The sequence below is a fragment of the Klebsiella sp. K4 genome (assembly GCF_014596785.2).
GTDB classification, from domain to species: Bacteria; Pseudomonadota; Gammaproteobacteria; order Enterobacterales; family Enterobacteriaceae; genus Klebsiella; species Klebsiella pneumoniae.
Genome location: NZ_CP115021.1, coordinates 1,423,862 through 1,883,565 on the forward strand (window position 1 = coordinate 1,423,862; position 459,704 = coordinate 1,883,565).

Below are 459,704 nucleotides of genomic sequence, written 5' to 3' on the forward strand. Positions count from 1 at the left end.
AGGAAAACAGCGCGGGCGAGGGCGTTTACGCCTCGCTGTTTGAAAAAATTAATCTCACCCCGGCGTCTCGCCTCGGGGATATCAACGACTTTCTGGACGATGCCGCGCTCTCCGAGGCGCCGGCGGCGGAACGTCTCACCGCGGCGATGCAGGTGTTTATGGAACGCATCCGTCAGTCCGGCCAGCGGGTGGAAAAGCTCGACAAAACGCTGATCGACCACCATATCGCCGAGCTGGATTTCCAGATAAGCCGTCAGCTGGACGCGGTGATGCACCATCAGGAGTTTCAGCAGGTCGAATCCCTGTGGCGCGGCCTCAAACAGCTGGTGGACAACACCGACTATCGGCAGAACGTCAAAACGGAGATCCTCGACGTCGCCAAAGACGATCTGCGCCAGGACTTTGAGGACGCGCCGGAGCTTATCCAGAGCGGCCTCTACTGGCACACCTATACCGCGGAGTATGACACTCCCGGCGGCGAGCCGATCGGCTCGGTGATCTCGGCCTATGAGTTCGACGCCAGCCCGCAGGATGTGGCGCTGCTGCGCAATATCTCCCGCGTCTCTGCGGCCGCCCATATGCCGTTTATCGGCGCCGTCGGCCCGGCCTTTTTCCTGAAAGAGACCATGGAAGAGGTGGCTGCCATTAAGGATATCGGCAACTACTTCGATCGTGCGGAATATATCCGCTGGAAGGCGTTTCGCGAAACCGACGATGCCCGCTACATCGGTCTGGTGATGCCGCGCGTGCTGGGTCGTCTGCCGTACGGTCCGGACACCGTGCCGGTGCGCAGCTTCAACTATGTCGAGCAGGTGAAAGGTCCGGACCACGAAAAGTATCTCTGGACCAGCGCGGCGTTCTCCTTCGCATCCAATATGGTGAAGAGCTTTGTCAATAACGGCTGGTGCGTGCAAATTCGCGGTCCGCAGGCCGGCGGCGCGGTGAAAGATCTGCCCATCCATCTGTACGATCTGGGCACCGGCAACCAGGCGAAAATTCCTTCCGAGGTGATGATCCCGGAAACGCGGGAGTTTGAGTTCGCCAGCCTGGGCTTTATCCCGCTGTCGTACTACAAAAATCGCGATTACGCCTGCTTCTTCTCGGCCAACTCCGCGCAGAAACCGGCGCTGTACGATACCGCCGACGCCACCGCCAACAGCCGTATCAACGCGCGTCTGCCTTATATCTTCCTGCTGTCGCGCATCGCGCACTACCTGAAGATGATCCAGCGCGAGAATATCGGCACCACCAAGGACCGGCGTCTGCTGGAGCTGGAGCTGAACACCTGGGTGCGGAGCCTGGTGACCGAAATGACCGACCCCGGCGACGAGCTGCAGGCCTCCCATCCGCTGCGCGATGCCAGCGTGGTGGTGGAAGATATCGAGGATAACCCGGGCTTCTTCCGCGTGAAGCTGTACGCGGTGCCGCACTTCCAGGTCGAGGGGATGGACGTCAATCTGTCGCTGGTTAGCCAGATGCCCAAAGCAAAAGCATAAGGCAGGACGGGATGAAAATTTATCGTCCACTATGGAACGAGGGGGCTTTACTATCTCCTCAACAGTTCCAGCAGCAGACTGAATGGGAGTCTTTCCGCAGTGCCGGTGCATCAGCGCTGGCATCCCCATTCCCCTGGGGCGTGGAAAAAATTGAGTTTAATGACAGTCTTCTTTCGTCCGGCCTGATCCAGATTACGCAGTTACGCCTTTGGCTGGAAGATGGTTCATTAATTGATGCGCAAAGGAGCGATTTGCCTCCGGCGCCGCGTGAGTTAGATGCCAGCCAGCTGACAGGTCGTGATGCGGTAACTGTAGTCATTGCATTGCCGCATATGCAGCCTGGCATAAGCAACGTTGAACAGGAGGGCGTCAGTTCAGAACGGCCGCTTCGCTATAGAGAAGAGTGGGTAACATTGCAGGATGCCTTTGGCTCTGAAGAAGAATCTATAGCAGTTGCCCGGTTTAATTTCACCATCCGGTTTGCCCATGAAAGCAATGATTCCTGGAAAGTGTGTCCGGTCGCAAGACTGATTCGGGATGGACAAAATGCGTGGCGACAGGATCTATCTTTTATTCCTCCAGTAGCGTCATTTGGAGCAAGCCCGGTTCTTCACGAACGTCTGATGTTGCTTAACCGCCAGTTACGCTCCCGACGCCAGCGTTTGATGACGATGCGCCGAGAAAGCAACGAAAGGCTTGCCGATTTTGCCGTCGCTGATGTTTCCCTTTTCTGGTTGCTGAATGCACTGAATTCTCACGCCACAGTGCTAGCAGAATACGAACGTTTTCCTTCACGTCCACCTGAACAAGTATGGGCTGAGCTCGCTCGTCTGGCAGGCAGTATGCTGACCTTTTCCCTGGACCATGATCTGGACGCCATACCGGGTTATGACCACGAGGAGCCAGCTAAGGCGTTTCCTCCGCTGTTTGACCTGATAACGGGTTTGCTTGAGGCAAGTCTGCCATCCCGAGTCATTGCTCTGGAAATGACCCGTCCGGACGGACAGACCTGGAAGGCCAACCTCCACGATATCCGTCTGCGTGAAGAGGCCGATCTCTATCTCTCTGTACGCTCGGATATCCCGGCCTGGCAGGTCGCCGAGAAATTTCCTGCACTCTGTCAGGCAGGTTCACCTGATGATGTCCGCGAAATCTATGGTGCTGCGCTCAAGGGGATCCCGTTGATACCGGTGAGCAGAGTCCCGGCAGCGTTGCCTGTACGCATGGAAAACCAGTACTTCGCACTTGATATAGAAAGCCCTGCTGCGCATGAAATGCTGGAGCAGGGGGTATGTATGTTCTATGTGCCTGAGTTACTTGGTGCTTTGGAACTTGAACTGTTTGCGGTATTGCGCTCATGAGACAGGATATCGATATCGACCAGCTAATGACGGAGACCTGGCTCACCGTCACCATGCTTAAGAAAGGCGCCATCACGCTTAATGGCTCTGCGCTTTACAACGCATGCGTTAAACAAGTTGAAAGTGTGCGGGAAGCGCTGGAGCGTGCCGGTTATGACGATGCCAGTGTGGAACATATTTCCTACGCACAATGTGCCTTGCTGGACGAAACGGTGATGAGCCGTAAGCCCGAAAAAAGCGAAGGAGGAGAGGAGCCGAAAGTAGATGAAGGCCAGATGGTCTGGCGTAAAGCACCGCTTCAGGCCCGTTTTTTTGGCTCACTTCGGGCAGGTGAAGCACTATGGGATCGGATTGCAGAGGTTCTGCGTCAGCCCTCACCGAACCCGGCCGTTTTAACCTGCTATCACCGGGTGATAGCGTTGGGCTTTCAGGGATTATACAGCCTGAAAGCGGTCAGCCAGTCACAGCGGGATGAGGTAGTGAAAGCCCTTTCTGAGCGAGTTTCTCCACCTGATGCTGGCCTGTCGCTGGTTGTTTACCGGATAGGGAAACATCGCTGGAGTCTGATGCGCTCGGTCTGGTTCTGGATAGTGCTGGCCGTCATTCTGACCGGGATTATCTGGTGGGGTGGCCATCTGTGGCTTCAGGCGCTGTTGTCAGCACAAATACCGGAGCTGCATGGCTAATGCGCAGAAAAGTCATCATTTCGGTAGGCCTACACACTTTAGCAGCTGTAGCCGCGCTACTGTGGTTGCTGTGGTATTTCATTCCGACAGGCAACGTATTTAAAGGCCTGTCCACTTTGCTGATCCTCCTTCTGGCAGGCTGGTATGTGTTCAAAAACTGTCGACATGAGGAGCCCGTACCCGACGCTTACCTCCCGGCGGCTGAACTGCCATTACTCGACGCTGAGGGCCCCGTTGTACTGGTGTGTGGCGACATGCTGGATGCGTTGTTTCAGGGAAGCCCTCTGCGTAAAACAGCCCAGGGATGGTGGCTACGGGTCGGCGACGTCAGCCGGTTAGCTGACGTTGTCCGCAGCATACAGACGCAGTTTCCGCGCCAGGTCGGTCAGCTCTCGGTAATGTACCGTTGCCTGCCAGACCATCATCAGGATGAAGCCGTACTTCGTTCCGCACTGAAAACGCTCCGCCAGCAGTGTAAACAGATTAAATCCCTGACGGGTATCACACTGCCGGTTGTGTTGAACGCTGAATTATCCGGGCCTGAAACGCCATGGATAATCGTCCGGGGTGACAAGCCGATGGTATGTCCCCTTAATGATTCACCGCAGGCATTCATTGACTGGCAGCAGACGGACGCCAATATCCTGGCGCTGCCGGCAGTCAGCCAGGCATTTTCCTTTATCCGTAATACGTTGGCTGATGAGCTGGATAAACCTGACCGCTTAACGCCGCCGGTGCGTGCATTTTCCGTGATCATGCGGCTCGGAGTAGTCAGCCCAGAGACTCGGTCTGTCTGGGCCGGTTGGCTCTATTCCCGTACCTGCTTGCAGTTTTCCCGAGCTCCCGGGCAGTCATCGACAAGTCTGTTCCCGGATGCGGTTTTGCCACTTCTGGCACCGTTTGCCTCGCCGGTACAGGGAGGCAAACGTACCCGTCTTCTGGTTTTGCTGATATGGCTGTGCGTTCTGACGGCGTTGGGCATCTCCGCCCTCAATAATCGTGATCTTATCCGTCATGTCAGTACCCATTTACAGCGCTGGAATGCTATTCCAATGAATCACTACCCCCCTAAAGCAGAATCACTGGTTGCACTGAAACAGGATGCGCTCCTGCTTGAACGCTGGCAGCGTCAGGGAGAGCCTTTACGTTATAGCCTGGGTTATTACCCGGGACAACGTCTGTGGCTGGCCTTGCAGCAGGCTATCGATACCTGGACACCGCCACCCGCCCCTGAACCGAAACCGGTACCGAAAATTGTACGACTCGACAGCATGTCACTGTTTGACTCCGGCAAATCGGTACTCAAAGACGGCTCAACCAAAATACTCGTTAATGCACTGGTAGGGATTAAAGCCAGACCAGGCTGGCTAATCGTGGTCAGCGGTCATACAGACAATACCGGCAGCGTTCAGCTAAATCAGACCTTGTCTTTGCAAAGAGCTGAGGCCGTCCGTAACTGGATGCGTGATACCGGGGACGTACCGGAAAGTTGCTTTGCCGTGCAGGGTTACGGCGACAGTCGACCGATTGCATCAAACGACACGCCTGATGGCCGTGCGCATAACCGGCGTGTCGAGATCAGTCTGGTACCGCAGGCTGACGCCTGTCGTCTGCCAGGCGCAAAACATGCGTCACAGGATGTAGGTGACGTTTCAACTCGAGAAATGGAGAAGTAAACATGGCAATCCCAGTTTATCTGTGGCTGAAAGACGACGGTGGCGCGGACATTAAAGGTTCCGTGGACGTGAAGGACCGTGAGGGCAGCATTGAGGTGGTGGCGCAGGAGCATAATCTGTACATCCCGACCGATAACAACACCGGCAAGCTGACTGGAACCCGTATTCACACGCCGTTCCTGTTTACCAAAGAAATCGACTCTTCCAGCCCGTACCTGTACAAGGCGGTGACCACCGGCCAGACCCTGAAATCTGCTGAGTTCAAGTGGTACAAAATCAACGACGCGGGTCAGGAAGTGGAGTACTTCAACACGAAGCTGGAAAACGTGAAAGTGGTAAAAGTGAATCCAGTGATGCACGACGTCAAAGATCCTTCTTTCGAGAAGCACAACCATCTTGAGCGGATCGAACTGCGCTACGAAAAAATCACCTGGACCTACAAAGACGGCAACATCATTCATTCCGATTCCTGGAACGAACGCACTACGGCGTAAGAACCTGGCGGGCAGGTCCTCTCTGTCCGCTCTTTTTGCTGAGCGTCTGTTTCACGGGCGTTGAGCAAAGAAAAACACAATCTGCCTGCCTGACCTGATGCGCTTTGGACTCCTTATCAAAAGGAAACAGCGACGGGCGGTAGCGTGTCTGCGAACTGCTAAAGAGAGAATCTCATGGAAAATCCCGCCATCTTGTTACGCCGTCTTAACCCTTACAGCGCCCGCTGACAATGCATGCCATGTGCACCATTGTTGGCATGAATCTGGCACAGATGAGCACGCGTCTACAACGCCACTACGGCATTTCTACTCACATTGGCGAACGTCGCATCGATATGCTGACGATGGCGTCTTTGCTGCCGGATACCGGTGCCCGCAACATAATTGACGATTAGTGGTATCCTGAAAGGGAGAAGAACTATGATTGATAGCTTAAGCAGCCTGGCGCAGAAGGCGATGGATGAAGCCCTGAGCCTGTCCCGCTACCGGGTTGCTGTGCATGAATGCAGCGATTTCCTGGATGTTCTGCGTTACAGCGCGGTGGAATCCCTCAGCCAGCCCTGGCGGTATGACGTGGCGGTCACCTGCTCCTCTGCGGATATTGCCTGTGACACGTTACTGCTGAAACCAGCGTCATTTACCTTCCAGACCCCGGTGTTTGACGGGATACCGGCGCTGCCGGTCCGGACGGTATTTGGCGTGGTGGAGTCGTTTCGCCGGATATCCACGTCAAATGACGATACCCGTTATGCTATGACGATCGTTCCCCGCATCGCCCTTCTGGACTATACGAAAGGGAGTGAAATCTATCTCAATCAGTCAGTCACTGAAGTGGTTGAACAGGTGCTGCGTAAACACGGTCTGGAGGGGCCTGATTTTGAGTTCCGGCTCTCCCGCGAATACCCCTCCCGGGAGCTCATCACCCAGTGGCGGGAAACTGACCTTGAGTTTATCCAGCGCCTGCTGGCAGAGGTCGGCATTTACTGGCGCTATGAAATGGACAGCCGACTTGAACAGGACGTGGTGATTTTTCAGGACAGCCAGCAGCAGTATGAATTTGGCGTCACGCTGCCACTGCGCAACCAGGCCGGGATGAGTGACAGCGGACAGGAGAGTATCTGGGATATTCAGACGGCATACAATGTGGTAAGCGGGGGTGTGGCCACCCGGGACTACAACTACCGTGAAGCGCTACAACCTCAGGACAGTGCCGAAAGCATTTTCAGCAAGGAGGGGATCACCACCGGGGAAACCTACCATTACGCGGAACCCTTCCTGACAGCAGGTGACGCTGAAAGCGCAGAGTCCGGGGCATACTTCGCCCGTCTGCGTCACGAACGCATTCTGAACGCCCAGTATCACGTCACCGGGCATTCCTCCAGCCCTCATCTGGCTCCCGGTCAGGTACTGGAAACGGACGGCACGTTACCCGATGCCGTCAGGGAAGGTATCGTCATCACCACGGTGCGTTCCAGCGGTTCACGTAAAAGTAGTTTTTCTCTGACGTTTGAGGGAATCCCCTACAGCGAAACTGTCTGCTGGCGCCCGGCACTGCTCAGTCGCCCGGTGATATCCGGCTCGCTTCCGGCACGGGTGGAAAGCACACAGAAAGGCGACACCTGTTCCTGGCTCGATCCGGACGGGCGCTACCGGGTAAAACTGGACTTTGACCGCAACAGTGCCGAACAGGGTTATGCGTATCTGTGGCTGCGGCTGGCGAAACCCTATGCCGGTGATACGTACGGATTCCACTCACCGCTTATCGACGGAACGGAAGTGGCCGTCGTTTTTGACGGCGGAGACCCGGATCGTCCCTACATCGCTTATGCCCTGCATGATTCAGAACACCCGGACCACGTCACCAGTGACAACCATACGCGGAACGTGTGGCGCACTCCGGCGAACAATAAGCTACGGATGGAGGATAAGCGCCAGGAAGAGCATATCAAGCTCGCAACGGAATATGGCAAAACGCAGCTGAACATGGGGCACCTGGTCAATGGCCAGCGTGAAAAACGCGGGGCCGGTTTTGAACTGCGAACGGATGAGTATGGCGCAGTACGTGCGGCAAAAGGGCTGTTCCTGACGGCGGATGCCCAGGCCAAAGCCCAGGGGCCGGTACTGGAAATGGCCCCTGCCATTAATCAGATTAACCAGGCGAACAGCCAGATGCAGGCCCTGAACAGCGCCGCCGAAGCGGCCGGGGCCCTGATCTGCGACATCAATACCCAGATAAATTTTGTGACCGACAAAATCAAAGACCTCCAGTCTGCGGTCCTGCTGGGGAGTGCGCCGCAGGGGGTGGCACTGACCTCAGGCGAACACCTTCAGCTCAGCAGCACCCGTAACACCATGATCAATGCAGGCCAGCATCTTGATATCGGTGCGATGAAAAATCTGTCGGTAACGGTGGAAAAAGCCCTTGGTCTGTTTGTGCATAAAGAGGGGGCGAAGCTGGTCGCCAATCAGGGGGATATTGATATTCAGGCGCAGCACAACACGATGGCGCTTCTGGCAAAGCAGCAGGTGACGATAACCAGCTGCGAGGACGGGATTTCCATCAGCACGCCGGAGACACTGACGCTGAATGGCGGCGGATCGTATCTGAAGCTGAGTAAAAACGGGATTGAGCATGGTTCTGAGGGAATGATGGTGATGAAAGTGGCGAACTATCTGATCCCCGGTACCGGGGCATCATTGAAAGGTGTCGCGGAGACGTTCAGGAAAACCACACTGGAACTGGTATCACCACCGCGGCGCGGACGGTTTTCACGATAAGGAGCGGCTATGAAAATCAGTTACCCGCTCAGGGACACCAGCGGCAAAGAATTTCACTCACTGGATGATGTTATGCGGCTTATCGACGGGGAAGCGCACGGGACATGGTTGCTGGGTGCGAACGGCCTGTGGCATGGCGGGATCCATATCAGTGATATTTCTAATCCCTTTTCAGCCCTGAACCCTGATGCGATCAATACCGGGGAACCTGTGCCGCTCCAGTTTATGGCAGACGGTATTATTGTGGCGTACCGGTTAAACAATGAATATCTGACCGCTCCGTACTGTGGACAACAGCTGCGCTACAGCAGCAGCTTTGTGCTGGTGAAATCACAGTGCAAGCCTGACCCGCAAAAGGAAAAGAGCTGGCTGGAGTTTTACAGCCTGTATATGCATCTGGCTCCGGTCGCTGATTACCCGAAATCTCCCTGCTATAAAGTCAGGGATGGTCACAGTGGCATACTGTTACGCCAGTATAAAAACGGACAATACGGGTTACCGGAGGGGGAGCCAGACAACGGTGAGGCCGGGACATATCCTGCTCCGGCAAAAACGAAAAAGAGTCTGAGCGCAGGCGACCGTTTTGTCTCTTCCCGGACGGGGCGTTTTTATGTCACGAAGAACGGAAACGCGACCCTGACAACCTTTGGTCTGGTCCGTTTGCTGAAAGATAGCGTTCCGGGCAAAGAACAGTACTGGGTCACGCTGGATCCGGTACTGGTGGAGCCGGATGGTGAAATTCAGGGGCTGATGCCGGAATGGATGCAGAAGGCAAAACAAAAAGGTGCTTTTGACTCCGTGGAACTGACGGAAGGAACAGAGGAATGGAAGGTCAGCGCCGGAACGCCTGTCGGGTTTATGGGCTGTATGGAGTCGCCGGGTGAGGGGAATCAGCTTGTGGACAGGGAGTGGTTTGTCCATCTGGAAGTGTTGAGTACGGACAGCAGAATGCCCGGATTTTTAGCCAATCCGGCGTGTGTAAAGGGTGAAAAAAAGTCAGTGCTGGCACCCAAGGGAAAATCCCTGTTTACCCGACAGGATGCCGCTGGACAGCCGGTATTTACCCCGACATCGGCGAAGCTGGGCGCTCAGTGCCAGCTCTCCCGGGAATCGGCAACGCCCGTCGCGGATGAGTCACAAAAATGGTGGTATAAGGTCAGCGGCAGTGGCTGGTTACCACAAAATGATGTTGAGGAAGTTAACCAGTACGATTTAGAGAAACTTGGGTTTCAGGCGCTGGAGGAAAGCAGCGGGGGCGATGTGATGAACAGCCCGTATGAGAGCTGGATCCCCCAGGCGTTCGGGACGATAAGCCGGACCGCGGAACAAGGCGCGGGGTATCAGTACGGTCTGGTGCCGCAGTTTTATCGTGACCTGATGGCGGAGATGGACAGCAACCGTGACGGGAAAGTGACGGCAGAGGAAATCAGGCAGGCGCTGGCAGTGCGGGATCCGCTGGTGAAGAATGTGGTCAACCGGCTGGTAGTTAAACATCACAGCGAGTGGTGTGGTGGCCGCTCGACGGGGCGCTGGGAAGGGTTTTATAAGGATCTGGATTCGATTGAAGTGAAATACTGTGAGAAATGGCAGGCAGACCTGGAATGGATGAGTAAGGTGCCGCCGTTCGAAAAGGATGAGGCGGTATGGCATTATCATCCGGTGGTGTTTTTAGATGCTATTATTGATAAATTTACAGATGTGATTGAATTCCAAACAACTTTAGGTGTTTATAGAATTTCAAAGAAATCAGCAGAATTCATATTATCCTGGGAGGCATATATGCCTAAACCATATGTCCCAGAAGGAGACCAATCAAGTGGCGTCACTGTCGGATATGGATATGATTTGGGGCAGCAAACTACTTCATCGGCAAGGGCATTGCTATCTGAGTATTACTCTAATTCACAGGTTGAAAGATTACTTTCTGCAATTGGTAAGAAAGGTAACGAGGCTCGAGCAATTGTCCATGAGTTGTTTGACATTACAATCGAAAAAGATAAAGCATTAGACATGGCCATGGTATTAAAAGAGCGATATTGTCAGATCGTTGTTGATATTTATCCCCAGGCAATAATTCTTCCTCCAGACAGTGCCGGAGCCATACTATCATTAGTATATAATCGTGGGCCATCATTAGCACTTCCTAAGCCAGGAGATCTAATAGATAGACGTCGTGAAATGAGAGAGATTCGTGATGATTTTGAGCAGGGTAATATAAAAAAAATTCCTGAGCGTTTGAGAAGTATGAAGCGTTTATGGCCCCATCAGCGAGGGCTTGGGCTACGTAGAGATGGCGAAGCAAAGTTAATAGAAAATGAAATTTTCGATTGAGGATAAAATGAAAAATAGCATTACAAGAATGTTGGTTCTTGTGTTACTCTTCTTTTCAAGCATGATTTATGCGTGCGGTGATAACCCTAACGCCCTTGTTCAGGGACCATTTGAAGATAACTCTTTTACTAATGGATTTATTTGTTTTCAATCTGCGCCTGATAAAAGGGATATATATTTTTATCTAAGCCGTATTAATAATGGTAAGTTATATAACTCTAAAGTCGATACCTTCTATTACTCTGATGCCCCGGTGGAATTAATGACCATTTTCTTTATGCAAATAAATGGGTATAGAAATGTTGTTGTTCTTCTTCGATGGCATGTAAATTATGAAGGCAATGGTGTCGAATATCCGTATTATTATGAGGTTAAATCATATAAACATGACGAAGGGCGAGGGTATATAAAGAATTTGGATGGGGAAAAAGATCCTCAATTATCGGGTTATCAAATCAAAAGTAACGGAAACATTCAAAACTTCCCATTGGATAATGCGGAGAAAATAAAGAAATTTTTGCGCGTTAAGTATGGTGTATGATTTTTATCTACCACATGAAAGTTCAGGGTCGAACAACAAGCTGAATCAATGCAGGAGACTCTCATAGATTCTTTATCAATGGGTTACTTGGGTTCCGGGCGCTGGAGGAAGATAGCGGTGATGATGTGATGAACAGCCCTGGATCCCCCAGGCGTTTGGGGCGATAAGCCGAACTGCTGAACAGGGCGCGGGGTATCAGTACGGTCTGGTGCCGCCGTTTTATCGTGACCTGATGGCGGAGATGGACATCAACCGTGACGGGAAAGTGACGGCAGAGGAAATCAGGCAGGCGCTGGCAGTGCGCGATCCGCTGGTGAAGAATGTGGTCAACCGGCTGGTGGTAAAACATCACAGCGAGTGGTGTGATGGCCGTTCGACAGGCCGCTGGGAAGGGTTTTATAAGGATCTGGACTCGCTGGAAGTGAAGTACTGTGAGAAGTGGCAGGCGGATCTGGAGTGGATGAGTAAGGTACCGCCGTTTGATAAGGATGAGGCGGTGTGGCATTTTCATCCGGTGGTTTTTTTGAATGAATTATTATCTTCAAAACTTATTACACTGGAAATGGTTCTTGCTGCAAATCTAAATGAAAATAAAATTCAATGTGAAAGGGTTCTACCTTATCTCAATAAATATGCAAGAGCCTATAAGATGGAAGATAAAAAAGAAATTACACACTTCCTGTCTCAAATTGGGCATGAAAGTGGTTTTAGTATAACAGAGGAAAATCTAAATTATAGTGCTAAAGGGATGCGAAGGATTTTTGGGTGCATTAAAGGTCCAGCCCAATATAATAAAAATACTGATGATTGCAACTTGGGACGTTTAAGAGACAAACTCTGGACTCAGGAATCTTTGTATGCGCATAGCCCAAAAAATTTGGCTAATTATGTTTATGCCAGTCGAATGGGTAACGATGGAGAATCTTCTGGGGATGGTTATAAATACAGGGGGCGAGGGATGATTCAATTGACTGGTAAAGATGGCTACAGATTTTTTACCAATAAACATAATGAAATGAATCCGGATGATAAGAGAGACTTTGTCGAACAACCTGATCTAGTGATAAGTGATACTGAATATGGTGTAGAGTCAGCGTTTTCCTTTTGGGTAAGTAAAGGACTAAACAAAACTGCCAGAGCATTGAGTGTGCAAGAAGTCACGCAAATAGTTAATGGTGGGCAGAATGGTTACCCTGATCGCTTACAGAGGTTTAATGCAGTGGCCCCATTATTAAGAGTCGATAAGGAGTGATTTATGCGTGGCTTTAGTTTTGGGTTATCTTTGTTGATTTCTTCTTTTTATGCACTAGCTAAAACCGACATAGTACAAGGGCCATTTAAGTTAGATGCTAATGATAGTGTTTATATTAATAAGGAGGATGATGCTAATTATCCATTAGCTCTTTATTTCGAAACTAATGGTAATAGTATCAAAGTGGAGTCTTATGAGGTCGATGGTAGTGAACCTCATGTGGAAACAGTTTTTTTTACTAAAATAAATAATAAAAAAATGTAATTGTATTAATTTCATGGGAGCAACGGCACTTTGCGGAAAAGATAAATGGAACTGCGTATCAAGTTTATGGTTATAACTATTCCCTTAATAGCCTTTCTATAAATCCTTCTATAAAAAAAGACCAGAATCTTAATGGCCTTAATGGAGAGTTTAATGGTGAAGAGTTACATTTCAAATATAAAAATGCAGCAGAAATCAAGACGTATCTACAATCCCATTATAAATAATTCCGGAAAGCTTTGGTGCGACTCGTTAAGCTAAAGACACATCCAGCTCAAAGGATTTAAGGCGGATTTGAAGAGAAAGATGAAAAGTACAGCGATGGACAAAGAATACTTTACTTCAGTCCTTGCGGGCTACGGGATCTCGTAATCTTGCCCTACCAGGGATGAGGAAGAAGGCATCGTGCTGATATTTGACGAACAGGAAGAAGGAACGCGGCAATGAGTGGATCACTGATGAATAAAGGACTCAGTCTGACAGAAAAGCTGATCGGCCAGTCACGGTATCGTATTAACGTTCATGGCTGCACGGAATTTCTGGATGTGTTGCGTTACAGCGCGGTGGAATCCCTCAGTCAGCCCTGGCGGTATGACGTGGCGGTCACCTGCTCCTCTGCGGATATTGCCTGTGACACGTTACTGCTGAAACCCGCATCATTTACTTTCATGACCCCGGTGTTTGACGGCACCCCGGCGCTGCCGGTCCGGACGGTTTATGGCGTGGTGGAGTCGTTTCGCCGGATATCCACGTCAAATGACGATACCCGTTATGCTATGACGATCGTTCCCCGCATCGCCCTTCTGGACTATACGAAAGGGAGCGAAATCTATCTCAATCAGTCAGTCACTGAAGTTGTGGAAAAGGTACTGCGTAAACACGGTCTGGAAGGGCCTGATTTCGAGTTCCGGCTTTCCCGCGAATATCCGTCCCGGGAGCTCATCACCCAGTGGCGGGAGACTGACCTTGAGTTTATCCAGCGCCTGCTGGCGGAGGTGGGTATTTACTGGCGCTATGAAATGGACAGCCTACTTGAACAGGACGTGGTGATTTTTCAGGACAGTCAGCAGCAGTATGAGTTCGGTGTCACGCTGCCATTACGCAACCAGGCCGGGATGAGTGACAGCGGACAGGAGAGTATCTGGGATATTCAGACTGCATATAACGTGGTGAGCGGAAGGGTGGCCACCCGGGACTACAACTACCGGGAAGCGCTGACGCCGCAGGACAGCACGGAAAGTATCAGCAGTCAGGAAGGGATCACCGCCGGTGAAATTTACCACTACGCGGAGCCTTTCCTGACAGCGGGTGATACGGAAAGTACAGAGTCCGGGGCGTATTTCGCCCGTCTGCGTCACGAGCGCATTCTGAACACGCAATATCATGTCACCGGGCATTCCTCCAGCCCTCATCTGGCTCCCGGTCAGGTACTGGAAACGGACGGCACGTTACCCGATGCCGTCAGGGAAGGTATCGTCATCACCACGGTACGCACCAGCGGTTCACGCAAAAGTAGCTTTACGCTGACATTTGAGGGGATCCCCTACAGCGAAACCGTCTGTTACCGTCCGGCGCTGCTCAGTCGCCCGGTGATATCCGGCTCGCTGCCTGCCCGGGTGGAAAGCACACAGAAAGGTGATACGTACTCCTGGCTCGACCCGGAGGGCCGCTATCGTGTGAAACTGGACTTTGACCGCAACAGTACCGAACAGGGCTATGCGTATCTGTGGCTGCGGCTGGCGAAACCGTATGCCGGTGATACTTACGGCTTCCACTCACCGCTTCTCGACGGAACGGAAGTGGCCGTCGTATTTGACGGTGGAGACCCGGATCGTCCCTACATCGCTTATGCCCTGCATGATTCAGAGCATCCGGACCATGTTACCAGCGAGAATCATACGCGGAACGTGTGGCGCACGCCGGCGAACAATAAGCTGCGGATGGAGGATAAGCGCCAGGAAGAGCATATCAAGCTCGCCACCGAATACGGCAAAAGCCAGCTCAATATGGGCCATCTGGTTAACGCACAGCGTGAGCAGCGCGGCGCTGGTTTTGAGCTGCGAACGGATGAGTTTGGCGCGGTCCGCGCAGCCAAAGGCCTCTACCTGACGGCGGATGAACAGGCAAAAGCGCAGGGGCCTGTGCTTGAAATGGCCCCTGCCATCAACCAGATTAACCAGGCCAACAGCCAGATGCAGGCCCTGAACAGCGCCGCCGAAGCGGCCGGGGCCCTGATCTGCGACATCAATACCCAGATAAATTTTGTGGCCGACAAAATCAGGGACCTCCAGTCGGCGGTGCTGCTGGGTAGCGCGCCGCAGGGAGTGGCACTGACCTCAGGCGAACACCTTCAGCTCAGCAGTACCCGCAACACCATGATCAATGCCGGTCAGCATCTTGATATCGGTGCGATGAAAAATGTTTCTGTAACGGTTGAAAAAGCCCTGGGTATGTTTGTGCATAAAGGCGGGGCGAAGCTGGTCGCCAATCAGGGAGACATCGAGATTCAGGCTCAACACAACACGATGGCCCTGTTTTCTGAAAAACAGCTGACGGTGACCAGCAGTGAAGATGAAATTATTATCAGCACCCCGGAAACACTGACGCTTAATGGTGGCGGGTCTTACCTGAGGCTGAGTAAGAACGGCATTGAACATGGCTCATCAGTTGAGTTCATTATGAAGACGTCTGACTATCTGGTACCAGGATCGGGCGCAAATCTCCCCAACGAAACACCCAATTTCAGCCTGACGGATATCACTCAGGAAAGCAAAATCAGCAGCAAATCTTTCAATGACTAAGGGCTGATGATGGATCCATTAATTCCTCATATGCGTAATGTGTTTTTATTTGCATTTTTGCTTTGTTTATCAAATTTTACACAGGCATCTGAGCAAACAAGCCCAGAAAGCATCGTGTACAATTTTTATAAGTCATATTTGAAAGAAGAATCATCGGACAACAGTCGATTTGTCAGCCAATATGTTTCTGATGAGTTAATGAAAAGCATTAACGACTCAATGATGTGTAATTATGATTCTGATGATTCAGTGTCGGCAGAAGAACTCGAAGAAAATGTTCACAAAAGCGCGAATGCAAGCAGTTTAAAGGGCGTTATATTTGTAACTGTCATGGTGCTTGGGTTGATACTGATGTTGATTATTTTACAAAATCACAAGATGTTTATCCTTCATGGAAAGCAAGCATAACTACCGTTGATGTATATCAGAAAGAGAATGACTCTTCAATCAACATTATTTTAGGAGTAGGTTCCGAGCCTAAAGTTAAACTTAATGTTGTGCTAGAAAGAATTGATGGGAAGTGGAAAATCACCAGCGTAACGGAACAATAAGAACGTGGTCATTTTCTAAATTTCTCACCTCGATTACTTATACAAATACCAACATATCTACGGAGAGACGTTCATGTTGAAGAAGATTGTTTTTGCTTGCTGCTTATTCTGCGTGGCCAATATAGCCTCAGCTTCAGCAGACGATAGTTCAATGCCTCGGGAAATTGTTGCAAATTTTTATCACGATTACCTTGTTGCGTCTGAAATGCCTGATATGGAATCAGCTGATAAACTAACTCAAAAAGCTATTTTTGAATATACAACTGAGCATCTCAGAAGTCTGCGGGATAATGATGAATCGGGTGCTGATTATTTTGTCGATGCTCAGGATATTTGTGAAGAATGGAAAGACAGCATTAATGTGGAAACTGTTTCAGAGAATGACCAGGTCGCACAAGTGAAGCTAACATTAGGATATGGTAAGGGTGTATCCCTGTATGCCGTTAACCTGGTTAAAGAAAAAGGGAAATGGTTAATGGATTCTGTTAAGCCCATATCTCATACTAGTATTTATTGTCCTCGACAAGCAGAGGGGGGAGAATAAATGCTGGACAAGAATGTAGCAGTTAGTGTTTTAAATACTCAAGCCTTGGCCAGAGCGAAAATTAACGCTGAAAATTTTAAAAATGGCATAGATAAAAAGCTTAAATATGGCGAGTCAAAATGTGCCCGCTATGTTAAAAAAGCATTAATCGCTGGAGGGGCATCTGCAAAAAATTCAGGAATTGAATCAGCTAAAAATTATGGCCCATGGCTGCTTGAAAATAACTTTAAAGTTGTGGGTGGCGCTACAACAGTGTGTACTGGCGGTGTATTCACAATTTCTGGTCAGCAAGTGGGGGATGTTGTCGTAATCCAGGCAGCACCACACCATGTGCATGGTCATATGGCGATGTTTAATGGTACACACTGGGTATCTGATTTTGTCCAGGAAAGGGGGTTCTATCCTGCCCAGATATATCGTGATCAAAACATACCCTATACACTTTATCGTTATGGCGATAATACCACATCAGAGCAGTACGCCACGGCTACCCAAAAAGGAAAAATTAAAATTGTCTGGCCGATCCCTTCTAATAACCGGGGAAGTGAGTTCAATAATCAGGAAGAGATCCTCTCTCATGTCAGGGGGGAATCCACCGGGCAGTATATGATTGGCCGTAGCGGGATGTGGCATGGCGGGATCCATATCACCGAAGCCACGACGCCGTGGTGTGCGCTTAGTGGTAAGTCTCCACTTGAAGCGATAGATTTCCCGGTTCCCTTTAAAGGTGAGCAGGCAATCCGATGCATGGCTGACGGCGAAGTGGTTGCTTATCGTATCTGCAAGGATTATCAGACGGTTGCATGGGAATCTGGTCCGCTGAATTTTTCCGGCTCTTTTGTTCTGGTGAAACACTACATTCAACCGGGTGAAACGAAATCCAGCGGGCTGCATTTCTACACCCTGTATATGCACCTGGCTCCGTATTCTGCTTATGAGTCAGAATCGGAAAATCAGTGGATTACACAGGATACGCTTAAAGCGTTTTCCGAAATGGACTGGCTCACGGCAAAACTGACTTCTGAACAACTTCAGCCTCAGATTGCAGGGTATATGCCTGTGAGGGCACGCGTTGAATGGGACTCCTCTGATGCCAGTCTTAACGCGGTGGGGTATAACCAGCGCCGGTATGGTCTTGTGACGTTGAAAAGTTTACCTGATGCTGATGGTCATACAGATGCTAAGAAAAAGGTCAGTACCTCACTTATCCCCGGTAAACGTTACTGGGTGGTAGTGGATAATAATAATATTAAACCCGCCCCCGGCGCTGGTCCGTCATGGTGGCGCAGGCTTATGCCTCCGGCCAAAGAGGTTATGAAATTTGACCAGGTTGTGTGCCCGACGCCCTGGGCCATCACTGCCGGTGATCCTGTTGGTCATATGGGCTACTATCAGGCCCCAAAGGATGGGGGATATGAGGCGAGATATCAGGTGCATATTGAATGTACCAGCATGGATGATAACCTTGAAAAATTCCTGACCAACCCGGAAAAGGTGGGGGAGAAAAACCCGCTCTGGTTGAAGTATTCTCCTGGGCTGGCGCTGTACAAAAAGGATGTTGCAACCGGTACATTCACGAAGGATACGAGAGTGACGACCAGGATCGGGATCCTGCCACTGAAACAGGTGCAAACGGAAGTCGATAAGTCGACCAGACAGGAATACTGGCAGCTGCGACCAGAAAATGCTTACGTCCCTAAAGGCCAGGCGGAACCTCAACTTTTGTCGCAGTATGATCTGGCAAAGCTGGGCTTCAGAACTGAAACCGCAGAACCAGCCAGCTTTGATTACCTGGATGGAAAAAACCAGCCCACTGGATTCTTCCGTAACCTTATCGATTCGCTTTACCAGGCCGCGACCAATGATCCGCGAACCAGTCATGCTCTCGTGAAGCATAATTATCAGCGCCTGCTGGATAAAATTGACAGCGGAAGTGACCGTTATTCTCCAATGGAGTACTGGAGAGCACTTCATAATCCCGACTATCGTGACGTCGTTCAGAAAACAATCGTAAAACATCCCAGCGACTGGTACTTCAAAAAAGACGATGTTATCTGGCAACCATTCCTGAATGCGCTTAAGAAAGACGCTCCGGAATGGAAGAAATACAGCGAAGATTTCCTTGATAAGATGGCGTGGATGCCAGACTTAACAACGGAGAAGCTTGGCCCTTCATTATGGCATATGCATCCAATAATGTTTTTAGGGACAATGATTAGCGTGAAAAAGCGACAATCGGGACTTTTCACTGTACAGGATGGGAAAGAAGCTTTATGTAAAATATATAATAAATACGGTAAAAACATGTCTGTAATAGTTGAAAGAATGTTTCGTATCGAGACCAAACACTTTACTTCTGGTCAATATCAACATTGTGGTGCTCCTGGTATGGAGGTACATGGTGCTCCACCAGCATACGGATGGAGTTCTGACTTTTTCTCGCAACATCCAGAATATCAACCGACTGGGATTTGGAGTAAAAAAGAAGGAAGAGGGTTAAGTGGGCAGGGAGGGAATTCCCAAGTCACAGATAAGCCAAAGCAATTTGTAGTATTCGATTCTGTTGAGAGTTCGATGGAATATATTGTGTACTATATTAATAAGCACGGCGGAAACTATGCCCGATGGTACTCAACCCAAGACTCAGCACAAAAACTATATAGAGAAGAATGTGGGGCGATCAAACCCAGATTCACTAATGAATTTTCTGAGGTAAAATCATGATCATATTTAAAGCACTTCCTTTTGTTTTATTGACTTACTCTATCTCAGCATTTTCTAGTGTTACTGATGATGATTTTGATAGATGCTCACAATTCTTAAATAAAATAGTGGCCTCCAGTAATACAAATTTGATAAAAGAGTTGAAAGTGGATAGGGGGCTCATTAAAGCAGATGTTGACAGTATCAGTGGTAATGATATAACTGCTAAAGTTCAATTCAATAAGATGCAGTCAACTGACACTCCAGGTGAAGGCTTTCTTTTATGGATGAAATATGATTACGTTAAATTCAATTTGGAGGATGTTACTATTGATCCAGATAATCCAGAACAATTAAAGTTTGATAATAGATACGCGTCAGTATACTTCAGTTGCCTAAACAAAAAAGTGATTTACAAAGTCAATGGTGATTCCAGATTACAGTTTTATAAAGATGATAAATTATCAACTCCAGAAACCGGTGTGTTTATCTTACCAGGGGAATATGTGGAAGTTGAAAGAAAATCAGGGAGCGCCTCGTATGTTAAATATCAAGCAAAAAACGGAGTGGTATACTCTTCATGGGTGGATTCTAGCCGCATACAGAAATTTTCTCCAGAGGCCATTAAAAACTAAATAATTATTCTTCAAAGTTATTTTCTATATTAAACGGTAACCGGATGAAAAGCAGAGGATTGAAATGGTTAAAATCATGCTGTCCAGCTTATTATATTGTTTTTGTTACCATTCCTTTGCTAACGATTTTTGTTCCATTATGTCCAAAACAGCCGAGAATGAGCAAGCATATGTAGATCATTCTAAGAGTTTATTTAGGATTGCATCGAAAACCAGACTTTACTTCAATAGCGCACCAAGTAAACGATGCAAGATTAGCGATTTATTTATAGTTAATGGTGATGTTGTTTCAGGATACACCACACTTAATGGTTATTTGTTTGCGTCATACTTCAAGAGAAATGGCGATTCAGTTGATGGATGGCTTAAATTATCAGATTTAAAAAATACTGGATATACAAGTGGTCCGTCAAGTGACGAACAAACGGCTTTTAATATTATTCCGGATGCCATTAAGAAGAACGCACTGGCTACAGCACCTGAAAAATGTATCAATATCAGTAGAGATGACACTAACAATAAATACTACAAATTCGCTATAAATTGAAGAATGTAAAGACATGCAGCTCATTCCTTTTAGCATCTTGGTTAAAAAAGGGACTCAAGAAATTTACACAAACCAAGGGGATGATATTCATAAATTCCACCCCATCGAATGAAGCAGTTACATTCTGTATGATGAAAGGAGAAGCTATAATGACAATAAAGGCTTAGAACTGAATAAAGACAATGCAATAACCAAATATGAAGCAGGCTTTAAAGTAAGAGAGAAATTGAAATTAGGAGTGGAAGAAGGATATCGAGGTTAACATGCGAAAAATTCTGTGTTTGATAGTTACACTTTTACCTATGTATAGTATGGCAGACAGTTTCGACTTGCCCACAGTTCATTCAATAAAAAACGGAAACCAATGTGAAATATCTTTTAATGATAAAATTGTTTCGAAACATGACTGTGAGTATGAATCTCCTTCCTATTTGACATCTTACTCTCTCCTTGCTGATTCTTGGACTGGAGTATGGATATTCCAGGACTCTCCAATGGGAAATGCTTGTGAAGCAGGAGCAATCAGAATTATTTCCTTGGATTCTGAAAATAAAATCCAGGTGCATAAGCCGATAGATTATTGCATGGGGTCTGTTATGATTAATAATGACGGCGATAAAGTCATTGTTAATATTCAAGATATCAATGATTCTAAAAAATCTGAGGTGTGGGTATTTAAAGACAACAAACTAGCGAAGCTAAAATAGCTACATTTCCTATAATCACTGGTCGGTGTTTTGTGTTTTGTCAGCATTGTCCCAGTTGTAAAATTAATTACCTCCAAAAGTTGAGGCAGTGATTTTAAAAAATGCTCGGTGAATTTATGAAAAATATCATTTGCAAAATTACCACAAGTTTGCAATTCCTCGATGCAATCTCATCCGGATAAGATCGACTGCATACAAACCAGCACAAAAAAACAGAGGACTCCGTTAAAGAGATTATTACCAAATCTGGTAAGGAGTATTCAATTGATATGGCGTTTTATAATAGTCAACGGAATTCTATTTCTGAACGATGCAGCTTATATAACTCGATGGAAGGTCAACGCACAGATTTGATAGAAAACCAATGCGAATATGATGGTGTAGAGCAACTAAATGATTTTATTAAAACCTATATGAAGACGGTTGATAATTATTAAAATGAACATAAAACTCTCTTTGGCTATGTTAATTTTAATGGCATCGGCAACATATGCTCAATGTTCTCAAACCAAAGATATTGATATGCTGGTAACGGCAAGTAAGCTGAAAAACTCTGGCTTTGTCGATGGGCAAACAGGTCGCGTTACTACTGACTTAAATGGTGATGGTAAAAAAGATATCATCGAGTATACGTTTCTGAGTTCAACACCACCAGGCACTTGTGATCAATCGGAATGTATGTCTAATCTCGACAACTCTCCTACTTTAACATTCGAAATCACAATGCATGATGGAAAATCAATAGATGCAGCATATATGTGTACATCCATTGGAACATCAAAAAAAATCACACAAAGGGCTAAAGGATATTTTTTTTTGCGGACCTAAATATATCTTGCGATGGAATGGTGACGAGTATGATACAGAATAAATATTCAAAAGCATTTACATGCCATTGAGTCCAGAATGGGTCTTTTAAATTGTAGAACCAGACACTTATAGGTAAGTTAAATTACCAGTGCCTCCACTGGAGTGTTCAAATAAAATGAAGATTAAGAATAAAACACTGACTTTACTTCTAATACTCCCTTGTATTTCACATGCTGCACTAAACGACTATTCCAGGATTGAAACTGATTGCCGCAGAATGAATCAAGATATAAATAACTCTGTTGTAATGGGTTGTGCCGACCAGGCATCAGACGCCGCAAAGAAAGACATGAACATTGTTTACCAGAAAATATACAAAATCATTAAAGCGCGTGAAATGCCTGACATTACAAGTAAATTCGAGACGGCGCAAAAAAACTGGATTGCATCACGTGAAAATTGGTGTGATGTTCAAGGGTTTATAATCGGTTCGCCGATGTACAGCGTATGCCGTATGGACATGAATATTTCAAGAGTGAATGAGTTAAATGACTTACTGGAACAGATTCAGGATTAATATGTCTGGAGGCTAGTTACTTTAACCTAATGATAATTATTAACTAACAGAGACCCTTATTAATGCTCCAGATTATCCGCAAAGGCGATAAAACTACCCACGGTGGTTCAGTACTGACCGCCTCAGAAACGATGAAATTCGGCGGTATTGGCGTTGCCCGTAAAGGCGACAAAGTGTCCTGCCCGGTTCCAGGACATGGTCCTACAACTATCGTAGAAGGCAACCCTGATTACCTTGATCATGGTATCCCGGTTGCCTTTCACGGCCACAAATGTGCCTGTGGTTGCACATTGATCAGTTCATTTGCCGCAGCAAAGGTTGCCTGATTATGCCCGTCTGGCTGGATGCCATCCCTGAAAAGGCTCCGAAGGTAGCGCGTCCCGGCACCGGCCGTTGGCTGCTCTTCCTCGCGTTTGTCATGCTGGCAGGCATAGCGCTCACGCTATGGTGTTGGACGTCAGAGCGAACCGGATTTGTCTTCTGGTTCACCGCGCTGGGTCTTCCATTTTGCACCTGGGGGCTTATTTTCGGCTTACGCCGGTTTGCCTACAAAGCCGAACAGGTGGGGGCCGAGTCCCGAAATGTCCAGCGAGAAGCGCTTATTGACAGTGAAATTCTGCGCGGTCAACGCTGCGCCTGGATCCTCGGTACTTATATTCAGAGTCCGGCCGGAAACAAAGCCGATGACCTGCTGAAGGCAATGAAAGTCGCAGCTCCTGTTATCGAATTCTCTCACCCAAGAGGATGTGATAAACCGGTCAGATACGCGGCATTACCAGAATATCAGACAGATTTAACGAAGGCCCTGAAAGCAGCGGTTAATAAACTGACTACGCGTGTAGAGGGGATAGTTAAGCCGCTTCCGCCCGAGCTGCCATGCTGGCTGGTGCTGGATTGTGATAACGATCTGTATCCCCTGTTTGAAGAGCAGCTTAAAGCCGATCTCTCACTCAAGACGGGCAGGATTTTTCGCCTGATGGCCGGAAAAGGACTGGGGGCGTTTGATGCCTGGCTGGACAAGCGATGGGACAACCCTGGCATTCTGGTTGCCATCACGCTGTCGTTACCGGCGTCTCCCCGGGAAGAAGATGCTGATGCTGTCTCAATGGTGGTATTGAGCAACCGCAAAGCCCATGCCTGGCCGGATGCGCTTCGCCTTCATCGCCCCGAAAGGGGAACAGAAACAACGCTTACAAAGACACTTACTCGGGCGCTGCTCTGGTCGAAGACCCTGCCCAATGAACTCAAAGGAAGCTGGATCTCCGGTCCCACATTGACGTCGGGCAGCGGCTGGAATAATGCCTGCGAAGAGAGTGAAGTGGAATTTAGTCTTTCAGAAGACAATTCCAGTATCGATCCCGTGGTGGGATATACCGGCCATGCTGCTCCATGGCTGGCCATCACGCTTGCTAATGCTGACGTTGAACAACGAGGCCCCCAAGTTATCGCCGCACAACCCGACGCTGATAAGGACGACATCTGGATCGCTGTCATCACCAAAGAAGAAGTTCGCAAGGAAACGCCTAAGAATGACTAAGGTAAAAGTCAAAACACTCATCGGCTCCGTTGTCACTGTCGCTTTTTTTATGACGGTCATCGTGGCATTTTTGTTATATGCCTTTCCGGAAAACGTAGCTTCGGCCACGGGATTCGGTCCCTATGACGGCCAGCGCATACTCACATTTTGCGCCATACTGGTTGCCGCGTTGTTTTTACTCGGCTGGCTGACAGAGAAGGCTTTTGACATCGCCGGTAAATCCGGATTGTATTTCCACTGGGGACAGAAAAAGTCTCAGATTGCCGCTCCGGTGACGAACACCATCGCCAGTGAAGACGACGACGAACAACCTGTCTTCAGCGAAGAGGCGGTGTCCGAGCACCTGCGGTTTCGCTATGGGCGCCGCTGGCAGCGTAAGGTGCGTCTACTGCTGGTGATGGGTAATCCGGATGACGTCCAGAAAGCGGCCCCGGGCCTGTGTCATGACCTCTGGCAGGAAGGCGACGGCAATGTGCTGATTTATGGCGGTGATGCGCAGTCACTTCCGGATGAGATCTTCCTTTCAAAACTGAAGCGTCTGCGATCTGGCCAGCCGGTTGATGGCATCATTCAGGTGATGAGTACCTCAGCTCTCCCGACGGATAGCGAACGGGATGCCTTCTTGCGTTGCCGCCAGAAAGCCGACCACCTGTTAGGCTGGCAGGCGCCTGTCTGGCTGTGGCTGACTGATAAGGCAGCGGGTGCTCAGCAGGACGCGGAAACGGCTGCGACAGGGGTCATCTTCGGGCCGGAAGGCACCGTAAAAGAGGCTGGTAAGGCATTGACTACGCTGTCTCAGCACCTTCAAAAAGCCGGTATGGCGCAGATACTGAGTAATCCGGCGCATGATGGCCTGCTGCAGTTATCCTCCCGCCTGAGACATGAACTAAAAACCAGTCTGACCGTTTTGCTCAGCGGACTGATGCAGGGATCTGCGGCCTGGCGTTTACGCGGTGTCATGTTCAGTCCTGAACTGGCTGTTGCCGGAACGGTGCCGAACACGCGCCTCGACACGCCGACCTGGAAAGCCGTCATTGATGACAGCGATGCCGTCAGAGGCAGGAAACTGGGCTTCAACTGGCTGAAGATGCTGCGGTTAATCCTGCTTTCCCTGATAGTCCTGTGGGGGGCCGGTACACTGCTGTCCCTCGTCGTTAACCGTACCCAGATTTATCAGGCGCAGGAGACGGCCAGGCAGGCAGCGGATACTGCAAAACCACTGGCTGAACGCCTGCGCAGCCAGCTCGTACTCCAGCAAGCCATTGCCCGTCTACAACATCATGAGGCTACCGGCGCTCCGTGGTACACCCGATTTGGTCTTAATCAGGACAGTGACACGCTGGCCGCACTCTGGCCCCTGTATGCGAAAAACAACGCACAGCTGATGAGGGATGCCACAGCAGATCATCTGAAACAACAACTGAATGCCTTTGTGCAACTTCCTCCGGCCAGTGACGCCCGGATGCAGGGAACGCAACGGACCTACGATGTCCTGAAAGCTTACCTGATGATGACCAGACCGGACAAAGCCGATGAAGGATGGTTGGCGAAAAATGTACTAATAACCTGGCCGAAACGCCAGAATGTGGCGGATGGGACATGGCAGGAAATTGCCCCTAAATTACTGGGTTTTTATGCGCAGAACCTCCCGACACATCCGGAATGGAAAATTAAGCCTGACGCTGAATTAATCAGTACGGTCCGTCAGATCCTGCTCAAGCAGATTGGCCAGCGGAACGCTGAGGCCGGACTGTACCAGGACATGCTTAAGCGCGTGGCCAGTAACTGGCCTGATTTAACACTTGCTGATATGACCGGTGATACCGATGCTTCAACGGTATTCAGCACTGACGAAATCGTCCCAGGAATGTTTACGCGCCAGGCCTGGGAAGAGCAGGTACAGGATGCAATTAACGAGGTCGTTAAGACACGACGTGATGAAATCGACTGGGTCCTGACGGATAAAACGCACCAGGCAGGAAGTGATATCTCCCCGGAGGCGTTGAAGGCCCGCCTGACAGAACGGTATTTTACCGATTTTGGTAATGCCTGGCTGAACATGGTCAACAGCATTCAGTGGCAAGAAGCCACGTCTCTTTCTGAAGCAATTGCCCAGCTCAGTCTGATCGGCGATGTCCGTCAGTCTCCGCTTGTGGCCTTAATGAATACGCTGGCCTGGCAGGGAAAAACAGGAGAGAAGGGTGAGGCACTGGCTGATTCGATAGTGGATTCAGCGAAAAAACTGGTTGGTCGGAAAAAATATACCCGACAGTTCATTGAGCAGGCGCAGGGGCCGAAAGGTCCATTGGAGGACGTTTTTGGACCACTGACGGGATTTATGGAAGGTAAAGAGGGCACTGGTAGCAACGGTAACCTCAGTTTCCAGTCCTGGCTGGCCCGCGTTACCCAGGTGCGGCTGAAGCTTCAGCAGGTCACCAGCGCCCCGGATCCGCAAGCGATGTCGCAGATGCTGGCACAGACCGTATTCCAGGGTAAAGCCATCGACCTGACGGACACCCGCGATTACGGCAGTCTGGTTGCGGCAAGCCTGGGGCAGGAGTGGAACGGATTTGGTCAGTCGTTGTTTGTGCAACCGCTGGATCTGGCCTGGCGGCAGGTCCTTGCCCCGGCAGCGGGTAGTCTCAATAGCCGCTGGCAATCGACCATTGTCGAACAGTGGAATAAGGCCTTTGCGGGGCGGTATCCGTTTAAGGCCACCGGCAGCGATGCCTCCCTGCCGTTACTGGCTCAGTTCCTGCGTAGCGACTCGGGTCGAATTACTAACTTCCTGAAAACTAATCTTGGCGGGATCCTCCACCAGGAGGGAAATCGCTGGGTCGTTGATCCTTCCGCAAGTCAGGGGATGGTTGTCAGTCCGGATTTCCTCCGGGCGATTAATCAGCTGGCAGAGCTGTCTGATATCGTGTTCTCTCAGGGCGATGCAGGTATTCACTTCGAACTGATGGCGCGTCCTTCAAAGGATGTTGCCAGAGTGCAATTGACCCTCGATGAGCAGAACCTGGACTACTTCAATCAGATGGAAAGCTGGCAAAGCTTCACCTGGCCGGGGAATAGCTACTATCCAGGCGTATCGTTGAGCTGGCGTAGTGTAAACAGTGGTATGCAACTCTACGCCAGTCACCAGGGTAACTGGGGCTTCATTCGCCTGCTGGACAAAGCCCTGCTCACTCCTCTTGATGCCAGCCGGACGCAACTGGTATGGATCACCCCGGATGGCAATCCTCTGAAGTTTGTGATGCGTAGCGAACTCGGCAGTGGTCCTCTTGAATTACTGAAGTTGCAGGGGTTCACGCTGCCCAACGCTATTTTTAATGTTGCCGCTGGCGCAGAAGCGATCCAGTAACGATGGGCGCATTGTTCACCCTTGCCGCTTCTGTCTCCACGGCCATCAGTCAGCAGGAGGTGGGGATCCATGGATTCTGGAACGCGGTCCTGCCGGTGCTGTTCTGGCCCTGCTCTGAGAACAGTGAATGGGGCAAGCAGGGAAACCTGTGAGACCCGAACCCAGACGTGTCGGAAAGCATCAACGCCTCATCCACCCTGACAAGCCTGTGCAGATTTTTGTCGGCGCCCGGGCCGGTTCCGCGCTCAGGCAGGTACCGCGAGCGCCGGAAGCCAGTACATCAGGGGGCAGTCCCTCCACACCCCATCGGCGCCTGCGCCCCCATGTCAGAAAAGCCCACTGGCAAAGCGACTGGAAGGGCAAACCTACTCAGGGGGAGGAGAAAAGTATGCTGCTGAAATGGAAGCCACCGCAAATCGTCAATGGTAAGGACGACGATTCTCTGGAAGCGACCATGAGGTTTATGAAAGAGACTAACAAACGGGAAAAAGAATGAGTTCACCGGAAGATCTGTTAACCGCCTGCGCCACCAGCCAGGAAGAAAGGCAGCGCCTCACCTCCCGGGCAAATGATGCCCTGTCGCTCTGGGATAACTGGCTGCATCCGTTCACCTCCGGGCCTGAAACCGGGGACGATCCCGCATACGATGATAATTTTCAGCTGATGCGTGAAGAGATCAATAAGCTTTCAGGTACCGATTCAGCGTTGTTGTGCCAACTGGCCCAAAAGTGTCTTTGCGAATGCGCCAAAGACATTCGTGTCGTGACCTGGTACGTGCAGGCCCGACTCAGCCGCGACGGTGAAAAAGGGTTGTCCGAGGGCTTACTGCTTCTTGTCGCGATGCTGACCCGCTACGGGCAGGCCTGTCATCCCCGGCGCCCCGCCGCCCGGAAAGCTGCGCTGGAGTGGTTGAACAGTGCAAAAGTGATTGATGCACTGCTGTTATGGCCCGAGGTGGACAGTAATGATGCCGGTCTGACGGCTGGCGCTATAAGCCTGCTTGCATCCACAGTGGCAGACTGGCCGGAAGCCGAGAAACCGTCTTTTGCAGGCCTTTGTACCGCTCTTGAAAACCGCCTGGCACGTTCGGGTGGCATGGAAGTGCTGGTCCCCCAGAACAGCAGTGCTCAGGAGCAGGGGCATGAACCAGCCCATTCGGATTCACCGCAACTGTCAGCCGTGAAATCTGGCCGCGATTTACTCGACAAGGCAAAGTTACTTTCCCGCTGGCTGAGCGAACAATCTCAGGGTTGGCTGGCTTCTCACCGGCTGATTAAGACCGTGCGGTGGGATACAGTCGATCAGATCCCCCCTCTCGACAGTAGCGGCCGCACCCGCCTGGTACCGCCGAAACCCGAGTATCGCGCTCAACTTAAGCGGCTCTATATTCAGAAAAACTGGACCGAACTGGTTGAGCAGGCCAGCCAGATGTATTGCGAAGGGGTCAACCATTTCTGGCTCGATCTTCAGTGGTATCTCTGGCAGGGGCTCAGCCATGCCGGTCAGCCCTGGGATACCTGGACAGACTCCGTCCTGTTCGATCTGCGGCTGCTGCTTAAACGCCTCCCGGGCCTTGAAGGGCTGGCATGGAATGACGGTACCCCCTTTGCTGACGAAGTCACCACCGCCTGGATTGCGGAAAAAGTGAATGAAGAAGGCCTGATATACGACAATGAACTCGCTACCGTCGTTAATGGTCAGGCTGATGATGTGCTGCTCCTTGAGTCGGAAGCCATGGAAAAGGGCGACACGGATGGTCCCGAAGCGGCGCTTACCTGGCTCCAGTCCCGACCGGGGATAGACACACCACGCCATCGCTGGCTGATACGCCTGCTAATGGCCCGGGTGGCAGAGCAATATGGACGAAACGATATGGCGCTTCATCTGCTTGGCGAACTAACTACCTGTGCGCCACAGCTGACGCTGGGAGACTGGGAACCCGATCTGTTGTTTGAAGTCCAGGCCCGTCGACTGAACCTGTTACGTATGAAAGCTGGTCGCAGCGAATCTGATAAAGCCCGTTTGATGCCTGAGATGGAGTCCTTACTTGCCGGACTTATTGCCATTGACCCGGCCCGTGCCATGGTGCTCTGTGGCTAATGTTCTCTTTAATAATTTCCAGGAATGCCGTTCATGGATGATTTAACCCTGCGCTATTACGAAGCAGAGATGCGCTACCTGCGTGAAGCCGGTAAAGAGTTTGCCCGGGCTCATCCGGATCGTGCAGCGATGCTTAATCTGGATAAACCCGGCGCCCGCGATCCTTATGTGGAACGCCTGTTCGAAGGCTTTGCCTTCCTGATGGGCCGTTTGCGTGAAAAGCTGGATGATGATCTGCCGGAACTGACCGAAGGGCTGGTGAGTCTGCTGTGGCCGCACTATATGCGGACTATCCCGTCGCTGGCCATCGTCGAGTTCTCGCCTGACTGGCGTAGTCTGCGTCAGGCCGAAATGCTGGCTGAAGGCTTTTCCGTTCTGTCACGTCCTGTCGGGCCGCATAAAACCGCCTGTCAGTACCGGACGACCCGCGATGTGCCGCTACAACCGCTGCACCTTGCGGACGCCAGCCTGCACACGGAAACCGATGGCCGCTCTGCTATCCGCCTGCGCTTCGAATGCCCTGAAAAAGTGGACTGGCGTAAAGCCGGGATCGACAAGGTCGCCATATTCCTTAACGCAGAGAGTCCTGTCAGTTCAGCGCTGCATCTGGCAATGACCCGGCGTGTACATGCCATATATGCGCGTCATGCCGGGACGCATACTGAACGTCATCAGTTTGATGGCTGGTGCAAACCCATGGGCTTTGACGACAATGACGGCCTGTGGAAGAAAGCCGATACCGCCTTCAGTGGTTACCAGCTGCTGCTGGAGTATTTCAGCTTCCGTCCGAAGTTTATGTTTGTTGAGCTGCGCGGTCTCGACACCATCGGGCTCACTGCGGCCAGCACCTGGTTTGAAATCGACATTGTGCTCAGTGAAGCATGGTCATCCGATCTGCCTTTTGAGACAGAAAACTTCCGGCTGCACTGTGCGCCGGTCATCAATCTCTTTACCCTGGAAGCCGACCCGCTGACGCTTAACCCGCTGGAAAACGAATACCTGCTCAGGCCGCTGCGTCTTCAGGATGGACACACCGAGATTTATAGCGTCGATAACATCCATGGCGCGGTGAAGAATGGCAAACACCCCTATGTGCCATTCACCAGCTTCCGCCACCGGGGCGGTATGATGCGCCACGATGCCCCTGAGCGTTATTTCCATACCCGCGTGAAACGCGGTCCCTCTGGCCTGTATGACACCTGGTTAATTCTCGGGGGACGCTCGTTCGAACTGGAGCAGTTGTCCGATAAACCGGAGTCTCTCTCGATGCGAATAACCGGGACCAACGGTCAGCTTCCGCGTAAGGCACTGGAAAGTACCCTGCTGGACAGGGTGGTCAAAACCGGCAAGGTGCCCGTCAGAGTACTGAACGTCACAGCACCGACGATGCCACTATATCCCCCGGCAAACGATCGTTTTCACTGGCGGGTGATGAGCCACCTTGGTTCAAACTTTCTGAGCATGATGGACAATCCGGAGGTACTGCGGGGCACGCTGGCGCTGTATGACTGGACCGACGATGAAATGAACCGCCGTCGGCTTGAAGCAATCGTCGCTGTGAAGCACACCCTGATCCGCCGTTTTGAGAAGGGTTTTATGCTCCGGGGCGTGGACATTGAGGTCACGCTGAATATGGACAATTTTGCAGGCGAGGGTGATGTAAACCTCTTTGGGGAGATGCTGCATCGGTTCTTCGCGCTCTATGCCGATATTCACCTCTTTAACCAGCTCACGCTGGTACTGCAACCGACAGGGAAACGACTGAGATGGCGCGAGAATCACAGCCAGCACGTACCGGGCTGACGCTGGCCCTTAACAAAGATATCTGGCGGGCCAATTTTTATCGTTTCTGCCAGTTGCTGGAACAGGAAAATCCGGACGCGCCGAAACTGGGCACCACCAGCCATCCGGGCGATGATCCGGTACGATTCAGACCCTGGCCTGGTATGGGTTTCCCGGTCAGTACCCTGAAAGCAGTGGAGACTGACGAAGACCATCCGACATTACCCCCAACGGTTCGCACGACATTTCTAGGGGTGTATGGCGTGGACTCGCCTCTGCCGACGTCCTGGCTGGACGATATTGCGCAGCGCCGCGAAGGACACGAGGCGGTTACCTCATTCCTGGACATTTTCAGCCACCGGATCACCACTCAGTATTACCGGATCTGGCGAAAATACGCGTATCCGGCGACCTTCGAGGCCGGTGGCCGTGATGCCACATCACAGTGTCTGCTGGGACTGGTGGGACTCGGTATACCAGGCACAGCGGAACGGGTGGCAACGCCGGTTTCCCGTTTTCTGGCCCTGCTGGGCACCATGCGATTACCCACCCGTAATGCCGAAGGTATCCGGGCCCTGGTGAGCCTGTTGGCACCGAATACCCGGGCAATTATCACCGAACCCGATCCGGTTAAGGTCCATATTGATAACCGCAGTGGGCTGGGGGCCAAAAACCGCATCCGTCTTTCGCAGCGGGCCACGCTGGGTAAAACGGCCAGGGAAGCATGCAGTCGGGTACTGGTGACGCTGGAAACGGAAGATCCGGGCGAAGCGGAAGGCTGGTTACCCGGTGCTGTCCTCCATACCGATTTGCTGGTCCTGCTGCGCGTCTATCTTGGCTACCGCAGTGACGCCCGACTGCGCCTCACGGTACCCGTGCGGTTATTGCCTGAGCCTCGCGTTGGCAAAGGCAGGCGTATTCAGCTGGGCCGAACCGGTTTGCTGGGGCTGAAAGCAGGAAAACTCAGCAATAACAGGGAGAGTCTGACCGTCAGCCTGGGCTGCTATGAAGGGTTGCAATGCTCTGTTTTACCTCCTGCTGAAGACGGGCATTACCGCTTCGACTAATCACGTATTCCCTCTCAATAAAGGAACTTTTGAATGGCAACAGTAACCCGCCGGAGGGCGCTGACGCTTATTGCCTGCGGTCTACTCGCAGGCTGCGGCCTGACGCAGACCGTCACGGACGGTACGGTCAGCATCACGAAATCCATCTTCTACAAAAAAATTAAAACGCTGCATCTGGATTTTACCCCGCGCACGGCCATTAACGCCGATGGCGCACAGACGCCGCTGGCGACAATGGTGCGGGTTTATCAACTCCGGGATCGTAAAGCGGTTGATGCCGCCGATTACCAGACACTGCTGCGCAAGGCCGATACGGTACTTAAAGACGACGTACTGGCATCAAAAGAGCTGCTGGTGATGCCCAATGGCAGCGTGACGCTCAATATGCCCATGGATGAAGACGCTCAGTTCGTGGCGGTGGTGGGGCTGTTTAACCGGCCGGATCAGAAGGACAACCGCTGGCGTCTGGTACTGACCCGTGACGACCTCGACCCGGACAACCCCCGCACAATTGAACTGGGTGATGGCTGGCTTGGCCTTGTGCCGGTGAAGGAGTGATGTGATGGATAGCTGGCTGGCGCTTTTTGACGGACAGACCCGATATTTTCTGGATATCAATGACAGTTCAGTGAAGCCGGATATTCTGCGCTTTCGTGGCAGGGAAGCCCTGAGCGAGCCCTTCCGGTGGGACATTGAGTTTACCTCCCTGCAGGCGAACATTCTCCCGGAACAGGTGCTGATGAAATATGCCTCTTTCCGGATGCGGAGCGGCAAAAGTGTTCACGGCATGGTGACCCGCCTGGAATGGCTGTCCACCTCTCAGGACCAGTCTCACTACCGGCTCACGCTCAGTTCCCGCCTGGCGCTGCTGGGATACACCCGGCAGTGCGCGGTATATCAGAACCAGTCCGTGCCGGAGGTGGTGGAGCAGGTGCTGCGCAAACATGGCCTGCAAGGACCTGATTTTGACTTCCGGCTGGAGCGCACCTACCCGCCGCGTGAAATTATCACCCAGTGGCGGGAAACGGATTTGCAGTTTATCCGGCGCATTCTGTCTGAGGTGGGGATTTACTGGCGTACGGAGATGGATGACACCCGTGAGCTGGATACGTACATTTTTGCCGACAGCCAGCTGAACTACCGGTTTGATGTGCGTCTGCCCTACAGCGAACCATCGGGTCTGTTTGACGGCGCAGCAGAGTCGGTCTGGGATGTGCGGACCTGGCACAACATCGCCACCGGCACTGTCACCACGCGGGATTACAACTACCGGACAGCCTCCACGCCGATGGATGCGACGGTCAGCGTGCGTAACGATGCGGTCACCAGCGGGGAGCATTACCGTTACGCGGCACCGTATCGTGACGCAGGTGATGACGCCAGCCCGGAGCCGGAAACGGAATCCGGGGCGTTCTATGCGCACATCCATCACGAGCGGGAGCTGAATAAATCAGCCCGTATTCATCTGTTCAGCAACGCTGCTCATCTCACACCCGGACAGGTGCTGGAGCCGCAGGGCGATGTCATTGCAGCCCTGAAAGAAGGCGTCGTCCTCACCCTGGTGACCTACCGGGGGGCCCGTGATTCCCGTCTGCATGTGTCAGTCTGGGGCCAGCCTTATACCGAACGTTACTGCTTCCGTCCGGTAGAGATCCCTCGCCCGGTCATCCCGGGTACGCTTCCGGCCCGGATCGAAAGTCGCGAAAAAAATGATACCTACGCACACCTGGACGGGCAGGGGCGCTACCGGGTGAAGCTGGACTTCGACCGGGAGGGGACGGAGCCGGGTTACGGCTACCTGTGGCTGCGGATGGCGAAGCCGTATGCCGGTGAAACACTCGGCTGGCATACGCCGCTGATTGATGGAACCGAGGTGGCGATAGCGTACAGCAATGGCGATATTGACCTGCCGTATATCGCGTATGCGCTGCACGACTCGGAGCACCCTGACCCCGTAAACCGGGACAATCACACCCGGAACATTCTCAGAACTCCCGCGAACAACAAGCTGCGGATGGAAGACAGGCGTGGTGAGGAACACATCAAGCTCGCCACGGAATACGGCAGGACGCAGCTCAACAGCGGACATCTGGTGGACAGCCGGGGGCAACGTCGCGGTCAGGGGGCCGAACTGCGCACCGACGAGTGGGGAGCCCTGAGGGCCGGGAAGGGACTGTTTGTCAGTGCGGATGCGCAGGCAAAGGCGCAGGGTGAGGCGCTGGACAGGGACGCCGCGCTGAAGGAAATCGACAGGCTTAACCAGCAACTGCAGCAGCTGAAAATGGCGGCAGAGCAGGCGCAGGCGCTGAAGGTGGATGTGGACAGCCAGATAGAGATGTTTGAGCAGAGGCTGAAACCGCTCAATGAAGTCGTGCTGTTCTCGGCCCCGGAAGGCATGGCTCTCACCAGCGGGGAGCGTCTGCAAATGACGGCCACGAAGAATGTCGCCATTAATGCCGGGGGCGATATCAGTGCCGGTGTCATGGGTAACATGACCGCACTGGCCGGGGAGAAGCTTGGGCTCTTTGCCCGGACCGGCCAGCTGAGTCTGAAATCCGGAGAAGGGCCAGTGGAGGTGCAGGCGCAGAATGCCAGCCTGCGGCTGTTTGCAGAGAAGAAACTGACGCTGAGCTCAGCGAGTGATATTTCGTTTGCCGGGAAGAAGCGTATCACGCTGATTGGTGGCGGGAGCTATCTGCGACTTGAGGCCGGGAGGGTCGAGTATGGCACGACGGCGACGTATATACGGAAGGTGAAAAGGACGATGGCAGCTGCCGCTGCATCAATACCGGTTAAGGCTACAACGGGTGGCGGTATCTGCCTGAGCTGCCTGATGAAAGCGACGATGAATGGCGATACTTTTGTTGTAAGAGGTGAATCATGAGCAGTGACAGCTTTAGTCTTGCGGCTCAACACCTGATTTACTCAACAAAAGTGACATTGTATGCCCTGGTGGACGGTCTGCAATATGAGCGGTATTTCGGTGAGGGCCTGTCCGCTCCACAACCCGCCGCCATGCCTCTGTTCGATACCTGGCCGGATTCCCGCATCGCTTTTGCTGGCCCCTGGATAATTCAGATGAGCTGTGCGATGGATATCAGTGAAAAGCTGTGTCATCTGGAAACTGCGCTGCCCTCTGTTTCCTGGATATTGTCGTCTTCTGCACTCACGGAACAGGTGGTTCATCTGAAGAACAATATGAATGTTGGGCTGCCGGATGGTCGGGCTGCTTTGCTGCGTTTCCAGGATCCACGCGTTCAGGTTCGTCTGGCAACGATGCTGAACGACCTGCAACACCAGAAGCTGACAGGTTTAATGCAGGAATGGTTGACAATAGTGGACGGGAAAGTCTGGTCATTTAAACAAAGGGAATTCATATGCTGAAGCTGTCTGAAGAGCAGTGTGCCGGTGTGGACAAAATGGAAGGTGATGATTTTGTTCGCGATACCGCGCAAAGACTGAAGAGGAAATTTCCGGGGATTAACGAACCGGACGACACGTTCCATGTTCGCCTGAGAAAGGCACTGGATTATGCCAATACCCTTCCGCTGAAAGAAAAGAATGTGAAGCGAGATTTTTTGTTTCTGGAGGCATTTTGGCCCGGTTTTTATTTGAAGCCCGAAGTGGATAAATGGCTGAGAACACCGAATAGTTATTCAGTTGATCAGCGGGTTGAAGATTATATGCATGTGATGATAAACCGGGAAAGGAGGGGACTCTGATGGTTATGTTTCCACCAGTAGTTACCGGGGGAATGGGGGGCGCGGCTACCGGAAGCGTCGGTGTGGCAGGTGGCTCAACCGGAACAGCAACATTTCCCGGAGCAGGAAGCACCCATGGCGGCTGGGAAGAAGAGGATATGTCTTATCCTGGCTCAGGTAGTGGGTCGCGTCAGGGGACCGGAGGGTTTGACTATCAGGGAAAACCTTATGATCCGATGCTGAATGACCCCATGGCGGTCAGTGCGGAGACGCACGGTGATTTCTGGGAAGATGATATAGATTACTCCGAAACGGTCAGTTACGAAGGTGTAGACACGAAAGCGGGGGCACAGGCGAAGACGGATGAAAAGACCTGTGATAACTGCCCGCCTGAGGGCAAGGTGATGCCGATGGTGAGACGCTGTTCGCGCTGGAGTGCGGTAACGATTAGCTACCAGACGAGAATATGTGGGACGTACTATAATCCAGAAACTAAACAGATACAGGAATTTAAGTATTGTGGTGTATCGTTTGATGGCTGGAAAGATAAGCTTTGTCAGTTCTGGGAGGCGAAGGCGAGATATGATCAGTTTTTCAGGGCTGATGGTACAAAAAAAGAGTGGTGGCGAGGGGATAACAGTGCAATTAATCAAGCCGGGCGTCATCAAGCTGTTGCGACAGTTAATCAACCTTTAAAAGTAGTTTGGATTTTTATGCAGCCAATGAGTTGCTACTATTTTTCAAAAATCTTCATAAGATTTAAAGATATTGTTGTCAGATGGGAGCCTTGATTATGGATACACGTTTTATAGTAAACTTTGATTATCGTACCAAAAATGATGACATTCAGTTTTCACAAATAATTGAACACTTTGCATTTATCATAGCGCAACTTAATAAGTTATTTCAGGTGGAAAAGAATTGGTATGAAACGGGTTATTCCAGAAAGCAAGCTCTAAATCAGATAGCTTTTCAGAATGGAGGTATCACAGATAACACTCGTTTGAAATGGGAGCGCCGATATAAAAAAATATGCCGATGTTTGTAGATAGCGTTTGGGATGCCAATGATGATGAGCACAGCTGTGGCATCTCTTATAGAAAAATGTTTTACGAACAAAAAAATAGGGTTTCCGTGGAGTTAAGTTTAGTTGTAAATAATGATGAAAATTCATTGCTCCGATTTATAACGCTCTTATCACATTTGGCTTTATTTTTTGATTGTTCACATATAAGCATCGATTCAAATGGATACAATCTGTTCGGGCGAAACGTATTCCCTGACAGACTGGCTGTAGGTTGGATGTTATACATCCCCCACATAGTCTTAACTGAATTAATTCCAGAAGCAGCCAGAGTTGTGCCGGTAATGGATGGCGACAATCAAAAAGGCACCATTATTGTGTCTACTGAGGAAATATTCGATGGAAACAATAAAGAACACATAGGTAAAGCTAACGACATTGAAATTAAGCTTCTGGATCTTGGCTTATTGCCACTTATGACCGAGCTTTAATTTTGGCAGTCAAGAAGTCGGGATTTACTGGCGCACGATGATGGACGACGTGCGCGGTCTGGGGAGAAAAATGATATCTACGCTCACCTTGACGGGCAGGGGCGCTACCGGGTGAAGCCGGACTTCGACCGGGAGGGGACGGAACCCGGTTACGGCTACCTGTGGCTGCGGATGGCGAAGCCGTATGCCGGTGAAACACTCGGCTGGCATACGCCGCTGATTGATGGAACCGAGGTGGCGATAGCGTACAGCAATAGTAATATTGACCTGCCGTACATCGCGTATGCGCTGCACGACTCTCCGGCGTAATGGACATCCTGACCCTGTTAACTGGAATAACCATACTCGTAATGTCCTGCGTACGCCGGTCATCAATAAGCTGAAAACGTAAGGAGTGATAATTTATCTGCCAGTTAATCATTGCGTATTCTCTGGCGAAACAGTTAATACCTGACAGGTAACAGAACCCTAAATAACAACATACAACACGGATATGGAAATGAAAAAATTAATTCTTCTCTTGCTTTCAGGCATATTGTTGACCACTCAGGCTGACGCTGCTCGCGGAAGAAAGCCCTGCTCCGGTTCAAAAGGTGGGATAGCGCATTGTACATCCGATGGCCGGTTTGTCTGTAATGACGGAAGCCTAAGTCAATCAAAGCGATTTTGCTCTGGATATGGTGATTCCGTAACTCGCGAGCGGGTTAAACCTTCCATCCCTACCCGTAAAACGCAAACCAAAAAGACGACAACAGCGAAAAAGCAAGAGCCACAACGCGTTTATGAAAACGATGAGCTGGTTAAAACACCACCCCGACAGCCCACGTGTGCGCCTCTTTATATGGCCAGTAAGCCTGGCTTCACCCATTTACCAATTTGTTCCGGGAATCAGTATTAACAGGGAACGGAACATCATTTTTTCTGTTATTTCGGGTAAATCATCAAGATTAAAATAGAAAAGGAAGTAAATATGGCACGAAGAAATAAAGATGATAATGTTGCAATTCTCATTTTGATCATTATAGGAGCGATGGCCTGGGGGATTTATGTTGCGGTAAAGGCGTTAATCAATCTTAATGAGCGATTCATTGAATCCGTATCGAATCCGGCCGGAGTCATCGGTCTGTTCTTTGGTTTGCTGATAGCTGTTGCGCTGATAATCCGGGTTTTCATTTATCGCGGCTTTAGAAAAAAAGCCACTGACCTGGCAAAAAAGGAGCAAGCCTTTGACGAAACCGTCAGTAGCGAAGTGGCTTGCAAGCTGTATCAGGAAAAGCAACAGCTTGCCGTTCAGTGGACAGAATTTCACAATGCCAGAAATAAAGCCTCCCGTGCACTGCAGCGTATTGTGGATTCTGCGTATAAATTCAAAGTCAAAACACTACTTTCCGGCACCACGGTAAATAACTGGCAAAGCAAATACGACCAGCTCAGGAAGGAGAGAGACGCTTACGCGGCCATTAGCGAGAAAATCACCTTTCTGGAACTTGAAGATAACGCCGACTGGGAAGCTGTAAAGCAGCAGTTTCTGGATAAGGTCGCCCTGCTGGAAAAAGCGCAGGAAGAAAAAGAGTATCAGGCTGAGCTTAAGCGTCAGATTAGGGAAGAAAAACAGCGTCAGGATGAACTGGAACAGCAGCAGCGCGAAGCGGAAGAAGAGGAGCAACGCCTTGCTGAGCAGCAGCGTTTACTGGAGGAAGCTCTTCTCGCCGCTGAAGGCACACACCGGGAAGAGCTGGAAAGACAGCGTCTGGAGCTGGAGCAGAAAATCCAAGACGTACATCAGCAGTATGAACGCGCCAAATCCATGGCCCAGCTCACCAGGCAAGGATATGTGTATATCATTTCGAATATCGGCTCCTTCGGTGAAAATGTCTTCAAAATTGGTATGACCCGACGGCTGGAGCCTATGGAACGAGTAAAAGAACTAAGTGGGGCGGCGGTACCTTTTGATTTTGACGTCCATGCTATGATTTCCTGCGACGATGCCCCCGCACTGGAAAAAACGCTGCATGATCACCTGGAAAATTATCGCATTAATAAAATTAATCTGCGCAAGGAGTTTTTTCGGGTTGAGCTTCGTCGGATTATTGATGAGGTCGAGCGCCATCATGGTCAGGTTGAATATATTGCCGACCCGGTCGCGTTGCAATATCTGCAGAGTTTGGAATATGCAGAAAGCGAAGCTGCATAAAATGGTAGGCCGGGTAGCCACAACGGGTGTAGAAGCACCTTTGACTGAGCCGGTATTAGTGATGAAATCATTTCCCCTCGCTACCTGGCGGGGGAGCAAAATAAAAGTCATGGAAAAACTGCATGACCGGCCTGATAAAGTGGCTAAGAAGGCGATACAAAAGGGAGATTGGAGATTTATATTGTCTGCAATGGCTGCCGAGAGAAGATTATTGCGGCTGCGCATGGTGTCCCCTGCAGGAATCGAACCTGCAACTAGCCCTTAGGAGGGGCTCGTTATATCCATTTAACTAAGGGGACATAGAACTTACTGATTTTTAAGCGTTCAGCTTGTGTTGCATGTTATCCTATCATTCCACGTATCATCAAGCATTTCATTCCTTTTATTTCCTTTCCGTTCACATCAATTCGCTTAGAAAATCACTTCGTTCACTTGCCATTGCGTACACATTGAGTACAGAATGCAAAATTTCACTGTGTACAGGATACAGAGCCGTGGCCCTTAGTGATACCAAACTCCGTAGCATCAATGCTAAGCCATACAGCGGCGCAGCTGAGGTCACAGATGGTGACGGGCTGAGTGTACGCATAACGCCCACAGGCACGATCACATTCCAGTTTCGTTATCGCTGGAACGGTAAGCCCGTTCGCCTCTCCATTGGCCGCTATCCCGCTATGTCTCTCAAGGAGGCGCGCGTAGTCGTCGGTGAGATGCGCGAATTGTACCTCAAGGGGCTAAACCCGAAAAATTATTTTGCCAAAGAAGATGGCGAGCTGACTCTCAAAGAGTGCCTGGATCAGTGGTGGGGTAAGTATGTTGAAACGCTGAAGCCGAACACTCAGACGCTGTACAAGTCAGTTGTGTACAACACGATGTACACAGAATTCCCGGACGCTCCGGTAGTAAACATTCCTGTTTCGGCATGGGTGCGTTTCTTTGATAAGCAGGAAAAGAAGAACAGCAAAAAGGCCAGGGTACTTCTTCTGCAGCTACGTTCCGTCATGAACTGGTGTATCAGTCGCCAGTTGATCCCATCGTGCGAAGTCCTGAAGCTAAGTGTCAAGACCATTGGAAAAAAACCTGATGTGGGTAGTCGTGTTCTCACGTATACCGAGTTGGCTAAAATCTGGCTGGCGCTGGAGAACAACAAGATCGTTACCTCCAACAAGGTGCTTCATCAGCTGCTTTTGCTTTGGGGAGCCAGGCTATCAGAGCTGCGCCTTGCTACTGCCAGTGAGTTCAATATGGATGATCTTATCTGGACGACTCCAGCAGAACATTCAAAGATGGGTAACGTTATCCGTCGCCCGGTGTTTGACCAGGTGAAACCTTTTGTTGAAAGGCTCCTCAATGCTGGAAATGATGTTCTGTTTCCCGGCCAGGAACTGGACAAGGCAATAGATAGATCGTCAGCTAATCTCTACATGAAGAAGTTAAGGGATAAAATTGATATACCGGAATGGCGAACCCACGACTTCAGGCGCTCGCTGGTAACGAATTTGTCAGGCGAGGGGGTTATGCCCCATGTGACCGAAAAGATGCTGGGGCATGAGTTGGGAGGGGTGATGGCGGTGTATAACAAACACGATTGGCTGGATGAGCAAAAGGATGCCTATGAACTCTATGCTGATAAAATTTTCTGGTATGTTAAGAAAATACTAGATGGAAATAATGTGTGACTATTCCACAACTTTAAAATTAGTATTTGAGGAAATCTTAATAATTAAATATGGATAGGGTAAATATGAACGAAAGATATTTCTTATACTTAGATATCCTGGGCTTTACCGATTTAGTGAGGCAGGGTAGTAATAAAATTGATGATCTTTATGAAGTCATAGCCAGCTTGAATGCTCACAGTCATGATGCATTTAAAGTAATTGTCTTTTCAGATACAGTGGTTGTCTATAATGTTGATGGTGGGCATACTCCGGCCGACTCTCAATATCTTATTATGTTTCTTTGTGAGTTTGTAAAAGACTTGATGCATCGCTTAACGGGGAGAGGTGTTTATTTTCGAGCTGTTATAACACATGGTGATTTTACACATTACGAAATCAATGGAGTACCTTGTTTTTATGGAAACGCTTTAATCGATGCTTACAACTCGGAGAAGGAGTTAAAAGCTATTGGATTGTTCATTGATAAAAAAATAGCCAAGCACTGTAATATATTCAAATTTGAAGAGTATAATGATAATTACAATTTTGTTTATGTTACCCAATCTCTATATGACCTGGAGTCATGGCGGCTGCCTATTAAATCTGAATACATAGAGATGACTGATTCAAAATGGTTTATTTATCCAGAGTTAACGCATGTTAATAATATGTACCTTGGTTCTGTGAATAATAGCTATCCAGACTCAGTAAGAAAAAAGTATGCAGCATCATGGGATATGTATCGAAAACATTATCCGAAATTAACGACCTATTTATTACTGTCAGGTAATAATGTTACTGCTATATCACCTGACGTTGAGTGGGATGAGGTTGTAGATAGACACCCAGAGAGTTGTAAATATGCAATTGAAAAAATAGTAAAATATTAGCACTCTTAATTTAATATGCCTGACTGTGTTCTAGTAAGTGCCACAGTCAGGTAATTAAATATTTAAGCACTCATATGCCTCGATTAACCCCACCATCTTCTATCCATTTTATAACTGCTTTTCTGCTATACCGTGTTGGGTATGTTAAAACCGGGTGGGGAAATCCGTGATTTTTCCGCAAATTCCATACTGCTGTTTTTTTCTTTTTGAGCAGGTCGAAAACCTCCTGCTCTTCCATAAAATCATTAATTGTCATAAGTTACCCCAATAATTAAATCATTGTGCAGGAATTAATCGCTGCCAGATAACGGAAATGTATTTAGCCTGGTGTCTGGCATCGGCCAGCGCGTTATGTACATCACCTTCAAACGGTATGTCGCGGCGAGGGTTGATGCCAATCGCTCGACCTAATTCAACGATTGTGCGGACATCGCGATCATTCCAAAATTTCCATATGCAGGGCATAAACTCACGGTCATAGCTAGCCCGAATGATTACGTTATCGAACGTAGCGCCATTACCCCATACCTGTACTTTGTCAGGGTCTGCGTTATCCCTTATGAAGCAGTTCAGATCACTTAATGCGGTAACCAGACTGGTGACCGTATCTTTATCGCAGATAGCCGCTCTGGCTTCTTCGCTTTGCTGCATCCACCACATAATGGTGTCAGGGTCAGGAACGGCACCGCCATCCATTGAACTTTTCAGGCTGACGACACGATAAAATTCCTTGCCAAGTTCACCAGTCGAGGGCTCAAAGAACACAGCACCGATGGAGACGATAGGGGCGTTAGGTTTGTTGCCCATAGTTTCCAGGTCGATCATTAAATGGGTCACGTTAATTATTCTCCTGCGGGGCGGCTGCGAACATGGCGGCGTGGCAGGTTTTCTCTGCCCACTCCAGATACTTCTCTTTCACCCCTTCATCCAGTCCGCCGCAATCGACGAGATTATCAACCAGTTCGCGAGCCAGTTTTTTGAAATCCGGTACTACCGGCACTACCGGCGCTGGCTGCTCTTTGATGTGCAACCGCGGTTCACCGTCTTTCGGCTCCGGCCATTCGCGTTGCTTGTTTACCGCCAGCTTATCGATCATCGCCTGAGTAATCTGCTCATCAGTGATACCGGCACGGCGCTGCGCATCCCACAGCAGGAATTGCATATCAGCCCACTCGATCAGATCATGCGGCTTAGCGATAGTTTCCAGCACTTCTCTTCGTAGGTGCTTCAGTGGGCCAACCGGGCCGACATTGCCGAAAGTTGCCTGTGACCACTCGGCGTGCTCGTTGCGTACCTGGTCTCTGTCCATTGCGTCCAGTGCTATGCGGGCCAGCGCTTCAGCTTCTTCTGCTGGCAGCATTACGTTGCTTCCAGCTCCATAGGTTCCACGCCATGATTTAATTTTTTCCAGGCGCTCTCTCGCCAGTTTGGTGATATCAGTCATCGGAGTTATCCTCGCAGCAGTAGTGAGCGCCGTCCGGGTCAGTACTTTTGAAACCGCAGATATCACACGCAATTTCGTTAAGAGCTTCTTCATCGCATTCGTGACTTTCCGGATCGTCGGCTTTGAAATAACCGCCGCACAAGGCGCAGAGAACATCAGGAACATCGTCATAGTTCGCAGTCCCGGTAATCATTTGTCGGCCCCCTCGCGCAGCTGGTTTGCAAAATCGACCATCGCATCATGAAACTCGATTGCCCCTGAGGTTCGCTTCTCGGCTTCTTCGTAGCTAATATCAAGCCTGTCCATAACACAGTCAGTTTCAAGATATTCAGAGCAGGCATCCAAAGAAGCGGTAATCGCATCAGCCTTAATCCCGGCCAGGTAGGCATCGGTGGCGGGGGTTTCCATATCGTTGTGAATTTGATCTTCCTTGTCAGCCCAGGAATTCCAGAATTCTACAGCGTTGACACAATCTAATGCGTATTGCTTCAGCGCCGCATTCTCCGCAGCCAGTTGGACACGCTCGGCACGTAATTTCTCGACCTCAGTGACCAATGCGGCATTACGTTCTGCCAGTTGGTTGAGAGTTAATCCGTTGTTGTTCATGCTGTCACCCATTCATTGACCAGCCATATTCCCAGCGCAGAAAGCGATGCCGCTCCAACCAGAACTATTGCATCCAGGATGAATGTCTTTCGCAGAATGGGATCACGGTAAATTTTGAAAATCATTTACTAACACCTCCCATTGTTGAATCAGATTCAATCGCGCAGCACCAATGCTATCGGCGTGGTAGGTCACCTTTACAGAATGGTGTTTGTGCGGACATTGCAAAGCCCCATAACGCATATAGGGGCTATGACCATGCCAGGAGAATTGAGCTAACGCCCCACAGGTAGGGCATTTGAGGATAGTTTCTGTCATGCGGCATCACTTTCTTCAGATGATGAGGCCTGTTCATTGTTTTTCTCGTCTTCCCTAGGTGCCGATGTTTCGTAGCGGAATTCCTGAAGAATCGACAGCACTTCGGCCTGCATTGCTGGTGGTACTTCAATAATCAGTCCGCCGCTGGTGGTCTCTTTGCATGATGAGATGATCTCCAGAAACTTCCGCGCCTTTCCTGCGTTGAATTGTGGCTTGGCGATGCTCTTTGTGACTTTCGTTTTCCCGGCTGCTTCTGCTTTTTTCATCAGCCTGGCGGCTTCCCGGTCTGCATAAACGCCATGTTCGCGAGAAATGCCAATCGCAATTGCATAGTTCATAGAGCCATCGCGAACCAGCTTTTTGATATACGGGGTGCATTCATGAAGCTGGAGATGTTGAAGGATATCGGACTCTGAACGCTTAACTTTTACGGCAATCTCTGCCGGACTCCATCCCTGATTCTGTAGGCGGTGATACGCCGCACCACGTTCAAGGGGAGTAAGTGCCAGCCCTTGCGAGCTAGTCACCATAAACGCGATCTTATCGGCCTCAGTACCAACAAAATCTTTGCACTCAAGGCGCACGATATCGTGTCCCATAGCGATTGCGGCGAGCGCACCGTGATAGCGGTGGTGGCCGTCGATCACCTTCACACCACGCTCAGTAACTTCTACGGCCAGCGGCGGAATATATTCACCGGCAATAAACGCATCGCGGAACTCATCGACATGCGCCTGATTTAGTTCGCGAACGTTGTAACCTTCTTCCGCATAAATTGAGGCGATCGGGACGTTATAGGTTTTACGGGTAGTTAACCCGGATTCTTTATCGTTATAGAGCTGGCCTAAGCTGGGCATATGGTCACCTTTTTGAATTAGGGAGTGCTTCGCTATGCGCCCCACATGGAGGCGCATAAAACAACACACGGGATGGATGGGTTAGATGGAGCCTTCGTAGATAGGCAGTTCATCGCCGAGCTGGTTTTCCATATCGGCTACGATCTCCTGGAAGGCGTGCTCAATGATTTTTTTCGGCTCGATGAGTTCATACCAGAGGACCAACTGACCGTCGCGCAGGCGGTAGCGAATGCGCGCATCGATCTGGTACGGTGCGCCATTATGGAAAGGCGCTATTGCCAGGCTGATTTTTTCCGGGATTTGGGTATTACCGGAGCCGGACTTATCATCGCTGTACTGGAACTGACAGGTTCCATCCTGCAGGCGCTTAACCGACTTGAACTCAACCTTCCTGGTCTCCTGAAAGGCGAGTACCATTTCCAGTAGATCGGTACCTGACGGGCCTTTATAGTTATCGCTAATCGGCGCGACATTCTGGATGTTGTTTTCCAGAAACTCAGCAAAGTCGATCTGGTTCATCTTGCGGCCGTCAAACCCTATCCATGCTTTCCAGTCATCAGAGAATGGGCAGTCATACACTGCTTTGTGCATACCCCAGTGAGGGTTATCAGCGTCCTGGTGGAAGTCCAGCACCGCGACGATCTTCGTTTGGGTTTTATCAGCGAAAACAACAGAACGCGCATCACGGAATCGCTGGATATATGCGATTAGCGAACCGGGGGAAATCAGGTTTGTAGTCTGGCGAATACGAGACGGGGCAATCTGGAGGCTTTCAAGCGATTTGATATCGAAGCCATCCGGGACGACGACGGACGGGATATCGGTATCAGTTTTCAGCGTTGCAGCAACCAGATCGCGGATGTCGTGCACGGCAGAGCCTTCAATTTGAGACATTGAATAATTCCTTTATAGAGGTGTATTGAAAAAGAGGGGGGGATTACTGAGCCAGCTTAATAGGCGCAGCTTGCGGTGCTTGTTCGATAACTTTCAAATCCATCTGAACTTGCGCCGGGTCATCACGCAGCAGATCGCCATCAGCGGTAGAGAACATGATGGTATCGGCGCGGTCCAGTTCCGGGATAGTGCGGGTTACTTTTGGCGTGACCTTCATGGTGTTTTCGTCACGGGTATTCAGCATTGAACAGTTAAGGGTAAGGGTCACAGCTCCCTTTTTACCCGTTTCACGTACAGCCTTGATCACTTCGGCCAGCGCTTCGGTCAGCTCGGCATCGAGAGTGCCTTTGTTGATGTACGCCAGCTGCTGGCTAAACGGCGTGGTATTTTTGGTTTCGGACATAATTATCTCCAGTTATCAGCAGGGATCGCCTTTCTGGGTAAGAAGCCTGTACAACCAGCTCTGCCGCCAGAAGCGAACGAATGATTTAGGGTTGCGAACAGCCTGCACACCGCGAGGGACGCGCATCAGATCGCCGTAAGGGAAATTAACGTTACGGAAGGTCATATAAATCACCGATTAATTAGGTATCCGGCAGGAATTGAACCCGCGCGGGGTTGGGCAGCCCAGCCAACACCGGGAGCGGACACATTGAATAAAAAGGGCGGTTACCCATCAGAACATTATCCTCTTCCTCCTGTTTGATTGGTGGAAGACTGGATAACCGCCAAGTGAACAGCCTCACACAGCGATAGGCCTGTCTTTTCACCACATCAGGCTCGGTGGTATCTTGGGAGTTCTCACACAGCCAAGAAGGGAAATTGCAATGACAAAAGAAGAAAAGGTTATGGGTCTGCTAAAGATTGCGGTTCAAACGCATACTGCCTATCAGACGGCTGCAATGACATCATCTAAGGGGTATACAAGGTCACAGGACCCAATGGGTGATATAGAGCAACTATTTGATAAATTTGAAGAATTATTCAATAAAAAAATCGCTGAGTGAATCAGGAAGAGACTGATCAATAATATTCATCACAACGCGTAAATTACTGGAAGTGGGCTTTAATCCTCTGGAGGAAAGCTCGCTTTTTAAAACCGTGAGAATTTCAGAGCTAATGACCAGAAGACGCTCTCCGGTCATAATTTTTGAATCAATACATTTTTCGTCCATCTTCGACCTCTTTGCTTTAATTCAGCCCAGCCCCCTCATACTGAAGGGGCTGGAATAAATCATTAAATCAAACGTAAGCTGTGCCCATGGTGGAACTCGCCGTGTAACAGAGGATGGAAGCTATCTGCCTTTGTTCTAAGCCTTCCAGATAATCACGCATGGATTGTGATCGGTTCCCTCGGATTCCCTTGCCAACTATCCACTTTGTTAACCGTCCCGGTATTAGCCCGCATTCGCATTCAAGCCGCTGCGGAGGATTCTTACGTTTTCGCCACACTCTCGCAGTGGCTGCGCCCATGCCCTTGAGTCCATGCCGCATCATCGCCGCTTATAACCGGTGCGCGTCTGGCACTCGCGCTGCTTTACCGGAGCTTCTTTTGATATAAGAACCTTGACCCGTCGCTACACAGGCTCGCTCAATAGCGACTCAGGGGAGCATCACGACTGCTCCATTGCCTTTCGGCTGCGGTCTATCCGCTTTACTTGCACATAATGATTTCCTCCATTGGTTGATTTTTACTACACCGTATTGCCGACATCCTGTCCCGCCACGGTTCCGACGCATGGTTTTAAGTCGCGCCGTTCGACTACATTCAGCTAATGCACCGTCCGTAATGTTTACGTATGGTGTTTTTCCGCTGGTGTAATTTTAGAATACTAGGGGTATTCTTTATTGTAAATACTCTGGGTATTTATTTTGGGCGGATTTATGATATGGATATGAATTATAGAGGTATTTTTTTTTGTGAAGGGGGAGAGGAGATTGTATAGAGAAAACCCGGTGAAGTACCGGGTTTGAAGCTTAAACCAAGCGCATCATGGTTTGCACAGCCACACCAATGATTTTGCAGTTACCGTTGATTTCTTTCAGTGGCCACGCCGGATTGAGCCCTTTAAGGTACTTTTGGCCGCCATCTATTATGAGCTTTTTGAATGTTGCTTCGTTCGCATCTACCATTTTTGCGATAACGAGACTTCCATTTATAGCTTCCCGGCCTGTATCTATTAAGACTAGGGTCCCTTCAGGAATGCTAAGGCCAGTAGGCGCTGTCATCGAATCGCCCTCGACACGCAACCAAAAGGCTTTACCAAAAACCTTTGTATCGGACTCGAACCATTCATCGATCTCATCGACTGAGTAAGGTTCAATTGCCTCTGCCCAGGCTCCAGCTTGCACCCAGCTGATCAATGGATACTCCTTTCCTTGCTTATATGGACCGACCAGCTTCACATTGGATGTCTCATTTGCCAATATTTTCTGCGCTTCCTCATCAATGGAAGGGCTGAAATCAGCAATAGATACTTGCAGAATCTTTGCAAATGCAGCGGCAACGGTGAGGTTAAGAGCATTTCTCCCGTTTAGATAGTGCCCTACAGCTCCTTGCGTAATGCCCAGCTCATCAGCGATTGAGTATTGGGTGACGCCTAGCGCTTTCTTCTTTGACTCATACAGAGCTTTAAGACGTGCTGCATCTGCAAGCTGTTCTGTCGTCAGATTCTTTTTAGGTTCCATAACGTCATTCTAATACCATCACTATTAAAACTAAAAATACCTTTCATATTGACACCAATAAATACCTCAAGTATTCTTTGTTGCATGTATCAATACGGAGCGTGTCCATGAGTCGTATGACATTAGCTGATTACGCCAAGATTCACGGTCAGGAAAAAACTGCCAGCGACTTTGGCGTTATCCAATGCGCAATAAGTAAGGCTATTCGTAGCGGACGAAATATTTATGTGACCATTCAACAAGATGGAAGCGTTAAGGGAGAGGAAATTAGACCTTTCCCAAGCCATAAAAAATCGTCTTAACAAAGTCTGCCAGGTTGGTGAAGTCAATTATTCATCAAACCAGCAGTGAAAGTAACCACAGCTAATCGAGGTAAACCGTGGGTAATCAACCTGATTGGAAAGTCGAGAAACAGCCAGCCTGGCTGGTGGCCGCAATCAAAAAGACGATCGCGGAATTACCTGGCGGGTATGCAGAAGCAGCCGAATGGCTTGATGTGACTGAGAACTCCTTGTTCAACCGTCTGCGTACTGATGGCGATCAGGTATTCCCGTTTGGGTGGGCAATGGTTCTCCAGCGCGCTGGTGGTTCACACCATATAGCGAATGCTATTGCGAAAGCCTCTGGAGGAGTTTTCGTACCGCTTACCGATGTTGAAGATGTCGATAACGGGGATATCAACCAAAGACTGATGGAGTCGGTTGAATGGATAGGAAAACACTCTCAATACCTTCGGAAGGCAACCGCTGACGGCGTAATAGATCGCGATGAACGCGCTCAAATTGAAGCGAACAGTTACCAGGTCATGGCTAAGTGGCAGGAGCATTTAGCGCTGCTTTTCATGGTCTTTTGCTCCCCTGACGACACTCCAAATGGACCTTCAAATTCAGGGTAATTAACTCTGTGAGGCTCACCACGCAAGCAGGAGGGCCAATGTACCAAGACGAATATTTCCACGTGACTATGCCCACGGTTTTTGCTCGTGAGGACGCCCCGTGGATTAAAGAGCAGTTGGCAACACTCCCGGCAGGTATGCGGGAAAAAATCGCGATGGCGTATGCGCAGGCGTACCAGGAAGCGTTTGATGCAGAGCCGGTGTCATTCCGGCAGCAGAACGCCGCACGACGGATGGCAAACCGCCGATTGCGAGAGTTTTGCACGAGGTATACCCCAGCGGTTAGGGGATATACGTCGCTCCCACCCAGGGTTTGATTTTCTGAATCTGGGTTGGGGGAAAGGGGGCGGTGTTGGGTTTTAGCCCGAAGGGCTGGAACAGCTTTACCAGAAGAGAACGATCTAACAGATAGATCACTGTATGGGGTTGAAAACGTCGCTTGGAAGTTCGGACGTTTAGACATCCAAAAGGAGCAAAAATGATTTATTCAGACGCTAACGAAAAATGGGCCCCGGTTCCGGTTGAGCCGTATTCCAAAGCCTACGAAGTCAGCAACCTCGGACGGGTACGCAGTGTTCCGCGCTTGGCTAACTCTGAATATTTTATTCGACACATTCACGGAGGTTTTCTTAAAGGCCGCCAGCGCAAAGACGGGACCAAAACCGTTACGTTGTCGGTTCAGCGTCAGCGCACTAAGTTTGTCATCGCCGAGCTGGTGGCTATGGCCTTCGGGGAGGTTACTGCAAATGCTTAACATCCAGCCCCGCGAAAAGCAGGTCGTTGCGTTAAACATGCTGCGCAGCGCCTGGAAACAGAATAACTCCTTCATGCTCTACGCCCCTGTAGGATTCGGTAAAACAGCAATAGCAGCGCTTATCACAGATGGCTTTGTCAGCCGTGAAATGCGCGTAATGTTTGTGGCTCCGTACACGGTTCTGCTGGACCAGACCGCAGCCCGGTTCATGGAATACGGCCTTCCTGGCGAAGAAATCAGTTATGTCTGGCGTGATCACCCGTCATACAACCCCACAGCTCTGATCCAGATTGCCAGTGCGGATACGCTGATTCGCCGTGAGTTCCCGGACAATATCGACCTGTTGATCGTTGATGAAGCCCACCTGAAGCGCAAAAAACTGCTGGAGGTTATCGACAATCTCACTCGCAACACAGCAACGAAGGTAATCGGCCTTTCCGGTACGCCTTTCGCTAAGTTCTTGGGCAATTACTACCAGCGCCTGATTAAGCCAACGACCATGAAGGAACTGATCGCCATTGGTGCATTGAGCAAATATGAGTTCTATGCACCGTCGCATCCTGATCTGTCTAAAGTGGAAACGTCATACGTAGCAGGCTATGGCAGCGACTACAAAGAAAACCAGCTCAGCCAGGTAATGAGCGAAGCCAAGCTGGTAGGCGACATCGTGAAAAACTGGCTGGAGAACGGCGAAGACCGCCCGACGATTTGTTTTTGCGTCGATGTCGCTCACGCCAATTTTGTCACGGTTGAATTTGCCAGCGCTGGCGTGACGGTTGAAGTTATGACAGCCAGCACACCGCACGACGAACGACAGCTCACGATCCGCCGCTTCGAACAGGGCATAACCAAAATCATCATTAACGTTGGTGTTCTGGTAGCCGGTTTTGATAGTGATGTTCGCTGCATTATCTTCGCCCGGCCAACCAAAAGCGAAATGCGCTGGATTCAGATTCTTGGGCGTGGCCTGCGTGCCGCTCCTGGTAAAGATCACTGCCTCATCTTCGACCACACAGGCACGGTTAATAAGCTGGGCTATCCCGACGATATTGAATACGACTATCTCCCTTCATCGTCTGACGGCATGGAAGAAGCACCGCAGAGAGCCGTAAAGACCGATGAAGCAGAAAAGCTGCCGAAAGAATGCAGCCAGTGCCACTTCGTCAAACCAGCCGGGATATACATCTGCCCGAAATGTGGCTTTAAACCACTCGCCGGGGAAGACGTGGAAACAGATAAATCCCGTGGGCTGAAAAAGGTAAGCAAAGCGGAAGTCAAATATACCGCTGAGCAGAAGCAATCATGGTGGTCTCAGATTCTTTTTTACCAGCGCACCCGCGCAGCGCAGGGACGCCCGGTCAGTGATGGCTGGTGTGCGCATACCTACAAACAAAAATTCTCTGTATGGCCACGGGGGCTACATCACACCCCGCAGCAAATCACACCGGAAGTAACGAATTTCATCAAATCAAAACAGATCGCCTTTGCGAAGAGAAAAGAGAAAGAAGGAGATGCCGCATGAATACCAAACAAGCTGCGATTGGTCGCTGGGCGGAAATATTTAAACACTATGGTCTCCCTGGTATCACCGGGAAAAACCATCTCAAGGGGGAATGTCCTCTGTGTGGCCGTACCGGAAAATTCCGCTGCGACAATAAAAACGGCACCGGCTCATACATCTGCGTGTGTGGATCTGGTGATGGCTGGGCCTTGTTGACCGCTAAGACTGGCAAAGAGTTTAAGGTTTTGGCCTCAGAAATAGACCGCCTGATCGGCAACGAGTACACCTCAGACCGCACCAGAGTAAATCCGGTACGTACATCGCTGGCGCAACAGCGTGAAAAGGTCAGTCGTAAGTTTGCAAAGCTCACCCCGCTGCGCGGAACCGGGGCAGATAGTTACCTGAAAGGGAGGGGTATCAATTCCCTGCCTTCTGAGAGCATCAGATTCTGCGATAAGCAGCCAGTAGACGGGAAAAACCTGCAGGCTATTTATGCATTGGCAACTGATGACCGTGGCGAACTGTGTTACCTGCACCGCACCTTGCTTGATGGTGATAAAAAGGCGCAAACAGGTGGCGCAGCCAAGAAGATGATGAAGCTGCAGGAAGATAGTTATCTGGAATTTGCTAAGTCTGTTGCTATCCGCATGTTCCCTACGTCCTCCACGCTGGGTATTGCAGAAGGTATCGAAACGGCGCTGGCCTGCCATCAGATCACTAAGTGCAATACCTGGGCGACGATGAACACTGCATTCATGAAGAAGTTCCGTGTTCCTGCTGGCGTAAAGAACCTCATTATTTTTGCAGACTCAGATGCAAACGCTGCTGGGCATGCCGCCGCTTTTGAATGCGCTGCGGCGAATCTGCACGCGAAGAATGATCTGGAAAGTGTCTCCGTGCGCTGGCCTGCGCAGGGTGATTTTAATGATCTGCTGCTTAACGGTTCAGAAGTATTCGAGTGGGTATTTCACCGGGGGATGAAACAGTGAAGAAACCAGCGGCTGCAAAGGTGAAAACGTACAAACCGAAGAAGTGCGCCAGCTGTGGTGAAACCTTCACTCCGGCCCGCAACCTGCAAAAGGTTTGTGGCCCGCTCTGTGCTATAGCCCACAACAGGGCGCTGAAACAAAAAAAAGCGGAGGCGGAACAGAAGGACAAGCTGAAGATGCGCAAAAAGGCTCTGCTTACCCGTGGCGACTACATCAAAAAAGCCCAGTCAGCCTTTAATGCCTTTATCCGTGAACGCGACGAGGGGAAACCATGCCCATCATGTGGCACTTATCACCCACCTATGATCTTTGGCGGCCAGTGGGATTGCGGTCATTTCATGGGGGTAGGCGCTCGTCCTGAATTGCGCTTTGAAGAGAAGAATGCTTACCGGCAGTGCAAAGCCTGTAATGGTGGATCGGGTCGGTTCGCTGCAAAGAATGCCACTGTACATGCCCGCTACAGGGAGACGCTGATCGAGTGGTATGGATTGCCGCTGGTGGAATGGCTGGAAGGCCCACACGAAGCGAAGCATTACTCAAAAGAAGACCTGGAAAACATAGCGGCTAAATACCGCCGTAAAACTCGCGAACTGAAAAAGCAGAGGGCCGCATGAATTACGATCTCATCTACTGTGATCCGCCGTGGGAATACGGCAACCGAATTAGCAACGGCGCAGCCTGTAATCATTACAGCACAATGAGCATTGAAGACCTGAAACGGCTCCCTGTCTGGTCTCTGGCTGCTGATAACGCCGTACTGGCGATGTGGTATACGGGGACCCATAACCGCGAGGCTGCAGAACTTGCTGAATCCTGGGGATTCCGGGTCAGAACGATGAAAGGCTTTACCTGGGTGAAGTTGAATCAGAACGCGGCTGACCGATTCAATAAGGCGTTAAGTACCGGTGAGCTGGTGGACTTCAATGATCTGCTTGAGATGCTGGACCGTGAGACGCGCATGAACGGCGGCAATCATACCCGGAGCAATACAGAAGACGTCCTGATAGCGACCAGGGGAACCGGACTAACCCGCGCCAGCGCATCGGTAAAACAGGTTGTTCACACCTGCCTCGGTGAGCACAGCGCTAAACCGTGGGAAGTAAGGAACCGACTGGAGCAATTATACGGTGATGTGAAACGGATCGAACTATTCGCTCGGGAAGAGTGGAAAGGATGGGACCGCTGGGGAAACGAATGTAACAACAGCATTGAAATGATTACGTGCCAGATAAAAGGGGTGAATATCCAATGATTAATCCGTCTGAAGTTGGGAAAAAAGGTGAAATGGTTCGCCTCCGCACTCTGGAAAGCATCTGGATACAAGGGAAGCTGCGTATGTGGGGCCGCTGGTCCTACATCGGCGGCGGTAGTGGTGGAAATATGTTCAATCAGCTGTTGGCGTCAGGGAAGATAACGAAGACCGCTATAAACGATGCTTTGCGCCGTATGAAAAAATCAGGCATTACCAAGCCGGAGCTGGAAGCGTTCTTTAAGGAAATCCTCAGTGGTAAAAATAAAAGCGGACTGGCGTTTTGTACTGACGAGGAAGGGTTGATAATTGATTCTGTGCTTAGTGCTCAGCTTGTGCGTTCCGGTAATAAAGCTCTCTATAAGTTAATCAAGGATCGATATGTCTACCGCATGAGTAAGAAGGCGATGGCGAAAGAGCTAAATGAAAAGCATCCAGAATGGTGCTTGCGGACTTGTGAGAGCAGGATCGATGTTTGGCTAAATCTTGCAGAATCGATGCTTTACGCACCAATGTGTGACGCATTTGGCACAAATGGCGACAGATTTTACTTGAATAGTTGCGCGGAAAGTGCTTGAATTGTGATAGGCTCGGGGCGTTAAAGCGAACTGAGCAGCAGAACCAAAAAAACCCGCTTAAAGGCGGGTTTTGTGCGAAAAATAGCCACTCCAAAATGGCCCATTAAAGCATGGTAAAATACGTGTTAACCCCACAAAGAGGAGTTAGACATGGCTATTACCCTGCATCATAAAGAAATCATGATTCTCATGACGGACCCCAACTTAAAAGTGCCGGTCCAACATACCAGCTTCCCTTTTGAGCATCCCTACAAAATTGATTCGGCTATAGAACAGCTATACCAACTGGGATACATTACAGCAGTGCAATCAAAAGCTGACTCTCATTGGATCGCCACTTCTATTACTTCAAAAGGCTTCTCCTTTCTTAAAGAGGAAGGATTAATTTAAAAGAAATTAAGCAACTGTTTTTATCCAACCTCGCTTCGGCGGGGTTTTTTCATTTCAGGCTCACGGGAATCATCTTCGATACGGCTCGTTGTTAAATCAGCCCGATGGGCCTGACCCTTTTCAAACACACAGCACCCCGTTAACCCGGAGGTGAACCTATGGCAAAGCATATGCAAGACAAAGAGAGCATGGCCGGAATCACCTGGCTGGCTCTGCTGATCATTGCTGGTTGGGGCGGCCTTGTCCGATTCCTGATGGATGTGAAGCAGGGCAAAGCAAAATGGAGCTGGATAAATGCTTTTGCGCAGATTGTGGTTTCGGCTTTTACCGGGGTTATTGGTGGGCTCATCAGCATTGAAGGTGGCCTGAGTATTTACATGATACTGGCTACTGCCGGTATTAGTGGTGCCATGGGTTCCGTAGCACTCACGTATTTCTGGGAACGAATCACCGGAGTGAAAGCACAATGACAGCAGACCAGATTATCGAGGGGATCCTCGGAAAAGAAGGTGGTTATGTTGATCACCCATCTGATAAAGGCGGGCCAACCCGCTGGGGCATCACACAGACCACAGCTCGTGCACATGGCTACACTGGTGATATGCGAAACCTGCCCAGGGAAACAGCAAAGCAAATCCTGCTGAGCGATTACTGGACCGGCCCCCGGTTCGACCAGGTGGCGAGTTTGTCTACGTTACTGGCAGATGAGCTTTGCGACACTGGCGTGAACATGGGGCCATCTGTCGCCAGTAAGTTTTTCCAGCGCTGGCTGACCGCAATGAATATGCGCGGAAAGCTGTATCCCGACCTTATCCCGGATGGCGCCATTGGTCCCAGAACTATCACCGCGCTTAAAGGATATCTTTCAGCCCGCGGGAAAGAGGGTGAACAGGTTCTGTTGCGTGCGCTGAACTGCAGCCAGGGTGCCAGATACCTCGAACTGGCGGAGGGCCGCGAAGCCAACGAGGATTTTCTCTACGGCTGGGTTAAGGAGCGTGTCCTGTGAAGATGATCATTTTCGCTTTGCTTGTGCTGGTGGCTGTGCTCGTTCTGTTACTTCTGCGCAAATATACCCGGCTGGAGTTCGTAGGGCATGCCAGCTTGCTGCTGAAAACGTGGTCTGTAAAGCTGGGAGCTATCGGCGCGCTGGTTGGTGTATGGGCGCAGTCGTTCCCGGATGCTGCGCTGCACGCCTGGGCGGTGCTGCCGCCGGATATCAAAAACATCCTGCCGCCAAACATCGTTGCGTTGATTAGCCCTGCGCTGGTGGTGCTGGCCGTACTATCGCAATACGTACGCCAGCCAGCATTGAAAGAAAAGGCCGACGAACTGAAGGAGCAGCAATGAGCTTTGAAATTATCGCGGGACTGGTGGTCGTCATACTGGGTGCTATTGCTGGCGCGTTCGGCATTGGTCATGCTCGCGGGGCCAGTAAGGCGAAAGCCAAAGCTGATCAGCAACGTACCGAAGAGAACACCGCCGCCACCGTCGCCGCGGCAGAACGTAAGGCGGAAGTCATGAAAGGGGCCAGTGATGTACAGCAGAATGTTAGCCATATGCCTGATGACGATGTTGATCGGGAGCTGCGCGAAAAGTTTACCCGCACCGGTAGTCGTTGATACGGCCTGCAGCTGGGTGCGGATCATCTACCTGACCGACCACGATATCGACGTGCTGGATAAGCAGACCAAACGTGACATTCTGGCGCACAACAAATCAGTGCTGGCTAATTGCCCCAATATTATCCCCTTGAAGGGATAAAGCAGTAATTATCCTCACTATGGTATAAACCCATTTGGCTAGGGTAGGATAATGTTCTCCATTCAAAAGGGAAGGTGAACATGAAGAAGCTAATTATTGCACTGGGTCTAGTTTTGTTGGCGGGCTGCGCAACTGTAGGAAAGGATTTTTCTGAGAGCGATGTAGCGTCTATCCAGAAAGGTGTGACAACAGAGCAGACAGTGCTTGCGACCTTTGGTAAGCCATCAACAGTGACGGTCGACTCAGAAGGCAATAAGGTCTATACCTGGACTTATGCCCATGCCACGGCATTCAGTGTGGGCCAGGGTAAAACATTGGTAGTGAAGTTGAATAAAGACGCAATCGTTGATTCGTATGTGGTCAGCAAGACGCAGCCTTAGCATCAACACATATAGGAATAGCCTCGCATATGCGGGGCTTTTTTATGTCATAAATATTTAGAGGTAACACATGGCAGAGATCACACCTGCAGAACAGATTCGACTAAATCTACTCTCCACCCTGAACTACGACACCGCGGCCGCGGCTAAGGCGATTGAGTTCGTTCAGGATAGCCCGCTCAAGTATCAGCTATTCATCCAGCAGTACAACCGCGTGACAACTGAATCTGAAGTGGTGGCCCGGACTATTAAAGCCCTTCAAGAGTCGACGGAAGCGTTGGTGCTGTTTGGAAATAGTGCCGAACAATCCAGCTGATGGCATTACAGAAGCCCTTCACATCGAGAGGGGCTTTGATAATGCGGATGAATATCATTATAGATAGTCAGAATGGAACTATTGGACGTTTGGACGTCTAAATGGCTATTTGTTGTGATTTCTATCGAGTTTATGCAAATGATATTCATTATCATTTACGGGTCCTCCCGGAGGGGGAGGTTACCACGGGGCGGCGGACTCGCGGAAAACGGCTAGTTTTCATTTTTCATAGTCATCATCATCATGTGCACAGGTTATTGATTTTCCAGATGTCGGATTTTCAATGATGTCGAAGCGTATAAAAAGTGTTCACCATCATGGACCAGGAAATCGCTACTTTAAAACTCAATATCAACCAGCTTGCCGGGATTACTGGCGTACACCGTCAGACCGTCGCTACCAGGCTAAAAAATGTCAGTCCCGCCCTGGGAAGCAACAGCAAACTTAAGTTGTATCTTGTCACCGATATTCTGACAGAATTAATGATCCCGACGGTTTCCTCATCGAATCTTGAAGAGATGACACCCCCTGATCGCCTCGCTCACTGGAAAGCAGAAAACGAGCGGTTGAAATTTGAAGTAGATACCAAGCAACTTATCCCCGCCGAAGACGTCGCACGTGAATTTTCAATGATGGCGAAAGCCGTCGTCATGGTACTTGAAACACTTCCGGACATTCTTGAGCGCGACTGTGCACTTACGCCGGTTGCGGTATCACGCGTGCAAAGCGTGATTGATGACCTGCGCGATCAGGTTGCCCAAAAAGTAATGGACGCTGAACCAGAGGAGGATGAGCCAGAGGAGGACTGATGACAAAACGGGCATCTGCCAAGGGGATACGCCGCGATGTCTCCGGTATTCTTCGTGCCCCACGTCGTATGCAGGTGGCCGATGCGGTCAGCTCATATATGCGTGTGCCGATGGGGGCGGGTAACTCCGTACCATGGGACCCCAATCTGGCCCCTTATATTATTGAGCCGATGAATTGTCTGGCATCCCGTGAATATGATGCGGTGGTGTTTGTCGGACCGGCCCGAACCGGGAAAACGATTGGCCTGATTGATGGCTGGATTGTCTACAACATCGTTTGTGATCCCGCTGACATGCTGGTTATTCAGGTCTCCGAAGAGAAAGCGCGTGAACATTCCAAGAAACGCCTCGATCGCACATTCCGGTGTAGTCCGGAAGTAAAATCGCGACTCAGTCCGCGTCGTAACGACAATAACGTTCACGACCGCACCTTCCGGGCCGGTAACTATCTCAAACTGGGCTGGCCGTCAGTCAACATTATGTCGTCGTCAGACTATAAAAGCGTGGCGTTAACTGACTATGACCGCTTTCCTGAAGATATCGACGGGGAAGGTGATGCATTTTCCCTGGGTTCGAAACGTACCACTACGTTTATGTCCAGCGGCATGACTCTGGTTGAGAGTTCACCTGGCCGAGATATTCGTGACACGAAATGGCGACCAAACACTGCACATGAGGCACCGCCGACTACCGGCATATTATCGTTGTTTAATCGTGGTGACCGCCGCCGCCTTTACTGGCCTTGCCCGCATTGCGGAGAATATTTTCAGCCGGAGGTTGCAAATATGACGGGCTACCGGGATTCCCCCGATCCCGTTGTGGCAAGTGAGTCTGCATATCTCCAGTGCCCGGCCTGCAAAGGCAAGATCACCGCAGATATGAAACGTGAACTAAATATCCGCCATGTCTGGTTACGCGATGGAGAAAAAATAGACCGTGATGGCAACAGATTTGGGGAGCCGCGGCGATCACGCATCGCTTCATTCTGGATGGAGGGGCCTGCGGCTGCATATCAGACATGGTCGCAGATGATATACAAATTCCTGACTGCTGAGCAGGAATATGAGTCCACCCAGAGTGAAGAGACGCTGAAAACGGTAGTTAATACCGACTTTGGTCGGCCTTATCTACCCCGAGCCAGTCTCGAACAACGTAAGAGTGAGCTGCTCGAACGACGCGCTGAAGACGTGCCGAAGCGATCTGTACCAGATGGTGTGCTCTTTATGACTGCAACCGTTGATGTGCAGGGCGGTAAATCCCGTCGTTTCGTGGTTCAGGTGACTGGCTACGGTGAGCAGGGTGAGAGATGGCTGGTCGATCGCTACAACATCCGCCAGTCTCTGCGGGCAAACGAGCACGGTGAATGTTACTCCATCGATCCGGCAAGTTACCCGGAAGACTGGGATTTACTTTTGTCTGACGTGTTCGAAAAGTCATGGCCCTTAGCGAGTAACCCTTCAAAACGCATGCGGCTCATGGCGATGGCTGTCGATTCCGGCGGTGAGGATGGTGTCACCGATAACGCCTATAAGTTCTGGCGTAAGTGCCGCCGGGATGGGCTTGGTAAAAAGATTTTCCTCTTCAAGGGCGACAGTGTCCGACGCTCAAAACTAATTACCCGAACATTTCCTGATAACACTGACAGATCAACTCGCCGGGCAAAAGCCGCTGGCGATGTGCCGCTTTACCTTCTTCAGACTGATGCGCTGAAAGATCAGGTGAATAACGCCCTGTGGCGAGAATCACCCGGCCCGAACTATGTGCATTTCCCTAAATGGCTCGGCAGTTGGTTTTACGATGAGCTGACCTATGAGGAACGTTCACCCGATGGAAAATGGAGCAAACCGGGCCGAGGTCCGAATGAAGCTTTCGATCTACTCGTTTATGCCGATGCGCTGGCCATATTGCACGGATACGAAAAGATCAAATGGCCGGATGCGCCTGAATGGGCGAGGCGGACAACGTGGATCGAAGAAAGCACGCCGGAAACTGGCGAAGTGTCACCCACGTTATCAGCAAAAACGACCCATAGCAGAAAAAAACGGAAGGCAAATAAGCCGGATGTTGAAAACAATCCGTGGACTACATCATCAGGAGGCTGGGTGTGAAACAAACCGATATTGAATCCATTATCCAGCGTTATACCGATGCGGAAATAGCTGTGCTGGATGGAAAGTCTATTACATTCAACGGACAGCAGATGACGCTTGAGAACCTGTCCGAAATCCGCAAGGGGCGTCAGGAATGGGAGCGCCGTCTTGCATCCCTGTTGGCTCAACGTCACGGGCGACCTGGTTATAAACTCGCGAGGTTTCCATGAGCCTGTTAGATGATGCGATTGGCGTCTTTTCCCCTGGATGGAAAGCGGCGCGGTTACGTTCGAGAGCAATGATACAGGCATATGAAGCTGTTAAGCCTACTCGTACGCATAAGGCCCGCAGGGAAAATCGTTCCGCTAACCAGCTTAGTCAGATGGGAGCTGTTTCACTTCGAGAACAGGCTCGCTGGTTGGACAATAACCACGATCTGGTTATTGGTGTATTCGATAAGCTCGAGGAAAGGGTAGTTGGAGCTAAAGGAATTATTGTTGAGCCACACCCGGTTCTAAAAAACGGAAATATAGCAAAAAAACTGGCAGAACAAATCAGAACGAAGTGGGCCGAATGGTCAGTCAGCCCTGAGGTTACGGGACAGTTTACCCGCCCGATGCTTGAGCGGTTGATGCTCAGGAGTTGGCTCAGGGACGGGGAAATTTTCGCTCAGATGGTGAGTGGCTCAGCGCAGGGACTTGATCCAGTGGCTGGCGTACCTTTCTGGCTTGAAGCGCTAGAGGCTGATTTTGTGCCGATGACCAACAATGAGTCACAGCAACTTTGTCAGGGGGTTTATGTCGATAATTGGGGGCGCCCGAAAAAGTACCTGGTTTATAAAAGTCTGCCTGTTACCGGCCGTCAATTGGATACGAAAGATGTCGATGCCGGGAATATGCTTCATCTCAAATTTACCCGCCGTCTTCATCAGACCCGAGGGACCTCTCTCCTTTCTGGTGTGCTCATGCGCCTCAGTGCGCTGAAAGAATACGAGGATGCGGAGTTAACGGCAGCACGTATTGCAGCTGCGCTGGGGATGTACATAAAAAAAGGAGACGGGCAAAGTTTTACGGACGATACCACCAAAGACAATCGTGACGTAATGATTGAGCCAGGCATTATTTATGATGATCTGCTGCCCGGTGAAGACATCGGGATGATCAAGTCCGACAGACCAAACCCTAACCTTGAAACATTCCGAAATGGACAATTGCGCGCTGTCGCTGCCGGTGCTCGTCTCAGCTTCTCCAGTACAGCCAGAAACTACGATGGAACATACAGTGCCCAGCGCCAGGAGTTGGTTGAATCAACAGATGGTTATCTGATCCTTCAGGACTGGTTCATCGGCGCAATCACCCGGCCAATGTACCGAAACTGGTTAAAAATGGCGGTGGCTTCTGGCGAAATTCAGCTACCACGTGGGCTGGATATGGCGTCTCTTTACACCGCAGTTTATTCCGGTCCGGTCATGCCGTGGATCGACCCAGTTAAAGAGGCTAATGCCTGGAAAGCGCAAATCCGAGGTGGTGCTGCGACAGAATCTGACTGGGTGCGAGCTAGCGGACGCAATCCGGATGATGTGAAACGTCGTCGCAAGGCTGAAGTTGATGATAACCGCGAACTGGGACTGGTGTATGACACCGATCCTGCAAACGATAAAGGAGGCACCAGTGCCGAAGTCAAAGAACCGGACGCCCCGTCGTCCGAAAGCCAGCGCAAGAAGTAATTCGTGGTTTCGTATGCAGGCCAGCGCCGACAATCAGGTAGAAATTTATATCTACGACGAGATCGGCTACTGGGGCGTGACCGCCCGGCAGTTTGTTAACGACCTTAAAGCGCTTGGTGATGTGACCCATATTAATCTTCATATCAATTCGCCTGGTGGCGATGTCTTTGACGGCATCGCCATTTTTAATGCTCTTAAACATCATGGTGCGTCAATTACCGTTCATATCGACGGTCTGGCCGCGTCTATGGCCTCGGTCATTGCTATGGTAGGTAATCCGGTCATCATGCCTGAAAACACCATGATGATGATCCATAAGCCCTGGGGCTTTGCTGGTGGCGATGCCAACGATATGCGTGACTACGCAGAGCTTCTGGACAAGGTTGAGTCTGTTCTGATCCCTGCTTATGCAGAGAAAACGGGTAAGAGCCCCGATGAAATAGCGGCGATGCTGGAAGATGAAACATGGATGGACGGCAAAGAATGCGTCGCTATGGGTTTTGCCGACCAGGTCACCCCCTCTCTTCAGGCTATGGCCTGTATCCAGTCTAAACGTATTGAGGACTTCGAAAAGATGCCAAAAAATATTCGCAACATGTTAACGCCGCCGCGAGCTACCACGCAACGCGATTCCCAGCAACCACAAATGCAGCAGCCGGTGGTGAGCCAACCTTCCGTAATTGACGAAAACACCATTCGTGCTCAGGTAATCGCTGAGCAAAAGGATCGCGTTAATGGTATTAACAACCTCTTTGCGATGTTTGGTGGTAAACACGCCGAACTGCAGGCGCAGTGTGTAGCAGATATGGACTGCTCTGTCGATCAGGCTAAAGACAAACTGCTGGCGCTGCTGGGTAAAGATGCTTCACCATCGGCGAAAACCACACCAGCGCATATTCATGCAGGTAACGGTAATTTTGTCGCCGATGGTATTCGCCAGGCATTGATGGCGCGTGCCGGATTTGAAGATCAGGAACGTGACAATGTCTACAACGGCATGACCCTGCGTGAATATGCCCGCATGGCCCTGACTGAGCGGGGAATTGGCGTATCCAGCTATAACCCGATGCAGATGGTAGGGCTGGCGCTGACGCACAGCACCTCTGATTTTGGCAACATCCTTCTTGATGTCGCCAACAAATCGATTTTGCAGGGCTGGGACGAAGCTGCAGAAACCTTTGAGCAGTGGACAAAGAAAGGCCAGTTGTCGGACTTTAAGACAGCGCATCGTGTGGGGATGGGCGGATTCCCGTCTCTGCGGCAGGTTCGCGAAGGCGCTGAATATAAGTATGTGACTACCGGCGATAAAGGGGAAACCATCGCGCTAGCCACCTACGGAGAAATTTTTTCCATCACTCGCCAGGCAATCATTAATGATGATCTGAACCAGCTCACAGATGTTCCGATGAAAATGGGCCGTGCCGCTAAGGCGACTATCGGTGACCTTGTTTACGCCATTCTGACCAAAAATCCAAAACTCTCAGATGGTAAGGCGTTATTCCACGCAGACCACAAGAACCTGTCCACCGGTGCTATTTCCGTCAGCAGCCTGGACGATGCCCGTAAACTGATGCGCCTGCAGAAAGAGGGAGAACGATCTCTGAACATCCGCCCGGCATTTATGCTGGTGCCGGTCGCGCTGGAGACACTGGCTAACCAGACGATTAAATCAGCGAGCGTAAAAGGGGCGGATATTAACGCCGGGATTATTAACCCGATCCAGAATTTTGCAGATGTGATTGCAGAGGCCCGCCTTGACGAAGCTGACGCAAAAGCCTGGTATCTGATGGCGGCAAAAGGGACGGACACCATCGAAGTTGCGTATCTGAATGGTGTTGATACTCCTTACATTGATCAACAGGAAGGGTTTACCACTGACGGTATCGCTACAAAAGTTCGTATCGATGCTGGTGTGGCGCCGCTTGATTACCGCGGCCTGGTGAAATCCAGCGGCCAGTAATCATTACAGTTCTGAAAACGACGCCCGGAAGGGCTTTTTTTATACCTGAAATCAGCCCTGTGGGGCTGACAGGAGACGTTATGGCTAAAAATTATGTGCAAGACGGCAAAACCATCCCCGTGAAAAATTCTGGTACCGAGGAAATTCTCAGCGGTACACCCGTTTCTTTAGGCGGGATGATTGCGGTTGCAATTACCGATATTCAGCCGGGTGATGTAGGCGACGGATTCGCTGAAGGTGTCTTTCTTTTACCTAAGTTGCCAACGGATGCCGTGACCGCCGGGGAAAAGGTATATCTCAAAGCTGGAAATGTTCAGCTGGATGACACCGATGCGGTGTTAGCCGGGACTGCCTGGGAGGATGCTGCGGCAGGCGTTACCGTCCTGGAAGTCAAAATCAATGGCTAATGCCTTTGACAATATGGCTGGCAGAATGGATGAACTGACGGCGAAAAGGCTGGGAAGAACGGTGACTATTAATGGCGATGAGCATATTGCTGTTGAAAGTCACCTGCTGCCTGAGCTGGGGCCAGTCGCGGGGGATGGGATTAACCTGGTTATCTTCAGCGCTGGCTATCAGTCGGCGCGGGGAGATGAGGTTATTTATAAAAGTCAGGTTTACACCGTTACCCGATGGCTCCTCTTTAATGGTAAGCCGCAAATCTGGATTGAGGAGGTCACAGGTGACGATTAAAGGGCTAGAAGATCTCAGGCAGAACCTGAGCAATATCAGTAAAAATGCCATTCCTCGGGCGACATCCCAGTCCATTAACCGGGTGGCTGGAAGGGCAATCAGCCGCAGCTCTACGCGAGTGGCGAAAGAGACTAAGGTTAAGCGAAAACTGGTCATGCAGCGCGCCAAACTTAAACGGGCAAGCCCTAAAAAACCAATGGCTACCATCCGGGTAAATCGCGGCAACCTCCCGGCGATAAAGCTGGGGCCAGTACGAGTTCAACTTTCACGACGAAAGCGCGACAACGGTAGTTCTGGAAGCGTTCTGAAGATTGGGAATTTCAGCTTCCCTGGTGCTTTTGTGCAACAGCTTAATAATGGTCGCTGGCATGTTCTTCGACGAACCAGTAAATCTCGTTACCCGGTAGAAGTGGTGAAAGTACCTCTGGCCACCCCCCTGACTGCTGCATTCAAAGAAGAACTTCCCAAACTGATGGCATCTGATATGCCAAAAGAAATGATGGCTGCGATCAAAAATCAGATAAGGCTGGTAACAAAATGATTCACCCGCAAGTACGAAAAGCTGTTCTGGATAAACTGAAGTCAATCAACTCCGGAAAAATATTCTGGTATGACGGTCGGCCAGCTTTCCTGGCTCCAGAAGAGTTACCTGCGGTCGCTGTATATCTTACTGATGCAAAGGCGACGGGCGGCAGTATTGATGAGGAAGAGTGGGAGGCTGTCCTTCACATTGAAGTATTCCTTAAAGCAACTGCTACCGATAGCGAGCTGGATAAATGGATGGAAACCCGCATCTATCCGGCCATGGCTGACGTTTCTGAGCTTGCCAGTATCGTTGAAACCATCAGCGTTGCCGGGTACGACTACCAACGTGACGATGAAGCCACTACATGGGGCTCCGCCGATCTCCAATATTCCCTGACTTATATTATGTGAGGACTATATGCCAACTCCAACACCTACCACGCCGACGAAAGGTGCCGGGACAACTTTTTGGATTTATACCGGAACTGGTGATCCCTACGATGATCCGTTAAGTGATGTCGGCTGGACACGAACGGCAAAGGTTAAGGAATTAACACCTGGGGAACTGACTGCAGAATCATATGATGATTCCTATATTGATGATGATGCGCCTGACTGGGATGCAACAGCTCAGGGTGTTAAGTCAGCCGGTCAAACCAGCGTAACACTTGCCTGGAAACCTGGTGAATCTGGCCAGAAGGATCTGGTTGACTGGTTTATGAGTGGTGATGAAAAATCTTACAAAATTAAATATCCAAATGGGGCAGTTGATGTTTTCACCGGCTGGGTAAATAGTTTGGGTAAGACTATTTCACGAAACGAAGTTATTACCCGTAGTGCACAAATCACCAATAAAGGTAAACCTTCTCTGGCTGAAGATAACGCTTCGACTAACCCTTAATATATTCGTCAGCGGTGCTAAGGCACCGCGAAAGGTAATGAAATGACTTATCTTAAAAAAGACACGTTAAATCCCGATGGTGAGAGTATTTTACTGTTTGAGTTATCGGCTTACAGTAGAATGCAATATATTGAATTTATGGTTGAAGAGCGGAAGTCATTACCATCAGAGGAAAGCACACCTGAAGAAAACTTTAAATTGGCCACCTTGTTGACTATGCGTGATCAGGCCATGCTCGTTGCATTATCCTTGAGCGAGGCGGATGAAGAGCAACGTGAAGGGAAAGATATTTTCCCTGAAATTATACGAAAATATCCACCAGGGTTATTGGGCAGCGCTGCATTACTTGTGCGTATGCTTTCAGGGATGATCCCACCAGTTAATAATGACCCTGAGAAAACTGAAGAAGAGGAAGAGCCAGATTTGGAAAAGTCCTGACCCGCTCACGTCGCTTTGCTATGCGATTAGCCAGGGAGTTTGGACGGCCAGACTGGCGCGCAATGCTTTCGGAAATGTCTTCCTCTGAATGGTTCGAATGGATTGAGTATTACCAGGATAATTGTTTTAGCGACGACCTCCTGGACTCTCATTTTGCCAATCTTAGTTATCTTGCTGTCAGTCTCTTCACCGATCCGGATAAACACGGAATTACCTCCCTTGATTTTAGTTTGTTATCAAAACGTGAGGGAGAAAGTGAGTTGGATTCAGACGAGCAACTTATGTCGATAGCCGAAAGCATTCCTGGAGGAGTTCGCTATGTCCCAGCCAGTGGGTGATCTGGTCGTTAAAATTGACGGCGATAGCGCAAAATTTGATGAGGAAGTTGCTCATCTGAATAAGCAGCTGAGCGGGTTAGGTAGAGCCGCGAACGACAGTACAGCCCAGGTCACCGCAGCTTTCACGCGGCAGGAGCGTGCTGCAAAACGTGCCGGTATTTCAATCGGCCAATACAATAATGCAATGCGCATGTTGCCTGCGCAGCTTACTGATGTCGCAACTCAGTTAGCTGGTGGGCAGAGCCCATGGCTAATTTTGCTACAGCAAGGCGGTCAGGTTAAAGACTCATTTGGCGGCCTGATCCCAACATTTCGAGGATTACTTGGAGCTGTAAGTCCGTTGGCCGTTGGGGTTGCAGCTTTGACCGCCGCAGGTGCCGGAATTGGATATATCTTCTATCAGGGAACGTCAACCCTTTCCGATTTTAATAAGACGTTGACGCTATCAGGTAACACGGCTGGTCTGACTACCGACAGAATGCTGGTACTGGCAAAATCGGGACAGCAAGCAGGACTCACCTTTGATCAAACCACTGATTCTCTGACTGCATTAATTAATGCTGGCGTGGGGGCGGGTGCGCGTTTTGATGAACTAAGCCAGTCAGTTGCAAAATTTTCTACGGCATCTGGTATCCCCATTGAAAAGGTTGCGGAAGCGTTCGGGAAACTGACCAATGACCCGACGTCCGGCCTGATTGCGATGGCGCAACAATTTCATAATGTGACAGCTGAGCAGATTGATTACGTTGCTCAGTTACAACGTTCAGGAGATGAAGCCGCTGCACTTCAGGCGGCTAATGATGCGGCGACGAAGGGATTTAACACCCAGACTCAGAGCCTGATCGATAACATGGGAACGATTGAGCGCTCTGCTGATTCGTTGAAACGCGCGTTTAAATCCATGTGGGATGCTGCTCTGGATTTGGGGCGGCCTGACACCGCAGGGGAGATGGTAAGCAAGGCGCAATCAGCTTTTAAGCAGGCTGATGACATCTGGAATCTCAGGAAAAATGATCGCTATGTAAACGATGAAGCCAGAGCCCGTTTCTGGAATGACAGGGAGTCGGCCCGACTGGCTCTTGATATGGCGCAGCAGCAAGCAGGTATTGCCAAAGCCAGCGCAGCAGCGGCCGAAAAGGAAGCGGAGGCAGAATCTGAAAAACAGAAATATGCCGCTCAAGCACAAGCCAATTATGCTAAATCGCAGACTGCGCTTGAAAAGTATACTGCCAGGCAGAATGAATTAAATAAAGCTCTGAAAGAAGGACATATCCTACAGGCTGATTACGCCATCAATATGGCCGCAGCCAAGAAAGAATATGAGGCCACCTTAAAAAAAACGCCGAAACCAAAAGGCGTTAAAGTTTCTGCTGGTGATCGTTCTTCTGATCAGACTGATGCCGAAACCCTGCAGTTGATGACGCAGTTAAAGTTGCTGCAACAGCATACGGGGCTTAACGATACCATCAGTCAGCAACGCAAAAATTTGTGGTCTTTACAGTCAAAATTCGCGGTTATAGAAGAGGCGTCGAAAACACGCGCGCTGAGTAAAGAGGAACAATCTTTACTCGCCAGCAAGGATAAGGTTCTGGCGCAGGCTGAGGTTAATGCGAAGCTTGGCGATCAGATCGTTGCTCAGGAACGTCTTAATAAGCTTCAGGATAACTCGTTAAAATATGTTACTCAGATGCAGGAAAAGACTGCTGCACTGACAGATAGTGCTGGGTTAAGTGACAAGGACGTACAACGTAATAGCGAGAGGGCGCAATTAAGGCAGGGATGGAAAAATCAGGGGGGAAGCCTGGAAGATGAAGGGTATCAGAAAGAGCTTTCCGCACTTGAGGGTTATTACGCTGCACAGGATGAAATGCGTAATAACTGGTTGGCCGGCGTTCAGTCGTCATGGGAAAACTATGCTGACATGGCCACCAATTACAATCAGATCGCTGCGGATACAACCAATACTGCGCTCGGAGGAGTAACAAGCAATCTCCAGCAGGGGTTATATGATCTTGCCACTCAGTCTGAAGATGCTGGCGATGCCCTGAGTAACATGGTTGAAGGTTTTGGTAAAACAGTCATCCAGACCCTGGCACAGCTTGCTGCACAATGGCTGGTATATCAGGGGGTGCAGTTGCTTGTGGGGAAAACTACACAAGCCTCTGCCATTGCTCCTATGGTAGCGAATGCGCAGGCCACCTCCCTGCAGGCCCAACTGGCAGCATATGCTTCTACTGCCGCCATACCAATTGTTGGTCCTGCTCTGGCTCCTGCTGCTTTGGCTGCAGCGGCTGGCGTCACAGCCCCTCTTGTTGCTGCAATTTCTGCATCCGCCCTTGCTGGCATGGCGCACGACGGCATTGATAAAATTCCGGAAACGGGCACCTGGCTGCTGAAAAAAGGGGAGCGGGTTACGACGGCAGGAACATCAGCAAAACTGGATGCCACTCTGGAACAGGTGCGGAAACAGCGTTCCCTTGCCGGAAACCCGCTGCATGTTGAGTTCAATAACACCTACACCGGGAAACCGGACGATGCAATGGTCCAAATGTTGGATCAGCGGCAGCGTGCATCTGAAAAAAGGCTTAAGCAATATTTTACTTCCCAGGTTATTAATCCAACTGAGAATTATGGTCGATCACTTAAATCAGTTTATCCGGGGAGGCGTAAGAAATAATGACCGATATTTATTATCCTCATGATTGTATCCCCGGCCCCACGTACGATAATTATGGATTTGAACCGACTGATCCTATGATTCGAACCGATAGGGTGGGGGGGCTTGCCAGGCAGCGTAGAAAATATACATCAGTGCCGACTGATAATACGGTTGTCTGGCAGTTTAAAACTGACGCGCAAGCACAGGCATTTGAAGCATGGTACAGGGATGTATTAACTGATGGTGTTGCATGGTTTTACATGAAATGCAAAACACCTGTTGGCCTTAAATTTTTTAAATGCCGATTTGTAGGTATTTATAAGGGGCCTACCTTTATTAAACCCGGTCTTTGGCGTTATTCAGCAACTGTTGAGTTAAGAGAGCGTCCACTCGCTCCAGTTGGCTGGGGGAAATATCCGGAGTGGATTGTCGGGAGTTCTTTACTCGATATAGCTCTGAACAGGGAGTGGCCTAAACATGACAGCGATTAACCGCCTTTATGCGTCCTCCGGGTCGGAGGTCATCATTGGTACGTTGCAGATCGATATTGGCGGTCAGACGCATTATTTGTGTGAGGGGTATGAGGACATTACGGCGGTTACCGAGGGGGGCGAAACAGTAACGTTTATTGCCTGTGCCATTGTCCTTTCCCTTCCTGCCAGAAACGAAGACGGGACGCAGGACCTGAAGTTTATGCTGTGCAACATCGACGGCGTTGTATCCACGGCTATTCGCAAGGTCATTGATGCCATATCCACTGCCAGCATCACATTCAGAAAATACATTTCAACCGACCTTACCGCGCCAGCGGAGCCGCCTTACGTCATGCCGGTTAAAGGAGGCTCCTGGACTCCGCTTACTGTAAACGTCACCGCCGGATTTAAAAATATGCTCGATTATGCCTGGCCACGTGACAGATACACGTTGACGTACTTCCAGGGTCTCCGTTACTCCCGATAGGTTCCTTATGCTCAACATTGACAAATACCTGACTGTCCGCTGGCAGATGGGCGGCCGCACTTTTCCTGTTCTCGACTGCTACGGCATTGTACATGAGGTCCGCCGGGACCTGGGGCTGCCTGAATGGCCTGCGTTTGAGGCGGTGATTAAAGAGCGTGGAAGCTCTGAAATGGGGGAAGTCTGCGAGAGTTTTTCGCGTGACCTGACTCCCTGCAAGCCGTGCAACGGTGCGGTTGCCGCCTGCTATATGGGAAATATGATCGGCCACCTTGGTGTTGTCGTCGAAATGGAGGGAGCGCTTTATGTTATTGAATGCAATCCCCGGCGCAACGTAACCATTCTTCCCCTGGCGCGTTTTGAACGTCAGTTTCTGAAAGTGGAGTATTACCAGTGACAATCCGCCTTTACCCGTCGCGTTTGCCTGGCGAACCGCTGGAGACGCATGAACACCGGGATACGACCATACATGACTGGATGCTCCAGCATGTCGATAACTACCGTAACGATATGGTGCAGCGTGTTACGTTTGAGGTGAATGGTAAGCCGGTCCCACCGGCAGAATGGCCTTTATGCTTTATCAGTGCTGAGAGCGATGTAAAAGTATACCCGATCCCTGGTGAGGGAGTGACGGCAACTGCTATCGCTGCCTGGGCAGCGGCGGCCATCGCTGCAGCCTCAGCTGTGTATGTGCTGATCACCATGTCGAACATGGATAAAGGCGGCTATTCATCCTCCAGTGGTCTGGGGCTGGATTTAAACCCAGCCAAAGCGAACCAGGCGAAACTTGGCGACCCAATCCGCGAAGTGTTTGGGCGTTGCCGTATCTATCCAGATTATGTCGTACAGCCAGTGACGCGCTTTAATCCTGATGATCCAACTCTAATGACTGTCGAAATGATGGTATGCCTTGGAAAGGGGAATTTCGCGTTTACAAATGGTGATATCCGTGTGGGTTCAACACCTATTTCAGCATTAGGGGACTCGTTCAGTTACAACGTTTATTCACCAGGAGCAGATGTTTCAGGAGATCGGCGAAGTGAAAACTGGTTCAACTCGACAGAGGTAGGTGGTACTTCCAGCGGGAGTGGGCTTGATATGGCCCAGACCTCGCCAGATTCGACAGATATCAACGCCGACAGTATGACCGTTTCTGGCGCATCCGTGACGTTTAACGGGCTGGATGATGGCAACGATGATGACGATGAAGGCAATGCGTTGCCTGAGTCGTGGGTTGAGGGGGCCATTGTTACGATCGTCGCCCCGATGAATTTTCTGGTTTCAACCTCGTCGGGATATAGCGTTCTCGCCAGTAACTCTCTGGGTGAAATTAATCCCTATCCGGGTATGCCGGTTACCCTGGAAATTAACGGCACTGAATACGAACTGGTGATTGCAACTTATACGGCAAAGCAGGACGCGATACCCGGGGTGGGTGGAAATGCGGCCAGCCTGAAAGCAAATGCCTCCCCGTCAACATATGATTACTCCGGTACCGGCCAGACTTTTACGATCACCTGGCAGGGACATGAATACACTATTTCCCTCGTTGCAGACTATGTGAATATTTCCGGCCTGCTGGCGGTGATAAACGATGGCCTGACCGGGTCAGGATTACTGGCGCAGGATAGCGGCGGTGTTGTGCTGATTGCTGAGGTATCAAGCCCCTGGCTCGGAGGAAACATTACCTCATCATCGCTACCGGTAGCCGTTTTTGGCGACAGTCCTGTATTTACCTCCGGCACCGCGTCCAGCGGAGGCAGTCCGGCAATAACTGCTAACGTTACGCTGGCGTATGGGAGTGCAACCGGAGTGGCATTTTCCGGGATACCGGAGGGAACACAACGGCTGGCGCTGGCTCACCGTGGCAACGAGTACCGCATTGCGGATGCGGACGGTACGACCGCAACGGTTCAGCGGCTGATTGAGGGAGTGGTTGATCCTTCCTGGTCTGGCTTCTCACCCCGCACGATGATTGACTATCAGGCTACAGGGATCAGCGACAACAATACCTGGATGGGGCCGTTCCTTGCCTGCCCGGAATCTGAAGTGGTGGACGCTTTCGAGGTGAATTTCTCCTTTCCGTCTGGCATTTGCGGATTCGACAGCAAAGGCAAAAAACGCATCAGGCATTGTGAGTGGGAAATACAGTACCGTGTTTATGGATCTGGCTCTGGCTGGACGAGCAGGCAGGGGGTTTACGCGCTTAAAAATATCAACGGGTTGGGTTTTACAGAGCGTTTTGATCTCTCTTCTCCTGGGCTGGTTGAGGTGCGCTGCCGCCGCCGCAATGAGCAGGGTAGCAATAACGCGCGTGACTCGATGTACTGGCAAGCGTTGCGTGGTCGCTTGTTGGCTCGGCCAACATCCTATGCTGGCGTCACCCTGATGGGGGTTACGGTTGAGACGGGGGGCAAATTGGCGGCTCAGTCTGACCGGCGCGTAAACGTTGTGGCCACGCGCATTTATGACTCTGGCGTAGCCCGTAGTATCTCTGGTGCGCTTTATCACGTCGGCCGTTCTCTTGGTATGGAAATGGATACTGAGGCAATAGATGCCCTGGAGCAGACTTACTGGACCCCGAACGGCGAGTATTTCGATTTTGCCACGGGTGACAGTATTTCTGCGCTGGAAATGCTTCAGAAAATCGCTGCAGCCGGAAAGAGTTATTTTCTGCTAAATACCCAGTCTGTTGCATCAGTGGGTCGTGAAGGTGTTAAACCCTGGACCGGGGCTATCACCCCTCACGAGATGGTATCCGAGATGCAGACCGATTTCGTTACGGTGACTGACGATGATTACGATGGTGTTGACGTAACCTATATCAACGGATCGACCTGGGCAGAAGAGACGGTGCAATGCCGTCTGCCTGGCAACCCAACGCCGCTGAAAATAGAGGCATACCGGGCTGATGGGGTAGGCAATCCTGATCACGCATACCAGATTGGTATGCGCCGACTGAGAAAATACCAGCTGCAGCGCATGACGCATAAAACGACGACGGAACTGGACGCGCTCTGTTACAACGTCGGGGATCGTATTGTGTTGACCGATGATATCCCTGGCAGCAACACCATTTCGTGTTTGATTGAGTCGATGACTACTGCTGGTGGGGTGACCACATTCGATGTGTCGGAGCCGCTGGACTGGACTTTTGCAAATCCACGCGTCTATCTGCGTTATCAGGATGGAAAAGCATCACGGCTGTTTGAAGCATCACCCACAGGCGACAACTATCAGGTATCCGTCCCGTATCAATCTGAGTTCGCCGATATCCTGCTGGATGATCCGATAATTGAGCCTCCCCGGTTAATTTTCTGTAGTTCTGAGAGCGACCTGTATCACGCCATTGTGTCCGAGATAGTGCCGCAGGACGATGGAACCTGCGAGATAACGGCCCGGCAATACCGTGCTGAATTTTATGACTACGACGACGCCACATACCCCGGCGACGTCGCTTAATACCAAAAATCCCCCTAATTAACTCTTTTCGCTCAAACCCTCGTTTGGACGAAACCTCTTTTTGGAGCAAAAAACATGGCCGAACTTAACCCGCCATTGGGCACGACGACGCCGGAAATATTCATGGACAACGTTAAGCGCGCTGACGAGCTGGTTAACGGTCCGGCCGGAACGGTTAACGACCGCGCAGGTGAACCGCTCGATACCTGGCGCCAGATGATGGTTAAGAATGACGAAGTTCGGCAAAACATCATCCCGCTCAGTAAGCAGTATCAGACGCTGGAGGCTGCACAGGCGGATATCGCGAATATTCCGGTGGGGTCGACCACGTACTACCGTAGCCCGGACGACAGCGCGCTCGCAATCGAGGTGATGAACGTTGGCGGGACGCTGCAGCCTACCGGACGTCGAATGCCTTCTCAGGATGCCGTGGACGCACTTTCGCGCCAGTTGCTGGATTCGATTGCTACCGGAGATGTACCAGGGTTCTGGCTGGCACTGAAAGACTCTGCGGGCTGGATTTCATGGGGAGTGGATGATCAGGGGGGATTTGGATCCAGGGCTGCTTACCTTGGGACAGACAACATTCTGGCGGGAAATATTAAAATCCTGTTTACCGATGATGTTGGATTACGGTTTCAGGACCCCGAGGGATTCTATATCGATGTGCTGGATAATTTCGGACGCTATCTGTTGGGAGATTCCGGCGGTTCTTCATCTGTTGACGAAGTCAGCATTCTGGATTTGAAAAATAAAGCTTACGCGGCGGAAGTTTCCCGGCGCGTACTGACACGGCTGAAATTTCCGACTGAGGCGTATAACCATTTTTTGATGGAGTGTCAGAGCCTTGGTATGGGGTATATGAGCTGGCCGGTTGTCAGCAAAACGCCTAAATATGATTCGCTAATGCTGGGGCAGTCTGTTCGTCCGGCGAGCACGACGAACAATGCGTTTGTCCCCCTGGGCGTAAATGCGTGGCAACCTCTGCGGGCAGTTGTACAGTCAGTCTCTGGCAGCGCAATTCTGTCCGATTCGGAGCAACTCGCTCTGGCTCGAAGCGCGGTTAATGAAGGGGAGAGTCCGATCGTTGGCGCGGTGAACGGATTCAGACGACATTTCCTTGAGGCGCACTGTCTGAGTGCTGACCCTGGCAGACTGTTTGTCGCCTCCACGGTCGGCGTGTCCGGCCAGTCAATTGCCAGCCTGATGGACGATACCAAATATTTTAATCGTGTCGTTGAATGCGTAACGAAGGCAAAGGCCCTGGCTGACAGCGAAGGGAAAACCTATTCGGTTACCGGAGTCGATTTCGTTCAGGGGCAACGCGACTATGATGACGGAACGCCTAAAGCCACATATAAATCGCAACTGGGGCAACTCTACAACAAAGTCAATAATACTATTCGTGGGATCACCGGCCAGAAAGACAATCCGGCCTGGTTTATTTCTCAGACGGGATACACCTACAGTCCTAATCCGGCCACGCAGCCGGTGAACGCTGTCGAGCTTTGGGTGGGAATGGCGCAATGGGAGTTTTGTCAGGAAACACCAAACTGTTTCCTCATTGGGCCGGACTATCAGTTGCCGGATAAAGGTGGCCATCTGATGACCAACGGCAGTCGCTGGCTGGGTTGTTATTTTGCCAAAGCAAAAGATCGTGTACTGAATCAGCGGCGCCCATTCCAGCCACTCGCTCCCACGGGCATTACCTGTGCAGGTTCAGATTTTCTTTTGAGTTACTACGTCGATCATCCACCATTAAAATTTACCAGCCCGTTCAGGAACGGAACCAGAACCCCCGTCACTAACTGCGGATTTCGCGCCTGGCATATGATTGATGCCGATCCGTCCGGCATAGGGACAGAACTGAATATCACCAGCGTTGCTGTTGCAGCCGACACGGTTATTCGCCTGACATGCGATACAGAGCCGCAGGGGAAAGTCAGGGTGGCCTATGCAACACGCCCCCAGTATGGGCAGGGCATGGTAACCGATTCTGATAAATACGTACCGGATGAAGTGTACGAATATGACCCGCAGTTCACCCAGTGGCCGGAAGAGAACATTCCGGAGCTGATCGGCAAACCCTATCCGATGGAAAACTGGTCTATTGCCTTTTCCATGACCTTCACTAAGGATGAATAAATGAGCCTGGCAATTCAGAAAGATGTCGATTTTTCTGCGGTGGCGACCGGATATTTACCTCCGGTAACTGCAGGCGTGGAGTACTTCAATTTTTTTAACAGCGAAGACTCGCTGACACGCAACCTGATCCCCAACAAGCCGACTCCTGCAAAGAACGGGAGTCCGCTCTTTAACACCAACGGGCAAAGCTTCCTGCTGACCAACCTGCTGAATTTCATCAATACCGGGATAAAACTGACTGATGAAATGACCATTATTACGGTGGCAGAACCAACCGGCGCGGATGGTAATTTCCCGACCTGGTCCACTACAGGTTCGCCGATTACAAATGGAGGGAGCTTCACGTCACAATCCTTTATGCGTCAGAGCGCCACCACGCGAAACTCAACGCTGTCGCTGAGTTATTCCACTGATGGTTTCATCACCCGACAGAACCTGTCGTATGGGGTATCGTCGGGTGTTGATAATATCAGGCTCCGCGCCATAGCATCGGCATTCAGTCAGACAGCAAAAACGTCCAGCCTTTATGATCTGACGAATAATAAAAATGCCCAGGCACCTCTGCCAGCAAATGGCGTTTATGGAAAGTCAGGTAACATCCTCCTGGGATCGCATTACAACGCCGCAGAGAGCTCACAGGGTAATTTGTACGCGGCCGCGATTTATAGCCGTATGCTCTCAACAACTGAGATCAATCAGGTATATGCTGCGTTAAAGGCTTATTACTCAAAGCGTGGCATAACTGCATGATCTTATTCTTAAAAATTAGAAAAAACTGGAAATGCCAGGAATTTTCTTACAAGATATGCAGTGCGCAAAGACGCACACAGCAATAATGTCATTTATCACCTTTCCCCCCGGCGTGCCTCCGGGGGATTTTTTAATTACACCAGAGTCGACAGCAGCACATCAAAACTTGTGAATTGCTGAGCCGGGGAATAATCTTCTGGCACAAAATAGCGATATACCTTAGCCTCAAATGGTGCTGAGACGTAAAGCACATCACCGCCATTGCCCGGCGCAGACCCCAGGCGCAGAAGTGTGGGAGCACTGTTGCCGAGTACCGAGTAGACCCATCCAGAACCTGCATTTTCCGCCAGGACAATGACAGCGACAGTATTCCCGGAAGACGTGTATTCCACCGAAAAATACACCCTCCGCTTGCCCCCCTGAACGGTTGCCGCCAGTGCTGCAGAAGTGTTCCCCCTCTCCGGCGGGACATACGCGATCTGCTGTTCGCTCCATGCCGACCCCGCCCATGTCGCAACGTAGATCCCGAACTTACTGAACCAGGTCCCGGAAGGATCATCCACGGTTCTGAAACGGTAAGTGATATGCGACAACCCCTCGCCATCAAACGCAAATTTCGCAGACTGAATCCCCATTTTCAGCCCGTCACTTATCGCCGGGTTTTCACCCGGCTGCAATGGCTTATACGCCAGCTGTCCCTGCGTTACCGGCATTGGCAGGGGCGTGTTATTTATTGTTCTCATCAGTCCATCAGTACCAATGACGCCATAATCCCCGACATGCCGGACGGCAGACGACGGGTAGGCCGACCACTGAAACAGAAGATGGACGCCATCCTCGTTAATGGCTATATCATCCGGGTAAATAGCGCGGTTGGCTGTTTCAGCCACATGCGCATAACGGGTCCATCGCAGCGTGCCGACGTCAAAGCGATAAAGGATACCCCCGCGTTTATTTTCCCCGGTGGTGCTCCGGCTGGCGACCCGCATCAGGCAATATACATCACCATCGGGACCTCTGCCGGTGATCGGGTACGTCCAGACCCAGTCCACATCCGGAAAGTCCAGGGTCGCATCCACCATTTGCGACACGTCGCCAGGGCGCGCGCTGCGAAAGTACCGCAGCAGGTTAACGTGCATCGACGTAAACACGTGGATATATCCCGCACCGTCCACAACCACAGATGGCTGATTATGGCCCACGTCATTGTTAAATTCCGCGACCGTCCCGTCGACGTTCTTACACATTCCCCGCGTAAGAGTACCATCGGCATCACGGCGAACGATTTCGACCTGATGATAACCGGCGGTACCGTACTCTTTACACAGCCCGTAACATTCCACTCCCTGAAAGCTGTCAAGGGGGTGCCACCACCCCGCCTGATTGCTCTCAGATGCCTGGTCTGAAATAACCGAAATCGACAAATCAGCCATTCACCGTTACTCCCAGATAACGCGCCCGTTTAATAAGGCGTTCTGCCACCCGCTCCATTTCACTGTCACTGAGCTTGCGGTCATAGAAAGCCGAACCATAGCCTGCCCATGCTGCTGCCAGGCCTGCCTGATTGGTCCCTCCCATCCAGGTGGCAGTCGTCCCGCTGTTCACCGCCGTGGAGGTGGATTTCTGAATGCCTGAAGCCGTCACAATACCAAACGCATGCCCGGTGCTGTCACCACACAGGAATACGGCGAACGCGCCCGTTGCAGGCGCAGTGATATCCGAAACGCTGGTACCGGCATCCATGACGCGCTGGAGCTTTTTGCTGGCATTCGTGCTGATACGAATATTGCGGTGACGCAGTATCCCTGCATCCGGGCCCACGTCGACCAGCACGATGAAGGTGTAAGCATCCGGCGTAAAGGTACCCAGAGTCAGACGGCTTTCCGTACCCGCTGCCGCTGCGACACCTTTTGCTACCAGCTGAGCAATACCGGACAGCGCAAAGGTACCTCCGAGGCTACCGAAGTTTTTAAGGCGCCGACCAGCCGGCAGCAGATCGCTTTCCAGATTGGCCCAGGCTAGCGGGCCAGTGACCGGCGGAAGATAATTATTTGCGTACGCTGATGCATCGGTGCCAGCGGCCATAATTGCTGTGCCCATAGGGATACTCCTTTACTGTAAGTTAAGTGCGCGCTCAGCCATACGCTGGCGGGAATTGTGATAAACGGCCTGGACCTGTTGCGCAGAAAGCGAATGGTCGAAGTAGATGAATTCAGCGATGTCGAGATTTTTGGTTTTGAACATGGCGTTATCACACCACCCGTTGCCAATGGCGATGTTGCGGCCGGAAAGAATCAGGCGATCTGCATCGGCCTCGCGCAGCATCTGATATTCTTCGCCACCTACGCTGATTGCCTGGTAACGCAGTCCGCTGCCCTCAAGTTTCACCACATGTGAAATGAACAGCCACTGGCCGACAGGAGGCTGTAGTGTCGGATAATGCCGGGACGTTCCCCGGTAACCGGAATTTTTCACACGCAGCCATCGCCGATCATCCCTGTCGGAAAACATCGACAGCTGATTGCCGGTGTAGGTGTCGTCGTCATCCCGAAGTGAATACCCGTTCTGTGTGCCGTAAATCACCACGCAGTCGGTTAACGGGGCCTGTTCAGGTACCCTGACCACCGCGCAGACAGTGTATTCCCCGGCATCGGGGATATCGGTCATCAGCGCGCCGCCCCAGGCGGAGATCGAAATGTAATTGTTATTGAATTCCGGCGCGGCCTACGGTGTCAGCGTTTTATACCCCACACGGCTTGTATACGACGTGGACTCATAGCCAAACAGCCAGTGCGCTGCTGCGCTGCTCTCCAGTACAGAGGGCACAGGTTCGACGCTACCGCCGCCTCCATTCTTGCTGACCACATCACCATTTAATTTCACGCCTTCGATAACATACCCGAAGGGGTCAACGGTACAGCGTGCCCAGTCCGGCGCGTCAAATATGATGTTATCCCCGGCATACAGCCGCCCCTGCTTATCAACCAGAATCAGCTCGTTCCCGAATTCATCAGGGAAGGAAATAAGCGACTCTGAATCTGACAACTCATTATTTCCGGCAACCAGCGCGCCTCTTTCGGAAAACAGATTCACCGCATAACCGAAATCATCAACCAGCGTCAGTAGCGGCCCTGTCTCTGACTGGATCAGTCTGAGTTTCCTCGTTTCGAAACTATTCTCAGTGATCCGCCCGGCTTCATATCCCCATTCATCGCACAAAGAGAGCATGGTCTGGTCATCACTGCTGAATATCAGACCTGTTCGGGCCATGACCTCCGCCGTTACTGCCTGGCTGATGGCCGCCACCAGGTCATATGAAGGCATACGGCGGCCGGTAGGCTGCAGCGTCCCGCCAACGTTCATCACCTCGATTGCGAGCGCGCTGTCGTCCGGGCTGCGGTAATACGTGGTGCTCCCCTCGGGGATATTCGCGATATCCGCCTGCGCCGCTGCCAGTGTCTGGTATTGCTTGCTGAGCGGGATAAGGTTCTGCCTGACCTCATCGTTTTTCGCCATCATCTGGCGCCATGAATAAAGAGGATCACCACCACGGTCGGGAACATCTGCGGCGGGCCCATTGACCAGCTTATCCAGGCGCTCAGCGTTATCGAGCAGCACAGCGGGAGACGTGCTCCCCAGCTCCGGGTTAAAGGCCATGTTTTTTTGCTCCAAAAAGAGGCTTCGCCCAAACGAGGGTTTGAGCGAAAGCGCGGAGCTTTTTACAATCAGCTATTTCAACGGGTTACAACATGCTGATTGGCTATGCACGGGTCTCTACAGGGGATCAAAACCTCGATTTGCAGAAAACAGCACTGTTTCGCGCAGAATGCGAACAGATATTTGAAGACACCGCGAGCGGGAAAAATGCCAGACGGCCGGGATTGAGGCGCGCCTTACGCAGGCTTAAGCCCGGCGACGTGCTGGTGGTCTGGAAACTGGACCGGCTTGGCCGCAGCGTGCGTGATCTGATTACGCTCGTGTCGGAGCTGCAGGCTCGCGGGGTGAATTTTCGCAGCCTTACCGACTCGATCGACACTTCGACGCCTGCAGGGCGATTCTTCTTCCACGTCATGAGCGCCCTGGCGGAAATGGAGCGCGAGCTGATCGTCGAGCGTACCCGCGCCGGTTTAGCCGCAGCGAGGGAGCAGGGGAGAGTCGGCGGCCGCCGCCGGGTAATGACCACTGAGGTTGTGGAGCGATGCCATAGGATGCTGGAGAACGGCGCTACCCGGCAACAGGTAGCCGATGTGATAGGGGTGGGAGTGAAGACGATTTATAAATATTTTCCTGCTCAATGTAGCCAGTCGAATTGAGGCATCAATGCGTTACGTCTGTGCAGATCATTGATAGCCACTGCCAATATTGATCTGCTGCATACATGCATTTACTGTATTTATATACAGTACATTTGATAGGGGGAAGTATGCCGCGTTTATACGAAATCGAGACAGCATGCCGGAACGCAATAGATATCCTGCCTAACGGAAAGCGCATCCTCACCACCAGGCGATTTCTGCAGGAACTGGAGAGATATAACTGGCACTGGTCGCCACGGCAGGCTAATCAGTGGATAGAGGGCTACGTGACAACATTCCGCGATGTCTCAACGCAGGAAGGTGACGATCGCACGTTCCAGCTTTACAACCCGAATGGAGGGCTGTAATCGTGGGCTTTCCATCGCCAGCATCAGACTATGTAGAGGGACGGCTAACCGTCGATAAGCTATGCAGCATCGGCCCTAATACTCGGATCGTACAGATAGAAACAGGCTATGCCGTAGTTGATTTCTCCGTTAAACCAAAGCAGCAGGACACGGTATTGATCCAGTACTCAGGCGGTACAGATTTTGCGAAAGTTATGGGGCGGGCGTTTATTACTCGGGATGGTGAGGCGCTGGAAGGAGAGGCCCTGGACGATTTGGTAGTGTTAGGAATAGTGACATTCGTCATCAACCGTACTAGCCGTAATGATGACGAATGCCCGGTTATATAAAGCCTTCAGAATATGTGTACATATATGAGTACATAAAAAGGTATTAATTTGCTTTATTTTCCAATAAATACATTAACTTATATTATTTATCAACCATATCCATTTAACTAAGGGGACAAGGCGGCACGAGTATAGCGTTTTTTGCCCGCCTGAGTAAGAGCCATACCGTCTGACTGCTTAAACCCTCGCCACTCAGGGCGCTTTTTTTATGCCCGGTCGGCCTTTTTCCCTTTCTCCGCCGCCTGGGCGCGGGCTTCCGCTTTTCGCTTGCTGCTCATATCGTTACGGATCTGCGCATGGCTCAGCAGTGCGAAGATGAAGGTCCCGCCACAGATATTTCCCGCCAGGGTCGGCAGGGCGAACGGCCAGATAAAGTCGCTCCAGGGCAGATTTCCATTAAACACCAGATAAAGGATCTCGACCGAGCCCACTACAATATGGGTGGTATCCGCCAGGGCGATAAGCCAGGTCATGAGAATAATCACCACGATTTTGGCGGCGCCGGCGACAGGAAACATCCAGACCATGGTGGCGACCAGCCAGCCGGAAATAATCGCATTGGCGAACATCTCTGTCGGACTGTTTTTCATTACGTCTTCGGCGATGCTGACAAAGGCCTGACGGGTTGGCTCATCAAAAATAGGCATATAATTGAAGGCCCATGCGGCCACCGCGGTACCGATGAGATTGCCCGCCAGCACCACCGACCATAGCCGCATCAGCAAACCGACGTTACCGAGGGTGGGATTATGCATCACTGGCAGAACGGCGGTGACCGTATTTTCAGTGAACAGCTGCTGGCGGGCCATAATTACGATAATAAAGCCGAAGGTGTAGCCGAGGTTTTCCAGCAAAAAACCGCCCGGGATCCCCTCCAGTTTGACGTGAAAAATTCCCTTCGCCAGCAGGGAGGCCCCCATCGACAGGCCGGCCGCAATCGCTGACCATAGCAGGGCCAGCGCATCGCGCTCCATCTCTTTTTCCCCTTCCTGGCGAATATGTTCATGGATCGCCATCGCCCGCGAGGGAAGGCGATCTTCATTTACTTCGATCTCTTCACCACGCTGATTTTCCTCACTTTCCACTTCTCTTTCGTCATCCTCTGCCTTTAATTTGTTATTGTCTAGTTCATCCATTTCGTGGCCCTCGCTATCAATCTGTATAGTTATAGCGTAGCGGCTTTCCCTGCCGTCTGGCTGGGCATACTCTGAAATCGCAAAAATGGTAACGTCAGATTTTTGTCGCTCCGGTAGAATAGGAGCCCCGCGATTTCGTTATTCCCAGGCTAAGATCAAATCAACAACTTGGGTGATATAGACATCGTTCAACGTGCTGTTACAATCGCTCACATCTTTACGGGCGGAAGCGTTGTCTTTCCGTCATGGATGGCAACTCGCGATAGCCATAAAAACCAGGGAGACATCTATGAATTATCGCCTGTCGGCGCTTGCGCTTGGCGCCACATTGCTGGTGGGATGTGCCAGTTCCAGCTCTGGCGATCGGCCGCAGGGGCGCTCAGACCCGTTAGAAGGGTTTAACCGCACGATGTTTAACTTCAACTTTAATGTGGTTGATCCTTACGTACTTCGCCCCGTCGCGGTGGCATGGCGCGACTACGTCCCACAGCCGGCGCGCAACGGGTTAAGCAATTTTACCAGTAACCTGGAAGAGCCGGCAGTGATGGTGAACTACTTCCTGCAGGGCGACCCCTATAAAGGTATGGTGCATTTTACCCGCTTCTTCCTGAACACCATTCTCGGTATGGGTGGGCTTATCGATGTGGCCGGGATGGCGAATCCGCAGCTACAGCGGGTTGAGCCACATCGTTTCGGCAGTACGCTTGGGCATTATGGCGTTGGCTATGGCCCGTATGTTCAGTTGCCGTTCTATGGAAGCTTTACCCTGCGCGACGAAGGCGGCGATATGGCCGATGGCTTGTATCCGGTGCTCTCCTGGCTGACCTGGCCGATGTCGATCGGTAAATGGGCGGTGGAAGGGATTGAGACACGTGCTCAGCTGCTGGATTCCGACGGCCTGCTGCGCCAGTCTTCCGACCCTTACATTCTGATGCGTGAAGCCTACTTCCAGCGTCATGACTTTATCGCCAACGGCGGTAAGCTGACCCCGGCGGACAACCCGAATGCTCAGGCTATTCAGGATGAGCTGAAGGATATCGATTCACAGTGATCGGCGAATGATAAAAAAAGGGTGAACATAATGTTCACCCTTTTTTGTGGCGCGCTGCTTATCAGAAGCGGTAGTTGAAGTTAGCGCCGTACAGCCAGGCGGTTCCTTCGGAACGGAAGGTATACGGGCCTTCCTTAATTTCAACATGCTGCCCGTGCATGTATGAAACGCCGACGTCAACCGAGGCATCTTTATTGAACGCGTAGGTGGTACCCGCGCTCAGCCACAGGCGATCCTGGTCCGGAATAGAGATAGAGCGGTTATTAGCCGGCACCGGGCTGTCATCGAAGGCGATACCGGTACGGAAGGTCCAGTTATCGTCATAATAATAGGTGGTCCCCAGCGCAAGACGATAGGCGTCCTTGAAGCCTTCCTCTTTATAGAACAGCGTCTGGCCGTTGCTGCCGGTGGCTTTCAGCTCCTGGAACTGACTCCAGCTGGTGTAGGTCAGGCTATAGTGGACCGCCCACTGCGGCGCCACGCGGTTATAGCCGGACAGCTCCCACATTTCCGGCAGGTTAAGGGTTAGCGAACCATTTGTCGTCTGGCCGCTGGTGCCCGCCGGCAGGCCGAAGTTGCCGAGGATCTGGTTATAGGCCGCCGGCAGGCTGCTGCGGTAGTTACCGTCGAAGTCGATCTTGACCTCAGAACGGTAGGTTAAACCGTAGCGGTTATTCTTATCCAGCTCATAGAGGATCCCGGCGTTCCAGCCGAAGCCCCACGCGTTGCCGTTAAGATGGGCGATCTGCGTGTCGGCCGGGATCTTCGCTACCTGGCCCGCCAGCGCCGGCGGCAGCGCGCCAGAGCCTGCGACAATCTGCCCCAGATCGCCTGCATAGCGCTCGATCTTCGCCTTGGCGTAGACCGCGTCAAAGCCTAAGCCGAAGCTCCAGTTGCTGTCGAGGCGGTAGGCGCCGCTCAGGTTGAAGTTCGCGGTGGTCAGGTCGGTTTTACCGCCCATGCTGCCGGCCGCATAATCATCGTTATACTCTGTTGCCAGACCATAGTTAGAGGTGATAGACGCCCCCCAACCAAATTGGTCGTTAATCGGCGCGACAAAGTGGAAGTTGGGCACCCACGCCGTCGGGGCGATATTGTCTGCTTTCAGGCTCTTGCCGGTGGGAGAGGTGCCCGAAACATTAACGCCCGGGTCGACAAACACGGCGCCCGCCGACATGGTCGGGCGGTCGAACATCATAATTAATGCCGGGTTACGACTGGCATTACCAGCATCGTCAGCGATCGCCCCTTCACCGGAATAGGCACGACCCAGCCCCGATGCAGAGAATTCGTTGAGCTGGAAGCCTGCTGACCAGGCCTGGGTGGAAACAAGTGCGACAGCCACTGCAAGGGCAGATTGGGTAAAGCGGGTTTTCTGGCTCATGCCCATAACCTCATTGAGTTATTTTTTTTTAAACTATGTTACATGCCGTAACAGAAGCGCGGGAGTGTAGGGTCTGCGGTACAACCAAGAAATCAGACCAGTGCGCTGAGTATAGGTCTGACCAGATGATTTGTTGCAAGTATGTTTATGAAGTTTTTCAATTGTGATAACAGAAACGCGATCCAGCTGGCAAAAATCTCGGAGAGAGCAAGGGGGACAGAAGGGGATTTTTGTTTTAGATCATTTTTAAGTGTGATTTCTGTCACTTAACGCCGGCAGAGCGATTCTCGGCTGGAGGCTCTCCGGGGACAGGGCGTAAAATAGGCACATCATTTTTCTGGCACCGAAGGTGCATCTCCAGAGGAAATCTACGATGAGTAAATGTAGCGCTGATGAAACCCCGGTTTGCTGCTGTATGGATGTTGGCACGATTGTTGACAACACCGACTGCACCGCCTCCTACAGCCGCGTATTCGCCAACCGCGCTGAAGCCGAGCAAACGCTCGCCGCGTTAAGCGAAAAAGCCCGCAATGTCGAATCTGAGCCGTGCCAAATTAACCCAACCTTCACTGACGTTGACGGCGGTGTGCAGCTGGATATCGATTTTGTTTTCAGCTGCGAAGCAGAATCCCTGATCTTCCAGCTGGGCTTACGTTAATCCTTCCCCCTCGACGCCCCTGATAAGGGGCGTTTCCTTTTCTTTTCACTGTGTTTTGGCTCGCAATTTTGCGCTTCTCCGATTGGCTTAATGTAAAAAATTAGTTAAGAATGTTATCAGGTCAGACCACTTGGTTGTCTTGGTTAACAGGGGAGTGTTATGAGTCAGGCATTACCGCTTATCACCCGTCAGGGCGATCGCATTGCCATTGTCACGGGGCTACGCACGCCATTTGCTCGTCAGGCTACGGCTTTTCATGGCGTTCCGGCCATTGATTTAGGAAAAATGGTGGTTGGCGAGATGCTGGCGCGCAGCGACATTCCTGCCGAAGTCATCGAGCAACTGGTCTTTGGCCAGGTGGTGCAGATGCCGGAAGCGCCGAACATCGCCCGGGAAATTGTGCTGGGTACCGGCATGAGCGTACATACCGACGCCTATAGCGTCAGCCGCGCCTGCGCCACCAGTTTCCAGGCCGTGGCGAACGTCGCTGAAAGCCTGATGGCCGGCACCATCCGCGCCGGTATTGCCGGCGGCGCCGACTCCTCCTCTGTCCTGCCCATTGGGGTCAGTAAAACGCTGGCCCGCACGCTAGTGGATGCCAATAAGGCACGCACGCTGAGCCAAAAGCTGAAGCTGTTTTCCCGTCTGCGGCCACGCGACCTGTTGCCGGTCCCCCCGGCGGTGGCTGAATATTCAACCGGATTGCGGATGGGCGATACCGCCGAGCAGATGGCGAAAAGCTGGGGGATCTCCCGCGAGCAACAGGATGCCCTGGCGCATCGTTCGCACCAGCTGGCAGCGAAAGCCTGGGAAGAGGGTAAACTGTCCGCAGAGGTGATGACCGCCTATGCTCCCCCTTTCCGCGAACCGCTCGAGCAGGACAACAATATTCGTAAAAATTCAACGCTCGCAGATTATCAGAAGTTACGCCCGGCCTTTGACCGCAAACATGGCACCGTCACCGCCGCCAACAGTACGCCGCTGACGGACGGCGCGGCAGCGGTGATCCTGATGACCGAGTCGCGGGCTAAAGAGCTGGGGCTGAGGCCGCTGGGCTATCTGCGCAGCTACGCCTTTACCGCCATCGACGTCTGGCAGGATATGCTGCTGGGGCCCGCGTGGTCCACGCCGCTGGCGCTGGAGCGCGCTGGCCTGACGCTGGCGGATCTCACGCTTATCGATATGCACGAAGCTTTCGCCGCGCAGACGCTGGCCAATCTCCAGTGTCTGGCAAGCGACCGCTTTGCCCGCGAGGTGCTGGGCCGCTCGCAGGCCACCGGTGAGGTAGATGAAAGCAAGTTTAACGTCCTCGGCGGCTCTATCGCCTACGGTCACCCCTTCGCCGCCACCGGCGCGCGGATGATCACCCAGACGCTGCATGAGCTGCGGCGACGGGGCGGGGGATTTGGTTTGGTGACGGCCTGCGCGGCTGGTGGTCTGGGTGCGGCGATGATCGTGGAGGCTGAATAATGGATACTGTTTCCGCTTTTAAGCTTGAGGTCCGTGCGGACAAAATCGCGGTGATCACCATTGATGCCCCGGGTGAAAAAATGAATACCCTGAAAGCCGAATTTGGCAGTCAGGTACGGGGATTGATACGCCAGTTACGTGACGATAAGTCAGTGCGCGGCGTAGTATTTATCTCCGCCAAAGCGGATAACTTTATCGCCGGCGCTGATATCAACATGATTGCCCGCTGCCGCAGCGCGCAGGAGGCGGAAGCGCTGGCGCGCCAGGGACAGCAGATTATGGCTGAGATCCATGGCCTGTCGATCCCGGTGATTGCCGCTATCCACGGCGCCTGCCTTGGCGGCGGTCTGGAGCTGGCGCTGGCCTGTCATGGCCGTATCTGTAGCGATGACGAAAAAACCCGACTCGGCTTGCCGGAGGTACAGCTTGGCCTGCTGCCGGGTTCCGGCGGGACGCAGCGTTTACCGCGGCTGATCGGGGTAAGCACCGCGCTGGATATGATGCTCACCGGCAAGCAGCTGCGGCCGCGGCAGGCGCTGAAGGCCGGTCTGGTGGACGAGGTGGTGCCACAGGCGATTTTACTGCAGGCAGCGGTGGAGTTGGCGCTGAAGGGACGACCGACCAGCCGGGAGGTGCCTGTTCGTGAACGCGTACTGGCAGGGCCCCTGGGGCGCCATCTGTTATTCCAGTTTGTCGGTAAACAAACGCAGCGCAAAACGCAGGGAAATTACCCGGCGGTGAAGCGAATCTTGCAGGTCGTCGAGAATGGTCTGGCCCATGGCTGCAGCAGCGGATACGCTGAAGAGGCGCGCGCATTTGGCGAACTGGCGATGAGCCCGCAGTCGCAGGCGCTGCGATCGATCTTCTTTGCCAGTACCGATCTGAAAAAAGACCCTGGCGCCGAGGCGGGCCCCGGCCCGCTGAGAAGCGTTGCAGTACTGGGCGGTGGCTTGATGGGCGGGGGGATCGCCTATGTGACCGCCTGTAAGGGTGGGCTGCCGCTGCGGATTAAAGATATCCAGCCGCGTGGCATCAACCACGCCTTAAAGTACAGCTGGGATCTGCTGAATAAACAGGTTCGTCAGCGTCGACTGCGCCCAGTGGAGCGCGATCGTCAGATGGCGCTGATCTCCGGCACTACCGACTATCAGGGCTTTGCTCATCGCGATGTGGTGATCGAGGCGGTATTTGAAGACCTGGCTCTCAAACAGCGGATGGTCAGCGAAGTGGAACAATACGGCGGGCCGCAGACCATCTTTGCGTCGAATACCTCATCGTTGCCAATCGGCGATATTGCCGCTCACGCCAGCCGCCCGGGGCAGGTAATCGGCCTGCATTTTTTCAGTCCGGTGGAAAAAATGCCGCTGGTTGAGGTGATCCCGCACAAGGGAACCGACCCGCAGACTATCGCCACCGTGGTGCAGCTGGCTAAACGGCAGGGGAAAACGCCGATTGTTGTCGCAGATAAAGCGGGGTTCTATGTGAACCGTATCCTCGCGCCGTATATCAATGAAGCGATGCGCCTGCTGGTGGAAGGCGAACCGATTGAAGTCATTGATAACGCGTTGGTTAAATTCGGTTTCCCGGTGGGGCCAATTCAACTGCTGGATGAGGTGGGTATCGATACCGGCACCAAAATTATCCCCGTGCTGGAGGGCGCGTTTGGAGAACGTTTTAGCCCGCCTGCAAACATCATTGACGCGATTTTGAAGGACGATCGCAAAGGCAGAAAAAATAATCGTGGTTTCTATCTTTATGAGACAAAAGGGCGTAAAAGCAAAAAACGGCCCGACCCGGCAGTCTATCCGCTGCTCGGCATCGGCCGCCCGCAGTCGCGGCTTTCCGCGCAGCAGGTGGCGGAGCGCTGTGTGATGATGATGCTTAACGAAGCGGCGCGCTGCTTTGATGAGCAGATTATCCGGAGCGCGCGCGATGGCGATATCGGCGCCGTCTTTGGTATAGGGTTTCCGCCATTTCTTGGCGGCCCGTTCCGGTATATGGATACTATCGGCGCGGGTGAAGTTGCCGCGATCCTGCAGCGCCTGGCCGCCCAGTTCGGCCCACGTTTTACACCCTGTGACACTTTATTACGCATGGCCGAACAGGGGACCACCTTTTGGCCAGCGGATGAACGGCTGACCTAAGTTGTGGTCAAAGAAGGTAAATCCGGCTGCGGACGACGCTGTTGATTGGCTGTTTTGTAAACAATGATTGACTATACTTACGCCATTGAGGTAAAAAACAGCGTTTCATTCGTGGAATGGATCAGGCACAATGCCCGGCCACCGGGTCACCTGCGTATTGTCTTCGCAGGCCAAACTACGGTGCTTCTGGTTAACAAAAGCGGTGCAATATGCAAGTTTTTATTATGCGTCACGGCGACGCTGCCCTCGATGCAGCCAGTGACTCGGTTCGTCCATTAACCGTATGCGGTTGTGATGAGTCTCGTCAGATGGCAACCTGGCTGAAAGGTCAAAAAGTGGATATTGAGCGCGTTCTTGTCAGTCCCTATCTGCGTGCGGAACAGACGCTGGATATTGTTGGGGAGTGCATGAACCTGCCGAAACATGTCGACGTGATGCCGGAGCTCACGCCGTGCGGTGATGTGGGAATGGTGAGCGCCTATCTGCAGGCGCTGGCGAATGAAGGCGTGGCGACGGCGCTGGTTGTCTCCCACCTGCCGCTGGTGGGGTATCTGGTCTCAGAGCTGTGTCCGGGGGAAACACCCCCGATGTTCACCACCTCGGCTATCGCCTGCGTGACGCTGGATGCCGACGGCAAAGGTGAGTTCCTCTGGCAGAAAAGCCCCTGCAACCTCAAGATGGCCAACGCCATCTGACGGCCCCCCCGGAGCCCGCCGTTACGGCAGCTCCGGCGGTTGCCACTCCTCGACCTCAATCAATATCAGCAGTGCGGCGTCACCGCCGTACTCTTTTGGTGCCTGGTGAAACGCCATAATATGCGGATGTTGCGCCAGCCACAGCGGGGTTTGCTGTTTGAGGATGTGTTTCCCGTGCCCGTGCATCACGCAGGCGCAAAACACATGCTCGCGGCGGCAGGCGGCAATTAGCGCGCCCAGCTCCTGTTTGGCCTGCTGCTGGGTAAGCCCATGCAGATCGAGGAACAGCTCCGGCGAATAATCTCCACGGCGCAGCTTTTTCAGCTCGAAATGGCTGACGTCGGGGCGGACATATTTCGTCGAGCCTTCGGTATTCAGTAGCGGTTGAAACTCATCGGAAAAATAGTGGCTGTTATCGACCTGTTCCTGCAGCAAACGCTTAGGAGCAACCTCGGTAATTTTCTTGCGCTGCGGGCGGTGAACAATAGTGTCCTGTTTGATCTTCCGCGTGCCGGTCATCAGCTGACGGAACAGCGCCTGATCCTCCTCGCTAAGCGATGTCTTCTTTTTCATTGTCCGCTCTCATTCATACTTTGCGCTAGTTTACCCGACTCAATATCCCTTCGGGCAAGGAAAACCTGTTTTTTCCCCCGCCCCTTATCGCAAGAATGCTGATTTATCGCCGTCTTCATGGCACACTAGCCGCCGAATTTATAGCAGAGTGTGCCCTGGAGGATGTCGTGGATAAAATTTTTGTTGATGAGGCAGTCAATGAGCTGCATACCATTCAGGACATGCTGCGCTGGGCGGTAAGCCGTTTCAGCGCTGCTAATATCTGGTACGGTCACGGGACTGATAACCCGTGGGACGAGGCGGTACAGCTGGTGCTGCCTTCACTGTATCTGCCGCTGGATATCCCGGAAGACATGCGCACTGCGCGCCTGACCTCCAGCGAGAAACACCGCATTGTAGAGCGGGTGATTCGCCGCGTGAACGAGCGTATTCCCGTCGCCTATCTGACCAACAAAGCATGGTTCTGCGGGCATGAGTTTTACGTTGATGAGCGGGTGCTGGTGCCGCGCTCCCCGATTGGCGAACTGATCAATAACCAGTTTGCCGGACTGATTAACCATAAGCCGCAGCACATCCTTGATATGTGCACCGGTAGCGGCTGCATCGCCATCGCCTGCGCCTATGCCTTCCCGGAAGCGGAAGTCGATGCGGTAGATATCTCCCCGGACGCGCTGGCCGTCGCCGAGCACAACGTTGAGTCCCACGGCCTGATCCATCACGTTACGCCGATCCGTTCCGACCTGTTCCGCGATCTGCCGAAGCTGCAGTACGATCTGATCGTCACCAATCCGCCGTATGTCGATGAAGAGGACATGGCCGATCTGCCGGAAGAGTATGAGCATGAGCCGGTGCTGGGGCTGGCCTCCGGAAGCGACGGCCTGAAGCTAACGCGCCGTATCCTCGGCAACGCGCCGGATTATCTCAGCGACGACGGGATTCTGATTTGTGAAGTCGGTAACAGCATGGTACATCTGATGGAGCAGTATCCGGACGTGCCGTTTACCTGGCTTGAGTTTGATAACGGCGGCGACGGGGTCTTTATGCTGACCAAACAGCAGCTGATTGACGCCCGTGCGCACTTCGGTATTTATAAAGACTAAAAAAACAACACGCCAACATAACGAAAAAGATTGGAGCCGTGATGGCAGGAAATACAATTGGACAACTCTTTCGCGTCACTACCTTCGGCGAATCGCACGGTCTGGCGCTGGGCTGCATCGTTGACGGCGTGCCGCCGGGCATCCCGCTGACCGAAGCCGACCTGCAGCACGACCTCGATCGTCGTCGCCCGGGTACCTCGCGTTACACCACGCAGCGTCGCGAGCCGGATCAGGTCAAAATCCTCTCCGGCGTCTTCGAAGGCGTTACCACCGGGACCAGTATCGGTCTGCTGATTGAGAACACCGATCAGCGTTCGCAGGATTACGGCGCGATCAAAGATCTGTTCCGTCCGGGCCACGCCGATTACACCTACGAGCAAAAGTATGGTCTGCGCGACTATCGTGGCGGCGGTCGTTCTTCTGCGCGCGAAACCGCGATGCGCGTAGCGGCCGGGGCGATTGCCAAAAAATACCTTGCCGCGAAGTTTGGCATCGTCATTCGCGGCTGCCTGACGCAGATGGGCAATATTCCGCTGGCCATCAAAGACTGGGATCAGGTTGAGCAGAACCCCTTCTTCTGTCCGGACCCGGATAAAATCGACGCCCTGGATGAACTGATGCGCGGCCTGAAAAAAGAGGGCGACTCCATTGGCGCGAAAGTGACGGTAGTGGCTGACGGCGTACCGCCAGGCCTCGGTGAGCCGGTCTTCGACCGCCTGGATGCCGATATCGCCCACGCGCTGATGAGCATCAACGCCGTGAAAGGGGTGGAAATTGGCGACGGCTTCGAGGTGGTGAAGCTGCGCGGCAGCGAAAACCGCGATGAGATCACCAAAGCCGGGTTCCAGAGCAACCACGCCGGCGGCATTCTTGGCGGCATCAGCAGCGGCCAGCAGATCGTTGCCAACATCGCGCTGAAGCCTACCTCCAGTATTACCGTTCCCGGTCATACGATTAACCGCTTTGGCGAAGAAGTGGAGATGATCACCAAAGGGCGTCACGATCCGTGCGTCGGCATCCGCGCCGTACCGATCGCTGAGGCGATGCTGGCGATCGTTCTGATGGATCACTTTATGCGTCAGCGCGCGCAGAATGGCGACGTGACGACGACAATTCCACGCTGGTAACCATGAAAAACACCGTTATCGCACTGCTTGCGCTGTTGGCTAGCGCCGGTAGCCTGGCCGCCACGCCATGGCAGAAAATAACCCAACCGATCGGCGGCAGCGCCCAGTCAATCGGCGCGTTTTCCAATGGCTGTATCGTTGGCGCCGAGGCGCTCCCCCTGAGTGCCCCCGGCTATCAGGTGATGCGTACCGATCAGCGTCGCTACTTCGGTCATCCGGATCTGGTTCAGTTTATTCAGCGCCTGAGTAATCAGGTGCACAATAAAGGTATGGGAACCGTGCTGATTGGCGACATGGGGATGCCGGCGGGCGGGCGCTTTAACGGCGGGCACGCCAGCCACCAGACGGGCCTCGATGTCGATATCTTCCTTCAGCTGCCGCAAACGCGCTGGACATCGTCCCAGCTGTTGAAGCCGCAGGCGCTGGACCTGGTCGCCAGCGATGGCAAGCATGTGGTGCCGTCGCTATGGAGCCCGCAAATCAGCCAGCTTATCAAGCTGGCGGCGGAAGATAGCGAAGTTACCCGCATCTTCGTCAACCCGGCGATTAAACAGCAGCTGTGCCTGGACGCGGGCAGCGACCGCCAGTGGCTGCGTAAAGTCCGTCCCTGGTTCCAGCATCGCGCTCATATGCACGTCCGACTGCGTTGCCCGGCGGGAAGTCTGGAGTGCGAGGATCAGGCGCCGCCGCCGCCCGGCGATGGCTGCGGAGCGGAGCTGCAGAGCTGGTTCGAACCACCTAAACCCGGGTCTACCCCCCCTGTGAAGAAGACGCCGCCGCCGCTGCCGCCTTCCTGCCAGGCGCTACTGGATGAGCATGTGCTGTAATGGATAGTTTTATCGAGTTGTTTGCCGTATCGCCGCTGGTGCTGGTGGTACTCTTCTTTGTCGCCATCCTGGCCGGTTTTATTGACTCACTGGCGGGAGGCGGGGGCTTATTGACTGTCCCTGCGCTGATGGCGGCCGGCATGCCGCCAGCCCAGGCGCTGGCGACCAATAAGCTGCAGGCCTGCGGCGGGTCGCTATCGGCGACCCTCTATTTTGTCCGCCGCAAGGTGGTTAATCTGGCCGATCAGAAGCTGAATATTCTGATGACCTTTATCGGCTCAACCGCCGGAGCGCTGCTGGTGCAGCACGTGCAATCCGATATTCTGAAGCAGATCCTGCCGTTGCTGGTGATTGGCATCGGTCTTTATTTCCTGCTGATGCCGAAACTGGGCGAAGCCGACCGGCAGCGTCGGCTTTACGGTCTGCCGTTTGCGCTGGTCGCCGGCGGTAGCGTAGGGTTTTACGATGGCTTTTTCGGCCCCGGCGCCGGTTCGTTTTACGCCCTGGCTTTTGTCACTCTGGCCGGGTTTAACCTTGCCAAGTCGACGGCCCATGCCAAGCTGCTGAACGCCACCTCAAACGTCGGCGGCCTGCTGCTGTTTATCATCGGTGGAAAGGTTATCTGGGCCACCGGCTTTGTGATGATGGCCGGCCAGTTTATTGGCGCCCGCGCCGGGTCCCGGCTGGTGCTGAGTAAAGGGCAGTCGCTGATCCGGCCGATGATCGTTATCGTCTCGGCGGTGATGAGCGCGAAACTTCTTTATGACAGCCACGGGGCTGAGATTTTGCAGTGGTTGGGAATTCATTAATGCAACAGCAACACCATTATCAGCAGCTGATAGACCTTTTCGACAGCTGCTTTGCCGAAGAATTTAATACCCGCCTGATTAAAGGCGACGATGAGCCGATCTACCTTCCGGCTGACGATGAAACGCCCTATCACCGTATCGTGTTTGCGCACGGATTTTTTGCCAGCGCCCTGCACGAGATCTCTCACTGGTGTGTCGCCGGCAAGGCGCGTCGCGAACAAGTAGATTTTGGCTACTGGTACTGCCCGGACGGCCGCGATGCGATGACCCAAAGCCAGTTTGAGGATGTCGAGGTGAAACCGCAGGCCTTTGAGTGGCTGTTCTGCGTGGCGGCGGGATTTCCGTTTAACGTCAGCTGTGACAATCTGGAAGGGGACGTTGAGCCCGATCGCATCGCCTTCCAGCGCCGGGTGCATGCTCGGGTGATGACTTTACTTGAACAAGGGATCCCCGAACGTCCGGCGCGCTTTATTCGCGCGTTACAACACTATTATCAAACGCCGCCATTGACGGCGAAACACTTTCCGTGGCCGGAAGACCTGCACTAAGGCCGCACATTACATGACAAGAGGTAAGATGATGATCGCGGAGTTTGAATCACGCATTCTGGCGCTGATTGACAACATGGTAGACCACGCCAGTGATGATGAACTGTTTGCCGGCGGTTATCTGCGCGGCCACCTGACGCTGGCGGTGGCTGAGCTGGAAGGTGAGGGCGAGCATTCTGCTGACGCGGTACACAGCAGAGTTAGCCAGAGCCTGGAGAAAGCCATCAGCGCTGGCGAACTGTCGCCGCCGGACCAAATTCTGGTGCAGGGGATGTGGCATAACCTGTATCAACAGGCGAAAAATCAGGCCTGAGCCATGTTGTAGCCCGGGTCAGGCGTCAGCCGTACCCGGGAAATTGCCTGCCCTCATGGTTTTATTTCACCGCTTTTCCCTTCAGCAGTTTTCTCACCCACAGCCGATTCGGATTCAGCGCCGCCAGGGTGTCGCTATCCAGCGGCAGCGGTTCCGCGCTCATTTGCGCCGCCAGCAGCTCAGCGCTTAACGGCGCGGTGCAAAGTCCGCGCGACCCGAGCGCGCCAAGCATAAACAGGTTACGACAGACCGGCGCGCTATCGGCGATATCCGGTTGTTCGTGGAGGCTGGCGTATTGCGTCAATGTTGCCGCGTAGTCCGGCACGTTGCCGACCATCGGTAGATGATCGCGGGTGGCGCAGCGCACGCCGCAGCGAGCGTCGTTGGCGCTGATATCCACGTCCTGCGGCCACTCCGCGCCCGGGAAGCAGTCGATCAGCCGTTGCCGGTTGTGCTGCTGATCTTCTTCGCTGAAGGTGGTGTCGGTTTTCCCGCGGTGGTAGCTGGCGCCAATGCAGTGCTGCTGATTTTGCGGATTCTGTGGCGTCAGGTAGCCGTCGTAGCACAGCACCTGGCGCAGGGCGGCAAGCCGCGGGGTGGTGGGAATATGGCTGACCTGGCCGCCAACCGGGTAGACCGGCAGTTGGGCTGTTTGCGCAAAACCAGTGATGCGGTGGCCGTTCGCCAGAACCACCGCCTGATGATAGCGCTGCTGATTGAGCAGCCAGCCATCGCCCTCCGCGCTGAGCGTTTCGACGGGATAACCATAGTGCACGTGCAGTCCGCGCGTGGCCGCCAGCGCCAGCAGCTCGGCGGTGAGCTGCTGCGGGCACAGCCAGCCGCCGGCCGGATAGGTGATGCCGCCGCAGCCGGTATCGACACCGGTCAGCCCGGCAACCTGTTCCGCCGTCACCGCGCAGGCGATGTCCGGGGGTAAATTCAGCGCCAGCATCTGGGCGATTTTATGCGCGCTTTTCTCATCCCAGCCGAGCTGGGTAACACCGCACCATTGGTGATCGAATATCACCGGCAGCGCGTCATACATTCGGCGGGCGAAGGTAAAGGCGGCCGGAAAAAAGCGCGCCAGCGCCGGATCGTGCTGACTTAACAGCGGATACAGCGCGCCCTGGCGATTGCCGGAGGCGCCCTGCGCTGGAGCCTCATCGGCGCAGTAAAGGGTCACCTGCCAGCCGCGGCGCAGCAGCGCCAGGGAGAGCAGGGCGCTGGCGATCCCGCCGCCGATGATGGCCGCCTCGCGGGCATCGCTGCTACTGCGAGCGAACCAGGGGGCGCGCGCAGGAAAGATCAGCGTTTGCGCCATCTCGCCGGTCAGCATCTCCCGCTTGCGGCCGAAGCCTTTGCTTTTACGCATGGTAAAGCCGGCCTCCTGCAGGCCACGGCGGACAAAACCGGCGGAGGTAAAGGTGGCCAGCGTCCCGCCGGGTCGCGCCAGGCGCGCCATGGCGCTGAACAGATCCTGAGTCCACATGTCGGGATTTTTCGCCGGGGCAAAGCCGTCAAGAAACCAGGCGTCCACCTGCTGGTTCAGCGAATCATCCAGCTCCCTGGTCAGCTCATTGATATCGCCAAACCACAGATCGAGCGTCACCCGCCCGCCGTCGAGCAGCAGACGATGGCACCCGCCGAAGGCCGACGGCCATTGCGCCTGCAGCTGCTGCGCCCACGGAGTCAGCTCTGGCCAGCGCTGGTGCGCCAGGCGGAGATCCTCAGCCTTCAGCGGATATTTTTCAAAACTGATGAAATGTAACCTTTGCAAGGTAACGTCCGGGTTATCACGAACAAAAACGTCAAACGCCTGCCAGAGGGTGAGGAAATTGAGCCCGGTGCCGAAGCCGCTCTCCGCGACGATCATCAGCGGGCGAGGGTGGCTGGGGAAGCGCTCCGGCAGGCGATTTCCGCCGAGAAAAACGTAGCGAGTCTCTTCCAGACCGTTGTCATTGGAAAAGTAAACATCGTCGAAATCTCGGGAAACAGGTGTACCCTCAGCGTTGAATTCCAGGTTGGCGGGTTGTATGGCGTTTTGTTTCACGTAAGTTACTCGAATCACAAGGCGTAGCACGATCTTAACGATGTGTGCCTGAGGGCGCAAATTTATACACAAAATGTCTGATCGGACTTGTTCGGCGTACAAGTGTACGCTATTGTGCGACACGAAACTTAAAATAGTGCGACTTACAGAGGTATTTAATGAAACGTGCAGTGATTACTGGCTTGGGCATCGTTTCCAGCATCGGTAATAACCAGCAGGAAGTCCTGGCATCTCTGCGTGAAGGACGTTCAGGGATCACTTTCTCTCAGGAGCTTAAAGATTCAGGGATGCGCAGCCACGTATGGGGCAACGTCAAACTGGATACCACTGGCCTCATTGACCGCAAAGTAGTGCGCTTTATGAGCGACGCCTCCATCTATGCTTACCTGTCCATGGAACAGGCTGTTGCCGACGCAGGTCTGGCGCCTGAAGCATATCAGAATAACCCGCGTGTCGGCCTGATCGCAGGCTCCGGCGGCGGTTCCCCGAAATTCCAGGTCTTCGGCGCCGATGCCATGCGTAGCCCGCGTGGTCTGAAAGCCGTGGGCCCGTATGTGGTCACCAAAGCGATGGCTTCCGGCGTTTCCGCCTGCCTCGCTACGCCGTTCAAAATTCACGGCGTTAACTACTCCATCAGCTCGGCCTGCGCCACTTCCGCCCACTGTATTGGTAACGCGGTAGAGCAGATCCAGCTGGGCAAACAGGACATCGTCTTTGCCGGCGGCGGCGAAGAGCTGTGCTGGGAAATGGCCTGCGAATTCGACGCCATGGGCGCGCTGTCCACTAAATACAATGACACCCCGGAAAAAGCGTCCCGTACCTATGATGCTAACCGTGACGGCTTCGTTATCGCCGGCGGCGGCGGTATGGTCGTGGTGGAAGAGCTGGAACACGCCCTGGCGCGTGGCGCGCACATCTATGCCGAAATCGTCGGCTATGGCGCGACCTCCGATGGCGCGGACATGGTCGCCCCGTCTGGTGAAGGCGCAGTGCGCTGCATGCAGATGGCGATGCATGGCGTTGATACGCCGATCGACTATCTGAACTCCCACGGTACCTCCACTCCGGTCGGCGACGTGAAAGAGCTGGGCGCCATCCGCGAAGTATTCGGCGACAACAGCCCGGCTATTTCGGCAACTAAAGCGATGACCGGCCACTCGCTGGGCGCGGCGGGCGTACAGGAAGCCATTTACTCCCTGCTGATGCTGGAGCACGGCTTTATCGCGCCGAGCATCAACGTTGAAGAGCTGGACGAGCAGGCTGCTGGCCTGAACATCGTCACCAAACCGACGGACGCTAAGCTGACCACCGTAATGTCCAACAGCTTCGGCTTCGGCGGCACCAACGCCACGCTGGTGATGCGTAAATACAACGCCTAATCAGCATGTGATGCGCAAAGGGGAGCCACCGGCTCCCCTTTTTTGTCATCTTGACAGGGTAAGAGCCCGCAGGCACACTGCTCGCGGATCCATTAGTCTCTCCACTAATGCGTAAGCGTTTAACGTCAACCAACGCGCCTTAACCCTGATAATCAGGTGGAGGGGGCGTGTCGCTTTGCTCGCCTTACTCTGCGAATCTGGAGTAATGCATGTCCGCAGTTACTGAAACAACATCCAATTCTTCGGCGAATTTTTCGCTTTTCCGTATTACGTTTGCCGTCTTTTTGACCTATATGACCGTTGGTTTGCCGCTGCCGGTGATCCCGCTCTTTGTCCATCAGGAGCTGGGATTTGGCAACACCGTGGTTGGCGTGGCGGTAGGGATCCAGTTCCTCGCCACCGTTCTGACCCGGGGGTACGCCGGACGTCTGGCAGACCAGTACGGCGCTAAACGTTCCGTCCTGCAGGGGATGCTGGCCTGCGCCCTGGCGGGCGCGGCATGGCTGGCCGCTGCGCTGCTGCCGCTGCCGGTGCTCGCCAGGCTCGGCCTGCTGCTGCTGGGCCGCTTGATCCTCGGGTTTGGCGAAAGCCAGCTGCTGACCGGAAACCTGAGCTGGGGGATGGGCCTGGTGGGACCGGCCCGTTCCGGCAAAGTGATGTCATGGAACGGCATGGCGATGTACGGCTCGCTGGCGGTGGGCGCCCCGCTGGGATTATTGATCTATAGCCATTTTGGCGTGGCGGTGCTGGCCTGTGTCACCATGGGACTACCGCTCGTCGCCTGGCTTATTAACGGTACCGTGCGCAAAGTGGCGGCCCACGGAGGCGAGCGGCCTTCACTCTGGAGCGTCATCGGCATGATCTGGCGGCCGGGCATTGGCCTGGGCCTGCAGGGTGTCGGCTTTGCGGTGATCGGCACCTTCGTCTCCCTCTATTTCGCCAGCCATAGCTGGCCAATGGCCGGCTTTACCCTGACGGCGTTTGGTGGCGCCTTTGTGCTGATGCGAGTGCTGTTCGGCTGGATGCCGGATCGGTTTGGCGGCGTTAAGGTGGCGATGGTCTCGCTGCTGATAGAGGCGGTTGGTCTGACGCTGCTGGGACTGGCGCCGAATGCCTGGCTGGCGCTGGCCGGTGCGGCGCTGACCGGGTGCGGCTGTTCGCTTATTTTCCCCTCACTTGGCGTGGAAGTAGTGAAGCGCGTCCCGGCACAGGTGCGCGGCACCGCGCTCGGCGGCTATGCGGCCTTTCAGGACATCTCCTATGGCCTGACCGGGCCGCTGACCGGCCTGCTGGCGACCTCGCTGGGCTACTCGTCGGTGTTCCTTGCCGGCGCCCTCTGCGCGGCGCTGGGGATCCTCGTCACCCTTATCTCATTTCGCCGCTAGGTTATTGTCCGGCCTGAAATCGCTGTAGGAAACACCGCGGCGTTTGGCATGAAGGGGAGCCGTAAACGCCGCCGGTGGCTGCTGGGCTACAGCAGGAGCCACAGCACAAGGAGCAGGACAACCGCGCCCAGCGCCAGCTGCCACGGCTTAGCGCTCCACGTCCGCCTGGCGACAGGCTCCTCCTGCGGGATGGCCAGCGTCTCCTGGGCGCGGGCCACCCGCAGCACAAACACCTTGTTCAGCAGCGCCAGGATCTGCGCCGGGCTCAGCGTGGTCCGCGGCGTGACCTGCCAGCTGCGACGGGCGAAGTCGACAATTGTCTGCCACTCTGCGGCCTCCAGCGGCTGCTTGAGCGCTCCCTGCAGCGAGGTGAGCGTCGGCGCGCTTTGCGCACTCAGCGTTTGCCGCGCCTGCAGCCAGTACGAAAGCGGCAGGAAGTGCGTCGCCGGGATCAGCTCCCCGGACTTGACGCCGCAAAGCTCCAGCATGGATTGCCAAATCAGCTTGCTTGGTTCGCCGGTGGCGGCCGCCAGCTTAGTCACCAGCTGATTGAGCGTATTATGCTCGGCTGGCAACAGCGGGCGCAGGGTCGGCGGGCGCTGCTGCGGCTGCGGGATCGACAGCTGGCCATGCTGCAGCAGATGCAGAATGGTCTCCAGCTGCGTCTGGCTAAGGGCATGCAGCGCCGTTTGCCCATAATGCTGACGAATATAATCGCTCACCGCCTGGCGGTTATTGCCCTGACCGAGCAGATCGCTGAGCTGCGCTAAGGTCTGGCGATGATGATGATTATCCTGAGCGGCGGCTAAGCGCTGGTTGAGACTGGCCTCCGCGGCGCTGAAATGGCAGGCCAGCAGGGGCGAGTCGCCTTTCAGTCCGAGGTCATGTTTGACGCAGGCCCACACTTCCGCGTTCTGCTGCGAGGTCAGCGCCACCAGGCGCGTGATCAGTCGCTCCAGAACGGTGCGTTGCTGCATGGAAAGCGAAGGTTCGCCGGTGGCGGCAGTGCCTGATGGGCCTCGCCCTGGAGGACGGTCTGGCATATCAGCAAGGGGGTGCGTCATGATTCATCCTTTCGATATCGCGGTGCTGGAACCAGGTGATGAGTATGCCTGGCGGCCAGATTATGGCACACTTCCCCAGTTAACTCTCGTTCTCAGACAGGTACTGAACTGTGAAAATCCTCGTTGATGAAAATATGCCCTATGCCCGTGAGCTTTTTAGCCGTTTAGGCGACGTGCAGGCGATCCCAGACCGTCCGGTCCCGGCCGATGCCCTGACCGATGCGGATGCCCTAATGGTGCGCTCGGTCACCCGGGTCAATGAAGCATTGCTCGCCGGCAAGGCCATTAAGTTCGTCGGCACCGCTACCGCCGGCACCGATCACGTCGATCAGGCGTGGCTGCAGCAGGCGGGGATTGGTTTCTCTGCGGCGCCCGGCTGTAACGCCATTGCGGTGGTAGAGTACGTCTTTTCATCGCTGCTGATGCTGGCTGAACGCGACGGCTTTGCGCTACGCGATCGCACCGTCGGGATCGTCGGCGTCGGTAACGTTGGCGGGCGACTGCAAAAGCGCCTGGAAGCGTTGGGGATCAAAACTCTGCTCTGCGACCCACCGCGCGCCGATCGCGGCGACGAAGGTGACTTCCGCTCCCTCGAGGCGCTGGTCCAGGAAGCCGATGTCATCACCTTCCATACGCCGCTGTATAAAGAAGGGCAATATAAAACCCTGCATCTGGCGGATGAGGCGCTGATAAGCCGCCTGAAGCCTGGAACGATTTTGATCAACGCCTGCCGCGGGCCGGTGGTCGATAACGCCGCACTGCTAAAGCGGCTGGAAGCTGGTCAGCCGCTGAGTGTGGTATTGGACGTCTGGGAGCCGGAGCCGGATCTAAACGTTGAGCTTCTCAAGCGAGTGGATATCGGTACCGCGCATATCGCCGGCTACACCCTCGAAGGGAAAGCGCGCGGGACGACGCAGGTTTTTGAAGCCTACAGCGCCTTTATCGGCCATCCGCAGCAGGTAGCGCTGGATACTCTGCTGCCGGCGCCGGAATTTGGCCGCATTACCCTGCATGGACCGCTCGATCAGCCGACGCTGAAAAGACTGGTCCACTTGGTGTATGATGTGCGCCGCGATGATGCGCCGCTGCGGAAGGTGGCCGGCGTCGCCGGTGAATTCGACAAGCTGCGTAAAAATTATCAGGAACGTCGCGAATGGTCTTCGCTGTATGTGCAGTGCAGCGATGAGCAGGCGGCGACGCTGTTGCGCCAGCTCGGTTTTAACGCCGTGCATCATCCTGTTCGTTAATGTCTTCTTAATGCCCCTGCCGGATACTCCGGCGGGGCCGCTTTATTTCTGGAGTTAACCACCATGTCTGAAGGCTGGAATATTGCCGTACTGGGCGCAACGGGCGCCGTAGGCGAAGCCCTGCTCGAAACTCTTGCTGAACGCCAGTTCCCGGTAGGAGAGATTTTTGCTCTGGCGCGCAACGACAGCGCGGGCGAACATCTGCGTTTTGGTGGCAAGTCGGTGATCGTCAAAGACGCCGCCGAATTTGACTGGACCCAGGCCCAGCTGGCTTTCTTCGCCGCCGGCGTCGAAGCCAGTGCAGCGTATGTCGAAGAAGCGACCAACGCCGGGTGTCTGGTTATCGATCTCAGCGGCCTGTTTGCGCTGGAGCCGGACGTACCGCTGGTGGTGCCGGACGTGAACCCGTTCGTATTAGGCGATTACCGCAACCGCAACCTGATTGCGGTGCCTAATAGCCTGACCAGTCAGCTGTTGACGGCGCTCAAACCGCTGATCGATCAGGGCGGGTTGTCGCGCATTAGCGTCACGAACCTGCTCTCCGCCTCGGGGCAGGGGAAAAAAGCGGTGGATGCGCTGGCGGGGCAGAGCGCTAAGCTGCTGAACGGCATCCCTATCGATGAAGACGATTTCTTTGGTCGCCAGCTGGCGTTCAACATGCTGCCGCTGCTGCCGGATCGTGAAGGTAGCGTGCGCGAAGAGCGCCGGATCGTCGATGAAGCGCGCAAAATTCTTCAGGATGACGGGCTGATGATCTCCGCCAGCGTCGTTCAGTCGCCGGTCTTCTACGGCCATGCGCAGATGGTGAGCTTCGAAGCGATGCGCCCGCTGGCGGCGGAGGAGGCGCGCGACGCTTTTACCCGCGGCGAGGATATCGAACTTTCTGAAGAGGGCGAATTCCCGACTCAGGTTGGCGATGCCTCAGGCAATGCCCGCCTCTCCATCGGCTGCGTGCATAACGATTACGGTATGCCGGAGCAGATCCAGTTCTGGTCGGTAGCGGATAACGTGCGCTTCGGCGGCGCGCTGATGGCGGTGAAGATCGCCGAGAAGCTGATTGAGGAGTACCTGTACTGATGTCTGAGATGGAGCAACAGCCGATCTGTAAAATCGCGCTGGGCATCGAGTACGACGGCAGCAAATATTACGGCTGGCAGCGGCAAAACGAAGTGCGCAGCGTGCAGGAGAAGCTGGAAAAGGCGCTCTCGCAGGTGGCGAACGAACCGATTACCGTCTTTTGCGCCGGCCGCACCGACGCCGGCGTCCATGGCACCGGCCAGGTGGTGCATTTCGAAACCCGGGCGCAGCGGAAAGATGCCGCCTGGACGCTGGGGGTAAATGCGAATTTACCTGGTGACATCGCGGTGCGTTGGGTCAAACATGTACCGGCGGATTTTCACGCCCGGTTCAGCGCCACGGCGCGCCGCTATCGCTACGTCATCTATAATCATCGCCTGCGTCCGGCGGTGTTAAGTCATGGCGTGACGCATTTTCACCAGCCGCTCGACGCCGAGCGTATGCAGCGCGCCGCGCAGTGTCTGCTGGGAGAGAATGACTTTACCTCGTTTCGCGCGGTACAGTGCCAGTCGCGTACCCCGTGGCGCAACGTGATGCATATTAACGTTACCCGCTACGGCGCGTATGTGGTGGTGGATATCAAAGCGAATGCCTTTGTACATCATATGGTCAGGAATATTGTAGGCAGCCTGATGGAGGTCGGGGCCGGAAACCAGCCGGAGAGCTGGATGGCAGAACTGCTGGCAGCAAAAGACAGGACGCTCGCTGCGGCAACGGCAAAAGCGGAAGGGTTGTATCTGGTGTCGGTGGATTACCCGGCCCACTATGATTTACCGGTGCTGCCAATGGGCCCGCTGTTTCTGGCGGACTAATAGGGTCATTAAGGGTAAAGACAAACATGGACTTGATTCACTTTTTAATTGATTTCATCCTGCATATTGATGTGCACCTTGCCGAACTGGTTGCCCAGTATGGCGTCTGGGTTTATGCCATTCTGTTTTTGATTCTGTTCTGCGAAACCGGGCTGGTGGTGACGCCATTCCTGCCGGGCGATTCCCTGCTGTTCGTCGCGGGCGCGCTCTCGGCCTTGCCAACCAACGATCTCAATGTCCACCTGATGGTACTGCTGATGGTCATCGCGGCCATCGTCGGCGATGCGGTCAACTACACCATTGGCCGGCTGTTCGGCGAAAAGCTGTTCAGCAATCCGAACTCAAAGATATTCCGTCGCAGCTATCTGGATAAAACCCACAGCTTCTACGAACGTCACGGCGGGAAAACCATTATCCTGGCGCGCTTTGTGCCGATAGTCCGAACCTTCGCGCCGTTTGTGGCGGGAATGGGGCATATGTCCTATCGTCATTTTGCAGCCTATAACGTGGTTGGGGCGCTGCTGTGGGTGCTGCTGTTCACCTATGCCGGCTATCTGTTTGGCGATTTGCCGGTGGTGCAGGAGAACCTGAAGCTGCTGATCGTGGCGATCATCGTGCTTTCCGTCCTGCCGGGCGTGATTGAGATTATTCGCCACAAGCGGGCGGCGGCGAAGCAGGCGAAGTAGTTTAGCCTGTGTTGCGCGTGGCGGTGCAGAGCGTCACGCGCAGCGGTTTGACCACTTTTTTATCCCATGTTCCGGGATGATATGATTTAATGTGCAACATTCATGGTCTGTAAGAGGCAAAAATGGCATTATGCGCCCCTTACGACAAAACTGGCATCGACCAGGTTCAGGCAGAAAGGTTATCAATGAGCTGGATTGAACGAATTAAAAGCAACATCACTCCCACCCGCAAGGCGAGCATTCCTGAGGGTGTATGGACCAAGTGCGACAGCTGCGGTCAGGTACTCTACCGCGCCGAGCTGGAGCGCAACCTGGAGGTTTGTCCTAAGTGCGATCACCATATGCGCATGTCGGCGCGTAATCGCCTGCATAGCCTGTTGGATGAAGGTTCTCTGGTAGAACTGGGTAGCGAACTTGAGCCAAAAGATGTGCTGAAGTTCCGCGATTCAAAAAAATACAAAGACCGCCTGGCGTCCGCTCAGAAAGAGACGGGCGAGAAAGACGCGCTGGTGGTAATGAAAGGTACGCTCTACGCGATGCCGGTGGTTGCCGCCGCCTTTGAGTTCTCCTTTATGGGGGGCTCGATGGGTTCCGTCGTCGGCGCACGCTTTGTACGCGCGGTGGAGCAGGCGCTGGAAGATAACTGCCCGCTGATCTGCTTCTCCGCCTCCGGTGGCGCCCGTATGCAGGAAGCGCTGATGTCGCTGATGCAGATGGCGAAAACCTCCGCGGCGCTGGCGAAAATGCAGGAGCGCGGACTGCCGTACATCTCCGTGCTGACCGACCCGACCATGGGCGGCGTATCGGCGAGCTTTGCGATGCTGGGCGATCTGAACATTGCCGAGCCGAAAGCGCTGATCGGCTTTGCCGGTCCTCGCGTTATCGAGCAGACCGTACGCGAGAAGCTGCCGCCGGGATTCCAGCGCAGTGAGTTTCTGATTGAAAAAGGGGCGATCGATATGATCGTTCGCCGTCCGGAAATGCGTCTCAAGCTGGCCAGCATTCTGGCGAAGCTGATGAACCTGCCGGCGCCGGTTGCCGTTTCGGAAGCGCCTCATGAAGGCGTGGTGGTGCCGCCGGCACCGGATCAGGAACCTGAGGCCTGATAAAGCAGAGGGCAGGGCCTGGCGGCGCTGCCCTTTTTTATTCATACGCGTTAACCGTCAATTCTTACGGGCATCATGGAAAAAGATCCTATTCCTCAGGCCACGTCGCCCCTGGCTACGTGGCTTTCTTATCTGGAACATCTGCACAGTAAAACCATCGACCTTGGGCTGGCGCGCGTCAGCGAGGTCGCCGGGCAGATGGATATCGTCAAACCGGCGCCGTTCGTTTTTACCGTCGCGGGCACCAACGGCAAAGGCACCACCTGCCGCACGCTGGAAACCGTCCTGATGGCGGCCGGCTATAAAGTGGGGGTCTACAGCTCCCCGCACCTGGTGCGCTACACCGAACGCGTGCGCATTCAGGGGGCTGAACTGCCGGAGGCGGCGCATACGGCTTCGTTTGCTGAAATCGAAGCGGCGCGGGGTGACATCTCGCTGACCTATTTTGAATACGGCACGCTCTCGGCGCTGTGGCTGTTTAAGCAGGCGCAGCTGGATGTGGTGATCCTTGAGGTCGGGCTCGGCGGGCGTCTCGACGCCACCAACATCGTTGATGCCGACGTCGCGGTGGTCACCAGCATCGCCCTCGATCATACCGACTGGCTGGGCCCGGATCGCGAAAGTATCGGCCGGGAAAAAGCGGGCATCTTTCGCGCCGGTAAACCGGCGGTGGTGGGGGAGCCGGATATGCCGCTCACCATCGCGGAAGTGGCTAGCGAGAAGGGCGCGCTGCTCCAGCGCCGCGGCGTCGACTGGCGCTATGAGGTGGAGGGCGAAACGTGGTCCTTCCGCGATACGGCAGGGGCGTTAAGCCACCTGCCTCTGCCTCAGGTGCCGTTGCCGAATGCGGCGACGGCCGTGGCGGCGCTGCGCGCCAGCGGGCTTGCCGTGGATGACGCTATCCTGCGCGCAGGGATCCGCGATGCGATGCTCCCGGGACGCTTTCAGATAATCAGCGATGCCCCGCGAGTGATCCTCGATGTGGCGCACAACCCGCACGCGGCGGCCTATCTCGCCGGGCGTCTCAAAACGTTGGCGAAAACGGGACGCGTGCTGGCGGTTATTGGTATGCTGCATGATAAGGACATCGCCGGCACGTTGGCCAATCTGGCTCCGGAAGTCGATGCCTGGTACTGCGCGCCGCTGGAAGGCCCGCGCGGCGCGACGGCAGAGCAGCTGGTGGAACATTTGCGCTGCGGTACAGTCTATAGCAGCGTGGCGCAGGCGTGGCGTGCGGCCATGGCTGACGCTAAAGTGGAAGATACCGTGCTGGTGTGTGGTTCGTTTCACACCGTAGCGCAGGTTATGGAAGAGATAGACGCGGGGAGAATCGGTGGCGAGTAAGTTTCAGAACCGTTTAGTCGGGACAATCGTGCTGGTGGCGCTGGGGGTGATTATCCTGCCAGGGCTGCTGGACGGGCAGAAAAAGCATTACCAGGATGAGTTTGCCGCGATCCCGCTGGTACCGAAACCAGGCGATCGCGATGAACCGGATATGTTGCCGGCGGCAACCCAGGCGTTGCCTTCGCAACCGCCGGAAGGGGCGGCGGAAGAGGTGCGGGCGGGCGATGCCGCCGCGCCATCGTTAGATCCATCGCGTATTCCGGTGAACAGCAACAGCTTCGATGACGTTCAGGAGCCGGTGGTGGCCGCGAAACCGCAGCCCAAGCCGCAGCCGAAACCGCAGCCGCAACAGCAGGCCGCGACGCCAACGCCGCCGCCGGCTAAGCCACAGCAGCAACAGCCACCGCAGCAGCAGGCGGCCCTGCCGGCGCCGACCGGCAAAGCCTATGTGGTTCAGCTGGGCGCGTTGAAGAACGCCGATAAGGTGAATGAGATTGTCGGTAAACTGCGGGCCTCGGGTTTCAAAGTCTATACGTCGCCTTCGACGCCGGTACAGGGTAAAATTACCCGCATCCTCGTCGGCCCGGATGCGTCAAAAGACAAGCTGAAAGGCCAGCTGGGCGATCTGCAGCAGATCTCCGGGCTTAGCGGGGTGGTGATGGGCTTCACCCCGAACTGATTGTTTTTTCCGCCATGCGGAGAGAACGTGGCGGGGAGAAACGCCCCGCAAACCCTGTCTCAGCCGCCCTGAAGAGGCGAAAGGCAGTCTGGCGTTGAATGTTTTTTCAGCGCCATTTTTATTTCTGTAGGGCATGGAAATCCCTACGCAAACGTTTTCTTTTTCTGTTAGAATGCGCCCCGAACTGGACGACAGGGCGTAAATCGTGGGACGTATATGGTCTGGATTGATTACGCCATTATGGCGGTGCTGGGTCTTTCTTGCCTGGTCAGCCTGATCCGCGGCTTTGTTCGCGAAGCTTTATCGTTAGTCACGTGGGGTTGCGCGTTTTATGTCGCCAGCCATTACTACGCTGACCTGTCTGTCTGGTTTACGGGCTTTGAGGATGAACGGGTTCGAAATGGGATTGCTATTGCGGCGCTGTTTATCGTGACGCTCATCGTTGGCGCTATCGTGAACTATGTGATAGGCCAGCTGGTGGAGAAGACCGGTTTGTCAGGAACCGACAGGGTATTGGGGATCTGCTTCGGCGCGCTACGTGGGGTGCTGATCATCGCCGCTATCCTGTTCTTCCTGGACACCTTTACCGGGATGGCGAAGAGCGATGACTGGCATCAGTCGCAGTTTATTCCCTATTTTACCCCCGTCATCAGATGGTTTTTTGAATACCTGCAAAGCTCGTCAAGTTTCTTGCCTAAAGTATAGACTTTGGGTCGTTGCTGAACGAGGAAAAGACGTATGTGCGGTATTGTCGGTATCGCCGGTGTTATGCCGGTTAACCAGTCGATTTATGATGCGCTAACGGTGCTCCAGCACCGTGGACAGGATGCCGCTGGCATCATCACCATTGATGCCAACAACTGCTTCCGGTTGCGTAAGGCTAACGGGCTAGTAAGCGACGTATTCGAGGCCCGCCACATGCAGCGTATGCAGGGCAATATGGGTATTGGCCACGTGCGTTATCCTACGGCGGGCAGCTCCAGCGCCTCCGAGGCGCAGCCGTTTTACGTTAACTCGCCGTATGGCATCACATTGGCGCATAACGGCAACCTGACCAATGCGCACGAGCTGCGTAAAAAGCTGTTTGAAGAAAAACGCCGCCATATCAATACCACCTCTGATTCCGAAATCCTCCTCAATATTTTCGCCAGTGAGCTGGATAACTTCCGTCACTACCCGCTGGAAGCGGACAACATCTTCGCTGCGATTGCGGCGACCAACCGCCTGATCCGCGGCGCGTACGCGTGCGTGGCGATGATCATCGGGCATGGCATGGTGGCCTTCCGCGACCCTAACGGCATTCGTCCGCTGGTGCTGGGTAAACGTGACGTTGGCGACGGTCGCACCGAGTATATGGTGGCCTCGGAGAGCGTGGCCCTTGATACGCTTGGTTTTGAATTCCTGCGCGATGTGGCGCCGGGCGAAGCGGTCTATATTACCGAGAAGGGCCAGCTCTATACCCGTCAGTGTGCCGATAATCCGGTCAGCAACCCGTGCCTGTTCGAGTACGTCTATTTTGCCCGTCCGGACTCGTTTATTGACAAAATTTCCGTCTACAGCGCCCGCGTCAACATGGGGACTAAGCTGGGCGAAAAGATTGCCCGCGAGTGGGAAGATCTGGATATTGACGTCGTTATTCCGATCCCGGAGACCTCCTGCGACATCGCGCTGGAAATCGCCCGCATTCTCGACAAACCTTATCGTCAGGGCTTCGTGAAGAACCGCTACGTCGGCCGGACGTTTATCATGCCCGGTCAGCAGCTGCGTCGTAAATCTGTTCGCCGTAAGCTCAACGCCAACCGTGCGGAATTCCGCGATAAGAACGTGCTGCTGGTCGATGATTCCATTGTACGCGGCACCACCTCGGAGCAGATCATTGAGATGGCGCGTGAAGCAGGGGCGAAAAAAGTGTATCTCGCCTCCGCTGCGCCGGAAATTCGTTTCCCGAACGTGTACGGTATCGATATGCCGACCGCCAACGAACTGATCGCCCATGGCCGCGAAGTGGATGAGATCCGCCAGATCATTGGCGCCGACGGCCTGATTTTCCAGGATCTCAACGATCTGATCGACGCGGTGCGCGCGGAGAACCCGGATATTCAGCAGTTTGAATGCTCGGTGTTCAACGGCATATATGTGACCCGGGATGTCGACCAGCAGTACCTCGACTATCTTGACTCCCTGCGTAACGATGATGCCAAAGCGGTCCAGCTACAGAACGAAGTCGAAAACCTCGAGATGCACAACGAGGGTTAAGCCGTTCACGCGTCGCGGGCCTGCCGTACCTAAAGGACGGCGGGCTTTTTTTCGCCCCTCAACTGTGCGTCAATAGTTGCGCCAGAGGCTATAATCCGGCAAAGTCTGCGGCACACGCGCAAGGGGTAACAGAACGTGAAACGACTGATTATTGGCATTTCCGGCGCCAGCGGCGCCATTTACGGCGTGCGGATGCTGCAGGTGCTAAGAGATGTGCCGGATATTGAAACTCATCTCATCCTCAGCCAGGCGGCGCGCCAGACGTTGGCCATGGAGACCGACTACTCCGTACGTGAGGTGCAGGCGCTAGCCGATGTGGTGCATGACGCCCGCGATATCGCCGCCAGTATCTCTTCCGGTTCGTTTAAAACCGCCGGGATGGTGATTTTACCCTGCTCAATGAAGACGCTCTCGGGCATTGTCCATAGCTATACGGATGGCCTGCTGACCCGGGCGGCGGATGTCGTGCTGAAAGAGCGTCGTCCGCTGGTGCTCTGCGTGCGGGAAACGCCGTTCCATTTGGGCCATCTGCGTCTGCTGGTTCAGGCCGCAGAGCTGGGGGCGGTGATAATGCCGCCGGTACCAGCTTTTTACCACCGGCCACAAAGCCTGGACGATGTCATCAACCAGACCGTCAATCGGGTACTCGATCAATTTGATATTAGTCTGGAGCACGACTTGTTTACCCGCTGGCAGGGGGCCTAGTGTCGCACTATAGTGGTGCATGAAATGTACGCTTGCGCTGCGGTGGTGCAAATTTGTTGCCGCGATCAAATCCTCGACATTTATTTCGTCTTTTTGCGCTCAGGCGCTGCGGTTTCGCCAGTAATGCTGGTATCTTCCCTTTTAAGACAATCCTGCAACTTTATTTTAACAAATTTAACCCTGTTCCCGGCACGCACCGGGAAGATGGCACAAAAACTGCAGGATTGATCGGCAATCACCATAACAAGCAACGCACCACATCACGACACTTAAGGGTACTGTATGAAGAAGACGATTCTGGCTCTCTCTTTACTCGTGGGAATGAGCAGCACGGCCAGCGTGTTTGCTGCTCTGCCGCAGAGCATTCGCATTGGCACTGACGCGACCTATGCGCCATTTTCGTCGAAAGACGCGAAAGGGGACTTTGTTGGTTTTGATATCGATTTAGGCAATGAGCTGTGCTCCCGAATTAAGGTGAAATGTACCTGGGTCGGCAGTGATTTTGACTCCCTGATCCCCTCCCTCAAAGCGAAGAAAATCGACGCCATCATCTCTTCCCTCTCTATTACCGAGAAGCGCCAGCAAGAGATCGCCTTCTCTGACAAGCTATATGCCGCTGACTCGCGTCTGATCGCCGCCAAAGGGTCGCCGATCCAGCCGACGCTGGAGGCGCTGAAAGGCAAGCACGTCGGCGTGCTGCAGGGTTCTACTCAGGAAGCCTATGCTAACGACCGCTGGCGCAGCCAGGGCGTTGACGTGGTGGCTTACCAGAACCAGGATCTGATCTATTCAGACCTCGCAGCTGGCCGTCTGGATGCGGCGCTGCAGGATGAAGTCGCCGCCAGCGAAGGCTTCCTGAAACAGCCTGCCGGGAAAGATTTCGCCTTCGCCGGCACGTCCGTTAAAGACAAAAAGTACTTTGGCGACGGCACCGGTATCGGCCTGCGTAAGGACGACGCTGAGCTGAAAGCCGCGTTTGATAAAGCGCTGGGCGAGATGCGTAAAGACGGCACCTACGACAAAATGGCGAAGAAATACTTCGATTTTAACGTGTACGGCGACTAAGACTGCTGCAGGCCCGCACAATGGGGTGGGCCTGCCGCCAGGTTCGTATCCATGCCCCAAAAGGGTGCATCTAAACGCGCTGTGGATCATTTCAGTGCAAAAGCAGCCTGTTTTTTGGCTAAAAAATGCATAGTTAAGCGTTTCTGATGCAAAAAATCGGCCTTTCTGGTGCATAAATCTTTGCCCTTAAGGGGCGAATAATGGCACGATAACTGGCGTAAATAGTTCTAATAAACCCGTTAGAATGACAGTCTGTCGAGGATAGTTATGAAAAAACTGGCGTTGTCTCTCTCTTTAGCGCTGGCCCTTTCCAGCGTTTCCACGGTCTTTGCCGCCATCCCGCAAAAAATTCGTATCGGTACCGATCCGACTTATGCTCCCTTCGAATCGAAGAATGCGCAGGGAGAATTGGTCGGTTTTGATATCGATCTGGCAAAAGAGCTGTGTAAGCGTATTAATACGCAATGTACCTTTGTTGAAAACCCGCTGGATGCGCTGATCCCCTCCTTAAAAGCGAAGAAAATCGACGCGATTATGTCTTCGCTGTCGATTACTGAAAAGCGCCAGCAGGAAATTGCCTTCACTGACAAGCTGTATGCGGCAGATTCGCGTCTGGTGGTGAAAAAGGGCAGCCCGGTAACGCCGGATCTCGCCACCCTCAAGGGTAAGCGCGTGGGCGTGCTGCAGGGGACGACTCAGGAAACCTATGGCAATGAGCACTGGGCGCCGAAAGGTATCGAAATTGTCTCCTATCAGGGGCAGGACAATATCTATTCCGACCTGACCGCCGGCCGGATCGACGCCGCGTTCCAGGATGAGGTCGCGGCCAGCGAAGGGTTCCTGAAACAGCCTATTGGTAAAGATTACCAGTTTGGTGGCCCGTCAATCAAAGACGAGAAACTGTTTGGTGTTGGCACCGGTATGGGGCTGCGTAAGGAAGACAACGAACTGCGTGAAGCGCTGAATAAGGCGTTTGCAGAGATGCGTAAGGACGGCACCTACGACAAGCTGGCGAAAAAATATTTCGATTTTAACGTATACGGCGAATAATTCTCACGCCTCGCCATTGCGTGCGTTTCGCGCGCAATGGTGAATGACAGACAGGGTAGGCAGCATGCTGTATGGGTTTTCACAGGTTATTTTGCAGGGTGCGCTCGTCACCCTGGAGCTTGCGCTCAGCTCGGTCGTTCTCGCCGTCCTGATTGGGCTGGCGGGCGCTGGCGCAAAGTTATCGAGCAACCGTCCACTGGCGCTGGTGTTTGAAGGCTATACCACTCTGATCCGCGGCGTGCCCGATCTGGTGCTGATGCTGCTGATTTTCTACGGCCTGCAGATTGCGCTAAACAGCGTTACCGATGCGCTGGGCATGGCCCAGTTTGATATCGATCCGATGATCGCCGGGATTATTACCCTCGGCTTTATCTATGGCGCCTATTTTACGGAAACCTTCCGCGGCGCCTACCTTGCGGTGCCGAAGGGGCATATCGAAGCGGCCACCGCCTTTGGCTTTAGCGGCGGGCAGACGTTCCGGCGTATTCTCTTCCCGGCGATGATGCGCTACGCGCTGCCGGGGATAGGCAACAACTGGCAGGTTATCCTCAAGGCGACGGCGCTGGTCTCGTTGCTGGGGCTGGAGGATGTGGTCAAAGCCACGCAGCTGGCCGGGAAAAGCACCTGGCAGCCGTTCTACTTCGCCATCGTCTGCGGCCTGATTTATCTGGTGTTTACCACCGTTTCTAATGGCGTACTGCTGCTGCTCGAACGCCGCTATACCGTTGGCGTGAAGAGGGCTGACCTGTGATTGAAATTATTCAGGAGTACTGGAAATCACTACTGTGGACCGACGGCTATCGCTTTACCGGCGTGGCGATTACCTTATGGTTGCTGATCTCTTCAGTGGTAATGGGGGGCATCCTGGCGGTGTTTCTGGCCATCGGCCGCGTCTCGAGCAATAAGTTTATCCAGTTCCCCATCTGGCTGTTCACTTACATATTTCGCGGCACGCCGCTGTATGTGCAACTGCTGGTTTTTTACTCCGGCATGTATACCCTGGAAATCGTCAAAGGCACGGAGCTGTTGAACGCTTTTTTCCGCAGCGGGCTAAACTGCACGGTACTGGCGTTAACCCTGAATACCTGCGCCTATACCACTGAAATTTTCGCCGGCGCGATCCGCTCAGTACCCGCCGGAGAAATTGAAGCGGCGCGGGCCTACGGCTTCTCTTCGGTCAAACTATACCGCTGCATTATTCTGCCTTCCGCGCTGCGGATTGCGCTACCGGCCTACAGTAACGAAGTGATCCTCATGCTGCACTCTACCGCGCTGGCGTTTACCGCTACGGTACCGGATCTGCTGAAAATCGCCCGCGATATCAACTCGGCCACCTATCAGCCGTTCACCGCGTTTGGCATCGCCGCGGTGCTCTATTTAATTATCTCGTATGTGCTGATTAGCTTGTTCCGTAAAGCGGAAAAGCGCTGGTTGCAGCATATCAAACCTTCTTCGACGCATTGAGAACGCCATGTCCGACAATAAATTAAACGTTATCGATCTGCATAAACGCTATGGGGAACACGAGGTGCTGAAGGGCGTCTCGCTGCAGGCGAAAGCCGGGGACGTTATCAGCATCATCGGTTCATCGGGTTCCGGAAAAAGTACCTTTTTGCGCTGTATTAACTTCCTTGAAAAACCGAGCGAAGGCACGATTGTCGTCAGCGGCCAAAATATTGGTCTGGTACGGGATAAAGACGGCCAGCTGAAGGTGGCCGACAAGAACCAGTTGCGCCTGCTGCGCACCCGGTTGACCATGGTGTTTCAGCATTTCAATCTGTGGAGCCATATGACGGTGCTGGAGAACGTCATGGAGGCGCCGATTCAGGTGCTGGGCTTAAGCAAACAGGAAGCGCGCGAACGGGCGGTAAAATATCTGGCCAAGGTCGGGATAGACGAACGTCAGCAGGCGAAGTATCCGGTGCATCTTTCCGGTGGCCAGCAGCAGCGTGTCTCTATTGCCCGCGCGCTGGCGATGGAACCGGAAGTGCTGCTGTTTGATGAGCCGACCTCCGCGCTGGATCCGGAACTGGTGGGCGAAGTGTTACGCATTATGCAGCAGCTGGCGGAAGAGGGAAAAACCATGGTGGTGGTGACCCATGAAATGGGCTTTGCCCGCCACGTCTCTTCACATGTCATTTTTCTGCATCAGGGTAAAATTGAAGAAGAAGGGCATCCGGATGCGCTGTTTGGCGCGCCGAAAAGCCCGCGCCTGCAGCAGTTTCTGAAAGGTTCGCTGAAATAATCGGCTCATCCGGCGTCTGCGGACGCCGGATGAGCTTCCCGCTCCAGCCGATAGATCCAGTCATCGTAATCGACGCCGTTCAGATGATAGGCTTTCTCCAGCACCTGGGTGCGCACAAAGCCTTGCTTCTCCAGCAGGCGCGATGAGCCACGGTTTTCACCCAGCACCCAGGCATTGATGGCCTGCACCCCCAGGGTGGTGAAACCATACTCGCAGACCGCCCGCAGCGCTTCGCTGGCATAGCCTTTTCCCTGAGCCTGAGGCAGCAGCGCGTAGCCGACGTCAGCTTCGTGCGGATTTTTCGGGCTGATGCGGAGCCCAATATCGCCCAGCGCCTCGCCGAATTTATCGCGCAATACAAACACCCCGGGATCGGCACAGCGACTGACGAAGACGCTGCGCAGCGCCTCCTCGCTTAACACCTCCCCCATAAAACGCATCACCTGCGGATCCTGGCGCAGGCGCAGAAAAAAGGGCCAGTCATCGGTAACAAAGCGGGTAAGCGAAAGGCGTGGTGTGGTGATGGTCGTCATAAAGCAGTCAATACGCAGAAAGAAAAGCCTACCTTAGCACTTTGCTTTGCCAGGTAACACCGGTGAACCGGCCGGCTGGCGGTGAATTCAGGCGATTAAGGGCGCTGGTTGTCCTGAATATGGCGATGCTGCAGCGCCAGGGTGAGGCCATCCAGGCGTGGAGCATGAGCCAGCAGAACGGAATCAGGGGAGCCAATGCTCCCCTGTGTCAGCCATTAACTCAGCACATCCTTTAGCGCTTCGCCCAGATCGTACCAGCGGAAGGCAAAGCCGGCGGCCTCCAGACGCTTTGGCAGCGCGCGCTGGCCGCCGAGCACCAGGACGGCGGATTCCCCCATCAACAGGCGGATAGCGGCGGCGGGAACGCGGAAAATCGCCGGTCGATGGAGCGCATGACCCAGCGCATGGGCGAACTGCTCGTTATGCACCGGGTAGGGAGAAACCATATTGAACGGACCGCGCAGATCGTTATCCAGCAGCCACAGAATGCCGTTAACCATATCGTCGATATGGATCCAGGCCAGGTACTGTCTGCCGTTGCCGATAGGCCCGCCGAGGCCGAGCTTAAAGGCGGGTGTCATTTTGCCGAGAATACCGCCCCGCGGAGCCAGTACCACGCCGGTGCGCAGCAGGCAGACGCGGGTGCGCTCGCTTTGCGCTTCGCAGGCAATTTGCTCCCAGCGGGCGCACAGCTTATGGGTAAACTCATTGTGCGGTGGCTCTTCTTCGGTCACCACCACCTCGCCGAGGTCGCCATAGTAGCCGATGGCAGACCCGCTGATCAGCACGGAGGGAGGGGTGTCGCTGGCGTGGATCAGGCCCACCAGCCGCTGCGTGAGATCCCAGCGGCTATGGCACAAGCGTTGTTTCTGCTCGGCCGTCCAGCGTTTATCAGCGATGGGTTCACCCGCCAGATTGATGACGGCATCAATGTCATTGAGGTGGTGATGGCCCTCGAAATCGCGCCACAGGGTGACGCGCGGATCGAGACGGGCGCGGGCGGTATCCGGATGTCGCGTGGAGACCGTGACGCTATGCCCGAGCTCCAGCAATCTGGGTATCAGATGTCGGCCAATCAGGCCGGTACCACCAGTAAGCAGGATCTTCATACCACCTCCCTGACATGGTTAGCGACGCCAGCTCATGGTCATGGACACCGAGTCGGCATAACGCAGCGCATGAAGTTTATCAATCTCCACTTCAGCATATGTGACCCAGTGATGTTCGCATGCGATATTCAGCACATCCTGAGTTAATTTTTCCAGCAGCGAAAAACGGCCATTCTCAAGATGGCTGATTATACGCTTGGTAATGGTGCGGTAGTTCAGCGCATCATTGATGTCCTCGCTGTCGCGCGCTTTATCGGCAGGGTAGTGAATGGCTACATTCACTACCACGTCCTGGCGGTTGGCGATCTCTTCCTCTTTAATACCAATAAAAGTCCGCAGGCGCAGGTTCTTAATACGAATAATGGCGTCTGGTTGAGACATTGCAGGCTTCCTCCGTGGTGTAAGTCCTGCAATCATACAACAAAGCGCGACGGGCGAGCAGGGGGTTAATAAAGCTGAATTTTTAACATCGCTTCCGCCGTTGCCGGCCGCTGCTTAATGCGCTCATACCAGTTGTGCACCGCCGGATAGTTCGCCAGATCGATACGCTGTCGGACATGGCAGTTCACCCAGGGCCAGGCGGCGATGTCGGCGATACTGTAGTGGTCGCCGCCAAGCCACGGGCTGCATCCCAGGCGCTGATTTAGCACCCCATACAGTCGTTGGGTTTCCACCTGAAAACGTTCAATAGCGTAGGGCACGGTTTGCGGCGCGGAGTGGGAAAAATGTTGATTTTGCCCCAGCATCGGCCCCAGCCCGCCGACCTGCCAGAACAGCCACTGCAGCGTGACGTAGCGTTCCCGCAGCTCGCCGCTCAGCAGCTTACCGCTTTTTTCCGCCAGATAGAGCAGGATGGCGCCGGACTCGAAAACGCTCAATGGCGCCCCGCCGTCAGCAGGCATGTGGTCGACGATAGCCGGAACTTTATTATTCGGCGAAATCGCCAGAAACTGCGGATGAAATTGTTCCCCTTTGCCGATATCGACCCGAATTAGCCGATAGGCTAGCTCCGCCTCTTCGAGGAACAGGGTGATTTTGTGGCCGTTTGGGGTGGGTGCATAGTAAAGATCGATCATAATATTTCCCGCCGTCGTGGGTCGCAAACTGTTCGAGTATAGGTGAAGCTGCGCCACCCGGGAGAAATTCCGCAAGCGACCCGGCAGCCAGGCGACGAGTCGTCCGCGCTCGAGCAGTGACATCGCCTGTAAGACAGGCTATGTTGGCTTATTGTCCTGTCTACCACCCTTGAGGAAGCTATGAGCCAGCCTGTCATTACCCTGTGGTCCGATGCCGATTTTTTCTCACCGTACGTGATGTCTGTCTATGTCGCTCTGCAGGAAAAAAGCCTGCCTTTTACCCTTAAAACCGTCGACCTGAACCGCGGCGAACATCTGCAGGCGGGCTGGACAGGCTATGCCGCCACCCGTCGCGTACCGCTGCTGGAGGTTGATGATTTCGCGCTAAGTGAGTCTTCGGCGATTACCGAGTATCTGGATGAGCGTTTCGCGCCGCCGGAGTGGGAGCGCATCTACCCGCATGATCTGCAAAAACGAGCCCGCGCCCGGCAGATCCAGGCCTGGCTGCGCAGCGATCTGATGCCAATTCGTGAAGAGCGATCCACCGCCGTGGTGTTTGGCGGGGCGAAAATGCCGGACCTCAGCGAGGCCGGCAGGCAATCTGCGGAAAAGCTGTTTGCCACCGCCACCATGCTACTGGCCCACGGCGGGCAAAATTTATTTGGCGAATGGTCTATTGCCGACGCAGACCTGGCGCTGATGCTCAATCGCCTGGTTCTCAATGGCGATAAGGTACCGGAGGCGCTGGCTGATTATGCGTCTTTCCAGTGGCAGCGGGCCTCAATCCAGCGTTACGTGGCGCTTTCCGCCAAACGCTGAGGCTGATAACCCGCCGCGCTTCCGCTATCATAGAGGCATCGTAACCAGTGGAGATGGAACCTATGAAGCTGATGTTTGCCTCCGATATTCATGGTTCGCTGCCCGCCACGGAACGCGTGCTTGAACGGTTCGCGCAAAGCGGCGCCAGGTGGCTGATCATACTCGGCGATGTGCTCAATCACGGTCCGCGCAACGCGCTGCCTGAGGGGTATGCGCCGGGTGAGGTGGCGGAGCGGTTGAACAGCGTGGCGGAACGCATTGTTGCCGTTCGCGGCAACTGCGACAGCGAAGTGGATCAGATGCTGCTTCGTTTTCCAATGACCGCGCCCTGGCAGCAGGTGCTTAGCGAACGCTATCGCCTGTTTCTGACCCACGGGCATCTCTATAGTCCGGATAATCTGCCGCCGCTGGCCGCTGGCGATGTCCTGGCATATGGCCATACTCATATACCGGTCGCGGAAAAACGCGGCGCAATTTACCTCTTTAATCCCGGCTCAGTGAGTATCCCGAAAGGGGGATATTCCGCCAGCTATGGGCTGCTGGATCAGGGGCGGCTGCAGGTTTTAGCACTCAATGATAATCAGGTTATTGCAGAGGTTGCAATTTACCCGTAATTTAGCCCTCAATCATAAAGACGCGCCGCGAGAGCGCATTTAAAGTAAGGTTTCCTGATGGCGGAACAGAATCATTTGGCAAGCACAGAATGGGTCGATATTGTTAATGAAAACAATGAGGTGATAGCACAGTCCAGCCGCGAGCAAATGCGCGCGCAGTGCCTGCGCCACCGGGCGACCTATATCGTCGTTCATGACGGAATGGGGAAAATTCTGGTGCAGCGACGCACCGAGACAAAAGACTTTCATCCGGGCATGCTGGATGCCACCGCTGGCGGCGTCGTGCAGGCTGATGAGCAGCTGCTGGAATCGGCCCGTCGCGAGGCGGAAGAGGAGTTAGGCATCGCCGGGGTGCCGTTTGCCGATCACGGCCAGTTTTATTACGAAGACAAATTCTGCCGCGTCTGGGGAAGCCTGTTCAGCTGCGTCTCCCACGGGCCGTTCGCCCTGCAGGAAGAAGAGGTCAGCGAGGTGTGCTGGTTAACGCCGGAAGAGATCACCGCCCGCTGCGATGAGTTCACGCCGGACTCCCTGAAAGCGCTGGCGCTGTGGATGACCCGCAACGCCGGTAATGAGTATGATGATGCGGAAGAGAGCGAGCGCGAATAAAGATCGCAAACGCGCGGCAGCAATCGTCGCTCGCCTCCTGACGACAAAAAGGCAGCCATTCGGCTGCCTTTTGCTTTGACCACAGCGGCAGATTACTTCTGCTGCTGAGCCGATTGGATCGCGGTCAGTGCGATGGTATAGACGATATCGTCTACCAGCGCGCCACGGGACAGGTCGTTGACCGGCTTGCGCATACCCTGCAGCATCGGCCCGATGGAGATCAGGTCGGCAGAGCGCTGTACCGCTTTGTACGTGGTGTTACCGGTGTTCAGATCCGGGAAGATGAACACGGTCGCGCGGCCAGCTACCGGTGAGTTCGGCGCTTTGGACTTCGCTACGTCAGCCATCACCGCGGCGTCATACTGCAGCGGGCCGTCGATCATCAGGTCAGGACGTTTTTCCTGCGCCAGACGGGTCGCTTCGCGGACTTTCTCGACATCGCTACCCGCGCCGGAGGTACCGGTGGAATAGGAGAGCATCGCCACGCGCGGTTCGATGCCGAAGGCAATCGCGGATTCAGCGGACTGAATAGCGATTTCCGCCAGCTGCTCGGCGGTCGGGTCCGGGTTGATCGCGCAGTCGCCGTAAACGTAAACCTGTTCCGGCAGCAGCATGAAGAACACGGAGGAGACCAGCGAGCTGCCCGGCGCGGTTTTGATCAGCTGCAGCGGCGGACGAATGGTGTTGGCAGTGGTGTGAACCGCGCCGGATACCAGACCGTCGACTTCGTCCTGTTCCAGCATCAGGGTGCCGAGAACCACGTTGTCTTCCAGCTGCTCACGCGCGACCGCTTCGGTCATGCCTTTGTTCTTACGCAGTTCGACCAGGCGACCCACATAGCTTTCGCGAACCACTTCCGGATCGACGATTTCAATGCCGGCGCCAAGCTCAACGCCCTGGGCCGCGGCTACGCGGTTGATCTCATCCGGGTTACCCAGCAGGACGCAGGTGGCGATCCCGCGTTCGGCGCAAATCGCCGCCGCTTTCACGGTACGCGGTTCGTCGCCTTCCGGCAGAACGACACGTTTGCCGGCTTTGCGCGCCAGCTCGGTCAGCTGGTAGCGGAAGGCTGGCGGAGAGAGACGGCGGCTGCGCTCGGAGGTCGCGGTCAGCGATTCGATCCAGTCGGCGTTGATGTAGTTGGCCACGTATTCCTGAACTTTCTCGATACGCTCGTGATCGTCAACCGGTACTTCGAGGTTAAAGCTCTGCAGGCTCAGGGAGGTCTGCCAGGTGTTGGTGTTGACCATGAATACCGGCAGGCCGGTCGCGAAAGCGCGTTCACACAGCTTGCTGATGCGCGCGTCCATTTCATAGCCGCCGGTCAGCAGAATGGCGCCGATTTCCACGCCGTTCATTGCCGCCAGGCAGGCCGCAACCAGCACGTCAGGACGGTCTGCGGAGGTAACCAGCAGAGAACCAGGGCGGAAGTGTTCCAGCATGTGCGGGATGCTGCGCGCGCAGAAAGTCACGGATTTCACGCGGCGGGTATTGATATCGCCTTCGTTGATGATGGTCGCATTCAGATGGTGCGCCATGTCGATCGCGCGGGTCGCGATCAGATCGAAGCTCCATGGCACTGCGCCCAGCACCGGCAGCGTGCTGCCTTTCTGCAGCTGAGCCGGGTCAATCTTCACGATTTTTGCTTTCGACGAGTCGTCGAAAATTTCCGACAGGTCAGGACGGGTACGGCCCTGATCGTCGACAGGGGCATTCAGTTTGTTGACGATAACGCCGGTGATGCTGGTATTTTTGGCGCCGCCAAAGCTGTTACGGGTCAGTTCGATACGCTCGTTCAGCTGTTCTGGCGTGTCGGTGCCCTGAGACATCACGAAGACGATTTCAGCGTTCAGCGTTTTGGCGATTTCAAAGTTCAGCGCCTGGGCGAACTGATGCTTACGGGTCGGTACCAGGCCTTCCACCAGCACCACTTCCGCGTCCTGAGTATTCGCGTGGTAGTTGGCAATGATCTCTTCCATCAGCACATCTTTCTGATTGCTGGAGAGCAGAGACTCAACATGGCTCATCTTCAGCGGTTCAGCGGCGGTGGTGGTGGAGGAGCTGGCGCGAACGATGGTGGTGGTCTGGTCTGGGGCATCGCCACCGGAACGCGGCTGGGCGATAGGTTTAAAGACGCTCAGACGAACGCCTTTGCGTTCCATAGCGCGGATCACACCGAGGCTGACGCTGGTCAGACCTACGCTGGTACCGGTAGGAATTAACATGATAGTACGGGACACGGTATATCCTCTTTCGTTACCGCCAGTATCAGGCGGGATACAAAACAGCACCGCCAGCTATCCGTCATATTTCAAGTTGCACGTGCGTTGGCTCTACTTGCTCACCCCGGTGGCGTACGCGCTGTACGCGGCCGGGGTTTTGCTGTTTCGCCGCCTTCCTGCAGCTCGAATTATTGCGGGTCAGGGCTGGCGATGTGGAATTATGCGGTCAGACGGCTGGCGTCTTGCGCGATGACCAGCTCTTCGTTGGTCGGGATAACCACGGCAGGACGGGTGCCTTCTTTGTTGATGAAGCCAGACTTGCCGAAGCGGGCAGCAAGGTTACGCTCATGGTCAACTTCAAAGCCCAGTACGCCCAGTTTGCCCAGCGACAGCTCACGCACCATCGCGGCGTTTTCACCGATACCACCGGTGAAAATAACGGCGTCAAGACGGCCGTCCATCAGCGCGGTGTAGGAACCGATGTATTTCGCCAGGCGGTGGCAGTAAACGTCCATCGCGCGTTTAGCGTCGGCTTTTTCCTGATAGTTGTCTTCCACGTAGCGGCAGTCGCTGGTGACTTCGGTCAGACCCAGCAGGCCGGACTCTTTGGTCAGCATTTTGTTGATCGCGTCAACGCTCATGCCCAGGGTGTCGTGCAGATGGAAGATGATGGCCGGATCGATGTCACCGGAGCGGGTACCCATCACCAGGCCTTCCAGCGGGGTCAGACCCATGGAGGTGTCAACGCATTTACCGTTACGGATAGCGGAAACAGAACCACCGTTGCCGAGGTGGCAGGTGATGATGTTCAGCTCTTCCACCGGCTTGTTCAGGATCTTAGCGGCTTCCTGAGTCACGTAGAAGTGGCTGGTGCCGTGCGCGCCGTAACGACGAACGCCGTGCTCTTTGTACAGGCTGTACGGCAGGGCGTAGAGATAGGATTCTTCCGGCATGGTCTGATGGAACGCCGTATCGAATACAGCCACGTTTTTGTCTTTCAGGTGCGGGAAGGATTTCAGCGCTTCAGCGATGCCGATCAGGTGTGCCGGGTTGTGCAGCGGTGCGAAAGACGCGGCGTCTTTAATACCCTGAATTACGGACTCGTCGATCACCACGGAGCTGGTGTATTTTTCACCGCCGTGTACGATACGGTGGCCGATTGCGGTCAGCTGAGCAGACAGTTCTGGTTTTTGTGCCAGAATAGTGTTAACGATAAAGTTCAGCGCTTCACTGTGCGCGGCGCCCGCGCCTAACTCGGCTTCTTGTTTGCTGCCGTCCATTTTCCATTTGATACGGGCTTCCGGCAGGTGGAAGCATTCCGCTAAACCGGACAGATATTCGTCGCCGTTCACGGCGTCAAGGATAGCAAATTTCAGAGAGGAGCTACCGCAGTTCAGAACCAGTACTAACTTACTCGACATGGAAGTACCTTTTTATGATACGTGGCTAAAAAAACGTCAGTGTGTCATTAGCGTAGCGCAGGATGACCTCGACATTTATGATTAACATCATGCCTTGTTCTGTTTTCGGGCACGATGAGAGAAGTACATTTGATTTTATGCCATTTTGCATAATTTTCAGCCAATGGCAGAATATGCGATAATTTGACTAGCCTGGCAAAGAGTCTAACCGCCCTTTCAGGCGGGCACAGGATACCTGATTGCGGCATCCTTTGCCAAAATCTTTTGAACGATGTCATGCATAGTTGGTGTTTTGCACGAATTTTTTAAGTTTTATATGTAAAGTTGAGGTAAAGCCATGTCGACCCCTGAGAAACGCCCCGTTAGCTTCTTTAGCTTGTTCAACCGCGGGCAGCATTACGCAAAGACCTGGCCTCTCGACAAGCGCCTCGCACCGGTGTTTATTGAAAACCGCATTATTCGTGCCACCCGCTATGCCATCCGCATCATGCCGCCAATCGCCATTTTTACCCTCTGCTGGCAGATAGCTCTTGGCGGCCAGCTGGGCCCCGCCGTCGCTACCGCGCTGTTTGCGCTGAGCCTGCCGATGCAGGGACTCTGGTGGTTGGGTAAGCGTTCGGTGACGCCGCTGCCGCCCTCCATTCTTAACTGGTTCTATGAAGTGCGCGGTAAACTGCAGGAGGCGGGGCAGGCGCTGGCACCGGTCGAAGGCAAGCCCGATTATCAGGCGCTGGCTGACACGCTTAAGCGCGCCTTCAAACAACTGGATAAAACTTTCCTTGATGATTTGTAATTCACTACGGAAAACGCATATAAAAGAAGGCGCATGATTTATGCGCCTTCTTTATTTCACGCCCTACCGTGCTACAGGAGTCACAACATGGAAATGACCAATGCGCAGCGTCTGATTTTATCCAATCAGTACAAAATGATGACGATGCTCGACCCGGATAATGCGGAACGCTACCGTCGTCTGCAAACCATCATAGAGCGTGGGTATGGGCTTCAGATGCGTGAACTGGACCGCGAGTTCGGCCAGCTGACGGAAGAAACCTGCCGTACCGTTATTGATATCATGGAGATGTACCACGCGCTGCACGTCTCCTGGACCAACCTGAAAGACGCGGCGGGTATCGATGAACGCCGGGTCACCTTCCTCGGGTTTGATGCCGCCACCGAAGCGCGTTATCTCGGCTATGTGCGTTTTATGGTCAACGTTGAAGGCCGCTACAGCCATTTTGACGCCGGTACCCATGGCTTTAACTCGCAGACCCCGATGTGGGAGAAATATCAGCGGATGCTGAGCGTCTGGCACGCTTGCCCGCGCCAGTATCATCTGAGCAGTAATGAAATTAATCAAATTATCAACGCCTGAGGGAGGTGCCCGTGCAGTGTAAAGGTTTCCTGTTCGATTTAGACGGGACGCTGGTGGATTCCTTGCCGGTGGTGGAGCGTTCATGGTGCAAGTGGGGGGATCGTTTCGCCATTGACCATGATGAAATTCTCAGTTTTATTCACGGCAAGCAGGCCATTACCTCCATTCGCCATTTTATGCCGGGGCGCAGCGAGGAGGATATCCAGGCCGAATTTCGCTACCTCGAGCAGATAGAAGCCACTGATATTGAGGGTATCGTCGCGCTGCCGGGGGCATTAGCCCTGTTGAATACGCTCAATGAGGCCGGGATCCCGTGGGCGATTGTCACCTCCGGCTCGATTCCGGTTGCCCACGCGCGTCACCGCGCGGCGGGCCTGCCGATGCCTGAGGTGTTCGTCACCGCCGAGCAGGTGAAACACGGCAAACCGGCGCCGGACGCCTATCTGCTGGGCGCCGAGCGGCTGGGTCTGCCTGCCGGGGAGTGCGCGGTGGTGGAAGATGCGCCGGCGGGGCTCCTCTCCGGACTGGCGGCCGGCTGTCGCACTATCGCGGTCAACGTGCCCGCCGATGCCCCTCGCCTGGGTGAAGCCGACCTCGTGCTGAGCAGCCTGGAAGATCTGGTGGTTGAACGCCAGACTGACGGCGTGGTAAATGTGCGTCTTAAAGCGTAAACCCATGATTTCGCCCCGCGTCGTCGGGGCTTTTTTATGCCACTATGTCGACTCCCACTTGTGACAAGGAAACGTTGTGAACGGTGAATTGATTTGGGTTTTATCCCTCCTGGCCATCGCGGTTGTGCTGTTTGCTACCGGCAAGGTGCGCATGGATGCTATCGCCCTGATGGTCATTGTCGCCTTTGTCCTCAGCGGAACGCTGACGTTAAATGAAGCTTTTTCCGGATTCAGCGATCCTAACGTGATCCTGATTGCCGCCCTGTTTATTATCGGCGATGGCCTGGTGCGCACCGGAGTCGCCACCAAAATGGGGGCATGGCTGGTGAGCGTGGCGGGGAACAGCGAAACCAAAATGCTGATCTACCTGATGCTCACCGTCGCCGGTCTGGGCGCGTTTATGAGCTCCACCGGGGTGGTCGCCATTTTCATCCCGGTGGTACTTAGCGTCTCGGCGCGGATGAATACCTCGCCATCGCGGCTGATGATGCCGCTGAGCTTCGCCGGGCTTATCAGCGGGATGATGACCCTGGTGGCGACGCCGCCCAACCTGGTGGTCAACAGTGAATTGCTGCGCGAGGGACTGCACGGCTTCAGCTTTTTCAGCGTCACGCCGATTGGCCTGGTGGTGCTGATCCTGGGCATCGTCTATATGCTGGCGGTGCGCTTTATGCTGAAGACGGATAATGGCGACTCCGCACGCGATGGGCGAAAAAGAAGCACCTTCCGCGATTTGATCCGCGAATATCACCTCACCGGCCGCGCTCGCCGGCTGGCCATCCGCCCGGGTTCGCCGATGATCGGTCAGCGGCTGGATGATTTAAAGCTGCGTGAGCGCTACTGCGCCAACGTGATCGGCGTTGAACGCTGGCGGCGGTTCCGCCGGGTAATTGTCAACGTCAACGGGGTATCGGAATTTCGCGCCCGCGACGTCCTGCTGATCGATATGTCCGCCTCCGATGTCGATTTACGCCAGTTCTGCGGCGAGCAAATGCTTGAGCCGATGGTATTGCGCGGCGAGTATTTTGCCGATCAGGCGCTGGATGTGGGGATGGCGGAGGTGGCGCTGATCCCGGATTCAGAGATGATGGGCAAAACGGTGCGTGAGATAGCCTTCCGCACCCGGTTTGGTCTCAATATCGTCGGCATGAAGCGCGATGGCAAAGCGATGGATGGTTCGGTGGTCGACGAGCCGCTGCAGCTCGGCGATATCCTGCTGGTGGTCGGCAACTGGCGGCAAATTGCCCTGCTGGCGAAGCGCGGCCGGGATTTCGTGGTGCTCAATATGCCGGTTGAGGTCGATGACGCTTCGCCGGCCCACAGCCAGGCTCCGCATGCGATTTTCTGCCTGGTGCTGATGGTAGCCCTGATGCTCACCGATGAAATTCCCAACCCGATTGCCGCGATTATCGCCTGTCTGCTGATGGGCAAATTCCGCTGCATCAATGCCGAAAGCGCCTACAAGGCGATCCACTGGCCGAGCATTATTTTGATTGTTGGGATGATGCCGTTTGCCCTGGCGCTGCAAAAAACCGGCGGGGTGGATCTGGTGGTGAAGGGACTGATGGATGTCGCCGGAGGCGAGGGGCCTTATCTGATGCTCGGCTGCCTGTTCGTGATGTGCGCGGCGATTGGGCTGTTTATCTCAAACACCGCCACGGCGGTGCTGATGGCGCCTATTGCCTTAGCGGCGGCGAAGTCAATGGGCGTCTCACCCTATCCTTTTGCCATGGTGGTGGCGATGGCGGCTTCGGCGGCGTTTATGACCCCGGTCTCCTCGCCGGTTAATACCCTGGTGCTTGGCCCGGGCAAGTACTCATTTAGCGATTTTGTCAAAATAGGCGTGCCCTTTACCATACTGGTGATGGTGGTCTGCGTCCTGCTAATCCCGGTACTGTTTCCGTTTTAAGATATTCTGGCCGGGTAGAGCACAACCGCCGCCCGGCCAGAACCTTACAGCGGCGAATCTTGGCTAATTTCGTCCAGCGACAGCTGGAAGCTTGGGACGAACACTTGCATAAAGTAATCCATCTCCGCGCTGCGCCGCGATGCCAGGGTCTTTTCCAGCCGACCTTTGGCCAGCAGAAATTCGTTATTGCCTGCAGACAGCTCTTCGAGGCACTTCAGGTAAGCGCAGAGGGCGTCAGCCTGTTTAACGATCGACTGCTCTTCCTCACTGTAGTGATGCTCATCAATCAGCGGCTCGAAAATATCGCGCAGCTCGTCAGGGACCATATCCACCAGCTTTTGCTGAGCAATTTTTTCAATTGCCTTATATTCCTGGGCAATCTGGGAGTTGAAATATTTCACCGGAGTAGGGAGATCGCCAGTTAGTACTTCCGAGGCGTCATGGTACATCGCCAGCAGGGCGATACGCTCGGCGTTGACCTGGCCGCCAAATTTGCGGTTTTTAATCGCCGCCAGCGCGTGGGCGACCATCGCCACCTGCAGGCTGTGTTCGGAGACATTTTCGGTGCGCACGTTGCGCATCAGCGGCCAGCGGTTAATCAGTTTCAGGCGGGAGAGGTGGGCAAAGAAATGACTCTGACTCATAGGGACCCTTAATCAGTGACAACATCGGGTTCCATTGTGCGCAGGGATCGCCGCCGGATGCAAATGCCGGCGGCGGCGCGATTAAAGCTGATGGTAGCCGGAGAGGAAGCGGCCAAAGCGGGAGATAGCCATCTCCAGGTCGTCTTCGCGCGGCAGGGTCACGATGCGTACGTGATCCGGCCACGGCCAGTTAAAGGCGGTGCCTTGCACCAGCAGGACTTTCTCCTGCAGCAGGAAGTCGAGCACCATTTTCTGGTCGTCATGAATATTGAAGCGTTTGGCGTCGATTTTCGGGAACATATACAGCGCGCCTTTTGGCTTCACGCAGGAGACGCCCGGAATATCGTTGATAAGCTCCCAGGCGCGGTTGCGTTGTTCATACAGGCGTCCGCCGGGGATGATGAATTCGCTGATGCTCTGATAGCCGCCCAGCGCCGTCTGGATAGCATGCTGGGCCGGCACGTTGGCGCAAAGACGCATTGAAGCCAGCATCTCCAGCCCTTCGATATAGCCCTTCGCGTGTTTTTTCGGGCCATTCAGCACCATCCAGCCTTGACGGAAGCCGGCAACGCGGTAGGTTTTCGACAATCCGTTAAAGGTCACCGTCAGCAGGTCCGGCGCCAGGGCGGCAATAGAGTGATGCTGGGCTTCGTCGTAGAGGATCTTGTCGTAAATTTCATCGGCGAAAATGATCAGATTATGCTGACGAGCGATCTCCACGATCTCTTGCAGCAATTCTTTGGAATAGACCGCGCCGGTGGGGTTGTTAGGGTTAATGATCACGATCCCGCGGGTGCGCGGTGTGATTTTTGCGCGGATGTCGTCCAGATCCGGGAACCAGTCAGAGGATTCGTCACACAGATAGTGCACCGCTTTGCCGCTGGAAAGCGACACCGCCGCCGTCCACAGCGGGTAGTCCGGGGCGGGAACCAGCATCTCATCGCCGCTGTTTAACAGCGCCTGCATCGCCTGCACAATCAGTTCGGACACGCCGTTGCCGATATAGATGTCTTCCACCGTGACATCGCGCATACCCCGGGCCTGGTAATGCTGCATGATAGCTTTACGCGCCGAGTACAATCCTTTCGAATCGCAGTAACCCTGGGCGGTAGGCAAATTGCGGATGACGTCGACGAGGATCTCGTCAGGGGCCTCGAAGCCGAATGGCGCCGGGTTGCCGATGTTCAGTTTCAGAACCTTATTGCCTTCTTCTTCAAGACGTTTGGCTTCTTTCAGAACCGGGCCGCGGATGTCATAACAGACGTTCTCTAACTTGCTGGATTTTTCGATGGGGGACATGAATCTTGACCTTTTAGCTGTTATCGCCACTCCCTGCCGTGGAAGTCAGCACGGAACAATGTACTCCCCCTCCCCGCTGTTTTGAAGGCTTTGCAGGAGAAGATTTTGCTGACGCCGGATTTTAAGCGCAATTGATTTATCTACCGATTGCGGATTTGGTCTGTGGCTTATGCCTTTTTATGTCGATTTTTTGGTCGTAAATATAGATTTAGTAGCGATTTTGCCATCATTTATCTCGTTTGTTTGCCCGGTAATATGGGGAGGGAGGAGGGGGAGTCGCTAAAAAACGCTATCCTGCATACAAGCGCGATTGGCTTGTAATTTTGATGTTAAATAATTTTAATAAAAAACAGCGTGCGACCACATTATTATTATTTTTAGCGGGTAATAATCTGAGGTTTGTTAATTAATATAAAATGTTGAAAAAAATTTAAAATTGTCTCAGTTAATCCTTATTAAGGCTTATAAAAAGGAGGGGGATAGGTTAGAATATCACCGTTAATATCCGTGTTAACCGCCAAGAACTGCGGTTGCATTGAGATTTAATATATTGTTATTACAGGATTTTATTGTTCCTTTTCTGCCGGAAAGTTACGCCAGAAGAGCGATTTTCTCAGCATCACTGACCGGGTTCCCGCGGCGACGTATGGCGCCTGGCTGGTCGTGGTAATAAATAATAATGAGAAATACGAACAATATATTACTCCGCAGTTCTGCGCATTTGCCCAGACGAGTACTTTGGCATGTAATAACGTTCGTCCAGTTGTTTATCCGCCGTCAGACGGTGAGCACGAGGCTCAGGGAATAGCCGGAAACCTGGCGTAAAGCATCAACAAGGCAGGTCAGCGTTAGCCACCTGTAAGTGAAGAAAGATGATTAATACAACACGTCCCATACTCAACCTCGATCTCGATCTGCTGCGTACCTTTGTCGCGGTCGCTGATTTGAACACTTTTGCCGCCGCCGCCGCCGCAGTGTGTCGCACTCAGTCCGCGGTCAGTCAGCAAATGCAACGCCTGGAACAGCTGGTGGGCAAAGAGCTTTTCGCCCGCCACGGCCGCAATAAGCTGCTGACCGAGCAGGGGATCCAGCTGCTGGGCTATGCCCGCAAAATTCTCCGTTTTAACGATGAAGCCTGTATGTCGCTGATGTATGGCAGCCTGCAGGGGGCTCTGAGCATCGGCGCGTCAGAAGAAACGGCTGACACCATCCTGCCGTTTTTGTTAAACCGCATCGGCTGTTTCTATCCCAGAATGACGTTGGAGATCAAAGTTCACCCCCATGCCGCCATCATGGAGATGTTGGCCGAGGGGCTGGTCGATCTGGCGTTGACCACCCATCAGCCTCCCGGCTTTACCTCTTTTACCCTGAGAACATCACCTACTCTCTGGTATTGTGCAGCGGAATATGTGCTGGCGAAGGGGGAATCTATCCCCCTGATCCTGCTCGAAGAGCCAAGCCCATTCCGCCAGGATATTATCGCCGCGCTGGAAACTGCTCGCGTCAGTTGGCATCTGGCCCACGGAGCTTCCTCGCTATCGGGCGTGAAAGCGGCGGTGAAGGCCGGGCTGGGCGTGACGGCGCGCCCGGTCGAAATGATGAGCCCGGATCTACGCGTGGCTGGCATCAGTGAGGGGTTACCGGCGTTGCCGGACACCCGGTACGTCGTCAGCTGCAATCCGCGGACGGTGAGCGAACTGCCGCAGGCGATTTTTCAGTCTCTGAGCCAGGAGATCCATCCCTGGGAAACGGGCACAGCACTTACTCCGGAAGAGGGAGGAAATGCCTTGGTTTTGTAAGGGTATTCTTGCTAACAAAGATCACAAAAACTGGTAACAGAATGTAAGTGCCCAAAAAGAGCCTCAGGAGTTGGTTTCCCGCCTGGCGGCTCTTTTTTTTGCACTCTTATTGATGTTTTGAATCTTTTTTGTATTTCTTTGCAGAAAAATCAGCGTATTGGCGTGACAAGGCGCTCAGCTTGTCGACTTTTCCCTGCACTTTCAACACTTCCTGCTAATGTTAAAAAACCGGATGGATTGTTGCCGATTTCCTGGGGTAATTAACAAAACCGTGTCGCAGATCAAGAAAATACCCCTCTTTGGGGGGAGGAATCGAGGCTAAATCCTGTCAAAATAGAAGGGATTTTTGATTTACGACGGAAACGGACACGATTCAACAACACTAAAACCGAACAGTATGCAAGGTTATTTCGCAGAAAAGGGCATTTAATGTTAATGAAAAGATTCCAATGTAAATTAATGTTATGAAAACTTTTGTTAAAGTTGACAAAAGGTTAAAGAAAGGGGTAAAAAGCCACGGCATCTGGGCTTCTCACATCGACCAGGGACGCTTTTTTGCACGGTTATTTTTTATTCCTCCCGTGAAACGCTGTGGCGTTCATCTGCCAGTAAGAGCAGAGGGTTTTGGCGCTACACTTTTTTGGTTAAGCAATGCGTATGTCAACATCCACTGAAGTCATCGCTCATCATTGGGCATTCGCTATATTTCTCATCATCGCTATCGGCCTGTGCTGCCTCATGCTCGTCGGCGGCTGGTACCTTGGCGGTCGCGCGCGCGCGCGTAGTAAAAACACGCCGTTTGAATCGGGGATCGACTCCGTCGGTTCGGCCCGCTTACGTCTTTCTGCGAAGTTTTATCTGGTTGCCATGTTCTTCGTTATCTTCGACGTGGAAGCCCTGTATCTCTACGCATGGTCGACCTCTATCCGCGAGAGCGGCTGGGTCGGCTTTGTGGAAGCCGCAATTTTCATTTTAGTGCTACTGGCTGGTCTGGTTTATCTCGTTCGCATCGGCGCACTGGACTGGACGCCTGCGCGTTCCCGTCGCACGCTGGTTAACCCGGAAACAGACAGTCCCACTAACCGTCATATGCAGTAAAAGCGAGGCAATAAGATGGATTATACGCTCACCCGCATAGATCCTAACGGTGAGAACGACCGTTACCCCCTGCAGAAACAGGAGATCGTTACCGATCCTCTGGAGCAGGAAGTCAATAAAAGCGTGTATATGGGGAAACTCGAACACGCGCTGCATGACATGGTGAACTGGGGCCGTAAGAACTCAATTTGGCCGTACAACTTCGGCCTTTCTTGCTGTTATGTGGAAATGGTGACGTCATTCACTGCGGTGCATGACGTTGCGCGTTTTGGGGCAGAAGTTCTGCGCGCCTCTCCGCGTCAGGCGGACCTGATGGTGGTCGCGGGAACCTGCTTTACCAAAATGGCGCCGGTTATTCAGCGTCTCTACGATCAGATGCTGGAGCCGAAGTGGGTGATCTCCATGGGCGCCTGCGCCAACTCAGGCGGGATGTACGACATCTATTCCGTCGTCCAGGGCGTGGATAAATTCATTCCGGTCGATGTGTACATCCCGGGCTGCCCGCCGCGTCCGGAGGCCTATATGCAGGCGCTGATGCTGCTGCAGGAGTCCATTGGTAAAGAACGTCGTCCGCTCTCATGGGTGGTTGGCGATCAGGGCGTTTATCGCGCCAATATGCAGTCGGAACGCGAGCGTAAACGCGGCGAACGTATTGCAGTGACCAATCTGCGGACGCCGGACGAGATTTAATTTGCGCCTGCGGGCGGGAGAACCACTTCGCAAATCAATCTACAACAGCGCGAAGTCTCGCCGGCAGTCACCACGGACCTTTTGCAATGGTGAACAATATGACCGATTTAACCGCGCATGACGCCGCACCAGCCTGGCAAACCCGCGATCACCTTGATGACCCGGTGATTGGCGAACTGCGCAACCGCTTTGGGCCGGATGCCTTTACCGTTCAGCCAACCCGTACCGGCGTACCGGTGGTATGGGTGAAGCGTGAACAGCTGCTGGAGGTGGGTGATTTCCTGAAGAAATTGCCGAAGCCTTACGTGATGCTGTTTGACCTGCACGGCATGGACGAACGTCTGCGCACGCACCGCGATGGCCTGCCCGCCGCGGATTTTTCCGTTTTCTATCACCTGATCTCCATCGATCGCAACCGCGACATCATGCTCAAGGTGGCGCTGTCGGAAAACGATCTGCATCTGCCGACCTTCACCAAACTGTTCCCCAACGCCAACTGGTATGAGCGTGAAACCTGGGAAATGTTTGGCATTACCTTCGATGGTCACCCGAACCTGCGTCGCATCATGATGCCGCCGACCTGGGAAGGTCACCCGCTGCGTAAAGATTATCCGGCGCGTGCCACCGAGTTCGACCCGTTTGAGCTGACCAAAGCCAAACAGGATCTGGAGATGGAGGCGCTGACCTTTAAACCGGAAGAGTGGGGCATGAAGCGCGGCACCGACAACGAGGACTTCATGTTCCTCAACCTCGGTCCGAACCATCCATCGGCGCATGGTGCGTTCCGCATTATTCTGCAACTGGACGGCGAAGAGATCGTCGACTGCGTACCGGATATCGGTTATCACCACCGCGGCGCCGAGAAGATGGGCGAGCGTCAGTCCTGGCACAGCTACATCCCGTATACCGACCGTATTGAATATCTCGGCGGCTGCGTCAACGAGATGCCGTACGTGCTGGCGGTGGAAAAACTGGCTGGGATCACCGTACCGGATCGCGTGAACGTGATCCGCGTGATGCTCTCCGAGCTGTTCCGCATCAACAGCCACCTGCTGTATATCTCGACCTTTATTCAGGACGTCGGCGCGATGACGCCGGTCTTCTTCGCCTTTACCGATCGGCAGAAAATTTACGATCTGGTGGAAGCGATTACCGGGTTCCGTATGCACCCGGCGTGGTTCCGCATCGGCGGCGTCGCGCACGATCTGCCGCGTGGCTGGGATCGCCTGCTGCGTGAGTTCCTCGAGTGGATGCCGAAGCGTCTGGACTCCTATGAGAAGGCCGCCCTGCGCAACACCATTCTGAAAGGCCGTTCCGTCGGCGTGGCAGCCTATACCGCCAAAGAGGCGCTGGAGTGGGGCACCACCGGCGCAGGCCTGCGCGCCACCGGTATCGACTTCGACGTGCGTAAATGGCGTCCTTACTCTGGCTATGAAAACTTCGACTTCGAAGTCCCGACCGGGGGGGGCGTCTCAGACTGCTACACCCGCGTGATGCTGAAAGTAGAAGAGCTGCGCCAGAGCCTGCGCATTCTTCAGCAGTGCCTCGATAACATGCCGGAAGGCCCGTTCAAAGCGGATCACCCGCTGACCACGCCGCCGCCGAAAGAGCGCACGCTGCAGCATATCGAAACCCTGATCACCCACTTCCTGCAGGTATCGTGGGGCCCGGTGATGCCGGCCAACGAATCTTTCCAGATGATTGAGGCGACCAAAGGGATCAACAGTTACTACCTGACCAGCGACGGCAGCACCATGAGCTACCGCACCCGCGTCCGTACGCCGAGCTTTGCGCACCTGCAGCAGATCCCGTCGGCGATCCGCGGCAGCCTGGTATCCGACCTGATCGTCTATCTGGGTAGTATCGATTTTGTTATGTCAGACGTGGACCGCTAATTATGCACGAGAATCAACAACCACAAACCGAGGCTTTTGAGCTGAGTGCGGCAGAGCGTGAGGCTATTGAGCACGAGAAGCACCACTACGAAGACCCGCGTGCGGCGTCCATCGAAGCGCTGAAAATCGTTCAGAAACAGCGCGGCTGGGTGCCGGATGGCGCGATCTACGCCATCGCCGATGTGCTGGGGATCCCGGCCAGCGACGTGGAAGGCGTGGCGACGTTCTACAGCCAGATTTTCCGCCAGCCGGTTGGCCGTCACGTGATCCGCTACTGCGACAGCGTGGTATGCCACATCACCGGCTATCAGGGTATTCAGGCCGCCATTGAGAAGAAACTGAATATCAAGCCGGGGCAGACCACCTTTGATGGCCGCTTTACCCTGCTGCCGACCTGCTGCCTGGGTAACTGCGACAAGGGACCGACCATGATGATTGATGAGGATACTCACAGCCATCTGACGCCGGAGGCAATTCCTGACCTGCTGGAGCAGTACAAATGAAAACCGTAATTCGTACTGCGGAAACGCATCCGCTCACCTGGCGCCTGCGCGACGACAAGCAGCCGGTGTGGCTGGACGAGTATCGCAGTAAAAATGGCTATGAAGGGGCGCGTAAAGCCCTGACCGGGATGGCCCCGGATGAGATTGTCACGGCGGTAAAAGACGCTGGCCTGAAAGGGCGCGGCGGCGCGGGCTTCTCCACTGGTCTGAAGTGGAGCCTGATGCCGAAAGACGAATCCATGAACATCCGTTACCTGCTGTGTAACGCCGATGAAATGGAGCCGGGCACCTATAAAGACCGCCTGCTGATGGAGCAGCTGCCGCACCTGCTGGTGGAAGGCATGCTGATCTCCGCGTTTGCGCTGAAAGCGTACCGCGGCTACATCTTCCTGCGCGGAGAATATATTGAAGCGGCCCAGCATCTGCGTCGCGCGATTGCTGAAGCCACCGAAGCGGGTCTGTTGGGGAAAAACATCCTCGGCACCGGGTTTGACTTCGAGCTGTTCGTGCACACCGGGGCAGGGCGCTATATCTGCGGCGAAGAGACGGCGCTGATCAACTCCCTGGAAGGCCGCCGCGCCAACCCGCGATCCAAGCCGCCGTTCCCGGCGAGCTCCGGCGTCTGGGGCAAGCCGACCTGCGTCAACAACGTAGAAACCCTGTGCAACGTGCCAGCGATCCTCGCCAACGGCGTCGAGTGGTACCAGAACATTTCCACCAGCAAAGATGCTGGCACCAAGCTGATGGGCTTCTCCGGCCGGGTGAAGAATCCGGGCGTCTGGGAGCTGCCGTTCGGCACCACTGCCCGCGAGATCCTCGAAGATTACGCCGGCGGTATGCGCGATGGCCTGAAGTTTAAAGCCTGGCAACCGGGCGGAGCAGGGACCGACTTCCTCACCGAAGCGCACCTCGATCTGCCGATGGAATTCGAAAGCATTGGTAAAGCGGGCAGCCGTCTGGGCACCTCGCTGGCGATGGCCGTTGACCACGAGATCAACATGGTCTCGCTGGTGCGTAACCTTGAAGAGTTCTTTGCCCGCGAGTCCTGCGGCTGGTGTACGCCGTGCCGCGATGGTCTGCCGTGGAGCGTGAAGATCCTGCGCGCCCTGGAGCGCGGCGAAGGCCAGCCTGGCGATATCGAAACCCTTGAGCAACTGTGTCGATTCCTGGGCCCGGGTAAAACCTTCTGCGCGCACGCGCCGGGCGCGGTCGAGCCGCTACAGAGCGCGATTAAATATTTCCGCGAAGAATTCGAGGCTGGCATTAAGCAGCAGTTCAGCAATACCCATGCAATCAACGGGATTCAGCCGAACCTGCTTAAGACGCGCTGGTAATCTAAAGGTTTTTTATTTTTGGAAGCACGCAAATGGCTACGATTCATGTAGACGGCAAAGAATACGAGGTCAACGGGGCGGACAACCTGCTAGAGGCTTGTCTCTCTCTTGGTCTTGATATTCCCTACTTTTGCTGGCACCCGGCGCTAGGGAGCGTCGGTGCTTGCCGCCAGTGTGCGGTGAAGCAATATCAGAACGCGGAAGACACGCGTGGTCGCCTGGTGATGTCCTGTATGACTCCGGCATCCGACGGCACCTTTATTTCTATCGACGACAGCGAAGCGAAGCAGTTCCGCGAAAGCGTGGTGGAGTGGTTGATGACTAACCACCCGCACGACTGCCCGGTCTGCGAAGAGGGCGGCAACTGCCACCTGCAGGATATGACGGTGATGACCGGTCATAGCTTCCGCCGCTATCGTTTCACCAAGCGTACCCACCGCAATCAGGATCTGGGGCCGTTTATTTCGCACGAAATGAACCGCTGCATCGCCTGCTACCGCTGCGTGCGCTACTACAAAGATTATGCCGACGGCACCGATCTGGGCGTCTATGGCGCGCACGACAACGTCTACTTCGGCCGCCCGGAAGATGGCACCCTGGAGAGCGAGTTCTCCGGCAACCTGGTGGAAGTCTGCCCGACCGGCGTTTTCACCGACAAAACCCACTCCGAGCGCTATAACCGTAAGTGGGACATGCAGTTTGCGCCGAGCATCTGCCAGCAGTGTTCCATCGGCTGTAACATCAGCCCGGGCGAACGCTATGGCGAGTTGCGTCGTATCGAAAACCGCTATAACGGTACCGTGAACCGCTACTTCCTCTGCGACCGCGGTCGTTTCGGCTATGGCTACGTGAACCTGAAAGACCGTCCGCGTCAGCCGGTACAGCGCCGCGGCGACGATCTGATCACCCTTAACGCCGAGCAGGCGATGCAGGGGGCGGCGGATATCCTGCGCCAGTCGAAGAAAGTGATCGGCATCGGCTCCCCGCGCGCCAGCATTGAAAGCAACTTCGCGCTGCGCGAGCTGGTGGGCGCCGACAACTTCTATACCGGCATCGCCAAAGGCGAACAAGCGCGCCTGCAGATGATGCTGAAAGTGCTGCGCGAGGGCGGGATCCACACGCCAAGCCTGCGCGATATCGAATCCTACGATGCGGTACTGGTGCTGGGCGAAGACATTACCCAGACCGGCGCGCGCGTGGCCCTGGCGGTACGCCAGGCAGTGAAAGGGAAAGCACGCGAAATGGCGGCGGCGCAGAAAGTGGCCGACTGGCAGATCGCCGCGATCCTCAACATCGGCCAGCGCGCCAAGCACCCGCTATTCGTCACCAACGTCGATGACACCCGCCTGGATGACATCGCGGCGTGGACCTACCGCGCGCCGGTAGAAGATCAGGCGCGTCTCGGCTTTGCTATTGCCCATGCGCTGGACGACAGCGCGCCGGCGGTTGACGGCCTGAGCCAGGACCTGCAGGGTAAAGTCGACGTTATCGTTCAGGCGCTGGCCGGGGCGAAAAAACCGCTGATCATCTCCGGGACCAACGCCGGCAGCATGGAGATCATCCAGGCCGCCGCTAACGTGGCGAAAGCTCTGAAAGGCCGCGGCGCCGATGTCGGGGTGACCATGGTCGCCCGGGCGGTTAACAGCGTCGGACTGGGCATGATCGGCGGCGGCTCGCTTGAAGAGGCGCTGGACGAACTGGAAAGCGGCGCCGCAGACGCGGTTATCGTGCTGGAAAACGACCTTCACCGTCATGCTTCCGCCGCGCGCGTTGACGCTGCGCTGGCGAAAGCGCCGCTGGTGATGGTGGTGGATCATCAGCGCACCGCGATTATGGACAAAGCGCACCTGGTGCTCTCCGCGGCAAGCTTTGCGGAAAGCGACGGTACCGTGGTGAACAACGAAGGCCGCGCCCAACGTTTCTTCCAGGTTTACGATCCGGCTTACTACGACGCGAAAACCGTAATGCTGGAAAGCTGGCGCTGGCTGCATTCGCTGCACAGCACCGTCAACAACCGTCAGGTTGACTGGACTCAGCTGGACCACGTCATTGATGCGGCGATTGCCGCGCTGCCGCAGCTGGCGGGCATTAAAGACGCCGCGCCGGATGCGACCTTCCGCATTCGCGGCCAGAAGCTGGCGCGTGAACCGCACCGCTACAGCGGCCGCACGGCGATGCGCGCTAACATCAGCGTGCACGAGCCGCGTCAGCCGCAGGATAAAGACACGATGTTCGCCTTCTCCATGGAAGGGAACAACCAGCCGTCCGCCCCGCGTTCGCAGATCCCGTTCGCCTGGGCGCCGGGCTGGAACTCCCCGCAGGCATGGAACAAGTTCCAGGATGAAGTGGGCGGGAAACTGCGCCACGGCGATCCGGGCGTTCGTCTGTTTGAAGCGTCCGCCAGCGGACTGGAGTACTTCACGGCGGTGCCGGCCAGCTTCCAGGCGGAAGAGGGCAAATGGCGAATTGCGCCGTACTACCATCTGTTCGGCAGCGATGAGCTGTCTCAGCGCGCGCCGGTGTTCCAGAGCCGGATGCCTGAGCCGTACATCAAGCTGAACCCGGCGGATGCCGCGAAGCTTGGCGTCAACCCAGGGGCAATGCTCTCCTTTAGCGTGGAAGGCCAGACCCTGCGTCTGCCGCTGGTTATCTCTGAAGGCCTGACCGCGGGACAGGTTGGCTTACCGATGGGCATGCCGGGCATTGCGCCGGTGCTGACCGGATCGCGTATTGATTCACTGCAGGAGGCGAAAGCATGAGCTGGTTAACGCCGGATCTTATCGACATTCTGTTAAGCATCCTGAAGGCCGTGGTCATTCTGCTGGTGGTTGTCACCTGCGGCGCGTTCATGAGCTTCGGCGAGCGTCGTCTGCTCGGCTTGTTCCAGAACCGCTACGGACCTAACCGCGTCGGCTGGGGCGGTTCGCTGCAGCTGGTCGCCGACATGATCAAGATGTTCTTTAAAGAGGACTGGATCCCGCGCTTCTCCGATCGCGTGATCTTTACTCTGGCGCCGGTTATCGCCTTTACCTCGCTGCTGCTGGCCTTCGCTATCGTGCCGGTTAGCCCGACGTGGGTGGTGGCCGACCTGAACATCGGCATCCTCTTCTTCCTGATGATGGCAGGCCTGGCGGTCTACGCGGTGCTGTTCGCCGGTTGGTCGAGCAATAACAAATACTCGCTGCTGGGGGCGATGCGTGCTTCCGCGCAGACCCTGAGCTACGAAGTGTTTCTCGGTCTCTCCCTGATGGGCGTGGTGGCGCAGGCGGGGTCATTCAATATGACCGATATCGTTAACAACCAGGCGCATCTGTGGAACGTTATCCCGCAGTTCTTCGGCTTCGTGACTTTCGCCATCGCCGGCGTGGCGGTGTGTCACCGTCACCCGTTCGACCAGCCGGAAGCGGAGCAGGAACTGGCCGATGGTTACCACATTGAATATTCCGGCATGAAATTCGGTCTGTTCTTCGTCGGGGAATACATCGGTATCGTCACCGTTTCAGCGCTGATCGTCACGCTGTTCTTCGGCGGCTGGAATGGCCCGTGGTTACCTCCTTTCATCTGGTTCGCGCTGAAAACCGCGTTCTTCATGATGATGTTCATTTTGATCCGCGCATCATTACCGCGTCCGCGCTATGACCAGGTAATGTCCTTTGGCTGGAAGGTATGCCTGCCGTTAACGCTGGTCAACTTGTTGGTAACGGCGGCTGTCATTCTCTGGCAGGCGCAATAAGGGGTGAATTGAACATGACCTTAAAAGAATTATTGGTGGGGTTCGGCACCCAGGTCCGTAGTATCTGGATGATTGGCCTGCATGCCTTCGCCAAACGTGAAACCCGGATGTATCCGGAAGAGCCGGTCTACCTGCCGCCGCGCTATCGCGGCCGCATCGTGCTGACCCGCGATCCGGACGGTGCAGAGCGCTGCGTCGCCTGTAACCTGTGTGCGGTAGCCTGCCCGGTGGGCTGTATCTCGCTGCAGAAAGCAGAGACGGTAGACGGCCGCTGGTATCCGGAGTTCTTCCGCATCAACTTCTCACGCTGCATCTTCTGCGGCCTGTGCGAAGAAGCGTGCCCGACCACGGCGATCCAGTTGACCCCGGACTTCGAGCTGGGTGAATACAAGCGTCAGGATCTGGTGTACGAAAAAGAGGATCTGCTGATTTCCGGTCCGGGCAAATACCCGGAATATAACTTCTACCGGATGGCGGGTATGGCAATCGACGGCAAAGATAAGGGCGAAGCGGAAAATGAAGCTAAGCCAATCGACGTCAAGAGCCTGTTACCGTAAGGAGAGGGGCAATGGAATTCGCTTTTTATATCTGTGGCCTGATAGCCATCCTCGCAACCTTGCGGGTCGTCACCCACACCAATCCGGTGCATGCGCTGCTGTACCTGATTATTTCGCTGCTGGCGATTGCCGGGGTGTTCTTCTCGCTGGGCGCGTACTTCGCCGGAGCGCTGGAAATCATCGTCTACGCCGGGGCCATTATGGTGCTGTTCGTCTTCGTGGTGATGATGCTCAACCTGGGCGGCACCGAGATCGAACAGGAGCGCAAGTGGCTGCAGCCGGGGATCTGGATTGGCCCGGCCATCCTCTCCGCGGTGCTGCTGGTGGTTATCGTTTACGCCATCCTGGGCATTAACGACCAGGGTATCGACGGTGCGGCGATTAACGCCAAAGAAGTGGGCATTGCGCTGTTTGGGCCGTACGTCCTGGCGGTGGAGCTGGCCTCCATGCTGCTGCTGGCGGGCCTGGTGGTTGCCTTCCACATTGGCCGCGAAGAGCGCGCCGGCGAGGTGCTGAGCAACCGTCTGAACGACAGCGACAAACGAAAAACGGAGGAACACGCATGATCCCCTTAACACATGGACTGATCCTCGCGGCCATCCTGTTTGTGCTTGGTCTGACGGGGCTGGTGATCCGCCGCAATCTGCTGTTTATGTTGATTAGCCTGGAAATCATGATTAACGCCGCCGCGCTGGCCTTTGTGGTGGCGGGTAGCTACTGGGGTCAGGCAGATGGTCAGATAATGTATATCCTCGCCATCAGCCTCGCGGCTGCGGAAGCGAGTATCGGCCTGGCGCTGCTGCTGCAGCTCCATCGTCGCCGCCAGAACCTGAACATCGATTCAGTAAGTGAGTTGCGTGGATGAACATGCTTGCCTTAACCATTCTTTTGCCATTGATTGGCTTTGTGCTGCTGGCCTTCTCCCGCGGGCGCTGGTCGGAAAATCTTTCCGCCACCGTTGGCATGGGCTCGGTAGGCCTGGCGGCGCTGGTCACCGCGTACGTTGGTGTCGACTTTTTCGCTAACGGCAAACAGGCGGTCAGCGTGCCGCTGTGGACCTGGATGTCGGTCGGTGATTTCAACATCGGCTTCAACCTGGTGTTGGACGGCCTGTCGCTGACCATGCTCTCCGTAGTTACCGGCGTCGGCTTCCTGATCCACATGTTCGCCTCCTGGTACATGCGCGGTGAAGAGGGATATTCCCGCTTCTTCGCCTATACCAACCTGTTTATCGCCAGCATGGTGGTTCTGGTACTAGCCGATAACCTGCTGCTGATGTACCTCGGTTGGGAAGGCGTGGGCCTCTGTTCTTACCTGCTGATCGGTTTCTACTACACCGATCCGAAGAACGGCGCCGCAGCGATGAAAGCGTTTGTGGTGACCCGCGTCGGCGACGTGTTCCTCGCCTTCGCGCTGTTCATTCTTTATAACGAACTGGGCACCCTGAACTTCCGCGAAATGGTGGAGCTGGCGCCGCAGCACTTCGCTAACGGCAGCACCACGCTGCAGTGGGCGACGCTGATGCTGCTTGGCGGCGCGGTCGGTAAATCCGCCCAGCTGCCGCTGCAAACGTGGCTTGCCGATGCGATGGCGGGTCCGACACCGGTCTCTGCACTGATCCACGCTGCGACCATGGTCACCGCGGGCGTCTATCTGATCGCCCGTACCCATGGCCTGTTCCTGATGACGCCGGAAGTGCTGCATCTGGTCGGTATCGTCGGGGCGGTCACCCTGGTGTTGGCGGGCTTCGCCGCGCTGGTGCAGACCGATATCAAACGCGTTCTCGCCTACTCTACCATGAGCCAGATTGGCTACATGTTCCTCGCGCTGGGCGTGCAGGCATGGGACGCGGCGATTTTCCACCTGATGACTCACGCGTTCTTTAAAGCTCTGCTGTTCCTGTCGTCTGGTTCGGTCATTCTGGCCTGCCATCACGAACAGAACATCTTCAAGATGGGCGGCCTGCGCAAATCGATTCCGCTGGTATACGTCTGCTTCCTGGTGGGGGGCGCGGCGCTGTCCGCACTGCCGCTTATCACCGCAGGCTTCTTCAGTAAGGATGAGATTCTGGCAGGCGCGATGGCCAATGGCCATATCAATCTGATGGTGGCAGGCCTGGTCGGCGCCTTTATGACCTCGCTGTACACCTTCCGGATGATTTTCATCGTATTCCACGGTAAAGAGCAAATTCACGCGCACGCAGGGAAGGGGATTACCCATCATCTGCCGCTGATTGTGCTGCTGGTACTATCCACCTTCGTTGGCGCGCTGATTGTGCCGCCGCTGGAAGGCGTACTGCCGCAGACCACTGAGCTCGCCCACGGTAGCGTGATGACGCTGGAGATTGCCTCCGGGATCATCGCCATTGCCGGGATTCTGATCGCTGCATGGCTGTGGCTGGGCAAACGCACGCTGGTGACCTCCATCGCCAACAGTGCGCCTGGCCGCTTCTTCGGTACCTGGTGGTTCCATGCCTGGGGCTTCGACTGGTTATACGACAAGGTGTTCGTAAAACCATTCCTCGGTATTGCCTGGCTGCTGAAACGCGATCCGCTGAACTCGTTGATGAATATCCCGGCGATCCTTTCCCGCTTCGCAGGCAAAGGCCTGCTGGTGAGCGAGAACGGTTATCTGCGCTGGTATGTGGCTTCAATGAGCATCGGCGCGGTGGTGGTGCTGGCGCTGCTGATGGTATTGCGTTGATTTGATCGCGCGGTTTTGCCCGGTGGCGCTTCGCTTACCGGGCCTACGAGACCGTAGGTCGGGTAAGAGAAGCGCCACCCGACACAACAAACCGCACTCAAACGTGAATGTAGTCGAATTCGTTGAAAATCGGTCCTGAACGGGACTTTAACAAGGAATAAAAATCGCCATGTTACTACCCTGGCTAATATTAATTCCCTTTATCGGCGGCTTCCTGTGCTGGCAGACCGAACGCTTTGGCGTGAAAGTGCCGCGCTGGATCGCGCTGATTACCATGGGACTGACGCTGGTGCTTGGCCTGCAGCTGTGGATGCAGGGCGGCTATTCTCTGACGCAATCCGCGGGTATTCCGCAATGGCAGTCGGAATTCGTGCTGCCGTGGATCCCACGCTTCGGCATTAGCATCCATCTGGCGATCGACGGCCTGTCGCTGCTGATGGTGGTGCTGACCGGTCTCCTCGGCGTGCTGGCGGTGCTCTGTTCGTGGCGTGAAATCGAAAAATACCAGGGCTTCTTCCACCTCAACCTGATGTGGATCCTGGGCGGCGTTATCGGCGTGTTCCTCGCCATCGACATGTTCCTGTTCTTCTTCTTCTGGGAAATGATGTTGGTGCCGATGTACTTCCTGATCGCGCTGTGGGGCCACAAAGCCTCGGACGGTAAAACGCGTATCACAGCGGCCACCAAGTTCTTCATCTATACCCAGGCGAGCGGTCTGGTGATGCTGATTGCCATTCTGGCGCTGGCCTTCGTCCACTTCAACGCCACCGGCGTGTGGACCTTCAACTATGAAGATCTGCTGAAAACCCCGATGTCTCACGGCGTGGAATACCTGCTGATGCTCGGCTTCTTCATCGCCTTCGCGGTGAAAATGCCGGTGGTGCCGCTGCACGGCTGGCTGCCGGACGCTCACTCCCAGGCGCCGACCGCCGGCTCTGTCGACCTCGCGGGGATCCTGCTGAAAACCGCCGCCTACGGCCTGCTGCGCTTTGCGCTGCCGCTGTTCCCGAATGCCTCCGCCGAGTTTGCACCCATCGCCATGTGGCTGGGCGTGATTGGTATCTTCTACGGCGCGTGGATGGCCTTCGCCCAGACCGATATTAAACGCCTGATCGCCTACACTTCCGTGTCCCACATGGGCTTCGTGCTGATTGCTATCTACACCGGCAGCCAGCTGGCCTATCAGGGAGCGGTGATCCAGATGATTGCTCACGGTCTGTCCGCGGCGGGTCTGTTCATTCTGTGCGGCCAGCTGTACGAACGTCTGCACACCCGCGATATGCGCCAGATGGGCGGCTTGTGGAGCAAAATTAAATGGCTGCCGGCGATGTCGATGTTCTTCGCGGTCGCCACCCTGGGGATGCCGGGCACCGGTAACTTCGTCGGCGAATTTATGATCCTGTTCGGCAGCTATAAAGTGGTGCCGACAATCACCGTCATCTCCACCTTTGGTCTGGTATTCGCGTCCGTTTACTCGCTGTCGATGTTACATCGCGCTTACTTCGGTAAAGCGAAGAGCGAAGTGGCGGCGAAAGAGTTGCCGGGGATGTCCCTGCGTGAACTGTCTATCATCCTGCTGCTGGTGGTGCTGCTGGTGCTGTTGGGCTTCTTCCCGCAGCCGATCCTCGACACCTCGCATGCTGCGATGAGCAACATTCAGCAGTGGTTTGTTAATTCTGTTTCTACTACAAGGCCGTAATTCGCCATGACAATAACTCCACAACAACTGATCGCACTGCTACCGCTGCTGATCGTCGGCTTGACGGTGGTGGTTGTGATGCTCTCCATTGCGTGGCGACGCAATCATTTTCTCAATGCCACGCTGTCGGTTCTTGGACTTAACGCCGCGCTGGTCTCGCTCTGGTTCGTCGGCCAGAACGGGGCGATGGACGTCACGCCGCTGATCCGCGTTGACGGCTACGCCATGCTTTACACCGGTCTGGTGCTGCTGGCGAGCCTCGCGACCTGTACTTTCGCCTACCCGTGGCTTGAGGGTTACAAGGACAACAAAGAAGAGTTCTACCTGCTGGTGCTGATCGCCGCCCTGGGCGGCATTCTGCTGGCCGGTGCGAATCATCTGGCGGCGCTGTTCCTCGGTATTGAGCTGATTTCGCTGCCGCTGTTCGGCCTGGTTGGTTACGCCTTCCGCCAGAAGCGTTCGCTGGAAGCGAGCATCAAATACACCATCCTCTCCGCGGCAGCTTCGTCCTTCCTGCTGTTCGGTATGGCGCTGGTGTATGCGAACTCCGGCAATCTGTCCTTCCTCGCGCTGGGCAAAAGCCTGGCGGACAACATGCTGCACGAGCCGCTGCTGCTGGCGGGCCTCGGTCTGATGATCGTCGGTCTTGGCTTTAAACTGTCGCTGGTGCCGTTCCACCTGTGGACGCCGGACGTTTACCAGGGGGCGCCTGCGCCGGTCTCCACCTTCCTGGCGACCGCCAGCAAGATCGCTATCTTCGGCGTAGTGATGCGTCTGTTCCTGTACATGCCGGTGGGCAACAGCGAAGCGGTACGTGTGGTGCTGGGCCTGATCGCCTTCGCCTCTATCATCTTCGGTAACCTGATGGCGCTGAGCCAGACCAACATTAAGCGCCTGCTTGGTTACTCTTCCATCTCCCATCTCGGCTATCTGCTGGTGGCGCTGATTGCCCTGCAGAGCGGCGAAATGTCGATGGAAGCCGTGGGTGTCTACCTGGCCGGTTATCTGTTCAGCAGCCTCGGCGCGTTCGGCGTGGTCAGCCTGATGTCCAGCCCGTACCGCGGTCCGGATGCTGACTCGCTGTTCTCCTACCGCGGTCTGTTCTGGCACCGTCCGATCCTGTCGGCTGTGATGACGGTGATGATGCTCTCCCTGGCCGGCATCCCGATGACCCTCGGCTTTATCGGTAAGTTCTACGTGCTGGCCGTCGGTGTGCATGCGCATCTGTGGTGGCTGGTTGCCGCGGTGGTTGTCGGCTCGGCGATCGGTCTCTACTACTACCTGCGCGTGGCCGTCAGCCTGTATCTGAGCGCGCCGGAGCAGCTGAATCGCGATGCGCCGTCAAACTGGCAGTACAGCGCCGGCGGTATCGTGGTGCTGATCTCCGCGCTGCTGGTGCTGGTGCTCGGTATCTGGCCGCAGCCGCTGATTAGCATCGTGCAGCTGGCGACGCCGCTGATGTAAGTTGATTGACTCAATAAAAAACCGCCGGGATGGCGGTTTTTTTATGCCCGGATTTTACGCCATCTTGTAGACCATAAAGTCTTCCGCCAGCAGCGTGTTAGGGAAAATCTCCCGGCATTCCGCCAGCATACGCAGACAGCCTTCGGCATCGTAGCGCGAGCTAAAGTGGGTGGCGATCAGCGTACCGACCCCCGCTTCTTTGGCAAGCGCCGCGGTCTGCTGACTGGAAGAGTGGCCGCGGCTATTGGCTTTCTCCGCCATCGCCTGCTCAAGGGTGGTTTCGTGGACCATTACATCCGCCCCGCGAGCCATCTCCAGCGCCTGCGGGCAGGGGGCGGTATCGCCGAAGATGGCCAGCGTTTTACCCGGGGTCGCAGGTCCCAGATAGCGGCTGCCGTCGATGACCCGGCCATCTGCCAGCTCGACGCGCTGTCCGCGCTTGAGTTGATGGAACAGCGGCCCGGGAGGTACGCCATCGGCAATCAGCTGGGCGGCGTCGAGGGTGCCGGGCTTGTCATGCTGCGCAATGCGATACCCATAGCACTCCACCGGATGGCTGAGCGGATACGCGGTGACCCGATAGCCCTCTTCGTCGAACACCAGACCAGGGCCGACTTCGATGATGGTGAGCGGATAGTCGGTCCACGAACCGCTCAGGCGCAGCGCGGTCTCAACAAACTCTTTGAGTCCTTTTGGCCCGTAGAGGGTGAGGGGCAGGGAGTTTCCCTGCATCGAGCGGCTGCACAGCAGGCCGGGCAGGCCGAACAGGTGGTCGCCGTGCAGATGGGTAATAAAAATCTTATTCAGTTTGCCGGGATGGTAGGGCGTGTGAAGAAACTGATGCTGGGTCCCTTCGCCGCAGTCAAACAACCACATTTCGGCGCGGGTCGGCTGTTGCAAATTCAGTATTATCGACGTCATATTACGCGTGCGGGTCGGCACCCCGGCGGATGTCCCCAAAAAAGTTAATTCCATCGTCCAGTGTCCTCAGGGCGAGTCGCAAAGTATCAGTATATCAATAAGGAGCAGCAGATGATGACCTGGCAGGATCTCCACCATAGTGAACTCACCGTTCCCCAGCTGTATGCGCTGCTGAAATTGCGCAGTGAAGTCTTTGTCGTAGAGCAGCAGTGCGTCTATCAGGATGTCGACGGCGATGATTTGGTTGGTGAAAATCGCCATCTGCTCGGCTGGCGCGATGGCGAACTGGTGGCCTACGCGCGGATCCTCAAAAGCGAAGAGGAGTTTGCGCCGGTGGTGATTGGCCGGGTCATCGTCAGCCCCGCCGCCCGTGGTGCGAAGCTCGGCTATCAGCTGATGGAGCAGGCGCTGGCCAGCTGTCAGCAGCACTGGCCGCAAAAGGCGATTTACCTCGGGGCGCAGGCGCACCTGCAATCCTTTTACGCCTACTTTGGTTTTACGCCGGTGACTGAGGTCTATGATGAGGATGGCATCCCCCACATTGGCATGGCGCGAGAAAAGCGCGCTGTCTGACTCCTCTGCACCCTCGTCCACACGCAGCTCTGGCCCGGCGAGCGGGTAAGATAAAACCCGCTCCCTCATCATGGGTACTGCTATTCCGCCGTCGAACCCCTTATAATGTGGGGTTTTACTACCGTGGAGGTTTGCGTGCTGTCTGTTTCCACTGCGCTGGCCCGTTTGCAAGACGGCCTGGGCGAGTCTTTTCCAGACTTGCCCGGCACGCGAATTATCGATGTTGCTTTTCCGCTGAATGATGCCTTCGATCCGCTACTATGGTGCGGCCAGCAGGCGCAATGGCCGCAGTTTTACTGGCAGCAGCGCAATGGCGATGAGGAACTGGCGACGCTGGGGGCGGTAAAAACCTTTTTCTCGCTCGACGCGGCGAACCGCTTTTTACGCCAGGTCGGCCGGCAGGATCTGCGTATCTGCGGCCTGAATGCGTTTGAACCGCAGCAGGGCAGCCTGGCGCTGCCGCGTCTGGAGTGGCGCCGGTGCGGCGGCAGGGCCGTGCTGCGGCTGGTGCTGCATAGTGATATCTCCCTGCGTGAGGATGCCGCGACGGCCCGCGCGTTTCTCGCCAGCCTGACAACCACTCAGGCGACTCCCGGCGCCATACCGCCGTTGCTGAGCGAGCGCCACTCATCCGACTATCCTCAATGGCAGGCAATGATTGCGCGGGCGACTAAGGCGATCAGCGCCGGTGAAATGGATAAAGTAGTGCTGGCGCGGGCAACCGACCTGCAGTTTGCCGCCCCGCTGGACGCCGTGAGCATCATGGCGGCTAGCCGGCGCAGCAATCTTAACTGTTTTCATTTCCTGATGGCGTTCAATGCCCGGCAGGCATTTTTCGGCTCCACGCCGGAACGGCTGTGGCGCCGGCGCGGCGCGCTGCTGCGCACCGAAGCGCTGGCGGGGACCGTCGCGAACCATCAGGAAGACGCGAAGGCGCAGCAACTGGCCGACTGGTTGATGAAAGACGACAAAAACCAGCGGGAAAACATGCTGGTGGTAGAGGATATCTGCCAGCGCCTGCAGAGTGAGGCCTCGACGCTGGACGTCCTGCCGCCGCAGGTGGTGAGGCTGCGTAAGGTGCAGCATCTCCGACGCTGCATCTGGACCGAGCTGGCGGCGCCTGACGACAGCCGCTGTCTGCTGCAGCTGCAGCCCACCGCCGCGGTGGCCGGCCTGCCGCGCCGGGCGGCGCTGGCGTTCATTCAGCGTCATGAACCGTTTTCCCGCGAATGGTACGCCGGGTCCGCCGGGTATCTGTCACTGGCGCAAAGCGAGTTTTGCGTGGCGCTGCGTTCGGCGAAAGTGAACCACGACACCCTGCGGCTGTATGCCGGGGCGGGGATCGTCAGCGGCTCTGATGCACAGCAGGAGTGGCAGGAGATTGACAACAAAGCGGCCGGGCTGCGCTCGCTGCTGTGTCCATAAAGCTTGAATGACGATGCATATCAAAACGACGTCACTTTGCCTTATCTATACTTAGCATCAATATTTGATACCGGACAATTTCATGTCAGTAAGCGCATTTAACCGACGCTGGGCGGCGGTGATCCTGGAAGCTTTAACGCGCCATGGCGTGCAGCATATCTGCATCGCGCCGGGCTCGCGCTCGACACCCTTAACCCTGGCGGCGGCGGAAAACCGCGCCTTTATCCATCATACCCATTTCGACGAACGCGGCCTCGGCCACCTGGCGCTCGGACTGGCGAAGGCCAGCCGGCAGCCGGTGGCGGTGATAGTCACCTCCGGGACCGCCACCGCAAACCTCTATCCGGCGCTGATTGAGGCAGGGCTCACCGGTGAAAAGCTGATCCTGTTAACCGCCGACCGTCCGCCGGAGCTGATCGACTGCGGCGCGAACCAGGCTATCCGCCAGCCGGGGATGTTTGCCTCCCATCCTGCGCAGACGATTTCTTTGCCGCGTCCCTCGCAGGATATTCCTGCCCGCTGGCTGGTCTCAACCATCGACCAGGCGCTGGGCGCGCTGCACGCCGGCGGGGTGCATATTAACTGTCCGTTCGCTGAACCGCTGTATGGTGATATGGATGAGACCGGCGTGGAGTGGCAGCAGCAGCTCGGCAACTGGTGGCAGAGCGACAAACCCTGGCTGCGCCAGGCGCTGCAGTTAGAGAGCGAGAAGCAGCGCGACTGGTTCTTCTGGCGACAAAAACGCGGCGTCGTCGTGGCGGGCAGAATGAGCGCCGCGGAAGGGAAAAAGGTCGCTGAGTGGGCGCAGACCCTCGGCTGGCCGCTGATCGGCGATGTCCTGTCGCAGACCGGGCAGCCGCTGCCGTGCGCCGACCTGTGGCTGGGCAACGGCAAAGCGGTCAGCGAGCTGGCGCAGGCGCAGATCGTCGTGCAACTCGGCAGCAGCCTGACCGGCAAACGCGTGCTCCAGTGGCAGGCGACCTGCGAGCCGGATGAATACTGGCTGGTGGATAATCTGCCCGGTCGCCTCGACCCGGCGCAGCACCGCGGTCGCCGTCTGCTCTCAAGCGTTGAGCGCTGGCTCGAATTACATCCGGCGGAGAAACGCCAGCCGTGGGCGACGGTGATCCCACAGCTTGCCGGGCAGGCGTGGCAGGCTGCAGTCGCCAGCAACGAGCCTTTTGGCGAAGCGCAGCTGGCGCAGCGTATTCGGGGCTATCTGCCGGAGCAGGGCCAATTGTTTGTTGGCAACAGCCTGGTGGTGCGCCTGATCGACGCCCTGGCGCAGCTACCGGCCGGGTATCCGGTCTACAGCAACCGCGGCGCCAGCGGCATCGATGGCCTGATCGCCACTGCGGCCGGCGTGCAGCGCGCCAGCGCCCGACCGACGCTGGCCATCGTTGGCGATCTCTCCGCGCTCTACGATCTCAACTCGCTGGCCCTGCTGCGCCAGGCGTCGGCGCCGCTGGTGCTGATCGTGGTGAATAACAACGGCGGGCAGATTTTTTCTATGCTGCCGACGCCGCAGGACGAACGCCGTCAGTTCTATTTAATGCCGCAGGACGTGGATTTCAGCCACGCGGCGGCGATGTTCGGCCTGGCCTATCATCGCCCTGATGACTGGCCGTCGCTGGATGAGGCGCTGGCCGGCGCCTGGCGCAGGGCAGGGGCGACGGTGATTGAGCTGGCGGTCAATGAGACCGACGGCGCGCAGACCCTCCAGCAGCTGCTGGCGCAGGTAAGTCGCCTGTGATCCTCAGCGCTGCTGTCGACAACGGCCAGCCGGGCTATCCCTGGCTGGTGTTTCTGCACGGTTTTTCCGGCGACCGCAACGAGTGGCGGAAAGTGGGCGACGCCTTTCCCGCCTGGCCGCGGCTGTACCTCGATCTGCCGGGGCACGGCGGCTCCGCGGATATCGCGGTGCAGGACTTTGCCGGGGTCAATACTCTGCTGCAGTCTACGCTTAATAGTTACAACATACATAAGTATTGGCTGATCGGCTACTCGCTGGGCGGCCGGGTGGCAATGAACTTCGCCAGCCAGCCGCGCGCAGGCATGCGCGGGCTGATCGTTGAAGGCAGCCATCCGGGCCTGCAGGATGTAGAGGCGCGGCAGGCGCGGCGCAGCAATGACAGCGCCTGGGCGGAACGTTTTCGCCGCGAGCCGCTTGAGCAGGTCTTTGCCGACTGGTATCAGCAGCCGGTCTTCGCTTCGCTGAATGCCGCGCAGCGTGAGTCATTGGTCGCCTTACGCAGCCGGAACAACGGCGCGACGCTGGCGGCGATGCTGCAGGCAACCTCCCTTGCCGCGCAGGCCGATCTGCGCGCGTCTCTGCAGGCGCGCGATTTTCCTTTTCACTACCTGTGCGGCGAGCGCGACGCGAAGTTTCGCGCCATCGCGCAGACGCTCGCGGCGGATCTCCATCTTATTCACCATGCCGGACACAACGCGCACCGGGACAACCCGGCGGCGGTGATTGCCTGTCTGGCGCAGATTCTGGCAAGTTAACTGAAGGACATTCTATGATCTCTCTTGATGAAGCAATGCTCTACGCCCCCGTTGAATGGCACGATTGCTCCGAAGGCTATACCGATATTCGCTATCACAAATCGACTGACGGGATTGCCAAAATCACCATTAATCGTCCGCAGGTGCGCAACGCCTTCCGCCCGCTGACCGTCAAAGAGATGATCCAGGCGCTGGCGGATGCCCGCTATGACGACAATATCGGCGTCATCGTGCTGACCGGTGAAGGTGAGAAAGCCTTCTGCGCCGGCGGCGACCAGAAAGTCCGCGGCGACTACGGCGGCTATCAGGACGACTCCGGCGTTCATCATCTTAACGTGCTCGACTTCCAGCGTCAGATCCGCACCTGCCCGAAACCGGTGGTCGCGATGGTGGCCGGCTACTCTATCGGCGGCGGTCACGTGCTGCATATGATGTGCGATCTGACTATCGCGGCGGAAAACGCCATCTTCGGCCAGACCGGGCCAAAAGTCGGCTCTTTCGACGGCGGCTGGGGCGCCTCCTATATGGCGCGGATCGTCGGGCAGAAAAAAGCGCGCGAAATCTGGTTCCTGTGCCGCCAGTATGACGCTCAGCAGGCGCTGGACATGGGGCTGGTGAATACCGTGGTACCGCTGGCGGATCTGGAAAAAGAGACCGTGCGCTGGTGTCGTGAAATGCTGCAGAACAGCCCGATGGCCTTGCGCTGCCTGAAAGCGGCGCTGAACGCCGACTGCGACGGCCAGGCTGGTCTGCAGGAGCTGGCGGGCAACGCCACCATGCTGTTCTATATGACGGAAGAGGGGCAGGAAGGCCGCAATGCCTTCAACCAGAAACGTCAGCCGGACTTCAGCAAATTTAAACGGAATCCATAATGCGCGTTTCGCAGGTTTACCGCTGGCAGATACCGATGGACGCGGGCGTGGTGCTGCGCGAGCGGCGGTTAAAAACCCGCGACGGGCTGTTCATCCGCCTGCAGGAGGGGGAACGCGAAGGCTGGGGCGAAATTTCTCCCCTGCCGGGATTCAGTGTCGAGACGCTGGAAGAGGCGCAAATGGCGCTGTTAGCGTGGGCACAGGCCTGGCGCGACGGCGCCGAGCCGCCGCTTCCCACGCAGCCCTCCGTCGCGTTTGGCATCAGCTGCGCGCAGGCGGAGCTTGGCGGCGAACTACCGCAGGCCGCGGATTATCGCGCGGCGCCGCTCTGCTCCGGCGATCCGGATGAGCTATTCGCCAGACTGGCGGCGATGCCCGGCAAGAAGGTCGCTAAGGTCAAAGTTGGCCTCTGGGAGGCGGTCCGCGACGGTATGGTGGTCAATCTGCTGCTGGAGGCGATCCCCGACCTGCAGCTGCGGCTCGATGCCAACCGCGCCTGGACGCCGCTCAAAGCGCAACAGTTCGCCAAATACGTTAATCCGGCGTACCGCCAGCGCATTGCTTTTCTTGAAGAACCTTGCAAAACGCGGGAGGATTCTCGGGCCTTTAGCCGCGAGACAGGGATCGCTATCGCCTGGGATGAAAGCTTGCGCGAGGCGGATTTCCGCTTTGTCGCCGAGCCGGGGGTGCGTGCGGTGGTGATCAAACCGACGCTAACCGGCAGTTTGCAGAAGGTGCAGCAACAGGTCGCCGCGGCGCATGCGCTGGGGTTGAGCGTAGTGATCAGCTCGTCGATCGAGTCCAGTCTCGGCTTAACCCAGCTGGCCCGGATTGCCGCCTGGCTGACGCCGCAGACTATTCCTGGGCTGGATACGCTGGCGCTGATGGGCGCCCAGCTGGTACGGCCGTGGCCCGAAAGTACGCTGCCGGTGCTCAACATTGATGCGCTGGAGCCGCTGCTGTGACCTTTAACGACTGGCCCTGGCGGCACTGGCGTCAGCGGCGCGGAGAGGCCCTCGCCTTACGTCTGAATAACCAGCCGTTGACCTGGCGGGAGCTATGCGCGCGGGTTGACGCGCTGGCGTCTGGTTTTGCCGCGCAGGGCGTAATGGAAGGGCAGGGCGTGGCGCTCCGGGCCTATAACCAGCCGGAAACTCTGCTGGCATGGCTGGCGCTGCTGCAGTGCGGGGCGCGGGTGCTGCCGCTGAATCCGCAGCTGCCAGCGGTGTTGCTGCAGGCGTTGTTACCCGCGTTAACCATGCAGCATCAGCTGGTGCTGAATGGCGATGTGTTGCCGGGGAATTTACCGATGTTAACCCTGCAGTTGGTTGAGGGCGAGCATGCTGTTTGCTGGCATGGCGATCGGTTGGTGTCGATGACGTTGACCTCCGGTTCAATCGGCCTGCCGAAAGCGGCGGTACATAGCGCCAGCGCCCATCTGGCCAGCGCGGCTGGCGTGCTGGCGCTGATGCCGTTTGCCGCAGGAGATGACTGGCTGCTGTCGCTGCCGTTGTTCCATGTCTCCGGTCAGGGGATCGTCTGGCGCTGGCTGCTGGCCGGCGCGCGACTCACGGTACGTGACAAACAGCCGCTGGCGCAGATGCTGCACGGCTGTACCCATGCTTCGCTGGTGCCGACTCAGCTATGGCGCCTGCTGAATGATGATGCTGTGGTTTCCCTCAAGGCGGTGCTGCTCGGCGGCGCGTCGATCCCGGTCGAATTGACTGAACGGGCGCGAAAGCAGGGCATACGCAGCTTCTGCGGCTATGGCCTCACCGAATTCGCCTCCACCGTGTGTGCCAAAGAGGCCGACGGCGCTGCGGATGTTGGCGAAGCGCTGCCGGGGCGAGAGGTGAAAATTGTCGCCGGCGAGATCTGGCTGCGGGCGTCGAGTATGGCCGCAGGCTACTGGCGGGATGGTCAATTGTTGTCATTAACCAACAATGAAGGCTGGTTTGCGACGCGCGATCGCGGAGCATTGCATAACGGTCGGCTGACGGTTGTTGGGCGACTGGATAACCTCTTTTTTAGCGGTGGAGAAGGTATTCAACCGGAAGAGGTCGAGCGTGTGATACTCGCCCATCCACAGGTACAGCAGGTGTTTATCGTGCCGCTGGATGATGCGGAATACGGCCAGCGCCCGGTAGCGGTGGTGGAATGCGATGACGGCTGCGAGTTGAGCGCGCTGGCGGCATGGAGCGCTGAGCGGTTAGCGCGTTTTCAGCAGCCGGTGCGTTGGCTGCGGTTGCCGGAAACGTTAAAAAACGGCGGGATTAAGATTTCGCGCCGGGCGCTGTGCGAGTGGGTCAGGCAGCAGACGCATGCGACCGTATCGTAGCCACCCGCATTATCCCGCGGCATAACGCCGGGTGGGTTGAACGCGGTATGCTGGACTAAAGTAGCCCTTTCAGGCTGAGAGTAACGCGGGTGGCGGCATTAAGATCGTAGTTTTTGAGATCTTCGGCTTTGACCCAGGCGTAATCGTCAAACTCCTCGTTGATCGTCACATCGCGATTGGCGCTCACGCAGTTGAAGATGAGATAGATCATGTAGATCGTTTCCTGATGCCCGTCGGGGTAGGTTTTGACGCGGGTATCGTCGCGAAAGCACCATGGCGCGATATGGGTAAGGATGAGTTTTTCGCCGAGCTCTTCGCGTATTTCCCGCCGCAGCGCCTCTTCAATACGTTCCCCTGGCTCCACGCCGCCGCCGGATAAGGCCCATTGCCCGGGAAAAACCCCGCGGTCGGCGGCCATTTTGCAAAGCAGATAATGGCCTTTATTCTCGATCAGCGGGCAAACAATTGTCCTGTGGCGCATGGGTTTTCTCCTGCAGAGGGATGGGGCGGTATGCTGGTGAAATAGTTTGCGAGCCGCCTCGGTAAACTGCAAGCGAAATACAGTTCAGGTCTTGTTGAGTGCTACGTTAAGCGAAAATGATTGTATGGAGCACCGCCATGGAAAGGGCGACGAATTCCCCCCACGATGCTGTATTTAAACACCTGCTGTCGCATCGGGCGACGGCCAGGGATTTTCTGGACATTCACCTTCCCGCACCGCTGCGCGCGTTATGTAACCTGAACACGCTGCGGCTGGAGTCCGGGAGCTTTATCGACGACGAACTGCGGGCGAGTCATTCCGATATCCTTTACTCGCTGCAAACGCAGGCGGGGGAGGGCTATATCTATCTGTTGATAGAGCACCAAAGCTCGGCGGACCGCCATATGGCATTTCGCCTGATGCGCTATGCGATAGCCGCGATGCAGCGTCATCTGGATAAAGGGCATACGCAGCTGCCGCTGGTGATCCCGCTGCTGTTTTATCATGGTCGCGTTTCTCCCTGGCCTTACCCGATGTGCTGGCTGGCAGGCTTTGCCGATCCGGACATCGCGCGGCGGATCTATGGTGAAGATTTTCCCTTAATTGATATCACTAGCACCCCGGACGATGAAATCATGCGCCACCGGCGCGTGGCGATGCTGGAGCTCCTGCAGAAGCATATTCGCCAGCGGGATTTGATGGACCTGCATGAGCAGCTGGTCAGGCTCCTGGCGCTGGGATACACTAGCCGCAGGCAGCTTAAGACGCTGTTGCACTATTTATTACAGGCAGGAAACGCCGCCGATCCGGTTGCTTTTTTGCGCCATCTTGCGCAAAACGTTCCCCGGCGGCCGCATAAGGAGACGCTAATGAATATTGCCCAGTTTCTGGAACAACGCGGCCATCAGCAAGGATTAAAGCAAGGTCTTGAACAAGGTCTACAGCAAGGTATCGAGCAAGGTGAGCAGCAGACCGCGGAGCGTATCGCCCGGGCGATGCTTGCTAACGGACTCGACCTGTCGCTGGTGGCGGAACTGACCGGCCTCGCCCCGGAATGTCTGGCCCGGCTGCAGCATTAATTATTCCCTTATCCACTCGCGCCGCGCCGATCGTGCGGCGCCAGCTCTCTGTTTTCGTCAATGTGTCAGCGTTAATCATAATAAACATGAATATTACTGGCGTTGAATAGGCTGTTCGTGGTTCTGGCAACGCTCGATGCCGTAAAAATACGCAACTGGTTACACTCTTGTGAAAATTCATTTCGCCAGGTCATTGATTCCTGATGGGTGCGCAGTAGAATTTTCAGGTTTTTTCGGGACTTCTTTGATTTTAATTTTCTGGATAGAGTAAATAATGAAAAAAAGCATTTTTATGGCGCTGGCGGGCGTGATGATGGTTTCTTCGGCGGCCCATGCGATTAGCGTTACCGGTGAAGCCGGCGAGCATTACACCAACCTTGGCGTCGGCTTCGGCACCGAATCCACCGGCCTGGCCGTTTCGGGTAACTGGCTGCACAGCGATAACGACGGCGACGCCGCGGGTTTAGGCCTGGGACTCAATATTCCACTGGGGCCGTTCCTCGCGACCGTGGGTGGTAAAGGTATTTACACCAATCCGAAACAGGGCGATGAAGGTTATGCGGCCGCGGTCGGCGGCGGCCTGCAGTGGAAAATCGGCGACAGCTTCCGCCTGTACGGCGATTATTACTACTCTCCGGATTCGCTCTCCAGCGGCATTGATAGCTACCAGGAAGCCAACGTCGGCGCCAGCTGGACCATTATGCGTCCGCTTAGCATCCAGGCCGGCTACCGTTACCTGAACCTGGCGGGCAAAGATGGCAACCGCGATAACACCATCGCCGACGGCCCATACATCGGCGCCAGCGCCAACTTCTAATCTCTTCCGGCGCGGCATCTTCTTGCTGCGCCAGATTTTCCTCCTCGTCAGCATCCCGCTTTGCGTTATAGTATTTCTCACCTGGCAGGCAAGGAGTGAGCAATGTTGAATGTGGAAATGCTGTCCACCGGCGATGAAGTGTTGCATGGTCAAATCATTGATACCAATGCGGCATGGCTGGCGGATTTCTTTTTTAATCAGGGTTTACCGTTAACGCGCCGCAATACCGTTGGCGACGATCTCGATGCGCTGGTGGCGATTCTGCGCGAACGCAGCGAACAGGCGGATGTGCTGATCGTCAACGGCGGCCTCGGCCCAACCAGCGACGACCTGAGCGCGCTGGCCGCCGCCACTGCGAAAGGCGAGGGGCTTATTTTGCATCCGGAGTGGCTGGAAACCATGACCCGCTTTTTTGCCGAGCGCGGCAGGCCGATGGCGGAAAGCAACCGTAAGCAGGCGGAAATCCCGGCCAGCGCCGAGATGATCAACAACCCGGTCGGTACGGCCTGTGGCTTTGCCATCCAGCTCAACCGCTGCCTGATGTTTTTCACTCCCGGGGTCCCCTCTGAATTTAAGGTGATGGTCGAGCAGGAAATTTTACCGCGCCTGCGCCAGCGCTTTACGCTGCCGGACCCGCCGGTATGCCTGCGTATGACCACCTTTGGCCGCTCGGAGAGCGAGCTGGCGCAAAGTCTTAATCCGCTGACGCTGCCTCCGGGCGTGGTGATGGGTTACCGCTCGTCGATGCCGATCATTGAACTCAAGCTAACCGGACCGGCTGACCAGCGCGACGCCATGCTGGCCCTGTGGCCGGAGGTGCGTAAGGTGGCTGGCGACAGCCTGATTTTCGAAGGCACGGAAGGGTTACCGGCGCAGATCGCCCGCTGTCTGCAGGAGCGGCAGCTGAGCCTGACGCTCAGCGAGCAGTTTACCAGCGGCCTGCTGGCGCTCCAGCTGTCCCGCGCCGGCGCGCCGCTGCTGGCCAGCGAAGTCGTTCCGGCGCAGGAGGAGACGCTGGCGCAGGCGGCCCGCTGGGCGGCCGAGCGGCGCATAAACCATTTTGCCGGCCTGGCTCTGGCGGTGAGCGGTCAGGAAAACGATCATCTTAACGTGGCCCTGGCCACCCCGGACGGCACCTTCGCACTGCGGGTGAAGTTTAGCGCCACCCGCCACAGCCTGGCGGTACGCCAGGAAGTCTGCGCTATGATGGCGTTAAACATGCTGCGTCGCTGGCTGAATGGCCAACCGCTGGCCAGCGAACATGGCTGGATTAACGTGGTGGATTCCCTCTCGCTGTAAGTCATTCCCCCCGGCGCACCGTATCCTCGGGGCGCCGGTCGTCCAACCTGTTGTACTCTTCTGAAAAAATTCTGTGCGTTAAGTCGCAATTTTCTGCTGCGAACGGTCCAGTTTACGGGAAAACGATTGCCCCGCGATGTCGCTCACACTTTACCGCCCGGACAATCGCAACACTGATTCCAGTATTCAGGATTGGAGTCCAGTATGTTGGAATCAACGAAAGTCCCGGCGCTGACCCGCGCGATTGAGATCCTCAATTTAATTGGCCGCATCGGCCCCTGCAGCGCGGCGACGATAATAGCGGAGCTGGGGATCCCGAAAAGCACGGTGTATCTGCTGCTGGGCGAGCTGAAAAAGCAGCGCTTCATCAGTATGGATAATCAGGATAACTACTGCCTGTGGACCAAGCTGGTGGAGCTGGCCGGGCAGGCGCTGAGCAAAATGGACCTGCGCGAGCTGGCGCGGCCGCGCCTCACCCGGCTGATGGATGAGTGCGGCCTGCTTTGTCATCTGGGCATTATCGATCAGGGTAACGCCTACTACATTCTGAAAATTGAGTCTCCCGCCACCATCAGCGTGCGCTCGCATGAGGGTAAGAGCCTGTCGCTTTACCGCTCCGGGATCGGCAAATGTTTGCTGGCCTGGCAGCCCGCCAGCGTTCAGGCGTCGATTATCGAAGACCTGCAGTGGGAGCGGGCCACGCCAACGACCATCACCGATGCTCAACAGCTGCGGGAAGAGCTGGGGCGGATCCGCGCCCGGGGCTGGAGCTTTGATAATGGCGAGGACTATCCGGATGTGCGCTGCGTGGCTGCCCCGGTATTTAACGCAAATAACGACCTGACCGCCGCCATCTCGGTGGTGGGTACCCGTCTGCAAATCAATGAAGACAATCGCGATTACCTGGCTGGTAAGGCGATTGCCTGCGCGAAAGATATTTCACGTCTGCTGGGGTGGAAAAGCCCCTTCGAACAACTCGCCTCATCATAAGGAGAACATCATGACCCTACCGAAAATTAAACACGTCCGCGCCTGGTTCATCGGCGGCGCCACAGCAGAGCAGGGCGCCGGCGGCGGCGATTACCATGACCAGGGGGCTAACCACTGGATTGACGATCATATCGCCACCCCGATGAGCAAATATAAACAGTATGAGCAGTCCCGGCAGTCGTTTGGCATCAACGTGCTGGGGACGCTGATTGTGGAAGTGGAAGCCGACAACGGACAGACCGGCTTTGCGGTGTCGACGGCCGGGGAGATGGGCTGCTTTATCGTCGAAAAACATCTCAACCGCTTTATCGAAGGCAAATGCGTCAGCGATATCAAACTGATCCATGACCAGATGCTTAACGCCACCCTTTACTACGCGGGATCCGGCGGCCTGGTGATGAATACCATCTCCTGTGTCGACCTGGCGCTGTGGGACCTCTTCGGGAAAGTGGTTGGCCTGCCGGTCTACAAACTGTTGGGTGGGGCGGTGCGCGACGAAATCCAGTTCTATGCCACCGGCGCACGTCCGGACCTGGCGCAGGAGATGGGCTTTATCGGCGGCAAAATGCCTACCCACTGGGGGCCGCACGATGGCGACGCCGGGATCCGCAAAGACGTCGCCATGGTGGCGGATATGCGCGAAAAATGCGGCCCGGATTTCTGGTTAATGCTGGACTGCTGGATGAGCCAGGACGTTAACTATGCCACCAAACTTGCCCATGCCTGCGCCCCTTATAACCTCAAGTGGATCGAAGAGTGCCTGCCGCCGCAGCAGTATGAAGGCTATCGCGAGCTGAAGCGCCAGGCGCCTGCCGGGATGATGGTGACCAGCGGCGAGCACCACGGCACGCTGCAGTCCTTCCGCACCCTGTCGGAAACCGGCATCGATATTATGCAGCCCGACGTCGGCTGGTGCGGCGGCTTAACCACCCTGGTGGAGATCGCGGCCATCGCCAAAGCGCGCGGGCAGCTGGTAGTGCCCCACGGCTCGTCGGTTTACTCACATCATGCGGTGATCACCTTCACCAACACGCCGTTCAGCGAGTTTCTGATGACCAGTCCGGACTGCGCCACGCTGCGCCCGCAGTTCGACCCGATCCTGCTCGGCGAGCCGGTGCCGGAGAGAGGGCGCATTCATAAATCGGTCCTGGATAAACCCGGCTTTGGCGTCGAGCTCAATCGCGACTGCAACCTGAAGCGTCCTTATCAACACTGATTGCGTCGGGCCGCCCGGCGGCCCGCGCCTGAGGATATTATGATGAGCAACACTCTGCTGGAGAGCGTGGTGAAGAAAAACCGCGCCCGCTTAATCCCCTTTATGCTGGCGCTGTACGTGCTGGCGTTTCTTGACCGTTCTAATATCGGTTTCGCCAAAGAGACCTACCAGCTGGATACCGGACTCAGCAATGAGGCCTACGCGCTGGGGGCCGGTATCTTCTTTGTGGTCTATGCCTTCCTCGGGGTGCCGGCCAATCTGCTGATGCGCAAATTTGGCGCCAGGCGATGGATCGGCTGTACCACGCTGCTGTGGGGCGTGCTGTCGGCGGCGATGGCGTGGGCTGATACGGAAGCGAAATTCCTGCTGGTACGTACCCTGCTGGGCGCGGCGGAGGCGGGCTTCTTTCCCGGAATGATCTACCTCACTTCACAGTGGTTTCCCCAGCAAAACCGCGCCAGCATTATGGGGCTGTTTTATATGGGCGCGCCGCTGGCCCTGACGCTGGGATCGCCTTTATCCGGTGCGCTGCTGGAGATGCATGGATTTATGGGCCATCCCGGCTGGTTCTGGATGTTTGTCATTGAAGGCCTGCTCGCCGTCGCCGCGGGAGCGTTCACCTTCTTCTGGCTGGACGATTCGCCGCAGCATGCCCGCTTCCTGAGCGCAGCGGAGAAACAGGCGCTGATAAGCGAGCTGGCGCGCGAGGAGGAGAAAAAGATTGCCTCGCGCCTGTCCGATGCGCTGCGTAACGGGCTGGTCTGGCAGCTGGCGCTGATTTATCTGACCATTCAGGTGGCGGTCTATGGTCTGATTTTCTTCCTGCCCACCCAGGTTGCTGCGCTGCTGGGCACCAAAGTCGGCTTCGTTGCCTCGGTGGTGACGGCCATCCCGTGGGTGGCGGCGCTGTTTGGCACCTGGCTTATCCCTCGCTACTCCGATCGCACCGGCGAGCGACGCAATATTGCCGCCCTGACGCTGCTGGCGGCGGCGGTCGGGATTGCAGTGTCCGGACTGGTGGCGCCGGTGCTGGCTATCATCGCGCTGTGCGTGGCGGCGGTCGGGGTGATCGCCGTGCAGCCGGTCTTCTGGACGATGCCGACGCAGCTGCTGTCCGGCACGGCGCTGGCCGCAGGGATTGGCTTTGTTAACCTGTTTGGCGCCATCGGTGGTTTTCTGGCGCCGATCGTGCGCGTGCAGGCCGAAACGTTGTTCGCCAGCAGCGCCGCCGGACTGTTAACCCTGGCCGGCGTCGCCATTGTCGGGGTGGTCATTATCTTTTCATTGAGCCTTACCCGCGCGGTACCCCAGCGCGGCAGCGTACAGCATTGAATAAAGGAATCGCTATGAACGCACTGTTATCTAACCCCTTCAAACGAGGATTATTACGCGGTGAGACGCAAATCGGCCTGTGGCTGAGCTCCACCTCATCCTACATGGCGGAGATCGCTGCGACGTCGGGATACGACTGGCTGCTGATCGACGGCGAGCATGCCCCGAACACCATTCAGGACCTTTATCATCAGCTGCAGGCGATTGCCCCCTATGCCAGCCAGCCGGTCATTCGCCCGGTCGAGGGCAACCGCAGCCTGATAAAACAGGTGCTGGATATTGGCGCCAGAACCTTGCTGGTGCCGATGGTCGATACCGCCGAGCAGGCTCGGGAGGTGGTCTCAGCGACCCGTTATCCCCCCATCGGGAGCCGCGGCGTTGGCGCCGGCGTGGCGAGAGCGGCGCGCTGGGGAAGGGTGGAGAATTATATGGCGGAGGCAAATGACGAACTTTGTCTGCTGATTCAGGTCGAGAGCCGAACCGCGCTGGAGAACCTGGACGCTATTCTCGAGGTGGACGGCATTGACGGGGTGTTCATCGGTCCGGCGGATCTCTCCGCCTCGCTGGGCTACCCGGACGATGCCGGTCACCCTGACGTGCAGCGGGTGATCGAGCAGAGCATCCGGCGCATTCGCGCGGCGGGGAAAGCGGCCGGATTTCTGGCGGTCGACCCGGCGATGGCGGAAAAATGTCTTGCCTGGGGGGCCAACTTTGTCGCCGTCGGGGTGGATACCATGCTGTATACCCAGGCGCTGGACCGCCGGCTGGCGATGTTTAAATCTGACAGCGCCCAGCCGCAAGAGAAAACGAGCTATTGACGGCACAGGCTGGCGCTGGGCTCAGACGAGCGCCTGCGCCAGCACCGTCAGCGGATGCTCGCAGCGTTTGCTGGTGGACATCTCAATCTGCCATTTGCAGGTCTCGCAGTCGGTGACGACGAGGTCGGCCCCGCTCTCCTCAATCTGACGGAACAGCGGGGCGCCGATAGCCTGGGATACCGCGTAATTCTCAGTTTTAAACCCGTAGGTGCCTGCGATGCCGCAGCACTGGGAATCCAGCACCTCCAGCTGCAGGCCGGGGATCAGCCGCAGCAGCTCGAGGGTATACAGCGACCAGCCCATCTTTTCCATATGACACGGGGTGTGATAGACCACTTTCAGCGGCAGCGGGCGCAGCGGTAGCGTCCTGCCGGCAGCCAGCTGTTTCCAGATCCAGCGGGTGGCAAGCTCGACGCGATCGCGAAGATCGCTGTTATCGACATCGAGGAGATGGGGGTATTCATCACGTAGCGTAAAGGCGCAGGTCGAGGAGGTGGCAATGATCGGTAGCGTGTTTTCCCGCATCGCGGCGACGTTGCTCTGCGCCTGCTTACGCGCCTTGTCGAAAAAACCGTTGGCGATCAGCGGTACGCCGCAGCATTTTTCTTTTGATAACAACTGCACCCCGGTACCCAGCGCGTTGACGACGCGAATCAGATCTTTACCCAACTGTGGATGGTTATAGTTGACGTAGCAGCCATGAAAGAAAGCCACCTGTTCGCTGTACTGCTTCTGACGGGCGGCGAGCTGGCGGTAAGCGCGGCGGAAGGTGCCGAAACCATATTTCGGCAGCGTACGCCGGTGATCGATGTTGAGCGTCGCGTCGAGCAGACGGCGCACCGGTTTTAAGCCGGTGGCGGCGTTGACCAGGGGGGCAAAGGGGGTGGAAAGGGTACCCATCATGTCGGTATGGCTGAGGATGGCGTCGCGCAGGGTCGGCTTTTGCTGGCCGTACTGTGCCCGGGCGCGTTGAATGATATCGCCAATTTTCACATCCGACGGGCAGGCGACCTCGCAGCGCTTGCAGTTAATGCAGTACTTCAGCGCCTCGTCGTACAGCGCGCCATCCTTCAGACGCAGGCGTTCGCCGTCCGGCCCCGCTTGTTTCGGGCCCGGATAGCGCGGATTGACCCGACTTACCGGGCAGGTGGTGGTACAGACCGTGCACTTAATGCAGCTTTCAAAACGGGTATCGTTCATGGCCGGCCTCCGGCAAGGGCGTGGATCTGTCTGGCGGCGTGCAGCGCGGTAACGGCGCAGACGCCGCCGCCACAGCCGAGCTGAATGGCATCGAACCCGCCGAGCAATGAGCCGATGGCGAACAGATTATGGAACGGCTGCCCGCCCAGCAGGGGGCGCAGCAGGGCATCGGTTTTCACGCCGAAGCGCTGCCATGGTTGTGAGGCGAAGAAATCGCGCTGGTACCAGCTTTCCCGTGGCAGGGTCTGGTGAAGGTCGAGGCCGAGGATCGGCTCGCGCACGCTATCGCGAGTGGCGACAAGACCGTTGCTGAAAAAGCTGCCGCTGGCCAGCACGGTAAAGCGCGGACGCAGCGCAATATCGCCGTGATTTCGCGTCCAGACCGCCTCGACGGCGTTCTGTCGATGGCTGATTTTCACCACCTCATCGCCTGCGAGCCAGGCGCCGCCCTCGCGAATGAACTGGCGTTGCAGCTGAGAATGCAAACGCATCCCGGGAACCGAAGGCGGCAGCGTCGGCAGCAGACGCAGCGGGCAGGGTAGACGCGCCTGCAGCCAGTGGTACAGGCGATCGTCGGCGAGGCCAAAACAGGCGGGCATGATCAGCAGGTCATACTGCTGCGCCAGCGGTAGCAGCGCTGCATGCAGGGCCGGCCACATATTCTCATCATCCAGGACGCGGGCGATATTGGCGGCGCGAAACTCGGTCGGGTTGTCACGCAGCACATCCAGCAGCGGTAACTCGATTTCCACCGCCGCGGCGGTAACTCCGTGTTGACCGAGCGCGGCGGCGGCGAGATGCGGCTGAAAATCAGCAAAGCCGCTGATCCCCACCAGACAGGCGCCCTGCGACGGCAGGGGCGCGACAGGCACCTCAAGGGGCGACAGCCATGCCGGGCGCAACGTCCCCAGCGGCGTTACCCGCCGGTGCGGCCGGCGCGCATCGCCCTGCATCACCGCGCCGCAGGCGGCCAGCAGGGCTTCGGTCTGCGTCGCGTATTCGAGCACCGCCTCGGCGCCGAGCCGGGAATAAGGGTGTTCAGGAAGCTGTTCAGCGAGCTGCTGCAGACCTTGTGCGACGTCAGTGACGTTATCGCCGTTGGGCAGCGCCGAGAGCAGGTCTAACGACGCGGAGGAAAAATGCAGCGCGCTCTGCCCGCGGCTGATGATGACGCTGCGCAGGCCGTGCTGATTCAGGGCCAGCCCGCACAGCAGGCCGGCGAGCCCGCCGCCGATAATCGCGCAATCAAACTTCATCCCGGTGCTCCTGTGGCAATCCGCACAGGCCGAGGTAGACCCAGCGGGTGAATTCGCTTTCGCGCAGCGCATCGCCCCAGGCGATGGGCTGCACGCCCTTCCAGCGTTCATTGAGAAATTCCGAGAGCTGGGTTAACGACTGCGCGGGCGTGGTGACGTTAAAGCGCTGCAGCAGTCCGGCAGCGCGGCAGGCGCAGAGTTCCCCCTGACAGGTCCCCATGCCAATCCGGGTGCGGCGGCGCAGGTCGAGCAGGGTGTTGACCGCCAGGTTTTCCACCGCGTATTTCACTTCACCGGCAGTGACGGCTTCACATTCGCAGACCAGGCTACGGTGTTGGCGGCTGTCGCCAAGCCAGGACGGGGTGCGATCGCCGTGACGGTAGACGGCCGAGCCGCGCAGCGGGGTGGGGAGGGAGATAATCTTTTGCAGGGTACTTTCCGTTGGCTCCTGTGAACCGGGCAGCGGGGCTTCGGCCGTGGTACAGGGGGTGGTGTTTCCCAGCTTACGACAGACGGCGTCGGTGGCCCACTCGGCCATCAGGCGATAGGTCATCAGCTTGCCGCCGGTGATAGTAATGAAGCCTTCCATACCGTCACGCTGGGCATGGTCGAGCAGGACGATGCCGCGGCTGACGCTGCGCCCGCTGGGATCGTTATCGCTGGCCACCAGCGGGCGGACGCCGGAGTAGGCGCGGAGGATCCGGGTGCGGCCCATGACCGGCGCCAGCTTTTCCCCTTCGCGCAGCAGGGTATCGACCTCCGCCGCTGTTACCCGGTTGTCGTCAATTTCGTCATAAGGAATATGCATTGAGGTAGTGCCGATCAGCGAGATGGTATCGCCGGGCACCAGAATATCGGCGTCGGCCGGCTTACGGCAGCGGTTGATTACCAGGTTGTTAATCCGATGATCGAGGATCAGCAGCGATCCCTTCGCCGGGAACATGGTGATGCGCAGGTCGGCATATTCCGCAATACGCTGTCCCCAGATCCCGGCGGCGTTAACCACCATCCCGGCGTACAGAGTGCGGGCCTGGTGAAGTTGGCGGTCGTATACCTGGACGCCGCAGACGCGATCGCCCCGGCGCAGCAGGCCTGTTACTTCGCAGCCGGTAAGGATCTGCGCGCCGTGTTCGCGGGCGTCGAGCATATTGGCCGCGGTGAGGCGAAACGGGTCGATAGTACCGTCCGGGACCTGCACCGCGCCCAGCAGCGTCGGGTTGACGGCGGGCTCCCGGCGCAGCGCTTCCTGCGGCGAGAGCGGCGTGGCCTCTATGCCAGCCTGCTGACAGGCGTCGATAAAGGTTTGCTGCCATGCCAGGTCATCTTCAGGCAGGGTGATAAACAGCCCATTGGTCGGTTCAATACAGTGGCGGGCGATGCGGCGCAGGATGCGGTTCTCACTGATGCATTCGCGGGCGGATTCGTTGTCGGTCACCGCGTAGCGGGCGCCGCTGTGCAGCAGTCCATGATTCCGGCCGGTCGCCCCGGTGGCGATATCATGGCGCTCAATGAGCAGCGTTCGTAATCCGCGCCGGGCGCAGTCGCGGGCGATACCGGCGCCGGTTGCTCCGCCGCCGATGATAATGACCTCGCTATCAAGACGTCCCGTCATCTTCAGCTCCTCTGCTTTCGTTTAACGCCATTTAGCCACAATTAGTAAGGTTATTGTTTGATTTCGAGCATATTCGCGCGTTATTTGAGCGTGTTATGTGATTTCGTGCTCACATTGGAACGTTTTGTCATATTTCTGTAACAAATTGTGCGATGTTTCACAGTATCAACTCTACGTATTGCCTACCATCGCGACCATATTTGAAGTTGGTGATTAATCTGGGATTTTGTCGTGACGTCAGTAGAAAACAGCAAGGGCCACGGAGGCTGATATGTTAAGTATTTTTAAACCCGCCGCGCATAAAGCGCGTTTGCCAGCAGCGGAGATTGACCCGCTATATCGCCGATTACGCTGGCAGATTTTTATTGGCATCTTTTTTGGTTATGCCGCCTACTATTTGGTTCGTAAGAACTTTGCCCTGGCGATGCCTTATCTTATCGAGCAGGGGTTCTCTCGTGGCGACCTCGGCTTCGCCCTTTCCGGTATCTCCATCGCCTATGGATTTTCGAAATTCATCATGGGATCGGTCTCTGACCGCTCGAATCCGCGCATTTTCCTGCCGGCTGGCTTGATCCTCGCCGCGCTGGTGATGCTGGTGATGGGCTTCGTGCCGTGGGCGACGTCCAGCATCATGATAATGTTCGTGCTGCTGTTCCTCTGCGGCTGGTTCCAGGGGATGGGCTGGCCGCCGTGCGGCCGGACCATGGTGCACTGGTGGTCGCAGAAAGAGCGCGGCGGGATTGTCTCGGTGTGGAACTGCGCGCATAACGTCGGCGGCGGCATTCCGCCGCTGCTGTTCCTGTTAGGGATGGCGTGGTTTAACGACTGGCACGCGGCGCTGTATATGCCGGCATTCGGCGCCATTCTGCTGGCGATTTTCGCCTTCGCAATGATGCGCGACACCCCGCAGTCCTGCGGTCTGCCGCCGATTGAAGAATATAAAAACGACTACCCGGACGATTACAGCGAAAAGCACGAAGAAGAGCTGACGGCGAAGCAGATCTTTATGCAGTACATTCTGCCGAACAAGCTGCTGTGGTACATCGCTATCGCTAACGTCTTCGTTTATCTGCTGCGCTACGGCATTCTCGACTGGTCGCCGACCTACCTGAAAGAAGTTAAACACTTCGCGCTGGATAAATCCTCCTGGGCCTATTTCCTGTACGAGTACGCGGGGATCCCGGGCACGCTGCTGTGCGGTTGGATGTCGGACAAAGTGTTTAAAGGCAACCGCGGCGCCACCGGCGTGTTCTTTATGACCCTGGTGACCATCGCCACTGTCGTTTACTGGCTGAACCCGCCGGGTAATCCGGGCGTCGATATGGCCTGTATGATCATCATTGGCTTCCTGATCTACGGCCCGGTGATGCTGATTGGTCTGCATGCCCTCGAGCTGGCGCCGAAAAAAGCCGCCGGGACCGCCGCGGGCTTCACCGGCCTGTTCGGCTATCTTGGCGGTTCCGTGGCCGCGAGCGCTATCGTCGGCTACACCGTCGATTTCTTCGGCTGGGACGGCGGCTTTATGGTGATGATCGGCGGCAGCGTGCTGGCGGTTATCCTGCTGGTTATCGTGATGCTCGGTGAACGTCGCCATCACCAACAGCTGAAACAAGCCTAAGGAGCGGCGATGAAAATGAAACTTACCGCGCTGATGAGCGGAATGATTCTGTCCAGTTCGGCGCTGTGCTTCAGCGCGACAGCGGCTGATAAAATGGTCATCGCCCACCGCGGCGCCAGCGGGTATCTGCCGGAACATACCCTGCCGGCGAAAGCGATGGCTTACGCTCAGGGGGCGGATTACCTTGAGCAAGACCTGGTGATGACCAAAGACGACCGGCTGGTGGTGTTACACGACCACTATCTCGATCGGGTGACTGACGTTGCGCAGCGTTTCCCGCAGCGGGCGCGTAAAGATGGCCGTTTCTACGCCATCGACTTTACCCTGGACGAGATTAAGTCGCTGAAGTTCACCGAAGGTTTTGAGCCGAAAAATGGTAAGAACGTGCAAACCTATCCCGGTCGATTCCCGATGGGCAAATCCGATTTCCGTATTCATACCTTTGAAGAGGAGATTGAGTTTGTCCAGGGGCTGAACCATTCCACCGGCAAAAACATCGGTATCTACCCGGAAATCAAAGCGCCGTGGTTCCACCACCAGGAAGGCAAAGATATTGCCGCCAGCACATTGAAGGTGCTGAAGGAATATGGCTATACCAGCAAGCAGGATAAGGTTTATCTGCAGTGCTTTGACGCCAACGAGCTCAAACGCATTAAAAATGAGCTGGAGCCGAAGATGGGGATGGATCTCAATCTGGTGCAGCTCATCGCCTATACCGACTGGAATGAAACCCAGCAGAAACAGGCCGATGGTAAGTGGGTGAACTACAGCTATGACTGGATGTTCAAGCCAGGGGCGATGGCGCAGATTGCGCAGTACGCGGACGGTATCGGCCCCGATTACCATATGCTGGTAGCGGAAGGCTCGAAGCCGGGGGCGGTGAAGCTGACGGCGATGGTGAAAGAGGCGCATGCCAGCCATCTGCAGGTGCATCCGTACACCGTGCGCGCGGATCAGTTGCCGGAGTACGCGACTAACGTTAATCAGCTCTATGACGTGCTGTATAACCAGGCGGGCGTCGACGGCTTATTTACCGATTTCCCGGATAAAGCGGTGCAGTTCCTGGACGCGAAACAGTAAAAAGCCGGGTGGCGGCTACGCCTTACCCGGCGTACGAACTGCGGTTTTGTTGACACTGTTCTCGGCGTGCAACGATTTCGACCCGGGAATAACGTTTGTTCTATGTTATTTCCTGGAAGATTGCGCTCCCGATATTTCTTCTGCGTTATGCCTTTCATAGCGCAGGGAGCGCACAGGGGGAGGCCAGTCGCCGCCTCCCCCTGTACCCCCGGGCTCCGGCCAGCAAAATCGCGGCTGCGCGGTCCCTTCGACTTATCCCTGCAGGCTTCGGGTCGGGCCGAGGTAGCGTCCATGCAAAACACGGCCCTCAGCCCGCATCCATGCGGGCTGCCCCGGCCTTCCGGGAACGTCTCTGCGATTTTGAGGCCGTCAACACCGGCAGTTTCAGCAGCCCAGGGCGGCAGTGCGTAAACGGTCGGTCCTGGAACAGTAGGTCAGGTAAGCGTAGCGCCACCTGACAAGACTACATCTCGATCTCAATATCGCCTTTCGCCCGGCAGCAGCAGGGCAAAATTTCCCCCGGCTGGATAAAGGCCAGCGGCTCGGTCAGCCAGTCAACCTGGCCGGAGACCAGGCGCGTGCGGCAGGAGCCGCAGTAGCCTTCGCGGCACTGATATTCGACGTCGATATTATGCGACTCCAGCGCCGCCAGCAGGGAAGGGTGTTCATCCTGACACTCAAGGCGAGTGTCAGAGATTTTCAGGAAGATCCGCTTCATTACAGCTGGAAGTTACTCAGATCGTCGGCATCGACTTCAGAATCGATCTGGCCGACGAGATAAGAACTGACTTCCACTTCCTGCGGCGCCACCTGAACGTTGTCGGAGACCAGCCAGGTGTTGATCCATGGGATCGGGTTGGAGCGGGTCTGGAACGGCAGATCGAGGCCCACCGCCTGCATGCGGATATTGGTGATGTACTCGACGTACTGGCAGAGAATATCTTTATTCAGGCCGATCATCGAGCCGTCGCGGAACAGGTAGTCCGCCCACTCTTTCTCCTGCTGCGCCGCCAGCACGAACAGGTCATAGCACTCCTGTTTGCACTCTTCGGCGATTTCCGCCATTTCCGGATCGTCGCTGCCGGAGCGCAGCAGGTTCAGCATATGCTGGGTGCCGGTCAGGTGCAGCGCTTCATCGCGGGCGATCAGGCGGATAATTTTGGCGTTGCCTTCCATCAGTTTGCGTTCGGCAAAGGCGAAGGAGCAGGCGAAGCTGACGTAGAAGCGGATCGCTTCCAGGGCATTAACGCTCATCAGGCACAGATAGAGTTTCTTTTTCAGCTCGCGCAGATTCACGGTCACGGTTTTGCCGTTGACGGTGTGGGTGCCTTCGCCCAGCAGATGCCAGTAGCTGGTCATCTCGATCAGCGAATCGTAATAGTGAGAGATGCCTTCCGCACGTTTCTGGATCTGCTCGTTGGTGACGATGTCGTCGAACACGGTCGCCGGGTCGTTGACGATGTTGCGGATGATGTGAGTGTACGAACGCGAGTGAATGGTCTCGGAGAAGGCCCAGGTTTCTACCCAGGTCTCCAGCTCCGGGATGGAGATCAGCGGCAGCAGCGCCACATTCGGGCTACGGCCCTGGATGGAGTCGAGCAGCGTCTGGTACTTCAGGTTGCTGATGAAAATATGTTTTTCGTGTTCCGGTAGCGCCTGGTAGTCGATGCGATCGCGGGAAACGTCAACCTCTTCCGGGCGCCAGAAGAAGGAGAGCTGCTTTTCAATCAGCTTTTCAAAGATGTCGTATTTTTGCTGATCGTAGCGGGCCACGTTAACCGGCTGGCCAAAAAACATGGGTTCCAGCAGCTGATCGTTTTTCGTCTGTGAAAAAGTGGTGTATGCCATTGAAGTGAGTCCTGTTGAACTGTATTGCCCGGCGGGAATGGGTTGGCCGGGCCTACACAAACGTAGGCCGGGTAAGCGTAGCGTTACCCGGCAAAAATACCTTAGATCTTACAAGCGCCGCTTTCGCAGCCGTCGTCCTGGATGGACGGGGCCAGGTCATCCTGGGCGTCTTCAGCGCCATCACGGGTGTTGTGATAGTACAGCGTTTTGACGCCGAATTTATAGGCGTTGAGCAGGTCTTTGAGCAACTGCTGCATCGGCACTTTTCCGGACGGGAAGCGCGTCGGATCGTAGTTAGTGTTGGCAGAGATCGACTGGTCGATAAACTTCTGCATGATACCCACCAGCTGCAGATAACCGTCGTTGTTCGGCATCTCCCACAGCAGCTCGTAGGCGTTCTGCAGGTTTTCGTAATCCGGCACCACCTGGCGCAGGATACCGTCCTTGGACGCTTTGATACTCACGTGGCCGCGCGGCGGCTCTATGCCGTTGGTGGCGTTGGAGATCTGCGACGAGGTCTCGGACGGCATCAGCGCGGAGAGCGTGGAGTTGCGCAGACCGTGGGTTTTAATGGATTCGCGCAATGCTTCCCAGTCGTAGTGCAGGGGTTCGCTGACGATGCCGTCCAGATCTTTCTTATAGGTATCGATCGGCAGGATGCCCTGCGCATAGGTGGTTTCGTTGAACCACGGGCAGGCGCCTTGCTCGATAGCCAGCTCGTTAGAGGCCTTCAGCAGATAGTACTGAATCGCTTCGAACGTTTTGTGCGTCAGGTTGTTGGCGCTGCCGTCGGAGTAGCGTTTGCCATGCTTCGCCAGATAGTAAGCGAAGTTGATCACGCCGATACCCAGCGTACGACGCCCCATCGCACCGCGTTTAGCCGCCGGGATGGGGTAATCCTGATAGTCGAGCAGCGCATCCAGAGCACGCACCGCCAGCACCGCCAGCTCTTCCAGCTCGTCGAGGCTGTCGATAGCCCCGAGGTTGAAGGCCGACAGGGTGCACAGCGCGATTTCGCCGTTTTCGTCGTTGACATCTTCCAGCGGTTTGGTCGGCAGAGCAATCTCCAGGCACAGGTTAGACTGACGCACCGGGGCGACTACCGGATCGAACGGGCTGTGGGTGTTACAGTGGTCGACGTTCTGGATATAGATGCGGCCGGTAGAGGCGCGCTCCTGCATCATCAGCGAGAACAGCTCAACGGCTTTAATACGCTGCTTGCGAATGCTGTCGTCCTGCTCGTACTGGGTGTACAGGCGCTCAAACTCGTCCTGATCGGCGAAGAAGGCGTCATACAGGCCCGGGACGTCGGAAGGGCTGAACAGGGTAATATCGCCGCCTTTCAGCAGACGGGTGTACATCAGCTTGTTGATCTGTACCCCGTAGTCCATGTGACGAACGCGGTTGGCGTCGGTACCACGGTTGTTTTTCAGCACCAGCAGGCTTTCCACTTCCAGATGCCACATTGGGTAGAAGAGGGTTGCCGCGCCGCCGCGCACGCCGCCCTGCGAGCAGGATTTCACCGCGGTCTGGAAATGCTTGTAGAATGGAATGCAGCCGGTGTGGAAGGCTTCGCCGCCGCGGATCGGGCTGCCCAGCGCGCGAATGCGCCCGGCGTTGATGCCGATGCCGGCGCGCTGGGAAACGTATTTCACAATCGCGCTGGAGGTGGCGTTGATGGAATCCAGGCTGTCGCCGCACTCGATCAGCACGCAGGAGCTGAACTGACGGGTTGGGGTACGCACGCCGGACATGATCGGCGTCGGCAGCGAGATTTTAAAGGTGGACACCGCGTCGTAGAAACGCTTGATATAGTCCAGACGCGTTTCGCGCGGATAGTTCGAGAACAGGCAAGCGGCGACCAGAATATAGAGGAACTGCGCGCTCTCATAAATTTCGCCGGTGACGCGGTTTTGTACCAGATACTTGCCTTCCAGCTGCTTAACGGCTGCGTAGGAGAAGTTCATGTCGCGCCAGTGGTCGAGGAAACCGTCCATCTGCTGGAACTCTTCTTCCGTGTAGTCTTCCAGCAGATGATGATCGTATTTACCTTTCTCGACCATCTTCACCACGTGATCGTAGAGCGCCGGCGGCTCAAACTGACCGAAGGCTTTTTTACGCAAATGGAAAATCGCCAGACGCGCGGCGAGGTACTGGTAATCCGGTGCGTCGCGGGAGATCAGATCCGCAGCGGCTTTAATAATGGTTTCGTGGATGTCCGCGGTTTTGATGCCGTCATAGAACTGGATATGGGAGCGCAGCTCTACCTGGGAAATCGAAACGTTATTCAGTCCTTCTGCCGCCCAATCCAGTACGCGATGGATTTTGTCGAGATTGATGCGCTCGGTGGTCCCGTCGCGCTTTGTCACCAGCAGACTCTGATTCATGTGGATTTTACCTGTCCGTGAAAGAAAATATCCCCCGTTTATCCACAGAAGGCCGTTGTGACTAACTCTGTGGATAAATACTATATGTAGGGGGTTGTCGATAAAAGAAACGCTATATGGTGAGTATTTTAGTAAGGAATCTTTTGAGTACAAGGGTTGATTTTGACGTTAAATTGAGGTTGCGGAAGGGTAATAATCCGCAAGTCCACGTCGCATAAGGCCTGGAGAAGAAGTCAATAAAACAGAAAAAAAAATGAAAATTTGATCGAGTGCTGATTTCTTCATCGGAAGAAATAATCACGCGGCTTGATGCCGCGCAATCATCATAAGCGGAGGTGCTGACCTCAGTCCTGTTTGGCGGTTGTATGCAACATATAGTTAACATCAACCCCCGGCGCTAACTTGAAGGTATTGGTCAGCGGATTGTAATGCAGACCGATGATATGCTGCTCTTTCAGAGTAGTCTGATCTACCCAGCCCAGCAGCTCGGCCGGTTTGATAAACTTCTTCACATCATGAGTGCCTTTGGGCACCATCTTCATGACATATTCCGCCCCGACTACCGCCATCAGCCAGGCCTTGCCGTTGCGGTTGATGGTGGAGAAGAAGACCTGGCCGCCGGGCTTCACTAACCGCGCGCAGGCGTGCACCACCGACTGCGGGTCGGGCACGTGCTCCAGCATCTCCATGCAGGTCACGACGTCATACTGCTGGGGATGCTTCGCGGCATGTTCCTCAACTGTTTCCTGAACATAGTCTACCTGAATACCGCTCTCCAGGGCGTGCAGCCTGGCGACCTGCAGCGGTTCGGCCCCCATGTCCAGCCCGGTGACCGTCGCGCCTTCGCGCGCCATGCTCTCGGCGAGGATGCCGCCGCCGCAGCCGACATCGAGGACTTTTTTACCGAACAGGCCGCCGGAGCGTTCGGCAATATAGCCCAGCCGCAGCGGGTTGATGCGGTGGAGCGGTTTGAACTCGCCCTCCAGATCCCACCAGCGCGAGGCGACGGCTTCGAATTTGGCGATTTCAGCATGATCGACGTTAGGGGCTACCGACGTTTTTTCGGCATTCATGGGCGCTTTTACTCCTTTTCTGTTCAGACCTGCGAGTATATCAGCAGCGCGCCATGAATAAACCGTATTGCTTTACCTCTATTAGCGCGGCTGTGTTATAATTTGCGACCTTTGAATCCGGGATACAGTAGAGGGATAGCGGTTAGATGAGCGACCTTGCGAGAGAAATTACACCGGTCAACATTGAGGAAGAGCTTAAGAACTCTTATCTGGATTATGCGATGTCGGTCATTGTTGGCCGTGCGCTGCCGGATGTCCGAGATGGCCTGAAGCCGGTACACCGTCGCGTACTTTACGCCATGAACGTATTGGGCAATGACTGGAACAAAGCCTATAAAAAATCAGCCCGTGTCGTTGGTGACGTAATCGGTAAATACCACCCGCACGGCGACTCCGCGGTATACGACACCATCGTGCGTATGGCGCAGCCGTTCTCGCTGCGTTACATGCTGGTGGACGGCCAGGGTAACTTTGGTTCCATCGACGGCGACTCCGCCGCGGCGATGCGTTATACCGAAATTCGTCTGGCGAAAATCGCTCATGAGCTGATGGCCGATCTTGAAAAAGAGACGGTCGATTTCGTCGACAACTATGACGGTACGGAGCGTATTCCGGACGTCATGCCGACCAAAATTCCTAACCTGCTGGTGAACGGCGCCTCCGGGATCGCCGTAGGGATGGCCACCAACATACCGCCGCATAACCTGACGGAAGTGATTAACGGCTGTCTGGCGTATGTTGACGATGAAGACATCAGCATTGAAGGGCTGATGGCGCATATTCCTGGCCCTGATTTCCCGACCGCCGCCATTATCAATGGCCGTCGCGGCATCGAAGAGGCCTACCGCACCGGTCGCGGTAAAGTGTACATTCGCGCGCGCGCGGAAGTGGAAGTGGACGCGAAATCCGGCCGCGAAACCATCATCGTGCACGAAATTCCGTATCAGGTGAACAAAGCGCGCCTGATCGAGAAAATCGCCGAGCTGGTCAAAGAAAAACGCGTGGAAGGCATCAGCGCGCTGCGTGACGAGTCTGATAAAGACGGGATGCGCATCGTGATTGAAGTGAAGCGCGATGCGGTAGGGGAAGTGGTGCTTAACAACCTCTATTCCCAGACCCAGCTGCAGGTCTCCTTCGGCATCAACATGGTAGCTCTGCACCATGGTCAGCCGAAGATCATGAACCTGAAGGACATTATCGCCGCGTTTGTACGCCACCGCCGTGAAGTGGTGACCCGTCGTACGATTTTCGAACTGCGCAAAGCGCGCGACCGGGCGCATATCCTCGAAGCGCTGGCCGTTGCGCTGGCCAACATCGACCCGATTATCGAACTGATCCGTCGCGCGCCGACCCCGGCAGAAGCGAAAACGGCGCTGGTTGCCCAGGCGTGGGATCTCGGTAACGTTGCGGCGATGCTGGAGCGCGCCGGGGATGACGCCGCGCGTCCGGAATGGCTGGAGCCAGAGTTCGGCGTACGCGACGGTAAATACTATCTGACCGAGCAGCAGGCTCAGGCGATTCTGGATCTGCGTCTGCAGAAACTGACCGGCCTTGAGCATGAAAAACTGCTCGACGAATATAAAGAGCTGCTGGAGCAGATCGCGGAGCTGCTGCACATTCTCGGCAGCGCCGACCGTCTGATGGAAGTGATTCGCGAAGAGCTGGAGCTGATCCGCGACCAGTTCGGCGACGAACGTCGTACCGAAATCACCGCCAACAGCGCTGATATTAACATCGAAGATCTGATCAACCAGGAAGATGTGGTGGTCACCCTGTCGCATCAGGGGTATGTGAAGTATCAGCCGCTGACCGACTACGAAGCACAGCGTCGTGGCGGTAAAGGCAAATCGGCAGCGCGCATTAAAGAAGAAGACTTTATCGACCGCCTGCTGGTGGCTAACACCCATGACACCATCCTCTGCTTCTCAAGCCGCGGCCGTCTGTACTGGATGAAGGTCTATCAGCTGCCGGAAGCCAGCCGCGGCGCGCGCGGTAGGCCGATCGTCAACCTGCTGCCGCTGGAAGCCGATGAGCGCATTACCGCCATCCTGCCGGTCCGCGAGTACGAAGAGGGCGTCAACGTCTTTATGGCCACCGCCAGCGGTACCGTGAAGAAAACCGCGCTGACCGAGTTCAGCCGTCCGCGTTCCGCCGGTATCATCGCGGTCAACCTGAACGAAGGCGATGAGCTGATCGGCGTCGATCTGACCTCTGGTCAGGATGAAGTGATGCTGTTCTCCGCGGCCGGTAAGGTTGTACGCTTCAAGGAAGACGCCGTTCGCGCCATGGGCCGTACCGCCACCGGCGTACGCGGTATTAAGCTTGCGGAAAACGACAGCGTCGTCTCGCTGATTATTCCACGCGGCGAAGGCGCGATCCTGACGGTGACGCAAAACGGTTACGGTAAACGTACCGCGGCGGCGGAGTATCCGACCAAGTCGCGCGCCACCCAGGGCGTTATTTCGATCAAAGTCACCGAGCGTAACGGTTCCGTGGTCGGCGCCGTGCAGGTGGATGACTGCGATCAGATCATGATGATCACCGACGCCGGGACGCTGGTGCGTACCCGCGTTTCCGAGGTGAGCATCGTGGGCCGTAACACCCAGGGCGTGATCCTCATCCGCACCGCGGAAGATGAAAACGTGGTGGGTCTGCAGCGCGTGGCTGAGCCGGTGGATGATGAAGAGCTGGATGCCATCGACGGTAGCGCGGCGGAAGGCGATGACGATATCGCCCCGGAAGCGGATACCGATGACGACATCGCCGAAGACGAAGAATAATCGTCCGAGGTAAATGTTCTGGAAGGGCCGGGTATTTTCCCGGCCCTTTTTGCATTAACATTGCGGCAAAGCCGGTTTACCGCTACCTTAACCGCATTCTGTTGAGTCCCTGACGGCCGAGCATCGCCACATTGAAATATCTTGCCTCTTTTCATACAACCCTGAAGGTTTCACGTTATCTGTTCAGAGCGCTGGCGGTATTGCTGTGGCTGCTTATTGCGTTTGTCTCAGTGTTTTATATCGTCAACGCGCTGCACGAGCGGGAAGCCGAAATCCATCAGGAGCTTAATCTCAACGCCGATCAGGCCCAGCGCTATATCCAGCGTACCGCGGATGTAATGAAAGAGCTGAAGTATGTCGCCGGTAACCGCTTGTCGGCAGGGGACGCGGTAGCGCAAGGGCAAAACGGCGATATGGCGGTGCCCAACTTTGAACCCCTGTACCCCGATTCCGACTGCAGCGCGATGAGCGCCACCTGGCGTAATTCGCTGCAGTCGCTGGCATGGTTTATGCGCTACTGGCGGGATAATTTTACTGCCGCCTACGACCTTAACCGCATCTTTCTCATCGGCAGCGATAACCTCTGCATGGCCAACTTTGGCCTGCGGGACGTGCCGATTGAGCGCGATCAGGCGCTGAAAGTCCTGCATCAGCGCATAGAGCAATATCGCAACGCGCCGCAAAACGAGCGCGGCAACAACCTGTTCTGGATAAGCCAGGGCGTTCGCCCCGGGGTGGGCTATTTTTACGCCCTGACGCCAGTCTATATGGCCAATCGCCTGCAGGCGATGCTGGGCGTGGAGCAGACCATCCGCATGGAAAGCTTCTTTACGCCGGGCAGCCTGCCGATGAGCGTGACGATCTTTGACGATAACGGGCAGCCGCTGATTTCGCTGGCCGGTGCGGAAGGTAAAATCCAGAGCGAAGCGAAGTGGATGCAGGAGCGGATGTGGTTTGGCTACAGTTCGGGTTTCCGCGAGCTGGTGCTGAAAAAAAGCCTCTCGCCGTCCTCCCTGAGCATCGTCTATTCCGTCTCGGTAGATCAGGTGCTGGAGCGGATCCGTATGCTGATCATCAATGCTATCGTTCTTAATATCCTCAGCGGCGCGATGCTGTTCGCGCTGGCGCGGATGTATGAGCGGCGCATTTTTATCCCCGCGGAGAATGACGCCCAGCGCCTGGAAGAGCACGAGCAGTTCAACCGCAAAATTGTGGCTTCTGCCCCGGTAGGGATCTGTATTCTGCGCACTGCCGACGGGACCAATATTCTCAGTAATGAACTGGCGCACAACTACCTGAACATGCTGACCCACGAGGACCGCCAGCGGCTGACGCAGATCATCTGCGGCCAGCAGGTCAATTTTGTCGACGTGCTGACCAGCAACCATACCAACCTGCAGATTAGCTTTGTTCATTCACGCTATCGCAATGAAAACGTCGCCATTTGCGTGCTGGTGGACGTTTCCGCCCGCGTGAAAATGGAGGAGTCGCTGCAGGAGATGGCCCAGGCGGCGGAGCAGGCCAGCCAGTCGAAATCGATGTTCCTGGCGACGGTTAGCCATGAGCTGCGTACCCCGCTGTATGGCATCATCGGTAACCTCGATCTGCTGCAGACCAAAGCGTTGCCGAAAGGCGTCGATCGCCTTGTGACGGCGATGAACAACTCCTCCAGCCTGCTGCTGAAAATCATCAGCGATATTCTTGATTTCTCGAAAATCGAGTCCGAGCAGTTGAAGATCGAGCCGCGGGAGTTCTCTCCGCGCGAAGTCATGAACCATATCTCCGCTAACTATCTGCCGTTGGTGGTGCGCAAGCAGCTGGGCCTGTACTGCTTTATCGAGCCGGACGTTCCGGAACAAATGTCCGGCGACCCGATGCGCCTGCAGCAGGTGATCTCAAATCTGCTCAGCAATGCGATAAAGTTCACCGATACCGGCTGTATTGTCCTGCACGTCCAGTGCGCGGGGGATTATCTGCAGATTAGCGTTCGCGACACCGGAGAGGGGATCCCGGCGAAAGAGGTATTGCGCCTCTTCGATCCTTTCTTCCAGGTGGGGACCGGCGTGCAGCGCAATTTTCAGGGCACCGGCCTTGGCCTGGCGATCTGTGAAAAACTGATCAGCATGATGGATGGCGATATTGCTGTCGAAACCGAGCCGGGGATGGGTAGCCGCTTTACCATCCGTATTCCTCTGTATGGCGTGCAGAATACCTCACCGGTGAGCAGAGACGGTTTCGCTGGCAAGACCTGCTGGCTGGCGATTCATAACACTTCGCTGGCGATGTTCGTCACCTCGCTGCTCAGCTACCACGGCCTGACGGTCCGCCGCCATGCCGGCGAAACGCCGGACGCCGAGGATGTCTTACTCACTGACGATGAGGCGCTGAGCGGATGGCAGGGAAGGGCCATGGTCATCTTCTGTCGCCGTCATATCGGTATTCCGCAGGAGCGGTCCGCCGGCGAATGGCTGCACAGCGTGACGACTCCCCACGAACTGCTGCCGCTGCTGGGGCGTATTTTCCATGTTGCGCTCGCCAGTGCGGAAAATAGCCCGGCGCTGATGGCCCCGGAGGCGCAGGCCGGCAATAACGACGACATGATGATCCTCGTGGTCGACGATCACCCGATCAACCGCCGCCTGCTGGCGGATCAGCTGGGTTCGCTCGGCTACCAGTGCGTGACCGCGAACGACGGGATCGACGCGCTCAACGTCCTCAGCAAGCAGCACATCGATATCGTGCTCAGCGACGTCAACATGCCTAATATGGATGGTTATCGCCTGACGCAGCGCATTCGTCAGCTTGGCCTGACGCTGCCGGTGATTGGCGTAACGGCCAATGCCCTGGCGGAAGAGAAGCAGCGCTGTCTGGAATCGGGGATGGACAGTTGTCTGTCCAAGCCGGTCACCCTCGACGTACTGAAGCAAACGCTGACGGTATATGCGGCGCGGGTGCGTAAAGGGCGGGAATAATGGGGAGCTCCGTCTCGCCGGGGCGAGACGGAGAGGGCGAAGAGATTACTCTTTGTCCGTCGCGCTCAGCGAGACGGAAGAGAGGTAGTTCAGCAAGGCGATGTCGTTTTCGACGCCCAGCTTCATCATCGCCGATTTCTTCTGGCTGCTGATGGTTTTAATGCTGCGGTTAAGCTTTTTGGCGATCTCGGTTACCAGGAAACCTTCGGCGAACAGGCGCAGTACTTCGCTCTCTTTCGGCGACAGGCGTTTATCGCCATAGCCGCTGGCGCTGATTTTTTCCAGCAGGCGAGAGACGCTTTCCGGGGTGAATTTCTTCCCTTTCTGCAGCGCGGCCAGCGCTTTTGGCAGGTCGGTCGGCGCCCCCTGCTTGAGGACGATCCCTTCGATATCCAGATCCAGCACCGCGCTGAGGATCGCCGGATTGTTGTTCATGGTCAGAACAATGATCGACAGATCCGGGAAGTGGCGCTTGATGTATTTAATCAGCGTGATCCCGTCGCCGTATTTGTCACCGGGCATGGACAGATCGGTGATCAGCACATGGGCGTCCAGCTTCGGAAGATTGTTGATAAGGGCCGTGGAGTCTTCAAACTCGCCAACGACGTTCACCCACTCAATTTGCTCAAGTGACTTACGAATACCGAACAGTACGATCGGATGGTCATCGGCAATAATTACGTTCATAGTGTTCATGTATAAGGCTACCTTCTACAGCAAGCTCTTGACGTAAGCGTCAATGTCGCTGATATATTTTTCTATGCCTTGCGCATCCTTTTCGCGAATCAGATGCTCAAGCGTTTCACATAACTGCTTGCCGGGTATCAGATTAAGCATAGCAAATGCCCCTTTGAGGCGGTGGGCGGTTTGCGCCAGAGCAGCAAAATCGCCCGCTTCGATTTCAGTATACAATCTCTGAACATCATCCGGTACCGTATCGGCAAACAGTGCGTAATAGCCGCTGGCATGGAGTTCGGCGTTACTCTCGTTTCCTGAGGTGACGGGCTGAACCGCCTCCTCCGCCAGCTGCTGCTCAATAAGCTGCAGGATAGCCTCCTGCATCGCCGTGCTAATATTAAAGTTGACCCGCAGTTGGCCCGGGCCGATCTTGCGTATCCCGACCTCATCATCGCTTAAAAGCAAGCCTGAAGCAGTAAGATTAGACGGATTATCCGTTAAATAAAGATCAAAGGCTTGACTGGTCGCCCGATCGTCCGGTGTGATGAAGGACGCTCCCCAGCTCTCCAGCTGGCGAGTGACAATCCGCCGCACTTCGCTGGAAGTCACATCCAGCAGGACGATAACGTCATCCAGCAAATGCTCTCCCGCCTCTGGCGCCTCTTCGCTGGCCGGCATTTTCAGATGCAGGGTATAGCGCGTCCCCAGCGACTCCCGGGCTTTAATGGTCAATTGCCCGCCCAGCTTGCGCGTCATGCGGTCGCATAGCCAGAAGGTAAGGGCGTTTGCTTTGCCGTACAGGTCGCTCTGGGTCTCGTTGAGATACGGGAAGTGCATATTGTCGATCTCGTTTGCCGAGACGCCGTTGCCGGTATCCAGAATGCGGAAGGTCAGGCGATCGCTGGCCGACTCATCCTGACAGACGTCGAGGGTGATCTTGCCGATAGGCGTGGTGGTCACTGAATACTGGATTAACAGCACCAGCGTGCGCCGCAGAGCTTCACGGTCGCCATAGCGCTGCTCGCCGGCCGGGAGCGCATTGTTGATGAGCAGCTGCAGACCCTTGCGTTTCATCGCCGGCAGCACTTCCGGCACGACGTCGTCAATAAGCTCCTGCACCGAGAACAACGTCTGGTTGGTTTTCCAGGCATCGCTTTCCAGCAGATTGGCGAGCTGAATGTCATCGATGAGTTTGACCAGCTCATCGGCATGCTGGGCCAGCGTCCGATTCTCTGTACTACTGAGCGCCGCCGCCTCTGCCGCCAGCGTCAGCGCGGGCTGCTTCAGGGCGCTGCCGATGTGCTGCATAAAGGCGGCCCGTCCCTGCTGGTTTTTCTCATACAAGCGCTGGGCCTGCTTGAGCTTTTTATTGACCAGCACTTCGCGGTCCTGATCACGGATGATCAGGATCTGGGTGCGCGGCGCTACCTGGCTGCGATACTGGCGGATTTCATACTGCTCATTATTGACGGTGGCCTGGATCACCCCCTGGTGCTGGTCCGCCATATTGGTGATGTTCTGCAGATTCAGGTGCGGAAGCAGATGGTCGGCAATTGGATTGCTGATAACCGTTCGGTTGGCTTCCTGATCGTGAACGAGCAGCCCCAGCGGCAGCAGAGAAACAATCTCTTCGTTAATGGCGCGCAGCAGACGCAGTTCGCTGTTGGCGGCGGAGGGGAGCCCGGCGCCAGACGAATGGCTGCGTCCTTTATAGTGGCGAAAGGTGGTAAAACCAAACAGCGCTAGCGCCAGCAGACCAATGTTGAGCAGCAGCGGCAGAAGAATGTTCTGCATGGACTCCAGCAGCATGGTGCTCATTGGTACCGTCCACAGCAACTGCATACCGGTGGTGCTGATGTCGGTGGCGATGTCAATCTGCATGCCGTTAAAGGTGATCCCGATATGATCGGCGCTCTCTTTATCCGGCGTGGTGGCGAGATTTTGCGACGGGTCAGGCTCGATACGGAAGCTGTCGATGGTCATGCCGGGCGGGATCAGATCGTTAATCGGCAGGTCGAAGGCGACCACCGTGGCAAGGTGTCCGGGCTGGTTGAAGGTGGTGCGTAACGTAAAATAGTGCGCGTTCTGCCAGGCGAGATGGCGCAGCGGCGAGAACGTCTCGCGCTCATCAAGGGTATTAGCCTGCAGCAGCATTTCCGCGCGCCGCGACTCCACGACGCTGCTGATCGTTGACTCTTTGAAGCTCGAAGAGAGGTCCTTCAACGGCAGGGTGGAGACCAGGATCAGACTATTGTCCAGGCCGTTGAGATAGTACATCGACCACGGAATGGTCTCCGCGCCCCACAAAATATCGAGATAATCGGACATTTTCTGCGTCATTTCGAGGGTGGAGCTGTCATGGGAGCCAAAGATCAGGGCTTCGGTTTTACGCCGGGGTTTCTCCAGGTAGTAAACGTCCTGTTTTAAACGCGTCTCCTGCAGACCGCCGCTTGCGGTGTTGACTGAGGTGGCGGCGATATTGTCGTAGATCTGCCAGGTGGCATAGCGCCAGGCGTCAATGCGCTGGTGCAGAGCGTGGGAGACATCAACCACCTGATAGCTTTTCTCCTTCAGCCAGGCATTGACGGCGCTTTGGATCATCACCCCCATTGTCGCCAGCAGGACAATAACCATCAAAATGAAGAAGCGGCTGATGTTGCCGGGGATCAGGGAGAATTTTTTCGGGGTCATCTTGTGGCTGAACGACTCATCATTGTTTGTAAACAGGATGTAGCGCCAGAGTAACTGGCAACAAAGCAGATGCTGCTGGCAGTATAAAGGCTAATGGCGTAAATCCATACTACAGATTGGCGCCAGCGGTGCGATGCCGCCCAGGAATTATCTTAGAAACGAAGCGTAAATGAAACCGCGCCGGGAAGGTTAACCGGCGACGATATTGACGGAAACAAAAGGGAAGAATCGCACGAAATAACAAGACATTGGCAGAATATGCACCACTGATGGCCTAATTGATTGATTAATAGTCGTTAGGGAATCATTAGCCGTAGCACAGATAAATTAAAGTTGTGTAAAGAAGGGTAAAAAAAACCGGATGCGAGGCATCCGGTTGAAATAGGGGTAAACAGACATTCAGAACTGAATGACGGTAATAAATAAAGTTAATGATGATAGCGACTCTTATTTTAGCCACCAATGATCATTTTGTTTTACCATTCAGTGCTATAGATATGTTGTCGTCTATCACTTTGATTATAAAAGGTTAAATATTTTTTTTGATGATTAGTGCGTATTTCCCTGACCATTTTGCGGTGAAAAAAGTTCCGCTGAATTTACAAATTGAAACATCTTGTGGGAACTTTGAAACATCTTAGAAGTTTTAGTATCATATTCTTGTTGGATTATTCTGCATTTTGCAGCACAATGAAATAGCCGACTGATTAGAAGGGTAATCAGTAAGCAGTGGCATAATAAAAGGCATATAACAAACAGAGGGTTAATAACATGAAAGTTAAAGTACTGTCCCTCCTGGTACCGGCTCTGCTGGTAGCAGGCGCAGCAAATGCGGCTGAAATTTATAACAAAGACGGCAACAAATTAGACCTGTACGGTAAAATTGACGGTCTGCACTACTTCTCTGACGACAAGAGCGTCGACGGCGACCAGACCTACATGCGTGTAGGCGTGAAAGGCGAAACCCAGATCAACGACCAGCTGACCGGTTACGGCCAGTGGGAATACAACGTTCAGGCGAACAACACTGAAAGCTCCAGCGATCAGGCATGGACTCGTCTGGCATTCGCAGGCCTGAAATTTGGCGACGCGGGCTCTTTCGACTACGGTCGTAACTACGGCGTAGTATACGACGTAACGTCCTGGACCGACGTTCTGCCGGAATTCGGCGGCGACACCTACGGTTCTGACAACTTCCTGCAGTCCCGTGCTAACGGCGTTGCAACCTATCGTAACTCTGACTTCTTCGGTCTGGTTGACGGCCTGAACTTTGCTCTGCAGTACCAGGGTAAAAACGGCAGCGTCAGCGGCGAAGGTACTTCTCCGACCAACAACGGTCGTGGCGCTCTGAAACAGAACGGCGACGGTTACGGCACCTCTCTGACCTATGACATCTTTGATGGCATCAGCGCTGGTTTCGCGTACTCTCACTCCAAACGTAATGGCGACCAGAACACCCAACTGGAACTGGGTCGTGGCGACAACGCTGAAACCTACACCGGCGGTCTGAAATACGACGCGAACAACATCTACCTGGCCACTCAGTACACCCAGACCTACAACGCGACCCGCGCCGGTTCCCTGGGCTTTGCTAACAAAGCGCAGAACTTCGAAGTGGTTGCTCAGTACCAGTTCGACTTCGGTCTGCGTCCGTCCGTGGCTTACCTGCAGTCTAAAGGTAAGGATCTGGAAGGCTACGGCGACCAGGACATCCTGAAATATGTTGACGTGGGCGCGACCTACTACTTCAACAAAAACATGTCCACCTATGTTGACTACAAAATCAACCTGCTGGACGACAACAGCTTCACCCGCAACGCCGGTATCTCTACCGACGACGTGGTTGCACTGGGCCTGGTTTACCAGTTCTAAGTCGCAAGCTGCATAACAAAAAGGCGCCTCCGGCGCCTTTTTTTATGTCTGGTTTAACCTCGCTGGTATACTCTTGTCGCCCTGGTAAGAGGAGCCTCGATTAATGGATATGACTTTCTTTCGCGCCGCGCTGTTGGGCGCCTGCGTACTGTTCTCTGGCTGCGATTCAGCCACCACTCCCGCGACATCCGCATCAACGGCCACCGTGCTGGATGGCAAAACAATGGGCACCTTCTGGCGGGTCAGCGTTATCGGCGTGGATGAGGCAAAGGCCCAGACGCTGCGCGCCAAGGTTCAGGCCCAGCTGGACGCCGACGATCGCCTGCTGTCGACCTGGAAAAACGACTCGGCGCTGATGCGTTTCAATCATGCCGCCACTACCGACCCCTGGCCGGTGAGCGAAGCGATGGCGGACATCGTGACCCTGTCGCTGCGGATTGGCGCCAAAACGCATGGCGCGATGGATATCACCGTGGGGCCGCTGGTCAATCTGTGGGGCTTTGGCCCGGATAAACAGCCGGTCGCCACTCCGGATGCGCAGGCGATCGCCGCGGCGAAAGCGCGCACCGGCCTGCAGCATCTGCAGGTTATCAATCAGAGCGGTAGGCAGTTCCTGCAAAAAGATATTCCCGATCTGTTTGTCGACCTCTCCACCGTGGGGGAAGGCTATGCCGCCGACCACCTTGCGCGCTTGATGGAGCAGGAGGGGATCTCCCGCTATCTGGTGTCGGTGGGCGGGGCGCTGGTCAGCCGCGGGATGAACGGCGAAGGCAAGCCCTGGCGGGTGGCGATCCAGAAACCGACCGACCGGGAAAACGCCGTTCAGGCGATTGTCGACATCAATGGCCACGGCATCAGCACCTCCGGCAGCTATCGCAACTACTATGAACTCGATGGCAAACGTATCTCGCACGTCATCGATCCGCAGACCGGGCAGCCGATAACCCATAAGCTGGTCTCCGTGACCGTCATTGCGCCAACGGCGCTGGAGGCGGACGGCTGGGATACCGGACTGATGGTGCTGGGGCCGGAAAAAGCGCAGCAGGTGGTGCGCGAGGAGGGGCTGGCGGTCTACATGATCGTTAAAGAAGGAGAGGGTTTTAAAACCTGGATGTCGCCGCAGTTCCGCACTTTCCTTGTCGGCGAGAAAAATTAAAAAGCAAGATTGCGGGTTTTTTACTGCGGGCTTTACCACAGACTGAGGGTACACTTACAGCTGGAGACCCGTCATGAAACCGATAGTTGCCGATGCCGATGATCGCCGCTGGCAGGCGGTCTGCGAACGTGATACCCGGGCCGATGGTCAGTTCGTCTTTGCGGTACTGACCACCGGCATCTGCTGTCGTCCCTCCTGCCGCTCGCGGCGCGCGCGGCGGGAAAACGTACGCTTTTTTGCCGACGTCGCCGCCGCCGTGGCGGCGGGATTCCGCCCCTGCAAACGCTGCCAACCGGATAAAGACAACCCGCAGCAGCAAAGGGTCGACAAAGTGGCGCAGGCCTGTCGGCTGCTGGAGCAGGACGCGCCCCTGACCCTCGAGGCGCTGGCAGGCCAGCTGGCGATGAGCCCGTTTCATTTCCACCGTTTATTTAAATCCGTCACCGGCATGACCCCTAAAGCCTGGCAACAAGCGTGGCGGGCGCAGCGCCTGCGGGAAGCGCTGGAGCAGGGGATACCGGTGACCCGCGCCGCGCTGGCGGCTGGTTTTCCCGACAGCAGCAGCTATTATCGCCAGGCCGACGCAGCGTTAGGGATGACCGCCAGCCAGTTTCGCCGCGGCGGCGCCGCCACCGTGGTAACCTGGACCACGGGCGACTGCGCGCTGGGTCGTTGCCTGGTGGCGCAGAGCGAGCGCGGCGTCTGCGCGGTGCTGCCGGGTGATAACGATGCGGCATTGCTCGACGACCTGCGCCGGCGTTTTCCCAATGCCGAGCTGCGTGAAGGCGACCCTGATTTTTGTCAGCAGATGGCCGAGATTTTCGCCCACCTCGACGACAGCCGGCGGCCGGTATCGCTGCCGCTGGATCTGCAGGGCACCGCGTTTCAGCTGCAGGTCTGGCAGGCGCTGCGGCAGATCCCGGCGGGCGAGACCCGCAGCTACCGCCAGGTGGCAGAGCATATTGGCCAGCCGCGGGCGGTAAGAGCCGTGGCCGGCGCCTGCGCGGCGAATTCGCTGGCGGTGATTGTTCCCTGCCACCGGGTGGTGCGTGAAGATGGCGCCCTGTCCGGTTATCGTTGGGGAACGGCGCGAAAAGCGCAGCTGCTGGCGCGCGAGGCCCAACATGAGGAGGAATAATGCTCGATCTGTTTAGCGATACCCCACCGTGGCAGGAGCCGCTGGCCCCCGGCGCGGTGGTGCTGCGGCGATTTGCCCGCGAACGCGCCCCGGCGCTGCTGCAGGCGATAGCCGACGTCGCCAGTCAGTCGCCGTTTCGCCAGATGGTCACGCCGGGCGGGTACACCATGTCGGTCGCCATGACCAACTGCGGCGCGCTGGGCTGGACTACCGATCGCCACGGCTATTTGTACGCCCCGGTCGACCCGGTAACCGATCAAACCTGGCCGCCGATGCCTGCCGTATTTCATGAACTGGCGCTGGCGGCGGCCGCCGCCGGCGGCTATCCCGAGTTTTCCCCCGACGCCTGTTTGATTAACCGCTATTGTCCTGGCGCAAAACTGTCGTTGCATCAGGATAAAGATGAACAGGATCTGCGGGCGCCGATTGTCTCGGTCTCGCTGGGCTTGCCGGCCATCTTTCAGTTTGGCGGCTTGCAACGCAGCGACCCGCTGCAGCGGCTGCTGCTGGAGCATGGCGATGTGGTGGTCTGGGGCGGCGAGTCGCGCCTGTTTTATCATGGCATTCAGCCGCTGAAAGCGGGGCATCATCCGGAAACGGGCGATTGTCGTTACAATCTCACCTTCCGACAGGCGGGCGGTCGCCAGTATTAAAATAAGAATTATTCTTGATGTCATCGGCGAGCCGTTTAAACTGCTGGCTGTTTTGCTTTTGCGGATAGCCTGTTATGGAACTTCTCTCTCTCGTCTGGCGCCAGTATCGCTGGCCGTTTCTGGGCGTTATTGCTCTCAGCCTGCTCAGCGCCGCGCTGGGTATCGGCTTAATCGCTTTCATTAACCTGCGTCTGATTACCTCTGTCGATACCTCGCTGCGGGTCCTGCCGGAGTTTCTTGGTCTGCTGGGGCTGCTGATGGCGGTGACCCTGGGTTCGCAGCTGGCGCTAACCACCCTCGGCCACCATTTTGTCTATCGTCTGCGCGGTGAGTTTGTTAAACGCATCCTCGATACCCAGATTGAACAAGTAGAGAAGATCGGCAGCGCGTCGCTGCTTGCCGGGCTGACCAGCGATATCCGCAATATCACCATCGCCTTTGTGCGCCTGCCGGAGCTGGTGCAGGGGATCATTCTCACGTTCGGCTCCGCGGCCTACCTCGCCTGGCTGTCAGGAAAAATGATGCTGGTGACGGCGCTGTGGATGGCGCTCACCATCTGGGGCGGCTTTGTGCTGGTCTCGCGGGTGTACAAACATATGGCCAGCCTGCGCGAAACGGAAGATAAACTGTATCACGACTATCAGACGGTGCTGGAGGGGCGTAAAGAGCTGACCCTCAACCGCGAGCGCGCGGAGTATGTGTTTAACCAGCTCTACCTCCCGGACGCCCGGGAGTACCGGCACCATATCGTTCGCGCCGATACCTTCCACCTCAGCGCGGTCAACTGGTCGAATATTATGATGCTTGGCGCCATCGGGCTGGTGTTCTGGATGGCCAACAGCCTCGGCTGGGCCGATACCGCCGTGGCGGCGACCTATTCCCTGACGCTGCTGTTTCTGCGCACGCCGCTGCTCTCCGCCGTCGGCGCGCTGCCCACGCTGCTCAGCGCCCAGGTGGCGTTTAACAAGCTGCGTCAGTTCTCCCTCGCCCCGTACCGGGCCGACTTTCCCCGGCCGCAGGCGCATCCTGACTGGCAGACGCTGGAGCTGCGCGATGTCACCTACCATTATCCGGACCAGCGCTTTGCGGTAGGGCCGCTTAATCTGACGCTGAAGCGCGGCGAGCTGGTGTTTCTGATAGGCGGCAACGGCAGCGGCAAGTCAACGCTGGCGATGCTCCTGACCGGCCTGTACCAGCCAATATCCGGTCAGATCCTCGTCGACGGCCAGCCGCTGGCGGCGGAGAGGCCAGAGGAGTACCGCAAACTGTTTTCCGCAGTGTTTACCGACGTCTGGCTGTTTGACCGCCTGCTTGGGCCGCAGGGCGAGGAGGCCGATCCGGCGCTGGTGGCGACATGGCTGGAGCGTCTGCAAATGGCCCACAAGCTGCAGCTGGAGAACGGAAAGATCGCCGACCTGCGGCTGTCGAAAGGGCAGAAGAAGCGCGTGGCGCTCCTGCTGGCGCTGGCCGAGTCCCGGGACATCATTCTGCTGGATGAATGGGCGGCGGATCAGGATCCGCATTTCCGCCGCGAGTTCTACCAGGTCCTGCTGCCGCTGATGCAGCAGATGGGCAAAACCGTGTTCGCCATCAGCCATGACGATCACTACTTCCAGCACGCCGATCGTCTGCTGGAGATGCGCGCCGGCCAGCTCGCCGAACTTACCGGCGAAGAGCGGGAACAGGCTTCCCGCGATGCGGTGGCCCGTACGGCCTGATTCACAACGCGCGCCCGGAAAAGCCCGGGCGCCGCTGAAATTTTCAGCGTCTACATCGCTGACGGTTATTATTTCCCCCTCCTCGCGCTATGCTTAAGGCTTCCGGCCCGCAGGCCGGCTCACCATTCTCAAAAGGATTGCCCGATCGATGTCCGTTTTGCATAAAAAAAGCGCCCGCTTGCGTGACGAAGAGCGCGCCCGTCTGATTTGGCTCTTGAGCACCGATAAAGCGGTGACTTCCGCGCTGCTGGGCAAACTGACGCTGGCTGAGCGCTATGATGAAGGGACGCTGGCCGATGACCTGGCCGAAGTGGAAATGCTGGTCTCGCATCTGCCGCCGCCGGATCTCGCCGATGCGCTGGAAGCGCTTCCCTATGACGCCCGCACCGCGCTATGGTGCCTGGTGCCCGACGATAAACGCGGCGAAGTGCTGCTGGAGGCCTCAGAGAACGTCTGGGGCGACCTGATCGACAAGATGAGCGACCCCGAGCTGCTGCAGGCCATGCAGCCGCTGGATATCGATGAACAGGTTTACCTGCTGCAGCATCTGCCGCGCAACCTGACCGGACGGCTGCTGGCGACCCTGCCGGCCGAGAAGCGCGCCCGTATTCGCCAGATTATGCGCTACGCTGACAACAGCGTCGGGTCGATCATGGAGTTTGAGGTCATTACGGTGCGACCGGAGGCCACCCTGGCGGCGGTGCAGCGCTATCTGCGGCGTCTCGGAAAAATGCCGGAAAACACCGATAAGCTGTTCGTTACCACCCGTAACAAGCTGCTGCTCGGCGAGCTGGAGCTGCAGACCATTCTGCTCAATGATGCGCAGAAGCGGGTGGGGGAGGTGATGGAGGGCGACCCGGTCACCTTTCAGCCGCACGAAGAGGCGGAGAAGGTGGCGCGCACCTTCGAACGCGACGACTTACTCAGCGCCGCCGTCATTGATGCCGACGGCAAGCTGATCGGGCGCCTGACCATCGATGAGATCGTCGATGTGGTTTATGAAGAAACCGATAACGATCTGCGGCGGATGGGCGGCCTGAGCGATGAAGAGGATGTCTTCGCCCCGGTCAGCAAAGCGGTGAAAACCCGCTGGGCATGGCTGGCGGTCAATCTGTGTACGGCGTTTATTGCTTCCCGGGTCATCGACGGCTTCGAACACACCATTTCACAGCTGGTGGCGCTGGCCTCGCTGATGCCGATCGTCGCCGGCATCGGCGGCAACACCGGCAACCAGACGATCACCATGATCGTTCGGGCGATGGCGCTGCAGCAGATCCAGCCCGGCAGCTTTACCTTTCTGATCCTGCGTGAAATGGGCGTTGCGCTGATTAACGGTCTGGTGTGGGGCGGGATTATGGGGGCCATCACCTGGTGGCTGTATGACGATCCGCAGCTCGGCGGGGTGATGACGCTGGCCATGATGCTCAACCTGCTGATGGCGGCGATGATGGGCGTGATAATCCCGATGGTCATGGTGAAGCTGGGGCGCGACCCGGCGGTCGGCTCCAGCGTAATGATCACCGCCATCACCGACACCGGCGGCTTCTTTATTTTTCTGGGTCTGGCGACGCTGTTTCTAATGTAGCCTGCGCTTTTGCCCGCAGGCGGCGGGGGATGATCGCCATCGCGACAATCCCCGCCAGCACACCGATCGCCAGATTGCTGGTTCCCACCGTCGCGGCGACGGTCACCAGCATCACCAGCGTTTCCGGCCACGGATTACGCGCCAGCTCGCCCGGGCGAATGCTGTGCCAGCTAAAGGTCTTCACCGCCACGATCACCATCACCCCGGCCAGAACCGCCATCGGGATCTTCGCCATCACCTGGCTGAGCGCTGTCACCAGCAGGAGCAGCACCAGGCCGGCGATTACCGTTGAGAGGCGGCTGCGGGCCCGGCCCATTTCCACGTTCACGATAGTCTGGCCGATCATCGCGCAGCCGGCGATGCCGCCATAGCAGCCGGCAAGGATATTGGCGATACCCAGCCCGGCGCTTTCCCGCGATTTGTTCGACGGGGTATGAGTGAGATCATCCACCAGCTTAGCCGTCAGCAAGGACTCCATCAGGCCGACAAAGGCGATGCTGAGGGCGCACGGCCAGATTATCTGCAGGGTGGTCAGGTTCAGGGGAACGGTCAGGGCGGTGAACCCCGGCAGGCCGCCGCTCATTGACCCTTCATCGCCGACGGTCGGCAGCTGCTGGCCGGTGGTCGCGGTATAGAGGGTGAGCGTGACGATGGCGATCAGCGGCGCCGGGATAGCCTTAATAACGCGCGGCGCCCACAGGACGATAAGCAGCGTCAGGACGAACAGGCCAACGATTAGCGGTTGTCGACTCCAGAAATGCGGCACCTGAGCAAAGAAAATCAGGATCCCGAGGGCGTTGACGAACCCGGTCATCACCGCCGGGGGAATAAAGCGCATCAGGCGCGCCATGCCGCACAGACCAAACAAAATTTGAATAATACCCGCCAGAATGACAGCCGGTAAAATGTACCCCACGCCGTGCTGATGCACCATCGGGCCAATCACCAGCGCCACCGAGCCCGCGGCGGCGGTGACCATCGCCGGGCGTCCGCCGAAGACTGACATCGCCAGGCAGAGCACCACCGAAGCAATCAGGCTTACCTGCGGGTCAACGCCGGCAATGACTGAAAACGAAATCACTTCAGGGATGAGCGCCAGGGCGGTGAGCACGCCGGCCAGCACTTCGCGCGTCAGTAAAGACGGGGAGCGGAGGATGAGACGCAGGTTGCCGGAAGCGGCGGGGTCAGAAACTGGGGGCATAAAAAAAGTTCGCAGCTTATAAAAAAAGAGGGAGCGGTGTCAGGCCCTGCTTCCGTGCGGTCTGTCACAAAACCAGGGATGATAGCGCGGAATCTGCCAGCGCACCAGTACAAAAAGTGATTTGGTGTATACATTTATTAAACATTTTTATAACGGATCTCAAAACAGAACTTAAAATTTAAACAATATTTAAATTTTTGAGCTTCGGTGGTAACGTGAGGGGTGAGAATCGTATCACCTGCGCTAAATAAAAACAGCGAGTAAAGTAAGGCTCAAATCCGATGAATAAAAAGATGGCCGTACCACGCTCACAGGCGGTTGGTCCCAACAGCACTCGGACCAACACCCGCCATGAGCAAGAGACGGATGTATTGTTGATTGGCGGCGGCATTATGAGCGCCACACTGGGAACCTGGCTGCAGGAGCTTGAGCCAGACTGGTCTATTACCATGGTTGAGCAGATGTCCAGCGTGGCGGAAGAGAGCTCAAACGGGTGGAATAATGCGGGTACCGGCCACGCGGCGCTGATGGAGCTGAACTACACGCCGCAGACCGCCAACGGCATCAATATCGACAAAGCGGTCGACATCAACGAAGCCTTCCATATCTCGCGTCAGTTCTGGGCGCATCAGGTGACGCGCGGCGTCCTGAACAAACCAAAATCTTTCATTAACAGCGTGCCGCACATGAGCTTTGTGTGGGGCGAAGATAACGTCAACTTCCTGCGTGCGCGCTACGCGGCGCTGCAGCAAAGTGAACTGTTCCGCGGTATTCGCTATTCTGAAGACCATCAGCAGATCAAAGCCTGGGCGCCGCTGGTGATGGAAGGCCGCGACCCGTTGCAAAAGGTCGCCGCCACTCGCTCAGAAGTGGGAACCGACGTCAACTATGGTGAAATTACCCGCCAGCTGATCGCCGGTCTGCAAAAGCATGATAATTTCTCCCTACAGCTGGGCACCGTGGTGCGTCGCTTCAAGCGCAACGCCGACAAGAGCTGGACGGTCACCCTGGCGGATGCCGACAATCGTCGTCAGAAGCGGGTCATTAAAGCCAAATTTATCTTTATCGGCGCCGGCGGCGCAGCGCTGACCCTGCTGCAGGAGACCGGCATTCCGCAGGCCAAAGAGTATGCGGGCTTCCCGGTCGGCGGCCAGTTCCTGGTCTGCGAAAATCCGGAGGTGGTGAACCACCATCTGGCGAAGGTCTACGGTCAGGCCGAAGTGGGCGCGCCGCCGATGTCGGTGCCGCACATCGATACCCGTATTATCGACGGTAAACGCGTGGTGCTGTTCGGACCATTCGCCACCTTCTCGACCCGTTTCCTGAAGAACGGTTCGCTGTGGGATCTGCTGGCCTCGACGAATACCTCAAATATTTTGCCAATGCTCAACGTCGGCCTGGACAACTTCGATCTGGTAAAATATCTGATTAGCCAGGTGATGCAGAAAGATAAAGATCGTCTGGCCGCGCTGTGCGAATATTATCCGGAAGCGCGGAAAGAGGACTGGCGGTTGTGGCAGGCCGGTCAGCGCGTGCAGATCATTAAGCGCGACGCGAAGAAGGGCGGGGTACTGCGCCTGGGCACCGAAGTGGTCAGCGATGATGAAGGCACCGTCGCGGCGCTTCTCGGCGCGTCGCCAGGGGCCTCCACCGCGGCGCCTATCATGCTGCAGCTAATGGAAAAAGTGTTTAAAGATAAAGTCAATTCGCCGGAATGGCAGGCCAAGCTGAAGGCGATCATCCCAACCTACGGTATTCGTCTTGACGGCAACCCGGCGGAGATCGAGAAAGCGCTGGCGTGGACCAGTGAAGTGCTGGAGCTGAAATATGAGCCAGCCGGGGCGGTGGATGAGGTACCGCAGGCGGAGCTGAAGCCGCTGAGCGGCGGCAAGCCGATGGCGGATATCGCGCTCTGATAAACGCTCTGACAAAAACGGCAGCCTGCGGGCTGCCGTTTTTTATTGCCGTTTGCGCTGTTCGCCTTAGCGGACGACGGCGTTGCCGATAGTCTCGTCGGCGCGCCAGATGCGATATTTCACATCGACATTGCTCGGCGTGTATACCACGATCGGCAGTTTGCTGTTGTAGCGCAGCATGGCGTCATCCCCGAGGCCGGCAGTGACAAATTTCTTCTCTTTTTTGCCGTCCGGGCAGGCCATCATGGTGGATACCGGGCCGCTCAGCTTCTCAAAGACATAGTAATCATAGCCCCAGCCTTCCAGGGTTTTACTTTCCAGTTCCCCGCCGAGACGATGATGGTTGCAGTCGACTTCCAGCGTCTGGCCGATCATCAGCTCAACCTTGAGCGCCGACTCATCCTGCTGCTGCGGCAGCTGAATAACCTGACGCTTCATGCCTTTTTCCGCTTTCGGGAACGGCGCGACTTTTTCCAGCGGCTGGTCTGCGGCCAATGCGCCAGCGGACATGCAGGCGGCGGTCAGCAGAGAAACGGCTAGCGTAGTGATTTTTTTCACGGTTGATCATCCTTTATTTTCGTTCCTGACAGAGATAGCCTATCATCACTCAGCTGAATGTTAAGATTTATTTACCAATTTTTGCAAAATGAATAGTGTTATCTACTGGTAAGACATCGGCCGCGCAGAGCGCAACAGAGGCGCTGGCGGGCCGCCAGCCCCCTGCCGGTAAAGCTATTCATTACGGCTATTTTTCGCTTCCTCAATAAACTCTTCATCGATTTCATCGGTATTGCCGGCATGTTCTCGTCCCGACAGCAGGTTCCAGCAGGCGATAAACAGGGCGGCGATCAGCGGCCCGATCACGAAGCCGTTGATACCGTAGATCTCCATGCCGCCCAGAGTGGCGATAAGGATCAGATAGTCCGGCATCCTGGTATCCTTGCCCACCAGCAGTGGACGCAGAATGTTATCCACCAGGCCAATCACAATCACAAAGAAGCCGACGATAAAGGCGCCCTGCCACAGTTGGCCGGTGGCGAAGAGGTAGATGGCCGCTGGCACCCAGATAATGGCCGAGCCCACCGCCGGGATAAGCGACAGAAACGCCATCAGCGCTCCCCAGAGAATGCTGCCGTCCAGACCGGCGATCCAGAAGGCAAAGCCACCCAGCGCCCCCTGCGCCAGCGCCACGGCGACGGTACCTTTTACCGTGGCGCGGGCCACAGCGGCGAATTTAGCGAACAAATGCTGCTTCACATAGCTTGATAACGGTAGAGACTCGAGGATCAACAGCACCAGATAAGGTCCATCCTTCAGCAGGAAAAACAGCAGATACAGCATGATGCCGAAGCTGACGGTGAAGCCAAAAGTCCCTTTGCCAATCAGAAACGCGCTGCCGGCCAGATACTGACCGCCTTTCAGAGCGGCATCAGAGAGCTGCTGCTGGATCTGCTGCGCGCTATCAAGGTTATGATCGGCGAGGAAGCTTCTGGCCCAGCCGGGAAGATGGGCGAACAGGCTGGCGACCACCGTCGGAAACTGGGTGTCGTTATGCTGCAGTTTGCTGTACACCAGGTTGAGCTCGTAGGCCAGCGAGGAGAGAATGATAGCCAGCGGCGTAAAAACGATAAGACAGATAATGACGATGGTCATCAGCGCCGCGAGGCCATTGCGCTCGCCGAGGCGGGTACGGATCTTGTTTTTGACCGGATTAAAAATCACCGCGAGGATCGCAGCCCAAAGGATGGCGGAATAATAGGGTGAGAGAACATCAAAAAAGGCCAGGGTTACAATGAAGACGATAAGGATGAAAAATCCTTTGGTAAGTCCATTAACTCTCATGTTATCCGCTCCTGCTTATGAGTCATACGGTCGAATAATAGATGCTACGACGTAATTTACCATCAGGATAGTCGTACATCTTCACGATACGTTGAAGAAAGGGCACAAATTAAGCGAGCGGGTGGCAACAGGGGAAACAGGCATAAAAAAACCAGCCTTAAAAGGCTGGTTTCTGTGGAGTTTTTGGTCGGCACGAGAGGATTTGAACCTCCGACCCCCGACACCCCATGACGGTGCGCTACCAGGCTGCGCTACGTGCCGACGCGTGGGGAACAATATTACCCGTTCCCCAGGCGAATGCAAGCGGGTCACGCGCGATTGATTCATAATTAATCAATCAGTTAGCGATAAAGCGTTTTTCGTCAGTCAGGACCTGCAGCAACAGGCTGAGCTGCGGTTTCTGATCTTTAATTTTCTTGCCGTCGCGGCTCCAGGTGGTATAGGTGCCGTTATGGTTGAGGACCACGGTGATGGTCGGGGTGGTGATGGCCAGCGTATCGCCGTTGGCCGCGGTGACCCAGTTACGACGCCGCGCGGCGCTGAACAGATCTTCTCCCTGCGAGTACTCATTGGCCGGCGTCGAAACGTGAAGCAGGCGCTGCATCAGCGTAGTCATCACATCTTTGTTATCGGTCAGGGTGGCAATCTCCTGCGCCGGCGTGCCCGGCCAGTGAATAACCAGCGGCACCTGCAGCTGCTCGCGCGACCAGTCGAACGCGTCGTGTTTCGCATTCAGCGGCTTGCCGTGGCCGCCGGTAATAATTACCACCGTATTATCGAGTTTGCCGGCTTCGCGCAGCGCAGTCAGCACCCGATCGATCTGGGCATCAACGTCGCCAGCCGCCTTGCTGTAGCGGCGGACAAAGCCCTGCTGCTGCGTGTCGTCGAGGGTGGTGCCATTGAGCGAGATCCACGAGAACCACCGATTCTCATCCTGCGCGTAACGGTCCAGCCAGCCGATCCACTGATTGGCCGTCTGCTCGTCGCTCTGGGTCTTCGCGCTCGGCAGCGAGAAATCGGAGAGCAGCGCCTGGCGATACAGCGGGCTGCTAAACCCATCGGAGGAGAAGAGGCCCAGCTGGTAGCCTTGCTGGTTGAGGGCGGTAATCAGCGCGGCGGGAATACGCGCCGAGAGGACACCGTCCATATAGCCAGGCGAAATACCGTAGAACAAGCCAAACAGGCCGCTGTCGGCGGTATTGCCCGAGCTCATATGCTGGGTAAAGTTAACGTTTTCTTTGGCAAATGCCGCCAGCGCCGGCATGGTCTTTTCAAACCGCGAGTAGTTCAGGTTGTCGACGGTGATCAGCAGCACGTTGTAGCCCGCGCCGAGGTCACGGTAGCGCAGGTTGCTAAGCGGATACTGGACCGATACCGCCTCCGGGGCCCCTTGCTCCACCAGACGACGCTGATAATCCTGGGCGTCGAGCAGGCCATGTTTCTCAAGGAAACGACGGGCGGTCATCGGATAGGAGAGCGGCAGATTCGCCCGCTGCATAGTGATCGGGCGATAGAAATTGGCGTCCGCCCAGATATAGACCAGGTGGCTGCTGACGAACGACAAAAAGAAGAACCAGGCGACCGGGCGGGCGTAATGGCGGCGGCGCGTCAGGCTGCGCAGCTTTTGCCAGCTCCAGGTGGCGAAGAGCATTTCAATCAAGAAGATGACCGGGACGCTGATAAACATCAGCTGCCAGTCGCGCGCCATCTCATTCTGGTCAGGGTTGATGACCAGCTCCCAGACGACCGGGTTTAAGTGCAGATGGAAGCGGGTAAAAACCTCGCTGTCTATCAGCAGCAGCGTCATCCCGGCGGTGGCAAGGATCACCGACAGGAAGCGCATCAGGCGCTGCGAGACCACGATAAAGGTCAACGGAAAGAGGATCAGCACATAGCTGGTAAACACCAGAAAGCTGAAATGCCCGACGAGACTGACGTACGAAAACAGTCGTCCGGCAAGCGTCGTCGGCCAGTCGGCGACAAAAAGGTAGCGGCTGCCGAGCACCATGGCCAACAACATGTTGAACAGGGCGAACCAGTGCCCCCAGCTAACCATCTGGGAGACTTTTTCTCGGTAGGGCTGACGTAGAGTCACCATATACTGTTGCTGTTATCCTTAATGCGCTGGATCGTCGTTAATCGAAGATTGCAAAGCCTGCGCGAAAGAACGGGCGATGGCCTGACGCTGCGCCGGCGCGACGCTACTGTTGATCAGGTTGGTCACCATATTGCCTAACACCATCAGTGAAAGGTCCACCGGGGCTTTGTGTGATTCCAGGACGTTCGTCAGCTCGCTGAGCAACTGTTCGACCTGTTGATCGCTATAGCGGGAAATTTGCGGCATAAACTCAAAATCTGTTTGTTCGTGAAAGGGCAACATATTACCGTAGCAGCAGCTTTTTTTCCGCATTTTTTCGCCGCGGCGCAAAAGCGCATCAATCGACGTTAACGACGTCGAAATGTGTGGCGCCAGTTGCGTCGGCCACCCGGCGGTGGTTGAATACCGCCCGGTTTAAAAGGAGAGTTTAACATGAGTCTGGATATCGACCAGATTGCCCTGCATCAGTTAATCAAACGTGATGAACAAAATCTGGAGCTGGTGCTGCGCGAGTCACTGCTGGAGCCGAACGCGACGGTCGTCGAGATGATGGCTGAACTGCACCGGGTCTATAGCGCCAAAAGCAAAGCCTATGGCTTGTTCAATGAAGAGAGCGAACTGGCCCAGGCGCTGCGCCTGCAGCGTCAGGGGGAAGAAGAGTTTCTGGCGTTTAGCCGCGCGGCGACCGGTCGCCTGCGCGATGAGCTGGCGAAATACCCGTTCGCCGAAGGAGGCATTGTCCTCTTCTGCCAGTATCGTTACCTTGCGGTCGAGTATCTGCTGGTGGCGGTACTCAATAACCTGAGCAGTATGCGCGTCAACGAAGAGCTGGATATCCGCTCGACCCATTATCTGGATATTAACCATGCCGATATCGTCGCGCGCATCGATCTCACCGAATGGGAAACCAACCCGGAGTCGACCCGCTATCTGACCTTCCTGAAAGGGCGGGTAGGGCGCAAAGTGGCCGATTTCTTTATGGATTTCCTCGGCGCCAGCGAAGGGCTTAACGCCAAAGCGCAGAACCGCGGCCTGCTGCAGGCGGTGGATGACTTCGCCGCCGATGCCCAGCTTGATAAATCCGAGCGACAGAACGTGCGCCAGCAGGTCTACGCTTACTGCAACGAACAGCTGCAGGCTGGGGAAGAGATTGAGCTGGAGTCGCTGTCCAAAGAGCTCGCCGGCGTCAGCGAAAAGAGCTTCCAGGAATTCACCGCTGAGCAGGGCTATGAGCTGGAAGAGAGCTTCCCGGCGGATCGCAGCACCTTACGTCAGCTGACCAAGTTTGCCGGCAGCGGCGGCGGATTGACCATTAACTTCGACGCCATGCTGCTGGGCGAACGCGTATTCTGGGATCCCGCCACTGATACCCTGACCATTAAGGGTACCCCGCCGAACCTGCGCGACCAGCTGCAGCGCCGGACGTCAGGCGGCAATTAAGCCCTGCGCCCCGGCGGCGCTACCGCTGAACGGGGACGATCTCCACGCCGCTCTGCACCAACTGTTGGCGCAGCGCGGCGTCGGGTTCTCCATCGACAATCAGCGTACTGGCGAGGCTCAGCTCGCCGATGGCAAAGGCCGACGCGGCGTTGAGCTTCTCCCGGGAGGCCATTACCACGGTTTCTGCCGCCCTGGCCGTCAGCGCGCGCTTGATGCCTGCCTCTTCGTAATCACCGGTGGTGAAACCCGCCCGCGGGTGGACGCCGGTCACCCCCATAAAGAACAGGTCGGCGTTAATCCGCGCCATTCCCGCCAGCGTCTCGGCGCCGACGGCGACAACCGAATGTTTAAATACTCTGCCGCCGAGCAGGATCACCTCGATTCGCGGGTGGTCCACCAGCGCCACGGCGATGCCCGGGCTGTGGGTGACCACCGTGCAGCTGAGGTCGGCGGGTAAAAAGCCGATCATCGCCGCGGTGGTGGTGCCGCCATCGACAATCACCACCTGTCCCGGCTGGATCAGGGCGGCGGCGGCGCGGGCGACCGCCTGCTTGGAGGCGATCTGCACGCTTTTGCGCGTTTCAATTGGCGCAATGGCGGCGGATACCGGCAATGCTCCGCCATGGACCCGCTGCAGTTTTCCCTCCGCCGCCAGCTCGCGCAGATCGCGGCGAATGGAGTCCTCGGAGACGTTAAACCGCTGGCTTAGCTCCCCGGACATCACCTGTTTTTCCTCGGTGAGGATCTGGAGGATCTGCTGTTTTCTCTGACTGGCGAGCATCGGTTTTCCTTCATCGAATGATCTTGTTTGTGCATGATTATGCATGTTATGGTGCCTGCTGTCACCTCAAAGGGGAAATAACATGCAAACACATGCACCGCACGTCCGCCACGTTCGCGAGACGCTGCTCTCGGATAACTGGTACACGTTGAAAAAATATACCTTCGAACTGCTGCGTCGGGACGGTCGCTGGCAGGAGCAGAGCCGCGAGGCTTATGACCGGGGCAACGGCGCAGTCATTTTACTCTACAACCGGGAAAAGCGGACGGTGGTCCTGACCCGTCAGTTCCGTTTTCCGGTATTTACTCATGGCCACGATGGGTATCTGATTGAGGCGGCCGCCGGGCTGTTGGATAACGCCTCGCCGGAGGCGCGGATCGTTGCCGAAGCGGAAGAGGAGACCGGCTTTCGCGTGACCCGTGTCGAACCCGTCTTCACCGTCTTTATGAGCCCCGGCTCCGTCACCGAAAAACTCTACTTTTTTATCGCCGAATATCAGGCCGATGACCGTCGGGGCGACGGCGGCGGACTGGCGGCGGAAGGTGAGGATATTGAAGTACTGGAGTGGCCGCTGACGCGGGCGCTGCAGGCTATTCGCGATGGCGAGATCATGGATGCTAAAACCATTATCCTGCTGCAACACCTGGCGCTGAATGCCGACACGCTCCTCGCCGGCTGAGCGGCAAGGAGCGGGGAGTTAACGCAGCTCGCGGGCAATGGCGCTGTACATCAGCGCCGCTTCCAACGGCTGAGCGTTGAAGGAAGGTTCCGCCTGCGGCCAGGTCGACCACTGGACGATCACCAGGTGTTCCGCGCGGTTCACCATGATCACCTGGCCGTAGATCCCCAGCGCCCACAGCGACCCTTTAAGCCCTTCCTGCGGCGTCGGCTGGACGTTTTGCGCATTCGCCGGAATCGCGTTATTCCACCACTGATAGCCGTAAATACCCTCCGGATGCGCTGCCGAGACCGAGTTTAGCGCCTTGGTCCAGCTGGCGGCTTGATCGAACCAGCCAGTCGGCACCAGCTGTTTGCCATTGCTTAACCGACCGTCACGGGCGACGAATTCACCAAAGCGGCCCCAGTCTTCAAGGGTGGCGTTAAAGCCGTGGGCGCCGACGTCGTGCTTCCCTTGCTGATAAGCATGCCACACGCCGTCGTGGGCCATCCCGGCCGGCTGCCATAGAGCCTGTTCAAGCCAGGCGGCCAGCGACATGCCGGTGGCGCGCTCCAGGATATCCCCAAGCAGCCAGGCGCCGCCGGAAGAGTAGGACCACTGCTCGCCCGCCGGGTGTTGACGCGCCAGGCCGGTGACGATCTTACGCACGCAGGCATAGGCGCCGGGCTGCGCTTCACACTGGGTCAGGCGGGCGAAATGCGACTGCGGGTCGGTGTAGTCTTCATTCCATTCCACCCCGCTGGTGTGTTGAATCAACTGCTTCAGCGTTACGCCGTCCCAGGCGGTGCCTTTCAGTTCGGGTTCATAAACGGTAATCAGGTCATCAAGGGAGTGGATTTTACCCTGTTGAATGGCGATACCGACCAGCGTCGAGACCACCGATTTGCCTACCGAGCGCGAGGTCCACAGGGTGGTGTCGGTATTACCTTCGGCGAGATATTTCCAGGCGACTTTACCATCTTTCAGCACCAGCATACCGCTGACGTTCTCGCGCTTCAGGTAATCCTGCAAATTCCAGGTGTGGCCGTTGAGCGTATAGCGGGCATCGGTCAGTTGTTTTTCAGCGCTCTCCAGCGGCGTCGAGGCGCCGTGGCGGAAGACATCGCCGGCATAGTTGCGATAGTCATTGCGAAAGCCAATCACGCGTGAAGTCTGATCCCAGCTGAGCATGTCTTTGGCCGCGGGTAGCGTTTGATCGTAAGGGGTTGGGCAGACATCCAGCGTCAGGCTGCCGCAGTGTTGCGCCATTGCCGCCGCCGGCAGCGCCGCCAATATTAACGCCAGGGCCAGTGGTTTTCTTATCATTGTCATTTCCTCGTTTGCCATAGATTCGCTGCGCAGTATATAAATCGGCGCGCGCCGGCTAAAATCAGCATATGGGGGATTTTCCCCCTTAAAGGGAGAAAAAGGATGAAAACCCTACAGTATTCATTCGCACAGATTGAAGCCTTCGCGACGATTGCTGAGACCGGCAGCCTGTCGCAGGCGGCCATTCGTTTAGCTAAAGACCGGACCACGCTGCGCGATCTGCTGGACTATCTGGAAGATGCGCTGGGCTACCGGCTGTTCAGCCGTGAAGGACGTAGCCTGACGCTAACTGCCGAGGGCGAGCAGCTGTTTCGCCAGGCGCATCTGCTGTTGCGTCAGGCGCAGGCTTTCGAGTCTTTTGCGCAAACGCTGCCGCAAACCGCCGGGCAGGCGCTGCGTCTGGTGTACGATCCCTTCGTGCCGCGTGAATTTCTCTGTGCGCTGGCCGATAACCTGGCCCGACGGCAGATCCGCCTGAGCTGCTGGAGCGCCTCGCGTCGCGAAGCCGAGCAGGCGCTGAGCGATGGCGTGGCGGAGATGGCGATTTGTCAGGCTAACAACCGCACGCTGGGGAGCGAAATGGAGTGGCGGGCGCTCGGCACCGTGGATCTGCGTTTCTACGCGGCGGACAGCCTGTTCCACGACGCTCCGCGGCCGCTGACGCTATTGAATCTTTCGTTGACGCCGCAGTTAGTGATGCACCGGCGCAGTGACGATCAAATCGCCCGCCGGCTGCAGATTTCCGGCCATACGCTGTATATGAATGAAATTACCCTGTTGCGCCATGCGCTGGAGCAGGGGAGGGGCTGGGGGTTTTTACCGGACCATTTGCGGCCAGGCGAGTGGCAGGGAGTCAGTGAAATCGCGACGGAGGTCGGCAGTCAGGGGCTGAACGTCACGATGGTGATGCTCTGGCTGCCCGGAATGAATAAGCATCGGATGCTTAGCGACATCGTGCACGAGGCGCCGGAGCTTTGGCAGCGCAGATAACAAAACGCCCCGGAGCCTGAGACCCCGGGGCGCTTGCCATACAACTTGCTATCGGCGATTACGCGCGAACGAAGTCGATGTGAGTCAGTTTCGGCTTGAACGCGTGGCGCTGAACAGCCTGAACTTTGACTTTTTCTTCTTTGCCATCAACAACGACGGTCAGAACTTCGCTGTAAAACTCAGCTTTGTCCTGCATGTTCCATACTTTGTCGTGGTCCAGTTCGATAGCAACCGGAGCAGCTTCGCCACCGTAGATGATTGCCGGGAACTTGTTAGCTGCGCGCAGGCGGCGGCTCGCACCCTTACCCTGCTCTTTACGTACTTCTGCGTTGATAGTAAACATTGATGTCTCTCTATATATAAAGCCTGCTACAGGCGACCCAGCAACAGGCGGATTATCTGCTTTGCGAATGCAAAAGCGGGCGGCATTATAGCCGCCAAACGACACCCGGGCAATCAAAACCTCAGCTTTCCGCTAATTAACGCAGCTCGTTGGCGCGACGAAAACGCCCCTGATAATCGAACACTTTTTCCCGCACCTGCCAGTACTGCCCCTTCATGCGGGCGACGACAAAGTCCGGATGGCGCAGCAGCGCCTGCTGGGTCACGATATCCGCCGGCGTTATCCAGCGCAGCGGCACCCCGGGGGTGCGGGTATGCGGGCGAATAAACAGTTGTTCGAAGGCGGTGCGCTGGGCGGGGGTCTGCAGACGGAAGCGCTCACTGACATCCGCCCCGTCTTCATCGTAGTAGGTGATTTTCAGCCACGGGCCCTTCTCGTCGCAGCCGTGCTGCAGGGCCATGCCGCTGCAGCGCAGCACCAGCGCGTCCTTCAGCTTCAGCGCCGCCTTCAGCATATCGTCCGGGTCAACCAGTATAGTGTCGCACTCCCGGCAGCGGCGGGCGGCGATGTCGTTTTCCGCATTACACTGCGGGCAGTTTTTAAAGCGAAAGCGGAAGTCGCACTGTTCGCGGTGGCCGTCGTCATCTTCGAACCACCCCTGGCAGCGGCGGCCAAAGTGTTCAATCAAGGTGCCGTCGGCGGTGGTTTTGCCCCAGAAGGTATTGGCGAAGCCGCAGGCCGGGCAGAAGACCTGCACCGGCACGTTGTCGCTTTTGCCCTTCGGCGTCCCCACTTCCGGGGCATACAGGTCATGCGGATTGCCGGCGTAGTCGAGGATCAGACAGTCGGTTTTCCCCGGCGCCAGGCGCAGACCGCGGCCAACGATCTGTTGGTAAAGACTCACCGACTCGGTGGGGCGGAGGATGGCGATCAGGTCGACGTGCGGGGCGTCGAAGCCGGTGGTCAGCACCGCGACGTTCACCAGATAGCGATACGCCTGCGCTTTAAAGGCCTCGATGATGCGATCCCGCTCCGGCCCAGGCGTTTCGCCGGTGATCAGCGCCGCCTGGCCTACCGGCAGCAGGCCGGTCACTTCCCGGGCGTGTTCCACGGTGGCGGCAAAGATCATCACCCCTTTGCGGTTTTCGGCGAACTCCACGATCTGGCTGACGATATGCGGCGTGATACGCTGTTGTTTTTTCAGCTCATGGTTAAGATCGGCTTCGCTGAACAGGCCGTTGCTTTGCGCCTGCAGGCGACTGAAATCGTACTGCACCACCGGCATATCGAGGCGCTCCGGCGGCGTCAGATAGCCGTGTTTAATCATATAGCGCAGCGGTAGCTCATAGATGCAGTCGCGGAACAGGGCCTTTTCATCGCCGCGCACCATCCCATGATAATGGAACTGATAGATCCAGCCCTTGCCAAGGCGGAACGGCGTGGCCGTCAGGCCGAGCAGCCGGATCTGCGGATTGACCTGCCGCAGGTGACCGATGATCTGCTGATACTGGCTGTCGTCATCATCGCTGATGCGGTGGCATTCATCGACGATGAGTAGCGAAAATTCGCCGCGAAACTGGTCGAGATTGCGCGCTACCGACTGCACGCTGCCGAACACCACTTTGCCGTGGCTCTCTTTTCGCTGGAGACCGGCGGCGAAGATATCCGCCTCGAGGCCAAGGGCGCAGTATTTGGCATGGTTCTGCGCCACCAGCTCTTTGACATGGGCCAGCACCAGCACGCGGCCGCGCGCCAGCCTGGCAAGCTCGGCGATCACCAGACTTTTGCCCGCGCCGGTGGGCAGGACAATCGCCGCCGGCTCGGTATGGCGACGGAACCAGGCGAGGGTGGCATCGACGGCTTCTTGTTGGTAAGGACGTAATGTAAAAGTCATGAATTCACGGGGCTAATTAACTGGCGAATAGTATGCCATGAATCTTTTCCCTTGAGTGGTGTTAAGAGCCCGTTATACTAGCCGGTGAAATTCTTCTTTTTCGGGCGATTTGCCCGCTCCAGCACTATGACAGGCTAAAAAAATCTCATGCGACTTGATAAGTTTATCGCTCAGCAGCTGGGCGTCAGCCGGGCTATTGCCGGGCGTGAAATTCGCGGCAGCCGCGTTACCGTGGACGGCGACATTGTGAAAGATGCCTCTTTTAAGCTCCAGCCGGAGCACGAGGTGGAGTATGACGGAAATACGCTGACCCAGCAGAATGGCCCGCGTTACTTTATGCTCAACAAGCCGCAAGGGTACGTCTGTTCCTCCGACGATCCCGATCATCCGACTATCCTTTATTTCCTCGACGAGCCGGTGGCGCATAAGCTGCACGCCGCCGGACGGCTGGATATCGACACCACCGGGCTGGTGCTGATGACCGATGACGGCCAGTGGTCGCATCGCATTACCTCGCCGCGCCACCACTGTGAAAAAACCTATCTGGTGGCGCTGGAAAGCCCGCTGGCGGAAGGGACCGCGGAGCTGTTCGCCAAAGGCGTCCAGCTGCATAACGAAAAAGATCTCACCAAACCGGCGTTGCTGGAAGTTATCACTCCGACCGAAGTGCGCCTCACCATCAGCGAAGGCCGCTACCATCAGGTGAAACGCATGTTCGCCGCCGTGGGCAACCACGTGGTTGGCCTGCATCGGGAACGCATCGGCGACATCCTGCTGGATGAATCGCTGGCGCCGGGTGAATATCGTCCGCTGACGGAAGCGGAAATCGCCAGCGTGGGCGCCCCGCAGCCACGGAGTAAAACGTGACGCTGAAGCAGAATTCTTCACTGGGGATTGTGTTTATCCTTGGCCTGCTGGCCATGCTGATGCCGCTGTCTATTGATATGTATCTTCCGGCCCTGCCGGTGATCGCCGCCCAGTATAACGTCCCGGACGGCAGCGCGCAGATGACGCTCAGCACCTATATCCTCGGCTTTGCGCTGGGTCAGCTGCTGTACGGCCCGATGGCGGACAGCCTTGGCCGCAAGCCGGTGATCCTCGGCGGGACGCTGGTCTTCGCGGCGGCGGCGGTAGCCTGCGCCCTGTCGCAAACCGTCGATATGCTGATTGTCATGCGTTTCTTCCACGGTCTGGCAGCCGCGGCGGCCAGCGTGGTGATTAACGCCCTGATGCGCGACATCTATCCGAAAGATGAGTTTTCGCGCATGATGTCGTTTGTCATGCTGGTCACGACCATTGCGCCGCTGGTGGCGCCGATGGTCGGCGGGGCGGTGTTGGTCTGGTTCAGCTGGCATGCCATCTTTTGGATCCTCGCCCTGGTGGCCCTGCTGGCCTCGCTGATGATCGGCCTGTTTATCCGCGAAACGCTGCCGGCTGAAAGGCGTCAGCCGTTCCATCTGCGCACCACGCTGGGTAACTTTGCCACGCTGTTCCGCCACAAGCGGGTACTGAGCTATATGCTGGCGAGCGGCTTTAGCTTCGCGGGAATGTTCTCTTTCCTTAGCGCCGGTCCCTTTGTCTACATCAATATAAACCACGTCGCGCCTCAGCACTTTGGCTACTATTTTGCGCTGAACATCGTTTTTCTGTTTCTGATGACCATGTTCAACAGCCGGTTTGTACGGCGGGTAGGGGCGTTGCGTATGTTCCGCGCCGGGCTGTGGATCCAGTTTGCCATGGCGGTGTGGATGGTGGTCTGCGCGCTGCTGGATGTCGGCTTCTGGTCACTGGTGATCGGCGTAGCGGCCTTTGTCGGCTGCGTATCCATGGTGTCGTCTAACGCCATGGCGGTGATCCTCGATGAGTTTCCGCATATGGCGGGCACTGCTTCGTCGCTGGCGGGGACTTTCCGTTTCGGTATCGGGGCGATTATCGGCGCGCTGCTGTCGATGGCGACGTTTACCACCGCCTGGCCGATGCTGATCTCTATTGCCTTCTGCGCAACCTGCTCTATTTTCTTCTCGCTTTACGCATCCCGGCGGCGAAAAATCGCACGCTAGGTCACATTTTCAGGGGCGAAATCGCCCCTTTCTTGATGCATGTCAACCGCAATGGGCTTCAGGGTTCTGCGATTTGTTTCCTTTATGTAAAATCAATTAGTGTAAAAAGTCGCATTGTTGCGATAAAAAAGTTGTTTTGGATCACAGAAACGGGTACATATAGCGCCAATCGGCTCGCCGGGTATAAAAAATAAAGCGCTGGATTATAAGCGCTTAACCCTGGTCCGCCGCCGCTGTAAACGTTTTCTGCCTCAAGGCAGGACTATTTGTCAACAGTGTGTTAATATTGATGTAAATTTATTGTGAAGCCTTTTGCTTCCGGGGAAACCAAGTGAATACACAACAACTCTCTATCGTACACCGTCTGCCGCAGAGCTATCGCTGGCTGGCCGGTTTTGCGGGTTCCAGAGTTGAACCGATTCCGCAAAACGGCGCGCAGAACGAGAACAGTCTCGTTGCCCTGAAATTGCTGAGCCCGGACGGTGAGAAAGCCTGGCCGGTGATGCATAAGCTCAGCCAGGCGTTAAGCGACATCGAAGTCGACTGTTCCGTGCTGGAGTGCGAAGGTGAACCCTGCCTGTTCGTTAACCTGCAGGATGAGTTTGCCGCCACCTGTCGTCTGAAAAACTTTGGCGTGGCCATCGCCGAGCCCTTCTCCGGCAATAACCCTTTCTGACCGTCAGCTTAGCGCCAGCAGCTGGCGGGTATACTCATGCCGGGGTGCGCTGAAGACGGACTTGCACTCGCCCTGTTCGACCACCTCTCCCTGACGCAGCACCATCACCTGGTGACACAGCGCCCGCACCACGCCTAAATCATGGCTGATAAAAATATAGGCCAGCTGATGCTTTCGCTGTAAGGCTTTCAGCAGGTTCAGGATCTGCGCCTGAACGGTTTTGTCCAGCGATGAGGTCGGTTCATCGAGGACGATCAGCTGCGGTTTGACGATCAACGCTCTGGCGATGGCGATACGCTGTCGCTGGCCACCGGAGAACGCCGCCGGATAGCGCTGGCGGCTGGCCGGGTCGAGGCCGACCTCCTGCATGGCAAGGATCACCGCCTGTTCGCGTTCGGCCGCCGTCAGCGTCGGCTGGTGGACGCGCAAGCCTTCCTCAATGATCTGCTGCGCCGTGAGGCGCGGATTGAGCGACGAGTTCGGATCCTGAAAAACCACCTGCATCTGTCGGCGCAGCGGTAGCAGCTGTCGGCGGTTACGCCCCTGAATCGGCTGGCCGGCGAAGGTTATCTTGCCCCCGGACGGGATCAGGCGCAGCAGGGCCAGGCCGGTGGTGCTTTTACCGGAACCCGATTCCCCCACCAGGCCCAGCGTCTCGCCGGCGCGCAGCTGAAAGCTGAGGCTGTTGACCACCCGATGATGATCGACCACCCGACGCAGGATCCCTTTGCGAACGGGAAACGCCACCTTTAAATCGTCCGCCTGCAGCAGCACCGGGGCATCGGCGGCCAGCGGCACCGGCTCCCCGTCCGGCTCGCTATCCAGCAGGCGTTGGGTGTAGGGATGCGCTGGCGCGCTGAACAGCGCCCGACAGTCATTGTGTTCCACGCAGCGGCCGTTCTGCATTACCGCCACCCGGTCAGCCAGCTGGCGGACGATGCTCAGGTTATGAGTGATAAACAGCAGACCCATGTTCAGCTCCTGCTTTAGCTCGCGCAGCAGCTGCAGGATCTGCGCCTGCACCGATACGTCCAGGGCGGTAGTCGGCTCGTCGGCGATCAGCAGCTCCGGGCGCGTCAGCAGCGCCATGGCGATCATCACCCGCTGGCGCTCGCCGCCGGAGAGCTGATGCGGATAGTCCGCCAGCCGTCGCGGCGCCTGACGGATCCCGACGCGCTCCAGGCAGTCGAGGATCTCCCCGCGCGCCGCCTGTTTGCGCATTCCCCGGTGTAACGACAGCACCTCGTAGAGCTGTTTTTCCAGGGGGTGCAGGGGATTGAGCGATACCATCGGCTCCTGAAAGATCATCGCGATCCGGTTGCCGCGCACGCCGCGCAGGGTCGCCTCATCCGCATGCAGCAGCGACTGGCCATGAAAACGGATGTCACCGCTGGGGTAGCTGGCCGGCGGGGTAGGGAGCAGCCGCAGCACCGACAGGGCGGAGATGCTCTTACCGGAGCCGGATTCGCCCACCAGGGCCAGCGTTTCGCCGACCGCCACCTCGAGCGACAGATTATGCACCACGGTCTGCGTCTCGCCCTGCTGGCGAAAGGCAATAGAGAGATTGTCGATAGCTAATAGCGGGTGGGTCATATTACACCGCCTTACTCGGGTCAAAGGCGTCGCGAACCGCTTCACCGATAAAAATCAGTAGCGTCAGCAGCACGGCGACGGAGAGAAATGCGGCAATGCCCAGCCAGGGCGCCTGCAGGTTGTTTTTGCCCTGCAGCAGCAGCTCGCCGAGGGAGGGCGAGCCGAGCGGCAGGCCGAAGCCGAGAAAATCCAGCGACGTCAGGGTGGTAATGGAGCTGCACAGGATAAAGGGCAGGAAGGTGAGGGTCGCCACCATCGCGTTGGGCAACATATGCCGCAGGATGATCTGCCGGTCGCTAACCCCTAACGCCTGCGCCGCCCGAACATAGTCGTAGTTGCGGGTGCGGAGAAATTCCGCGCGCACCACGCCCACCAGCGTCATCCAGCCAAAGAGAACGGTGATTGCCAGCAGCCACCAGAAGCCCGGCTGCACGACGCTGGAGAGCAGGATGATCAGGAACAGCGTTGGCATGCCGGACCAGACTTCGATAAAGCGCTGTCCCCACAGGTCGATTTTACCGCCGTAGTAACCCTGTATCGCCCCGGCCAGCACCCCCAGCACGCTGGAGAACAGCGTCAGCAGCAGACCGAAGAGCACCGAGATGCGTGTCCCATAGAGGATCCGCGCCAGCACATCGCCGCCGTTGGCGTCGGTGCCGAGCCAGTTGCTGGCTGAGGGCGGCGATGGAAAGGGAACCGTGCTGGCAAAATTAATTGTCGTCGCGCCGAAGCGTACTGGCGGCCATAGCGCCCAGCCGTGAGTCGCCAGCTGCTGCTGCAGCCAGGGATCCTGATAGTCGGCGGCGGTGGCGAACGCGCCGCCGAAGGTTTGCTCGGTGTAGTTTTTTAACACCGGGACGTACAGCTGGCCCCGGTATTGCACCAGCAGCGGGCGATCGTTGGCCAGCAGCTCGGCGCCCAGGCTGCAAAGAAAGAGAATTAAAAACAGCCACAGCGACCAGTAGCCGCGACGGTTGTGGCGAAAGCGCGCCCAGCGGGCCTGATTAACGGGACTGAAGAAAGACATTAGCGGCCCTCAAAATCAATGCGCGGGTCGACCAGCGTATAGCTGATATCGCTGACGATATTCAGCAGCAGGCCAATCAGAGTGAAAATATAGAGCGTGCCAAACATCACCGGATAGTCGCGGGAGACCGTCGCTTCATAGCCCAGCAGACCCAGGCCGTTTAGCGAGAACATCACTTCGATCAGCAACGAGCCGGTAAAGAACATACTGATAAAGGTGGCCGGGAAGCCGGCGATCACCAGCAGCATGGCGTTACGGAACACGTGTCCCCAGAGGATCTGTTTCTCACCAACGCCTTTGGCGCGGGCGGTGACCACATACTGTTTGCGGATCTCGTCGAGGAAGCTGTTTTTGGTCAGCATAGTCAGCGCGGCAAAGCCGCCAATTACCGTCGCCAGCACCGGCAGGGTGATGTGCCACAGGTAGTCGAGGATCTTCTGATACCAGGGGAGGGTGTCGAAATTTGGCGAGACCAGACCGCGCAGCGGGAAGAGGTCGAAATAGCTGCCGCCGGCAAAAATCACGATCAGCAGGATGGCGAACAGAAAGGCAGGGATCGCATAGCCAATGATTATCAGCGTACTGCTCCAGATATCAAAGCGGCTGCCGTTGCTGACCGCTTTGCGGATGCCCAGCGGAATGGAGACCAGATAGATAATTAGCGTGCTCCACAGCCCGAGGCTCACCGAGACCGGCAGGCTGTCTTTAATCAGCTGCAGCACGGAGGCGCTGCGAAACAGGCTGTCGCCGAAATCAAAGCGCAGATAATCGCCCAGCATCTTCAGATAGCGCTCGTGGAGAGGTTTATCGAAGCCGTAGCGGTGGGTGATCTCGGCGATGACTTCCGGGTCGAGGCCGCGCCCGCCGCGATAGTGACCCTCGCTGATATTGCCTGCGCCGGTGCGGGCATGGCTGGCGCCCATGCCGCCGTCGCCAGCCCCCGGCATCCCGCCGCGCTGATTAAACTCGATGGCGGCGATGGCCTGATCGACCGGGCCGCCAGGCGCGATCTGGACAATAAAAAAGTTAATGGTGATGATGGCCCACAGGGTGGGGATGACTAACAGCAAACGGCGGATCAGGTAGCTGCCCATGGGATGTCCTTAGCGTCTGTCCGCGGGGAGGGTGGCCGCTTTGTTCACGTCGTACCACCAGGTATCGAGGCCGGACGAATAGATGGGGCGGGTCGCGGGGAAAGAGAACTTATTCCACCACGCGGTGCGGTCCTGCGCCATATACCACATCGGCAACATGTAGTTATTCCAGGTCAGCACACGATCCAGCGCCCGACCGAGAGGGATCAGTTTCTGCTTATTGCCCTGCCACTGCAGGATCTGCGCAATCAGCTTATCCACTACCGGGCTTTGCACCCCCGGCGCGTTGTAGCTGGAGTGAATATAGTCGGACGCCCAGGAGATTTGCAGGTCGGTCCCCGGCCAGGGCATGGCGCGCCACAGGCTTGGCATCATGTCGTAATCCCGGCTGCGGCGGCGGTTGCTGTACTGCGAATTATCAACCTGACGAATATCCATGACGATCCCCAGACGCTGCAGGTTGTGCTGAAACGGCAGCACCCAGCGGTCATTGCCCCCGGCCGGCAGCAGTAGCTCAAAGCGCAGCGGCTTGCCGGTGGCGGCGTTGACCCGGCGCTGGTTCTTCACCGTCCAGCCCGCCGCATTGAGCAGGGCGTCGGCTTTGAGTAAGTTGGCGCGGTCGAAGCCATCGCCGCGGGAGACCGGCGGCTGGTAAACCTGGCTGAAGAGCTCCGGGGGCAGTTCGTTTTTCATCGGCGTCAGCAGGGCCAGCTCGGCTGCGTCGGGCAGGCTGCGGGCGGCATATTCGGTGTTCTGGAAATAGCTGTTGGCGCGCTGATAGGCGCTGTAAAACAGCGCCTTGTTCATCCATTCGAAATCGAACGCCAGGGTAATGGCCTGCCGCACCCGGCGATCGGCAAAAATCGGGCGCTGAATATTGAACGCCAGCCACTGGGTATCCTGCGCCGAGGTATTGGTATGCTCATCTTTAATGATGTAGCCGCGGCTGAAGTTGCGACCGACGTAGCGGGTAGCCCAGTTTTTGGCGACGGTCTCTTCCCGGCGATCGACGGCTCCCGCTTTAAAGGCTTCGAAAGCGACATTGTCGTCGAGATAATAGTCATAGCGCAGCGTATCGAAATTCCAGCGACCGCGGTTGACCGGCAGGTCGGCCGCCCAGTAGTCGGCGACCCGGGAATAGATAATATATTGCCCCATTCGCCAGGCGCTGATGCGGTATGGCCCGCTGGCCAGCGGCGGCTTCGACAGCGGGTCGCTGAGTTTGTGCTGGCGCCAGAACGCCTCGGGCATCACCGGCAGGCTCAGCAGACTCAGCATGTTCTCTTTGCCGGGCTGGCCGAGGTCAATACGCACGGTCAACGGCGCGATGGCCTTCACGGTGGTGCCTTTATAAAACAGGCGAAACTGCGGCACCCCTTCGGTCATAAACTTGTTGAAGGTAAACGCCACATCGCGGGCGGTGATCGGCGTGCCGTCATGGAAGCGGGCGCGCGGGTTGAGCGCGATCTCCATCCAGGAATAGTCCTCGGCATAGCGCGCCCGCTCGGCAATCAGCGGGTAGTAGCTGCCGGGCTCATCATCCGAGGTGGTGAACAGGGTATCGTAGAGCGCCTCCGTGCGTACCGCGGGGTTGCCGCGCAGCGCATAACGGTTGAAGTTATCAAAGGTGCCGATCGCCGCCAGGGTGAGGGTGCCGCCTTTCGGCGCCCTGGGATTGACGTAATCAAAATGACTGAAACCGGCGGCGTATTTCGGTTCGCCGATAATCGCGAAGGCTACGCTTTCCTGAATGGTTTGCGCCTTAGCGTCCAGGCTAAACAGAGCCAGCAGAATCAGAAAGAGGCGCGCATACATAGGCGGCAGAATACCCTGTCATGGCCGGCCCCCATGGCCGACATCCGTTCCCGCATCATAAGTGAGACTTAGCGCGTTGTGAAATAGTTCGCGGGTTCATCGTGCGCAGCCACCAGCCCGGCCAGCGACAGCGGTCGGCTGATCCAGTACCCCTGCAGGAAATGAACGCCCTGGCCGCGAAGCCACTCCGCCTGTTCCTGGGTCTCCACCCCTTCGGCGACGGTCATTAATTTCAGCCGGCGGCTGAGGGTCAGTACCGCATCCAGCACCGGCGAGGTTACTGTTTCAGTACCAATCGCCTGCACAAAACCGCGATCGATCTTCAGATAATCGAAGTTATAGCGTTCGAGATAGATCAGCGCGCTATGCCCGGTGCCGAAATCATCAATCGCGATTTCGAATCCCTGGCGGTGGAGCCAGGCGAAGTTAGCCATCGATTTTTCTTTATCAATCATCGCCCGCTCGGTTACCTCCAGCACCACGTGAAAGTGGTCGGCTGGCAGCGCGGCGGCGAAGCGCAGCATATCGTCGCGGAAGCTGTCGGCCTGCAGATGGGCAGGGGAAATATTCAGCCCCAGCTTCACGCCGCGCGGCAGAATACGCTTCAACACCGCAGCGTCGCTGGCGATCAGCGCGAGCAGGTGATGGGTTAGCGGCACGATCATCTGCTGGGTTTCGGCCAGGTTAATAAAAACGTCGGGCGGAATTTCACCAACCACCGGATGGCGCCAGCGCATTAGGACCTCCACGCCGCTGATACGTAGAGTCTGAGCATTAACCACCGGCTGATAAACGATGTAGAACTGGTTATTTTTGATCCCCAGCAGAATGGATTTTCGCGGATCCGATTTGATCGTCAGCACGTAATAGCAGAGCAGCCCCGCCAGCAGGCCGCAGACGACCCCGAGCAGCAGAGCAAACTGCGTATTTTCCGCCAGCCAGCTGTTGGCATACAGGTAGACCTTCAGCGGTAAGCCCTCGATCTGTGCCTGGCGGATCGGCGCGTTATGCAGCGTTTGCGGATCCACCAGCCGATTACTGAAGGTGGAGATAGCGGTGTGATCGATGGCCAGCGCAATGCCGCTGAAATCGTTTTGCCGCGCGGAATAGAGGATATACGGCGTGAGATTAGCGTTAATCGACACGAAAATGCCGCTGTTTTGATCGCCGGGTTTACCTACCCACAGCGCCAGCGCCGCGCTCTTCGGCATCATCGGCGTGCCTGGTAAAATCGCCATAGCAACGGGTTTGCTGATATCGATGGCCGGGATCAGCTGGCTGAGGGGCGTATTCATGGCTCCCGTAGCCGATGAGCAAAAGGCGATGCCGTTTTTGACCAGCAGGAAAGCGCGGACGTTGGGGCTGAACGCGGCGTGGGAGGTAAGCCCGGAGTCAATATTCTCGCAGGGCTGGTCCACCAGCGGCTGCAGGCCGTCAATGGTCTGGCGCAGGTCGTGAAAATAGCTTTTCAGATAGGTATTAACATTGTTGATAATGGCGTCGAAACGCTCGGCCCGGTTATGGTAGATCACCATAAACTGAATGCTCCCGGCCAACAGCGCGACGATGATCCCCACGCTCAGGCTGGTTAACCAGGTTTTACGCTGGGGCGAAAAGTAGCGAGTAAGCATAGCCAGATTCTTTCCGTGTTATTGAAGCGCATCAACGGAGTGTCGGTCGTCGTTTTTCTCATTCCCACTTAAAAGACATAGCTTATTTTGCGACGTTGAGAACCAGGTGGCAAAAAAAAACACTGCCTGGGGCAGTGTTTTTTATCCCGCAGCCAGCCAAGGGATAACCGGCGGCGGTGGAGGACAGTTTACGAGCGGCTCAGGACTCGACGCGCTTCATTGTAGCGCTTTTTCCAGTACGGCTCATCCATGCTGGAGATAGTCACCCCGCTGCTGGTGGAGGCGTGAACAAACTGGTTGTTGCCGAGGTAGATCCCGACATGGCGGCCGGTAGAGCCGGCGCGAAACAGAACCAGATCGCCTGTACGCAGTTGGGCACGGGAAATCGATTTTCCGGTTTCCTGCTGTTCAGAGGTTGAACGCGGCAGTTCCAGACCAAATTGTTCGCGGAAGGTGCGCTGCACAAACGCTGAGCAGTCGATACCCTTGCGGGTGCTGCCGCCGAGGCGGTAACGCACGCCTTTCCAGCTGGCATACTGATCCATTAAACGGGACTTTACGTCCAGGTTACGGACCATCGTTTCAAATTCATCCTGAGAGGCTTGCAGTGATGATAAATCGCCACTACCCACAGCATGCGTCTCAGAATGCATATTCCTGGCGGTACTTGTTGAACTACACGCGGAAAGCAGAACCGCTACTGCAATCGCGGGGGCTACCCGCAAGATATATCTCAAAATCGGCTGAGATTTGACCATGCTGTTTATTTTCCCTTGTTGTCCTTAACGACAATGTCGTTATAAAAAATGCCAAACGTGTTAGAGCCTAAATACCCATCCGCAATGAGACAATTCCTTAAGCTTAAATTTGTGCAGTCACGCACAATTTTATTCATGCCCTGAATTAATGCTGCGGAAAAGGCAAAACGAGAACGAGATTACCCTATCAAACGCCGCATGGCGAGCGGTTTTGCGCGATTTCTTATAAGTATTTTGGTGACAAAAAGTGAATCATCGGGAAAGGCCAAAATTACGGCAATATCGGGCAAAAAACAGACAATTCCTTCATTTGTCACGGGATTAATGTGACAAGAAGATGAACGTCATGTTGAAAAAAAGGAAAATGTAAAAAGGGACCCAAAAGGTCCCCTTATAGTTAATGACTCTGGCGGCTGCCGGAGACATTATTTGGCCGATATTCTGCTGGGTAAGTAGCGATCGAAAAAGGCGATCAATTTATCGCTCAGCGGGGTCATCAATACCCAGGGCGCGCCGATCAGCACGGCGGTCAGGGAGCCGACGGCAATATCGCTAAACCAGTGGGCGCCAATCATTACCCGCGGGAAAGCAAAGACCACAAAGATAATCAGCGCGACGCCCAGCGCGCGACGGCCAAAATAGCGCCACATAAAGCTCGCGAAGATCAGCAGCATCATCCCATGATCGCCAGGGAAGCTGTCCTTCGACGCATCCTTAGTGGGGAAGTTAACGACGTCGCTGACGCGGGTAATATCGCTAAAAAACAGCGACGGGCTGGCGCGCTGTACCGGCATCAGGTGTTGTGCGAGCTGGTTGATGATCACCGCCGCCAGCAGCATCACCAGGCCCATGATGGCGATCTGACGACGGCCTGCAGTCGGCGCCTTTAGCCAATAGCTCAGCATCAGGCAGCCCATCGCCAGCAGCGAACAGGCGTCGAAGGCGCGATTGTTGATGATCGCCAGCAGCCAGGCATAAGCATGGCTGACGCTGACGCCATGGTTAAAGAAATGGAAGATCGCGGAGTCGACCGGCAACCACGCGCCATGGTTGGCTGGCAGATACCAGGAGCAAAATAGCGCTATACCCGCGATGTTAAGCAGCAGGATTAAAGGAATTCGGTTTTTCATCATAGCCATTGCGATTTTGTGACAGTCGGCGGCAACCTTAGCCGCCTTAACTTAAACGAAGCCTCAACAACGAGGTCTGGAGTGCGTTCCAGTCGGCTTCATTCGCGGAAATAAGCTCGATCCGACTATCGGGCGGAGCGACGCTGAGGGTCTCGATATGGAGATCCTCCCCCTGACGGTTGATTCGCACCGCCCCCTCGGCAATGCGCATCACGCCTTTAACGCGCCCCACTGGCGCCAGCCTGGCCCATTCGAGCAGGCCGATGGTGTCAAAGACCGTCTCCGCGTCGAAGATCCAGCCGCAGCCCTGAAAGCCCTGGCCATTGTTGAGATGGCGGCGCCAGCGCTGGTGTTCCGCCAGGCTGAGCGCGGCGAGGCCGGAAGTGGGGGGATGGCGGTGGGCGTGCTCCGCGCTCGCCGGCAGCGGGGCGGTGTTCCGTCGTGGCTCATCGAGCAGGGTCAGATCGATATTGCCCTGGATTGCCGACACCTTGCGACGCTCGCCGCCCCAGCGCTGCCACCAGTCGGCCAGCGCCCGGGCGCTTTCGGGGGTTTCCCGATCATTTTTATTAGCCACAATGATGTCCGCCGCGGCCAGCTGATCGCGGAAGTTGTCGTTGCTGACGGCTCTTTCATCCAGCAGCTGGCGGGGATCGAGGATGCACAGCGTGGCGCGCAGATCGATCCAGGGCTCATACACCGCCGCGGTGAGGATATCGAGGATCTGCTTTGGGTGGCCCAAACCGGTGGGTTCGATCAGCAGGCGATCGGGTTTGCCCTGGCGCAGCAGGGTGTTCAGCCCAACCTGCATCGGCAGGCCATTGACGCAGCACATGCAGCCGCCGGGGATCTCTTTGAGCAGGGCGCCGCTGTCGGCCAGCAGCGCGCCGTCTATCCCGACTTCGCCAAACTCGTTAACCAGTACGGCCCATTTTTCATCCGCAGGCTTCTGCGCCAGCAGATGAAGAATCGAGGTCGTCTTACCGCTGCCGAGAAAGCCGGTGATCAAATTGGTTCTGGTCACTCTTTTCTCCAGGATAAATGTAATGTTGTAACAGTTACGCCTATCCTGACGAAAAAAGGGGGAAAAGAGAAGTCCTGAGGCGGACAGAAGAGAATTCTGTCCGCATAAGCGCAAATATTGTTAAGAATTCAGTGCGCGGGCGACGGCCTCGCGGGCGCCGTGCGTCGCCAGCTGTTGCCAGGCGGCGCGGATCCCGGCGACAAACTGGGCGTTGTGCGGCAGGTCGCGGCCAAATATTTCCTCCAGCCCCAGCAGGGCGTCGACGCGCTGCTGCTCATCGCTCTGGGCCACCCGCAGCCGGATCTTGTCGACCAGCGGATCGCGCACGTCGATCGTCTGACCGGCGTCGTCCGTGCCGCTGACGTAGCGCATCCAGCCGGCCACGCCGAGAGCCAGCAGCGGCCAACGGCTGTCGCGCGCCAGATGTACGCGGATGCCATCGAGCATGCGCTGGGGCAGCTTCTGGCTACCGTCCATGGCGATTTGCCAGGTGCGGTGTTTGAGCGCCGGATTGCTGAAGCGGGCGATGAGACTGTCGGCATAGGCCAGCAGATCAACGCCGGTAATGGTCAGCGTCGGAGCCTGTTCGTCAAGCATCAGCTGGCGGGCGGCGCGGCGGAAGACGTCATCCCGCATGCAGTCGCTAATGTGCGCATGCCCTGCCAGATAGCCAAGCCAGGCGAGGAAAGAGTGGCTGCCGTTGAGCATCCGCAGCTTCATTTGCTCCCAGGGCAACACGTCATCGGTCATCTGCACGCCCGCCGTCTCCCAGGCGGGTCGCCCGGCGACAAAGTGATCTTCGACCACCCACTGAATGAAGGGTTCGCAACTGATGGCGCAGGGATCGTCGACCCCCAGCACGGCGGCGATTTCCGCCAGCGACTCCGGTGTGGCCGCGGGAACAATGCGATCCACCATGGTGCCCGGGAAGCTGACGTTGTCGGCGATCCAGTCCGCCAGCGCCGGGCTGCGTTTTTCCGCCATGCCGAGGACGGCATTTTTTACCACGTGACCGTTGTCGGGGATATTATCGCAGGAGAGCACGGTAAAGGGCGGAAGGCCTCGTTCCCGGCGGCGGGCCAGCGCTTCAACTAGAATACCGGGAGCCGACTGCGGCAGCGTCGGATTCTCCAGATCGTGAATAATGCGCGGATGCGTCGGATCCAGTTTCCCGGTCGCCGGATCGATGCAGTAGCCTTTTTCCGTAATGGTCAGCGAGACAATCGCTACCTGCGGCTCGCAAAATTTTTCGATAATCGCCGCCAGCGAATCGAGCCTGGCGTTCAGACATTCGTGCACCGCGCCGATCACAATGGGCTGGTTGCCGTCGGCGCCTTTTTCCAGCACGGTAAACAGATGGTCCTGTTCGCGAAGTTGGCTCATCAGCGTGTCGCCGCTGAACAGACTGATTTCACAGATCCCCCAGTCGCCGCCGACGTTATTCAGCACGCGATCGGTGAGCAGCGCCTGGTGCGCGCGGTGAAACGCGCCAAAGCCGAAATGGACAATACGCGAGCGGAGTTGGCTGCGATCGTATTGAGGGTATTGCACGTTCTTCGGTAGCGTAGCGGTTGCAATTGTTGTCATTCTTCCCACACCTGTTTAACTGCTTATTAACAATGCCAGTCTAAAGTTATATGACAGGAAGTTAAATTGGTAAGCCGAAATTATCCGCTGACTGTGAGCTGGATCAATCAATAGGCCAGCACTGTTTGCAGCCAGGTGAGAAACATGTATGGTAGTCGTCATGAGTGTCGCCATTATTGGTATAACAACTTTTGTGAGGGCATAGCGATGGAGCAAACCTGGCGGTGGTATGGGCCGAACGATCCGGTATCGCTTGATGATGTACGGCAGGCGGGGGCGACCGGCGTCGTCACTGCGCTGCACCATATTGCAAACGGTCAGGTATGGCCGGTCGACGAGATTAAAGCGCGTCAGGCGCTGTTAGCGGCAAAAGGGTTGACCTGGTCGGTCGTCGAAAGCATTCCCGTCCACGAGGATATTAAAACCCACAGCGGGCAGTATGCGACCTGGATTGCCAACTATCAGCAGAGCATCCGCAACCTCGCGGCCTGCGGCATCGATACCGTGTGCTACAACTTTATGCCGATCCTCGACTGGACGCGCACCGATCTGGAATATGAGCTGCCGGACGGCTCCCGGGCGCTGCGTTTCGATCAGATCGCTTTCGCCGCCTTTGAGCTGCATATCCTTAAACGCCCGGGTGCGGAAGCGGATTACAGTGAAGAAGAGCAGCGTCAGGCTGAGGTCTATTTCAAGGCGATGAGCGAAGCAGATATCGATAAACTGACCCGCAATATCATCGCCGGCCTGCCGGGAGCGGAAGAGGGCTACACCCTTGACCAGTTCCGCGCGCGTCTGGCGGAGTACGACCACATTGATAAAGCGCAGCTGCGTGAAAATATGGCCTATTTCCTGCGCGCCATCGTGCCGGTGTGCGAAGAGGTAGGGATCCGCCTGGCTGTGCATCCGGACGATCCGCCGCGGCCGATCCTTGGCCTGCCGCGTATCGTGTCGACCATCGAAGATATGCAGTGGCTGAAGGAGACGGTGGACAGCATTAATAATGGCTTCACCATGTGTACCGGATCGTATGGCGTTCGCGCCGATAACGATCTGGTGAAGATGGTGGAGACCTTTGGCGATCGCATCCATTTTACCCATCTGCGCTCTACCTGCCGTGAAGCAAACCCAAAAACCTTCCACGAGGCGGCGCACCTTAGCGGCGACGTCAATATGGTGGCGGTGGTGGATGCTATCCTGCGTGAAGAGCAGCGGCGTAAACAGGCCGGCGATCTGCGCCCGATCCCATTTCGTCCGGATCATGGTCATCAGATGCTCGACGATCTGCGCAAGAAAACCAACCCCGGCTATTCGGCGATTGGCCGTCTCAAGGGGATGGCGGAAGTGCGCGGCGTCGAGCTGGCGCTGAAAATGACCAAATACCCTGAACTGCTGTAATCGCGGCAATGGGGATAATAAAAAGGACAGCCAGCGCTGTCCTTTTTTACTGTCGGGGCGTTACCGATGATTAATCCGCGCGGCCCATATAGCGGCACTCTTCGATATGAATGCGGATTTTTTCACCGGTGGTCAGGTATTCCGGCACCTGAATCACCAGGCCGGTGCTCATGGTGGCTGGCTTGGTGCGGGAGCTGGCGGACGCACCTTTAATACCCGGCGCGGTTTCTATAATTTCCAGGTCAACGGTCTGCGGCAGCTCCAGCGCCAGCAGCTGGCCGTCCCAGGTCAGCACCTGCATGTCCGGCATCCCACCTTCCGGAATAAACTGCAGCTCTTCTTCAATCTGCTCTTTGGTAAAGGTGTAAGGGGTATAGTCTTCTTTATCCATGAACACGTATTCGTTGCCATCGACGTAGGAGAAGTCGACGAAACGGCGGGTCAGGGTGACGGTATCGACGATATCGTCGCCTTTGAAGCGCTCTTCTACTTTCAGGCCGGTGCGCACATCGGAGAAGCGCATTTTATACAGTGTCGCAGCACCGCGGGCGCTGGGTGACTGAATATCAATATTTTTCACAATCAGCAGCTTGCCGTTGTAATTCAGCACCATACCTTTTTTAATTTCATTCGCTCTTGGCATTGCAGTAATCCTGTCACTTAACGAGTCAAAAATATCGCGTAAAACTACTCGCGCCCGGGCGTTCAGGCAAGCGGATTTCGCGAGTTTTGCTATCTTCTGGCAAAACGTTTAGGCTGTGGCGCAAAATGAGCGTTTGGGAGTCGGGTTGTGGAATGTCGTACTGATTGTGGCGCATGTTGCATCGCCCCCTCTATATCATCGCCGATCCCCGGCATGCCGCAGGGCAAGCCGGCTAATGTCAGGTGTGTTCAATTATCTAATGACAACCTATGTAACATTTTCGGTTCGGAACTGCGACCAAAAGTGTGCGGCAATCTTCAACCTTCGCCAGATATGTGTTCGACGGATCGTGACGCCGCTATAACTTACCTGCTTCACCTGGAGTCCAGCACGGCACCATAGGTATTTGTAGAACATTGCTTGTAAGTATATAACCTATGGTGGTGTTTATTTTGTTTTATATCAACAGGATAGGTGGATCCTCTGAGAGGATAGCTATCACGCAGCCATTTAATCTACCAACACGTCTTCCAGGTTTTGTTGTTGAAATCTATCAGTGGCATCGACATTGAGGTCTGGCTTCAACTGCTCAATATCAAATTGAACACGAAAGCCTGTTTTCTCTGCAATATAGTCACTAAACATATTTGTACCATCAATATCCCGTCCTCTGCAGACTCGCGCTCGGGAGGAAGGGGGATAAATATCGACTTGATGAGGATAATGTTATCTGAGCGTGACAGCAGTAGGCAGTGTGAATTTTTGTATTGCTTACAAATTGTCAATCTACAGCTGAAAGTATAACGTATACACCAGTAATCAAGTGATAGGTGTTGTGATATGGATATTAATGAGTTCCCTCCGGGAGTTATCGAACATCTCGGTTGGTATGTATATCGACTGATTGATCCACGAGATGGAAGCACTTTTTACGTGGGTAAGGGAAAAGGCAATCGCGTTTTTGCTCACATGCGCGGCGAAGTGGCAGCCGCTGATGATGATGAACTGCTCAGTAATAAACTCAAGCAACTTCGTGAGATTAGATTAGCTGGTCTGGAGGTCATCCATGTAATCCATCGGCATGGTATTGCCGATGAAAAGACTGCTTATGAGGTGGAGGCTGCTCTAATCGATGCCTACCCAGGTTTGACCAATATCATGAACGGTGCTGGCAGTAACGAGTATGGCGCTGCACATATTAAAGAATTAATTGCAACGTACCAGCCTGAGACAGTGGAGTTTAAGCACAAAGCGCTGATGATATCTGTTAACAGAAGTTCAAAGGATGTTGATCTCTATGACGCAGTACGCTTCAGTTGGCGTGTAAGCCTCGAACGTGCAAGCAAAGCTGAAGTTATCCTGGCAACAGTAAAAGGAATTGTCAGAGGGGTATATGTTGCTGATGAGTGGTTAAAATCTACCCGTGACAACTTTCCTGAAATGCACCAATGGGATGAAGATGATGAGTTTGAAGCTACTCAAAGTTCACGCTTTGGTTTTCGAGGTCGCGCGGCATCTCCTGAAATTACACAGCTCTATCTTGGTAAGAAGATCCCTGATGACCTCAGAAAGAAAGGGTCAATGTCTCCTGTGAAGTATTCACCAAATTTTGATTCCTGAACGCTAATATTTCAGTATAACTGCTTAAAGGGCGATCCGGCGTTGAATATGGGTCGCCTCCAAAACCTCTAATAAATTATTGTATTTTAAATACATTTGTTTTATCTCCCGGCATTTTTTTGAGCCCCGGACCAAATAATGGTGCTGTCGATATTACTCTGGTGTCATATTGTTCAGTTATTAATGCGGAAATCAAAAATTATATTAAGATCAATGAGTTAATTATAAAGGGCAACGGCACTATAGCACTGACGACACGGATGCCTGCGCATGGCTGAAACATCTGCAGGCCGAGCTGGCTGCATTGACTCTATCATGATCATTAATCTGCATTGCCCGGCTCTGGCCGGGCAATGTGCTTACACATCTCTTATCCGCCACAGGCAGGCCTGAGTGACAACGCCCATCGCCAGCGCAATCCAGAACACCGCGTGATAGCTCCAGATCTCCGCCACTACTCCCGCCAGTGAACCGGCAATGATCCAGCCGACGCGGGTAGTATTGGTATAGAGGGTGGTGGCCGCGCCCGCCTGCCCCGGCATCAGGTCCTGGAAATAGAGCATGCCGATCCCGGCGAGGATCCCGATATAGATGGCGTTCAGCACCTGCATCGCCAGCAGCAGCGCTGGCGTATGCACCGTCAGCATGCCGACGTAAAACAGCACCCCGGCCACTGCAGAAAGACGCATCAGAAAGCGTTTGCCGAAACGCCGGGCGTAGTAACCGGCAATCAGCATGGTCGGAATTTCCAGTCCGGCGGCGGTGCCCATCATCAGCCCCGCCAGCTTCTCCGGCAGATGCAGCTCGTTAATGATAAACAGCGGCATGTTAATGATGTACAGGCTGTTAGTACCCCACATCAGGGTGCAGATGCTGAACAGCAGCAGCGCATCGCGGCGATGCGTGCGCGGAGCTTCCAGCCGGCCGGTCGCTACCGGCTTTGCTTTGCGCATGCTGGGCAAGAATAGCCAGACCATGATCCCGCAGACGATAAACGCCGCCGCGGCGCTGAGATACATCGCGGTAAAACCAAACCCCATCGCCAGGGCGTAGGCCAGCGGGGGACCAATCACCCATGCCAGGGAGACCTGGGCACGTAAAATGGAGCTGAACATCACCGCTTCGCGGCCGGTCCTGTCGGCATGCTCCCGCGCGAGGGCAAACATCTGCGGGTTGGCGGTCGATCCAAAGCTGCTGAGAAAAACGCCGATGAACAGCAAAATGAAATAGTTGCGGTTCCAGGCAAAGAGGACGCAGGCCAGCACCCCCAGCAGACAGCAGACGACAATCAGCTGCTTGCGATCGCCCTGACGGTCGGAGCGGCCGGCGAGGAACTGACTGACCAGAATGCCAATAACCGCGCTGCCGGTAAAAAAGAAACCGACCATCGCCGGGCGGACGTGCACTTCGTTGGTCAGAAACAGGCTCAGGGTCGGGGTTTGCAGCGCCCCGGCAATGCCCGTCAGAAAGGCGACGATTAAGAAGGCGGAAGAGGTGACATCGAACCCGCGTCGGGGGAGAGCGGCGCTACGGTTTTCCATGGGTTTGGTTTTCTGTAGTTTCAGGAGACGGCGCGGAGTTTACGCCTGCTGGCTAAAAATAAACAGTAGTATGGCACGAATAATTAAAAAGGCGTTTCAAAATATAGGGTTCAGCAAAAAGCTGACGTTCGAGGCGGTCGATAGCTAAAGCTTCAGCAAAAGTGTGCAGTACCTCTAAGTTCTGCGATCAAGTCGCTGACGTACCTTGCGCGTTGAGCAAGAAAGGTACAAAATTCTTGAAACGTTTCAGCGTCATTCGGCAATCCGTTCCCCGTCAGATGGCGCCTTTTTTCTCAAGTTAGCTGAAACGATTCAATTCAGCAGGAGAGGAGAACCATGTTCCAGTTATCTGTGCAGGATATTCATCCCGGCCAGCAGGCCGGTAATAAAGAAGAGGCCATCCGGCAGGTCGCCGCCGCGCTGGTCAGCGCCGGCAACGTGGCCGATGGCTACGTGAACGGCATGCTGGCGCGCGAGCAGCAGACCTCGACCTTCCTCGGCAACGGGATCGCGATCCCGCACGGCACGACGGATACGCGTGACCAGGTGCTGAAGACTGGCGTTCAGGTGTTTCAGTTCCCGCAGGGCGTCACCTGGGGTGAAGGGCAGACCGCCTATGTGGCGATCGGGATTGCCGCCAGCTCAGATGAACACCTCGGCCTGCTGCGTCAGCTGACCCACGTGCTGAGCGATGACGCGGTCGCCGCGCAGCTGCAGTCCGCCACTACCGCGGAAGAGCTGCGCGCGCTGCTGATGGGAGAGAAGCAGAGCGAAGCGCTGAAGCTGGATAACGAGACCCTCAGTCTCGACGTCGCGGCCAGCGATCTGCTGACCCTGCAGGCGCTGAACGCGGCGCGTCTGAAAGAAGTTGGCGCTGTCGATGCCGCCTTCGTTAGCCACGTCATTAACGATACGCCGCTGAACCTCGGTCAGGGCGTCTGGCTGAACGACAGTGCGGAAGGCAATTTGCGCAGCGCCGTGGCGGTCAGCCGCGCGGCTAACGCCTTTACCCGCGACGAGCAGCCGGTTTCCCTGCTGGTCACGGTGGCGATGGCCGACGAGCAGCCGACCGCAGTGCTGAACCGTCTGAGCAAGCTGCTGCTGGACAAGAAAGCTGAACATTTGCTGAAAGCCGACGCCGCCACCGTGCTGGCGCTGCTGACCAGCGACGACGCCATTGCCGAAGATGTGCTGAGCGCCGAATTCGTGGTGCGCAATGAACACGGCCTGCATGCCCGTCCGGGCACCATGCTGGTCAACACCATTAAACAATTTTCCAGCGACATCACCGTCACCAATCTCGACGGTTCCGGCAAGCCGGCTAACGGTCGCAGCCTGATGAAGGTTGTGGCGCTGGGTGTGAAAAAAGGTCACCGTCTGCGTTTTACCGCGCAGGGTGAGGATGCGCAACAAGCGCTGGATGCGATTGGCGAAGCGATCGCCGCAGGCCTTGGGGAGGGCGCATAAATGAGCAGACGTGTAGCAACGATTACGTTAAACCCGGCATACGACCTGGTGGGATTCACCCCGGAGATTGAACGCGGCGAAGTGAACCTGGTGCGCACCACCGGCCTGCACGCCGCCGGGAAAGGCATTAATGTGGCGAAAGTGCTGAAAGATCTCGGCATTGACGTCACCGTCGGCGGCTTCCTGGGTAAAGACAACCAGGACGGCTTTCAGCAGCTGTTCAGCGAGCTGGGGATCGCCAACCGTTTCCAGGTGGTGCAGGGCCGGACCCGTATCAACGTTAAGCTGACGGAAAAAGATGGCGAAGTGACCGATTTCAACTTCTCCGGCTTTGAAGTCACCCCGGGCGACTGGGAACGCTTCGTCAACGACTCCCTGAGCTGGCTCGGGCAGTTCGATATGGTCTGCGTCAGCGGCAGCCTGCCGTCCGGCGTTAGCCCGGAAGCCTTCACCGACTGGATGACCCGTCTGCGCAGTCAGTGCCCATGCATCATTTTCGACAGCAGCCGCGAAGCGTTGGTTGCCGGACTAAAAGCGGCGCCGTGGCTGGTGAAACCGAACCGTCGCGAACTGGAAATCTGGGCTGGCCGCAAGCTGCCGGAGATGAAAGATGTTATCGACGCCGCCCATGCGCTGCGAGAGCAGGGTATCGCCCACGTGGTGATCTCCCTGGGCGAAGAGGGCGCGCTGTGGGTCAACGCCTCTGGGGAGTGGATTGCTAAACCACCTTCAGTGGAAGTGGTCAGCACCGTTGGCGCCGGCGATTCGATGGTCGGCGGCCTGATTTACGGCCTGCTGATGCGTGAATCCAGCGAGCATACCCTGCGCCTGGCGACCGCCGTCGCTGCCCTGGCCGTCAGCCAGAGCAATGTAGGAATTACCGACCGTACCCAGTTGGCCGCGATGATGGCGCGCGTCGACTTACAACCCTTTAATTGACAGCAGGAGAGGCATAATGAAAACGCTGCTGATTATTGATGCCGGACTCGGACAGGCGCGCGCCTACATGGCGAAAACCCTGCTGGGTGCCGCGGCGCCGAAAGCGCACCTTGAGCTGATTGATAACCCGAATGACGCCGAACTGGCCATCGTGCTGGGAACCGCGCTGCCGGCCGATAGCGCGCTGAATGGTAAAAACGTTTACCTGGGCGATATTAACCGTGCTGTCGCCCATCCGGAGCTGTTCCTGGGAGAAGCGAAAGACCACGCTAAGCCCTACGTTGCGCCAGCGGCGGTAGCCGTTCCGGCCGCCGCTCAGGGGCAGAAACGCATTGTCGCGGTCACGGCCTGTCCGACCGGCGTCGCCCACACCTTTATGGCGGCAGAAGCCATCGAAACCGAAGCCAAAAAACGCGGCTGGTGGGTGAAGGTGGAGACCCGCGGCTCCGTTGGGGCGGGCAATGCCATCACCCCGGAAGAGGTGGCCGAGGCGGATCTGGTGATCGTCGCTGCCGATATCGAGGTGGACCTGGCGAAATTCGCCGGCAAGCCGATGTACCGCACCACCACCGGTCTGGCGCTGAAGAAAACCGCCCAGGAGCTGGATAAAGCGGTGGCGGAAGCCAAACCGTACCAGCCATCCGGCAAACCTCAGGCGGCTGCTGAAGGGAAAAAAGAGTCGGCGGGCGCCTATCGCCACCTGCTGACCGGCGTCTCCTATATGCTGCCGATGGTAGTGGCCGGGGGCCTGTGTATCGCGCTCTCCTTTGCCTTCGGGATCAAAGCGTTTGAAGTGAAAGACACCCTGGCGGCGGCGCTGATGCAGATCGGCGGCGGCTCGGCCTTCGCGCTGATGGTGCCGGTACTGGCAGGCTTTATCGCCTTCTCCATTGCCGACCGTCCGGGTCTGACCCCGGGCCTTATCGGCGGTATGCTGGCGGTTAGCGGCGGCTCCGGCTTTATCGGCGGGATCATCGCTGGTTTCCTTGCCGGTTATGTGGCGAAAGCCATCAGCACGAAGCTGAAACTGCCGCAGAGTATGGAAGCCCTGAAGCCAATCCTGATCATTCCGCTGGTCTCCAGCCTGATCGTGGGTTTGGCAATGATCTATCTGATCGGTAAACCGGTAGCCGGTATCCTCGCCTGGCTGACCCACTGGCTGCAAACCATGGGCACCGCCAACGCGGTTCTGCTGGGCGCGATCCTCGGCGCGATGATGTGTACCGATATGGGCGGGCCGGTAAACAAAGCGGCCTATGCCTTTGGCGTTGGCCTGCTGAGTACCCAGACCTATGCGCCGATGGCGGCGATCATGGCGGCCGGTATGGTGCCACCGCTGGCGATGGGTATCGCGACGCTGGTAGCGCGCAATAAGTTCGACAAAGGGCAGCGGGAAGGGGGCAAAGCCGCGCTGGTTCTTGGCCTGTGCTTTATCTCGGAAGGGGCGATTCCTTTTGCCGCCCGTGACCCGATGCGCGTTCTGCCGTGCTGTATCGTCGGCGGCGCGGTAACCGGCGCTATCTCCATGGCGGTCGGCGCGAAACTGATGGCGCCGCACGGCGGGCTGTTTGTTCTGCTGATCCCGGGGGCGATTACGCCGGTGCTGGGCTACCTGCTGGCGATTGTTGCCGGAACGCTGGTGGCGGGCCTTGCCTACGCCGTGCTGAAACGCCCTGAGGCGCAAACAGCGGAAGTTGAAAAAGCGGCATAATCCTACCGCAATAAAAAAGGGCCGATTGTTCGGCCCTTTTTTTGTCTCTATTTACGCCACTTCGGCAATCTGCTGCGCCCGCAGCCAGGCAATCTCTTCCGCCCAGATATCCGGGTTGATGGTTTCCAGAATCAGCGGAATACCGTCGAAGCGGCTGTCCTGCATGATCCAGCTGAAGCAATCGTGGCCGATGTTGCCTTCCCCCAGGCTGTGGTGACGGTCGACCCGGCTGCCGAAGGCGCTCTTGGCATCGTTGAGATGCATGCCGCGCAGATACTGAAAACCGACGATGCGTTCGAAGGCGGCGAAGGTTTTTTCGCAGGCTTCGGCGCTGCGCAGGTCGTAGCCGGCGGCGAAAGCATGGCAGGTATCGATGCAGACGCCGACGCGGGATTTATCTTCCACACCGTCGATGATGGCCGCGAGGTGCTCGAACTTAAAGCCGAGGTTGCTGCCCTGGCCAGCGGTGTTTTCGATCACCGCAGTAACGCCTTCGGTCTTCGCCAGCGCGATATTGATCGATTCGGCGATGCGCGACAGGCACTCCTCCTCCGGGATCTGCTGCAGATGGCTGCCGGGGTGGAAGTTGAGCAGCGTCAGTCCCAGCTGCTGGCAGCGGGTCATTTCATCAATGAAGGCATCACGGGATTTTTCCAGCGCTTCTTCCACCGGGTGGCCAAGGTTAATCAGGTAGCTGTCGTGCGGCAGGATCTGCCCCGGGCCAAAGTGATACTTTTCACAGGCGGCTTTGAATTCGGCGATGGTCTCGTCGCTGAGCGGCGCGGCGCGCCACTGGCGCTGGTTCTTGGTGAAGAGGGCGAAGGCGGTTGCTTCGATTTCGGCGGCGCGAATGGCGGCATTGGCCAGTCCACCTGAGGCGCTCACGTGCGCTCCTACGTATTTCATAAAAAAAACTCCAGTTAAAGCCGCTGGGGGGTGGGTAATGATAGCGGCTTAACTGGAGAAAGATGTAGTGCTTTATGCCATCAGGCTGTGGATAGCAACGTTAATGACCCCGCCGCCGACAATCAACCAGACGAACAGCATCAGCGCCATCAGCAGCGGTTTCGCCCCGGCTTTTTTCAGCGCGCTGACGTGGGTGGTGACCCCGAGGGCGGCCATTGCCATCGCCAGCAGGACGGTATCCAGCGTCACCAGCATATCCACCACGGCTTTCGGCAGCAGATGGAAGGAGTTAAACACCGCCACCAGGATGAACATAATGGCGAACCACGGAATGGTGATTTTGCTTTTCTCGCCGTTGCCTGCCGGGGTCAGCTGTTTAACACGCGCTGCCAGGAACAGCAGGAACGGAGCCAGCATCATGACGCGCAGCATTTTGGCGATAACCGCCGCGTTCTCCGCGTCCGGGCTGACCGCATGGCCGGCGGCAACAACCTGCGCCACTTCATGCATGGTGGAGCCCATATAGATCCCGTAGGTCTCCGGGGTAAACCAGTGCGCCAGCAGCGGGTACATCGCCGGGTAGAGGAAGATGGCGATGGTACCGAAGATAACCACTGTAGCGACGGCAACCGTCACTTTACTGGCTTCGGCTTTGACCACCGGCTCGGTGGCGAGCACGGCCGCCGCGCCGCAGATGCTGCTGCCGGCGCCGATCAGCCAGCTGGTGTGTTTATCGAGACCAAACACTTTCTGGCCAAGGAAGCAGGCGATGAAAAAGGTACTGGAGAGCGTCAGAACGTCAATCAAAATACCGCTCACGCCGACGTCGGCAATCTGGGCGAACGTCAGGCGAAAGCCGTAGAGGATGATCCCCAGGCGCAGCAGATGCTGCTTGGCGAAGATCACCCCGCCGTCGCAGGGCTGCCAGATTTTCGGGTAGACCGTGTTGCCGACGACCATCCCGAACAGGATAGCGAGGGTCAGGGCGCTAAAGCCCGCGCCGGCGATGGCCGGGAAACTACCGGCCCACAGGGCGGCGCCGGTCAGAGCGGCGGTCAGCGCCAGGCCTGGGACAAAATGCCACAGGGAACGATGTTTGGTGGGTAAAGTGAGTGCTGTCATAACCTTCTCCTTTGTCTGCCTAAAGGTTACGCCGCGCGGGATTAAATATAAAATTGATTATATGTTTATAATCAATCGTAATAAGTGGTTAATGGCCGCTTCGCCGGTTACAACGGGGCGAGAGCGGGTTAGGCAGAAGCGGGGCGGTCTCGCCGGCAAGACGATGATTTTGTGATATAAGCGGATTTTCCTTCCGTCAGCCGCCTCGATTTGTGTCACCATAGTAAGGAAGGTTATTCAGGTTGGATTACTAAACGGGTGGGTTATGCATATTACGCTGCGGCAGCTGGAAGTGTTCGCCGAAGTCCACAAGAGTGGGTCGACCACTCAGGCGTCACAGATGCTGGCGCTTTCGCAATCCGCGGTCAGCGCCGCGCTGACCGATCTGGAAGGGCAGCTCGGCGTGCAGCTGTTTGACCGCGTCGGTAAACGACTGGTGGTGAATGAGCATGGACGGCTGCTGTACCCGCGTGCGCTGGCGCTGCTGGAGCGGGCCCTGGAGATCGAGCAGCTGTTTCGCGGCGATAACGGGGCGATCCGAGTCTACGCCAGCAGCACCATCGGCAACTATATTATGCCGGAGATTATTGCCCGCTATCGTCATGACTTCCCGGATCTGCCGGTCGAGCTGAGCGTCGGCAACAGCCTGGACGTCATCAACGCCGTCGCCGACCTGCGGGTGGATTTCGGCCTGATTGAGGGGCCGTGCCATGCCGCCGATATTATTGCCGAGCCGTGGCTGGAGGATGAGCTGGTGGTGTTTGCCGCGCCCAACTCACCGCTGCTGGCGGGGGAGGTGACCCTGCAGCAACTGGCTGAGGCGCCGTGGATCCTGCGCGAGCATGGCTCCGGCACCCGGGAGATTGTCGATTACGTTCTGCTGTCGCATCTGCCGGCGTTTCATCTGGGCATGGAGCTGGGTAATTCAGAGGCGATCAAGCACGCGGTCAGGCATGGCCTGGGCATCAGCTGTCTATCGCGGCGGGTGATTGCCGAACAGCTTGCCTCGGGCACGCTGGCGGAGCTGAAAGTGCCATTGCCCCGGCTGACGCGCACGCTGTGGCGGATCCATCACCGGCAGAAGCATATTTCTAAAGCATTACAACGTTTTCTGCACTATTGCCAGGTGTAGCAGCCCGGTTTTATCGCCTGATTACGGGGGGAATTCGCTGGCAATTCCGCAGGTTAGTGCTTTACTAATAATTTGCGGGCGATCATGAAGCTCTCTTATAACTTTGCATTTGTACCGGATGGAACCCCGATCGTCTGCTACAATCGCGCCTCATTTTTTGGATGGATAGCATTATCACATGGTTTCGGAAACTAAAACCACAGAAGCGCCCACGCTACGTCGTGAACTGAAGGCGCGCCACTTGACCATGATCGCCATCGGCGGTTCCATCGGTACGGGTCTTTTTGTTGCCTCTGGCGCAACCATTTCGCAAGCAGGTCCCGGCGGGGCGCTGCTGTCTTATATTCTGATCGGTTTGATGGTCTATTTCCTGATGACCAGCCTCGGCGAGCTGGCGGCGTTTATGCCGGTATCCGGTTCCTTCGCCACCTACGGGCAGAATTATGTTGAAGAAGGCTTCGGCTTCGCGCTGGGCTGGAACTACTGGTACAACTGGGCGGTGACGATCGCCGTTGACCTCGTGGCCTCACAGCTGGTGATGAGCTACTGGTTCCCTGACACTCCGGGCTGGATCTGGAGCGCCTTGTTCCTCGGCATCATGTTCCTGCTGAACTGGATCTCGGTGCGCGGCTTTGGCGAGGCGGAATACTGGTTCTCGCTGATAAAAGTGGCCACCGTCATTATCTTTATCATCGTCGGCGTGATGATGATTGTCGGCATCTTCAAAGGGGCGCAGCCAGCCGGCTGGAGCAACTGGGGGATCGCGGATGCGCCGTTCGCCGGCGGTTTCTCGGCGATGATTGGCGTGGCGATGATTGTCGGCTTCTCGTTCCAGGGCACCGAGCTTATCGGCATCGCTGCTGGTGAATCTGAAAATCCGGAGAAGAACATTCCGCGCGCGGTGCGCCAGGTCTTCTGGCGTATCCTGCTGTTTTACGTCTTCGCGATCCTGATTATCAGCCTGATCATTCCGTATACCGATCCGAGTCTGCTGCGCAACGATGTGAAGGATATCTCCGTCAGCCCGTTCACCCTGGTGTTCCAGCATGCTGGTTTGCTGTCGGCGGCGGCAATCATGAACGCCGTTATCCTGACTGCCGTGCTGTCGGCGGGTAACTCCGGGATGTACGCCTCCACGCGTATGCTGTACACCCTGGCCTGCGACGGTAAAGCGCCGCGTATTTTCTCGAAGCTGTCGCGTGGCGGCGTGCCGCGTAACGCGCTGTACGCGACCACCGTGATCGCGGCGCTGTGCTTCCTGACTTCCATGTTTGGCAACCAGACGGTGTACCTGTGGCTGCTGAACACCTCCGGGATGACGGGCTTTATCGCCTGGCTGGGTATTGCGATCAGCCACTATCGTTTCCGTCGCGGCTACGTCCTGCAGGGTAACGATATTAATAATCTGCCGTATCGTTCCGGGTTCTTCCCGCTGGGGCCGATCTTCGCCTTCGTGCTGTGCTTGATCATTACTCTCGGGCAGAACTATGAAGCGTTCCTCAAGGACACCATTGACTGGGGCGGCGTGGCGGCGACCTACATTGGTATTCCGCTGTTCCTCGTCATCTGGTTTGGTTACAAGCTGGCGAAAGGCACCCGCTTTGTTCGCTACAGCGAAATGACCTTCCCGGACCGCTTTAAGCGTTAATCTTCGCGATTGTGCGATAAAAGCCCTCTGTGAAGAGGGCTTTATATTGCTGGCAAAGTGCAATCTTCAGGGATTGCCCGGCTGCGCTGCGCTTGCGCGGGCCTACAGATAACCGCGTAACTGATTGATATTGCGATGTTTCGTAGGCCTGGTAAGGCGGAAGCCGCCACCCGGCAGACATGTGAGCACAATAACGAAGACAGATTTGTCATCACCCGCAAGCCCTCTGAACAGAGGGCTTTTTTTATGTTTGTGCGGTTACAGCTTGTCACAATTCTTCATAATTATATTGATAATCGTAATCATTATCTTTATCATTTTCGCCCATTACGGATGAAGCCACTCCCCGTCTCTGCCGCTTGTACAGACTGACACCGGGCGACCAGCCACATCGACGAGAAAACAGCGCGAGCATGCCGCCGACAGAGCGGCAAGTCGCCAGCGCGTGTGAGCAGCACCTTGTTGTTTGTTTGGTTGTACACCTCATGGAGATTTGGAATGTTCAGGTTAAACCCTTTTATCCGGGCGGGATTGTCTGCGTCCGTCGTATCGTTGGCGTTTCCGGCTCTGGCCGATGTGAATGAAGAAACGCTGGTGGTGACCGCCTCGGCCACTGAACAGAATGTCAAAGACGCGCCGGCGAGCATCAGCGTCATCACCCAACAGGATTTACAACGCAAGCCTGTTCAGAACCTGAAAGACGTGCTGCGCGATGTGCCTGGGGTCCAGCTCACCAACGAAGGGGATAACCGCAAGGGCGTTAGCATCCGCGGTCTGAGCAGCAGCTATACCCTGATCCTGGTCGACGGCAAGCGCGTTAACTCGCGGAACGCCGTCTTCCGCCACAATGACTTCGACCTTAACTGGATCCCGGTGGATGCTATTGAGCGTATCGAAGTGGTGCGCGGCCCGATGTCCTCCCTCTACGGCTCCGATGCGCTCGGTGGGGTGGTCAACATTATTACCAAAAAAATCGGCCAGAAATGGACCGGGACGCTGAGTGCTGATACCACTATTCAGGAGCACCGCGATCGCGGGGATACCTATAACGGCCAGTTCTTCACCAGCGGCCCGCTGATCGACGGCGTACTTGGAATGAAGGCCTACGGCAGCCTGGCAAAACGCGCCAAGGACGATCCGCAGTCATCCAGTAATGCCACCGGCGAGACGCCGCGCATCGAGGGCTTCACCAGCCGCGATGGCAATGTTGAATTCGCCTGGACGCCGAACGAAAACCACGATTTTACCGCAGGCTACGGCTTTGACCGTCAGGATCGCGATTCCGATTCCCTTGACCGCAACCGCCTTGAGCGGGAGAACTACTCTCTGAGCCATAACGGCCGCTGGGATATCGGCAATAGCGAGCTCAAGTTCTACGGCGAAAAGGTGGATAACAAAAATCCAGGGCAGAGCGGGACTATTACCTCGGAAAGCAATGCCATCGACGGCAAGTATGTCCTGCCGCTGGGCATGATTAACCAGCTGGTGACCTTCGGCGGCGAATGGCGCCACGACAAACTGAAAGATCCGGTCAACCTGAGCAGCGGCGGCCAGTCAACGTCGGCCAGCCAGTACGCCCTGTTTATCGAAGACGAATGGCGCATCATCGAGCCGCTGGCGCTGACCACCGGCATTCGTATGGACGACCATCAGACCTATGGCGATCACTGGAGCCCGCGCGCCTATCTGGTGTATAACGCCACCGATACCGTCACCGTCAAAGGCGGCTGGGCGACGGCGTTTAAAGCCCCGTCGCTGCTGCAGCTTAACCCCGACTGGACCACCAACTCCTGCCGCGGCTCGTGCAGCATCGTCGGTAACCCGGATCTGAAACCGGAAACCAGCGAAAGCTTCGAGCTCGGTCTCTACTACCGCGGGGAAGAGGGCTGGCTTGAAAATGTCGAAGGCAGCATCACCACCTTCCAGAATAATGTCGACGACATGATCGACGTTCTGCGCACCTCCAGCGCCAGCGAAGCGCCGGGCTACCCGAACTTTGTCGGCTGGAAAACCGTCAACGGCAAGCGCGTGCCGATCTTCCGCTATTTCAACGTCAACAAAGCCCGCATCAAAGGGGTGGAGACGGAGGTGAAGATCCCGTTTGGCGATGAGTGGAAGCTGACGGTGAACTACACCTACAACGATGGTCGCGATCTGAGCAATGGCGGCGACAAACCGCTGCAGACGCTGCCGTTCCATACCGCCAACGGCACGCTCGACTGGAAACCGCTGGACGACTGGTCCTTCTACGTGACGGCCAACTATACTGGCCAGCAGCGCGCGGTGAGCGCCACCGGCAAAACGCCGGGCGGCTACACCCTGTTTGACGTTGGCGCGGCATGGCAGGTGACCAAAAACGTGAAACTGCGCTCCGGGGTGCAGAACGTGGGTGATAAAGATCTGAGCCGGGACGACTACAGTTATACCGAAGAAGGCCGTCGCTACTTTATGGCGGTGGATTATCGCTTCTGATTGCCGGCGCTAAAACGCGTCCTGTAGGCCTGAACATGCGCCGCGAAGCAGCTTCGCGGCGCATTGGCGTTTAGCCAAAGAGATGCTGCGCATGGAAGCGCAGATGGTCTTCAATAAACGAGGCAATGAAGTAATAGCTGTGGTCGTAACCGGGCTGGATGCGCAGCGTTAACGGCCAGGCCTTCTGCCGCGCGACCTCCGCCAGTACCGCCGGCTGCAGCTGTCCGGCAAGGAAAGGATCGTTGTCGCCCTGATCGATAAGCGTCGGCACGGCGTCCTCCGGCCGGCTGGCCTGCATCAGCGCGCAGCTGTCCCAGGAGTGCCATGCCGATTCATCCGCGCCGAGATAGGCGGTAAACGCTTTCTTGCCCCACGGGACCTGGGAGGGATTGACGATCGGCGCGAAGGCGGAGACGCTGGCGTAGCGGCCGGGATTTTTGAGCGCCATAATGAGCGCGCCGTGGCCGCCCATCGAGTGGCCGCTGACGGCGCAGCGTTCGCCGACGCTAAACTCGCTACGAATAAGCGCGGGCAGTTCGTCACGCAGGTAATCGTACATTCGGTAGTGCGCCGCCCAGGGCGCCTCGGTGGCGTTCAGGTAGAAGCCGGCGCCTTGTCCGAGATCGTAACCGTCGACGTTGGCCGCCTCGTCACCGCGCGGGCTGGTATCCGGCATCACCAGCGCGATGCCCAGCTCGGCGGCAATGCGCTGGGCGCCCGCCTTGGTGGTAAAGTTCTCATCGTTACAGGTCAGCCCCGACAGCCAGTACAGCACCGGCGGCGGCGTTTCGCGCTCAGGCGGTAAAAAAATGCTGAACGTCATGGCGCAGTTCAGGACAGGGGAGTGATGACGCCAGCGTTGTTGCTGGCCGTCAAAACAGCGATGCTCTTCAAGCAGTTCCATGCAAGGCTCCTCGGAAGGGATGTGCGCGTAAACGTTCATAATACAGATATTTCATTAGCCGGTGAGCAACTTTCACTTTCTCCTTTTGAGAACTTACTGCATCATTAATGCAACTTATAGCCAACATGCCGGTGTAGCGACGGCGCTTATGAATGCGTACAGCGGTTGGAACATTCCGGATACGGCGATAAGGATTTGGCGTTGCGCCTGAGGCATGGCTTCGCTCCCTAATAAAAGGCAGCGCCAATTTCAATAATTATCGTTACGGCTACTGGATTCTGTGCGCCACCTCACGCACAATGAATACAAACTTTGCCCCCAGAAAAAGCAAAGAGCGCCACACCTGCAGGAGAAACATAAATGTCATCACTGAGTAAAGAAGCCGTCCTCGTTCATGAAGCGCTGGTCGCTCGTGGGCTGGAGACGCCGATGCGTGCGCCAGTACAAGAAATTGATAACGAAACACGCAAGCGTTTGATTACCGGTCATATGACCGAGATTATGCAACTGCTGAATCTGGATCTGAGTGATGACAGTCTGATGGAGACCCCGCATCGCATCGCCAAAATGTATGTCGATGAGATCTTCTCCGGGCTGGATTATTCTCGCTTCCCGAAAATCACCGTCATTGAAAACAAAATGAAGGTCGATGAAATGGTCACCGTGCGCGATATCACCCTGACCAGCACCTGCGAACACCATTTCGTTACCATCGATGGTAAAGCGACGGTAGCCTATATCCCGAAAGATTCGGTGATCGGCCTGTCGAAAATCAACCGCATCGTGCAGTTCTTCGCCCAACGTCCGCAGGTCCAGGAGCGTCTGACGCAGCAGATCCTGATCGCGCTGCAGACGCTGCTCGGCACCAACAACGTGGCGGTATCCATTGACGCGGTGCATTATTGCGTGAAGGCGCGCGGCATTCGCGACGCGACCAGCGCCACCACCACCACCTCTCTCGGCGGCCTGTTTAAATCCAGCCAGAATACCCGCCAGGAATTCCTGCGCGCAGTACGTCACCACAACTAAAACGGAGCAGGGTGCATGGAGAGAAATGTCACGCTGGACTTTGTCCGCGGCGTCGCCATCCTCGGTATCCTGCTTCTCAATATCAGCGCCTTCGGCTTGCCGAAGGCCGCTTATCTCAATCCCGCCTGGTCAGGAAGCGCGTCCCTTAGCGATGCCTGGACCTGGGCGCTCCTCGACCTGCTGGCGCAGGTGAAGTTTCTCACCTTGTTCGCGCTGCTGTTTGGCGCCGGTCTTCAGCTATTGCTTCCGCGAGGGAAGCGCTGGATCCAGTCGCGGCTGACGCTGCTGGCGCTGCTCGGTTTCATTCACGGTCTTTTTTTCTGGGATGGCGATATTCTGCTGGCCTATGCCCTGGTGGGGCTGGTGAGCTGGCGCATGGTGCGTGAGGCGCACCATGTCAAATCGCTGTTCAACACCGGGGTGGTGCTCTACCTCACCGGCATTGCGGTGCTGGTCCTGTTGGGGATGATCTCCGGGACCGCTGCGAATCGCTCGTGGGTGCCGGACGCGGCGAACCTGCAGTATGAGCAGTACTGGAAGCTGCACGGTGGCATGGAGGCGGTCAGCAACCGGGCGGATATGCTATCTGACAATCTGCTGGCGCTGGGCGCGCAGTATGGCTGGCAGCTGGCGGGGATGATGCTGATGGGCGCGGCGCTGATGCGCAGCGGCTGGCTGAAGGGGCAGTTTAGCCTGCGTCACTACCGGCGTACCGGCGCGCTGCTGGTGGCGGCCGGCATGGCGGTCAATCTGCCGGCAATATTCGCCCAGTGGTATCTGGCCTGGGACTATCGCTGGTGCGCGTTTTTACTGCAGGCGCCGCGCGAACTTAGCGCCCCGCTGCAGGCTATCGGCTATGCCGCGCTGGCCTGGGGCTACTGGCCACAGCTCTGCCGTTTCCGCCTGGTGGGCGCTATCGCCTGCGTCGGACGCATGGCGCTGACCAACTACCTGCTGCAGACCCTGATCTGCACCACCCTGTTTTATCATCTTGGGCTGTTTATGCGCTTCGATCGTCTGCAGCTGCTGGCCTTTGTCCCCCCCATCTGGGCCGTTAACCTCCTTGTCTCATCGCTCTGGCTGCGCCGCTTCCGCCAGGGGCCGGTGGAATGGCTGTGGCGTCAGTTAACCTTGCGTGCGTCAGGCACATCATTGAAAGACACATCCAGATAACGATCTCGATCACAATCATTAACAAAACGGATGTAAACGTTTCCAGCCGTGTGACCTCACTCACGCAGCGGACCGCGGGTCGCTGCCAGAATAGCCTCCTTGCTAAGCACAGGAGGTGAATGTGACGTGCTGTAATTCTCTTAAGGTCGCTGAGTATGATCACCATTCGTGATGTCGCCCGCCAGGCGGGCGTTTCCGTGGCCACCGTGTCGCGGGTGCTGAATAACAGCGCGCTGGTGAGTCCGGATACGCGCGACGTGGTGATGAAAGCGGTGACCCAACTGGGCTACCGGCCCAACGCCAACGCCCAGGCGCTGGCCACCCAGGTCAGCGATACCATCGGCGTGGTGGTGATGGACGTCTCCGACGCCTTCTTCGGCGCGCTGGTGAAAGCAGTGGATACCGTTGCTCAGCAGCATCAGAAATATGTGCTGATCGGCAACAGCTATCACGAGGCGGAAAAAGAGCGTCACGCCATCGAGGTGCTGATCCGTCAGCGCTGCTCGGCGCTGATCGTCCATTCGAAAGCGCTGAGCGATGATGAACTGAGCGACTTTATGCAACATATCCCGGGGATGGTGCTGATCAACCGCATCGTGCCGGGGTATGCCCATCGCTGCGTCGGACTCGACAACGTCAGCGGCGCGCTGATGGCCACCCGTATGCTGCTCAATCATGGTCACCAGCGCATCGGCTATCTCTCCTCAAACCACGGTATTGAAGATGACGATATGCGCCGGGAAGGGTGGAGCAAAGCGCTGCAGGAGCAAGGCATCATCGCCCCGGACAGCTGGATCGGTTCCGGCTCCCCGGATATGCAGGGCGGTGAAGCGGCGATGGTCGAACTGCTGGGGCGCAATCTCGGCCTCACCGCGGTGTTTGCCTATAACGACAGCATGGCGGCCGGCGCGCTGACGACGCTGAAGGACAACGGCATTGTCGTGCCGCAGCATCTGTCGCTGATTGGCTTTGATGATATTCCTATTTCCCGTTACACCGATCCTCAGCTCACCACCGTGCGCTATCCGGTAATGTCGATGGCAAAGCTGGCCACCGAGCTGGCGCTGCTGGGGGCGGCCGGCAAGCTGGATCGCGAGGCGACGCACTGCTTTATGCCGACGCTGGTGCGCCGTCATTCCGTTGCCCAGCGGCAAACTGTGGGGCCGATCACTAACTGACGCGATCGCGGGATGTAACCGCTTTCAATTTGTGAGTAAATTCACAGTATATTAACATTCGCCTGATTATGATGGCAGCGTTTACCAGTCTGAACCACGAGGTGATGGATATTCCTCACTTTATTTAGTAGGAACAAGGCGTTAAACGAGTTTTACAGTCGTATTTTTCTGGAGCGTTACCCGACACGGAAGACCGAATTTTCGTCGTGAAATGCGTTGTGCGGTAACACTAATGCAACAAATCCCGCCTGCATTTTCTCACAATAATGACCCTGCATAATAAAACCGGAGATTCCATGAATAAGAAGGTGTTTACCCTGTCTGCTGTAATGGCTGGTCTGTTATTTGGCGCCGCCGCACACGCAGCAGATACCCGTATCGGCGTGACGATTTATAAATATGACGACAACTTTATGTCGGTAGTGCGTAAGGCGATTGAAAAAGATGGCAAATCCGCGCCAGACGTCCAGCTATTGATGAATGATTCGCAGAACGACCAGTCGAAACAAAACGATCAGATTGACGTGCTGCTGGCGAAAGGCGTGAAGGCGCTGGCGATTAACCTGGTTGACCCGGCCGCCGCAGGTACGGTGATTGAAAAGGCGCGCGGGCAGAATATTCCGGTGGTGTTCTTCAACAAAGAGCCTTCCCGCAAAGCGCTGGATAGTTATGACAAGGCTTATTACGTCGGTACCGACTCGAAAGAGTCCGGGATTATTCAGGGCGATCTGATCGCCAAGCACTGGAAAGCCAACCCGAACTGGGATCTGAATAAAGACGGTCAGATCCAGTACGTTCTGCTGAAAGGCGAGCCGGGCCATCCGGATGCGGAAGCGCGTACCACTTACGTTATTAAAGAGCTGAATGATAAAGGTCTGAAGACCCAGCAGCTGCAGCTGGATACCGCGATGTGGGATACCGCCCAGGCGAAAGACAAAATGGACGCCTGGCTCTCCGGCCCGAATGCCAACAAGATTGAAGTGGTGATCGCTAACAACGACGCCATGGCGATGGGCGCGGTTGAAGCGCTGAAAGCGCACAACAAGAGCAGCATTCCGGTGTTCGGCGTTGATGCCCTGCCGGAAGCCCTGGCGCTGGTGAAATCCGGCGCGATGGCCGGTACTGTGCTGAACGATGCCAACAACCAGGCAAAAGCGACCTTCGAGCTGGCGAAAAACCTTGCCGACGGGAAAGACGCCGCGGCAGGCACCAACTGGAAAATTGACAACAAGATTGTTCGCGTCCCCTACGTGGGCGTCGATAAAGACAACCTGAGCCAGTTTACCGGCAAATAATCGTGATGTGAGTTGCGGGCGTGGGTTATCCACGCCCGATTATTCCTGATACAGAACCAGACTCCTGCTGGCGCTAGTGCGCCGGACGGGGCTTGCATGAACGCAGCCAGGTATAACTATGGTCAGCAATAATAGCGAACGGTCAGGCGAATATTTGTTGGAGATGAGCAATATCAACAAATCGTTTCCTGGCGTCAAGGCTCTTGATAATGTCAACCTGAAGGTTCGTCCGCACTCCATTCATGCGTTAATGGGTGAGAACGGCGCCGGTAAATCGACATTATTAAAATGCCTTTTTGGGATCTATCAAAAAGATTCCGGTAGCATTCTTTTTCAGGGAAAAGAGATCGATTTCCATTCGGCGAAAGAAGCCCTGGAAAACGGTATTTCGATGGTGCATCAGGAATTAAACCTGGTATTACAGCGTTCGGTCATGGATAACATGTGGCTCGGGCGCTATCCAACTAAAGGCATGTTTGTCGATCAGGACAAAATGTACCGGGATACCAAGGCCATTTTTGATGAGCTGGATATTGATATCGATCCGCGCGCCCGCGTCGGTACCTTATCGGTATCTCAGATGCAGATGATTGAGATCGCGAAGGCGTTTTCCTATGACGCCAAAATCGTCATCATGGATGAGCCGACGTCATCGCTGACGGAAAAAGAGGTCAACCATCTGTTTAAGATCATCCGTAAGCTGAAAGATCGCGGCTGCGGTATCGTCTATATCTCGCATAAAATGGAAGAAATTTTCCAGTTGTGCGATGAAATAACCATCCTGCGCGACGGCCAGTGGATCGCCACCCAGCCGCTGGAAGGGCTGGATATGGATAAGATCATCGCCATGATGGTCGGGCGTTCGCTTAACCAGCGTTTTCCGGATCGCGAAAACACTCCGGGCGAAGTGATCCTCCAGGTGCGCAATCTCACCTCGCTGCGCCAGCCCTCCATTCGCGATGTCTCCTTTGACCTGCATAAGGGCGAAATTCTCGGTATCGCCGGCCTGGTGGGCGCTAAACGCACCGACATCGTGGAGACCCTGTTCGGCATCCGTGAGAAGGCCAGCGGCACCATCACGCTGCACGGCAAGAAGATCAACAACCACAGCGCCAACGAGGCGATTAACCACGGTTTTGCGCTGGTGACCGAGGAGCGGCGCTCTACCGGGATTTACGCCTATCTGGATATCGGGTTTAACTCGCTGATCTCCAATATTAAGAAATATAAAAACAGCATCGGCTTGCTGGATAACTCGCGAATGAAGAGCGATACCCAATGGGTTATTGACTCGATGCGCGTCAAAACCCCCGGTCAGCATACGCAGATTGGCTCGCTTTCCGGTGGTAACCAGCAAAAGGTCATTATAGGCCGCTGGCTGCTGACCCAGCCGGAGATCCTGATGCTGGATGAGCCAACGCGCGGTATCGACGTCGGCGCCAAGTTTGAAATCTATCAGCTGATTGCCGAACTGGCTAAAAAAGACAAAGGGATCATTATTATTTCTTCCGAAATGCCGGAACTGCTGGGGATTACCGACCGCATTCTGGTGATGAGCAACGGCCTGGTCGCGGGCATTGTTGAGACTAAAACCACTACGCAAAACGAAATACTGCGTCTTGCGTCATTGCACCTTTAAGATCAGGGGCTTCACATGAGTGCGTTAAATAAAAAGAGTTTTCTCACTTACCTGAAAGAGGGTGGGATATATGTTGTCCTTCTGGTCCTGCTGGCCATTATTATTTTCCAGGATCCGACATTTTTAAGTCTGCTCAACCTGAGTAATATTCTGACCCAGTCCTCGGTGCGTATTATTATTGCCCTCGGCGTGGCCGGACTTATCGTCACGCAGGGGACCGACCTCTCCGCCGGCCGTCAGGTGGGTCTGGCGGCGGTGATTGCCGCCACCATGCTGCAGGCGGTGGATAATGCCAATAAGGTATTCCCGGATATGGCGACCATGCCGATCCCGCTGGTGATCCTGCTGGTGTGCGCCATCGGGGCGGTCATCGGCCTGATTAACGGGATCGTCATTGCCTACCTGAACGTGACGCCGTTTATTACCACTCTCGGCACCATGATTATCGTCTACGGCATTAACTCGCTGTACTACGACTTCGTGGGCGCGTCGCCGATCTCCGGCTTCGACAGCCACTTCTCCCATTTCGCGCAGGGGTTTGTGGCGCTGGGCTCCTTCCGCCTGTCCTACATTACCTTCTACGCGCTGATTGCCGTCTTCTTTGTCTGGATCCTGTGGAACAAGACGCGCTTTGGCAAAAACATTTTCGCTATCGGCGGTAACCCGGAAGCGGCGAAGGTCTCCGGGGTTAACGTAGCGTTAAACCTGCTGATGATCTATGCCCTCTCCGGCGTATTCTATGCCTTCGGCGGCCTGCTGGAAGCCGGACGTATCGGTTCGGCGACCAATAACCTCGGCTTTATGTATGAACTGGACGCCATCGCCGCCTGTGTGGTGGGCGGCGTATCGTTCAGCGGCGGGGTAGGGACGGTGTTTGGCGTGGTGACCGGGGTGATTATCTTCACCGTCATCAACTACGGCCTGACCTATATCGGCGTCAACCCTTACTGGCAGTACATTATTAAGGGGGCGATTATTATCTTCGCCGTGGCGCTGGACTCCCTGAAATACGCCCGTAAGAAATAAGATTGAACGCATCAAAAACCCGCGCCTGGCGCGGGTTTTTTTATATCTGAAACGAATGCGTTGATGGAGGCTACTTTTCTTTCTGCAGCTCCAGCAGCTGCTCCGGGGTGACGGCCGGGTAGGATTGGGCGTCATCCGGCACGTCATGCTGCTGCGCCGGAATCGGGATGAGAGGGCCGAGAAAGCGCGGTTCCCGTTTGAAGATATAGAGGTCCGCCAGCGCGCCAAAGCGGGCGCCGAACTCGCGCAGCCGCACGCTCCACATATCCTTCGGTGACGGCACCGCGTAGCACTGGGCCTGGATCCCCATATGCAGGGCGATAAACAGCGCCCGTTCGCAGTGGAAGCGCTGGGTGATGATAATGAAGTCGTTGGTGTCGAACACTTTCCGGGTACGGACGATCGAGTCGAGGGTACGGAAACCGGCATAGTCCAGTACGATATCCGCGGGATCGACGCCGCCTTTAATCAGGTCCCGACGCATGGTCATCGGTTCATTGTAGCTTTGCAGAGCATTATCGCCGCTCAGCAGGAGATAGTTGACCTTGCCGCTGTTGTAGGCGTTCAGCGCACCCTGGATGCGGTAACGGTAATACTGATTGATGACGCCGGTGCGGTAATATTTGGCGGTGCCCAGCACCACACCGACCTGACGGTAGGGCAGGTCCTGCAGTTCATCATAGATATAGGGCGCGGTTTTCCAGCTCATCCAGCGGTCAAGGCCCAGCACGGTCAACAGCAGCAGGCCGAGCAGGACTAACAGGCTGTAGAACGCACGCTTTAACATGAACTTGGCTCAATAATAGACAACGGAGTCTTCAGGCTACTTTACCCGCCGGGTAAGCGCAAGAAACCCGCGTTTGATTGCGGGGATTTTCAGCAATATAGACAGATCGCCGAATGCAGGCCGGGTAAGGCGTGAGCCGACACCCGGCATAGGGATCTTCAGGTCGCCATGGCGCGAACCGTAGGTCGGGTAAGCGTAGCGCCACCCGACACCTAACGGTATAAAAAGTCGGCCGGATAAGCCGAAGACGCCGTCCGGCAATCTGCTCAGGCTGATCAACCTAACAGGACGCGCTCAATATTGTGGCAGCCCAGCGCCTTCAGGGTGGCGACGGTGGCATCCCACTGGATCAGCGCCGCGTCGGCTTTCTCCGCCAGGATTGCCCGCTGGATAGCGGGATAATCATAGCCGTTGAGGCTCAGGAGATTCAGCGCCCCCTGCAGCGGCGGCAGCGTCGGGTTGAACGCTGCGTTTTCCGCATAGCTACCGCTGAAAATGGTACCGTCTTTCAGCTCCAGCGCCACGCCGGAAGGCGAGTGGCTGTAGGGCGCATGGCAGCGGTTGGCGGCCTGAATAGCTGCCTGGGTTAGGGCATCGCCGCTGACCGGGAAGCCATGGTCCTGTTCATCCATCAGCAGGGTTTTGATCTCGAGGTCTTTCGGGCCAAAGGCGTCCGGCAGATAGTGCTCCAGGGCATGCGCTTCGCGACCCGGCAGATGAATGCGCAGCGCCAGCCCGCTGTTCAGTTCGTTCATAAACTGACGGCAATGACCGCACGGCGTGTAGTTCACCGTGATAGCGCGCAGGGAGGTCTCGCCGCGCAGCCAGGCGTGGCTGATGGCGCTCTGTTCCGCGTGAACGGTCTGCTGCATGGTAGCGCCGAGAAACTCCATGTTGCCGCCAAAGTACCAGCGGCCGCTGACGCCGCGGGCGATAGCCCCGACGTTAAAATGAGAAAGGTCGGGGCGCGCGCAGGCAGCGGCAAGCGGCAGTAGCGCAAAAGCCAGCGCGTCTTCGTCCAGACCTGTCGCATGCTGCAGCGTCGCCACCTGATCGGCTTCGAGCAGCGCCGGGAAATGCGGGTCGGCGAGCATCGGGGCGATGGCCGCCTGCAGATCTGCTGCCAGAGTCGTCAAAGCAGCTTGAAAACGTGAGTGCATAGCGTTGCCTCATAACAGTGTAATGGGAAGCCAGTGTACGGGCGGCCAGCGGTTCCATATGTGATGAATATCTCATTCTTTATGCAACTCTGATTTGTTGCATTAAAAAATGTAATTTAAATCACTATTAACCTACCACTGCGAGGATCAGCGGAAATAAGAACGGCGCCATCAACGAGGTGATGATCCCGCACAGCACCAGCGCCAGTGAGCTAAACGCGCCTTCCTGATAGTCCAGCTCGGCGCAGCGGGCGGTGCCGAGGGCGTGCGAGGCGGTGCCCATTGACAGGCCGCGCGACGCTTTGGTGCGAATGCGCATCAGGTTAAGCAACGTATGCCCAAATACCGCGCCGAGGATGCCGACAAAAATTACGCACACGGCGCTGATGGCCGGAATGCCGCCGATGCTGCCGCTAACCGCCATAGCAATCGGCGTAGTGACTGACTTAGGCAGAATAGAGGCGGCGATTTGCGGCGTGGCGCCCATCAGCAGAGCGACGGTGGTGCCGGTGATCATCGCCACGCAGCTGCCGATAAAGCAGATGGTAATGATAGATTTCCAGCGGGCGCGGATCTGGTGCAGCTGTTCATACAGCGGGAACGCAAGGGCCACTACCGCCGGCTGCAGCAGATCGTTCAGGACTTTGCTGCCGGCAAAATAACGCTCATAGGAGATCCCGGTCAGCAGAAGAAATGGAATAATCACCACCATCGCCACCAGCAGCGGGTTGAGCAGCGGGAACTTAAAGCGGGCCGCCAGTTTGCGGGCGAGAAAAAAGACGATCAGGGTTAGCGGTAGCGACCACCAGATTTCATGCATCATTCTTCTTTTCCTTTTTGGCCAATCACTTTACGTTCGCCATGCACCAAATGGGAGCTCCAGCTCACCACTACAAACACCACCAGCGTACTGATGGCGCAGGAGATAACGACAGGCCCCAGCTGGGCGCGCAGCAGATCCCAGTACTGCATCACCCCAACGCCGATCGGCACGAACAGCAGCGCCATATAGCGGATCAGGATATTGCAGCCGGGGTTGACCCATTGCGGCGGCATAATTTGCAGCGCCAGCAGCACGAAGAGGATCAGCATGCCGATGATGCTGCCGGGGATAGTGATAGGCAGCAGCCCGGCGATAAAAATTCCGGCGTACAGGCAGGCGTAAATCAGGACGAAAGCCCGCAGGTACTGCCAGATAATAGTCAGCGATTTACTCATGGTAATAACCCTTGATGAAGTGCATTCATCATACAATTAATCCCTAAAATGTGCTACCGATCACATCATGAATTCTATGCATAGCGCTGATAGCTTACGGGAACCATAGTCTCACCCGTCAGGGCCCGACACCTTGCGGCTCAGGCGGGATCGCTCCCCACGCTACCTTGCTGGATGAGGCGCGGCAAATAAAGGCGAATGGGACGCCACAGACCTCTGTAAAGCATAGAGATTATCTCGCCGCTTTGCCGCATCGAGCGTGCGGGGTACGGCGTGCGTCTGGTCCGACGCATTGAGCGCTTTCAACCAGCGCCCGGAGGCGCTACCATAGCGCCTCTTTTTTTTCCGGGTAACGATATGCGTGTTCTACTGGCGCCGATGGAAGGCGTGCTCGATTCGCTGGTGCGTGAGCTGCTGACCGAGGTTAACGATTACGATCTCTGCATCACCGAATTTCTGCGCGTGGTGGATCAACTGCTGCCGGTAAAATCGTTCTACAGGCTATGCCCGGAACTGCATCACCAGAGCCGCACGCCGTCCGGCACCCGCGTGCGCGTCCAGCTGCTGGGACAATATCCCGAGTGGCTGGCGGAAAATGCCGCCCGCGCGGTGGCGCTGGGTTCATGGGGGGTGGATTTAAACTGCGGCTGTCCGTCGAAGCTGGTAAACGGCAGCGGCGGCGGGGCAACGCTGCTGAAAGATCCAGAGTTGATCTATCGCGGCGCGAAAGCCATGCGAGAGGCGGTTCCCGAGCATCTGCCGGTGACGGTGAAAGTTCGTCTTGGCTGGGACAGCGGTGAACGGCGCTTTGAAATCGCCGACGCGGTGCAGCAGGCGGGGGCCAGCGAACTGGTGGTTCACGGCCGTACCAAAGAAGATGGCTACAAAGCCGAACGCATCAACTGGCAGGCGATCGGCGAGATCCGCCAGCGCCTGACTATCCCGGTGGTCGCCAACGGTGAAATCTGGGACTGGCAAAGCGCCCAGGATTGTATGGCTGTCACCGGCTGCGATTCGGTGATGATTGGCCGCGGGGCGCTCAATGTGCCGAACCTCAGCCGGGTGATCAAATACAATGAACCGCGCATGCCGTGGCCGCAGGTGGTCCAGCTGTTGCACAAATATACCCGCCTGGAAAAGCAGGGTGATACCGGTCTGTATCATGTGGCGAGAATTAAGCAGTGGTTAGGCTATTTACGCAAGGAATATACCGAGGCGCTGACCCTGTTTAATGAAATTCGCGCCCTGCAAACGTCTGCTGAAATAGCGGCGGCGATCGGCCGCTATTAACCGCCATACTGTTATTCGCTTCACATATTATTACTTGCATGCCTATTGATGATAGGCATGGGTTGAATAAAGTGATAATGTGCGGTCAATCAATTCAGGATTGCTACTGAACTCAGGCAAAACCTAAGCACTTTCGTCATTCGTGGCGCAAAGTGCTTAGGTTTTTTTTTGGTAAAAATTCAGGGTGGATAAAATGATGATGTAAAACAATGAGATGTGAATAACGATTTCTCTGGCATTGTCGCGGTTTTATTACCGACGGACGCTTTTTGCCATTCATTTTTTAAAAAAAGAAAACGGGTAAATAAATAGCCTGGGGATCCCCTTTGTTTTTATTCAGTCACGGTGGATATCACAATGCATAACAAAAAAATAAATCAGCTTTTGATCGGCGCTATGCTGGCGGCCATGGCGCCTGCCGTGAGCGCCGCGGACATCCCGGCGTGGAACGGCAGCGCGCTGGGGTTTGAAGCCGGGCAGCAAGGGCTGCTGGGCGATATGCTAGGCATTCGTCCGATCCTTGAAGAAAACGGCTTTCATTATAATCTCGGCTATCTTAACGAGATGGCCTACAACGCCGGCGGCGGCTATAACCATGATAAACATCTGGCCTATATTGACCAGGTGTCATTGACCTTTACCCAGGATCTGGAGCGCTGGACCGGCATACCGGACGCGCGGCTTGAGGGCAATATCGTCAACCGCAACCATGATGATAACCTCACCACGAAACGGCTGCAGGATCCGCGGGTGAGTTTCAACGATCTATCGCAGGAGAGCTGGGGCGGCGGGTCGATTACCCGCCTTGGCTGGCTCACCTTTGCCCGCAGCTTTGACGACCGCCGCCTGACCTGGCGCATCGGCATGATGAACAAGGTGCAAACCTTCGACCAGATCATTCCCTGCGATTTTCAGCTGCTGACCCAGTGCGGTGGGAAATCGGCCAACTCGCTGACCTGGAATAACTGGAACATTCATACCTGGGGCACCACCCTGGAGTACAAGCTGACGCCGACGGTCACCCTGAAAGGCGGAGTGATGGAGCAAAACCCGCAGGCTACCGCGCGCAGCCACGCGTGGAGCTGGTCGACGAAGGGTAGCAAAGGCATCTTACTGCCGATGGAGATCGAAACCCGTCCGCTGATTAATGGCCTGCCGGGAGCCTATAACCTTGGCGTGGTCTGGACTAACGCGCCGCAGAGCGACCTCTACAGCGGTAAATCCGGCGGCGCCGGGGCGACCGATTCGCAAGGTTACGCCGAGCACGATAGCACCTGGTTTATGTACGCCGGCCTGAACCAGCAGATCACCCGCCACGCCGACGACCCGCTGCGGGGGATGAGCGTCTCACTGAGCGGCAGCCTCAGCGACCAGCGCAGCAACTATATCCACTCCGCCGTCGCCGCCTCCATGCGCTACCGCGGTCTGTTTGACGCCCGCCCGGAGGACTGGATTGGCTTCGGCCTGACGTGGATCGACATGAGCAGCCACTACGCACGTAATCAGCGCTATATGAATCAGATAAGCGGCGCCACCGACTATAACGATCCGGCTTACCAGCCGGTGGCCGGTCATTCGCTGAACGGTGAGCTCTATTATCGCTTCCGCCCGGTCTCCTGGCTGGAGCTGCAGCCGGGCCTGCAGTACTGGCACCGTCCGGGCGGCGTCGCGCAGACCCAGGACGCGTGGGTAGTGGAGTGGAAAACCGTCGTGACCTTCTGATAGTCGCGATCTTAATCACGTTTTTTTACTTGTCAGGTTGAGCGCGCAGCAGAAGTTGTTACAGTGCGGGTGTTGGATTGCAACTGCTGCGGCAGGCAAAACCTGATCACCTGGCGTTTCGTCGGGGGTCAGGTTTTTTTGTTTCTGGGGTCTATATGCAAATCGCCAAAGTACTCAATAACAATGTGGTGGTGGTTCTCGACGAGCACCGGCGCGAACAGGTGGTGATGGGGCGAGGGCTGGCCTTTCAGAAACGCCCGGGCGACGTGCTGGACGACAGTAAAATTGAAAAAGTTTTCGCCTTACAAAGCGATGAGCTGGTCGGCCGCTTAGGCGAGCTTCTCAGTCAGATACCGTTAGAAGTGATGACCACCTGCGATCGCATTATCGACCTGGCACGCGGACGGCTGGGCAAGTTACAGGAAAGTTTGTACATCACGTTAACGGATCACTGTCATTTTGCTATCGAGCGGCAGAAAAAGGGCATCGCACTGCGTAACGTGCTGCTGTGGGAGATTAAGCGGCTGTATCCGAAGGAGTTCGCGCTGGGCCAGGAGGCAAGGGCCATCATTGCCAAAAGGCTCGGCGTGGAGCTGGCGGAGGATGAAGCCGGATTTATCGCCCTGCATCTGGTGACGGCGCAGCTCAACAGCGAAATGCCGGAGGTCATGCACGTGACCCGGGTGATGCAGGAGATCCTGCAGCTGGTGAAGTATCAGCTGCAGCTTAACTACGATGAAGAGTCGCTGAGCTATCAGCGTTTCGTCACCCACCTGAAGTTTTTCGCCCAGCGGATGCTGACGCGCACGGTGGTGGAAGATGACGACGTCTCGCTGCACAGCGCGGTGAAAGATAACTACGCCAAAGCGTGGAAGTGTGCGGAAACGGTGGCGACGCATCTGCAAAAGCAGTATCAGCGGTCGCTGACCACCGAAGAAATTATGTTTCTTGCCATTCATATCGAACGGGTAAGAAAAGAGGGGCGTTAATTCTCCCCAACAAAACTGGATTGTTACTGCATGATGCAGGCAAAACCTGAGCGCGACGCCCACCGGCGTGGTTCTCGGGTTTTTTTATTTTTTACTACTCAGTCGCCGGTTGTCTGCGGGCAGCGGCAGTAAGGAAAAGAGCATGGAATATAAAGCACTCGCGCAGGATATTCTCAACCGCGTCGGCGGCAAAGAGAACATTGTGAGTCTGGTTCACTGTGCGACACGTCTGCGTTTTAAACTGAAGGATAACGGCAAAGCCGATGCCGAAGGGCTGAAGGCCAATCCGGGCGTGATTATGGTGGTGGAGAGCGGCGGCCAGTTTCAGGTGGTGATTGGCAACCACGTTCACGACGTCTGGCTGGCGGTGCGCCAGGAGGCGGGGTTAAGCGATGACAACGAACCGGTTGCCGAGGAAAAAGCGGCCAAAGGATCGGTGTTAAGCCAGCTTATCGACATCATCTCCGGCATCTTTACACCGTTTATCGGCGTGATGGCGGCAACCGGTCTGCTGAAAGGCCTGCTGGCGCTGGCGGTGACCTGCGGCTGGCTTACGCCGGAGCAGGGGACTTATAAAATCTGGTTTGCCGCCAGCGACGCGCTGTTCTTTTTCTTCCCGCTGTTTCTTGGCTATACCGCCGGGAAGAAGTTTGGCGGCAACCCGTTTATCTCGATGGTGATTGGCGGGGCGTTAACCCACCCGCTGATGATTCAGGCCTTTGAGGCCAGCCAGGCGCCGGGCGCGGCGGTGGAGCACTTTCTCGGCATTCCGGTGACCTTTATCAACTACAGCTCGTCAGTGATCCCGATTATTCTCGCCTCATGGGTCTGCTGCTGGCTGGAGCGCAAGAGCAATGCGCTGTTGCCGTCATCGATGAAAAACTTCTTCAGCCCGGCGATCTGCCTGGCGGTGGTGGTCCCGCTCACCTTCCTGGTGATTGGCCCGGTCGCCACCTGGCTGAGCCATCTGCTGGCCAACGGCTACCAGTTCATTTATGCGTTTGCCCCATGGCTGGCGGGCGCGGTACTGGGCGCCATGTGGCAGGTGTGCGTTATTTTCGGCCTGCACTGGGGGCTGGTGCCGTTGATGATCAATAACATGACGGTGCTTGGTCACGACTCCATGCTGCCTATTATCCTCCCGGCGGTGATTGCCCAGGTGGGCGCCGTGCTCGGTATTTTCCTCGCCACCCGCGATGCGCGCCAGCGGGTGCTGGCCGGTTCCGCCTTCTCCGCCGGGCTGTTCGGCATCACCGAGCCGGCTATCTATGGCCTGACTCTGCCGCTGCGCCGTCCGTTTATCTTCGGCTGTGTCGCCGGGGCGATTGGCGGGGCGATCACTGCCTTTAGCAACAGTTATGCCTACTCGTTTGGCCTGCCAAACATCTTTTTCCCGGCGCAAATGATCCCGCCCGGCGGGATTGACGCCAGCGTCTGGGGCGGGCTTATCGGCACCGGCGTGGCTTTCGTGCTCGCCTGCGTGCTGACCTTCTTCGCCGGCCTGCCGCGCGGTAGCGCCGCACCGGGCGCCGTGACGGTAGCCCCGGCCTCGGCAAACGATATTCTGGCGCCGATGAGCGGCAGCGTTATCGCCCTCGAGCAGGTGCCGGATAGCACCTTCGCCAGCGGCCTGCTGGGTAAAGGGGTCGCCATTATCCCGGCGGTGGGCCAAGTGATTGCCCCGTTCCCGGGCGAAGTGGCCTCCCTGTTTCAGACTAAACACGCCATCGGCCTGCAAAGCGACAGCGGCATTGAGCTGCTGATCCACGTCGGCATCGACACGGTCAAACTCGACGGCGTGCCCTTTACCGCGCATGTGAAAGAGGGCGACAGGGTACAGGCCGGCGATCTGCTGATTGAGTTTGATCGCCAGGCGATTCTGGACGCCGGCTACGACCTGGCGACCCCGATCATTATCAGCAACAGCGACGACTACCGGGAGATTGACACGGTGGCGTCCAGCGCCGTCGAAGCCGGTCAGCCGCTGTTGTCAGTCAGCCATTAATCACAGGAGAAAGAGATGAAAACATTCCCGGCGGATTTTTTGTGGGGCGGCGCGACCGCGGCCAATCAGGTGGAAGGTGCTTATCTGGAAGATGGCAAAGGCTTATCCACCTCCGATGTGCAGCCGCATGGCGTGTTCGGCGAAGTGGTCGAGCGTGTACCCGGCGACAGCGGCATAAAAGATGTGGCGATCGATTTTTACCATCGCTATCCGGAAGATATCGCCCTGTTTGCCGAGATGGGCTTTAACTGCCTGCGAGTCTCCATCGCCTGGACCCGCATCTACCCCAACGGCGACGACGCCGAGCCGAACGAAGCCGGCCTCGCGTTCTACGACAAGCTGTTCGACGAGATGGCGAAGCACAACATCACCCCGCTGGTGACGCTGTCGCATTATGAAATGCCATGGGCGCTGGTAAAAAACTACGGCGGCTGGGGCAGCCGGGAGGTGATTGGCTTCTTTGAGCGCTACGCCCGGACGGTGTTCAGCCGCTATAAAAATAAGGTCAAACTGTGGCTGACCTTTAACGAAATCAATATGTCGCTACATGCCCCGATGACCGGGGTCGGCCTGCCGGCCGGCAGCAGCAAAGGCGAGGTGTATCAGGCGATTCACCACCAGCTGGTGGCCAGCGCGCTGGCGGTCAAAGCCTGTCATGAGCTGGTGCCTGAGGGCAAAATCGGCAATATGCTGCTCGGCGGGCTGATGTATCCCCTGAGCTGCAAACCGGAGGATGTGTTCGAGACGCTGCAGGAGAACCGCAGCTGGCAGTTCTTCGGCGACGTACAGGCGCGCGGCGCGTACCCGGGCTATATGCAGCGCTATTTCCGTGACAACGGCATCACGCTCACCATCACCGACGCCGATCGTGAAGCGCTAAAAACCACCGTCGACTTTATCTCCTTCAGCTACTACATGACCGGCTGCGTCACCGCCGACGAGGCGCTGAACCAGCAGGCGCGCGGCAATATTCTCAGCATGGTGCCGAACCCGCACCTGGCGAGCTCGGAGTGGGGCTGGCAGATAGATCCGCTGGGCCTGCGCACACTGCTGAACGTGCTGTGGGATCGCTACCAGAAGCCGCTGTTTATCGTGGAAAACGGTCTGGGCGCCAAAGATAAGGTGGAAGCCGACGGCAGCATTAACGATGACTACCGCATCAGTTACCTGAACGACCACCTGGTGCAGGCGCGGGAAGCCATTGACGATGGCGTTGAGCTGATGGGCTTTACCAGCTGGGGACCGATTGACCTGGTGAGCGCCTCAAAGGCGGAGCTGTCGAAGCGCTACGGCTTTATCTATGTCGACCGCCATGATGACGGTACCGGCACCCTGGCGCGTAGTAAGAAGAAGAGCTTTAGCTGGTATAAAGAGGTGATTGCCAGCCGCGGCGCCAGCCTGAAAGCCTAAAGAATGCCCGCCCGGCCATCGCCGGGCGGGGGGTTAGCCCGGTTTACGCGCGCGCAGTAAAAAGGTCATCGGACGTTCTTTCTCTTCATCCAGAGCGGGCAGGGTGGAAAAGAGGTGCGGCTCGTTAAAAGATGCCGGCTCATATTCACTCCCTGAATTGATAAGATTGTTTATTTTTAGCAAACTAATAATTTAGTCACACGCTTTACTAAACGCGTTTAATTCAATTAACTTATGATAACCAACCTGATTAAGTTATCTGACCTGTCCAATGAAATTGATATTAAATAAAAGCGTGCTGGCGGCATTGCCCCTGGCCATCGCGCTGGCTGGCTGCGCGCCATCTCATGAGGTTGCTAATCCGCCGCAGCAGCAAATTCCAGCCTCCCATGTTTCCATGGATCTCCCTGCCGCCGTGAAAAATGGCTGGCCGCAGACTGACTGGTGGAAAGATTACCATGACCCACAGCTTAATAATCTGATTCAGCGAGCGTTGGCCAACGCGCCGGATATGCAGATTGCCGAACAGCGCATCAGGCTTGCCGAAGCGCAGGCGCGAATGTCGCAGGCGAATCTTGGCCCGGAGATGGATTTCTCCGCCGATATTGAACGCCAGCGCATGTCGGCCGAAGGCCTGATGGGACCGTTTGCTACCGACACCGACGGCAATACCGGCCCGTGGTACACCAACGGTACCTTTGGCCTGACCGCTGGTTGGGATCTCGATCTGTGGGGCAAAAACCGTGCGCTGGTGAAAGCGCGTATCGGCGAGCTGAAAGCCCAGGTTGCTGAACAGGCCCAGACCCGTGAGCTGCTCTCCGGCAGCGTGGCGCGTCTGTACTGGCAGTGGCAGACGGAAGCGGCGATCAAAGCGGTGCTGCAGCAGGTGAAAAACGAGCAAAATAATATTGTGACGGTCGACAAGGCCCTGTATCAGCGCGGGATCACTAACTCCGCCGAAGGGGCGGAGAACGATATTAACGTCAGCAAAACCGACCAGCAGCTGGCGGACGTGACGGGCACGATGAAAGAGATTGAAGCACGGCTGATGGCCCTGACCAACAGCCAGAGCCAGTCGCTAAACCTCAAACCCGCCAGCCTGCCAACGGTCAGCGCGCAGCTGCCAGATACCCTCGGCTATGAGCTGCTGGCGCGCCGCCCGGATCTGCAGGTCGCCCACTGGTATATTGAGGCGTCCCTGAGCGAAGTGGACGCGGCGAAAGCGGCGTTTTATCCGGACATCAATCTGATGGCGTTCCTGCAGCAGGATGCCCTGCACTTAAGCGATCTTTTCCGCCATTCGGCGCAGCAGATGGGCGTTACTGCCGGGTTGACGCTGCCGATCTTTGACAGCGGCCGCCTTAACGCCAACCTGGATATCGCCAGCGCGCAGAATAGCCTGTCGATCGCCCAGTACAACAAAGCGGTGGTGGATGCCGTTAACCAGGTGGCGAAAACCGCCAGCCAGGTCGAAACATTAATGGCCAAAAGCCAGCAGCAGCAGCAGGTTGAAAAAGACGCTCAGCGGGTAGTAGATCTGGCGCAGGCCCGAATGGCGGCGGGGATCTTACCTGGCTCCAGAGTCAGTATGGCGAAGCTCCCGGCGCTGCAGGAACGGATCACCGCATTGCGCCTGCACGGCCAGTGGATTGACGCCAGCATTCAACTGACCTCGGCCCTCGGCGGCGGCTACCACCAGACGGTGAAGTAACCGCCAACCACGGTGCGCCCGCGGGCGCGCCGCTTAGTCTTTCTTCTTACTCTCGCGCCGCCTGAGCCACCAGTGGGCGGCCACCACCACCACCACCGCGAGGATCAGCCAGATCCAGTGCTTCAGATGGGCGTCCAGATGGTGCAGCCACGGGCCAACCACCTCGCCGCCGAGATAGCCAATGGTGGTAAACAGCAGGGCCCACACCAGCGCTCCGACAATATTCAGCGGCAGGAAAATGCGCGGCGGCAGGCGGCTGGCGCCGATCAGCAGGGGGCCGATTACCCGGAAGCCATACATAAAGCGGGTGCCGATGACAAACAGCCACGGCCGGTGCTGGATCATACGCTGCGCTTTACGGATCCGCGCTTTCTGACTGGCGAAACGGCGCAGGATGCGTCCCCCGAAGCGGCGACCGACCAGATAGAGGAGCTGATCGCCAATCATCCCGCCGAGGGCGACGGCGATCACCACCAGGGGAAATTTCAGTAGCCCCTGATGCGCCGCGACGCCGCCCAGCAGGGTAATGGTCTCACCTTCCGCCATGCTGCCGACGATCAGCGCCGCGTAGCCATACTGGGAAATCAGGTGATTGATATCCATAAAAAGCTTTTCTCCTTACCTCATCACCTCTTAATCATACACCCTGCTGACCAAAACACGGCGACGCAGAATTTTCTGTGCTGTACATAAAATAATCTACAGGGTGAATTATACTTGGATCAGTGCAGTACGAAGCCGTGACAAGGGGGACGCTATGAACCATGTCTGGGGGCTCTTCGCTCATCCCAACCGGGAAATGAGCGTGATTAAGAGCGAGAATGAAACCATTTCTCATCACTATACGCATCATGTGCTGCTGATGGCGGCGGTTCCGGTAGTCTGCGCCTTTATCGGCACCACGCAGCTGGGCTGGAACTTCGGCGATGGCACCGTGATTAAACTGTCGATGCTGACCGGACTGGCGCTGGCGGTGCTGTTTTACGCCGTGATGCTCGCCGGGGTGGCGATCATGGGGCGGGTCATCTGGTGGATGGCGAGGCAGTATCCGCAGCAGCCTTCCCTGAAACGCTGCATGGTGTTTGCCGGCTACGTCGCCACCCCGCTGTTTCTGAGCGGGATTGTGGCGCTCTATCCGCTGGTCTGGCTGTGCGCGCTGGTCGGTACTATTGCGCTGTTCTATACCGGGTATCTGCTGTATCTCGGCATTCCGACCTTCCTGAGCATTAATCGGGAAGAGGGGTTAAGCTTTGCCAGCTCGACGCTAGCTATTGGGGTACTGGTGCTGGAAGTGCTGCTGGCCATCACCGTGGTGCTGTGGGGGTATGGCTACCGACTCTTCTGATAGGACGGCACGGGTAAATATGCATTGCCGGCAAATATGTATTTTATGTCGGCAATGCAGCATTTCTTCACGATTCTTATTAGGCACAGGGCCTTACGGCGCGGTATGATGGCGTTTGCCAGCGAAGTTGCCCACTTAACCTCGCGGCGTACGTTCCATAACGTGCAAAAATACTTTTCAGAATGCCCATGATGCCGAAATTTCGAGTCTCTTTGCTCAGCCTGACCTTGCTGCTGGCTGTGCCTTTTGCGCCCCAGGCGTTAGCAAAAACCCCGACGGCGGTGACCGCCTCGCAGCCGGAAATTGCCTCCGGCAGCGCCATGATCGTCGATCTGGCCACGAAAAAAATCATTTATGCCAGCCAGCCGGATCTGGTGCGCCCGATGGCGTCGATCACCAAAGTGATGACGGCCATGGTGGTGCTCGATGCCCATCTGCCGCTGGATGAGATGCTGACGGTGGATATCAGCCATACGCCGGAAATGAAGGGGATCTACTCCCGCGTGCGCCTCAACAGCCAGATTAGTCGCCGCGATATGCTGCTGCTGGCGCTGATGTCTTCCGAGAACCGCGCGGCCGCCAGCCTGGCGCATCACTATCCGGGCGGCTACGACGCTTTTATTCGCGCGATGAACGCCAAAGCCCAGGCGCTGGGCATGACCCATACCCGCTACGTGGAGCCCACCGGCCTGTCGGTGCATAACGTCTCCACCGCCCGCGATCTGACCAAACTGCTGATCGCCAGCGAGCAGTATCCGCTGATCGGCCAGCTGAGCACCACCAAAGAAGAGACCGCCACCTTCGCCCATCCGGCCTACAGCCTGCCGTTCCGCAACACCAACCATCTGGTGTATCGCGATAACTGGAACATTCAGCTGACCAAAACCGGCTTCACCAACGCTGCCGGCCACTGCCTGATTATGCGCACGGTGATTAACCAACGTCCGGTGGCGCTGGTGGTGATGGATGCCTTCGGCAAATATACCCACTTCGCTGACGCCAGCCGCTTGCGGACCTGGATTGAAACCGGGAAGGTGATGCCGGTACCCGCCTCGGCGCTGAGCTATAAAAAGCAGCGCGAAGCGCAGATGGCGGAGGCGATGCTGAAAGGCGGCGCGCAGACCGCGCAGAACGATTAATCTGCATGTCTCCCGGATGGCGGCGCATTGCGCCTTATCCGGGCTACGTGATTTGGCGGCGGGTTCATCCCCTTCGCAGGCCCGGCAAGCGCAGCGCCGCCGGGCAATCAGGCCGAGTGCCGGTGTTTGTGGCGGATGGTGGCTCGCGCCTTATCCGGGCTATGTGATTTGGCGCCGGGTTCATCCCCTTCGCAGGCCCGGCAAGCGCAGCGCCGCCGGGCAATCAGGCCGAGAGCCGGTGTTTGTGGCGGATGGTGGCTCGCGCTTTATCCGGGCTACGTGATTTGGCGCCGGGTTCGCCCCTTTCGTAGGCCCGGCAAGTGCAGCGCCGCCGGGCAATCAGGCCGAGTGCCGGTGCTTGTGCAGGATGGCGGCTGACGCCTCTCTGGAACCGCGCTGAACGGTAGCCCGGCTAAGGCGTTTACGCCGCGAGCCGGGGATTTGACGCCGGATATCACTCCGGCAGCGTCCAGTCGCCGTCACCCAGCGCGCGCTGCATAATCAACGTATCCCGCCAGTCGCCCATCTTGTAGCCGACGCTGCGCAGCTGACCCGCCACGGTAAAGCCGAACTTTTTATGGATCGCCAGCGAGCCGGCATTGTTATGGCCATCGCCGATGATCGCCAGCATCTGCCGCCACGGGCCTTTCTCGCACTCAGCGATTAGCCTGGACAGCAGCGCGCTGCCGATGCCGCGTCCGCCCATTCCGGATTCCACGTATATCGATTCCTCGAGGGTGTAGCGATAGGCCGGACGCGGGCGATAGAAGGTGGCATAGCAGTAGCCGACGATAGCCCCGCGCCACAGTGCTACCAGCCACGGCAGCCCGTTGTCGCGCACGGTCTGGATCCGTTTACGCATTTCGTCAACGGTGGGGGGGATCTCTTCGAAGGAGGCGCGGCCATTAAGCACGTGCCAGACATACAGCGCGGCGATGGCGTGCGCATCGTCGGGCAGCGCTTCGCGAATTTCTAAATCACTGTCGAGTAACGGGGCCTCTGCGGGCATGGCGGCGCTCCTGAATCTGCCGGAGAAACATTCTCCGGCGTGCAGCGTAATACAGAAGCGCCAGGCTGAATAGTCCTGCCGTCGATTATTGCGGATCCGCCGGAGAGGCTGGCGTCGGGGCCGCTTCACCCCAGTATTTCTGCTTGCTGGTTTTACCAATCCCCGGGTTCATGCTGTTGGTCGGATCGTTCTGGCGATAGAACTGCTGCAGGCTCTCCGGGGCCTCATACAGATGACCCACGTTATGCTCCGCCGGGTACTGGGCGCCGCGCGCTTTCAGTAACTCCAGCATTTTTTCCTTCAGCGCGTGGGCGTCGACCCCTTTCCTGACGATGTAATCCTGATGGAACACATGGCACATAAAGTGGCCATAGTAGAGCTTATGCACCAGCTGGCTGTCGATTTCGGGCGGCAGATGTTCGAACCACTCGGTATCGTTACGCCGCAGGGCGATATCCAGCGCCAGAATATCTTCGACTTCGTCGGCATGCACCGCCTGATAGCGGATCGCCGCGCCGGCGGCGGCAAAGCGATGGAGGAACGCCTTGCTGCCTTCCTCCGGCGTACAGGCGAAGAAATCCCCCTCGGCCTGCTGGAAGTACTCCGTCAACCAACGCTGCGCTTCTTCGATGCCGTCGCCAGCCATCTTCAGCAGCAGATGATGTTCATATTTATCGCGCCAGGTTTTCATCCGCTCCGGTAAATGCGCCGGGAAGACGTGGCCGAGCTTCTGCATAAAGCGGTCGGTAAAGTGCGGCTTAAACAGCGAGACTTTCTCCAGCATCGCGTCGGTGCGCCCCTTCATGGTGAAGAAGAACGGCATTTTGTCGGTGCCGAGCTTGTCGATCATCAGGAAGGTGTCTTTGCCATACTTCTCGGCGATATCGTAAATATCGCGGTGCATATATTCCCCCGCCACCGGCAGATGCTGGAACTCAGCGAGGATATGACGGCGGATCTCGGTCAATACCTGTGGCTGGTTGGTGCCAATGTAAAACACCTGCTGGCGCTTTTCCGCCGGGAAAGTATCGAGACGCACGGCGAAAACCGCTAGCTTGCCGGCGCAGCCGGAGGATTCGAACAGGCGGTCCGGGTCGGCGTTATAGCGCGCCGGGGTGTCGGCATCGACATCGCGCACGCGGGTGACATAGTCGTGATCGTGGGCGTGGCGGCCGTCGTGCAGGACATCGCTATCGCTAATCCGTTCGTCATCGAGGCGGCTGAGGATCTGCTCCGGCGTGCTGCCGAGATCGATGCCCAGATGATTGACCAGCTTCAGCTTGCCGTCGGCGTCAATCTGCGCGAACAGCGACATCTCAGTGTAGGCCGGCCCGCGCTGCACCAGCGAGCCGCCGGAGTTGTTGCAGATCCCGCCGATGACCGATGCGCCGATGCATGACGAACCGATCACCGAGTGCGGTTCGCGTCCCAACGGTTTGAGCGCTTTTTCCAGCGAATAGAGGGTGGTGCCGGGCCAGGCCAGCACCTGCTCGCCTTTGTCCAGCAGATGCAGTTTGTCCAGGCGCAGGGTGCTGATAATCACGATCTCGCGATCGTAATCATTGCCGTTGGGGGTCGAACCTTCGGTCAGGCCGGTGTTGGCCGCCTGCATCAGAATAATTTTATCGGCGTCTACGCAGGCGTTGAGCACGCGCCAGAGCTCCAGCAGGGTACCGGGAAAGACAACCGCCAGCGCCTCGCCCTGACCGGAGCGGAAGCCTTTGCGGTAGCGCTGGGTTTTTGCCGGGTCGGTCAGCAGATGCGAAGGGCCAACCAGGCGCGCCAGGTCAGCCAGAAACGTTTTATGGGTGTCAGTGGGTGCAGATGACATGTTCCACTCCTTGTGGTGGTGCGCGAAATATCGAGGATAAGCATAGCGCTTTGTATGACAATTTGATGCATGAATGTTTCGCAAAAATCAGAGAAGAACCTTAGCATTCTGCGGGCGCGTTGTTTATATATATGGCAAACTGCGGTTTTTATTATGTTTTACCGAGTCCCCGTCTGAGATAAAGCGAGATAACAATGAAATGGCTCTGCACTGTAAGCGTCGCCGTGAGTCTGGCGCTGCAACCCGCGCTGGCGGATGAACTGTTTGGTAACCACCCCCTGACCCCGCAGGCGCGGGATGCCTTTGTCACCGACCTGCTGAAAAAAATGACGGTGGACGAGAAAATCGGCCAGCTGCGTCTGATAAGCGTTGGCCCGGATAACCCGAAAGAGGCGATCCGTGAAATGATCAAGAACGGTCAGGTGGGGGCGATTTTTAACACCGTTACCCGCCCGGATATCCGTGTAATGCAGGATCAGGTGATGCAGCTTAGCCGCCTGAAGATCCCGCTGTTCTTTGCCTACGATGTGCTGCACGGTCAGCGTACCGTGTTTCCGATAAGCCTCGGCCTGGCCTCGTCGTTTAACCTTGATACGGTGAAGACCGTGGGCCGCGTGTCAGCTTATGAAGCCGCCGATGACGGCTTGAACATGACCTGGGCGCCGATGGTCGACGTCTCCCGCGACCCGCGCTGGGGACGCGCTTCCGAAGGGTTCGGGGAAGACACCTATCTGACCACGATGATGGGCCAGGCGATGGTGGAGTCGATGCAGGGCAAGAGCCCGGCGGACCGCTATTCGGTGATGACCAGCGTCAAGCATTTCGCCGCCTACGGCGCGGTGGAGGGCGGGAAAGAGTACAATACGGTCGACATGAGCCCGCAGCGCCTGTTCAACGACTATATGCCGCCGTATAAAGCCGGGCTTGATGCCGGCAGCGGCGCGGTGATGGTAGCCCTGAACTCGCTGAACGGCACCCCGGCGACCTCTGATTCCTGGCTGCTGAAAGACGTCCTGCGCGACCAGTGGGGCTTTAAAGGCATCACCGTTTCCGACCACGGCGCCATCAAAGAGTTGATTAAGCACGGCGTGGCCTCCGACCCGGAAGACGCGGTGCGCGTAGCGCTGAAGTCCGGCATCAACATGAGCATGAGCGACGAGTATTACAGCAAGTACCTGCCGGGGCTGGTGAAGTCCGGCAAGGTGACCATGGCCGAGCTGGATGATGCCACCCGACACGTGCTCAACGTGAAATATGATATGGGACTGTTCAACGATCCCTACAGCCACCTGGGACCGAAAGATTCTGACCCGCAGGACACCAATGCGGAAAGTCGTCTGCATCGTAAAGAGGCGCGCGAAGTGGCTCGCGAGAGCCTGGTGCTGCTGAAGAACCGTCTTGATACGCTGCCGCTGAAAAAATCCGGCACTATCGCGGTGGTGGGCGCGCTGGCGGACAGCAAGCGCGACATGATGGGCAGCTGGTCCGCGGCCGGGGTGGCCGACCAGTCGGTGACCGTCCTGTCCGGCATCAAAGAAGCGCTGGGCGATAACGGCAAAGTGATTTACGCCAAAGGGGCGAACGTTACCGATGACAAAGGCATTGTCGATTTCCTCAATTTGTATGAGAACGCGGTGCAGGTTGACCCACGCTCGCCGCAGGAAATGATCGACGAAGCGGTCGCGGCGGCGAAGCAATCCGATGTGGTGGTCGCCGTGGTGGGCGAGGCGCAGGGCATGGCGCATGAGGCCTCCAGCCGGACCGATATCACCCTGCCGCAGAGCCAGCGCAATCTGATTGCCGCTCTTAAAGCCACCGGCAAACCGCTGGTGCTGGTGCTGATGAACGGGCGTCCGCTGGCGCTGGTGAAAGAGGATCAGCAAGCCGATGCGCTGCTGGAGACCTGGTTTGCCGGCACCGAAGGCGGCCACGCCATCGCCGACGTGCTGTTTGGCGACTACAACCCGTCGGGCAAGCTGCCGATGTCTTTCCCGCGCTCGGTGGGCCAGATCCCAACCTACTACAGCCACCTGAATACCGGCCGGCCGTATAATCCGGAGAAGCCGAACAAGTACACCTCGCGTTACTTCGATGAAGCCAATGGCCCGCTGTATCCGTTTGGTTACGGCCTGAGCTACACCACCTTTAGCGTCTCCGATGTCAACATGTCGTCGGCCACCATGCCGCGCGATGGCAGCGTGACCGCCAGCGTGCAGGTGACCAACACCGGCAATCGCGAAGGGGCGACGGTGATTCAGCTGTATCTGCAGGACGTCACCGCCTCCATGAGCCGGCCGGTGAAAATGCTGCGCGGCTTTAAAAAGGTCACCCTCAAACCGGGCGAAACGCAAACCGTTAGCTTCCCAATCGACGTCGACGCGCTGAAGTTCTGGAATCAGCAGATGAAATACGTTGCTGAGCCGGGCAAATTCAATGTCTTTATCGGCGTGGACTCAGCCCGCGTGAAGCAGAGCGAGTTTGAGCTGCTGTAAGGCATCGCTCTTAAGTCCAACGTCACGCTTTAAAGGCCGATTAATCGGCCTTTTCTTTTTCGCATCGCTGGCAAATGGGCTACGCTTTTCTCTTAAGCTTCTGTAAGCGAAGCGCAAAAGAACTGAGGGATGCGGGATGAAGATGGCAACGACATGGTCCGGCGCGCTGGCGCTGGCCGCCCTGATAAGTTTACCGCTGCAGGCGGCGGAGCCGGTGAAGGTCGGCTCGAAAATTGATACCGAAGGCGCGCTGCTGGGCAATATGATCCAGCAGGTGCTGGAAAGCCACGGCGTAAAAACGATTAATAAAATCCAGCTCGGCACCACGCCGGTGGTGCGCGGGGCGATTGTCGCCGGCGAGCTGGATATCTACCCGGAATATACCGGCAATGGCGCCTTCTTCTTCAAAGATGAAAACGACCCGGCGTGGAAGAATGCCCAACAGGGCTATGAGAAGGTGAAGCGCCTCGATCAGGAGAAACATCAGCTGGTATGGCTCACCCCGGCGCCGGCCAACAACACCTGGACTATCGCCGTGCGCCAGGACCTGGCGGAGAAAAATAAGCTGACCTCGCTGGCCGACCTCAGTCGCTACCTGAAGCAGGGCGGCGAATTTAAGCTGGCGGCTTCGGCGGAATTTATTGAGCGCCCGGACGCGCTGCCGGCGTTTGAAAAAGCGTATGGCTTCAACCTCAACCAGAACCAGCTGCTGTCGCTGGCCGGGGGCGATACGGCGGTGACCATCAAAGCGGCGGCGCAACAGACCTCCGGCGTTAACGCGGCGATGGCCTACGGCACCGATGGCCCGGTGGCGGCCCTGGGGTTACAGACGCTGAGCGACCCGCAGGGCGTGCAGCCGATATATGCCCCGACGCCGGTGGTGCGCGAGGCGGTGCTCAAGGCCTACCCGCAGATTGCCGACTGGCTGCAGCCGGTCTTCGCCAGCCTCGATGAAAAAACGCTGCAGCAGCTGAATGCCCGCATTGCGGTGGAGGGCCAGGATGCGAAGCGCGTGGCGGCAGATTATCTGCAGCAGAAAGGCCTGCTGAAGTAATCCACCGGTGACCATTCGCTGTACTCACCGCGTCGGCCTGCTGCTGACAGGTCTGCTGCTGGTTACGCTGGCGCTGCCGTTTGTCACTTATGCGCCGAATCGCTTACTCTCCGGGGAAGGGCGCGGGCTGTGGCAGGCGCTGCCCTGGCTCGCCGGCGTTCAGCTGGCGGCGGCTCTTGCCGGGATGCTGCTCTGCTGGCTGCCGGGCAGGATCGTGCCGTTTCTCCACCTGCTGCTGGCCGAACTGATCTTCCCGCTGCTTATCTGGGGCAGCGGCCAGGCGGCGCTTGAGCTCTCCCGCCACGGCTCGCCGCTGGCGCGCACCTCGCCCGGCAGCGGCCTGTGGCTGTCGCTGGCGCTTTGTCTGCTGCTGGCCAGCGAGGCCATCCGTCATCTTACCGTCCGGCCGCTCTGGCGCTGGCTGCTCAATGCGCAAGTCTGGCTGTTGCCCATCATCCTGCTCGCTATCGGGGCGCTCGATCAGCTCTCCTTGCTGAAGGAGTATGCCAACCGTCAGGAGGTATTTGATGACGCCCTGCGCCAGCATCTGCTTCTGCTGTTCGGCACCCTGCTGCCGGGCCTGCTGATTGGCCTGCCGCTGGGGGTATGGCTGTGGCGGCGTCCGCGCTGGCAGGCGCCGACTTTCACCGCGCTCAATGTGATCCAGACTATTCCGTCGGTAGCGCTTTTTGGCCTGCTGATTGCGCCGCTTGCCGGTCTGGCGCGTTATTTCCCGACGCTGGGCGAGCTGGGCGTCTCCGGGACCGGCGTGGCGCCAGCCCTGATCGCTCTCACTCTCTATGCGCTGCTGCCGCTGGTGCGCGGGGTGGTGACCGGCCTGCAGCAGGTGCCGCAGGATGCCCTGGAAAGCGCGACGGCAATGGGCATGAGCGCCGGGCAGCGCTTTCGTCAGGTGCAGCTTCCGCTGGCGATGCCGGTACTGCTGCGCAGCCTGCGGGTGGTCAGCGTGCAAACCGTCGGCATGGCGGTAGTGGCCGCGCTGATCGGCGCCGGCGGCTTTGGCGCGCTGGTTTTTCAGGGGCTGCTGAGCAGTGCGCTGGATCTGGTGCTGCTGGGCGTGGTGCCGACCATTGCCCTGGCGGTGGTGGTGGATGCCCTGTTCGCCCTGTGGGGCGCCTGGCTAAAAGGAGAGGCCAATGATTGAATTTCAAGGGGTCAGCAAAGTGTTTGCCGGCCACCCGGCGGTGAAGGACCTGACCCTGGAGCTGCGCGAAGGCGCTTTCTCGGTGCTGGTGGGGACTTCCGGCTCGGGCAAGTCGACGACGCTGAAGATGATCAACCGTCTGCTGGAGCCGGACCGGGGCACCATTCGCTTTGCCGGCGAGGACATTCGCCAGCAGCCGGTCCTGACCCTGCGGCGGCGGATGGGCTATGCCATCCAGTCCATCGGCCTGTTTCCCCACTGGACGGTGGCGCAGAATATCGCCACCGTGCCGCAGCTGCAAAGATGGCCGCGGGCAAGGATCGCCGACCGGATCGACGAGCTGATGGCGCTGCTGGGGCTGGAGGCGACGCTGCGCGACCGTTACCCGCATCAGCTCTCCGGCGGCCAGCAGCAGCGGGTGGGGGTGGCGCGGGCGCTGGCGGCAGATCCGGAGGTGCTGTTGATGGATGAGCCCTTCGGCGCCCTCGACCCGGTGACCCGCGAGGCGCTGCAGCAGGAGATGCTGCGCATCCACCGTCTGCTGGGACGGACGATTGTGCTGGTGACCCATGATATTGACGAAGCGCTGCGTCTGGCGGACCACCTGGTGCTGATGGACGGGGGCGAGGTGGTCCAGCAGGGGGCGCCGCTGGAGATGCTCCTGCGGCCGAAAAATAGCTTTGTACAGACCTTTTTTGGTCGTAGCGAGCTGGGCGTGCGCCTGCTGTCGCTGCGCGAGGTGGGGGACTATTTGCGTCCCGACGAACGGCTGGCGGGCGAGGGGCTGACCGTCACCATGACCCTGCGGGAAGCGCTGTCGCAGTTTGTCGCCCGGCGCTGCGAGACGCTGCCGGTGGTCGATGCCGAAGGCAGGCCCTGCGGTACGCTGCATTTTGCCGATCTGCTGCGTCAGGAGATGAGCCATGAAGGCGCTTAGTGAGCCGCTGTGGTGGCTTATCGCGCTGTTTATCGGCCTGCTGGCAGGGCTGCCCTACAGCGCGCCGCTGTTCAGTCGGCTGTTCCCGGAACTGCCGCGGCCGGTCTACCAGCAGGAGAGCTTCTGGGCGCTCACTCTCGATCACGGCTGGCTGATGGTGGCGTCCAGCCTCGCGGCAACGGCAATCGGGCTGGGGGCTGGGGTGGCGGTCACCCGGCCCGCCGGCGGCGCGTTTCGTCCGCTGGTGGAGACCATCGCCGCTATCGGGCAGACCTTTCCGCCGGTGGCGGTGCTGGCGATGGCGGTGCCGGTGCTGGGCTTTGGCTGGCTGCCCGCGCTCATCGCCCTCGCGTTGTATGGCATACTGCCGGTGCTGCAGGGGACGCTGGCCGGGCTGGGTTCGATACCGCCTGGGGTGTCAGGCGTGGCTGAAGGGATGGGAATGACCGGCTGGCAGCGTCTGTATAAGGTGGAGCTTCCGCTGGCGGCCCCGGTGATCCTGGCGGGGATCCGCACCTCGGTCATCGTCAATATTGGTACCGCGACCATTGCCTCGACGGTGGGGGCCAGTACGCTCGGGACGCCGATCATCATCGGCCTGAGCGGCTTTAATACCGCCTATATTGTTCAGGGGGCGCTGCTGGTGGCGCTGGCGGCGATTATCGTCGACCGCGCGTTTGAGCGTCTGACCCGCTGGATCAGCCGACACCGCCACGCACAATAAAGGAATAGCCGGCCAGCATTACGCCGCTGATCCCGCCGATGGCCATAAGTAAGAAGAGAGTGACGACCGCGATTTTCGCTGGCTTCATAATAGGCTCCTGATGTTAACAGGGGGATTATACGGTGAAGCGCAGGTGTTAATGAAACATTAATTGCGGTTTAGCGCGCCGCGCCGGGCTTTTTGCCGCGTTTGCTGCGCAACGCGCCGCAAAAAAGTGTGATCCTGGCCGTCATTTTTCATTTTTATGCAGGGCTTCAAAGAAAGTTTTCGCCAGGCAGGGTATGGTACGCGCTTTCAGGAATGTGTGGTTTGCGGGTATGTACGAGTTTGATCTGGTGTTGCTGCTGCTTCAGCAGATGTGCGTATTTTTGGTCATCGCGTGGTTGATGAGCAAAACCCGACTGTTTATCCCCCTGATGCAAGTCACCGTTCGCCTGCCGCACAAGCTGCTGTGCTACGTCACCTTCTCCATTTTCTGCATTATGGGGACCTATTTCGGTCTGCATATCGAAGACTCCATCGCCAACACCCGCGCCATCGGCGCCGTGATGGGCGGCCTGCTCGGCGGGCCGGTGGTCGGCGGGCTGGTAGGGCTCACCGGCGGCCTGCACCGCTACTCGCTGGGGGGAATGACCGCCTTAAGCTGCATGGTTTCCACCATCGTTGAGGGGCTGCTGGGCGGTCTGGTGCACAGCGTGCTGGTCAAACGCGGCCGGCCGGACAAAGTCTTTAGCCCGCTGACCGCCGGGGCGATCACCTTCGTGGCCGAGCTGGTGCAGATGATGATCATTCTGCTGATTGCCCGTCCGTTCCAGGACGCCCTGCATCTGGTGCAGAGCATTGCCGCGCCGATGATGGTCACCAATACCGTCGGAGCGGCGCTGTTTATGCGCATTCTGCTGGACAAGCGGGCGATGTTTGAGAAGTACACCTCCGCCTTTTCCGCCACGGCGCTGAAGGTGGCGGCGTCCACCGAGGGGATCCTGCGTCAGGGATTCAACGAAGAGAATAGCATGAAGGTGGCCCAGGTGCTGATCCAGGAGCTGGACATCGGCGCGGTGGCGATCACCGATCGCGACAAGCTGCTGGCGTTTACCGGCATCGGCGACGACCACCATCTGCCGGGCAAGCCTATTTCCTCCTCGTATACGCAACGGGCGATTGAGACCGGGGAGGTGGTCTACGCCGACGGCAACGAGGTGCCTTACCGCTGCTCGATTCATCCGCACTGTAAGCTGGGGTCGACGCTGGTGATCCCCCTGCGCGGCGAGAACCAACGGGTGATAGGAACCATTAAACTGTATGAGGCGAAAAATCGCCTGTTCAGTTCGATCAACCGCACCCTCGGGGAGGGGATTGCCCAGCTGCTGTCGGCGCAGATCCTCGCCGGACAGTACGAGCGGCAGAAGGCGCTGCTGACGCAATCCGAAATCAAGCTCCTGCACGCCCAGGTCAACCCGCACTTCCTGTTTAACGCGCTTAACACGCTGAAGGCGGTGATCCGCCGCGACAGCGATCAGGCCGGCCAGCTGGTGCAGTATCTGTCGACCTTCTTTCGCAAGAACCTGAAACGGCCGACGGAAATTGTCACTCTTGCCGATGAGATCGAGCATGTTAACGCCTATCTGCAGATTGAGAAGGCTCGCTTTCAGGCTAACCTGCAGATCCAGATGGCGGTGCCGGAAGGGCTGGCGCATCACCAGCTGCCGGCCTTTACCCTGCAGCCGATCGTGGAGAACGCCATTAAGCATGGTACATCGCAACATCTTGGCGTCGGCGAAATTACCATCCGCGCCAGCCAGGACGATCGCTGGCTGCAGCTGGATATCGAAGATAACGCCGGGCTGTACCGGGCCAACCCCCAGGCCAGCGGGCTGGGGATGAATCTGGTGGACAGGCGGCTGCGGGCGCGTTTTGGCGCCGACTGCGGCATCAGCGTCACCTGCGAGCCGGAGCGCTTTACCCGTGTCACCCTACGTCTGCCCCTGGAGGAGAATGCATGCTGAGAGTATTGATCGTCGATGATGAGCCGCTGGCGCGGGAAAACCTGCGCATTTTGCTGGAGACACAGCGCGATATCGAGATCGTCGGCGAGTGCGGCAACGCGGTGGAGGCCATTGGCGCGGTGCATAAGCTGCGTCCCGACGTGCTGTTTCTCGACATCCAGATGCCGCGCATCAGCGGTCTGGAGATGGTCGGGATGCTCGACCCGGAGCACCGCCCCTATATCGTGTTTCTCACCGCCTTTGATGAATACGCGGTGAAAGCCTTTGAGGAGCATGCCTTTGACTATCTGCTGAAGCCGATTGAAGCTGCCCGGCTGGAGAAAACCCTCGCCCGCCTGCGCCAGGAGCGTAATCTGCAGGATGTGTCGCTGCTGGATGATGCTCAGCAGACGCTGAAATACATTCCCTGTACCGGCCACAGTCGTATCTGGCTGCTGCAGATGGAGGATGTGGCCTTCGTCAGCAGCCGGATGAGCGGCATCTACGTGACCGACCGCGAGGGAAAAGAGGGCTTTACCGAACTGACCCTGCGCACCCTCGAGAGCCGCACGCCGCTGCTGCGCTGCCATCGCCAGTATCTGGTGAATATGGCGCACCTGAAGGAGATTCGCCTGGAGGAGAATGGTCAGGCGGAGCTGCTGATGCGCGCCGGGCAAACGGTGCCGGTGAGCCGACGCTATTTAAAAAGCCTGAAAGAGGCGATTGGCCTGTAAAGCTGGTACACTGCGCCCCATTGCATCATCGACAGTAAAAGGCCCTCATGCTCAGTAATGATATTCTTCGTAGCCTGCGCTACACCCTGAAAGTCAATAATAACGATATGGTGCGCATTCTCGCGCTCTCCGCTATGGAATCCACCGCCGCCAGCTTCGACACCTGGACGACGAAAGAGGATGAAGAGGGCTTTGTTCGCTGCCCGGACATTATCCTGTCGGGTTTCCTTAACGGCCTTATCTATGACAAGCGCGGCAAAGATGATTCGGCCCCGGAGCTGGCGCTGGAGCGTCGGGTGAATAACAACACGGTGCTGAAAAAGCTGCGGATCGCCTTCTCGCTGAAAACGGACGATATCCAGGCGATTATGAGCGAGCAGAAATACCGGGTGTCGGTGCCGGAGATCACCGCCATGATGCGCTCGCCTGACCACAAAAACTACCGCGAGTGCGGCGACCAGTTTCTGCGCAATTTCCTGCGCGGACTGACCCAGCGGGTGCATAACCCGAAGGCATGATTTTTTGCCGGGTGGCGGCTTCGCCTGACCCGGCCTACAACGACTGCCCCCCCGGGCGCGTGCTAGCATAGCGCCGCCGGGCAAAAAAAAAAGCCGGAGATACTCTCCGGCTTTTTTGTTATTTCACCTGCTGACCCGGCTTGGCGCCGTCGTCAGGGCTTAACAGGAAGATATCCTTCCCGCCAGGGCCGGCGGCCATCACCATGCCCTCGGAGATGCCGAAACGCATTTTGCGCGGCGCCAGGTTGGCGACCATCACCGTCAGGCGGCCAATCAGCGGCTGCGGATCCGGGTAAGCGGAGCGGATGCCGGAGAAGACATTGCGTTTTTCGCCGCCGAGATCCAGCGTCAGGCGCAGCAGCTTGTCGGAGCCCTCGACGAATTCCGCGTTTTCAATCAGCGCCACGCGCAGATCGACTTTGGCGAAATCGTCAAAGGTGATGGTCTCCTGAATCGGATCGTCCGCCAGCGGACCGGTGACCGGCGCCGCGGTGGCTTTCACCTCTTCTTTAGAGGCCTCCACCAGGGCTTCCACCTGCTTCATCTCGATGCGGTTGTACAGCGCCTTGAACGGATTCACCTTATGCGCCAGCAGCGGCTGCTGAATGGCATCCCAGCTCAGTTCGCTGTTGAGGAATGCCTCCGCACGCGCGGCCAGCTGCGGCAGGACCGGCTTCAGCCAGGTCATCAGCACGCGGAACATATTCAGGCCCATAGTGCAGATGGCCTGCAGGTCGGCGTCGCGGCCTTCCTGTTTCGCCACCACCCACGGCGCCTGCTCATCGACATAGCGGTTGGCCACGTCGGCGAGGGCCATGATTTCACGGATGGCCTTACCGAACTCGCGGCTGTCCCACGCTTCGCCGATGCTTTCCGCCGCGTCGGTGAAGGTTTTGTACAGCGCCGGGTCGGCCAGCTCAGCGGCCAGCACGCCGTCGAAACGCTTGCTGATAAAGCCGGCGTTGCGCGAGGCGAGGTTAACCACCTTGTTGACGATGTCGGCGTTCACGCGCTGCACGAAATCTTCCAGGTTCAGGTCGATGTCATCGATGCGTGAAGAGAGCTTGGCGGTGTAGTAGTAGCGCAGGCTGTCGGCATCGAAATGATTTAACCAGGTGCTGGCCTTGATAAAGGTGCCGCGCGACTTGGACATCTTGGCGCCGTTGACCGTCACGTAGCCGTGCACGAACAGATTAGTCGGCTTACGGAAGTTGCTGCCTTCCAGCATCGCCGGCCAGAACAGGCTGTGGAAGTAGACAATGTCCTTGCCGATAAAGTGATACAGCTCGGCCGTGGAGTCTTTCTTCCAGTATTCGTCGAAGCTGGTGGTGTCGCCGCGCTTGTCGCACAGGCTCTTGAAGGAGCCCATGTAGCCGATCGGCGCGTCCAGCCAGACGTAGAAATATTTGCCCGGCGCGTTGGGAATTTCGAAGCCGAAGTACGGCGCATCGCGGGAAATGTCCCACTGCTGCAGGCCGGATTCGAACCACTCCTGCATCTTGTTCGCGACCTGCTCCTGCAGGGCGCCGCTGCGGGTCCACGCCTGCAGCATTTCGCTGAACGAGGGCAGGTCGAAGAAAAAGTGCTCGGAGTCACGCATCACCGGCGTGGCGCCGGAGACCACCGATTTCGGGTCGATAAGCTCGGTGGGGCTGTAGGTCGCGCCGCACACTTCGCAGTTATCGCCATACTGGTCCGGAGATTTGCACTTCGGACAGGTGCCTTTCACAAAACGGTCCGGCAGGAACATGCCTTTTTCCGGATCGTAGAGCTGAGAGATGGTGCGGTTTTTAATAAAACCGTTCTCTTTCAGGCGGGTGTAGATAAGCTCCGACAGCTCGCGGTTCTCGTCGCTGTGCGTCGAGTGATAGTTATCATAGCTGATGTCGAAGCCGGCGAAATCGGTCTGATGCTCCTGACTCATTTCGCCAATCATCTGCTCCGGAGTGATACCGAGCTGCTGCGCTTTGAGCATAATCGGCGTGCCGTGGGCGTCGTCGGCGCAGATGAAGTTGACCTCGTGGCCGCGCATTCGCTGGTAACGGACCCAGACATCAGCCTGGATGTGCTCCAGCATGTGGCCGAGGTGGATGGAGCCGTTGGCGTACGGCAGGGCGCACGTTACCAGAATTTTCTTCGCGACTTGAGTCATAGTGAGCATTACATCTTCTGTTGTAAAAAGGGCTTCCGATATTACCAAAAGGGCTGTGGGTGCGCCATAAATGGCTGCCCATATATGGATAATCGTTACCTGTGATAAACTCTGTGATTACTGAAAGCATCTCAAAACAACAAAGGAGTCGGGATGAATTCGCAATCCCAGGCCAAATCCCCTGAGCGCCTACGTGCGATGGTCGCCGGGACGCTGGCCAATTTCCAGCACCCAACCCTGAAGCATAATCTCACCGCCCTTAAGGCGCTGCACCATGTCGCCTGGCTGGACGATACCGTCCATATTGAACTGCAAATGCCGTTCGTCTGGAGCAGCGCTTTCGAAGCGCTGAAAGAGCAGTGCAGCGCCGAACTGCTGCGCATCACCGGCGCGAAGGCCATCGACTGGAAGCTGACCCACAGCATCGCGACCCTCAAGCGGGTGAAAAACCAGCCCGGGGTCAACGGCGTGAAAAACATTATCGCCATCAGCTCCGGCAAAGGCGGCGTCGGTAAATCTTCTACTGCCGTAAACCTGGCGCTGGCCCTGGCGGCGGAAGGGGCGAAGGTGGGCATTCTGGATGCCGATATCTATGGTCCGTCGATTCCGACCATGCTGGGTGCGGAAGACAGCCGCCCGACCTCGCCGGACGGCACTCATATGGCGCCGATCATGAAATATGGTCTGGCAACCAACTCCATCGGCTACCTGGTGACCGACGACAACGCCATGGTCTGGCGTGGGCCGATGGCCAGCAAGGCGCTGATGCAGATGCTGCAGGAGACGCTGTGGCCGGATCTTGATTACCTGGTGCTGGATATGCCGCCGGGCACCGGCGACATCCAGCTGACCCTGGCGCAGAACATTCCGGTGACCGGCGCGGTGGTGGTTACCACGCCGCAGGACATCGCGCTGATCGACGCCAAAAAAGGCATCGTGATGTTCGAGAAAGTGGAAGTGCCGGTGCTGGGGATCGTGGAAAACATGAGCATGCATATCTGCAGCAACTGCGGGCACCACGAGCCTATCTTCGGCACCGGCGGCGCGCAAAAACTGGCCGAGAAATACCACACCCAGCTGCTGGGCCAGCTGCCACTGCATATTACGCTGCGGGAAGATCTGGATAACGGCACGCCGACGGTGGTGGCGCGTCCGGACAGCGAATTTACCGACATCTACCGCCAGCTGGCGGGCCGGGTGGCGGCCCAGATGTACTGGCAGGGAGAAGTGATCCCGGGTGAGATTGCCTTCCGCGCCGTTTAAGGCCGCGGCGAGCGCATTAGCCAGTATCTGCCCTCGGGCGACGCGCCCTGTGCTTCGATGGTCCAGCCATGACGCTGGTAGAAGCGCAGGGCGTTTTTATTTTCCATCAGGCACTTCAGCGTTCCGCTGGCGGTAAAGGTCCGTTCGACCTGCGCCAGCAGCGCGCTGCCGATATGTTTGCCTTGCCAGTCGGGGTCGACAAACAGATGGTGAAGGAAATTATCGGCGGTCCATACGGCGGCAAAGCCCACCGGCTGGCCGTCGCATTCCGCGACCCACAGCTGTTCATCCGCGGTGGCGGCATCGAAATCCTCCAGCCGCCACGCCGCGGCGGGAAGCCAGGTCCACGATAAACTGCGCGCCCGCAGGAAGATCTGGCGCAGCGCCGGAGAGTCCGCTGGCTCGCTGGGGCGGACGTGGAGATTGCGCGGATCAGCGGTGATAGAAGATCTCGCCATCGTACACTTTGAGGATTTTGCCTTCGGTATCGGTGATCAGCACGTAGTTACCGCCCATATAGGTCCAGTGGCTGCCGGCGTCCGGCGTAGGCAGGTTACGCTGCTGCCACTGTTTAATGTTGTATTCCGGGGTGAGATACATCGCCGGAACGGTGTCGCCGATGTGAAACTGGGTGAAATCGGCGGTGAACTCTTTCAGCGCATACTGATCGATCCCCGCGGCAGTAGCCGTCCAGCTGGCGCCAGCGGTGGCAAGAAGTACGCCCAGAAGCATCATTTTTGTTTTACGCATAGTTTCCTCAATATTACCTGGACTCAAAATAGCAGCCTCGTATCATTCCTGATGCGTTGCTGAAATGGCAAGCACTGGATTTTTAAAAAGTGTAAGCAAAACGCGGCGCAAGTCTTGTGCCGCTTGCGTTGCAGCGACGGTGATGCGTATTTTGGGAGCAATCTGAAGCAGGGGAGAATCAGCATGTTCAGGCTGGAAGATCTGACCTTATTTGTCCGCGCCGCGGCGCTGGGCAGTTTTAGCGACGCGGCGCGCGAGGCCGGGCAGCAGCCGGCGCAGGTCAGCGCGGCAATTAAGCGTCTGGAGACGATCCTCAATATTCGCCTGTTTGCCCGTTCGACCCGCAGCCTGCGCCTGACGCCGGAGGGGGAGACCTGGCTGCCCTACGCCACCCAGATGCTCGATACCCTCGAGGCCGGTCTGCAGAAGATCCAGACCCCGGATGATGAAGTTCGCGGCATGTTGCAGATTGCCGTGCCGTCGGACCTCGGGCGTAACCTGCTCCTGACCCTGTTCCGCGATTTCCGCCAACGCCACCCGGCGCTGCGCCTGCGGCTGCTCTTTTCCGATCAGCTGACCGACGTGTTTAAAGATCCGGTGGACGTTGCGTTTCGCTATGGCAATAACGACGATGCCTCGTTTATCTCGCTGCCGGTGGCGCCGGAAAATCGTCGGGTGCTGGTGGCCTCGCCTGAGTGGATCGCCCGCCATGGCGAACCGCAGACCCTCGAGGAACTCAGCCAGCACAATGCGTTGATCTACATTTTGCGCGGCCGTCCGTTCGACCGCTGGTCGCTGAGCCTCGACGGCGTGGTTCAGCAGCAGAAGGTTTCCGGCACGGTGATGAGCGACGACGCCGAGGTGATCCGTCGGCTGGCGATCGCCGGGGAGGGCATTGCCTATAAATCGATGCTCGACGTCAGCGACGATCTGCGGGCGGGGCGCCTGCGGCGCCTGCTGCCGCGTTATCAGGGGGATGTAGTGCCGTTGAATCTGATTTGTCCGCACCGCAAACAGCTCTCTGCCGCGGTGCGTTTGTTATATGAAGAGGTGAAATCACATTGTGAAGGGCTTAATGCCTGACTAAGGTCGCGAAGTAATACACCAGCGGGGCGGCCAATACCCACAGGCCAATCGGGATCTCCGGCCACTTACCGGCGATAGCCTTGATCACAATGTAAAACAGCAGCCCGCCGGCAATCCCGGTGCCAAAGCTGTTGGCGATAAGGGTGATCATCACCATCATCAACACCGGCAGCCCGTCGGTGAAGTTGCCAAGATCCACTTTGCGCAGGCCGCTGAACATGTTCAGGCCAATCAGGATCAGCGCCGGGGCGGTGGCTTCTTTCGGGATCATCAACGCCACCGGCGTGAACAGCAGCATCAGCAGGAACATTACCGCCGCCGACAGGGCGGTGAGGCCGGTTTTGCCGCCCGCTTCCGCTGCCGCCGAAGATTCAATCAGCGCTGTCGCCGCCGGAATGCCCACCCACGGGCCGAGCGCGGCGGCAATCGAATCGACCATGAACGGGCGATTAATCTGCGGCATGTTGCCTTCTTCATCCAGCAGACCCGCCTCGCCGCCCACCGCCAGCGTTGTCCCCATGGTGGAGAAAAACTCAGATGCGAAAAAGACGAACAGGAACGGCAGGAAGGCGATGTTTAACGCCCCCAGCAGGTCAACCTGTCCCAGCACCGGCGCCAGCGAGTGGGGGGCATCGATAAAATGCGTCGGCAGTTTAGTCACGCCGAACGGGATACCCACCAGGGTAGCGCACAGAATGGCCCACAAAATGGCGCCCGGAACCTTACGCGCCTGCAGGGCTATCGCCAGGAACAGGCCGCACAGCGCCACCAGCGCGCCGGGGGCGAGAAAGTCGCCGAGCATCAGGGCGTTGGTTTTCGCATTGGCCAGCACCAGCCCGGCATTACGAAAACCGAGGACGGCGACAAACAGGCCGATGGAGGCCGTCAATCCCAGCTTGATCGACTGCGGCACCGAGCGGGTGACCACTTCGCGCAGGCCAAAGCGGGTCAGCAGGAAGAAGAGGATCCCCGACCAGCAGGCAATTCCGAGGCCAGTCTGCCAGCCAATCCCTTCGCTACCGGCCAGCGTCACCCCCACCAGCACCGAGCCGCCAATGCCCGGGCCGACGATAAACGGCAGGTTGGCATAAAACGCCATCAGCAGCGAGCCGACGACGAAGACCAGAATGGTGCCGGTGGTGGCGGCGCCTTTATCCATCCCGCCGATCGCCAGCAGCCCCGGGATAACCACCAGTAAATAGGCGGCGGCGAGGAAACCGGTGATCCCGGCCAGGCATTCGGTGCGTAGCGTGCCGCCGCGCGAGCGCAGCGCAAAGCGGCGCTCCAGCCAGTTAGCGCGGGCGGAAGAGTGAAGTGTGTTATCGGCCATGCTCAGGCTCCCTGAGGATTATTGTTGTGATCGGTTGGCTCCGGGATCTCCCGGCAGGCTATCAACGGGTCGACTATCTGGCGGCTGCCGCCGTCGGTCAGACCCAAATCGGTTAAATGCGGCCCGGCGTTACAGGCAAGGCAGGTGCCTTCAATGGCCTTGAAGACCCGGTACGGCGGCTCCCAGTCGGCGACTTGGCTGCTCAGATCGCGCAGCTCGCGGAACTGACGCGCCAGTTCCGCGGCCGGGAGATCCGACAGCATGCCGGCAATCGGCATCGCCACATGGGCGAGGATCTCGCCCTGTTGCGCCAGCGCCATCCCGCCGCCGGAGGCGATAAGCTGGTTGGCCGCCAGCGCCATATCATTAGCGTCGCGCCCGAGCACCACCAGATTATGCGAGTCGTGGGAGTAGCTGGTGGCGATGGCGCCGCGCAGCTCACCCCAGCCTTCAAGCAGGGCGATTTGCGGCGTCGCCTGATGGCGGCCGTGGCGGTGCTTGACCCAGATCAGACTGAAGCCGGCGGGCAGCTGGACTATCCCGTCACGAACCTGCACTTCCACTTCGCCCCACTGGGTGAAGCGCGCGCCGCGGATATGGCGCAGGCGGGCGATGCCGTGACGAATGCCCTGGACGCGCAGAATAAAGTCATCGGCGCGGAGGGGGGCGATCTGCAAAGTATCGCGCGGCGGCGTGACGCCCGCGGCGGGCGCGATCGGTGTCAGCAGGTTGCCCGCGCGGGCCAGCAGCTTACCGCCTATGTAGACTTCGCGGGCCACCAGTTTCTCCAGGGAATCAAACACCACCAGATCGGCGCGCCGCCCGGCGGCAATTAGCCCGAGATCGTGGCGCTGCAGGCGAATAGCGGCGTTGAGGGTGGCGAATCGCAGCGCATCGACCGCCGGTAAACCGTGCTCGATCAGCAGGTTAAGCAGGGCGATGATCCCGCCTTTCTCCAGCAGCATATCCGGCGGCACGTCATCAGTGCAGACGGTGATCTGCGAGGAGAGGTGCGGCAGCGTTTTTAACGCCGCGACGATATCTGGCAGCAGATAGGGGTGCGAGCCGCGGATCTCGATCGTCAGCCCGGCGCGCAGTTTTTCCAGCGCGTCGTCCGCCGAGGTCAGTTCGTGATCGGAGGTGACGCCGGCGGCGAGGTAGGCCTGCAGGTCAGCGCCGCTCAGGCCGCGGGCGTGGCCTTCAATCAGTTTGCCGCTGTTGAGACCGGCCTGGACAATCTCCTGCATCCGCTCGCTACCGTGCAGCACGCCGTGCATATCCATCACCTCCGCCACGCCGCGCACTTCCGGCCAGCCGAGCATGGTCTCCATCTCCTCGCCGGCGAAATCAGCGCCGGACATTTCGAGACCCGGCGTGGAGGGGACGCTGGACGGCGCGGCGACCATCACCTGCAGCGGCAGATGGCGGCTGGCGTCCACCGCATAGCGCACGCCAGCGACGCCGAGGACGTTGGCCAGCTCATGCGGATCCCAGAACACTGCGGTGGTGCCCTGGGTGAGGACGATTTCCGCATAGCGCTCCGGCGGCAGATGCGAGCTTTCGAGATGCACGTGGGTGTCCATCAGGCCGGGGGACAGGTAGCCACCGGCCAGGGAACGCACTTCATGGGCGTCTTCGCGACTGCCGCGCGGGTGGACGCTGGCGATCATCTCGCCGACGATACCGACGTCAGCGGGGCGAATTTCGCCCGTGGCCATATCGACGATCTGCGCATCGATCAGCAGCAGATCAAACGGGGATTCACCGCGCGCGGCCTGCACGGCGCGACGGCGGACTTGAGCATTGCTGGACATAACCACTCCGGCACAAGGATAATGCGGATACTCTAGGGGCACAGCAAACGTTTGCCCAGATGAATAAATTTATCACCCGATAAGCTCGGGTTATTGTGCAGGACCACCGTAGCGAACCCGATGATGAACGAACCCTGGCAGCGGCTGCCCGCGCTCTCTCTTAAACAGCTTCAGTATTTCGTCACCCTGGCCCAGCTGCGCCATTTTACCGATACCGCCAGTCGGCTGGCGATTAGCCAGCCGGCGCTGAGCAGCGCCCTGCGGCAGATTGAAACGGTACTCGGCGGCAAACTGGTCAACCGTACCGCTGCGACGGTCACTCTGACTGAACTGGGGGCGGCGATTTTACCCCACGCCCAGCGGATCCTCAGCGTGGCGCAGGCGGCCTTTTCCGATATGCAGCAGATTGTCGAGGCGGGCGGCGACGGGACGGTGCGTATCGGTCTGGTGCCGTCGGTCAGTTCGCTGCTGTTTCCGCTGCTGCCGCAGACCCTGGCTGAGGCCTTTCCGCGTCTGCGCATTGAATTTCACGATCAGACCAACGATGCGCTTATCCAGGCGCTGCAGCGCGGCGAGATTGATTTCGGCATCGGGGCGATCGACAGCTCACTGCCCGCAGAACTGCTGGTCTATCCGCTGCGCGAAGATCCCTTCGTGGCGGTGCTGCACCGCGACGATCCGCTGGCCGCGCAGGCGCATCTGCCGTGGAAACAGCTGGTGGGGCGGGATATTGCTGTGTTCTCGAAGGGCAATATCCAGCGGCTGGTGGCGGCATTAGTGGAGAGCCATCGCCTGACGCTGACCACCCGCTACCAGGTGGACTATATCGAAACCCTGTATGGTTTGGTGCGCTCGCGCTTAGCGGTGGCGATTCTGCCGGCGCTGTACACCACCCATCTGCAGGACCCGGCGCTTAGGGTCGCCCACCTGCAGCAGCCGGCGCTCGCCCGCACAGTGGCCCTGATGCGCGGCCCGCAGGCGCTGCCCCCGCTTATTGAAGACTGTTTTTCTCTGCTGCAGGCCGCCTTGCGCTAGGGCAGGTGCTTGATCAGTACGTCCAGGTTTAAGTGGTTGATGTACTCCAGCGAGTGTGAGGAGAGGACGCCCAGCAGCCGGTTATGGTGCCCGGCAATAATTAAATCGATCTGCCGCTGCCGAACGCAGGTTTCCACGTCTTCAAACCGGCGGGTGGTCACCAGCGAGAGGGTATCCACCGGCAGGGAGACGGTGCAGGCCAGCTCGTTGAGCAGGGCTTTGGCCTGGATTACCTCCTGCGAGACCTGATCGTCGCGCAGGCTGTCGGAAACATAGTTCAGCGCCCGGTAATCGGTGCTAATGTGGGCGATGGTGATGCGCATGCCGTTCTCTTCTGCCATTCTGGCGGCATGCTGGAGCAGCGGGACGCCGTCCTGACTGCTGTTAATCAGTACCAGCGCATGGTGATAAACGGCCATGGCGTATATCCTCGGTAGGCTAAATAGCGCATGATGTCATTATTTTCCGCCCGCCAGCAGCGGAATGCAATCCCGCCCGGTCGCCTGATGAGCATGATGGCCGCGATGGTGTCGTATCCAGGGGTAAAGGCTTGTTGTATGAACCGGTGAGTTGCGGTAAATTCCACAACGCTTAACAATTTCACTATTTTGACTCGGGGTGCCCTTCTTCGTTGAAGGCTGAGAAATACCCGTACCACCTGATCTGGATAATGCCAGCGTAGGGAAGTCAGAGACCGCAGGGTCATTGCTTCTACCTCGTCTGGCGGGAGCAAACTATGCCTGAGCTGTTGAATCCCGCGCCTGTCGCGCACCTGCGCCATCTGCTGCGCGCCCATTCCCCCCTTGTGCACTGCATGACTAATGACGTGGTGCAGACCTTTACCGCCAATGTTCTGCTGGCCGTCGGCGCCTCGCCGGCGATGGTGATCGATCCCCGCGAAGCGGCGCAATTTGCCGCTATCGCTGATGCGCTGTTAATTAACGTCGGTACCCTGACCGAAGATCGCGCCGTGGCGATGCGCGCCGCGGTGGAGCACGCCCGTCAGGCCGGCAAGCCCTGGACGCTGGATCCGGTGGCGGTCGGCGCCCTGACCGTGCGCACGGCCTTTTGTCACGAGCTACTGGCCCTCCAGCCGGCGGCCATTCGCGGCAATGCCTCTGAAATTCTGGCGCTGGCCGGGATGAGCGCCGGTGGGCGCGGGGTAGATACCACCGATACGGCCGCCGCGGCGCTGCCGGCGGCCCAGGCGCTGGCTCGTCGGCTGGCTACCGTGGTGGCGGTCACTGGCGAGGTGGATTACGTCACCGACGGCGAGCGGGTGCTCAGCGTGGCGGGGGGCAATCCGCTGATGACCCGGGTGGTGGGCACCGGCTGCGCGCTGTCGGCGGTGGTGGCGGCGAGCGCGGCGCTGCCGGGAGACCGGCTGGAAAACGTGGCCGCCGCCTGCGGGCTGATGAAGCAGGCCGGGGAGATCGCCGCCCGTCAGGGAGGCCCAGGCAGCTTTATTCCGGCGTTTCTCGACGCGCTGTATCAGGAGGTGCAGGGATGAAACGCATCAACGCCCTGACCATCGCCGGCACCGATCCCAGCGGCGGGGCCGGTATCCAGGCCGATCTGAAAACCTTCTCCGCGCTGGGGGCCTATGGCTGCTCGGCGATCACCGCCCTGGTGGCGCAGAATACCCGCGGCGTACAGTCGGTCTATCGCATCGAACCGGATTTTGTGGCCGCGCAGCTCGACTCGGTGTTCAGCGATGTGCGTATCGATACCACCAAAATCGGCATGCTGGCGGAGACCGATATTGTGGAAGCCGTGGCCGAGCGGCTGGCGCGCTACCGGGTGGCCAACGTGGTGCTGGATACCGTCATGCTGGCGAAAAGCGGCGATCCGCTGCTGTCGGCTTCGGCGGTGGAGACCCTGCGTCAACGATTGTTGCCGCAGGTGTCATTGATCACCCCGAACCTGCCGGAAGCGGCCGCGCTACTCGATGCCCCCCATGCGCGTAACGAACGAGAAATGCTGGAGCAGGGACGGGCGCTGCTGGCGCTGGGCTGCGGCGCGGTATTGATGAAGGGCGGCCATCTCGACGATGCCGAAAGCCCGGACTGGCTCTTCACCCGCGAAGGGGAACAGCGGTTCACCGCGCCGCGAGTGCAGACCAAAAATACCCACGGCACCGGCTGTACGCTCTCCGCCGCGCTGGCGGCGCTGCGCCCGCGTCACGCGGACTGGGCGGCCACCGTTATCGAGGCGAAGGCCTGGCTGTCGGCGGCTCTGGCACAGGCCGACTCTCTGGAGGTAGGCCACGGTATCGGGCCGGTGCACCATTTCCACGCCTGGTGGTAAATGGCAGCGCAACGGGACAGCAGAATCTCCTGAAAAAATGGCCCCCCGGCTGGAAAATAGGCTAAGTCGGTACCAGGCTTAACCTGCCCAAAAAAATTGGGTTGGGATAATGCATGCCGGCTTCGGCCGGCCTTACGGGAGATTGCTATGACTGATATTACGCAGTTGCTGGGCAAAGATGCCGAGAGCCTGTTGCAGCACCGTTGTATAACCATTCCGTCCGACCAGCTGTATCTGCCTGGCGCAGATTATGTTGATCGGGTGATGGTGGATAACAACCGACCACCGGCGGTGCTACGCAATATGCAGACCCTGTACAATACCGGACGCCTGGGGGGAACCGGCTACCTTTCCATTCTGCCGGTTGACCAGGGCGTGGAGCACTCGGCGGGCGCCTCCTTTGCCGCCAACCCGCTGTACTTTGATCCGAAAAATATCGTCGAGCTGGCGATCGAAGCCGGCTGTAACTGCGTGGCGTCGACCTACGGCGTGCTGGCCTCGGTGTCGCGCCGCTACGCGCATCGCATCCCTTTCCTGGTGAAGCTCAACCATAACGAAACGCTGAGCTACCCCACCGAATACGACCAGACCCTCTACGCCAGCGTTGAGCAGGCGTTCAATATGGGGGCGGTGGCCGTGGGAGCGACGATCTATTTCGGCTCAGAACAATCGCGTCGTCAGATAGAAGAGATTTCCGCCGCCTTTGAGCGGGCCCATGAGCTGGGCCTGGTCACCGTGCTGTGGGCCTATCTGCGCAATTCGGCATTCAAGAAAGACGGCGTCGACTATCATGTTTCCGCTGACCTGACCGGTCAGGCCAACCACCTGGCGGCCACCATCGGCGCCGATATCGTTAAGCAAAAGATGGCGGAGAATAACGGCGGCTACAAAGCGGTTAACTTCGGCTATACCGACGATCGGGTATACAGCAAACTGACCAGCGATAACCCCATCGATCTGGTGCGCTACCAGCTGGCCAACTGCTATATGGGCCGCGCCGGGCTGATCAACTCCGGCGGCGCGGCGGGCGGGGAGACCGACCTTGCCGACGCGGTGCGCACGGCGGTGATCAATAAACGCGCCGGCGGCATGGGGCTGATCCTGGGCCGCAAAGCGTTTAAGAAATCGATGGCCGACGGCGTGAAGCTGATCAATGCCGTGCAGGATGTTTATCTGGATGGCAAAGTGACTATCGCATAAGGCAAAAATCCGGGCGGCACCGCCCGGATTGCGCATTGTTTGTACCAGATGCGGTTTATTAAGACTCTGCCGCGTTGGCGGTAAACGGTTTCGCATGCTGATCGCTGGTAAAGCCAGGCTGTTCAACGCGGATTAACGGGCACAGGAAGAAGGCCAGAATATATAAGGCGGTATAGGCTATTACCACGCCGATAGTGCTGAAATAGGGCAGCAGTACCACGGCAATCGCCGGCGCCAGAAAGTTCGACAGCCCGGCTGACAGGTTATAGACCGAAATCGCCGCGCCTTTATGGTTCGGCTCCAGCGCCGGGAACACCGCCGCCATCGGCACAAACGCGGCGACAAAAATCCCCAGGGCAATAGCCGGTACCAGCGCCATGGCAAAATTATGGCCGAAGTGCTGGGGCAGGTAATAGAACGCCAGGCTGGAAAGCGCCATCCCGATGCAGCCGAACCAGCGGATAACCTTCATCCAGCCCATTTTCTCCGCCACAATCCCCCAGAAAACGTTCGAAAAGATCGTGGTGAAGAAGAATGCCGCCCATACCTGCAGCCATTCCGAGGTGGTAAATCCCAGCTCATCAACAAACATCATCGGCATGATCACCGCAAAACCAAACAGCGACAGGGTGTTGATAATGCGCACAATGCTCGAGAACAGAATGCTGCGGTTGGTATAGAGCAGCGTCGCCGCGCGCCCCAGTTCGGCGAATTTTTCACGAGTGGTCAGGTTCTGCATATGGCGCGGCGTTTCGGTATGACGCATCGACACCAGCGCAATAATGCCGCCGGTGGCGCAAAAGAGCAGCGCCAGCCACAGGGTGCCCATTTCGCCAATGTGGGGAATGGTAAAGCTCGGAATATAGCTGCCGAACACGCCGATACCCACCGAGTAGACCGCCCAGAACCAGCCCAGCGCGGAGCTGGAACTGTCGCTGCGGACGTTGTGGATAATGGCGACGATAAAGGAGTAGAGGAACAGCGGGTAGGCCAGGCCGCGGATGCCATAAAACAGCAGGATCAGCGCATAGTTGGCGCGACCGAGGCCGAAGACGAGGAACAGTACGTGGAATACACACCACAGCACGAAGCCAATCAGCATGGCCTTGCGTGGGGTAATGATTTCCGCCACCACGCCGGAGACCCACGCCGACAGGGCGGCAGCCAGACCGTAGAGAGTAAAGGCAAAGGAAGCCTGCGCCGGGGTGAATCCGAGTGCTTTGATGTAGTGCGACAGAAAAGCCAGCTCAAAGCCGTCGCCGGTCATAAACACGGCGATGGCGACATATCCCCAGATGAGGTTGAGCGGTAGACCGTACCACTGTTTGTTATTAACGGACATGTTGACCTCGATTTCAGAGTGCAGATGAGTGTCTCCGCTGCACAGCAGCGGAGCATTATTGTTATAAAATAAGGAGGTATGTTATTCGCGAATCAGCCTGCCGGCCTGTTGTAGCGCCTTATAGGCCGCATACCTGCGCTGATGAAGCGGGCTAAACGCCGTCTCGCTGTGATAGGTGGCATCCACCTGAGTAAACTGCTTCATGGCCTCCGGCAGCGAAGCCGCGACTCTGCCCGCCACCGCGCCGAGGATGGCGGAACCTAACAGCACCGGCTCGCGGCTGGCGGTGCTCACGATGCTAACGCCGCAGGCGTCGGCCAACAGCTGACGCACCAGCGGATGCTGCCCGGCTCCGCCGCTGATGACGATATTTTCACTCTCAATTCCGCAGGCGCGCTGGGCGTCAATGATCTGTCGCAGACCATAGCCAATCCCGCATAGCCCGGCAACGTACAGCGCGGTCAGGTTATCCAGGTCCCGCTCCATCCCCAGCCCGGCAATCAGCGCTTTCGCGTGGGGATCGGCAAGCGGCGCGCGATTACCGAGAAACTCCGGAACGACGTGCAGACCGGCGGCCAGCGTTACCGCTTCAGAAGGCGAAGCAACTTGCGTCAGAACGCGATCCGCCAGCCAGACCGGCAGAGGGACGCCTGCGGCTTTCGCTTGCTCGCGCGCTTCCGCCGCCGCCGGATGGAAGCTCAGCAGCTGGTCGATAGCCGCGCCGGCGGCGCTTTGCCCGCCTTCACTTAGCCAGTAGCCCGGCACCATCGCCGAATAGTAAGGGCCCCAGACGCCCGGGACGAATACCGCTTCCTGAGTGGTGGTCATGGTGCAGGAAGAAGTGCCGAAGACATAGGCCATATTGTTGACCGCGCCGTTAAGCACGCCGACGGTACCGATGCCGCCCGCGTGGGCGTCAATCATCCCCACCGCCACCGGCGTGCCGATCGGCAGGCCCATCTCCTCTGCCGCCGTGGCGCAAAGGCCCTCGCCGCAGGGGGTGCCTGGATCGACAATCCGCTGGCCGATGCGGACAAAATCTTCATCCGCCAGCTCTGCGAGGCCAATCTGGCGGAAGTAACCGGCATCCCAGCGTTGTTCATGCGCCAGGTAGGTCCATTTACAGGTCACCGTGCAGACCGAGCGGGCTTCATCGCCGGTTGAGCGCCAGGTGAGGTAATCGGCGAGGTCGAAGAAGTGGCGCGCCTGCTGATAGATGTGCGGGCGATTCTCCTTCAGCCACAAAATTTTCGGCGTTTGCATCTCCGGCGAGATTTTGCCGCCAACGTACCGCAGTACCGGGTGGCCCGTGGCATTGATCTTTTCCGCCTGCCCGGTGGCGCGATGATCCATCCAGACAATAATGTTGCGGTCCGCATCGTCCGAAGGCCCGACCGCCAGCGGCGCATCGTTATCGCCAATCACCACCAGCGAGCAGGTGGCATCGAAGCCGATCCCGGCTATCGACGACGGCGAAACGCCGGCGCTGGCCACCGCCGTTTTAATGCAGTAGCACACCGCCTGCCAGATCTCACGGCTCGACTGCTCGACCTTGTTTCCGGCGCTGCGAAACAGGGTTATTTCCCGGGTCGCGTGGGCGAGGAGCTCGCCCCGCAGATTGAATACCCCGGCGCGCACGCTGCCCGAACCGACATCCACGCCAATAATGTTTTGCGTATCGTTTTGCATCACATCCTCTCACAGGCTGGCCAGGGTCAGAGATCCACGCTGTTCGGCAGGATCACAATGTCGCGCACGGTGACGTTTTTCGAACGCGTCACCATAAACAGCACCGACTCCGCCACTTCAATCGGCTGCATCAGGCTGCCGTTGGCCAGCGCTTCGTCCATTTTGGCTTTTGGCCAGTCGTCCAGCAGAGCGGTAACCACCGGGCCCGGCAGTACGGCGCCGACGCGCACGCCATACTGCGCCACCTGGCGACGAGTGGTGTGCACAAATGCCTGCACCGCGAATTTCGACGCGGTATAGACTGGCTCCCAGATCACCGGCACCACGCCCGCGATCGAGCTGGTGAAGATAATATCCCCGGATTTTTGCGCGATCAGATGCGGCAGGACGCTGCGCACGCAGCGGAAGGCGGCGTTGATATTAAGGTGCAGCACGCGGTCCCAGACGTCCGGGTCGCCCTCGGCCACCGGCCCGCCGATATAGGCGCCGGCGTTGGCGTGGAAGATATCGAGACGCCCGGTAAGCTGCAAAATGCCCTGCAGTAGGTTATCGACCTGGTCCGCCTGCATCAGGTCGACCTGCAGGGCGAAGGCGTTTTCGCCAAGTTCGGCGACCAGTTTGTTGAGCTTTTCGCCTTCGCGGTCGATCAGTACCACTTTTGCGCCAGCTCCCAGCAGGGTCCTCGCGCACTCGAGGCCGATACCGGACGCCGCGCCGGTGATCGCGGCGACTTTACCGCTGAGGGAAGTATTCATAGAGGAGACAGAGTGGTTCATTTTATAATCCTTTGCCGTATCTGGTTAAAACTATCGAACGCGAGGGCATCACGTTCGAGGTGATAGACTAAACCTGGTAACATATTGAATATCAGCATCTTAATTCAGGCTTGCTGGCATGTTGAGGCGGTATGCGCGCGTACTTCCTGGCGTGAAAAGGATGCTCAATCGATGAAGCTATGTTGCTCTCGCTTCATCGATTGAGCAAGTGGGGAAATTAACAGCGACATGATTTTGTGACGCAAGTTGGAAAAATGAAGAAGATAACGATTTACGACCTGGCGGAACTTTCCGGCGTTTCGGCGAGCGCGGTGAGCGCTATCCTCAACGGTAACTGGAAAAAGCGCCGCATCAGCGCCAAGCTTGCGGAAAAGGTGACGCGGATTGCCGAGGAGCAGGGCTATGCGATTAACCGTCAGGCCAGCATGCTGCGCAGTAAAAAATCACACGTCATCGGTATGATTATCCCCAAATATGATAACCGCTACTTCGGTTCCATCGCCGAACGCTTTGAGGAGATGGCCCGCGAGCGCGGCCTGCTGCCGATTATCACCTGTACGCGCCGGCGTCCGGAACTGGAGATCGAAGCGGTAAAGGCGATGCTCTCCTGGCAGGTTGACTGGGTGGTCGCGACCGGGGCGACCAATCCGGATAAAATTTCCGCGCTATGCCAGCAGGCGGGCGTGCCAACGGTCAATCTCGACCTGCCGGGCTCTCTCTCGCCGTCGGTGATTTCGGATAACTACGGCGGCGCGAAAGCGCTGACTCATAAGATCCTGGCTAATAGCGCCCGCCGCCGCGGAGAGCTGGCGCCGCTGACCTTTATCGGCGGGCGCAGCAGCGACCATAACACCAGCGAGCGTTTACGCGGCTTCCACGATGCGCATCGCGAGCTGGGGCTTAGCGTGCCGCAGGCGAATATTCTGGCTCCCGGCTATTCGAAAGGACACGTTGAGGACTGCCTGCAGGAGCGGTTTGGCAGCGCGAAGACGTTGTTGCAGGGGATATTTGTTAACTCGACGATATCCCTGGAAGGGGTTGTGCGCTGGCTGTCGCAGGTGGGTCTGACCGGCAGCGAGCAGCCGCCGATGGGCTGCTTCGACTGGGATCCTTTTGTCTACCTGCTGGGGCACGATATCGACATGGTGCAGCAGGACGTGCCGGCGATGCTGGACGCTGTTTTTTCGATTATTGACGCCGGCGAAGCCAGCCAGCAGCGGATTGAAATTCCCCCGCGACTGATGAGCAGCAGCTGAGTCGCTGTCTGGCTGTTAAACGTTACCGCGTCAGCAGCCAGCGGGCGGTATGCTCATCGGTCACCAGGCCATTGATCCAGCCGCCTTTAAGGGCGGCCAGGATCGCCGGTCGTTTATGTTCTCCACAGGCAGCGGCAATCCGCGGGCAGTGGCTCTGGCGGATATCATAGCTGGTGATCATGCGGTTGATCTCGCTGTCTACCACGTCGCCTTGCGCATCAATAAACCGCCCGAGGATCTCCCCGATGCCGCCGCGGGCGGTCAGCTCATCCATCTGCGCCTGATTGATAAAGCCGTCTTTAAAGATCGGACTTTGCGTGCCCAGCGGACCAATGCCGACAAAAATCACGTCCGCCTCGCGGGCGACGCCGGAGACGCTGCGGAATAAGCGATTGGTGCACCACATTTCATACTCATCCGCGCTTTGGGCGTAGCGCGGCGCCGGCCACTGATAGTACTTGGCCTTAATTTTGCGGGTCAGCAGCAGGGGCACGTCATCGTAATAATTGCACTGCCCGTCGGCGTTCATGGCGCTGATCAGCGCCACGCAGCGGGTATTCAGGCTGTCAAAATCGATGCGCTGCAGCGCTTTTTTCAGGGTCAGGCCCGAGCCCAGACCGATAATTTTCTCTTTATCATCCTGCAGATAGCGAGCCATCAGCTGATAGCAGCCAAATGACACACTGTCGAGGGTGCTTTCTTCGCTAAAGGCGGGGACCACATTGCACTCGATCAAGCGGTATTTTTCCTGCAGCAACTGCGCATAATCGAGGCAGTTCGCTACCGGATGGTGCAGATTAATCGACACAATCCCTTCTTCTTTCGCGGCGGCGATCAGCCGTTGCACCACCGGTCTGGAGGTGCCCAGCTGGCTGGCAATCTCGCTCTGATTCTGGCCGGCGATGTAGTACATCCATGCGGCACGCACCTTCTGATCCAACCGGATATCGTCTTCTTTACTCATGGTTTCCCGCCCTAAGTTGCTGGCCAGGGCACGCAATTGGCCCGGCGAATACCCGCATTCTCGCCGTGGTTGGCATAACTGGCAAGCTTTTGCTCTTTGCTGGTCATTTGTAATTTAATTGGGTAATTGCTCTTTTGTGATCTATGGCTCTTATTTTGGTCAAATGATCAATTACAGTGGCGCCATCAACTCAAGGAGAGCAGAACATGAACAATCAATTCACATGGCTTCATATCGGTCTGGGTTCTTTTCATCGCGCGCATCAGGCGTGGTATCTGCATCGTCTGATTGCTTCCGGGGATAATCGCTGGCGCATCGCGGCGGGGAATATTCGCAACGACGCCGAGCAGGTGGTCCAGGCGCTGGCGGCGCAGGGAGGACGTTACGTCCTCGAGACCGTCAGCCCGGAAGGGGAGCGCGAATATGAAGAGATCACCTCAATCCAGAAACTGCTACCGTGGCAGGCCGGGCTACAGCCGCTGATTAACGAAGGGGCAAACCCGCAGACCAAAGTTATCGCCTTTACCGTGACGGAAGGGGGGTACTACCTGAACACTCGCCATCGGCTGGAAACCAGCAACCCCGATCTGCAGGCCGACCTGCAAGGCGAGTGCAAAACCATTTACGGCACCCTCGCGCGGATCCTGGAAAAGCGCATGGCCGACAACGCCGGGCCGCTGACCCTGCTCAACTGCGATAACGTCCGTCATAACGGCGAGCGTTTCCACGACGGCATGGTCGAGTTCCTGCAGCTCACCGGCAAACAGGCGGTGATTGACTGGATGGCGGCCAATACCACCTGTCCGAACACCATGGTGGACCGCATCACCCCGCGTCCGGCGGCCGATCTGCCGGCCCGCATCAAAGCGCAAACCGGAATTGATGACAAAGCGCCGGTGATGGGGGAGACCTTTATCCAGTGGGTAGTGGAGAACAACTTCCGCGATGCCCGCCCGAATCTGGAGGCGGTCGGCGTGGAGATGGTGGAGTCGGTCATCCCGTATGAAGAGGCGAAAATCCGTATTTTGAACTCGTCGCACAGCTGCATTGCCTGGGCGGGAACCTTAATCGGCCAGCAGTATATTCATGAAAGCACGCTGACCGATGTTATCTACGCCATTGCCGACCGCTACGTTACGGAGGACGTTATTCCGTGTCTCGGCGATAACGGCATTGATCTGCCGACCTACCGGGATGTGGTGCTTAAGCGCTTTACCAACCCCTATATCCAGGACACCAACCAGCGCGTCGCCGCCGACGGCTTCTCGAAAATTCCGGCGATGATCGCGCCAACCTTGCAGGAGTGCTACCAGCGCGGCGTCCGCCCTGAGGCGACCGCCATGCTGCCGGCGCTGTTCTTCGTCTTTATGGAGCAGTGGCACAAGGGAACTCTGCCGTATCAGTACCAGGACGGCATCCTGGATGCGCAGGCGGTGCATGAGATGTTCGAGGCTCAGGATCCGGTGGCTGTCTTCGCCCGTGATAAAGCCCTGTTTGGTGATCTCGCCAACAACGCGGATTTCCTGGCGCTGATGCGCGAGAAAGTCGCCGCCGTTTACACGCTGATTAACTAAGAGGTGGCTATGTATCTGGGTATCGATCTCGGCACATCGGAAGTCAAAGCGCTGGTCATTGATGAGAACCATGAGGTTATCGCCAGCCATAGCGCGCCGCTGAGTATTCAGCGGCCTCATCCGCACTGGTCAGAACAAGCGCCGGAGCTATGGTGGGAGGCGACGGAGTACCTGATGGCCACGCTACGGGAAAAATGCGCCCAGCATTGGCCGGCCATTAAGGCGATTGGCCTCTCCGGGCAGATGCACGGCGCGGTGTTGCTGGATGCAGAGGGGCAGGCGATCCGTCCAGCCATTCTGTGGAACGACACCCGCTGCGCCGCAGAGTGCGCCGAGCTGGAGGCGATGGCGCCGGAGCTGCATCAGGTGGCGGGCAACCTGGCGATGCCGGGCTTTACCGCGCCGAAGCTGTTGTGGGTGCGCCGTCATGAGCCGCAGCACTTTCAGCGTACCGCCACGGTGCTGTTGCCCAAGGATTATCTGCGCTACCGGATGACCGGGAAGAAAGTCTCCGATATGTCGGACGCCGCCGGGACGCTGTGGCTGGACGTGGCGAAGCGCGACTGGTCCGACGCTCTGCTGGACAAGTGCGGCTTGTCACGCAGCCAAATGCCGACGCTGGTCGAAGGCTGCGAGGTTTCCGCCACCCTTGACCCGCAGGTGGCTGCGCGCTGGGGGCTGAACGCCTCGGTGGTGGTGGCCGGGGGCGGGGGGGATAACGCGGTCAGCGCCATTGGCGTCGGCGCGGTTTCGCCGGGGGATGCGTTTATTTCGCTCGGCACCTCCGGGGTGCTGTTTGTGGTGACTGACGCCTATCGTCCGGCGCCGCAGTCGGCGGTACATGCGTTTTGTCACGTGCTGCCGAACCTGTGGCACCAGATGAGCGTCATGCTGAGCGCCGCCAGCTGTTTGCAGTGGTTCTGCCGTCTGACCGGCACCACGGAGGTGGCGCTGCTGGCGGAGATTGCCGAGCTAAGCGAGGAGGATAAAGCCAACGCGCCGTTCTTCCTGCCCTATCTCTCCGGGGAACGTACCCCGCATAACGATCCTGACGCGCGCGGCATCTTCTGGGGCATGACCCATGCCAGCCTGCGCGCGCAGCTCGGCTACGCGGTGCTGGAGGGGGTGAGCTTTGGGATCAACGACGGCCTGCAGGCGTTAAAAGAGAGCGGGACGCCGATCGCGCAGTGCTCGCTGGTGGGCGGCGGCGCCCGCAGCCCGTTCTGGGCCCAGCTGCTGGCCGATATTCTCGCTATGCCGGTGGTGACCCACAAAGGCGGAGAGACCGGCGGCGCACTGGGCGCGGCGCGGCTGGCCTGCCTGGCGGCGGGCAAACCCATTGCCGCGGTGTGTGAAAAACCGGAAGTCTGGCAGACCTGGCGTGCGGATCCCATTCGCCACCACACCCTGATGCAACGCTACGCGCAGTTTAAAGCCCTGTATTTAAACGATCTGCACTATCGACAGCACTGATTTTCATCATAACCGCCGCTTCGTTGCACGTCGCGGAGCGGCCACCCTGTACCCTGAAAACGAGGTCATTATGTCTATCAATAATAAACAGTGGCTCGGTTTACCCCTGAACCTGCTCTGGGGATACATCGCCATTGCCGTATTTATGACCGGCGACGGTTTTGAATTAGCCTTTCTGTCGCACTATATCAAAGCGCTCGGCTTCTCTCCGGCGGAGGCCTCCTTTGCCTTTACCCTCTACGGCCTGGCCGCCGCGCTGTCGGCGTGGATTTCCGGGGTGGTGGCGGAAATTATCACCCCGCTGAAAACGATGATGATTGGCTTCGTGCTGTGGTGCGTATTCCACGTGCTGTTCCTCGTTTTCGGCCTCGGTCACGCCAACTATGCGCTGATCCTGCTTTTCTACGGCATCCGCGGCTTCGCCTATCCGCTGTTCCTCTACTCGTTTATCGTGGCGATTGTCCATAACGTCAAAAGCGACAACGCCAGCTCGGCCATCGGCTGGTTCTGGGCGGTCTATTCCATCGGCATCGGGGTCTTCGGCAGCTATATTCCGAGCTTTACCATTCCGCACATTGGCGAAATGGGCACCCTGTGGCTGGCGCTGGCCTTCTGCCTTACCGGGGGCGTGATTGCCCTGGTTTCCCTGCGCCATATTCAAACGCCGCAGCATATGCAGAATCTCACCACCCGTGAGAAGTTTTCCGAGCTGGGACGCGCCGCGACGCTGCTCTATACCAACCGCAATATTCTGCTGTCGAGCATGGTGAGGATTATCAATACCCTCTCGCTGTTCGGCTTTGCGGTCATTATGCCGATGATGTTTGTCGATGAGCTGGGCTTCAGCACTTCAGAATGGCTCCAGGTATGGGCAGTCTTCTTCTTCACCACCATTTTCTCTAACGTGCTGTGGGGGATCCTCGGGGAAAAACTGGGCTGGATGAAGGTGGTGCGCTGGTTCGGCTGCATCGGGATGGCGCTCTCCAGCCTGGCGTTTTACTACATTCCTCAGCACTTTGGCCATAGCTTTGCGATGGCGCTGATCCCCGCCATCGCCCTCGGGATCTTTGTCGCCGCCTTCGTGCCGCTGGCGGCCGTGTTCCCGGCGCTGGAGCCGAAGCATAAAGGCGCGGCCATTTCGGTCTATAACCTGTCGGCGGGGATGTCGAACTTTCTCGCGCCGGCGATTGCCGTGGTGCTGCTGCCGTTCTTCAGCACCATCGGGGTGGTGATCGCCTATACCGCATTGTACGTGGTGGCCTTTTTCCTCTGCGCCTTTATCCGCGTGGAGCAGCCGGGGTTCTCCCACAAGGAAGCAACCGCCCGCGAGCAGGTTGAATTCTCGTAGGTACTGCGGCTGGCATGCGCTTCATGCCAGCCTTAATGAGGTGAACGAATGAGTATGCAGGCGGTTATTTTTGACATGGATGGCGTGATTATTGATTCCGAGGCGCTCTGGCGTCAGGCGCAGATTGACGCCCTCGCGCAGTGGGGGGCAACGGCGAGCGTTGCTGAATGTGAAACCCTGACCAAGGGCAAGCGCCTCGACGACATTGCCGGCACCTGGTGCCGCTATTTTCAGCTTGATCTCGCTCCGCAGCGGCTTGAAGACGCCATCCTGCAGCGCATCACCCGCCTGATTGCCGCGAAAGGCGAACCGATGCGCGGGGTGCAGGAGGCGTTACGCTATTTTCGCGAAGCGGGTTATAAGATTGCGCTCGCCACGTCATCATCTCGTCAGGTTATTGCCGCTGTGCTGAACAAGCTTTCGCTCTGGCACTTTTTTGACGCGATCTCCAGCGCGGATGATGAACCACGCGGCAAACCGCACCCGGCGGTGTACCTCACGACGCTGCGGAAGCTCAATCTCAACGCCAGCCAGTGTCTGGTGATTGAGGATAGCTTTACCGGCTTTTGCGCGGCCCAGTCGGCGGGGATTGCCACGATAGTGATTGCAGAAGATAGCCAGCACGCGCGTTTTCAGGCCGCCGCTGGCCGCTATCAAACCTTACCTGAACTGCTGGAAGCGCTTAGCGCGGAGCCAGCGGCGGCGGTTTAAGTCAGCCATTTGTGGGCGCAGACATTCCCGGGATGTAGCTGGTCGGTTAATCTCTTCTCTGCGCTCACGCCCCATTGATAGCCTTAATCCGCGGGAAAGGTTCAGGGGGGGCGCCAAACCGGTTTTTTTGCCGGGTGGCGGCTGCCGCCTGACCCGGCCTGGGTTGACTTCCCCGGATGGCGCGGCGCTTATCCGCGCGGCATGAGATCTGCGAACCGTAGGCCCGGCCAGCGCAGCGCCGCCGGGCAGTGTGCCCCTGTCCGCTTCAGCGTAGCAGCGGGCAGTCGGGCGGCAGCCGGCAGCGCAGGGCCGCCGGTAACAGCTCCATACTGAAGGTTTTGCCGCTGAGCGGCTCGCCGTCGAGGTTAAAGGTCATCTCATGGGGCGCGGTTATTTCAAACCACGAGGAGACACCGTCAACAATATTCGGCGAGTTTTCCGGATTCGCCAGGGTGCTGAACAGGGCAGGGATCAGCTCTTCGCCGGTGAAAATGCGCAGATGCAGCAGACCATCGTTAATCAACGCCTCCGGGCATAGCTGCTGGCCGCCACCGGCCTGGCGGCCGTTGCCGATGCCAATGACCAGCGCATCGCCCTGCCAGTGAAAGTTCTCTCCGCGGATCTCGCAGCGGTCCGGCTTCAGGGTATCCATACGCATCAGGCCATGGATTAAATAAGAGACACCGCCGAGCGCGGCTTTGAGTTTTTCCGGCGTTTCGGTGGTGATCCGGGTGCCGAACCCGCCGGTCGCCATATTAATAAAGCCGGTTTTATCATTCACCCGGGCGATATCTATCGGCACATCGCGGCCGACGATCGCCAGCTTGAGGGCGCTGGCCAGATCCTGCGGGATACCGACGCTGGTGGCAAAGTCGTTAGCCGTGCCCAGCGGTAAAATCCCTAGCGCCATCTTGCCGCCGCGCTCCACCAGCGCGGTCGCCACTTCATTAATGGTGCCATCGCCACCGCCGGCGATCACCGTTTCAACGTTCAGCTGCAGGGCTTCATCGATAAACCGAGCGGCATCGCCCTTTTCCCAGGTCACGCGGACGTGAATATCAATCCCTTCATCGCGTAACAGGTTAACCGCTTCGCGTAGCTGCGGTTCATTGGCACCTTTGCCGTTAAGGATCAGTAAGCTGGCAGGAAACGTAGACATCATCAAGGGAACCTTTATTGCTCAATGTTGCATAAAGTGTACCGCATGACGAAAGCGAAGACCGGAGGAGAGGCAAAAAAATAAGCCCGCGTAAGGGAGATTACGCAGGCTAAGGAGGTGGTTCCTGGTACAACTAGCATTTATGGGTTATGTTTTTCAGCGAAATGGATGATACCTGTTTCGATCGAAACGGTATGTGATCCGATTCTAATATCCTTACATCGTGAAAAAATAACGCAAATTAACTAGTTACCGTGCGGATTTCTGGTTGTTTGACCAGTAAAGTTGCGCATCAGCAGGGCATACTGCAGGGGCAGGTCGTCCGGCACAGGCAACCAGACGGTATAGCCATCGCCCGGGGCCACCGGCATGGTTTCGCCTTTGCCATTCTCCATATGCTCAAGGGTGAAGTTGACGTTACCCTGCGGGGTCATCAGCTCAAGGCTGTCGCCGACGCTGAACTTATTTTTGACCGCCACGGCCGCCAGCGGGCCGTTACGCTCTCCGGTGAATTCGCCGACAAACTGCTGGCGCTCGGAGACGGAGTAGCCGTACTCGTAGTTCTGATAATCGTCATGGGTATGGCGGCGCAGGAAGCCTTCGGTGTACCCGCGGTGGGCCAGCCCCTCCAGGGTCTCCAGCAGGCTGGTATCGAACGGTTTGCCGGCGGCGGCATCGTCGATCGCCTTGCGGTAAACCTGAGCGGTGCGCGCGCAGTAGTAGAAGGATTTGGTGCGGCCTTCGATCTTCAGCGAGTGAACGCCCATCTGGGTCAGACGCTCAACGTGGGCGATAGCCCGCAGATCTTTCGAGTTCATGATGTAGGTGCCGTGCTCGTCCTCAAAGGCGGTCATGTACTCGCCCGGACGTTTGGCTTCCTCAATCATAAAGACTTTATCGGTCGGCGCGCCGATGCCGAGGGTGGGCTCCACGGTCTGCACCGGGATCGGCTCATATTTGTGGACGATGTTGCCGACGTCGTCCTCTTTGCCTTCCGCCACGTTGTATTCCCAGCGGCAGGCGTTGGTGCAGGTCCCCTGGTTCGGGTCGCGCTTGTTGATATACCCGGAGAGCAGGCAGCGGCCGGAGTAGGCCATGCATAGCGCGCCGTGGACGAAAATCTCAATCTCCATCTCCGGCACCTGGCGGCGAATCTCTTCGATTTCATCCAGCGACAGTTCACGCGACAGGATCACGCGGGTCAGCCCCATCTGCTGCCAGAATTTGACCGTCGCCCAGTTGACGGCGTTGGCCTGCACTGAAAGATGGATCGGCATCTCCGGGAAGTGTTCCCGCACCAGCATGATTAAACCCGGATCGGACATGATCAGCGCGTCCGGACCCATCTCCACCACCGGCTTCAGATCGCGAATAAACGTTTTCAGCTTGGCGTTATGCGGGGCGATGTTGACCACCACATAGAATTTTTTACCCAGCGCGTGGGCTTCATTGATGCCGAGCTGCAGATTTTCGTGATTGAATTCGTTGTTACGCACGCGCAGCGAGTAGCGCGGCTGACCGGCATAAACGGCATCGGCGCCATAGGCGAAAGCGTAACGCATATTCTTCAGCGTTCCCGCCGGGGAGAGGAGTTCTGGTTTAAACATGGTGTTCTCGTTCTGATGACAGGTCAGATTCGCCGCACCTGGTGCGGCGAGTTGGGGAGTGTCCCCACATTAAGGGCGGGCATTGTAGCGCCGCGGCGAAGGGGAGTAAATATCAGATAGGTATCTTTCAGTATGGCTAATTTGTTTGCCATTTTGAACCTGGGCAGTGCTCACACTGACAGCGTTAATAACGCCTGGTGGGATAGGCTCTAGGGAGTTCCCCGGGTTGCGGCGTAAACGCCTTACCCGGACTACGGATTGCAGATGGCGGTGAACGTGTAGCCCGGCGAAGCGCAGCGCGAGCCGGGAAAAGGCTAACTACGCCAGCCGGCAGGCGTCCGCTTCCCAGCGGTAGCCAACACCATACACCGCGCGGATAAACGACTGCTCGGCGTCCAGCGCCTCCAGCTTGCGCCGCAGGTTCTTGATGTGGCTGTCGATGGTGCGATCGGTGACTACCCGATAATCGTCATACAGATGGTTGAGTAGCTGTTCGCGGGAGAACACTTTGCCCGGCTCCTGGGAGAGGGTTTTCAGCAGCCGGAACTCGGCGGGAGTGAGGTCCAGCAGCTTGTCGCGCCAGGAGGCCTGAAAACGACCTTCGTCGACAATCAGCGGGCTCTGGGCGTCCAGCGCCTGCAGATCGCGCTGCGGTTTGCAGCGGCGGAGGATGGTTTTTACCCGGGCGACCACTTCCCGCGGGCTGTAGGGCTTGCAGATATAGTCGTCGGCGCCTATTTCCAGCCCCAGCAAACGGTCGATCTCTTCGATTTTCGCCGTCACCATCACCACCGGAACATCGGAGAAGCGGCGAATTTCCCGGCACAGCGTCAGACCGTCGGTACCGGGCAGCATCAGATCCAGCAGGATCAGGTGCGGCGGCGTCTGGCGGACGTAGGGCAGGACCTTGTCGCCGTGGTTAATCAACGCAGGCGCATAGCCGGCGGCCTGCAGATAATCAATCAGCAGTTGGCCGAGCTTCGGTTCATCTTCCACGATAAGGATGCGTGGGGTGTTTTCATCTACAGGCAATTCAGTCATACGTCTCTCGGTAAATCATGTTCCAGAGGTAACTCAACTTTAATGCTAACCCCGCCAAAAGGCGAATGGTCGGCACGCAGGGTGCCGCCGTGGGCCGCTACGATATTGAGGCAAATCGCCAGTCCGAGGCCGGAGCCGCCGCTGGCGCGGTTGCGCGATCCTTCCGCCCGGTAAAAGCGTTCGCACAGGCGGGCCAGCTGCTCATCGCTGACGCCGGGGGCGCTGTCGGCGAAGTCAATCACCAGCATCCGGCCGCTGCGGCGGGCGGTGATGTGCAGGCTGCCGCCGCTGTCGGTATAGCGCAGGCTGTTCTCCAGCAGATTGTTGAAGAGCTGCATCAGGCGGTCGCGGTCGCCGAAGATCATCGCCTGCTCCGGGAGCGACACCTGAATGCTTAGCTGCCGGCTGGCGAAGCGCTCGCGAAAAGCGCCCGCCGCCACTTCCAGCAGGGTGATGATATCCAGTGAGGTTTTCTGGTAGGCCAGCGCCCCCTCGTCGGACATCGACAGCTGATGGAGGTCGTCCACCAGCTTGGTGAGGGTAGCCACCTCGGCCTGCAGAGAAGGAATCGACTCGGGGGTAAAGCGCCGGACCCCGTCCTGAATCGCCTCCAGCTCGCCGCGCAGCACCGCCAGCGGGGTGCGCAGCTCATGGGAGATATCGGCCATCAGATCGCGACGCATCTGCTGGTTGCGCTCCAGGGTGCTGGCGAGCTGGTTAAAATCCTGCGCCAGGCGGCCGAGCTCATCGCCGCCGGTCACCGTCACGCGGGTGGAAAAGTCGCCTGCCGCCAGCTTATGGGTGCCTTCCACCAGCCGCTTCACCGGCGCCAGCAGACCGCGGGCCAACGGGAAAGTGGCCAGCGCGGCAAGCAGGGTGGCAAGGGCGACGATCAGCCAGCTGGTGCGCTTTTGCTGCCGGTCGAAGTTAATGTCGGTATTGCGCGTCAGCCGCTCTACCGGCGAGGCGATAACTTTGCCCACCTCCGCGCCGTTGACCACGATGCTGCGCTGGGTGCCGTCCTCCGGGACGCGCTCACGCGGCCCCACCAGCACGCGCCCCGACTGATCCACCACCCAGAACATGGTGCGCCAGCCGTGGGGCGGCATTTCCGGCCTCGGGCGCGGGCCGTCAGGGGGGCCATCCGGCGGCGGCCCGTCCGGGGCGGCGTCCGGCTTCATGGCGTGCCCCGGCGGCGAGCGGTCGTCGTTATCCCGTTCGAAGGTGCGCAGCAGCTGGAAGATAAAGCGGTCATTGTTGCGCAGAAACGCCCAGCTGCCATGCTGGGCATACTGCTCGCTCAGCGCGTCGCTGAGCATGGTTAAGCGCTGCTCATTGCCGCGCTTGATATAGTCGATAAACCCGCGTTCAAAACTAATGCGCACCGCCCAGTGCATGCTGATCAGCAGCACGATGCAGGTGGCGAATATAGCGAGGAACAGCTTGCCGGTAATACCCGGGCGCCAAAATTTCACGATCCACTCCTGTTGCGTCGACGGAGGACGGTATTGCTGCCGACGTCATCCGGTACCCGGGAAAAGATGAGCGCCGGGAGGGCGATGATCGCCGCCATGCTCAGATAGGTGTAGAGAAAGACCTGATGGGTGCTGGCGGCGTCGAGACTCATATGCTGCTGGCCATACAGCCCCAGCAGCAGCCCGGCGATGGTCACGCCGATACTCATCGACAGCTGCATCACCATCGACAGCAGGCTGTTGCCGCTGCTGGCCAGATCGTCCGGGAGATCTTTCAGCGTCAGGGTATTCATTGAGGAGAAGCGGCTGGCGTTGATCATCCCCTGCAGAAACAGGACCAGCGGCAGCACGTAATACCAGCCGGCCAGGGCGCTAAACATAAACAGCAGGCTGACCGCCGCCAGGCCCAGGGTGCTGGCGACCAGCACCCGACGGTAGCCGAAGCGGTTAACCACCTGGACCACGATCCGCTTCATGCCCATGCTGCCGAGCACCATCGGGATCATCATCAGCCCGGCGTGAAAGGGGGAGAAGCCGAGGCCGATCTGCAGAAACACCGGGGTCATAAACGGCAGCATGCCGCTGCCGATGCGTCCCGCGAAGCTGCCGCCGAGGCCGAGGGAGAAGGTGCGGTTGCGAAACAGGTTAAGGCTAAACAACGCCCGGGCGTTACCGCGGGCGTGCCACAGGTAGAGCAGCAGGGCGCAGAGGCCGACGGCCACCAGCCCCGCCAGCCAGGCAGGGGAAATGCCGAGCCCTTTCTGGCCGTCGAGCGCCAGGGTCAGGGTCGCCATTCCGGCGGCCAGCAGCAGAAAGCCGGAGAGATCGAAGCGCCGGGTCTGCATGGTGTAGTTGGGCATCAGACAGAGGGTGGCAATCGCGCCGACGATCCCCACCGGGATATTGATGAGGAAGATCCAGTGCCAGGAGGCGTATTCCACCAGCACCCCGCCCAGCGCCGGGCCGAGCAGCGGACCGACCTGGCCCGGCAGGGTGACGAAGGTCATCGCCGCCATATACTGATCGCGCGGGACGATCTTCATCACCGTCAGACGGCCGACCGGCACCATCATCGCGCCGCCGACCCCCTGCAGCACCCGCGCCATCACCAGCTGGTCGAGGGTGCTGGCCTGGGCGCAAAACAGCGATCCGGCGGTAAACAGCACGATGGCGGTGAAGAAGATATTGCGCACCCCGACCCGGTCGGCCAGCCAGCCGCTGGCCGGCAGCATCACCGCCACCGTTAACACATAGGAGACGATAATCATATGCATATGCAGCGGACTCTCCCCGAGGCTTTTGGCCATCGAGGGGAGGGCGGTGTTAACGATGGTGGTATCCAGCGACTGCATAAAGAAGCCGAACGCCACTATCCATAGCTGCCAGCGCACGCTGGCCGGGAGGTCTGTCATGTTATTCGCTTACCGGTTGAGAGGAGTGACGCGAAAAACGCAGCCGCAGACGGTCAAAGAAAAGATAGACCACCGGCGTGGTGTAGAGCGTTAACAGCTGGCTCATCACCAGACCGCCGACGATGGTGATCCCCAGCGGCTGGCGCAGTTCAGAGCCATCGCCCCCGGAGAGCACCAGCGGCAGGGCGCCGAACAGCGCGGCGAGGGTGGTCATCATAATCGGCCGGAAACGCAGCAGGCAGGCCTGGAAAATCGCCTCTTCCGGCGTCAGGTTGCCGTTACGCTGCGCCTCCAGGGCAAAATCAACCATCATGATGGCGTTTTTCTTAACGATGCCAATTAATAACATAATCCCAATCAGGGCGATTAGGCTGAACGGGGCATCGAAGATCTCCAGCGCCAGCAGAGCGCCCACCCCGGCGGAGGGCAGCGTCGAGAGGATGGTCAACGGATGCACATAGCTCTCATATAGCACCCCCAGCACGATATAGACCGTGGCGATAGCCGCGAGGATCAGGATCACCTGCGCGTTCATGGTCTGCTGGAACACCTGAGCGGTACCGGCAAAGGAGCCGCGCACGCTCGACGGCACCCCGAGCTGGGTCATCGCGCGGTCAATGGCCTCGCTGGCTTCCGACAGCGAGCGGCCGGTGGGCAGGTTAAAGGAGATAGTGGATGCCGCCGACAGCCCCTGGTGGTTCACCGACAGCGGGGCATTGGCCGGCTGCCATTTGGCGAAGTAGGCCAGCGGAATCGGCTTGCCGTCGCTGTTAATGACGAACATCTTATCCAGGGCGCTGACGTCCTGGGTGTAGGCCGGATCCACCTCCATCACCACCTTATACTGGTTGAGCGGCTGGTAGATGGTAGAGATCTGCCGCTGGCCAAAGGCGTTGTTCAGCAGGTTGTTGGCGTCCTGGACGCTGATGCCGAGGCGCGACATGGTATCCCGGTCATAGACCAGGTCCATTTCGGCGCCATTGTCCTGCTGATCGGAGTTGACGTCCGCCAGCTCCGGCAGCGCCGCCAGCGCTTTGCGGATCTTCGGCTCCCACTCGCGCAGCGCCGACAGGTCGTCGGACAGCAGGGTGTACTGATAGCTGGCGTTCGACTGCCGGCCGCCGACGCGGATATCCTGCACCGCCATCAGGAACAGGTTGGCCCCGGGCTCGTTGGCCAGCTTTTTGCGCAGCCGGTCGATCACCTGCTGCGCCGTCTCGTGGCGCTGGTCGCGCGGCTTGAGGGTGATAAACATCATCCCGCTGTTGACCCGCGAGCCGCCGGTAAAGCCGGTGACGTTATCCACCGCCGGATCTTCGCGAATGATCTTCATAAAGTCCTGCAGCTTGCCGCGCATCGCCTGGAAGGAGATGCTCTGGTCGGCCTGAATGCCGCCCATCAGCACCCCGGTGTCCTGCTCCGGGAAGAAGGTTTTCGGGATCGAAATGTAGAGCCAAACGCTGAGGGCGATGGTGCCCAGCACCACCAGGCCGGTCAGCCGGCTATGCTTCAGCACCCATTTTAACGATTTACCATAGCCGGCCTGCACGGCCACCAGCAGGCGGCCAAAGCCGCGGTTGCGCGTCGGCTGGTGGGGCTTGCCGCTTTTCAGCAGCCAGCCGCACATCATCGGCGTCAGGGTGAGGGAGACCGCCAGCGAGATGCCGATCGCCACCGACAGGGTGACGGCGAACTCGCGCAGCAGGCGGCCGGGCAGGCCGCCCATCAGCAGCAGCGGCAGGAACACCGCCACCAGCGACAGACTCATCGACAGCACGGTAAAGCCGACCTCGCGGCTCCCCTGCAGCGCCGCCTGCAGCGGTTTCATCCCCGCCTCCAGATGGCGGGAGATATTCTCCAGCACCACGATAGCGTCATCCACCACGAAGCCGGTGGCGATGGTCAGGGCCATCAGCGACAGGTTATTGAGGCTGAAGCCGCACAAATACATCGCGGCGAAGGTGCCGATTAAGGAAACCGGGACGGCGACGGCCGGGATCAGCGTGGCGCGCCCCGAGCGCAGGAACAGGAACACCACGAGGATCACCAGCGCCACCGAAATCACCAGCGTCTGTTCCACTTCCTCCAGCGAGGCGCGGATGGTCGGCGAGCGGTCCTGGGCGATCTGCAGGTCGATAGCCGCCGGAATGGTCTGCTGCAGCTCCGGCAGGCGGGCGCGGATGCTGTCCACCGTCTGGATAATATTGGCTTCCGGCAGTTTGCGGATCATCAGCAGGATCGCCGGTTTGGCGTTGGTCATCCCGGCGTTGCGTACGTCCTGCACCGAATCTGAGACGGTGGCGACATCTCCCAGCCGCACCGCGGCGCCATTTTGATAGTGGACGATCAGCGGCTGATAGTCGGCGGCGGTCTTCAGCTCATCGTTGGTCTGCACCTGCCAGCGGTGCGCACTGTCCTCCAGCGCCCCCTGCGGTTTGCGCACGTTGGCGTCGCTGATGGCGGTGCGCACCGCGTCCAGCGACACGCCCTGGTTGAACAGCGCCTGCGGGTTGAGGTCGACGCGCACCGCCGGCAGGGAGCTGCCGCCGACGTCGACATCGCCCACGCCGTCGATCTGCGCGATGGTCTGCGCCAGCTGGGTGGAGGCGAAATCATACAGCTCACCCTGGGAGTAGGTGTCCGAGGTCAGCGTCAGGATCATGATCGGCGCATCCGACGGATTGGCTTTGCGATAGGTCGGCCGGCTGGGCATCCCGCTCGGCAGCAGGCTTTGCGCGGCGTTGATCGCCGCCTGAACGTCGCGCGCCGCGCCGTTGATATCGCGGTCGAAGTTAAACTCGAGAATGATGCGGGTGCTGCCGAGCGAGCTGGAGGAGGTCATCTCATTGACCCCGGCAATCCGCCCCAGGGAGCGCTCCAGCGGGGTGGCCACCGACGAGGCCATGGTCTCCGGCGAGGCTCCCGGCAGCGAGGCGCTAACCATGATCACCGGGAAGTCCACCTGCGGCAGCGGGGCTACCGGCAGCAGCCGGAAGCCGAGAATGCCGCACAGGGTGATGGCCAGCGAGATGAGGATCGTCGCCACCGGGCGGTAAATGAAGAGGGCGAAAAACTTCACTTACGCCTCCTCTTCCTGACGCGGGAAGCGGCGCTTCAGGTGCAGCGACAGGCGGTCGAACAGCAGATAGATCACCGGGGTGGTGAACAGGGTCAGCACCTGGCTGAGCATCAGACCGCCGACCATGCCGATCCCCAGCGGACGCCGCAGCTCGGCGCCGACGCCGGTGCTCAGCATCAGCGGCAGGGCGCCGAGCAGGGCGGCGAGGGTAGTCATCAGGATCGGCCGAAAACGCAGCAGACAGGCCTGGTAGATCGCCTCCCGCGGCGGCATGCCCTGCTCGCGCTCAGCGGCCAGCGCGAAGTCGATCATCATGATGGCGTTCTTCTTCACGATGCCGATCAGCAGAATGATGCCGATGATGGCGATCACGTCCAGCTCGCTGCCCGCCAGCCACAGCGCCAGCAGCGCCCCGACCCCGGCGGTGGGCAGGGTGGAGAGAATCGTGATCGGGTGGATAAAGCTCTCGTACAGTACCCCCAGCACGATATACATCGCCACCACCGCGGCGACCACCAGCCAGACGGTGCTGCCGAGCGCCGACTGGAAGGCCAGCGAGCTGCCCTGGAACTGGGTGCGAATATCGGTCGGGAAATCCAGCGACTGTTCGGCGGCGAGGATCGCCTCCACCGCTTCGCCCAGCGAGTAGTTGTCCGGGACGTTAAACGAGATGGTGGTCACCGGGAACTGATCGAGGTGGTTCACCGACAGCGGGGTAAAGCGCTGCTCCACCGTGGCGATGGCGGTCAACGGCACGATGCCGCCGTCGCTGCTGGTGAGACGGATATTCTCCAGCGCCGCCAGGCCCGGCGTCGCCTCGGTATCCTGCTCGAGCACCACGCGATACTGATTCGCCTGAGTGTAAATAGTGGAGATCAGTCGCTGGCCGAAGGCGTTGTACAGCGCATTATCGACATCGGCCATTGAGATACCGAGGCGGCTGGCGCTGTCGCGATCCACCTTGATATAGGCGGCCAGGCCTTTGTCCTGCCAGTCGCTGCTGACGTCGGCCAGCTGCGGCTGGGCCTGCAGGCGGCTGAGCAGCGGCGGCACCCAGGTGCTCAGCGCCTCGAGGGAGTTTGCCTGCAGGGTGAACTGATACTGGGTGCGGCTCACCGTGGTGTCGATGGTCAGGTCCTGGGTCGGCTGCAGGTAGAGCGCCACGCCGGGGACGCCGTCCACCGCCTGCTGCAGGCGGCTAATCACCGTCTGGACGCGGTCGTCGCGTTCGTCCAGCGGCTTGAGGTTGATCTGCAGGCGGGCGCTGTTCAGCGCCGGGTTGGTGCCGTCGACGCCGACGAAGGAGGTCAGACTCTCCACCGCCGGATCCTTAAGGATAATGCTGGCCACCTGCCGCTGGCGCTCGGCCATGCTGGCGAAGGAGACCGACTGCGGCGCCTGGAGGGTACCCTGGATAATGCCGTTATCCTGGATCGGGAAAAAGCCTTTCGGGATAAAGACCCACAGGATAATCGACAGCGCCAGGGTGCTCAGGGCGACGCCGAGCGTCAGCCACGGATGATTCAGCACCCGGCTCAGCCAGCGGCCGTAGACGGCGATCACCCGTTCGAAGAAACGCTCGCTGGCTCGCGAGAATCGGTTCTGCTTACGCAGCGATTCGTGGCTTAGCATACGGGCGCACATCATCGGCGTCAGGGTCAGGGAGACCACCGCCGAGATAAGAATAGCGACGGCAAGGGTGACGGCGAATTCGCGGAACAGGCGGCCGACGATATCGCCCATAAACAGCAGCGGGATCAGCACCGCGATCAGCGAGAAGGTGAGGGAGATGATGGTGAAGCCGATCTCCCCCGCGCCCTTCAGCGCGGCGGCCAGCGGCTTCTCGCCTTTTTCGATATAGCGCGAGATGTTCTCGATCACCACGATGGCGTCATCCACCACGAAGCCGGTGGCGATGGTCAGGGCCATCAGCGTCAGGTTATTGATCGAAAAGTCGAGGAACACCATCACCGCGAAAGTGCCCACCAGCGACAGCGGCACCGCGACGCCGGGAATAATGGTCGCCGGCACGTTGCGCAGGAACAGATAGATGATCATCACCACCAGGGCGATGGCCAGCATCAGCTCAAACTGGGTGTCGCGCACCGAGGCGCGGATGTTGGTGGTCCGGTCGGAGAGGACCTGCACCTTCACCGATTTCGGCAGGCTCTCGGTGAGCTGCGGCAGCATCTGGCGAATGCTGTCGGCGGTGTCGATGATGTTGGCCCCCGGCTGGCGCTGGACGTTCATCACAATGGCCCGCTGCTGGTTGGCCCACGCCCCGAGCCAGCTGTTTTCGGCCCCTTGTTCGACGCTGGCGACATCGCCGAGCCGGATCGGCGCCCCGTTCTGATAAGCGATAATCAGCCGGCGATAATCCTCAGCGGACTGCATCTGATCGTTAGCGGAAAGCGTCACCGCGCGGGCCGGACCGTCGAGGCTGCCTTTCGCGGAGTTAACGTTGGCGCTGGTGATAGCGGTGCGCACGGTTTCGCTGGTCAGGCCGAGGGCGGCGATGGCCTGGGCGTTAAGCTTCACCCGCACCGCCGGGCGCTGGCCGCCGGCGAGGGTCACCAGACCGACGCCGGAAACCTGGGAGATCTTCTGCGCCACCCGGGTCTCCACCATGTCCTCAACCTGGGTCATCGGGATGGCGGAGGAGGTGACGGCGAGAGTCATGATCGGCGGATCCGCCGGGTTCACCTTGCTGTAGACCGGCGGGTTGGGCAGATCGCTCGGCAGCAGGTTGGTGGCGGCGTTAATGGCCGCCTGCACTTCCTGCTCGGCGACGTCCAGCGGCAGGGTCAGCTGGAACTGCAGCGTGACTACCGAGGCGCCGCCGGAGCTTTGCGACGACATCTGCTTGAGGCCTGACATCTGGCCGAACTGGCGCTCCAGCGGGGCGGTGATGGCGGAGGTCACCACGTCCGGGCTGGCGCCCGGATAGAGGGTGACTACCTGAATGGTCGGGTAATCGACCTCCGGCAGGGCGGAGACCGGCAGAAAGCGGTAGCCGATGATCCCGGCCAGCAGGATAGCCACCATCAGCAGAGTGGTGGCCACCGGACGCATAATAAACAGCCGGGACGGGCCGCCGGTGCGGCCTGGAGGTAACACCTGCATCAGGAACGCGCTCCGTGTTTACCGCTCTGGCGCGGGGCGGGCTGCGCCTCCTCGCCGCTGCTGGCGGTGACAACTTCTACCTTCGCTCCCTCGGTCAGGCGGTCAATCCCGTCGGTGACCACGCGATCTCCGGCGGAAAGCCCGGCGCTGATGACTACTTTCTGGCTGTCCTGGATGCCGGGCGTCACGCTGTGTTTGCTGACCTTATTCTCATCATTCAGCACCCATACGAAATGCCCTTCGTTGCCCATCTGCAGCGCGGCGGCAGGGATCACCACCGCGTTCTGCTGGGTGTCCACCAGCAGGCGGGCGTTAACGAACTGATTGGGGAACAGCGCGTCGTCCAGATTGCTAAAGCGCGCCTTCAGCTTGATGGTCCCGGTGGTGGCATCGATCTGGTTATCGAGGCTCAGCAGCTCGCCGACGCTGATTTTCTGCTTATTGGTGCGATCCCAGGCTTCGACGCTGAGCGTTTTGCCCGCTTTCTGCGCCTGCACCACCGTGGCGATGCTGCTTTCCGGCAGGGTAAAGACCACGTCGATCGGGTGCGTCTGGGTAAGAACCACGATCCCGGTGGTATCCCCGCTGGAGATCTGGTTGCCGATATCGACCTGCTTTAAGCCGACGCGGCCGTCAATTGGCGCGGTAATGCGGGTCCAGTCGAGCTGCAGCTGGGCGCTGGCGACGGCCGCTTCATCAGCTTTCACCGTGCCGGCGGTTTCCACCACCAGCGACTGCTGAGTGTCGAGCTCCTGGCGGGAGACGAGGTTGGTCTTCACCAGCTGCTGGTAACGAGCGAGATCGCGGCGGGCGTTGGCGAGGGTGGCCTGATCTTTCGCCAGCTGACCCTGCGCCTGGGCGAGAGCGACTTTAAACTGGCTGGGGTCGATCTGCGCCAGCAGGTTGCCGGCTTTGACCTGCTGTCCCTCCTGGAAGTGAAGGCTCAGCAGTTGGCCGTCGACCCGGCTGCGGACGGTGACGGTGTTGGCCGCCGTCACCGTACCCAGCCCGGTGAGATAGCGCGGGACCGCTTCTTCGGTGGCGGTGGCCGCCTGCACCGGCGCCAGCGCGGCGCCAAAGCGGCCATGGCGTGCGCCGCCCGGCCCCTGCGGGCCCTGTCCGGCGGCGGGAGCCCCGCTGCCGCTCGTCCCGCGATCGTGCCAGAACCAGTAGGCGGCCCCGGCGATAATCACTACCGCCAGCGCGGCGCCCCAACGACGTATGTTACTGCCTTTCATTAGTTTACGGTCTCATCCTGAAGCGTTTCGCTGAATGATACTAGTTTAGTGAGGGAAGGGGCCGTAAAAATGGAGGAATTATGAAAAGAAGGTTGAGAAATGTCTGGATAACCGCCGCGACGCCGGGCGCTCCCGCGGCCGATATCCGGGGTGATATCAACTTTTAGTTTAAAAAAGCAAAAAATAGTTGTATCCGCGGGGGCTTTAATTAGATTTATGCGGTGAATAAATCAGTGCATTCTCATAATAATAAAATATGCACTTAAAAATCAACGTGTTAAATAATCAGGGGTCATTGCTGTGGCAAACGCAAACAAACTCACGCTCTTCATCGTCATTTTTATGCTGATGGGGATCCTCTCCGGCGCGGCTATCCATGCCTACGCGACGCCAACCACCGTCTCCGCCTGGGCGGACAACATTACGCTGCTCACCGATCTGTTTCTGCGGTTGATCAAAATGGTCATCGCGCCGTTGGTGTTCAGCACCCTGACGGTCGGCATTATGCGCCTCGGCGAGACGGCGACCATCGGCCGGGTAGGCGGGAAGGCGATGGTGTGGTTCATCACCTCCTCGGTATTATCCATTCTCGTCGGGCTGGTGATCGTCACCTTCCAGCACCCGGGCGCCGGGTTAAACCTGGCGGTGCCGAAAGAGGCGGTGGATACCGGCCTGGCGGTCAGCGGCATGAGCCTGAAAGGGTTCCTGTCGCACACCATCCCCACCAGCATCACCGAGGCGATGGCCAACAACGAGATCCTGCAGATCGTGGTGTTCTCGATGTTCTTCGGCATCGCCGGCGCGTCGCTGGGGGAGAAGTTTAATGCTCCGCTGGTGGCGGCCCTTAACGTGGTGTCGCACATTATGCTGAAGGTGACGGGCTATGTGATGTACGTTGCGCCGCTGGCCATCTTCGCCGCCATCTCGTCGGTGATTGCCTCCCAGGGGCTGGGGATCCTGCTCAACTATGCTTCGTTCATCGGCGGCTACTACCTGGCGGTGCTGTTGACCAGCGCGGTGCTGATTGCCGTCGGCTATATGGTGCTGAAAAAAGAGGTTTTCCGCCTGCTGAACATGCTGAAAGATCCGGTGCTGGTGGCCTTTACCACCAGCAGCTCGGAAGCGGCCTATCCGAAGACCCTTGAGCGACTGGTGAAGTTTGGCTGCTCGCGCAATATCGTCTCGTTCGTCCTGCCGATTGGCTACTCGTTCAACCTCGTTGGCTCGATGGTCTACTGCTCCTTCGCCGCGATGTTTATCGCCCAGGCCTATAACGTGCCGCTGAGCTTTAGCGAGATTACGGTCATGATGCTGACCCTGATGCTGGCCTCGAAAGGTATCGCCGGGGTGCCGCGTTCTGCGCTGGTGGTGCTGGCGGCGACGATCCCCAGCTTCAATATACCGGTCGCCGGGATCCTGCTGCTGATGGGTATCGACCATTTCCTCGACATGGGGCGCTCTGCCATCAACGTGCTGGGTAATGGCATCGCCACCGCGATGCTGTCGAAAAATGAAGGGTTGCTGACCGACGAGGAAGCGCAGCCGGACTGGGAAGTGGAGAAAGCGGAAGCCTGATCCTGCCGCGCCCTTTCACTGAGGGCGCTATTCCACACGGAAAAAAGACCCCTGACAGGCACGTCAGGGGCAATGTGACGAAGTATCAGTTTTCCTCGTGTAGCGTGTTTTTTATTATATAAAGACGGGCGGTAACGTCTTTATACCGAGGAAGCGTCAGAGTTTAACGTTATGTCCGCCAGCGCTGGATATTTTTTAGCATCCTGCGACTATTTTCGGATTTCCGACAATATAGCCAGGTCAATATCTTATTTTTTTGTGCTGCTGTTTGCCTACCAGCGCTCACGTAAAAGATTCATAAACTGGAAAAATTCATGATTATTATTCAGGCTGTATTTTTCCATGATCTTATTCTTATGATAGGCGGCGGTGCGGGGACTCACACGCTGCAGGGCGGCGATTTTACTCATATCCAGCCCTTCGAGAATACCGTGCACTACGGCGGTCTGCGATCGCGATAACACGCGATGCGGACAGCTGGCGCAGCTGAGTTCCCGGCCTGCGGCGTCGGTAGCCGTGGGGGTCATACAATGCTGAAGCTCGCTTTTAATGATCGTCAGCAATTGCGGAATACTGGCCGTTTTTAGCGAAACAAAAATGACCCCTTTCAGGCAGTTAATCATGAACTCATCTTCCGGCAGCTGGTCATAGCTATGGAGGATAATCAGCGAGCTTCCTCTTTTTCTGTTCTTAATCAGGGTATTACACAGGTATATTTCCCCGGGGATCACTTCGCAGATAATGATATCTTCAGCTGACAGATCGGTGTTACGCCAGGAAAAACGCGCCCGCAGATCGCCCCGGGTGAGGTCATTGACCATGGCCACCAGCGATTCACGGACAAAGGCGTTGCGGGTGTTGATGGTGACATTAATGTTTCTCATGGCGTTATTTCCTTACGCAAAACATAACGCCATGCTGTGACAAATCCTCCGGGCGTATGCGGTGTGTTGAAGATATAAAAGTACCTACAATAATTTTTTATTATTTTAAAGTGAATTATTTACGACGCATCGAACGCTTATCGTTAAAAGTCAATTTCTGCCGCCTCCTGTCTTTCAGATAGGAAATAAAACTGTATACAGAGATGCTGAAGAAAAAAATGCATAGCAATAAAACTAACCACGTTTGCATGGCCATCGTTTTTACCCTGATTGTGTTGCATGGTGTCAGAATTTGCCGCGAACGGCTAATACGTTTTGTTATATGCTTTTCTGTCCCGTGAAAATCTTACGCCATCATCCTGATGTGCTAGTACTATAAGAAAGTTCTTAATGTCATCGTCAGTCTCATTCCTCTCATTTCTCTCAGAAAATGAGAAAAATTAACACTTACGAGTTTTTTATATCCCGCGCGGCCGCCGACGCGCCCCGTCGTTCAGGAAATAAAGGCCAGTCCCTTACCAAAGATTGCGCGAACGGGCAGGTGGATCCCCTGCTGGCGTGCCTTGTGACGCAGGCGGCTAACCACCACGTCGATCCGGTGCAGGTCAGGCTCGCTTTCATGGGAAAACAGGCAGGCATGGAGATCAAGTTTGCTGCACACTTCGTTGCGATTGCGCATCAGGAGCTCCACCAGGCGATATTCCTGCTGGGTTAATTCCAGCGTCCGGGCGTCGGGTGAAATCAGTTTATCCTCTTGCAGACGCCAGCTGCCGGGGGAGACGGCCGGCGGCGTGCCGATCGCCTCCGCAGGCGGAGCCGCCGGTCGGTCCTGGCGCAGGCGCGCGCCGAGGGCGGTCAGGGTCTCGGCAAGATGGGCGAAGTTTACCGGTTTGATCAGATAGGCATCGGCCCCAAGGCTCAGCGCCTGCAGTTTATCCTGCTGCTGGCCGCGGGCGCTGACCACCACCAGACCGTAGTGCCCCAGCTCATGCAGATAGTTCAGTACGCTGAAGCCATCCTCGCCGGGCAGGCCGATATCAACCAGCACGATATCCACCGGATGGCTGTGCAGTTGCCGCCAGAAGGCTTCGGCGCTACGCGTCCCCCACACCTCGAAGCCGCGATAGCCCAGCCAGGCCAGCAGTTCATCCAGCAGATCGGCGTTATCTTCAATTATCGCCAGCCGTAAAGCCATACGTCGTTCTCCTCTTAAGCAACCGTGGGGAGGGTGAGAATAAAGGTGCAGCCGTCCGGGCCATGCTCGGCCAGCCACAGTTTGCCATCATGAGCCTGCACTATCTGACGCGCAACATACAGTCCGAGACCGGTGCCGCCTGGCACCGGCGATGTGTGCTCGCCGCGGCGGTAGCGCTCAAAGATCAGTTCCGCCTGTCCGGCGGGGAGTCCCGGGCCGTGGTCGCGAATGCGTAGCTCCGTTTGCCCGGCATCGGAATGAATATCGATGGCGATTTCACCGGGGGGCGAATACTTGACGGCGTTATCCAGCAGATTAGCGATGGCGATGCACAGCAGGCCGGCATCGGCCTGCAGCTGCGGGCTTTCCACCGCGCCGTGCTGGCGGATGTTCAGGTAGTGATCATGGGAAATGGCCACCACCGAGGCGGCCATGTTGATCACCGTCAGCAGGGCGGTCTGCTGGCGCTCGACGTGCAGATCGTGGGAGGCGAGCCGGGCGTCGGCAAGGCAGTTATCGGTGAGCTGCACCAGGCGGGTGGCGGCGCGGCCGATGCGATCGAAGCGCGCCTCCTGGCTGGTCGAGGCCGCCGAGAGGCGAAGATTCTCCAGCGCCGCCTGGATCACCGCCAGCGGGGTGCGGAATTCGTGCGCCACCATGCCCATAAACTGCCGCTGGTGGAAGCTGGCTTCACGCTCAATCTGCAGTTCGCGCGCCAGGCGCTGCTTCTGCTCCAGCTGGCGGTTTTCAGCACGCACCCGCAGGATGGCAATGATCAGCACCGTAATGATGTGGACGATCAGCGCGTACTGCCAGAGGGAATAGATCGCCATATGGAACGGGATAATCCCATGGATCGACAACTGCACCAGCACCGCGGCGACGACATAGAACGGCGGCAGCAGACCCAGCAGCAGGGTGGTACGATCGATAGCTTTTTTGCGCCACAGCCACCAGGAGGTGAACAGCAGCACCGGGGTGATAATGATGAATACTACCCCTTCAATCTGCATCGCGAAGCCGTAAAACCCGAGCGGAATACTGACCTGCAGCATCAGGTTGAGTATCACGGCGGCGATCAGCAGCTGATGAAGTCGCGGCATATTCTTCTTCAGATCAAAAATCTCGCTGTGCAGCCAGAGGGCGGTGGCATAGCTGAACAGCGAGAGGCTACTGATCATAAAATCCTGGAAGGGCAGCGCGGCATGGCCGAAGAACCACTCCGGGAAGCCGTGCAGAGCGGCCACCAGCGGATAATTGAGCGAGAAAAGACAGATGCCCCATAGCAGACGCCGGCGCAGGGCCAGCGCCAGCCAAAGCGCCACACCGCTGGCGACAGCGGCCAGGCCGAAGTAGAAGCTCCAGAAAGCGGTGTCAGCGGTGGCCCGCTGCACAAACGCCTGCGCAGAGGAGAGCGAGGCCAGCAGGATCAGGGTGCTGGTGCTCTGCAGGCGAAAGACCAGCTCATAGCCGGCGGCGGTTGGCGGCGGGGGCAGTATCAGCACCCTTTCCCGATAATGCAGATCGCTTCCGCGGGCGCCGTCGCGATCGCCAAAGATGCGCTGCGTCCACGGGCCATCGCTGCCCAGCGGCCGGTAGTAAATGGTCAGATGGTCGACGAAAGTGGGGCCCAGCTGCAGCCAACGCGGCTCCCCGGCAAACCACGTGCCCGGCAGCTCGCTGCGCAGCCACCAGGTTTTTCGCGAATAACCAAAGGAGGGGATCTGCCGGGTGGTGGCGAGCTGGTCTGCGGGCAGGGCGGCAAAGCGATCGAGGGTCATCTGGCCGCTGTCGTCGGCGTACCACTGGACCGGAATATCAATCCCCACCTGGCGCGTCGCCGCCTGCGCCTGCGGGGCGACCAGCAGCAAGAGTAATCCACAGCTGAGCAGCCAGCCTGCCAGGAGCCGCGGCCGGCAACGCCGGACCGCCGCGAAGATCGCAGACACCCTTTTCAATCACGCCCCCTTGCGGCATGCAAAGATTACTGACCGCAGACGTCTGGCTACGGTATGGATAATACGCCCCCGGAAGCGGGGGAGAGTGGACAGGCCTGTCCGGACGAACAGGCCATTTTGCGTGGGAGACCAGGAATATTCCAGCGTAATCTGCAGCGCCAGGATCAGGACAGACCTGCTGCGCGACAGCCCCGGGCGAGGGCTAGCGGAAAACCACCTGCGCCCAGCGGGCCAGCCCGGCGGTCACCGAGCCAAAATCATCGCCGCCGGCCAGCGGAATACCCGGCAGCTGAGCGGCCAGCGCCTTTTTGATCAGCGGCGAACGGGCGCTGCCGCCGGTAAGATAGATCACATCCGGGGTGGTCTGGCTGCTGTCGAGCGCGAGCCGCACCTGTTCCATAATGCGGGTCAGGGGCTGATCCAGCGCGGCTTCCAGACCCTGCTGGGCGATGGCGGTGGCCAGATCGTCCTGAATAAACGGCAGCGCGGTTTCGACGCTGGCGGCGCTGGAGAGGGCGATTTTGCTCTCTTCGGCGCTGCGCACCAGACGATAGCTGAGACGCTGGCGCCAGACCTTCAGCAGCAGAGCCACCTTGTCGGCATCCCGGGCGCTGCGCAGCAGATCGTTCAGCAGGCGGCCGTTGGCAGTGCTGTAGAAATCGCTCTGCGCCGGCACGTCGTTGATCGCCACCGCGTTCCACCACGGGAGGATCGGCAGCGCGGTGCCTTTTTCCGTTTCGCCGCCCATGCCGAGAAGGGGCATCAGGCATTTGAAGGCCAGGGCAATGTCGAGATCGTTACCGCCGATGCGGCAGCCGCTGTGGCCGAGCAGGCTTTGCTGGCGGTCGGCGCGCTCCCGCCACTGTGGGCCCATCAGCAGCAGGGAGCAGTCGGTGGTTCCGCCGCCGATATCGACGACCAGCACCCGCTTTTCTTCACTGAGGGTCGCTTCGAAATCGAGCCCGGCGGCCACCGGTTCAAACTGAAAGACCACATCGCGGAAACCGGCGCGGTGGGCGGCGCGCTCAAGGATACCCTGCGCCTGGGCGTTAGCCTCATCGCCGCCGAGGCCCTGGAAGTTAATCGGCCGGCCAATCACCGCCTGGTCGATCTGCTCGGGCAGTTGGCTTTCGGCCTGCAGCTTGATATGCAGCATCATGGCGCAGACCAGGTCTTCAAACAGGGCCACCTGCTGCGGCTTCAGCCCGCTGGCGCCGAGGAAGGATTTGGGCGATTTAACGAAGTAGACCTCTTCTGGATCTTCAACATACTGCTGCAGGGAGGCGAGACCGAACTGCACGCTGTTGCGCAGCACCTCGATGTCTTCGTCGCGGTTGGCGGCGATGGCACGACGCAGCAGCGCCTGGTTTTCGTCGCTGTGGGTGGGGACATCATGATGGCGATAGAGCCACTCGCTGACCGCTTCGCGCGTCGGCGCGCAGAGCATGGAGGGCAGCAGGGCGCTGCCGTTTTCCAGCGTTAACAGCTGGGGGGTATTTTCCCGCATCACGGCCACCGAACAGTTGGCGGTGCCGTAGTCAAAACCAATAAACATCGTCTGCAAAATCCCCATGCCGGTGAAGAAGGGGGGCGACTTTAGCGGATCGTCGCCATGCCGACAACCGGAATTTAAAAGCAAGGCGCTGATGGTCAAGGGCGACTATCATTGAAACGCTATATAAAGGAGAGCTTATGGTGCTGTTACCCTGGACCCCGCCCTATGACTGGGCATGGATGGTTGGTTTTCTGCAGGCGCGCGCGGTCGCCGGCGTCGAGCGTTTTCACGATGGGGGCTACAGCCGCAGCTTTGGCGTGGAAGGCCACCGCGGGCTGATTCATCTGGCGCCGGACGAAGAGGCGCAGGGCCTGCGGGTGAGCCTTTCCCCGGGGCTGCAGCCGGTGGCGGAGATCTGCTATGCGCGAGTTGGCCAGCTGTTTGATTTAGCCTGCGACCCGCGGCAGGTCGCTCGCACGCTGGGCGATCTGGCGCAGGCGCGGCCGGGGCTGCGCCTGCCGGGGGCGCTGGATGCCTTCGAGCAGGCGGTGCGCGCGGTGCTGGGCCAGCTGGTGAGCGTGGCGATGGCCGCCCGGCTCACCGCCAAAGTGGCGGCTGGCTGGGGCGAACCGCTGGCGGAGGCGCCTGGATACGTCTTGTTCCCGACGCCAGAGGTCCTGTCCCGGGCCGATCCGCAGGCGCTGAAGGCGCTGGGGATGCCGCTGCGACGCGCGGAGGCGCTGATCCACCTCGCCCGGGCGGCGCTCAGCGGCGAGCTGCCCCTGACGGCGCCGGCGGATATTGACGCCGGGCTGCGTCAACTGCAGACTCTGCCCGGGATTGGCCGCTGGACGGCAAACTACTTTGCCCTGCGCGGCTGGCAGGCGAAAGATATCTTTTTGCCGGATGATTACCTGATTAAACAGCGCTTTCCGGGAATGACCCCGGCCGCCATCGCCCGCTATGCCCGCCGCTGGCAGCCGATGCGATCCTACGCGCTGTTGCATATCTGGTATACCGATGACTGGGCGCCGGCGGCGGAATAGCCGCCCGGGGCGCATACCACTGGTATCGGGACGCTGAAATCCCTATAATTGCCGCGTTTGGCGGTCCGCCGCCACCCTCCATCTCTATCCAGGTTAATCAGGTCGCAAAAATTTATGACTGATATGTCCCATCAGTGCGTCATTGTAGGCATCGCCGGCGCATCAGCTTCTGGCAAAAGTCTTATCGCCAGTACTCTCTATCGCGAATTGCGTGAACAAGTTGGCGACGAACATATTGGCGTCATTCCGGAAGACAGCTATTACAAAGATCAAAGCCATCTGTCGATGGAAGAGCGCGTCAAAACCAACTATGACCACCCGAGCTCAATGGACCACAGTCTGTTGTTCCAGCATTTGCAGATGCTGAAAAGCGGCCAGCCGATTGAACTGCCGGTCTATAGCTACGTCGAGCATACCCGCACGCCGAACACCATTCACGTCGAGCCGAAGAAGGTGATTATCCTTGAAGGGATCCTGCTGCTGACCGATGCGCGCCTGCGTAACGAGCTCAACTTCTCTATTTTCGTCGACACCCCTCTCGATATTTGCCTGATGCGCCGTATTAAGCGCGACGTTAACGAGCGCGGCCGCTCCATGGACTCGGTGATGGCCCAGTATCAGAAAACCGTGCGCCCGATGTTCCTGCAGTTTATTGAACCGTCGAAGCAGTATGCCGACATCATCGTGCCGCGCGGCGGCAAAAACCGCATCGCTATTGATATTCTGAAGGCCAAAATCAGTCAGTTCTTTGAATAACCTGGCCGAATTGTGTAACGTGCAAAGAGTAGCCCTGTTGCCCTCTCCGCCGCGAAGCGTGCGGGAAGCAGCCTTATAAGGAGAAAGCCCATGCGTCTGTGTGACCGAGATATCGAAGCCTGGTTGGATGAAGGGCGACTCGCCATCAATCCGCGTCCGCCCGTTGAGCGTATTAATGGCGCGACGGTTGATGTACGGCTGGGTAATAAATTCCGCACCTTCCGTGGTCACACGGCGCCGTTTATCGATTTAAGCGGCCCGAAGGCCGAGGTCAGCGCCGCGCTGGACCGCGTGATGAGCGAAGAGATCGTCCTGCCGGAAGGGGAAGCCTTTTTCCTGCATCCGGGCGAACTGGCGCTGGCGGTGACCTACGAGTCTGTCACCCTGCCTGCCGACCTGGTAGGCTGGCTGGACGGACGCTCCTCGCTGGCGCGCCTGGGGCTGATGGTGCACGTTACCGCGCACCGTATCGACCCAGGCTGGTCCGGCTGCATCGTGCTTGAGTTTTACAACTCCGGCAAGCTGCCGCTGGCGCTACGCCCGGGGATGCCCATCGGCGCGCTGAGCTTTGAACCGTTATCGGGCCCGGCGGCCCGGCCGTATAACCGCCGTGAAGACGCCAAATATCGCGACCAGCAGGGCGCGGTGGCGAGCCGAATCGACAAGGATTGATAACGTCAACGGGGTGTTGCTGAGGGTGCCATGAGACGAATACTGACAACGCTGATGATCCTGCTGGCGGTCATTGTCGCCGGGCTTACCTCGTTGGTATTGCTGGTCAATCCCAACGATTTTCGCGCCTATATGGTGCATGAGGTGGCAGAGCGCAGCGGTTATCAGCTTGACCTTGATGGCCCGCTGCGCTGGCACGTCTGGCCGCAGCTCAGCATTCTCAGCGGACGGATGACGCTGACCGCCCGAGGCGCCGAAGAGCCGGTGATCCGCGCCGACAATATGCGCCTCGACGTGGCGCTGCTGCCGCTGCTCTCGCATCAGCTGCAGGTTAAGCAGGTGATGCTCAAGGGCGCGGTGATCCAGCTGACCCCGAAAACCGAGGCGGTTCGCGACAGCTCAGCGCCGGTGGTGCCGCATGACAACACCCTGCCGCTGGCCCCGGAGGATCGCGGATGGTCCTACGATGTGCGTCAGCTGCAGGTGGCCGACAGCGTGCTCTTCTTCCAGCACGAGAACGGCGAGCAGGTGACCGTGCGCGATATCCGTCTGCAGATGGAGCAGGATGAGAATCACCGGGCCACCGTGGATTTCTCCGGCCGGGTGAACCGCGACCAGCGCGACCTGGCGCTGAACTTCTCCGCCACCGTGCAGGGCGGCGATTATCCGCACTCCTTAAAAGCCGACTTTACCCAGCTTAGCTGGCAGCTGCGCGGCGCCGAGCTCCCACCGGACGGCATTAATGGTCAGGGGAGTCTGCAGGCCAGCTGGCAGGAAGATGACAAGACCCTGCGTTTTGACAACCTGAATCTGATGGCTAACCGCAGCACCGTTACCGGCAGCGGCAGCGTGGTGCTGGGGGATCGCCCGGACTGGTCGCTGGATTTGCACGCCACCACTCTCGATCTCGATAGTCTGCTGGCGCAAAGGTCGCCGGCGACGGACAGTAGCGCCAGTCAGCAGGGCCAGAGTCAGACGCGACCGCTGCGCCCGGTGATCGCCGACAGCGATGAGCGCGAAGATTACCAGAGCCTGCGCGGCTTCAACGGCCGAATGGCCCTGAGCGCCGACCAGCTGCAGTGGCGCGGTCTGAACTTTACCCAGGTGCAGAGCGAAATCAGCAACCAGCAGGGGCTGCTGACGGTCAGCAAAATGCAGGGCAATCTTGATGGCGGGCAGCTCTCTCTCCCTGGCACCCTGGATGCCCGCGGCGACACGCCGCTGGCGACGTTCCAGCCGGCGCTGCAGAATGTGGAGATCGGTTCGCTGATCAAAGCCTTTAACTATTCCTTAAACCTGACCGGCAAGCTGTCGCTGAGCGGCGAATTTTCCGGAACGCGCATTGACGCTGATGATTTCCGTCGCCACTGGCAGGGACAGGCTCAGCTGCAGATGGCCGATACCCGCACCGAGGGGCTGAACTTCCAGCAGCTTGTGCAGCAGGCCGTGGAGCGCAGCACCAACGTGCGGGCGCAGGAAAATTACGACAATGCCACCCGCCTGGATTCCGTGAGCAGCCGGCTGACGCTGGATAACGGGCTGGTGACGCTGAACCGCCTGCAGGGGCAGTCCGACGTGATGGCGATGACCGGCGAAGGACAGCTCGATCTGCAGAAAGAGAACTGCGATATGCGCTTCAACGTGCGCGTGCTCGGCGGCTGGAAAGGGGAGGGCAAGCTTATCGACCGCCTGAAACAGACCGCTATCCCGCTGCGCATCTACGGCGAGTGGCAGTCGCTGAGCTACAGTCTGCAGGTCGACCAGATCCTGCGCAAACAGCTGCAGGATGAAGCGAAGCAGCGCCTCAACGACTGGGTTGAGCGTAATAAAGGCAGCAAAGACGGCAACGATGCCAAAAAGCTGCTCGATAAGCTGTAATTCCTACCACCGCGGCCCGGAAGTTTCCGGGCTGTGTTTATCGTCAAAGCGTAATGTCACAATGATGCCGGGTGGCGGCTGCGCCTGACCCGGCCTGGGATGTGCGCAATATCATCCGTTTGCGTCGCCACTTAATGTAGGCCTGATAAGCGAAGCGCCATCAGGCAGTGTGGCGGCTACGCCTGGCCCGGCCTGGATTATACGGTGGGTGTCATACCCCGATTAGTTCGCCATCCCGTAGGCCTGATAAGCGAAGCGCCATCGGGCAGTGTGGCAGCTACGCCTGACCCGGTCTGGATTATACGGTGGGTGTCATACCCCGATTAGTTCGCCATCCCGTAGGCCTGATAAGCGAAGCGCCATCAGGCATTAAACAGGATATCTGGCTATCAATTTTACGGCCCGGGATACCCCGGGCCGTTTTATGCCTGACGATTACACCTCATAATCCAGCTCATCCTGCTTTACCGGCGGGACGATCTGCACCTTCTGCACCCGATGGCTGTCGACCTGCAGCGTGCGCAAGGTATAGCCGTCAATCTCAATGGTCTCCCCCACCTGCGGCACATGCTGCAGATACTCCATCAGCAGACCGGCGACGGTGTGGTACTCACGTTTATCATCCAGCGGCAGCGGAACGTACTGCACCAGGTCCTCCAGCGGCATATGGCCATTGACCGTCCACGAACCGTCCTGATGATGCTGAATATCGTGCCGGGCATCGATCTCCTCCACCTCATTGGGCAGATTACCGGCGATGGTCTCCATCACGTCGCTGAGGGTCACAATCCCCTCGACGGAGCCAAACTCATCGACCACAAAGGCAAAATGGGTGCGGGCCTGGCGGAACTGCTCGAGCGCCGAGAGGAGCGGCAGGCCCTCCGGGAAGACCAGCGGTTGACGCACCAGCGCCTGTAGATCCAGCGGCTCCTGGCGCAGGGACTGCTGGAGCAGGTCAATAACATGCACCACGCCCAGCAGATCTTCATTATCTTTCCCGCCGGTGATCACCAGCCGGGTATGCTGATTTTTCTCCACCAGGCTGCGGATCTCTTCCTCCGGCGCGCTGAGGTTGATGCGCTCGATATCATGGCGCGACGTCATAATACTGCTGACGCTGCGCTGATTAAGGTTCAGCACCCGCTCAATCATCAGTCGTTCCTGCGGATTAAACAGAGGATGTTGATCCTGATCGGCGACCAGCGACGCCGTGTCAGCATCCAGTTCAGCTTTTTCTTTCTGCCCGCTCAGCAGATTCATCACCGCTTCGGTAGTGCGCTGACGCAGCGTCATATTGGCGGAGAGGAAGCGACGGCGGTTAAACTGCGCCAGCTGATTAAGCGCTTCAATCATGACCGAGAAGCCAATGGCCGCATATAAATAGCCTTTCGGAATGATAAAGCTGAAGCCTTCAGCAATCAGGCTGAAGCCGATCATCAGCAGGAAGCTCAGACAGAGGATCACGATGGTCGGGTGGCTGTTAACGAAGCGCGTCAGCGCCTTGCTGGCCATCAGCATCAGGCTGATGGCGATAACCACGGCGGCCATCATCACCGCCAGGTGATCGACCATGCCGACGGCGGTGATCACCGAGTCAAGCGAGAAGATGGCGTCGAGCACCACGATCTGCGCCACGACGGCCCAGAATTTCGCCCCTTTGCGCTGGGTGGGGTTATCGCTGTCTTTCCCCTCCAGCCGCTCATTAAGCTCGACGGTCGCTTTAAACAGCAGAAACAGGCCGCCAAACAGCATAATCAAATCGCGGGCGCTAAAGCTGAAGTCGTGAAAAACAATCAGCGGTTTGGTCAGGGTGACCAGCCAGGAGATAGAGGCCAGCAGCAGAAGACGCATGACCATCGCCAGCATCAGGCCAGTGATCCGCGCGCGGTCGCGCTGGGCGGGAGGGAGTTTCTCGGCGAGGATAGCGATAAAGACCAGGTTATCGATACCCAACACCAGTTCGATAACCACCAGCGTGACGAGACCTGCCCAGATTGACGGATCGGCAATCCATTCCATATGTATTAAAACCTGTACGACTGCGGTATGTGTTACCACGATCATGGATAAGATGAGTCTAAAATGCAATAACGACGCGGATATCGCCCTGCCGTGGATGGATATATTTCCAGCGGATTAAGCGAACCGATAAGAATTATGTTCCGGAAAAGAACAGTGAAAAAATAACACCATGGCGGCGACCATGGAATAAGCTTGCCGATATCAGAATTTTTTCCGCTGCGTTTCAGCGAGGGCGGCAAAAGGGCTTCCTCCCGCGGTTCGTCACGGCGAGCGCGGATGCGCAGAGCAGAAGCGAAGCGCGAAGCCCGCTCACAAAACTAGCATAATTCATATTATGAAGTGAGTGCAGAATAGGGCGGATCGCAGTTCACCGCCGCGGATTCAGGCTAATATATCGTCATATCCGGCTGTTTATGCTGAAATATATTGCCTGGCGAAATTTATTATCTCTATCTATTCTTTTCGGGCATACGCGCGGCGCGGCGGGGCCGGCGGCCAATAGACCCCGATAGACGGGCCTCTCAGCCACATCGCGCGGCGCAAAGGAACGAGCCGCTGAATAACCTGAACGAAAATAAGATTATTCTCACTTCTTACTGTTGGTAAAAGGGAGTTGTGTGTATTCTTTTACGTGACAGTGAATTTAAGAATTTGGCGGGCAGATGCCCGGGCAGTATCCGTGTATTATCAGTTCCAATGGATTTGTGACATGTACAATTTTGCAAAACCGCGTGTTTTGCAACCAAACAGGTGAAGATGAATATGGCGAATTTGAAAGCGGTTATTCCGGTCGCAGGACTAGGCATGCATATGCTGCCGGCCACAAAGGCAATTCCAAAGGAGATGCTGCCGATCGTTGATAAGCCAATGATTCAGTACATCGTTGACGAAATCGTCGCCGCCGGGATCAAAGAGATTGTTCTGGTGACGCACTCCTCGAAGAACGCGGTGGAAAACCACTTCGACACCTCCTACGAGCTGGAAGCCCTGCTGGAACAGCGCGTGAAGCGCCAGCTACTGGCGGAAGTGCAGGCCATTTGCCCGCCGGGCGTGACCATCATGAACGTGCGTCAGGCGCAGCCGCTGGGCCTGGGCCACTCCATCCTCTGCGCCCGGCCGGTAGTCGGCGACAACCCGTTTGTGGTGGTCCTGCCGGATATCATCCTTGACGGCGGCACCGCTGACCCGCTGCGCTATAACCTCGCCGCTATGATCGCCCGCTTTAACGAGACCGGCCGCAGCCAGGTGCTGGCGAAACGTATGCCGGGCGATCTCTCCGAATACTCCGTCATCCAGACCAAAGAGCCGATGGTGGCTGAAGGCCAGGTGGCGCGTATCGTCGAGTTTATTGAAAAACCGGACGAACCGCAGACCCTGGACTCCGATCTGATGGCGGTGGGGCGCTACGTGCTGTCGGCGGATATCTGGGCCGAACTGGAACGTACCGAGCCGGGCGCATGGGGCCGTATCCAACTGACCGACGCCATTGCCGAACTGGCGAAGAAGCAGTCCGTCGACGCGATGCTGATGACCGGCGAAAGCTACGACTGCGGGAAGAAAATGGGCTACATGCAAGCCTTCGTCACCTACGGGATGCGTAACCTGAAAGAAGGCACCAAATTCCGCGAAAGCATTAAAAAACTGCTGGCCTGAGCGCCAGCGTAGTGCCGGGGGGCAGGGCGTGAACATTCGTCCTGCCGCTCATAACGTTATGCAGAAATTATTCATAACGTGAATGTTATAACGATTGTAAAGAAACGTATGGCTTCGGAGACTTCTGGTAGTTTGTCTCTGGCCTCTGTGGTGCAATGGTCGGAGTAGCGGCAATAATGCTTTATGAATAGTCACTTAGTGCGACAATTCCTAAAGCGAAGGGAAAGCGGTCAACGACAGCCAAAAATAAAACTTGACTGCGATCATGTTTCCGCTTTAAACATCTCACTTGCATGCATAAAAATGTGAAATGAATTGGCATGCGAGCTGGTACAGACATTACGGATAATCCCTGAGCACGGCAGTGGACATCATCGAAGGATCACAGGTATATGAACTGGCAACTCATCTCATTTTTTGGCGATAGCACCGTTTTGCTGCCCAGCGCAGCGGCGCTGTTTATTGTCCTGATGCTGCGTAAAACGTCGCGGTTGCTGGCGTGGCAGTGGAGTTTGCTGTTCGGCATCACCGGCGCTATCGTCTGCGCCTCCAAACTGGCCTTTATGGGCTGGGGTCTGGGTATTCGCAAGCTGGATTACACCGGCTTCAGCGGCCACTCCGCGCTCTCCGCGGCCTTCTGGCCTATCTTTCTGTGGCTGCTCAGCGCCCGTTTCTCCGTCGGTCTGCGTAAAGCGGCCGTTATTACCGGCTATGTTCTGGCCGCCGTGGTGGGCTATTCGCGGCTGGTCATCCATGCGCATTCCGTCTCGGAAGTGATTGCCGGCCTGCTGCTGGGCGCTGCTGGCAGCGCTTTGTTCCTGGTGTTGCAAAAACGTACCTCTGATCCGGAAAGCGTGAATATCTCATGGGGCGGCGTCGCATGCCTGGTGATGGTTCCACTTATCCTTTTACATAGCGGTAGCAAAGCGCCGACTCAGTCCCTGCTGGGACAAATCGCCACTGCGGTGGGGCCGCTGGATAAACCCTTTACGCGTACCGATCTGCACAAGCAGGCCTGGTAATCGCCATTTGTTATACAGGGGAAATTAAGTTTTCGCCGGTTAATTAGACAAATAAGAAAATAATCTACTATATACCCGGTAATTGATAATTCATATTTATGAAATAATGAAGTGCTACTACATTGTTATTGCATATTTGCCTGGATATAGCCTTGATCAGACGTTTCTTAAATGCGCTGAGACGTTACCTGATGCACATTCAATGAATATCCAGACACAGGAAACTATTAGAAATTGTAGTTGACTATAACGCCATCATCTGATTTTTGCATGATGATGAGCTATGGAAAAAGACGTTTTTTTACAGTAAGTTAGCTGCATGTGTGATGTTGTAGTAGTACCGGGAAGATTTCTAACCCTGGAAATCAGTGAATAATCTTAATTGGTGACCCGCTTATTTTTTGTCAGTAGAACGACAGGCGGCATTAATTGGCAGATATTCGGTAACAACACTCCCAATTGTGACCGAAATCCCGTAAACTTAACGCCGCCAAAAATAATGGCCTGACCAATTATTCATCCACAGGTCGATAAAAAATTAAGTCGTTCAGGTAGTCAGTGCGCTGGTAGCTGTTAAGCCAGGGGCGGTAGCGTCGCTGAAGCCGCTTGCTGCTGCACAGAGGTTCTCTTCAACGGCTGAAAAATCGTCCCGGTCAGGATGATCGCCCTCACTAGATATCTATCAGTTTTCTACGGATATCCTCAGAAGTTGGCCAGGAGCGGCTGCTGATATCGCCTGGATATTAACTTTCCTGTCTCATCGATAGCCTGTAGGGTAAAATTCGCCTACATTGTGAGCTGAGTGGATGTTATAAGGCTAACAAGCAGCTTAGGGTAAATGTACTTGCCTCGCCGGTGTTGCACAGCGAAGTCAGCTGGTGCCGCGAGCGCTTTCTATCTTGGTATTCCCCTCATTCTCATTGAGATACGACAGCGGGGCTGAAAATGGATCTTGTACAATGATAAAAATTGCGCGCATTGCCGTGACGTTGGGTTTGCTTTCCTCACTGGGAGCCCAGGCTTACGCGGCCGGGTTAGTGGTAAATGACAACGACTTGCGTAACGACCTGGCCTGGCTTTCCGATCGCGGGGTCATCCATCTGAGCCTGTCGACGTGGCCGCTGAGCCAGGAAGAGATCGCCCGGGCGCTGAAAAAGGCCAAACCGTCCTACTCTTCTGAGCAAGTGGTGCTGGCGCGTATCAACCAGCGACTGTCTGCCTTAAAAGCGGATTTCCGGGTTACCGGCTACACTTCAACCGATCAGCCGGGCACTCCGCAGGGGTTTGGTCAGACGCAGCCGGCGGATAACTCGTTAGGCCTGGCATTCAACAACAGCGGCGAGTGGTGGGATATCCATCTCCAGGGCAACGTTGAAGGGGGAGAGCGGATCAGCAACGGATCGCGCTTCAACGCCAACGGCGCATACGGCGCGGTGAAGTTCTGGAACCAGTGGCTCTCTTTTGGCCAGGTACCACAGTGGTGGGGGCCTGGCTATGAAGGTAGCCTGATTCGCGGGGATGCAATGCGACCGATGACCGGTTTCCTGATGCAACGAGCCGAGCAGGCGGCGCCAGAGACCTGGTGGCTGCGCTGGGTGGGGCCATGGCAGTACCAGATCTCCGCCAGCCAGATGAATCAATATACCGCAGTGCCCCATGCCAAAATTATCGGCGGTCGTTTCACTTTCTCACCATTCCAGTCACTGGAATTAGGTGCGTCGCGCATTATGCAATGGGGTGGGGAAGGGCGGCCTGAATCACTCAGTAACTTCTGGGATGGTTTAACAGGCAAGGATAATACCGCCGCGAATGATCCCAATGAACCGGGCAACCAGCTGGCCGGTTTTGACTTTAAGTTCAAACTGGAGCCGACACTAGGCTGGCCTGTAAGCTTTTACGGACAGATGATTGGCGAGGATGAGTCGGGTTTTCTTCCATCGTCTAATATGTTCCTCGGTGGTGTCGAAGGGCACCACGGCTGGGGTAAGGATGCTGTTAACTGGTACGTGGAAGCACATGACACGCGCAGCAATATGAGCCGAACCAATTACAGTTATACCCATCATATCTATAAGGATGGCTACTATCAGCAGGGCTATCCGCTGGGTGACGCAATGGGCGGGGATGGTCAGCTTATCGCAGGAAAAGTTGAGCTTATTACGGAGGATAACCAGCGCTGGAGCACGCGCTTAGTATACGCGAAGGTTAACCCTGAGAATCAGTCGATCAACAAAGCGTTCCCTCATGCGGATACTCTGAAAGGTGTACAGCTGGGCTGGAGCGGAGATGTTTATCGGTCAGTTCGTTTGAATACATCCCTCTGGTACACCAATGCTAACAATAGCGACAGCGACGACGTTGGAGCCAGCGCAGGGATAGAAATACCGTTTAGTTTATAAGGCTGAATGCTGAAAACAGGGGAGAGAGGGTGGTAGCCCTGCAGGACGCAGTCAGCTTTTATCTCTCCACAAGCCGGCAGGGAAGTAACGGCTATGACAGCTGCTCAGGAATTGGCAAATTTTGATTTACTGATGATGTGACATTATGAAGAAAAAACTTGTTAGATTTTCGGCATTAGCATTGGCAATTGGGTTTTTATCGGGTTGTACGATTATCCCTGGTCAAGGATTAAACAGTCTGCGTAAGAACGTAGTCGAACTTCCGGATAGCGACTACGACCTGGATAAACTCGTTAACGTTTATCCGATGACACCTGGATTGGTTGATCAATTACGACCCGAAGCAGTATTAGCAAAATCAAATCCCGATTTAGATAGACTGCTTGGCAACTATGAGTATCGAATTGGTGTAGGCGATGTGTTAATGGTGACTGTTTGGGACCATCCTGAATTGACTACGCCAGCTGGGCAGTACCGGAGTGCAAGTGATACAGGCAACTGGGTGAACTCAGATGGCACGATATTTTACCCGTATATAGGTAAGATTAAAGTTGCAGGTAAAACTTTATCACAAGTACGTCAGGAAATCGCAAGTCGTCTAACTACTTACATAGAAAGCCCACAAGTCGACGTAAGCATTGCAGCGTTCCGTTCACAAAAGGTATACGTAACGGGGGAAGTTGCAAAGTCTGGACAACAACCTATAACAAATATTCCCCTTACGATAATGGATGCAATTAATGCCGCTGGCGGTTTAGCACCGGAGGCGGATTGGCGGAATGTAGTATTAACACATAATGGAAAAGACATAAAAATTTCATTATATGCTTTAATGCAAAAAGGCGACCTAACACAGAACCATTTATTGTATCCGGGTGATATACTTTTTATTCCTCGAAACGATGATTTAAAAGTATTTGTCATGGGGGAAGTTGGTAAGCAAACAACACTCAAAATGGATCGCAGTGGTATGACCCTTATGGAGGCTGTCGGAAGGGCTGAGGGAATATCACAGGCGATGAGCGATGCAACTGGGATATTTGTTATACGTCAGTTAAAAAATAATAATGGCGGTAAAATAGCTAATATCTATCAACTCAATGCGCAAGACGCATCAGCCATGGTATTAGGCACTGAATTTCAATTAGAACCTTATGATATAGTTTATGTTACTGCAGCGCCTATTGTAAGGTGGAATCGCGTTATATCACAACTTGTTCCAACCATAACAGGTGTTCATGATATGACTGAAACTGTCCGTTATATTAAAAATTGGAATTGATTATGTTTGACTCGATTCTTGTTGTTTGTACTGGTAATATTTGTCGCTCTCCAATGGGAGAGCGATATTTACAAAGTTTGCTACCTAACAAAAAAATAGATTCGGCAGGAACTGGAGCCTTGGTAGGGCATGAAGCTGATCCTACTGCTTCTCGTATAGCACAAAATTATGGCATATCCTTATCAAATCATTGTGCAAAACAATTCACAAGTACTTTAGGAAGAAAATACGATCTCATATTAGCTATGGAGAAGGAACACATAGAGAAAATAAGTCAAATTGCACCTGAAGTTAGAGGGAAAACGATGCTGTTTGGCCATTGGGCAGAATATAAGGATATACCTGACCCGTATCGCAAAAGTGAAGAGGTATTTACTTTGATTTTTGAATTAATTAAACAGTCCGGTGATATCTGGGCCAAAAAACTGAGCGTATAACAACCGGGGTTTAATACATGTCATCACTTAAAAATAAGCCAGAAAACAAAGATGCAGATGAAATAGATTTGAGTCGTTTATATGGTGAACTTATCGATCATCGTAAACTAATTATATCAGTAACTGCTTTTTTTACTTTGATTGCTTTAGTCTATTCATTATTTTCAACTCCGATCTATCAAGCTGATTCTCTAATCCAAGTTGAACAAAAGCAGGCGAATGCCATATTGAGCAATTTGAGCCAAATGCTTCCGGATAGTCAGCCACAATCTGCACCTGAGATCACTCTTCTCCAATCAAGAATGATTTTAGGGAAAACGGTTGACGATTTGAATCTGCAAGCCAAAATTAAACAAAATTATTTTCCGATTTTGGGGAGAGGATTTTCACGTCTCTCAGGAGATAAACCAGGTATTATAAATGTATCAAGATTATATTTACCTAAAACCGATGATGACATACCAGAATTAACGCTAACAGTTATTGACGCAAATAAATTCACTATTCAGACCGATTCATTTGAAGCTGAAGTAAAAGTTGGAGAGTTATTTGAGAAAAATAACATTTCGATAAAGGTAGATGAAATTCAAGCAAAGCCAGGTACTTCATTTACGGTTGAATATCTAAGCAAGCTAAAAGCTATTAATGATTTAAGGGATGTGTTGACAGTAAGCGATCAAGGTAAAGATACTGGAATGCTTACATTGTCATTGACAGGAGATGATCCTGTACAGATTAGGAAAATATTAGATAGCATCAGTAATAATTATTTGATGCAAAATATTGACAGACAAGCAGCTCAAGATGCTAAAAGCCTAGAGTTTTTAAATAGGCAGTTACCACAAGTACGTCATGATTTAGATATTTCAGAAGATAAATTAAATAAATACAGGCAACAGAAAGATTCTGTAGATTTATCGCTTGAAGCAAAAGCAGTTTTGGATCAAATAGTCAATGTTGATAATCAGCTTAATGAACTAACCATACGTGAATCAGAGGTATCACAACATTTCACGAAAGAGCATCCTACTTATAAGGCTCTTATGGAGAAAAGAGTGACGCTTCTTGAAGAGAAAGCCAAGCTCAATAAAAGAGTATCGGCCATGCCAGAAACACAACAAGAGGTGTTACGACTAAGTCGTGATGTTGATTCTGGTCGCGCTGTGTATATGCAGTTATTAAATCGTCAACAAGAATTGAATATTGCTAAGTCAAGTGCTATTGGAAATGTAAGAGTTATTGATGAAGCTGTAACACAACCAAGACCAGTAGCACCTAAAAAAATATTAATAGTTATAGGTGGTATTATATTTGGCCTGATTGTTTCAGTTGCAATTATTGCTTTGAGAGTTTTCTTGCGCCGTGGAATTGAATCGCCAGAGCAATTGGAGGTACTAGGCATTAATGTATATGCTAGTATTCCAGTTTCTGAGACATTTGCAAAGAATATCACAAAGGGTTTAAAATCTAATAAGAAAAAGAGTCTGGAGTATGACGAGTTTCTGGCCATCCAAAATCCAGCTGACCTCGCAATTGAAGCCATCAGGGGATTAAGAACAAGTTTACATTTTGCTATGATGGAAGCGAGGAATAATATACTTATGATTTCAGGGGCTAGCCCAAATGCAGGCAAGACTTTCGTAAGTTCAAATTTAGCAGCAATTATTTCTCAAACAGGTAAAAAAGTTCTCTTCCTTGATGCTGACTTAAGAAAAGGTTATACGCATAAGTTATTCAATGTATCTAACGAAAACGGTCTTTCGGATTATTTAGCAGGAAAAGTAGATATAAAAAATTGCGTGAAACAAATTAAAACAGCTGGCTTTGATTTCATATCCAGAGGGATGGTGCCGCCCAACCCAGCAGAATTATTAATGCATTCAAGATTCCAGAATCTTCTTTCATGGGCGAGTGACAATTATGATTTAGTAATTGTAGATACTCCGCCGATTTTGGCAGTAACAGATGCAGCTATTATTGGCAATTATGCAGGTACTACTCTTTTAGTCGCAAGATTTGAACAAAATACAGTAAAAGAAATAGAAGTCAGTGCAAAGCGCTTTGAACAGAGCGGAGTAATGATTAAAGGCTGTATATTAAATGGAGTGGTAAAGAAAGCAAGCAGTTATTATGGGTATGGTTATAGCCATTATGGCTATTCTTACTCCAATAAAGAGTAAAGCACAAACCATCAGTACAGTATTCACAAATTGTACTGATGGTTGATTCTAACTTTAATGAAAGTGATTTGTTTATGAGAATAATGATTTTAAACTCTCTTTATTATCCTTATAGAGTCGGAGGTGCAGAAATATCAGTTCAATTATTAGCTGAACAATTAGTTAAATTAGAGAATGAAGTAAAGGTAATAACACTTCATGATAAAAAAGAAATAAAAACAGATTTTGTCAATGGAGTTGAGGTCACTTATCTTCCTCTTAAGAATATTTATTGGGGTTTCCCCAACACAACAACATCAAAATTTAAAAAGGCCATCTGGCATTTCATTGATTGTTATAATTTTGAAATGAAAAAAATGGTGAGCGTACAGATCGCGCAATTTAAACCAGATATAGTTCACACAAATAATATATGTGGGTTTTCGGTATCGGCATGGGATGCTGTAAAAAAAGCGAAGGTTAAGCTTGTACATACTTCTCGTGATTATTACTTATTCCATCCGAACAGTACACTGTTTAAAAGTGGTAAAGTAATGTCACCAAGTTCTTTATCAGTTCTATTTTGGAGTTGGTTTAAAAAAATAAAAAGTAACAAAGTAGATAATTATATTGGCATTAGTAAATATATTACTAATTTACATAAGGATTGTGGCTTTTTTAAAAAAGCCACTTCGGATTTTATATATAACTCAGTTACTCCGTATGTGCCGAAAAAAAATGAGAGCGATAAAATAAGGATCGGTTTTATTGGTCGATTGTCGGTTGAAAAAGGGTTTGATGTATATTGTAAAGTAGCTAGACAATATAAAGACGTAAATGAACTGAAGTTTTATGCCGCAGGGAATTTTCAGGCTGGAAATGATAGCAATTTACTTAAAAAAGATGCCATTGAAAACTCCGTTGAGGTTTTGGGTTATATGGATTTGGCGGAATTCTTGGAACTGGTTGACATTGTTATTCTACCGTTGAAGTGGAATGAACCTTTTGGCCGTACAGTTGTTGAATGTGCATTGGCAGGAAAGTATGTTATCACAACTTCTATGGGAGCAATGATTGAATTGGCTCAGATAATGCCAAATGTTGCCATCATAAATGATATCGAGCATGAATTAGATATCTTTCAAAGATATACACTTCATCAAGATTTAGCAGATGATGTCAAACAGCTATTTGATCCAGATAATATTGCCAAACAATATATAAATCATTATAAAAAATAGCCTAAATGAGAGTTTAATATGACATTGCAATCATTTGAATCAAGATTAATAAACTTCTCATTACTTTTATTTTTACTATTTGAGTTTTTCGCAGGACCATTACGCTGGTTGTTCCATTTGTTAGGTGCTGAGCTTTTATTTTCTATACCTAAATTGTTAATTTTAATTACTATCCTAGTTTCTGTTTTAAATATTATTTACAAAAGAAAAATAACAAAAAACGGATTAATAGCCTCAATTTCCATCATATACATATTATTAGTGAGTATAGTACATGTTGAACTTGCAGCAGGTTTTGTTGCTTTTTGGGGAATTATACCCATATTCCTTGGGTATCACTCAGCTAGGATTATATTTGAAAGTGTACAAAATAATAAAACTAATAATATAATTTATTTTGTTTTTTATGTTTCATGTATTGGTGTATTTTGTAATATTATATTTAATTATCCTTGGTATGATGTTTCATATGAGATTGCAGGCATGGATGTGTCATCTGCTCAAATGGGAACGACTGGTGGATATACAAGATATGCGGGTTTTTTTAAAAGTTCGCTTCAAGCTTCATCAAATATTTTAATATTGTTGGTTTATATTGTTGCATCAACAAAAAATAAATTCTTTATTCTTGTGTGTTTTATTCTTAGTTTGTTGGTGTCAATAATAACAATATCAAAGACAACATTTGCATTGCATTTGATATTGCTGTTTTACGTATTTATGAAAATTTTACCTGTTAAACTTTTATGGAGAAGTACTCTTATATTTGCAATTGTTGTCACGTTTTTCACCATTATGTCCACGAACTATTCCTTTGAAATGAATAATGATCCTGCAACTACTATGTTATTAGGATCTTTAAATGCACGTTTAACCACTACGTGGCCAGATGGTGTCGAGTCAATATTAAAATTTGGCAGCTTAACGTTCGGTGCTGGACTAGGTACAATCGGGGTTGGCTCAAAACTGGGATCAGGGACTTACAATCCTGGTGATAGCATGTATCTTTATATTATTGCTACAGGAGGATATATATTAGGTATATATTTATTGGGATGGTTATATTATCAGTCTAATATTTTAAATAATTCTGCTATTTCTCGATTCCTTTCTATGACTCTTATTATACTTTGTTTATTCGGAATTTCGATGACCACGCCAGAGTATCCTCTTATGGGGTTTGCATTAGGTGTAATATTTAACAGCAGAGCAAGTAATTTACAATATAAAGAAGCTGAGTGATTATGAAAAAAATAGTTAATTTTGATTCTCGTTGGATTGGTGAACATGGTATAGGGCGTTTTGCGAAGGAGATTCAAGATGGTATACCTGCTTTAAATAGAATAAAAGTAGCTATTAAACCAACAAGCCCTTTCGATGTTTTTTTTGTTACTCTATATCTTATGTTTAATAGAGGTTATTATTTCACACCAGGGTATAATGCTCCTTTTTTCCATCTTAATCGTACAGCCATAACAATTCATGATCTTAATCACATAGACATTGATTTTAACTCAAGTGTTCTTAAACGGTTGTATTACAATTTAGTATTAAAAAGAGCATGCCGGAAAGCACGAGTTATATTAACCGTTTCAGAGTTTTCAAAGAAACGAATATGTGAATGGGCTAAAATTAATCAAGATAAAGTAAAGGTAGTAGGGAATGGTGTTTCAAAAGAATTTAATTTAGAGGTTAACGGGCTTAAAGAAAATTATATTTTAAGTGTTGGTAATCGGAAGAAGCATAAAAATGAAATTGCAGTGTTGAATGCTTTCTGTTCTGCAAATATTCCAGAGGCTGTCATGCTTTATTTTACTGGCGAGAGAAGTGAGGAACTATTAAATCATGCAAAAAAATTAAATATATCGAATCGAATAAAATTCATGGGGCGAGTTGATAATGAAACATTAGCTAAATTATATAAAGGAGCAAATATGCTTCTTTTCCCATCTCTGTATGAAGGTTTTGGTTTACCCGTTATAGAAGCAATGGCTTGTGGAACTCCGGTAATTACCTCTAATGTCACATCTTTACCTGAGATTGCTGGTGATGCTGCATTATTAGTTGATCCTATAAATCACGGAGATATAAGCTTGGCAATTGAAAAAATTTATTATGACATAGCGTTGAGGCAAAAATTAGTTGAGGAAGGATTAAAACAAGTTAAGAAATTTACTTGGCAAAAAACCATAAATAATGTCAAGAACGAACTAGAGACAGCATTTACTATTAAATTATAGGTATTACAATGCTAAAAAATACTATGAATAAGTTATTATTTTCAGTATCTATAATTCTCAGTTTAAACTCTCCTGTTGCTTCATCGTTGGAAATTGGAATTGGTACTCATTTTCAATCATATAGTTCAACTCCCGAAACATATATTTCATTAATCAAAGAATTAGGTTTTACATCTTTTCGCGATGATTATCCATGGTCGAAAACAGAAGGCAGTGAAGGAGTTTATTCTGTTTCTAAATTTTTGAAAAAAACAGATTATGCTTTACTTAATGCTGACAGGGATGGTTTGAATCCACTCGTTATTCTTGATTATGGTAATAAGTTGTATAATAACGGAGGTTATCCTACAACTGAACGTGACATTCAAGCATTTGCTAATTATGCGGGATGGGTATCGCATCGTTATAAAGGGAAAGTTAAATATTATGAGATATGGAATGAATGGACGATAGCTACTGGCATGGTTAAATACCGAAATCAAGTTCCTTCGGCCAATGTCTATTATAATTTAGTAAAAAAAACTAGTGAAGTAATAAAAAGGAATGACCCGAATGCCATCATTCTTGCGGGTTCTATAAATCCTCTCGATTTAAGAGCAAGATATATTGATGTTAATGATTGGAAATGGTTTGAGCAACTAGTAAACTTAGGAATTTTGAATTATATTGATGGTGTATCATTGCACACATATTCATTTATGAATGGTAATCCGCTGTTACGTACACCACAGGGTAATCTTAATCGTATAGATGCATTCCATACTTACTTTACTAAAAAAACAGGGAGGAGCATAGATGTATATATAACTGAAGCAGGGGTGACGAATTATGATGGGCCTGGAGGAATGGATTTAATACAGTCTGCAAATTTTATTAAAGAATATACTAGCCTAGTCAAGAAACGATCTTATATTAAGGGGCTTTGGTGGTACGATCTTATTGATGATGGAACAGATATTAAAAACAAAGAGCATAATTTTGGTTTCTTCAAAAATAATTTGGAACCAAAAGCCTCAGCTGAATTTATGATGGCAAAGTAATAAGGCACGATTAAATGTATTATATAAAATGCATTTTTTATATTTCTTAATGCCGCATCACTATAACGAGAACAAAAAATAATGAGATCAAAAAAAATGACTTCATTTTGTTGTTTTGCATAAATTTTTGTAACAACACTCATTGTTAAAGAAAGGTTATTGACTCACAAAGTTTTTTTAGTTTATGAATGTAACATGTTTATATTGTAATAGATTGAGTTATTGACTTTTTAGAATAAAAATTGAATATTTTCACAATTAAGGATTAATTCATGCATAATTTGAATATTGGAATTGTTGCTGACTGGTTGGTCACGTACGCAGGTTCAGAAAAAGTAATTAAAGAATTTTTAGAAGTGTTTCCTGAAAGTGAATTGTATTCAATTGTTGATTTTTTATCCGATGAGGATAGAGTTAATTTCAAGGGAAAGAAAGCAACTACTAGCTTTATACAAAAATTCCCTTTTTCTAAAGTTAAATACCAAAAGTATCTACCATTCATGCCATTAGCTATAGAGCAACTTGATGTTTCAAAACATGATATTATATTATCTAGCAGTCATGCTGTTGCAAAAGGTATCATAACAGGTCCTGACCAATTACATATATCTTACATACATTCGCCAATTAGATATGCCTGGGATTTACAACACCAATATATTAAAGAGGCGGGTTTGGATAAAGGTATGAAAGGAATGGTTGCTCGATGGTTATTACATAAAATACGTTTATGGGATTGCCGTACATCAAATGGAGTAGATCATTTCATTGCTAATTCTGAGTTTATATCTAGAAGAATCAGAAAAGTATATGGACGTGAATCAAAAGTAATTTATCCACCGGTTGATGTTAATAGATTCGGGTTATGTGAAAACAAGGATGATTATTATTTTACAGCATCCAGAATGGTTCCTTATAAAAGAATGGATTTGATAGTTGAGGCGTTCTCACAAATGCCTGATAAAAAGCTTGTAGTAATAGGTGATGGTTCAGAGATGTCAAAGATTAAGGCAAAAGCTTCAAGTAATATTGAACTATTAGGATATCAACCAAATTCAGTGATGCAAGAGTATATGCAAAAAGCAAAAGGGTTCGTATTTGCAGCTGAAGAAGATTTCGGCATTACGCCAGTTGAAGCGCAAGCGTGTGGAACTCCTGTAATAGCTTTTGGCAAGGGTGGAGCATTGGAAACAGTTCGTCCATGCGGGGTTAATAAAGCTACTGGTGTATTTTTTTATAAACAAGAAATTAAGTCTCTTGTAAATGCTGTTCAGGAATTTGAAAAAAATATCGATGTATTTAATCCACAACATTGCAGAGAAAATGCAATTCGCTTTTCTGAGGAAAGGTTTAAGCAAGAAATAACCCAGTTCATTGATCAAAAATGGTCCGCCTTTAAAAATAACAAACAAATTATATACTAGTTACTACTATCATTACTTCTGTTATTATTTGTTTTTATACAAAAAGAGTTGATAAGTAATATTATTTTTATATTACTTGGGAAATAATTTACTCGGTGAGGATATATGTCTCGTCTAGCTCGAAATTTTTGGACAAGTATTTTATTAGCGATATCTGATTTCACTGGTTTTACGGTTGCTATTGCATTCGCAATCTTTTTTGTGAAATCTTTTATGAATGATGGCGGACAAATTATTGCTAATAGCAATATTAATGATTGGGTTATTCTCCACACTTGTTTAGGCATATGTTGTGTGGCGTGGTATTCCATTCGCCTAAGGCATTATTTTTACAGGAAGACATTCTGGTTCGAATTAAAAGAAATATTACGCACCTTAGTTATTTTTGCAATAATTGAAATTGCAGTGTTATCATTTGCTTATTGGGATTTCTCACGTTATATTTTGGCAGTTACATGGATTTTCGTATTATTTTTTGTCCCTACATTTCGTATGCTCACTAAAAAGTGTTTGAATTTTTTTGGATTATGGAAGCGTGAAACAATAATAATTGGTGATGGAAATAACGCAGTAGAAGCGTGGAAAGCAATAAATAGTGAATCAAACTTAGGTTTTAATGTAACTAGTTTTGTTTCAAGCACATCAAAAGATCACCTCAAAAATCACATTAACGATATTCCTGTAATATCTTTAAATCCAAAAGAAGTAACAAAGCATTTTGATAAAAGAACACAATTCATTGTCGCTTTAGAAACTAGTGAAAGTTCGATACGTAATGATTGGCTTAGAGAATTTCTTATTAATGGTTTTAGATATGTATCAGTTATTCCTACGTTGCGTGGTGTGCCATTGGATAGTACTGATATGTCTTTTATTTTTAGCCATGAAGTTATGATTTTCCGTGTACAACAGAATTTAGCGAAATTATCATCGCGTATTCTTAAACGTTTGTTTGATATTATAGGTTCACTCACCATAATTCTTGTTAGTTCACCATTATTAATTTACATTGCTTTGAAAGTAAAAAAAGATCATGGGCCTGCCATTTATGGTCACGAGCGTATAGGTAATGGCGGAAGGCCTTTTAAATGTCTAAAATTTAGATCTATGGTAGTCAATTCTAAAGAAGTGCTTGAGCAACTTTTAAATACTGATCCTGCTGCACGTAAAGAATGGGATGCGACTTTTAAGTTAAAAGATGATCCTCGAATAACGGATATTGGTAAATTTTTACGCAAAACTAGTTTAGATGAGCTACCCCAACTTTTTAATGTACTTAAAGGTGAAATGAGTTTGGTTGGACCTCGACCAATTATAACCGCAGAGCTTGAACGTTATTCTGACGAAGTTGACTATTACCTTCTTAGTAAACCAGGTATGACTGGTCTTTGGCAAGTTAGTGGAAGAAGCGATGTTGACTATGAAACCCGTGTCTATTTGGATGCATGGTATGTTAAAAACTGGTCTATGTGGAATGATATAGCTATCTTATTTAAAACTATAAGTGTTGTTTTAAGAAAAGATGGAGCCTATTAATTGTTTTTTGAATATTTGATCTAATTTAATTGTCGAGGGAATAATGAAAATATTACTAGTTGGAAATCATACTTGCGGTAATCGAGGTGATGGTGCAATTCTCAGAGGATTAGTGGATTCTATAAAACAGATCAATCCAGATGTAGAAGTTGATATTTTGAGTCGTTATGCAAGGAGTTCAGCCTTTTTACTAGGAACTGCTATTAAGCAAGATGTCCTATATTCATCAAGAATGAATAAAAATGGTGGGCTTGTTAAAAAAGTTATTTGGAAGATCAAGAATAGTATTCTTCCTGATATATTAGTTTCGCATGCAAAAGGCAAAGGTTTTTTAAAGTATTTTCCTTTGCCAAATAATGTTGTTGAATTTATTAAAGATCTTGAAAAATATGATGCTGTCATTCAGGTCGGTGGTTCTTTCTTTGTCGATTTATATGGCACTGGACAGTTCGAACATATCTTATGTTCAAATATAGCGGGTAAACCAATATATTTAGTTGGGCACAGTGTTGGTCCTTTTGAGAATCCTAAATTCCAGCATATCGCAAAATATTGTTTTACTAAAGCAGAGAAGATAATACTACGTGAAGATGTTAGTTTATCTTTGATGGAAAAGGATAACTTCAACTTAAACAATGTAACATTGGGTGTTGATACGGCTTTTTTGGTGGATACAGAAAAAGATGTTAATGATTATGCTGTTTCTCATTGGAAAAAGATAATTAAAGAACAGAAAACGGTAGCTTTAACAGTTAGGAAACTAGCACCTTTCGATAAACGTTTAGGTGTTTCTCAAGATGAGTATGAGGCTTCAATCGCCCGTATTGTTGATTATTTGAACCAATTAGGTTATCAGGTTATAATATTTTCAACATGCACTGGCATTGAAAGTTATCATAGTGATGACCGAATGGTAGCCCTTTCTGTTAAAAATAAAGTTCATGATAGTCAATGTTGCCATGTCGTAATGGATGAATTCAATGATTATCAATTAGGGATTTTATTATCTAATTGCGTCTTTACAATAGGTACAAGATTGCATTCTGCTATCATTTCTATCAATTTTGGAACACCTGCAATAGCAATTAATTATGAGCATAAATCGTTGGGTGTTATGCGTGGATTAAAAATGGATGTGCTATCAGCTGATGTTAGCGATGTCATTGATGGGACATTGATTAATAAAATAGAAGATTTAATTGCTAATATGGCTGATATTGAAATTTCCTTAAAAAATAACTTACAAGATGCAAAAATAATTGGCCGCACAATGATTGAAAACATTCTTTCTGAGATTGATAGATAATGAAAATACTTTTTTTTTGTATTCGATTCCCACTCGCTTCTGAAACTTTTGTTTTAAATCAAGTTATTTCCTTTATTAAAAAGGGTTATGATGTAAAAGTATTGTCTTTATATCCGGGAGATACTGAAAAAGTACATGGCGATTTTGAAAAATACAACATAGGTGCTCTTATAGAAAATATTTTTGACGCTGATGAAATACCGGGTAATAAATTATCCCTTATCTTCTCGAGAGCAAAAATTGTTTTAAAATCAAGTTCATTTAGTATTATTAAAGCATTCAACTTTGAGAGATTTAAATTTTTATCCTACTCATTATTATTACCTGCGATTTTTGCAAAGTTAAGGAATAATAAAATTTCAGCGGATGTTATAATTGCTCACTTTGGTCATTGTGGTGTGCTTGCTAACGCAATCAGGAATATCGGGTTAATTAATGGTAAGCTTTTGACTGTATTCCATGGGTATGATATTTCTACAATTAGCCTTCTTAAAAAATATAAGATTTTATATAAAAATTTATTTTCTCAGGGTGAATACTTCTTACCTATAAGTAACTTATGGCGAGATAAGTTAATCAGTATGGGGTGTGATAAAGATAAAATATCGGTTATAAGAATGGGAATTAAAATAGACGAATTTAAATATGAATTTCATGCACGTGATCAATCAACTTTAAACATTATTTCCGTCTGCAGATTAACTGAAAAAAAAGGGCTGGTATATGCTATTGATGCTTGTAATGCGCTTAAGAATAAAGGATGCAAATTTAAATATAAAATAATTGGTTATGGAGAATTAGAGAATGTGCTAGCCGAAAAAATTAAAGCACTAGGACTTCAGGATTATGTCTATCTTTTAGGATTTCAGCCACAATCAGTAGTAAAAACAGCTCTTGCTGAGAGCAATGTCTTTTTGCTTCCATCCGTAACTGCTAGTAATGGTGATATGGAAGGAATACCTGTTGCACTTATGGAAGCAATGGCGTCAGGCTTACCAGTTATTTCCACTTATCATAGTGGTATACCGGAGTTAATTGATGATCATAAGAATGGTTATCTTTGCCCAGAGCGTAATTCTGAAGCTATAGCAAAAATTTTATATGAAATATATGAAGGAAAAGATAATCTATCATTAATTGCTTCTGAAGCGCGTGATAAGATTTATTCTCAGTTTAACGAGGAGGTTGAGTTCAACAAAATCGTCACTTTGCTGGAGAGCATTAAATGAGTGGCATTAAAAAACAAGCAATTTGGTTATTAGGATCCAATACAATTTCTGCCATTCTTCAGATTCTACAAATTAGTTTGCTAGCTCACCATCTTAAACTAAGTGAGTTAGGAGTACTAGCTATAGTCAATATGGTATTGATGGTTGCGATGATCTTGCAGGATATGGGAATGAGCAGTTATATAGTTCATATGCAAGAAATGACAAGAAGAGATCAGAGTACTATTTATTGGATCAACCTGTTACTTAGTTTCCTGACAGGGTGCCTTGTTTTCGTTGCGTCTTGGCCTATAGCATCTTTTTACAATATGCCTGACTTAACTTTTTTAGTAATGTTGGCAAGCTTTAATTTTCTTTTTCTAGGATCTCTATCGCAATATCAATCGCACTACATAAAAGCAAAAAAAGTTATACTTTTGGCTAAAATAGAAATCATTTCTAAAATTATTTCTTTTTTATTCGTTTTGTTCTCAATTTTAAAGATGGATCTGAGAACTGAGGCTGTGATTTATGGTCTGATTATTAATTCTTTTGCTCGTCTTTTTTTAATGTCATTATTAGGTGATAAATCTTGGCGACCTACTTTTGAGTTTAATTCTGCTATATGTAAGCCGGTTTTTAAATATGGGATCTTTCAATTAGGCTCACAGATTCTAAATCAATTTCGCACACAATTAGATGTTATTGTAATTGGTAAAATGCTAGGTGCGGATTCACTTGGGTTATATTCTTTAGCTAAAGATCTCATCATGCAACCTCTAAAGCTGATTAGTCCCGTAATAAATAGATTGGCTTTGCCCAGATTTGCAGAGGTTCAAAATCAATCTGATAAACTTGGTGGTGCATATCTGCGTGGAACATCTGTAATTCTGTTGTTTAGCATGATAACTTTTTTCTCTATTTATTTGTTGGGGCCAGTTATAATCAAAATTTTATATGGTTCAAGTCGCATGGGGGTTTTTAATATTCTACCATATATGCTTTTGTTTGGTGTTTTAAGACCTATGGGTGGGTTAACAGGCGCTGTGGCTCAAGCAAATGGCAAGACTAACATTGAGTTCAGATGGAATGTTATAGCAACTTCGATTGTTTTGGGTGTTACTACTACTGTTTTTTTTATTCCTCAGTTATGGTATGTTTCGTTAAGTCTTTCACTTTCTCAGTTATTGATTAGTTTTTTTGTTTTTCCTTGTTTTATAAAACCTATTGTAGATGTGAGTTTTAAATCATATTTATATAAATGGTTTCCACAAGCTTTATGCTTTATATGCTTGATTTATATTGTCAAGTTTTTTGATCTCGTGCTTTACCCCTTTTGGTGAATTTCAGACCAAAAATTTTAAAAGCACTAAACATCTAAAGATGTCCTTTGCCATACGTTGACCTTACGTTAATATTATATGTACTTTACCCTGCGAGAATTTCGCATAGAGCACACCTGACAGGAGTATGTAATGTCCAAGCAACAGATCGGGGTTGTCGGTATGGCTGTGATGGGGCGTAACCTTGCGCTGAACATCGAAAGCCGTGGTTATACCGTCTCCGTTTTTAACCGCTCCCGTGAAAAGACCGAAGAAGTGATTGCCGAAAATCCAGGCAAGAAGCTGGTTCCTTACTACACAGTACAAGAGTTTGTTGAATCCCTCGAAACACCACGTCGTATCCTGTTGATGGTGAAGGCTGGAGCTGGCACCGACAGCGCCATCGATTCCCTGAAGCCTTACCTCGACAAAGGCGACATCATCATTGATGGCGGCAACACCTTCTTCCAGGACACCATCCGTCGTAACCGTGAGCTGTCTGCCGAAGGTTTTAACTTTATCGGTACCGGTGTTTCCGGTGGTGAGGAGGGGGCTCTGAAAGGGCCTTCCATCATGCCTGGTGGGCAGAAAGAAGCCTATGAGCTGGTTGCTCCGATTCTGAAGCAGATTGCTGCAGTTGCTGAAGACGGTGAGCCATGTGTAACCTATATCGGTGCTGACGGTGCTGGCCATTATGTGAAGATGGTTCATAACGGCATCGAGTATGGTGACATGCAGCTGATTGCTGAAGCTTATGCGCTGTTGAAAGGCGGTCTGGCACTTTCCAACGAAGAGCTGGCGCAAACCTTCACCGAATGGAACGAAGGTGAGCTAAGCAGCTACCTGATCGACATTACCAAAGATATCTTCACCAAGAAAGATGAAGAAGGTAAGTACCTCGTTGATGTCATTCTTGATGAAGCAGCAAACAAAGGTACCGGTAAGTGGACCAGCCAGAGCTCACTGGATCTCGGCGAACCTCTGTCTCTGATAACCGAGTCCGTATTTGCTCGCTATATTTCTTCGCTTAAAGACCAGCGTGTAGCCGCGTCGAAAGTGCTGAGTGGTCCGCAGGCCCAGCCGGCCGGTGATAAAGCTGCATTTATCGAAAAAGTGCGTCGCGCCTTGTACCTCGGTAAAATCGTCTCCTATGCTCAGGGCTTCTCCCAGCTGCGTGCTGCTTCTGATGAATACAACTGGGATCTTAACTACGGCGAGATCGCTAAGATTTTCCGCGCTGGCTGCATCATTCGTGCGCAGTTCCTGCAGAAGATCACTGATGCTTATGCGCAAAACGCTGGCATTGCTAACCTCCTGCTGGCGCCGTACTTCAAACAGATCGCTGATGACTATCAGCAGGCGCTGCGTGATGTCGTGGCGTATGCCGTACAGAATGGTATTCCGGTACCGACGTTCTCTGCCGCAATTGCCTACTACGACAGCTACCGTTCCGCAGTTCTGCCCGCTAACCTGATTCAGGCTCAGCGTGATTACTTTGGTGCGCACACCTATAAGCGCACTGATAAAGAAGGTGTGTTCCATACCGAGTGGTTGGAATAATCTTTATATTCCACAGTCAGGCCAATTGGCCTGACTGTTAGCTATTGTTAGTTATTCTACAATAATCTGATCAAAGTTATCTTATTTGCACGTCTTCGTCATTTATCCAGCTCTAATAAAGCAAATTCGTATCTTTTAAGAATTTGCCATATTTATACTTTTGTATACCTATAATAAGCTACTTCTGGCCTCAGAATATATCTGGGTGTTAAATAACAGGGTTTTAATTAAAGGAAATTAATATGTTACTTCCTGTGATAATGGCTGGCGGTACCGGCAGTCGTCTCTGGCCGATGTCTCGCGAGCTTTACCCGAAACAGTTCCTCCGCCTGTTCGGGCAGAACTCCATGCTGCAGGAAACCATCACCCGACTCTCGGGCCTTGAAATCCATGAACCGATGGTCATCTGTAACGAAGAGCACCGCTTCCTGGTGGCCGAACAGCTGCGCCAGCTCAACAAGCTGTCGAACAACATTATTCTTGAGCCGGTCGGGCGCAACACCGCCCCGGCCATCGCCCTGGCGGCCCTTCAGGCCACCCGTCACGGCGATGACCCGCTGATGCTGGTCCTCGCCGCCGACCATATCATCAATAACCAGCCGGTCTTCCACGACGCCATCCGCGTCGCCGAGCAGTATGCCGATGAAGGCCATCTGGTCACCTTCGGTATCGTGCCGAACGCCCCGGAAACCGGCTACGGCTACATCCAGCGCGGCGTGGCCCTCACCGACAGCGCCCACACCCCGTACCAGGTGGCCCGCTTCGTGGAGAAGCCGGACCGCGAGCGTGCCGAGGCCTACCTCGCCTCCGGGGAGTACTACTGGAACAGCGGCATGTTTATGTTCCGCGCCAAAAAATACCTCTCCGAGCTGGCCAAATTCCGCCCGGATATCCTCGAAGCCTGCCAGGCCGCGGTCAATGCCGCCGATAACGGCAGCGACTTCATCAGCATTCCGCATGACATTTTCTGCGAGTGCCCGGACGAGTCCGTGGACTACGCGGTGATGGAGAAAACCGCCGACGCGGTGGTGGTTGGTCTCGATGCCGACTGGAGCGATGTCGGCTCCTGGTCCGCCCTGTGGGAGGTCAGCCCGAAAGATGAGCAGGGTAACGTCCTCAGCGGCGACGCGTGGGTGCACAACAGCGAAAACTGCTACATCAACAGCGACGAGAAGCTGGTGGCGGCCATCGGCGTGGAGAACCTGGTGATTGTCAGCACCAAGGACGCCGTGCTGGTGATGAACCGCGAGCGTTCCCAGGACGTGAAGAAGGCGGTCGAGTTCCTCAAGCAGAACCAGCGCAGCGAGTACAAGCGCCACCGCGAGATTTACCGTCCCTGGGGCCGCTGCGACGTGGTGGTCCAGACCCCGCGCTTCAACGTCAACCGCATCACCGTGAAACCGGGCGGCGCCTTCTCGATGCAGATGCACCACCACCGCGCCGAGCACTGGGTCATTCTCGCCGGCACCGGCCAGGTGACCGTCAACGGCAAGCAGTTCCTGCTGACCGAGAACCAGTCCACCTTTATTCCGATTGGCGCCGAGCACAGCCTGGAAAACCCGGGCCGCATTCCGCTGGAAGTGCTGGAGATCCAGTCGGGGTCGTACCTCGGCGAGGACGACATTATTCGTATTAAAGACCAGTATGGTCGTTGCTAATTTTTTCGGGACAAAACGCAGAATGACACAGTTAACATGCTTTAAGGCTTATGACATCCGTGGTGAACTGGGTGAGGAGCTGAACGAGGACATCGCCTACCGTATCGGCCGCGCCTACGGCGAATTTCTGAAACCCGGGAAGATAGTGGTGGGGGGCGATGTGCGCCTCACCAGCGAGTCGCTGAAGCTGGCGCTGGCCCGCGGGCTGATGGACGCCGGCACCGACGTGCTGGATATCGGCCTGAGCGGCACGGAAGAGATTTACTTCGCCACTTTCCACCTCGGGGTGGACGGCGGTATCGAGGTGACGGCGAGCCACAACCCGATGAACTACAACGGCATGAAGCTGGTGCGCGAGAACGCGAAGCCCATCAGCGGCGACACCGGGCTGCGGGATATCCAGCGCCTGGCGGAGGAGAATCAGTTCCCGCCGGTGGACCCGGCGCGTCGCGGGACCCTGCGCCAGATTTCGGTGCTGAAGGAGTACGTCGACCACCTGATGGGCTACGTGGACCTGGCGAACTTCACCCGTCCGCTGAAGCTGGTGGTGAACTCCGGCAACGGGGCGGCGGGGCACGTGATTGATGAAGTGGAGAAACGCTTCGCGGCGGCCGGGGCGCCGGTGACCTTTATCAAGGTGCATCACCAGCCGGACGGCCATTTCCCGAACGGTATCCCGAACCCGCTGCTGCCGGAGTGCCGCCAGGACACCGCCGACGCGGTGCGTGCGCATCAGGCGGACATGGGTATCGCCTTTGACGGCGACTTCGACCGCTGCTTCCTGTTCGATGACGAGGCGTCGTTTATCGAGGGGTACTACATTGTCGGCCTGCTGGCGGAGGCGTTCCTGCAGAAGCAGCCGGGGGCGAAAATCATTCACGACCCGCGTCTGACGTGGAACACGGTGGACATCGTGACCCGCAGCGGCGGCCAGCCGGTGATGTCGAAGACCGGGCATGCGTTCATCAAGGAGCGGATGCGCCAGGAAGACGCCATCTACGGCGGGGAGATGAGCGCGCACCATTACTTCCGCGACTTCGCCTACTGCGACAGCGGGATGATCCCGTGGCTGCTGGTGGCGGAGCTGCTGTGCCTGAAGAACAGTTCGCTGAAATCGCTGGTGGCGGACCGCCAGGCGGCGTTCCCGGCGTCGGGGGAGATCAACCGCAAGCTGGGGAATGCGGCAGAGGCGATAGCGCGCATCCGGGCGCAGTATGAGCCGGCGGCCGCACACATCGACACAACGGACGGTATCAGTATTGAATACCCTGAGTGGCGCTTTAACCTGCGCACGTCCAATACCGAGCCGGTGGTGCGTCTGAACGTTGAGTCCAGAGCGGATACTGCGTTAATGAATGCAAAAACCGAAGAGATTTTAGCTCTTCTCAAGTAATGCATTATCCATAATGGAAGCCATAGGGTCAGATTTTAATCGTATTATTGACCTTATGGCTTATTCTTGACATCCCACTGGTCAAAGCGTAAAACCGCCCACAGCAATATTTAAATTCGTGGCTATCCGCCATTACCCAGTTAACTGATTAAAGTGTAATCGAATGAAAATTACTATTTCCGGTACAGGTTATGTTGGTTTATCGAACGGTGTCCTGATTGCGCAAAACCACGAAGTGGTGGCCCTGGATATCGTACAGGCCAAAGTGGATATGCTTAACCAGAAGATCTCTCCGATTGTCGATAAAGAGATTCAGGAATATCTGGCAGAAAAACCGTTAAATTTCCGTGCCACCACGGATAAGCACGACGCATACCGTAATGCCGACTACGTGATCATTGCCACGCCGACCGACTACGATCCCAAAACCAACTACTTCAACACCTCTACGGTGGAAGCGGTTATTCGCGATGTCACAGAGATCAACCCGAACGCGGTGATGATCATTAAATCGACCATCCCGGTGGGGTTCACCCGCGACATCAAAGAACGTTTAGGGATTGATAATGTTATTTTCTCTCCGGAGTTCCTGCGTGAAGGACGTGCGCTGTACGACAACCTGCACCCGTCGCGTATTGTCATCGGTGAGCGCTCTGCGCGTGCCGAACGTTTTGCTGATCTGCTGAAAGAAGGCGCGATCAAGCAGGATATCCCAACTCTGTTTACCGACTCCACCGAAGCGGAAGCGATCAAACTGTTCGCTAACACCTATCTGGCGCTGCGCGTTGCCTATTTCAACGAGCTCGACAGCTATGCTGAAAGCCAGGGGCTGAACAGCAAGCAGATTATCGAAGGGGTATGCCTGGATCCGCGTATCGGCAACCACTATAACAACCCGTCCTTTGGCTACGGCGGCTACTGTCTGCCAAAAGATACCAAGCAGCTGCTGGCGAACTACGAATCGGTCCCGAACAATATCATCGCGGCTATCGTCGATGCTAACCGTACCCGTAAAGACTTTATCGCGGATTCTATTCTCGCCCGTAAGCCGAAAGTGGTGGGTGTGTATCGCCTGATCATGAAGAGTGGTTCGGACAACTTCCGCGCCTCTTCTATTCAGGGCATTATGAAGCGCATCAAGGCGAAAGGTATTCCGGTTATTATCTATGAACCGGTGATGCAGGAAGATGAGTTCTTCAATTCCCGCGTCGTGCGCGACCTGAATGCCTTCAAACAAGAGGCGGATGTGATCATCTCTAACCGTATGGCGGAAGAGCTGGCGGATGTGGCGGACAAGGTTTACACCCGCGATCTGTTTGGTAACGATTAGTTCTGCCTGCCACTGGCGGCTCCCTGCCGCCAGTGTTCTTCTTTCTCTCCCCCGTTATATCCCTCACTACGCGTATTTCTCGCACATTCAGATTAACCTCAATAAATTGTGATGGACATTACGATCCTGCTCAAAAGCCGTTGCGGGTTGAAAACAGGTCCGATAAGTTAAACTTACCTTGTGAAGAGCTACCGTCACTGTGATGTAGATGCCGGAGATAAGCGCCGGGAGGTAAAACAAAGCCTGCAACGCAGGCTTTTGTTATTTATGTCCTATGAAAAAACGCGGGATAGGGCGCGAGTAGCGTTATTTTTTCTTGCCTTAAGGCCATGCCAAAACGCAGAATGAATAGTCATTCTGTCATATCATTTTTTTATTTCTTAATATTATCTTAATCTAATTGCAATATGAAGCGGGCCTTACCACTTGCGTTTATTAAACGTCAGTTTCGTTTTCTTTCTGTCTTTTAAATAAGAAATTAAGAAATAAACGGAAACAGCAAGTAGTATGGCAGCGACCACTAAGAAAAATAGGTTTTCCATAATATCTACCACAGGGCGTATGTTGATTGAATTATTAGTTTGATAAGCAATACATCAGTTTTGTGCTGTTGCATGGCTTGCTCTAACATATCCTGGATTTAGGAAAATTCCTACAGATAGTAATGTTTTTTATCAATCAGCATATAATGCTGTTTCCGCTAACCAAATTGGTCTGGATACCAGAAAAGTTTCAGTGCCTGGCGCGCGGATATTTGCTTTTCTGAAAAAGGCTGGATGAAACTGGTTTCAGGCGGGCGAGTAAAAAGGCAAAAATGGCGTCTATAGCACAAAATATTATATAAAAAATAATGAATGTGCATTCCGTCGACATATAGTCAGGATAACGGAGGTTACATAGAAGGGGTTGCCGCAATCAGACGATTGCGGCAGGGCAGGGGGATTAGATCTGATAGTAATCCTTGTACCACTCCACGAAGTTCTTCACGCCTTCCTTCACTGACGTTTGCGGCTTAAAACCCACCAGGTCATACAGCGCTTGGGTGTCTGCGCTGGTGTCCAGCACATCGCCCGGCTGGATCGGCATCATATTCTTCTTCGCTTCCATTCCCAGCGCCTCTTCCAGGGCGGTGATGTAGTCCATCAGTTCCACCGGTGAGCTGTTGCCAATGTTATATACCCGATACGGCGCGGAGCTGGTGGCCGGGGAACCGCTCTCAACGGTCCAGTCGGCATTGGCCTGCGGGATCACATCCTGCACCCGAACCACCGCCTCGACGATGTCGTCGATATAGGTGAAGTCGCGCTTCATTTTGCCGTAGTTGTAAACGTCGATACTTTTTCCTTCCAGCATCGCTTTCGTGAACTTGAACAGCGCCATATCCGGGCGACCCCACGGACCATACACTGTAAAGAAGCGCAGCCCGGTGGTCGGGATGCCGTACAGGTGGGAATAGGTGTGCGCCATCAGCTCATTAGCTTTCTTGGTGGCAGCATACAGGGAGACCGGATGATCGACGGAATCTTCGGTGGAGAACGGCATTTTACGGTTGAGGCCGTAAACCGAGCTGGAGGAGGCGTACACCAGGTGTTTCACCTTGGTATGACGGCAGCCTTCCAGAATGTTCAGGTACCCCATCAGGTTAGCGTCTGCGTAGGCATACGGGTTTTCCAGCGAGTAGCGCACGCCGGCCTGGGCGGCCAGGTGGATCACGCGGTCAAATTGCTCTGTGGCGAACAGCTTTGCCATACCTTCACGGTCGGCCAAATCCAGCTGCTGGAAATGGAATGCCGGAGATGCCAGGCGATCCAGACGGGCCTGCTTCAGGCTGACGTCATAATAGTCGTTCATGTTGTCGATTCCGACAACATCATGCCCTTCATTCAGCAGGCGCTGCGCGATATGGAAGCCGATAAAACCTGCGGCACCAGTGACCAAAAACTTCATATTTTTCCTCCGGGGTGTGGATATCCCGTTCTACATAAGTGCCGATTTTACACTGGCTTGCGGTTGGGATCACTTGGTTTACCATGACAAGATATGCAAGTACCTGTAAACAGCGGCGTCAGAGAGTAAATGTCATGTAATTAATTATCATTCGCGAAAGACATTAAGACATTCAGAAGTTGAAAATGATATAAAACCAAATATAAACAATGGGTTATGTGTTTGCTTCGGTTTTATCGAGTATTACGAGGTTTAGACGCGGTCTGGTCTCGTAGAGTAAAGATGGTTACTTTAGTTTGCCCGGTGTGTTTGTTTGCCGAGAGCTCATTTAGCGATAATGCCATGATATCGTCTAAAGTGTGTCCATTTTTACATTGAAAAAGCCATGCACCGGATTTTTACTTTAATTCCTTACTTGCAGAGTTATAATACGCTGCCGTTCTATTTAGCAGACTTAGGTATTGCTTGATAAATCATCACCAAAAGTTGTTATTAATATGCAAGAAATTATTTCAGAATTTCATGCTGTCCTTAGATGGTTCTTTTGCATGTAAGGGCGTGATGAGCAGGCGAGGGGAGTGCTACGCCAGGCATGCTGCTTGCGGAAATGAGAAAGTCCTGATAGCTAACGGAGAAGGGAAACGCCAGAGTAAAGCCTTTTTGCAGCTAAGGTAACGAGATGCATGGCTGTACTGAACAGTAATGCCATCTACAGTGCGGTTTGAACGGATGTGAGTGCTAAAAACTCGGTGGATCACGCATTTTGGTTGCGATAGCCAATGGCGGTAGCGTGGAAGAAAACACCAGGTGATTTTTTAATTTATTGAATTAAAAGGGTTTTTATCGTTTATGTCTGGGGTGTTGCTTGCGCTTCCGTTCAAATCAATGGTTGCAGTCGATGAATGGCAGCTGACCTGATAAACTTTGCCCGCAGCACAAAGCAGTCAGTTTCTCGATTGTTGAGCCTGACAGGATCGGCGAGGTAGACCTGGTATGACTAACTCATTCAGTGGATATTTGCAGAATAATTTATGAGTATAAAGATGAAGTACAATTTAGGGTATTTATTTGATTTACTTGTTGTGATAACAAATAAAGATCTAAAAGTGCGCTATAAGAGCAGCATGCTAGGTTATTTATGGTCAGTAGCAAATCCATTGCTTTTTGCCATGATTTATTATTTTATATTTAAGCTGGTAATGAGAGTACAAATTCCAAATTATACAGTTTTCCTCATTACCGGCTTGTTTCCGTGGCAATGGTTTGCCAGTTCGGCCACTAACTCATTATTTTCATTCATCGCTAACGCTCAAATTATCAAGAAGACAGTTTTTCCCCGGTCCGTGATTCCGCTAAGTAATGTGATGATGGAAGGGTTGCATTTTCTTTGCACCATCCCGGTTATTGTTGTCTTTCTTTTTGTTTATGGCATGACGCCGTCCTTGTCCTGGATTTGGGGTATACCTCTCATTGCTATTGGCCAGGTGATTTTCACCTTTGGTGTTTCAATCATCTTTTCAACGCTGAACCTGTTTTTCCGTGACCTGGAGCGCTTTGTCAGTCTGGGGATTATGCTGATGTTTTATTGTACGCCGATTTTATATGCGTCTGATATGATTCCGGAAAAATTTAGCTGGATAATTACCTACAATCCACTAGCGAGTATGATTCTTAGTTGGCGTGATTTATTCATGAATGGGACTCTTAATTATGAGTATATTTCTATACTCTATTTTACGGGAATCATTTTGACGGTTGTCGGTTTGTCTATTTTCAATAAATTAAAATATCGATTTGCAGAGATCTTGTAATGCACCCAGTTATTAACTTCAGTCATGTTACAAAAGAGTATCCTCTGTACCATCATATTGGCTCAGGAATCAAAGATTTAATTTTCCATCCGAAACGCGCTTTTCAGTTGCTGAAGGGGCGGAAATATTTAGCTATCGAAGACGTATCCTTTACAGTTGGCAAAGGTGAGGCTGTTGCCTTGATTGGACGTAATGGGGCAGGAAAGAGTACCTCTCTTGGTCTGGTTGCCGGCGTGATTAAGCCAACTAAGGGAACCGTCACCACTGAAGGACGGGTGGCATCGATGCTTGAACTCGGCGGAGGCTTTCATCCGGAACTTACCGGGCGTGAGAATATTTACCTGAATGCTACTCTGCTGGGCCTTAGGCGTAAAGAGGTCCAGCAACGTATGGAACGTATTATTGAATTTTCGGAACTTGGAGAATTCATCGACGAGCCCATCAGAGTATATTCAAGCGGAATGCTCGCTAAGTTAGGTTTTTCGGTCATCAGTCAGGTTGAACCGGATATTTTAATTATTGATGAAGTTCTGGCAGTAGGTGATATCGCTTTTCAGGCAAAATGTATTCAGACCATCAGAGATTTTAAGAAAAGAGGCGTGACAATATTGTTTGTTAGCCACAATATGAGTGACGTTGAAAAAATCTGCGACAGAGTCATCTGGATCGAAAATCATAGGCTCAGAGAAGTGGGGTCTGCAGAGCGAATCATTGAACTGTACAAGCAAGCAATGGCTTAATCAGTGGGTAATATAATGAACAATAGCGTTAAAATCTATACCAGCCACCATAAGCCTAGTGCTTTTCTTAATGCTGCAATTATCAAACCTCTGCATGTCGGCAAAGCTAATTCTTGTAATGAAATTGGTTGTCCAGGAGATGACACTGGCGATAATATTTCCTTTAAGAATCCGTTTTATTGCGAACTAACTGCGCATTATTGGGTTTGGAAAAACGAAGAGCTGGCAGACTATGTCGGTTTCATGCACTATCGCCGTCATCTTAATTTTTCCGAAAAACAAACTTTTTCTGAGGATACCTGGGGGGTCGTGAACCATCCATGCATTGATGAAGAATATGAGAAGATCTTTGGATTAAACGAAGAAACAATTCAACGGTGTGTCGAAGGTATTGACATCTTGCTGCCCAAAAAATGGTCTGTCACTGCGGCGGGAAGTAAAAATAATTACGATCACTATGAACGAGGTGAATACTTACACATTCGTGATTATCAGGCTGCCATTGCCATCGTTGAAAAACTATATCCAGAGTATAGCACGGCAATAAAAACGTTTAATGATGCCAGTGATGGCTATTACACAAATATGTTTGTCATGCGCAAAGATATTTTTGTTGACTATTCTGAGTGGCTCTTTTCCATTCTGGATAATCTCGAGGATGCCATCTCGATGAACAATTATAATGCTCAGGAAAAACGCGTTATTGGGCATATAGCTGAACGGCTGTTTAATATTTACATAATTAAGCTGCAACAAGATGGTGAGCTTAAGGTAAAAGAATTACAGCGTACCTTTGTCAGCAATGAAACATTCAATGGTGCACTGAATCCAGTTTTTGATTCTGCGGTTCCAGTGGTTATCAGTTTCGATGATAATTACGCAATCAGCGGTGGCGCATTAATTAATTCCATTATCCGACATGCGGACAAAAATAAAAATTATGATATCGTCGTACTCGAAAACAAAGTTAGCTATTTGAATAAAACGCGGTTGGTAAATCTAACCTCTGCTCATCCGAATATTTCTCTTCGTTTTTTTGACGTTAATGCCTTCACTGAAATTAACGGTGTGCATACCCGAGCGCATTTTAGCGCATCAACGTATGCCCGTCTTTTTATTTCTCAACTGTTCAGACGATACGATAAAGTCGTATTTATTGATTCGGATACCGTTGTAAAGGCTGACCTGGGTGAACTGCTTGATGTCCCTCTGGGCAACAATTTAGTTGCAGCGGTTAAGGATATCGTCATGGAAGGTTTTGTAAAATTTTCTGCAATGTCGGCATCAGATGATGGCGTTATGCCGGCAGGCGAATATTTACAAAAAACCTTAAACATGAATAACCCTGATGAATATTTTCAGGCAGGGATTATTGTTTTTAATGTCAAACAAATGGTCGAAGAAAATACTTTTGCTGAATTGATGCGGGTATTAAAGGCAAAAAAATACTGGTTCCTCGACCAGGATATCATGAATAAAGTATTCTACTCTCGAGTCACATTTCTGCCATTAGAGTGGAACGTTTATCATGGTAATGGCAATACGGATGATTTCTTCCCTAATCTTAAGTTTGCAACGTATATGAAATTTTTAGCAGCTCGCAAGAAGCCTAAAATGATTCATTATGCGGGTGAGAACAAACCATGGAATACCGAAAAAGTCGATTTTTATGATGACTTTATTGAAAACATCGCTAACACTCCATGGGAGATGGAAATCTATAAACGTCAGATGTCGTTAGCGGCTTCGATTGGTTTAACCCATAGCGAGCCGCAACAACAAATCTTGTTCCAGACCAAAATCAAGAACGTACTGATGCCTTATGTTAATAAATATGCACCAATAGGCACGCCAAGAAGAAACATGATGACTAAATATTATTACAAAGTACGCCGTGCTATTCTTGGATAATAAAAGAGACAACAGATGAAAAGTAAAAAAATATTGATCGTAGGTGCTGGCTTCTCTGGTGCAGTTATCGGTCGCCAACTTGCTGAGAAGGGACATCAAGTCCATATTATCGATCAGCGTGATCATATTGGGGGGAATTCCTATGATGCACGGGACGCTGAAACGAATGTGATGGTACATGTTTATGGACCCCATATTTTCCATACTGACAATGAAACAGTGTGGAACTATGTCAACAAGCATGCAGAGATGATGCCCTATGTGAACCGGGTTAAAGCGACAGTTAATGGTCAGGTATTTTCCCTGCCTATTAATTTGCATACTATCAATCAGTTTTTCTCAAAAACTTGTTCGCCTGATGAGGCCAGAGCGCTCATTGCTGAGAAAGGGGACAGCACTATTGCTGATCCACAAACTTTTGAAGAGCAAGCGTTACGCTTTATTGGTAAAGAGTTATATGAGGCCTTTTTTAAAGGATATACGATTAAACAGTGGGGGATGCAACCCTCGGAACTGCCCGCATCTATTCTTAAACGTCTTCCTGTTCGTTTTAACTATGATGATAATTATTTTAACCACAAATTTCAGGGCATGCCGAAATGTGGTTATACGCAGATGATTAAGTCCATTCTCAATCATGAGAATATAAAGGTTGACTTACAGCGGGAATTTATCGTTGAAGAGCGAACTCATTACGATCACGTATTCTATAGCGGTCCATTAGATGCGTTTTTTGGCTACCAATATGGCCGTCTGGGCTATCGAACATTAGATTTTAAGAAGTTTACCTATCAGGGTGATTACCAGGGATGCGCAGTGATGAACTATTGTTCTGTTGATGTGCCCTATACTCGCATCACTGAACATAAATATTTTTCTCCCTGGGAACAACACGACGGCTCTGTTTGTTATAAAGAGTATAGCCGTGCTTGTGAAGAAAATGATATTCCTTACTATCCTATTCGCCAGATGGGAGAGATGGCCCTTCTTGAAAAATACTTGTCACTGGCCGAGAATGAAACCAATATCACTTTTGTCGGTCGTCTTGGAACCTACCGTTACCTCGACATGGATGTGACCATCGCCGAAGCATTGAAAACGGCAGAAGTCTATTTAAATTCACTCACTGAAAACCAGCCAATGCCTGTGTTTACGGTTTCTGTACGATGAAATATACGGCATTGATAGTGACATTCAATCGTCTCGGCAAACTGAAAAAAACCGTTGAAGAGACCCTCAAACTTGAATTCACTAATATTGTTATTGTCAATAACGGGTCCACGGATGGGACCCAAGCCTGGCTTTCGTCAATTGTTGATACACGAGTCATTGTATTAACCCTCACCGAGAATACCGGTGGGGCGGGGGGCTTTAAAACCGGTAGTCAGTATATCTGTGAACAGCTGGCAAGTGATTGGGTATTTTTCTACGATGACGACGCTTACCCGTATCCAGACACGTTGAAGTCCTTTTCACAGCTGGATAAGCAGGGATGTCGGGTATTTAGTGGACTGGTGAAAGATCCGCAAGGAAAACCGTGTCCGATGAATATGCCGTTCTCGCGTGTACCAACCTCCCTTGGCGACACTGTACGCTATTTACGCTACCCTGGAGAGTTTATCCCGGCAGCTAATCGTTCTATGTTCGTACAAACGGTTTCATTTGTTGGGATGGTCATACATCGTGATCTGCTCGCGACCAGTCTTGACCACATCCATGAACAGCTTTTTATCTACTTTGATGATCTTTACTTTGGCTATCAGCTATCATTAGCTGGTGAGCAAATTATATATAGCCCGGAGTTGCTTTTTTATCATGATGTGAGTATTCAGGGCAAACTTATTGCACCTGAATGGAAGGTTTACTATCTAAGCCGAAATTTGATCCTGTCGAAGAAAATATTCCAGAAAAATGCCGTGTATAGCAATTCAGCGATAGCGATACGCATCCTAAAATATATATTAATCCTGCCATGGCAACGTCAAAAATATTCCTATATGAAATTTATTCTTCGTGGAATTTCACATGGCATAAAAGGTATTAGTGGTAAGTATCATTAAGTGGGCATAGCAATGAGAAAATTGTGTTATTTCATAAATTCGGATTGGTACTTCGATTTACACTGGATCGATCGTGCCATCGCCTCCCGTGATGCAGGTTATGAGATTCACATCATCAGCCATTTTATCGATGACAATATAATAAATAAATTCAATACATTTGGCTTTATTTGCCATAATGTTACTCTTGATGCTCAATCATTTAATGCATTGGTTTTCTTTCGTACTTACCATAATGTACAAAAAATCATTGAAAATATAAAGCCGGATCTTTTACATTGCATCACTATCAAGCCATGTTTGATTGGTGGCGTGTTGGCGAAGAAATTTAATCTACCGGTCATCGTAAGTTTTGTTGGGCTTGGAAGAGTATTTTCTTCAGACAGCATGCCTTTAAAATTATTGCGAAAGTTTACTATTGCCGCATATAAATATATAGCCAACAATAAGCGCTGTATATTTATGTTTGAACATGATCGAGACAGAAAAAAACTGGCTAAGTTGGTTGGACTAGAAGAACAACAGACGATTGTTATTGATGGTGCAGGCATTAATCCAGAGATATACAAATATTCTCTTGAACAGGATCACGATGTCCCTGTTGTATTGTTTGCTAGTCGTATGTTGTGGAGTAAAGGACTGGGCGATTTAATTGAAGCGAAGAAAATATTACGCAGTAAGGATATTCACTTTACTTTGAATGTTGCAGGCATTCTGGTCGAAAATGATAAAGATGCAATTTCCCTTCAGGTCATTGAAAATTGGCATCAGCAAGGATTAATTAACTGGTTAGGTCGTTCGAATAACGTTTGCGATCTTATTGAGCAATCAAATATCGTTGCTTTGCCGTCAGTTTATTCTGAAGGTGTTCCGCGAATTCTTCTGGAAGCATCTTCTGTGGGTCGCGCTTGTATTGCTTATGATGTCGGTGGTTGTGATAGCCTTATTATTGATAACGATAATGGAATTATTGTTAAAAGCAATTCACCTGAAGAGTTGGCTGATAAACTTGCCTTTTTGCTTAGCAATCCTAAAGCACGCGTTGAAATGGGTATTAAAGGACGTAAGCGTATTCAGGATAAATTCTCGAGCGGGATGATTATTAGTAAAACGCTAAAGACTTATCATGATGTGGTTGAGGGATAGTTGTCGATCAAACGGTATCCTTTTTTATTAATTGCCAGATATTGTTTCTTTACCATCAAATTTTTTTGAAGTATATTATTAACTAAAATTACTGTAACGTGTCACTCGGGAGGCGATCAAATGTCTGAAAGATCTTCAAGTGCACTGGTCTCTGTTGTGATACCTGTGCACGATGCTGCAGAATATATATCTGATACGCTAAGTACCATTTTATCGCAATCGTTACAGGATATTGAAGTCATCATTATTGATGACAATTCAGCTGATGATACGTTAAAGCTACTGCAGTCCTTTGCCGCTAATGACTCGCGAATACGTCTTTTGAATAATTCGCAGAATATCGGTGCAGGTGCATCACGTAACATGGGGTTAAAAATAGCAAGTGGCGAATATATCATTTTTCTTGATGATGACGATTATGCCGATGCTAATATGCTCAAACGGATGTATGATCATGCTGCATTGCTGCAAGCCGATGTGGTTATCTGCCGATGCCAGTCTTTAGATCTACAAACCCATTCATATGCACCAATGCCATGGTCTGTGCGCGTAGATTTACTCCCCCAAAAAGAACTATTTTCATCAGATGAAATTACTCATAATTTCTTTGATGCATTTATCTGGTGGCCCTGGGATAAGCTTTTCCGTCGCCAGGCTATACTGGATACTGGGTTACAATTCCAGGATTTAAGAACGACTAATGATTTATTTTTTGTTAGCGCTTTTATGCTACTTACCAAAAGAATGGCGTTCCTGGATGAGATCTTGATTTCTCATTCCATTAACCGCAGTGGTTCATTATCGGTGACCAGAGAGAAATCCTGGCACTGTGCTCTTGATGCGTTACGTGCCCTCTATTCCTTTATTGACTCAAAGCACTTGTTGCCTTCACGTGGTAGAGACTTTAATAATTATGCAGTGACTTTTCTTGAGTGGAATTTAAATACGATTTCTGGTCCGGCGTTTGATTCTTTATTCACTGCTTCACGCGAATTCATCGCCTCATTGGATATTGATGAAAGCGATTTTTATGATGATTTTATCAAAGCGGCACACTATCGCCTGATTCGATTAACGCCGGAAGAGTATCTTTTCTCGTTAAAAGATCGGGTATTACATGAGCTTGAATCCTCTAATCTATCTACAGAGAAGTTGCAAGCCAGTATTGCTTCTCAGGATCAAGTTCTTAAAGCCAGGGAAGAAGAAATTGATGAGCTAAGAGCGTCCGTTGCACAGAAAAAAGAACGTATTGATAGGTTGGTCCAGCGAAATGCATATTTAGAGACTGAGTATCAGAAACAGCAAGAGCAATTAACTAAACTACAAAATGAATTAAATAACGCTGCTCAACGTTATTCAGCCCTTATTTCATCATTGTCATGGAAAGTTACAAGACCTTTAAGGTTAATCAAAGCGTTAATCACGAGGAAAATGTAATATTTTTATCAATACTTCATGCTTATTTTAGTTGCAGAGAAATAATCCTGATTAACGAGCAAAGTTATGCAGGGAGGCATATAAACACCTCCCTTTGCTATTATTACTTATGCCGTGCTCTTAAATTATCAATCACTTCCCCGAGATCCAGCCCCTGGTCCTGCAGCAGCACCAGCAGGTGATACATCAGGTCCGACGCCTCATTCTTCAGCTCGAAGCGGTCGTTCACCGTGGCGGCCAGCGCGGTCTCCACGCCTTCTTCCCCCACTTTCTGCGCAATACGCTTGGTGCCGCTGGCATACAGCTTCGCCGTGTAGGAGCTCTCCGGGTCGGCGTGTTTACGCTCGGCCAGCAGCTGCTCCAGCTGATAGAGGAACAGCCACTGGTGGCCGGTTTCGCCGAAGCAGCTTGTGGTGCCTTTGTGGCAGGTCGGTCCGATCGGGTTTACCAGCACCAGCAGCGTATCGTTGTCACAGTCCGGCGTGATGCTCACTACATTGAGGACATGGCCCGAGGTTTCACCCTTGGTCCACAGCCGCTGCTTGGTGCGCGAGTAAAAGGTGACCTTGCCGGTGGCTTCGGTTTTCTCCAGCGCCTCCTTGTTCATGTAGCCGTGCATCAGCACTTCGCCGGATACGGCGTGCTGCACGATGGCCGGCATCATGCCGTCCGTTTTTTCCCAGTCCAGCTGTTCAGTCAACATACCCTTATCTCCACGCCCTGTGCCGCCAGGTACGCTTTCAGTTCGCCAATATTAATAATCTGTTTGTGGAATACCGAGGCCGCCAGCGCGCCGTCAACGTCGGCGTCGCGGAAGGCTTCGAGGAAGTGTTCCATAGTGCCCGCGCCGCCGGAGGCGATCAGCGGGACGTGGCACACCGCGCGAACCTTCGCCAGCTGCTGCAGGTCGTAGCCGTTGCGCACCCCGTCCTGGTTCATCATATTGAGAACGATCTCGCCTGCGCCGCGCTTCTGCACTTCCTCCACCCAGTCGAGGGTTTCCCACTGCGTCACCCGGGTGCGGCTCTCGTCGCCGGTATACTGGTTGACGTGATACTTGCCGGTCTCTGCATCAAACCAGGTATCAATCCCCACCACGATACACTGCACGCCAAAGCGGTCGGCAAGGCGGGTGATCAGCGTCGGGTCGGCGAGAGCAGGGGAGTTAATCGAGATCTTATCGGCGCCGAAGGAGAGGATCTGCGCCGCGTCTTCCAGCGACTTGATCCCGCCCGCCACGCAGAAAGGAATATCGATTACTTCCGCCACGCGCGACACCCAGCTCTTGTCGACCACCCGGCCGTCGCTGGAGGCGGTGATATCATAGAACACCAGTTCGTCGGCACCTTCGTCGGCATAGCGCTTGGCCAGCGGGACGATGTCGCCAATGATCTCGTGATTACGGAACTGCACGCCTTTCACTACCTGGCCGTCGCGGACGTCGAGGCAGGGGATTATCCGTTTTGCCAGCATTGAATGGCCTCCGTTACGTTGAATTTACCTTCCAGCAGCGCGCGACCGACAATCACGCCGCGCACCCCGGTGCCGCGCAGGGCGGCAATATCATTGAGATCGCCGATGCCGCCGGATGACTGAAACGCCACCTGCGGGTAGCGGGCGCAGACTTCCTCGTACAGCGAGACGTTAGAGCCTGCCAGCGTGCCGTCGCGGGAGATATCGGTGCACAGCACGTGCTGCAGGCCGACCGGCAGATAACTTTCCACCAGCTCCTCCAGCGTCACGCCGGAGTTTTCCTGCCAGCCGCTGACCGCCACCTGCTTATTGCCGTCGGCGTCGATACGCACGTCGAGGGCGAGCACCAGCCGTTCTGGGCCAAAGCGTTTGAACCAGCCTTTCACTTCCTCCGGGGATTTCACCGCGGTGGAGCCGACCACCACGCGGGCGACGCCGGCCTCAAGCAGGGCCGCGACATCCGCTTCGGTCCGCACACCGCCGCCAACCTGTACCGGGACGTCAACCCCGGCGACCAGCGATTTCAGCAGCGGGATCTGGCGCTTCGCCGGATCCTTCGCCCCGGTCAGATCGACCAGGTGCAGGACTTCCGCCCCCTGAGCGGCATAGGCCTGCAGGCGCGGCAGCGGATCGCTGCCATAGTCGCGCTGCTGGCCGTAATCGCCCTGATGGAGACGAACGACGGTGCCGTCGATTAAATCTAAAGCAGGAATAATCATCACATCTCCAGGAAGTTTTTCAGCAGCTGCGCCCCGGTGCTCCCGGAGCGCTCCGGGTGAAACTGCACGCCAAAGAAGTTATCTTTCTGCACCGCGGCGGTGAACGCCTCGCCGTAATTGCACTGGGCGATGGTGTACGGGTTGACCGGCATGGCGTAGCTGTGCACGAAGTAGAAATACGCGCCTTCTTCAATGCCGCGGAACAGCCGATCGCCAGCTTTGGCATACACCCGGTTCCAGCCCATGTGCGGCAGCGGCAGACCGTGGTCGGTCATCTTCGGCACCTCTTCTTCGATAATGCCCAGCAGATCGACGCCGTTGTTCTCCTCGCTGCGCTTGCCGAGCAGCTGCATGCCCAGGCAAATCCCCAGCACCGGCTGGGTACAGGCTTTGATCAGGTCGATCAGCTCCCGGTCGCGCAGCTGATCCATCGCCGCCTGGGCGGTGCCGACGCCGGGAAGAAACAGTTTATCGGCACGCAATACCACTTCCGGATCGCGGCTGACCACCGGCTCATAGCCGTGGCGGCCAATCGCCGATTTCACCGAATTGAGGTTGGCGCAGCCGGTATCAAGGATCACCACATTCATTACAGCACCCCTTTGGAAGACGGCAGGGCATCGCCCTGGACGCGGATCGCCTGGCGCAGCGTACGGCCAAAGGCTTTGAACAGGCTCTCCACGCGGTGGTGATCGTTCTTGCCCTTGGTTTTCAGGTGCAGGGTCACCGCCATGGTGTAGGAGAGCGAGCGGAAGAAGTGTTCCACCATCTCGGTGCTCAGATCGCCGACGCGCTGATAGGTGAAGTCCGCCTTATACTCCAGGTGCGGCCGGCCGGAGATATCCAGCGCGCAGCGGGCGAGACACTCGTCCATCGGCAGCACGAAGCCGAAGCGGTTGATGCCGCGCTTGTCGCCAAGGGCCAGCTTCAGGGCTTCGCCGAGGGCCAGGCCGGTATCTTCCACCGTGTGGTGATCGTCGATGTACAGATCGCCGCCGACGTTAACCTCCATGCGGAAGCCGCCGTGGGTGGCGATTTGGTCGAGCATATGGTCAAAAAAGCCGACGCCGGTGTGGATCTTGCTGCCGCCTTCGCGGTCCAGCCACACTTTCACATCCACCTGGGTCTCTTTGGTGATGCGCTCGACATGGGCATAGCGATCGCGGCGGGTCAGCTGCTCGCAGATGGTCGGCCAGTCGAGCGTCTCGCGGTCATAGCGCAGACCGGTAATTCCCATGTTATCCGCCAGCTCAAGGTCGGTGGCCCGGTCGCCAATCACATAGCTGTGGGCTTTATCCAGCACGCCCTCTTCCAGCCACGGCAGCACCAGCTGCGTTTTTGGCTTGCGGCAGGCGCAGTTGTCGCCCGGGAAGTGCGGACAAATCAGCACCTCTTCAAAGTTAACGCCCTGCGAGGCGAAGATCTGCATCATCAGGTTGTGCGGGCCATCAAACGCTTCCAGCGGCAGACTGTCGGTTCCCAGGCCATCCTGATTGGTGATCATCACCAGCTTATAGCCTTCCTGCTGCAGCTTCAGCAGCGCCGGGATCACCTGCGGCTCAAACGCCAGCTTGTCGAACCGGTCCACCTGGAAATCCTCCGGCGGTTCGGAAATCAGGGTGCCGTCACGGTCAATAAAGAGATACTTCTGGGTCATACATTCTCCGCAGTCAAGGCGTCAATCACGCGCTGGCTCTCGGCACGGGTACCGATAGTGATACGCAAACAGCCGCTTAATGAAGGTTGTTTATTCTGGTCACGTAAGATAATGCCCTGATCCCACAAAGATTTAAACACTGCGCTGGAGGCGGTTATCCGCGCCAGCACATAGTTGGTCTCGGAATCGAAAACCTGCTCCACGCAGGCGATGCCGCGCAGCTGTTCCACCAGGTAGCGGCGCTCGTCAAGGATCTGCGCCACGCGCTGGCGCATCGCGGCGATCCCCTCCGCGCTCAGGGCCTGGGCGGCGATATCGGCCACCGGCGTGGAGAGCGGGTACGGGGCGATCACTTTCAGCAGCACGTTGATCACCTCGGCGTTGGCGAGGGTGAAACCGCAGCGCAGGCCGGCGAGGGCGAAGGCTTTGGACAGCGTGCGCAGCACCACCAGGTGCGGATAGTCGCTGAGCCAGCCGGCGAGCGTCGCCTGCGGGCAGAATTCAATATAGGCTTCGTCGGCCACCACGATGGCTTTGCCGCGGGTCATCTCCAGCAGGTCGCGCATCGACTGCGGGTCGATAATCTGCCCGGTCGGGTTGTTCGGGCTGCAGACGAAGACCACCTTCACGCCGTCCAGCCGCGCTTCGATGCCCGGCAGGTCGAGCTGCCAGTCGGCCAGCGTCGGCACGGTGCGGCACTCGACGCCGATGGTCTCGGCGCTGACGCTGTACATGCCGTAGGTCGGCGGGCAGTAGAGCACCGCGTCTTCGCCGGGCTCACAGAAGGCGCGGATCAGCAGCTCGATGCCTTCGTCGGCGCCGCGGCTGACCAGCACCTGCTCCGGTTTGACCTCGGCGTAGCGGGCGTAGCTCTCAATCACGGCCTTCGGCTGCGGCTCCGGATAGCGGTTCAGCGTCTGTTCGGTAAGCTGGAAGGCTACGGCGGTAGGGAATTCGTTGGCGTTGAGCCAGACGTCGCCTTTGCCGCCCAGCCGGCGAGCGGATTGATACGGGGTCAGCGCGCGGACGTTGGCGCGGGCTAAATCTTCAATGCTCATGCTTGCTCCTTCAGGGCGGCAACGCGCAGCGTTACGGCGTTTTTGTGGGCGTCAAGGCGCTCGGCGGCGGCCAGGATCTCAATCGTTGAGGCGAGGGCGGCAAAGCCGTCGCGCGACAGCTCCTGCACGGTCATCCGCTTCTGGAAATCGGCCAGACCGAGGCTTGAGCAGGTGGCGGTGTAACCATAGGTCGGCAGGACGTGGTTGGTGCCCGAGGCGTAGTCGCCCGCGGATTCCGGTGACCAGTCGCCAAGGAAAACGGAACCGGCGCTGGTGATGTTGTCCACCAGCTCGCGGGCCTGACGGGTCTGAATGATCAGGTGCTCCGGGCCGTACAGGTTGGAAATAGCCACGCACTGCGCCAGATCGCGGGCCACGATGATCCGGCTGGCGGAGAGCGCCACGCGGGCAGTTTCGGCGCGCGGCAGGGCGGCCAGCTGGCGCTCCACGGCTTCGGCGACGCGGCTGCCCATGTCGGCGTCCGGAGTCAGGAGGATCACCTGCGAGTCCGGGCCGTGTTCCGCCTGCGACAGCAGGTCGGAAGCGACAAAGTCCGGGTTGGCGCCGCTGTCGGCGATGACCAGCACTTCCGACGGGCCGGCCGGCATGTCGATGGCTGCGCCGTCCAGACGCTGGCTGACCTGGCGTTTGGCTTCCGTGACGTAAGCGTTGCCCGGGCCAAAGATTTTATCCACCTTCGGCACCGACTCGGTACCGAGGGCGAGGGCGGCGATGGCCTGGGCGCCGCCGACGTTAAAGATGGTTTTTACGCCGCACAGCTGTGCGGCATAGAGGATCTCATCGGCAATCGGCGGCGGCGAGCAGAGCACCACCTGCTGACAGCCGGCGATGCGCGCCGGCGTCGCCAGCATCAGCACCGTGGAGAACAGCGGCGCTGAGCCGCCGGGAATGTACAGCCCGACGGAGGCGATAGGGCGGGTGACCTGCTGGCAGCGCACCCCCGGCAGCGTTTCGACATCCACCGCCTGCAGCTGTTGCGCGTTGTGGAAGGTCTCGATGTTTTTCACCGCCACCGCCATCGCCTGCTTCAGCTCATCGCTGAGGCGCTCGCCGGCGGCGGCGATCTCCGCCTCGCTCACCTGCAGCGCGGCGACGGTGGTTTTATCAAACTTCGCGCTGTATTCGCGAAGCGCCGCGTCGCCGTTGGCTTTGACGTTATTCAGGATCTCCGTCACCGTTTTACTGATGCTGTCGGAGGCGGAAATCGCCGGGCGCGTTAAGAGTTGCTGTTGTTGGTCTGCGCTACAGCCGTTCCAGTCGATGATTGTGTTGAAGCTCATGATTGTATTCCCCTGTGTGTCCTGTGACCGGCTGGCCGATTACTCCATCATTTTCTCAATCGGCAGCACCAGAATGGAGCTGGCGCCCAGCGCCTTCAGTTTTTCCATGGTCTCCCAGAACAGGGTTTCGCTGCTGACCATGTGCATCGCCACGCGCTGCTTGTCGCCTGCCAGCGGCAGAATAGTCGGCCGCTCGGCGCCCGGCAGCAGGGCAACCACTTCTTCCAGGCGTTCGGTCGGGGCGTGCATCATGATGTATTTCGACTCGCGGGCCTGAATCACGCCCTGAATACGGGTCAGCAGGCGGTCAATCAGCTGCTGTTTGGCGTCGGCCATTTCGCCGTCGCGCTGGATCAGACAGGCTTTGGAGCGGTAGATCACTTCCACTTCGCGCAGGCCGTTGGCTTCCAGAGTGGCGCCGGTGGAGACGAGGTCGCAGATAGCGTCGGCGAGGCCGGCGCGCGGCGCCACTTCCACGGAGCCGTTCAGCAGACAGGATTTAAAGGAGATACCTTTTTGATCGAGGTAGCGCTTCAGCAGGTGCGGGTAAGAGGTGGCGATGCGTTTGCCGTCCAGCGCCGCCGGGCCGTTCCAGGCTTCATCCACCGGAGTCGCCAGCGACAGGCGGCAGCCGCCGAAGTCGAGACGGCGCAGGGTGAAGTAGCGCGGGTCTTCGCCCTGGGCGCGGCGGCTGAGCAGCTCTTCTTCCAGCACGTTTTCGCCGATAATGCCGAGGTCGACAACACCGTCCATCACCAGGCCCGGGATATCGTCATCACGCACGCGCAGAATATCGATTGGCATATTTTCCGCCAGCGCAATCAGACGCTGGGTGTGCAAATTGACTTTAATGCCGCAGCGGCTGAGTAATTCGCGTGAATCTTCGCTTAAACGGCCTGATTTCTGAATAGCTATGCGTAAACGGGTGTTGTCTAACATTGTTCTTTTCCTCTGAATACCTGTCTGAATCTGTCCGAATTTGGTCCAAAAAAAAGCCCCCGGAAGTGAATCTTCCGGGGGCTCTCTGCGCGTTCATGCACCACTGGAAGATCCAAACGTCTTCCAGCACACATCGCCTGAAAGACTAGTCAGGATGATGGTGATGATGGTGGTGTTTAAATTGAACGCGGTTCATAAAAATTCTCTGTGAATGACTATGCATTTGATGTCCTTTAACCTAAACCACTTCCGCCGCAGAAAGCAAGGGCTTTTTTCTATCATTAATTCATTTCATATTGAGCGAAGAAATTGTCAGTTGCCGCTGGCTGGCGTAGCCTGTAATCAGCACAGCGAAAGAGTCAGGAGCCTGGGATGAAAAAGGTCGCGATAGTCGGTTTGGGATGGCTGGGGATGCCGCTGGCGCTGTCGTTGACGGCGCGAGGCTGGCAGGTTACCGGCAGTAAAACTACGCAGGATGGCGTGGAGGCGGCGCGGATGTGCGGGATCGACAGCTATCCGCTGCGCCTGGAGCCACAGCTGGTCTGTGATACCGAGGACCTCGACGCGCTGATGAACGTCGATGCGCTGGTGATCACCCTGCCGGCCCGGCGTACCGGGGCAGGGGAAGGGTTTTATCTACAGGCGGTGCAGGAGATCGTCGATACCGCGCTGGCTTACCATATTCCGCGGATCGTCTTCACCAGCTCCACCTCGGTGTATGGCAACGTCAACGGTACAGTGAAGGAGAATTCCCCGCGTCTGCCGCAAACCGCCAGCGGACAGGTGCTCAAGGAGCTGGAGGACTGGCTGCACAACCTGCCGGGGACATCGGTGGATATTCTGCGCCTGGCCGGGCTGGTGGGGCCTTCCCGTCATCCGGGACGTTTTTTCGCCGGCAAGTCGGCGCCGGATGGCCAGCACGTGGTCAATCTGGTGCATTTGCAGGATGTGGTGGCCGCTATCGAACTGCTGCTGCAGGCCCCGAAGGGCGGGCACATCTATAATCTATGTGCGCCCCGCCATCCGGCGCGCGGCCTCTTTTATCCGCAGATGGCCCGCGAGCTCGGTCTGCCGCCGCCGGTGTTCAGCGACAGCCCGGACGGCGGCCAGGGCAAGATTGTGGATGGCAATCGTATCTGCAATGAGCTGGGGTTTGAGTACCAGTACCCCGATCCGCTGGTGATGCCGATGGAGTGATCCGCCAGCGGTGATTCGCATACCGTAAGGGGGTAGCGATGAAACCACTGCTGGATGTCCTCGTGATCCTGGATGCCCTGGAAAAAGAGGGGAGCTTTGCCGCGGCGTCGGCAAAGCTCTTTAAAACGCCCTCGGCGCTGAGCTACACCATTCACCGCCTGGAAAGCGATCTCAATATTCAGCTGCTCGACCGCAGCGGCCATCGCGCGCGCTTTACCCCCAGCGGACAGATGCTGCTGGAGAAAGGGCGGGAGGTGCTGCATATCGCCCGCGAACTGGAGATCCGGGCGGTTAAGCTGCAGCAGGGGTGGGAGAATAGCCTTCGTCTGGCGGTGGACAGCACCTTTCCCGTGGCGCTGCTCTCGCCGCCAATCGCTGCATTTTATCAACAACAGCCGCTGACCCGGCTGCACTTCACGCTGAACCCCTCCCTGCTGGACTGGCGGCCGCTGACTGACGGGCAGGCCGATCTGCTGCTGGGGGCGCTCGGCGAGCCGCCGCCGCTGAGCGGTTATGACTATCTCCCCCTCGGCGAGCTGGAGCTGCTGCTGGTCGTTGCCCCACAGCATCCGCTGGCGCGACACCGCGCACCGTTGAGCTGGCGAACCCTGCGCCGTTATCGGGCGGTGGCCACCGGCGAGGGCGGGGCGCTACTCAGCGATCAGGAGACCCTGACGGTGTGTGACGCCGCGGGGCAGCTGGCGCTGCTGCGCCTGGGGCTGGGCTGGGGGTGCCTGCCGCGCTATCAGGTGCAGGGTCTACTGGACAGCGGCGAGCTGGTCTGCATGACCGTGCGCGGGCTATCGTCTCGTCAACGCGCGTGGATCGCCTGGAATGACGCCACCTGCGGTTTGGCTGGCAAATGGTGGCGGGAAACGCTATTAGCAAATAGTGCTATTTTTACAATTTATCATACGGAAACCGTATAGATATTAGCACGTTAAAAATTATGCTTACGCAATGAACTTCATAACATCTTGTCAACGCCGTTGAATTTGTTGCAAAATATGCGGCCTGAAAACCAGAGACTAGCCGACGCTTTTTTTTAAAGTGTCGGTTATTTTTTTGGTCGAAAGACACATCATTCAATACCAAGAGGCCGGGCTTCGTACCGGATAGATATTTACTAAAAACCGACAGTCGTTGTCGCTGAGGAATAGAAAGAAATGGGGCAATTTTTTGCTTACGCGCTGGCGTTCACCGTAAAAGGGGATAACTATGTCGCATAACGCTACTCCAAATACCTCTCGCGTGGAATTACGTAAAACGCTTACGTTAGTTCCGGTTGTAATGATGGGCCTGGCCTATATGCAGCCGATGACGCTGTTCGATACGTTTGGTATCGTCTCTGGTATGACCGACGGTCACGTGCCGACGGCCTACGCCTTTGCGTTAATCGCTATCCTGTTTACTGCCCTGAGCTATGGCAAGCTGGTACGTCGTTACCCTTCTGCCGGCTCGGCGTATACCTATGCGCAGAAATCCATCAGCCCGACCGTTGGCTTTATGGTGGGTTGGTCCTCGCTGCTCGACTACCTGTTCGCGCCGATGATCAACATTCTGCTGGCGAAAATCTATTTTGAAGCGCTGGTGCCTTCGATTCCGTCGTGGGTGTTTGTTATCGCGCTGGTCGCCTTTATGACCGCCTTTAACCTGCGCAGCATTAAATCCGTGGCCAACTTCAACACCGTGATCGTGGTGCTGCAGGTGGTGCTGATTGCCGTTATCCTCGGCATGGTGATTTATGGCGTGTTTGAAGGCGAGGGCGCCGGTACGCTGGCCAGCAGCCGTCCGTTCTGGTCCGGTGACGCGCACGTGATCCCGATGATTACCGGGGCGACGATCCTGTGCTTCTCGTTTACCGGTTTCGACGGCATCAGCAACCTGTCTGAAGAGACCAAAGATGCAGAGCGCGTCATCCCGCGCGCGATCTTCCTGACCGCGCTGATCGGCGGCCTGATCTTCATCTTTGCCACCTACTTCCTGCAGCTGTACTTCCCGGATATCTCGCGCTTTAAAGATCCGGATGCGTCACAGCCGGAAATTATGCTCTACGTGGCAGGCAAAGCCTTCCAGGTTGGCGCGCTGATCTTCTCCACCATCACCGTACTGGCGTCCGGTATGGCGGCGCACGCTGGCGTGGCGCGTCTGATGTACGTTATGGGCCGCGACGGCGTGTTCCCGAAAAGCTTCTTCGGCTACGTGCACCCGACCTGGCGCACTCCGGCGATGAACATCATCCTGGTCGGCGCGATTGCGCTGCTGGCGATTAACTTCGACCTGGTGATGGCGACGGCGCTGATTAACTTTGGTGCGCTGGTGGCGTTTACCTTCGTTAACCTGTCGGTGATTTCCCAGTTCTGGATCCGTGAGAAGCGCAACAAGACGCTGAAAGACCACTTCCAGTATCTGTTCCTGCCGATGTGCGGCGCCCTGACCGTTGGCGCGCTGTGGGTCAACCTGGAAGAGAGCTCGATGATTCTGGGCCTGATCTGGGCCGGTATCGGTCTGGTCTACCTGGCCTGCGTGACCAAAAGCTTCCGCAACCCGGTGCCGCAGTACGAAGATGTGGCCTAAGGCATAGCGTGATGTAAATAAAAAAAGCCGGAGGGAAACCTCCGGCTTTTTTTTCGTCTGCGCCGGTTCGACATCGAGGCCTGATTTTTTTGCAGGGCGGCGCTTGCCGGGCCTGGGGGACATAAGCTGACGGGAGGCCGCCGTAGGCCGGGTCAGGCGCAGCCGCCAACCGGCAGAAGAGCTTATCCTGCCTGCACCATAACTTTCAGCAGCGTATCCAGCAGGCCGGGAAAACGGGCGTCCAGATCTTCCCGGCGCAGCGAAATCATGTTCTCCCGTCCTTGAGGCCGTTGCCAGATCACACCGCTGTCGCGCAGGACGCGCCAGTGGTGGGTCATGGTGGACTTGGCCACCTCCTCCTGGCGCAGGGCGTTGCAGCTCAGCTCGCTGCCGTCGGCCAGCGTACGAATGATCTCCAGTCGCAGCGGGTTTCCGAGCGCGGAAAGGACATTTTCCAGGCGAATTTGTTCTCGTTCGGGGTGATTGGCGATCATAATAATCCTGTGTCGGCGGTGGCGCGGCGCATCGCAGCCGCAGCCCATATCGGCGGCTGGCGGCTACTATACCCAAACTCCGGTTCTGATACCACGCGCGCCGCCGCAACCTGCCCAATCGTAATGATAGCAAAAATAGTTCGAATATACTCGTACAGTTGTACTAAGATAGACGCAGTTAAATGAACTGCGGATCATTCCGACCGCAGACTGACCGTCAAAACGACTAAGGACGCATCATGCCCCGACCCATCCCTCTCGAACGTTATCGCAACATCGGTATCTCCGCGCATATCGATGCCGGTAAAACCACCACCACCGAGCGCATCCTGTTTTATACCGGGATGAGCCATAAGCTGGGTGAAGTACACGATGGCGCGGCAACCACCGACTGGATGGCCCAGGAGCAGGAGCGCGGGATCACCATTACCTCGGCGGCGGTAAGCTGCTTCTGGCCGGGGATGGACCGCAGCTTCGAGCCGCACCGGATCAATATCATCGACACCCCGGGGCACGTGGATTTCACCATTGAGGTGGAACGTTCTATGCGCGTGCTCGACGGCGCGGTGATGGTGTACGACTCCGTCGGCGGGGTGCAGCCCCAGTCGGAGACCGTCTGGCGCCAGGCGAATAAATACCACGTTCCGCGGCTGGCCTTCGTCAACAAGATGGACCGCCCGGGGGCGGACTTCTTCCGCGTGGTGCAGATGATGATCGACCGCCTGAAGGCTAACCCGGTGCCGATTGTGATACCTATTGGCGCTGAAGAGCATTTCACCGGCGTCGTCGACCTGGTGAAAATGCGCGCCATCCTGTGGGATGACGCCACCCAGGGCATGACCTTCAGCTATGGGCCAGTCCCTGACGAGCTGTTGGCGACGGCGCAGCAGTGGCGGGAGAAAATGGTCTCGGCGGCGGCGGAAGCCAGCGATGAGCTGATGGATAAATACCTGGAAACCGGTGAGCTGGACGAGGCGGAGATCGTCGCCGGCCTGCGCCAGCGCACGGTGAAGGGGGAGATCCAGGCGGTGCTCTGCGGGAGCGCCTTTAAAAACAAAGGCGTGCAGCGCATGCTCGATGCGGTGGTGGAGCTGATGCCATCGCCGCTGGATATTCCGGCGATACAGGGCATTGATGAGAAAGGTCAGCCGGCGGAACGCCATCCGAGCGACGATGAGCCGCTGTCGGCGCTGGCGTTCAAACTGATGACCGACCCCTACGTCGGCCAGCTGACCTTTATCCGCGTCTACTCCGGGACGCTGAAGAAAGGCGATGCGGTGTGGAACCCGGTGAAGGGCAAAAAAGAGCGCATCGGGCGTATCGTGCTGATGCAGGCCAACGACCGTCACGAAGTTGACGAACTGCACGCCGGGGATATCGCGGCCTGCGTCGGTCTGAAGGATGTGACCACCGGCGATACGTTATGCGATCCGGATGCGGTGATTACCCTCGAACGGATGGAGTTTCCGGAGCCGGTGATTTCGCTGGCGATCGAGCCGAAGACCAAAGCGGACCAGGAGAAAATGGGCATCGCGCTGCAGCGGCTGGCGGCGGAAGATCCGTCGTTCCGTCTGCATACCGATGAAGAGTCCGGCCAGACGATTATCTCCGGCATGGGTGAGCTGCATCTGGAGATCATTGTCGACCGGATGAAGCGCGAGTTTGGCGTCGAGGCCAACATTGGCCGTCCGCAGGTCACCTACCGCGAAACCCTGCGCAAGAAAGTGACGGACGTGGAAGGCAAATTTGTGCGCCAGTCCGGCGGCAAAGGGCAGTATGGCCACGTCGTGCTGACCCTGGAGCCGCTGGCGCCGGGCAGCGGTTTCGTCTTCGAGGACGCCACCAAAGGCGGGGTAGTGCCGCGCGAGTACATCCCTTCCGTGGAGAAAGGGCTGCGCGAAGCGATGGGCACCGGCGTGCTGGCGGGTTATCCGGTGGTTGACGTGAAAGCGACCCTGACCTTCGGGTCGTACCACGACGTGGACTCCTCGGAGATGGCGTTCCGCATGGCGGCGATCTTTGGCTTCCGGGAAGGCGCGCGCAAAGCGGATCCGGTGATCCTTGAGCCGGTGATGCACGTCGAGGTGGAGACGCCGGAAGAGTACGCCGGGAATATTATGGGCGATCTCTCTTCCCGTCGCGGGATGGTGCAGGGGATGGAAGAGCGCTTCGGCAGCCAGATCATCCGCGCCGACGTGCCGCTGGCGGAGATGTTTGGTTATTCCACCACGCTGCGCTCGATGTCGCAGGGACGGGCAACCTACAGCATGGAGTTCCACCATTACGCGGAAGCGCCGCGTAATGTGGCGGATGAAATCATCGCCAGCCGCGCGAAAAGCTAAGCAACGTTCCCGGGTGCGACGCGAGGCGTCTTACCCGGGCTACTCTGGTACCAGCGCCCAGGCCCGGTAAGGCGAAGCCGCCACCGGGCAAAAAGGTAAGCGTGAACTGGGGACGCAATGCCCGGCGGCGCTGCTGGACTGCCCCCCAAAAGTTGGACACCCAACTGAGTTTGTAGCCCGGGTAAGGCGTTAGCCGCAACCCGGGAATTTCAGCCAATCAGACAATATCCTGCGCGTACTGCCACAGCGCCTTCAGTTGCGCCAGCTTCTCTTTATCATCCGCATACTGCTGATACAGCATCTGCAGCTCATCGGCATAGGCCTGCAAAAACGCCGGCGTAAACACCTGACGACGATGCTCTAACCAGCGCTGCTGCTCATGTTCATCGAGCGTGCCGGGGAAGTTGCGCGCCCGGTAGTTAAACAGCAGGCGTTCGATGCGCTGGTCGGCGAAGGTGATATCCAGCGCCGGCAGATTGCGCGGTTCGGTTTCCAGCACGATTTTCATCGCCGCGCGGTCGGCATCGCTAAAGAACCCATTGTACAGCTGGGCGTCGACGTTTTCGGACGGCACGAAGGGTTCGGCTTCGGCATAGACCGCCACTACCTTCTCGCGCACCTGCGGATTCGCCCGCAGCAGCTGGGCGTTCTCCAGACAGCGCTGAATAGAGATCCCCAGCCGGTCGGCATCCTGCGGGCGCAGGGTATTGGCCTGGGCCAGTACCGGACATTTATTTAAATGCACCAGCTTAATCGGCGCCGCCGGCAGATCGCCAAGCTCGGCGCGCGGGGTGTAAAGCCGCTCGCGCAGGGCATCGGCATCCAGTTCCAGCAGCGGCGCCATATCGCCCGCCAGATCGACCATAATCACCGCATTGCGGTTTTCCGGATGCCAGGCCAGGGGCGCCACCAGGCTGGTGTTGCCGCGCGCGGCGCCAAACATGCCGGAGACATGCACCAGCGGTTTCATCTGCGGCACGTCGATGAGCGTCGCCAGCTTGCGCTTATTGCGGTGGCTGTAGAGATAATCAAACAGCCGCGGCTGCCGGGTTTTCACCAGCTTCGCCATGGCGATGGTGGCGTACACATCGGCCATCGCGTCATGGGCGTTCTGGTGTTCAATACCGTTGGCGACGGTCAGATGTTCAAGCCGGAAGCTCGGCAACCCTTCGTCATTCTCCGGCCAGGCGATCCCTTCCGGGCGCAGGGCATAGCAGGCGCGCATCACGTCGAGCAGATCCCAGCGCGAGTTATCGTGCTGCCAGCTCCAGGCATAAGGGTCATAGAAGTTGCGATAGAAGATATTCCGCGTCACTTCGTCATCAAAGCGCACGTTGTTATAGCCGACGATACAGGTTTGCGGCACCGTGAACAGATCGTGGATGCGGCGGGCAAATGTGGCCTCATTATCCCCTTTGGCCAGCGCTTCCTGCGGCGTGATCCCGGTGATCATCACCGCCTGCGGCTGCGGCAGGTAATCGTCAGCGGGTTTGCAGTAAAACACTTCGGGCTCGCCGAGCACATTCAGCTCCGCATCGGTGCGGATGGCGGCGAACTGCGCCGGCCGGTCGAGGGAAGGGCTGGTGCCGAAGGTTTCATAATCGTGGAATAAAAATCCGGGCTGGTTGACGCTATCTTGCATAGTCTGTTCATTATCCGTGGTGGCGTGCGACCGGTATGGTAAACGATTTGCCCGGTCATCAGAAGGGTCGCGGCAAGCAACTTCCTCTGCTGTGTCATATTTTCTTGCAATTAAACCCTGATATGAAACGCGAAGTTCCGTAAAAAGGACGGCGGATCTGTAAATCTAGAGGATATGCCGTTGAAAGGCCGTTTGTTTATTGCTGTATCTTTGCTCGCTTCGAGCGTTTCCTGCGCATTTGCCGTCGACTTACCTGCTACGGTCGCGCCGCCTTCCATTCAGGCTGGCTCCTGGGTGCTGATGGATTACACCACCGGTCAGGTCCTGACCGCGGGTAACGAACATCAGCAGCGCAATCCTGCCAGTCTGACCAAACTGATGACCGGCTACGTGGTCGATCGCGCCATCGACAGCCATCGTATCACCTTTGACGATATCGTCACCGTGGGTAAAGACGCCTGGGCGAAGGGCAACCCGGTGTTCGACGGGTCATCGCTGATGTTCTTAAAGCCAGGGGATCGCGTCAGCGTCCGCGACCTCAGCCGTGGGCTGATTGTCGACTCCGGTAACGACGCCTGCGTCGCGCTGGCCGACTATGTCGCCGGCGGCCAGCCGCAGTTTGTCGCCCTGATGAATCAGTATGTCGAAAAACTGCACCTGCGGGACACCCATTTCGAAACTGTCCACGGCCTCGACGCCCCGGGCCAGCACAGTTCGGCCTATGACCTCGCGGTGCTCTCGCGGGCGATTATTCATGGCGAACCAGACGTCTACCACATGTACAGCCAGAAAAGCCTGACGTGGAACGGGATCACCCAGCAAAACCGTAACGGTCTGCTGTGGGATAAAACCATGAACGTCGATGGCCTGAAAACCGGCCACACCTCGGGCGCCGGGTTCAACCTGATCGCCTCGGCGGTGGATGGCCAGCGCCGGCTGATCGCCGTGGTGATGGGGGCGGACAGTCCGAAAGGCCGCGAGCAGCAGGCCGCTAAACTGCTGCACTGGGGGCAGCAGAACTTCGACACCGTGCAGGTGCTGCAGAAGGGGCAGAAGGTCGGCACCGAGCGTATCTGGTACGGCGATAAAGAGCAGATTAAGCTCGGCACCGATCAGGATTTCTGGTTAGCCCTGCCGAAGGCGGAAGTGTCGCGCATTAAAGCGAAATATGTGCTGGATAAGAAGGATCTTGAGGCGCCGATCGCCGCCAATCAGCGGGTTGGCGAGATTTCACTGTATGACGGCGACAAGGTGGTGGGGCACTATCCGCTGGTCACCCTCGAAAGCATCAATAAAGGCGGAGTGTTCTCGCGAATGAGCGATTACCTGCATCACGAGCTGTAACCACGCCAACCGCCTCTTTGCAGGCGGTTTTTTTTCGTCTGTCGCTCGTGCTGGCGGGGCGCCTGTTTTTACAGCAGTGTGGTGGCGACTCTGTGAATTCGCGCACATACTGAGGGGGGGATCTCCTGTTAAATTAACTGTATATTTATACAGCAATTTATCTCCAAAGGAGGCAAGATGAACTACAGCATCACCACCCTCGGCAAGAAAACCATCGCCGGTTTCCATCTGGTCGGGCCCTGGGATCACACGGTCAAGCAGGGGTTTGAGCAACTGATGATGTGGGTTGAGAACCACCAGGTGCCCGCCCGCGAATGGGTGGCCGTCTACTACGATAACCCGGAGGAAGTGCCGGCGGAAAAACTGCGCTGCGCGACAGCGGTCGCCGTGGATGAGGATTATGTCATTCCCGCCAACAGCGAAGGGGTGATCCTGGCGGCGATTGCCGGCGGGGATTACGCCTGCGCCCGCGCGCGGGTGGTGGATTACGACTTCGCCACCCCGTGGATGCAGTTTTTTGACAACCTGCAGCAGAGCACGGCGTATCGCATCGCCCCCCAGCCCTGTTTTGAGGTCTATCTTAACGACGGCAACCACGACGGCTACTGGGATATCGACATGTATGTTCCCGTTGAGCGCGTCGCGTCGTAGCGGTTTACCCCTGTTCCGGACAAGGTTTTTTACATTCCCGGCATGCTCCGGGCGAAAAAGCAGTTACAATTGGCCTTTTCGTTTTGCCGGAGAGGGTTGTGCGCGCTGATAAATCACTCAAGCCATTTGAGATCCGCTTGTATCGCCATTATCGGGTGGTGCATGGTGTGCGGATTGCGCTGGCCTTTGTGCTCACTTTTTTGCTGGTGCGGCTGCTGAACGTGCCTGAGGGAACCTGGCCTCTCATCACTCTGGTGGTGGTGATGGGGCCGATCTCCTTCTGGGGTAACGTCGTGCCGCGGGCGTTTCAGCGTATCGGCGGCACGATCCTCGGTTCGGCGCTGGGGCTGGTGGCGCTGAAGCTTGAGCTAATCTCCCTGCCGCTGATGGTCCTCTGGTGCGCGGCGGCGATGTTCCTCTGCGGCTGGCTGGCGCTGGGCAAGAAACCCTATCAGGCGCTGCTGATCGGCATTACTCTGTCGGTGGTGGTCGGGGCGCCGCCCGGCGATATGCATACCGCGCTGTGGCGAAGCGGCGACGTGATCTTCGGCTCGCTGCTGGCGATGCTGTTTACCGGCATCTGGCCGCAGCGGGCGTTCATCCACTGGCGCATCCAGATGGCCAGCTATGTCACCAACTTTAACCGCCTCTACCAGGCCGGCTTCTCGCCAAATCTGGTGGATCGACCGCGGCTGGAAAAGCATCTCCAGCAGGCGCTGAACGACGTGGTGAAAATGCGCGGGCTGATCACCCCCGCCAGCAAAGAGACGCACATCCAGAAGGCGATCTTCGAGGCTATCCAGACCGTCAGCCGCAACCTCGTCTGCATGCTGGAGCTGCAGATCAACGCCTGGTGGGCAACGCGTCCGGGTCACTTCGTGATGCTCAATGCGCACACCCTGCGGGAGACGCAGCAGATGACCCAGCAGACGCTGTTGTCCATCGCCCACGCGCTGTACGAAGGGAACCCTCAGCCTGTGCGCGCCAACAATGAAAAGCTGACTGAGATCGTCCTCGAACTGCGCCAGCTGCTGAAAGAGCAGGGTGATGACGGCCTGGCGGAAACCCCGGTCCATGGCTATGTTTGGCTCTCAATCGAACTGGCGCGCCAGCTGGAGCTGCTCTCGCATCTGATCTGCCGCGCGTTGCGCAAATAAACATCAGATGCACCGGGTAACCACATGGGTTGTTTCGATTCAGCAGCGTTTAGGGTTATGATAAACGCAAAGGAAAAAACATTGTCATCAGCGGCTGCTAGCAGTTATGTTAGCCCTATAACGCAGTCGCTTTACGAATCCGAATCTCAATTATTAGGGGTGTAAAAATGGAAACAACTAAGCCTTCTTTCCAGGACGTACTGGAGTTTGTTCGTCTGTACCGTCGTAAGAACAAACTGCAGCGTGAAATTCAGGACGTTGAGAAAAAGATCCGTGATAACCAGAAGCGCGTTCTGCTGCTGGACAACCTCAGCGACTACATCAAACCGGGCATGAGCGTGGAAGCCATCCAGGGCATCATCGCCAGCATGAAGAGCGATTACGAAGATCGCGTTGATGATTACATCATCAAAAATGCCGAGCTGTCCAAAGAGCGCCGCGACATCTCGAAAAAACTGAAAGTGATGGGCGAAGCCAAAGTCGAAGGCTAAACCCTGCCGGTCCGGCGGCGTTAAGCGTCGCCGGGCTGTTCCGCGTTTCCCTCTCTTCCCTGCTTTTTTCTGCGAAAACTTTGTTCCGGCAACTGCCTCTCCTCACCGACACTTTGCTATACTGGCCCGCGAAAAACGTATTGATATCGGAAAGGTTTCTCTCATCCTGGCCGGGCATCTGACGCAGCGGCGTCAGGGCGATATCTCAACACCTCTCACCTCTCCGACGATCGATTCGCCAGAAGACAAACTCAGGTGCTGACCGGGCGCGACAGAACTCTTCCGCTGCTTTCGCCGACAGGAGTCAACCTCACGTGATTAAGTCATTCTTTGCTGCACTCTCGTTTATCAGCCGCCTGCCGGTCCCGGCGCGGTTATCTCAGGGCCTGGAGATCGAACAGTACCAGCGCAGTATCGTCACCTTTCCGCTGGTCGGTTTACTGCTCGGCGCCATCGCCGGCGCGGTGGCGCTCCTCCTGCAGCCGTGGTGCGGCGTCCCGCTGGCGGCGCTTTTCGGCGTGCTGGCGCTGGCGCTGCTCACCGGCGGATTCCACCTTGACGGGCTGGCTGATACCTGCGACGGCATTTTCTCCGCCCGCACCCGCGATCGGATGCTGGAGATCATGCGCGACAGCCGGCTGGGCACCCACGGCGGGCTGGCGCTGATCTTCGTGCTGGTGGCGAAAGTGCTGGTGGTTGGCGAGCTGCTGCTGCGTGATATCCACCCCATCGCAGCCCTGGCGGCGGCCTGCGCCGTCGGTCGCGGGATGGCGGTGCTGCTGATGTATCGTCATCGCTATGCGCGGGAAAAGGGGCTGGGCAATCTGTTTATTGGCAAAATTAGCCTGCAGCAGACGCTGGTGACGATGGCAATGGCGATCGCGCTGGCCACCGCCCTGATGGGGCTGCAGGGGCTGCGCGCCGCGCTGATCACCCTGGTGCTGATCTGGGGTCTGGGATGGGCGCTGAAGCGAACCCTCGGCGGGCAGACCGGGGATACCCTCGGGGCGGCGATTGAGCTGGGCGAATTACTCTTTTTACTGGCGCTGCTGTAAGGCCTGACACCAACGGTGAGGAACAGAATGGAAACACTTTCGGCGTTACTGGCTGCCATTCCGCAGCCCGATGTGGCGGCCATGGCGCGCGCTCAGCAGCATATTGATGGCCTGTTAAAGCCGCCCGGCAGCCTTGGCCGTCTGGAGACGCTGGCGGTGCAGCTGGCCGGTCTGCCTGGCTTGCAGGGGCAGCTGGCGCTGGCGGAGAAAGCGATTGTGGTCATGTGCGCCGACCATGGCGTCTGGCATGAAGGCGTGACCCCTTCGCCGCAGGGGGTGACGGCCATTCATGCCGGCAATATGGTGCGGGGCAACACCGGCGTCTGCGTGCTGGCGGCGCAGGCCGGGGCCAGGGTGCAGGTAGTGGATGTCGGCATCGATGCCGACCCGCTGCCGGGCCTGATTAACCTCAAAGTGGCCCGCGGTAGCGGGAATATCGCCCGGACGGCGGCGATGAGCCGCCAGCAGGCGGAGACGGTGCTGCTGGCCAGCTTGCAGCTCACCCGCCAGCTCGCTGCCGACGGGGTGAAAGCCTTCGGCGTCGGCGAATTGGGAATGGCCAATACCACCCCGGCCGCAGCGACGATCAGTGTCCTGACGGGCAGCGACCCTGACGCGGTGGTGGGCTGTGGGGCCAATCTGCCGCTGGCGCAGCGGGGCCATAAGGTGGCGGTGGTGCGCCAGGCGATAGCCCATAATCAGCCGAACCCGGCGGACGGGCTGGATGTCCTGGCGAAGGTGGGGGGTTACGATCTGGTGGGCATGACCGGGGTGATCCTCGGGGCGGCCTCCTGTGGCCTGCCGGTGGTGCTGGATGGCTTCCTCTCCTATGCCTCTGCCCTGGCCGCCTGCCGCATGGCCCCGTCGGCGCACCCTTATCTTATTCCTTCACACCTGTCGGCGGAGAAAGGAGCGCAGATCGCCCTCGACGCGCTGGGTCTGCGGCCGTATCTCGATATGGACATGCGCCTGGGAGAGGGCAGCGGCGCCGCGCTGGCGATGCACCTGTTGGATGCCGCCAGCGTGATGTACAACCAGATGGGAACGCTGGCGCAGAGCAATATTGTGTTGCCCGATAGCGCGCCGTCATCCTGATGGTAAAGCGCATCGTCCCGCGATGGGGGCGATGCGCCGGGTTTACAGGGCCTGCTGCCAGACCGCCTGGGGCAGGAGATAAACCTTCGCCGGGGCGCGCATGCCGTCGGTGACAATATGGCGGATGCCGCTGGCCATCACCGCCAGGGTGACGTCAAAGGCGTTCAGGCTGTCGCCGAAGCCAGCGGTCAGATTGAGCATTGAACCATTGGCCAGCAGATAGACGGTTTTGTCGGCCATGCGGTAGGCGTTGATATACGGCATCACCTCTTCCTGGGGGTACTGGCGCAGGTACTCGCCGTCGATCTCTTCCGCCACGTGGCCGACGTTAAGGATAAATACTCCCGCTTTCGCCCGGTCCAGCGCCTGGCGATTAACCACGTTTTTACCGCCTGTCGCCGTGGCCACCACGTCCGCCGAGGCGATAGCCTCCTGGAGGTCCACCACGTGCCAGCCGTCGTAGGCCGCCTGCAGACGGCGGGCAGGATCGATCTCCGCCACCATCACCTGACCGCCAAAAGCTTTTGCCGCTGCCGCGACGCCCTGGCCGACCAGGCCGTAGCCGATCACCAGCACTTTTTTCTCATGCAGGGTGAGGTGAGTGGTCTGGAAGAAGGTGTGCCAGGCGGTGAGACCGACCATATGGCGGTTGTGCAGCCCCTCTTTGACCGGCAGATCGTCCCAGTTAAAGATCGGATAGCCTGGCTGAATATCCCCCAGCCGATTGACGCCCGAGCCGGTGGCTTCCAGACCCGCCACGATGTTCCCAAACTCGCCGCGCTGGTGGAGCAGGGTGGTGATATCGGCGCCCATCTCGCACAGGTGAGTGGGCTGCCAGGCAATCGCTTTTTCCCATGACTGTTGCCAGTCGGCATCGCTCATATTGCGCCACGCGCAGGCCTCGGCGCCGCGCTCCACCAGCCAGGCCACCACGTCGTCCTGCACGGTGGTGGGGTTACAGGTGGTTAAAAAGACCTGAGCGCCCTTGTCGAGGATCCCCTGCACCAGCGGGATCATTTTCATGTCGAGGTGCATACAGCAGGCCAGACGCACGCCGCTGAGGTCGGGCAGCGCGGCGACCTGACGCAGGGTGCGCGGCATATTCTGGCTGGCCCATGCCACTTCTTTCGCTAAAGAGATTTTATTATTCACTGGGTTATGACCTTCAATTCGCAAAAGGGGTATCCCCCTGACCGAAAAGGGATTCTATCAGCCCCCGCGAGAATTCACAGCACAATGCCGTCGGACATCGCCGCCCGCGCTATCCCCTGCGAAAGACAGGGTTGTTAATTTAAGGTTAAAAAAAGAAAATAAAATATAAGTAATTCCTATGATTTGAGCGATGAAGCGATGTTGAGTGTTATTCCTGCGGGGATATTTTCACGGCTGCGGATTTTCCTTGGCCGCCTGAAGCCGCACGCGCTGCCGGTGGCCCGCCGGCATATCGTGCTGGGATCCATTGGCGCCGGCACCGGACTGGCGGTGACCAGCATGTTCAGCCACTGGCTGCTCGGCGAAGTCAATCTGTGGTTTATTGCCCCGATGGGGGCCTCGGCGGTACTCCTGTTTGGCGTACCGAGCAGCCCGCTGGCGCAGCCGTGGTCGATTGTCGGCGGCAACGTGCTGTCGGCGCTGATCGGCGTCACGGTGGGTATGCTGGTCCCCGATGCGGCGCTGGCCTGCGGTCTGGCGGCGGCTCTGGCCATCGCCGGGATGTATTTTCTGCGCTGTCTGCATCCCCCCGGCGGCGCGGTGGCCCTGACGGCGATCCTCGGCGGCGCCGGGGTGCACAGCGAAGGCTATCACTTTGTGCTGACCCCGGTGCTCCTCAACTCGCTGATGCTGGCGCTGCTGGCTATTGTGTTTAATAACCTGGTTGGCCGCCGTTATCCGCATCCGCTGGCGGCGGAGGAGGTCAAATCCAGGGCGGTGCCGCTGGGTATTTCGGTCACCCGGGAAGATATTCACGCCGCGCTGCTGGAAGGCCAGTTCCTCGACATTGATGAAGACGATGTCCAGGAGTTGCTGGAGAATATCGAGCAGCAGGCGCGGCAGCGTATCGCGACGGCAGCCCGCCGCTAAGGGCGTACTGCGGGCTGCGGGTTACAGATCGCCGGTAAGATACTGCGCGACCCCGCGGCCAAAGCTCCAGTCGCCTTTCTGGTTACTGATAATCGACACCATCAGGTCATCGCCGCTCAGGCCGCAGTGTTCTGCCAGCTCCTCCTGCAAAATGGCGAAGAAGCGCTGCTTCTGCGCCTCGCTGCGTGGGCTGGTATAGACCCGCACCACCACCAGATCCCGCGTGCGGGTCAGTCCGAGGCCGGTATCTTCAATCACCATATGGTGGGCTTTGTTTTCATGAACAATCTGGTAACGGTCGCGTTCTGGTACCTCGAAGGCGCGTAGCACGGCGCGATGGGCGGCATCCAGCAGGGTTTTGACCTCCTGTTCCGTACGGCCTTCAATCAGGTCAAATGTCAGTAATGGCATGCAGGTGCTCCTTATCGTTAGGGAATAATGATGGGCTCAACAAGATGCTAGCCGATGCCGCCGCCGGCAAAAACCGCTATAGTTGAATACATTGTTTTTACTGGTGAACAATCACATGAGCGAGAGTCGTCCGGAGAGTTACTGGCCCCATCTGTACTGGCTGACGGTGCTGGAAGAACAAAAAAGCTATACCCGGGCCGCAGAAAAGCTGGGGATCAGCAAGTCGGCTATCAGCCAGAAAATCAGCGAGCTGGAGCGGGTGACCGGTAAAACCCTCGTCCATCGCACCACCCGCAGCGTGAGCCTCAGCGACGACGGACTGCGGCTGGTGGCGGAGCTCAACGAGCCGTTTGGTCAGCTGCGGGATATTTTCACCGGCGCCTGCGATGAGGGCGGGCCGCTGCGGGGAACGCTGCGCCTGACCGCGCCGGTGGCCTTTTCCCGCCAGCAGCTGGTCCCGGCAATCGCGCCTTTTTTGCATCAGCATCCCCAGCTGCATCTGCAGCTTGAGGTCACCGACCGGCTGGTCTCTCTGGCCAGCGAAGGGTTCGATCTCGCCATCCGCCACTGTCGGCGCGAGGCGCTCCCGGATACCCATGTCGCCTGGCCGCTGTGTCACACCGCGACGCTTACCGTCGCGTCCGCCGACTATATTCGCCGCCATGGCCGCCCGGAGACCCCCGAAGATCTGCGCCACCACCAATGCCTGACCTATCCCCGTGGGCCACAGCGCCCGCAGTGGACGTTCGCCTCCCGTCAGTCGCCCGATGCTCGGGTGACCATCAACGTGCAGGGGCCATTCGCCACCAATAACAGCGAGTCGCTACGTGATGCAGTGCTGGCGGGGCTTGGGGTGGCGCTGTTGCCGGATTTCAGCGCCCGGGAGGCCATTGGCCGCGGGCTGGTGCAGGAGCTGCTGCCGGCGTGGCAGCCGATAGAGGTGTTTGCCGACCGGCTGTACGTCATCCGGCCCTATACCCCGCGCGTGTCACGCGCGGTGGAAACCTTCAGCCGCTACCTGAAAGCGACCTTCAGCGAGACGCGTCCAGCTCCTGCGCCAGCGCCTCGCTAAAGCGGGGCAGCAGATGGCGCTCGCCGGGAAGCAGTTGCGCGAGAGTAACGGTCTTGTCAGCGCAATAGACCCGCTCGCTGCCGAGCTGCGCTTCGAAGGCGTTCGCCGCCTGATGCGCCGCGCTCAGATCGGCGTCAATAAGGATCACCGCATGGGCCAGCACCACGTGGCCGCCGCCCGCCGCCAGCGGCCGCCAGTACTGGGCGGTACCGACAATCTTGCGCGCCTCCGCGCCTTCTCCGCAGGCAAGATTATACCGTCCATCGCAAAAGGAACCGCTCACCGCCCGGGGGTGGCTGGCAACGCCGAAGCGCGCGAGGGTGCGCTGCAGCACAGCGCACAGCGAATGATAGATCGGTTCGGCGGCTTCGCCGAGCGGCTGCTGCACCGGCCAGGCGAGGCTAAGGTTGATAATGCCCGGCCCCTGGGGCACCAGACCGCCGCCGGAGCGGCGAAGCCATACCGGCCAGCCGCGCGCGGCAAAATGCGCGCTGACCGCCGGCAGATCCGTAAACTGACGATAGCTCCCCGGCACCACCAATCCCTGCGGCGCCTGCCAGAGCTGGGCGACGGCCTCGCCGGCGCTGGCTTTAGCAAACAGCGGCTGTTCGGCCTGGGTGGGATCCTCGCAAAACTGCAGCGCCAGCGAGGAGGGGGAAAAACGGCGAGGCCAGCAGTCGGCCAGGGTTAACTGAGACATGCATTCTCCTTACCGGAGGGCGCGGGTTACGCCCTCCGCTGGTGGGTCAGTCGACGGGGGGCTTTTTCATCAGCAGCGCGGTGAGCGCTGACAGCAGGCATCCTGCGGTCAGATAGAGGGCCACGCTGTGCCACGATCCGCCGGAGAAGGTGACCAGCGCCGCGGCAATAAACGGGGTAAAGCCGCCGCCGACCACGCTCGCCACCTGGTAGCCGACGCCGGCGCCGCTATAGCGATAGCTGGCGCCGAACAGCTCGGTAAACATCGGCTGCTGGACGCAGACCACCATATCATGGGCGATATTGGCCAGCATCAGGGCGAAGAACAGGATCCAGAAAACGGACTGACTCTCCAGCGCCATAAAGAACGGGAAACCGCTCAAAGTGCCGATCAGCGCCCCGGTGATATAGATCCGCCGACGGCCAAAGCGGTCTGCCAGCCAGGCGAAGCAGGGGATAGTCAGGCAGCTAAGACCGCCCACCAGCAGGCCAATGTTGAGAAACAGCTCGCGCGGCAGGCCGAGGTTTTGCGTGGAGTAGTTGAGGGCGAAGGCGGTGACGATATACATCGTCAGCAGCTCACACAGACGCAGGGCGATAATCAGTAAAAACGCTCCCGGATGGCGAAGCAGCGCTTCCACTACCGGTAGCCGCTTTTTCATCTGCGGCGCGTTGTCCTGGCTCTGCTGCGCTTCAAACTCCTGCGATTCCGCCATGCCGTTACGGATCCACAGCGCAATAAGGACCAGCACCACGCTGAACAGGAACGGTAAGCGCCAGCCCCAGCTGAGGAACTGCTGGTCGCTGGTCAGGCTGCTAATCAGCGATACCAGCCCGGTAGAGAGCAGGAGGCCGACGCCGTAGCCCACCTGCACCCCGCTGCTGTAAAAGGCTTTTTTCCCCTGTGGGGCATTCTCCACCGAGAGCAGCGCCGCGCCGCCCCATTCGCCGCCGACGGCGAATCCCTGAACCGCACGCAGGAACACCAGCAGCACCGGCGCCCACCAGCCGATCTGGTTGAACGAGGGGAGCAGGCCGATGCAGGCAGTGGCGATACCCATCATCCAGACGGTCATCATCAGCATCCGTTTCCGCCCGAGGCGATCGCCGAAGTGGCCAAAAATAATTCCGCCGAGCGGGCGAAAAAGAAACCCAACGCCGAAGGTGGCAAAGGCGGCAAGCGTTCCCATCGCCGGGCCGATTTGCGGGAAAAATTCGCGGTTGAACACCAGCGCGGCGGTAATGCCATAGAGAAGAAAATCGTACCAGTCGACCACCGCGCCGGCAAAACTACCCCAGGCCGCCCGCCGGGCGCGATGTAGTGAATCTGGCGCCTCGCCGGGCTGCACGCTTATTGTTGAATCCATACCCTGTCCTGTCAGTCACGTACTTCATTGTTATTGGAATGAGACGCTTTTACCGTTGCGTCTGCTCTGAGACTATCGCGCAGCGGCCGTGGAGGAAAGTAGTTTGCCTGCTAAGCGGGGGAGATGGCGTAAAAAAGAATCGATGGGAAAGGCGGGCGAAATCACACCTTGGACTCAACATTCTGGCAATTTGCCATCCAGCTTATACTTTTAATTAAATCAACGGATAACAAAGATGGACACCTTTTAAGAATCGACGTAAATGGTTTACACTTAACGTGTCTCCTTCTCTGGAATGGTGAGTAAAATGCGTCTACTTCTTGCAGTTTTATTTTGTTCTGTCATGTTGCCTTCTGCTTATGCTGAAAAACTGCCTGCGCCGACAGGAAAACCTGTGCTGACCATTTCCGGAAAAATCGGAAATATGAATGTCGGCGACAAGGCCGTTTTTGATCTCGCAATGCTGGAAAAACTGGGGATGAAGACGATAGAAACCACCACCCCCTGGTACACCGGCAAGGTTCGTTTTGACGGCATTCCCCTTAATAAACTCATGGATTTAGTCGGCGCGAAAGGCACATCGGCCCGCGTGCTGGCGCTGAACGACTACACCACCATTATCCCGATTGATGATTTTTATAAATTCCCGGTCATTATGGCGTTAAAAATGAACGGTCAATATATGCGCATTCGTGATAAAGGCCCGTTATTTATTGTCTACCCTTACGACAGCAGTGCTGAATTACAGAACCAGATCTATTATTCCCGATCGGCCTGGCAAGTTTCAAAGATGATTATAGAATAAGGGTTGGATCTTGAATCGAATACTCACGGCTATTATTTTGTCGTTATTTGTTGTCACCGGATATATTACTTATCTGGTGCATGAGCGACAAAGTGAGTTGCAAAAATTTACCCGCTATACGGACTCGTGGTCAATGTCGCAAATGGTGTCGGAATATATGCGGCTGGAGTCTCGTCTGGCGGGAATGGCGATTGGGGCCGAAGGGGCGGACCACGATGAGGTGCGCCTGCGTCTTGAGATCATGATGAGCCAGATCGAGCTTCTGCAGGAGGGCGATCTGGGTAAATTTATCAATAAAAGCGAGCAGCGGAAGACGGTGGTTGCGACGCTGATTCGTAATCTTCATCTGCTCGATAAACAAGTTGATACCATGACGCCGGAGCAGGTCAGACAGATCCTGCCGGTGTTAAGCGAGCTGGATGGTCCGCTGACCTCAATGGCCGCCGCCACCCTGACACAAGATATCAATATCGTTAATATCACCCATGATAAAATCCAGCATCTCTATTATATCTACTCGGTGATCTCCATTCTGCTGATCGCCATGTGTATAACTCTCGGTCTGCTGATGCTCCGACAGAATAATAATCTGCGTCGCGCCCATGTTCGTATGAAAACGCTGGCCAACGATCTGCAGGCCTCGAAAGAGAAGCTGCAGGTGCAGAACCGCCGACTGCAGTACGATGCCTACCATGATTCGCTGACCGGTATGCCCAACCGTCTCTCTTTCTGGCAGCGGCTGCAGGAGATCGTCAACCAGGTGCGTCCCTATAAGGGATGCGCCGTGGTGATGCTTTTCGACCTCGACAGCTTTAAGGATGTGAACGATACCCTTGGCCATGATGCTGGCGATAAGCTGCTGCAGGATCTGGCCAGTCGCCTCTCTTTTTTCCGCAAAACCTCCGAGACGCTGTATCGCCTTGGCGGTGATGAGTTTGCGATGCTCTCCTACGATCTCACTGAAGAAATGGCCCTTGAGCGGGCCAATGTTATCCGGGAGAAGATCAGCCAGCCCTATCAGATCTACGATGCGCAGATTAATATCGACGCCTGCATTGGGATCGTGATCTCGGACGGTGAAAGTCGTACCGATTATCTGTACAAGTGCGCCGACCTCGCGCTGTATGAGGCGAAAAAAGAGGGTAGCGGCCATGTGCAAATCTTCCGGCCGGGGATGCTGCAGCGCCTGCAGGAGAACAAATCGTTTGAAGACGATCTGCTGCAGGCCCTGGCCCATGACGAGTTCAAAGTCTACTATCAGCCGATCGCCGATACCGTCACGCGCGAAATCTACGGCTATGAAGCGCTGGTTCGCTGGTTCCATCCGGTGCGCGGCGCCGTGCCGCCGACGGTGTTTATTCCGGTGGCAGAGAAAATCGGTCTTATTAATGCCCTTGGCGAATGGGTGCTGAAAACCGCCTGTGCCGAAGCGGCCAGCTGGGCGACGCCGCTGAAGGTCTCGGTCAACGTTTCACCAATTCAGTTGATGAATACATCGCTGACCGACACCATTATCGAGGTGCTGCATCAGACCGGCCTCGATCCGCGACGTCTTGATCTGGAGATCACCGAGTCGGACGTATTCAATGAGAACACCCGTTCGCTGGAAATTCTCAGCCAGCTGCGCGAGCAGGGCATTCAGATCTCCATCGATGACTTTGGTACCGGCTATTCTTCCCTGTCCCGTTTAAGCTACTTCCCGTTCGATAAAATTAAAATCGACCGCTCGTTTGTCATCAATATTCCGGAACAAAAAGACGATCTGGATATCGTCCGCCTGATTATCAGCATGGGAAAGAGCCTGCATATGCGCATTGTGGCGGAAGGTGTAGAGACCGAAGAGCAGTTGGCTTCGCTGCAGGCGCTGGGATGTGACCTGGTTCAGGGATATTTAATCGGCAAACCGAGTCCGCTGCGCTAACAAATTTTTAACGTGTCTACTTTTATTCTCCCGGGCGATTTCAGGATCCTGAAATCGCCTTTTTTATTTTCTCTTAGCGCTAATCCCTGCGAGGTATAAAAAGGAGTAGGCGTAAAATTCCACAACAAAATAATATCCTTAACGTTTAAAAGGGGTATATGATATGCATCATATAGGCTATTTCTGAACGTCGCGTTTGAGACGGTAAAGTGAGGCACAATTATGCAGCGAATCATTATTCCCACCCATTACGTTCACACCCGCAGCACGCCGCTGTGGACCAAAGAGACCGCCCCGGCCTCTATCTGGCGCCGCCATCTGGATGCCGGCACCCGGCAGGGCGTCTACCCTCGTCTCTCGGTGATGCAGGGGGCGATCCGCTATCTCGGCTATGCCGATGAAACCAGCCCCGAGCCCGTTGAAACCCTGACTATTGAAGCCGGCCAGTTTGGCGTCTTTCCGCCGGAGAAGTGGCACTGTATTGAGGCCCTCTCAGAGGACACGGTTTTTAATGTCGACTTTTATGTTGATCCAAAAATTCTCATCGAGGGATAACAAGAGATGACCAGTGAAAATAAAGGTTATACCTTAGCGCTAGAGAATGGCCGACTTCACCAGAAGCAGGAAAAAATATTTCTCAAACCAATGGTGTTGTATATTCCACAGCAGGCGGTGGAGGCCGTTAATGACCTGCTGAGCAAGTTGCCGGACGACAGGGAAGAGGGGGAGTTTCTGTTGACGGTCACCAATAATAATAACGGCGTCTCGGTTGATAAAACCTTTTCCTCGCTGGCGGCGCTGCGCGACCCACTCACCGCGGCTGATGCGGTGAAGGATCTGATCAATATCGTTCGCGGCTACGAGTCCGATGAAGAGACCAACGTCTGCGGCTGGTAAGCCCGCTATCCCGCAGTCGGATGGCCGCCGTCGCCCGACGCCATCTGACTGAGCAGCCACTCCCGCAGAGCGATAATATCCGCCCGCTGCGCTACCGCTTCGGTAGTGACCAGGTAGTAGCGGGCGCCAGGCAATGCGTTGCTGAACGGCGCGGACAATACGCCGCGCTGCAGCAGATCCCGCGCCAGCAGTTCGCTGGCGATCACCACTCCCTGACCGGCCACCGCCGCCTGTAGGGCATGGGTTTCATCGCTAAAGGTTAACCCCGCATCAATATTCAGCGTCGGCGGTCCATAGCGCCGACGCCAGTTCTCCCAGCTCGGCGAATCAGCTGGCACGCGCCGGTTGGCAACGTGAAACAGTGTCACCCGCTGCAGATCTTCAGGCCGGCTGAGGCCCAGAGTCGGGCTGGCGACCACGATAAAGCGATCTTCATACAGCAGCGTGCAGTACAGGTCCGGCTCCGGCGTTTCACGATAGCGAATCGCGGCGTCTACCGTGCCCAGATGCAGATCCACTCGTTCGACGCTGGTGTGTAGCCGCAGGTCGATAGCCGGAAAGCGGGCGGTGAAATCCGCCAGCCGCGGCACCAGCCAGTGGGTGAGAAAATTGGAGGTGGTGGTGACGGTTAAGGATGGCGGCTGACGGGCATGAGCGATCTGGACGACGGCCTGTTCCAGGGCGCTAAAGGCGCGTTGGGTGGCGGCGTAAAGGATCTCGCCATCAGCGGTCAGACTGACGCCCTGCGCGCTGCGTTCGCAGACCCGGCACTCCAGCACCGACTCCAGCAGTTTAATCTGATGGCTGACCGCCGTCGCGCTGACGCCGAGCGCCTCGGCGGCCTGTTTAAAACTGCGGTGGCGGGCGACGGCATGAAAAGCGCGTAGCGCCCCCAGCGGCGGCAGACGGGGCGGTCTCATGGCTGAGTTTTTCTCATCTATGGCTGAAAACTATGCGTTTGTGTAAGGCAATATAGTGGCGATAGGCTACGGGCATGTAAAGACAATGACATGAATTAAATTCATGCAGCTTCGCCTGTCAGGAGTCAACTATGCACGTTGTAAGCCGCTACACCGCCGCGGAAGCCGCGGCAACGATCGACCCCCGCGGCCGCGCTATCGCCCTTAGCGTGGTCATCGCCGCCGGGGCCTTGCTGTTAATCATGCCCCCGGTTATCGGGGTGACCGGCACGCTGAGTCTGCTGACGGCGCTGATTGCGGCCTTTGGCGTCGGGTGGGGATTCACTCGCGGACAATCCTGGCTTTATCGCTCACCCCTGGCGGCGACGCGCTGGGCCTTTCTGCTGTCAGCGGCCGGCTGGCTGTTGGCGCTGGTGGCCTGGTATGGCGGGCAGGACTGGCCGGCACTGCTGCCGGGCGTGGCGTGCGGTGGGGCGGGAGCGGCTGTCGCCTGGCGCATTGCGGCGGGTAGGACGGCGCTGCCGGGGATGCGGGTCAGCGGCGCCACGGTGCTGAGCGTAGCTATCGCCATCGCGGCGACGCTGCTGACCTGGCATACTGCGGGAGGAGGACGCCATGGCGTCTGCTTTGCCTTCGCCGTGCTGCTTGACTGGGCGCTGCTCGGCGCGCTGATGGTGCGGATCCGCCAGCAGGAGAGTGCGGCCTGATACCAGACGCGGTCTGGTCCAGGATCGGCGAATCAAGCGAGACAGGGTAAGTTGTCCCGCCCGGCGTTAAATATCTTCTACACTGTTACAGGCATCACATTCCTGTGCGGTCGGCACTCCTGCCGGCCGCCGTCGGCCTTCAGCCCAGGCACGGGCCTGCGGGCTGGTTATCCTGAAAGAGGAGTCTGTAATATGGCATTTGTCACCACCCAAGACGGCGTCAACATTTACTTTAAAGACTGGGGACCAAAGGAAGCTCAGCCGATTGTTTTTCATCACGGCTGGCCGTTAAGCGCTGACGACTGGGATAACCAGATGTTATTTTTCCTTGCCGAAGGGTTCCGGGTCATCGCTATTGATCGTCGGGGTCATGGCCGCTCCGATCAGGTTAGCGAGGGGCACGATATGGACCATTACGCGGCGGACGTTTCGGCGGTGGTGGAACATCTGGATCTGCACAATGCGGTCCACGTCGGGCACTCCACTGGCGGCGGCCAGGTCGCCCGCTACGTCGCCCGCTACGGCCAGCCGCAGGGGCGGGTGGCGAAGGCGGTGTTAATTAGCGCCGTCCCGCCGCTAATGGTGAAAACCGAGCAGAATCCGGGCGGGACGCCGATCGAGGTGTTTGACGGTTTCCGCAAAGCGCTGGCGGCGAACCGCGCCCAGTTCTATCTCGACGTCGCCTCTGGCCCGTTCTATGGCTTCAATCGTGATGGAGCAGAGATATCCCAGGGGACGATCCAGAACTGGTGGCGACAGGGGATGATCGGCAGCGCTAAAGCCCATTATGAAGGCATTAAGGCGTTTTCAGAGACCGACCAGACGGAAGACCTTAAGTCGATCACTTTGCCGGTGCTGGTGATGCAGGGAGATGACGACCAGGTGGTGCCCTATAAAAATGCGGCCATCCTGCAGGACAAGCTGCTGCCGAACAGCCAGCTGAAAATTTATCCTGGCTTCCCGCACGGGATGCACACCTCCCACGCCGATACCATCAACGCCGATCTGCTGGCGTTTATCCGCGCCTGATCTGCCCTCTTTGCCGGGCAGAGTGCCGTTAATGGCATTCCGCCAGCGCCCTGGGCGCCAGTCGCCTGGGGCGCGCCGGTTGACGTGCAGAGGAAATCTGCTTAACTCATGGGGTACCTGACGACTATTTTCCCCTCGCAGGATAAAACGCCGGGTTTCTCTGCGGAAACCCGGCGGAATTCTGCGCAAGAGACAAGTGAGAGACAATGAAATTAGCCGGACTTCATCCCGACGAGCAGCGTCGCCTGCAATCGCTACGCTCTTCCGGGCTGTTGAATAGCGGAAAAGAAGAACGCTTCGATCGCCTGACCAGGCTTGCCCGTTCGCTGTATAACCTGCCGGTGGCGTCCATCAGTCTGGTGGGGGAAGATCTCCTGCATATCAAATCCTGTGCCGGTCTCGATGTGGACACGGTGCCGAGAGATATTTCATTTTGCGCCCATACCATTCTGCAAACCGACCCGCTTATCGTCAACGACATGCAGCAGGACGAGCGCTTTCACGATAACCCGCTGGTCATTGAGGCGCCGTTTATCCGCTTTTACGCCGGGTATCCGGTGCAACTGCCGGATGGCGCGACCGTCGGGTCGTTCTGCCTGATGGATCACCAGCCGCGATCGTTTTCCGCCCATGAAATGCAGATCTTAAGCGATCTGGCGGCGATCGTGGAGGATGAGTTCAAGGTGCTGGATGCGGCAACCTCGGATGAGCTGACGGGACTGTTTAATCGCCGGGGATTCCTCACCCTGGCAGAGTATGCCCTGCTGACGGCCCAGCGCCGCCATGAGCCGGTGAGCCTGGCGTTTGTCGACCTCGATCGCTTCAAGCACATCAATGATACCTGGGGGCATGAAGAGGGCGATCGCGCGCTGATCGCCATCGCCGACTTGATGAAAGCGGCCTTCCGCGAGTCCGATATCCTCGCGAGGCAGGGTGGGGACGAATTTATCATTCTGTTCGCCAATACCAGCCGCCACGATGCCGCGACGGCGATGGAGACGCTCAGCCACAACGTGGCGCGTTTCAACCAGCAGGCGGCCAATCCCTGGCAGCTGGCGTTCTCCTGGGGCTGCGTCGAATATGATCCCGCCAGCCATCCCAGTCTCAACGCGCTGGTGGCCACCGCTGACCGCCTGATGTACCAGGCGAAGCAGAAGCAGGGACGCGAGCGCCGTTAATCCTTTGCGGCGGTGGCCTTCAACAGGTACTGCTGCGCCTGCTGCCGCTTCTGCGCATAGCTGCTGAGCAGCGCCTGCTGCGATTTCCCTTCGTTATCGTAAAACAGGCCGCCTTCGTTGGCGATAAAGCGATAATGCTGTTCCAGCTGGTTTATCACCCAGTCAATGCGTTGCAGGGTGAGTAAGGTACAGGACTGACCATGCAGGTCGTCTTCAATATCCAGCACATGTGAGCGAAAGGCCTCTACGGCAAACAGCCGGCTCAGCGCGGCAGGGTCCGCCAGCGCCGACTCCCAGCGCGCCGTCAACTGCTGAAAGTGAGCCAGCACCTGCGGGTCAGCGCGCCGGGCGCGAAGCCAGACGAGCTTCCGGCGGTAGCTTTCGACCGCCAGCCGCTTCATCTCGCGATAGTGCGCCAGCTGCTGTTCGGCGCCAGGGATCCGGGTCATCAGCCAGCTAAAAAAAAAGCGAGTCTCAAAACGTTCGACAAAGTGGAACAGCGGGTCGGCCAGACCATTGCTGTTGAATTCTCTCAGCGGGTCGAAGGGATACATATAGCCAAAATCGAACAGCCATAGCTGCTCCTGCCGGTCCACCAGCAGATTCCCGCTACAGAGATCCCACTCCATCAGCCCCTGTTCTTCGCAGGCTTCCAGAGTAGTAAATAGCTGGGCGATCAGCGGCGGGGTCAACTGGTGTATCGGCTCGCCGTCGATCCAGGGGGAGAGCAGGATGCCGAGGCGATAATCGGCATACAGCGTTGGGACGATGTGGGTGAAGCGCGGCGCGGTGACCGGGTCATCCTTCAGCTGTTGCAATGCCTGCCGACGCTGTACCTCATTTAAAAACGACAGCTGGCCGTTGAGGTTGGCAACGCCGGCGACGGCGCGACGTTTCTTTAAATTGTACTCCTTGCCGGCGATGCGCAGACGATAAACCTCGCCGGTCAGGCCTGAGCCGTATACTTGCACCACATAGGGGGAATCGGGGCCCAGTGCGGCGAGGGTCTCGGGCGGCAGCGGGCAGTGGCTGACGTTGCCAACGATAAGAGGTTCTCCGCTGCGATCGAACGCCTGCTGTTGCTGTTGTCTGAGGTTCATGATGCCTCCGGGTATAACGTTAGACAGAGTGGATAATCCACGCTATCTCACCCGCAAACGATAGTGAATTCATCCTACTGGCAGGCGCTTTTTCAGGCTGAGCTGGGGTGCGTTCACGGAGGACACGCGGGGCGTAGGGAGGCGGTAGGGAAAGGCAAGCGTCTGGAACGCATACCTGACGTCGTTGTCAACGAGGTGCTTGCCAGGCTGGATGCGATGCTGAGTTAACGTCAGCGACGCAAAAAAGCAAAAAGCCTGCTCGAAAGCAGGCTTCTTAAATTTGGCTCCTCTGACTGGACTCGAACCAGTGACATACGGATTAACAGTCCGCCGTTCTACCGACTGAACTACAGAGGAATCGTGTGGAGTCGTATCTTAGCGGCGAAAAAACTTTTGTCAAACATCAATTCGCCTGTTCAGGTGCAACTGCCGCTTCCATCGACAATTTGTTGTCATTTCCGACAATTATTACGGAAAATACTTTGCAGGATATCCATTTCTCAATCATCATTTGAAATGTTGTTTCAACATCTCTCACTAAGGTCTCTCTTGAACGTCACCTCCGCCGTACGCCAGGCTGTCGAACGGACATCCTGGTTTAAAAAACGTCAGCGTTATCGTGTGCTGTACTGGCGCGAAATCAGCCCTCTCGCTGTGCCCATTCTGCTGGAAAATGCCTGTGTGCTGCTGATGGGGGTGTTGAGCACCTTCCTTGTCAGCTGGCTGGGAAAAGAGGCCATGGCCGGTGTGGGGCTGGCCGATAGCTTTAACATGGTCATCATGTCCTTCTTTGCCGCCATCGACCTGGGCACCACGGTGGTGGTGGCCTTTAGCCTCGGCAAGCGCGATCGGCGGCGGGCGAGGGCGGCCGCGCGCCAGTCGCTGGCCATTATGACCCTGTTTTCCATTTTGCTGGCGGGGGTGATCCATGCCTTTGGCCAGGAGATTATTGATTTTGTCGCCGGCGATGCCACCGCCCAGGTCAAGGACCTGGCGCTGACCTATCTGGAACTGACGGCGCTGAGCTACCCGGCGGCGGCGATTGCGCTGATCGGCAGCGGGGCGCTGCGCGGCGCCGGCACCACCAAAATCCCGCTGCTGATCAACGGCGGGATGAATATCCTCAATATCTTAATCAGCAGCGTGCTCATCTACGGCATCTTCTCCTGGCCGGGGCTGGGGTTTGTCGGCGCCGGGCTTGGGCTGACCATTGCCCGCTATATTGGCGCGATAGCCACGATCTGGGTGCTGATGGTGGGCCTCAATCCGGCGCTGCGGCTGTCGCTGAAGGGTTACTTCAAACCCTTTAACTTCGCCATTATCTGGGAGGTGATGGGGATCGGCATCCCGGCCAGTATCGAATCGGTCCTGTTCAATGGCGGCAAGCTGCTGACCCAGATGTTTGTCGCCGGGATGGGCACCAACGTTATCGCCGGCAACTTTATCGCCTTTTCGGTGGCCTCGCTAATTAACCTGCCGGGCAACGCCCTCGGCTCGGCCTCGACGATCATTACCGGCAAGCGGCTGGGAAAAGGGCAGATTGGTCAGGCTGAATTCCAGGCCTGGCACGTATTTTGGCTGTCGACGATCATTCTGACGCTGATCGCCTGGGGCAGCGCCCCCTTCGCCGGCTTTATCGCCTCGTTCTACACCCATGAAGAAGATGTAAAAGAAGTGGTTAAACAGCTGCTGTGGCTCAACGCCCTATTTATGCCGATCTGGTCGCTGTCGTGGACTTTACCCTGCGCTTTTAAAGGCGCCCGTGACGTACGCTACACCATGTGGGTGTCGATGCTCGGCATGTGGGGCTGCCGGGTGGTGGCGGGCTATACCCTGGGCATCGTGCTGGGGATGGGGGTGATTGGCGTCTGGTTAGGGATGGTGCTCGACTGGGCGGTGCGCGGCGTGCTGTTTTATTTCCGCATGGTGAGCGGCCGCTGGCTGTGGAAATACCCGCGCGTGAAGGCTTCGTCGGAGGAAAGCTGAGCCGTATGCGAGGCTAAACGCCATTTTTTGCGCAAAGTGAAGAATAATTCGGCAAACGATTCATTTTATTGAAAACAGGCTTTGACAGCGCCGGGCGTCATCGATAATATGCGCCCCGTTCACACGATTCCTCTGTAGTTCAGTCGGTAGAACGGCGGACTGTTAATCCGTATGTCACTGGTTCGAGTCCAGTCAGAGGAGCCAAATTTAAGAAGCCTGCTTTCGAGCAGGCTTTTTGCTTTTCTGTCTACCACCTTTCTTCCGTGGACAAACACCGCCGGGTCGTTTGTTTCGCTTATCCGGACGCTGACGCTCCCTGGCGGGTAACGTCAGCGTTTATCTCACGATTCCCACGTCATCGACGATTAACGGAACGGCGGCTCGTTGAAGGTGCGCAGCTTACGCGAGTGCATGTGATCTCCCTCGGCGCGCAGCAGGTCAATCGCCCGGATGCCTATCTGCAGATGCTCGGAGATAGCGCCCTCGTAAAAGCGGTTAGCCTGGCCGGGGAGCTTGATTTCACCGTGCAGCGGCTTGTCCGAGACGCAGAGCAGCGTGCCGTAGGGGACGCGGAAGCGATAGCCCTGTGCGGCGATGGTCGCGCTCTCCATATCGATAGCTACCGCCCGGCTGAGATTAAAGCGCAGCGCCGAAGCGGAATAGCGCAGCTCCCAGTTACGGTCGTCGGTGGTGACCACCGTCCCGGTACGCAGCCGCTGCTTAACCTCTTCGCCGGGCATCCCGCTCACCTGCTTGGTGGCGTCGTAGAGGGCGCGCTGCACTTCGGCAATGCTGGGGATCGGAATATCTGGCGGCAGCACCGCATCCAGTACATGATCGTCACGCAGATAGGCGTGGGCCAGCACATAGTCGCCGATGGCCTGGCTTTCGCGCAGGCCGCCGCAGTGGCCGATCATTAACCAGACGTCCGGCCGCAGTACCGCGAGATGATCGCAGATGGTTTTGGCGTTAGCCGGGCCGACGCCAATGTTAATCAGGGTGATCCCTTTGCCGTCGTGGGTGATCAGATGCCAGGCCGGCATCTGGTGCTTCTTCCACGCCAGATCGGAAATGGCCTGTTCCGGCGCTTCGGTCTCGGCGGTGATCCAGATCCCGCCGGCGCAGGAGAGAGCGATATAGGGGCTGTCGGGATCGAGGATCTGGCTGCAGCCCCAGCTGACGAACTCATCCACGTAGCGGGTATAGTTGGTGAACAGCACGTAGGGCTGGAAGTGTTCCGCCGGCGTGCCGGTGTAGTGACGCAGACGCGCCAGCGAAAAATCGACGCGGCGGGCGTCAAAGTGCGACAGCGGATAGAACTCGGTGGGATGGAACAGGCCATCCGCGGTCTCATCGCCAATTTGTGACAGCTCGGTGGTAGGGAAATAGCGCGTCAGACCGGCGCTCATCGAGCGGTCGAGTGTCAGGGTGGAACCATCTATCACGTAAGGATAGGGGATCTCATGCTGCGACAGCTCGACGCTGATATGCGCGCCATAGTCCTGATACAGCAGGGTCAGCTGTTCCAGCAAATAGTTGCGGAACAGTTTCGGATTCGTAATGGTGGTGGTATAGCAACCGGCATGGGTGAAACGTCCCCAGGCGCGCGTTTTGAGGGCTTTATGATCGGCGCCGTCCCAGGAGACCGACAGCTGCGGATAGACAAAAAGACCTTCCGCGCGGGCTTCGGTATCGGGGAGCGTATTATGGTCGATATAGTCGCCGATGGCTTTGCGTAACGCCGTGACCGAGGCTTCATAGCGCGCTTCCAGCTCGGCAAGCGCTTGTTCCGGGGTCAGACTGGCGGCCTTGATATTCATGATTCGCTCCTTGTTTCAGGTCTGCTGACATTCCCGATAGTATGTCACAGCGGGAAAAGGGCGAAGGAGAATTTATCTGTCAAATGCGATGATACTCAGACCATAACCAGTAAAGGGAGCGGGCTCGTGTTATTTGCCGGCGTTTGTCCAACGCTCGCTGCTATAATGAGTGGCGTTGCGGATCTTCAAAGTTTGCGTCGGATTATTATTCAGACAATAGCGCGCATCGGCCAGCGGAGTGAGTTTATCCCCTTCCCGCAGGCGGAGGCGACAGGCTTCAATCTCTGCGATCATCTCCAGCGCACCGCTCTGAAGCACGACGCGGCAGAGGCTGGCCGAAGCGTTGTCCTGTACTTTTTTTACCCACCACTCCATCTGTTTTTTATCCTCTCATAGCGACATGTGCGTCGATAATTCATGTTTCTTAAAAATCTGACAATAAGATTATCCCCTTGGTTTATGCAGTGTTTAAAAATACGCAACCGATTGTTGATCTGTGCGCTAGGTTTTTTTATGCCGGGGGGCAATGCTCTGCCGGGTTTAATTTGCAGGAAGCGATGACTATGCTGAAAAGCAGTCCGTGAGAATAGCCTGTCAGGAAGAGGGCTGATAAGTCCGGCTACGCAATAAATATAAGAGAGAGCGTCATGAAGCATCTATTTCGACACTGGCGAACGTCGGGCGCCGTTATCGGCTCACTGATGAAAAAAGGGAGCATTGCGGTACTGGCGCTGCTGGTGGTCTTTCTCGCCGGGCGGATCTATGAGTCCCAGCGCGGCCCGGCCCTGCATCGCTGGCATACCTGGAGTGGCAACGAGATGTCGGCCGAAGAGATCGACCAGGCGACCTTTGCCCAGTATCTGGCGCGGGAGAAGACGATTTTCGCCGATCTCCAGCGTGAGGTGACAGAGGCTTTGCCGGAGGAAGATAAAACCCCGGTCAACCGCTTTTATCGTCACAGCCGGGTCTGGCCGGGGCAGTTTAAGCAGGACTGGAACCGTTCTTTTGTGCTGATGCCGCTGGGCAAGCCGCGCGGCAGCGTGGTGCTCCTCCATGGCCTGACCGATTCGCCCTACAGCGTGCGCTATCTGGCGCAACTCTGGCAGCAGCGGGGTTATGTGGCGGTGGTGCCGCGTTTGCCGGGACATGGCACCGCGCCGGGGGCGTTAACGGCGGTTGACTGGGAGACCTGGCTGGCGGCGACGCGTCTGGCTGTACGCGAAGCGACCCGCCTTGCCGGGGCGGACGTGCCGCTGCATCTGGTCGGCTACTCTAACGGCGGCGCGCTGGCGCTCAAGTATGCCCTCGATAGCCTGGAGGATAGCCACCTGCGTCAGCCGCAGCAGATTATTCTGCTGTCGCCGATGATCGGCGTGACCGCGTTTGCCCGTTTCGCCGGCCTCGCCGGGCTACCGTCCGTCTTCCCGGCGTTCGCCCGCGCGGCCTGGCTGAACGTGGCGCCTGAGTTTAATCCGTTCAAGTACAACTCCTTTCCGGTCAAGGCGGCGAGACAATCGTGGTTATTGAGCCAGGCGCTGCAGCAGCAGATTATCCGCGCGGCCCGGCAGGGCGAGCTGAAAGCGCTGCCGCCGATCCTCACCTTTCAGTCGGTGATGGATTCCACGGTCAGCACCCGCGCGGTGGTGGAGTCCATGTATCGCTATCTGCCGGATAACGGCAGCGAGCTGGTGGTGTTCGATATTAACCAGGCGGCGGATCTCCGGGTCCTGTTTCGCCCTGCGCTCTATGCGGCGGTGAATACGCTGCTGCCCCCGGCGCCGCGGGCCTATACCACCACGGTGGTGACCAACGCGACGGCGCACACGCTGCAGACCGTCGCCCGGACCACGCTGGCCGAGGAACGGGAAGAGCATCGTTATCCTTTACACCTGGCCTGGCCGGCGGATATGTACTCTTTGTCGCATGTGGCGGTGCCGTTTCCCCTGAGCGACTCGCTGTATGGTCGCGAGCCGGACGAGAAGAACCGCTACGGCATTAGCCTGGGCACCATTTCACTGCGCGGAGAGACCGGGACGCTGAGCGTGGGGCTGGAGACGTTAATGCGCGTCACCTCCAATCCATTCTTTCCATGGATGATGACGCGCGTCGATGAGCGCATCGTCTGCGGCGAACAGGCGGCGGTGGCGGCCTGCCTGAAAGCGCAGGCCAGAGCAGAGGCATTAAAACAGGATCAGGTGCAGAACGGTACGCAGCAGGATACCGACGATCGCCGCGGGAGCCACGAAGCGGAACAGGCGGACAAACCGTGAGCTGATGCCAAGAAAAATGCCAATACCGGGAAGATCAAAGGTCTGGATCAGTAGACCTGCCGAGGCGTTGACCTGGCCGACGGTGACTTTGCCCTGCTGGATCAGCTCGGAAATGACGCCAAAGTAGGCGGTGCCCCCGGCAACGCACTTCACCAGCGCCGGTAGCACAAAGTTCTGCGGGATGTGCAGCCAGCTGAGAAGCGGCTTCAGCAGCTGCTGCAGCAGGTCGATAGCCCCGGCGCCCTGCAGCAGCCCGACGATGGTTAACGACAGGATCAGCATTGGCACCGCGCCGAGCGCCAGGCGGATGGCGTCGGAGCCGGCGCTGTTAATCACGGCCAGAATTCCCTGACTGTTCTGCTCGGCGTTCGGCAGCGCTTCCGCGCGGGGGTTCTCGGCGACCGATAAGCGCCGTCCGGTGACGTGCCAGGCGACGGCGGCCGCGCACAGGCCGCCGACCAACGAGATAACGATCGAGGCCAGCCAGTGCAGACCAAAAGGGGTAAGAGGATAGAAGACGTTGCCTTGCCCCATGGCGAACACCATGGCCAGCGTGGCGGCCATTTGTCGGTCCGAGACGCCGCGTTTATCCATAATCGACAGCGTGGCGAGCGGGGCGGCAAAGCTGACAAAATTAATCTGGATCAGGGCGAAGGCGCTCATCCCGGTTAAGCCGAAGGGCTTCAGCAGCGGGGCCACCCAGCGAACAATCACATCGAGGATACCGCGGACCTCAAGGTATTTCATGATGATCAGCATGATCACCATGATCGGCAACAGCGTATACAGCGCGACGTCAACGGACGACTTGCCCGCCGCCATAATGATGCTTATGACATCCATTTACTTTTTTTACCACTCGCAGAGCTATTCGTTCGCGTCATCATAATCCCGTGGGGAAGGAAATGATATGCCTTGATCCCTCTCGGGATCCGGCGCCGCACGGGCGCCGGGAGAAGAGGATTACTGGCCGATATTGACCAGCGTCCGACCATGAATATTATTGCTGAGGAAATCTGCGGCATACGCTGGCGCCTGCTCCAGCGTGATTTCAGTGGCCGCCTGCTGGTAGTAGCTCTCCGGCAGAAGCTGGGCCAGACGCTGCCAGACGGCGTCGCGTTCAGCGGTCGGCACCATCACCGAATCCACCCCCTGCAGACGCACATTGCGCAGAATAAACGGCATCACGGTGGTCGGCAGATCGAAACCCCCGGCCAGACCGCAGGCGGCGACGCAGCCGCGATATTGCGTTTGCGCCAGCACTTTGGCCAACACCGGGCCGCCAACGGTATCCACCGCGCCCGCCCACAGCTGTTTCTCCAGCGGACGGGTCTCCGCGAAGTCGCTGCGCGGCAGGATCGTATCGGCGCCCAGCTGGCGAAGGTAATCGTGTGTCGATTCCCGGCCCGATACGGCCGTCACCCGGTAGCCAAGGGCTTTGAGCAACACCACGGCGGTGCTGCCGACCCCGCCGCTGGCGCCGGTGACCAGGATATCCCCGCTATCAGGGGTGACACCCGCACTAACGAGAGCATCAACGCATAGCATCGCGGTAAAGCCGGCGGTGCCGATGATCATTGCCTGGCGCGCGCTGAGCGTCTCCGGCAGAGCAACCAGCCAGTCGCCTTTAACGCAGGCTTCGGTGGCCAGGCCACCCCAGTGGTTTTCGCCCACCCCCCAGCCGGTGAGGATCACGGCCTGGCCGGGAACAAAGCGCGGATCGCGGCTTTCTTTCACCTGACCGGCAAAATCAATGCCCGGCACCATCGGAAACTGACGGATAATTTTGCCTTTGCCGGTGATCGCCAGGGCGTCTTTATAATTGAGACTCGACCAGTCGATGGCGACCCGGACGTCGTCTTCGGCAAGAGCGGGCAGGTCGATATCTTTGACGGTGGCGACGGTGCGGTTGTCGATCTGGTCCAGAACTAATGCTTTCATGACAGAGTATTCCTCGTCGGAAGGGGGTTATCGGCGCTAGCGCCGTCCTGTGCAGGTGTTTTTGTTGTCATACTGTGCGCAAAAAAATCCCAGTACTGGTTAAGCGGTGCGGCAGACTGGACCAGCCTGGCGCGCATCACCGCGCCTTCCCAGCCGATCCAGAACACCTGGGCTAGCGCCTGCGGTGAGGCGTCGCTGGCGATGGCCCCGGCTGCCTGCGCTTCGCGCAGGCAGCGCGCCACGCGCGACTCCCATGCCGCCAGGATAGCCATCAACCGTTGGGGAAACGTCTCGGGTAACAACGGGGCTTCCTGCAGCAGGTTGCCCACCAGGCAGCCGCGGCGAAACTGGAATTTCTCCATTCCCTGACCGGCATGACGCACAAAGGCCGCCATTCGTTCCAGCGGCGGCACGGCGTCGTCCAGCAGGAATTTATCTAATTTATGCGCAAAGAAGTCGCCATAGGCGGCAAGCACGGCGAGGCCAAAAGCCTCTTTGCTTTTAAAGCAATGATAAAACGACCCCTTTGGCACGGCGATATTCTTGATCACCGCATCAATACCCGCCGCGAGATAGCCCGTTTCGGTCAGCACTTCAAGGCCTGAGCGAATCAGCGCCTGACGCGTATCGTCAAACTGGCGATCGACCTTGGGTGGACGGCCGCGGCGGGGCTTCAGGACGGCGGAGGTATCGGGATTCATTATTTAGACCGTGTGGTTTAATTGTTGGTCAGGGTACGCCCAATTCAGGGGGAGGGCAAGCATTGCGCGCAGCGTAAGGCTGGCTGACCAATCATCCTGAACTGGGGGGCGTTAAGAATTATTTATCGCAAATACGTGGTTCGCACTGCCGGCGGGGGCACGAAATATAACTCTGCCGGGTATATTAGACTGGTCATTAATATCCATATTCACAATGTATAATACGGATTAATAATATTGGGAATATATAAACAGCGGAGGGCTGGAGCGGTTGAGTGGTTTTGTCCATGTGAAGAGGCTAATTTGCGAAGTCCCCGGTCGACAGTCCTGTGAGGACTTCTCCCCGGAATGCCGGCCGGCGATGATTTGCAGACGATAGCGGATTGACAAACGCGGCTTGATAAAAGACATTGTCACCCCTGATCCGGCACCGGTTGCCACCTCAGTTTAAATATTATCGCCGGCAGACAATGACGTCTGTCTTAAATTATCGGTGACTGGGTAAATAATCTGTTACCGAAACAACACCTGCGAAAAAGGATTAACAGTCTGATGTACAGAATGAATATTGCCGTCAGAGGAGGGGATGAATGTCGCTAATTGCTATCGTGCTGGTCTTTATCATGGCCATCGTGGTGACCGTGTTCCTGTCCCATCTTCTGCCCGTTAAAGTGCCGCTACCGCTGATCCAAATCGCCGCGGGCGCCGCGCTGGCCGCCAGTGGCTTTCAGGTCGATTTTGACCCGCATATTTTTTTACTGCTGTTTATCCCGCCGCTGCTGTTCCTCGATGGCTGGCGCATCCCCAAAGACGCTTTTTTCCGCGATATGAAGCCGATTTTATCGCTGGCGATAGGCCTGGTGATGGTGACTATTCTCGGTATTGGCCTGTTTATTCACTGGCTGATCCCGGCTATCACCGTGGCGGCAGGGTTCGCCCTCGCGGCTATTCTGTCGCCTACCGATCCGGTGGCGGTATCGGCAATGACCGCCAGCTCGCCGCTTCCCTCAAGGATGGCGCATATTCTCGAAGGGGAGTCGCTGTTAAACGATGCTTCAGGGCTCGTCGCCTTTAATTTCGCCATCGCCGCGGTGCTGACCGGCAGCTTCTCCCCGGGAGACGCGGTGGTGAAATTTTTCCTGATGGCCTTCGGGGGCATCCTCAGTGGCCTCGTGGTGGTGTGGGTCACCGGCAAATGTAATAACTTTCTGGTTCGGCGCACCCGCGAGGAGCCAGCCATCCAGATCCTGATCAGCCTGCTTATCCCTTTCGCCGCCTACCTGCTGGCCGAGGCGTTCCATGTCTCGGGCATTCTTGCCGCCGTCGCCGCCGGCATTGCGATGCATTATGAGCAGCTGTCGGGGCCCCGGCTTCCGGCGACGCGCATGAAAAGCAGCGCGGTATGGTCCATGCTGCAGACCACCCTCAACGGGATGATCTTTCTGATGCTGGGCGAGCAGCTGCCGCGCATGCTCAGGACGCTGCCGGCGGTAGCCAGCCAGGCCGGCGTCTCTTCGCCCTGGTATCTGCTGCTGTACGCCGTGGCCATCACCCTGGCGCTCGGTCTGATGCGCTTCGCCTGGGTATGGCTGTCGATGAAGCTGACAATTTTTCGCCGTAAACGTCGGGGCAAGGCCATCACCGTCCGTCCACGCTTCAGTATCCTCGCCGTCATGGCGCTGGCGGGAGTGAAGGGCTCTGTGACCCTCGCCGGTATTCTGACGCTGCCGGTGGTGCTGGCAGATGGTTCGCCGTTCCCGGGCCGTGAACTACTGATCTTTCTATCGATGGCAGTGATCCTGATGTCGCTGGTGGTGGCGGCTATCGGTCTGCCGTTTATGACCCGTTATCTTGCCGATGATCTACCGCATGACACCGGTAAGGACGACATTGGCGCCGTGATGACCGAGGTGGCCATTAACCGTCTTAACGCGCTACTGGACGAGCCGGTGGAGGATCCCAGTGAGCAGGCCCTGCGGGCCGATGCCGGCAATATGCTGCTCGAAACCTATCAGCGGCGGCTTCACTATAACGACAATGACGAGGGGCAGGATGTCGGGCTGGAGCTGGCTAAGCGTGCCAGGCTGGAGAAATATATGCAACGAGAGGTCATTATCGCCCAGCGTCAGGAACTGTTCCGGCTGCGCCGCGCCCATAACATCAGCGATATCACTTTTTATGAGGTGCTGCGGGAGATAGATCTTAAGGAAGAGAGTTTACGCTAAAGCCGCAATCGCCGGAGGGTGGCCATTCGCCTTCCGGCAGAAGTACCGGCGCTGAAAAGCAAAAAGCCTGCTCGAAAGCAGGCTTTTTAAATTTGGCTCCTCTGACTGGACTCGAACCAGTGACATACGGATTAACAGTCCGCCGTTCTACCGACTGAACTACAGAGGAATCGTGTGAACGGGGCGCATATTAACGATGCCATCCGGCCTTGTCAAAGCCTGATTCAAAGAATTGCGTTCGACTGCTGACAATTTCAGCAATCGCCATCCATGCGCTGTTTTTTTTACCATGTTGCACCGTTGTAGTGCGAATGTACCCCTAATGGGGCATACCACAATCTGCTTACCGGGCAAATAAAAACCGAATTGCTATCACTATCCCTTATAACACTGCCTGCGGCGGGCGACAGCCGAGGAAATGCAAAGCTGGCAAGCAAATTGCAAAAGCCAGTGCATCATACTCCCAGCGTTGACGCTGGCGTTCCTTACAGGAGGCAAAATGAACTTAAGACGACTGAAATATTTTGTGAAAATCGTCGATATCGGCAGTCTGACCCAGGCCGCTGAAGTCTTGCATATCGCCCAACCGGCCCTCAGCCAACAGGTCGCGACTCTGGAAGGTGAAATGGACCAGCAGTTGCTGATACGCACCAAGCGAGGGGTCACGCCAACGGAAGCCGGTAAAATTCTCTACACCCATGCGCGCACTATCCTGCGCCAGTGCGAGCAGGCGCAGCTGGCGGTCAATAACGTCGGCCAGACGCTGCGTGGTCAGGTGTCGATCGGCCTGGCGCCGGGCACCGCGGCTTCCGCCATTACCATGCCGTTGCTGCAAACGGTGCGCAATGAGTTGCCCGAGGTGATGGTCTATCTGCAGGAGAGCAGCGGCACAGCGCTGAATGACAAGCTGCTGGCGGGCCAGCTGGATATGGCGGTGCTCTATGAGCGTTCGCCGGTGGCAGGCATCGTCAGCCAGCCGCTGCTGAAAGAAGACCTTTACCTGGTCGGCACCCGCGACTGCCCGGGGCAGAGCGTGGATCTCACGGCGGTGGCGGAGATGAACCTGTTCCTGCCGCGCGATTACAGCGCAGTGCGGGCGCGGGTCACCGAGGCATTCACCCTGCGTCGTCTGTCGGCGAAAATTATCGGCGAGATCGAATCCATCACCACCCTGACCGCGGCCATCGCCAGCGGCATGGGGGCGACGGTGTTACCGGAATCCGCTGCCCGTTCCCTGTGCGGGGCGGCGAACGGCTGGATGGCGCGGATCAGCACGCCTTCAATGAGCCTGTCGCTGTCGCTGAACATGTCGGCTCGCGGCAGTCTGTCGCCGCAGGCGCAGGCGGTGAAAGAGATCCTGCTGTCTCTGGTGAGCCGCCCATCGCTGGAAAACCGTGAACTGCAGCTGGTCAGTTAGGGTATATTCTCTTAAGGAATAAGTTGCTGGTTTTTATTATTTGTTACCTGGGACAACAGACTTTAACAATAGCAGATACGTTAAGTCCATTGGCCCGGAGGAAAGGGTGAACTTCCAGCAGCTGAAAATTATCCGTGAGGCGGCCCGTCAGGATTACAACCTGACGGAAGTCGCGAATATGCTCTATACCTCGCAGTCAGGCGTCAGTCGCCATATCCGGGAACTGGAAGAGGAGCTGGGGATTGAGATCTTTATCCGCCGCGGCAAACGCCTGTTAGGCATGACCGAGCCGGGTAAAGCGCTGTTATCGATTGCCGAGCGGATCCTCAATGAAGCCAGTAACGTTCGGCGGCTGGCGGATCTCTTCACTAACGATGCGTCAGGCGTCTTAACTATCGCCACCACCCATACTCAGGCGCGCTACAGCCTGCCGCCGGTCATTAAAGCTTTCCGCGAGCTGTTCTCAGATGTTCGCGTCGAGCTGGTGCAGGGTACCCCGCAGGAAATCGAAGCGCTGCTGCATAACGGCGGAGCGGATATCGGCATCGCCAGCGAGCGCCTGAGCAACGATCCGACGCTGGCGGCTTTCCCCTGGTTCCGCTGGCATCACAGCCTGCTGGTGCCGAAGGATCATCCTTTGACGCAGGTTTCCCCCCTGACGCTGGAGGCGATCGCCCGCTGGCCGTTAATCACCTACCGCCAGGGGATCACTGGCCGTTCGCGCATAGATGAGGCGTTCAACCGCAAGGGGTTGATGCCGGATATCGTGCTGAGCGCGCAGGATTCCGATGTGATCAAGACCTACGTGGAGCTGGGGCTGGGCGTCGGGCTGGTCGCCGAGCAGTCCGGTGATGCCCGGGAAGCGGACACCTTTACGCGTCTTGATACCCGCCATCTGTTCGATGCCAATACCGTGTGGTTGGGACTGAAGCGGGGCCAGCTGCAGCGGAATTACGTTTGGCGCTTTATCGAATTGTGCAATGCCGGACTGTCGCTGGATGAGATTAAGCGTCAGGCGATGGAGCCGGAAGAGGCCGCAATCGACTATCAGATTTAAGTCATTGTGGGTCAGCGGATCGAGGCGAGGAAATAACGCTATAATTCACACACGAGAGTCGCGACTGAGGAAGGGAAAATGACGATGCGGCGTGTGAAATTACTCTATACGGCGCTGATGCTGCTTGCCAGCCACGGCGCGCTGGCCGTCAGCTATCCGCTGCCGCCGGAGGGGAGCCGTTTGGTGGGCAGCGCATTTACCATTGCCGTTCCGGACAATAACACCCAGCCGCTGGAAAGTTTTGCCGCCCAGTACGGCCAGGGGTTAAGCAATATGCTGGAAGCCAACCCCGGGGTCGATGTCTATTTGCCACGCTCCGGTTCGACGCTGACTATTCCGCAACAGCTGATCCTGCCCGACACCGTGCGCGAAGGGATCGTGATCAACGTTGCCGAAATGCGTCTCTATTATTACCCGCCGCTGGGCAATAGCGTCGAAGTCCTGCCAATCGGCATTGGTCAGGCGGGACGCGAAACGCCGCGTAACTGGGTGACGGCAGTAGAGCGTAAGCAGGAAGGCCCCACCTGGGTGCCAACCGCCAATACCCGCCGCGAGTATGCGAAAGAGGGCAAAACGCTGCCGGCGATGGTGCCCCCCGGGCCCGATAATCCGATGGGGCTGTATGCGATCTACATCGGCAGGCTCTACGCCATCCACGGTACCAATGCCAACTTTGGTATCGGGCTGCGCGTCAGCCAGGGATGCATCCGCCTGCGCAATGACGATATTAAATTCCTGTTTGATAACGTGCCGGTTGGGACGCGGGTTCAGCTGATCGATCAGCCGGTGAAGTACAGCGTGGAGCCGGACGGCAGTCACTGGCTGGAGGTGCACGAGCCGCTGTCGCGCAACCGCGCGGAGTTTGAATCCGACAGAAAAGTCCCCTTGCCGATGACCTCGGCGCTGCGCGACTTTACCCAGGGGCCGGGAGTGAGCCCTGCCCAGGTCGAGCAGACCCTGCAGCGCCGCTCCGGCATGCCGGTGAATATCAGCGCCACAGCGGCGCAGGGAAGTTTGTAGCGGGTCGTTTAGTCTGATTAACGGCTATTGTAAGAAGGCTCTTTTGCTGACGATGCATTCAACGTTGTTGGGAATAAGGATCGGGAAACCGATCCTTAACTTATCAACAGTGGCTGTGATGGCGTTTTAATGAGGGCGCCAGGAGATGCTCAGGAGGGGATGATAAAGTCTGCAAATATACCTGTGGACTTAATCTTGTTACTGAGGATCTTTTTTTTGGCTGCCATTGTCCATGAAAGCGAAGATCCCCTTTATGATAGCCATTATCCAGAATATAAGACGGATGAGTTCTGCTGAATCCCTATTGTCAAAACACGCCTGACCACAGTCACTACCGCTGAACCCCATCGCCGCTGATAAGCGAATCAGGGGATGGCGTCACTGATTGTTGGCAATGGGGACATGCTGCTCCATCAATTCAACGATCCAGTCAATAAATACGCGCAGCTTGGCGTTGACATGGCGGTTCGGTGGAAACGCCAGGTACAGAGGCATTGGGCTAATCCGCCATTGTGTAAATAATGGAATCAAAGCGCCAACGGCCTGATGCGCTGCCGCCATATAGTTGGGCAGCGCAATCACGCCTAAGCCAACTAACCCAGCTTCGAGGTAAGCATTGCCATCATCCACGGCAAGTACGTAGTTGCCCGTGATTTCAATACGTTCATTCTCACTGCACAGTACCAAAGGATCAATCTTACTGGTGCGTGAGGACAAGAATCCCACTATGCAATGGTCAGTATTTTGCAGCTCGCGCGGGTGTGCGGGAGCGCCAAGGCGTTCCACATAGCTGGGGGCGACGTAGACGCCGATTTGCAAATCGCCGACATGGCGTGCGATTAGGGACTGGTCGGTGATTTGACCACCGCGCAGAACGCAATCCACGTTGTCGCCGATCAGATCCACTACCCGGTCGCTCACACCCATGTCGATCTGGATATCAGGGTAGCGGGCGTGGAAAGCCGGTAGCGCCGGCACCAGAATAAGGCGGGCCAGCGGACTCGGTACATCCACCCGTAGCCGTCCCCTGGGCGTCATCGCCGCACTGGACAGGCTGTTTTCAGCATCCTCCATGTCCGCCAGCAGACGAATGACGCGTTCGTAGTAGACCGCGCCATCGGGAGTCACACCGAGCTTGCGGGTGGTGCGATGGAGCAATCTGACGCGCAGGCGCGATTCCAGCTGCTGAATGAGTTGCGTCACCGTGGTTTTGCTCATATGAAGCGTTTGGGCAGCCTTCGTGAAGCTCCCTGCCTCTACCACTCGAGCAAAGGCGCGCATTGCATCGAAACGATCCATTTCTTATCCTGTCTTTCATCGATTGTTTGGATATTACAAACAATGAGGGACAAAGTCGCTTGTTTATCCGCCCGATCTCGTCGTTGTACAGTGTCTTTACATTCACCGGGCTGATTTCGCCCCACCATAAAGGTACAAACATGACAGCACGCGAAGCCGTTTTTCCCTTCGGTCGTCAGGCGCTCTATGAGCGCAATCGTTATTCACCGGCCATCAAATCCAATGGTTTCTTGTTTGTTTCGGGGCAGGTGGGTAGCCACGAGGATGGTTCGCCTGAGCACGATCTGAAAGCACAGGTCAGGCTGGCGTTCAAGAATCTTAATGCTGTGCTCGCAGCGGCGGGCTGCACGTTTGAGGACGTGGTTGATGTTACCCTCTTTGTCGTCGATCCTGAGTCAAATCTCGACGCTATCTGGAGTATCCTGCCAGAATATTGGGGAGAAGCGCCTTACCCTACGCTGACCGGGATCGGCGTGACGTGGCTTTATGGATTTAAGTTCGAGATTAAGGTTATTGCCAGGCTACCCTAAGCGTTACGGGTCTTTCCGCCAGTGGAAAATGCATTTGGGCAGCCCGCGCTGTCTGTAATGGTAACTGCCGGATCGGGATCGTCTGCTACGCAGCGGCAGACCCAGCGGTTACCGCCGGATCGAAAGTCTGTAGCCATAAGGTTGGGAGCAGCATCGCTGCTTTTCACCTGCGGGGATCACATACGGAACCTTGGACGGTACCTACGGTACGATGCTGCTTATACCCGCTGGCGGAGAGATGTCAGAAGCGGCGGTGTTGCCGATCTTTTTTGGAACCGCGCATTATTGCCTTACACCCAGGTATGGTCCGGCACGGTTAAACCGCCTTTATTTAAGCCTTTGCGGGAGCGTGGGGCTCACGGCCGTTCAGCTTGCCTCATAGCAAGAAAATAGCACCTACACCAGGATAAGATTGCATGCTTGGGGAGCGGAGAGGATCACGGAAAGCAAAAATCCCGCTCAGGTTTCCCTGAGCGGGATTTTTAAATTTGGCTCCTCTGACTGGACTCGAACCAGTGACATACGGATTAACAGTCCGCCGTTCTACCGACTGAACTACAGAGGAATCGTGTGAACGAGGCGCATACTACTGGCCTCGCATTTTTGTGTCAACACTAAAATTAACCTGCTGATTCAAATGGCTAAATTTAGCTCAACACGTTGTTTTAGTGAACAATGCGCCGATCGCCTTCGTCCTGCAGGCCATTCTCACATCTACGCGCCAGCGGATCCTGGCGGTAAAAGTGGCAAAAACGCTGCCACAGGGCCGGGAAGCGAGGCGCGAACAGTTCAGGCGCACTGAAAAAATATTCCGAGAGGACAGCAAAGCACTCTGCGGGATCGGTGGCGGCATAGGCGTCAATACTGGCGGCGCTTTCGCCGACCAGATCTATCTCATCCTGAATGTTGTTCATCGCGGCGTGGAGATCGTGCTCCCAGCCGGCAACTTCACGCAACGGGATAAGCGGCACGCCGCTGGCCCGGTCGCCGTTCCGCGTATCAAGCTTATGCGCCACTTCATGCACCACAAGGTTAAAGCCTGACGCATCAAAAGAGTCTTGAATATCCAGCCAGTTCAGCACTACAGGACCCTGTTGCCAGCTTTGTCCCGACTGTACCACCCGCTGGTTGTGGACCAGACCAATATCATCCTCCCATTCATCATCGACGATGAAAGGGGCAGGGTAGATCAGCACTTCATGGAAGCCATCCAGCCACTCAATGCCCAGCTCAAGCACCGGCAGACAAAAGAGCATAGCAATGCGCGCCTGATGCAGCGGGGTCAGCTCCAGCCCCTGCAATGCCACCAGCCGCTTTTGCTGTAAAAAACGGGCAGCCATCTGCGTGAGCTTGTGCTGCTCAGTGGACGAAAGATGGGCTAAAACCGGAATGGCAAGCGCTTGCTCCCAGGGAATCTCTGCGTTGCCGGACTCATCATCTGCTTTCCAGGGCCATTTAAACATCATATTGCTCGCAAAGTCGTCACTTGAACACAATTACCGAAACGGGAGCTATTAAAATGCCAAAGATCCTGGCATTATAGCAACCATCACAGCGGAGAGATGCCGGAGCGGCTGAACGGACCGGTCTCGAAAACCGGAGTAGGGGCAACTCTACCGGGGGTTCAAATCCCCCTCTCTCCGCCACTTTTCTTGCTCTAACCTTCCCTTCAATAACACCGTTAGCTTCAGGTATAACGCCTGCGCTGGGGTATCACCATCATCATCGTCCTGGTTTCAGCGTAGAGTCGCGGTAGCGCGCTTTATCCTTTTGGCACCTTATCGCCGCTTTTAGCCCGAACGAGCTTAAACGCATCATAAAGAGGGAAGGTACGCCTGGAAAGCGGCAATGTCGAAAAGAGTGATCTCAACGGAGCGGGAACATAAAAAAGCCCGCTGAACGCGGGCTTTGACGGGGATCAGAACTGATAGACCAGGCCGAGGGCGACGATATCATCGGTCGCGATACCGCTGTTTTTGTAGAAGCGGTCGTCTTCATCCAGCAGGTTGATTTTATAATCCACATAGGTGGACATATTTTTGTTGAAGTAGTAGGTCATGCCCACGTCGACATACTTGACCAGATCCTTGTCGCCGTAGCGAGAATAGGCGTAGAGATCTTTACCCTTCGACTGCAGATAGGCCACGGACGGACGCAGCGGTAAATTAAAGTCGTCGAACTGATACTGCGCGACCACTTCGAAGTTCTGCGTTTTGTTGGCAATTCCGCCAAAACTATCGTTGCCATAGAAGGTCATGTTGCGGGTCTCAGCATACATGGCGGCCAGATAGATGTTATTGGCGTCATATTTCGCGCCGACGGTCCAGGCATCGGCTTTATCGCCGTTGGCATAACGCTGGCTGCTACGCGCGGCCGCCAGCTGGTTATGGGTACGGTCAGAAGACGAATACGCTGCCCCGAAGCTGATGCCCATATCGAGATCGTAGTAGCTGGAGATACCAAAACCGTCGCCATTTTCCCGCGCCAGCTTACGTTTCCCACCGTTATTAGTGCCTTCGCCAGAACCGGCGTTTTCATTATTACCCTGATACTGCAGGGCGAAATGCAGGCCGTCGACGAGGCCGAAGAAATCGCTGTTACGGTAGGTGGCCACGCCGTTAGTACGACCGGTCATGTAAACGTCGGTCTGGGTGTAGGTATCGCCGCCGAATTCCGGCAGCATATCGGTCCAGGATTCAATGTCGTAGACCACGCCGTAGTTACGGCCATAGTCCAGCGACCCGCAGTCGGCAAACTTCAGGCCGGCAAAGCCGAGACGGGTCCAGGAATTCGCGCCTTCTTTTTCGCTGGTGTTCGCCTGAATGTTGTATTCCCACTGACCGTAGCCGGTTAACTCGGAAGTAATCTGCGTTTCGCCTTTCAGACCAAAGCGAACATAGGTCTGGTCGCCGTCCTCTGAAGCGTCGTCAGAGAAGTAATGCAGGCCGTCAACTTTCCCGTAGAGGTCCAGTTTATTACCGTTTTTGTTATAGATTTCGGCGGCATTAGCGGCGCTAGCCATTAATAATGCCGGAACCATGAGTGCCAGTACTTTTCTTTTCATTATATATTCCCTTTTAATAATAATTTCTATGAATTATGACAATCCCTCCGGAATGACTATCCGATACTAACGACTAAGTTCATCTTTATTTAAAATAAAATATGTAAATAAATAATGTTAAACATTTCAAAATATTTCTAAGTGGTTCTTTATATTAAATTTGGATGTTTGTGCAAGATTTATTATTTTCTTATATAGCAATGCTTTATTGTATATTTTGTAGGTCGTTGTTAATTTTATGAAATAAATTGCACAAATAATAATCAAGCACATTATTCATTATGGGAATTTATTTTGTGTGAATGTAAATATCCAGGGGATTATCAACCCAGCTTGCGATAATTAAGGAATGAATAGCTTTAAGCGTACGGGAGATAATAAGGACATCTCTTCAGCCTGTGCGCATTGGCAGCATAAGTCGCGAGAAGGCGCAGAAGACGAAGATGAAACTGCTGCCTGTGACGCAGGTTAGCGGTATAATGTGATGCGTGTCACGTTTTGAGTGACAATAGTCTGTTGTGTCACGGAGAGGAATGAGATGGAAGAGCAGGCAAAACGCAGCCCGGGAGGGAAACTTGCGCTCTGGGCGTTGTATGCTTTTTGCGGATATTGTGTCTGGGTCATTGTGCGTTACTGGTGGGTAGTGGGAAAAATTCACAGCGTTCCCGGCGCCAGCGTGGAGGGTGATTTTGGAACAACGGCCGGGAAATGGCTTGGCGCCCTGTTGGGTATGCTGGTCCTCGGCGGCATTGGCTCTATTCTCGGCGCGGTCGTCTGGTATACGCGTCCATCCCGCGGCGAGCAGGATCATCAGCGCTAAAATTGCTATGCTCGAGGCTGACCCTCAGAAAAAGGAAAGCCTATGGACCTGGTTGACTGGCAGCAACGATTTGAGCGCTGGATACTGACGCACCATGCGCAGGATGACGCCGCACACGATCTGTCCCATTTTCGTCGCGTCTGGGCGACCGCCACTCAGCTGGCCGCGGGGGAGGAAGTCGACCGGCTGGTACTCCTCACGGCCTGCTATTTTCATGACATCGTCAGCTTGCCAAAAAATCATCCGGAGCGAAGTCGATCCTCGATGATGGCCGCCGAGAAAACCCTCGCCATTCTGCAGTCGGCCTTTGCTGATTTTCCTGCGGATCGTTACCCGGCGGTCAGCCATGCCATCGAGGCGCACAGCTTCAGCGCGGCGATCCCACCGCGCACGCTGGAGGCGAAAATAGTTCAGGATGCCGATCGACTCGAGTCGCTGGGAGCCATTGGTCTGGCGAGGGTCTTCGCTGTCGCCGGCGCCCTGAATACCATCTTGTTTGATGCCGAAGATCCTTTTGCTGATCGGCGGGCGCTGGATGACCGCAAATATGCCCTCGACCATTTCCAGTGCAAACTTCTGCGCCTGCCGGAAACCATGCAAACTGATAAGGGGAAAGCGATGGCGCAGCATAATGCCCGTTTTCTCGTCGAATTTATGGCTAAGCTCAGCGCGGAGCTGCAGGGGGAGCCGCTGGCGCTGGATGAAGCGGTTTTGCGCCGCTTTGCACCGCAGGCGTCAACCGACCGGTGATTTATGGTACTCTCTGCCAAAATCGTCCGCGTTGGTTGAGGATATGCCGCAAAAGTTAAGCAAGGAACACAGGTCGTTGTCGTTGGCTGAACAGGCCGGGGAAGACGCTGAGGCGCTGCTGCGTCAGCTGATGACGATCTACGATGTAAAAACGCTGGTTGCCGAACTGGTGAGCGTCGGCGAACAGCACTGGAGCGCGGCGATCCTCAAGCGCGTGGCGGCGCTTGGCCGCGCGGCGGAGCGTTTGCGCCCGCAGGAAGTTGCTCATCTGGCGACGCTCCTGCCTTCGCCGCCGGCCCATCATCCGCACTATGGGTTCCGTTTTATCGATCTGTTTGCCGGTATTGGCGGGATCCGCAGTGGTTTTGAAGCCATCGGCGGGCAGTGCGTTTTCACCAGCGAGTGGAACAAGCACGCGGTACGCACCTATAAGGCCAACTGGTACTGTGATCCGCAGCAGCACCGTTTTAATGAAGATATCCGCGATATTACCCTCAGCCAACGCTCTGACGTTAGCGACGAGGAGGCGGCGCGGCATATTCGCGAATCTATCCCTCAGCATGATGTGCTGCTGGCTGGCTTCCCCTGCCAGCCTTTCTCGCTTGCCGGCGTCTCTAAGAAAAATGCGATGGGCCGTGCGCATGGCTTTGCCTGCGAAACCCAGGGAACGCTGTTTTTTGACGTGGTGAGAATTATCGCGGCTCGTCAGCCAGCGATTTTTGTGCTGGAGAATGTCAAAAACCTCAAAAGCCACGATCAGGGGCGCACCTTCCGTATCATCATGCAGACGCTGGATGAGCTGGGATATGAAGTAGCTGACGCGGGGCATACCGGGCCGGATGACCCGAAGGTGATTGACGGGCGCCATTTCTTGCCTCAGCACCGGGAGCGCATCGTGCTGGTGGGTTTCCGTCGCGATCTGCAGCTGCATGCTGGATTTACGCTGCGCGACATCGCGGCGCAGTACCCGGCGGTGCGGCCAACATTTGGCGAGCTACTGGAGCCGACGGTCGATGCGAAATTTATTCTTACGCCGGTGCTGTGGAAATATCTTTATCGTTATGCCCGCAAGCATCAGGCGCGGGGTAATGGCTTTGGTTATGGCCTGGTTGACCCCGCCAATCCCCACAGCGTGGCCCGGACGCTTTCTGCCCGCTACTATAAAGATGGTGCCGAAATTCTCGTCGATCGCGGCTGGGACCGGCCGCTCGGTGAGAAGCATTTTGACGATCCGCTGAATCAACAGCGGCGGCCTCGCCGGTTGACGCCGCGCGAATGCGCCCGGCTGATGGGCTTTGAATCCCCGCAGGGGGCGCGTTTTCGCATCCCGGTATCGGATACGCAGGCCTATCGTCAGTTTGGCAACTCGGTGGTGGTTCCGGTCTTCGCCGCGGTGGCGAAACTCCTGGCGCCGCGCATCGCTCAGGCGGTGGCGCGCCGCGAAGCGGATGATAATGATGGCGGATGTTCACGATAAAGCGACGCGCAGTAAAAATATGCGGGCGATCGCCACGCGCGATACGGCGATTGAAAAGCGGATAGCGGCGCTGCTGACCGGGGCGGGATTCACCTTTGTCGCCCAGGATCGCGCGCTGCCGGGACGTCCCGATTTCACTTTACCCGACTATCGCTGCGTTATCTTTACTCACGGCTGTTTCTGGCATCACCATGACTGCTATCTGTTTAAGGTGCCGGCCACCCGCACGGCATTCTGGCTGGACAAAATCGCCGGTAACGTGGCGCGCGACGCCCGCGACCGGCAAAAGCTGGCCGAAGAGGGCTGGCGGGTATTAATCATCTGGGAATGCGCCCTGCGCGGGCGCCTTAGGCTGAGTGATGCGGCGCTCACCGAGCGTCTGGAAGAGTGGATCTGCGGCGCCGGACACGACGCGCAGATCGATACGCAGGGGATCCGCGAACTGACGACTACTTCGACGCCTTACAAGGAGTAGCCTCGCTGCGGACTGGGAAGAGATATTTCCCCAGCGTCACCAGCACTACGGCGAAAATAATCACCGCCAGCGCCAGCCACTCAATGAGCGACAGGCTCTCGCCGCCGAACCCAGTACCGAGGAGCACCGCGACCACCGGATTAACATAGGCGTAGCTGGTGGCGACCGCCGGGGTGACATTGCGGATTAAAAACATGTAGGCGTTAATGGCAATCAGCGAGCCAAAGATGGCCAGATAGGCCAGGGCGGCGATCCCGGACCAGGAAGGGACGCGGGTTAAGGTTTCACCGCTCAGCCATGAGGCCACCAGCAGGACGATCCCGGCGGCGAGCATCTCGATTGCCCCCGCCATCATGCCGGTCGGCAGTACGATTCGCGAACCGTAAACCGAGCCGAAGGCCCAGCTTAGGGAACCAATCAGGATCAGCAGTGCGCCCCAGGGGTTGCCGTTCAGGTTGCCTCCGCTGTTGAGCATCACGATACCCGCAAGGCCAATGGCAATGCCCAGCCACTCCAGTTTACGGGTGGCGATGCCGAAAAAGCGGCTGAAGCATAAGGTGAACAGCGGTACGGTGGCGACCATCACCGCCGCGATGCCGGAGGGGACGTGCTGATGTTCAGCCAGCGTCACGAAGCCGTTGCCAACCGCAAGCAGCAAGACCCCGATCAGCGCAGCGTTAAGCAGCGGACGACGCGCCGGTAGCTTATGGCCGGTGGCCAGTAGCCACCCCAGCAACAGCACGCCGGCAGCGAGAAAACGAATGCCGGCCATCATTAGCGGCGGCCAGCTGGCGACCCCGACGGCGATAGCGAAATAGGTAGAGCCCCAGATGATATACAGCGCAAACAGCGCCCCGATGAGCGGTAAAAGCTGACGGGTAGACATACTTCCTCACGACGGTGCAGAGATAGAAAGGGGACATATAGTAAACGTGAAAACTATCGTGCTGGCGAGTGGTTAATTTGCGTCAGGTTGTTAAATTTATATTGACTAATTGTACCTTGGGCACCGGCCGTTTTTTAACGCATACTCGAGGGAGACATTGATGAAAAGAGAAGGAAAATCATTTTGGCAGGAAGTAGTCTTTTAACATTACTTGATGATATCGCCACGCTGCTGGACGATATTTCCGTGATGGGCAAGGTAGCGGCGAAAAAAACGGCGGGGGTGCTGGGCGACGATTTGTCTCTCAATGCCCAACAGGTTACCGGCGTGCGGGCGAATCGCGAGTTGCCCGTGGTCTGGGGAGTGGCGAAAGGGTCGTTCGTTAACAAAGTGATCCTCGTGCCACTGGCTTTGTTGATCAGCGCCTTCATCCCCTGGGCGATTACGCCATTGTTGATGCTGGGCGGCGCGTTTCTCTGTTTCGAAGGGGTGGAGAAGGTACTGCACAGTCTGGAAGCGCGGAAACACAAAGAGGATCCTGAACGGCGGCAGCAGCGTCTCGCCGCGCTGGCGGAGCGCGATCCGCTGGCCTTTGAGCGTGACAAAGTAAAAGGCGCGATTCGCACCGATTTTATTTTGTCCGCGGAAATTGTCGCCATTACCCTCGGCATCGTGGCGGAAGCTCCGCTGCTTAACCAGATCCTTATTCTCTCGGGGATTGCGATTCTGGTCACTATCGGGGTGTATGGCCTGGTGGGGGTGATCGTCAAGCTGGACGACATGGGTTACTGGCTGGCGGAAAAACGTAGTGCGCTGGCGCAGTGGCTGGGTAAAGGGCTCCTGGCCGTCGCTCCCCGCCTGATGAAGGTGTTGTCCATCGTCGGGACGCTGGCCATGTTCCTCGTCGGCGGGGGGATAGTCGTTCACGGTATTGCGCCGCTGCATCATGCCATCGAGCACTGGAGCGCGGGGTTGGGTGGGGTGATGGCCTCCACGCTGCCGGTCGTCGCCAACCTGGTGCTGGGTTTTATCATCGGCGCGGTGGTGCTGGCGGGCGTTAAGGCGGTGAGCAGCCTGCGTGGCGCTGGAAAGTAGCATGGCGAAACGCAGCGTAACGGCGCCGCGTGTTCTACCCTGAAAACGCCCCGGGTATCGACAGAGACCGGGGCGCTGACGCCGCGAGGTTTGCGCAACGTATTGCGAGAGAAAGATGGATAAGCCACTGCGGTTGAAGTTAAAAAAGTGCTACCACCTGGCTCGCCCGGCGCATGTGGTTAACGCTTGTTTTATCGCAGTGCTGTTTTTCTCCACGCTGCTGATCTGGCGTGAAATCAATGTCCTGGAAGAGGCCTACGTGGCCAACCAGCGTAACAATCTGGCTAACGTCGCTCATGAAATGGATGGGCTGTTGCAGTTCAACATCGACAGAATGATGTTTTTTCGCCATGGGATGCAGGCGGCGCTCGAACAGCCGCTTGATATCGATGTATTGCGTAAGGCCAGCCAACGCTATCTGAGCCAGCGCCATCAGCAGGCCTGGCGGGTGGCGCTACCGAATCGGCGTACGCTGCCGGTGTTTGGCATCTCAGGCAGCGTCGCTGGTCACAACCCTATCCTGCTGGTGGACGATCCGCTGGCGGCTGATGAACTAATGGCGACGCTCGAGCTGGGCTATCTGCTAAATCTGACGCAGCACGATCGCGATTTCGCCGAGCGGATGCAGTATATCTCTCGTAGCGGCTTTTTTACCTCGACCCTGCCGCTGCGGGATGAGTCGCAGGTGATAACGCACTATTCCCAAGCCCTCAGCGCTCCGTGGTTTACCCGCCAGACCCAGCGAAATAATCCGGGGCGAGGCGTTATCTGGCAAACCTTTCCTGACGATGACCCGCAGCTGGAAGAGCAGGTGGTCACCGCTTCGATACCGTTGGATTTTGCCGGTTACTGGCGTGGCGTGCTGGCGATGGATTTCTCAGTCAGTGAAATCAAAGCGTTTTTGGTTAGCGCCATGCAGGGGGGACAAGAGGGAGAGTACCAACTTTATGATAGCCATTTGAACCTGCTGGCTTCTTCCGCGCCGGGGAATGTCCTGACCCTGCTGTCGCCGCGCGAGCAGGAGCTGCTGAGCCGCGCGTTTGTCCATGATAACCAGGGAGGGCTGCGTCTGCTGACGCGCTATATCAGCTGGGCCAAACTGCGCAATTTTGACGGCGTGCTGCTGCGGATCCACACTCTGCGGGAAGGCGTCCGCGGGAACATTGGCACCATCACCATCGCCCTGACCCTGATGTGGGTCCTCTTCACCTTGATGCTGTTGCTCTCCTGGCTGGTGATCCGCCGCATGGTCCGCAACATGAGCGTTCTGCAAACCTCTCTGGAGTGGCAGGCATGGCACGATGCCTTGACTCGCCTGCTCAATCGCGGGGCGCTGTTTGAACAGGCGATGGCGGTAGCCAGCGACTGCCAGCGCAGCGGACGGCCGCTGGCGGTGATCCAGCTCGATCTGGATCATTTTAAGCACATCAACGATCGCTATGGTCATCAGGCGGGGGACAGGGTGCTGTCGATGGTGGCCAGTACGCTGTCCAGCGCGGTTCGGCAGGGCGATCTGCTGGGCAGAGTGGGCGGAGAAGAGTTTTGTATCGTGATGCCGAATACCACCCTGCAGGAAGCGGCGGCGGTGGCGGAGCGATTGCGCCAGCGTATCCAGGGACGGGAAGTCTTTTTGCATAACAACGTGACGCTGCGGGTTAGCGCCTCGTTAGGGGTGAGCGCCAGCGAAGAGCGGGGGGAGTATCAGTTTGAAGCGCTGCAGTCGGTGGCCGATGGGCGACTCTATCTGGCCAAGCAAAATGGGCGTAACCAGGTCTGTTTTCGCAGCGCAGCGTGAGTAAAACGTTTCGATGTCGATTGGCAAAATGAGAATTATCTTAAAGTGATCGCAGGCGATCGCGCTATCGAATGAAACCGGTTTGCGGCTAAGCCTTCTCACATCAGCCTTGCAGCCCGATAAGTCATCAAGCGCCAACATTCTCAATATTTTGCGTCATGAATATCTCTTGTCATGCAAAATAATTGAGGATAATGTTTCAACGCATCGGATTTCCCGGTGTAACGAATTTTCAAGTGCTTCTTGCATTAGCAAGTTTGATCCCGACTCCTGCGAGTCGGGATTTTTTTCGCCTGCCGCTAACGGTTGGCTTCACTGGCGCTGAAATCGTGAATATCGAGTTCGAATGCCTCCGCCAGCTCACGCCAGGTATGTGACCCGCGGCCATCAATGCTGGCGCGCTGCGGGTCGTCCAGCGTGCGATGGACTTCGCTTTCGCTGATCTCATTAATTGCCGCCAGCAGGGCATCTACGTTGACGTCAAGGTCGTCCCCGGTCTGGCCTGTTAATTGGTGCTTCATCATTACCCCCTCGCTGAGCGTCGCTCAAGCCTCTCTAAGTATAGTCGGTCTAAAAAAGCGCCAGTCACGTGCCGCGACGCTGCGAGTTGCGTGGTTTTGTTCTACACTGGCTGAAAATATAGAGGAGATGATTATGCAGGTGAACGATCGTGTCACGGTGAAGACCGACGGTGGCCCACGTCGCTCGGGGGTAGTGCTGGCGATTGAGTCGTTTAGTGAAGGAACGATGTATCTGGTTTCACTGGAAGACTATCCTCTGGGGATCTGGTTTTTTAATGAAATAGGCCACCCGGATGGGATTTTCGTGGAAAAAGAGGTCTCGTAAAACTGAACTGGCGGGAGCGCCGCCAGTTTGTTTCAGCGCATATTTACCTGAATACCGGAGGTGATGTTTTCGGTCAGCCGAACGATATGATAAATCACCTGCTTATTATGCGTTTGTATTTTCTTTTTAATATTGCCTTTATGCGACGATACCGTCTTCGCTTTGATGTTCATTTGCGTTGAGATTTGCGAAGTACCATGCCCGGCCATCCACATTTGCAGCATATTTGATTCTGTTTTACTCAGTGACAATGTCGGTAAAGTTAACTGCCCTACACTGGTGTTTTTGTATTTAAGATAATTAACCAGAATAACATCAAGGTCTTTTGGGGTTATCGATTTTGAACTGATTAGCAGATTCTTCCGTACCCGCAAATAGCGGTCAAAATGGATGTTCGCCAGCGACATAAAGATAACAAACAGCGTCGCCGGGTTTTGCGTAATGATCTGGCGAATAATGCCATTACTTTCATCATCATGCACGAAACAGTCTTCATTCAGAAACACCACCGCCGGGCAACACGACGTACAGTGTTTCTGCAGATCCGCAGCACTGTTGACCTCAACGATTTCCTGTTTTTTAATTCCCCGACTGGTCAGATATCCCGTCAATCCCAACCGGGTATAGCTGCACAAATCCATAATCATCGTTGACATGACCCATCCTCAATCAACACGTAACGATATACACTTCGCACTGGCTGTGCGAAGCAGTCCTTGCGGGCGATAATAATAGTAGGTTTAGAAAGAACCCATTAGCTCCATTAAACTATTCCGCATCTATGCATATAATTTGCCAGGAAAACTCTTAAAGTAAAGTCAAGAACCGGTAGTGTGACCGAATTAAAAACAAAAAGTGCCCATAGATGCTATGGTTACGCGCCCAGTATTCTTTTACTTTCAGAATTTCCTTACTTCAAACGAAACCCACGTTAGCGGTTGCTGGCTTGCTCGCTTATCCCTTTGCGGTGGGGGTGGAAGGCTTAACGCTTTAATGCCACAATACTTTTTTATCGGCTTGTGGGATGAATGATGAAAAAGTTATTTTTTGCTGGCATGGTGGTGGCGCTGGCCGGTTGCGTACAGGTTGATCGTTATGAGGACGTCGTTAAAGCGCCGGCGCCGGCTGGCCTTGCAGGTTTCTGGCAAACGAAAGGGCCGCAGAGCGCGATGATGAGTCCTGACGCCATTGCCAGCCTGATTGTCACCAAAGAAGGGGACACCTTCGACTGCCGCCAGTGGCAGCGCGTGATTGCGCAGCCGGGGAAACTGATGAATCGTGACAGTGAGATCTACAACGTGACCGCTTCCCTGGACATCTATCCTGTCGAGCGCGAGGGCAACACGATCTCCTACGATCGGATGACGTTGTCCCGTGTTGAACGTCTCACTCCGGAGTGCGAGAAGGCGTGGGCCAAAGCGCGAGCGACGGGGCCCGTCAGCGCGCCGGCCTCCACGCGCTGAGATTTTGGCGGGCCATAGCTGGCCCGCCCGGCGTCAGAGGTCTACAATACCTCCTCTAACACCCACACGCTCACGCTCCCCCCGTTACATGTAAAGGTCGCGCAGCCTTCGCCATCGGTTTCGACAATCTCTTCCCGGTTACCGAGAAAATCCCGCCAGCGTTTGTTGCCATAGTTTTCGCCTAGCGTCAGCGTCTTTTCGCCCTCATCGCCATTGGACATGATCACCACGCAGCCTGGATCGTCGTCAGTACCGCTACGACTAAAGGCGATGCAGTTAGGATGATCGAACCAAAGGGTTTGCACGCCATGGGCAAAACGCTGACGGGCGTCGATCAGCTCGTGGAGTTGTTCGATAACGGGCATCTCAATGGCATAGGTCTCTCCGTCACCGCCGGTATCCTCATAGGAAGCGCCGAAGAGATCGGCATAAAAGACCGAGGGCACGCCATTCTCCCGCAGCAGGATCAGCGCATAGGCGAGGGGCTTGAACCAGGGTTCAACCGGCGCCTCGAGGGCCTGCAGCGGCTGCGTATCATGATTGGTGACCAGAGTGACGGCATGGAAAGGGTCGGCTTCGACCAGCGTCCCGCTGAAAATCTGGCTCATGTCATAATCGCGGCCCTGGCGCGACGCTTCATGAAATTTCATCTGCAGTGGGGCATCAAACAGCATCGTTTTGCCCTCGACCAGGTCGATATACTGCTGGAGCTTCTCCACTTCATGGGACCAGTATTCCGCTACAATAAACAGCGGCTGCGGGGCCACCTCCTGAACATGCTCGATCCACGCTTTATAAAACCAGGCGGGGATATGCTTGACCGCGTCAAGACGAAAACCGTCGCAGCCGGTCTGCTCCATTACCCAGCGCGCCCAGTATTTGATCTCCTCGGTCACTGCATGATTGCGGAAATCGATATTGGCGCCCATCAGATAGTCAAAGTTGCCGAGCTCATCATCGACCTGTTCATTCCAGCCTTCGCCGGTGTAATCGTTGACGATTTTAAACACACCGTCTTCCGTCGGGTTCTCGATGTGGTCAATGCCGCTAAAACATTTGTAGTCCCAGACAAACTGCGAATACTGTCCGGCGCGCACCGGGAAGGTGTAGCGCGTCCATGCCTCGCACTCAATGATCTCCTCGTCAATTTGCGTACGATCCTGCTCATCGACGCGCTGAACGCGCAGAGCCTCTTTTTCATCAGCGCCCATTTTATGGTTGACCACTACATCCAGCAGCACGGCGATATTGTGCTCCTTCAGGGCGTTGATCGCCGCCAGCAACTGCGCTTTGTCGCCATATTTGGTGGCGACAGACCCTTTTTGATCAAACTCGCCGAGGTCAAAGAGATCGTAGGTATCATAGCCGACGGAGTAACCGCCCGAGGCGCCTTTGTAGGCGGGTGGCAACCAGACCATATTGATGCCGATTTCATTCAGGCTGGGCGCCAGCGCTTCGACCTCAGGCCACAGCTCGCCGCCGGTGGGGTAGTACCAGTGAAAACATTGCAATAAGGTGGGGTTTTTCATCTTCCATGCTCCAGACGTCAACAGGCTGACCTTTGCAGTATGGGAGATATCCAGCAAAAAGGGTGAGGAAAGCCCTGATTTTCGCTATACCCTAAAGCGGATCATATATAATAAATTTGCATAAGATGTAGCGTAACGATGTTGGTGTCAGGGCGTTAAGCGCCTTACACTACAGGAAAATCCTAACCTTCGGGGTATCTATGAAATTAGCACTTCTGGGTCGTCAGGCGATGATGGGCGCGATGGCCGTTGTTTTGATGGCTGGCGTCAGCGTGAAAACTTTTGCGGCGGAAAACCTGCTCAATCAGATTAAAGAGCGCGGCACCCTACGCGTGGGCCTCGAAGGCACCTACCCTCCCTTTAGTTTCCAGGGGGATGACGGCAAGCTGACCGGGTTTGAAGTGGAATTCGCTAACGAACTGGCGAAACATCTTGGCGTGAAGGCCGATCTCAAACCGACCAAGTGGGACGGTATGCTGGCCTCGCTGGACTCCAAGCGTATCGACGTGGTGATTAACCAGGTCACTATCTCTGACGAACGTAAGAAGAAATACGATTTCTCCACCCCATATACCGTCTCCGGCGTGCAGGCGCTGGTGAAGAAGGGTAACGAAGGCGTGATTAAAACCGCGGCGGATCTGAAAGGCAAGAAAGTGGGCGTCGGACTGGGCACTAACTATGAAGAGTGGCTGCGTCAGAATGTCCAGGGCGTGGACGTCCGTACCTATGATGACGATCCCACCAAATACCAGGATCTGCGTGTAGGCCGTATTGACGCCATTCTGGTAGACCGTCTGGCGGCGTTGGATCTGGTGAAGAAAACCAACAATACGCTGGCGGTAACCGGCGAAGCCTTCTCTCGTCAGGAAGCTGGCGTTGCGCTGCGTAAAGGCAACGACGACCTGCTGAAAGCGGTAGATGGCGCGATTGCAGACATGCAGAAAGATGGCAGCCTGAAGGCGCTGTCCGAGAAATGGTTTGGCGCTGACGTGACGAAATAACGGACAGCGGTGAAAAAAGGCGCTCCTGGAAGCGCCTTTTTTTATTTAGCGCGTAACTGTGTGCATAATGAAGCATAACTGAGTCAGGAGGGGCCATGTCACTGCAAAACTTAACCCGCTTTCCGCGCCTGGAATTGATCGGCGCGCCGACGCCGCTGGAGTATCTCCCGCGTCTGTCCGATCACCTTGGGCGCGAAATTTTTATTAAACGTGATGATACGACGCCGCTGGCGATGGGGGGCAACAAACTGCGTAAGCTGGAGTTTCTCGCCGCCGATGCGCTGCGCGAGGGCGCGGATACCTTAATCACCGCCGGCGCGATCCAGTCTAACCATGTGCGTCAGACGGCGGCAGTCGCTGCGAAACTGGGACTGCATTGCGTGGCGCTACTGGAAAATCCCATCGGCACCCGGGCGGAGAACTATCTGAGCAATGGCAACCGTCTGCTGCTGGATCTCTTTAACACCCAGGTTGAGATGTGTAATGCCCTGACCGATCCCTCCGCCCAGCTCGATGAGCTGGCGACCCGCATTGAGGCGCAGGGGTATCGTCCGTATGTTATTCCGGTCGGCGGCTCCAATGCCCTCGGCGCGTTAGGCTATGTGGAAAGCGCACTGGAAATCAGCCAGCAGTGCGAAGACGCGGTGGCGATCTCGTCAGTCGTGGTCGCCTCCGGCAGCGCCGGCACCCATGCCGGATTGGCGGTCGGCCTTGAACAGCTGATGCCGCAGGCGGAACTGATTGGGGTGACCGTGTCGCGCTCGGTCGCTGACCAGTTGCCGAAAGTGGAGGCGCTGCAGCAGGCCGTGGCCAACAGTCTCGAGCTACAGGCGAAGGCTGAAATTATACTGTGGGATGACTACTTTGCCCCAGGATACGGTACGCCAAACGAAGATGGGATGGCCGCCGTGAAGCTGCTGGCGCAGCTGGAAGGTATTTTGCTCGACCCGGTCTATACCGGCAAAGCGATGGCCGGGCTTATCGACGGCATCACGCAGAAGCGCTTTAAGGATGAAGGGCCGATACTGTTCGTCCACACCGGCGGAGCGCCGGCGCTGTTTGCCTATCATCCTCACCTCTAATACAGAAACGACAGCATGCAAGAAAGTATCCAACTGGTCATTGATTCCGCCCCTTTTCTGCTGAAAGGGGCCGTCTTTACGCTGCAGCTGAGCATTGGCGGGATGTTTTTCGGCCTGGTGCTGGGCTTTATCCTGGCGCTGATGCGCATGTCGCCAGTCTGGCCGGTAAAATGGCTGGCGCGCATGTATATCTCCATTTTCCGCGGCACGCCGCTTATCGCCCAGCTGTTTATGATCTACTACGGCTTGCCGCAGTTCGGCATTGAGCTTGACCCGATCCCGGCGGCGATGATCGGCCTGTCGTTGAATACTGCGGCCTATGCGGCGGAAACGCTGCGCGCGGCCATCGCCTCGATTGATAAAGGGCAATGGGAAGCGGCGGCCAGTATCGGTATGACGCCCTGGCAGACGATGCGTCGGGCCATTTTACCCCAGGCGGCGCGGGTCGCTTTGCCGCCGCTGTCGAACAGTTTTATCAGCCTGGTAAAAGATACCTCGCTGGCGGCAACGATCCAGGTGCCGGAGCTTTTTCGTCAGGCGCAGCTAATCACCTCGCGAACCCTGGAGGTCTTCACCATGTATCTGGCGGCCTCCCTGATCTACTGGGTAATGGCGACAGTGCTCTCCTCGCTGCAGAATTATTTTGAAAACCAGCTGAACCGCCAGGAGCGTGATCCGAAATGAGTGCGATAGAAGTGAAAAGCCTGGTAAAAAAATTCCATGGCCAGACGGTGCTCCATGGTATCGACCTGGAGGTACAGAAAGGGGAAGTGGTGGCGATCATCGGCCCCAGCGGCTCGGGCAAAACCACCCTGCTGCGTAGCATCAACCTGCTGGAGCAACCGGAGAGCGGCACTATCCGCGTCGGCGATGTGACGATCGACGCCGGTCGCAGCCTCGGGCCGCAGAAAGGGCTCATTCGCCAGCTGCGCCAGCACGTCGGCTTTGTCTTCCAGAACTTTAATCTGTTTCCCCACCGTACGGTGCTGGAGAACATTATTGAAGGGCCGGTCATCGTAAAAGGTGAAGATAAGCAGGAGTCCATGGCGTGGGCGCGCGAACTGCTGGCGAAGGTGGGGCTCAGCGGAAAAGAGAATAGCTATCCGCGCCGTCTCTCCGGCGGGCAGCAGCAGCGAGTGGCTATTGCCCGCGCGCTGGCTATGCGTCCGGACGTGATCCTGTTTGATGAACCCACCTCGGCTCTCGATCCTGAGTTGGTGGGGGAGGTGCTCAACACCATCCGTCAGCTGGCGCAGGAAAAACGCACCATGGTGATCGTGACCCATGAAATGAGTTTCGCCCGCGACGTTGCCGATCGGGCGATATTTATGGATCAGGGACGCATTGTCGAACAAGGCGAGGCAAAAGCGTTGTTCGCTTCGCCCCAGCAGCCGCGTACCCGTCAGTTCCTTGAAAAATTCCTGATGCAGTAAAGCATGGGTTGGCGCGGCGGCTCAGCTTCGCGGGAGCCGCCGCGTTTAGCCCACTCTCGCGGCGGGGTAACGCCCCCGCGACACGTCTTTGCGCTATTGACTCCCACGGCCGTATACACCGCTTCCCATCGCCCTTGGCAGGGTGTAGAACATGATGGGAGAAAAACGCTATGTTTCTGTGCGGCGAGCGGGAAAATGGCAAGCCTTCAGACTAATAAATGCGACAGCTACGATATTTTATACATATAAATAAGATTTATGTGTTAGTTTTCTGTATTTATAATAATGATTATCAATCAGGAGTTATTTGCACAGCTATGAGGGACAATGATTTTTTCAGCTGGCGGCGGGATATGCTGCACCAATTTCAGTCCATGGCCACCGGCGAGGAGGTTTATAATCTCCTGCAACGTGAAACCGAAGCGCTGGAATATGATTACTACACGCTTTGTGTGCGCCACCCGGTGCCTTTCACCCGCCCCCGCGTTACGTTCCAGTCGACTTACCCCCGCGCATGGATGTCGCACTATCAGGCAGAAAATTATTTCGCGATAGATCCTGTGTTACGGCCGGAGAATTTTATGCGTGGCCATCTGCCATGGAACGACAGCCTGTTTCGTGATGCGCCGGCACTGTGGGACGGGGCGCGTGACCATGGTCTGCAAAAGGGCGTGACGCAGTGCCTGACGTTGCCAAACCATGCTCAGGGATTTCTCTCTGTCTCAGCGAACAATCGTCTGCCGGGCGGTTACCCTGAAGATGAGCTTGAGCTGCGTCTGCGAACGCTGACTGAACTAAGCTTGCTGACGCTGCTGCGTCTGGAAGATGAGATGGTGATGCCGCCGGAGATGAAGTTCAGCCGCCGCGAACTGGAAATCCTCAAATGGACGGCGGAAGGAAAGACTTCGGCGGAGGTGGCGATGATTCTCTCGATTTCGGAAAATACGGTGAATTTCCATCAGAAGAATATGCAGCGGAAATTTAATGCGCCGAATAAAACGCAAATTGCCTGCTACGCCGTGGCGACTGGGCTAATCTGAATGCGCCTGCCGTTCTGCGTGTCAGACGTGATACCGGCTGTCAGTGATACTTTCAGCCGGCACAGGATTACTGCCGATAGGCTTGTTTAATCTGCTTAACGGTGCTGGAGAATACGGCGGCCTGAGCCTCATCTTCCATCTGTGAAATCTGCTTTTCCATTTTAATAATCACGCGCCCCGCATCCGCCTGGCCCATCGCCTGCAGCATCAGCGTAATCATCGCTTTCAGGCAGGAGACTTCCTGCGCCAGTTCCTGCTTATTTTCTGCAGTGGAAAAATCTGGTGTGCTCATCGATATCCTCGTTTACTCGCTGCGCTATTGCGCTCTACTCAATGTGAAGGCCGCGCAGTATACCACAAGCGACAGAAAAAAAAGGTGTGCTTAATTTCTGTTCTCTCATCTGAGCTGTGAATGTTTTGATGCTTCGGATAATACGTAATAGCCGTCGGCAAGCCAATAATTTCCCCCATCTATTTAGCTCGTTAATAATTGTTACATATTTTGCTTCGTATTTATGCGCTACGTAATCTGTTGTGTTTTTTGTGCCTTCTGTATGAGTATTGTTAAAAAATAAGAGCCGGGCAACTGACTGTTCTCAATGACTTTCCACTTAGTGTGCACAGACATTGCCATAAATGAGAGCCAAATCGAGGCGAGGGCATTTTTTTGCCTTTTAAAATAGCAATAAAACCCGGTAATATGTGGGAGATAAAGTATCAGTAGCGTTATCCCTCATTCTGGAGATTATTCCTTTGATCAACGTTCTTCTTGTTGATGACCACGAACTGGTGCGCGCAGGGATACGACGCATTCTGGAAGATATAAAAGGGATTAAAGTCGCTGGCGAAGCCTGCTGCGGCGAGGACGCCGTCAAGTGGTGCCGGGCTAATTCCGCAGATGTCGTCCTGATGGACATGAACATGCCTGGGATCGGTGGTCTTGAAGCGACGCGCAAAATCGCGCGCTCCGTGGCGGGCACCAAAGTGATCATGTTGACCGTGCATACCGAGAATCCTTTACCTGCCAAGGTCATGCAGGCGGGCGCGGCAGGCTATCTCAGTAAAGGCGCCGCGCCGCAGGAAGTGGTGAATGCCATCCGCTGCGTCGCGTCCGGGCAGCGCTATATTGCCTCCGATATTGCCCAGCAAATGGCGTTAAGTCAGATTGAACCCGAAAAGACAGAATCGCCGTTTGCCAGTTTGTCTGAACGCGAATTGCAGATTATGCTGATGATCACCAAAGGTCAGAAGGTGAATGAGATCTCAGAGCAGCTAAATCTGAGTCCTAAAACGGTTAACAGCTACCGCTATCGGATGTTCAGTAAATTAAACATTCATGGCGATGTCGAGCTGACCCACCTGGCAATTCGCCATGGCCTGTGTAATGCGGAGTCGTTAGCAAGCCAGTGAGTGATGTTTTTGACGCAAAAGCTTTCCTGAAAACGGTGACCAGCCAGCCCGGTGTGTATCGGATGTATGATGCTGGCGGAACCGTCATCTATGTTGGCAAAGCCAAAGATCTGAAAAAGCGGCTCAGTAGCTACTTCCGCAGCAACCTTGCGTCGCGTAAAACGGAAGCGCTGGTAGCGCTGATCGCGCAAATCGACGTGACCGTCACCCACACCGAGACGGAAGCGCTGCTGCTTGAGCACAACTATATTAAGCTGTACCAGCCACGTTACAACGTGCTGTTACGCGACGATAAATCGTATCCTTTTATTTTTCTCAGCGGCGATACTCATCCGCGTCTGGCGATGCATCGCGGCGCCAAACATGCGAAGGGCGAATATTTTGGTCCTTTTCCCAACGGCTATGCCGTGCGCGAGACCCTGGCGCTGCTGCAGAAAATCTTTCCCATCCGTCAGTGTGAAAACAGCGTCTACCGCAATCGCTCCCGCCCCTGTCTGCAGTATCAGATTGGTCGCTGCCTGGGGCCGTGCGTGGCCGGGCTGGTCAGCGAAGAAGAGTATGCTCAGCAGGTAGAGTATGTGCGGCTGTTTCTCGCCGGCAAGGATGACCAGGTGCTGACCCAGCTCATCGCGCGGATGGAGAAGGCGAGCCAGAACCTGGAGTTCGAAGAGGCCGCGCGCATCCGCGACCAGATTCAGGCCGTCCGCCGCGTGACGGAGAAACAGTTTGTCTCCAACACCGGTGACGACCTCGACGTGATCGGCGTCGCCTTCGATGCCGGCATGGCCTGCGTGCATGTGCTGTTTATCCGTCAGGGCAAAGTGCTGGGCAGCCGAAGCTACTTCCCGAAAGTGCCGGGCGGCACCGAGCTGGGAGAGGTCGTGGAGACCTTTGTCGGCCAGTTCTACCTGCAGGGCAGCCAAATGCGCACGCTGCCGGGGGAGATTTTGCTCGACTTTAACCTTGGGGATAAGACGCTGCTGGCCGACTCGCTGTCGGAGCTGGCGGGTCGTCGAATCAATGTGCAGACTAAGCCGCGCGGCGACAGAGCGCGTTATCTTAAGCTGGCGCGGACCAACGCCGCGACAGCGTTAACGACCAAATTGTCTCAGCAATCGACCATTCATCAGCGTTTGCAGGCGCTGGCCAGCGTACTGGAGCTGCCGGCCGTCAAGCGAATGGAGTGTTTTGACATCAGCCACACCATGGGCGAACAGACCGTAGCATCCTGTGTGGTGTTTGACAGCAATGGCCCACTGCGCGCGGAGTATCGGCGCTACAACATCACCGGCATTACCCCTGGCGATGACTATGCGGCGATGAATCAGGTCCTGCGCCGTCGCTATGGTAAAGCGATTGATGACAACAAGATCCCGGATGTGATCCTGATAGACGGCGGCAAGGGACAGCTGGCCCAGGCGAAAGCCGTGTTTGCTGAACTGGACGTCCCCTGGGATAAACATCATCCGCTGCTGCTGGGCGTGGCGAAAGGTAGCGATCGAAAAGCGGGTCTGGAAACGTTATTCTTTGAGCCGGAAGGGGAAGGGTTTAGCCTGCCGCCGGATTCGCCGGCCCTGCATGTGATCCAGCATATTCGCGATGAATCGCACGATCATGCGATCTCCGGGCATCGCAAAAAACGGGCGAAAGTGAAGAGCACCAGCTCGCTTGAGACTATCGAGGGGGTAGGGCCGAAGCGTCGTCAGATGCTGCTGAAGTATATGGGTGGGCTGCAGGGGCTACAGCAGGCCAGCGTCGAAGAAATTGCTAAAGTACCGGGCATCTCTCACGCTCTGGCAGAAAAGATCTTCTACTCGTTGAAACATTAGGGGCTCTGTAGCAACATAGGGCTAATTTTTACTTACAACAGATAGTTACCCGTCACTATGCAATTTAATATCCCTACGTTGCTTACTCTGTTTCGCGTCATCCTGATCCCGTTTTTTGTGCTGGCGTTTTATCTGCCCTTTAGCTGGGCGCCGTTTGCCTGCGCGCTGATCTTCTTTGTTGCCGCGGTAACCGACTGGTTTGATGGTTTCCTCGCTCGTCGCTGGAATCAGAGCACCCGTTTTGGCGCCTTCCTCGACCCGGTTGCCGATAAAGTCATGGTGGCTATCGCCATGGTGCTGGTTGCCGAACACTATCACACCTGGTGGGTCACGCTACCGGCGGCGACCATGATTGCCCGTGAGATCATTATCTCCGCGCTGCGTGAGTGGATGGCGGAGCTGGGGAAACGCAGCAGCGTGGCGGTCTCATGGATTGGCAAAGTGAAAACGACCGCCCAGATGACCGCCCTGGTATGGATGCTGTGGCGTCCTTATCCGTGGGTGGAGTGGGCCGGGATCGCGCTTTTCCTCGTGGCGGCGGTGCTGACGCTGTGGTCGATGCTGCAGTATTTGAACGCGGCGCGCGGCGATTTGCTTGATCAGTGATCGTTTCGCCGTTATTTTCAGCAAACGATACAAAGTTGCGAAAAATACCGTTGACTCACCGCGAGAGATAAGTAGAATGCAACGCATCGAACGGCGGCACAGTCTTCCAGACGATAACAAAATCAAGTGATTAGCAAATAACTTGATGATGCGGGAATAGCTCAGTTGGTAGAGCACGACCTTGCCAAGGTCGGGGTCGCGAGTTCGAGTCTCGTTTCCCGCTCCAAATTAACAGCATCGGCAGTTGCGGGTGCTTCAGTATTAAAGGCGCGTTAGCAAAGCGGTTATGTAGCGGATTGCAAATCCGTCTAGTCCGGTTCGACTCCGGAACGCGCCTCCACTTTATATCCCGAGCCCGGATGGTGGAATCGGTAGACACAAGGGATTTAAAATCCCTCGGCGTTCGCGCTGTGTGGGTTCAAGTCCCACTCCGGGTACCATTGGGATAAAAGCAGAATAATCAAAGCAATAAGCAGTGTCGTGAAACCACCTACGGGTGGTTTTTTTGTTGCAAAACCACCCATTTCATAATATCACTTCATAATATTTTTCCTTTCCACCTGTCCATCTACAACCGGAACTACCGCGATTTTCCTGTCATACCGGGCAGTTTGCTCAACGTTCTTGTGCCCTGATATTGCCTGTTTCTCGTACAGATTGCCCTTGAGATCGGATATCCCTTTTGCTTTTAGATCGTGGAACGTGAAGTCAAAGGAAAGGTGAGGGTACTGCTCCTGCGCCTCAATTTTTGCCTTTCTCCAGCGACTGTTAAAGCCGTCCCGTGTGTATTTTCCACCTGCTGGTTGATGGATGACATACAGACTGCTCATGCCAGAGTTAAGAGGCAATTTTTTTGCCAACTCAAGTGCAGCGTTCAAGCGAGGGCTCCATGCTTTTATCTGAGCAACAGACGTTTTACTTTGCTTTATCAGGATACCTTCTTCCATAAATTGGCTTTTTTTCATCTCCAGTACATCGTTCTGTCTGGCACAGCAGAGGTAAGCGAGTTCCATGGCGATTTTCACAATGTCTGGAGCTACAGAGTACAGCGCTTGGTATTCCTCATTTGTAATATAGCGATCTCGGCTAACCTCTTTATATTGGCGAACACCCTTTGTTGGGTTCCCTTTAACGAATCCGCGTTCATAAGCCCAGCGATACACGCGTGACATAAAAGCTTTTTCTCTATTAGCTTGTGTCCTGCTTTTTATTCCCCGCTTGTCCATATAACGCCGAATATGTTCAGGTTTGATAGCGTCCGGCGGCATTTTCCCAAATACATCAATAATTTTTTTTGAATACTTTCTATAGTCTTTCTGGGTTTCCAGAGCCAGTTCGAAAAATTCACCAGATTTAAAGAAGCGTTCAATAAGCCCTTCCAGCATGGAGTAGTCCGGGCGATCGTTCATTAGTGCTTCCCATGCACTCCATACCTGAGCCTGTGTACTGGTTTTGTCACAGAGGCGGATATTGCCGCCTCCTTTGGGATGATATTCATATGCTGACCTCCCGAGGTAAACCCTCGGTGGCATCCAGGCATCGTCTTTATTTTTTCTCGGACGTGGCATTAATCAAGCGCTCCAAAATTGGGCTGCAGCAAATTATCGACGTTATTCTGTCGTAATCTCTGAGCTAAAGGATTATTGAAATGCGCCCAGGTTGTACGTGGTCTTCCGTCTCGTCCTTCAACAAAGAAAATCCCGGCATCACGTAAACACTGTGATTGCTTTGAGGGGATCTTGTATCCAGTAATTCGTTCGAGGTCTGCGTTTGAAATGATCTCGTTATCAAGATTCATAGTGTATCTCCACAAGTCCGGCTGCAACCGGCTTAACTTCTACAATTCTTTTCTCCGGCCAGTCGTCACTCGATAGGCTTGATGGTGTCGAGCAGCAGCCGGCAGCCGGCGGCGCGTATTTTCTGCAAAATGACGGCATCCGGTCGCTTTGTGGTAAAACTCGTTTTTGCCAACGACCCACATCCGCTCTGTCTGATGCAGTTTTTTAACCTTCGGACCGTCTTTGGTGATCACGGTACCGGTATGGGTTTTTATGATTGTCATACGGACTCCCCAAGCACCCAACGGAGTGCGCTTGCATACTCACCCTCGGCAGATTCCAGGGCTTTAGTAATTTCTTTGCGGGTTTTCAGACGCGGCTTTTCCTCACCGAGAATTTTACGCTGACGCCGGGCTTTTTCATGGCCGGTTATACCAGCTGTCGCCAGCTCGATTGCTGACACTTTTGCACGCTGCTCTTCAGGTGGGAGCGCAACAAGCTGACGCGCCTGGGTAACGGTGACAGTTCCAGACTCCACTGCATCGCGGACAGCCTGGGTGGCATCCAGCAGCGACAGCGTTGCACGTACTGTCTGAACACTCACGCCAAACATCAGCGATAAATCGTCCTCGTCGTGCCCGCGGTCCAGCGCATCAGCCATTTTCTTTGCTCGGCCCAGCGGCGTATCAGCCTGGCGGATTTCGTTAGCACTTACCATCGCCTGCGCCATGCGAACGGCAGAGCCACGTTTAGCGACTGCCGGAACCAGTAACGGTTCTTTGCCCTCTTTCGACAGACGCTTGTTGGCTTCCAGTGTATGGCGCACACGCTGGCGACCATCAACTACACAAGACAGACCTGTCTCCGGGTCTTTCCAGACGATAATCGGCTCAAGAACGCCCTGGTCCATGATGTTCAGCACCATTGCCTCGCTGATAGGCAGGTGGATACGCTCATCGTAAAGCGGGTGCGTTTTGTCGGTAACTAGGTGCAGGTTTTCAGGTTCGAACGTCAAAACGTTCGTTTTGCCACTGGCGCCGTATACAAGCTTTGAGTCTTTAGCCATCAGAGTGCCTCCACGTTACGAAAGCTGGTGGGGCAAATTGCTTTCAAATCGCGCATTGCTTCGAGGACATGCAGATTTGTGCGCTTCTTGGTATGTCGCTCAGTAATACGATCACACTCCTTCGCCCATGATTTGACTTCGATGAGAAGAGCGTCTCGTTCGATACGAACCTGGCGAAGAGCTACGTTCGAAACATCGAGGATAGCCGCCAGTTCTTTGACAATCGTTCCCTGAGCTGGTGGCATATCTCTGGCAATTTCGTATGCCTCTTTAATTAGTTGATTTGCTGTCTTAGCCATCTCTTGTTCTCCATCTGACGCGCTGCAACGCGTGAATTTAGGATGCAGCAATCCGACCCATGAAAGTGGGTGAATAGCTTGTTAAAATTTCTTGATGATGGGTTAGCCGCCACTGCAATGGCGGCACGTTAGTTCTCCACACAACTGGAAGCGCACTCCTTCAGTTACAAACCGATCCCCACGACCGATGGAAGATGGAATGCGCTTTCATGATGTATGCCTGTCTTTTATCCACATCAGGCTCGGTGGTGGTATATTGGGAGTTCTCACACAACCAATAAGGCAAATCCATGAACAACGAAATTATGGAGTTAAGGATTTCCGCCATTGAGGCTGCAATTAAAACTATTTCAGCAGCCATATGCGCTAATGAAGGCCCGGTCTCCGAAGACTTGCAAAACCAAATAAAAATTCTACGTAATCAACTTGCTAGCCCAGGAAGGACAGTGAATCAGGAGGCAATTACTTATCAGGTTATTAAGCTTCTCGATCCGCTTCATTGCGATCCTTGGGAGCCGTTTTAAAAACCGTCTCATTTAGGCGCGCCATCTTCGATTTTGCGCGCTCCCTACGCTCTGTCTCATGTCGTAACTGCATACCAGAGAGCGCATTAAAAACAGCTGCTTGAAAAGCCAGAAACTCCACCTCACTGTTGCATTCAGCGGTGGGGCATCCGTCCACGACTAACTCGATCTTCATTTTTTCTCACTCCTCTTCAGTTACCCGCTTAAGACCCAGCCAGCTAATCATCTTGGTATTCCCATGCTGCATGATTCTGTTTAGCGAGCGTTCTACCTGTTCGCTGTTGATGAACGAAATCTAACTTAACTTAGTTTTATGGTCAAGAAAAAACACCAAGCTTTTCTTAGCCTGGTGTTGATGGACGACTATTTCTGGTTAGAGTTCGTACTGAACGCCTTTGACTACACCGATAATGGTGCAGTTGCCATTAATGACAAGGTTAGGGTAACGGGGATTTAGAGGGACAAGAAATTTTTGTGAGCCGTCTATAACTAATTTTTTTACTGTGGCTTCGTTTGTTCCATCAATACGGGCAACAACAATTTTACCATGCAGTGGCTCGATTTCAGGATCAACAATCACTGTCGCGCCTTCAGGTATGGTAGGTAAACCATTGGGATTAGTCATTGAGTCGCCCTTAACTTCGAGTGCGAATGAGTTATCACTGATACGAAGTGATGTTTCAACCCACTTCTCCGCATCTTGCAGCACATCTTCAGCTTTTGACTCTGTAAATAATCCAGCTTGTACCCATGAAATGACAGGTACTCTCCGCATTTTCGTTATTAGATTACCTTCAAACTCTGTGCCGTAAAGAATGTAATCTATTGATGTATTGAAGAATTTTGCAAGTTTTGATAATGATTCACCGCCAGGGACGTTTACATCTTTTTCCCAATACCCCACCGCAACATCACTAACCCCACAAAATTTACCTAGTTCCTTTTGAGAGGTTTTAGTGATGCGTCTGAGTGATTTTATTCGTTGCCCGACAGTTTCCATAAGTGCACCCGTAGTCAATTAAGCTAAGCAATCTTAGTTTTTATTGACCTAAGATGGATTGATAATTAATATCTAACTAAACTTAGTAATGGGAGCCATTATGACCACCGATGATGTTGAAAAGTACTTTGGTAACGCTGAAAAGGTAGCCGAGTTCTTTGGCATAACCAGCGAAGCAGTTTATCAGTGGAGGAATAGGCCCGGTCGCTTAATCCCCAAGGGGAGGGCGGCGGAGGCAGCGTACCGCACAGGAGGCAAACTGATTTTTCATCCTGAACATTACAAAAAGTCTAACGGTTCAGTCAGCAAGTAGAAACTACAAATCGAATTGCCTAGGGGTAGGTATGAACCCGGAACAGTTCTTAAGCACGCCAAAAGAAAGGCATCAGTAAAAATGGGGATCTGATTTAAATGACAAATATGAAAGAAGTTGTGAAGGCTATGTGCAAATCATATCCGGGTGGCCGCGAAGCAATGGCTGGCGCCTTGGGTATGACCGTGACGCAGTTCAACAACAACCTCTACGAGAAAAACGGCTGTCGATTTTTTGAAGTATCGGAGCTGGAAGCGATGGAAGACATTTCCAACACGTCGCTACTGGCAGACTACTTCGCCCGCCGTCGTGGTGCTCTGCTGGTGGATGTGCCGCACCTGGAAGAACTCGATCGCGTGGACCTGTTTAGTCGAGCAATGCGTACCTCGGCAGCCAGAGGTCAGGTTGACCAGATTATCGAACAAGCACTTGAAGATGGGGTAATCGAAAGGCATGAGGCAGAAGAAATCATGGTGCATCACCGCCGCCATCTGGCAGCTCGCGAAGAAGAGATTGCCGCAATTATCACGTTATTTTCACGCAAAAAGAAGTGACGCCAGCGAGTTGCAGCTCCTGGCGTCGTGGCGTGTCGTTATCAGTGGAGATTACTAACGCATGAACAGTCTACCAACACAGTACCGCAGGTCGCAACTTGTGGCGCGGCCGGTTCCTGGTGGAGCAGGGCCGGTGCAGTTCGTGTATGGGGTAAGAGTACCCGGTGGGATAGAACCTGTCTGCTACCAGTTTGCTCAATGGGCGGTAGATGACTTTAGAAGTCAGGCGGAAAGCGTATGCGAGAACTTAACCGATGGTTCAGAGATCACTACGGCGTCCCGGTCAGGGTCATACGCTGGGACTCCAAAACACAGCGCGTTATATACCTGCGCGAAGGGTATCAGCACGAGTGTTTCAGCCCACTTGAACAGTTCAAACGAAAATTCAGGGAAATAGAGGGGTCTTATGAGCCTGTTAATGCCATCAAGGCCGATAGTCATTAATCCTGACCTTGCATACAGCATTGGCCTGAATGAAGCCATTGCGCTGCAGCAGGTTAACTACTGGCTGCAGGAAACTAACTCAGGGCTGGAGCGTGACGGCGTACGCTGGATCTACAACACAACAGAGCAATGGCTGGAACAATTCCCGTTCTGGTCTGAGTCCACTCTGAAGCGCACCTTCACCCGGCTGAAGAGCCTGGGCGTGCTTAAAGTTGAGCAGCTTAACAAGTCGCAGCGTGACATGACGAACTACTACACGATCAACTACGAGAGCGAGCTTTTAGATGAGGTCAAAGTGACCAAATCGAAGAAGTCAAAATGCGCCGTTCCATCAGTTCAAAATGACACGATGGAAGAGGTCAATGTGAAACGCTCCACCAGGTCAAAACGAACCGCTGTCATCAGGTCAAATTGGCACGATGATCTTACAGAGAATACAACAGAGAGTACTACAGAGATTACAGGTAAAGACTCTTGTCCGGTTGCGCTGCAACCAGACCAGACCGATCCGGCTGCACTCGTTCTGGATCATTTTAATCGAGTAACTAATTCGACCTATGGCAAGGGGGGACGAACCAAAACGACGCTGGGTTATATTCGGGGACGGCTGGCCGAAGATTACAGCCCTGAAGACCTGATGCTGGTGGTTGACTACCTGAACGAAAAATGGGCTCAGGATCCGAAGATGAGCGACTACCTGCGGCCCAAAACGCTGTTTGCTCCCGAGAACTGCGTCGAGTATTTCGACAAGGCCAAAAAATGGGAAGCAGCCGGGCGCCCAGCCTGGACTGGCGGAAAGTGGGTTAAACAAGACACGGCGTTCAAGTCCAGTTATTCCGACGTGGATTATTCAGTGCCAGCGGGGTTCCGTTCATGAGCAAGCCATTTCTGAAATGGGCTGGTGGAAAGTATACCCAGCTGGCTGACCTGTTCGTGCATATCCCGGCAGGGAAACGCCTGATAGAGCCATTCGTTGGTGGTGGGGCGGTGTTCCTGAACAGCGATAAGCACGCAGATTACCTGCTGGCGGACGTTAACCCTGACCTGATTAATCTGTATCAGATGTTAGCGGTGGTGCCGGATGAAGTGGAATTAAAGGCCCGCTGGATGTTTGAGCACATGCGGTCACCAGATGGCTATGAGCTGATCCGTTCCGAGTTCAACGCTCAGACGCTGGATGCTACTGAACGCGCAGCTGCATTCCTGTATCTCAACCGGCATTGTTTCAATGGCCTGATGCGCTACAACCAGGCGAATAAGTTCAATGTGGGCTGGGGAGGCTACAAGGCCCCGTATTACCCGATGGATGAGATGAAAGCCTTCGCGGCTATGGCGCATAACTGCGTCTTCATGACTGCTGACTATCGCCGAACTATCAGCCTGGCCGGGAAAGGGGATGTGGTTTACTGCGATCCGCCTTACGAACCGATGCCGGGAACAACCGGATTCACCGCCTACGCCGCTGGTGGTTTTAGCTGGGAGAACCAAGTAGACCTGGCGAAGCAATGCGTATCAGCCTTTCACCGTGGGGCTCGGGTAGTGATTTCTAACTCATCTGCACCGAAGGTTCTCGACCTGTACCGTGAGCATGGTTTTAACCTGCAATTCATCAAAGCGCGCCGTTCGATTTCCTGCAAAAGCAGTACGCGGGAAGTCGCAAAAGATGTCGTGGCTATCCTGTGAGTTACCTGTCGTGGAGAAAATGACATGAGAGCATTACTGACTCCTGAAATTGCCCCACGCATGGGCATTGTTCTGCTTCGCCCTGGCGCCGATCTGATGCCGATGTTCAGGAGAGGGCGGGTATTGATTGAGCCGGCACCGGAAAAATACAGTGACTATGCAACCGGCGCTATCCCTCCTGCTAAACAGCCACTGGAAGAAGACCCGGTTTTGAAACCAGTCTTCGAAAACAAAGACGTCATTCTGCGCGCGGGTGGTATCAGCGCACTGGAGGCCGAGCTGGAGCGTCGGTTTGAATGCCAGTACCCGCACGGTTCGTGGCACAGCGAAAATTTTACATTGTTCCGTCATGAGCCTGGCAGCATCCGGCTTTGCTGGGCCTGCGATAACCTGGTGCGTGACCAGTACACAGAGACGCTGGCAGGCATTGCTCGTCAGAACCTGGTATCCTGGCTGATAACGGTTATTCGCTCACAGCTGGGGTTCAACGAAGACCATCAACTGACGATCCCAGAGTTGTGCTGGTGGCTGGTTATAAACAATCTGGCGCACGTCATCCCTGAATCGCTGGCCCGGAAAGCCTTGAGATTGCCGGAAATAAAGCATCAACCGGTGATGAAGGAGAGCGATATTGTGCCGGAGCCAGCGGCGAGAGAAGTGGTGCAGAAAAAGATTCTCGGTCTTCGCGTAGATCCTGAAACGCCGGAATCATTCATGCTGCGGCCAAAGCGCCGCCGCTGGGTAAACGAGAGCTGGACGCGCTGGGTTAAGTCTCAGACGTGTGTCTGCTGTAACAAACAAGCAGATGATCCCCATCACCTGATAGGCCACGGACAAGGTGGAATGGGAACAAAAGCGCATGACCTGTTTGTGCTGCCGCTTTGCAGAGCGCATCACGACGAGTTGCACGCTGACACCGTGGCATTTGAGGAGAAGCACGGCTCACAGCTGGAGCTACTGTTTCGATTTCTGGATCGTTCGCTGGCAATTGGCGTGCTGGCTTAATTCAGTGGAGATGAGTTAATGCGTGATATGTATGAAGTTTTAGACCGGTGGGGCGCATGGGCCGCAGCTGATAGTAGTGGCGTTGACTGGCAACCTATTGCAGCCGGGTTTAAAGGTCTGTTGCCACGAGGTAAAAAGTCGCGCCTGCAATGTGATGATGATGAGGGAATCTTAATTGATGGTTGTGTGGCACGCCTAAGGAAATATAAGCCGGAAGAATATGAGCTGGTTATAGCTCACTTTGTTATAGGTATCTCGTTACGTACTATTTCAAAGAAGAGAAAGTGTTCTGATGGCACTATAAGAAAGGATCTTCAGACGGCTCTTGGTTTCATTGATGGTGTTCTCTCTATGCTGTGATGATGGGGGAGGATTACTCCCCTTATTTTTTATTTTGCTTGAGAAGGATTTTGATGTTTTGTCTAATAATGATTAGACAGTGCAACAATAGGAAGACGGTAAGAATCGCAATCCATACGCAAAACAAACAAGCATAAAGATTCGTTGAAAGTCCGATGGTGAACTGGGCGATAGCGGTGGTTAGAGAAAATAAAATCGAAGTATTAATAAATGATGAAAGATTATCTAATGGTTTATAAAGATCCTCATCCGCTACTTTTTCTAAAGGTGTCTGTGTTGCTTTGCTGTATATTTCTTTATATTCAGCAGTAGCGAAAACTTTATCTCGTAAATTTATAATCACGAAAGTATGCAGGCTTAATAAAAAAGAGCCTACTGATATGAAGCCAGAGAAAAGATAGCCACGAAGATTTTTATGATAAAAATCAAAGAATTTGACGCTTACGTCAGGGGTGTTTCTGTAGAGAAGGTACAGCCCCAGCAAAACTAGGGCTGACAGGCCGAGCAGGGTAATGTACTGGCACCTTAACCTTTTGTTTATAAGCCATTCATACAAAGGCATTTTTATTAGTCCCGTTCAACATTTCATTCTTGATTATATCAAAGACCGGGTTAGATGTATAATTGTCATTTGTCAAGCCATTGATTTTTTCTGCAATTTCATCAAAATCATAAGATTCAAAGAAGGTGGGACAGTCCATAAAATCAATAATTTTTTCTAACCCAGCATGGTCAACGGCTGTAACTCTGGCTTTAGAAATCCCACCTTGCATTGCATGATAAATTTTATCCAGTGTTTCTGAAAGTGCTTGAACTTTTGTTTTATCCTCTGGATTAACACTCATGTCTATTGTTGTTGAGTTAGCAAATGGTTCTAATGCTGTCATTGGACCACCTTTAAAATCGATGTAATCAAATTTAAAGGATGTCTTTTTAATTTCTCGGAACTGTCCAAGGATTGTTTTGATGTCCTCCTTAGTAGTCATGATGCTAAATGAAAAACGCTTCTTGTATTTTTTGTTTACAGCGGTGATTTCTTTTTGCTTAGGTTTGTCACCTAATCCTGCAATTTCATTAGCGTTCTGTTTCCTGATAAATTCATTGCTGATGGTTTGGAGATGGCTGAAAAGGGTGTTAATACTACAGGAACCATGGTGGGACATATACAGACCACGGAGATTATCCTTGTTAAGGACAAATAGATTGAAATTCGCTAGTTTTTCGTCCCCCTGAAGGTCTTCAACTTTGATCCGAAATTTCCCGTCGATGAACTGAGATCTGCAATTTTTCTTTTGGTTTTTGAAGGTGACGACTAACCCATAATAATAATCATTCATATCTGACATGAGTATTCTTCGAGTATAATCAACCCGAACATATTCACGAGACGATGCCTCAATAAATGCGTTCATGACATCCGCAGAATTGATATGTTCATTCTCATTTGTTATTGAAAAACCTAAGCTTTTAACTTGCATGTGTGCGCGCCCTAAATGAAACAATAAGTTAATGCTGAGTAGTCTAGCCCAACGGCGGTATGAAAACACTAACGCGTACGCAAAAACTATCGTAATCTGTTAGGAGTGGTCACTTCGACACACAGCCTAATCATTGAAACCCTGCTCCGGCGGGGTTTTTACTTTCCGGCGATATGGCAGGGTATTAGCGAGATGCATTGCATCTGTGCCCCTGTCACATTGTCGTAAAGCGATACACATAATTCCCAAGCCTTGTTAATCGCCGGGGCTTTGTCATTTCTGCACTCCGGTCAGGGCTCTTGGGTTGAGATGTGCTGCACGACACATCGTAAGTAAGCATCTTCTGGTGCCTTTGACAGCGTGTTACATATTGACTAACACAAAGTTTACAAATTAGATTATCGACATGGTGAATCCCCCTATGCGGTGGGGCGACCAGTCACTTACAGTGATCTGTAAATGCAGCGCGGGCCATGTCGACTGGGACATGCTCACCGGGAGGCACCCGGCACCATGCAATGCTACTAAGCTATTTTGTAGCAGAGTTGCCGTTTCGGCTTCTCCAGCTATGTTTAAAAGGTAGTAACGGAAAACGAGAGATCTCCTGGTAAATCGGTAGCTCGGACTATTAGGTGCGCCTCGTTCCGTTGAAGAATCAGTATTGCCTACCTTCTGCCCGCCCCTCTGAGCGGGCTTTTTTTCGCCATGAATAAGTCTCCCCGGCAAGCTGAGGAACAAATCATTTGAGGCTGCGCATTCGCGGGCCTTTTTCGTTTCAGGCTCACGGGAATCATCATCGATACGGCTCGTTGTTAAATCAGCCCGATGAGCCTGACCCCTACACGCACAAAGCACCCCGTTAACCCGGAGGTGGAGTATGTATCGAATGGACAAGCTAACAACAGGTATTGCCTACGGAACGTCCGCAGGTAACGCGGGGTTCTGGATGTTGCAATTGCTCGACAAAGTATCCCCATCTCAGTGGGCCGCGATCGGTGTTCTGGGAAGTCTGGTATTTGGCTTGCTGACATACCTGACGAATCTGTATTTCAAAATTAAAGAAGACCGGCGAAAAGCTGTGCGAGGTGAATAATGTCTCCGACACTACGTAAAAGTGTTCTTGTGGCAGTCGGCGGCGGGGCCCTGGCGATTGCCTCTGCACTCATCACTGGCACTATGGGTAATGATGGGCTTGAGGGAGTGCGATACGACCCTTATCAGGATGTGGTAGGTGTCTGGACGGTTTGTTACGGCCACACAGGTAAAGACATCATGCTCGGCAAAACCTATACCGAGGCAGAGTGTCGGGCGCTACTAAATAAAGACCTGAATACCGTCGCCTGGCAGATCAACCCTTACATCAAAAAACCGATCCCAGAAACAATGCGTGGGGCTCTGTACTCATTCGCCTATAACGTCGGAGCCGGGAACTTCCAGACCTCTACTCTGCTTCGCAAAATCAACCAGGGTGACCAGAAAGGTGCGTGTGATCAGCTGCGCCGCTGGACCTATGCCAAAGGTAAGCAGTGGAAAGGACTTATTACCCGGAGGGAAATTGAGCGTGAAGTGTGTTTATGGGAGCAAAGATGAGTCGCTTAACCGCCGTTATCATCGCAATAGCAATCCTGCTAATGTCCTGTGCCATTTCATGGCGTATGGGATGGAGTTCCCACGCTGATCACATTAATGCTCAGGCTGCGAAGAAGAGAGAGAAGGCCGAGAATGCCATTAAGCCTGTAGAGGAAAAGGCCGCTACTGCTAACGAAGCGGGTAAGGTCATCTACAAAACAATAACCCGCGACGTGGTGAAATATGTTCAGTCTCCGAATCGTACTGTGTGTAGGTTTGATGATGCTGCTGTGCAGTTGCGTCAGCGCGCCATCGATGCTGCCAACTCCATCCCCGGATTTGATGAGTCCGCCGTGCAAAGCAAATGACGCAGGGAATGACAGCGATGAAGATTTACAGTCTGATGTAGAAACCGCTCAATGCCTGCGCCAGCTCCGTTTGGATAAGTATCGCTGGCAGGCGTACTATCGGGCGGTGAGTAAGTAACAGGCATAGCACATGAAATAAGTGGCCTTAAGTGAACAAAAAATCTGAAAACAAGACATTCAAGCTTTCAGCATCGAAATGTTTGTATCTAATTCAGGGGGTGTCATGCACTATAGGATCTCAAACCACTCTTAACTAAGTAGCCACTCATGACAGTAAACTTACTACCACAACTACCATGCGGTTATCGTTACGGCATTGAGCGCTCGATCCGGCCCCAGACTGGTGCGGAATTTTTTCCGCCACAAGGGTGTGTTATCAAATCTGTTAACTTTGGGGATGGTGTGGTTATTTGTGTGCCCATCCAATGGTACATTAAACAATTAGATTTATGGGTCACTGTCTAAGGAACCATCGAATAATATGTTAGTTACCAGCCTCGTTAGGGCGAACTGATAATTGCTCTCAAAAGACCAGCATAGAAGCCTGTTGCTCTGGTTGAATGTTCCGGCAAGTTGAAAATGATTGGTTCAATGAGCTCTTTCGATATTTAAATGCTATCGATAACTTAAATGAAGCTATCATCACGTTATCACTGCCAGCCAACACCGAAACGGCAGTGGTCAGTTAAAAAGCAGAAAAGCCTCTCTTGGGTGGCTCCTGAGAGATTTTAGTTTTCTAACTGGTACTAACCAAAGGTCGCATATCTATGCGGCCTTTTTTTTAGCCGGTTTCATGGCTTGAGGACATCCTGGACGAGAATATGTGACAAAACCAATCAGGGGAAACAGGAATGCCCTGTGAGCGGATTTACGAATCAGTAAGAACGTTTATCCCCACAAAAGGATAAGATGGCTTTTATCCCTTTGTGGGGGTAAAAACCGTATGGCCTCGCATCTGCGGGGCTTTTTTATTCGCAAAGGTAAAACGATGAAGAGCTTAGATATTGAATCCATAGGCGGGAGGCTGATGGCGATTGAGTATGACGGTTTGTCATGCGCATCGTTGCCAGTTTCAGAGTTCCCCATCGACAGTACACCTTTAAATCTCCCTCAATTCATGCTCAAGGATGTGTATGCCACCACGAGCTAAACGACCTTGCCGTCACAGAGGATGCGCGGCAGTGACGAATGATGTCGGTGGATACTGTGAGATCCACCGGCAGCAACACGCCGGCGATGGCTGGCGTAACTATCAGCCAGGAAAAACTCGACAAGACCGTGGTTACGGTCGTCCGTGGGAAATTAAACGGGCCCGTATCATGAAAAGAGATAAATACCTTTGTCAGAACTGTAGACGAGACGGTATTGCCACGAAAGCCACAAGCGTCGACCACATCATTCCCAAAGCTCATGGCGGTACCGATGATGACTTTAATCTCGAGTCATTGTGCTGGAGCTGCCACAGCAAGAAAACAGCAACAGAGAGGACCCGATGAAGAATTTCAAAATTGAATACGTTGATGGCGCTTTGACCGTTCTGGAGACGGATGGTCAGTCACGGATGAATGAAGCCGTACATGGCATCCATTTTGAGCATGTTCAGGGCGGCCGCCCCCTGCTTAAACTGACGATTGCACATGATATTGCTCCGGCCCCTGCCTCATCAAGTGCACTGGATCAGGAGCCTTTAGAGGGTGAGCTGGTAACGGAACAACAGACGAAGGCTCCCGTTGGTCGCCGCTCACGTCATCGTCGTGGAGGTAAGCAATGATGTATCAGCGCACGGATCTGACACTCTCAATGTTCTATGCATCCAGCGCTGATGCAGAGGGAAACAAAGTGGCTACTTTGACGATGCAGGTTATCGCTGCAGAGGCTGGCTCCGTCCAGACCAGCCAGTTGCGCTGTATTACCGATAGCGCGAAGAAAAAAACGTATAGCGTAGGCGAACAATCTGTCAGTAATGGTTCCGATCCGTTGCTGGTCGCGATTGAGAATTACTGGCGTCAGAATACAGATGTCGTCGTTAAAGGATTGATCGCCGAAGTGACCGACTTCATCGCAGGGAACATCAACTCAGTCAGCACCTGGATCGGCCAGTTTGGGATGAAGGTGTTCGAGAACCAGCCATTGGCTGAACGGCTACCAGAAAGCGTACTGCAGGCCGATGGAGGCTCCGCTACAGCGACAGGGTCCTGACAGCAGGCATTACATAAGGTGCTCACAAAGAGCCTGGGATTTTCCGGACCACGCAATGTGAACCGTATTCGCCGCCGGCGAAGCCGGAATGACGATATCCACCTCGACTGAGGCAGCTGCTGGCAGGGGGGAGGGGGGATCAAATCCCTGACCCCTTTCGCGCTTCGGGACTGCCCGTTGAAGTCTATTTTTACACGCCAGAAATAAGAAATTTTTTTCCGGAAGGTTTCATCTATCAAAGGAACGTTTATGGCCGGAGGAATTCGATCGTCCGGTGGTGGCCGAAAACCTACTTTACCCACCGGGCAAAAAAGCAAATTAACACGTATTGCGCCCCCCGCTGAGTTAATGGGGGAGGCGGCAATAAGAATGTGGAAGACGCAAAGCAAAATACTCATCGACCGAGGGGTGTTTGAGCTGGAGGATGCACCTTTGTTGCTGGCTTACTGCAATGCTTTTCATCTGATGCTCGAAGCCGAAAAAATGCTGGCCAGCGGACTGACCTCAGAAAGTGAAATGGGGGGCCTGAAAAAACACCCTGCAGTTAATGTCCGGAATGACTCGGTTTCCCAGCTTGCCCGCCTCGGCTCTCTGTTGGGGTTAGATCCGCTCAGTCGTCTTCGCATGACCAGCGGACAAAAGGATCCGGACGATGACGGGAATGAATTCGATGAGTTTGACTGATGGCTACCTATCCGAACGTCAATGCGGCGAACCAGTATGCGCGGGATATCGTTGGCGGGAAGATTCTGGCGTGTCAGTTAACGGTACTTGCCTGTCAGCGACATCTGGACGACCTCGAACGAGCAAAGGATCCCCACTGGCCCTACCGCTTCGATAAAAACAAAGCAGAACGATTTCTTCGTTTTGCCCAGAAAATGCCTCATACCTCAGGGGAATGGGCCCGGCGTAAACTCCGGATTGAATTTGAAGCCTGGCAGAAGTTCGCTCTTGGCGTACCGTTTGGATGGGTACACAAGAAGACAGGCCTGCGTCGTTTCTCTGAAATCTATATCGAGGTGCCCAGGAAGAACGGGAAATCCGCTATTGCCGCTGCTGTAGGAAATTATATGTTTTGTGCAGATGGCGAGCATGGTGCAGAAGTCTATTGCGGCGCCACGACTGAAAAACAGGCATGGAAGGTATTTTCTCCGGCGCTGCAAATGGTGAAAAAGCTGCCGGCATTGCGGCAAAAATTCTCGATAAAACCCTGGGCAAAAAAAATGACGCGCCCTGACGGTTCGGTTTTTGCGCCTGTGATCGGTGACCCGGGGGATGGTGATTCGCCATCATGCGCCATCATTGATGAATATCACGAGCATACAACATAGAGGTTTCAGAGGAACGGTAGTGTTCGTGATTGTTCGTTAACTTAATGAGAGTTATGGTTTTTTTTGATTTTGATGTTCGAGCATGATCGCATCCGTTTTCTCCGTTACGGGCCACTGTGTATTGCAGTGTGTATTGCTTTTGTGTGAGCAGAGAGTGAGAAGATGGCTGCAGAAAATAAACTTAGTGATAGGCAACTAAAAGCGCTACAGGGTAAATCGCAGACTAAGCAGCGGTTGATTTCAGACGGTCGCGGAATGTCGGCGAGAGTTAGCAAGAATGGGGCTGTGAGCTTTGTGATGTTCTACCGCTTGGGCGGTAGGGATACTTCCCCAATATGGCTGACGCTGGGCAAGTATCCTGATATGTCATTGAAAATGGCACGAGATAAACGTGATGAATGTAGGGCTTGGCTTGCTGAAGGGATCGACCCACGTCACCGGATCGGCTTAATCACTGATGTGTCGGAAAGGCCAGTTACCGTAAAAGATGCGCTTGATTATTGGTTAGAGTATTACGCCAAGCCTAAGCGCAGAACTTGGGAGGTCTGTGAACAACGGTTTGCCCGATACATTTATGGTCGCCTGGGGGATGTACCTCTAACCCTGTGTAATGCAGCAATGTGGGTAAAGTGTTTTGATGAAGTGAGAAAAACAGCTCCGGTAGCTGCTGGTCATACATTCCGAGACGTAAAACAGGCGCTCAAGTTTTGCCGGGTACGCCGTTATGCTATCTCCAGCGAACTGGATGATTTTACCGTTATGGATATGGGGGAAAGGGCGCAAAAAAGGGATCGTGTACTCACAGCTGATGAAGTGCGGGACGTTTGGTATTGGGCGAATACTGAGGAAAACAATACCAAATTATCACCAGTTAACAGGGTGACACTTGTCATAATGATCGTATTCGGTTGCCGTGGACGTGAATTGCGGGAGTCGCTCTGGAATGAATGGGACTTTAAAGAGTGGATTTGGACAGTGCCCAAAGAACACAGTAAGAATGGGCGCGAAATTATTCGCCCAATCCCCCCGCAAATCCGTCAATGGCTTGTAAACCTTCGTGCAATTGCAGAGGAGGAGGGTACCGAGCGCCTACTTAATGGTGAATTTTCAAAACAGACAGTTATGAGCACGGTTGGTAGCCGTTTTTGGCGTAAGTTTAGGCATGAAAAATCATGGTGCCTGCATGACCTTCGTAGAGTTCTTGCAACCAATCTAAATGACATGGGGGTTGATCCCCACGTTGTCGAACAGCTCTTGGGACATACGCTACCGGGGGTTATGGGAATTTACAATCGTAGCCAATATCTGGCCGCAAAACTTGATGCACTGACGAGATGGGTAGACTACCTGAATTCGTTGATCCGTTCAGATGCTAAGGAGGAAAGTTCCAATGTATAAATTCATGAGTAAAGCAGAACTTGAACTGATACCAGATCTGGAACGTGTTATCCGAGAACAGGAATGTTTTTGGATGACTGGTCTACCAAAATCTACTCGTGCTTTTATGGAGAAAAAGGGACAGTTTCCAAAGCATCTTGTGCTGGGCCCTAAAATTTGTGCTTGGCGACTCTCTGAAGTGCAAGAATGGATAAAGACCAGGGCACAGTAAACCGACACTTTTCAAATCACACCCGCTTCTTCAGGCGGGTTTTTTTATAGGATTTTCTGCTGATGAAAAAATTTATTGAACCAACCCCAGAGGAACGCCGGCAGTTACTAAACGAGTACGGTGTTCCATACGACCGTATTGTTCGTGAGAAAGAGCGTCGTGAGATTACTTCGCTTTGTAGATCGTCAGCGTGGGAGATGGAGCAGAATGAAGCATACCCGCAGCGACGCAAAATTGGTAAAGCAGGTGCAGGTTGGCTTCTTAGTGACCTGCTTTTCTGGCTAAGAACTCTTGAGAGGTAATTCCTAGATGTTAAACCTTCAACCTACTGTAATTTATGAAGAAAAGGTGAAGGACTTCCAGTGAAAGATTGATCATCATGAAAAAATGGCAGTTGTTGATAAGGATGGTCTGGAGTAAATTATTACATTGATCGCATTCTTTGTAAGAGACACTGTTTGGATTTAATCGCTCTGGCGAACAGAACTCGTTGGAAGGTAGTCAAAGTTTGAAAAAGGTTAAACTTGGTACTTCTGGTGTTGCATAAATCCTTTCTGAAATCCAAGTGTGGATAAAGGGGAGGAATAAAGTTTATTTAGACTTATTCGGGTGGGTAATAAATGGACTATATAACTGAAGGCGTTTTAGATAAAGTAATTAATGATTTAACTTATAGAGCTAATAAAGCCAGAAAAGCAAGATTTTTAATCGGTGGTTCGATTATCCTCATTGCAACCATGCTTTCTGGGTTCATCACTTATAGATTAACTACTAATCAATCAGATAGTAGCCTTGCTAATACATTCATGGCTTTTAGAGATCGTTTTGTTGTCAGTGAAGATGGTGGTTTGAGAGGATTTATTAACAAAGAATTAGGCCAGGTTTATGAGAGTGAAAAAGATGTAGTTCGTTTGCGAGTAGAGAACGAAAGTTCAATACCATCTGAAAAAAACAAAATTAACAATGACGGGAATGGTAGGCAGATCACACAAACCACTAATAAGAAAGAGGCTCTGGATAATGCAAGTAGGTTGGTTGATTTTTACACAAAAGTGGTTGCGGCGAATAACGGTAAACCAATAAATAAAACGGATGATACTTATAGTAATTTAATAAGCTCCATAGCATTATCTGCAGGTATTGTAGGTTTTCTACTCTATATACTTCAGATTGCTGTAAGTTTTATAAGATATTATTCTAGGCTTGCAGAGTTGTATGACTCACAAAAAACAGCTTTAATTGCTTCTGATGGTAATGTCGAATCCGCAGAGATTTTAATGAAGATATTATCTAATGACCATATTGGATTAGGGAAGGAACCTACTACCTTATATGGAAAAGCATTAGATGTGATTGGTGAGGTAGCGAAGTCAAAATAAGATTTATTAAAAGGCGCATTTTTAATGCGCCCTTCTATATTTATTGAGAATGAAAAAAGAATTAATTTAATGATGGTTTTATTTTATGGCGTATAATAGGGTTTTATTACTCAAGGCTTTCATATATAGCTTGTAGATAAATGTATGTCTGTGCCGTACTTTGAAATATGAGTAACTGCATTTCGGGATTGCTCTTTCCTACTCCTATGAGTTGGGGGGTATAGACTGTGTAATATATTAGTGATCCGCGCAATTCGGTGTCGACATGAAATATTGCATTCTCCCGCTTCACGATTGCGCGTCATGATGAAATCTACTGGTTCATATAGCACTGTCAGTATACAAGCATTCATGCTACCGCTGCTTTGGGAGAAAAATCGTATTTTATTATCACTTTCCTTGTAAAGAATGAGAATCAACCCATGGGCTTGATACCGCGTGATTGCAATTCTTTTCGGATAATCCGTTTGATCCAGGTTGCAAGTGATGAGTCACCATCTTTGCGCATTTCTTCTTCAAGTTGCGCACGCAGTTCATGGGCTAAACGGATTTGGTACTGATCAGTTTTTGATTTTTGTGTTGACATTGTAATTACAAAATTCCTATCATCGTCTCGTGTTTGTAATTACAACGTAACTTTCGTTTTTTTGCAACCATAAGAAACGACGAAGCCCCGATGTGCTCGAACACTATCGGGGCTTCTAACCACAAACCGTTAACTGGAGTAACGACTATGGCTGGAACACAGCATACCCAAACTTACCCCAAATTTACATGGCTATTCTTGGCTACCCGAGAAGCGCTTTCTGAATGTTCACCTGTAGTCCTCAGATGTGATGCAGATTCGGAGGAGGATGCTCGAGCAATCTTCCCTGAGTGGCATCTAACCTTTGCAGCAAAAATCCGTACTGAAAGTCCCTATTCGTTTACATGGACCGACAAAAATCGAGCAACTCTCTGGTCAATAATGGGAGGAGAAATCAGCCTTCCTCTGGAGGCTCGAAATGACTAAGTCACAACTGCGCTATGTAGCTGATCTAAAAAACCTTGAAGAGCATGAAGAGGAATTGCGTCTTGCCTCGCTTAGCGCTGCTCAAGCAAAAATCGTGGCGACTATGCTGGTGTGTTATCCCAATGCAATGGAGGACGACGAAATCACCGCGCTTGGACAGCTGTTTGAGTCTTTGGCCTCTAATCTGGATAGCTTCTTAAAAGCAGAGCGCGAGCGTTTTGAAAGTTGTTCGGAGGTTCAGTCATGAGCAGCAACGTCAAATTCAATGAACTGGAAAAACGCTTTGATCTGCTGGTGGAGAAAGTCAACGTTCTTGAAGAAAAAGTAAGAGCGCTGACTGGTAGTCAGGGCGGTGAAATCCCTCCCGGTATGACTCCTGTCGCTACGCTGGCGGCTGAGTATGGCATTTCTACCAAAAAAGCGGAGGAACTGGCGAAAAATACGGGCGTTATGTTGGTTAAGCTGAAATCAGGTGGCTTTATTGTGCCTGATGAGAAATTCAGGGAAGCGGCCCGACTGGTTCTCCGTAGCGCAAAACGAAAATACGGTTCGGCCTACTGGTTTCATCCGCTGATAGGCAAATTCCAAATGAGCGGAGGGATCCCGAAGTGAAAAATGCACCTAACGTAAAGGCGCTGCCGAAAGACAAGTTTACAGAAGCGATTATTTTCGCGGGTGCCGACGCGTGGAGTCATGCCAAAGGCTGGGAAGAGGGGTTAGGAAAGCAGATCGCGGAAGATACCACGCCTCCTGTTTATCTTGGCCCGCGGCAACTGGAGGAACTGGATAACCTGCGCATTATCGATGATGGCCGCCGAGCTGCGCGGGTGTACCTGGCTGGCGATATCGAGACGTCGATGATTAGTGCCATTGGTGCCAAGCTGGCACAGGCTGGGGTACAGGAGGCAAAACTTTATAAGGGTATTCCCGATACTCATCCGGAGGACTGGCGCGATCATCTTAATCGGATTAGGGAAGGAAAAAGCACAGTAGTAAATCTGCCAGTGACGAAAAGAGAACCAGCGCATGATGAAGTTAGCCCGGCTCTTAATCAGATGGGGGCCAGCCAGCGCGGGCAAGTGCTGCTGGCCCATTACGATGGAGACCTAGCTATTCATGCTGATTCGGACATGGTTCACCACTATAACGGTGCGATCTGGAATCCACTCCCGGATAAAGAGCTGCAACGGGCAATGGCGCAGATTTA

Annotated in this window: 425 protein-coding genes, 10 tRNA genes, 13 pseudogenes, 1 riboswitch and 1 other annotated feature (2 of these 450 running past the window's edge); of the genes and pseudogenes, 307 read left to right on the forward strand and 141 right to left on the reverse strand. The window is 55.3% G+C overall.

Translation table 11 applies throughout. From position 1 onward, the window contains the following. The 38 genes and pseudogenes from tssC to IB144_RS07270 form a co-directional block, all read left to right on the forward strand. Nucleotides 1-1,496, forward strand: the 3' portion of a protein-coding gene (gene tssC, locus IB144_RS07085) for a type VI secretion system contractile sheath large subunit (protein WP_040215501.1). 49 nt of this gene lie to the left of the window's left edge; only the last 1,496 of its 1,545 coding nucleotides appear in the window; the start codon falls outside the window, past its left edge; its stop codon occupies nt 1,494-1,496. Nucleotides 1,497-1,507: 11 nt separating this feature from the next. Continuing rightward, nucleotides 1,508-2,857: a type VI secretion system baseplate subunit TssK gene (gene tssK, locus IB144_RS07090; protein WP_025368032.1), complete on the forward strand. Its 1,350-nt coding sequence runs from the start codon at nt 1,508-1,510 to the stop codon at nt 2,855-2,857. Further along, nucleotides 2,854-3,543, forward strand: coding sequence for a type VI secretion system protein TssL, short form (tssL, locus tag IB144_RS07095; protein WP_025368033.1), 690 nt, complete (start codon nt 2,854-2,856; stop codon nt 3,541-3,543). Before tssK ends, tssL begins: the two co-directional genes overlap by 4 nt. Continuing rightward, a complete protein-coding gene (locus IB144_RS07100; protein ID WP_032415285.1) occupies nt 3,543-5,219 on the forward strand; it encodes an OmpA family protein in 1,677 nt (558 codons plus the stop codon). Before tssL ends, IB144_RS07100 begins: the two co-directional genes overlap by 1 nt. A gap of 2 nt (nt 5,220-5,221) precedes the next feature. Beyond that, nucleotides 5,222-5,713 (forward strand): type VI secretion system effector Hcp, encoded by a 492-nt coding sequence (gene hcp, locus IB144_RS07105; RefSeq protein ID WP_025368035.1) that lies wholly within the window; start codon nt 5,222-5,224, stop codon nt 5,711-5,713. 212 nt (nt 5,714-5,925) lie between these two features. Further along, nucleotides 5,926-6,096: pseudogene (locus tag IB144_RS07110) on the forward strand (type VI secretion system protein VasG); the annotation flags it as partial. A 37-nt stretch (nt 6,097-6,133) separates the two neighbouring features. Beyond that, nucleotides 6,134-8,491, forward strand: a complete 2,358-nt coding sequence (vgrG, locus tag IB144_RS07115) for a type VI secretion system Vgr family protein (RefSeq protein ID WP_040215496.1) — start codon at nt 6,134-6,136, stop codon at nt 8,489-8,491. Between the two features lie 9 nt (nt 8,492-8,500). Further along, a complete protein-coding gene (locus tag IB144_RS07120) occupies nt 8,501-10,822 on the forward strand; it encodes a pesticin C-terminus-like muramidase (protein ID WP_046653593.1) in 2,322 nt (773 codons plus the stop codon). 7 nt (nt 10,823-10,829) lie between these two features. Continuing rightward, the gene (locus IB144_RS07125) at nt 10,830-11,363 is read left to right on the forward strand and encodes a hypothetical protein (RefSeq protein WP_048270916.1); all 534 of its coding nucleotides are present in this window, start codon (nt 10,830-10,832) and stop codon (nt 11,361-11,363) included. A 241-nt stretch (nt 11,364-11,604) separates the two neighbouring features. Then, nucleotides 11,605-12,615 carry a hypothetical protein gene (locus tag IB144_RS07130; protein WP_223168853.1) on the forward strand — a complete coding sequence of 337 codons (1,011 nt, stop codon included), beginning with the start codon at nt 11,605-11,607 and terminating at the stop codon, nt 12,613-12,615. A 3-nt stretch (nt 12,616-12,618) separates the two neighbouring features. Then, complete coding sequence (locus IB144_RS07135; protein ID WP_223168854.1) at nt 12,619-12,879, forward strand: hypothetical protein; 261 nt, start codon at nt 12,619-12,621, stop codon at nt 12,877-12,879. Nucleotides 12,880-13,155: 276 nt separating this feature from the next. Further along, a pseudogene (locus IB144_RS07140) lies at nt 13,156-13,251 on the forward strand (hypothetical protein); the annotation flags it as partial. Between the two features lie 71 nt (nt 13,252-13,322). After that, the gene (gene vgrG / locus IB144_RS07145; RefSeq protein ID WP_046653595.1) at nt 13,323-15,680 is read left to right on the forward strand and encodes a type VI secretion system Vgr family protein; all 2,358 of its coding nucleotides are present in this window, start codon (nt 13,323-13,325) and stop codon (nt 15,678-15,680) included. 6 nt (nt 15,681-15,686) lie between these two features. Next, a complete protein-coding gene (locus tag IB144_RS07150; protein WP_223168855.1) occupies nt 15,687-16,088 on the forward strand; it encodes a hypothetical protein in 402 nt (133 codons plus the stop codon). Further along, the gene (locus IB144_RS07155) at nt 16,085-16,231 is read left to right on the forward strand and encodes a hypothetical protein (protein WP_322968824.1); all 147 of its coding nucleotides are present in this window, start codon (nt 16,085-16,087) and stop codon (nt 16,229-16,231) included. The genes IB144_RS07150 and IB144_RS07155 overlap by 4 nt, the downstream gene beginning before the upstream one ends. Before the next feature lie 73 nt (nt 16,232-16,304). Beyond that, a complete protein-coding gene (locus IB144_RS07160) occupies nt 16,305-16,775 on the forward strand; it encodes a DUF3828 domain-containing protein (RefSeq protein ID WP_134894674.1) in 471 nt (156 codons plus the stop codon). Further along, a complete protein-coding gene (locus IB144_RS07165; RefSeq protein WP_223168856.1) occupies nt 16,776-19,499 on the forward strand; it encodes a hypothetical protein in 2,724 nt (907 codons plus the stop codon). Beyond that, nucleotides 19,496-20,113 (forward strand): hypothetical protein, encoded by a 618-nt coding sequence (locus IB144_RS07170; RefSeq protein ID WP_117057064.1) that lies wholly within the window; start codon nt 19,496-19,498, stop codon nt 20,111-20,113. The genes IB144_RS07165 and IB144_RS07170 overlap by 4 nt, the downstream gene beginning before the upstream one ends. A gap of 64 nt (nt 20,114-20,177) precedes the next feature. Then, nucleotides 20,178-20,660: a hypothetical protein gene (locus IB144_RS07175; RefSeq protein ID WP_123836167.1), complete on the forward strand. Its 483-nt coding sequence runs from the start codon at nt 20,178-20,180 to the stop codon at nt 20,658-20,660. A 263-nt stretch (nt 20,661-20,923) separates the two neighbouring features. Next, complete coding sequence (locus IB144_RS07180; RefSeq protein ID WP_130261624.1) at nt 20,924-21,367, forward strand: hypothetical protein; 444 nt, start codon at nt 20,924-20,926, stop codon at nt 21,365-21,367. Nucleotides 21,368-21,805: 438 nt separating this feature from the next. Next, nucleotides 21,806-22,195 carry a hypothetical protein gene (locus tag IB144_RS07185; RefSeq protein WP_134894675.1) on the forward strand — a complete coding sequence of 130 codons (390 nt, stop codon included), beginning with the start codon at nt 21,806-21,808 and terminating at the stop codon, nt 22,193-22,195. A gap of 157 nt (nt 22,196-22,352) precedes the next feature. Next, a complete protein-coding gene (locus IB144_RS07190) occupies nt 22,353-22,754 on the forward strand; it encodes a lysozyme inhibitor LprI family protein (RefSeq protein ID WP_032440223.1) in 402 nt (133 codons plus the stop codon). Between the two features lie 62 nt (nt 22,755-22,816). Next, entirely contained in the window at nt 22,817-23,080 is a 264-nt protein-coding gene (locus IB144_RS07195; protein WP_032418592.1) for a PAAR domain-containing protein, read from the forward strand. 2 nt (nt 23,081-23,082) lie between these two features. Then, nucleotides 23,083-24,291, forward strand: a complete 1,209-nt coding sequence (locus IB144_RS07200; RefSeq protein ID WP_032418594.1) for a membrane protein — start codon at nt 23,083-23,085, stop codon at nt 24,289-24,291. Continuing rightward, the gene (locus tag IB144_RS07205) at nt 24,284-27,655 is read left to right on the forward strand and encodes an ImcF-related family protein (protein ID WP_032418595.1); all 3,372 of its coding nucleotides are present in this window, start codon (nt 24,284-24,286) and stop codon (nt 27,653-27,655) included. Before IB144_RS07200 ends, IB144_RS07205 begins: the two co-directional genes overlap by 8 nt. Before the next feature lie 2 nt (nt 27,656-27,657). Then, nucleotides 27,658-27,807 carry a hypothetical protein gene (locus IB144_RS07210; RefSeq protein ID WP_188006558.1) on the forward strand — a complete coding sequence of 50 codons (150 nt, stop codon included), beginning with the start codon at nt 27,658-27,660 and terminating at the stop codon, nt 27,805-27,807. A 340-nt stretch (nt 27,808-28,147) separates the two neighbouring features. Beyond that, a complete protein-coding gene (tssA, locus tag IB144_RS07215) occupies nt 28,148-29,755 on the forward strand; it encodes a type VI secretion system protein TssA (RefSeq protein ID WP_032418597.1) in 1,608 nt (535 codons plus the stop codon). A 33-nt stretch (nt 29,756-29,788) separates the two neighbouring features. Then, nucleotides 29,789-31,558 carry a type VI secretion system baseplate subunit TssF gene (tssF, locus tag IB144_RS07220; RefSeq protein WP_040216981.1) on the forward strand — a complete coding sequence of 590 codons (1,770 nt, stop codon included), beginning with the start codon at nt 29,789-29,791 and terminating at the stop codon, nt 31,556-31,558. Beyond that, the gene (tssG, locus tag IB144_RS07225) at nt 31,522-32,604 is read left to right on the forward strand and encodes a type VI secretion system baseplate subunit TssG (protein ID WP_032418601.1); all 1,083 of its coding nucleotides are present in this window, start codon (nt 31,522-31,524) and stop codon (nt 32,602-32,604) included. Before tssF ends, tssG begins: the two co-directional genes overlap by 37 nt. A gap of 33 nt (nt 32,605-32,637) precedes the next feature. After that, nucleotides 32,638-33,162, forward strand: coding sequence for a type VI secretion system lipoprotein TssJ (tssJ, locus tag IB144_RS07230; protein WP_032418602.1), 525 nt, complete (start codon nt 32,638-32,640; stop codon nt 33,160-33,162). 4 nt (nt 33,163-33,166) lie between these two features. After that, a complete protein-coding gene (vgrG, locus tag IB144_RS07235) occupies nt 33,167-35,488 on the forward strand; it encodes a type VI secretion system Vgr family protein (RefSeq protein ID WP_077256195.1) in 2,322 nt (773 codons plus the stop codon). Next, a complete protein-coding gene (locus IB144_RS07240; RefSeq protein WP_046653600.1) occupies nt 35,485-35,988 on the forward strand; it encodes a DUF4123 domain-containing protein in 504 nt (167 codons plus the stop codon). Before vgrG (IB144_RS07235) ends, IB144_RS07240 begins: the two co-directional genes overlap by 4 nt. Continuing rightward, a complete protein-coding gene (locus IB144_RS07245; RefSeq protein ID WP_032418603.1) occupies nt 35,982-36,326 on the forward strand; it encodes a hypothetical protein in 345 nt (114 codons plus the stop codon). The genes IB144_RS07240 and IB144_RS07245 overlap by 7 nt, the downstream gene beginning before the upstream one ends. Beyond that, on the forward strand, nt 36,326-37,096 hold the full coding sequence (locus IB144_RS07250; protein WP_032418605.1) for a Tox-REase-5 domain-containing protein: 771 nt from the start codon (nt 36,326-36,328) through the stop codon (nt 37,094-37,096). Before IB144_RS07245 ends, IB144_RS07250 begins: the two co-directional genes overlap by 1 nt. 247 nt (nt 37,097-37,343) lie before the next feature. Further along, nucleotides 37,344-37,820 carry an Imm52 family immunity protein gene (locus IB144_RS07255; protein ID WP_053067621.1) on the forward strand — a complete coding sequence of 159 codons (477 nt, stop codon included), beginning with the start codon at nt 37,344-37,346 and terminating at the stop codon, nt 37,818-37,820. Nucleotides 37,821-37,883: 63 nt separating this feature from the next. After that, a pseudogene (locus IB144_RS07260) lies at nt 37,884-38,205 on the forward strand (phage baseplate assembly protein V); the annotation flags it as partial. A gap of 114 nt (nt 38,206-38,319) precedes the next feature. Continuing rightward, nucleotides 38,320-38,718: a hypothetical protein gene (locus IB144_RS07265; protein ID WP_071844618.1), complete on the forward strand. Its 399-nt coding sequence runs from the start codon at nt 38,320-38,322 to the stop codon at nt 38,716-38,718. 72 nt (nt 38,719-38,790) lie between these two features. Continuing rightward, complete coding sequence (locus IB144_RS07270) at nt 38,791-40,014, forward strand: GIY-YIG nuclease family protein (RefSeq protein ID WP_032418607.1); 1,224 nt, start codon at nt 38,791-38,793, stop codon at nt 40,012-40,014. A 224-nt stretch (nt 40,015-40,238) separates the two neighbouring features. Here the strand turns inward: IB144_RS07270 and IB144_RS07275 are convergent. Next, nucleotides 40,239-40,313: transfer RNA gene (locus IB144_RS07275), tRNA-Arg, on the reverse strand. 195 nt (nt 40,314-40,508) lie between these two features. On the opposite strand from IB144_RS07275, the gene IB144_RS07280 reads away from it, so the two are divergent. Beyond that, nucleotides 40,509-41,693, forward strand: a complete 1,185-nt coding sequence (locus IB144_RS07280; RefSeq protein ID WP_040186293.1) for a site-specific integrase — start codon at nt 40,509-40,511, stop codon at nt 41,691-41,693. 65 nt (nt 41,694-41,758) lie between these two features. Beyond that, nucleotides 41,759-42,565, forward strand: coding sequence for a hypothetical protein (locus IB144_RS07285; protein WP_122543416.1), 807 nt, complete (start codon nt 41,759-41,761; stop codon nt 42,563-42,565). Nucleotides 42,566-42,635: 70 nt separating this feature from the next. Here the strand turns inward: IB144_RS07285 and IB144_RS07290 are convergent, their stop codons facing one another. The 7 genes and pseudogenes from IB144_RS07290 to IB144_RS07320 all read right to left on the reverse strand — a co-directional run bounded on the left by IB144_RS07290 (nt 42,636) and on the right by IB144_RS07320 (nt 47,087). Further along, a complete protein-coding gene (locus IB144_RS07290) occupies nt 42,636-42,821 on the reverse strand; it encodes a hypothetical protein (RefSeq protein ID WP_072041072.1) in 186 nt (61 codons plus the stop codon). Nucleotides 42,822-42,841: 20 nt separating this feature from the next. Then, nucleotides 42,842-43,402 (reverse strand): 3'-5' exonuclease, encoded by a 561-nt coding sequence (locus IB144_RS07295; RefSeq protein WP_040186295.1) that lies wholly within the window; start codon nt 43,400-43,402, stop codon nt 42,842-42,844. Between the two features lie 145 nt (nt 43,403-43,547). After that, nucleotides 43,548-43,877 (reverse strand): annotated as a pseudogene (locus IB144_RS07300) (DUF550 domain-containing protein); the annotation flags it as partial. 321 nt (nt 43,878-44,198) lie between these two features. Continuing rightward, on the reverse strand, nt 44,199-44,615 hold the full coding sequence (locus IB144_RS07305; protein WP_135725333.1) for a hypothetical protein: 417 nt from the start codon (nt 44,613-44,615) through the stop codon (nt 44,199-44,201). A 314-nt stretch (nt 44,616-44,929) separates the two neighbouring features. After that, entirely contained in the window at nt 44,930-45,790 is an 861-nt protein-coding gene (locus IB144_RS07310; protein WP_094818648.1) for a DNA-binding protein, read from the reverse strand. Between the two features lie 81 nt (nt 45,791-45,871). Continuing rightward, entirely contained in the window at nt 45,872-46,684 is an 813-nt protein-coding gene (locus tag IB144_RS07315; protein WP_109026998.1) for a DUF2303 family protein, read from the reverse strand. A 43-nt stretch (nt 46,685-46,727) separates the two neighbouring features. Continuing rightward, complete coding sequence (locus IB144_RS07320; RefSeq protein ID WP_004104278.1) at nt 46,728-47,087, reverse strand: hypothetical protein; 360 nt, start codon at nt 47,085-47,087, stop codon at nt 46,728-46,730. A gap of 424 nt (nt 47,088-47,511) precedes the next feature. Here IB144_RS07320 and IB144_RS07325 point away from each other — a divergent pair, with 424 nt between their 5' ends. Continuing rightward, a complete protein-coding gene (locus IB144_RS07325) occupies nt 47,512-47,691 on the forward strand; it encodes a hypothetical protein (protein WP_032426830.1) in 180 nt (59 codons plus the stop codon). A gap of 970 nt (nt 47,692-48,661) precedes the next feature. Here the strand turns inward: IB144_RS07325 and IB144_RS07330 are convergent. Beyond that, on the reverse strand, nt 48,662-49,372 hold the full coding sequence (locus tag IB144_RS07330) for a LexA family transcriptional regulator (RefSeq protein WP_004104276.1): 711 nt from the start codon (nt 49,370-49,372) through the stop codon (nt 48,662-48,664). A 107-nt stretch (nt 49,373-49,479) separates the two neighbouring features. On the opposite strand from IB144_RS07330, the gene IB144_RS07335 reads away from it, so the two are divergent. From IB144_RS07335 to IB144_RS07510, 36 genes and pseudogenes are all read left to right on the forward strand, one after another. Further along, nucleotides 49,480-49,674 carry a Cro/CI family transcriptional regulator gene (locus IB144_RS07335; RefSeq protein WP_004104275.1) on the forward strand — a complete coding sequence of 65 codons (195 nt, stop codon included), beginning with the start codon at nt 49,480-49,482 and terminating at the stop codon, nt 49,672-49,674. Between the two features lie 77 nt (nt 49,675-49,751). Further along, nucleotides 49,752-50,267 (forward strand): YmfL family putative regulatory protein, encoded by a 516-nt coding sequence (locus tag IB144_RS07340; RefSeq protein WP_085808063.1) that lies wholly within the window; start codon nt 49,752-49,754, stop codon nt 50,265-50,267. Nucleotides 50,268-50,305: 38 nt separating this feature from the next. After that, a complete protein-coding gene (locus IB144_RS07345) occupies nt 50,306-50,584 on the forward strand; it encodes a hypothetical protein (RefSeq protein WP_149358951.1) in 279 nt (92 codons plus the stop codon). A 161-nt stretch (nt 50,585-50,745) separates the two neighbouring features. Further along, nucleotides 50,746-51,021: an NUMOD4 domain-containing protein gene (locus tag IB144_RS07350; protein WP_004104272.1), complete on the forward strand. Its 276-nt coding sequence runs from the start codon at nt 50,746-50,748 to the stop codon at nt 51,019-51,021. Continuing rightward, the gene (locus tag IB144_RS07355) at nt 51,014-52,543 is read left to right on the forward strand and encodes a DEAD/DEAH box helicase (RefSeq protein ID WP_032432308.1); all 1,530 of its coding nucleotides are present in this window, start codon (nt 51,014-51,016) and stop codon (nt 52,541-52,543) included. The genes IB144_RS07350 and IB144_RS07355 overlap by 8 nt, the downstream gene beginning before the upstream one ends. After that, on the forward strand, nt 52,540-53,511 hold the full coding sequence (locus IB144_RS07360) for a toprim domain-containing protein (RefSeq protein WP_038806620.1): 972 nt from the start codon (nt 52,540-52,542) through the stop codon (nt 53,509-53,511). Before IB144_RS07355 ends, IB144_RS07360 begins: the two co-directional genes overlap by 4 nt. Continuing rightward, nucleotides 53,508-54,125: a recombination protein NinG gene (locus tag IB144_RS07365; protein ID WP_064116190.1), complete on the forward strand. Its 618-nt coding sequence runs from the start codon at nt 53,508-53,510 to the stop codon at nt 54,123-54,125. The genes IB144_RS07360 and IB144_RS07365 overlap by 4 nt, the downstream gene beginning before the upstream one ends. Next, nucleotides 54,122-54,763, forward strand: coding sequence for an MT-A70 family methyltransferase (locus tag IB144_RS07370; protein ID WP_087851073.1), 642 nt, complete (start codon nt 54,122-54,124; stop codon nt 54,761-54,763). Before IB144_RS07365 ends, IB144_RS07370 begins: the two co-directional genes overlap by 4 nt. Continuing rightward, entirely contained in the window at nt 54,760-55,338 is a 579-nt protein-coding gene (locus IB144_RS07375; RefSeq protein WP_087851072.1) for a DUF1133 family protein, read from the forward strand. Before IB144_RS07370 ends, IB144_RS07375 begins: the two co-directional genes overlap by 4 nt. Before the next feature lie 150 nt (nt 55,339-55,488). Beyond that, entirely contained in the window at nt 55,489-55,728 is a 240-nt protein-coding gene (locus IB144_RS07380) for a hypothetical protein (RefSeq protein WP_021313635.1), read from the forward strand. A gap of 170 nt (nt 55,729-55,898) precedes the next feature. Further along, a complete protein-coding gene (locus IB144_RS07385; RefSeq protein WP_024176410.1) occupies nt 55,899-56,198 on the forward strand; it encodes a phage holin family protein in 300 nt (99 codons plus the stop codon). Further along, on the forward strand, nt 56,195-56,734 hold the full coding sequence (locus IB144_RS07390; protein WP_004884314.1) for a putative peptidoglycan-binding domain-containing protein: 540 nt from the start codon (nt 56,195-56,197) through the stop codon (nt 56,732-56,734). Before IB144_RS07385 ends, IB144_RS07390 begins: the two co-directional genes overlap by 4 nt. Further along, nucleotides 56,731-57,075 (forward strand): hypothetical protein, encoded by a 345-nt coding sequence (locus IB144_RS07395; RefSeq protein WP_004190674.1) that lies wholly within the window; start codon nt 56,731-56,733, stop codon nt 57,073-57,075. The genes IB144_RS07390 and IB144_RS07395 overlap by 4 nt, the downstream gene beginning before the upstream one ends. After that, nucleotides 57,072-57,347, forward strand: coding sequence for a hypothetical protein (locus tag IB144_RS07400; protein WP_149358955.1), 276 nt, complete (start codon nt 57,072-57,074; stop codon nt 57,345-57,347). Before IB144_RS07395 ends, IB144_RS07400 begins: the two co-directional genes overlap by 4 nt. Then, nucleotides 57,298-57,489, forward strand: coding sequence for a hypothetical protein (locus IB144_RS07405; protein WP_149358956.1), 192 nt, complete (start codon nt 57,298-57,300; stop codon nt 57,487-57,489). Before IB144_RS07400 ends, IB144_RS07405 begins: the two co-directional genes overlap by 50 nt. Before the next feature lie 80 nt (nt 57,490-57,569). Then, nucleotides 57,570-57,869: an outer membrane protein assembly factor BamE gene (locus IB144_RS07410; protein ID WP_048985255.1), complete on the forward strand. Its 300-nt coding sequence runs from the start codon at nt 57,570-57,572 to the stop codon at nt 57,867-57,869. 70 nt (nt 57,870-57,939) lie between these two features. After that, nucleotides 57,940-58,185: a DUF2560 family protein gene (locus tag IB144_RS07415; protein WP_048985257.1), complete on the forward strand. Its 246-nt coding sequence runs from the start codon at nt 57,940-57,942 to the stop codon at nt 58,183-58,185. A gap of 317 nt (nt 58,186-58,502) precedes the next feature. Next, complete coding sequence (locus IB144_RS07420; RefSeq protein WP_149358957.1) at nt 58,503-58,994, forward strand: DUF1441 family protein; 492 nt, start codon at nt 58,503-58,505, stop codon at nt 58,992-58,994. Beyond that, entirely contained in the window at nt 58,994-61,102 is a 2,109-nt protein-coding gene (locus IB144_RS07425; protein ID WP_149358958.1) for a phage terminase large subunit family protein, read from the forward strand. Before IB144_RS07420 ends, IB144_RS07425 begins: the two co-directional genes overlap by 1 nt. Then, nucleotides 61,099-61,314 (forward strand): hypothetical protein, encoded by a 216-nt coding sequence (locus IB144_RS07430; protein WP_014228569.1) that lies wholly within the window; start codon nt 61,099-61,101, stop codon nt 61,312-61,314. The genes IB144_RS07425 and IB144_RS07430 overlap by 4 nt, the downstream gene beginning before the upstream one ends. Further along, nucleotides 61,311-62,810: a phage portal protein gene (locus tag IB144_RS07435; protein WP_020804347.1), complete on the forward strand. Its 1,500-nt coding sequence runs from the start codon at nt 61,311-61,313 to the stop codon at nt 62,808-62,810. The genes IB144_RS07430 and IB144_RS07435 overlap by 4 nt, the downstream gene beginning before the upstream one ends. Beyond that, nucleotides 62,755-64,770: a ClpP-like prohead protease/major capsid protein fusion protein gene (locus tag IB144_RS07440; RefSeq protein ID WP_149358961.1), complete on the forward strand. Its 2,016-nt coding sequence runs from the start codon at nt 62,755-62,757 to the stop codon at nt 64,768-64,770. The genes IB144_RS07435 and IB144_RS07440 overlap by 56 nt, the downstream gene beginning before the upstream one ends. Before the next feature lie 80 nt (nt 64,771-64,850). Then, the gene (locus IB144_RS07445) at nt 64,851-65,177 is read left to right on the forward strand and encodes a capsid cement protein (protein ID WP_020804328.1); all 327 of its coding nucleotides are present in this window, start codon (nt 64,851-64,853) and stop codon (nt 65,175-65,177) included. Continuing rightward, the gene (locus IB144_RS07450; protein WP_020317349.1) at nt 65,170-65,463 is read left to right on the forward strand and encodes a sugar ABC transporter ATP-binding protein; all 294 of its coding nucleotides are present in this window, start codon (nt 65,170-65,172) and stop codon (nt 65,461-65,463) included. Before IB144_RS07445 ends, IB144_RS07450 begins: the two co-directional genes overlap by 8 nt. After that, nucleotides 65,453-66,004 (forward strand): phage tail protein, encoded by a 552-nt coding sequence (locus IB144_RS07455; protein ID WP_020804335.1) that lies wholly within the window; start codon nt 65,453-65,455, stop codon nt 66,002-66,004. The genes IB144_RS07450 and IB144_RS07455 overlap by 11 nt, the downstream gene beginning before the upstream one ends. Next, on the forward strand, nt 66,001-66,399 hold the full coding sequence (gene gpU / locus IB144_RS07460) for a phage tail terminator protein (RefSeq protein ID WP_040088794.1): 399 nt from the start codon (nt 66,001-66,003) through the stop codon (nt 66,397-66,399). Before IB144_RS07455 ends, gpU begins: the two co-directional genes overlap by 4 nt. Before the next feature lie 7 nt (nt 66,400-66,406). Continuing rightward, a pseudogene (locus IB144_RS07465) lies at nt 66,407-66,883 on the forward strand (phage tail tube protein); the annotation flags it as partial. A gap of 48 nt (nt 66,884-66,931) precedes the next feature. Next, nucleotides 66,932-67,327 carry a phage minor tail protein G gene (locus IB144_RS07470; protein WP_023320799.1) on the forward strand — a complete coding sequence of 132 codons (396 nt, stop codon included), beginning with the start codon at nt 66,932-66,934 and terminating at the stop codon, nt 67,325-67,327. A 62-nt stretch (nt 67,328-67,389) separates the two neighbouring features. Further along, nucleotides 67,390-67,665: a phage tail assembly protein T gene (locus IB144_RS07475; protein WP_025714419.1), complete on the forward strand. Its 276-nt coding sequence runs from the start codon at nt 67,390-67,392 to the stop codon at nt 67,663-67,665. Next, nucleotides 67,646-70,342 (forward strand): phage tail length tape measure family protein, encoded by a 2,697-nt coding sequence (locus IB144_RS07480; RefSeq protein ID WP_149358959.1) that lies wholly within the window; start codon nt 67,646-67,648, stop codon nt 70,340-70,342. Before IB144_RS07475 ends, IB144_RS07480 begins: the two co-directional genes overlap by 20 nt. Next, complete coding sequence (locus IB144_RS07485) at nt 70,342-70,815, forward strand: hypothetical protein (protein WP_023320801.1); 474 nt, start codon at nt 70,342-70,344, stop codon at nt 70,813-70,815. Before IB144_RS07480 ends, IB144_RS07485 begins: the two co-directional genes overlap by 1 nt. Further along, nucleotides 70,802-71,284, forward strand: a complete 483-nt coding sequence (locus IB144_RS07490) for a DUF1833 family protein (protein WP_023320802.1) — start codon at nt 70,802-70,804, stop codon at nt 71,282-71,284. The genes IB144_RS07485 and IB144_RS07490 overlap by 14 nt, the downstream gene beginning before the upstream one ends. Nucleotides 71,285-71,291: 7 nt before the next feature. Next, nucleotides 71,292-71,678, forward strand: coding sequence for a hypothetical protein (locus tag IB144_RS07495; RefSeq protein ID WP_048269234.1), 387 nt, complete (start codon nt 71,292-71,294; stop codon nt 71,676-71,678). Then, entirely contained in the window at nt 71,675-74,743 is a 3,069-nt protein-coding gene (locus IB144_RS07500; RefSeq protein WP_149358960.1) for a host specificity factor TipJ family phage tail protein, read from the forward strand. The genes IB144_RS07495 and IB144_RS07500 overlap by 4 nt, the downstream gene beginning before the upstream one ends. A 75-nt stretch (nt 74,744-74,818) precedes the next feature. Beyond that, complete coding sequence (locus IB144_RS07505) at nt 74,819-76,888, forward strand: hypothetical protein (RefSeq protein WP_223168880.1); 2,070 nt, start codon at nt 74,819-74,821, stop codon at nt 76,886-76,888. After that, nucleotides 76,889-77,638 (forward strand): hypothetical protein, encoded by a 750-nt coding sequence (locus IB144_RS07510; RefSeq protein ID WP_149358874.1) that lies wholly within the window; start codon nt 76,889-76,891, stop codon nt 77,636-77,638. It abuts the gene before it with no gap. A 134-nt stretch (nt 77,639-77,772) separates the two neighbouring features. Here IB144_RS07510 and IB144_RS07515 read toward each other — a convergent pair whose 3' ends face one another. The 4 genes and pseudogenes from IB144_RS07515 to IB144_RS07530 all read right to left on the reverse strand — a co-directional run. Then, nucleotides 77,773-79,071, reverse strand: coding sequence for a BNR-4 repeat-containing protein (locus IB144_RS07515; RefSeq protein WP_348796943.1), 1,299 nt, complete (start codon nt 79,069-79,071; stop codon nt 77,773-77,775). Beyond that, a complete protein-coding gene (locus IB144_RS07520; RefSeq protein ID WP_032412789.1) occupies nt 79,064-79,738 on the reverse strand; it encodes a hypothetical protein in 675 nt (224 codons plus the stop codon). The genes IB144_RS07515 and IB144_RS07520 overlap by 8 nt, the downstream gene beginning before the upstream one ends. 12 nt (nt 79,739-79,750) lie before the next feature. Further along, entirely contained in the window at nt 79,751-80,305 is a 555-nt protein-coding gene (locus tag IB144_RS07525; protein WP_223168764.1) for a LamG domain-containing protein, read from the reverse strand. 612 nt (nt 80,306-80,917) lie between these two features. After that, a pseudogene (locus IB144_RS07530) lies at nt 80,918-81,295 on the reverse strand (hypothetical protein); the annotation flags it as partial. A 92-nt stretch (nt 81,296-81,387) separates the two neighbouring features. On the opposite strand from IB144_RS07530, the gene IB144_RS07535 reads away from it, so the two are divergent. The 3 genes from IB144_RS07535 (at nt 81,388) to IB144_RS07545 (ending at nt 82,630) form a co-directional block, all read left to right on the forward strand. Next, complete coding sequence (locus tag IB144_RS07535) at nt 81,388-81,951, forward strand: recombinase family protein (RefSeq protein WP_114455512.1); 564 nt, start codon at nt 81,388-81,390, stop codon at nt 81,949-81,951. 110 nt (nt 81,952-82,061) lie between these two features. Further along, nucleotides 82,062-82,301: a hypothetical protein gene (locus IB144_RS07540; RefSeq protein WP_023149922.1), complete on the forward strand. Its 240-nt coding sequence runs from the start codon at nt 82,062-82,064 to the stop codon at nt 82,299-82,301. A 2-nt stretch (nt 82,302-82,303) separates the two neighbouring features. Then, nucleotides 82,304-82,630 carry a hypothetical protein gene (locus tag IB144_RS07545; protein ID WP_135723824.1) on the forward strand — a complete coding sequence of 109 codons (327 nt, stop codon included), beginning with the start codon at nt 82,304-82,306 and terminating at the stop codon, nt 82,628-82,630. A 206-nt stretch (nt 82,631-82,836) separates the two neighbouring features. On the opposite strand, the gene IB144_RS07550 is transcribed toward IB144_RS07545, so the two are convergent. Next, nucleotides 82,837-83,766, reverse strand: coding sequence for a formate/nitrite transporter family protein (locus IB144_RS07550; RefSeq protein ID WP_004149224.1), 930 nt, complete (start codon nt 83,764-83,766; stop codon nt 82,837-82,839). A 289-nt stretch (nt 83,767-84,055) separates the two neighbouring features. On the opposite strand from IB144_RS07550, the gene mlaA reads away from it, so the two are divergent. After that, nucleotides 84,056-84,817 (forward strand): phospholipid-binding lipoprotein MlaA, encoded by a 762-nt coding sequence (gene mlaA / locus IB144_RS07555; protein WP_002913362.1) that lies wholly within the window; start codon nt 84,056-84,058, stop codon nt 84,815-84,817. Nucleotides 84,818-84,878: 61 nt separating this feature from the next. Here the strand turns inward: mlaA and fadL are convergent, their stop codons facing one another. Continuing rightward, complete coding sequence (fadL, locus tag IB144_RS07560) at nt 84,879-86,201, reverse strand: long-chain fatty acid transporter FadL (protein WP_002913360.1); 1,323 nt, start codon at nt 86,199-86,201, stop codon at nt 84,879-84,881. A 373-nt stretch (nt 86,202-86,574) separates the two neighbouring features. Here fadL and IB144_RS07565 point away from each other — a divergent pair, with 373 nt between their 5' ends. From IB144_RS07565 to sixA, 4 genes are all read left to right on the forward strand, one after another. After that, entirely contained in the window at nt 86,575-86,859 is a 285-nt protein-coding gene (locus IB144_RS07565; protein ID WP_002913359.1) for a YfcZ/YiiS family protein, read from the forward strand. A 159-nt stretch (nt 86,860-87,018) separates the two neighbouring features. Then, complete coding sequence (gene fadI / locus IB144_RS07570) at nt 87,019-88,329, forward strand: acetyl-CoA C-acyltransferase FadI (RefSeq protein ID WP_002913358.1); 1,311 nt, start codon at nt 87,019-87,021, stop codon at nt 88,327-88,329. Continuing rightward, complete coding sequence (fadJ, locus tag IB144_RS07575; protein ID WP_048337828.1) at nt 88,329-90,473, forward strand: fatty acid oxidation complex subunit alpha FadJ; 2,145 nt, start codon at nt 88,329-88,331, stop codon at nt 90,471-90,473. Before fadI ends, fadJ begins: the two co-directional genes overlap by 1 nt. Nucleotides 90,474-90,682: 209 nt before the next feature. Continuing rightward, on the forward strand, nt 90,683-91,168 hold the full coding sequence (gene sixA / locus IB144_RS07580) for a phosphohistidine phosphatase SixA (protein ID WP_002913355.1): 486 nt from the start codon (nt 90,683-90,685) through the stop codon (nt 91,166-91,168). Between the two features lie 21 nt (nt 91,169-91,189). Here the strand turns inward: sixA and smrB are convergent, their stop codons facing one another. Next, a complete protein-coding gene (smrB, locus tag IB144_RS07585; protein WP_002913348.1) occupies nt 91,190-91,741 on the reverse strand; it encodes an endonuclease SmrB in 552 nt (183 codons plus the stop codon). 167 nt (nt 91,742-91,908) lie between these two features. Between smrB and prmB the strand changes: the two genes are divergently transcribed. Genes prmB through IB144_RS07615 form a run of 6 tightly spaced genes read left to right on the forward strand, consistent with a single transcriptional unit; the run spans nt 91,909 to nt 96,465 of the window. Beyond that, complete coding sequence (gene prmB / locus IB144_RS07590) at nt 91,909-92,841, forward strand: 50S ribosomal protein L3 N(5)-glutamine methyltransferase (RefSeq protein WP_002913346.1); 933 nt, start codon at nt 91,909-91,911, stop codon at nt 92,839-92,841. Nucleotides 92,842-92,882: 41 nt separating this feature from the next. Then, the gene (aroC, locus tag IB144_RS07595) at nt 92,883-93,968 is read left to right on the forward strand and encodes a chorismate synthase (protein WP_025861134.1); all 1,086 of its coding nucleotides are present in this window, start codon (nt 92,883-92,885) and stop codon (nt 93,966-93,968) included. Nucleotides 93,969-93,970: 2 nt separating this feature from the next. Continuing rightward, nucleotides 93,971-94,795, forward strand: coding sequence for a penicillin-insensitive murein endopeptidase (gene mepA / locus IB144_RS07600; RefSeq protein ID WP_004174960.1), 825 nt, complete (start codon nt 93,971-93,973; stop codon nt 94,793-94,795). Beyond that, the gene (locus IB144_RS07605; protein WP_002913340.1) at nt 94,795-95,604 is read left to right on the forward strand and encodes a sulfite exporter TauE/SafE family protein; all 810 of its coding nucleotides are present in this window, start codon (nt 94,795-94,797) and stop codon (nt 95,602-95,604) included. Before mepA ends, IB144_RS07605 begins: the two co-directional genes overlap by 1 nt. Further along, on the forward strand, nt 95,604-96,152 hold the full coding sequence (locus IB144_RS07610) for an elongation factor P hydroxylase (RefSeq protein ID WP_002913339.1): 549 nt from the start codon (nt 95,604-95,606) through the stop codon (nt 96,150-96,152). Before IB144_RS07605 ends, IB144_RS07610 begins: the two co-directional genes overlap by 1 nt. Nucleotides 96,153-96,183: 31 nt before the next feature. After that, nucleotides 96,184-96,465, forward strand: coding sequence for a YfcL family protein (locus IB144_RS07615; RefSeq protein WP_002913338.1), 282 nt, complete (start codon nt 96,184-96,186; stop codon nt 96,463-96,465). A gap of 61 nt (nt 96,466-96,526) precedes the next feature. Here IB144_RS07615 and mnmC read toward each other — a convergent pair whose 3' ends face one another. Next, nucleotides 96,527-98,515, reverse strand: coding sequence for a bifunctional tRNA (5-methylaminomethyl-2-thiouridine)(34)-methyltransferase MnmD/FAD-dependent 5-carboxymethylaminomethyl-2-thiouridine(34) oxidoreductase MnmC (gene mnmC / locus IB144_RS07620; RefSeq protein WP_040215583.1), 1,989 nt, complete (start codon nt 98,513-98,515; stop codon nt 96,527-96,529). A 158-nt stretch (nt 98,516-98,673) separates the two neighbouring features. Here mnmC and fabB point away from each other — a divergent pair, with 158 nt between their 5' ends. Continuing rightward, nucleotides 98,674-99,894 (forward strand): beta-ketoacyl-ACP synthase I, encoded by a 1,221-nt coding sequence (gene fabB, locus IB144_RS07625; RefSeq protein ID WP_002913291.1) that lies wholly within the window; start codon nt 98,674-98,676, stop codon nt 99,892-99,894. A 209-nt stretch (nt 99,895-100,103) separates the two neighbouring features. Then, entirely contained in the window at nt 100,104-101,279 is a 1,176-nt protein-coding gene (locus IB144_RS07630) for an MFS transporter (protein ID WP_004149211.1), read from the forward strand. A gap of 86 nt (nt 101,280-101,365) precedes the next feature. On the opposite strand, the gene flk is transcribed toward IB144_RS07630, so the two are convergent. Next, nucleotides 101,366-102,343 carry a flagella biosynthesis regulator Flk gene (flk, locus tag IB144_RS07635; RefSeq protein WP_022615607.1) on the reverse strand — a complete coding sequence of 326 codons (978 nt, stop codon included), beginning with the start codon at nt 102,341-102,343 and terminating at the stop codon, nt 101,366-101,368. A gap of 110 nt (nt 102,344-102,453) precedes the next feature. Between flk and pdxB the strand changes: the two genes are divergently transcribed. From pdxB to IB144_RS07685, 10 genes are all read left to right on the forward strand, one after another. Next, entirely contained in the window at nt 102,454-103,590 is a 1,137-nt protein-coding gene (gene pdxB / locus IB144_RS07640) for a 4-phosphoerythronate dehydrogenase PdxB (protein ID WP_149358875.1), read from the forward strand. Nucleotides 103,591-103,653: 63 nt separating this feature from the next. Further along, the gene (locus tag IB144_RS07645; protein ID WP_002913227.1) at nt 103,654-104,667 is read left to right on the forward strand and encodes an aspartate-semialdehyde dehydrogenase; all 1,014 of its coding nucleotides are present in this window, start codon (nt 103,654-103,656) and stop codon (nt 104,665-104,667) included. Beyond that, nucleotides 104,667-105,479, forward strand: a complete 813-nt coding sequence (gene truA / locus IB144_RS07650) for a tRNA pseudouridine(38-40) synthase TruA (protein WP_002913226.1) — start codon at nt 104,667-104,669, stop codon at nt 105,477-105,479. Before IB144_RS07645 ends, truA begins: the two co-directional genes overlap by 1 nt. Before the next feature lie 26 nt (nt 105,480-105,505). Beyond that, complete coding sequence (locus IB144_RS07655) at nt 105,506-106,165, forward strand: DedA family protein (protein ID WP_002913221.1); 660 nt, start codon at nt 105,506-105,508, stop codon at nt 106,163-106,165. Nucleotides 106,166-106,350: 185 nt separating this feature from the next. Continuing rightward, nucleotides 106,351-107,271: an acetyl-CoA carboxylase, carboxyltransferase subunit beta gene (gene accD / locus IB144_RS07660; protein ID WP_002913220.1), complete on the forward strand. Its 921-nt coding sequence runs from the start codon at nt 106,351-106,353 to the stop codon at nt 107,269-107,271. 75 nt (nt 107,272-107,346) lie between these two features. Further along, nucleotides 107,347-108,615 carry a bifunctional tetrahydrofolate synthase/dihydrofolate synthase gene (folC, locus tag IB144_RS07665; RefSeq protein WP_019705513.1) on the forward strand — a complete coding sequence of 423 codons (1,269 nt, stop codon included), beginning with the start codon at nt 107,347-107,349 and terminating at the stop codon, nt 108,613-108,615. Then, a complete protein-coding gene (gene dedD / locus IB144_RS07670) occupies nt 108,605-109,294 on the forward strand; it encodes a cell division protein DedD (RefSeq protein WP_004214089.1) in 690 nt (229 codons plus the stop codon). Before folC ends, dedD begins: the two co-directional genes overlap by 11 nt. 216 nt (nt 109,295-109,510) lie before the next feature. Then, the gene (cvpA, locus tag IB144_RS07675; protein ID WP_002913214.1) at nt 109,511-109,999 is read left to right on the forward strand and encodes a colicin V production protein; all 489 of its coding nucleotides are present in this window, start codon (nt 109,511-109,513) and stop codon (nt 109,997-109,999) included. Between the two features lie 33 nt (nt 110,000-110,032). Continuing rightward, nucleotides 110,033-111,550: an amidophosphoribosyltransferase gene (gene purF / locus IB144_RS07680; protein WP_019705512.1), complete on the forward strand. Its 1,518-nt coding sequence runs from the start codon at nt 110,033-110,035 to the stop codon at nt 111,548-111,550. 135 nt (nt 111,551-111,685) lie between these two features. Next, nucleotides 111,686-112,255, forward strand: a complete 570-nt coding sequence (locus IB144_RS07685; RefSeq protein WP_002913212.1) for a UbiX family flavin prenyltransferase — start codon at nt 111,686-111,688, stop codon at nt 112,253-112,255. A gap of 80 nt (nt 112,256-112,335) precedes the next feature. Here IB144_RS07685 and IB144_RS07690 read toward each other — a convergent pair whose 3' ends face one another. Beyond that, on the reverse strand, nt 112,336-112,497 hold the full coding sequence (locus IB144_RS07690; protein WP_004140952.1) for a hypothetical protein: 162 nt from the start codon (nt 112,495-112,497) through the stop codon (nt 112,336-112,338). 40 nt (nt 112,498-112,537) lie between these two features. Here IB144_RS07690 and argT point away from each other — a divergent pair, with 40 nt between their 5' ends. The 5 genes from argT (at nt 112,538) to hisP (ending at nt 116,615) form a co-directional block, all read left to right on the forward strand. Further along, nucleotides 112,538-113,320 carry a lysine/arginine/ornithine ABC transporter substrate-binding protein ArgT gene (gene argT, locus IB144_RS07695; RefSeq protein WP_032418613.1) on the forward strand — a complete coding sequence of 261 codons (783 nt, stop codon included), beginning with the start codon at nt 112,538-112,540 and terminating at the stop codon, nt 113,318-113,320. Between the two features lie 267 nt (nt 113,321-113,587). Further along, nucleotides 113,588-114,370: a histidine ABC transporter substrate-binding protein HisJ gene (gene hisJ, locus IB144_RS07700; protein WP_002913209.1), complete on the forward strand. Its 783-nt coding sequence runs from the start codon at nt 113,588-113,590 to the stop codon at nt 114,368-114,370. A gap of 64 nt (nt 114,371-114,434) precedes the next feature. Continuing rightward, complete coding sequence (locus IB144_RS07705) at nt 114,435-115,121, forward strand: histidine ABC transporter permease HisQ (RefSeq protein WP_002913208.1); 687 nt, start codon at nt 114,435-114,437, stop codon at nt 115,119-115,121. Then, nucleotides 115,118-115,834: a histidine ABC transporter permease HisM gene (hisM, locus tag IB144_RS07710; RefSeq protein ID WP_002913207.1), complete on the forward strand. Its 717-nt coding sequence runs from the start codon at nt 115,118-115,120 to the stop codon at nt 115,832-115,834. The genes IB144_RS07705 and hisM overlap by 4 nt, the downstream gene beginning before the upstream one ends. 7 nt (nt 115,835-115,841) lie before the next feature. After that, entirely contained in the window at nt 115,842-116,615 is a 774-nt protein-coding gene (gene hisP, locus IB144_RS07715; protein ID WP_002913206.1) for a histidine ABC transporter ATP-binding protein HisP, read from the forward strand. Between the two features lie 5 nt (nt 116,616-116,620). Here the strand turns inward: hisP and IB144_RS07720 are convergent, their stop codons facing one another. After that, nucleotides 116,621-117,148: a GNAT family N-acetyltransferase gene (locus IB144_RS07720; RefSeq protein WP_004140943.1), complete on the reverse strand. Its 528-nt coding sequence runs from the start codon at nt 117,146-117,148 to the stop codon at nt 116,621-116,623. Nucleotides 117,149-117,267: 119 nt separating this feature from the next. Between IB144_RS07720 and IB144_RS07725 the strand changes: the two genes are divergently transcribed. Further along, on the forward strand, nt 117,268-117,384 hold the full coding sequence (locus IB144_RS07725) for a hypothetical protein (RefSeq protein WP_004217247.1): 117 nt from the start codon (nt 117,268-117,270) through the stop codon (nt 117,382-117,384). Here the strand turns inward: IB144_RS07725 and IB144_RS07730 are convergent. The 3 genes from IB144_RS07730 to yfcG all read right to left on the reverse strand — a co-directional run bounded on the left by IB144_RS07730 (nt 117,364) and on the right by yfcG (nt 119,333). Continuing rightward, a complete protein-coding gene (locus IB144_RS07730; protein ID WP_019705511.1) occupies nt 117,364-118,257 on the reverse strand; it encodes a TIGR01777 family oxidoreductase in 894 nt (297 codons plus the stop codon). The genes IB144_RS07725 and IB144_RS07730 overlap by 21 nt on opposite strands. Before the next feature lie 18 nt (nt 118,258-118,275). Further along, the gene (gene folX / locus IB144_RS07735) at nt 118,276-118,638 is read right to left on the reverse strand and encodes a dihydroneopterin triphosphate 2'-epimerase (RefSeq protein ID WP_002913200.1); all 363 of its coding nucleotides are present in this window, start codon (nt 118,636-118,638) and stop codon (nt 118,276-118,278) included. A 65-nt stretch (nt 118,639-118,703) separates the two neighbouring features. Then, entirely contained in the window at nt 118,704-119,333 is a 630-nt protein-coding gene (yfcG, locus tag IB144_RS07740; RefSeq protein WP_004174988.1) for a GSH-dependent disulfide bond oxidoreductase, read from the reverse strand. A 180-nt stretch (nt 119,334-119,513) separates the two neighbouring features. Between yfcG and yfcF the strand changes: the two genes are divergently transcribed. From yfcF to yfcD, 3 genes are all read left to right on the forward strand, one after another. After that, entirely contained in the window at nt 119,514-120,152 is a 639-nt protein-coding gene (gene yfcF, locus IB144_RS07745) for a glutathione transferase (RefSeq protein WP_009307378.1), read from the forward strand. 62 nt (nt 120,153-120,214) lie between these two features. Next, nucleotides 120,215-120,766, forward strand: a complete 552-nt coding sequence (gene yfcE, locus IB144_RS07750) for a phosphodiesterase (RefSeq protein ID WP_004174991.1) — start codon at nt 120,215-120,217, stop codon at nt 120,764-120,766. A 57-nt stretch (nt 120,767-120,823) separates the two neighbouring features. Continuing rightward, nucleotides 120,824-121,375 (forward strand): NUDIX hydrolase YfcD, encoded by a 552-nt coding sequence (yfcD, locus tag IB144_RS07755; protein ID WP_002913197.1) that lies wholly within the window; start codon nt 120,824-120,826, stop codon nt 121,373-121,375. Nucleotides 121,376-121,467: 92 nt separating this feature from the next. Here yfcD and pta read toward each other — a convergent pair whose 3' ends face one another. Together pta and ackA are read right to left on the reverse strand one after the other, a co-directional pair. Next, nucleotides 121,468-123,615 carry a phosphate acetyltransferase gene (gene pta, locus IB144_RS07760; RefSeq protein ID WP_002913196.1) on the reverse strand — a complete coding sequence of 716 codons (2,148 nt, stop codon included), beginning with the start codon at nt 123,613-123,615 and terminating at the stop codon, nt 121,468-121,470. A 200-nt stretch (nt 123,616-123,815) separates the two neighbouring features. Beyond that, nucleotides 123,816-125,018: an acetate kinase gene (gene ackA / locus IB144_RS07765; RefSeq protein WP_002913195.1), complete on the reverse strand. Its 1,203-nt coding sequence runs from the start codon at nt 125,016-125,018 to the stop codon at nt 123,816-123,818. A 337-nt stretch (nt 125,019-125,355) separates the two neighbouring features. Here ackA and yfbV point away from each other — a divergent pair, with 337 nt between their 5' ends. The 4 genes from yfbV to IB144_RS07785 all read left to right on the forward strand — a co-directional run bounded on the left by yfbV (nt 125,356) and on the right by IB144_RS07785 (nt 128,973). Continuing rightward, nucleotides 125,356-125,811 carry a terminus macrodomain insulation protein YfbV gene (yfbV, locus tag IB144_RS07770; protein WP_002913194.1) on the forward strand — a complete coding sequence of 152 codons (456 nt, stop codon included), beginning with the start codon at nt 125,356-125,358 and terminating at the stop codon, nt 125,809-125,811. Between the two features lie 87 nt (nt 125,812-125,898). Beyond that, nucleotides 125,899-126,393, forward strand: a complete 495-nt coding sequence (locus IB144_RS07775) for a YfbU family protein (protein ID WP_002913193.1) — start codon at nt 125,899-125,901, stop codon at nt 126,391-126,393. A gap of 11 nt (nt 126,394-126,404) precedes the next feature. Beyond that, nucleotides 126,405-127,064, forward strand: a complete 660-nt coding sequence (locus IB144_RS07780) for a sugar phosphatase (protein WP_019705510.1) — start codon at nt 126,405-126,407, stop codon at nt 127,062-127,064. Nucleotides 127,065-127,140: 76 nt separating this feature from the next. Next, entirely contained in the window at nt 127,141-128,973 is a 1,833-nt protein-coding gene (locus IB144_RS07785; protein WP_009484760.1) for an SLC13 family permease, read from the forward strand. Between the two features lie 44 nt (nt 128,974-129,017). Here the strand turns inward: IB144_RS07785 and yfbR are convergent, their stop codons facing one another. Next, entirely contained in the window at nt 129,018-129,617 is a 600-nt protein-coding gene (gene yfbR / locus IB144_RS07790) for a 5'-deoxynucleotidase (RefSeq protein ID WP_002913188.1), read from the reverse strand. A gap of 81 nt (nt 129,618-129,698) precedes the next feature. Next, nucleotides 129,699-130,916: an alanine transaminase AlaA gene (alaA, locus tag IB144_RS07795; protein WP_002913185.1), complete on the reverse strand. Its 1,218-nt coding sequence runs from the start codon at nt 130,914-130,916 to the stop codon at nt 129,699-129,701. An 872-nt stretch (nt 130,917-131,788) separates the two neighbouring features. On the opposite strand from alaA, the gene IB144_RS07800 reads away from it, so the two are divergent. The 14 genes from IB144_RS07800 to nuoN all read left to right on the forward strand — a co-directional run bounded on the left by IB144_RS07800 (nt 131,789) and on the right by nuoN (nt 148,391). Beyond that, nucleotides 131,789-132,715, forward strand: coding sequence for a LysR family transcriptional regulator (locus IB144_RS07800; RefSeq protein WP_019705508.1), 927 nt, complete (start codon nt 131,789-131,791; stop codon nt 132,713-132,715). Between the two features lie 651 nt (nt 132,716-133,366). Then, nucleotides 133,367-133,813 (forward strand): NADH-quinone oxidoreductase subunit NuoA, encoded by a 447-nt coding sequence (gene nuoA, locus IB144_RS07805; RefSeq protein ID WP_002913181.1) that lies wholly within the window; start codon nt 133,367-133,369, stop codon nt 133,811-133,813. A gap of 15 nt (nt 133,814-133,828) precedes the next feature. After that, the gene (gene nuoB, locus IB144_RS07810) at nt 133,829-134,503 is read left to right on the forward strand and encodes an NADH-quinone oxidoreductase subunit NuoB (protein ID WP_002913178.1); all 675 of its coding nucleotides are present in this window, start codon (nt 133,829-133,831) and stop codon (nt 134,501-134,503) included. 86 nt (nt 134,504-134,589) lie between these two features. Further along, complete coding sequence (gene nuoC, locus IB144_RS07815) at nt 134,590-136,398, forward strand: NADH-quinone oxidoreductase subunit C/D (protein WP_002913162.1); 1,809 nt, start codon at nt 134,590-134,592, stop codon at nt 136,396-136,398. Between the two features lie 2 nt (nt 136,399-136,400). Beyond that, on the forward strand, nt 136,401-136,901 hold the full coding sequence (gene nuoE, locus IB144_RS07820; RefSeq protein ID WP_002913160.1) for an NADH-quinone oxidoreductase subunit NuoE: 501 nt from the start codon (nt 136,401-136,403) through the stop codon (nt 136,899-136,901). Beyond that, entirely contained in the window at nt 136,898-138,235 is a 1,338-nt protein-coding gene (gene nuoF / locus IB144_RS07825; protein WP_002913158.1) for an NADH-quinone oxidoreductase subunit NuoF, read from the forward strand. The genes nuoE and nuoF overlap by 4 nt, the downstream gene beginning before the upstream one ends. A 32-nt stretch (nt 138,236-138,267) precedes the next feature. Then, nucleotides 138,268-140,994 carry an NADH-quinone oxidoreductase subunit NuoG gene (gene nuoG / locus IB144_RS07830; RefSeq protein ID WP_004149179.1) on the forward strand — a complete coding sequence of 909 codons (2,727 nt, stop codon included), beginning with the start codon at nt 138,268-138,270 and terminating at the stop codon, nt 140,992-140,994. Continuing rightward, complete coding sequence (gene nuoH / locus IB144_RS07835) at nt 140,991-141,968, forward strand: NADH-quinone oxidoreductase subunit NuoH (RefSeq protein ID WP_002913156.1); 978 nt, start codon at nt 140,991-140,993, stop codon at nt 141,966-141,968. The genes nuoG and nuoH overlap by 4 nt, the downstream gene beginning before the upstream one ends. 14 nt (nt 141,969-141,982) lie before the next feature. After that, on the forward strand, nt 141,983-142,525 hold the full coding sequence (gene nuoI / locus IB144_RS07840; protein ID WP_002913152.1) for an NADH-quinone oxidoreductase subunit NuoI: 543 nt from the start codon (nt 141,983-141,985) through the stop codon (nt 142,523-142,525). Between the two features lie 11 nt (nt 142,526-142,536). Continuing rightward, on the forward strand, nt 142,537-143,091 hold the full coding sequence (gene nuoJ, locus IB144_RS07845; protein WP_002913150.1) for an NADH-quinone oxidoreductase subunit J: 555 nt from the start codon (nt 142,537-142,539) through the stop codon (nt 143,089-143,091). After that, the gene (gene nuoK / locus IB144_RS07850; protein WP_002913148.1) at nt 143,088-143,390 is read left to right on the forward strand and encodes an NADH-quinone oxidoreductase subunit NuoK; all 303 of its coding nucleotides are present in this window, start codon (nt 143,088-143,090) and stop codon (nt 143,388-143,390) included. Before nuoJ ends, nuoK begins: the two co-directional genes overlap by 4 nt. Further along, on the forward strand, nt 143,387-145,228 hold the full coding sequence (gene nuoL, locus IB144_RS07855) for an NADH-quinone oxidoreductase subunit L (RefSeq protein WP_004140895.1): 1,842 nt from the start codon (nt 143,387-143,389) through the stop codon (nt 145,226-145,228). The genes nuoK and nuoL overlap by 4 nt, the downstream gene beginning before the upstream one ends. Nucleotides 145,229-145,397: 169 nt before the next feature. Then, a complete protein-coding gene (nuoM, locus tag IB144_RS07860; protein ID WP_002913146.1) occupies nt 145,398-146,927 on the forward strand; it encodes an NADH-quinone oxidoreductase subunit M in 1,530 nt (509 codons plus the stop codon). Nucleotides 146,928-146,933: 6 nt separating this feature from the next. Next, a complete protein-coding gene (nuoN, locus tag IB144_RS07865) occupies nt 146,934-148,391 on the forward strand; it encodes an NADH-quinone oxidoreductase subunit NuoN (protein WP_004151107.1) in 1,458 nt (485 codons plus the stop codon). 54 nt (nt 148,392-148,445) lie between these two features. Here nuoN and rnz read toward each other — a convergent pair whose 3' ends face one another. After that, entirely contained in the window at nt 148,446-149,366 is a 921-nt protein-coding gene (gene rnz, locus IB144_RS07870) for a ribonuclease Z (protein ID WP_004214593.1), read from the reverse strand. Nucleotides 149,367-149,423: 57 nt separating this feature from the next. Here rnz and IB144_RS07875 point away from each other — a divergent pair, with 57 nt between their 5' ends. The 7 genes from IB144_RS07875 (at nt 149,424) to menE (ending at nt 157,028) form a co-directional block, all read left to right on the forward strand. Continuing rightward, complete coding sequence (locus tag IB144_RS07875) at nt 149,424-149,885, forward strand: GNAT family N-acetyltransferase (protein ID WP_021313293.1); 462 nt, start codon at nt 149,424-149,426, stop codon at nt 149,883-149,885. Between the two features lie 135 nt (nt 149,886-150,020). Beyond that, the gene (menF, locus tag IB144_RS07880; RefSeq protein ID WP_019705503.1) at nt 150,021-151,310 is read left to right on the forward strand and encodes an isochorismate synthase MenF; all 1,290 of its coding nucleotides are present in this window, start codon (nt 150,021-150,023) and stop codon (nt 151,308-151,310) included. Nucleotides 151,311-151,392: 82 nt separating this feature from the next. Continuing rightward, nucleotides 151,393-153,063, forward strand: a complete 1,671-nt coding sequence (gene menD, locus IB144_RS07885) for a 2-succinyl-5-enolpyruvyl-6-hydroxy-3-cyclohexene-1-carboxylic-acid synthase (RefSeq protein ID WP_002913103.1) — start codon at nt 151,393-151,395, stop codon at nt 153,061-153,063. Continuing rightward, nucleotides 153,060-153,818, forward strand: a complete 759-nt coding sequence (menH, locus tag IB144_RS07890; protein WP_065888465.1) for a 2-succinyl-6-hydroxy-2,4-cyclohexadiene-1-carboxylate synthase — start codon at nt 153,060-153,062, stop codon at nt 153,816-153,818. The genes menD and menH overlap by 4 nt, the downstream gene beginning before the upstream one ends. A gap of 14 nt (nt 153,819-153,832) precedes the next feature. Continuing rightward, nucleotides 153,833-154,690 carry a 1,4-dihydroxy-2-naphthoyl-CoA synthase gene (menB, locus tag IB144_RS07895; RefSeq protein ID WP_002913098.1) on the forward strand — a complete coding sequence of 286 codons (858 nt, stop codon included), beginning with the start codon at nt 153,833-153,835 and terminating at the stop codon, nt 154,688-154,690. Beyond that, on the forward strand, nt 154,690-155,655 hold the full coding sequence (menC, locus tag IB144_RS07900; protein WP_065888464.1) for an o-succinylbenzoate synthase: 966 nt from the start codon (nt 154,690-154,692) through the stop codon (nt 155,653-155,655). Before menB ends, menC begins: the two co-directional genes overlap by 1 nt. Beyond that, nucleotides 155,652-157,028: an o-succinylbenzoate--CoA ligase gene (gene menE, locus IB144_RS07905; protein ID WP_065888463.1), complete on the forward strand. Its 1,377-nt coding sequence runs from the start codon at nt 155,652-155,654 to the stop codon at nt 157,026-157,028. The genes menC and menE overlap by 4 nt, the downstream gene beginning before the upstream one ends. Nucleotides 157,029-157,083: 55 nt before the next feature. Here menE and nudI read toward each other — a convergent pair whose 3' ends face one another. After that, complete coding sequence (gene nudI / locus IB144_RS07910; protein WP_023158515.1) at nt 157,084-157,509, reverse strand: nucleoside triphosphatase NudI; 426 nt, start codon at nt 157,507-157,509, stop codon at nt 157,084-157,086. Between the two features lie 137 nt (nt 157,510-157,646). On the opposite strand from nudI, the gene IB144_RS07915 reads away from it, so the two are divergent. The 7 genes from IB144_RS07915 (at nt 157,647) to yfaU (ending at nt 165,060) form a co-directional block, all read left to right on the forward strand. Continuing rightward, nucleotides 157,647-158,588, forward strand: a complete 942-nt coding sequence (locus IB144_RS07915; RefSeq protein ID WP_065888462.1) for an Rpn family recombination-promoting nuclease/putative transposase — start codon at nt 157,647-157,649, stop codon at nt 158,586-158,588. Between the two features lie 274 nt (nt 158,589-158,862). Next, a complete protein-coding gene (locus IB144_RS07920) occupies nt 158,863-159,405 on the forward strand; it encodes a YfaZ family outer membrane protein (RefSeq protein ID WP_149358876.1) in 543 nt (180 codons plus the stop codon). Between the two features lie 102 nt (nt 159,406-159,507). After that, nucleotides 159,508-160,704 (forward strand): nicotinamide mononucleotide deamidase-related protein YfaY, encoded by a 1,197-nt coding sequence (locus tag IB144_RS07925; RefSeq protein WP_065888461.1) that lies wholly within the window; start codon nt 159,508-159,510, stop codon nt 160,702-160,704. A gap of 204 nt (nt 160,705-160,908) precedes the next feature. Continuing rightward, on the forward strand, nt 160,909-161,694 hold the full coding sequence (locus tag IB144_RS07930) for an IclR family transcriptional regulator (RefSeq protein WP_002913046.1): 786 nt from the start codon (nt 160,909-160,911) through the stop codon (nt 161,692-161,694). Nucleotides 161,695-161,704: 10 nt separating this feature from the next. Beyond that, a complete protein-coding gene (rhmD, locus tag IB144_RS07935) occupies nt 161,705-162,910 on the forward strand; it encodes an L-rhamnonate dehydratase (RefSeq protein ID WP_004175029.1) in 1,206 nt (401 codons plus the stop codon). 42 nt (nt 162,911-162,952) lie between these two features. Then, a complete protein-coding gene (locus IB144_RS07940; protein WP_065888460.1) occupies nt 162,953-164,242 on the forward strand; it encodes an MFS transporter in 1,290 nt (429 codons plus the stop codon). Nucleotides 164,243-164,256: 14 nt separating this feature from the next. Beyond that, the gene (gene yfaU, locus IB144_RS07945) at nt 164,257-165,060 is read left to right on the forward strand and encodes a 2-keto-3-deoxy-L-rhamnonate aldolase (RefSeq protein WP_004899554.1); all 804 of its coding nucleotides are present in this window, start codon (nt 164,257-164,259) and stop codon (nt 165,058-165,060) included. Between the two features lie 21 nt (nt 165,061-165,081). On the opposite strand, the gene glpC is transcribed toward yfaU, so the two are convergent. The 3 genes from glpC to glpA are packed head-to-tail and all read right to left on the reverse strand — an operon-like array spanning nt 165,082 to nt 169,128. Next, a complete protein-coding gene (glpC, locus tag IB144_RS07950; protein ID WP_065888459.1) occupies nt 165,082-166,260 on the reverse strand; it encodes an anaerobic glycerol-3-phosphate dehydrogenase subunit GlpC in 1,179 nt (392 codons plus the stop codon). Further along, nucleotides 166,257-167,516: a glycerol-3-phosphate dehydrogenase subunit GlpB gene (gene glpB, locus IB144_RS07955; protein ID WP_016946886.1), complete on the reverse strand. Its 1,260-nt coding sequence runs from the start codon at nt 167,514-167,516 to the stop codon at nt 166,257-166,259. Before glpB ends, glpC begins: the two co-directional genes overlap by 4 nt. Then, a complete protein-coding gene (glpA, locus tag IB144_RS07960; RefSeq protein WP_002913020.1) occupies nt 167,506-169,128 on the reverse strand; it encodes an anaerobic glycerol-3-phosphate dehydrogenase subunit A in 1,623 nt (540 codons plus the stop codon). The genes glpB and glpA overlap by 11 nt, the downstream gene beginning before the upstream one ends. Before the next feature lie 271 nt (nt 169,129-169,399). Between glpA and glpT the strand changes: the two genes are divergently transcribed. Further along, nucleotides 169,400-170,746 (forward strand): glycerol-3-phosphate transporter, encoded by a 1,347-nt coding sequence (glpT, locus tag IB144_RS07965; protein ID WP_002913019.1) that lies wholly within the window; start codon nt 169,400-169,402, stop codon nt 170,744-170,746. A 9-nt stretch (nt 170,747-170,755) separates the two neighbouring features. After that, complete coding sequence (gene glpQ / locus IB144_RS07970; protein ID WP_009484780.1) at nt 170,756-171,826, forward strand: glycerophosphodiester phosphodiesterase; 1,071 nt, start codon at nt 170,756-170,758, stop codon at nt 171,824-171,826. A gap of 463 nt (nt 171,827-172,289) precedes the next feature. On the opposite strand, the gene yfaE is transcribed toward glpQ, so the two are convergent. The 4 genes from yfaE to ubiG form a co-directional block, all read right to left on the reverse strand. Next, complete coding sequence (gene yfaE / locus IB144_RS07975; RefSeq protein WP_002913017.1) at nt 172,290-172,544, reverse strand: class I ribonucleotide reductase maintenance protein YfaE; 255 nt, start codon at nt 172,542-172,544, stop codon at nt 172,290-172,292. Continuing rightward, nucleotides 172,544-173,674 (reverse strand): class Ia ribonucleoside-diphosphate reductase subunit beta, encoded by a 1,131-nt coding sequence (gene nrdB / locus IB144_RS07980; RefSeq protein ID WP_004140835.1) that lies wholly within the window; start codon nt 173,672-173,674, stop codon nt 172,544-172,546. The genes yfaE and nrdB overlap by 1 nt, the downstream gene beginning before the upstream one ends. Before the next feature lie 101 nt (nt 173,675-173,775). Continuing rightward, complete coding sequence (gene nrdA / locus IB144_RS07985; RefSeq protein ID WP_002913016.1) at nt 173,776-176,061, reverse strand: class 1a ribonucleoside-diphosphate reductase subunit alpha; 2,286 nt, start codon at nt 176,059-176,061, stop codon at nt 173,776-173,778. A 344-nt stretch (nt 176,062-176,405) separates the two neighbouring features. Next, nucleotides 176,406-177,134 (reverse strand): bifunctional 2-polyprenyl-6-hydroxyphenol methylase/3-demethylubiquinol 3-O-methyltransferase UbiG, encoded by a 729-nt coding sequence (gene ubiG / locus IB144_RS07990; protein WP_002913014.1) that lies wholly within the window; start codon nt 177,132-177,134, stop codon nt 176,406-176,408. 146 nt (nt 177,135-177,280) lie between these two features. Between ubiG and gyrA the strand changes: the two genes are divergently transcribed. After that, complete coding sequence (gyrA, locus tag IB144_RS07995; protein WP_004140833.1) at nt 177,281-179,914, forward strand: DNA topoisomerase (ATP-hydrolyzing) subunit A; 2,634 nt, start codon at nt 177,281-177,283, stop codon at nt 179,912-179,914. 131 nt (nt 179,915-180,045) lie between these two features. After that, nucleotides 180,046-182,886 carry a two-component system sensor histidine kinase RcsC gene (rcsC, locus tag IB144_RS08000; protein WP_002913009.1) on the forward strand — a complete coding sequence of 947 codons (2,841 nt, stop codon included), beginning with the start codon at nt 180,046-180,048 and terminating at the stop codon, nt 182,884-182,886. 45 nt (nt 182,887-182,931) lie between these two features. Here rcsC and rcsB read toward each other — a convergent pair whose 3' ends face one another. Together rcsB and rcsD are read right to left on the reverse strand one after the other, a co-directional pair. Beyond that, a complete protein-coding gene (rcsB, locus tag IB144_RS08005; RefSeq protein WP_002913007.1) occupies nt 182,932-183,582 on the reverse strand; it encodes a response regulator transcription factor RcsB in 651 nt (216 codons plus the stop codon). A gap of 15 nt (nt 183,583-183,597) precedes the next feature. Further along, on the reverse strand, nt 183,598-186,255 hold the full coding sequence (rcsD, locus tag IB144_RS08010) for a phosphotransferase RcsD (protein ID WP_065888458.1): 2,658 nt from the start codon (nt 186,253-186,255) through the stop codon (nt 183,598-183,600). A 771-nt stretch (nt 186,256-187,026) separates the two neighbouring features. Here rcsD and IB144_RS08015 point away from each other — a divergent pair. The 6 genes from IB144_RS08015 to mgtE all read left to right on the forward strand — a co-directional run bounded on the left by IB144_RS08015 (nt 187,027) and on the right by mgtE (nt 194,377). Further along, nucleotides 187,027-188,127 carry a porin OmpC gene (locus tag IB144_RS08015; protein ID WP_032733378.1) on the forward strand — a complete coding sequence of 367 codons (1,101 nt, stop codon included), beginning with the start codon at nt 187,027-187,029 and terminating at the stop codon, nt 188,125-188,127. A gap of 103 nt (nt 188,128-188,230) precedes the next feature. Then, a complete protein-coding gene (gene apbE / locus IB144_RS08020) occupies nt 188,231-189,283 on the forward strand; it encodes an FAD:protein FMN transferase ApbE (protein ID WP_065888457.1) in 1,053 nt (350 codons plus the stop codon). A 73-nt stretch (nt 189,284-189,356) separates the two neighbouring features. After that, nucleotides 189,357-190,421 (forward strand): bifunctional DNA-binding transcriptional regulator/O6-methylguanine-DNA methyltransferase Ada, encoded by a 1,065-nt coding sequence (gene ada, locus IB144_RS08025; RefSeq protein WP_065888456.1) that lies wholly within the window; start codon nt 189,357-189,359, stop codon nt 190,419-190,421. Next, complete coding sequence (gene alkB / locus IB144_RS08030) at nt 190,421-191,074, forward strand: DNA oxidative demethylase AlkB (protein WP_004140817.1); 654 nt, start codon at nt 190,421-190,423, stop codon at nt 191,072-191,074. The genes ada and alkB overlap by 1 nt, the downstream gene beginning before the upstream one ends. Before the next feature lie 74 nt (nt 191,075-191,148). After that, nucleotides 191,149-192,792, forward strand: coding sequence for a multidrug ABC transporter permease/ATP-binding protein (locus tag IB144_RS08035; RefSeq protein ID WP_065888455.1), 1,644 nt, complete (start codon nt 191,149-191,151; stop codon nt 192,790-192,792). 148 nt (nt 192,793-192,940) lie between these two features. Then, nucleotides 192,941-194,377, forward strand: a complete 1,437-nt coding sequence (gene mgtE / locus IB144_RS08040; protein WP_002912996.1) for a magnesium transporter — start codon at nt 192,941-192,943, stop codon at nt 194,375-194,377. Here the strand turns inward: mgtE and IB144_RS08045 are convergent. Then, a complete protein-coding gene (locus IB144_RS08045) occupies nt 194,340-195,500 on the reverse strand; it encodes a SulP family inorganic anion transporter (RefSeq protein WP_074421985.1) in 1,161 nt (386 codons plus the stop codon). The genes mgtE and IB144_RS08045 overlap by 38 nt on opposite strands. Nucleotides 195,501-195,859: 359 nt before the next feature. On the opposite strand from IB144_RS08045, the gene mqo reads away from it, so the two are divergent. Next, entirely contained in the window at nt 195,860-197,494 is a 1,635-nt protein-coding gene (gene mqo, locus IB144_RS08050; RefSeq protein ID WP_002912994.1) for a malate dehydrogenase (quinone), read from the forward strand. 66 nt (nt 197,495-197,560) lie between these two features. Here the strand turns inward: mqo and eco are convergent, their stop codons facing one another. The 5 genes from eco to IB144_RS08075 form a co-directional block, all read right to left on the reverse strand. Beyond that, nucleotides 197,561-198,052 carry a serine protease inhibitor ecotin gene (gene eco, locus IB144_RS08055; RefSeq protein WP_004175048.1) on the reverse strand — a complete coding sequence of 164 codons (492 nt, stop codon included), beginning with the start codon at nt 198,050-198,052 and terminating at the stop codon, nt 197,561-197,563. A 174-nt stretch (nt 198,053-198,226) separates the two neighbouring features. After that, on the reverse strand, nt 198,227-199,336 hold the full coding sequence (locus tag IB144_RS08060; protein ID WP_002912992.1) for an AI-2E family transporter: 1,110 nt from the start codon (nt 199,334-199,336) through the stop codon (nt 198,227-198,229). A 184-nt stretch (nt 199,337-199,520) separates the two neighbouring features. Further along, nucleotides 199,521-199,597, reverse strand: a tRNA-Pro gene (locus tag IB144_RS08065). A 76-nt stretch (nt 199,598-199,673) separates the two neighbouring features. Beyond that, nucleotides 199,674-201,434 carry an LPS biosynthesis-modulating metalloenzyme YejM gene (gene yejM, locus IB144_RS08070; protein ID WP_065888454.1) on the reverse strand — a complete coding sequence of 587 codons (1,761 nt, stop codon included), beginning with the start codon at nt 201,432-201,434 and terminating at the stop codon, nt 199,674-199,676. 18 nt (nt 201,435-201,452) lie between these two features. Beyond that, nucleotides 201,453-201,680, reverse strand: a complete 228-nt coding sequence (locus IB144_RS08075; RefSeq protein ID WP_004195346.1) for a YejL family protein — start codon at nt 201,678-201,680, stop codon at nt 201,453-201,455. 186 nt (nt 201,681-201,866) lie between these two features. Between IB144_RS08075 and yejK the strand changes: the two genes are divergently transcribed. Continuing rightward, nucleotides 201,867-202,874, forward strand: coding sequence for a nucleoid-associated protein YejK (gene yejK, locus IB144_RS08080; RefSeq protein ID WP_004144267.1), 1,008 nt, complete (start codon nt 201,867-201,869; stop codon nt 202,872-202,874). A gap of 19 nt (nt 202,875-202,893) precedes the next feature. Here yejK and IB144_RS08085 read toward each other — a convergent pair whose 3' ends face one another. Beyond that, nucleotides 202,894-203,655, reverse strand: coding sequence for a DeoR/GlpR family DNA-binding transcription regulator (locus IB144_RS08085; RefSeq protein ID WP_002912986.1), 762 nt, complete (start codon nt 203,653-203,655; stop codon nt 202,894-202,896). A gap of 82 nt (nt 203,656-203,737) precedes the next feature. Between IB144_RS08085 and IB144_RS08090 the strand changes: the two genes are divergently transcribed. Next, on the forward strand, nt 203,738-204,334 hold the full coding sequence (locus IB144_RS08090; protein WP_004144265.1) for an NUDIX domain-containing protein: 597 nt from the start codon (nt 203,738-203,740) through the stop codon (nt 204,332-204,334). Between the two features lie 18 nt (nt 204,335-204,352). On the opposite strand, the gene IB144_RS08095 is transcribed toward IB144_RS08090, so the two are convergent. Next, nucleotides 204,353-205,639, reverse strand: a complete 1,287-nt coding sequence (locus tag IB144_RS08095) for a serine hydrolase (RefSeq protein WP_040215558.1) — start codon at nt 205,637-205,639, stop codon at nt 204,353-204,355. Between the two features lie 105 nt (nt 205,640-205,744). Between IB144_RS08095 and IB144_RS08100 the strand changes: the two genes are divergently transcribed. After that, nucleotides 205,745-206,632 (forward strand): LysR family transcriptional regulator, encoded by an 888-nt coding sequence (locus IB144_RS08100; RefSeq protein ID WP_002912983.1) that lies wholly within the window; start codon nt 205,745-205,747, stop codon nt 206,630-206,632. Between the two features lie 58 nt (nt 206,633-206,690). Here IB144_RS08100 and rplY read toward each other — a convergent pair whose 3' ends face one another. Together rplY and IB144_RS08110 are read right to left on the reverse strand one after the other, a co-directional pair. Continuing rightward, nucleotides 206,691-206,975: a 50S ribosomal protein L25 gene (gene rplY, locus IB144_RS08105; RefSeq protein ID WP_002912979.1), complete on the reverse strand. Its 285-nt coding sequence runs from the start codon at nt 206,973-206,975 to the stop codon at nt 206,691-206,693. A gap of 136 nt (nt 206,976-207,111) precedes the next feature. After that, nucleotides 207,112-208,869 carry a DEAD/DEAH box helicase gene (locus tag IB144_RS08110; RefSeq protein ID WP_065888453.1) on the reverse strand — a complete coding sequence of 586 codons (1,758 nt, stop codon included), beginning with the start codon at nt 208,867-208,869 and terminating at the stop codon, nt 207,112-207,114. A gap of 147 nt (nt 208,870-209,016) precedes the next feature. Between IB144_RS08110 and rsuA the strand changes: the two genes are divergently transcribed. From rsuA to IB144_RS08125, 3 genes are all read left to right on the forward strand, one after another. Beyond that, nucleotides 209,017-209,736 carry a 16S rRNA pseudouridine(516) synthase RsuA gene (rsuA, locus tag IB144_RS08115; RefSeq protein WP_065888452.1) on the forward strand — a complete coding sequence of 240 codons (720 nt, stop codon included), beginning with the start codon at nt 209,017-209,019 and terminating at the stop codon, nt 209,734-209,736. Next, on the forward strand, nt 209,733-210,929 hold the full coding sequence (locus IB144_RS08120) for a Bcr/CflA family multidrug efflux MFS transporter (protein ID WP_002912975.1): 1,197 nt from the start codon (nt 209,733-209,735) through the stop codon (nt 210,927-210,929). The genes rsuA and IB144_RS08120 overlap by 4 nt, the downstream gene beginning before the upstream one ends. Before the next feature lie 331 nt (nt 210,930-211,260). Continuing rightward, nucleotides 211,261-211,605 carry a YejG family protein gene (locus tag IB144_RS08125; RefSeq protein ID WP_002912974.1) on the forward strand — a complete coding sequence of 115 codons (345 nt, stop codon included), beginning with the start codon at nt 211,261-211,263 and terminating at the stop codon, nt 211,603-211,605. A 3-nt stretch (nt 211,606-211,608) separates the two neighbouring features. On the opposite strand, the gene yejF is transcribed toward IB144_RS08125, so the two are convergent. From yejF to IB144_RS08170, 9 genes are all read right to left on the reverse strand, one after another. Next, nucleotides 211,609-213,198 (reverse strand): microcin C ABC transporter ATP-binding protein YejF, encoded by a 1,590-nt coding sequence (yejF, locus tag IB144_RS08130; protein WP_023316082.1) that lies wholly within the window; start codon nt 213,196-213,198, stop codon nt 211,609-211,611. Between the two features lies 1 nt (nt 213,199). Continuing rightward, nucleotides 213,200-214,225, reverse strand: coding sequence for a microcin C ABC transporter permease (locus IB144_RS08135; RefSeq protein ID WP_002912972.1), 1,026 nt, complete (start codon nt 214,223-214,225; stop codon nt 213,200-213,202). After that, complete coding sequence (locus IB144_RS08140) at nt 214,225-215,319, reverse strand: microcin C ABC transporter permease YejB (protein ID WP_004200501.1); 1,095 nt, start codon at nt 215,317-215,319, stop codon at nt 214,225-214,227. Before IB144_RS08140 ends, IB144_RS08135 begins: the two co-directional genes overlap by 1 nt. 9 nt (nt 215,320-215,328) lie before the next feature. After that, complete coding sequence (locus tag IB144_RS08145) at nt 215,329-217,134, reverse strand: extracellular solute-binding protein (RefSeq protein WP_023282861.1); 1,806 nt, start codon at nt 217,132-217,134, stop codon at nt 215,329-215,331. Between the two features lie 68 nt (nt 217,135-217,202). Beyond that, a complete protein-coding gene (locus IB144_RS08150) occupies nt 217,203-218,765 on the reverse strand; it encodes a cyclic di-GMP phosphodiesterase (protein WP_002912968.1) in 1,563 nt (520 codons plus the stop codon). 188 nt (nt 218,766-218,953) lie between these two features. Further along, a complete protein-coding gene (gene mepS / locus IB144_RS08155) occupies nt 218,954-219,523 on the reverse strand; it encodes a bifunctional murein DD-endopeptidase/murein LD-carboxypeptidase (protein WP_002912967.1) in 570 nt (189 codons plus the stop codon). A 425-nt stretch (nt 219,524-219,948) separates the two neighbouring features. Next, nucleotides 219,949-220,662 carry a phosphatase PAP2 family protein gene (locus IB144_RS08160; protein ID WP_074177410.1) on the reverse strand — a complete coding sequence of 238 codons (714 nt, stop codon included), beginning with the start codon at nt 220,660-220,662 and terminating at the stop codon, nt 219,949-219,951. Nucleotides 220,663-220,699: 37 nt separating this feature from the next. Next, a complete protein-coding gene (locus IB144_RS08165; RefSeq protein WP_014343351.1) occupies nt 220,700-221,677 on the reverse strand; it encodes a GTP-binding protein in 978 nt (325 codons plus the stop codon). Between the two features lie 120 nt (nt 221,678-221,797). Further along, entirely contained in the window at nt 221,798-223,264 is a 1,467-nt protein-coding gene (locus IB144_RS08170; RefSeq protein ID WP_004211510.1) for a fructuronate reductase, read from the reverse strand. Between the two features lie 207 nt (nt 223,265-223,471). Here IB144_RS08170 and uxuA point away from each other — a divergent pair, with 207 nt between their 5' ends. Further along, on the forward strand, nt 223,472-224,662 hold the full coding sequence (gene uxuA / locus IB144_RS08175; RefSeq protein ID WP_002912952.1) for a mannonate dehydratase: 1,191 nt from the start codon (nt 223,472-223,474) through the stop codon (nt 224,660-224,662). A 70-nt stretch (nt 224,663-224,732) separates the two neighbouring features. Here the strand turns inward: uxuA and yeiP are convergent, their stop codons facing one another. After that, nucleotides 224,733-225,305 (reverse strand): elongation factor P-like protein YeiP, encoded by a 573-nt coding sequence (gene yeiP, locus IB144_RS08180; RefSeq protein ID WP_002912951.1) that lies wholly within the window; start codon nt 225,303-225,305, stop codon nt 224,733-224,735. A gap of 147 nt (nt 225,306-225,452) precedes the next feature. Here yeiP and IB144_RS08185 point away from each other — a divergent pair, with 147 nt between their 5' ends. Continuing rightward, nucleotides 225,453-225,707: a YkgJ family cysteine cluster protein gene (locus IB144_RS08185; protein ID WP_004151121.1), complete on the forward strand. Its 255-nt coding sequence runs from the start codon at nt 225,453-225,455 to the stop codon at nt 225,705-225,707. 108 nt (nt 225,708-225,815) lie between these two features. Here the strand turns inward: IB144_RS08185 and IB144_RS08190 are convergent, their stop codons facing one another. Beyond that, on the reverse strand, nt 225,816-225,950 hold the full coding sequence (locus IB144_RS08190) for a hypothetical protein (protein ID WP_002912949.1): 135 nt from the start codon (nt 225,948-225,950) through the stop codon (nt 225,816-225,818). 288 nt (nt 225,951-226,238) lie between these two features. Between IB144_RS08190 and IB144_RS08195 the strand changes: the two genes are divergently transcribed. After that, entirely contained in the window at nt 226,239-226,925 is a 687-nt protein-coding gene (locus IB144_RS08195; RefSeq protein WP_074196012.1) for a hypothetical protein, read from the forward strand. A 359-nt stretch (nt 226,926-227,284) separates the two neighbouring features. Here IB144_RS08195 and setB read toward each other — a convergent pair whose 3' ends face one another. After that, nucleotides 227,285-228,466, reverse strand: a complete 1,182-nt coding sequence (gene setB, locus IB144_RS08200) for a sugar efflux transporter SetB (protein WP_004151122.1) — start codon at nt 228,464-228,466, stop codon at nt 227,285-227,287. 336 nt (nt 228,467-228,802) lie between these two features. Here setB and fruB point away from each other — a divergent pair, with 336 nt between their 5' ends. Genes fruB through fruA form a run of 3 tightly spaced genes read left to right on the forward strand, consistent with a single transcriptional unit; the run spans nt 228,803 to nt 232,583 of the window. Then, nucleotides 228,803-229,933 (forward strand): fused PTS fructose transporter subunit IIA/HPr protein, encoded by a 1,131-nt coding sequence (fruB, locus tag IB144_RS08205; protein ID WP_002912947.1) that lies wholly within the window; start codon nt 228,803-228,805, stop codon nt 229,931-229,933. Continuing rightward, nucleotides 229,934-230,872 carry a 1-phosphofructokinase gene (gene fruK, locus IB144_RS08210; RefSeq protein ID WP_002912941.1) on the forward strand — a complete coding sequence of 313 codons (939 nt, stop codon included), beginning with the start codon at nt 229,934-229,936 and terminating at the stop codon, nt 230,870-230,872. A gap of 16 nt (nt 230,873-230,888) precedes the next feature. After that, a complete protein-coding gene (gene fruA, locus IB144_RS08215) occupies nt 230,889-232,583 on the forward strand; it encodes a PTS fructose transporter subunit IIBC (RefSeq protein ID WP_002912939.1) in 1,695 nt (564 codons plus the stop codon). A 51-nt stretch (nt 232,584-232,634) separates the two neighbouring features. Here the strand turns inward: fruA and nfo are convergent, their stop codons facing one another. Next, the gene (gene nfo, locus IB144_RS08220) at nt 232,635-233,489 is read right to left on the reverse strand and encodes a deoxyribonuclease IV (protein ID WP_065888451.1); all 855 of its coding nucleotides are present in this window, start codon (nt 233,487-233,489) and stop codon (nt 232,635-232,637) included. A gap of 72 nt (nt 233,490-233,561) precedes the next feature. Further along, nucleotides 233,562-234,611: a YeiH family protein gene (locus IB144_RS08225; RefSeq protein ID WP_002912935.1), complete on the reverse strand. Its 1,050-nt coding sequence runs from the start codon at nt 234,609-234,611 to the stop codon at nt 233,562-233,564. Nucleotides 234,612-234,876: 265 nt separating this feature from the next. On the opposite strand from IB144_RS08225, the gene yieE reads away from it, so the two are divergent. From yieE to cirA, 3 genes are all read left to right on the forward strand, one after another. After that, a complete protein-coding gene (gene yieE, locus IB144_RS08230) occupies nt 234,877-235,743 on the forward strand; it encodes a DNA-binding transcriptional regulator YeiE (RefSeq protein WP_002912932.1) in 867 nt (288 codons plus the stop codon). 178 nt (nt 235,744-235,921) lie between these two features. Continuing rightward, on the forward strand, nt 235,922-237,391 hold the full coding sequence (locus IB144_RS08235; RefSeq protein WP_002912929.1) for an amino acid permease: 1,470 nt from the start codon (nt 235,922-235,924) through the stop codon (nt 237,389-237,391). A 498-nt stretch (nt 237,392-237,889) separates the two neighbouring features. Beyond that, complete coding sequence (cirA, locus tag IB144_RS08240; RefSeq protein ID WP_002912926.1) at nt 237,890-239,863, forward strand: catecholate siderophore receptor CirA; 1,974 nt, start codon at nt 237,890-237,892, stop codon at nt 239,861-239,863. A 70-nt stretch (nt 239,864-239,933) separates the two neighbouring features. Here the strand turns inward: cirA and fghA are convergent, their stop codons facing one another. Continuing rightward, a complete protein-coding gene (gene fghA / locus IB144_RS08245) occupies nt 239,934-240,767 on the reverse strand; it encodes an S-formylglutathione hydrolase (RefSeq protein ID WP_009307410.1) in 834 nt (277 codons plus the stop codon). 360 nt (nt 240,768-241,127) lie between these two features. Between fghA and folE the strand changes: the two genes are divergently transcribed. The 6 genes from folE (at nt 241,128) to mglC (ending at nt 248,107) form a co-directional block, all read left to right on the forward strand. Then, a complete protein-coding gene (gene folE / locus IB144_RS08250; RefSeq protein ID WP_002912924.1) occupies nt 241,128-241,796 on the forward strand; it encodes a GTP cyclohydrolase I FolE in 669 nt (222 codons plus the stop codon). 15 nt (nt 241,797-241,811) lie between these two features. Beyond that, complete coding sequence (yeiB, locus tag IB144_RS08255) at nt 241,812-242,969, forward strand: DUF418 domain-containing protein YeiB (protein ID WP_014907189.1); 1,158 nt, start codon at nt 241,812-241,814, stop codon at nt 242,967-242,969. A 155-nt stretch (nt 242,970-243,124) separates the two neighbouring features. Next, the gene (gene galS / locus IB144_RS08260) at nt 243,125-244,147 is read left to right on the forward strand and encodes an HTH-type transcriptional regulator GalS (protein ID WP_002912919.1); all 1,023 of its coding nucleotides are present in this window, start codon (nt 243,125-243,127) and stop codon (nt 244,145-244,147) included. Between the two features lie 296 nt (nt 244,148-244,443). Further along, nucleotides 244,444-245,442: a galactose/glucose ABC transporter substrate-binding protein MglB gene (mglB, locus tag IB144_RS08265; RefSeq protein ID WP_002912878.1), complete on the forward strand. Its 999-nt coding sequence runs from the start codon at nt 244,444-244,446 to the stop codon at nt 245,440-245,442. 118 nt (nt 245,443-245,560) lie between these two features. Then, complete coding sequence (gene mglA, locus IB144_RS08270) at nt 245,561-247,081, forward strand: galactose/methyl galactoside ABC transporter ATP-binding protein MglA (protein ID WP_004175074.1); 1,521 nt, start codon at nt 245,561-245,563, stop codon at nt 247,079-247,081. Between the two features lie 15 nt (nt 247,082-247,096). Beyond that, nucleotides 247,097-248,107, forward strand: a complete 1,011-nt coding sequence (gene mglC / locus IB144_RS08275; RefSeq protein WP_002912871.1) for a galactose/methyl galactoside ABC transporter permease MglC — start codon at nt 247,097-247,099, stop codon at nt 248,105-248,107. Nucleotides 248,108-248,177: 70 nt separating this feature from the next. Here the strand turns inward: mglC and sanA are convergent, their stop codons facing one another. From sanA to IB144_RS08295, 4 genes are all read right to left on the reverse strand, one after another. Next, nucleotides 248,178-248,894, reverse strand: coding sequence for an outer membrane permeability protein SanA (sanA, locus tag IB144_RS08280; protein WP_002912870.1), 717 nt, complete (start codon nt 248,892-248,894; stop codon nt 248,178-248,180). Between the two features lie 275 nt (nt 248,895-249,169). Continuing rightward, complete coding sequence (cdd, locus tag IB144_RS08285; protein WP_002912869.1) at nt 249,170-250,054, reverse strand: cytidine deaminase; 885 nt, start codon at nt 250,052-250,054, stop codon at nt 249,170-249,172. Between the two features lie 127 nt (nt 250,055-250,181). Beyond that, a complete protein-coding gene (locus IB144_RS08290; RefSeq protein ID WP_002912867.1) occupies nt 250,182-250,877 on the reverse strand; it encodes a CidB/LrgB family autolysis modulator in 696 nt (231 codons plus the stop codon). After that, on the reverse strand, nt 250,874-251,272 hold the full coding sequence (locus tag IB144_RS08295) for a CidA/LrgA family protein (RefSeq protein WP_002912865.1): 399 nt from the start codon (nt 251,270-251,272) through the stop codon (nt 250,874-250,876). The genes IB144_RS08290 and IB144_RS08295 overlap by 4 nt, the downstream gene beginning before the upstream one ends. Nucleotides 251,273-251,629: 357 nt before the next feature. Here IB144_RS08295 and dusC point away from each other — a divergent pair, with 357 nt between their 5' ends. The 6 genes and pseudogenes from dusC to mdtQ all read left to right on the forward strand — a co-directional run bounded on the left by dusC (nt 251,630) and on the right by mdtQ (nt 260,399). Further along, on the forward strand, nt 251,630-252,562 hold the full coding sequence (dusC, locus tag IB144_RS08300; protein WP_038433072.1) for a tRNA dihydrouridine(16) synthase DusC: 933 nt from the start codon (nt 251,630-251,632) through the stop codon (nt 252,560-252,562). A 357-nt stretch (nt 252,563-252,919) separates the two neighbouring features. Next, nucleotides 252,920-254,284 (forward strand): carbohydrate porin, encoded by a 1,365-nt coding sequence (locus IB144_RS08305; RefSeq protein ID WP_065888450.1) that lies wholly within the window; start codon nt 252,920-252,922, stop codon nt 254,282-254,284. 155 nt (nt 254,285-254,439) lie between these two features. After that, nucleotides 254,440-255,273, forward strand: a complete 834-nt coding sequence (gene bglG / locus IB144_RS08310) for a transcriptional antiterminator BglG (protein ID WP_002912842.1) — start codon at nt 254,440-254,442, stop codon at nt 255,271-255,273. 30 nt (nt 255,274-255,303) lie between these two features. Beyond that, a pseudogene (gene bglF / locus IB144_RS08315) lies at nt 255,304-257,278 on the forward strand (PTS beta-glucoside transporter subunit IIABC). A 15-nt stretch (nt 257,279-257,293) separates the two neighbouring features. Beyond that, nucleotides 257,294-258,688 carry a 6-phospho-beta-glucosidase gene (gene ascB, locus IB144_RS08320; protein ID WP_032447749.1) on the forward strand — a complete coding sequence of 465 codons (1,395 nt, stop codon included), beginning with the start codon at nt 257,294-257,296 and terminating at the stop codon, nt 258,686-258,688. A 271-nt stretch (nt 258,689-258,959) separates the two neighbouring features. Continuing rightward, entirely contained in the window at nt 258,960-260,399 is a 1,440-nt protein-coding gene (gene mdtQ, locus IB144_RS08325) for a multidrug resistance outer membrane protein MdtQ (protein WP_004149095.1), read from the forward strand. A gap of 33 nt (nt 260,400-260,432) precedes the next feature. Here the strand turns inward: mdtQ and IB144_RS08330 are convergent, their stop codons facing one another. After that, a complete protein-coding gene (locus IB144_RS08330; RefSeq protein WP_002912833.1) occupies nt 260,433-261,002 on the reverse strand; it encodes a DedA family protein in 570 nt (189 codons plus the stop codon). 154 nt (nt 261,003-261,156) lie between these two features. On the opposite strand from IB144_RS08330, the gene IB144_RS08335 reads away from it, so the two are divergent. Both IB144_RS08335 and pbpG read left to right on the forward strand, forming a co-directional pair. Continuing rightward, entirely contained in the window at nt 261,157-261,744 is a 588-nt protein-coding gene (locus IB144_RS08335) for a Yip1 family protein (RefSeq protein WP_004144230.1), read from the forward strand. Nucleotides 261,745-261,932: 188 nt separating this feature from the next. Then, on the forward strand, nt 261,933-262,883 hold the full coding sequence (gene pbpG, locus IB144_RS08340; protein ID WP_004180615.1) for a D-alanyl-D-alanine endopeptidase: 951 nt from the start codon (nt 261,933-261,935) through the stop codon (nt 262,881-262,883). A 454-nt stretch (nt 262,884-263,337) separates the two neighbouring features. On the opposite strand, the gene IB144_RS08345 is transcribed toward pbpG, so the two are convergent. Together IB144_RS08345 and dld are read right to left on the reverse strand one after the other, a co-directional pair. Beyond that, nucleotides 263,338-263,892 carry a GNAT family N-acetyltransferase gene (locus tag IB144_RS08345; RefSeq protein WP_002912829.1) on the reverse strand — a complete coding sequence of 185 codons (555 nt, stop codon included), beginning with the start codon at nt 263,890-263,892 and terminating at the stop codon, nt 263,338-263,340. 85 nt (nt 263,893-263,977) lie between these two features. Continuing rightward, nucleotides 263,978-265,723 carry a D-lactate dehydrogenase gene (dld, locus tag IB144_RS08350; protein ID WP_002912827.1) on the reverse strand — a complete coding sequence of 582 codons (1,746 nt, stop codon included), beginning with the start codon at nt 265,721-265,723 and terminating at the stop codon, nt 263,978-263,980. 194 nt (nt 265,724-265,917) lie between these two features. Between dld and bglX the strand changes: the two genes are divergently transcribed. From bglX to IB144_RS08375, 5 genes are all read left to right on the forward strand, one after another. After that, a complete protein-coding gene (gene bglX, locus IB144_RS08355) occupies nt 265,918-268,215 on the forward strand; it encodes a beta-glucosidase BglX (protein ID WP_065888447.1) in 2,298 nt (765 codons plus the stop codon). Between the two features lie 136 nt (nt 268,216-268,351). Continuing rightward, entirely contained in the window at nt 268,352-269,269 is a 918-nt protein-coding gene (locus tag IB144_RS08360; protein WP_002912823.1) for an ABC transporter substrate-binding protein, read from the forward strand. Between the two features lie 7 nt (nt 269,270-269,276). Continuing rightward, entirely contained in the window at nt 269,277-270,434 is a 1,158-nt protein-coding gene (locus IB144_RS08365) for an ABC transporter permease (RefSeq protein ID WP_102016871.1), read from the forward strand. Beyond that, on the forward strand, nt 270,427-271,371 hold the full coding sequence (locus IB144_RS08370) for an ABC transporter ATP-binding protein (protein ID WP_065888445.1): 945 nt from the start codon (nt 270,427-270,429) through the stop codon (nt 271,369-271,371). Before IB144_RS08365 ends, IB144_RS08370 begins: the two co-directional genes overlap by 8 nt. After that, entirely contained in the window at nt 271,358-272,095 is a 738-nt protein-coding gene (locus IB144_RS08375; protein ID WP_065888444.1) for an ABC transporter permease, read from the forward strand. Before IB144_RS08370 ends, IB144_RS08375 begins: the two co-directional genes overlap by 14 nt. Here IB144_RS08375 and IB144_RS08380 read toward each other — a convergent pair. After that, on the reverse strand, nt 272,070-272,183 hold the full coding sequence (locus IB144_RS08380) for a protein YohO (RefSeq protein WP_002912762.1): 114 nt from the start codon (nt 272,181-272,183) through the stop codon (nt 272,070-272,072). The genes IB144_RS08375 and IB144_RS08380 overlap by 26 nt on opposite strands. Before the next feature lie 229 nt (nt 272,184-272,412). Between IB144_RS08380 and IB144_RS08385 the strand changes: the two genes are divergently transcribed. The 3 genes from IB144_RS08385 to IB144_RS08395 are packed head-to-tail and all read left to right on the forward strand — an operon-like array spanning nt 272,413 to nt 275,332. After that, on the forward strand, nt 272,413-274,101 hold the full coding sequence (locus IB144_RS08385) for a sensor histidine kinase (RefSeq protein WP_002912760.1): 1,689 nt from the start codon (nt 272,413-272,415) through the stop codon (nt 274,099-274,101). Next, nucleotides 274,095-274,814, forward strand: coding sequence for a two-component system response regulator BtsR (gene btsR, locus IB144_RS08390; RefSeq protein WP_004144215.1), 720 nt, complete (start codon nt 274,095-274,097; stop codon nt 274,812-274,814). The genes IB144_RS08385 and btsR overlap by 7 nt, the downstream gene beginning before the upstream one ends. Before the next feature lie 47 nt (nt 274,815-274,861). Continuing rightward, a complete protein-coding gene (locus IB144_RS08395; RefSeq protein ID WP_002912756.1) occupies nt 274,862-275,332 on the forward strand; it encodes a DUF1456 family protein in 471 nt (156 codons plus the stop codon). A 118-nt stretch (nt 275,333-275,450) separates the two neighbouring features. Here IB144_RS08395 and metG read toward each other — a convergent pair whose 3' ends face one another. After that, nucleotides 275,451-277,484 (reverse strand): methionine--tRNA ligase, encoded by a 2,034-nt coding sequence (metG, locus tag IB144_RS08400; protein WP_040238200.1) that lies wholly within the window; start codon nt 277,482-277,484, stop codon nt 275,451-275,453. A gap of 153 nt (nt 277,485-277,637) precedes the next feature. On the opposite strand from metG, the gene apbC reads away from it, so the two are divergent. Further along, nucleotides 277,638-278,747 carry an iron-sulfur cluster carrier protein ApbC gene (apbC, locus tag IB144_RS08405; RefSeq protein ID WP_002912751.1) on the forward strand — a complete coding sequence of 370 codons (1,110 nt, stop codon included), beginning with the start codon at nt 277,638-277,640 and terminating at the stop codon, nt 278,745-278,747. Here the strand turns inward: apbC and IB144_RS08410 are convergent. Together IB144_RS08410 and IB144_RS08415 are read right to left on the reverse strand one after the other, a co-directional pair. Further along, nucleotides 278,744-279,205: a GNAT family N-acetyltransferase gene (locus IB144_RS08410; protein WP_020801631.1), complete on the reverse strand. Its 462-nt coding sequence runs from the start codon at nt 279,203-279,205 to the stop codon at nt 278,744-278,746. The genes apbC and IB144_RS08410 overlap by 4 nt on opposite strands. After that, nucleotides 279,180-279,497, reverse strand: a complete 318-nt coding sequence (locus IB144_RS08415; RefSeq protein ID WP_065888443.1) for an RcnB family protein — start codon at nt 279,495-279,497, stop codon at nt 279,180-279,182. The genes IB144_RS08410 and IB144_RS08415 overlap by 26 nt, the downstream gene beginning before the upstream one ends. Before the next feature lie 183 nt (nt 279,498-279,680). Here IB144_RS08415 and IB144_RS08420 point away from each other — a divergent pair, with 183 nt between their 5' ends. Further along, a complete protein-coding gene (locus tag IB144_RS08420; protein ID WP_004149074.1) occupies nt 279,681-280,580 on the forward strand; it encodes a LysR family transcriptional regulator in 900 nt (299 codons plus the stop codon). Here IB144_RS08420 and IB144_RS08425 read toward each other — a convergent pair. After that, nucleotides 280,570-281,913: an NCS2 family permease gene (locus IB144_RS08425; protein ID WP_149358877.1), complete on the reverse strand. Its 1,344-nt coding sequence runs from the start codon at nt 281,911-281,913 to the stop codon at nt 280,570-280,572. The genes IB144_RS08420 and IB144_RS08425 overlap by 11 nt on opposite strands. 2 nt (nt 281,914-281,915) lie before the next feature. Beyond that, nucleotides 281,916-283,727 carry an adenine deaminase C-terminal domain-containing protein gene (locus tag IB144_RS08430; protein WP_065888441.1) on the reverse strand — a complete coding sequence of 604 codons (1,812 nt, stop codon included), beginning with the start codon at nt 283,725-283,727 and terminating at the stop codon, nt 281,916-281,918. A gap of 120 nt (nt 283,728-283,847) precedes the next feature. Between IB144_RS08430 and IB144_RS08435 the strand changes: the two genes are divergently transcribed. Then, on the forward strand, nt 283,848-284,762 hold the full coding sequence (locus tag IB144_RS08435; RefSeq protein ID WP_004175111.1) for a LysR family transcriptional regulator: 915 nt from the start codon (nt 283,848-283,850) through the stop codon (nt 284,760-284,762). On the opposite strand, the gene IB144_RS08440 is transcribed toward IB144_RS08435, so the two are convergent. After that, nucleotides 284,759-285,181, reverse strand: a complete 423-nt coding sequence (locus IB144_RS08440) for a universal stress protein (RefSeq protein WP_004200472.1) — start codon at nt 285,179-285,181, stop codon at nt 284,759-284,761. The two genes, IB144_RS08435 and IB144_RS08440, sit on opposite strands and share 4 nt — an antisense overlap. A 185-nt stretch (nt 285,182-285,366) precedes the next feature. After that, nucleotides 285,367-285,464, forward strand: a riboswitch (TPP riboswitch). Between the two features lie 34 nt (nt 285,465-285,498). Between IB144_RS08440 and thiM the strand changes: the two genes are divergently transcribed. The 3 genes from thiM to fbaB all read left to right on the forward strand — a co-directional run bounded on the left by thiM (nt 285,499) and on the right by fbaB (nt 288,269). Then, complete coding sequence (gene thiM / locus IB144_RS08445) at nt 285,499-286,272, forward strand: hydroxyethylthiazole kinase (RefSeq protein ID WP_012541053.1); 774 nt, start codon at nt 285,499-285,501, stop codon at nt 286,270-286,272. Beyond that, a complete protein-coding gene (gene thiD, locus IB144_RS08450; RefSeq protein WP_002912707.1) occupies nt 286,269-287,069 on the forward strand; it encodes a bifunctional hydroxymethylpyrimidine kinase/phosphomethylpyrimidine kinase in 801 nt (266 codons plus the stop codon). The genes thiM and thiD overlap by 4 nt, the downstream gene beginning before the upstream one ends. Before the next feature lie 147 nt (nt 287,070-287,216). Beyond that, nucleotides 287,217-288,269: a class I fructose-bisphosphate aldolase gene (fbaB, locus tag IB144_RS08455; RefSeq protein WP_002912704.1), complete on the forward strand. Its 1,053-nt coding sequence runs from the start codon at nt 287,217-287,219 to the stop codon at nt 288,267-288,269. Nucleotides 288,270-288,327: 58 nt separating this feature from the next. Here the strand turns inward: fbaB and IB144_RS08460 are convergent, their stop codons facing one another. From IB144_RS08460 to IB144_RS08470, 3 genes are all read right to left on the reverse strand, one after another. Beyond that, complete coding sequence (locus IB144_RS08460) at nt 288,328-289,611, reverse strand: RbtT/DalT/CsbX family MFS transporter (protein ID WP_004175116.1); 1,284 nt, start codon at nt 289,609-289,611, stop codon at nt 288,328-288,330. 81 nt (nt 289,612-289,692) lie between these two features. Continuing rightward, nucleotides 289,693-291,300 (reverse strand): FGGY-family carbohydrate kinase, encoded by a 1,608-nt coding sequence (locus tag IB144_RS08465; protein WP_020804246.1) that lies wholly within the window; start codon nt 291,298-291,300, stop codon nt 289,693-289,695. 26 nt (nt 291,301-291,326) lie between these two features. After that, nucleotides 291,327-292,076: an SDR family oxidoreductase gene (locus IB144_RS08470; RefSeq protein ID WP_004180592.1), complete on the reverse strand. Its 750-nt coding sequence runs from the start codon at nt 292,074-292,076 to the stop codon at nt 291,327-291,329. Nucleotides 292,077-292,330: 254 nt separating this feature from the next. Here IB144_RS08470 and IB144_RS08475 point away from each other — a divergent pair, with 254 nt between their 5' ends. Next, nucleotides 292,331-293,332: a LacI family DNA-binding transcriptional regulator gene (locus IB144_RS08475; RefSeq protein ID WP_004180590.1), complete on the forward strand. Its 1,002-nt coding sequence runs from the start codon at nt 292,331-292,333 to the stop codon at nt 293,330-293,332. 22 nt (nt 293,333-293,354) lie between these two features. On the opposite strand, the gene IB144_RS08480 is transcribed toward IB144_RS08475, so the two are convergent. Next, nucleotides 293,355-294,296, reverse strand: coding sequence for a sugar-binding domain-containing protein (locus tag IB144_RS08480; RefSeq protein WP_004144198.1), 942 nt, complete (start codon nt 294,294-294,296; stop codon nt 293,355-293,357). Nucleotides 294,297-294,502: 206 nt separating this feature from the next. On the opposite strand from IB144_RS08480, the gene dalD reads away from it, so the two are divergent. The 4 genes from dalD to IB144_RS08500 all read left to right on the forward strand — a co-directional run bounded on the left by dalD (nt 294,503) and on the right by IB144_RS08500 (nt 299,402). Then, nucleotides 294,503-295,870 (forward strand): D-arabinitol 4-dehydrogenase, encoded by a 1,368-nt coding sequence (gene dalD, locus IB144_RS08485; protein ID WP_002912678.1) that lies wholly within the window; start codon nt 294,503-294,505, stop codon nt 295,868-295,870. Nucleotides 295,871-295,879: 9 nt separating this feature from the next. Next, nucleotides 295,880-297,343, forward strand: a complete 1,464-nt coding sequence (xylB, locus tag IB144_RS08490) for a xylulokinase (RefSeq protein WP_009486186.1) — start codon at nt 295,880-295,882, stop codon at nt 297,341-297,343. Nucleotides 297,344-297,413: 70 nt separating this feature from the next. After that, nucleotides 297,414-298,691, forward strand: a complete 1,278-nt coding sequence (dalT, locus tag IB144_RS08495; RefSeq protein ID WP_002912654.1) for a D-arabinitol transporter — start codon at nt 297,414-297,416, stop codon at nt 298,689-298,691. 48 nt (nt 298,692-298,739) lie between these two features. After that, a complete protein-coding gene (locus IB144_RS08500) occupies nt 298,740-299,402 on the forward strand; it encodes an HAD-IA family hydrolase (protein ID WP_004175126.1) in 663 nt (220 codons plus the stop codon). A 265-nt stretch (nt 299,403-299,667) separates the two neighbouring features. Here IB144_RS08500 and yegS read toward each other — a convergent pair whose 3' ends face one another. From yegS to IB144_RS08540, 8 genes are all read right to left on the reverse strand, one after another. Beyond that, nucleotides 299,668-300,564 (reverse strand): lipid kinase YegS, encoded by an 897-nt coding sequence (gene yegS, locus IB144_RS08505; protein ID WP_074440749.1) that lies wholly within the window; start codon nt 300,562-300,564, stop codon nt 299,668-299,670. A gap of 242 nt (nt 300,565-300,806) precedes the next feature. Continuing rightward, nucleotides 300,807-302,168, reverse strand: a complete 1,362-nt coding sequence (gene yegQ / locus IB144_RS08510) for a tRNA 5-hydroxyuridine modification protein YegQ (RefSeq protein WP_004144192.1) — start codon at nt 302,166-302,168, stop codon at nt 300,807-300,809. 318 nt (nt 302,169-302,486) lie between these two features. Further along, a complete protein-coding gene (gene baeR, locus IB144_RS08515) occupies nt 302,487-303,209 on the reverse strand; it encodes a two-component system response regulator BaeR (protein ID WP_004175198.1) in 723 nt (240 codons plus the stop codon). Further along, entirely contained in the window at nt 303,206-304,684 is a 1,479-nt protein-coding gene (baeS, locus tag IB144_RS08520) for a two-component system sensor histidine kinase BaeS (protein WP_004149058.1), read from the reverse strand. Before baeS ends, baeR begins: the two co-directional genes overlap by 4 nt. Further along, nucleotides 304,681-306,096 (reverse strand): MFS transporter, encoded by a 1,416-nt coding sequence (locus tag IB144_RS08525; RefSeq protein ID WP_004149057.1) that lies wholly within the window; start codon nt 306,094-306,096, stop codon nt 304,681-304,683. Before IB144_RS08525 ends, baeS begins: the two co-directional genes overlap by 4 nt. Nucleotide 306,097: 1 nt before the next feature. After that, nucleotides 306,098-309,175 carry a multidrug efflux RND transporter permease subunit MdtC gene (mdtC, locus tag IB144_RS08530; RefSeq protein ID WP_065888439.1) on the reverse strand — a complete coding sequence of 1,026 codons (3,078 nt, stop codon included), beginning with the start codon at nt 309,173-309,175 and terminating at the stop codon, nt 306,098-306,100. Further along, nucleotides 309,176-312,298: an MdtB/MuxB family multidrug efflux RND transporter permease subunit gene (locus IB144_RS08535; RefSeq protein ID WP_004149055.1), complete on the reverse strand. Its 3,123-nt coding sequence runs from the start codon at nt 312,296-312,298 to the stop codon at nt 309,176-309,178. Continuing rightward, nucleotides 312,298-313,536 (reverse strand): MdtA/MuxA family multidrug efflux RND transporter periplasmic adaptor subunit, encoded by a 1,239-nt coding sequence (locus IB144_RS08540; protein ID WP_149359002.1) that lies wholly within the window; start codon nt 313,534-313,536, stop codon nt 312,298-312,300. Before IB144_RS08540 ends, IB144_RS08535 begins: the two co-directional genes overlap by 1 nt. A 342-nt stretch (nt 313,537-313,878) precedes the next feature. Here IB144_RS08540 and IB144_RS08545 point away from each other — a divergent pair, with 342 nt between their 5' ends. Beyond that, entirely contained in the window at nt 313,879-315,111 is a 1,233-nt protein-coding gene (locus tag IB144_RS08545) for a dicarboxylate/amino acid:cation symporter (RefSeq protein ID WP_004233249.1), read from the forward strand. A 272-nt stretch (nt 315,112-315,383) separates the two neighbouring features. Here IB144_RS08545 and IB144_RS08550 read toward each other — a convergent pair whose 3' ends face one another. The 5 genes from IB144_RS08550 to yegD all read right to left on the reverse strand — a co-directional run bounded on the left by IB144_RS08550 (nt 315,384) and on the right by yegD (nt 320,703). Then, entirely contained in the window at nt 315,384-315,995 is a 612-nt protein-coding gene (locus IB144_RS08550; RefSeq protein WP_009483956.1) for a response regulator transcription factor, read from the reverse strand. A gap of 115 nt (nt 315,996-316,110) precedes the next feature. Continuing rightward, nucleotides 316,111-316,251, reverse strand: coding sequence for a small membrane protein (locus IB144_RS08555; RefSeq protein ID WP_004180546.1), 141 nt, complete (start codon nt 316,249-316,251; stop codon nt 316,111-316,113). Nucleotides 316,252-316,488: 237 nt separating this feature from the next. Continuing rightward, nucleotides 316,489-317,190, reverse strand: a complete 702-nt coding sequence (locus tag IB144_RS08560) for a response regulator transcription factor (RefSeq protein WP_004151141.1) — start codon at nt 317,188-317,190, stop codon at nt 316,489-316,491. A gap of 14 nt (nt 317,191-317,204) precedes the next feature. Continuing rightward, complete coding sequence (locus IB144_RS08565) at nt 317,205-319,061, reverse strand: sensor histidine kinase (protein ID WP_065888438.1); 1,857 nt, start codon at nt 319,059-319,061, stop codon at nt 317,205-317,207. 289 nt (nt 319,062-319,350) lie between these two features. Next, a complete protein-coding gene (yegD, locus tag IB144_RS08570) occupies nt 319,351-320,703 on the reverse strand; it encodes a molecular chaperone (protein ID WP_004151143.1) in 1,353 nt (450 codons plus the stop codon). Nucleotides 320,704-320,840: 137 nt separating this feature from the next. Between yegD and alkA the strand changes: the two genes are divergently transcribed. The 4 genes from alkA (at nt 320,841) to asmA (ending at nt 324,995) form a co-directional block, all read left to right on the forward strand. Then, nucleotides 320,841-321,689, forward strand: a complete 849-nt coding sequence (alkA, locus tag IB144_RS08575) for a DNA-3-methyladenine glycosylase 2 (protein WP_065888437.1) — start codon at nt 320,841-320,843, stop codon at nt 321,687-321,689. A 114-nt stretch (nt 321,690-321,803) separates the two neighbouring features. Then, nucleotides 321,804-322,445 (forward strand): uridine kinase, encoded by a 642-nt coding sequence (gene udk, locus IB144_RS08580; protein WP_002912442.1) that lies wholly within the window; start codon nt 321,804-321,806, stop codon nt 322,443-322,445. Between the two features lie 90 nt (nt 322,446-322,535). Continuing rightward, nucleotides 322,536-323,117, forward strand: coding sequence for a dCTP deaminase (gene dcd / locus IB144_RS08585; protein ID WP_004151145.1), 582 nt, complete (start codon nt 322,536-322,538; stop codon nt 323,115-323,117). A gap of 30 nt (nt 323,118-323,147) precedes the next feature. After that, nucleotides 323,148-324,995, forward strand: coding sequence for an outer membrane assembly protein AsmA (gene asmA / locus IB144_RS08590; RefSeq protein ID WP_004180531.1), 1,848 nt, complete (start codon nt 323,148-323,150; stop codon nt 324,993-324,995). 435 nt (nt 324,996-325,430) lie between these two features. Here the strand turns inward: asmA and IB144_RS08595 are convergent, their stop codons facing one another. Further along, nucleotides 325,431-327,014: a TerC family protein gene (locus IB144_RS08595; protein ID WP_004890823.1), complete on the reverse strand. Its 1,584-nt coding sequence runs from the start codon at nt 327,012-327,014 to the stop codon at nt 325,431-325,433. A gap of 759 nt (nt 327,015-327,773) precedes the next feature. Between IB144_RS08595 and galF the strand changes: the two are divergent. Beyond that, nucleotides 327,774-328,702, forward strand: a pseudogene (gene galF, locus IB144_RS08600) (GalU regulator GalF). A gap of 360 nt (nt 328,703-329,062) precedes the next feature. Next, nucleotides 329,063-329,692, forward strand: a complete 630-nt coding sequence (locus IB144_RS08605) for a phosphatase PAP2 family protein (RefSeq protein ID WP_065888436.1) — start codon at nt 329,063-329,065, stop codon at nt 329,690-329,692. Between the two features lie 547 nt (nt 329,693-330,239). Here IB144_RS08605 and IB144_RS08610 read toward each other — a convergent pair. Next, nucleotides 330,240-330,355 (reverse strand): annotated as a pseudogene (locus IB144_RS08610) (hypothetical protein). A 296-nt stretch (nt 330,356-330,651) separates the two neighbouring features. Here IB144_RS08610 and IB144_RS08615 point away from each other — a divergent pair. The 17 genes from IB144_RS08615 (at nt 330,652) to ugd (ending at nt 353,227) form a co-directional block, all read left to right on the forward strand. After that, nucleotides 330,652-332,091, forward strand: coding sequence for a capsule assembly Wzi family protein (locus IB144_RS08615; protein ID WP_065888435.1), 1,440 nt, complete (start codon nt 330,652-330,654; stop codon nt 332,089-332,091). 145 nt (nt 332,092-332,236) lie between these two features. Then, nucleotides 332,237-333,373: a polysaccharide export protein gene (locus tag IB144_RS08620; protein WP_032412670.1), complete on the forward strand. Its 1,137-nt coding sequence runs from the start codon at nt 332,237-332,239 to the stop codon at nt 333,371-333,373. Nucleotides 333,374-333,375: 2 nt separating this feature from the next. Further along, nucleotides 333,376-333,810: a protein-tyrosine-phosphatase gene (locus IB144_RS08625; RefSeq protein ID WP_032412668.1), complete on the forward strand. Its 435-nt coding sequence runs from the start codon at nt 333,376-333,378 to the stop codon at nt 333,808-333,810. A 17-nt stretch (nt 333,811-333,827) separates the two neighbouring features. Beyond that, nucleotides 333,828-335,990 (forward strand): polysaccharide biosynthesis tyrosine autokinase, encoded by a 2,163-nt coding sequence (locus IB144_RS08630; protein WP_065888434.1) that lies wholly within the window; start codon nt 333,828-333,830, stop codon nt 335,988-335,990. Between the two features lie 38 nt (nt 335,991-336,028). Next, on the forward strand, nt 336,029-337,210 hold the full coding sequence (locus IB144_RS08635; protein ID WP_077269708.1) for a glycosyltransferase family 4 protein: 1,182 nt from the start codon (nt 336,029-336,031) through the stop codon (nt 337,208-337,210). Between the two features lie 18 nt (nt 337,211-337,228). Next, nucleotides 337,229-338,452, forward strand: a complete 1,224-nt coding sequence (locus IB144_RS08640; RefSeq protein WP_134894683.1) for a hypothetical protein — start codon at nt 337,229-337,231, stop codon at nt 338,450-338,452. A 2-nt stretch (nt 338,453-338,454) separates the two neighbouring features. Beyond that, nucleotides 338,455-339,450 carry a glycosyltransferase family 1 protein gene (locus tag IB144_RS08645; RefSeq protein ID WP_065888432.1) on the forward strand — a complete coding sequence of 332 codons (996 nt, stop codon included), beginning with the start codon at nt 338,455-338,457 and terminating at the stop codon, nt 339,448-339,450. Between the two features lie 23 nt (nt 339,451-339,473). Further along, nucleotides 339,474-340,490 carry a cellulase family glycosylhydrolase gene (locus IB144_RS08650; protein WP_032413436.1) on the forward strand — a complete coding sequence of 339 codons (1,017 nt, stop codon included), beginning with the start codon at nt 339,474-339,476 and terminating at the stop codon, nt 340,488-340,490. Nucleotides 340,491-340,762: 272 nt separating this feature from the next. Then, the gene (locus IB144_RS08655) at nt 340,763-341,914 is read left to right on the forward strand and encodes a glycosyltransferase family 4 protein (RefSeq protein WP_149358980.1); all 1,152 of its coding nucleotides are present in this window, start codon (nt 340,763-340,765) and stop codon (nt 341,912-341,914) included. Between the two features lie 105 nt (nt 341,915-342,019). Continuing rightward, nucleotides 342,020-343,450, forward strand: a complete 1,431-nt coding sequence (gene wbaP, locus IB144_RS08660) for an undecaprenyl-phosphate galactose phosphotransferase WbaP (RefSeq protein ID WP_065888431.1) — start codon at nt 342,020-342,022, stop codon at nt 343,448-343,450. Nucleotides 343,451-343,493: 43 nt separating this feature from the next. Further along, entirely contained in the window at nt 343,494-344,756 is a 1,263-nt protein-coding gene (wcaK, locus tag IB144_RS08665) for a colanic acid biosynthesis pyruvyl transferase WcaK (protein ID WP_108430086.1), read from the forward strand. Beyond that, complete coding sequence (locus IB144_RS08670) at nt 344,756-345,985, forward strand: glycosyltransferase (protein WP_065888429.1); 1,230 nt, start codon at nt 344,756-344,758, stop codon at nt 345,983-345,985. Before wcaK ends, IB144_RS08670 begins: the two co-directional genes overlap by 1 nt. Beyond that, entirely contained in the window at nt 345,982-347,307 is a 1,326-nt protein-coding gene (locus tag IB144_RS08675) for an oligosaccharide flippase family protein (RefSeq protein WP_065888428.1), read from the forward strand. The genes IB144_RS08670 and IB144_RS08675 overlap by 4 nt, the downstream gene beginning before the upstream one ends. A gap of 132 nt (nt 347,308-347,439) precedes the next feature. Beyond that, a complete protein-coding gene (gndA, locus tag IB144_RS08680) occupies nt 347,440-348,846 on the forward strand; it encodes an NADP-dependent phosphogluconate dehydrogenase (RefSeq protein ID WP_065888427.1) in 1,407 nt (468 codons plus the stop codon). 242 nt (nt 348,847-349,088) lie between these two features. Next, nucleotides 349,089-350,504 (forward strand): mannose-1-phosphate guanylyltransferase/mannose-6-phosphate isomerase, encoded by a 1,416-nt coding sequence (locus IB144_RS08685; protein ID WP_004180506.1) that lies wholly within the window; start codon nt 349,089-349,091, stop codon nt 350,502-350,504. A gap of 22 nt (nt 350,505-350,526) precedes the next feature. Continuing rightward, nucleotides 350,527-351,897 (forward strand): O9 family phosphomannomutase RfbK, encoded by a 1,371-nt coding sequence (gene rfbK / locus IB144_RS08690; RefSeq protein WP_004899416.1) that lies wholly within the window; start codon nt 350,527-350,529, stop codon nt 351,895-351,897. A 163-nt stretch (nt 351,898-352,060) separates the two neighbouring features. Then, on the forward strand, nt 352,061-353,227 hold the full coding sequence (gene ugd, locus IB144_RS08695) for a UDP-glucose 6-dehydrogenase (protein ID WP_004175261.1): 1,167 nt from the start codon (nt 352,061-352,063) through the stop codon (nt 353,225-353,227). Nucleotides 353,228-353,646: 419 nt separating this feature from the next. Here the strand turns inward: ugd and IB144_RS08700 are convergent, their stop codons facing one another. After that, entirely contained in the window at nt 353,647-353,769 is a 123-nt protein-coding gene (locus IB144_RS08700) for a small membrane protein (RefSeq protein WP_004144151.1), read from the reverse strand. A gap of 400 nt (nt 353,770-354,169) precedes the next feature. Next, nucleotides 354,170-355,174: an NAD-dependent epimerase gene (locus IB144_RS08705; protein ID WP_004149013.1), complete on the reverse strand. Its 1,005-nt coding sequence runs from the start codon at nt 355,172-355,174 to the stop codon at nt 354,170-354,172. A 1,043-nt stretch (nt 355,175-356,217) separates the two neighbouring features. Here IB144_RS08705 and rfbA point away from each other — a divergent pair. From rfbA to IB144_RS08740, 7 genes are all read left to right on the forward strand, one after another. Next, entirely contained in the window at nt 356,218-356,985 is a 768-nt protein-coding gene (rfbA, locus tag IB144_RS08710) for an O-antigen export ABC transporter permease RfbA (protein ID WP_023316137.1), read from the forward strand. After that, nucleotides 356,985-357,725 (forward strand): O-antigen export ABC transporter ATP-binding protein RfbB, encoded by a 741-nt coding sequence (rfbB, locus tag IB144_RS08715; RefSeq protein ID WP_004175264.1) that lies wholly within the window; start codon nt 356,985-356,987, stop codon nt 357,723-357,725. Before rfbA ends, rfbB begins: the two co-directional genes overlap by 1 nt. Before the next feature lie 15 nt (nt 357,726-357,740). Next, entirely contained in the window at nt 357,741-359,636 is a 1,896-nt protein-coding gene (locus IB144_RS08720; RefSeq protein WP_149358911.1) for a DUF4422 domain-containing protein, read from the forward strand. A gap of 15 nt (nt 359,637-359,651) precedes the next feature. Next, nucleotides 359,652-360,806 carry a UDP-galactopyranose mutase gene (gene rfbD / locus IB144_RS08725; protein WP_049186693.1) on the forward strand — a complete coding sequence of 385 codons (1,155 nt, stop codon included), beginning with the start codon at nt 359,652-359,654 and terminating at the stop codon, nt 360,804-360,806. Continuing rightward, on the forward strand, nt 360,803-361,696 hold the full coding sequence (locus tag IB144_RS08730) for a glycosyltransferase (RefSeq protein ID WP_048263972.1): 894 nt from the start codon (nt 360,803-360,805) through the stop codon (nt 361,694-361,696). The genes rfbD and IB144_RS08730 overlap by 4 nt, the downstream gene beginning before the upstream one ends. Beyond that, nucleotides 361,697-362,842: a glycosyltransferase family 4 protein gene (locus tag IB144_RS08735; protein ID WP_074196022.1), complete on the forward strand. Its 1,146-nt coding sequence runs from the start codon at nt 361,697-361,699 to the stop codon at nt 362,840-362,842. A 120-nt stretch (nt 362,843-362,962) separates the two neighbouring features. Next, nucleotides 362,963-364,279: a glycosyltransferase gene (locus IB144_RS08740; RefSeq protein ID WP_048980534.1), complete on the forward strand. Its 1,317-nt coding sequence runs from the start codon at nt 362,963-362,965 to the stop codon at nt 364,277-364,279. Between the two features lie 103 nt (nt 364,280-364,382). On the opposite strand, the gene hisIE is transcribed toward IB144_RS08740, so the two are convergent. The 9 genes from hisIE to hisL all read right to left on the reverse strand — a co-directional run bounded on the left by hisIE (nt 364,383) and on the right by hisL (nt 371,622). Next, nucleotides 364,383-364,982 carry a bifunctional phosphoribosyl-AMP cyclohydrolase/phosphoribosyl-ATP diphosphatase HisIE gene (hisIE, locus tag IB144_RS08745; protein WP_004200374.1) on the reverse strand — a complete coding sequence of 200 codons (600 nt, stop codon included), beginning with the start codon at nt 364,980-364,982 and terminating at the stop codon, nt 364,383-364,385. Next, nucleotides 364,976-365,752, reverse strand: a complete 777-nt coding sequence (gene hisF, locus IB144_RS08750; protein WP_004180497.1) for an imidazole glycerol phosphate synthase subunit HisF — start codon at nt 365,750-365,752, stop codon at nt 364,976-364,978. Before hisF ends, hisIE begins: the two co-directional genes overlap by 7 nt. Beyond that, the gene (gene hisA, locus IB144_RS08755) at nt 365,734-366,471 is read right to left on the reverse strand and encodes a 1-(5-phosphoribosyl)-5-[(5-phosphoribosylamino)methylideneamino]imidazole-4-carboxamide isomerase (protein WP_004175272.1); all 738 of its coding nucleotides are present in this window, start codon (nt 366,469-366,471) and stop codon (nt 365,734-365,736) included. The genes hisF and hisA overlap by 19 nt, the downstream gene beginning before the upstream one ends. Further along, nucleotides 366,471-367,061, reverse strand: coding sequence for an imidazole glycerol phosphate synthase subunit HisH (gene hisH / locus IB144_RS08760; protein WP_134894684.1), 591 nt, complete (start codon nt 367,059-367,061; stop codon nt 366,471-366,473). The genes hisA and hisH overlap by 1 nt, the downstream gene beginning before the upstream one ends. Beyond that, a complete protein-coding gene (gene hisB / locus IB144_RS08765) occupies nt 367,061-368,128 on the reverse strand; it encodes a bifunctional histidinol-phosphatase/imidazoleglycerol-phosphate dehydratase HisB (RefSeq protein WP_048969189.1) in 1,068 nt (355 codons plus the stop codon). The genes hisH and hisB overlap by 1 nt, the downstream gene beginning before the upstream one ends. Beyond that, nucleotides 368,125-369,186: a histidinol-phosphate transaminase gene (gene hisC, locus IB144_RS08770; RefSeq protein WP_004175274.1), complete on the reverse strand. Its 1,062-nt coding sequence runs from the start codon at nt 369,184-369,186 to the stop codon at nt 368,125-368,127. Before hisC ends, hisB begins: the two co-directional genes overlap by 4 nt. Continuing rightward, complete coding sequence (hisD, locus tag IB144_RS08775; RefSeq protein ID WP_004148999.1) at nt 369,183-370,487, reverse strand: histidinol dehydrogenase; 1,305 nt, start codon at nt 370,485-370,487, stop codon at nt 369,183-369,185. Before hisD ends, hisC begins: the two co-directional genes overlap by 4 nt. Before the next feature lie 39 nt (nt 370,488-370,526). After that, nucleotides 370,527-371,426 (reverse strand): ATP phosphoribosyltransferase, encoded by a 900-nt coding sequence (gene hisG, locus IB144_RS08780; protein WP_002912152.1) that lies wholly within the window; start codon nt 371,424-371,426, stop codon nt 370,527-370,529. A gap of 47 nt (nt 371,427-371,473) precedes the next feature. Further along, nucleotides 371,474-371,596, reverse strand: a sequence feature (His leader region). Further along, nucleotides 371,572-371,622 carry a his operon leader peptide gene (gene hisL / locus IB144_RS08785; protein WP_004899375.1) on the reverse strand — a complete coding sequence of 17 codons (51 nt, stop codon included), beginning with the start codon at nt 371,620-371,622 and terminating at the stop codon, nt 371,572-371,574. (Overlaps the previous feature by 25 nt.) 176 nt (nt 371,623-371,798) lie before the next feature. Between hisL and IB144_RS08790 the strand changes: the two genes are divergently transcribed. From IB144_RS08790 to plaP, 3 genes are all read left to right on the forward strand, one after another. Then, on the forward strand, nt 371,799-372,623 hold the full coding sequence (locus tag IB144_RS08790; protein WP_004152513.1) for an SDR family oxidoreductase: 825 nt from the start codon (nt 371,799-371,801) through the stop codon (nt 372,621-372,623). 38 nt (nt 372,624-372,661) lie between these two features. After that, nucleotides 372,662-373,552 carry a LysR family transcriptional regulator gene (locus IB144_RS08795; RefSeq protein WP_004189172.1) on the forward strand — a complete coding sequence of 297 codons (891 nt, stop codon included), beginning with the start codon at nt 372,662-372,664 and terminating at the stop codon, nt 373,550-373,552. A 289-nt stretch (nt 373,553-373,841) separates the two neighbouring features. After that, nucleotides 373,842-375,200, forward strand: coding sequence for a putrescine/proton symporter PlaP (gene plaP, locus IB144_RS08800; RefSeq protein ID WP_004148994.1), 1,359 nt, complete (start codon nt 373,842-373,844; stop codon nt 375,198-375,200). Nucleotides 375,201-375,382: 182 nt separating this feature from the next. Here plaP and IB144_RS08805 read toward each other — a convergent pair whose 3' ends face one another. Beyond that, a complete protein-coding gene (locus IB144_RS08805) occupies nt 375,383-375,694 on the reverse strand; it encodes a helix-turn-helix domain-containing protein (RefSeq protein WP_002912109.1) in 312 nt (103 codons plus the stop codon). A 239-nt stretch (nt 375,695-375,933) separates the two neighbouring features. Here IB144_RS08805 and fusA point away from each other — a divergent pair, with 239 nt between their 5' ends. Then, the gene (gene fusA / locus IB144_RS08810; protein ID WP_065888425.1) at nt 375,934-378,036 is read left to right on the forward strand and encodes an elongation factor G; all 2,103 of its coding nucleotides are present in this window, start codon (nt 375,934-375,936) and stop codon (nt 378,034-378,036) included. A 217-nt stretch (nt 378,037-378,253) separates the two neighbouring features. Here the strand turns inward: fusA and sbcB are convergent, their stop codons facing one another. Beyond that, nucleotides 378,254-379,678, reverse strand: a complete 1,425-nt coding sequence (gene sbcB / locus IB144_RS08815) for an exodeoxyribonuclease I (protein ID WP_004899361.1) — start codon at nt 379,676-379,678, stop codon at nt 378,254-378,256. A gap of 180 nt (nt 379,679-379,858) precedes the next feature. On the opposite strand from sbcB, the gene dacD reads away from it, so the two are divergent. The 6 genes from dacD (at nt 379,859) to cobT (ending at nt 385,471) form a co-directional block, all read left to right on the forward strand. Continuing rightward, on the forward strand, nt 379,859-381,022 hold the full coding sequence (gene dacD / locus IB144_RS08820) for a serine-type D-Ala-D-Ala carboxypeptidase DacD (protein ID WP_004153104.1): 1,164 nt from the start codon (nt 379,859-379,861) through the stop codon (nt 381,020-381,022). A 177-nt stretch (nt 381,023-381,199) separates the two neighbouring features. After that, nucleotides 381,200-381,673 (forward strand): DNA gyrase inhibitor SbmC, encoded by a 474-nt coding sequence (gene sbmC / locus IB144_RS08825; protein ID WP_040215957.1) that lies wholly within the window; start codon nt 381,200-381,202, stop codon nt 381,671-381,673. Between the two features lie 98 nt (nt 381,674-381,771). Further along, complete coding sequence (locus IB144_RS08830) at nt 381,772-382,830, forward strand: FUSC family protein (RefSeq protein ID WP_002911885.1); 1,059 nt, start codon at nt 381,772-381,774, stop codon at nt 382,828-382,830. A gap of 167 nt (nt 382,831-382,997) precedes the next feature. After that, on the forward strand, nt 382,998-383,321 hold the full coding sequence (locus tag IB144_RS08835) for a DUF496 family protein (protein ID WP_002911883.1): 324 nt from the start codon (nt 382,998-383,000) through the stop codon (nt 383,319-383,321). A gap of 314 nt (nt 383,322-383,635) precedes the next feature. Further along, nucleotides 383,636-384,376 (forward strand): adenosylcobinamide-GDP ribazoletransferase, encoded by a 741-nt coding sequence (gene cobS, locus IB144_RS08840; protein WP_004144121.1) that lies wholly within the window; start codon nt 383,636-383,638, stop codon nt 384,374-384,376. Nucleotides 384,377-384,403: 27 nt separating this feature from the next. Beyond that, nucleotides 384,404-385,471, forward strand: a complete 1,068-nt coding sequence (gene cobT, locus IB144_RS08845) for a nicotinate-nucleotide--dimethylbenzimidazole phosphoribosyltransferase (RefSeq protein ID WP_065888424.1) — start codon at nt 384,404-384,406, stop codon at nt 385,469-385,471. A 42-nt stretch (nt 385,472-385,513) separates the two neighbouring features. On the opposite strand, the gene IB144_RS08850 is transcribed toward cobT, so the two are convergent. Continuing rightward, entirely contained in the window at nt 385,514-386,623 is a 1,110-nt protein-coding gene (locus IB144_RS08850; protein ID WP_004184774.1) for an adenosylhomocysteinase, read from the reverse strand. Between the two features lie 198 nt (nt 386,624-386,821). On the opposite strand from IB144_RS08850, the gene IB144_RS08855 reads away from it, so the two are divergent. Further along, nucleotides 386,822-387,553 (forward strand): HPP family protein, encoded by a 732-nt coding sequence (locus IB144_RS08855; protein WP_002911879.1) that lies wholly within the window; start codon nt 386,822-386,824, stop codon nt 387,551-387,553. A gap of 21 nt (nt 387,554-387,574) precedes the next feature. On the opposite strand, the gene IB144_RS08860 is transcribed toward IB144_RS08855, so the two are convergent. Further along, nucleotides 387,575-387,964: a tautomerase family protein gene (locus IB144_RS08860; RefSeq protein ID WP_004175282.1), complete on the reverse strand. Its 390-nt coding sequence runs from the start codon at nt 387,962-387,964 to the stop codon at nt 387,575-387,577. A gap of 115 nt (nt 387,965-388,079) precedes the next feature. On the opposite strand from IB144_RS08860, the gene IB144_RS08865 reads away from it, so the two are divergent. Next, entirely contained in the window at nt 388,080-389,036 is a 957-nt protein-coding gene (locus IB144_RS08865; RefSeq protein ID WP_040215953.1) for a LysR family transcriptional regulator, read from the forward strand. On the opposite strand, the gene IB144_RS08870 is transcribed toward IB144_RS08865, so the two are convergent. Then, nucleotides 388,996-389,736 carry a lipoate--protein ligase family protein gene (locus IB144_RS08870; protein WP_004184772.1) on the reverse strand — a complete coding sequence of 247 codons (741 nt, stop codon included), beginning with the start codon at nt 389,734-389,736 and terminating at the stop codon, nt 388,996-388,998. The two genes, IB144_RS08865 and IB144_RS08870, sit on opposite strands and share 41 nt — an antisense overlap. 46 nt (nt 389,737-389,782) lie before the next feature. Continuing rightward, nucleotides 389,783-391,102 carry a shikimate transporter gene (shiA, locus tag IB144_RS08875; protein ID WP_050840977.1) on the reverse strand — a complete coding sequence of 440 codons (1,320 nt, stop codon included), beginning with the start codon at nt 391,100-391,102 and terminating at the stop codon, nt 389,783-389,785. Nucleotides 391,103-391,445: 343 nt separating this feature from the next. On the opposite strand from shiA, the gene IB144_RS08880 reads away from it, so the two are divergent. After that, nucleotides 391,446-391,907 (forward strand): molybdopterin-dependent oxidoreductase, encoded by a 462-nt coding sequence (locus IB144_RS08880; RefSeq protein ID WP_014907250.1) that lies wholly within the window; start codon nt 391,446-391,448, stop codon nt 391,905-391,907. A 10-nt stretch (nt 391,908-391,917) separates the two neighbouring features. Further along, a complete protein-coding gene (locus tag IB144_RS08885; protein WP_004196289.1) occupies nt 391,918-393,828 on the forward strand; it encodes an EAL domain-containing protein in 1,911 nt (636 codons plus the stop codon). On the opposite strand, the gene IB144_RS08890 is transcribed toward IB144_RS08885, so the two are convergent. After that, complete coding sequence (locus IB144_RS08890) at nt 393,825-393,953, reverse strand: hypothetical protein (RefSeq protein ID WP_014343288.1); 129 nt, start codon at nt 393,951-393,953, stop codon at nt 393,825-393,827. The two genes, IB144_RS08885 and IB144_RS08890, sit on opposite strands and share 4 nt — an antisense overlap. Nucleotides 393,954-394,050: 97 nt before the next feature. Here IB144_RS08890 and IB144_RS08895 point away from each other — a divergent pair, with 97 nt between their 5' ends. After that, nucleotides 394,051-394,383 carry a DUF1971 domain-containing protein gene (locus IB144_RS08895; protein ID WP_002911866.1) on the forward strand — a complete coding sequence of 111 codons (333 nt, stop codon included), beginning with the start codon at nt 394,051-394,053 and terminating at the stop codon, nt 394,381-394,383. A gap of 6 nt (nt 394,384-394,389) precedes the next feature. Further along, the gene (locus IB144_RS08900; protein ID WP_002911862.1) at nt 394,390-394,725 is read left to right on the forward strand and encodes a DUF1869 domain-containing protein; all 336 of its coding nucleotides are present in this window, start codon (nt 394,390-394,392) and stop codon (nt 394,723-394,725) included. A gap of 5 nt (nt 394,726-394,730) precedes the next feature. On the opposite strand, the gene IB144_RS08905 is transcribed toward IB144_RS08900, so the two are convergent. Beyond that, on the reverse strand, nt 394,731-395,645 hold the full coding sequence (locus IB144_RS08905) for a LysR substrate-binding domain-containing protein (RefSeq protein WP_002911860.1): 915 nt from the start codon (nt 395,643-395,645) through the stop codon (nt 394,731-394,733). A 131-nt stretch (nt 395,646-395,776) separates the two neighbouring features. On the opposite strand from IB144_RS08905, the gene IB144_RS08910 reads away from it, so the two are divergent. From IB144_RS08910 to IB144_RS08920, 3 genes are all read left to right on the forward strand, one after another. Then, nucleotides 395,777-396,352 carry a hypothetical protein gene (locus IB144_RS08910; RefSeq protein ID WP_004175291.1) on the forward strand — a complete coding sequence of 192 codons (576 nt, stop codon included), beginning with the start codon at nt 395,777-395,779 and terminating at the stop codon, nt 396,350-396,352. A gap of 192 nt (nt 396,353-396,544) precedes the next feature. Next, the gene (locus IB144_RS08915) at nt 396,545-397,381 is read left to right on the forward strand and encodes an alpha/beta hydrolase (RefSeq protein WP_004180471.1); all 837 of its coding nucleotides are present in this window, start codon (nt 396,545-396,547) and stop codon (nt 397,379-397,381) included. A gap of 206 nt (nt 397,382-397,587) precedes the next feature. Then, the gene (locus IB144_RS08920; RefSeq protein WP_002911798.1) at nt 397,588-398,559 is read left to right on the forward strand and encodes a sensor domain-containing diguanylate cyclase; all 972 of its coding nucleotides are present in this window, start codon (nt 397,588-397,590) and stop codon (nt 398,557-398,559) included. Here the strand turns inward: IB144_RS08920 and IB144_RS08925 are convergent. Next, nucleotides 398,556-399,659: an AarF/UbiB family protein gene (locus tag IB144_RS08925; RefSeq protein ID WP_065888423.1), complete on the reverse strand. Its 1,104-nt coding sequence runs from the start codon at nt 399,657-399,659 to the stop codon at nt 398,556-398,558. The genes IB144_RS08920 and IB144_RS08925 overlap by 4 nt on opposite strands. Nucleotides 399,660-399,812: 153 nt before the next feature. Here IB144_RS08925 and IB144_RS08930 point away from each other — a divergent pair. Then, nucleotides 399,813-399,887 (forward strand): annotated as a pseudogene (locus tag IB144_RS08930) (type II toxin-antitoxin system PemK/MazF family toxin); the annotation flags it as partial. A gap of 53 nt (nt 399,888-399,940) precedes the next feature. Here the strand turns inward: IB144_RS08930 and IB144_RS08935 are convergent. Next, a tRNA-Asn gene (locus tag IB144_RS08935) sits at nt 399,941-400,016 on the reverse strand. A gap of 192 nt (nt 400,017-400,208) precedes the next feature. On the opposite strand from IB144_RS08935, the gene IB144_RS08940 reads away from it, so the two are divergent. Together IB144_RS08940 and IB144_RS08945 are read left to right on the forward strand one after the other, a co-directional pair. Then, on the forward strand, nt 400,209-401,645 hold the full coding sequence (locus IB144_RS08940) for an EmmdR/YeeO family multidrug/toxin efflux MATE transporter (protein ID WP_004151469.1): 1,437 nt from the start codon (nt 400,209-400,211) through the stop codon (nt 401,643-401,645). A gap of 128 nt (nt 401,646-401,773) precedes the next feature. Further along, nucleotides 401,774-401,849 (forward strand) — tRNA-Asn (locus tag IB144_RS08945). A gap of 161 nt (nt 401,850-402,010) precedes the next feature. On the opposite strand, the gene IB144_RS08950 is transcribed toward IB144_RS08945, so the two are convergent. Further along, the gene (locus IB144_RS08950) at nt 402,011-403,465 is read right to left on the reverse strand and encodes an AMP nucleosidase (RefSeq protein WP_004148975.1); all 1,455 of its coding nucleotides are present in this window, start codon (nt 403,463-403,465) and stop codon (nt 402,011-402,013) included. A gap of 129 nt (nt 403,466-403,594) precedes the next feature. Then, nucleotides 403,595-403,840, reverse strand: a complete 246-nt coding sequence (gene pmrD, locus IB144_RS08955) for a signal transduction protein PmrD (RefSeq protein WP_004141189.1) — start codon at nt 403,838-403,840, stop codon at nt 403,595-403,597. 272 nt (nt 403,841-404,112) lie between these two features. Here pmrD and IB144_RS08960 point away from each other — a divergent pair, with 272 nt between their 5' ends. After that, nucleotides 404,113-405,735: an alpha/beta hydrolase gene (locus tag IB144_RS08960; protein ID WP_065888422.1), complete on the forward strand. Its 1,623-nt coding sequence runs from the start codon at nt 404,113-404,115 to the stop codon at nt 405,733-405,735. Here IB144_RS08960 and IB144_RS08965 read toward each other — a convergent pair. The 3 genes and pseudogenes from IB144_RS08965 to IB144_RS08975 all read right to left on the reverse strand — a co-directional run bounded on the left by IB144_RS08965 (nt 405,646) and on the right by IB144_RS08975 (nt 408,377). Then, nucleotides 405,646-406,578 carry a nucleoside recognition domain-containing protein gene (locus IB144_RS08965; RefSeq protein WP_023316153.1) on the reverse strand — a complete coding sequence of 311 codons (933 nt, stop codon included), beginning with the start codon at nt 406,576-406,578 and terminating at the stop codon, nt 405,646-405,648. The two genes, IB144_RS08960 and IB144_RS08965, sit on opposite strands and share 90 nt — an antisense overlap. Nucleotides 406,579-406,698: 120 nt before the next feature. Next, the gene (locus IB144_RS08970) at nt 406,699-407,661 is read right to left on the reverse strand and encodes an MDR family oxidoreductase (RefSeq protein WP_223168794.1); all 963 of its coding nucleotides are present in this window, start codon (nt 407,659-407,661) and stop codon (nt 406,699-406,701) included. Next, nucleotides 407,552-408,377, reverse strand: a pseudogene (locus tag IB144_RS08975) (TetR/AcrR family transcriptional regulator). Before IB144_RS08975 ends, IB144_RS08970 begins: the two are co-directional and overlap by 110 nt. 590 nt (nt 408,378-408,967) lie before the next feature. Here IB144_RS08975 and IB144_RS08980 point away from each other — a divergent pair. Next, a complete protein-coding gene (locus tag IB144_RS08980; protein ID WP_004148971.1) occupies nt 408,968-410,602 on the forward strand; it encodes a Na+/H+ antiporter in 1,635 nt (544 codons plus the stop codon). Between the two features lie 93 nt (nt 410,603-410,695). Here the strand turns inward: IB144_RS08980 and IB144_RS08985 are convergent. Beyond that, nucleotides 410,696-410,771: transfer RNA gene (locus IB144_RS08985), tRNA-Asn, on the reverse strand. Between the two features lie 330 nt (nt 410,772-411,101). Between IB144_RS08985 and nac the strand changes: the two genes are divergently transcribed. The 3 genes from nac to ldtA all read left to right on the forward strand — a co-directional run bounded on the left by nac (nt 411,102) and on the right by ldtA (nt 414,096). After that, nucleotides 411,102-412,019 carry a nitrogen assimilation transcriptional regulator NAC gene (gene nac, locus IB144_RS08990; RefSeq protein WP_002911729.1) on the forward strand — a complete coding sequence of 306 codons (918 nt, stop codon included), beginning with the start codon at nt 411,102-411,104 and terminating at the stop codon, nt 412,017-412,019. Nucleotides 412,020-412,125: 106 nt separating this feature from the next. Beyond that, a complete protein-coding gene (cbl, locus tag IB144_RS08995; RefSeq protein ID WP_004180456.1) occupies nt 412,126-413,076 on the forward strand; it encodes an HTH-type transcriptional regulator Cbl in 951 nt (316 codons plus the stop codon). Between the two features lie 78 nt (nt 413,077-413,154). Next, the gene (gene ldtA, locus IB144_RS09000; RefSeq protein WP_023287796.1) at nt 413,155-414,096 is read left to right on the forward strand and encodes a L,D-transpeptidase; all 942 of its coding nucleotides are present in this window, start codon (nt 413,155-413,157) and stop codon (nt 414,094-414,096) included. A gap of 378 nt (nt 414,097-414,474) precedes the next feature. Here ldtA and IB144_RS09005 read toward each other — a convergent pair whose 3' ends face one another. Beyond that, nucleotides 414,475-415,395, reverse strand: coding sequence for a LysR family transcriptional regulator (locus tag IB144_RS09005; RefSeq protein WP_004141160.1), 921 nt, complete (start codon nt 415,393-415,395; stop codon nt 414,475-414,477). 140 nt (nt 415,396-415,535) lie between these two features. Here IB144_RS09005 and IB144_RS09010 point away from each other — a divergent pair, with 140 nt between their 5' ends. After that, on the forward strand, nt 415,536-415,925 hold the full coding sequence (locus tag IB144_RS09010; RefSeq protein ID WP_002911718.1) for a RidA family protein: 390 nt from the start codon (nt 415,536-415,538) through the stop codon (nt 415,923-415,925). 489 nt (nt 415,926-416,414) lie between these two features. Here IB144_RS09010 and IB144_RS09015 read toward each other — a convergent pair. Both IB144_RS09015 and mtfA read right to left on the reverse strand, forming a co-directional pair. Beyond that, nucleotides 416,415-416,490, reverse strand: a tRNA-Asn gene (locus tag IB144_RS09015). 100 nt (nt 416,491-416,590) lie between these two features. Next, nucleotides 416,591-417,391, reverse strand: a complete 801-nt coding sequence (gene mtfA / locus IB144_RS09020; RefSeq protein ID WP_188006546.1) for a DgsA anti-repressor MtfA — start codon at nt 417,389-417,391, stop codon at nt 416,591-416,593. Between the two features lie 90 nt (nt 417,392-417,481). Here mtfA and IB144_RS09025 point away from each other — a divergent pair. Continuing rightward, nucleotides 417,482-417,571: transfer RNA gene (locus IB144_RS09025), tRNA-Ser, on the forward strand. A 272-nt stretch (nt 417,572-417,843) separates the two neighbouring features. Here IB144_RS09025 and ompC read toward each other — a convergent pair. Next, nucleotides 417,844-418,989 (reverse strand): porin OmpC, encoded by a 1,146-nt coding sequence (ompC, locus tag IB144_RS09030; protein ID WP_002911596.1) that lies wholly within the window; start codon nt 418,987-418,989, stop codon nt 417,844-417,846. 538 nt (nt 418,990-419,527) lie between these two features. On the opposite strand from ompC, the gene drpB reads away from it, so the two are divergent. From drpB to IB144_RS09050, 4 genes are all read left to right on the forward strand, one after another. Continuing rightward, on the forward strand, nt 419,528-419,809 hold the full coding sequence (gene drpB, locus IB144_RS09035) for a cell division protein DrpB (RefSeq protein ID WP_004151461.1): 282 nt from the start codon (nt 419,528-419,530) through the stop codon (nt 419,807-419,809). 42 nt (nt 419,810-419,851) lie between these two features. Continuing rightward, nucleotides 419,852-420,559: a phosphohydrolase gene (locus IB144_RS09040; RefSeq protein ID WP_002911594.1), complete on the forward strand. Its 708-nt coding sequence runs from the start codon at nt 419,852-419,854 to the stop codon at nt 420,557-420,559. A 76-nt stretch (nt 420,560-420,635) separates the two neighbouring features. Beyond that, on the forward strand, nt 420,636-422,036 hold the full coding sequence (locus tag IB144_RS09045; RefSeq protein ID WP_014343261.1) for a DNA cytosine methyltransferase: 1,401 nt from the start codon (nt 420,636-420,638) through the stop codon (nt 422,034-422,036). After that, on the forward strand, nt 422,017-422,511 hold the full coding sequence (locus tag IB144_RS09050; RefSeq protein WP_004200342.1) for a very short patch repair endonuclease: 495 nt from the start codon (nt 422,017-422,019) through the stop codon (nt 422,509-422,511). Before IB144_RS09045 ends, IB144_RS09050 begins: the two co-directional genes overlap by 20 nt. On the opposite strand, the gene yedA is transcribed toward IB144_RS09050, so the two are convergent. Then, complete coding sequence (yedA, locus tag IB144_RS09055) at nt 422,486-423,397, reverse strand: drug/metabolite exporter YedA (protein ID WP_016529443.1); 912 nt, start codon at nt 423,395-423,397, stop codon at nt 422,486-422,488. The genes IB144_RS09050 and yedA overlap by 26 nt on opposite strands. 183 nt (nt 423,398-423,580) lie before the next feature. On the opposite strand from yedA, the gene IB144_RS09060 reads away from it, so the two are divergent. Together IB144_RS09060 and dgcQ are read left to right on the forward strand one after the other, a co-directional pair. Next, nucleotides 423,581-424,492 carry a DUF808 domain-containing protein gene (locus IB144_RS09060; RefSeq protein WP_002911591.1) on the forward strand — a complete coding sequence of 304 codons (912 nt, stop codon included), beginning with the start codon at nt 423,581-423,583 and terminating at the stop codon, nt 424,490-424,492. Nucleotides 424,493-424,607: 115 nt separating this feature from the next. Further along, the gene (gene dgcQ, locus IB144_RS09065; protein ID WP_065888621.1) at nt 424,608-426,287 is read left to right on the forward strand and encodes a cellulose biosynthesis regulator diguanylate cyclase DgcQ; all 1,680 of its coding nucleotides are present in this window, start codon (nt 424,608-424,610) and stop codon (nt 426,285-426,287) included. Nucleotides 426,288-426,586: 299 nt separating this feature from the next. Here the strand turns inward: dgcQ and IB144_RS09070 are convergent, their stop codons facing one another. Then, on the reverse strand, nt 426,587-426,808 hold the full coding sequence (locus IB144_RS09070; protein ID WP_002911589.1) for a YodD family protein: 222 nt from the start codon (nt 426,806-426,808) through the stop codon (nt 426,587-426,589). A 133-nt stretch (nt 426,809-426,941) separates the two neighbouring features. On the opposite strand from IB144_RS09070, the gene dsrB reads away from it, so the two are divergent. Continuing rightward, nucleotides 426,942-427,133 carry a protein DsrB gene (gene dsrB / locus IB144_RS09075; protein WP_002911586.1) on the forward strand — a complete coding sequence of 64 codons (192 nt, stop codon included), beginning with the start codon at nt 426,942-426,944 and terminating at the stop codon, nt 427,131-427,133. Between the two features lie 32 nt (nt 427,134-427,165). On the opposite strand, the gene rcsA is transcribed toward dsrB, so the two are convergent. Further along, complete coding sequence (gene rcsA / locus IB144_RS09080) at nt 427,166-427,789, reverse strand: transcriptional regulator RcsA (RefSeq protein WP_002911561.1); 624 nt, start codon at nt 427,787-427,789, stop codon at nt 427,166-427,168. A 372-nt stretch (nt 427,790-428,161) separates the two neighbouring features. Here rcsA and yedD point away from each other — a divergent pair, with 372 nt between their 5' ends. Further along, on the forward strand, nt 428,162-428,596 hold the full coding sequence (gene yedD / locus IB144_RS09085) for a lipoprotein YedD (RefSeq protein ID WP_004189223.1): 435 nt from the start codon (nt 428,162-428,164) through the stop codon (nt 428,594-428,596). A 41-nt stretch (nt 428,597-428,637) separates the two neighbouring features. Here yedD and amyA read toward each other — a convergent pair whose 3' ends face one another. Further along, nucleotides 428,638-430,125, reverse strand: coding sequence for an alpha-amylase (gene amyA / locus IB144_RS09090; protein ID WP_004189225.1), 1,488 nt, complete (start codon nt 430,123-430,125; stop codon nt 428,638-428,640). A 200-nt stretch (nt 430,126-430,325) separates the two neighbouring features. Between amyA and tcyJ the strand changes: the two genes are divergently transcribed. The 5 genes from tcyJ to sdiA all read left to right on the forward strand — a co-directional run bounded on the left by tcyJ (nt 430,326) and on the right by sdiA (nt 434,681). After that, nucleotides 430,326-431,126 carry a cystine ABC transporter substrate-binding protein gene (gene tcyJ / locus IB144_RS09095; protein ID WP_004141135.1) on the forward strand — a complete coding sequence of 267 codons (801 nt, stop codon included), beginning with the start codon at nt 430,326-430,328 and terminating at the stop codon, nt 431,124-431,126. 95 nt (nt 431,127-431,221) lie between these two features. Then, on the forward strand, nt 431,222-432,208 hold the full coding sequence (gene dcyD / locus IB144_RS09100; protein ID WP_065888620.1) for a D-cysteine desulfhydrase: 987 nt from the start codon (nt 431,222-431,224) through the stop codon (nt 432,206-432,208). Nucleotides 432,209-432,223: 15 nt separating this feature from the next. Further along, entirely contained in the window at nt 432,224-432,892 is a 669-nt protein-coding gene (tcyL, locus tag IB144_RS09105) for a cystine ABC transporter permease (RefSeq protein ID WP_002911547.1), read from the forward strand. Beyond that, nucleotides 432,889-433,641 carry an L-cystine ABC transporter ATP-binding protein TcyN gene (gene tcyN / locus IB144_RS09110; RefSeq protein WP_065888619.1) on the forward strand — a complete coding sequence of 251 codons (753 nt, stop codon included), beginning with the start codon at nt 432,889-432,891 and terminating at the stop codon, nt 433,639-433,641. Before tcyL ends, tcyN begins: the two co-directional genes overlap by 4 nt. 317 nt (nt 433,642-433,958) lie before the next feature. Further along, nucleotides 433,959-434,681, forward strand: a complete 723-nt coding sequence (sdiA, locus tag IB144_RS09115) for a transcriptional regulator SdiA (protein WP_002911542.1) — start codon at nt 433,959-433,961, stop codon at nt 434,679-434,681. Nucleotides 434,682-434,748: 67 nt separating this feature from the next. Here the strand turns inward: sdiA and IB144_RS09120 are convergent, their stop codons facing one another. After that, nucleotides 434,749-434,973 carry a DUF2594 family protein gene (locus IB144_RS09120; protein ID WP_002911541.1) on the reverse strand — a complete coding sequence of 75 codons (225 nt, stop codon included), beginning with the start codon at nt 434,971-434,973 and terminating at the stop codon, nt 434,749-434,751. 461 nt (nt 434,974-435,434) lie between these two features. Between IB144_RS09120 and uvrY the strand changes: the two genes are divergently transcribed. The 6 genes from uvrY to IB144_RS09150 all read left to right on the forward strand — a co-directional run bounded on the left by uvrY (nt 435,435) and on the right by IB144_RS09150 (nt 438,966). After that, the gene (gene uvrY / locus IB144_RS09125) at nt 435,435-436,091 is read left to right on the forward strand and encodes a UvrY/SirA/GacA family response regulator transcription factor (RefSeq protein ID WP_002911539.1); all 657 of its coding nucleotides are present in this window, start codon (nt 435,435-435,437) and stop codon (nt 436,089-436,091) included. Beyond that, nucleotides 436,088-437,920 (forward strand): excinuclease ABC subunit UvrC, encoded by a 1,833-nt coding sequence (gene uvrC / locus IB144_RS09130; RefSeq protein WP_002911538.1) that lies wholly within the window; start codon nt 436,088-436,090, stop codon nt 437,918-437,920. The genes uvrY and uvrC overlap by 4 nt, the downstream gene beginning before the upstream one ends. Before the next feature lie 57 nt (nt 437,921-437,977). Then, nucleotides 437,978-438,526 carry a CDP-diacylglycerol--glycerol-3-phosphate 3-phosphatidyltransferase gene (gene pgsA / locus IB144_RS09135; protein WP_004141115.1) on the forward strand — a complete coding sequence of 183 codons (549 nt, stop codon included), beginning with the start codon at nt 437,978-437,980 and terminating at the stop codon, nt 438,524-438,526. Nucleotides 438,527-438,676: 150 nt separating this feature from the next. Beyond that, nucleotides 438,677-438,752: transfer RNA gene (locus tag IB144_RS09140), tRNA-Gly, on the forward strand. A 40-nt stretch (nt 438,753-438,792) separates the two neighbouring features. Next, a tRNA-Cys gene (locus IB144_RS09145) sits at nt 438,793-438,866 on the forward strand. Between the two features lie 13 nt (nt 438,867-438,879). Next, nucleotides 438,880-438,966: transfer RNA gene (locus tag IB144_RS09150), tRNA-Leu, on the forward strand. Between the two features lie 93 nt (nt 438,967-439,059). Here IB144_RS09150 and IB144_RS09155 read toward each other — a convergent pair. The 5 genes and pseudogenes from IB144_RS09155 to IB144_RS09175 all read right to left on the reverse strand — a co-directional run bounded on the left by IB144_RS09155 (nt 439,060) and on the right by IB144_RS09175 (nt 441,669). Continuing rightward, nucleotides 439,060-440,094, reverse strand: coding sequence for a tyrosine-type recombinase/integrase (locus IB144_RS09155; protein WP_031280399.1), 1,035 nt, complete (start codon nt 440,092-440,094; stop codon nt 439,060-439,062). After that, complete coding sequence (locus IB144_RS09160; protein ID WP_071925326.1) at nt 440,094-440,324, reverse strand: DUF4224 domain-containing protein; 231 nt, start codon at nt 440,322-440,324, stop codon at nt 440,094-440,096. Before IB144_RS09160 ends, IB144_RS09155 begins: the two co-directional genes overlap by 1 nt. A gap of 65 nt (nt 440,325-440,389) precedes the next feature. Then, nucleotides 440,390-440,588, reverse strand: a pseudogene (locus IB144_RS09165) (hypothetical protein). Continuing rightward, on the reverse strand, nt 440,585-441,370 hold the full coding sequence (locus tag IB144_RS09170) for a hypothetical protein (protein ID WP_017880282.1): 786 nt from the start codon (nt 441,368-441,370) through the stop codon (nt 440,585-440,587). Before IB144_RS09170 ends, IB144_RS09165 begins: the two are co-directional and overlap by 4 nt. Further along, complete coding sequence (locus IB144_RS09175) at nt 441,370-441,669, reverse strand: hypothetical protein (protein ID WP_017880281.1); 300 nt, start codon at nt 441,667-441,669, stop codon at nt 441,370-441,372. Before IB144_RS09175 ends, IB144_RS09170 begins: the two co-directional genes overlap by 1 nt. Before the next feature lie 290 nt (nt 441,670-441,959). Between IB144_RS09175 and IB144_RS09180 the strand changes: the two genes are divergently transcribed. Then, nucleotides 441,960-442,193 (forward strand): hypothetical protein, encoded by a 234-nt coding sequence (locus tag IB144_RS09180; protein WP_156663904.1) that lies wholly within the window; start codon nt 441,960-441,962, stop codon nt 442,191-442,193. A gap of 373 nt (nt 442,194-442,566) precedes the next feature. Here the strand turns inward: IB144_RS09180 and IB144_RS09185 are convergent, their stop codons facing one another. Beyond that, a complete protein-coding gene (locus IB144_RS09185; RefSeq protein WP_031280398.1) occupies nt 442,567-443,193 on the reverse strand; it encodes a LexA family transcriptional regulator in 627 nt (208 codons plus the stop codon). A gap of 100 nt (nt 443,194-443,293) precedes the next feature. Between IB144_RS09185 and IB144_RS09190 the strand changes: the two genes are divergently transcribed. The 7 genes from IB144_RS09190 (at nt 443,294) to IB144_RS09220 (ending at nt 447,552) form a co-directional block, all read left to right on the forward strand. Next, nucleotides 443,294-443,506: a Cro/CI family transcriptional regulator gene (locus tag IB144_RS09190; RefSeq protein WP_031280397.1), complete on the forward strand. Its 213-nt coding sequence runs from the start codon at nt 443,294-443,296 to the stop codon at nt 443,504-443,506. A gap of 98 nt (nt 443,507-443,604) precedes the next feature. Continuing rightward, nucleotides 443,605-444,060, forward strand: coding sequence for a YmfL family putative regulatory protein (locus tag IB144_RS09195; protein ID WP_110220861.1), 456 nt, complete (start codon nt 443,605-443,607; stop codon nt 444,058-444,060). A gap of 237 nt (nt 444,061-444,297) precedes the next feature. Continuing rightward, entirely contained in the window at nt 444,298-444,504 is a 207-nt protein-coding gene (locus IB144_RS09200) for a DUF4222 domain-containing protein (protein ID WP_096735697.1), read from the forward strand. Then, nucleotides 444,467-445,381, forward strand: a complete 915-nt coding sequence (locus tag IB144_RS09205) for a conserved phage C-terminal domain-containing protein (RefSeq protein WP_040188691.1) — start codon at nt 444,467-444,469, stop codon at nt 445,379-445,381. Before IB144_RS09200 ends, IB144_RS09205 begins: the two co-directional genes overlap by 38 nt. After that, nucleotides 445,378-446,187 (forward strand): Dam family site-specific DNA-(adenine-N6)-methyltransferase, encoded by an 810-nt coding sequence (locus tag IB144_RS09210; protein WP_064081157.1) that lies wholly within the window; start codon nt 445,378-445,380, stop codon nt 446,185-446,187. Before IB144_RS09205 ends, IB144_RS09210 begins: the two co-directional genes overlap by 4 nt. A gap of 24 nt (nt 446,188-446,211) precedes the next feature. Beyond that, complete coding sequence (locus IB144_RS09215) at nt 446,212-447,192, forward strand: DUF968 domain-containing protein (protein WP_064081156.1); 981 nt, start codon at nt 446,212-446,214, stop codon at nt 447,190-447,192. 18 nt (nt 447,193-447,210) lie between these two features. Then, a complete protein-coding gene (locus tag IB144_RS09220; protein ID WP_040196270.1) occupies nt 447,211-447,552 on the forward strand; it encodes an antiterminator Q family protein in 342 nt (113 codons plus the stop codon). 22 nt (nt 447,553-447,574) lie between these two features. On the opposite strand, the gene IB144_RS09225 is transcribed toward IB144_RS09220, so the two are convergent. Beyond that, a complete protein-coding gene (locus IB144_RS09225; RefSeq protein ID WP_040196267.1) occupies nt 447,575-448,114 on the reverse strand; it encodes a hypothetical protein in 540 nt (179 codons plus the stop codon). Further along, complete coding sequence (locus IB144_RS09230) at nt 448,101-449,030, reverse strand: hypothetical protein (protein ID WP_040196265.1); 930 nt, start codon at nt 449,028-449,030, stop codon at nt 448,101-448,103. The genes IB144_RS09225 and IB144_RS09230 overlap by 14 nt, the downstream gene beginning before the upstream one ends. Before the next feature lie 877 nt (nt 449,031-449,907). On the opposite strand from IB144_RS09230, the gene IB144_RS09235 reads away from it, so the two are divergent. The 13 genes and pseudogenes from IB144_RS09235 to IB144_RS09295 all read left to right on the forward strand — a co-directional run bounded on the left by IB144_RS09235 (nt 449,908) and on the right by IB144_RS09295 (nt 457,485). Further along, nucleotides 449,908-450,123, forward strand: coding sequence for a class II holin family protein (locus IB144_RS09235; protein ID WP_017880269.1), 216 nt, complete (start codon nt 449,908-449,910; stop codon nt 450,121-450,123). Further along, a complete protein-coding gene (locus IB144_RS09240) occupies nt 450,123-450,620 on the forward strand; it encodes a lysozyme (RefSeq protein ID WP_065203293.1) in 498 nt (165 codons plus the stop codon). Before IB144_RS09235 ends, IB144_RS09240 begins: the two co-directional genes overlap by 1 nt. After that, entirely contained in the window at nt 450,617-450,967 is a 351-nt protein-coding gene (locus tag IB144_RS09245) for a hypothetical protein (protein ID WP_016160650.1), read from the forward strand. Before IB144_RS09240 ends, IB144_RS09245 begins: the two co-directional genes overlap by 4 nt. Before the next feature lie 943 nt (nt 450,968-451,910). Further along, nucleotides 451,911-452,117 (forward strand): hypothetical protein, encoded by a 207-nt coding sequence (locus IB144_RS09250; RefSeq protein ID WP_148719039.1) that lies wholly within the window; start codon nt 451,911-451,913, stop codon nt 452,115-452,117. Further along, entirely contained in the window at nt 452,101-452,463 is a 363-nt protein-coding gene (locus IB144_RS09255) for an HNH endonuclease (protein ID WP_017880264.1), read from the forward strand. Before IB144_RS09250 ends, IB144_RS09255 begins: the two co-directional genes overlap by 17 nt. Then, nucleotides 452,415-452,738, forward strand: a complete 324-nt coding sequence (locus IB144_RS09260; protein WP_023159881.1) for a hypothetical protein — start codon at nt 452,415-452,417, stop codon at nt 452,736-452,738. The genes IB144_RS09255 and IB144_RS09260 overlap by 49 nt, the downstream gene beginning before the upstream one ends. Continuing rightward, the gene (locus IB144_RS09265) at nt 452,735-453,166 is read left to right on the forward strand and encodes a hypothetical protein (RefSeq protein WP_017880263.1); all 432 of its coding nucleotides are present in this window, start codon (nt 452,735-452,737) and stop codon (nt 453,164-453,166) included. Before IB144_RS09260 ends, IB144_RS09265 begins: the two co-directional genes overlap by 4 nt. 249 nt (nt 453,167-453,415) lie before the next feature. Continuing rightward, the gene (locus IB144_RS09270) at nt 453,416-453,850 is read left to right on the forward strand and encodes a phage terminase small subunit P27 family (protein ID WP_012542168.1); all 435 of its coding nucleotides are present in this window, start codon (nt 453,416-453,418) and stop codon (nt 453,848-453,850) included. Continuing rightward, nucleotides 453,850-454,494 (forward strand): annotated as a pseudogene (locus IB144_RS09275) (terminase large subunit); the annotation flags it as partial. The gene IB144_RS09270 and the pseudogene IB144_RS09275, both read left to right, overlap by 1 nt. A 165-nt stretch (nt 454,495-454,659) precedes the next feature. Continuing rightward, the gene (locus IB144_RS09280; protein ID WP_073620061.1) at nt 454,660-455,895 is read left to right on the forward strand and encodes a site-specific integrase; all 1,236 of its coding nucleotides are present in this window, start codon (nt 454,660-454,662) and stop codon (nt 455,893-455,895) included. Further along, the gene (locus IB144_RS09285) at nt 455,888-456,106 is read left to right on the forward strand and encodes an AlpA family phage regulatory protein (RefSeq protein WP_016160658.1); all 219 of its coding nucleotides are present in this window, start codon (nt 455,888-455,890) and stop codon (nt 456,104-456,106) included. The genes IB144_RS09280 and IB144_RS09285 overlap by 8 nt, the downstream gene beginning before the upstream one ends. A 62-nt stretch (nt 456,107-456,168) precedes the next feature. Continuing rightward, the gene (locus tag IB144_RS09290; RefSeq protein WP_016160659.1) at nt 456,169-456,408 is read left to right on the forward strand and encodes an AlpA family phage regulatory protein; all 240 of its coding nucleotides are present in this window, start codon (nt 456,169-456,171) and stop codon (nt 456,406-456,408) included. 318 nt (nt 456,409-456,726) lie between these two features. Further along, the gene (locus tag IB144_RS09295) at nt 456,727-457,485 is read left to right on the forward strand and encodes a hypothetical protein (protein WP_016160660.1); all 759 of its coding nucleotides are present in this window, start codon (nt 456,727-456,729) and stop codon (nt 457,483-457,485) included. Nucleotides 457,486-457,900: 415 nt separating this feature from the next. On the opposite strand, the gene IB144_RS09300 is transcribed toward IB144_RS09295, so the two are convergent. Then, entirely contained in the window at nt 457,901-458,071 is a 171-nt protein-coding gene (locus IB144_RS09300) for a hypothetical protein (protein WP_162881841.1), read from the reverse strand. A gap of 147 nt (nt 458,072-458,218) precedes the next feature. On the opposite strand from IB144_RS09300, the gene IB144_RS09305 reads away from it, so the two are divergent. The 4 genes in view from IB144_RS09305 to IB144_RS09320 are tightly spaced (each overlapping or abutting the next) and all read left to right on the forward strand, a layout consistent with a single transcriptional unit that may run on beyond the window. Next, nucleotides 458,219-458,497, forward strand: a complete 279-nt coding sequence (locus IB144_RS09305; RefSeq protein ID WP_073553792.1) for a host cell division inhibitor Icd-like protein — start codon at nt 458,219-458,221, stop codon at nt 458,495-458,497. Further along, nucleotides 458,490-458,744 carry a hypothetical protein gene (locus tag IB144_RS09310; protein WP_073553791.1) on the forward strand — a complete coding sequence of 85 codons (255 nt, stop codon included), beginning with the start codon at nt 458,490-458,492 and terminating at the stop codon, nt 458,742-458,744. Before IB144_RS09305 ends, IB144_RS09310 begins: the two co-directional genes overlap by 8 nt. Continuing rightward, a complete protein-coding gene (locus IB144_RS09315) occupies nt 458,741-459,109 on the forward strand; it encodes a hypothetical protein (protein ID WP_073553790.1) in 369 nt (122 codons plus the stop codon). Before IB144_RS09310 ends, IB144_RS09315 begins: the two co-directional genes overlap by 4 nt. Then, nucleotides 459,106-459,704, forward strand: the 5' end (the start) of a protein-coding gene (locus tag IB144_RS09320) for a primase-like DNA-binding domain-containing protein (protein ID WP_073553789.1). Its footprint extends 1,204 nt past the window's final position; only the first 599 of its 1,803 coding nucleotides appear in the window; it begins with the start codon at nt 459,106-459,108; the stop codon falls past the right edge of the window. The genes IB144_RS09315 and IB144_RS09320 overlap by 4 nt, the downstream gene beginning before the upstream one ends.

What these genes read in the sequence shown, in the direction of transcription:
- tssK (WP_025368032.1), top strand. Translation starts at nt 1,508, where the DNA reads ATGAAAATTTATCGTCCACTATGGAACGAGGGGGCTTTACTATCTCCT.
- tssL (WP_025368033.1), top strand. Translation starts at nt 2,854, where the DNA reads ATGAGACAGGATATCGATATCGACCAGCTAATGACGGAGACCTGGCTC.
- IB144_RS07100 (WP_032415285.1), top strand. Translation starts at nt 3,543, where the DNA reads ATGCGCAGAAAAGTCATCATTTCGGTAGGCCTACACACTTTAGCAGCT.
- hcp (WP_025368035.1), top strand. Translation starts at nt 5,222, where the DNA reads ATGGCAATCCCAGTTTATCTGTGGCTGAAAGACGACGGTGGCGCGGAC.
- vgrG (WP_040215496.1), top strand. Translation starts at nt 6,134, where the DNA reads ATGATTGATAGCTTAAGCAGCCTGGCGCAGAAGGCGATGGATGAAGCC.
- IB144_RS07120 (WP_046653593.1), top strand. Translation starts at nt 8,501, where the DNA reads ATGAAAATCAGTTACCCGCTCAGGGACACCAGCGGCAAAGAATTTCAC.
- IB144_RS07125 (WP_048270916.1), top strand. Translation starts at nt 10,830, where the DNA reads ATGAAAAATAGCATTACAAGAATGTTGGTTCTTGTGTTACTCTTCTTT.
- IB144_RS07130 (WP_223168853.1), top strand. Translation starts at nt 11,605, where the DNA reads ATGGACATCAACCGTGACGGGAAAGTGACGGCAGAGGAAATCAGGCAG.
- IB144_RS07135 (WP_223168854.1), top strand. Translation starts at nt 12,619, where the DNA reads ATGCGTGGCTTTAGTTTTGGGTTATCTTTGTTGATTTCTTCTTTTTAT.
- vgrG (WP_046653595.1), top strand. Translation starts at nt 13,323, where the DNA reads ATGAGTGGATCACTGATGAATAAAGGACTCAGTCTGACAGAAAAGCTG.
- IB144_RS07150 (WP_223168855.1), top strand. Translation starts at nt 15,687, where the DNA reads ATGATGGATCCATTAATTCCTCATATGCGTAATGTGTTTTTATTTGCA.
- IB144_RS07160 (WP_134894674.1), top strand. Translation starts at nt 16,305, where the DNA reads ATGTTGAAGAAGATTGTTTTTGCTTGCTGCTTATTCTGCGTGGCCAAT.
- IB144_RS07165 (WP_223168856.1), top strand. Translation starts at nt 16,776, where the DNA reads ATGCTGGACAAGAATGTAGCAGTTAGTGTTTTAAATACTCAAGCCTTG.
- IB144_RS07170 (WP_117057064.1), top strand. Translation starts at nt 19,496, where the DNA reads ATGATCATATTTAAAGCACTTCCTTTTGTTTTATTGACTTACTCTATC.
- IB144_RS07175 (WP_123836167.1), top strand. Translation starts at nt 20,178, where the DNA reads ATGGTTAAAATCATGCTGTCCAGCTTATTATATTGTTTTTGTTACCAT.
- IB144_RS07180 (WP_130261624.1), top strand. Translation starts at nt 20,924, where the DNA reads ATGCGAAAAATTCTGTGTTTGATAGTTACACTTTTACCTATGTATAGT.
- IB144_RS07185 (WP_134894675.1), top strand. Translation starts at nt 21,806, where the DNA reads ATGAACATAAAACTCTCTTTGGCTATGTTAATTTTAATGGCATCGGCA.
- IB144_RS07190 (WP_032440223.1), top strand. Translation starts at nt 22,353, where the DNA reads ATGAAGATTAAGAATAAAACACTGACTTTACTTCTAATACTCCCTTGT.
- IB144_RS07195 (WP_032418592.1), top strand. Translation starts at nt 22,817, where the DNA reads ATGCTCCAGATTATCCGCAAAGGCGATAAAACTACCCACGGTGGTTCA.
- IB144_RS07200 (WP_032418594.1), top strand. Translation starts at nt 23,083, where the DNA reads ATGCCCGTCTGGCTGGATGCCATCCCTGAAAAGGCTCCGAAGGTAGCG.
- IB144_RS07205 (WP_032418595.1), top strand. Translation starts at nt 24,284, where the DNA reads ATGACTAAGGTAAAAGTCAAAACACTCATCGGCTCCGTTGTCACTGTC.
- IB144_RS07210 (WP_188006558.1), top strand. Translation starts at nt 27,658, where the DNA reads ATGGGCGCATTGTTCACCCTTGCCGCTTCTGTCTCCACGGCCATCAGT.
- tssA (WP_032418597.1), top strand. Translation starts at nt 28,148, where the DNA reads ATGAGTTCACCGGAAGATCTGTTAACCGCCTGCGCCACCAGCCAGGAA.
- tssF (WP_040216981.1), top strand. Translation starts at nt 29,789, where the DNA reads ATGGATGATTTAACCCTGCGCTATTACGAAGCAGAGATGCGCTACCTG.
- tssG (WP_032418601.1), top strand. Translation starts at nt 31,522, where the DNA reads ATGGCGCGAGAATCACAGCCAGCACGTACCGGGCTGACGCTGGCCCTT.
- tssJ (WP_032418602.1), top strand. Translation starts at nt 32,638, where the DNA reads ATGGCAACAGTAACCCGCCGGAGGGCGCTGACGCTTATTGCCTGCGGT.
- vgrG (WP_077256195.1), top strand. Translation starts at nt 33,167, where the DNA reads ATGGATAGCTGGCTGGCGCTTTTTGACGGACAGACCCGATATTTTCTG.
- IB144_RS07240 (WP_046653600.1), top strand. Translation starts at nt 35,485, where the DNA reads ATGAGCAGTGACAGCTTTAGTCTTGCGGCTCAACACCTGATTTACTCA.
- IB144_RS07245 (WP_032418603.1), top strand. Translation starts at nt 35,982, where the DNA reads ATGCTGAAGCTGTCTGAAGAGCAGTGTGCCGGTGTGGACAAAATGGAA.
- IB144_RS07250 (WP_032418605.1), top strand. Translation starts at nt 36,326, where the DNA reads ATGGTTATGTTTCCACCAGTAGTTACCGGGGGAATGGGGGGCGCGGCT.
- IB144_RS07255 (WP_053067621.1), top strand. Translation starts at nt 37,344, where the DNA reads ATGTTTGTAGATAGCGTTTGGGATGCCAATGATGATGAGCACAGCTGT.
- IB144_RS07265 (WP_071844618.1), top strand. Translation starts at nt 38,320, where the DNA reads ATGAAAAAATTAATTCTTCTCTTGCTTTCAGGCATATTGTTGACCACT.
- IB144_RS07270 (WP_032418607.1), top strand. Translation starts at nt 38,791, where the DNA reads ATGGCACGAAGAAATAAAGATGATAATGTTGCAATTCTCATTTTGATC.
- IB144_RS07285 (WP_122543416.1), top strand. Translation starts at nt 41,759, where the DNA reads ATGAACGAAAGATATTTCTTATACTTAGATATCCTGGGCTTTACCGAT.
- IB144_RS07290 (WP_072041072.1), bottom strand. Translation starts at nt 42,821, where the DNA reads ATGACAATTAATGATTTTATGGAAGAGCAGGAGGTTTTCGACCTGCTC.
- IB144_RS07305 (WP_135725333.1), bottom strand. Translation starts at nt 44,615, where the DNA reads ATGAACAACAACGGATTAACTCTCAACCAACTGGCAGAACGTAATGCC.
- IB144_RS07310 (WP_094818648.1), bottom strand. Translation starts at nt 45,790, where the DNA reads ATGCCCAGCTTAGGCCAGCTCTATAACGATAAAGAATCCGGGTTAACT.
- IB144_RS07315 (WP_109026998.1), bottom strand. Translation starts at nt 46,684, where the DNA reads ATGTCTCAAATTGAAGGCTCTGCCGTGCACGACATCCGCGATCTGGTT.
- IB144_RS07320 (WP_004104278.1), bottom strand. Translation starts at nt 47,087, where the DNA reads ATGTCCGAAACCAAAAATACCACGCCGTTTAGCCAGCAGCTGGCGTAC.
- IB144_RS07325 (WP_032426830.1), top strand. Translation starts at nt 47,512, where the DNA reads ATGACAAAAGAAGAAAAGGTTATGGGTCTGCTAAAGATTGCGGTTCAA.
- IB144_RS07330 (WP_004104276.1), bottom strand. Translation starts at nt 49,372, where the DNA reads ATGGAACCTAAAAAGAATCTGACGACAGAACAGCTTGCAGATGCAGCA.
- IB144_RS07335 (WP_004104275.1), top strand. Translation starts at nt 49,480, where the DNA reads ATGAGTCGTATGACATTAGCTGATTACGCCAAGATTCACGGTCAGGAA.
- IB144_RS07345 (WP_149358951.1), top strand. Translation starts at nt 50,306, where the DNA reads ATGTACCAAGACGAATATTTCCACGTGACTATGCCCACGGTTTTTGCT.
- IB144_RS07350 (WP_004104272.1), top strand. Translation starts at nt 50,746, where the DNA reads ATGATTTATTCAGACGCTAACGAAAAATGGGCCCCGGTTCCGGTTGAG.
- IB144_RS07355 (WP_032432308.1), top strand. Translation starts at nt 51,014, where the DNA reads ATGCTTAACATCCAGCCCCGCGAAAAGCAGGTCGTTGCGTTAAACATG.
- IB144_RS07360 (WP_038806620.1), top strand. Translation starts at nt 52,540, where the DNA reads ATGAATACCAAACAAGCTGCGATTGGTCGCTGGGCGGAAATATTTAAA.
- IB144_RS07370 (WP_087851073.1), top strand. Translation starts at nt 54,122, where the DNA reads ATGAATTACGATCTCATCTACTGTGATCCGCCGTGGGAATACGGCAAC.
- IB144_RS07375 (WP_087851072.1), top strand. Translation starts at nt 54,760, where the DNA reads ATGATTAATCCGTCTGAAGTTGGGAAAAAAGGTGAAATGGTTCGCCTC.
- IB144_RS07380 (WP_021313635.1), top strand. Translation starts at nt 55,489, where the DNA reads ATGGCTATTACCCTGCATCATAAAGAAATCATGATTCTCATGACGGAC.
- IB144_RS07385 (WP_024176410.1), top strand. Translation starts at nt 55,899, where the DNA reads ATGCAAGACAAAGAGAGCATGGCCGGAATCACCTGGCTGGCTCTGCTG.
- IB144_RS07390 (WP_004884314.1), top strand. Translation starts at nt 56,195, where the DNA reads ATGACAGCAGACCAGATTATCGAGGGGATCCTCGGAAAAGAAGGTGGT.
- IB144_RS07400 (WP_149358955.1), top strand. Translation starts at nt 57,072, where the DNA reads ATGAGCTTTGAAATTATCGCGGGACTGGTGGTCGTCATACTGGGTGCT.
- IB144_RS07405 (WP_149358956.1), top strand. Translation starts at nt 57,298, where the DNA reads ATGTTGATCGGGAGCTGCGCGAAAAGTTTACCCGCACCGGTAGTCGTT.
- IB144_RS07410 (WP_048985255.1), top strand. Translation starts at nt 57,570, where the DNA reads ATGAAGAAGCTAATTATTGCACTGGGTCTAGTTTTGTTGGCGGGCTGC.
- IB144_RS07415 (WP_048985257.1), top strand. Translation starts at nt 57,940, where the DNA reads ATGGCAGAGATCACACCTGCAGAACAGATTCGACTAAATCTACTCTCC.
- IB144_RS07420 (WP_149358957.1), top strand. Translation starts at nt 58,503, where the DNA reads ATGGACCAGGAAATCGCTACTTTAAAACTCAATATCAACCAGCTTGCC.
- IB144_RS07425 (WP_149358958.1), top strand. Translation starts at nt 58,994, where the DNA reads ATGACAAAACGGGCATCTGCCAAGGGGATACGCCGCGATGTCTCCGGT.
- IB144_RS07435 (WP_020804347.1), top strand. Translation starts at nt 61,311, where the DNA reads ATGAGCCTGTTAGATGATGCGATTGGCGTCTTTTCCCCTGGATGGAAA.
- IB144_RS07445 (WP_020804328.1), top strand. Translation starts at nt 64,851, where the DNA reads ATGGCTAAAAATTATGTGCAAGACGGCAAAACCATCCCCGTGAAAAAT.
- IB144_RS07450 (WP_020317349.1), top strand. Translation starts at nt 65,170, where the DNA reads ATGGCTAATGCCTTTGACAATATGGCTGGCAGAATGGATGAACTGACG.
- gpU (WP_040088794.1), top strand. Translation starts at nt 66,001, where the DNA reads ATGATTCACCCGCAAGTACGAAAAGCTGTTCTGGATAAACTGAAGTCA.
- IB144_RS07470 (WP_023320799.1), top strand. Translation starts at nt 66,932, where the DNA reads ATGACTTATCTTAAAAAAGACACGTTAAATCCCGATGGTGAGAGTATT.
- IB144_RS07475 (WP_025714419.1), top strand. Translation starts at nt 67,390, where the DNA reads ATGCTTTCGGAAATGTCTTCCTCTGAATGGTTCGAATGGATTGAGTAT.
- IB144_RS07480 (WP_149358959.1), top strand. Translation starts at nt 67,646, where the DNA reads ATGTCCCAGCCAGTGGGTGATCTGGTCGTTAAAATTGACGGCGATAGC.
- IB144_RS07485 (WP_023320801.1), top strand. Translation starts at nt 70,342, where the DNA reads ATGACCGATATTTATTATCCTCATGATTGTATCCCCGGCCCCACGTAC.
- IB144_RS07490 (WP_023320802.1), top strand. Translation starts at nt 70,802, where the DNA reads ATGACAGCGATTAACCGCCTTTATGCGTCCTCCGGGTCGGAGGTCATC.
- IB144_RS07495 (WP_048269234.1), top strand. Translation starts at nt 71,292, where the DNA reads ATGCTCAACATTGACAAATACCTGACTGTCCGCTGGCAGATGGGCGGC.
- IB144_RS07505 (WP_223168880.1), top strand. Translation starts at nt 74,819, where the DNA reads ATGGCCGAACTTAACCCGCCATTGGGCACGACGACGCCGGAAATATTC.
- IB144_RS07510 (WP_149358874.1), top strand. Translation starts at nt 76,889, where the DNA reads ATGAGCCTGGCAATTCAGAAAGATGTCGATTTTTCTGCGGTGGCGACC.
- IB144_RS07515 (WP_348796943.1), bottom strand. Translation starts at nt 79,071, where the DNA reads ATGGCTGATTTGTCGATTTCGGTTATTTCAGACCAGGCATCTGAGAGC.
- IB144_RS07520 (WP_032412789.1), bottom strand. Translation starts at nt 79,738, where the DNA reads ATGGGCACAGCAATTATGGCCGCTGGCACCGATGCATCAGCGTACGCA.
- IB144_RS07525 (WP_223168764.1), bottom strand. Translation starts at nt 80,305, where the DNA reads ATGACCGATATCCCCGATGCCGGGGAATACACTGTCTGCGCGGTGGTC.
- IB144_RS07535 (WP_114455512.1), top strand. Translation starts at nt 81,388, where the DNA reads ATGCTGATTGGCTATGCACGGGTCTCTACAGGGGATCAAAACCTCGAT.
- IB144_RS07540 (WP_023149922.1), top strand. Translation starts at nt 82,062, where the DNA reads ATGCCGCGTTTATACGAAATCGAGACAGCATGCCGGAACGCAATAGAT.
- IB144_RS07550 (WP_004149224.1), bottom strand. Translation starts at nt 83,766, where the DNA reads ATGGATGAACTAGACAATAACAAATTAAAGGCAGAGGATGACGAAAGA.
- mlaA (WP_002913362.1), top strand. Translation starts at nt 84,056, where the DNA reads ATGAATTATCGCCTGTCGGCGCTTGCGCTTGGCGCCACATTGCTGGTG.
- fadL (WP_002913360.1), bottom strand. Translation starts at nt 86,201, where the DNA reads ATGAGCCAGAAAACCCGCTTTACCCAATCTGCCCTTGCAGTGGCTGTC.
- IB144_RS07565 (WP_002913359.1), top strand. Translation starts at nt 86,575, where the DNA reads ATGAGTAAATGTAGCGCTGATGAAACCCCGGTTTGCTGCTGTATGGAT.
- fadI (WP_002913358.1), top strand. Translation starts at nt 87,019, where the DNA reads ATGAGTCAGGCATTACCGCTTATCACCCGTCAGGGCGATCGCATTGCC.
- fadJ (WP_048337828.1), top strand. Translation starts at nt 88,329, where the DNA reads ATGGATACTGTTTCCGCTTTTAAGCTTGAGGTCCGTGCGGACAAAATC.
- sixA (WP_002913355.1), top strand. Translation starts at nt 90,683, where the DNA reads ATGCAAGTTTTTATTATGCGTCACGGCGACGCTGCCCTCGATGCAGCC.
- smrB (WP_002913348.1), bottom strand. Translation starts at nt 91,741, where the DNA reads ATGAAAAAGAAGACATCGCTTAGCGAGGAGGATCAGGCGCTGTTCCGT.
- aroC (WP_025861134.1), top strand. Translation starts at nt 92,883, where the DNA reads ATGGCAGGAAATACAATTGGACAACTCTTTCGCGTCACTACCTTCGGC.
- mepA (WP_004174960.1), top strand. Translation starts at nt 93,971, where the DNA reads ATGAAAAACACCGTTATCGCACTGCTTGCGCTGTTGGCTAGCGCCGGT.
- IB144_RS07605 (WP_002913340.1), top strand. Translation starts at nt 94,795, where the DNA reads ATGGATAGTTTTATCGAGTTGTTTGCCGTATCGCCGCTGGTGCTGGTG.
- IB144_RS07610 (WP_002913339.1), top strand. Translation starts at nt 95,604, where the DNA reads ATGCAACAGCAACACCATTATCAGCAGCTGATAGACCTTTTCGACAGC.
- IB144_RS07615 (WP_002913338.1), top strand. Translation starts at nt 96,184, where the DNA reads ATGATCGCGGAGTTTGAATCACGCATTCTGGCGCTGATTGACAACATG.
- fabB (WP_002913291.1), top strand. Translation starts at nt 98,674, where the DNA reads ATGAAACGTGCAGTGATTACTGGCTTGGGCATCGTTTCCAGCATCGGT.
- IB144_RS07630 (WP_004149211.1), top strand. Translation starts at nt 100,104, where the DNA reads ATGTCCGCAGTTACTGAAACAACATCCAATTCTTCGGCGAATTTTTCG.
- flk (WP_022615607.1), bottom strand. Translation starts at nt 102,343, where the DNA reads ATGACGCACCCCCTTGCTGATATGCCAGACCGTCCTCCAGGGCGAGGC.
- IB144_RS07645 (WP_002913227.1), top strand. Translation starts at nt 103,654, where the DNA reads ATGTCTGAAGGCTGGAATATTGCCGTACTGGGCGCAACGGGCGCCGTA.
- truA (WP_002913226.1), top strand. Translation starts at nt 104,667, where the DNA reads ATGTCTGAGATGGAGCAACAGCCGATCTGTAAAATCGCGCTGGGCATC.
- IB144_RS07655 (WP_002913221.1), top strand. Translation starts at nt 105,506, where the DNA reads ATGGACTTGATTCACTTTTTAATTGATTTCATCCTGCATATTGATGTG.
- accD (WP_002913220.1), top strand. Translation starts at nt 106,351, where the DNA reads ATGAGCTGGATTGAACGAATTAAAAGCAACATCACTCCCACCCGCAAG.
- folC (WP_019705513.1), top strand. Translation starts at nt 107,347, where the DNA reads ATGGAAAAAGATCCTATTCCTCAGGCCACGTCGCCCCTGGCTACGTGG.
- cvpA (WP_002913214.1), top strand. Translation starts at nt 109,511, where the DNA reads ATGGTCTGGATTGATTACGCCATTATGGCGGTGCTGGGTCTTTCTTGC.
- purF (WP_019705512.1), top strand. Translation starts at nt 110,033, where the DNA reads ATGTGCGGTATTGTCGGTATCGCCGGTGTTATGCCGGTTAACCAGTCG.
- IB144_RS07690 (WP_004140952.1), bottom strand. Translation starts at nt 112,497, where the DNA reads ATGGTGATTGCCGATCAATCCTGCAGTTTTTGTGCCATCTTCCCGGTG.
- argT (WP_032418613.1), top strand. Translation starts at nt 112,538, where the DNA reads ATGAAGAAGACGATTCTGGCTCTCTCTTTACTCGTGGGAATGAGCAGC.
- hisJ (WP_002913209.1), top strand. Translation starts at nt 113,588, where the DNA reads ATGAAAAAACTGGCGTTGTCTCTCTCTTTAGCGCTGGCCCTTTCCAGC.
- IB144_RS07705 (WP_002913208.1), top strand. Translation starts at nt 114,435, where the DNA reads ATGCTGTATGGGTTTTCACAGGTTATTTTGCAGGGTGCGCTCGTCACC.
- hisP (WP_002913206.1), top strand. Translation starts at nt 115,842, where the DNA reads ATGTCCGACAATAAATTAAACGTTATCGATCTGCATAAACGCTATGGG.
- IB144_RS07720 (WP_004140943.1), bottom strand. Translation starts at nt 117,148, where the DNA reads ATGACGACCATCACCACACCACGCCTTTCGCTTACCCGCTTTGTTACC.
- IB144_RS07725 (WP_004217247.1), top strand. Translation starts at nt 117,268, where the DNA reads ATGGCGATGCTGCAGCGCCAGGGTGAGGCCATCCAGGCGTGGAGCATG.
- IB144_RS07730 (WP_019705511.1), bottom strand. Translation starts at nt 118,257, where the DNA reads ATGAAGATCCTGCTTACTGGTGGTACCGGCCTGATTGGCCGACATCTG.
- folX (WP_002913200.1), bottom strand. Translation starts at nt 118,638, where the DNA reads ATGTCTCAACCAGACGCCATTATTCGTATTAAGAACCTGCGCCTGCGG.
- yfcG (WP_004174988.1), bottom strand. Translation starts at nt 119,333, where the DNA reads ATGATCGATCTTTACTATGCACCCACCCCAAACGGCCACAAAATCACC.
- yfcF (WP_009307378.1), top strand. Translation starts at nt 119,514, where the DNA reads ATGAGCCAGCCTGTCATTACCCTGTGGTCCGATGCCGATTTTTTCTCA.
- yfcE (WP_004174991.1), top strand. Translation starts at nt 120,215, where the DNA reads ATGAAGCTGATGTTTGCCTCCGATATTCATGGTTCGCTGCCCGCCACG.
- yfcD (WP_002913197.1), top strand. Translation starts at nt 120,824, where the DNA reads ATGGCGGAACAGAATCATTTGGCAAGCACAGAATGGGTCGATATTGTT.
- ackA (WP_002913195.1), bottom strand. Translation starts at nt 125,018, where the DNA reads ATGTCGAGTAAGTTAGTACTGGTTCTGAACTGCGGTAGCTCCTCTCTG.
- yfbV (WP_002913194.1), top strand. Translation starts at nt 125,356, where the DNA reads ATGTCGACCCCTGAGAAACGCCCCGTTAGCTTCTTTAGCTTGTTCAAC.
- IB144_RS07775 (WP_002913193.1), top strand. Translation starts at nt 125,899, where the DNA reads ATGGAAATGACCAATGCGCAGCGTCTGATTTTATCCAATCAGTACAAA.
- yfbR (WP_002913188.1), bottom strand. Translation starts at nt 129,617, where the DNA reads ATGAGTCAGAGTCATTTCTTTGCCCACCTCTCCCGCCTGAAACTGATT.
- alaA (WP_002913185.1), bottom strand. Translation starts at nt 130,916, where the DNA reads ATGTCCCCCATCGAAAAATCCAGCAAGTTAGAGAACGTCTGTTATGAC.
- IB144_RS07800 (WP_019705508.1), top strand. Translation starts at nt 131,789, where the DNA reads ATGATTAATACAACACGTCCCATACTCAACCTCGATCTCGATCTGCTG.
- nuoA (WP_002913181.1), top strand. Translation starts at nt 133,367, where the DNA reads ATGCGTATGTCAACATCCACTGAAGTCATCGCTCATCATTGGGCATTC.
- nuoB (WP_002913178.1), top strand. Translation starts at nt 133,829, where the DNA reads ATGGATTATACGCTCACCCGCATAGATCCTAACGGTGAGAACGACCGT.
- nuoC (WP_002913162.1), top strand. Translation starts at nt 134,590, where the DNA reads ATGGTGAACAATATGACCGATTTAACCGCGCATGACGCCGCACCAGCC.
- nuoE (WP_002913160.1), top strand. Translation starts at nt 136,401, where the DNA reads ATGCACGAGAATCAACAACCACAAACCGAGGCTTTTGAGCTGAGTGCG.
- nuoF (WP_002913158.1), top strand. Translation starts at nt 136,898, where the DNA reads ATGAAAACCGTAATTCGTACTGCGGAAACGCATCCGCTCACCTGGCGC.
- nuoG (WP_004149179.1), top strand. Translation starts at nt 138,268, where the DNA reads ATGGCTACGATTCATGTAGACGGCAAAGAATACGAGGTCAACGGGGCG.
- nuoH (WP_002913156.1), top strand. Translation starts at nt 140,991, where the DNA reads ATGAGCTGGTTAACGCCGGATCTTATCGACATTCTGTTAAGCATCCTG.
- nuoI (WP_002913152.1), top strand. Translation starts at nt 141,983, where the DNA reads ATGACCTTAAAAGAATTATTGGTGGGGTTCGGCACCCAGGTCCGTAGT.
- nuoJ (WP_002913150.1), top strand. Translation starts at nt 142,537, where the DNA reads ATGGAATTCGCTTTTTATATCTGTGGCCTGATAGCCATCCTCGCAACC.
- nuoK (WP_002913148.1), top strand. Translation starts at nt 143,088, where the DNA reads ATGATCCCCTTAACACATGGACTGATCCTCGCGGCCATCCTGTTTGTG.
- nuoL (WP_004140895.1), top strand. Translation starts at nt 143,387, where the DNA reads ATGAACATGCTTGCCTTAACCATTCTTTTGCCATTGATTGGCTTTGTG.
- nuoM (WP_002913146.1), top strand. Translation starts at nt 145,398, where the DNA reads ATGTTACTACCCTGGCTAATATTAATTCCCTTTATCGGCGGCTTCCTG.
- nuoN (WP_004151107.1), top strand. Translation starts at nt 146,934, where the DNA reads ATGACAATAACTCCACAACAACTGATCGCACTGCTACCGCTGCTGATC.
- rnz (WP_004214593.1), bottom strand. Translation starts at nt 149,366, where the DNA reads ATGGAATTAACTTTTTTGGGGACATCCGCCGGGGTGCCGACCCGCACG.
- IB144_RS07875 (WP_021313293.1), top strand. Translation starts at nt 149,424, where the DNA reads ATGATGACCTGGCAGGATCTCCACCATAGTGAACTCACCGTTCCCCAG.
- menD (WP_002913103.1), top strand. Translation starts at nt 151,393, where the DNA reads ATGTCAGTAAGCGCATTTAACCGACGCTGGGCGGCGGTGATCCTGGAA.
- menB (WP_002913098.1), top strand. Translation starts at nt 153,833, where the DNA reads ATGATCTCTCTTGATGAAGCAATGCTCTACGCCCCCGTTGAATGGCAC.
- menC (WP_065888464.1), top strand. Translation starts at nt 154,690, where the DNA reads ATGCGCGTTTCGCAGGTTTACCGCTGGCAGATACCGATGGACGCGGGC.
- nudI (WP_023158515.1), bottom strand. Translation starts at nt 157,509, where the DNA reads ATGCGCCACAGGACAATTGTTTGCCCGCTGATCGAGAATAAAGGCCAT.
- IB144_RS07915 (WP_065888462.1), top strand. Translation starts at nt 157,647, where the DNA reads ATGGAAAGGGCGACGAATTCCCCCCACGATGCTGTATTTAAACACCTG.
- IB144_RS07920 (WP_149358876.1), top strand. Translation starts at nt 158,863, where the DNA reads ATGAAAAAAAGCATTTTTATGGCGCTGGCGGGCGTGATGATGGTTTCT.
- IB144_RS07925 (WP_065888461.1), top strand. Translation starts at nt 159,508, where the DNA reads ATGTTGAATGTGGAAATGCTGTCCACCGGCGATGAAGTGTTGCATGGT.
- IB144_RS07930 (WP_002913046.1), top strand. Translation starts at nt 160,909, where the DNA reads ATGTTGGAATCAACGAAAGTCCCGGCGCTGACCCGCGCGATTGAGATC.
- rhmD (WP_004175029.1), top strand. Translation starts at nt 161,705, where the DNA reads ATGACCCTACCGAAAATTAAACACGTCCGCGCCTGGTTCATCGGCGGC.
- IB144_RS07940 (WP_065888460.1), top strand. Translation starts at nt 162,953, where the DNA reads ATGAGCAACACTCTGCTGGAGAGCGTGGTGAAGAAAAACCGCGCCCGC.
- yfaU (WP_004899554.1), top strand. Translation starts at nt 164,257, where the DNA reads ATGAACGCACTGTTATCTAACCCCTTCAAACGAGGATTATTACGCGGT.
- glpC (WP_065888459.1), bottom strand. Translation starts at nt 166,260, where the DNA reads ATGAACGATACCCGTTTTGAAAGCTGCATTAAGTGCACGGTCTGTACC.
- glpB (WP_016946886.1), bottom strand. Translation starts at nt 167,516, where the DNA reads ATGAAGTTTGATTGCGCGATTATCGGCGGCGGGCTCGCCGGCCTGCTG.
- glpA (WP_002913020.1), bottom strand. Translation starts at nt 169,128, where the DNA reads ATGACGGGACGTCTTGATAGCGAGGTCATTATCATCGGCGGCGGAGCA.
- glpT (WP_002913019.1), top strand. Translation starts at nt 169,400, where the DNA reads ATGTTAAGTATTTTTAAACCCGCCGCGCATAAAGCGCGTTTGCCAGCA.
- glpQ (WP_009484780.1), top strand. Translation starts at nt 170,756, where the DNA reads ATGAAAATGAAACTTACCGCGCTGATGAGCGGAATGATTCTGTCCAGT.
- yfaE (WP_002913017.1), bottom strand. Translation starts at nt 172,544, where the DNA reads ATGAAGCGGATCTTCCTGAAAATCTCTGACACTCGCCTTGAGTGTCAG.
- nrdB (WP_004140835.1), bottom strand. Translation starts at nt 173,674, where the DNA reads ATGGCATACACCACTTTTTCACAGACGAAAAACGATCAGCTGCTGGAA.
- nrdA (WP_002913016.1), bottom strand. Translation starts at nt 176,061, where the DNA reads ATGAATCAGAGTCTGCTGGTGACAAAGCGCGACGGGACCACCGAGCGC.
- ubiG (WP_002913014.1), bottom strand. Translation starts at nt 177,134, where the DNA reads ATGAATGCCGAAAAAACGTCGGTAGCCCCTAACGTCGATCATGCTGAA.
- gyrA (WP_004140833.1), top strand. Translation starts at nt 177,281, where the DNA reads ATGAGCGACCTTGCGAGAGAAATTACACCGGTCAACATTGAGGAAGAG.
- rcsB (WP_002913007.1), bottom strand. Translation starts at nt 183,582, where the DNA reads ATGAACACTATGAACGTAATTATTGCCGATGACCATCCGATCGTACTG.
- rcsD (WP_065888458.1), bottom strand. Translation starts at nt 186,255, where the DNA reads ATGACCCCGAAAAAATTCTCCCTGATCCCCGGCAACATCAGCCGCTTC.
- IB144_RS08015 (WP_032733378.1), top strand. Translation starts at nt 187,027, where the DNA reads ATGAAAGTTAAAGTACTGTCCCTCCTGGTACCGGCTCTGCTGGTAGCA.
- apbE (WP_065888457.1), top strand. Translation starts at nt 188,231, where the DNA reads ATGGATATGACTTTCTTTCGCGCCGCGCTGTTGGGCGCCTGCGTACTG.
- ada (WP_065888456.1), top strand. Translation starts at nt 189,357, where the DNA reads ATGAAACCGATAGTTGCCGATGCCGATGATCGCCGCTGGCAGGCGGTC.
- alkB (WP_004140817.1), top strand. Translation starts at nt 190,421, where the DNA reads ATGCTCGATCTGTTTAGCGATACCCCACCGTGGCAGGAGCCGCTGGCC.
- IB144_RS08035 (WP_065888455.1), top strand. Translation starts at nt 191,149, where the DNA reads ATGGAACTTCTCTCTCTCGTCTGGCGCCAGTATCGCTGGCCGTTTCTG.
- mgtE (WP_002912996.1), top strand. Translation starts at nt 192,941, where the DNA reads ATGTCCGTTTTGCATAAAAAAAGCGCCCGCTTGCGTGACGAAGAGCGC.
- mqo (WP_002912994.1), top strand. Translation starts at nt 195,860, where the DNA reads ATGAATAAAAAGATGGCCGTACCACGCTCACAGGCGGTTGGTCCCAAC.
- IB144_RS08060 (WP_002912992.1), bottom strand. Translation starts at nt 199,336, where the DNA reads ATGAGAGTTAATGGACTTACCAAAGGATTTTTCATCCTTATCGTCTTC.
- yejM (WP_065888454.1), bottom strand. Translation starts at nt 201,434, where the DNA reads ATGGTGACTCTACGTCAGCCCTACCGAGAAAAAGTCTCCCAGATGGTT.
- IB144_RS08075 (WP_004195346.1), bottom strand. Translation starts at nt 201,680, where the DNA reads ATGCCGCAAATTTCCCGCTATAGCGATCAACAGGTCGAACAGTTGCTC.
- yejK (WP_004144267.1), top strand. Translation starts at nt 201,867, where the DNA reads ATGAGTCTGGATATCGACCAGATTGCCCTGCATCAGTTAATCAAACGT.
- IB144_RS08085 (WP_002912986.1), bottom strand. Translation starts at nt 203,655, where the DNA reads ATGCTCGCCAGTCAGAGAAAACAGCAGATCCTCCAGATCCTCACCGAG.
- IB144_RS08090 (WP_004144265.1), top strand. Translation starts at nt 203,738, where the DNA reads ATGCAAACACATGCACCGCACGTCCGCCACGTTCGCGAGACGCTGCTC.
- IB144_RS08095 (WP_040215558.1), bottom strand. Translation starts at nt 205,639, where the DNA reads ATGATAAGAAAACCACTGGCCCTGGCGTTAATATTGGCGGCGCTGCCG.
- IB144_RS08100 (WP_002912983.1), top strand. Translation starts at nt 205,745, where the DNA reads ATGAAAACCCTACAGTATTCATTCGCACAGATTGAAGCCTTCGCGACG.
- rplY (WP_002912979.1), bottom strand. Translation starts at nt 206,975, where the DNA reads ATGTTTACTATCAACGCAGAAGTACGTAAAGAGCAGGGTAAGGGTGCG.
- IB144_RS08110 (WP_065888453.1), bottom strand. Translation starts at nt 208,869, where the DNA reads ATGACTTTTACATTACGTCCTTACCAACAAGAAGCCGTCGATGCCACC.
- rsuA (WP_065888452.1), top strand. Translation starts at nt 209,017, where the DNA reads ATGCGACTTGATAAGTTTATCGCTCAGCAGCTGGGCGTCAGCCGGGCT.
- yejF (WP_023316082.1), bottom strand. Translation starts at nt 213,198, where the DNA reads ATGACCCACCCGCTATTAGCTATCGACAATCTCTCTATTGCCTTTCGC.
- IB144_RS08135 (WP_002912972.1), bottom strand. Translation starts at nt 214,225, where the DNA reads ATGTCTTTCTTCAGTCCCGTTAATCAGGCCCGCTGGGCGCGCTTTCGC.
- IB144_RS08140 (WP_004200501.1), bottom strand. Translation starts at nt 215,319, where the DNA reads ATGGGCAGCTACCTGATCCGCCGTTTGCTGTTAGTCATCCCCACCCTG.
- IB144_RS08145 (WP_023282861.1), bottom strand. Translation starts at nt 217,134, where the DNA reads ATGTATGCGCGCCTCTTTCTGATTCTGCTGGCTCTGTTTAGCCTGGAC.
- IB144_RS08150 (WP_002912968.1), bottom strand. Translation starts at nt 218,765, where the DNA reads ATGCTTACTCGCTACTTTTCGCCCCAGCGTAAAACCTGGTTAACCAGC.
- mepS (WP_002912967.1), bottom strand. Translation starts at nt 219,523, where the DNA reads ATGGTCAAATCTCAGCCGATTTTGAGATATATCTTGCGGGTAGCCCCC.
- IB144_RS08160 (WP_074177410.1), bottom strand. Translation starts at nt 220,662, where the DNA reads ATGGCTATGATGAAAAACCGAATTCCTTTAATCCTGCTGCTTAACATC.
- IB144_RS08170 (WP_004211510.1), bottom strand. Translation starts at nt 223,264, where the DNA reads ATGACAACAATTGCAACCGCTACGCTACCGAAGAACGTGCAATACCCT.
- uxuA (WP_002912952.1), top strand. Translation starts at nt 223,472, where the DNA reads ATGGAGCAAACCTGGCGGTGGTATGGGCCGAACGATCCGGTATCGCTT.
- yeiP (WP_002912951.1), bottom strand. Translation starts at nt 225,305, where the DNA reads ATGCCAAGAGCGAATGAAATTAAAAAAGGTATGGTGCTGAATTACAAC.
- IB144_RS08190 (WP_002912949.1), bottom strand. Translation starts at nt 225,950, where the DNA reads ATGTTTAGTGACTATATTGCAGAGAAAACAGGCTTTCGTGTTCAATTT.
- setB (WP_004151122.1), bottom strand. Translation starts at nt 228,466, where the DNA reads ATGGAAAACCGTAGCGCCGCTCTCCCCCGACGCGGGTTCGATGTCACC.
- fruB (WP_002912947.1), top strand. Translation starts at nt 228,803, where the DNA reads ATGTTCCAGTTATCTGTGCAGGATATTCATCCCGGCCAGCAGGCCGGT.
- fruK (WP_002912941.1), top strand. Translation starts at nt 229,934, where the DNA reads ATGAGCAGACGTGTAGCAACGATTACGTTAAACCCGGCATACGACCTG.
- fruA (WP_002912939.1), top strand. Translation starts at nt 230,889, where the DNA reads ATGAAAACGCTGCTGATTATTGATGCCGGACTCGGACAGGCGCGCGCC.
- nfo (WP_065888451.1), bottom strand. Translation starts at nt 233,489, where the DNA reads ATGAAATACGTAGGAGCGCACGTGAGCGCCTCAGGTGGACTGGCCAAT.
- IB144_RS08225 (WP_002912935.1), bottom strand. Translation starts at nt 234,611, where the DNA reads ATGACAGCACTCACTTTACCCACCAAACATCGTTCCCTGTGGCATTTT.
- yieE (WP_002912932.1), top strand. Translation starts at nt 234,877, where the DNA reads ATGCATATTACGCTGCGGCAGCTGGAAGTGTTCGCCGAAGTCCACAAG.
- IB144_RS08235 (WP_002912929.1), top strand. Translation starts at nt 235,922, where the DNA reads ATGGTTTCGGAAACTAAAACCACAGAAGCGCCCACGCTACGTCGTGAA.
- cirA (WP_002912926.1), top strand. Translation starts at nt 237,890, where the DNA reads ATGTTCAGGTTAAACCCTTTTATCCGGGCGGGATTGTCTGCGTCCGTC.
- fghA (WP_009307410.1), bottom strand. Translation starts at nt 240,767, where the DNA reads ATGGAACTGCTTGAAGAGCATCGCTGTTTTGACGGCCAGCAACAACGC.
- folE (WP_002912924.1), top strand. Translation starts at nt 241,128, where the DNA reads ATGTCATCACTGAGTAAAGAAGCCGTCCTCGTTCATGAAGCGCTGGTC.
- yeiB (WP_014907189.1), top strand. Translation starts at nt 241,812, where the DNA reads ATGGAGAGAAATGTCACGCTGGACTTTGTCCGCGGCGTCGCCATCCTC.
- galS (WP_002912919.1), top strand. Translation starts at nt 243,125, where the DNA reads ATGATCACCATTCGTGATGTCGCCCGCCAGGCGGGCGTTTCCGTGGCC.
- mglB (WP_002912878.1), top strand. Translation starts at nt 244,444, where the DNA reads ATGAATAAGAAGGTGTTTACCCTGTCTGCTGTAATGGCTGGTCTGTTA.
- mglA (WP_004175074.1), top strand. Translation starts at nt 245,561, where the DNA reads ATGGTCAGCAATAATAGCGAACGGTCAGGCGAATATTTGTTGGAGATG.
- mglC (WP_002912871.1), top strand. Translation starts at nt 247,097, where the DNA reads ATGAGTGCGTTAAATAAAAAGAGTTTTCTCACTTACCTGAAAGAGGGT.
- sanA (WP_002912870.1), bottom strand. Translation starts at nt 248,894, where the DNA reads ATGTTAAAGCGTGCGTTCTACAGCCTGTTAGTCCTGCTCGGCCTGCTG.
- cdd (WP_002912869.1), bottom strand. Translation starts at nt 250,054, where the DNA reads ATGCACTCACGTTTTCAAGCTGCTTTGACGACTCTGGCAGCAGATCTG.
- IB144_RS08290 (WP_002912867.1), bottom strand. Translation starts at nt 250,877, where the DNA reads ATGATGCATGAAATCTGGTGGTCGCTACCGCTAACCCTGATCGTCTTT.
- IB144_RS08295 (WP_002912865.1), bottom strand. Translation starts at nt 251,272, where the DNA reads ATGAGTAAATCGCTGACTATTATCTGGCAGTACCTGCGGGCTTTCGTC.
- dusC (WP_038433072.1), top strand. Translation starts at nt 251,630, where the DNA reads ATGCGTGTTCTACTGGCGCCGATGGAAGGCGTGCTCGATTCGCTGGTG.
- IB144_RS08305 (WP_065888450.1), top strand. Translation starts at nt 252,920, where the DNA reads ATGCATAACAAAAAAATAAATCAGCTTTTGATCGGCGCTATGCTGGCG.
- bglG (WP_002912842.1), top strand. Translation starts at nt 254,440, where the DNA reads ATGCAAATCGCCAAAGTACTCAATAACAATGTGGTGGTGGTTCTCGAC.
- ascB (WP_032447749.1), top strand. Translation starts at nt 257,294, where the DNA reads ATGAAAACATTCCCGGCGGATTTTTTGTGGGGCGGCGCGACCGCGGCC.
- mdtQ (WP_004149095.1), top strand. Translation starts at nt 258,960, where the DNA reads ATGAAATTGATATTAAATAAAAGCGTGCTGGCGGCATTGCCCCTGGCC.
- IB144_RS08330 (WP_002912833.1), bottom strand. Translation starts at nt 261,002, where the DNA reads ATGGATATCAATCACCTGATTTCCCAGTATGGCTACGCGGCGCTGATC.
- IB144_RS08335 (WP_004144230.1), top strand. Translation starts at nt 261,157, where the DNA reads ATGAACCATGTCTGGGGGCTCTTCGCTCATCCCAACCGGGAAATGAGC.
- pbpG (WP_004180615.1), top strand. Translation starts at nt 261,933, where the DNA reads ATGATGCCGAAATTTCGAGTCTCTTTGCTCAGCCTGACCTTGCTGCTG.
- IB144_RS08345 (WP_002912829.1), bottom strand. Translation starts at nt 263,892, where the DNA reads ATGCCCGCAGAGGCCCCGTTACTCGACAGTGATTTAGAAATTCGCGAA.
- dld (WP_002912827.1), bottom strand. Translation starts at nt 265,723, where the DNA reads ATGTCATCTGCACCCACTGACACCCATAAAACGTTTCTGGCTGACCTG.
- bglX (WP_065888447.1), top strand. Translation starts at nt 265,918, where the DNA reads ATGAAATGGCTCTGCACTGTAAGCGTCGCCGTGAGTCTGGCGCTGCAA.
- IB144_RS08360 (WP_002912823.1), top strand. Translation starts at nt 268,352, where the DNA reads ATGAAGATGGCAACGACATGGTCCGGCGCGCTGGCGCTGGCCGCCCTG.
- IB144_RS08370 (WP_065888445.1), top strand. Translation starts at nt 270,427, where the DNA reads ATGATTGAATTTCAAGGGGTCAGCAAAGTGTTTGCCGGCCACCCGGCG.
- IB144_RS08375 (WP_065888444.1), top strand. Translation starts at nt 271,358, where the DNA reads ATGAAGGCGCTTAGTGAGCCGCTGTGGTGGCTTATCGCGCTGTTTATC.
- IB144_RS08380 (WP_002912762.1), bottom strand. Translation starts at nt 272,183, where the DNA reads ATGAAGCCAGCGAAAATCGCGGTCGTCACTCTCTTCTTACTTATGGCC.
- IB144_RS08385 (WP_002912760.1), top strand. Translation starts at nt 272,413, where the DNA reads ATGTACGAGTTTGATCTGGTGTTGCTGCTGCTTCAGCAGATGTGCGTA.
- btsR (WP_004144215.1), top strand. Translation starts at nt 274,095, where the DNA reads ATGCTGAGAGTATTGATCGTCGATGATGAGCCGCTGGCGCGGGAAAAC.
- IB144_RS08395 (WP_002912756.1), top strand. Translation starts at nt 274,862, where the DNA reads ATGCTCAGTAATGATATTCTTCGTAGCCTGCGCTACACCCTGAAAGTC.
- metG (WP_040238200.1), bottom strand. Translation starts at nt 277,484, where the DNA reads ATGACTCAAGTCGCGAAGAAAATTCTGGTAACGTGCGCCCTGCCGTAC.
- apbC (WP_002912751.1), top strand. Translation starts at nt 277,638, where the DNA reads ATGAATTCGCAATCCCAGGCCAAATCCCCTGAGCGCCTACGTGCGATG.
- IB144_RS08410 (WP_020801631.1), bottom strand. Translation starts at nt 279,205, where the DNA reads ATGGCGAGATCTTCTATCACCGCTGATCCGCGCAATCTCCACGTCCGC.
- IB144_RS08415 (WP_065888443.1), bottom strand. Translation starts at nt 279,497, where the DNA reads ATGCGTAAAACAAAAATGATGCTTCTGGGCGTACTTCTTGCCACCGCT.
- IB144_RS08420 (WP_004149074.1), top strand. Translation starts at nt 279,681, where the DNA reads ATGTTCAGGCTGGAAGATCTGACCTTATTTGTCCGCGCCGCGGCGCTG.
- IB144_RS08425 (WP_149358877.1), bottom strand. Translation starts at nt 281,913, where the DNA reads ATGGCCGATAACACACTTCACTCTTCCGCCCGCGCTAACTGGCTGGAG.
- IB144_RS08430 (WP_065888441.1), bottom strand. Translation starts at nt 283,727, where the DNA reads ATGTCCAGCAATGCTCAAGTCCGCCGTCGCGCCGTGCAGGCCGCGCGC.
- IB144_RS08435 (WP_004175111.1), top strand. Translation starts at nt 283,848, where the DNA reads ATGATGAACGAACCCTGGCAGCGGCTGCCCGCGCTCTCTCTTAAACAG.
- IB144_RS08440 (WP_004200472.1), bottom strand. Translation starts at nt 285,181, where the DNA reads ATGGCCGTTTATCACCATGCGCTGGTACTGATTAACAGCAGTCAGGAC.
- thiM (WP_012541053.1), top strand. Translation starts at nt 285,499, where the DNA reads ATGCCTGAGCTGTTGAATCCCGCGCCTGTCGCGCACCTGCGCCATCTG.
- thiD (WP_002912707.1), top strand. Translation starts at nt 286,269, where the DNA reads ATGAAACGCATCAACGCCCTGACCATCGCCGGCACCGATCCCAGCGGC.
- fbaB (WP_002912704.1), top strand. Translation starts at nt 287,217, where the DNA reads ATGACTGATATTACGCAGTTGCTGGGCAAAGATGCCGAGAGCCTGTTG.
- IB144_RS08460 (WP_004175116.1), bottom strand. Translation starts at nt 289,611, where the DNA reads ATGTCCGTTAATAACAAACAGTGGTACGGTCTACCGCTCAACCTCATC.
- IB144_RS08465 (WP_020804246.1), bottom strand. Translation starts at nt 291,300, where the DNA reads ATGCAAAACGATACGCAAAACATTATTGGCGTGGATGTCGGTTCGGGC.
- IB144_RS08470 (WP_004180592.1), bottom strand. Translation starts at nt 292,076, where the DNA reads ATGAACCACTCTGTCTCCTCTATGAATACTTCCCTCAGCGGTAAAGTC.
- IB144_RS08475 (WP_004180590.1), top strand. Translation starts at nt 292,331, where the DNA reads ATGAAGAAGATAACGATTTACGACCTGGCGGAACTTTCCGGCGTTTCG.
- IB144_RS08480 (WP_004144198.1), bottom strand. Translation starts at nt 294,296, where the DNA reads ATGAGTAAAGAAGACGATATCCGGTTGGATCAGAAGGTGCGTGCCGCA.
- dalD (WP_002912678.1), top strand. Translation starts at nt 294,503, where the DNA reads ATGAACAATCAATTCACATGGCTTCATATCGGTCTGGGTTCTTTTCAT.
- xylB (WP_009486186.1), top strand. Translation starts at nt 295,880, where the DNA reads ATGTATCTGGGTATCGATCTCGGCACATCGGAAGTCAAAGCGCTGGTC.
- dalT (WP_002912654.1), top strand. Translation starts at nt 297,414, where the DNA reads ATGTCTATCAATAATAAACAGTGGCTCGGTTTACCCCTGAACCTGCTC.
- IB144_RS08500 (WP_004175126.1), top strand. Translation starts at nt 298,740, where the DNA reads ATGAGTATGCAGGCGGTTATTTTTGACATGGATGGCGTGATTATTGAT.
- yegS (WP_074440749.1), bottom strand. Translation starts at nt 300,564, where the DNA reads ATGATGTCTACGTTTCCTGCCAGCTTACTGATCCTTAACGGCAAAGGT.
- yegQ (WP_004144192.1), bottom strand. Translation starts at nt 302,168, where the DNA reads ATGTTTAAACCAGAACTCCTCTCCCCGGCGGGAACGCTGAAGAATATG.
- baeR (WP_004175198.1), bottom strand. Translation starts at nt 303,209, where the DNA reads ATGACTGAATTGCCTGTAGATGAAAACACCCCACGCATCCTTATCGTG.
- IB144_RS08525 (WP_004149057.1), bottom strand. Translation starts at nt 306,096, where the DNA reads ATGACAGACCTCCCGGCCAGCGTGCGCTGGCAGCTATGGATAGTGGCG.
- IB144_RS08535 (WP_004149055.1), bottom strand. Translation starts at nt 312,298, where the DNA reads ATGCAGGTGTTACCTCCAGGCCGCACCGGCGGCCCGTCCCGGCTGTTT.
- IB144_RS08540 (WP_149359002.1), bottom strand. Translation starts at nt 313,536, where the DNA reads ATGAAAGGCAGTAACATACGTCGTTGGGGCGCCGCGCTGGCGGTAGTG.
- IB144_RS08545 (WP_004233249.1), top strand. Translation starts at nt 313,879, where the DNA reads ATGCTGATGGGGATCCTCTCCGGCGCGGCTATCCATGCCTACGCGACG.
- IB144_RS08550 (WP_009483956.1), bottom strand. Translation starts at nt 315,995, where the DNA reads ATGAGAAACATTAATGTCACCATCAACACCCGCAACGCCTTTGTCCGT.
- IB144_RS08555 (WP_004180546.1), bottom strand. Translation starts at nt 316,251, where the DNA reads ATGGCCATGCAAACGTGGTTAGTTTTATTGCTATGCATTTTTTTCTTC.
- IB144_RS08560 (WP_004151141.1), bottom strand. Translation starts at nt 317,190, where the DNA reads ATGGCTTTACGGCTGGCGATAATTGAAGATAACGCCGATCTGCTGGAT.
- yegD (WP_004151143.1), bottom strand. Translation starts at nt 320,703, where the DNA reads ATGTTTATTGGTTTTGACTACGGCACCGCCAACTGTTCGGTGGCCGTG.
- alkA (WP_065888437.1), top strand. Translation starts at nt 320,841, where the DNA reads ATGGTGCTGTTACCCTGGACCCCGCCCTATGACTGGGCATGGATGGTT.
- udk (WP_002912442.1), top strand. Translation starts at nt 321,804, where the DNA reads ATGACTGATATGTCCCATCAGTGCGTCATTGTAGGCATCGCCGGCGCA.
- dcd (WP_004151145.1), top strand. Translation starts at nt 322,536, where the DNA reads ATGCGTCTGTGTGACCGAGATATCGAAGCCTGGTTGGATGAAGGGCGA.
- asmA (WP_004180531.1), top strand. Translation starts at nt 323,148, where the DNA reads ATGAGACGAATACTGACAACGCTGATGATCCTGCTGGCGGTCATTGTC.
- IB144_RS08595 (WP_004890823.1), bottom strand. Translation starts at nt 327,014, where the DNA reads ATGGAATGGATTGCCGATCCGTCAATCTGGGCAGGTCTCGTCACGCTG.
- IB144_RS08605 (WP_065888436.1), top strand. Translation starts at nt 329,063, where the DNA reads ATGAACTGGCAACTCATCTCATTTTTTGGCGATAGCACCGTTTTGCTG.
- IB144_RS08615 (WP_065888435.1), top strand. Translation starts at nt 330,652, where the DNA reads ATGATAAAAATTGCGCGCATTGCCGTGACGTTGGGTTTGCTTTCCTCA.
- IB144_RS08620 (WP_032412670.1), top strand. Translation starts at nt 332,237, where the DNA reads ATGAAGAAAAAACTTGTTAGATTTTCGGCATTAGCATTGGCAATTGGG.
- IB144_RS08625 (WP_032412668.1), top strand. Translation starts at nt 333,376, where the DNA reads ATGTTTGACTCGATTCTTGTTGTTTGTACTGGTAATATTTGTCGCTCT.
- IB144_RS08630 (WP_065888434.1), top strand. Translation starts at nt 333,828, where the DNA reads ATGTCATCACTTAAAAATAAGCCAGAAAACAAAGATGCAGATGAAATA.
- IB144_RS08635 (WP_077269708.1), top strand. Translation starts at nt 336,029, where the DNA reads ATGGTTGATTCTAACTTTAATGAAAGTGATTTGTTTATGAGAATAATG.
- IB144_RS08640 (WP_134894683.1), top strand. Translation starts at nt 337,229, where the DNA reads ATGACATTGCAATCATTTGAATCAAGATTAATAAACTTCTCATTACTT.
- IB144_RS08645 (WP_065888432.1), top strand. Translation starts at nt 338,455, where the DNA reads ATGAAAAAAATAGTTAATTTTGATTCTCGTTGGATTGGTGAACATGGT.
- IB144_RS08650 (WP_032413436.1), top strand. Translation starts at nt 339,474, where the DNA reads ATGAATAAGTTATTATTTTCAGTATCTATAATTCTCAGTTTAAACTCT.
- IB144_RS08655 (WP_149358980.1), top strand. Translation starts at nt 340,763, where the DNA reads ATGCATAATTTGAATATTGGAATTGTTGCTGACTGGTTGGTCACGTAC.
- wbaP (WP_065888431.1), top strand. Translation starts at nt 342,020, where the DNA reads ATGTCTCGTCTAGCTCGAAATTTTTGGACAAGTATTTTATTAGCGATA.
- wcaK (WP_108430086.1), top strand. Translation starts at nt 343,494, where the DNA reads ATGAAAATATTACTAGTTGGAAATCATACTTGCGGTAATCGAGGTGAT.
- IB144_RS08670 (WP_065888429.1), top strand. Translation starts at nt 344,756, where the DNA reads ATGAAAATACTTTTTTTTTGTATTCGATTCCCACTCGCTTCTGAAACT.
- IB144_RS08675 (WP_065888428.1), top strand. Translation starts at nt 345,982, where the DNA reads ATGAGTGGCATTAAAAAACAAGCAATTTGGTTATTAGGATCCAATACA.
- gndA (WP_065888427.1), top strand. Translation starts at nt 347,440, where the DNA reads ATGTCCAAGCAACAGATCGGGGTTGTCGGTATGGCTGTGATGGGGCGT.
- IB144_RS08685 (WP_004180506.1), top strand. Translation starts at nt 349,089, where the DNA reads ATGTTACTTCCTGTGATAATGGCTGGCGGTACCGGCAGTCGTCTCTGG.
- rfbK (WP_004899416.1), top strand. Translation starts at nt 350,527, where the DNA reads ATGACACAGTTAACATGCTTTAAGGCTTATGACATCCGTGGTGAACTG.
- ugd (WP_004175261.1), top strand. Translation starts at nt 352,061, where the DNA reads ATGAAAATTACTATTTCCGGTACAGGTTATGTTGGTTTATCGAACGGT.
- IB144_RS08700 (WP_004144151.1), bottom strand. Translation starts at nt 353,769, where the DNA reads ATGGAAAACCTATTTTTCTTAGTGGTCGCTGCCATACTACTTGCTGTT.
- IB144_RS08705 (WP_004149013.1), bottom strand. Translation starts at nt 355,174, where the DNA reads ATGAAGTTTTTGGTCACTGGTGCCGCAGGTTTTATCGGCTTCCATATC.
- rfbA (WP_023316137.1), top strand. Translation starts at nt 356,218, where the DNA reads ATGAAGTACAATTTAGGGTATTTATTTGATTTACTTGTTGTGATAACA.
- rfbB (WP_004175264.1), top strand. Translation starts at nt 356,985, where the DNA reads ATGCACCCAGTTATTAACTTCAGTCATGTTACAAAAGAGTATCCTCTG.
- IB144_RS08720 (WP_149358911.1), top strand. Translation starts at nt 357,741, where the DNA reads ATGAACAATAGCGTTAAAATCTATACCAGCCACCATAAGCCTAGTGCT.
- rfbD (WP_049186693.1), top strand. Translation starts at nt 359,652, where the DNA reads ATGAAAAGTAAAAAAATATTGATCGTAGGTGCTGGCTTCTCTGGTGCA.
- IB144_RS08730 (WP_048263972.1), top strand. Translation starts at nt 360,803, where the DNA reads ATGAAATATACGGCATTGATAGTGACATTCAATCGTCTCGGCAAACTG.
- IB144_RS08740 (WP_048980534.1), top strand. Translation starts at nt 362,963, where the DNA reads ATGTCTGAAAGATCTTCAAGTGCACTGGTCTCTGTTGTGATACCTGTG.
- hisIE (WP_004200374.1), bottom strand. Translation starts at nt 364,982, where the DNA reads ATGTTGACTGAACAGCTGGACTGGGAAAAAACGGACGGCATGATGCCG.
- hisF (WP_004180497.1), bottom strand. Translation starts at nt 365,752, where the DNA reads ATGCTGGCAAAACGGATAATCCCCTGCCTCGACGTCCGCGACGGCCAG.
- hisA (WP_004175272.1), bottom strand. Translation starts at nt 366,471, where the DNA reads ATGATTATTCCTGCTTTAGATTTAATCGACGGCACCGTCGTTCGTCTC.
- hisH (WP_134894684.1), bottom strand. Translation starts at nt 367,061, where the DNA reads ATGAATGTGGTGATCCTTGATACCGGCTGCGCCAACCTCAATTCGGTG.
- hisB (WP_048969189.1), bottom strand. Translation starts at nt 368,128, where the DNA reads ATGACCCAGAAGTATCTCTTTATTGACCGTGACGGCACCCTGATTTCC.
- hisC (WP_004175274.1), bottom strand. Translation starts at nt 369,186, where the DNA reads ATGAGCATTGAAGATTTAGCCCGCGCCAACGTCCGCGCGCTGACCCCG.
- hisD (WP_004148999.1), bottom strand. Translation starts at nt 370,487, where the DNA reads ATGAGCTTCAACACAATCATCGACTGGAACGGCTGTAGCGCAGACCAA.
- hisG (WP_002912152.1), bottom strand. Translation starts at nt 371,426, where the DNA reads ATGTTAGACAACACCCGTTTACGCATAGCTATTCAGAAATCAGGCCGT.
- IB144_RS08790 (WP_004152513.1), top strand. Translation starts at nt 371,799, where the DNA reads ATGAAAAAGGTCGCGATAGTCGGTTTGGGATGGCTGGGGATGCCGCTG.
- IB144_RS08795 (WP_004189172.1), top strand. Translation starts at nt 372,662, where the DNA reads ATGAAACCACTGCTGGATGTCCTCGTGATCCTGGATGCCCTGGAAAAA.
- plaP (WP_004148994.1), top strand. Translation starts at nt 373,842, where the DNA reads ATGTCGCATAACGCTACTCCAAATACCTCTCGCGTGGAATTACGTAAA.
- IB144_RS08805 (WP_002912109.1), bottom strand. Translation starts at nt 375,694, where the DNA reads ATGATCGCCAATCACCCCGAACGAGAACAAATTCGCCTGGAAAATGTC.
- fusA (WP_065888425.1), top strand. Translation starts at nt 375,934, where the DNA reads ATGCCCCGACCCATCCCTCTCGAACGTTATCGCAACATCGGTATCTCC.
- sbcB (WP_004899361.1), bottom strand. Translation starts at nt 379,678, where the DNA reads ATGCAAGATAGCGTCAACCAGCCCGGATTTTTATTCCACGATTATGAA.
- sbmC (WP_040215957.1), top strand. Translation starts at nt 381,200, where the DNA reads ATGAACTACAGCATCACCACCCTCGGCAAGAAAACCATCGCCGGTTTC.
- IB144_RS08835 (WP_002911883.1), top strand. Translation starts at nt 382,998, where the DNA reads ATGGAAACAACTAAGCCTTCTTTCCAGGACGTACTGGAGTTTGTTCGT.
- cobT (WP_065888424.1), top strand. Translation starts at nt 384,404, where the DNA reads ATGGAAACACTTTCGGCGTTACTGGCTGCCATTCCGCAGCCCGATGTG.
- IB144_RS08855 (WP_002911879.1), top strand. Translation starts at nt 386,822, where the DNA reads ATGTTGAGTGTTATTCCTGCGGGGATATTTTCACGGCTGCGGATTTTC.
- IB144_RS08860 (WP_004175282.1), bottom strand. Translation starts at nt 387,964, where the DNA reads ATGCCATTACTGACATTTGACCTGATTGAAGGCCGTACGGAACAGGAG.
- IB144_RS08865 (WP_040215953.1), top strand. Translation starts at nt 388,080, where the DNA reads ATGAGCGAGAGTCGTCCGGAGAGTTACTGGCCCCATCTGTACTGGCTG.
- IB144_RS08870 (WP_004184772.1), bottom strand. Translation starts at nt 389,736, where the DNA reads ATGTCTCAGTTAACCCTGGCCGACTGCTGGCCTCGCCGTTTTTCCCCC.
- shiA (WP_050840977.1), bottom strand. Translation starts at nt 391,102, where the DNA reads ATGGATTCAACAATAAGCGTGCAGCCCGGCGAGGCGCCAGATTCACTA.
- IB144_RS08880 (WP_014907250.1), top strand. Translation starts at nt 391,446, where the DNA reads ATGTTGCCTTCTGCTTATGCTGAAAAACTGCCTGCGCCGACAGGAAAA.
- IB144_RS08895 (WP_002911866.1), top strand. Translation starts at nt 394,051, where the DNA reads ATGCAGCGAATCATTATTCCCACCCATTACGTTCACACCCGCAGCACG.
- IB144_RS08900 (WP_002911862.1), top strand. Translation starts at nt 394,390, where the DNA reads ATGACCAGTGAAAATAAAGGTTATACCTTAGCGCTAGAGAATGGCCGA.
- IB144_RS08905 (WP_002911860.1), bottom strand. Translation starts at nt 395,645, where the DNA reads ATGAGACCGCCCCGTCTGCCGCCGCTGGGGGCGCTACGCGCTTTTCAT.
- IB144_RS08910 (WP_004175291.1), top strand. Translation starts at nt 395,777, where the DNA reads ATGCACGTTGTAAGCCGCTACACCGCCGCGGAAGCCGCGGCAACGATC.
- IB144_RS08915 (WP_004180471.1), top strand. Translation starts at nt 396,545, where the DNA reads ATGGCATTTGTCACCACCCAAGACGGCGTCAACATTTACTTTAAAGAC.
- IB144_RS08920 (WP_002911798.1), top strand. Translation starts at nt 397,588, where the DNA reads ATGAAATTAGCCGGACTTCATCCCGACGAGCAGCGTCGCCTGCAATCG.
- IB144_RS08925 (WP_065888423.1), bottom strand. Translation starts at nt 399,659, where the DNA reads ATGAACCTCAGACAACAGCAACAGCAGGCGTTCGATCGCAGCGGAGAA.
- IB144_RS08950 (WP_004148975.1), bottom strand. Translation starts at nt 403,465, where the DNA reads ATGAATATCAAGGCCGCCAGTCTGACCCCGGAACAAGCGCTTGCCGAG.
- pmrD (WP_004141189.1), bottom strand. Translation starts at nt 403,840, where the DNA reads ATGGAGTGGTGGGTAAAAAAAGTACAGGACAACGCTTCGGCCAGCCTC.
- IB144_RS08960 (WP_065888422.1), top strand. Translation starts at nt 404,113, where the DNA reads ATGAAGCATCTATTTCGACACTGGCGAACGTCGGGCGCCGTTATCGGC.
- IB144_RS08965 (WP_023316153.1), bottom strand. Translation starts at nt 406,578, where the DNA reads ATGGATGTCATAAGCATCATTATGGCGGCGGGCAAGTCGTCCGTTGAC.
- IB144_RS08980 (WP_004148971.1), top strand. Translation starts at nt 408,968, where the DNA reads ATGTCGCTAATTGCTATCGTGCTGGTCTTTATCATGGCCATCGTGGTG.
- nac (WP_002911729.1), top strand. Translation starts at nt 411,102, where the DNA reads ATGAACTTAAGACGACTGAAATATTTTGTGAAAATCGTCGATATCGGC.
- ldtA (WP_023287796.1), top strand. Translation starts at nt 413,155, where the DNA reads ATGACGATGCGGCGTGTGAAATTACTCTATACGGCGCTGATGCTGCTT.
- IB144_RS09005 (WP_004141160.1), bottom strand. Translation starts at nt 415,395, where the DNA reads ATGGATCGTTTCGATGCAATGCGCGCCTTTGCTCGAGTGGTAGAGGCA.
- IB144_RS09010 (WP_002911718.1), top strand. Translation starts at nt 415,536, where the DNA reads ATGACAGCACGCGAAGCCGTTTTTCCCTTCGGTCGTCAGGCGCTCTAT.
- mtfA (WP_188006546.1), bottom strand. Translation starts at nt 417,391, where the DNA reads ATGATGTTTAAATGGCCCTGGAAAGCAGATGATGAGTCCGGCAACGCA.
- ompC (WP_002911596.1), bottom strand. Translation starts at nt 418,989, where the DNA reads ATGAAAAGAAAAGTACTGGCACTCATGGTTCCGGCATTATTAATGGCT.
- drpB (WP_004151461.1), top strand. Translation starts at nt 419,528, where the DNA reads ATGGAAGAGCAGGCAAAACGCAGCCCGGGAGGGAAACTTGCGCTCTGG.
- IB144_RS09040 (WP_002911594.1), top strand. Translation starts at nt 419,852, where the DNA reads ATGGACCTGGTTGACTGGCAGCAACGATTTGAGCGCTGGATACTGACG.
- IB144_RS09050 (WP_004200342.1), top strand. Translation starts at nt 422,017, where the DNA reads ATGGCGGATGTTCACGATAAAGCGACGCGCAGTAAAAATATGCGGGCG.
- yedA (WP_016529443.1), bottom strand. Translation starts at nt 423,397, where the DNA reads ATGTCTACCCGTCAGCTTTTACCGCTCATCGGGGCGCTGTTTGCGCTG.
- dgcQ (WP_065888621.1), top strand. Translation starts at nt 424,608, where the DNA reads ATGGATAAGCCACTGCGGTTGAAGTTAAAAAAGTGCTACCACCTGGCT.
- IB144_RS09070 (WP_002911589.1), bottom strand. Translation starts at nt 426,808, where the DNA reads ATGAAGCACCAATTAACAGGCCAGACCGGGGACGACCTTGACGTCAAC.
- dsrB (WP_002911586.1), top strand. Translation starts at nt 426,942, where the DNA reads ATGCAGGTGAACGATCGTGTCACGGTGAAGACCGACGGTGGCCCACGT.
- rcsA (WP_002911561.1), bottom strand. Translation starts at nt 427,789, where the DNA reads ATGTCAACGATGATTATGGATTTGTGCAGCTATACCCGGTTGGGATTG.
- yedD (WP_004189223.1), top strand. Translation starts at nt 428,162, where the DNA reads ATGATGAAAAAGTTATTTTTTGCTGGCATGGTGGTGGCGCTGGCCGGT.
- amyA (WP_004189225.1), bottom strand. Translation starts at nt 430,125, where the DNA reads ATGAAAAACCCCACCTTATTGCAATGTTTTCACTGGTACTACCCCACC.
- tcyJ (WP_004141135.1), top strand. Translation starts at nt 430,326, where the DNA reads ATGAAATTAGCACTTCTGGGTCGTCAGGCGATGATGGGCGCGATGGCC.
- dcyD (WP_065888620.1), top strand. Translation starts at nt 431,222, where the DNA reads ATGTCACTGCAAAACTTAACCCGCTTTCCGCGCCTGGAATTGATCGGC.
- tcyL (WP_002911547.1), top strand. Translation starts at nt 432,224, where the DNA reads ATGCAAGAAAGTATCCAACTGGTCATTGATTCCGCCCCTTTTCTGCTG.
- tcyN (WP_065888619.1), top strand. Translation starts at nt 432,889, where the DNA reads ATGAGTGCGATAGAAGTGAAAAGCCTGGTAAAAAAATTCCATGGCCAG.
- sdiA (WP_002911542.1), top strand. Translation starts at nt 433,959, where the DNA reads ATGAGGGACAATGATTTTTTCAGCTGGCGGCGGGATATGCTGCACCAA.
- IB144_RS09120 (WP_002911541.1), bottom strand. Translation starts at nt 434,973, where the DNA reads ATGAGCACACCAGATTTTTCCACTGCAGAAAATAAGCAGGAACTGGCG.
- pgsA (WP_004141115.1), top strand. Translation starts at nt 437,978, where the DNA reads ATGCAATTTAATATCCCTACGTTGCTTACTCTGTTTCGCGTCATCCTG.
- IB144_RS09155 (WP_031280399.1), bottom strand. Translation starts at nt 440,094, where the DNA reads ATGCCACGTCCGAGAAAAAATAAAGACGATGCCTGGATGCCACCGAGG.
- IB144_RS09160 (WP_071925326.1), bottom strand. Translation starts at nt 440,324, where the DNA reads ATGAATCTTGATAACGAGATCATTTCAAACGCAGACCTCGAACGAATT.
- IB144_RS09170 (WP_017880282.1), bottom strand. Translation starts at nt 441,370, where the DNA reads ATGGCTAAAGACTCAAAGCTTGTATACGGCGCCAGTGGCAAAACGAAC.
- IB144_RS09175 (WP_017880281.1), bottom strand. Translation starts at nt 441,669, where the DNA reads ATGGCTAAGACAGCAAATCAACTAATTAAAGAGGCATACGAAATTGCC.
- IB144_RS09180 (WP_156663904.1), top strand. Translation starts at nt 441,960, where the DNA reads ATGAACAACGAAATTATGGAGTTAAGGATTTCCGCCATTGAGGCTGCA.
- IB144_RS09185 (WP_031280398.1), bottom strand. Translation starts at nt 443,193, where the DNA reads ATGGAAACTGTCGGGCAACGAATAAAATCACTCAGACGCATCACTAAA.
- IB144_RS09190 (WP_031280397.1), top strand. Translation starts at nt 443,294, where the DNA reads ATGACCACCGATGATGTTGAAAAGTACTTTGGTAACGCTGAAAAGGTA.
- IB144_RS09195 (WP_110220861.1), top strand. Translation starts at nt 443,605, where the DNA reads ATGACAAATATGAAAGAAGTTGTGAAGGCTATGTGCAAATCATATCCG.
- IB144_RS09200 (WP_096735697.1), top strand. Translation starts at nt 444,298, where the DNA reads ATGCGAGAACTTAACCGATGGTTCAGAGATCACTACGGCGTCCCGGTC.
- IB144_RS09205 (WP_040188691.1), top strand. Translation starts at nt 444,467, where the DNA reads ATGAGCCTGTTAATGCCATCAAGGCCGATAGTCATTAATCCTGACCTT.
- IB144_RS09210 (WP_064081157.1), top strand. Translation starts at nt 445,378, where the DNA reads ATGAGCAAGCCATTTCTGAAATGGGCTGGTGGAAAGTATACCCAGCTG.
- IB144_RS09215 (WP_064081156.1), top strand. Translation starts at nt 446,212, where the DNA reads ATGAGAGCATTACTGACTCCTGAAATTGCCCCACGCATGGGCATTGTT.
- IB144_RS09220 (WP_040196270.1), top strand. Translation starts at nt 447,211, where the DNA reads ATGCGTGATATGTATGAAGTTTTAGACCGGTGGGGCGCATGGGCCGCA.
- IB144_RS09225 (WP_040196267.1), bottom strand. Translation starts at nt 448,114, where the DNA reads ATGCCTTTGTATGAATGGCTTATAAACAAAAGGTTAAGGTGCCAGTAC.
- IB144_RS09230 (WP_040196265.1), bottom strand. Translation starts at nt 449,030, where the DNA reads ATGCAAGTTAAAAGCTTAGGTTTTTCAATAACAAATGAGAATGAACAT.
- IB144_RS09235 (WP_017880269.1), top strand. Translation starts at nt 449,908, where the DNA reads ATGTATCGAATGGACAAGCTAACAACAGGTATTGCCTACGGAACGTCC.
- IB144_RS09240 (WP_065203293.1), top strand. Translation starts at nt 450,123, where the DNA reads ATGTCTCCGACACTACGTAAAAGTGTTCTTGTGGCAGTCGGCGGCGGG.
- IB144_RS09245 (WP_016160650.1), top strand. Translation starts at nt 450,617, where the DNA reads ATGAGTCGCTTAACCGCCGTTATCATCGCAATAGCAATCCTGCTAATG.
- IB144_RS09250 (WP_148719039.1), top strand. Translation starts at nt 451,911, where the DNA reads ATGGCCTCGCATCTGCGGGGCTTTTTTATTCGCAAAGGTAAAACGATG.
- IB144_RS09255 (WP_017880264.1), top strand. Translation starts at nt 452,101, where the DNA reads ATGCCACCACGAGCTAAACGACCTTGCCGTCACAGAGGATGCGCGGCA.
- IB144_RS09265 (WP_017880263.1), top strand. Translation starts at nt 452,735, where the DNA reads ATGATGTATCAGCGCACGGATCTGACACTCTCAATGTTCTATGCATCC.
- IB144_RS09270 (WP_012542168.1), top strand. Translation starts at nt 453,416, where the DNA reads ATGGCCGGAGGAATTCGATCGTCCGGTGGTGGCCGAAAACCTACTTTA.
- IB144_RS09280 (WP_073620061.1), top strand. Translation starts at nt 454,660, where the DNA reads ATGGCTGCAGAAAATAAACTTAGTGATAGGCAACTAAAAGCGCTACAG.
- IB144_RS09285 (WP_016160658.1), top strand. Translation starts at nt 455,888, where the DNA reads ATGTATAAATTCATGAGTAAAGCAGAACTTGAACTGATACCAGATCTG.
- IB144_RS09290 (WP_016160659.1), top strand. Translation starts at nt 456,169, where the DNA reads ATGAAAAAATTTATTGAACCAACCCCAGAGGAACGCCGGCAGTTACTA.
- IB144_RS09295 (WP_016160660.1), top strand. Translation starts at nt 456,727, where the DNA reads ATGGACTATATAACTGAAGGCGTTTTAGATAAAGTAATTAATGATTTA.
- IB144_RS09300 (WP_162881841.1), bottom strand. Translation starts at nt 458,071, where the DNA reads ATGTCAACACAAAAATCAAAAACTGATCAGTACCAAATCCGTTTAGCC.
- IB144_RS09305 (WP_073553792.1), top strand. Translation starts at nt 458,219, where the DNA reads ATGGCTGGAACACAGCATACCCAAACTTACCCCAAATTTACATGGCTA.
- IB144_RS09310 (WP_073553791.1), top strand. Translation starts at nt 458,490, where the DNA reads ATGACTAAGTCACAACTGCGCTATGTAGCTGATCTAAAAAACCTTGAA.
- IB144_RS09315 (WP_073553790.1), top strand. Translation starts at nt 458,741, where the DNA reads ATGAGCAGCAACGTCAAATTCAATGAACTGGAAAAACGCTTTGATCTG.